The organism is Novosphingobium nitrogenifigens DSM 19370, assembly GCF_000192575.1.
Lineage (GTDB): Bacteria > Pseudomonadota > Alphaproteobacteria > Sphingomonadales > Sphingomonadaceae > Novosphingobium > Novosphingobium nitrogenifigens.
In genome coordinates this window covers 1-400,399 of the sequence record NZ_GL876933.1, presented here as the reverse complement: position 1 = coordinate 400,399, position 400,399 = coordinate 1, and the positions used below count along the sequence as shown (strand labels likewise).

The 400,399-nt window shown below is 64.6% G+C and carries 355 protein-coding genes, 2 tRNA genes, 1 pseudogene and 1 riboswitch; of the genes and pseudogenes, 165 read left to right on the top strand and 193 right to left on the bottom strand.

What is annotated here, in order from left to right; all coding sequences use genetic code 11:
• Positions 1–94 precede the first annotated feature (94 nt).
• Together Y88_RS11835 and Y88_RS11830 are read right to left on the bottom strand one after the other, a co-directional pair.
• Positions 95–775 carry an NnrU family protein gene (locus tag Y88_RS11835; protein ID WP_008069543.1) on the bottom strand — a complete coding sequence of 227 codons (681 nt, stop codon included), beginning with the start codon at positions 773–775 and terminating at the stop codon, positions 95–97.
• 246 nt (positions 776–1,021) lie between these two features.
• Positions 1,022–2,830 carry a peptide MFS transporter gene (locus Y88_RS11830; RefSeq protein WP_008069542.1) on the bottom strand — a complete coding sequence of 603 codons (1,809 nt, stop codon included), beginning with the start codon at positions 2,828–2,830 and terminating at the stop codon, positions 1,022–1,024.
• 362 nt (positions 2,831–3,192) lie between these two features.
• Between Y88_RS11830 and Y88_RS11825 the strand changes: the two genes are divergently transcribed.
• Positions 3,193–3,474: an integration host factor subunit beta gene (locus Y88_RS11825; RefSeq protein WP_008069535.1), complete on the top strand. Its 282-nt coding sequence runs from the start codon at positions 3,193–3,195 to the stop codon at positions 3,472–3,474.
• A 142-nt stretch (positions 3,475–3,616) separates the two neighbouring features.
• Here Y88_RS11825 and Y88_RS11820 read toward each other — a convergent pair whose 3' ends face one another.
• Positions 3,617–4,237 (bottom strand): c-type cytochrome, encoded by a 621-nt coding sequence (locus Y88_RS11820; protein WP_008069534.1) that lies wholly within the window; start codon positions 4,235–4,237, stop codon positions 3,617–3,619.
• 197 nt (positions 4,238–4,434) lie between these two features.
• Between Y88_RS11820 and Y88_RS11815 the strand changes: the two genes are divergently transcribed.
• Genes Y88_RS11815 through Y88_RS11785 form a run of 7 tightly spaced genes read left to right on the top strand, consistent with a single transcriptional unit; the run spans position 4,435 to position 11,783 of the window.
• The gene (locus tag Y88_RS11815) at positions 4,435–5,325 is read left to right on the top strand and encodes a prephenate dehydratase (protein WP_008069533.1); all 891 of its coding nucleotides are present in this window, start codon (positions 4,435–4,437) and stop codon (positions 5,323–5,325) included.
• Between the two features lie 46 nt (positions 5,326–5,371).
• Positions 5,372–6,034, top strand: a complete 663-nt coding sequence (locus Y88_RS11810; protein WP_232281048.1) for a hypothetical protein — start codon at positions 5,372–5,374, stop codon at positions 6,032–6,034.
• An 8-nt stretch (positions 6,035–6,042) separates the two neighbouring features.
• On the top strand, positions 6,043–7,416 hold the full coding sequence (locus Y88_RS11805; RefSeq protein ID WP_232281047.1) for a hypothetical protein: 1,374 nt from the start codon (positions 6,043–6,045) through the stop codon (positions 7,414–7,416).
• Positions 7,413–8,369 (top strand): AAA family ATPase, encoded by a 957-nt coding sequence (locus tag Y88_RS11800; protein ID WP_008069523.1) that lies wholly within the window; start codon positions 7,413–7,415, stop codon positions 8,367–8,369. The genes Y88_RS11805 and Y88_RS11800 overlap by 4 nt, the downstream gene beginning before the upstream one ends.
• Positions 8,370–8,371: 2 nt before the next feature.
• Complete coding sequence (locus tag Y88_RS11795; protein WP_008069520.1) at positions 8,372–9,754, top strand: DUF58 domain-containing protein; 1,383 nt, start codon at positions 8,372–8,374, stop codon at positions 9,752–9,754.
• Entirely contained in the window at positions 9,751–10,821 is a 1,071-nt protein-coding gene (locus Y88_RS11790; RefSeq protein WP_008069519.1) for a stage II sporulation protein M, read from the top strand. Before Y88_RS11795 ends, Y88_RS11790 begins: the two co-directional genes overlap by 4 nt.
• A complete protein-coding gene (locus tag Y88_RS11785) occupies positions 10,821–11,783 on the top strand; it encodes an RDD family protein (RefSeq protein ID WP_008069517.1) in 963 nt (320 codons plus the stop codon). The genes Y88_RS11790 and Y88_RS11785 overlap by 1 nt, the downstream gene beginning before the upstream one ends.
• Here Y88_RS11785 and Y88_RS11780 read toward each other — a convergent pair.
• Positions 11,776–12,708: an isoaspartyl peptidase/L-asparaginase family protein gene (locus Y88_RS11780; RefSeq protein WP_008069515.1), complete on the bottom strand. Its 933-nt coding sequence runs from the start codon at positions 12,706–12,708 to the stop codon at positions 11,776–11,778. The two genes, Y88_RS11785 and Y88_RS11780, sit on opposite strands and share 8 nt — an antisense overlap.
• Before the next feature lie 35 nt (positions 12,709–12,743).
• Here Y88_RS11780 and Y88_RS11775 point away from each other — a divergent pair, with 35 nt between their 5' ends.
• Complete coding sequence (locus tag Y88_RS11775; RefSeq protein WP_008069511.1) at positions 12,744–13,223, top strand: GNAT family N-acetyltransferase; 480 nt, start codon at positions 12,744–12,746, stop codon at positions 13,221–13,223.
• Here Y88_RS11775 and Y88_RS11770 read toward each other — a convergent pair.
• The 6 genes from Y88_RS11770 to Y88_RS11750 form a co-directional block, all read right to left on the bottom strand.
• Positions 13,192–14,469, bottom strand: a complete 1,278-nt coding sequence (locus tag Y88_RS11770) for an ATP-grasp domain-containing protein (protein WP_008069509.1) — start codon at positions 14,467–14,469, stop codon at positions 13,192–13,194. The genes Y88_RS11775 and Y88_RS11770 overlap by 32 nt on opposite strands.
• Complete coding sequence (locus Y88_RS11765; RefSeq protein ID WP_198133353.1) at positions 14,466–15,488, bottom strand: formylglycine-generating enzyme family protein; 1,023 nt, start codon at positions 15,486–15,488, stop codon at positions 14,466–14,468. Before Y88_RS11765 ends, Y88_RS11770 begins: the two co-directional genes overlap by 4 nt.
• A gap of 5 nt (positions 15,489–15,493) precedes the next feature.
• Positions 15,494–16,066: an NADPH-dependent FMN reductase gene (locus Y88_RS11760; RefSeq protein WP_008069507.1), complete on the bottom strand. Its 573-nt coding sequence runs from the start codon at positions 16,064–16,066 to the stop codon at positions 15,494–15,496.
• A complete protein-coding gene (locus Y88_RS11755) occupies positions 16,063–17,790 on the bottom strand; it encodes a WD40 repeat domain-containing protein (protein ID WP_018076120.1) in 1,728 nt (575 codons plus the stop codon). The genes Y88_RS11760 and Y88_RS11755 overlap by 4 nt, the downstream gene beginning before the upstream one ends.
• Before the next feature lie 235 nt (positions 17,791–18,025).
• Positions 18,026–18,232, bottom strand: a complete 207-nt coding sequence (locus Y88_RS19200) for a hypothetical protein (protein ID WP_157132641.1) — start codon at positions 18,230–18,232, stop codon at positions 18,026–18,028.
• Between the two features lie 131 nt (positions 18,233–18,363).
• Positions 18,364–19,761, bottom strand: coding sequence for an aminotransferase-like domain-containing protein (locus Y88_RS11750; protein ID WP_332306351.1), 1,398 nt, complete (start codon positions 19,759–19,761; stop codon positions 18,364–18,366).
• Between the two features lie 114 nt (positions 19,762–19,875).
• Here Y88_RS11750 and Y88_RS11745 point away from each other — a divergent pair, with 114 nt between their 5' ends.
• Positions 19,876–20,256: a UrcA family protein gene (locus Y88_RS11745; RefSeq protein ID WP_232281046.1), complete on the top strand. Its 381-nt coding sequence runs from the start codon at positions 19,876–19,878 to the stop codon at positions 20,254–20,256.
• A gap of 250 nt (positions 20,257–20,506) precedes the next feature.
• Here Y88_RS11745 and Y88_RS11740 read toward each other — a convergent pair whose 3' ends face one another.
• From Y88_RS11740 to Y88_RS11710, 7 genes are all read right to left on the bottom strand, one after another.
• Positions 20,507–21,439: an electron transfer flavoprotein subunit alpha/FixB family protein gene (locus tag Y88_RS11740; protein ID WP_040702536.1), complete on the bottom strand. Its 933-nt coding sequence runs from the start codon at positions 21,437–21,439 to the stop codon at positions 20,507–20,509.
• Positions 21,439–22,185 carry an electron transfer flavoprotein subunit beta/FixA family protein gene (locus Y88_RS11735; protein WP_008069487.1) on the bottom strand — a complete coding sequence of 249 codons (747 nt, stop codon included), beginning with the start codon at positions 22,183–22,185 and terminating at the stop codon, positions 21,439–21,441. The genes Y88_RS11740 and Y88_RS11735 overlap by 1 nt, the downstream gene beginning before the upstream one ends.
• A gap of 232 nt (positions 22,186–22,417) precedes the next feature.
• On the bottom strand, positions 22,418–24,439 hold the full coding sequence (locus tag Y88_RS11730) for an acetyl-CoA carboxylase biotin carboxylase subunit (RefSeq protein ID WP_008069486.1): 2,022 nt from the start codon (positions 24,437–24,439) through the stop codon (positions 22,418–22,420).
• A 114-nt stretch (positions 24,440–24,553) separates the two neighbouring features.
• Complete coding sequence (locus tag Y88_RS11725) at positions 24,554–25,354, bottom strand: heme-dependent oxidative N-demethylase family protein (protein WP_008069484.1); 801 nt, start codon at positions 25,352–25,354, stop codon at positions 24,554–24,556.
• Positions 25,355–25,360: 6 nt separating this feature from the next.
• The gene (gene scpA / locus Y88_RS11720; protein ID WP_026166935.1) at positions 25,361–27,499 is read right to left on the bottom strand and encodes a methylmalonyl-CoA mutase; all 2,139 of its coding nucleotides are present in this window, start codon (positions 27,497–27,499) and stop codon (positions 25,361–25,363) included.
• Between the two features lie 68 nt (positions 27,500–27,567).
• Entirely contained in the window at positions 27,568–28,005 is a 438-nt protein-coding gene (mce, locus tag Y88_RS11715; protein ID WP_008069480.1) for a methylmalonyl-CoA epimerase, read from the bottom strand.
• 29 nt (positions 28,006–28,034) lie between these two features.
• The gene (locus Y88_RS11710; protein WP_008069478.1) at positions 28,035–29,561 is read right to left on the bottom strand and encodes an acyl-CoA carboxylase subunit beta; all 1,527 of its coding nucleotides are present in this window, start codon (positions 29,559–29,561) and stop codon (positions 28,035–28,037) included.
• A 132-nt stretch (positions 29,562–29,693) separates the two neighbouring features.
• Between Y88_RS11710 and Y88_RS11705 the strand changes: the two genes are divergently transcribed.
• Entirely contained in the window at positions 29,694–31,106 is a 1,413-nt protein-coding gene (locus Y88_RS11705) for a helix-turn-helix domain-containing protein (RefSeq protein ID WP_008069474.1), read from the top strand.
• Positions 31,107–31,109: 3 nt separating this feature from the next.
• Here the strand turns inward: Y88_RS11705 and mgtA are convergent, their stop codons facing one another.
• The 3 genes from mgtA to sucC all read right to left on the bottom strand — a co-directional run bounded on the left by mgtA (position 31,110) and on the right by sucC (position 35,870).
• Positions 31,110–33,647 (bottom strand): magnesium-translocating P-type ATPase, encoded by a 2,538-nt coding sequence (gene mgtA / locus Y88_RS11700; protein WP_232281045.1) that lies wholly within the window; start codon positions 33,645–33,647, stop codon positions 31,110–31,112.
• A 129-nt stretch (positions 33,648–33,776) separates the two neighbouring features.
• On the bottom strand, positions 33,777–34,667 hold the full coding sequence (sucD, locus tag Y88_RS11695) for a succinate--CoA ligase subunit alpha (protein ID WP_008069472.1): 891 nt from the start codon (positions 34,665–34,667) through the stop codon (positions 33,777–33,779).
• A gap of 3 nt (positions 34,668–34,670) precedes the next feature.
• On the bottom strand, positions 34,671–35,870 hold the full coding sequence (gene sucC, locus Y88_RS11690) for an ADP-forming succinate--CoA ligase subunit beta (RefSeq protein WP_008069471.1): 1,200 nt from the start codon (positions 35,868–35,870) through the stop codon (positions 34,671–34,673).
• A 480-nt stretch (positions 35,871–36,350) separates the two neighbouring features.
• On the opposite strand from sucC, the gene Y88_RS11685 reads away from it, so the two are divergent.
• Entirely contained in the window at positions 36,351–37,127 is a 777-nt protein-coding gene (locus tag Y88_RS11685; RefSeq protein WP_008069469.1) for a 3'(2'),5'-bisphosphate nucleotidase CysQ, read from the top strand.
• A gap of 80 nt (positions 37,128–37,207) precedes the next feature.
• Here the strand turns inward: Y88_RS11685 and Y88_RS11680 are convergent, their stop codons facing one another.
• Positions 37,208–37,897 carry an OmpA family protein gene (locus Y88_RS11680; RefSeq protein WP_008069468.1) on the bottom strand — a complete coding sequence of 230 codons (690 nt, stop codon included), beginning with the start codon at positions 37,895–37,897 and terminating at the stop codon, positions 37,208–37,210.
• Positions 37,898–38,137: 240 nt separating this feature from the next.
• Here Y88_RS11680 and Y88_RS11675 point away from each other — a divergent pair, with 240 nt between their 5' ends.
• Positions 38,138–39,463 carry a hemolysin family protein gene (locus Y88_RS11675; protein ID WP_008069467.1) on the top strand — a complete coding sequence of 442 codons (1,326 nt, stop codon included), beginning with the start codon at positions 38,138–38,140 and terminating at the stop codon, positions 39,461–39,463.
• A gap of 145 nt (positions 39,464–39,608) precedes the next feature.
• Here Y88_RS11675 and Y88_RS11670 read toward each other — a convergent pair whose 3' ends face one another.
• The 9 genes from Y88_RS11670 to Y88_RS11630 form a co-directional block, all read right to left on the bottom strand.
• Positions 39,609–40,031 (bottom strand): DUF3035 domain-containing protein, encoded by a 423-nt coding sequence (locus Y88_RS11670; RefSeq protein WP_008069466.1) that lies wholly within the window; start codon positions 40,029–40,031, stop codon positions 39,609–39,611.
• On the bottom strand, positions 40,031–40,594 hold the full coding sequence (lspA, locus tag Y88_RS11665; RefSeq protein ID WP_008069465.1) for a signal peptidase II: 564 nt from the start codon (positions 40,592–40,594) through the stop codon (positions 40,031–40,033). Before lspA ends, Y88_RS11670 begins: the two co-directional genes overlap by 1 nt.
• On the bottom strand, positions 40,591–43,428 hold the full coding sequence (ileS, locus tag Y88_RS11660) for an isoleucine--tRNA ligase (RefSeq protein WP_008069464.1): 2,838 nt from the start codon (positions 43,426–43,428) through the stop codon (positions 40,591–40,593). The genes lspA and ileS overlap by 4 nt, the downstream gene beginning before the upstream one ends.
• Before the next feature lie 109 nt (positions 43,429–43,537).
• Positions 43,538–44,464 (bottom strand): bifunctional riboflavin kinase/FAD synthetase, encoded by a 927-nt coding sequence (locus tag Y88_RS11655; RefSeq protein ID WP_008069463.1) that lies wholly within the window; start codon positions 44,462–44,464, stop codon positions 43,538–43,540.
• Entirely contained in the window at positions 44,464–44,958 is a 495-nt protein-coding gene (locus tag Y88_RS11650) for a dihydrofolate reductase (RefSeq protein WP_008069462.1), read from the bottom strand. The genes Y88_RS11655 and Y88_RS11650 overlap by 1 nt, the downstream gene beginning before the upstream one ends.
• A 6-nt stretch (positions 44,959–44,964) precedes the next feature.
• Complete coding sequence (locus Y88_RS11645) at positions 44,965–46,023, bottom strand: 5-(carboxyamino)imidazole ribonucleotide synthase (protein ID WP_018075723.1); 1,059 nt, start codon at positions 46,021–46,023, stop codon at positions 44,965–44,967.
• 29 nt (positions 46,024–46,052) lie between these two features.
• Positions 46,053–46,541, bottom strand: a complete 489-nt coding sequence (purE, locus tag Y88_RS11640; protein ID WP_018075722.1) for a 5-(carboxyamino)imidazole ribonucleotide mutase — start codon at positions 46,539–46,541, stop codon at positions 46,053–46,055.
• Between the two features lie 62 nt (positions 46,542–46,603).
• Positions 46,604–47,290, bottom strand: coding sequence for a 2,3-diphosphoglycerate-dependent phosphoglycerate mutase (gpmA, locus tag Y88_RS11635; RefSeq protein ID WP_008069459.1), 687 nt, complete (start codon positions 47,288–47,290; stop codon positions 46,604–46,606).
• Positions 47,291–47,358: 68 nt separating this feature from the next.
• Positions 47,359–47,541, bottom strand: a complete 183-nt coding sequence (locus tag Y88_RS11630) for a hypothetical protein (protein WP_018075721.1) — start codon at positions 47,539–47,541, stop codon at positions 47,359–47,361.
• 127 nt (positions 47,542–47,668) lie between these two features.
• Between Y88_RS11630 and Y88_RS11625 the strand changes: the two genes are divergently transcribed.
• Positions 47,669–47,743 (top strand) — tRNA-Thr (locus Y88_RS11625).
• Positions 47,744–47,773: 30 nt separating this feature from the next.
• On the opposite strand, the gene Y88_RS11620 is transcribed toward Y88_RS11625, so the two are convergent.
• Positions 47,774–48,091 (bottom strand): GNAT family N-acetyltransferase, encoded by a 318-nt coding sequence (locus tag Y88_RS11620; RefSeq protein WP_008069457.1) that lies wholly within the window; start codon positions 48,089–48,091, stop codon positions 47,774–47,776.
• A 64-nt stretch (positions 48,092–48,155) separates the two neighbouring features.
• Between Y88_RS11620 and Y88_RS11615 the strand changes: the two genes are divergently transcribed.
• Both Y88_RS11615 and Y88_RS11610 read left to right on the top strand, forming a co-directional pair.
• On the top strand, positions 48,156–49,172 hold the full coding sequence (locus tag Y88_RS11615) for a threonine aldolase family protein (RefSeq protein WP_008069456.1): 1,017 nt from the start codon (positions 48,156–48,158) through the stop codon (positions 49,170–49,172).
• Entirely contained in the window at positions 49,135–50,112 is a 978-nt protein-coding gene (locus Y88_RS11610; protein ID WP_018075720.1) for a DMT family transporter, read from the top strand. The genes Y88_RS11615 and Y88_RS11610 overlap by 38 nt, the downstream gene beginning before the upstream one ends.
• Here Y88_RS11610 and Y88_RS11605 read toward each other — a convergent pair.
• Entirely contained in the window at positions 50,022–50,873 is an 852-nt protein-coding gene (locus Y88_RS11605; protein WP_036500255.1) for an SDR family oxidoreductase, read from the bottom strand. The genes Y88_RS11610 and Y88_RS11605 overlap by 91 nt on opposite strands.
• 95 nt (positions 50,874–50,968) lie before the next feature.
• Between Y88_RS11605 and pepN the strand changes: the two genes are divergently transcribed.
• Positions 50,969–53,605: an aminopeptidase N gene (gene pepN / locus Y88_RS11600; protein ID WP_018075718.1), complete on the top strand. Its 2,637-nt coding sequence runs from the start codon at positions 50,969–50,971 to the stop codon at positions 53,603–53,605.
• 4 nt (positions 53,606–53,609) lie between these two features.
• A complete protein-coding gene (gene pgeF, locus Y88_RS11595; RefSeq protein ID WP_008069453.1) occupies positions 53,610–54,383 on the top strand; it encodes a peptidoglycan editing factor PgeF in 774 nt (257 codons plus the stop codon).
• Positions 54,384–54,415: 32 nt separating this feature from the next.
• Here pgeF and Y88_RS11590 read toward each other — a convergent pair whose 3' ends face one another.
• The 3 genes from Y88_RS11590 to galE all read right to left on the bottom strand — a co-directional run bounded on the left by Y88_RS11590 (position 54,416) and on the right by galE (position 56,389).
• Positions 54,416–55,033, bottom strand: a complete 618-nt coding sequence (locus tag Y88_RS11590; protein WP_026166933.1) for an HAD-IA family hydrolase — start codon at positions 55,031–55,033, stop codon at positions 54,416–54,418.
• Between the two features lie 153 nt (positions 55,034–55,186).
• The gene (ykgO, locus tag Y88_RS11585; RefSeq protein ID WP_008069451.1) at positions 55,187–55,312 is read right to left on the bottom strand and encodes a type B 50S ribosomal protein L36; all 126 of its coding nucleotides are present in this window, start codon (positions 55,310–55,312) and stop codon (positions 55,187–55,189) included.
• Positions 55,313–55,384: 72 nt separating this feature from the next.
• A complete protein-coding gene (gene galE, locus Y88_RS11580) occupies positions 55,385–56,389 on the bottom strand; it encodes a UDP-glucose 4-epimerase GalE (RefSeq protein ID WP_008069450.1) in 1,005 nt (334 codons plus the stop codon).
• Between the two features lie 138 nt (positions 56,390–56,527).
• Between galE and Y88_RS11575 the strand changes: the two genes are divergently transcribed.
• Genes Y88_RS11575 through Y88_RS11565 form a run of 3 tightly spaced genes read left to right on the top strand, consistent with a single transcriptional unit; the run spans position 56,528 to position 59,157 of the window.
• Complete coding sequence (locus tag Y88_RS11575; protein WP_018075717.1) at positions 56,528–57,346, top strand: DUF4136 domain-containing protein; 819 nt, start codon at positions 56,528–56,530, stop codon at positions 57,344–57,346.
• 54 nt (positions 57,347–57,400) lie between these two features.
• Positions 57,401–58,009: a DUF4136 domain-containing protein gene (locus Y88_RS11570; RefSeq protein ID WP_008069446.1), complete on the top strand. Its 609-nt coding sequence runs from the start codon at positions 57,401–57,403 to the stop codon at positions 58,007–58,009.
• On the top strand, positions 58,006–59,157 hold the full coding sequence (locus tag Y88_RS11565) for a M14 family metallopeptidase (protein WP_008069445.1): 1,152 nt from the start codon (positions 58,006–58,008) through the stop codon (positions 59,155–59,157). Before Y88_RS11570 ends, Y88_RS11565 begins: the two co-directional genes overlap by 4 nt.
• Before the next feature lie 202 nt (positions 59,158–59,359).
• Here the strand turns inward: Y88_RS11565 and arsC are convergent, their stop codons facing one another.
• The 4 genes from arsC to panC all read right to left on the bottom strand — a co-directional run bounded on the left by arsC (position 59,360) and on the right by panC (position 62,101).
• Positions 59,360–59,701, bottom strand: coding sequence for an arsenate reductase (glutaredoxin) (arsC, locus tag Y88_RS11560; protein ID WP_008069443.1), 342 nt, complete (start codon positions 59,699–59,701; stop codon positions 59,360–59,362).
• Between the two features lie 18 nt (positions 59,702–59,719).
• Positions 59,720–60,229, bottom strand: coding sequence for a (2Fe-2S)-binding protein (locus Y88_RS11555; RefSeq protein ID WP_008069442.1), 510 nt, complete (start codon positions 60,227–60,229; stop codon positions 59,720–59,722).
• 159 nt (positions 60,230–60,388) lie between these two features.
• Positions 60,389–61,132: a class II aldolase/adducin family protein gene (locus Y88_RS11550; protein ID WP_008069441.1), complete on the bottom strand. Its 744-nt coding sequence runs from the start codon at positions 61,130–61,132 to the stop codon at positions 60,389–60,391.
• Between the two features lie 75 nt (positions 61,133–61,207).
• Positions 61,208–62,101 carry a pantoate--beta-alanine ligase gene (gene panC / locus Y88_RS11545; protein ID WP_081458659.1) on the bottom strand — a complete coding sequence of 298 codons (894 nt, stop codon included), beginning with the start codon at positions 62,099–62,101 and terminating at the stop codon, positions 61,208–61,210.
• 157 nt (positions 62,102–62,258) lie between these two features.
• Between panC and Y88_RS11540 the strand changes: the two genes are divergently transcribed.
• The 6 genes from Y88_RS11540 (at position 62,259) to Y88_RS11515 (ending at position 70,919) form a co-directional block, all read left to right on the top strand.
• Positions 62,259–63,074, top strand: coding sequence for a division plane positioning ATPase MipZ (locus Y88_RS11540; protein ID WP_026166932.1), 816 nt, complete (start codon positions 62,259–62,261; stop codon positions 63,072–63,074).
• Positions 63,071–63,364 (top strand): J domain-containing protein, encoded by a 294-nt coding sequence (locus Y88_RS11535; protein ID WP_008069438.1) that lies wholly within the window; start codon positions 63,071–63,073, stop codon positions 63,362–63,364. The genes Y88_RS11540 and Y88_RS11535 overlap by 4 nt, the downstream gene beginning before the upstream one ends.
• Before the next feature lie 10 nt (positions 63,365–63,374).
• Positions 63,375–64,790 carry a phosphoglucomutase/phosphomannomutase PgmG gene (gene pgmG, locus Y88_RS11530; protein WP_008069437.1) on the top strand — a complete coding sequence of 472 codons (1,416 nt, stop codon included), beginning with the start codon at positions 63,375–63,377 and terminating at the stop codon, positions 64,788–64,790.
• Positions 64,791–64,897: 107 nt separating this feature from the next.
• Positions 64,898–66,604, top strand: coding sequence for an Hsp70 family protein (locus Y88_RS11525; RefSeq protein WP_008069436.1), 1,707 nt, complete (start codon positions 64,898–64,900; stop codon positions 66,602–66,604).
• A gap of 89 nt (positions 66,605–66,693) precedes the next feature.
• On the top strand, positions 66,694–68,415 hold the full coding sequence (locus Y88_RS11520) for a hypothetical protein (protein WP_008069435.1): 1,722 nt from the start codon (positions 66,694–66,696) through the stop codon (positions 68,413–68,415).
• A 41-nt stretch (positions 68,416–68,456) separates the two neighbouring features.
• Positions 68,457–70,919 (top strand): ligase-associated DNA damage response DEXH box helicase, encoded by a 2,463-nt coding sequence (locus Y88_RS11515; RefSeq protein ID WP_036500260.1) that lies wholly within the window; start codon positions 68,457–68,459, stop codon positions 70,917–70,919.
• Positions 70,920–71,021: 102 nt separating this feature from the next.
• On the opposite strand, the gene Y88_RS11510 is transcribed toward Y88_RS11515, so the two are convergent.
• The 4 genes from Y88_RS11510 to Y88_RS11495 all read right to left on the bottom strand — a co-directional run bounded on the left by Y88_RS11510 (position 71,022) and on the right by Y88_RS11495 (position 73,693).
• Positions 71,022–71,459 carry an ExbD/TolR family protein gene (locus tag Y88_RS11510; RefSeq protein WP_008069429.1) on the bottom strand — a complete coding sequence of 146 codons (438 nt, stop codon included), beginning with the start codon at positions 71,457–71,459 and terminating at the stop codon, positions 71,022–71,024.
• A 64-nt stretch (positions 71,460–71,523) separates the two neighbouring features.
• Complete coding sequence (locus Y88_RS11505) at positions 71,524–72,051, bottom strand: ExbD/TolR family protein (RefSeq protein WP_018075714.1); 528 nt, start codon at positions 72,049–72,051, stop codon at positions 71,524–71,526.
• A 112-nt stretch (positions 72,052–72,163) separates the two neighbouring features.
• Positions 72,164–72,925, bottom strand: coding sequence for a MotA/TolQ/ExbB proton channel family protein (locus Y88_RS11500; protein WP_008069427.1), 762 nt, complete (start codon positions 72,923–72,925; stop codon positions 72,164–72,166).
• A gap of 93 nt (positions 72,926–73,018) precedes the next feature.
• Positions 73,019–73,693, bottom strand: a complete 675-nt coding sequence (locus Y88_RS11495) for an energy transducer TonB (RefSeq protein WP_008069426.1) — start codon at positions 73,691–73,693, stop codon at positions 73,019–73,021.
• 436 nt (positions 73,694–74,129) lie between these two features.
• Here Y88_RS11495 and Y88_RS11490 point away from each other — a divergent pair, with 436 nt between their 5' ends.
• Together Y88_RS11490 and Y88_RS11485 are read left to right on the top strand one after the other, a co-directional pair.
• Positions 74,130–74,975: a hypothetical protein gene (locus Y88_RS11490; protein ID WP_232281044.1), complete on the top strand. Its 846-nt coding sequence runs from the start codon at positions 74,130–74,132 to the stop codon at positions 74,973–74,975.
• Between the two features lie 207 nt (positions 74,976–75,182).
• On the top strand, positions 75,183–76,499 hold the full coding sequence (locus tag Y88_RS11485) for a homoserine dehydrogenase (RefSeq protein WP_008069421.1): 1,317 nt from the start codon (positions 75,183–75,185) through the stop codon (positions 76,497–76,499).
• 43 nt (positions 76,500–76,542) lie between these two features.
• Here Y88_RS11485 and Y88_RS11480 read toward each other — a convergent pair whose 3' ends face one another.
• Complete coding sequence (locus tag Y88_RS11480; RefSeq protein WP_232281043.1) at positions 76,543–76,989, bottom strand: hypothetical protein; 447 nt, start codon at positions 76,987–76,989, stop codon at positions 76,543–76,545.
• Between the two features lie 120 nt (positions 76,990–77,109).
• On the opposite strand from Y88_RS11480, the gene glpX reads away from it, so the two are divergent.
• Positions 77,110–78,105 carry a class II fructose-bisphosphatase gene (gene glpX, locus Y88_RS11475; RefSeq protein WP_008069410.1) on the top strand — a complete coding sequence of 332 codons (996 nt, stop codon included), beginning with the start codon at positions 77,110–77,112 and terminating at the stop codon, positions 78,103–78,105.
• Between the two features lie 66 nt (positions 78,106–78,171).
• Here the strand turns inward: glpX and Y88_RS11470 are convergent, their stop codons facing one another.
• The 3 genes from Y88_RS11470 to rpoB all read right to left on the bottom strand — a co-directional run bounded on the left by Y88_RS11470 (position 78,172) and on the right by rpoB (position 88,701).
• Positions 78,172–79,971: a methyl-accepting chemotaxis protein gene (locus Y88_RS11470; RefSeq protein WP_008069409.1), complete on the bottom strand. Its 1,800-nt coding sequence runs from the start codon at positions 79,969–79,971 to the stop codon at positions 78,172–78,174.
• 187 nt (positions 79,972–80,158) lie between these two features.
• Positions 80,159–84,439, bottom strand: coding sequence for a DNA-directed RNA polymerase subunit beta' (gene rpoC, locus Y88_RS11465; protein ID WP_008069408.1), 4,281 nt, complete (start codon positions 84,437–84,439; stop codon positions 80,159–80,161).
• Between the two features lie 86 nt (positions 84,440–84,525).
• Positions 84,526–88,701 carry a DNA-directed RNA polymerase subunit beta gene (rpoB, locus tag Y88_RS11460; RefSeq protein ID WP_008069407.1) on the bottom strand — a complete coding sequence of 1,392 codons (4,176 nt, stop codon included), beginning with the start codon at positions 88,699–88,701 and terminating at the stop codon, positions 84,526–84,528.
• A gap of 632 nt (positions 88,702–89,333) precedes the next feature.
• On the opposite strand from rpoB, the gene rplJ reads away from it, so the two are divergent.
• Both rplJ and rplL read left to right on the top strand, forming a co-directional pair.
• Positions 89,334–89,849 (top strand): 50S ribosomal protein L10, encoded by a 516-nt coding sequence (gene rplJ / locus Y88_RS11455; protein ID WP_008069405.1) that lies wholly within the window; start codon positions 89,334–89,336, stop codon positions 89,847–89,849.
• Positions 89,850–89,910: 61 nt separating this feature from the next.
• A complete protein-coding gene (gene rplL, locus Y88_RS11450) occupies positions 89,911–90,285 on the top strand; it encodes a 50S ribosomal protein L7/L12 (RefSeq protein ID WP_008069403.1) in 375 nt (124 codons plus the stop codon).
• A 117-nt stretch (positions 90,286–90,402) separates the two neighbouring features.
• Here rplL and Y88_RS11445 read toward each other — a convergent pair whose 3' ends face one another.
• From Y88_RS11445 to Y88_RS11435, 3 genes are all read right to left on the bottom strand, one after another.
• Positions 90,403–91,623, bottom strand: coding sequence for an MFS transporter (locus Y88_RS11445; RefSeq protein ID WP_008069398.1), 1,221 nt, complete (start codon positions 91,621–91,623; stop codon positions 90,403–90,405).
• Between the two features lie 198 nt (positions 91,624–91,821).
• Complete coding sequence (adh, locus tag Y88_RS11440; protein ID WP_008069396.1) at positions 91,822–93,345, bottom strand: aldehyde dehydrogenase; 1,524 nt, start codon at positions 93,343–93,345, stop codon at positions 91,822–91,824.
• A gap of 159 nt (positions 93,346–93,504) precedes the next feature.
• Positions 93,505–94,560 (bottom strand): GAF domain-containing protein, encoded by a 1,056-nt coding sequence (locus tag Y88_RS11435; RefSeq protein WP_018075711.1) that lies wholly within the window; start codon positions 94,558–94,560, stop codon positions 93,505–93,507.
• Positions 94,561–94,769: 209 nt separating this feature from the next.
• Here Y88_RS11435 and Y88_RS11430 point away from each other — a divergent pair, with 209 nt between their 5' ends.
• The 4 genes from Y88_RS11430 to Y88_RS11415 all read left to right on the top strand — a co-directional run bounded on the left by Y88_RS11430 (position 94,770) and on the right by Y88_RS11415 (position 99,912).
• Positions 94,770–96,179 (top strand): MATE family efflux transporter, encoded by a 1,410-nt coding sequence (locus Y88_RS11430; RefSeq protein WP_008069393.1) that lies wholly within the window; start codon positions 94,770–94,772, stop codon positions 96,177–96,179.
• Between the two features lie 123 nt (positions 96,180–96,302).
• On the top strand, positions 96,303–96,590 hold the full coding sequence (gene groES / locus Y88_RS11425; RefSeq protein WP_008069392.1) for a co-chaperone GroES: 288 nt from the start codon (positions 96,303–96,305) through the stop codon (positions 96,588–96,590).
• A gap of 40 nt (positions 96,591–96,630) precedes the next feature.
• Entirely contained in the window at positions 96,631–98,271 is a 1,641-nt protein-coding gene (gene groL, locus Y88_RS11420; RefSeq protein WP_008069391.1) for a chaperonin GroEL, read from the top strand.
• Positions 98,272–98,460: 189 nt separating this feature from the next.
• Positions 98,461–98,563: riboswitch (Fluoride riboswitch) on the top strand.
• Positions 98,564–98,586: 23 nt separating this feature from the next.
• Positions 98,587–99,912 (top strand): voltage-gated chloride channel family protein, encoded by a 1,326-nt coding sequence (locus Y88_RS11415; RefSeq protein WP_008069390.1) that lies wholly within the window; start codon positions 98,587–98,589, stop codon positions 99,910–99,912.
• A 17-nt stretch (positions 99,913–99,929) separates the two neighbouring features.
• Here Y88_RS11415 and Y88_RS11410 read toward each other — a convergent pair whose 3' ends face one another.
• The 8 genes from Y88_RS11410 to Y88_RS19195 all read right to left on the bottom strand — a co-directional run bounded on the left by Y88_RS11410 (position 99,930) and on the right by Y88_RS19195 (position 110,524).
• Positions 99,930–100,307, bottom strand: coding sequence for a winged helix-turn-helix domain-containing protein (locus Y88_RS11410; RefSeq protein ID WP_008069388.1), 378 nt, complete (start codon positions 100,305–100,307; stop codon positions 99,930–99,932).
• Positions 100,308–100,438: 131 nt separating this feature from the next.
• Positions 100,439–102,943, bottom strand: a complete 2,505-nt coding sequence (locus tag Y88_RS11405) for a TonB-dependent receptor (protein ID WP_008069386.1) — start codon at positions 102,941–102,943, stop codon at positions 100,439–100,441.
• A gap of 115 nt (positions 102,944–103,058) precedes the next feature.
• Entirely contained in the window at positions 103,059–103,589 is a 531-nt protein-coding gene (locus tag Y88_RS11400; protein ID WP_008069384.1) for a GNAT family N-acetyltransferase, read from the bottom strand.
• The gene (locus Y88_RS11395; protein ID WP_008069382.1) at positions 103,586–104,812 is read right to left on the bottom strand and encodes a DUF445 domain-containing protein; all 1,227 of its coding nucleotides are present in this window, start codon (positions 104,810–104,812) and stop codon (positions 103,586–103,588) included. The genes Y88_RS11400 and Y88_RS11395 overlap by 4 nt, the downstream gene beginning before the upstream one ends.
• 68 nt (positions 104,813–104,880) lie before the next feature.
• Positions 104,881–108,276 (bottom strand): efflux RND transporter permease subunit, encoded by a 3,396-nt coding sequence (locus Y88_RS11390; protein WP_008069380.1) that lies wholly within the window; start codon positions 108,274–108,276, stop codon positions 104,881–104,883.
• A complete protein-coding gene (locus Y88_RS11385; RefSeq protein ID WP_018075710.1) occupies positions 108,273–109,481 on the bottom strand; it encodes an efflux RND transporter periplasmic adaptor subunit in 1,209 nt (402 codons plus the stop codon). The genes Y88_RS11390 and Y88_RS11385 overlap by 4 nt, the downstream gene beginning before the upstream one ends.
• Before the next feature lie 402 nt (positions 109,482–109,883).
• The gene (sciP, locus tag Y88_RS11380; RefSeq protein WP_008069374.1) at positions 109,884–110,183 is read right to left on the bottom strand and encodes a CtrA inhibitor SciP; all 300 of its coding nucleotides are present in this window, start codon (positions 110,181–110,183) and stop codon (positions 109,884–109,886) included.
• Positions 110,180–110,524, bottom strand: a complete 345-nt coding sequence (locus tag Y88_RS19195) for a hypothetical protein (RefSeq protein WP_157132640.1) — start codon at positions 110,522–110,524, stop codon at positions 110,180–110,182. Before Y88_RS19195 ends, sciP begins: the two co-directional genes overlap by 4 nt.
• Before the next feature lie 165 nt (positions 110,525–110,689).
• On the opposite strand from Y88_RS19195, the gene mnmA reads away from it, so the two are divergent.
• The gene (gene mnmA / locus Y88_RS11375) at positions 110,690–111,859 is read left to right on the top strand and encodes a tRNA 2-thiouridine(34) synthase MnmA (RefSeq protein WP_026166929.1); all 1,170 of its coding nucleotides are present in this window, start codon (positions 110,690–110,692) and stop codon (positions 111,857–111,859) included.
• A 21-nt stretch (positions 111,860–111,880) separates the two neighbouring features.
• On the opposite strand, the gene Y88_RS11370 is transcribed toward mnmA, so the two are convergent.
• Complete coding sequence (locus Y88_RS11370) at positions 111,881–112,171, bottom strand: hypothetical protein (protein WP_008069365.1); 291 nt, start codon at positions 112,169–112,171, stop codon at positions 111,881–111,883.
• A 145-nt stretch (positions 112,172–112,316) separates the two neighbouring features.
• On the opposite strand from Y88_RS11370, the gene Y88_RS11365 reads away from it, so the two are divergent.
• The gene (locus Y88_RS11365) at positions 112,317–113,453 is read left to right on the top strand and encodes a serine hydrolase domain-containing protein (RefSeq protein ID WP_026166928.1); all 1,137 of its coding nucleotides are present in this window, start codon (positions 112,317–112,319) and stop codon (positions 113,451–113,453) included.
• A 20-nt stretch (positions 113,454–113,473) separates the two neighbouring features.
• Here Y88_RS11365 and Y88_RS11360 read toward each other — a convergent pair whose 3' ends face one another.
• Positions 113,474–114,484, bottom strand: coding sequence for a cation diffusion facilitator family transporter (locus Y88_RS11360; protein ID WP_008069362.1), 1,011 nt, complete (start codon positions 114,482–114,484; stop codon positions 113,474–113,476).
• A gap of 11 nt (positions 114,485–114,495) precedes the next feature.
• Positions 114,496–115,119 (bottom strand): pyridoxamine 5'-phosphate oxidase, encoded by a 624-nt coding sequence (gene pdxH / locus Y88_RS11355; RefSeq protein WP_008069360.1) that lies wholly within the window; start codon positions 115,117–115,119, stop codon positions 114,496–114,498.
• Between the two features lie 229 nt (positions 115,120–115,348).
• On the opposite strand from pdxH, the gene Y88_RS11350 reads away from it, so the two are divergent.
• Genes Y88_RS11350 through fabI form a run of 3 tightly spaced genes read left to right on the top strand, consistent with a single transcriptional unit; the run spans position 115,349 to position 118,224 of the window.
• Positions 115,349–116,296, top strand: coding sequence for a DnaJ C-terminal domain-containing protein (locus tag Y88_RS11350; protein WP_008069357.1), 948 nt, complete (start codon positions 115,349–115,351; stop codon positions 116,294–116,296).
• Positions 116,297–116,299: 3 nt separating this feature from the next.
• Positions 116,300–117,424, top strand: a complete 1,125-nt coding sequence (locus Y88_RS11345; RefSeq protein ID WP_008069355.1) for a YihY/virulence factor BrkB family protein — start codon at positions 116,300–116,302, stop codon at positions 117,422–117,424.
• On the top strand, positions 117,421–118,224 hold the full coding sequence (gene fabI / locus Y88_RS11340; protein ID WP_008069354.1) for an enoyl-ACP reductase FabI: 804 nt from the start codon (positions 117,421–117,423) through the stop codon (positions 118,222–118,224). Before Y88_RS11345 ends, fabI begins: the two co-directional genes overlap by 4 nt.
• A 105-nt stretch (positions 118,225–118,329) precedes the next feature.
• Here the strand turns inward: fabI and Y88_RS11335 are convergent, their stop codons facing one another.
• The 9 genes and pseudogenes from Y88_RS11335 to Y88_RS11295 form a co-directional block, all read right to left on the bottom strand.
• A complete protein-coding gene (locus Y88_RS11335) occupies positions 118,330–118,926 on the bottom strand; it encodes a hypothetical protein (protein ID WP_018075707.1) in 597 nt (198 codons plus the stop codon).
• A 123-nt stretch (positions 118,927–119,049) separates the two neighbouring features.
• Positions 119,050–119,571, bottom strand: a complete 522-nt coding sequence (locus Y88_RS11330) for a demethoxyubiquinone hydroxylase family protein (protein WP_008069351.1) — start codon at positions 119,569–119,571, stop codon at positions 119,050–119,052.
• Positions 119,568–120,065 (bottom strand): disulfide bond formation protein B, encoded by a 498-nt coding sequence (locus tag Y88_RS11325; protein WP_008069349.1) that lies wholly within the window; start codon positions 120,063–120,065, stop codon positions 119,568–119,570. The genes Y88_RS11330 and Y88_RS11325 overlap by 4 nt, the downstream gene beginning before the upstream one ends.
• A 25-nt stretch (positions 120,066–120,090) precedes the next feature.
• Positions 120,091–121,422: a S41 family peptidase gene (locus Y88_RS11320; RefSeq protein ID WP_008069348.1), complete on the bottom strand. Its 1,332-nt coding sequence runs from the start codon at positions 121,420–121,422 to the stop codon at positions 120,091–120,093.
• Positions 121,423–121,509: 87 nt separating this feature from the next.
• Positions 121,510–122,745, bottom strand: a complete 1,236-nt coding sequence (locus Y88_RS11315) for a murein hydrolase activator EnvC family protein (protein WP_008069347.1) — start codon at positions 122,743–122,745, stop codon at positions 121,510–121,512.
• 5 nt (positions 122,746–122,750) lie between these two features.
• A complete protein-coding gene (locus tag Y88_RS11310) occupies positions 122,751–123,176 on the bottom strand; it encodes a 23S rRNA (pseudouridine(1915)-N(3))-methyltransferase RlmH (protein WP_008069346.1) in 426 nt (141 codons plus the stop codon).
• A 64-nt stretch (positions 123,177–123,240) separates the two neighbouring features.
• Entirely contained in the window at positions 123,241–123,636 is a 396-nt protein-coding gene (gene rsfS, locus Y88_RS11305) for a ribosome silencing factor (protein ID WP_008069345.1), read from the bottom strand.
• 125 nt (positions 123,637–123,761) lie between these two features.
• Positions 123,762–124,397 (bottom strand): annotated as a pseudogene (locus tag Y88_RS11300) (nicotinate-nucleotide adenylyltransferase); the annotation flags it as partial.
• Positions 124,398–124,442: 45 nt separating this feature from the next.
• The gene (locus Y88_RS11295; protein WP_008069343.1) at positions 124,443–125,732 is read right to left on the bottom strand and encodes a glutamate-5-semialdehyde dehydrogenase; all 1,290 of its coding nucleotides are present in this window, start codon (positions 125,730–125,732) and stop codon (positions 124,443–124,445) included.
• 312 nt (positions 125,733–126,044) lie between these two features.
• Here Y88_RS11295 and Y88_RS11290 point away from each other — a divergent pair, with 312 nt between their 5' ends.
• Positions 126,045–127,277 (top strand): M23 family metallopeptidase, encoded by a 1,233-nt coding sequence (locus Y88_RS11290; protein ID WP_008069342.1) that lies wholly within the window; start codon positions 126,045–126,047, stop codon positions 127,275–127,277.
• Positions 127,270–127,632 (top strand): bactofilin family protein, encoded by a 363-nt coding sequence (locus Y88_RS11285; RefSeq protein ID WP_008069340.1) that lies wholly within the window; start codon positions 127,270–127,272, stop codon positions 127,630–127,632. The genes Y88_RS11290 and Y88_RS11285 overlap by 8 nt, the downstream gene beginning before the upstream one ends.
• Positions 127,633–127,771: 139 nt before the next feature.
• Here the strand turns inward: Y88_RS11285 and Y88_RS11280 are convergent, their stop codons facing one another.
• Both Y88_RS11280 and Y88_RS11275 read right to left on the bottom strand, forming a co-directional pair.
• Positions 127,772–128,473 (bottom strand): DUF1013 domain-containing protein, encoded by a 702-nt coding sequence (locus Y88_RS11280; protein ID WP_008069338.1) that lies wholly within the window; start codon positions 128,471–128,473, stop codon positions 127,772–127,774.
• Positions 128,474–128,605: 132 nt separating this feature from the next.
• Positions 128,606–129,610, bottom strand: coding sequence for an NAD(P)H-quinone oxidoreductase (locus tag Y88_RS11275; RefSeq protein ID WP_026166925.1), 1,005 nt, complete (start codon positions 129,608–129,610; stop codon positions 128,606–128,608).
• Between the two features lie 109 nt (positions 129,611–129,719).
• Between Y88_RS11275 and Y88_RS11270 the strand changes: the two genes are divergently transcribed.
• From Y88_RS11270 to Y88_RS11255, 4 genes are all read left to right on the top strand, one after another.
• Positions 129,720–129,986 carry a DUF1192 family protein gene (locus Y88_RS11270; RefSeq protein WP_008069335.1) on the top strand — a complete coding sequence of 89 codons (267 nt, stop codon included), beginning with the start codon at positions 129,720–129,722 and terminating at the stop codon, positions 129,984–129,986.
• A gap of 290 nt (positions 129,987–130,276) precedes the next feature.
• Positions 130,277–132,631 (top strand): ATP-dependent Clp protease ATP-binding subunit ClpA, encoded by a 2,355-nt coding sequence (clpA, locus tag Y88_RS11265; RefSeq protein ID WP_008069333.1) that lies wholly within the window; start codon positions 130,277–130,279, stop codon positions 132,629–132,631.
• 194 nt (positions 132,632–132,825) lie between these two features.
• Positions 132,826–133,227, top strand: coding sequence for a group II truncated hemoglobin (locus Y88_RS11260; RefSeq protein ID WP_008069331.1), 402 nt, complete (start codon positions 132,826–132,828; stop codon positions 133,225–133,227).
• 64 nt (positions 133,228–133,291) lie between these two features.
• The gene (locus Y88_RS11255) at positions 133,292–133,930 is read left to right on the top strand and encodes a YoaK family protein (protein WP_008069329.1); all 639 of its coding nucleotides are present in this window, start codon (positions 133,292–133,294) and stop codon (positions 133,928–133,930) included.
• Here Y88_RS11255 and Y88_RS11250 read toward each other — a convergent pair.
• The 11 genes from Y88_RS11250 to Y88_RS18965 form a co-directional block, all read right to left on the bottom strand.
• A complete protein-coding gene (locus Y88_RS11250; protein WP_008069327.1) occupies positions 133,908–134,195 on the bottom strand; it encodes a DUF167 domain-containing protein in 288 nt (95 codons plus the stop codon). The two genes, Y88_RS11255 and Y88_RS11250, sit on opposite strands and share 23 nt — an antisense overlap.
• On the bottom strand, positions 134,176–134,751 hold the full coding sequence (locus tag Y88_RS11245) for a gamma carbonic anhydrase family protein (protein ID WP_008069326.1): 576 nt from the start codon (positions 134,749–134,751) through the stop codon (positions 134,176–134,178). Before Y88_RS11245 ends, Y88_RS11250 begins: the two co-directional genes overlap by 20 nt.
• 31 nt (positions 134,752–134,782) lie before the next feature.
• The gene (gene hemB, locus Y88_RS11240; protein WP_008069324.1) at positions 134,783–135,778 is read right to left on the bottom strand and encodes a porphobilinogen synthase; all 996 of its coding nucleotides are present in this window, start codon (positions 135,776–135,778) and stop codon (positions 134,783–134,785) included.
• Positions 135,779–135,886: 108 nt separating this feature from the next.
• Positions 135,887–137,578, bottom strand: a complete 1,692-nt coding sequence (locus tag Y88_RS11235) for a M23 family metallopeptidase (RefSeq protein ID WP_008069322.1) — start codon at positions 137,576–137,578, stop codon at positions 135,887–135,889.
• Positions 137,579–137,694: 116 nt separating this feature from the next.
• Complete coding sequence (locus tag Y88_RS11230; RefSeq protein WP_008069312.1) at positions 137,695–138,675, bottom strand: quinone oxidoreductase family protein; 981 nt, start codon at positions 138,673–138,675, stop codon at positions 137,695–137,697.
• 10 nt (positions 138,676–138,685) lie between these two features.
• Complete coding sequence (gene ftsH, locus Y88_RS11225; protein WP_008069311.1) at positions 138,686–140,638, bottom strand: ATP-dependent zinc metalloprotease FtsH; 1,953 nt, start codon at positions 140,636–140,638, stop codon at positions 138,686–138,688.
• 174 nt (positions 140,639–140,812) lie between these two features.
• The gene (tilS, locus tag Y88_RS11220) at positions 140,813–141,781 is read right to left on the bottom strand and encodes a tRNA lysidine(34) synthetase TilS (protein WP_008069310.1); all 969 of its coding nucleotides are present in this window, start codon (positions 141,779–141,781) and stop codon (positions 140,813–140,815) included.
• A gap of 25 nt (positions 141,782–141,806) precedes the next feature.
• Positions 141,807–142,925, bottom strand: coding sequence for a tetratricopeptide repeat protein (locus Y88_RS19720; protein WP_018075705.1), 1,119 nt, complete (start codon positions 142,923–142,925; stop codon positions 141,807–141,809).
• Positions 142,926–143,056: 131 nt separating this feature from the next.
• Positions 143,057–144,175 carry a helix-turn-helix domain-containing protein gene (locus tag Y88_RS11210; RefSeq protein WP_008069307.1) on the bottom strand — a complete coding sequence of 373 codons (1,119 nt, stop codon included), beginning with the start codon at positions 144,173–144,175 and terminating at the stop codon, positions 143,057–143,059.
• A 159-nt stretch (positions 144,176–144,334) separates the two neighbouring features.
• Positions 144,335–146,614 (bottom strand): phosphoenolpyruvate--protein phosphotransferase, encoded by a 2,280-nt coding sequence (ptsP, locus tag Y88_RS11205; protein ID WP_008069304.1) that lies wholly within the window; start codon positions 146,612–146,614, stop codon positions 144,335–144,337.
• Between the two features lie 221 nt (positions 146,615–146,835).
• Entirely contained in the window at positions 146,836–146,994 is a 159-nt protein-coding gene (locus Y88_RS18965) for a YdcH family protein (RefSeq protein WP_008069301.1), read from the bottom strand.
• Positions 146,995–147,293: 299 nt separating this feature from the next.
• Here Y88_RS18965 and Y88_RS11200 point away from each other — a divergent pair, with 299 nt between their 5' ends.
• The 6 genes from Y88_RS11200 to Y88_RS11175 all read left to right on the top strand — a co-directional run bounded on the left by Y88_RS11200 (position 147,294) and on the right by Y88_RS11175 (position 152,275).
• Complete coding sequence (locus Y88_RS11200; RefSeq protein WP_008069291.1) at positions 147,294–147,491, top strand: YdcH family protein; 198 nt, start codon at positions 147,294–147,296, stop codon at positions 147,489–147,491.
• Positions 147,492–147,629: 138 nt separating this feature from the next.
• On the top strand, positions 147,630–148,133 hold the full coding sequence (locus Y88_RS11195) for a DUF1465 family protein (RefSeq protein ID WP_232281041.1): 504 nt from the start codon (positions 147,630–147,632) through the stop codon (positions 148,131–148,133).
• Positions 148,134–148,182: 49 nt separating this feature from the next.
• Positions 148,183–149,148: an MBL fold metallo-hydrolase gene (locus Y88_RS11190; protein WP_008069289.1), complete on the top strand. Its 966-nt coding sequence runs from the start codon at positions 148,183–148,185 to the stop codon at positions 149,146–149,148.
• A gap of 52 nt (positions 149,149–149,200) precedes the next feature.
• The gene (gene nadA / locus Y88_RS11185) at positions 149,201–150,190 is read left to right on the top strand and encodes a quinolinate synthase NadA (protein ID WP_008069288.1); all 990 of its coding nucleotides are present in this window, start codon (positions 149,201–149,203) and stop codon (positions 150,188–150,190) included.
• A 157-nt stretch (positions 150,191–150,347) separates the two neighbouring features.
• Positions 150,348–151,451 carry an alkene reductase gene (locus tag Y88_RS11180; RefSeq protein ID WP_008069287.1) on the top strand — a complete coding sequence of 368 codons (1,104 nt, stop codon included), beginning with the start codon at positions 150,348–150,350 and terminating at the stop codon, positions 151,449–151,451.
• 59 nt (positions 151,452–151,510) lie between these two features.
• Entirely contained in the window at positions 151,511–152,275 is a 765-nt protein-coding gene (locus tag Y88_RS11175; RefSeq protein ID WP_008069286.1) for an HpcH/HpaI aldolase/citrate lyase family protein, read from the top strand.
• A gap of 4 nt (positions 152,276–152,279) precedes the next feature.
• Here the strand turns inward: Y88_RS11175 and Y88_RS11170 are convergent, their stop codons facing one another.
• Both Y88_RS11170 and lipB read right to left on the bottom strand, forming a co-directional pair.
• Positions 152,280–152,705: a RodZ family helix-turn-helix domain-containing protein gene (locus Y88_RS11170; protein WP_157132639.1), complete on the bottom strand. Its 426-nt coding sequence runs from the start codon at positions 152,703–152,705 to the stop codon at positions 152,280–152,282.
• Between the two features lie 46 nt (positions 152,706–152,751).
• Positions 152,752–153,429 carry a lipoyl(octanoyl) transferase LipB gene (lipB, locus tag Y88_RS11165; RefSeq protein ID WP_018075703.1) on the bottom strand — a complete coding sequence of 226 codons (678 nt, stop codon included), beginning with the start codon at positions 153,427–153,429 and terminating at the stop codon, positions 152,752–152,754.
• Positions 153,430–153,689: 260 nt separating this feature from the next.
• Here lipB and Y88_RS11160 point away from each other — a divergent pair, with 260 nt between their 5' ends.
• Positions 153,690–154,496, top strand: a complete 807-nt coding sequence (locus tag Y88_RS11160; protein ID WP_232281040.1) for a hypothetical protein — start codon at positions 153,690–153,692, stop codon at positions 154,494–154,496.
• Positions 154,497–154,565: 69 nt separating this feature from the next.
• Here Y88_RS11160 and Y88_RS11155 read toward each other — a convergent pair whose 3' ends face one another.
• Entirely contained in the window at positions 154,566–155,192 is a 627-nt protein-coding gene (locus tag Y88_RS11155; RefSeq protein ID WP_008069277.1) for a class I SAM-dependent methyltransferase, read from the bottom strand.
• Between the two features lie 343 nt (positions 155,193–155,535).
• Between Y88_RS11155 and Y88_RS11150 the strand changes: the two genes are divergently transcribed.
• Positions 155,536–156,780 carry an MFS transporter gene (locus Y88_RS11150; protein WP_008069276.1) on the top strand — a complete coding sequence of 415 codons (1,245 nt, stop codon included), beginning with the start codon at positions 155,536–155,538 and terminating at the stop codon, positions 156,778–156,780.
• Here Y88_RS11150 and Y88_RS11145 read toward each other — a convergent pair.
• Positions 156,766–157,692: a CDP-alcohol phosphatidyltransferase family protein gene (locus tag Y88_RS11145; protein WP_018075702.1), complete on the bottom strand. Its 927-nt coding sequence runs from the start codon at positions 157,690–157,692 to the stop codon at positions 156,766–156,768. The two genes, Y88_RS11150 and Y88_RS11145, sit on opposite strands and share 15 nt — an antisense overlap.
• Positions 157,693–157,932: 240 nt before the next feature.
• Between Y88_RS11145 and Y88_RS11140 the strand changes: the two genes are divergently transcribed.
• Together Y88_RS11140 and Y88_RS11135 are read left to right on the top strand one after the other, a co-directional pair.
• Positions 157,933–159,033 (top strand): inositol-3-phosphate synthase, encoded by a 1,101-nt coding sequence (locus Y88_RS11140; RefSeq protein ID WP_008069271.1) that lies wholly within the window; start codon positions 157,933–157,935, stop codon positions 159,031–159,033.
• 149 nt (positions 159,034–159,182) lie between these two features.
• Positions 159,183–159,944, top strand: a complete 762-nt coding sequence (locus Y88_RS11135) for a phosphocholine cytidylyltransferase family protein (protein ID WP_008069269.1) — start codon at positions 159,183–159,185, stop codon at positions 159,942–159,944.
• A 49-nt stretch (positions 159,945–159,993) separates the two neighbouring features.
• Here the strand turns inward: Y88_RS11135 and Y88_RS11130 are convergent, their stop codons facing one another.
• Both Y88_RS11130 and Y88_RS11125 read right to left on the bottom strand, forming a co-directional pair.
• A complete protein-coding gene (locus Y88_RS11130) occupies positions 159,994–160,959 on the bottom strand; it encodes a 2-hydroxyacid dehydrogenase (RefSeq protein WP_232281039.1) in 966 nt (321 codons plus the stop codon).
• 22 nt (positions 160,960–160,981) lie between these two features.
• A complete protein-coding gene (locus tag Y88_RS11125; protein ID WP_232281038.1) occupies positions 160,982–161,494 on the bottom strand; it encodes a DUF2141 domain-containing protein in 513 nt (170 codons plus the stop codon).
• Positions 161,495–161,860: 366 nt separating this feature from the next.
• Here Y88_RS11125 and rpe point away from each other — a divergent pair, with 366 nt between their 5' ends.
• The 3 genes from rpe to purH all read left to right on the top strand — a co-directional run bounded on the left by rpe (position 161,861) and on the right by purH (position 166,080).
• Positions 161,861–162,523: a ribulose-phosphate 3-epimerase gene (gene rpe / locus Y88_RS11120; protein ID WP_008069265.1), complete on the top strand. Its 663-nt coding sequence runs from the start codon at positions 161,861–161,863 to the stop codon at positions 162,521–162,523.
• Between the two features lie 83 nt (positions 162,524–162,606).
• Positions 162,607–164,475, top strand: coding sequence for a heparinase II/III family protein (locus Y88_RS11115; protein ID WP_018075701.1), 1,869 nt, complete (start codon positions 162,607–162,609; stop codon positions 164,473–164,475).
• Between the two features lie 15 nt (positions 164,476–164,490).
• Positions 164,491–166,080, top strand: a complete 1,590-nt coding sequence (gene purH, locus Y88_RS11110) for a bifunctional phosphoribosylaminoimidazolecarboxamide formyltransferase/IMP cyclohydrolase (RefSeq protein WP_008069263.1) — start codon at positions 164,491–164,493, stop codon at positions 166,078–166,080.
• 62 nt (positions 166,081–166,142) lie between these two features.
• Here the strand turns inward: purH and Y88_RS11105 are convergent, their stop codons facing one another.
• The gene (locus Y88_RS11105) at positions 166,143–167,750 is read right to left on the bottom strand and encodes a glycosyltransferase family 39 protein (RefSeq protein ID WP_018075699.1); all 1,608 of its coding nucleotides are present in this window, start codon (positions 167,748–167,750) and stop codon (positions 166,143–166,145) included.
• Positions 167,751–167,977: 227 nt separating this feature from the next.
• Between Y88_RS11105 and Y88_RS11100 the strand changes: the two genes are divergently transcribed.
• Complete coding sequence (locus tag Y88_RS11100; RefSeq protein WP_008069255.1) at positions 167,978–168,922, top strand: 1-phosphofructokinase family hexose kinase; 945 nt, start codon at positions 167,978–167,980, stop codon at positions 168,920–168,922.
• 22 nt (positions 168,923–168,944) lie between these two features.
• Here Y88_RS11100 and Y88_RS11095 read toward each other — a convergent pair whose 3' ends face one another.
• Positions 168,945–169,742, bottom strand: a complete 798-nt coding sequence (locus Y88_RS11095; RefSeq protein WP_008069253.1) for a class I SAM-dependent methyltransferase — start codon at positions 169,740–169,742, stop codon at positions 168,945–168,947.
• A 223-nt stretch (positions 169,743–169,965) separates the two neighbouring features.
• Between Y88_RS11095 and htpG the strand changes: the two genes are divergently transcribed.
• A complete protein-coding gene (htpG, locus tag Y88_RS11090) occupies positions 169,966–171,846 on the top strand; it encodes a molecular chaperone HtpG (RefSeq protein ID WP_008069251.1) in 1,881 nt (626 codons plus the stop codon).
• Between the two features lie 118 nt (positions 171,847–171,964).
• Here the strand turns inward: htpG and Y88_RS11085 are convergent, their stop codons facing one another.
• The 9 genes from Y88_RS11085 to Y88_RS11045 form a co-directional block, all read right to left on the bottom strand.
• Positions 171,965–172,630 (bottom strand): cell wall hydrolase, encoded by a 666-nt coding sequence (locus tag Y88_RS11085; RefSeq protein WP_008069249.1) that lies wholly within the window; start codon positions 172,628–172,630, stop codon positions 171,965–171,967.
• 221 nt (positions 172,631–172,851) lie between these two features.
• Positions 172,852–173,187, bottom strand: coding sequence for a DUF1491 family protein (locus tag Y88_RS11080; RefSeq protein WP_008069246.1), 336 nt, complete (start codon positions 173,185–173,187; stop codon positions 172,852–172,854).
• An 18-nt stretch (positions 173,188–173,205) separates the two neighbouring features.
• Positions 173,206–173,667: a PTS sugar transporter subunit IIA gene (locus Y88_RS11075; RefSeq protein WP_008069245.1), complete on the bottom strand. Its 462-nt coding sequence runs from the start codon at positions 173,665–173,667 to the stop codon at positions 173,206–173,208.
• Between the two features lie 231 nt (positions 173,668–173,898).
• Entirely contained in the window at positions 173,899–174,498 is a 600-nt protein-coding gene (gene hpf, locus Y88_RS11070) for a ribosome hibernation-promoting factor, HPF/YfiA family (protein ID WP_008069237.1), read from the bottom strand.
• A 65-nt stretch (positions 174,499–174,563) separates the two neighbouring features.
• Positions 174,564–175,256, bottom strand: a complete 693-nt coding sequence (dnaQ, locus tag Y88_RS11065; RefSeq protein ID WP_008069236.1) for a DNA polymerase III subunit epsilon — start codon at positions 175,254–175,256, stop codon at positions 174,564–174,566.
• 40 nt (positions 175,257–175,296) lie between these two features.
• A complete protein-coding gene (coaE, locus tag Y88_RS11060; RefSeq protein ID WP_018075696.1) occupies positions 175,297–175,953 on the bottom strand; it encodes a dephospho-CoA kinase in 657 nt (218 codons plus the stop codon).
• Positions 175,950–176,813: a shikimate dehydrogenase gene (aroE, locus tag Y88_RS11055; RefSeq protein WP_008069234.1), complete on the bottom strand. Its 864-nt coding sequence runs from the start codon at positions 176,811–176,813 to the stop codon at positions 175,950–175,952. The genes coaE and aroE overlap by 4 nt, the downstream gene beginning before the upstream one ends.
• Entirely contained in the window at positions 176,810–177,394 is a 585-nt protein-coding gene (locus Y88_RS11050; RefSeq protein WP_008069233.1) for a Maf family protein, read from the bottom strand. Before Y88_RS11050 ends, aroE begins: the two co-directional genes overlap by 4 nt.
• Complete coding sequence (locus Y88_RS11045; protein WP_008069232.1) at positions 177,391–178,263, bottom strand: pyruvate, water dikinase regulatory protein; 873 nt, start codon at positions 178,261–178,263, stop codon at positions 177,391–177,393. Before Y88_RS11045 ends, Y88_RS11050 begins: the two co-directional genes overlap by 4 nt.
• A 357-nt stretch (positions 178,264–178,620) precedes the next feature.
• Between Y88_RS11045 and hemE the strand changes: the two genes are divergently transcribed.
• Entirely contained in the window at positions 178,621–179,646 is a 1,026-nt protein-coding gene (gene hemE / locus Y88_RS11040; RefSeq protein WP_008069231.1) for a uroporphyrinogen decarboxylase, read from the top strand.
• 7 nt (positions 179,647–179,653) lie between these two features.
• Here the strand turns inward: hemE and Y88_RS11035 are convergent, their stop codons facing one another.
• Entirely contained in the window at positions 179,654–181,138 is a 1,485-nt protein-coding gene (locus Y88_RS11035; protein WP_008069230.1) for a hypothetical protein, read from the bottom strand.
• A 323-nt stretch (positions 181,139–181,461) separates the two neighbouring features.
• Between Y88_RS11035 and Y88_RS11030 the strand changes: the two genes are divergently transcribed.
• Together Y88_RS11030 and rho are read left to right on the top strand one after the other, a co-directional pair.
• Positions 181,462–181,905, top strand: coding sequence for a CopD family protein (locus Y88_RS11030; protein ID WP_008069228.1), 444 nt, complete (start codon positions 181,462–181,464; stop codon positions 181,903–181,905).
• 152 nt (positions 181,906–182,057) lie between these two features.
• Positions 182,058–183,314, top strand: a complete 1,257-nt coding sequence (rho, locus tag Y88_RS11025; protein WP_008069227.1) for a transcription termination factor Rho — start codon at positions 182,058–182,060, stop codon at positions 183,312–183,314.
• Positions 183,315–183,397: 83 nt separating this feature from the next.
• Here the strand turns inward: rho and Y88_RS11020 are convergent, their stop codons facing one another.
• Both Y88_RS11020 and Y88_RS11015 read right to left on the bottom strand, forming a co-directional pair.
• On the bottom strand, positions 183,398–183,778 hold the full coding sequence (locus Y88_RS11020) for a nuclear transport factor 2 family protein (RefSeq protein WP_008069224.1): 381 nt from the start codon (positions 183,776–183,778) through the stop codon (positions 183,398–183,400).
• 100 nt (positions 183,779–183,878) lie between these two features.
• Positions 183,879–184,574, bottom strand: a complete 696-nt coding sequence (locus Y88_RS11015; protein WP_008069222.1) for a dienelactone hydrolase family protein — start codon at positions 184,572–184,574, stop codon at positions 183,879–183,881.
• A 137-nt stretch (positions 184,575–184,711) separates the two neighbouring features.
• Between Y88_RS11015 and Y88_RS11010 the strand changes: the two genes are divergently transcribed.
• The 7 genes from Y88_RS11010 to Y88_RS10980 all read left to right on the top strand — a co-directional run bounded on the left by Y88_RS11010 (position 184,712) and on the right by Y88_RS10980 (position 192,064).
• Positions 184,712–184,978: a DUF6489 family protein gene (locus tag Y88_RS11010; protein WP_026166921.1), complete on the top strand. Its 267-nt coding sequence runs from the start codon at positions 184,712–184,714 to the stop codon at positions 184,976–184,978.
• Between the two features lie 33 nt (positions 184,979–185,011).
• Positions 185,012–186,310, top strand: coding sequence for a tRNA uridine-5-carboxymethylaminomethyl(34) synthesis GTPase MnmE (gene mnmE, locus Y88_RS11005; protein WP_008069219.1), 1,299 nt, complete (start codon positions 185,012–185,014; stop codon positions 186,308–186,310).
• Between the two features lie 120 nt (positions 186,311–186,430).
• The gene (gene mnmG, locus Y88_RS11000; protein WP_008069216.1) at positions 186,431–188,275 is read left to right on the top strand and encodes a tRNA uridine-5-carboxymethylaminomethyl(34) synthesis enzyme MnmG; all 1,845 of its coding nucleotides are present in this window, start codon (positions 186,431–186,433) and stop codon (positions 188,273–188,275) included.
• Positions 188,272–189,030, top strand: a complete 759-nt coding sequence (rsmG, locus tag Y88_RS10995) for a 16S rRNA (guanine(527)-N(7))-methyltransferase RsmG (protein WP_008069215.1) — start codon at positions 188,272–188,274, stop codon at positions 189,028–189,030. Before mnmG ends, rsmG begins: the two co-directional genes overlap by 4 nt.
• Positions 189,031–189,053: 23 nt before the next feature.
• Positions 189,054–189,830, top strand: coding sequence for a ParA family protein (locus tag Y88_RS10990; RefSeq protein ID WP_008069213.1), 777 nt, complete (start codon positions 189,054–189,056; stop codon positions 189,828–189,830).
• Positions 189,827–190,828 carry a ParB/RepB/Spo0J family partition protein gene (locus Y88_RS10985; protein ID WP_008069211.1) on the top strand — a complete coding sequence of 334 codons (1,002 nt, stop codon included), beginning with the start codon at positions 189,827–189,829 and terminating at the stop codon, positions 190,826–190,828. The genes Y88_RS10990 and Y88_RS10985 overlap by 4 nt, the downstream gene beginning before the upstream one ends.
• Before the next feature lie 81 nt (positions 190,829–190,909).
• The gene (locus Y88_RS10980; protein ID WP_008069206.1) at positions 190,910–192,064 is read left to right on the top strand and encodes an acyl-CoA dehydrogenase family protein; all 1,155 of its coding nucleotides are present in this window, start codon (positions 190,910–190,912) and stop codon (positions 192,062–192,064) included.
• A 10-nt stretch (positions 192,065–192,074) separates the two neighbouring features.
• Here the strand turns inward: Y88_RS10980 and Y88_RS10975 are convergent, their stop codons facing one another.
• Positions 192,075–192,566 carry a hypothetical protein gene (locus Y88_RS10975; RefSeq protein ID WP_008069205.1) on the bottom strand — a complete coding sequence of 164 codons (492 nt, stop codon included), beginning with the start codon at positions 192,564–192,566 and terminating at the stop codon, positions 192,075–192,077.
• 150 nt (positions 192,567–192,716) lie between these two features.
• The gene (locus tag Y88_RS10970; RefSeq protein WP_026166920.1) at positions 192,717–193,205 is read right to left on the bottom strand and encodes a GAF domain-containing protein; all 489 of its coding nucleotides are present in this window, start codon (positions 193,203–193,205) and stop codon (positions 192,717–192,719) included.
• Positions 193,206–193,353: 148 nt separating this feature from the next.
• Between Y88_RS10970 and Y88_RS10965 the strand changes: the two genes are divergently transcribed.
• On the top strand, positions 193,354–194,817 hold the full coding sequence (locus Y88_RS10965; RefSeq protein ID WP_232281036.1) for a PQQ-dependent sugar dehydrogenase: 1,464 nt from the start codon (positions 193,354–193,356) through the stop codon (positions 194,815–194,817).
• Between the two features lie 63 nt (positions 194,818–194,880).
• Here the strand turns inward: Y88_RS10965 and Y88_RS10960 are convergent, their stop codons facing one another.
• Together Y88_RS10960 and Y88_RS10955 are read right to left on the bottom strand one after the other, a co-directional pair.
• Positions 194,881–195,702, bottom strand: coding sequence for a DUF815 domain-containing protein (locus Y88_RS10960; protein WP_008069200.1), 822 nt, complete (start codon positions 195,700–195,702; stop codon positions 194,881–194,883).
• 9 nt (positions 195,703–195,711) lie between these two features.
• Positions 195,712–197,433 (bottom strand): acyl-CoA dehydrogenase family protein, encoded by a 1,722-nt coding sequence (locus tag Y88_RS10955; protein WP_008069198.1) that lies wholly within the window; start codon positions 197,431–197,433, stop codon positions 195,712–195,714.
• A 51-nt stretch (positions 197,434–197,484) separates the two neighbouring features.
• On the opposite strand from Y88_RS10955, the gene Y88_RS10950 reads away from it, so the two are divergent.
• Positions 197,485–198,447 carry an L-threonylcarbamoyladenylate synthase gene (locus Y88_RS10950; protein ID WP_008069196.1) on the top strand — a complete coding sequence of 321 codons (963 nt, stop codon included), beginning with the start codon at positions 197,485–197,487 and terminating at the stop codon, positions 198,445–198,447.
• A 70-nt stretch (positions 198,448–198,517) separates the two neighbouring features.
• Here Y88_RS10950 and Y88_RS10945 read toward each other — a convergent pair whose 3' ends face one another.
• The 8 genes from Y88_RS10945 to Y88_RS10910 form a co-directional block, all read right to left on the bottom strand.
• Positions 198,518–200,860, bottom strand: a complete 2,343-nt coding sequence (locus Y88_RS10945; protein ID WP_008069192.1) for a TonB-dependent receptor — start codon at positions 200,858–200,860, stop codon at positions 198,518–198,520.
• A gap of 177 nt (positions 200,861–201,037) precedes the next feature.
• Positions 201,038–201,754: a GIN domain-containing protein gene (locus tag Y88_RS10940; protein WP_157403864.1), complete on the bottom strand. Its 717-nt coding sequence runs from the start codon at positions 201,752–201,754 to the stop codon at positions 201,038–201,040.
• 105 nt (positions 201,755–201,859) lie between these two features.
• Positions 201,860–202,384 (bottom strand): CarD family transcriptional regulator, encoded by a 525-nt coding sequence (locus tag Y88_RS10935; protein WP_018075691.1) that lies wholly within the window; start codon positions 202,382–202,384, stop codon positions 201,860–201,862.
• Between the two features lie 409 nt (positions 202,385–202,793).
• Positions 202,794–203,132, bottom strand: a complete 339-nt coding sequence (gene fdxA, locus Y88_RS10930; protein ID WP_008069186.1) for a ferredoxin FdxA — start codon at positions 203,130–203,132, stop codon at positions 202,794–202,796.
• A gap of 84 nt (positions 203,133–203,216) precedes the next feature.
• Complete coding sequence (locus tag Y88_RS10925) at positions 203,217–203,519, bottom strand: RNA-binding S4 domain-containing protein (protein WP_008069179.1); 303 nt, start codon at positions 203,517–203,519, stop codon at positions 203,217–203,219.
• Positions 203,519–206,077: a helicase-related protein gene (locus Y88_RS10920; protein WP_018075690.1), complete on the bottom strand. Its 2,559-nt coding sequence runs from the start codon at positions 206,075–206,077 to the stop codon at positions 203,519–203,521. Before Y88_RS10920 ends, Y88_RS10925 begins: the two co-directional genes overlap by 1 nt.
• 258 nt (positions 206,078–206,335) lie before the next feature.
• Positions 206,336–206,680 (bottom strand): DNA-directed RNA polymerase subunit omega, encoded by a 345-nt coding sequence (gene rpoZ, locus Y88_RS10915; protein WP_008069173.1) that lies wholly within the window; start codon positions 206,678–206,680, stop codon positions 206,336–206,338.
• 132 nt (positions 206,681–206,812) lie between these two features.
• Positions 206,813–208,327: a replicative DNA helicase gene (locus Y88_RS10910; protein ID WP_008069171.1), complete on the bottom strand. Its 1,515-nt coding sequence runs from the start codon at positions 208,325–208,327 to the stop codon at positions 206,813–206,815.
• 115 nt (positions 208,328–208,442) lie between these two features.
• On the opposite strand from Y88_RS10910, the gene Y88_RS10905 reads away from it, so the two are divergent.
• The 5 genes from Y88_RS10905 (at position 208,443) to Y88_RS10885 (ending at position 212,067) form a co-directional block, all read left to right on the top strand.
• Positions 208,443–208,925, top strand: coding sequence for a UPF0262 family protein (locus tag Y88_RS10905; protein WP_008069169.1), 483 nt, complete (start codon positions 208,443–208,445; stop codon positions 208,923–208,925).
• Between the two features lie 67 nt (positions 208,926–208,992).
• Positions 208,993–209,736, top strand: a complete 744-nt coding sequence (locus Y88_RS10900) for a glycoside hydrolase family 25 protein (RefSeq protein WP_018075689.1) — start codon at positions 208,993–208,995, stop codon at positions 209,734–209,736.
• Between the two features lie 11 nt (positions 209,737–209,747).
• Entirely contained in the window at positions 209,748–210,203 is a 456-nt protein-coding gene (locus Y88_RS10895) for a cytidine deaminase (protein WP_008069165.1), read from the top strand.
• A 31-nt stretch (positions 210,204–210,234) separates the two neighbouring features.
• Positions 210,235–210,789 (top strand): dCTP deaminase, encoded by a 555-nt coding sequence (dcd, locus tag Y88_RS10890; RefSeq protein ID WP_008069163.1) that lies wholly within the window; start codon positions 210,235–210,237, stop codon positions 210,787–210,789.
• A 114-nt stretch (positions 210,790–210,903) separates the two neighbouring features.
• Complete coding sequence (locus Y88_RS10885) at positions 210,904–212,067, top strand: saccharopine dehydrogenase family protein (protein ID WP_008069157.1); 1,164 nt, start codon at positions 210,904–210,906, stop codon at positions 212,065–212,067.
• A 4-nt stretch (positions 212,068–212,071) separates the two neighbouring features.
• On the opposite strand, the gene Y88_RS10880 is transcribed toward Y88_RS10885, so the two are convergent.
• Positions 212,072–212,437 (bottom strand): hypothetical protein, encoded by a 366-nt coding sequence (locus tag Y88_RS10880; protein ID WP_008069155.1) that lies wholly within the window; start codon positions 212,435–212,437, stop codon positions 212,072–212,074.
• Between the two features lie 211 nt (positions 212,438–212,648).
• Between Y88_RS10880 and Y88_RS10875 the strand changes: the two genes are divergently transcribed.
• Entirely contained in the window at positions 212,649–213,590 is a 942-nt protein-coding gene (locus Y88_RS10875) for an adenosine kinase (protein ID WP_232281081.1), read from the top strand.
• Between the two features lie 54 nt (positions 213,591–213,644).
• Here Y88_RS10875 and purD read toward each other — a convergent pair whose 3' ends face one another.
• On the bottom strand, positions 213,645–214,925 hold the full coding sequence (gene purD / locus Y88_RS10870) for a phosphoribosylamine--glycine ligase (protein ID WP_008069152.1): 1,281 nt from the start codon (positions 214,923–214,925) through the stop codon (positions 213,645–213,647).
• Here purD and xseA point away from each other — a divergent pair.
• The 8 genes from xseA to Y88_RS10830 all read left to right on the top strand — a co-directional run bounded on the left by xseA (position 214,924) and on the right by Y88_RS10830 (position 225,543).
• Entirely contained in the window at positions 214,924–216,405 is a 1,482-nt protein-coding gene (xseA, locus tag Y88_RS10865) for an exodeoxyribonuclease VII large subunit (protein WP_008069150.1), read from the top strand. The genes purD and xseA overlap by 2 nt on opposite strands.
• A gap of 27 nt (positions 216,406–216,432) precedes the next feature.
• On the top strand, positions 216,433–216,636 hold the full coding sequence (locus tag Y88_RS10860) for a DUF2093 domain-containing protein (RefSeq protein WP_008069149.1): 204 nt from the start codon (positions 216,433–216,435) through the stop codon (positions 216,634–216,636).
• A complete protein-coding gene (locus tag Y88_RS10855; RefSeq protein WP_008069148.1) occupies positions 216,633–217,499 on the top strand; it encodes a M23 family metallopeptidase in 867 nt (288 codons plus the stop codon). Before Y88_RS10860 ends, Y88_RS10855 begins: the two co-directional genes overlap by 4 nt.
• A 326-nt stretch (positions 217,500–217,825) precedes the next feature.
• Complete coding sequence (locus Y88_RS10850; protein WP_008069146.1) at positions 217,826–220,867, top strand: TonB-dependent receptor domain-containing protein; 3,042 nt, start codon at positions 217,826–217,828, stop codon at positions 220,865–220,867.
• Positions 220,868–221,036: 169 nt separating this feature from the next.
• Positions 221,037–223,010: a tetratricopeptide repeat-containing sulfotransferase family protein gene (locus Y88_RS10845; RefSeq protein WP_008069144.1), complete on the top strand. Its 1,974-nt coding sequence runs from the start codon at positions 221,037–221,039 to the stop codon at positions 223,008–223,010.
• Positions 223,011–223,110: 100 nt separating this feature from the next.
• Positions 223,111–224,235, top strand: a complete 1,125-nt coding sequence (gene ispG / locus Y88_RS10840; RefSeq protein WP_008069142.1) for a flavodoxin-dependent (E)-4-hydroxy-3-methylbut-2-enyl-diphosphate synthase — start codon at positions 223,111–223,113, stop codon at positions 224,233–224,235.
• A gap of 14 nt (positions 224,236–224,249) precedes the next feature.
• Complete coding sequence (locus tag Y88_RS10835; RefSeq protein WP_008069140.1) at positions 224,250–224,801, top strand: retropepsin-like aspartic protease family protein; 552 nt, start codon at positions 224,250–224,252, stop codon at positions 224,799–224,801.
• A gap of 115 nt (positions 224,802–224,916) precedes the next feature.
• A complete protein-coding gene (locus Y88_RS10830; protein ID WP_008069138.1) occupies positions 224,917–225,543 on the top strand; it encodes a murein L,D-transpeptidase catalytic domain-containing protein in 627 nt (208 codons plus the stop codon).
• 76 nt (positions 225,544–225,619) lie between these two features.
• Here the strand turns inward: Y88_RS10830 and Y88_RS10825 are convergent, their stop codons facing one another.
• Positions 225,620–227,137: a L,D-transpeptidase family protein gene (locus Y88_RS10825; RefSeq protein ID WP_008069136.1), complete on the bottom strand. Its 1,518-nt coding sequence runs from the start codon at positions 227,135–227,137 to the stop codon at positions 225,620–225,622.
• A 184-nt stretch (positions 227,138–227,321) separates the two neighbouring features.
• On the opposite strand from Y88_RS10825, the gene Y88_RS10820 reads away from it, so the two are divergent.
• Together Y88_RS10820 and acnA are read left to right on the top strand one after the other, a co-directional pair.
• Complete coding sequence (locus Y88_RS10820) at positions 227,322–228,233, top strand: DMT family transporter (protein WP_008069129.1); 912 nt, start codon at positions 227,322–227,324, stop codon at positions 228,231–228,233.
• A gap of 396 nt (positions 228,234–228,629) precedes the next feature.
• Entirely contained in the window at positions 228,630–231,302 is a 2,673-nt protein-coding gene (gene acnA, locus Y88_RS10815; RefSeq protein WP_008069127.1) for an aconitate hydratase AcnA, read from the top strand.
• Positions 231,303–231,554: 252 nt separating this feature from the next.
• Here the strand turns inward: acnA and Y88_RS19620 are convergent, their stop codons facing one another.
• A complete protein-coding gene (locus Y88_RS19620) occupies positions 231,555–231,653 on the bottom strand; it encodes a PEP-CTERM sorting domain-containing protein (protein WP_232281033.1) in 99 nt (32 codons plus the stop codon).
• A gap of 13 nt (positions 231,654–231,666) precedes the next feature.
• On the opposite strand from Y88_RS19620, the gene Y88_RS19615 reads away from it, so the two are divergent.
• Positions 231,667–232,164 (top strand): hypothetical protein, encoded by a 498-nt coding sequence (locus tag Y88_RS19615; protein WP_018075684.1) that lies wholly within the window; start codon positions 231,667–231,669, stop codon positions 232,162–232,164.
• Positions 232,165–232,713: 549 nt separating this feature from the next.
• Here the strand turns inward: Y88_RS19615 and ruvB are convergent.
• The 5 genes from ruvB to Y88_RS10785 all read right to left on the bottom strand — a co-directional run bounded on the left by ruvB (position 232,714) and on the right by Y88_RS10785 (position 236,384).
• Positions 232,714–233,754, bottom strand: a complete 1,041-nt coding sequence (ruvB, locus tag Y88_RS10805) for a Holliday junction branch migration DNA helicase RuvB (protein ID WP_008069125.1) — start codon at positions 233,752–233,754, stop codon at positions 232,714–232,716.
• Positions 233,751–234,371 (bottom strand): Holliday junction branch migration protein RuvA, encoded by a 621-nt coding sequence (ruvA, locus tag Y88_RS10800; protein WP_008069124.1) that lies wholly within the window; start codon positions 234,369–234,371, stop codon positions 233,751–233,753. The genes ruvB and ruvA overlap by 4 nt, the downstream gene beginning before the upstream one ends.
• A gap of 74 nt (positions 234,372–234,445) precedes the next feature.
• Positions 234,446–235,000 (bottom strand): DUF4337 domain-containing protein, encoded by a 555-nt coding sequence (locus Y88_RS10795; protein WP_008069123.1) that lies wholly within the window; start codon positions 234,998–235,000, stop codon positions 234,446–234,448.
• Positions 235,001–235,123: 123 nt separating this feature from the next.
• A complete protein-coding gene (gene ruvC / locus Y88_RS10790; protein WP_008069122.1) occupies positions 235,124–235,600 on the bottom strand; it encodes a crossover junction endodeoxyribonuclease RuvC in 477 nt (158 codons plus the stop codon).
• A gap of 40 nt (positions 235,601–235,640) precedes the next feature.
• Positions 235,641–236,384, bottom strand: a complete 744-nt coding sequence (locus tag Y88_RS10785; RefSeq protein WP_008069120.1) for a YebC/PmpR family DNA-binding transcriptional regulator — start codon at positions 236,382–236,384, stop codon at positions 235,641–235,643.
• Positions 236,385–236,535: 151 nt separating this feature from the next.
• On the opposite strand from Y88_RS10785, the gene Y88_RS10780 reads away from it, so the two are divergent.
• Positions 236,536–237,270, top strand: coding sequence for a CPBP family glutamic-type intramembrane protease (locus Y88_RS10780; protein ID WP_157132636.1), 735 nt, complete (start codon positions 236,536–236,538; stop codon positions 237,268–237,270).
• A gap of 47 nt (positions 237,271–237,317) precedes the next feature.
• Here the strand turns inward: Y88_RS10780 and Y88_RS10775 are convergent, their stop codons facing one another.
• The 3 genes from Y88_RS10775 to Y88_RS10765 all read right to left on the bottom strand — a co-directional run bounded on the left by Y88_RS10775 (position 237,318) and on the right by Y88_RS10765 (position 239,595).
• On the bottom strand, positions 237,318–237,554 hold the full coding sequence (locus Y88_RS10775; RefSeq protein WP_008069116.1) for a DUF2312 domain-containing protein: 237 nt from the start codon (positions 237,552–237,554) through the stop codon (positions 237,318–237,320).
• Positions 237,555–237,640: 86 nt separating this feature from the next.
• Positions 237,641–238,318 carry an RlmE family RNA methyltransferase gene (locus Y88_RS10770; RefSeq protein ID WP_008069114.1) on the bottom strand — a complete coding sequence of 226 codons (678 nt, stop codon included), beginning with the start codon at positions 238,316–238,318 and terminating at the stop codon, positions 237,641–237,643.
• On the bottom strand, positions 238,315–239,595 hold the full coding sequence (locus tag Y88_RS10765) for a Ppx/GppA phosphatase family protein (protein ID WP_008069113.1): 1,281 nt from the start codon (positions 239,593–239,595) through the stop codon (positions 238,315–238,317). Before Y88_RS10765 ends, Y88_RS10770 begins: the two co-directional genes overlap by 4 nt.
• Positions 239,596–239,753: 158 nt before the next feature.
• Here Y88_RS10765 and Y88_RS10760 point away from each other — a divergent pair.
• Together Y88_RS10760 and Y88_RS10755 are read left to right on the top strand one after the other, a co-directional pair.
• Positions 239,754–239,827 (top strand) — tRNA-Gln (locus Y88_RS10760).
• A gap of 367 nt (positions 239,828–240,194) precedes the next feature.
• Positions 240,195–240,683: a hypothetical protein gene (locus tag Y88_RS10755; RefSeq protein WP_008069111.1), complete on the top strand. Its 489-nt coding sequence runs from the start codon at positions 240,195–240,197 to the stop codon at positions 240,681–240,683.
• Positions 240,684–240,711: 28 nt separating this feature from the next.
• Here Y88_RS10755 and Y88_RS10750 read toward each other — a convergent pair whose 3' ends face one another.
• Positions 240,712–241,485, bottom strand: a complete 774-nt coding sequence (locus Y88_RS10750) for a hypothetical protein (RefSeq protein WP_008069110.1) — start codon at positions 241,483–241,485, stop codon at positions 240,712–240,714.
• Positions 241,486–241,701: 216 nt separating this feature from the next.
• Here Y88_RS10750 and Y88_RS10745 point away from each other — a divergent pair, with 216 nt between their 5' ends.
• Together Y88_RS10745 and Y88_RS10740 are read left to right on the top strand one after the other, a co-directional pair.
• Positions 241,702–242,637 (top strand): ornithine cyclodeaminase family protein, encoded by a 936-nt coding sequence (locus tag Y88_RS10745; protein WP_008069108.1) that lies wholly within the window; start codon positions 241,702–241,704, stop codon positions 242,635–242,637.
• Positions 242,634–243,299 carry a GntR family transcriptional regulator gene (locus Y88_RS10740; RefSeq protein WP_018075681.1) on the top strand — a complete coding sequence of 222 codons (666 nt, stop codon included), beginning with the start codon at positions 242,634–242,636 and terminating at the stop codon, positions 243,297–243,299. Before Y88_RS10745 ends, Y88_RS10740 begins: the two co-directional genes overlap by 4 nt.
• 33 nt (positions 243,300–243,332) lie before the next feature.
• Here Y88_RS10740 and Y88_RS10735 read toward each other — a convergent pair whose 3' ends face one another.
• The 5 genes from Y88_RS10735 to Y88_RS10715 form a co-directional block, all read right to left on the bottom strand.
• Entirely contained in the window at positions 243,333–243,491 is a 159-nt protein-coding gene (locus Y88_RS10735) for a hypothetical protein (protein ID WP_008069103.1), read from the bottom strand.
• A gap of 44 nt (positions 243,492–243,535) precedes the next feature.
• Complete coding sequence (gene infA, locus Y88_RS10730; protein ID WP_008069100.1) at positions 243,536–243,787, bottom strand: translation initiation factor IF-1; 252 nt, start codon at positions 243,785–243,787, stop codon at positions 243,536–243,538.
• 4 nt (positions 243,788–243,791) lie between these two features.
• Positions 243,792–243,998: a cold-shock protein gene (locus Y88_RS10725; RefSeq protein ID WP_018075679.1), complete on the bottom strand. Its 207-nt coding sequence runs from the start codon at positions 243,996–243,998 to the stop codon at positions 243,792–243,794.
• A gap of 158 nt (positions 243,999–244,156) precedes the next feature.
• Positions 244,157–244,750 (bottom strand): hypothetical protein, encoded by a 594-nt coding sequence (locus tag Y88_RS10720; RefSeq protein WP_008069095.1) that lies wholly within the window; start codon positions 244,748–244,750, stop codon positions 244,157–244,159.
• Positions 244,751–244,943: 193 nt separating this feature from the next.
• Entirely contained in the window at positions 244,944–245,564 is a 621-nt protein-coding gene (locus Y88_RS10715) for a TetR/AcrR family transcriptional regulator (RefSeq protein WP_232281032.1), read from the bottom strand.
• Positions 245,565–245,781: 217 nt separating this feature from the next.
• On the opposite strand from Y88_RS10715, the gene Y88_RS10710 reads away from it, so the two are divergent.
• From Y88_RS10710 to Y88_RS10690, 5 genes are read left to right on the top strand one after another with little or no spacing between them, the layout of a single operon-like run.
• Positions 245,782–246,936, top strand: coding sequence for an amine dehydrogenase large subunit (locus tag Y88_RS10710; protein WP_026166918.1), 1,155 nt, complete (start codon positions 245,782–245,784; stop codon positions 246,934–246,936).
• 42 nt (positions 246,937–246,978) lie between these two features.
• Entirely contained in the window at positions 246,979–247,584 is a 606-nt protein-coding gene (locus tag Y88_RS10705; RefSeq protein ID WP_008069089.1) for a redoxin family protein, read from the top strand.
• A gap of 3 nt (positions 247,585–247,587) precedes the next feature.
• A complete protein-coding gene (locus Y88_RS10700) occupies positions 247,588–248,136 on the top strand; it encodes a methylamine dehydrogenase light chain (protein ID WP_008069087.1) in 549 nt (182 codons plus the stop codon).
• Positions 248,133–248,627, top strand: a complete 495-nt coding sequence (locus Y88_RS10695) for a c-type cytochrome (RefSeq protein WP_008069085.1) — start codon at positions 248,133–248,135, stop codon at positions 248,625–248,627. The genes Y88_RS10700 and Y88_RS10695 overlap by 4 nt, the downstream gene beginning before the upstream one ends.
• Positions 248,624–249,091 carry a cytochrome C gene (locus tag Y88_RS10690; protein ID WP_232281031.1) on the top strand — a complete coding sequence of 156 codons (468 nt, stop codon included), beginning with the start codon at positions 248,624–248,626 and terminating at the stop codon, positions 249,089–249,091. Before Y88_RS10695 ends, Y88_RS10690 begins: the two co-directional genes overlap by 4 nt.
• Positions 249,092–249,149: 58 nt before the next feature.
• On the opposite strand, the gene poxB is transcribed toward Y88_RS10690, so the two are convergent.
• Positions 249,150–250,874 carry a ubiquinone-dependent pyruvate dehydrogenase gene (gene poxB / locus Y88_RS10685; protein ID WP_008069083.1) on the bottom strand — a complete coding sequence of 575 codons (1,725 nt, stop codon included), beginning with the start codon at positions 250,872–250,874 and terminating at the stop codon, positions 249,150–249,152.
• 43 nt (positions 250,875–250,917) lie between these two features.
• Positions 250,918–252,663, bottom strand: coding sequence for a D-lactate dehydrogenase (gene dld, locus Y88_RS10680; protein ID WP_008069082.1), 1,746 nt, complete (start codon positions 252,661–252,663; stop codon positions 250,918–250,920).
• A 227-nt stretch (positions 252,664–252,890) separates the two neighbouring features.
• Here dld and Y88_RS10675 point away from each other — a divergent pair, with 227 nt between their 5' ends.
• Positions 252,891–253,760, top strand: coding sequence for a LysR family transcriptional regulator (locus Y88_RS10675; RefSeq protein WP_232281030.1), 870 nt, complete (start codon positions 252,891–252,893; stop codon positions 253,758–253,760).
• A gap of 5 nt (positions 253,761–253,765) precedes the next feature.
• Here the strand turns inward: Y88_RS10675 and Y88_RS10670 are convergent, their stop codons facing one another.
• Positions 253,766–254,647: a hypothetical protein gene (locus Y88_RS10670; protein ID WP_232281029.1), complete on the bottom strand. Its 882-nt coding sequence runs from the start codon at positions 254,645–254,647 to the stop codon at positions 253,766–253,768.
• Positions 254,648–254,800: 153 nt separating this feature from the next.
• Here Y88_RS10670 and Y88_RS10665 point away from each other — a divergent pair, with 153 nt between their 5' ends.
• The 4 genes from Y88_RS10665 (at position 254,801) to Y88_RS10650 (ending at position 262,681) form a co-directional block, all read left to right on the top strand.
• On the top strand, positions 254,801–258,178 hold the full coding sequence (locus Y88_RS10665) for a transglutaminase family protein (protein ID WP_026166917.1): 3,378 nt from the start codon (positions 254,801–254,803) through the stop codon (positions 258,176–258,178).
• Between the two features lie 10 nt (positions 258,179–258,188).
• Positions 258,189–260,687: a circularly permuted type 2 ATP-grasp protein gene (locus Y88_RS10660; RefSeq protein WP_008069077.1), complete on the top strand. Its 2,499-nt coding sequence runs from the start codon at positions 258,189–258,191 to the stop codon at positions 260,685–260,687.
• Between the two features lie 26 nt (positions 260,688–260,713).
• Complete coding sequence (locus tag Y88_RS10655; protein WP_008069071.1) at positions 260,714–261,625, top strand: transglutaminase family protein; 912 nt, start codon at positions 260,714–260,716, stop codon at positions 261,623–261,625.
• Between the two features lie 114 nt (positions 261,626–261,739).
• Entirely contained in the window at positions 261,740–262,681 is a 942-nt protein-coding gene (locus Y88_RS10650) for a hypothetical protein (protein WP_018075676.1), read from the top strand.
• A gap of 4 nt (positions 262,682–262,685) precedes the next feature.
• Here the strand turns inward: Y88_RS10650 and Y88_RS10645 are convergent, their stop codons facing one another.
• The 5 genes from Y88_RS10645 to Y88_RS10625 form a co-directional block, all read right to left on the bottom strand.
• Positions 262,686–264,458 carry a hypothetical protein gene (locus Y88_RS10645; protein WP_018075675.1) on the bottom strand — a complete coding sequence of 591 codons (1,773 nt, stop codon included), beginning with the start codon at positions 264,456–264,458 and terminating at the stop codon, positions 262,686–262,688.
• 32 nt (positions 264,459–264,490) lie between these two features.
• Positions 264,491–264,904, bottom strand: coding sequence for a GtrA family protein (locus tag Y88_RS10640; RefSeq protein ID WP_008069066.1), 414 nt, complete (start codon positions 264,902–264,904; stop codon positions 264,491–264,493).
• A gap of 35 nt (positions 264,905–264,939) precedes the next feature.
• Complete coding sequence (locus tag Y88_RS10635; protein WP_008069065.1) at positions 264,940–266,553, bottom strand: NAD(P)/FAD-dependent oxidoreductase; 1,614 nt, start codon at positions 266,551–266,553, stop codon at positions 264,940–264,942.
• Positions 266,554–266,805: 252 nt separating this feature from the next.
• Positions 266,806–267,489: a PilZ domain-containing protein gene (locus Y88_RS10630; RefSeq protein WP_018075674.1), complete on the bottom strand. Its 684-nt coding sequence runs from the start codon at positions 267,487–267,489 to the stop codon at positions 266,806–266,808.
• 201 nt (positions 267,490–267,690) lie between these two features.
• Positions 267,691–268,968, bottom strand: coding sequence for a S8 family serine peptidase (locus tag Y88_RS10625; protein WP_157132635.1), 1,278 nt, complete (start codon positions 268,966–268,968; stop codon positions 267,691–267,693).
• A gap of 154 nt (positions 268,969–269,122) precedes the next feature.
• Here Y88_RS10625 and Y88_RS10620 point away from each other — a divergent pair, with 154 nt between their 5' ends.
• Positions 269,123–269,653 carry an RNA polymerase sigma factor gene (locus Y88_RS10620; protein WP_008069054.1) on the top strand — a complete coding sequence of 177 codons (531 nt, stop codon included), beginning with the start codon at positions 269,123–269,125 and terminating at the stop codon, positions 269,651–269,653.
• Positions 269,643–270,353 carry an anti-sigma factor family protein gene (locus Y88_RS10615; protein ID WP_008069053.1) on the top strand — a complete coding sequence of 237 codons (711 nt, stop codon included), beginning with the start codon at positions 269,643–269,645 and terminating at the stop codon, positions 270,351–270,353. The genes Y88_RS10620 and Y88_RS10615 overlap by 11 nt, the downstream gene beginning before the upstream one ends.
• Here the strand turns inward: Y88_RS10615 and Y88_RS10610 are convergent, their stop codons facing one another.
• From Y88_RS10610 to Y88_RS10595, 4 genes are all read right to left on the bottom strand, one after another.
• Positions 270,354–270,884: a GNAT family N-acetyltransferase gene (locus tag Y88_RS10610; protein WP_008069051.1), complete on the bottom strand. Its 531-nt coding sequence runs from the start codon at positions 270,882–270,884 to the stop codon at positions 270,354–270,356.
• A gap of 44 nt (positions 270,885–270,928) precedes the next feature.
• Positions 270,929–271,354, bottom strand: coding sequence for a hypothetical protein (locus Y88_RS10605; protein ID WP_018075671.1), 426 nt, complete (start codon positions 271,352–271,354; stop codon positions 270,929–270,931).
• 36 nt (positions 271,355–271,390) lie between these two features.
• Positions 271,391–272,836 carry a metalloprotease TldD gene (gene tldD, locus Y88_RS10600; RefSeq protein ID WP_008069042.1) on the bottom strand — a complete coding sequence of 482 codons (1,446 nt, stop codon included), beginning with the start codon at positions 272,834–272,836 and terminating at the stop codon, positions 271,391–271,393.
• A 77-nt stretch (positions 272,837–272,913) separates the two neighbouring features.
• On the bottom strand, positions 272,914–273,135 hold the full coding sequence (locus Y88_RS10595) for a zinc-finger domain-containing protein (protein WP_008069041.1): 222 nt from the start codon (positions 273,133–273,135) through the stop codon (positions 272,914–272,916).
• 154 nt (positions 273,136–273,289) lie between these two features.
• Here Y88_RS10595 and Y88_RS10590 point away from each other — a divergent pair, with 154 nt between their 5' ends.
• Positions 273,290–274,234 (top strand): ABC transporter ATP-binding protein, encoded by a 945-nt coding sequence (locus tag Y88_RS10590; protein ID WP_008069040.1) that lies wholly within the window; start codon positions 273,290–273,292, stop codon positions 274,232–274,234.
• A gap of 651 nt (positions 274,235–274,885) precedes the next feature.
• Entirely contained in the window at positions 274,886–276,508 is a 1,623-nt protein-coding gene (nadB, locus tag Y88_RS10585) for an L-aspartate oxidase (protein ID WP_008069037.1), read from the top strand.
• 31 nt (positions 276,509–276,539) lie between these two features.
• On the opposite strand, the gene Y88_RS10580 is transcribed toward nadB, so the two are convergent.
• Entirely contained in the window at positions 276,540–276,788 is a 249-nt protein-coding gene (locus Y88_RS10580) for a GlsB/YeaQ/YmgE family stress response membrane protein (RefSeq protein ID WP_008069035.1), read from the bottom strand.
• A 696-nt stretch (positions 276,789–277,484) separates the two neighbouring features.
• On the opposite strand from Y88_RS10580, the gene Y88_RS10575 reads away from it, so the two are divergent.
• The 3 genes from Y88_RS10575 (at position 277,485) to Y88_RS10565 (ending at position 281,331) form a co-directional block, all read left to right on the top strand.
• On the top strand, positions 277,485–279,485 hold the full coding sequence (locus Y88_RS10575; protein ID WP_018075670.1) for a ribonucleoside-diphosphate reductase subunit alpha: 2,001 nt from the start codon (positions 277,485–277,487) through the stop codon (positions 279,483–279,485).
• 160 nt (positions 279,486–279,645) lie between these two features.
• Positions 279,646–280,131: a PepSY domain-containing protein gene (locus tag Y88_RS10570; protein ID WP_332306348.1), complete on the top strand. Its 486-nt coding sequence runs from the start codon at positions 279,646–279,648 to the stop codon at positions 280,129–280,131.
• A 144-nt stretch (positions 280,132–280,275) separates the two neighbouring features.
• Positions 280,276–281,331: a ribonucleotide-diphosphate reductase subunit beta gene (locus Y88_RS10565; protein ID WP_008069022.1), complete on the top strand. Its 1,056-nt coding sequence runs from the start codon at positions 280,276–280,278 to the stop codon at positions 281,329–281,331.
• Positions 281,332–281,415: 84 nt separating this feature from the next.
• On the opposite strand, the gene Y88_RS10560 is transcribed toward Y88_RS10565, so the two are convergent.
• A complete protein-coding gene (locus tag Y88_RS10560) occupies positions 281,416–282,498 on the bottom strand; it encodes a choice-of-anchor A family protein (protein WP_008069020.1) in 1,083 nt (360 codons plus the stop codon).
• A gap of 213 nt (positions 282,499–282,711) precedes the next feature.
• Positions 282,712–285,234, bottom strand: coding sequence for a DNA topoisomerase (ATP-hydrolyzing) subunit B (gene gyrB, locus Y88_RS10555; protein ID WP_008069018.1), 2,523 nt, complete (start codon positions 285,232–285,234; stop codon positions 282,712–282,714).
• Between the two features lie 169 nt (positions 285,235–285,403).
• On the opposite strand from gyrB, the gene Y88_RS10550 reads away from it, so the two are divergent.
• The 4 genes from Y88_RS10550 to Y88_RS10535 all read left to right on the top strand — a co-directional run bounded on the left by Y88_RS10550 (position 285,404) and on the right by Y88_RS10535 (position 289,878).
• Positions 285,404–286,828 carry a M20/M25/M40 family metallo-hydrolase gene (locus Y88_RS10550; protein WP_008069016.1) on the top strand — a complete coding sequence of 475 codons (1,425 nt, stop codon included), beginning with the start codon at positions 285,404–285,406 and terminating at the stop codon, positions 286,826–286,828.
• 33 nt (positions 286,829–286,861) lie between these two features.
• Entirely contained in the window at positions 286,862–288,301 is a 1,440-nt protein-coding gene (locus Y88_RS10545; protein WP_008069014.1) for a M20/M25/M40 family metallo-hydrolase, read from the top strand.
• Between the two features lie 11 nt (positions 288,302–288,312).
• Positions 288,313–289,029, top strand: a complete 717-nt coding sequence (locus Y88_RS10540) for a 2OG-Fe(II) oxygenase (protein ID WP_018075668.1) — start codon at positions 288,313–288,315, stop codon at positions 289,027–289,029.
• A gap of 165 nt (positions 289,030–289,194) precedes the next feature.
• Complete coding sequence (locus Y88_RS10535) at positions 289,195–289,878, top strand: HNH endonuclease (RefSeq protein WP_008069012.1); 684 nt, start codon at positions 289,195–289,197, stop codon at positions 289,876–289,878.
• A gap of 43 nt (positions 289,879–289,921) precedes the next feature.
• Here Y88_RS10535 and Y88_RS10530 read toward each other — a convergent pair whose 3' ends face one another.
• Both Y88_RS10530 and aroC read right to left on the bottom strand, forming a co-directional pair.
• The gene (locus tag Y88_RS10530) at positions 289,922–291,232 is read right to left on the bottom strand and encodes a dicarboxylate/amino acid:cation symporter (RefSeq protein ID WP_018075667.1); all 1,311 of its coding nucleotides are present in this window, start codon (positions 291,230–291,232) and stop codon (positions 289,922–289,924) included.
• 140 nt (positions 291,233–291,372) lie between these two features.
• Positions 291,373–292,440, bottom strand: a complete 1,068-nt coding sequence (gene aroC, locus Y88_RS10525; RefSeq protein WP_008069009.1) for a chorismate synthase — start codon at positions 292,438–292,440, stop codon at positions 291,373–291,375.
• Between the two features lie 76 nt (positions 292,441–292,516).
• Between aroC and Y88_RS10520 the strand changes: the two genes are divergently transcribed.
• Positions 292,517–292,864, top strand: a complete 348-nt coding sequence (locus Y88_RS10520) for an antibiotic biosynthesis monooxygenase family protein (protein WP_008069007.1) — start codon at positions 292,517–292,519, stop codon at positions 292,862–292,864.
• Complete coding sequence (locus tag Y88_RS10515; protein WP_008069006.1) at positions 292,858–293,382, top strand: GNAT family N-acetyltransferase; 525 nt, start codon at positions 292,858–292,860, stop codon at positions 293,380–293,382. Before Y88_RS10520 ends, Y88_RS10515 begins: the two co-directional genes overlap by 7 nt.
• Here the strand turns inward: Y88_RS10515 and Y88_RS10510 are convergent.
• Together Y88_RS10510 and Y88_RS10505 are read right to left on the bottom strand one after the other, a co-directional pair.
• Positions 293,379–294,359: a zinc-dependent alcohol dehydrogenase family protein gene (locus tag Y88_RS10510; protein ID WP_008069005.1), complete on the bottom strand. Its 981-nt coding sequence runs from the start codon at positions 294,357–294,359 to the stop codon at positions 293,379–293,381. The genes Y88_RS10515 and Y88_RS10510 overlap by 4 nt on opposite strands.
• Positions 294,360–294,405: 46 nt before the next feature.
• Entirely contained in the window at positions 294,406–295,995 is a 1,590-nt protein-coding gene (locus tag Y88_RS10505; protein ID WP_008069004.1) for a bifunctional aminoglycoside phosphotransferase/ATP-binding protein, read from the bottom strand.
• A 100-nt stretch (positions 295,996–296,095) separates the two neighbouring features.
• Between Y88_RS10505 and Y88_RS10500 the strand changes: the two genes are divergently transcribed.
• From Y88_RS10500 to Y88_RS10485, 4 genes are all read left to right on the top strand, one after another.
• Complete coding sequence (locus Y88_RS10500) at positions 296,096–296,791, top strand: HAD family hydrolase (protein WP_008069003.1); 696 nt, start codon at positions 296,096–296,098, stop codon at positions 296,789–296,791.
• Positions 296,792–296,864: 73 nt separating this feature from the next.
• Positions 296,865–297,215 (top strand): arsenate reductase, encoded by a 351-nt coding sequence (locus Y88_RS10495; protein ID WP_008069002.1) that lies wholly within the window; start codon positions 296,865–296,867, stop codon positions 297,213–297,215.
• 90 nt (positions 297,216–297,305) lie between these two features.
• The gene (locus Y88_RS10490) at positions 297,306–297,707 is read left to right on the top strand and encodes an acyl-CoA thioesterase (RefSeq protein ID WP_008069000.1); all 402 of its coding nucleotides are present in this window, start codon (positions 297,306–297,308) and stop codon (positions 297,705–297,707) included.
• A 116-nt stretch (positions 297,708–297,823) separates the two neighbouring features.
• Positions 297,824–298,180 carry a cupin domain-containing protein gene (locus tag Y88_RS10485; protein ID WP_008068994.1) on the top strand — a complete coding sequence of 119 codons (357 nt, stop codon included), beginning with the start codon at positions 297,824–297,826 and terminating at the stop codon, positions 298,178–298,180.
• 50 nt (positions 298,181–298,230) lie between these two features.
• Here the strand turns inward: Y88_RS10485 and ubiG are convergent, their stop codons facing one another.
• On the bottom strand, positions 298,231–298,971 hold the full coding sequence (gene ubiG / locus Y88_RS10480) for a bifunctional 2-polyprenyl-6-hydroxyphenol methylase/3-demethylubiquinol 3-O-methyltransferase UbiG (protein WP_008068993.1): 741 nt from the start codon (positions 298,969–298,971) through the stop codon (positions 298,231–298,233).
• Positions 298,972–299,051: 80 nt separating this feature from the next.
• Between ubiG and Y88_RS10475 the strand changes: the two genes are divergently transcribed.
• A complete protein-coding gene (locus Y88_RS10475) occupies positions 299,052–300,308 on the top strand; it encodes an aspartate kinase (protein WP_008068992.1) in 1,257 nt (418 codons plus the stop codon).
• 45 nt (positions 300,309–300,353) lie between these two features.
• Here Y88_RS10475 and katG read toward each other — a convergent pair whose 3' ends face one another.
• On the bottom strand, positions 300,354–302,543 hold the full coding sequence (gene katG / locus Y88_RS10470) for a catalase/peroxidase HPI (protein WP_018075664.1): 2,190 nt from the start codon (positions 302,541–302,543) through the stop codon (positions 300,354–300,356).
• Positions 302,544–302,760: 217 nt separating this feature from the next.
• Here katG and Y88_RS10465 point away from each other — a divergent pair, with 217 nt between their 5' ends.
• The gene (locus Y88_RS10465; protein ID WP_026166913.1) at positions 302,761–303,783 is read left to right on the top strand and encodes an NAD(P)H-dependent flavin oxidoreductase; all 1,023 of its coding nucleotides are present in this window, start codon (positions 302,761–302,763) and stop codon (positions 303,781–303,783) included.
• 166 nt (positions 303,784–303,949) lie between these two features.
• Here Y88_RS10465 and Y88_RS10460 read toward each other — a convergent pair whose 3' ends face one another.
• The 9 genes from Y88_RS10460 to Y88_RS10420 form a co-directional block, all read right to left on the bottom strand.
• Positions 303,950–304,363, bottom strand: coding sequence for a hypothetical protein (locus tag Y88_RS10460; protein ID WP_008068985.1), 414 nt, complete (start codon positions 304,361–304,363; stop codon positions 303,950–303,952).
• Positions 304,360–305,052 carry an endonuclease III gene (nth, locus tag Y88_RS10455; RefSeq protein ID WP_008068983.1) on the bottom strand — a complete coding sequence of 231 codons (693 nt, stop codon included), beginning with the start codon at positions 305,050–305,052 and terminating at the stop codon, positions 304,360–304,362. Before nth ends, Y88_RS10460 begins: the two co-directional genes overlap by 4 nt.
• The gene (gene dapB / locus Y88_RS10450) at positions 305,049–305,777 is read right to left on the bottom strand and encodes a 4-hydroxy-tetrahydrodipicolinate reductase (RefSeq protein ID WP_008068981.1); all 729 of its coding nucleotides are present in this window, start codon (positions 305,775–305,777) and stop codon (positions 305,049–305,051) included. Before dapB ends, nth begins: the two co-directional genes overlap by 4 nt.
• A 62-nt stretch (positions 305,778–305,839) precedes the next feature.
• A complete protein-coding gene (locus Y88_RS10445) occupies positions 305,840–307,297 on the bottom strand; it encodes an efflux transporter outer membrane subunit (RefSeq protein WP_008068979.1) in 1,458 nt (485 codons plus the stop codon).
• Complete coding sequence (locus Y88_RS10440) at positions 307,290–308,459, bottom strand: efflux RND transporter periplasmic adaptor subunit (protein ID WP_008068977.1); 1,170 nt, start codon at positions 308,457–308,459, stop codon at positions 307,290–307,292. Before Y88_RS10440 ends, Y88_RS10445 begins: the two co-directional genes overlap by 8 nt.
• Positions 308,452–311,709: an efflux RND transporter permease subunit gene (locus tag Y88_RS10435; RefSeq protein ID WP_198133352.1), complete on the bottom strand. Its 3,258-nt coding sequence runs from the start codon at positions 311,707–311,709 to the stop codon at positions 308,452–308,454. The genes Y88_RS10440 and Y88_RS10435 overlap by 8 nt, the downstream gene beginning before the upstream one ends.
• Positions 311,710–311,757: 48 nt before the next feature.
• Positions 311,758–313,200 (bottom strand): sensor histidine kinase, encoded by a 1,443-nt coding sequence (locus Y88_RS10430; protein ID WP_008068973.1) that lies wholly within the window; start codon positions 313,198–313,200, stop codon positions 311,758–311,760.
• A gap of 9 nt (positions 313,201–313,209) precedes the next feature.
• A complete protein-coding gene (locus Y88_RS10425; RefSeq protein WP_018075663.1) occupies positions 313,210–313,899 on the bottom strand; it encodes a response regulator transcription factor in 690 nt (229 codons plus the stop codon).
• Between the two features lie 58 nt (positions 313,900–313,957).
• Entirely contained in the window at positions 313,958–314,890 is a 933-nt protein-coding gene (locus tag Y88_RS10420) for a LysR family transcriptional regulator (RefSeq protein WP_008068970.1), read from the bottom strand.
• Between the two features lie 112 nt (positions 314,891–315,002).
• On the opposite strand from Y88_RS10420, the gene Y88_RS10415 reads away from it, so the two are divergent.
• Positions 315,003–316,055, top strand: coding sequence for an NAD(P)-dependent alcohol dehydrogenase (locus Y88_RS10415; protein ID WP_008068968.1), 1,053 nt, complete (start codon positions 315,003–315,005; stop codon positions 316,053–316,055).
• Between the two features lie 98 nt (positions 316,056–316,153).
• The gene (locus Y88_RS10410; protein WP_026166912.1) at positions 316,154–316,870 is read left to right on the top strand and encodes an NAD-dependent deacylase; all 717 of its coding nucleotides are present in this window, start codon (positions 316,154–316,156) and stop codon (positions 316,868–316,870) included.
• 7 nt (positions 316,871–316,877) lie between these two features.
• On the opposite strand, the gene Y88_RS10405 is transcribed toward Y88_RS10410, so the two are convergent.
• The 7 genes from Y88_RS10405 to Y88_RS10375 all read right to left on the bottom strand — a co-directional run bounded on the left by Y88_RS10405 (position 316,878) and on the right by Y88_RS10375 (position 324,889).
• Positions 316,878–317,636 carry a HesA/MoeB/ThiF family protein gene (locus Y88_RS10405; protein ID WP_008068961.1) on the bottom strand — a complete coding sequence of 253 codons (759 nt, stop codon included), beginning with the start codon at positions 317,634–317,636 and terminating at the stop codon, positions 316,878–316,880.
• 101 nt (positions 317,637–317,737) lie between these two features.
• Entirely contained in the window at positions 317,738–319,258 is a 1,521-nt protein-coding gene (gene dnaA, locus Y88_RS10400; protein ID WP_008068958.1) for a chromosomal replication initiator protein DnaA, read from the bottom strand.
• 517 nt (positions 319,259–319,775) lie between these two features.
• Positions 319,776–320,036 carry a 30S ribosomal protein S20 gene (gene rpsT, locus Y88_RS10395; RefSeq protein WP_008068954.1) on the bottom strand — a complete coding sequence of 87 codons (261 nt, stop codon included), beginning with the start codon at positions 320,034–320,036 and terminating at the stop codon, positions 319,776–319,778.
• Positions 320,037–320,216: 180 nt separating this feature from the next.
• Complete coding sequence (locus Y88_RS19610; RefSeq protein ID WP_008068953.1) at positions 320,217–320,408, bottom strand: cytochrome P450; 192 nt, start codon at positions 320,406–320,408, stop codon at positions 320,217–320,219.
• A 78-nt stretch (positions 320,409–320,486) separates the two neighbouring features.
• Positions 320,487–321,527: a ferrochelatase gene (hemH, locus tag Y88_RS10385; protein ID WP_008068952.1), complete on the bottom strand. Its 1,041-nt coding sequence runs from the start codon at positions 321,525–321,527 to the stop codon at positions 320,487–320,489.
• Positions 321,524–323,914: a molybdopterin cofactor-binding domain-containing protein gene (locus tag Y88_RS10380; RefSeq protein ID WP_232281026.1), complete on the bottom strand. Its 2,391-nt coding sequence runs from the start codon at positions 323,912–323,914 to the stop codon at positions 321,524–321,526. Before Y88_RS10380 ends, hemH begins: the two co-directional genes overlap by 4 nt.
• 12 nt (positions 323,915–323,926) lie before the next feature.
• On the bottom strand, positions 323,927–324,889 hold the full coding sequence (locus Y88_RS10375) for an Mrp/NBP35 family ATP-binding protein (protein WP_008068950.1): 963 nt from the start codon (positions 324,887–324,889) through the stop codon (positions 323,927–323,929).
• A gap of 138 nt (positions 324,890–325,027) precedes the next feature.
• Between Y88_RS10375 and hflK the strand changes: the two genes are divergently transcribed.
• From hflK to Y88_RS10360, 3 genes are all read left to right on the top strand, one after another.
• A complete protein-coding gene (gene hflK, locus Y88_RS10370; protein WP_232281025.1) occupies positions 325,028–326,203 on the top strand; it encodes a protease modulator HflK in 1,176 nt (391 codons plus the stop codon).
• 1 nt (position 326,204) lies between these two features.
• On the top strand, positions 326,205–327,080 hold the full coding sequence (gene hflC, locus Y88_RS10365) for a protease modulator HflC (RefSeq protein ID WP_232281024.1): 876 nt from the start codon (positions 326,205–326,207) through the stop codon (positions 327,078–327,080).
• Positions 327,081–327,159: 79 nt separating this feature from the next.
• Positions 327,160–328,689, top strand: a complete 1,530-nt coding sequence (locus tag Y88_RS10360) for a Do family serine endopeptidase (RefSeq protein ID WP_026166911.1) — start codon at positions 327,160–327,162, stop codon at positions 328,687–328,689.
• 112 nt (positions 328,690–328,801) lie between these two features.
• Here the strand turns inward: Y88_RS10360 and Y88_RS10355 are convergent, their stop codons facing one another.
• The 4 genes from Y88_RS10355 to Y88_RS10340 form a co-directional block, all read right to left on the bottom strand.
• Complete coding sequence (locus Y88_RS10355; RefSeq protein ID WP_018075661.1) at positions 328,802–330,988, bottom strand: PBP1A family penicillin-binding protein; 2,187 nt, start codon at positions 330,986–330,988, stop codon at positions 328,802–328,804.
• Positions 330,989–331,190: 202 nt separating this feature from the next.
• Entirely contained in the window at positions 331,191–331,589 is a 399-nt protein-coding gene (gene msrB / locus Y88_RS10350; protein WP_008068942.1) for a peptide-methionine (R)-S-oxide reductase MsrB, read from the bottom strand.
• Positions 331,590–331,668: 79 nt separating this feature from the next.
• Positions 331,669–332,340 carry a hypothetical protein gene (locus Y88_RS10345; RefSeq protein WP_157132634.1) on the bottom strand — a complete coding sequence of 224 codons (672 nt, stop codon included), beginning with the start codon at positions 332,338–332,340 and terminating at the stop codon, positions 331,669–331,671.
• Between the two features lie 211 nt (positions 332,341–332,551).
• Entirely contained in the window at positions 332,552–332,869 is a 318-nt protein-coding gene (locus tag Y88_RS10340; protein ID WP_008068939.1) for a CC_3452 family protein, read from the bottom strand.
• A gap of 294 nt (positions 332,870–333,163) precedes the next feature.
• On the opposite strand from Y88_RS10340, the gene Y88_RS10335 reads away from it, so the two are divergent.
• Positions 333,164–333,679 (top strand): winged helix-turn-helix transcriptional regulator, encoded by a 516-nt coding sequence (locus tag Y88_RS10335; protein ID WP_232281023.1) that lies wholly within the window; start codon positions 333,164–333,166, stop codon positions 333,677–333,679.
• A gap of 7 nt (positions 333,680–333,686) precedes the next feature.
• On the opposite strand, the gene Y88_RS10330 is transcribed toward Y88_RS10335, so the two are convergent.
• A complete protein-coding gene (locus Y88_RS10330) occupies positions 333,687–334,022 on the bottom strand; it encodes a UrcA family protein (protein WP_008068935.1) in 336 nt (111 codons plus the stop codon).
• 163 nt (positions 334,023–334,185) lie between these two features.
• Here Y88_RS10330 and Y88_RS19395 point away from each other — a divergent pair, with 163 nt between their 5' ends.
• Positions 334,186–334,323 carry a hypothetical protein gene (locus tag Y88_RS19395; RefSeq protein WP_169333625.1) on the top strand — a complete coding sequence of 46 codons (138 nt, stop codon included), beginning with the start codon at positions 334,186–334,188 and terminating at the stop codon, positions 334,321–334,323.
• Entirely contained in the window at positions 334,320–335,081 is a 762-nt protein-coding gene (locus tag Y88_RS10325) for a metallophosphoesterase family protein (protein WP_008068932.1), read from the top strand. Before Y88_RS19395 ends, Y88_RS10325 begins: the two co-directional genes overlap by 4 nt.
• Here the strand turns inward: Y88_RS10325 and Y88_RS10320 are convergent.
• The gene (locus Y88_RS10320; RefSeq protein ID WP_008068929.1) at positions 335,072–337,720 is read right to left on the bottom strand and encodes a tetratricopeptide repeat protein; all 2,649 of its coding nucleotides are present in this window, start codon (positions 337,718–337,720) and stop codon (positions 335,072–335,074) included. The genes Y88_RS10325 and Y88_RS10320 overlap by 10 nt on opposite strands.
• Before the next feature lie 239 nt (positions 337,721–337,959).
• On the opposite strand from Y88_RS10320, the gene Y88_RS10315 reads away from it, so the two are divergent.
• From Y88_RS10315 to Y88_RS10305, 3 genes are all read left to right on the top strand, one after another.
• The gene (locus tag Y88_RS10315) at positions 337,960–338,991 is read left to right on the top strand and encodes a histone deacetylase family protein (protein ID WP_026166910.1); all 1,032 of its coding nucleotides are present in this window, start codon (positions 337,960–337,962) and stop codon (positions 338,989–338,991) included.
• A 1-nt stretch (position 338,992) separates the two neighbouring features.
• The gene (locus Y88_RS10310; protein WP_008068926.1) at positions 338,993–340,345 is read left to right on the top strand and encodes an APC family permease; all 1,353 of its coding nucleotides are present in this window, start codon (positions 338,993–338,995) and stop codon (positions 340,343–340,345) included.
• 326 nt (positions 340,346–340,671) lie between these two features.
• On the top strand, positions 340,672–342,150 hold the full coding sequence (locus tag Y88_RS10305; protein ID WP_008068924.1) for a right-handed parallel beta-helix repeat-containing protein: 1,479 nt from the start codon (positions 340,672–340,674) through the stop codon (positions 342,148–342,150).
• A 128-nt stretch (positions 342,151–342,278) separates the two neighbouring features.
• Here the strand turns inward: Y88_RS10305 and Y88_RS10300 are convergent, their stop codons facing one another.
• Entirely contained in the window at positions 342,279–342,767 is a 489-nt protein-coding gene (locus Y88_RS10300) for an acyltransferase (protein ID WP_008068922.1), read from the bottom strand.
• 439 nt (positions 342,768–343,206) lie between these two features.
• Between Y88_RS10300 and Y88_RS10295 the strand changes: the two genes are divergently transcribed.
• From Y88_RS10295 to Y88_RS10285, 3 genes are all read left to right on the top strand, one after another.
• Positions 343,207–343,470: an acyl carrier protein gene (locus tag Y88_RS10295; RefSeq protein WP_157132633.1), complete on the top strand. Its 264-nt coding sequence runs from the start codon at positions 343,207–343,209 to the stop codon at positions 343,468–343,470.
• 11 nt (positions 343,471–343,481) lie between these two features.
• Positions 343,482–344,687, top strand: a complete 1,206-nt coding sequence (locus tag Y88_RS10290; RefSeq protein WP_008068916.1) for a beta-ketoacyl-[acyl-carrier-protein] synthase family protein — start codon at positions 343,482–343,484, stop codon at positions 344,685–344,687.
• 64 nt (positions 344,688–344,751) lie between these two features.
• On the top strand, positions 344,752–345,882 hold the full coding sequence (locus tag Y88_RS10285; RefSeq protein ID WP_018075655.1) for a glycosyltransferase family 4 protein: 1,131 nt from the start codon (positions 344,752–344,754) through the stop codon (positions 345,880–345,882).
• An 18-nt stretch (positions 345,883–345,900) separates the two neighbouring features.
• Here Y88_RS10285 and Y88_RS10280 read toward each other — a convergent pair whose 3' ends face one another.
• Together Y88_RS10280 and Y88_RS10275 are read right to left on the bottom strand one after the other, a co-directional pair.
• Positions 345,901–346,440, bottom strand: coding sequence for a retropepsin-like aspartic protease family protein (locus tag Y88_RS10280; protein WP_008068913.1), 540 nt, complete (start codon positions 346,438–346,440; stop codon positions 345,901–345,903).
• A 164-nt stretch (positions 346,441–346,604) separates the two neighbouring features.
• The gene (locus tag Y88_RS10275; RefSeq protein WP_008068911.1) at positions 346,605–347,606 is read right to left on the bottom strand and encodes a hypothetical protein; all 1,002 of its coding nucleotides are present in this window, start codon (positions 347,604–347,606) and stop codon (positions 346,605–346,607) included.
• Positions 347,607–347,931: 325 nt separating this feature from the next.
• Here Y88_RS10275 and Y88_RS10270 point away from each other — a divergent pair, with 325 nt between their 5' ends.
• Genes Y88_RS10270 through Y88_RS10260 form a run of 3 tightly spaced genes read left to right on the top strand, consistent with a single transcriptional unit; the run spans position 347,932 to position 350,382 of the window.
• Positions 347,932–348,792, top strand: a complete 861-nt coding sequence (locus Y88_RS10270) for an archaeosortase/exosortase family protein (protein ID WP_018075654.1) — start codon at positions 347,932–347,934, stop codon at positions 348,790–348,792.
• A complete protein-coding gene (locus tag Y88_RS10265) occupies positions 348,789–349,508 on the top strand; it encodes an exosortase C-terminal domain/associated protein EpsI (protein WP_008068904.1) in 720 nt (239 codons plus the stop codon). Before Y88_RS10270 ends, Y88_RS10265 begins: the two co-directional genes overlap by 4 nt.
• A 4-nt stretch (positions 349,509–349,512) precedes the next feature.
• Positions 349,513–350,382 (top strand): hypothetical protein, encoded by an 870-nt coding sequence (locus Y88_RS10260; RefSeq protein WP_232281022.1) that lies wholly within the window; start codon positions 349,513–349,515, stop codon positions 350,380–350,382.
• 43 nt (positions 350,383–350,425) lie between these two features.
• Here the strand turns inward: Y88_RS10260 and Y88_RS10255 are convergent, their stop codons facing one another.
• Positions 350,426–351,142, bottom strand: a complete 717-nt coding sequence (locus Y88_RS10255; RefSeq protein WP_008068902.1) for a PEP-CTERM sorting domain-containing protein — start codon at positions 351,140–351,142, stop codon at positions 350,426–350,428.
• Positions 351,143–351,426: 284 nt separating this feature from the next.
• On the opposite strand from Y88_RS10255, the gene rfbC reads away from it, so the two are divergent.
• The 6 genes from rfbC to Y88_RS10225 all read left to right on the top strand — a co-directional run bounded on the left by rfbC (position 351,427) and on the right by Y88_RS10225 (position 356,798).
• The gene (gene rfbC / locus Y88_RS10250; RefSeq protein ID WP_408637195.1) at positions 351,427–351,990 is read left to right on the top strand and encodes a dTDP-4-dehydrorhamnose 3,5-epimerase; all 564 of its coding nucleotides are present in this window, start codon (positions 351,427–351,429) and stop codon (positions 351,988–351,990) included.
• A gap of 5 nt (positions 351,991–351,995) precedes the next feature.
• Positions 351,996–353,069, top strand: a complete 1,074-nt coding sequence (gene rfbB, locus Y88_RS10245; RefSeq protein ID WP_198133355.1) for a dTDP-glucose 4,6-dehydratase — start codon at positions 351,996–351,998, stop codon at positions 353,067–353,069.
• Positions 353,070–353,072: 3 nt separating this feature from the next.
• Positions 353,073–353,966, top strand: a complete 894-nt coding sequence (rfbD, locus tag Y88_RS10240) for a dTDP-4-dehydrorhamnose reductase (RefSeq protein ID WP_008068898.1) — start codon at positions 353,073–353,075, stop codon at positions 353,964–353,966.
• Positions 353,967–354,013: 47 nt separating this feature from the next.
• Positions 354,014–354,880, top strand: coding sequence for a glucose-1-phosphate thymidylyltransferase RfbA (rfbA, locus tag Y88_RS10235; RefSeq protein ID WP_008068896.1), 867 nt, complete (start codon positions 354,014–354,016; stop codon positions 354,878–354,880).
• Between the two features lie 173 nt (positions 354,881–355,053).
• Positions 355,054–355,515, top strand: a complete 462-nt coding sequence (locus tag Y88_RS10230; protein ID WP_008068894.1) for a PilZ domain-containing protein — start codon at positions 355,054–355,056, stop codon at positions 355,513–355,515.
• A 266-nt stretch (positions 355,516–355,781) separates the two neighbouring features.
• Positions 355,782–356,798, top strand: a complete 1,017-nt coding sequence (locus Y88_RS10225; protein ID WP_232281021.1) for an NAD-dependent epimerase/dehydratase family protein — start codon at positions 355,782–355,784, stop codon at positions 356,796–356,798.
• 149 nt (positions 356,799–356,947) lie between these two features.
• On the opposite strand, the gene Y88_RS10220 is transcribed toward Y88_RS10225, so the two are convergent.
• From Y88_RS10220 to Y88_RS10205, 4 genes are read right to left on the bottom strand one after another with little or no spacing between them, the layout of a single operon-like run.
• Positions 356,948–359,452 carry a glycosyltransferase gene (locus tag Y88_RS10220; protein WP_018075652.1) on the bottom strand — a complete coding sequence of 835 codons (2,505 nt, stop codon included), beginning with the start codon at positions 359,450–359,452 and terminating at the stop codon, positions 356,948–356,950.
• On the bottom strand, positions 359,439–360,626 hold the full coding sequence (locus tag Y88_RS10215; RefSeq protein ID WP_008068878.1) for a glycosyltransferase: 1,188 nt from the start codon (positions 360,624–360,626) through the stop codon (positions 359,439–359,441). The genes Y88_RS10220 and Y88_RS10215 overlap by 14 nt, the downstream gene beginning before the upstream one ends.
• A complete protein-coding gene (locus Y88_RS10210) occupies positions 360,626–361,888 on the bottom strand; it encodes an ABC transporter ATP-binding protein (RefSeq protein WP_008068876.1) in 1,263 nt (420 codons plus the stop codon). The genes Y88_RS10215 and Y88_RS10210 overlap by 1 nt, the downstream gene beginning before the upstream one ends.
• 11 nt (positions 361,889–361,899) lie before the next feature.
• The gene (locus Y88_RS10205) at positions 361,900–362,673 is read right to left on the bottom strand and encodes an ABC transporter permease (protein ID WP_008068874.1); all 774 of its coding nucleotides are present in this window, start codon (positions 362,671–362,673) and stop codon (positions 361,900–361,902) included.
• A gap of 233 nt (positions 362,674–362,906) precedes the next feature.
• On the opposite strand from Y88_RS10205, the gene Y88_RS10200 reads away from it, so the two are divergent.
• On the top strand, positions 362,907–365,894 hold the full coding sequence (locus tag Y88_RS10200) for a glycosyltransferase (protein ID WP_008068872.1): 2,988 nt from the start codon (positions 362,907–362,909) through the stop codon (positions 365,892–365,894).
• Between the two features lie 9 nt (positions 365,895–365,903).
• Here Y88_RS10200 and Y88_RS10195 read toward each other — a convergent pair whose 3' ends face one another.
• Positions 365,904–366,941: a glycosyltransferase family 2 protein gene (locus tag Y88_RS10195; RefSeq protein ID WP_008068870.1), complete on the bottom strand. Its 1,038-nt coding sequence runs from the start codon at positions 366,939–366,941 to the stop codon at positions 365,904–365,906.
• Positions 366,942–367,153: 212 nt separating this feature from the next.
• On the opposite strand from Y88_RS10195, the gene Y88_RS10190 reads away from it, so the two are divergent.
• Complete coding sequence (locus Y88_RS10190; RefSeq protein WP_232281020.1) at positions 367,154–368,272, top strand: glycoside hydrolase family 5 protein; 1,119 nt, start codon at positions 367,154–367,156, stop codon at positions 368,270–368,272.
• Here the strand turns inward: Y88_RS10190 and Y88_RS10185 are convergent, their stop codons facing one another.
• The gene (locus tag Y88_RS10185; RefSeq protein ID WP_008068865.1) at positions 368,273–369,274 is read right to left on the bottom strand and encodes a glycosyltransferase family 2 protein; all 1,002 of its coding nucleotides are present in this window, start codon (positions 369,272–369,274) and stop codon (positions 368,273–368,275) included. It abuts the gene before it with no gap.
• Between the two features lie 229 nt (positions 369,275–369,503).
• On the opposite strand from Y88_RS10185, the gene Y88_RS10180 reads away from it, so the two are divergent.
• Positions 369,504–370,331, top strand: coding sequence for a right-handed parallel beta-helix repeat-containing protein (locus tag Y88_RS10180; RefSeq protein WP_008068864.1), 828 nt, complete (start codon positions 369,504–369,506; stop codon positions 370,329–370,331).
• 30 nt (positions 370,332–370,361) lie between these two features.
• Here the strand turns inward: Y88_RS10180 and Y88_RS10175 are convergent, their stop codons facing one another.
• The gene (locus Y88_RS10175) at positions 370,362–371,954 is read right to left on the bottom strand and encodes an O-antigen ligase family protein (protein ID WP_008068862.1); all 1,593 of its coding nucleotides are present in this window, start codon (positions 371,952–371,954) and stop codon (positions 370,362–370,364) included.
• Positions 371,955–372,179: 225 nt separating this feature from the next.
• Between Y88_RS10175 and Y88_RS10170 the strand changes: the two genes are divergently transcribed.
• From Y88_RS10170 to Y88_RS10155, 4 genes are all read left to right on the top strand, one after another.
• A complete protein-coding gene (locus tag Y88_RS10170; protein WP_008068860.1) occupies positions 372,180–373,427 on the top strand; it encodes a GumC family protein in 1,248 nt (415 codons plus the stop codon).
• 194 nt (positions 373,428–373,621) lie between these two features.
• A complete protein-coding gene (locus Y88_RS10165; RefSeq protein WP_232281019.1) occupies positions 373,622–374,974 on the top strand; it encodes an ATP-binding protein in 1,353 nt (450 codons plus the stop codon).
• Positions 374,975–375,092: 118 nt separating this feature from the next.
• Complete coding sequence (locus tag Y88_RS10160) at positions 375,093–375,983, top strand: glycosyltransferase family 2 protein (protein ID WP_232281018.1); 891 nt, start codon at positions 375,093–375,095, stop codon at positions 375,981–375,983.
• A complete protein-coding gene (locus Y88_RS10155) occupies positions 375,983–376,900 on the top strand; it encodes a glycosyltransferase (protein WP_008068857.1) in 918 nt (305 codons plus the stop codon). The genes Y88_RS10160 and Y88_RS10155 overlap by 1 nt, the downstream gene beginning before the upstream one ends.
• A 52-nt stretch (positions 376,901–376,952) precedes the next feature.
• Here the strand turns inward: Y88_RS10155 and Y88_RS10150 are convergent, their stop codons facing one another.
• The 5 genes from Y88_RS10150 to Y88_RS10130 all read right to left on the bottom strand — a co-directional run bounded on the left by Y88_RS10150 (position 376,953) and on the right by Y88_RS10130 (position 382,664).
• Positions 376,953–377,678 carry a CpsD/CapB family tyrosine-protein kinase gene (locus Y88_RS10150; protein ID WP_018075648.1) on the bottom strand — a complete coding sequence of 242 codons (726 nt, stop codon included), beginning with the start codon at positions 377,676–377,678 and terminating at the stop codon, positions 376,953–376,955.
• Between the two features lie 120 nt (positions 377,679–377,798).
• Entirely contained in the window at positions 377,799–379,070 is a 1,272-nt protein-coding gene (locus Y88_RS10145) for a chain length determinant protein (protein ID WP_008068854.1), read from the bottom strand.
• A gap of 25 nt (positions 379,071–379,095) precedes the next feature.
• Positions 379,096–379,935: an SLBB domain-containing protein gene (locus Y88_RS10140; RefSeq protein ID WP_008068848.1), complete on the bottom strand. Its 840-nt coding sequence runs from the start codon at positions 379,933–379,935 to the stop codon at positions 379,096–379,098.
• A gap of 16 nt (positions 379,936–379,951) precedes the next feature.
• Positions 379,952–381,211, bottom strand: coding sequence for an outer membrane beta-barrel protein (locus tag Y88_RS10135; protein ID WP_018075646.1), 1,260 nt, complete (start codon positions 381,209–381,211; stop codon positions 379,952–379,954).
• A 166-nt stretch (positions 381,212–381,377) separates the two neighbouring features.
• Positions 381,378–382,664, bottom strand: coding sequence for a polysaccharide pyruvyl transferase family protein (locus Y88_RS10130; RefSeq protein ID WP_008068846.1), 1,287 nt, complete (start codon positions 382,662–382,664; stop codon positions 381,378–381,380).
• 436 nt (positions 382,665–383,100) lie between these two features.
• Between Y88_RS10130 and welK the strand changes: the two genes are divergently transcribed.
• The 4 genes from welK to Y88_RS10110 all read left to right on the top strand — a co-directional run bounded on the left by welK (position 383,101) and on the right by Y88_RS10110 (position 388,894).
• Positions 383,101–384,096, top strand: a complete 996-nt coding sequence (gene welK, locus Y88_RS10125; protein ID WP_008068845.1) for a beta-1,4-glucuronosyltransferase WelK — start codon at positions 383,101–383,103, stop codon at positions 384,094–384,096.
• A 147-nt stretch (positions 384,097–384,243) separates the two neighbouring features.
• Positions 384,244–385,668: an oligosaccharide flippase family protein gene (locus Y88_RS10120; RefSeq protein WP_008068843.1), complete on the top strand. Its 1,425-nt coding sequence runs from the start codon at positions 384,244–384,246 to the stop codon at positions 385,666–385,668.
• A gap of 75 nt (positions 385,669–385,743) precedes the next feature.
• A complete protein-coding gene (locus Y88_RS10115) occupies positions 385,744–386,949 on the top strand; it encodes a glycoside hydrolase family 88 protein (RefSeq protein WP_232281017.1) in 1,206 nt (401 codons plus the stop codon).
• Between the two features lie 142 nt (positions 386,950–387,091).
• A complete protein-coding gene (locus Y88_RS10110) occupies positions 387,092–388,894 on the top strand; it encodes a GGDEF domain-containing protein (RefSeq protein WP_008068841.1) in 1,803 nt (600 codons plus the stop codon).
• A gap of 32 nt (positions 388,895–388,926) precedes the next feature.
• Here the strand turns inward: Y88_RS10110 and Y88_RS10105 are convergent, their stop codons facing one another.
• Positions 388,927–389,532, bottom strand: a complete 606-nt coding sequence (locus Y88_RS10105; protein ID WP_008068840.1) for a cysteine hydrolase — start codon at positions 389,530–389,532, stop codon at positions 388,927–388,929.
• A gap of 258 nt (positions 389,533–389,790) precedes the next feature.
• Here Y88_RS10105 and Y88_RS10100 point away from each other — a divergent pair, with 258 nt between their 5' ends.
• The 6 genes from Y88_RS10100 to Y88_RS10075 are packed head-to-tail and all read left to right on the top strand — an operon-like array spanning position 389,791 to position 400,358.
• Complete coding sequence (locus Y88_RS10100; RefSeq protein ID WP_008068839.1) at positions 389,791–390,156, top strand: hypothetical protein; 366 nt, start codon at positions 389,791–389,793, stop codon at positions 390,154–390,156.
• Entirely contained in the window at positions 390,156–390,947 is a 792-nt protein-coding gene (locus Y88_RS10095; protein ID WP_008068838.1) for a cellulose synthase operon protein YhjQ/BcsQ, read from the top strand. The genes Y88_RS10100 and Y88_RS10095 overlap by 1 nt, the downstream gene beginning before the upstream one ends.
• Entirely contained in the window at positions 390,947–395,431 is a 4,485-nt protein-coding gene (gene bcsA / locus Y88_RS10090) for a UDP-forming cellulose synthase catalytic subunit (RefSeq protein WP_008068837.1), read from the top strand. The genes Y88_RS10095 and bcsA overlap by 1 nt, the downstream gene beginning before the upstream one ends.
• Positions 395,428–398,880 (top strand): cellulose biosynthesis protein BcsC, encoded by a 3,453-nt coding sequence (locus Y88_RS10085; protein ID WP_008068830.1) that lies wholly within the window; start codon positions 395,428–395,430, stop codon positions 398,878–398,880. Before bcsA ends, Y88_RS10085 begins: the two co-directional genes overlap by 4 nt.
• Positions 398,877–399,344, top strand: coding sequence for a cellulose biosynthesis protein BcsD (bcsD, locus tag Y88_RS10080; RefSeq protein WP_008068828.1), 468 nt, complete (start codon positions 398,877–398,879; stop codon positions 399,342–399,344). Before Y88_RS10085 ends, bcsD begins: the two co-directional genes overlap by 4 nt.
• Before the next feature lie 6 nt (positions 399,345–399,350).
• Positions 399,351–400,358 (top strand): glycosyl hydrolase family 8, encoded by a 1,008-nt coding sequence (locus Y88_RS10075; RefSeq protein WP_018075644.1) that lies wholly within the window; start codon positions 399,351–399,353, stop codon positions 400,356–400,358.
• Positions 400,359–400,399 lie beyond the last annotated feature (41 nt).

Below are 400,399 nucleotides of genomic sequence, written 5' to 3'. Positions count from 1 at the left end.
CCTCCGTCATAACAGCGCGGGCGTGAACGAAGCCCGGGCATAAAAAAGGGCGCGCGCCGGTCAGGCGCGCACCCCCTTTTTTATAACAGCCCCGTCAACCGGCCGCTTCGGGGAAGAACCACCAGATACCGGCCGGGATCTGCGCCAGCCACAGATGCAGCCAGGTCAGCAAGAGCCAGGGGATCAGCGCGTGGAGCCAGAAGGCCCCCAGCGACGCCGCCTTGGTCACATCGGGCCAGAACGGCGTCCGGGTCGACCAGGTCTTCCATTCGCGACCGTGGAGCGCGTTCTTCTTCACGTCCTGCAAATGCGCGCCATAGATCGCCAGGAAGATCATCCCGCCAAACAGGACGAAGTTGCGCGGCGAAGGCGCCACCAGCACGTGCGCCAGCGACCACAGGGCGATCGCGAACATCATCGGGTGGCGCGTGATCTGGAACACACCCTTGGGCGTCACCGCCGACAGGCCGTTGACATTGGCCCCCAGAAGACCCGGATTGCGCACCAGCGAGGCCATGAACAGCGCAGTCGCGACATAGGTCAGGACACTCGCGATCACCATGCTGACAGGCAGCATCGCGTCCCACGTCACCGGCATGCGCGGAGCCTCGCGATAGGCGACCAGCACCAGCACCAGCAGCACGATCGCCAGTAGCGAATAGGCCCCCTGGAACCCGCGTTCTCCCATCGCCTTGACCAGCGGGGCGCGAACCGGGTTCGACAAAACGAGATGGCTTGCGACAAGAGCCCCCATGGCAGCCACCAGAAACATCATTTGATCAATCATTCATCAATCCATCCGAGCGGCTGGACCGGATCGCGAGCGCAGTCTTCGCAACGCAGATACCACAAGTTCCAGCCGGTAAACGGGATAGGCGATTTTTCGCCGTTTTGTACAAAAACTTGGTAAACGGTTATTTCGCCACAGTACGGAATGTCGGCCCCACTCCCATTCAGATGGCAGGGTTTGCCGACAACACGGGACGGGCCCCCGACCCGTCCCGCGCGCGAGATTCCGGGATCAGTTGACCCCGTGCATCAATCGTTTGAGCGGCCAGGCAATCACGAGCAGGACCAGCCCGATCACCACGGCGGCCCAGCCGATCATCGTGAAAACATGAACATAAGTGTCGAGGCTGAGCTTGGGATTGGTCACTTCACCGCCGACCGTATCGACGCTGGCGACCTGGGCAATGATCCCCGCGACATATTGCGCGATCGCGATCGACAGGAACCACACCCCCATCATCAACCCGACGATACGGGCCAGAGACAGCTTGGTGATCATGCTGAGCCCGACCGGCGAAATGCACAGTTCGGCAACCGTGTGCACGAAATAGAGCCCCGCCAGCCACCAGATCGAGACCTTGAACGCCGAATCGGCAAACGACGCGCCCCAGACCAGCAACAGGAACCCCGCGCCAACGCCCGCGAGCGCGGCCCCGAACTTGACCGGGGTCGAAGGCTCCAGCCCCCGCTTGCCCAGCGCAGTCCACAGCCCCGACATCAGCGGCGCCAGCGTGACGATGAAAAAGGCATTGAAGAACTGCGTCTGCGCCGCCGAGATGCTGAACGAGCCGATCACGTGCAGATCGGTGTTGCGGTCGGCGAACAGGGTCAGCGAACTGCCCGCCTGTTCGAACAGGGTCCAGAACACGGTGTTGAACGAAATCAGCACCATGGCGGCCAGCATCATCTGGAATTCGGCACGGTTTCCGGCGGTCCAGGCATAGCCCAGGATCGCCGGGACCGCGACGAGGAACGTCCCGAACAAGAGCTTGCCCATGATCGGCAGGGCCAGGACATAGCCCAGGATGCCGGTTCCCGCCGCCGCCGGTTCGGCCTGCATCAGGTTCTGGATCAGCAGCATGACCAGCGGAACCGTGATCAGCGCCGCCGCGAAGATCGGCACGGCGCGGTCCTTGCCCTCGGTCGCCGGGGGATTGCCGTAATCGGCGAGCCGCCCGCCGTCGAACTGGATTTGCGCCCACGAGGCGAGCATGCCGAGCGCAGCGAGCAGGAACCCTGCCCACCAGCCGACGCTGTCGGCGAGCCACGGGCACAGGATCTGCGATCCCAACGCGCCGACATTGATACCCATGTAGAATATGGTGAATCCTGCGTCCTTGCGGCGGTCGCCGGCGCGATAGAGTTCGCCCACCATGGTCGAAATGTTCGGCTTGAAGAAACCGTTGCCGATGGTGATCAGCGCGATCGCGAGCAGGACCAGCGTCGTTGCCATCGGCGACCGTTCGCCGCCCGACTGGAACTGCGCGGCCGGAACGTTGCGGGCGACGTGACCGTCGGACGCGACGAGCGAAACGGTTCCGTTCGATTCACCCCGGATCAGCAGCCGCTGCGCATCGACGACGACATAACGGCGTTCGCCGCCGCTCGAGGTCGGACGATCGACGACGTTTTCCTGTACCACGTCATGGCGGACGCCTTCGACAAGGGCATAAGGCCGCGCGGTCGGGCCGCCAAAGCACAGGATGAAATACCCAAGCGCCATGATGACGGCGCCGAATTTGACCGAACGCTTGGCCCCGAGATAACGGTCGGCCAGCAATCCGCCGACGAGCGGGGTCAGATAGACCATCGCCGTGAAGCCACCGTAGATGCCGTTGGCGGTATGGTCGCTGAACAGGAAATGCTTGGTCAGATAGAGCGTGAGCAAGGCACGCATGCCGTAATAGCCGAAGCGTTCCCACATCTCGGTGGCGAACAGCCGGGCAAGCTGGCGCGGGTGGCCGAACCAGCTGCGGTCGAGCGTCTCGACGGCAACAGCGGCGGCAGCACCCGCAGCCGGGTCTGGAACAGATGAAGTCAAGTCGGTGATCTCCTCTCCGTCCGGGGGCGCAGTGCGAACCTCCCCGGCGAATATGGAAAAAACCCTAGCCAGAGCGGCGCGGATGGCAACTGCAAATGCGGGGCACCCCTGCCCCGGGGTGCCCTCGCCCGCGGGTCCTGCCCCTCAATCGGCGGCCAACATGCGCCATGGCGGAACAGCTGTCGCAAAATCCGCCGGATCAGCCGAAAATCCGCGCATTTCCTTCCTTTTCGTGCCATAGAACAGGTTGTCTTGACTGTAACGCTCTGGCAAGAACGTTACGGCAAGCTGGACCGGGGGGCCCAGCTTGGAAAAATGGGACAGGATTGGGGGATGCCACGGGCATCCGCGGAGGTGTGGGGATGATCAGATCAGAATTGTTGCAGGTCCTTGCCAAGCAAAGCCCTGACATGCGCAGCGATGAAATCGAACGCGTCGTCGACGTCTTCTTCGACGAAATCGGCAAGCGCCTCGCTGAAGGCGGACGCGTGGAACTGCGCGGCTTCGGCGCGTTTTCGACCCGCGAGCGCGACGCACGCAAGGGGCGCAATCCGCGCACCGGCGAGGCCGTCGACGTGCCGGGCAAACGCGTGCCTTATTTCAAGCCGGGCAAGGAAATGCGGGTCAGGCTGAACGCAGAATAAGCGTCGGCCAATTCAACATCGGGCCGACTTTGGCGATTTTCCCGGCGGGGGCTGGGGAAATTGCCTTAACCGGACCACGAAAAAGGGGGCGCCGATCCGGAGCGCCCCCTTTTTTCATGCCTGAAGCTTACTGGCCTGCCTCTTACTTGGCAGCCGGAGCAGCGTCCGATGCGGCCGCATCCGGCGCAGCGCCGCTGGCGGCAGCGTCGGGTGCAGCGCCCGCAGCTTCAGGCGCGGGCAGCGGCAGGTTCGAGCCCTTGGAGTTGAGATAGAGGATCACGTTGGCGCGATCTTCCGGGCTCGACAGCCCGGCAAAGGTCATCTTGGTGCCGTCCGCGAACTTCTTGGGATTGGTCAGCCATTCGTCGAGAAGAGCGAAATCCCACTTGCCGCCCTTGGCCTTGAGCGCATCGGAGAAAGCGAAACCGCCGCGTCCCGCGCCGATCGCGTCGCCGACAACCGCCCAGAGATTGGGACCGATGCCGTTGGCGGCACCCTGATCGACCGTGTGACAGGCCTTGCACTTGGCAAAGACCGCTTCGCCCTTGCCCGCGTCAGCCTTGGCAAGACGATTGGCAATCGGCTCGGGCGCTGCCGGGCCGCCACTGCCCCCCGCTGCACCCGCATCGACTGCATAGCCCATGACATCGGGCTTGATCTGCTTGTCTGCCTGGAAAAAGTGGCCCGAAAGGCTTGAAAGCCCGAGCGCAAGGATCCCGCCAAACAAGGTCCAGCCGGCGATGGTATTGAAACGACCGTTCATGCGTTTCCCCGTGTCCCTATGTGCGTCAAGCCGATTTCGCGCCGACCACCACCCCATTTTTATTTGATTTGTGCTGTAATCACCGCCCCGCGCGGGCGCAAGAGCGATTGCACCCGCACCGACGGAAACCTGCGGTCCGAAACGGGCGAAACTGGCCTCTTGGCGAGTTTTGAATCAGACTTTAAGCGGCTGACCCCATGCACAGCTATCCCGCGCCCGCCCTTGCCCTTGTCGAATCGCTTGCCGCAGCCGCTGCCGCCGACCCGGCGCGCGCGGTTTCGTTTCAGGGGGCGCCCGGCGCCAATTCGCATCGCGCCGCGCTCGAAGCCCTGCCCGACGGACTGCCCTTGCCGTGCTTTTCGTTCGAGGACGCGCTCGACGCGGTCAAGGAAGGGCGCGCTGGCAGCGCGATCATTCCGATCGAGAATTCGCAGCACGGTCGCGTGGCCGACATCCATTTCCTGCTGCCCGAATCCGGCCTGTCGATCATCGGCGAGCATTTCCTCGACATCCATGCCTGCCTGATGGGGCTTGGGCACGGCCCGTTCCGCGCCGCCTACAGCCACCCGCAGGCTCTGGGCCAGTCGCGCCACTACTTGCGCGACAAGGGCATCGTGCCGATGAGCTATGCCGACACCGCCGGAGCGGCCGCCTATGTCGCGGAACTGGGCGACCCCGCCCTTGCCGCGCTGGCGCCCCGGATCGCGGCGGAACTCTATGGTCTCGATATCGTTGAGGAAAATGTCGAGGACGCCCACGACAACACCACCCGGTTCGTCCTCCTTGCGCAAAAGCCGCTCGATCCGGCAACGATCGCGGGCGAAGCGATCACCACGTTCGTCTTCGAAGTGCGCAATATCCCCGCCGCGCTCTACAAGGCGCTCGGCGGCTTTGCCACGAACGGGGTCAACATGACCAAGCTCGAAAGCTACCAGAAGGGGGCAAGCTTTGCCGCGACGATGTTCTATGCCGACGTCGTGGGCAAACCCGGTCAGCGCGGTTTCGACCTTGCGATGGAGGAACTCGCGTTCTTTGCCAGCAACTTGCGCATTCTGGGCACGTACCCCCTCGAACGCGCGCGGGGTTAGGCCGAGGCACTTGCGGCCGGGCGCATAGCGTGCAAGCATTCCATTCGTGACCACGCCCGTGCCCCCGCAACCGAGCATGACCGGCGAGGCCGCCTGGGCCAAGGCTCGGGCGATGAGCGATATCCAGTTCACACCGCTCGCCCCCAGACCCGAACCGCAAGTCCCGCAGCCCGCATGGCTTCAGGCGCTCGGCAAGCGGCTTGGCGAGGCGCTCGAGTGGCTGGCGGCGCATGTCGGTCCCCTGGGGCAGTTTCTGGCCCGGCATTGGCGGGAGATCGAAATCGCGACCGTCGCCGTGATCGTTCTGGCCGCAGCCGCGATCGCCTGGCCTTTCCTTGCCGGTCTCCTGCGCGGACGCAAGGCGGAGGCGAGGACGGCCCCGGCCTGGGCGCCCGACACCGATCGCGCCGTGGCGCTGCTGGCCGATGCCGACCGGCTTGCCGCGCAAGGCCTGTTCGACGCCGCCGTCCACTTGCTGCTGCGCCGCAGTTTCGATGACATCGCACAAAGCCGTCCTGACTGGTTGACGCCGTCGAGCACCGCGCGTGAAATCGCGCATCTGCCCGCCTTGCCCCCCACCGCCCGTAACGCCTTTGCCATCATCGCGGGCGAAGTCGAACGCAGCCGCTATGCCCTGCAACGGCTGGGACATGCCGACTGGGCGCGCGCGCGTGGCGCCTATGCCGCCTTTGCCGTGCCGCACGGATGAACGGGCGCATGAACGGTTCGCCCGGCAATTCTGCCCCGTTTGGCCCGCGCGCCATGGTCGCGCTCGTCTGCGTGGGCTTCATCGCTTTTGTCGCGCTGCTGGCGGCGATGGGAACCCGAGAACCGCGCGCGGACAACGGCGGCGCCCATGGGCTGGGCAAGGGCATTTCCGGCTATGCCGCGCTCGCTGCCATGCTCTCGGCCGAGGGACGCACGGTCGATTTCACCCGTATGCCTGGTAGTGCTGAGGCCAATGCCCTGCTGATCGTGACGCCGCTCGCCTGGGCTGACGGCAAGGACATTGCCCAGGTCGTCAATCGCCATCGCCTGACCGGTCCCGTTCTGGTCGTCACGCCCAAATGGCAGGCCGTGCCGCTCACGAGCGATCCGCGCGTCACGCCTTCGCGCTGGAACCCGTTCGGCGCGCCCAAACCGCCGCGCGGCTGGAGTACGGTCGTCGGGACCGAGCCTCCCGAATGGAAAGGGTTCCTCGACCGGACCTCGGTCCGGCTCGAACAGCCGGGCGGCCCTCCTGCACATGGCTGGCGCAGCGCGGACGGACAGTCGTCCGGCCCGCTTCCCGATGACCATGTGGTGCTCTCCGGACAAGGCGAGGACGATGGACATCACGGCATCACACCGCTCGTCACTAGCGCCGACGGGCGCGTGCTGGCGGGCTATTTCGCCGATGGCGGCGCCTATCCGGCTCTCGACCGCATGGCCGGGCTCACCGCGCCGACCGGCGAGGACCGCGACATGCATCCGCTTGTCATCGTGTTCGAACCCGATCTTCTCGATAACATGGGGCTTGCCGATCGCCAGACCGGTCTTCTCGCCGACCGGTTGATCCGGGCGGCAGCCGGGGACGCCGAGGGGGACGCCGCAGCTCGCCCGATCGCCTTCGACTTGTCGCTGGCCGGGTTGGGACAACCGCGCAATCTTTTGTCCCTCGCGTTCCAGCCGCCGTTCCTTGCGGCAACGATCTGCCTGATCCTTGCCGCCGCTGCCTCGATCTGGCTCGGTCTGGCCCGCTTCGGTCCTGCACTTGTGGCTGCTCCGGCGATCGCATCGGGCAAAGTCGCGCTGGTCACGGGCAGTGCCGAACTGATCCTGCGCGCGCGGCGTCATCACCTGATCGGCGCGCCTTATGCCGAGGCGGCACGCGAACGCCTGATCGCCGCACTCGGGCTGCCGCGTCGTCGTCCCGAAGCGGAAACCGATGCCGCCATCGACCGCATTCTGGAAACCCGCATGCCCGGGACCATTCCCTTTTCCACCGCCGCGCACCAACTCGGCTCGGCCCGCCGAGCCCACGACATCGCTGCCGCCGCCGCGCAGATCCATCGCATCGAGCGCGCGCTCGTCACCATGAGGAAAGCATGACACTCGAAGAGGTACGCACACTGGGCGAGGCGATCCGCCATGAAATCGCCAAGGCCGTGGTGGGGCAGGACGCGGTCGTCGATCACTTGCTGATCGGCCTGTTCGCCGGAGGCCATGTCCTGCTCGAAGGGCCGCCGGGAACGGCCAAGACCTTTCTGGCCCAGACATTCGCGACTGCGCTCGGGCTCGATTTCGGGCGCATCCAGTTCACGCCCGACTTGCTGCCCGGCGACATCCTCGGCTCGAACCTGTTCAATTTCCAGACGAGCCAGTTCACGCTGACGCGCGGACCGATCTTCTGCGAATTGCTGCTCGCCGACGAAATCAACCGTACGCCGCCCAAGACCCAGGCGGCCCTGCTCGAAGCGATGCAGGAGCGGCGAGTGACGCTCGACGGGCAGACTCACGCCCTGTCCGACCGTTTCATGGTCGTCGCGACGCAGAACCCGATCGAAAGCCAGGGCGTCTATCCCCTGCCCGAAGCACAGCTCGACCGCTTCCTGTTCAAGGTCCTGGTCGATTACCCCGCCATCGACGAAGAGACCCGGATCGTGGCGCGCTATGCCTCGGGCCGGGGCGCGCCGCGTCCCGCAGAACTGGGCGTTAGGGCCGTGACCGATGCGACCGCGCTCGCCGCTGCCGTTGCGGCCACCGCGCAAGTGACCATGGCCGAAAGCATCGTCGACTATGTCGTGCGGCTGATCCGGGCCACGCGCGAAAGCGGCGATCTGGTGTCCGGCGCTTCGCCGCGCGCCGCCGTCCTGCTGGCAGGCGCAGCCCGTGCCCGTGCAGCGCTTGATGGGCGTGCCTATGTGGTGCCCGACGACGTCAAGGCACTGGCCACCGCGATCCTGCGCCACCGTCTGCTGCTGTCCCCCGCCGCCGAGATCGAAGGACGCGCGATCGAAGCCATCGTCGGCGAACTCGTCACCCGCACCGACGCGCCGCGCTGATCATGGTCCCCGCGCCGGTCCTGTCTTCCCCGGCCCCGATAGCCGACGACTGGCGCCCGCGCATCGCCGGGCTGCATCCGACCGCGCGCGCGATCCGCCTCCTTGTCCTGCTCGCGCTCGCCGCGCTGATCGTTGCGTCCATCGCGCCCGGCGCATGGACGGTGGCACCGGCGGCAGGCGGCGCCCTGTTCCTGCTGATCCTTGGCGATGCAGCACTGGCCGGAAGCGTCACCGCATTTCGCCTGCACGCGCCCGAAGACGGGGAAGTGGGCGAGGCCCTGCTCCTCCGGGTCGAAGTCGAGCTGTCGCGCGGCAGTCCCCGCACCGGCCCTGCCGTCGCGTTGGCCACCGATCCTCGCCTCGCCCCCGGCGGACGGATCGACATCGCACTGACGGGGGGCGAGCCCGGACAATGGCTGGGGATCGGATCTCCGGCGCCATCGCGACGCGGCACCGCCCGCATCACCCGGGGCTGGCTGCGCTGGCAGGGGCCGCTCGGCCTTGCCCATCGGCAGGTCCATCGCGATTTCGACCGCGATGTCCGCATATGGCCCAATATCGCCCCGGCGCGCGGCGCGGCCTTGCAGATTTTCCTGCGCGAAGCGCAACAGGGGCTGGTCGCCCGCCGCATCCGGGGCGAAGGCACCGAGTTCGAGGCTCTGGCCGAATACCAGCCGGGCATGGATCGCCGCCGGATCGACTGGAAATCCTCGGCCCGGCACAGCCGCCTGTTCGCCCGTGAATACGAAACCGAACGCAACAACCAGATCGTCTTTGCCTTCGACTGCGGACAGGCGATGTGCGAACCGATCGGCGGCCTTGCCCGCATCGATCGCGCCGTCACGGCCGCGCTCACCACCGCCTGGGTCGCGCTCAAGGCCGAGGATCGCGTTGCCTTGTTCGGCTTTGCCTCCCGCCCGCTGGTGATGAGCCCCTTCGTCACCGCCCCGCATCAGTTCCGCCGCCTGCAGGAAGCCGCCGCCGCGCTCGACTACTGCGCCGAGGAACCCAATTTCACACTGGCCATGGCCAGCCTGTCGGCTCGGTTGCAACGCCGTTCGCTGATCGTCGTCTTTTCCGATTTCAACGATCCCACCGGCGCCGAACTCATGATCGAGATGTGCACCCGGCTGGTCGAGCGCCATCGGGTCGTCTTTCTCGTCATGCGCGACGAAGATCTCGACACCATGGCCGAAGCCGACGTCGAGGCCATCGACGATGCCGCCCGGGCCGTCGTCGCCAGCACGCTCATCCGTCAGCGCGCGCTCGTCCTCACGCGCTTGCGGCAGGCCGGGATCATGGTGATCGAGGCGCCGTGGGAAACCATCGGCAATCGCCTGCTCGACGCCTATCTGACGATCAAGCGCGAAGGGAGCATCGGATGAGCAGCCTGACCGGCGATGTCATCGGCACATGGTTCTCCCGCCGCGAGAAAGCCACCATCGCAGCCGCCGAAGAAGCCTCGTTGCGCTCCGACCGGTTCCGGCTCGAACGCGAAGCGGACTGGCGGCGGCTGGAAAACATCGTCGCGCGGATCGAGCGCGGACGCACCGGCAGCGTGTCGGACGAGGATTTGCTGGCCCTCCCCGCGCTTTACCGCACACTCGTCTCCAGCCTTGCCGTCGCGCGCGAAACCAGCCTCGACAACGCGACGCTCGCCTATCTCGAAGGCCTCGCACAACGCGCCTGGTTCGTCGTCTATGGCCCGCGCGTCGGGTTGGGGGGCTGGCTGCGCGGCTTCTTTGGCGGCGGATGGAGTGCGGCCGTGCGCTCGCTTGGTCCCGACCTTCTCATTGCCCTTGCCGTGATGGTTGCCGGGACTGTGGTCGGCTGGCTGCTGGTCTCGGGCAATCCCGACTGGTTCTATGCCCTGATGCCCGCGCATCCGGGCGACGATCGCGTTCCGGGTGCCAGCCGGGCGCAGCTTTATGCAACGCTTTTCGGCAAGAGCCACGAAAGCGGCCTGTCGATCTTTTCCGCCTATCTCTTCAGCAACAATGCGCAGGTCTCGATCCTGTGCTTTGCGCTCGGCTTTGCCTTTGCGGTGCCCTCGATTCTGCTGCTGATCCAGAACACCGCCCTGCTTGGAGCCTTGCTCTGGCTCTATCACGGGCAAGGGCTGACATTCGACCTTGTCGGCTGGCTCTCGGTCCATGGCACCACCGAGCTTTTCGCGATCCTGCTGGCGGGCGCTTCGGGCATTCATATCGGCCGGGCCATGGCCTTTCCCGGCAAGCGAGGGGTTCTCGACGCCGCCGCACAGGCCGGGCGACGCGCGGCGACCGTGATGACCGGCGTCGTCTTCATGCTGATCGTCGCGGCCGTGCTCGAAGGCTATGCGCGCCAATTGCTCGACGCCACGATCCCGCGCCTTGCGCTGGGGATAGCCATGCTGATCTGGTGGCTATCCTATTTCTTCGCATTTCGCCGCGTGCGGGAACGGGGGATCTGATGGCCCGGGCTTTCCCTTTCCGTCGCCGCGCCTCGCCCTACCGGCAAGAGCAATCCTCTGCCCGGCGGGAAATCGTCACCGCCGAGGGGCTGCGCCTGACGCTCACGCTCGCCTCGCGCGGGGCCCGTGCCGGGGCGCTCATCGTCGACATGTTCCTGATCGGGCTGACGATGCTCGTGACCACGTTGCTGCTCGGATGGCTGGGGCGCGGGATCGTCATGCCGATCCCGGCCAAGGGCGCCCATTCACCCGAACAGGCGCTGGCCGAAACGCTGATGGTCCTGTGGATCATCGCCATGTTCCTCTTCCGCAGCGCGTGGTTTCTCTATTTCGAACTCGGCCCGCGCGGCGCAACACCGGGCAAGCGGCTGATGAACATCCGCATCGCGGCTCGCCCCGGCGGAGACGGCAGCGCCGACCGGCTGAGCGCGGAAGCAGTGATCGCCCGCAATCTCATGCGCGACGTCGAACTGTTCATGCCCTTCGTCTTCATCGGCGCAGCCTTCACCGCCGGTTCCGACCCGACGCTGGCAGGCGTGGCCTCGGCCGTGTGGTTCGGCATCTTTGCGCTGTTCCCCTTCTTCAACCGCGACCGGTTGCGGTGCGGGGACATCATTGCGGGAACCTGGGTCGTCGAAACCCCGCGCACCAAGCTCGATGCCGCGCTTTCGCTCGGCAAGGCCGGCGAAGGGATCAGCACCGTAACCGGCGCGCATTACCGGTTCAGCGACGAGGATCTTGCCATCTACGGCGAATACGAGCTCAAGGTGCTCGAACAGATCCTGCGCGACGATCGCCCGCAGGCCCTTGCCGAAGTGACCGAGGCGATCTGTCGCAAGATCGGCTGGACCAGTGGGCGGGGCGACGAGCGCGCCTTTCTGGAAGCCTATTACACCCAGCTGCGCGCCCGGCTCGAAACCGGGATGCGGCTGGGCAAGCGCAAGGCCGACAAGTTCAGCTGAAAATCGCGACCTCTTCGCGGCCGGTGCTGTCGGCGCGAGCGCGGAACATGCCGGGCGTCGTGAAAGGCATCGCGGTTTCCCCGGTGGGCGTGACCACGATCACGCCGCCGACCCCGCCGATCGTTCCGATTTCGGCAAGGACCGCGCGAGCTGCCTCGTCGGCGCTCTGCCCGGTCATGCGCATGCGGGCACAGATTTCGTGCGCGGCACCGGTGCGAATGAATTGTTCGCCCGATCCGGTACAGGACACCGCCCCGGCACGATCGTCGGCATAAGTGCCCGCCCCGATCAGTGGCGAATCACCGATCCGTCCCCAACGCTTGCCGGTCAGGCCCCCGGTCGAGGTCGCCGCCGCGACGTGCCCCTGCGCATCGAGCGCAACCGCGCCGACCGTGCCGTATTTCATGTCCGCATCGAACCAGCCGAGCTTGCGCGACTTCAATTCCTCAAGCTGGCGCCAGCGTTCGGGCGTCGCGAACCAGTCGGGATCGACTTGCTCCACGCCATGGTCGCGAGCGAATTCCTCTGCCCCCTCGCCCGAAAGGAAAACGTGAGGGCCCGCTTCCATCACCGCACGGGCAAGACGGACCGGGTTCTTCGTATGGGTGACACAGGCGACGGCCCCGGCGTCGCGCGCGCGTCCGTCCATGATCGCAGCGTCGAGTTCGTTGGTGCCGTGATAGGTAAAGACCGCCCCGCGTCCGGCGTTGAAATGCGGATCGTCCTCCAGCACGGCGACCGCCGCCGTGACCGCGTCGACCGCGCTGCCCCCCGCGACAAGGACTGCGCGTCCAGCGTCCCGCGCTGCGGCAAGGACCGCTTCATGCGCGGCCACCGCTTCAGCGTCGAGCGTTTCGGATGTCATCGAACCGGCCCCGCCATGAATGGCGATGGCCCAGCGCGGATCGGTCGTTGCATCAGTCATGCCCTGCGAGATAGCAGAAGCGGGCCGACTTGCCAGTGGAGGAACGCGTGACCAATCTGCGGATCATCGAGGACGACCTCTCGGGCGAAGCGGTTCGCGCGCTGGTCGCCCTGCACCTGACCGGGATGCACGCCGCGAGCCCACCGTGCAAAGTCCATGCCCTGCCCATCGAAAGCCTGCGCGCGCCCGACGTCACGTTCTATTCGGCATGGCTCGACGATCGCCTGGCGGGCATGGGCGCGATCCGCGCACTGTCCACCGATCACGGCGAACTCAAATCCATGCGCGTCGCCCCCGACTTCCTGCGCCGGGGCGTGGGCGAAGGGATGCTGCTTCACCTGCTCAATATCGCGCGGGCACGCGGCTATACCCGTGTCAGCCTCGAGACCGGGCGCGACGGCCCGTTCGTCCCGGCCATCACGCTCTATCGCAAGCACGGGTTCGTCCCTTGCGAACCCTTTGCCGACTATGTCCTCGACGGGTTCAGCCAGTGCATGACGCTTCGGCTCGGCTGACCAGCCGCACCCGCGCCTCGGCGACGATCCGGTCGGCCAGCGCCAGGATCCGCGCGCGGTCGGGGCCACAGGTCATCACGCACCCCAGGCGATCGGCATTGTCGAGAGCGGGCCGCACATGGTCGCCAGGCGACACATGGGGCAGGATGCACAGCATGGCCGGGTCATCGCAATCGGGCCAGTCGATCCCCGCCAGAACCCCTTCCTCCGGCGCGATCAGCCAGCGGGTCGCCGCATGGCCCGGCTCCTCTGCCGGTTCGGGCAAGCATCCTTGCCCATGGAGTGCGATGAGGTCCGCATGAACCGACCGCCGCCGCGCCGCGCTGATCAGACGCGCGATGCGGGCTCCGACCAGACGCGGATTGATCTCTACCAGACAAGGCCCCTCCGCCGTCATCACCAGTTCGACATGCGCGGCGCCGAAATCGAAGCCCACGGCATCGAGCAGAGCCCCGAGCCAGCGATCAAGATCGGCGAACTGTCCGGTGTCCGCCGTGAAGCAGCCCCCCAGAATGGCGAACGAGGGCGGCGCGGCCATGACCTTGTCATTGACGCCCAGCAGGACCTGCTGCCCATGGGCACGCATCACGTCGCAGCCGATCACGGGCCCTTCATGCAGCCGTTCGACCAGCAGGGCCCCACACGCGGCGATGCCCAGCCCATAGTCCCCCGGCCCTTCGGCAACGAGATCGGCAAGCTGTTGCAAAACGCAAAGGTCAGCCTTTGAGCGCAAGGCAAAGACATGCTGCGAGCCAAAGCCGTCGATCGGCTTGACGATGGCGGGAAGTCCCACCCGCTCCACCGCCGCCAGCAGTCGTGCCCCGGCATCCGCGCCCGGCTCGACCCGTTCGAACGGCGTCTGCTGCGCCAGTCCTGCCCCCGCCAGCCGGTCCCGCACCGCCGCCTTGTCGCGACAAAGCCGGGCAACATCGGGAGACACATGGGCGAGCCCCATCGCCCGGGCCGCTTCCGCGCTTTCGACCAGCCGCAAGTCCTGCAGGCATAGCACCGCATCGAACGGATCGGCTTCATGCACGCCAAGCAGGCGCGAGGTCCATTGCGCGCCGTCGGTCGGCATCGCCAGCACGGCTTCGGCGCGTTCGAGCAGCGCGGCAATCGCGGGCTGTTCACGATAATGCGCCGGATCGGCCGTCACGAACGTGAAGCGGTGGCCGCCCTCGATCGCGGCGAGCAGAATGTCGCTGTCGTTGCCGCCGGGCAAGTCGACGATGAGAAGATGGCTCATCGCGGCGTCTCCGCCAGACGGAAGCCCATGGCATAAGTTGCCGATTTCGGGTTGTGACCATGCCGCCGCCGTGTCCGCGCCAGATCGCCAAAACGGGAAAAACCGCCGCCGCGCGCCACGCGATAGCGCCCGTGAATCTGGCTCAGGTGGTCGGCAATGGTCTCTCCGCCCGGATAGGCCGCGTAATCGTCGGCGACATATTCTTCGACATTGCCGCCCATGTCGCTTAATCCGAAAGGCGATTCCCCACCCACGAACGCCCCGACGGGCGATGTGTCCAGCAATCCGCATTCGGCCGTATTGGCAAGGGCGGGATCGAAACAATCGCCCCAGGGAAATTCGAGCCCGTCGCGCCCTGCTGCTGCATATTCCCATTCGGCCTCGCTCGGCAGGCGAAAGGCCCGGCCCGCCCGATCCGACAACCACGCGGCATAGGCCTGCGCCGAGGCGGGCGAGACCGTATAGACGGGATGATTGGCCCGTTCGGAGGGATAACGGCGAAAGGCCCAGCTCGTCGGCAAGTCGCTGTGCCCGGTTTCGACGAGGAACAGGCGATATTCGGCATTGGTCACCGGATAACGCGCCAGACGATAGGGCGCGAGGCGGCGGACATGGCGCGGCGCTTCCTTGGCGATCCAGCTGCGGTCGATGCCCAGATGCGCGAACCAGGCCGTGACGGTATCGATTTCCTCGACCGCCAGCCCGATCGCCACGTCGCCGCCTGCAATATCGATCATGTCGGGGGCCAGCGGGTCGATACGCGGATCCCCCGCCAGTGCGAGGAGGTTCCCCGCCGCAATCCGCATCGGCAAAGTCGCTTCGGGATCGGCAAGCAGGACCAGCAGCATCGGCACGGGTTCGAGCCGCAAATCCGCCGTGGCGGCAATGACCAGCCGTTGCAGGTCAGTCATGACAAAACACTCGGGCAAGCTCAACCGTTCACGGTCGGTCATCGTCCCGCTGGAACAGAGGCCGTGATCAAGGTGAGGCACATGCCAGCGCAAGGGCTGCATATTCATTGCAATCATCCTTTCAGAGTGGCGGCGAGGGCGGCAAAGCGCCCGACGCAATCGCGCCACCAGGTTCCGGCAAAGGCGGGGTCGAGCGTGCCGTCGGCGGCAAGCGCGCGATCGGCATAGGGAACCGTGATTGTCTCGCCGAAGACGAGACCCCCGACATAGCCCATCACCGCACGCAGAGCGGGAATGCCGACCGCGCCGCCGCTCCATCCCGGCGAAGCTCCGGCAAGAAGAACCGGCTTGTCGGCAAAGGCATTGGCCGCCGTTCCATCGAGGTAGGGCAGGCGCGAGACCCAATCGATAAGGTTCTTGAGAAAGGGCGTCATCGCCCCGTTGAATTCGGGACTGGCAAGGATCAGCGCATCGGCATCGCAAAATCGGGCATGAACCCGGCGCAAGCGGGTCCGCAGGGCCGGATCGCTTTCGAGATCGCCATGGTAAAGCGGCAGATCCACGTCTTCGGCCCGCAGGAAATCGGCCTGCACAGTGTCGGGCAAGGCCGTGGCCAGTCCGCGCAACAGCAAGGCATTGAGCGAGCCCGCCCGCTGGCTGCCGCAAACGAGCAGGATACGGGTCACGCCGCCATCCTTTCCGCGACGGCGCCGGGCAAGGCGACGACATGGAGCACGCCCTCATAGTCCGCGGCGACGAAGCCCTTGTCGCGCCCGGACCAGATCAGTGCGGAAATCCCCGCCTTGCTGATCCGCCGCATCGGCAGGAAGGCCATGATCGCGCGATCGTACACCACGACCGTCCCGCCATAGCTGCCCGAGATCAGCCAGCGGCCACAGGGGCTCGCGGCCAGTGCCTTGACCGAATTGGGATGTGGGGTTTCGATCGCCACATCGCCGCCCGGCAACCACAGGCGCAGCATCCGGTCGCGCCCGACACTGGCGAAACCGCCATCGCCCAAGGCTACCGCCGCATTGGCGATGCGCGTATGTGCCCGCTCGATCCGGTGCGTCTCGACCAGCGTTTCGCAAGCATGCCAGGCGATGGTGCCATTGGCGCAGACCGAAAAGAGCGAACCGCCGCCCACCGCCAGCGCCTTGATCGCATTGCCGTGGACCGGCAGCGTCGCCACCAAGCGCGGCATCGGCAAGGCCGGGCAGACCAGCGAGAAAACCAGGATTTCGCCGGTATAGGTGCCGACCGCGAAATGCGGGACACCGCCCCGACGGAAGGCGACACCGCAATTGAGCGGAGCATGATGGCGATGGACCACGCGCCCGCTGTCGGCATCGTAAAGCTCGCCCAGATGCCCCCCGGCAAAGATCCGTTCCCCCAGCGGCAGGACGAAATTGCACAGGCTGCCGAGCGAGCGCCCGGCGACGCCGTCGGTCATGATCGTTCCCGCGTCCCCCACCGCGACAATCGCGCCGTCGCGTTCGGCCAGGGCATTGATCGCCGGTCCCGCTTCCACGCCTTCACAATCCCAAACGCCGCTGACGGGATCGAACACGGCATAAGTGCCCCCGAACGTACCGACCGCGATCCGCCCATCGGAAAGGACCGCCGCCGCCCGGGCCCAGATCGGCGCAGGCACGTCGCACATCGCGACAAGACGCGGGGTTCCGCCCATGAAATCCCAGACGCCGAGCGCGCGGTCATAGCCCAGCGTCACCAGTCGGGTGCCGTCGCGCGACAGCATCAGCTTCTTGATCCCCGCGCGATGGCCGGGGGTGAACACGGGTGGCGCCCCCGCACCTTGCAGCACGGCAATACGCCCGAGATCGTCCCCGGCAATGATGGTGCCGCCCGCAACGGTATCGGCCGGGGCAATGGCGACGCAATCGGTGCGCATCCCGACCGGCACCACGCGCAGGCAGGTTCCCTCGCGCGCGTGCCATTCCCGCAAGGTGCCATCGACACTGGTCGTCACGAAACGATCTGCGTCGATCCAGGCAAGCGCGAGCACATTGCCGGTATGTCCGGCCATGACATGATGCAGCGTGCCGTCCGCACCGAAGACCCGGACGAGCCGATCGAGCGCACAAGTCGCGATCAGGCTGTCGTCGGGCGAAAACCGCGCCATGTCGACGTCATCGCCGTGGCCCGCCAGTACGACCGAAAGCCGCAGATCCGGCAACGACCACACCCGCGCCGAATAATCGCTGCTCGCCGAAACCAGCCAGCGTCCATCGTGGCTGAAATCGCAGGCATTGACGAGATGATCGTGATTGGCGCGCGCCACTGCGACGCGGGTCGCGCCGTCCCACAGGATCAGGCGATTGTCATAACCGGCGGTCGCCACCCACGAGCCATGGGCCGCCGCCCCCGCAATCGGACCGACATGATGCATGATAGGGCTCCTTGCCCGGATGACACGGGCGACAGGGCTGACGCGGGAAAGACAGGGTCCGAACCTCCCTTTCTTTCCCGCGTGGAGACCTGAACCGGCACACTTCCGCAGAAGCAGCCCGGTTCAGGCGTTGCGTCGGGTCTCGATGAGCGGAACCCATCAAGACATGCCCACGCTCAAGCGCCGCGCGGGCTTATACCGAAACCCGATGCGTCAAACGCACCGGGTTCCGGTATCAGGCCATGATGTTGACCGTGCTGCCGGTCGCCAGCGCCTGCATGGCAGCCTGTGCCTGCTGGTCGGCTGAAGCCTGGGCGGGGGCAGCCTTGGCTGCGGTGCCGCTGGCGGCCGTGGTCGCCGACGAAGCGGCGGTATTGCTGACCTGCGACTTCCAGGCCGCCATGGCGGCTCCGGATGCAGCGCCACCTACGCGCATACCCATGATCATTCTCCTTCGGGAACGCGGAAACGGTTCCCGCTGAAAGAACGGTTCAAAAGGCGCATTTTTCATGAAATTATCGTTATGTGGCAATATCTTGCCGGTTTTCATCACACCCGGCAACGCCTTGCCGCTCAGCTTGCGCACATCCGCGCGAGAAAAGCATAGAAACGCGGATCGTCGCATTGCGTGACATTGAGGCGGACATGGTCGTTCCACCCGCCGCGAGGGCTGAAAACCGCGCCCGGAGCAAGCACGATCCCTTCTTCCAACGCTTCCCCGGCCAGGACCGAAGCGTCGAGGCCGCCCGGCAAGGGCACCCACAGCGACATGCCGCAAGCAGGAACCGTCCACGGCTCCAGCCCGAGATCGCCCAGCCGCCGCACCACCCGCGCCATGGCCCGCGCCAGCCGGTTGCGCACCATGTCCATGTGATGGCGATAGGACCCGTCCGTCACCATCGCCGCCAGCAATTCCGCGCCAAGCGGATTGCCCACATAAGTCGTGACCAGACGCAAGTCGGCCAGCGATTCCACCCAGTCCGCACGCAAGGCGACATGGCCGCAACGCAGGGCATTCGTCGCAGTCTTGGAAAAGCTGCCGATGCGGATCACCCGGTCGAGCCCGTCGAAAGCGGCATAGCGGGACGCCGTGACATGTTCGAAATCGCAGAAGATGTCGTCTTCGACGATCAGCATGTCGGCCGCTTCGGCGATCTTGAGCACCCGGTGGGCGTGCGTTGCCGACAGGGTCGCCCCGGTCGGATTGTGGACTGCCGAATTGGTGATGTAGAGGCGCGGTTTCTCGCGCGCGACGACTTCGGCAAAGGCGGCAAGGTCGGGCCCCTGCGGCGTCATCGGCACGGCCACCACGCGCGCGCGATGGGCCCGCAACAGCGCGAGGAAATTGAAGAAGCACGGATCGTCGAGCAGGACCGTATCCCCCGGCTGCAACAGGAACCGGCAGACAAGGTCGAGAGAATGCGTCCCGCTTTCGGTCAGCAGGATCTGGTCCGGGCTCGCTTCCACCCCCTGTTCGAGCATCCGGCGGCTGAGCAAGGCCCGCATCGGACCATAGCCGAGCACACTGACATCGGCACTGGGCAAGGTGTTCCCTCGCGCAGCAGCCCGCATCGCCTTGCGCATGGCTTCGCCTGCCAACCAGTCGGTCGGCAAAGTCCCCGACCCCGCACGAATGGCCCCCGGCAGGTCCTCGATCGAGCGGCGCAGCATCCAGACGGGATCGATGTCCCGGCGCGGGGCCTGCTCGACATCGGCAACTGCGAGCGGCGCCAGCGGGGCGGCCACGAAGAACCCCGATCCCGGCCGCGCGCGGATCACTCCTTCGGCCGCGAGACGATCATAGGCCTCGACCACGGTGGATTTTGAAAAGCCGGTCGTTTCGGCCATGGCCCGGACCGACGGCAGACGTGCGCCGGGCAGCAGCACACGCCGCTCGATCCGCCCGCGCACAAGAGCAACGATCTGTCCGACGCGGGTTTCACCACCGGAACCGGGAAGCATATCAGCCATAACCGTATTGATAATCCAAACAGTACAGTTCGGACTCATTGTATTGATCTGTGCCTGTCTGCACCAGTGCTTTCACGGCACACGTCCCCCTGCAAACACCAAGGGAGACACTCCATGTTCCGCCTTCTCCGGCCTGCATTGGCCCGGTTCGACTTTTCCGGTCTGTTGACTTTCGCGGCGCTCGCTCCGGCCGTCGTGGGCCTCAGCATCGTGGTCGCAATCGCCATCGGGAGCCCGGCTGCCCACGCAGCACCGGCAGCGGACATGGAAACGATCCGGATCCCGGTCCATATCCGAAACCACGACACCAGCCCCGCTGCTGCTGCCGCCATCCGCCACCGTATCGAAACGGCGGCTCTGGAAGCGTGCGGCGCCAGCGCCTTTTCCCTCGCCGAGATCAAGCGCAGCACTCGCGAAAGCCCCTGCTGGTCGAATGCGGTCAAGACCGCTCTCGCCCAACTCCGGACTCCGGTCCTAGCGACGCAACCCCGCTGATCCCGGTGCACTCAGGCCCCGTCCTGTGCGGACGGGGCTTCTTTTCCCGAACGCAAAAAGGCCCCGCCGTTCCCGGCGAGGCCTTTTTCATGGGCAAACCATTCGCTCCACATCCGTCACCCCGGGCTCCGCCCCGGGGTCCCGCTTCCACTTGGCCGGACTTCGAAGCCTGCTCAAGCGGTCGAAGCGGGACCCCGGATCAAGTCCGGGGTGGCGACGTGAACGGAGGTTCTGCGCGCCCTACGCGATCTCAGAGCTTGGAAACCAGCTCGGGAACTGCGGTGAACAGGTCCGCAACGAGGCCGATGTCGGCGACCTGGAAGATCGGCGCGTCTTCGTCCTTGTTGATCGCGATGATGGTCTTGCTGTCCTTCATCCCTGCAAGGTGCTGGATCGCGCCCGAAATGCCGACCGCGACATAGACTTCGGGAGCCACGATCTTGCCCGTCTGCCCGACCTGATAGTCGTTGGGAACGTAACCGGCATCGACCGCCGCGCGGCTCGCGCCGATCGCCGCGCCCAGCTTGTCGGCAAGAGGCGTGATCGTCGCGGCAAAGGTCGGCGCGTCCTTGAGCGCGCGACCACCCGAAACGATGATCTTCGCGCTGGTCAGTTCCGGACGTTCCGACTTGGCGATTTCCGAACCGACATACGTCGAAAGACCCGCTTCGCCCGGCCCCGCAACCGCTTCGACCGCAGCGCTGCCGCCGGTCGCATTGGCCTTGGCAAAGGCCGTGCCGCGCACCGTCACCACCAGCTTGGCATCGGTCGCCTCGACCGTCGCGATCGCGTTGCCCGCATAGATCGGGCGCGTGAACGTCTTGGGGCCTTCGACCGACAGGATGTCCGACACCTGCATCACGTCGAGCAGCGCGGCAACGCGCGGTGCGATGTTCTTGCCCGTCGTCGTCGCGGGCGCCACGAACGCGTCGTAATCGGCCATCAGCGCGACCACCAGCGGCGCGACGTTTTCGGCCAGGGCATGGGCATAAGCCGCATCGTCGGCCTTCGCCACCTTGGCCACGCCTTCGATCTGTGCCGCCGCCGCCGCAACGCCGTCGACGCCCGAACCGGCCACCAGCGCCACCACTTCGCCCAGTTGCGCGGCCGCCGTCACCGCCGAAAGCGTCGCGTCCTTGACCACGGCGCCGTCATGTTCGACCCAAACGAGAACCTTGGTCATCACGCTACTCCCAGTTCCTTGAGCTTGCCCACCAGCGCGTCGACGTCCGCGACCTTGATCCCGGCCTGGCGAACCGGCGGCTCACCGACCTTGAGCGTCTTGAGACGCGGTGCCACATCGACCCCGTAATCGGCCGGGCTCTTCGTCGCCAAAGGCTTCGACTTGGCCTTCATGATGTTGGGCAGGCTCGCATAACGCGGCTCGTTCAGGCGAAGGTCGGTCGTCACCACCGCAGGCAGCGCCAGCTTCACCGTTTCAAGACCGCCGTCGATCTCGCGCTTCACTACCAGCGAATCGCCTTCGACGCTGATTTCGTTCGCAAAGGTCCCCTGCGGACGCCCCAGCAGCGCGGCAATCATCTGCCCCGTCTGGTTCGCGTCGTCGTCGATCGCCTGCTTGCCCGTGATGATCAGACCCGGCGCTTCCTCCGCCGCAATCGCCTTCACGATCTTGGCAACGCCCAAAGGCTCAACCTCGTCGTCCGTCGATACCAGGATCGCTCGGTCCGCACCCATCGCCAGCGCCGTGCGCAGCGTTTCCTGCGCCTTCGCAGGCCCCACAGACACAACCACGACTTCCGAAACAACGCCCTTTTCCTTCAGGCGGATAGCTTCTTCAACCGCGATCTCGTCAAACGGGTTCATGCTCATCTTGACGTTCGCAAGATCAACTCCCGTGCCGTCCGCCTTCACTCGCGGCTTCACGTTGTAGTCGATCACTCGCTTTACCGTGACCAGCGCCTTCATGCTTGGTGGCCTTTCCTGTCGTGATGACTGCCCTCTAATTCCAGCTTACGTAAACGTCAAATGGAATGAAGGGGCAAAAAAGTGGATTCCGGCCCGTCGCGTCTGCGACTTTCGGCCAGCAAAAAGCCGGGGCAAGCTGCGGGATTCGGTGAATCTCACAGTCTGCCCCGGCTCCAGGGATCGGACCCGGAAGGGCGCTGCGGTTTGAACCGCGGCGCCCCCCTATTCCGTCTTATTCCATCTCGAGAATGATGGCGTCGACCGCAAGGCTTTCGCCCGCCTTCGCGTTGACGGTCTTCACCTTGCCCGCCTTTTCAGCGCGCAGGATGTTTTCCATCTTCATCGCTTCGACCACGGCCAGCGGCTGACCGGCTTCGACCGAATCGCCTTCCTGGACATGGAGCGCAACGAGCAGACCCGGCATCGGGCAGATCAGGAACTTCGAAAGATCCGGCGGGATCTTTTCGATCATGTGCCCGGCCAGATGCGCCACGCTCTTGGGCAGGACGCCCACTTCGTGGATCGCGCCGCGCGTGGTCAGACGGAAACCGGTGCGCCAGTTCTCGATCTTCACGGTCAGCGGTTCACCGGCCACTTCGGCATGAACGAAACGGTCGCCGGGGGTGTATTCGAGAGCAAGTTCGACCGCCGAACCATCGACCGTCACGCTGTCGGCATCAAGGACGACGTCGAAGCCCTGCTTGTCGAAAGTGACGACCCATTCTGCCGGCGGATCGAGACGATCGCCGAGCTGGCCGTCGACGCGGCGCGAGCGGTCCGCACGCGCCGTCGCGAGGAAACCGGCAATCGCGGCAAGGCTGCGCTTGAGTTCATCCGAGGCAGGCGCCCCGTGGAACCCTTCGGGATATTCCTCGGCGATGAAGCCGGTGGTCAGTTCGCCCGAACGGAACCGCGGATGCTGCATGATCGCATTGACGAAATCGATGTTGTGGCCAAGGCCTTCGATCTCGAACGCGTCGAGCGCGGTGATCTGCTTGTCGGCCGCTTCGTCGCGGGTCTTGCCCCAGGTGATCAGCTTGGCGATCATCGGGTCGTAGAACATCGACACTTCGCCGCCTTCATAGACGCCGTCGTCGATGCGCACGCCGTCGATGCCGCGACGACCGTTGCCTTCGCCGTCATCTTCCCAGCCCGGAACCGGCGACTTGTAGCGCACGAGGCGACCGGTCGAGGGCAGGAAGCCACGATAGGGGTCTTCGGCATAGACGCGGTTCTCGATCGACCAGCCGTCGATCTTGATGTCGTCCTGCGCGAAGGGAAGCTTTTCGCCCGCCGCGACGCGGATCATCTGCTCGACAAGGTCGATGCCGGTGATCGCTTCGGTCACCGGGTGCTCGACCTGGAGACGGGTGTTCATTTCGAGGAAGTAGAAGCTCTCGCCGGTCTTGTCCGCGCCCGAAACGATCAGCTCGACCGTACCGGCCGAGAAATAGCCCACGGCACGGGCCAGTGCGACGCACTGTTCGCCCATCGCCTTGCGCATGGCAGGGCTGACGAAGGGCGAAGGCGCTTCTTCGACGACCTTCTGGTGACGACGCTGGATCGAGCATTCACGCTCGTTCAGGTAGACGATGTTGCCGTGCTGGTCGCCCAGGATCTGGATTTCGATGTGGCGCGGGTTGAGAATGAACTTCTCGATGAAGACGCGGTCGTCGCCGAACGAGTTCAGGCCTTCGCGCTTCACGCTTTCAAAGCCTTCGCGCACGTCCTTTTCGTTGTAGGCAAGGCGCATGCCCTTGCCGCCGCCGCCGGCCGAAGCCTTCATCATCACCGGATAGCCGATCTCGTTCGAGATGCGCACGGCATGGTCGGTGTCGTCGATTTCGCCGACGTAGCCGGGAACGACGTTGACGCCCGCTTCCTTGGCCAGCTTCTTCGATTCGATCTTGTCACCCATCGCGGCGATCGCGCCGACGGGGGGGCCGATGAACGCGATGTTTTCCGCTGCCAGCGCTTCGGCAAAGGCCGTGCGTTCGGACAGGAAGCCATAGCCGGGATGGACCGCTTCGGCCCCGGTCGCCTTGCAGGCGGCGATGATCTTGTCGGCGATCAGATAGGACTGCGCCGCGGGCGAGGGGCCGATGTGAACCGCTTCGTCGGCCATGCGCACGAACGGCGCACGGGCGTCGGCATCGGAATAGACGGCCACCGTCTGGATACCCATGCGGCGTGCGGTCTTGATGACGCGGCAGGCGATTTCACCCCGATTGGCAATGAGGATCTTCTTGAACATCACTCTTCGTCTTTCATCACTCGCCTTGCGGCGTAATCGGTTGGTTCATCTGCCGCCCCCGGCCTCTCCCGAAGGGGCACCCTCGTTCAGAACGGCCTGTCCGGTCCTGCCGGTTCAGGCTGCCTGAGCGCGGGCACGCTGCGCGGCATATGTCTCGAGAATTTCAATCAGACGATCATTGCCGCGACGCTTGACTTCGTCCTCGGCCATGACCCCGGCCGCCTGGGCAAGGCGACCGACAAGTTCGGTGGAAACTGCGGCAATCGGTTCGACCGCGATGCCGATGGTGAACAGCATCGCCCCGGTTTCCGGCATCCGTCGCAGCGTCTGGCGTTCGCTGCGGACGAACAGCATGTCCCCGGCGTTCTCGGCGGTAACATGCGCGAAGAGTTCGACAAGATCGCCCTTCGGCTGATACCGCCAATTGTCCGTCGGCACCACGAACCAGTTCGACCGCCCGAAAATCTGCCCGGTTTCGAGCGTGCGGAAGAAATGGTTCACCCCTTGCGAAAGCTGCTCGGCATAACCGGGGATGGGAACGTGGATCACGTCCATCACCTGCCCGATCTTGGCCCCCAGATCCCAGTGGGTCGGAAATCCGAGTGCCCCGGCCACCAGCCGGTAATGCCCGTTTCCGTCGTCGGAGAGAATGCACAGATCCTCCCACACCGACCGGGCAGCCGTCGCAAAGTCATCGGTTCCGGCAACCATCCGCGCCGCCTCGGCAGCTGCGGCCCGTCCTTCGGGAAGGACTTGCACCGCATCGGGATGGGCGTCGAAAACCGCAGCGCGGGCGTCCCGGTCGAAATCCTGCCAGAGCCATTCGGAGGGTTCGACGCGGGTCAGCCCCATGCGCCGAACGCCGCCCATCCAGGCACGTCCTGCCAGATCCTCGACCGTGAAACCCAACGCCATTCGCCGTTACTCCGCCGCCAGCAGCGCCTCGCCGGCGGGGGGCATGTTGTGGCCGAGCAGGCGCAGCATGTCGGCTGCGCATTCGACCACGTTGGTACCCGGCCCATAGATCCCCTGCACACCGGCTTCGCGCAGGAATTCATAGTCCTGCGGCGGGATCACGCCGCCGGCAACGACCTTGATGTCGCTGCGTCCGGCGTCGCGGAGAAGGCCGATGAGTTCAGGGATCAGCGTCTTGTGACCGGCGGCAAGCGAAGATGCGCCGACCGCATCCACGCCCTTTTCGAGCGCCAGCGCGCAAGTTTCGGTCGGGGTCTGGAACAGCGGACCGCTGGTCACTTCAAAGCCCATGTCGGTAAAGGCCGAGGCGATGACGTTGGCGCCGCGATCGTGGCCGTCCTGGCCCATCTTGGCGACCAGAAGGCGCGGCTTGCGACCCAGGCGACGCGTGACCGCCTGGACGCCGTCGAGAACCTGCTGAAACCGGCTGTCACCGGTATAGGCTGCGCCATAGACGCCCTTGACCGGGGTCGGCACCGTGCCGTGGCGGCCAAAGACCGTTTCCATGGCATCGGAGATTTCGCCCAGCGTGGCGCGGTGACGCGCTGCTTCGACCGCGAGTTCGAGCAGGTTGGCGCCGCTCTTTGCCCCTTCGGTCAGCGCGGCAAGCGCGGCCTGGCACTTGGCCTCGTCGCGTTCGGCGCGCACCTTGCGGATGCGGGCGATCTGCGCTTCGCGAACCGCGTGGTTGTCGACTTCGAGCGTTTCGATGAGGTCTTCGTTCTCGAGGCGATACTTGTTCACGCCCACGATCACGTCCTGACCGCGGTCGACGCGGGCCTGACGGGCAGCCGCCGCTTCCTCGATCATCGCCTTGGGCCAGCCGGCACCGACGGCCTTGGCCATGCCGCCTTCGGCATCAACGCGCTCGATGATTTCCCAGGCCTTGTCGACCAGTTCGCCGGTCAGCGCCTCGATGTAGTACGACCCGCCGAGCGGATCGACCACATTGCACATGCCCGTTTCTTCCTGGATGATGATCTGGGTGTTGCGGGCAATGCGCGCCGAGAAATCGGTCGGCAGTGCGATCGCTTCGTCAAGCGCGTTGGTGTGCAGCGACTGGGTGCCGCCGAGCATCGCCGCCATCGCTTCGACGGTCGTGCGGATGACGTTGTTGTAGGGGTCCTGCTCCTGAAGGCTGACGCCCGAAGTCTGGCAGTGCGTGCGCAGCATCTTCGAACGTTCGTCCTGCGCGCCGAGCTTGGTCATGACGCGGTGCCAGAGCACGCGGGCCGCACGCAGCTTGGCCACTTCCATGAAGAAGTTCATGCCGATCGCGAAGAAGAACGACAGGCGCCCCGCAAACTTGTCGATGTCGAGGCCCGACGCGACACCATACTTCACGTATTCCATGCCGTCGGCAATGGTGAACGCGAGTTCCTGGACCTGCGTCGCCCCGGCTTCCTGCATGTGATAGCCGGAAATCGAGATCGAGTTGAACTTGGGCATCTTCGCGCTGGTATAGGCAAAGATGTCCGAAATGATGCGCATCGACGGTTCGGGGGGGTAGATATAGGTATTCCGAACCATGAACTCCTTGAGGATGTCGTTCTGGATCGTCCCGTCGAGCTTTTCGGTGGGAACCCCCTGTTCCTCGCCCGCCACGATGAAGAAGGCGAGAATGGGGATGACCGCGCCGTTCATGGTCATCGAGACCGACATCTGGTCGAGCGGAATCCCGTCGAACAGGATCTTCATGTCCTCGACGCTGTCGATGGCAACGCCCGCCTTGCCGACGTCGCCGACCACGCGCGGGTGGTCGCTGTCATAGCCGCGATGGGTGGCAAGGTCGAAAGCGACCGACAGCCCCTTTTGCCCGGCCGCGAGATTGCGGCGGTAGAAAGCGTTCGATTCCTCGGCGGTCGAAAAGCCCGCGTACTGGCGGATCGTCCAGGGACGTCCGGCATACATCGAGGCGCGAACCCCGCGCGTGAACGGCGCGAAACCGGGAAGCCCCGGTTCTTCGGTCACGTCCTGTGCGGTGTAGAGCGGCTTGACCGCGATCCCTTCCGGGGTCTGCCAGGTCAGGTTGCGGCCCTTGACTTCCTTTTCGGCGAGCTTCTGCCAGTCTTCCAGACTTGCCATATCCATCCCCATGCGTGCCCCGCCCGGCCGCGCCTGATCGGATCAGGCGGGACCAAGCAGACGACAGGTCAATGTGCCTCTTTCGGCGTTTCCATGATTTCGGTCAGCTGACCGCCCATGTCCTTCGGGTGAACGAAGAAGATGGGGGTGCCGTGGGCACCGATGCGCGGCTCGCCCAGCACCTTCTTGCCCTTGGCCTCGAACCAGGCCTTGGCGGCCATGATGTCGGACACTTCGTAGCAAATGTGGTGCTGGCCCCCGAGGGGGTTCTTTTCCAGCCACTTGCCGACGGCGGAATCGGGAACCGTGGGCTGCAGCAGTTCGATCTGCGTGCCCGCGGTGCCGTCCTCGCCCGGCGTATTGACGAAACACACGCGAACCTTCTGTTCATCGAGAACGAAAGGTTCGGTGATGTCGGTTGCGCCCAGCACATCGCGATAGAACGCGATCGAGGCATCCAGATCGGGCGTGGCAACGCCGATATGGTTCAGACGACCCAGTTTCATGGCATCCGGCTCCAACCTTGATCCACGCCTCAGAGCGGGATGTTGTCGTGCTTCTTCCAGGGGTTCTCGAGCGCCTTGTTGCGCAGCTTGCGCAAACCGAGCGCAATGCGGCGACGCGTCGAATGCGGGTGGATCACTTCGTCGATGAAGCCCTTCGACGCAGCGACGAAGGGATTGGCGAAGCGATCTTCGTATTCCTTGGTCTTTTGCGCGATACCTTCGGCATCGAGACCGCGGAAAATGATTTCCACCGCGCCCTTGGCGCCCATGACCGCGATTTCGGCAGTCGGCCATGCGTAGTTGAGGTCGCCGCGCAAGTGCTTGGACGCCATGACGTCATAGGCGCCGCCATAGGCCTTGCGGGTGATGACGGTGATCTTGGGCACGGTCGCTTCGGCATAGGCAAACAGCAGCTTGGCGCCGTGCTTGATGATGCCGTTGTGTTCCTGCGCCGTGCCGGGAAGGAAGCCAGGCACGTCGACGAACGTCACGATCGGGATTTCGAACGCGTCGCAGAAGCGGACGAAACGCGCCGCCTTCTTCGACGAGTTGATGTCGAGCACGCCTGCCAGCACCAGCGGCTGGTTGGCGACGACACCCACGGTCTTGCCTTCGATACGACCAAAGCCGCAGATGATGTTGCCCGCATGCTTGGGCTGGATCTCGAAGAATTCGCCCTCGTCGAGGACCTTCCGGATCACTTCGTGCATGTCGTAGGGCTGCGTCGGCGACGCCGGGATCAGCGTGTCGAGGCTGTTTTCCAGACGATCCCACGGATCCGAAGTCGGACGGTCGGGCACGCCCGAAGTGTTCGACTGCGGCAGGAAGTCGAAGAATTCGCGCACCTGAAGCAGGGCTTCGATGTCGTTTTCGCAAGCCAGGTCGGCGACCGAGGTCTTGGTCGTGTGCGTGACCGCACCGCCCAGCTCTTCCTGCGTCACGATTTCGTTGGTCACGGTCTTCACGACGTCGGGACCGGTGACGAACATGTAGCTCGAATCCTTCACCATGAAGATGAAGTCGGTCATTGCCGGCGAATAGACCGCACCACCCGCGCAAGGCCCCATGATCAGCGAGATCTGCGGGATCACGCCCGAGGCGTTGACGTTGCGCTGGAAGATTTCGGCATAGCCGCCGAGGCTGGCCACGCCTTCCTGAATGCGCGCGCCGCCCGAGTCATTGAGACCGATCACCGGAGCGCCGACCTTCATCGCCATGTCCATGATCTTGCAGATCTTCATGGCGTGACGTTCGGACACGGCGCCACCGAACACGGTGAAGTCCTGGCTGAACACGAAGACGAGACGACCGTTGATGGTCCCCGATCCGGTCACCACCCCGTCGCCGGGGATGGTCGAATCGGGCATCCCGAAATCGACGCAGTTGTGTTCGACGTAGGCGTCGATCTCTTCGAAGCTGTGCTCGTCGAGCAGCACGTCGAGCCGCTCACGCGCGGTCAGCTTGCCCTTGGCATGCTGTGCATCGATACGGCGTTGACCGCCACCCATACGGGCCGCTTCGCGGCGCTTTTCCATTTCGGCAATGTTCGCGGACATGTCCTGCCTTGCTGCCTCTACCCGAAAATAAATACGATTGCGTGGCGATGGCGCATTGCTTGACGCGTGTCCATTGTTAATCTGCGAAGTTGCAAAGCCAGACTTTGCAAACATGAGGGGGCGGGAACGACGATGACGCAGCGTCAGAGGCTGTTTGCAGGAACGCAGTTGCGCGCATTGCGCCAGCGTCGCGCCATGCGACAAGTCGAAATGGCCGAGGCCCTGGGGATCAGCGCGTCCTATCTCTCGCAGCTCGAAAACGACGAACGTCACCTGACGCCCGCTCTCGCTGATTCGCTGCGCTCCGCATTCCCGGTGGACTGGGTCGACCTTGCGCCATCGGGCGGCGACGAACTGATCCGCACGCTGCACGAGGCTCTTGCCGATCCACAATTGCCCGGCGACCTTCCCGGCGAGCAGGTCGAACGGCTCGCCTTGCAGTTCCCCGGTTTTGCCGAACGCTTCGTGCAACTCCACGCGCTTCACGCCCAGACCCGGCTGCGGCTCGACATGATGGACGAAGCCATCGGGTCGAGCCTGGCCGCCGGGGGCCGCCTGCCGTGGGAGGAAGTGCGCGACTGGTTCCATCAGGCGAACAATTACGTCGATCCGCTCGACCGCGAGGCAGAGGCGCTGGCCGCCGACATCGCGGGCGACGACATTTCCCCGCGCGTCCAGTCGATGCAGAACTGGCTGCGCGCCAACGGGGTCAGCATCGCCTGGCAAAGCGGGGGGCCGATGCGGCGCTTCGACGCGCAACGGCGCCATCTCGAACTCGATTCGACGCAGCCGATCGAAAGCGGCCGGTTCCAGCTCGCCTGGCAAGTCGCCGCGCTCGCGCTTTCGCAGCAGATCGGCGCGATCGTCGAGGAAAGCGGCCTCGAGAGCGCAGCGGCGCGCCATATCCTGACCATCGGGCTCGGCAATTATGCGGCCGGGGCCTTGCTCATGCCCTATGAACGGTTCCGCATGGCCGCGCGCGAATTGCGCCACGACATCGACCGCCTGCGACAGATGTTCCACACCAGTTTCGAACAGACCTGCCACCGGCTGTCGACGCTGCAACGCCCGCGCGCTCGCGGCATTCCGGTCTATTTCTGCCGGGTCGACATGGCGGGCAACATCACCAAGCGGCATTCGGCAACGCGCATGCAATTCGGCCGCTTCGGCGGGGCCTGCCCCTTGTGGATCGTCCACGAGGCCGCCGCCATTCCCGACCGCATCCATGTCCAGCTGGCCGAAATGCCCGACGGCACGCGCTATGTCTCGCTGGCCAAGGGACTGGTGAAGCCTTCAGGCAGCTATTACCGCCCGCCGCGCCGCTATGCCGTAGCGCTGGGCTGCGAAGCGGCCCATGCGGCCGAATTCATCTATGCCGACGGGCTCAATCTGGCCAACGACGATGCAGTCACGCGCATCGGCGCCTCATGCCGCATCTGCCCGCGCGACCATTGCGACCAGCGCGCCTTTCCTCCGAGCGACAAGGCGATCGTCGTCGATCCCCTGCGCCGCGATCTGGTCCCCTATCACGTCGTCGAACCCTGACGCTCAGCCCAGGGCGCGTTCCGCCTTGGGCAGGGCCCAGCGCTTGAGCCCTTCGGCACAGACGAGATAGCCCGCGACCAGCCCCGCGATCCCGAGGCTTTCGCGCAAGCCGAGCGGCGCGAAGCCGAGCAGCGGAGCAAGCGGCAGGAACGGCAGCACCAGAGCGACCGCCAGACTGCCCAGGGCCGTCATGACCAGCGCGCGGTGCGGCGGCAGGCTCCAGGCGGCCCCGGCCGTGCGGATGACCATGACGACCAGCACCTGGGTCGCCATCGATTCGACGAACCATGCGGCACGGAACGTCGCCACATCGGCGTGGAAGACGAACAGCAGCAGGCCGAACGTGGCGAGGTCGAAAACCGACGACAGCGGCCCCATGATCGCGGTGAACCGCACCAGTGCCCGCATGTCCCACGAATGGGGCCGCTTGAGCAGCGGCGGATCGGCGTGGTCGAAAGGAATGCCGGTCTGCGACAGGTCGTAGAGCAGATTGTTGAGCAGAACCTGCACCGCTGTCAGCGGCAGGAACGGCAGCACCAGAGAAGCCAGCGCCATGGTCAGCATGTTCCCGAAATTGGAACTGGTGCCCATGCGCAGATACTTCATGATATTGGCATAAGTCCGCCGCCCTTCGACGATGCCGTCGGCAAGGACCGACAGGTCGGGCGCAAGCATGATCATGTCGCTCGCCTCGCGCGCGACATCGGTGGCGCCATCGACCGACAGGCCGACGTCGGCCGTGCGGATCGCGGGCGCGTCGTTGATACCGTCGCCGATGAACCCCACCGTGTGTCCGCGTGCCTTGAGCGCCCGGACGATGCGCAGCTTCTGATCGGGGCTGACCCGCGCGAAGAGGTCGACTTCCTCGGCGCGCACGGCAAGCGCGCCTTCGGACATGTGGGCGATTTCCTCGCCCGTCAGCACGGCCTCGGCCGGAAGCCCGATCTGGCGCGCCAGATGTTGCGCCACCGCTGCCGCATCGCCCGACACCAGTTTCACCCGCACCCCGGCATCGGCCAGCCGGGCGAGCGCAGCCGGCCCACTGGCCTTGGGCGGATCGACGAAGACGCACCATCCGGCAAAGACCAGCCCGTCATCGTCATCGGTATCGATAGTCTCGCGCCCGGCCGCCTCCTTCCACGCGACGCCAAGCAGACGCAGGCCTTCGGCAGCGCGCGCCGCGACCAGCGCCTCGGCCTCGTCCTTGTGCGCCTGGGTCAGGGCAACGACGGTTCCGCTCGCCAGTTCGAGCCGCGAGCACAGGCCGAGCACGGTCTCGGGCGCGCCCTTGATGATCTCGATCCGCTCGCCCTTGCGCTCGGCCAGCACCGAAACGCGCCGCCGTTCGAAATCGAACGGACGCTCGTCGAGCTTGATCCAGTCCTCGAAACCGGGCGGGGTTCCATGTCCCAGCAGGGCTTCGTCGAGCGGGCTCTTGAGCCCGGTCTCGAACCGGGCATTGACTGCCGCCAGTTCGAATACCCGGTCGCGGTCGCTGCCTTCGATGCCGGGATGACCGACAAGGGCGATCCGCGCTTCGGTCAGCGTGCCGGTCTTGTCGGTACACAGGACGTCCATTTCGCCAAGGTCGTGGATCGCCGACAGTCGCTTCACCACCACCTTGGCCTCCGCCATGCGCTGCGCGCCGCGCGCCAGCGTGATGGTGACGATCATCGGGAGCAGTTCGGGCGTCAGCCCCACCGCCAGCGCCATGGCGAAGAGGAAGGATTCGAGCGGTGGTTTCCCGAGCGCCAGCCGCGCGAGCAGCACGAACAGGACCAGGAACACCGTGAGACGCGCGATCAGCAGGCCGAAGCGGCGCAACCCGATTTCGAATGCGGTCACTTCCGCATTGCCGCCCAGCGAACTGGCGATCCGGCCGAACCGCGTGCGGGCGCCGGTCTCGACCGCGAGCATGGTCACGGTACCGCCGATCAGCGAACTGCCGCTCAGCATGAGATTCGCCGCATCGGCCATGCCCGCCCGGGAATCGGCTTCCACGTGCTTTTCAACCGGATAGGATTCGCCGGTCAGCGCCGCCTGGTTGACTTGCGCGGCATTGGCGGTGAGCACCACTCCATCGGCAGGAACGAGATCCCCGGCCGCAAGGCTGACGATGTCCCCCGGCACGATTTCATCGACCGGACGTTCGGCCCAGACACTATCGCGCAAGACCCGTGCGGTCAGGGCGATCGCGCGCTTGAGCGCCTCGGCCGTCGCCGCCGCCCGGCGTTCCTGTATCGTGTCGAGTACGGTCGAAAGCGCCACGATGGCCAGGATGATAACAAAGCTGACGACATCACCGGTCACGCCCGCGATCGCCGACGATGCCAGCAGGATGAGCACCAGCGGATTGCCCATGCGGCGCAGGAAATCGACCCAGACAGGCCGGCGGTGCCCGTCAGGCAGGGCATTGCGTCCATAGCGTTCGCGCCGTTCCTCGACTTGCGCGTCGGTCAGGCCTTCGCGGTGGGCATCGAGCGCGGCGAGATTCGCCTCGGCATCGCGTTGCCAGAACTCTACGGTTTCGTGATCGGTCATCGCCATGCTCCGCGCCAATGCCCGACTGCATGGCCCCTGCCTTGATCGGGAGCAAGCACGAAGGTTCGCCATGACAAAAGGGCCGGATTTTCACCCGGCCCATTCCAAAAGTCACATCATGACAGGATGTTAACCCTTGAGCACTTCCGCCAGGGTTTCCCCCAGAAGGCTGGGCGAGGGGCTGACGCGGATACCCGCTTCTTCCATCGCCGCGATCTTGTCTTCAGCGCCGCCCTGGCCGCCCGAGACGATCGCCCCGGCATGGCCCATGCGACGGCCCGGAGGAGCCGTACGCCCGGCAATGAAGCCCACCATCGGCTTCTTGCGACCGCGCTTGGCTTCGTCCTTGAGGAACTGCGCGGCCTGTTCTTCCGCGTTGCCGCCGATTTCGCCGATCATGATGATCGACTTGGTTTCCTCGTCGGCGAGGAAGAGTTCGAGGACGTCGATGAAGTTGGTGCCGTTGACCGGGTCGCCGCCGATGCCGACTGCGGTGGTCTGGCCAAGGCCGATGTTCGAAGTCTGGAACACCGCTTCATAGGTAAGCGTGCCCGAGCGCGAGACCACGCCGACCGAACCCTTGCGGAAAATCGAGCCGGGCATGATGCCGATCTTGCATTCGCCGGGCGTCAGCACGCCGGGGCAGTTCGGACCGATCAGGCGCGACTTCGATCCCTGAAGCGCGCGCTTTACCCGCACCATGTCGAGCACCGGAATGCCTTCGGTGATGGCAACGATCAGTTCGATCTCGGCGTCGATCGCTTCGAGGATCGAATCGGCCGCGAACGGCGGCGGAACGTAGATGACCGAGGCGGTCGCACCGCTCGCTGCTTTCGCTTCCGCAACGGTGTCCCAGATCGGAAGCCCGGTGTCCTCGTGGGTGCTGCCGCCCTTGCCCGGCGTGACGCCGCCGACCATCTGCGTGCCATAGGCAAGTGCCTGCTGGGTATGGAAAGTGCCGGTCTTGCCGGTCATCCCCTGCGTGATGACCTTGGTGTCCTTGTTGACGAGAATCGACATTGTTCAGGCAACCTTCTGGACTTCGGCGACGATCTTCTTGGCCGCGTCGCCAAGATCGTTCGCGGGAACGATGGGGAGACCGGAGTGGGTCAGGATTTCCTTGCCCTTCTCCACGTTGGTGCCTTCGAGACGCACCACCAGCGGCACCGAAAGGTTCACCTCCTTGGCCGCCGCGACAATGCCTTCAGCAATGATGTCGCACTTCATGATCCCGCCGAAGATGTTGACGAGGATCCCCTTCACCGCCGGGTCCTTGAGAATGATCTTGAACGCGGCCGTGACCTTTTCCTTGGTCGCGCCGCCGCCCACGTCGAGGAAGTTCGCGGGGAATTCGCCGTTGAGCTTGATGATGTCCATCGTCGCCATGGCAAGGCCCGCGCCGTTGACCATGCAGCCGATGTTGCCGTCGAGCTTGATATAGGCAAGGTCGTACTTCGACGCCTCGATCTCGGCCGGGTCTTCCTCGGTCTCGTCGCGCAGCACGACTTCCTCGGGGTGGCGATAGAGCGCGTTCGAATCGAAGCTCAGCTTGGCGTCGAGGACCAGCAGCTGCCCGTCCCTGGTTTCGACCAGCGGATTGATTTCGAGCATGGCGCAATCGAGCGAGACGAACGCTTCGTAGAGGCTCTTGGCCAGCTGCTGCGCCTGCTTGTTGAGGAAGCCCGACAGCTTGAGCGCGAATGCGACGGCGCGGCCGTGGTGCGGCATGAAGCCCTGTGCCGGATCGATCACGATCGTGGTGATCTTTTCCGGGGTCGAGTGGGCGACTTCCTCGATATCCATGCCGCCTTCGGTCGACACGATCAGCGCGACGCGTCCGGTACCGCGATCGACCACCAGCGAGAGGTAGTATTCCTTGGCGATGTCGACGCCGTCGGTGACATAGAGGCGATTGACCTGCTTGCCCGCTTCCCCGGTCTGCACGGTGACCAGCGTGTTGCCCAGCATTTCGCGGGCATGGGTTTCGACTTCCCCGATCGTCTTGGCGAGACGCACGCCACCCTTGGCGTCAGCGGGGAGTTCCTTGAACTTGCCCTTGCCGCGACCGCCGGCATGGATCTGTGCCTTGACCACATAAACCGGCCCGGGCAGCTGCTTGGCGGCTTCCACCGCTTCCTCGACGGTCAGCGCGGGAATGCCCGCCGGGATATTGACGCCGAATTTGGCGAGCAATTCCTTGGCCTGATACTCGTGTACGTTCATGCGAAGTTCCCCGCAGAATGTGTGTGGGAGGAAAGAACGGCCGGGCCCGCGGGCCGGACCGGGATTGGCGAGGCTGTAAACCCATCGGCTGAAGTCCGTGCGAGCAGGGCACGGCAAGGCAGCGGCAGAGCCGCGGTACGAATCACGCGCGCATTCGGGATCGGGATTTGCCTGGCAATGAGGGCATCAGATATCGCCATTTCCTTGCGTCCTCTCTCCCCACGCAAGACCCGGACGAACGCCCGGACCTCATGCGGCAGACCGTATTGCGGCAACCCTTTGTGGTGCCAATTATGTGTTTACGACCCAGTCCTTAAGCATACGATTAGCCGCTTGGGAAGGACTCTCTTGCCGCACTGCACGCTACGCTTCTCATGCCGTGAGCCAAGAGCGCATACGAATGAGTAACAAGATCGCGCGCGATCCCCCGCCATCCCTCCCTCTTGCTTTGGCCCCGCGCTTGCCCCATCGCCACACGACATGCTCGATTACGCCCATCTGCAAGAGATCGTGCGCAAGGCCGGTCAGATGGCCATGGCCCATTGGCCCGGCCAGGGGCACGAATTGCGCGTCTGGGAAAAGACGCCGGGCAGTCCGGTCTGCGAAGCCGACATCGCGATCGACACGTATCTCAAGCATGAATTGAAGCGGCTTCTGCCGAGCGCGGGCTGGTTGTCGGAGGAAACCGCCGACCACCCCGATCGCCTCGGACGCGGATTGTGCTGGGTGGTCGATCCGATCGACGGCACGCGCGATTTCGTCCACGGACGCACGGGGTGGTGCGTCTCGGTCGCGCTGGTGAGCGCAGGGCGCGCCCTGATCGGCTTGCTCGACGCCCCCGCACGCGGCGAATTCTGGATGGCGACCGCCGGACGCGGGGCCACCCGCAACGGCCTGCCTCTGGTTGCGAGCACGCGGACCGAATTTGTCGGGTCGCGCATTCCGACCGACAGCCTGCCCGAAATCGACCGGGATCTGGTCATGGTCGACAAACCCAATTCGATCGCCCTGCGCATTGCCATGGTCGCCGCCGACGAAGCGGATATTCTGGCGACTCTGCGCTGGGGCTTCGAATGGGACATCGCCGCCGCCTGCCTGATCGCACGCGAAGCGGGAGCGGCGGTCACCGATGCCTTTGGCAAACCGTTCGGCTTCAACAAGCGCGATCCGCGCGCTTTCGGCCTGCTGGTGACAGCGCCGGCCATCCATGCCGCAGCGGTCGAGCGCCTGGCCGACCGCGCGGCCAAACTGGCCTAATATCCGAGCCCATTCCGGCATCATCCCGCGACGAACCGATCGCCGCGGGATCTGCCTTCGGTCTTGCTGGCCCCCCCGTCTTACTGGCCCTTGGCGCGCGAGACTTCGTCCTGCGTCACCGGCACGATCTTGATCTCGACGCGACGATTGGCCGCGCGGCCTTCGGGCGTATCATTCGAGGCGACCGGCTGGGTCTTGCCGAAACCGGTGCTCCGGATGCGTGCCGAGGACACCCCCTTCGACGAGAGATAGTCGGCAACCACGCGCGCGCGGTTTTCGGACAGCGTCTGGTTATAAGCGTCCGAACCGGTCGAATCGGTATGGCCATAAACGTCGATCAGCGAGTTGGGATAGCGGTTGAGGCTATCAGCCACCTTGTCGAGCGTATCGCGGAAACCCGGCTTGATCACGGTGCTGTCGGTGTCGAACGTGACCCCGCTCGGCAGGTTGACCAGAATGGCCTGACCATCGTCGACCGACTTCACGTCGACTCCGCTGCCTGCGGTCTTTTCCTTCAGCTCCTTGATCTGCTTGTCCATCGTATAGCCGACCGCAGCCCCGGCAATGCCGCCGATGCCCGCGCCGATGATGCGGCCCGTGCCGCCGCCGATGAGACCACCGATCAAGAGGCCGCCCAGAGCACCCGCCCCCGCGCCGATCGCGGTCCGCGACACTTTCTTCTGGCCGGTGTTGGGATCGGTAACACACGCCGAGGTCGCCAGCAGCGAGACCGTACAGAGCGAGGCAACCAGTGCCCGACGAAACTTCATCTCCAATCCCCTTTTCCAATCAGCCCGAGCGCAAGGGACAGTCGCCGACGACCTTGCGGCACACTTGCTTCCCATATCGGGACCGGCAACATTTTCCAGAGCGCTCGGTAAGCCGTCATGTGATAACCAGCAGCGACATGAACGAATGCGGAATGTCCTTGTTCCCGCAAAAGTCATGACATCCAAAGCGATCATGCTGCGCTCTTCGCGAATGCGGTCAAATCTGCTAGCGGGCTTGGCGTGACACCTTTTCCCTGGACTGATGTCGTCATCATCGGCGCCCTGGTCGTACTCAACGGCCTCTTTTCCATGTCCGAGCTGGCCATCGTGTCGGCACGGCCCGCCCGGCTGAAGCTGCAGGCCGAATCAGGATCGGGCGGCGCCGCGCTCGCGCTCGAACTCGCCAGCGATCAGGGCAAGCTCCTGTCCACCGCACAGATCGGCATTACCCTCGTCGGCATCATCGCGGGTGCTTTCTCGGGATCGAGCCTGGGGGGACCTGTCGGCGAACGCCTTGCCGCGCTCGGCCTTTCGCCCGCCGTCGCCGACGAAGCCGGTTTTGCCCTGGTCATCGCGATCACGACCTATCTGTCGCTGGTGATCGGCGAACTCGTCCCCAAGCAGCTTGCCCTGCGTGCAGCCGAACCTATCGCCATCGTCGCGGCCCGGCCGATGGCGATGATCGCAACCGGCGCCGCGCCGCTGGTGTGGCTGCTCGATCGCTCGTCGGCACTGGTCCTGCGGCTGACCGGTATTGCCCGCAAGGACGGGCAGGAAGTCACCACCGAGGAACTGGAAATGATCTTTGCCGAAGCGACCCGCTCCGGCGTGATCGAGGAAGACGAACGCGCGCTGATGACCAGCGTCATGCGGCTCGCCGAACGTCCGGTGCGCGACATGATGACCCCGCGCACCGAACTGCACTGGATCGACGTCGCCGCCGACGAGGCCGCGATCCGCACCGCGCTCGCACAATGCCCGCATTCATTGCTGCTCGTTGCTGAAGGATCGGTCGATACCGTGGTCGGCGTCGTGCGCGTGCGCGACGTGCTGCAGGCATTGGTGCGCGGCGAAGCGCCCGAGCTTTCCACGCTCATGAAAAAGCCCGCGATCGTGCCCGACCGGCTCGACGCGATGGATGCCTTGCGCCAGATCCAGCAGGCCGAAGTGACGCTCGCGCTCGTCCACGACGAATACGGCCATCTCGAAGGGATCGTGACCCCCGCCGACCTGCTCGACGCGATCGCGGGAACCTTCGTCGCCCATGGCGATGACGGCGACACCCCCATGCTGATCGAGCGCGAGGACGGCTCGCTGCTGATTTCCGGGGCCCTGCCCGCCGATGCCATGGCCGACCGGCTCGACATCGACCTGCCCGAGCATCGCGACTATGCGACGGTTGCGGGCTTTGCTCTTTCCGTCCTGCGCAAGCTGCCGCACGAGGGCGAGCATTTCACCAGCCAGGGCTGGCGTTTTGAAGTCGTCGACATGGATGGCCGCAAGATCGACAAGCTGCTGGCCGCGCGGATCAAGACCGCAGCGCCCGCCCCTGCGCTCGACGGTTAAGCCCCTTTACCAAACACCTCGTCACCCCGGACTTGATCCGGGGTCCCGCTTCCATCCCGAAACGGGCACACAAAGAAAAACGGCCCGGCCGCTCTCGCGACTGGGCCGTTTTTGATTACTGGCCGATGGATTACTGGCCGATGGATTACTGGCCGGTGCCTGCGTGGGCAGCCGCCGACGAACCTTCGGGCGTCTTGAGAATGTCGCGGACCCCCGCACCCTTGGGCACGGTCTGGGTCTTGGGATCGCCGACCGTGCTGCGGATCGCGGGCGAGGACGGACCGGCCTTGCCCAGAGTGTCGGTTTCGACGGCGCTGCGCGGTGCCGGACCGCCGAACAGCGCGTCGAGCGCCTGACGGCTGGCGTCGACGTCCTGCGGACGCGGCGCACCCGGATTGGGCGGGGTCAGCGCGAAATCGGGCGGCACCACCAGCGGCGCCTGACGCGTCACGGCAAATTCGTCCGGACGGGGACGATTGAACAGTGATGAGTGCGAACTGCACCCGCCGAGCAGACCCGCAAGGACCACCGCGCTACCGGCAAGGGGGACAAAAGCGGTCTTGCGCATCAATGGGTCTCCGTGGGGGTCGATTTGCCGTCGTTGGCGGGCTTTTCGCCGGAAAGCAGCGAACGGGCAAGCAGTATCAGCACGCCGAGCGTGATCGCAGCGTCAGCAAGGTTGAAAATCAGAAAAGGACGCCATTCGCCGATGTGAAGATCGGCATAATCGATCACGAAACCGTGGACCGAGCGGTCGTAGATATTCCCGAGCGCGCCACCCAGCACCATGGCAAGGCCGACGATGTCCCACTGCCGCTTTTCCCGCAGCATCCAGATCGCGACGCCGAGCGCAATGGCCCCGGTCACGGCGAGCAGGATCAACCGCGTCTCGGTCGATGTCGCGGTGAACATGCCGAGCGAAACGCCGAAATTCTGGGTGAAGCGCAAGTTGAAGATCGGCAGCAGCCGGATCGAATCCGTCCGGTCGAGCCCCACGGGCCCGAGCAGCAGCGCCTTGATCCCGCGATCGACGGCAAAGACGAGCAGGGCAAGGCCATAGCCGAACGCGCGCCGGGTCCATGACTCGAACGCACGCGCCGCATCGGGCCGGGAAGCAGCATCACGCATCATGCGGGCACATCGTCGATCTTGGCCACCACATCGTCACAACGCACGCACAGGGCTCCATCCTCCGCGACTTCGGGCAGATGGCGCCAGCACCGACCGCACTTGGCATCATCGGTCCGCGTCACGACCACGGCATCACCCTGCCCGAAACGGACCGTCCCGGTGATGAACAGCTCGGCAAAGTCGGCTTCGGTAAAGCCGGCCGGAACTTGCGCAGGCAGCTCGACCGTGGCTTCGAGCCCGGACCCCAGCACCTTTTCCCGGCGCAGCGGCTCAATCGCCTCAGTGACTGCCTGGCGCAGCGCGCGCAGCGCCTGCCAGCGGTCCGCATCCACCTCTGCTGCGGGCACTTCGGGCCATTCGAGCAGGTGGACGCTGCCCCCTTGCGGATAGCGGGTGCCCCAGACTTCCTCGGACGTGAAGACCAGGACCGGCGCCGCATAGCGGACCAGCGCGTGGAACAACGTGTCGAGCACCGTGCGATAAGCCCGGCGGCGCGGCGCGTCAGGCGCGTCACAATAAAGGCTGTCCTTGCGGATATCGAAGAAGAACGCGGACAAGTCCTCGTTGCAGAATTCGGTCAGCGCACGGACATAAGTGTTGAAGTCGAAATCGGCGATCGCCTGCCGCAAGGTCGCGTCGAGCTGCCCCAGAACGGCCAGGACATGGCGTTCCAGTTCCGGCATGTCGGCCACCGCGACGCGTTCCTCTTCGGCAAAGCCGTCGAGCGCGCCGAGCAGGTAACGGAATGTGTTACGCAGCTTGCGATACTGGTCGGCCACCCCGGCGAGGATTTCCTTGCCGATGCGGTGATCCTCGGTGAAATCGACCGAAAGCGCCCAGAGCCGCAGGATGTCCGCGCCATAATCGCGCATGAGATCGAGCGGGCTGATGGTGTTGCCCAGCGACTTCGACATCTTCATGCCCTTGGCGTCCATGGTGAAGCCGTGGGTCAGGATCGCCTTGTAGGGGGCATGGCCGCGCGTGGCGCAGGATTCGAGCAGCGAGGACTGGAACCAGCCGCGATGCTGGTCCGACCCTTCGAGATAGAGATCGGCGAGCGGGCCGCGATAGCCTTCGGGACGAACGAGATCGGGCCAGCGTCCGCTTTCGAGCACGAAGGCATGGGTCGAACCCGAATCGAACCAGACGTCGAGAATGTCGGTGACGCGCTCGTAATCCTCGACCCGATAGTCGGCGCCCAGATATTCGGCGGCGCGGGCGTCTTCCCAGGCATCGACGCCTTCGAGCCCGATAGCCGCGACGATCCGGGCGTTGACGGCTTCATCGACCAGCACTTCGCCGGTCTGGCGATGGACGAACAGCGTGAGCGGAACGCCCCAGGCACGCTGGCGCGAAAGCACCCAGTCCGGGCGACCTTCGACCATGGCGCCGATACGGTTGCGCCCCTTTTCGGGAACGAAGCGGGTGTCGGCAATCGCCTTCATCGCGCGCTCGCGCAGGGTGCGCGGCGCCATCATGGCGTCAAGTTCGTCCGCGCCGTCCTCGAGCACGGGCGGGATCGACTTGTCCATCGGCACGAACCACTGCGGGGTGCAGCGGAAAATGACCTTGGCCTTCGACCGCCACGAATGCGGATAGGAATGGCGATAGTCGGCGCTCGCCGCGACCAGTCCGCCGACCTCGGCAAGCGCGGTGCAGACCGGACCTTCGGGCGCGTTGAACTTGGGATTGATGACGCTGCCTTCGCCGCCCAGCCAGGGCCAGTCGGCGCGATACCGCCCGTCGCCCTCGACCGCGAAGACCGGATCGATGCCGTGCGCCTTGCACAGCAGGAAGTCGTCCTCGCCGTGGTCCGGGGCCATGTGGACAAGGCCGGTACCCGAATCGGTAGTGACGAATTCGCCTGCAAGGAACGGACGCGGACGGGCAAAGAACCCGCCCAGCGCGTGCATCGGATGGCGCGCGACAGTGCCTTCGAGAGCTGCGCCCTTGATGTAGAACTCCATGTCGTGGCGGTCGGCGCCGATGCGCTTGACGAACGCTTCGACCAGCGGCTCGGCGATCAGGTAGCGGCGGTCGCCGACAAGGATCAGGTGGTAATCGACATGGGGGCCATAGGCGATCGCCTGATTGGCGGGGATCGTCCAGGGCGTCGTCGTCCAGATCACGGCAAAGGCGCCGACAAGATCGGGATCGGGCGATTCGATGATTTCAAAGGCGACGTCGATCTGGGTCGAAACGATGTCCTCGTATTCGACTTCCGCTTCGGCAAGCGCGGTCTTTTCGACCGGGCTCCACATCACCGGCTTCGCGCCGCGATAGAGCTGCCCGGATTCGGCGAATTTCAACAGTTCGCCGACAATGGTCGCCTCGGCGGCAAAATCCATCGTGAGATAGGGATGGTCCCAGTCGGCGTTGATGCCCAGCCGCTTGAGCTGTTCGCGCTGGGTATCCACCCACTTGCGGGCATAGGCACGGCATTCGGCGCGGAATTCGCGCGGGGGGACCTCGTCCTTGTTCTTCTTCTTCTTGCGGTATTCTTCCTCGACCTTCCACTCGATAGGCAGGCCGTGGCAGTCCCAGCCGGGAACATAGGGCGCATCCTTGCCCAGCAGCGTCTGGGTCCGGACGACCATGTCCTTGAGGATATGGTTGAGCGCGTGCCCGATATGCATGTCGCCGTTGGCGTAAGGGGGACCGTCGTGGAGGATGAACTTTTCACGCCCCGCGCGCGCTTCGCGCAGGCGGCGGTAGAAGTCCTGCTCCTGCCAGCGCGCAAGAATACCCGGCTCCTTTTGCGGGAGCCCGGCCTTCATGGGGAAATCAGTCTTCGGCAGGAAGACGGTCGAACGGAAATCGCGCTGCTCGGTCATGACCGACGCGCCTTAGCGGTCTCAGCGTAAACGCGCAATTGAGGAGCAGATAAGGCTGCCTAAACCCGGCTTGTGCAGAATTTGGTCACAATCCGGGCAAAGCGCTCCTTCAAACGCCCTCGAGCAGCCTGCGCGCTTCCTCGCAGTCCTTGCCGATCTGCACCATCATCGCGTCGAGCGAATCGAATTTCCATTCGCCGCGCAGGAAGTAGTGGAAGGCGACCTCGATTTCCTGACCGTAAAGGTCACCGGAAAAATCGAAGAAATGCGGCTCCAGCAATTCCTTGGGCGGATTGAACGTCGGCCGCACGCCCATGTTGGCCGCACCTTTCAAGCGGGTACCGTCGGCCAGCCGCCCGGTCACCGCATAGATGCCGTAGCGGGGGCGCAGGTAATTGCGGATGACGAGATTGGCCGTGGGAAAGCCGATCGTCCGCCCGACCTTGTCGCCGTGCTGGACAATGCCGCGAATGGCATAAGGGCGCGTCATCAGCCGCCCGGCGGTGACGCAATCGCCTTCCTCCAGAGCCTCGCGAATGCGGCTCGAGGAGACGACTTCGCCTCCGACCAGAACCGGCCCGACCTGACGCGTGCGCAGGCCGAGTTCGCGGCCAAGCTCGGTCAGGACCCCGACATTGCCGCCGCGTCCCTTGCCGAACGTGAAATCGTCGCCCGTGACGACGCCGGCCGCCCCCAATCGCCCGACCAGCAGGTCGCACACGAATTCGGCCGCCGTCGTATTGGCAAGGTCATGATCGAAATGGAAAATCAGCATCGCATCGGCCCCGGCGGCAAGGAACAGTTCCTCGCGCTGGTCGAGCGTGGTCAGCCGGAACGGTGCCGTATCGGGCTGAAAATGACGCACCGGGTGGGGATCGAACGTGGCGATGATCGCCGGGCGACCCTCGGCCCGCGCCCATTCGACGGCGGCACCCGCAACGGCCTGATGACCCAGATGAAACCCGTCGAAATTGCCGAGCGCAATGATCGCCCCACGAAAGGCATCGGGCAGGGGATGACGTGCATCGAACCGCATCAGGCAGGCGCCCTTTCAAAACTGACAAAAGCGTAAGCGGGCCGCCCCTGCCCGGCTGGATGGGATTCCCGTGCAGTTTCGCGCCAGACGCCCCCCGGCGCAGGCAGCACGGTGTCGCCGCGATAGTCCGCGTCGATTTCGGTCAATTCGAAACGGGTGGCGAAAGGCTCGAACAGCGCGATCACTTCCGCGCCGCCGATCACGGCGGCATCGGGCCCGGCCAGAGACAGGGCCTGTTCCGTCGTGTGCGCGACTTCGGCGCCCTCGGCCTGCCAGGCCGCGTCGCGAGTCAGCACGATATGACGACGTCCCGGCAGGAGACCGGGCAGCGATTCGAACGTCTTGCGCCCCATGATCATCGGCTTGCCCATGGTCAGCGCCTTGAAGCGGCGCAAGTCGGCAGGCAAGTGCCAGGGCATCGCACCATCATGCCCGATGGTGCCATCGCGGGCGCGCGCGACGATGATGACGAGATCGGAAAGCGCGCGGTCCATTGTCTGTCAGAGGACCAACCGGGTGACGTGGCCCATCTTGCGCCCCGGCCTTGCGGCAGCCTTGCCGTAGAGATGGAGATGATTGGCCGGATCGGACAGGATCGCGGCCCAGTCGTGCGCCGCATCCCCGATGAGGTTGTCCATGACCGCCCCCCTGGCCGCCAGCGCGGTCGACCCCAGCGGCAACCCGCAAATGGCCCGCACATGGTTCTCGAACTGGCTCGTAAGCGCGCCTTCGGTGGTCCAGTGCCCCGAATTGTGAACGCGCGGGGCCATTTCGTTGAAGACCGGCCCATCGGCCGTCGCAAAGAATTCGAGCGTCAGCACTCCGACATAGTCGAGCGCCTCGGCGACTTTGGCGGCAAGCGCGCGAGCCTCGGGCACTTGCGCGACGATCGCGGGCGGCGCCGGAACGGTCGAACGGGCAAGGATGCCCGCCTCGTGCACGTTTTCCGCCGAATCCCAGAACCGGATCTCACCATCGATCCCACGGACCAGAATGACCGAGAATTCCCCGAAGAACGTGACGAACCCTTCGTAGATCAGCGGCTTGCCCGGAAGCTCGATCGCCTCGGCAGCCGAAGCATCCATGATCCGCCACTGCCCCTTGCCGTCATAGCCGTCGCGGCGGGTCTTGAGGATGCCGGGCGCCCCGATGCGGGCGAGCGCCGCGTCGAGATCGGCACGGCTGTCGACCTGCGCCCAGGGCGCGGGGCGTCCGCCGAGCGCCTCGACGAAGCTCTTTTCGTTGACCCGGTCCTGCGCGACTTCGAGAGCGCGGGCAGGCGGATGCAACGGCGCGTGAGGCAGGATCGCCGCCAGTGGCGGGGCCGCGACATTCTCGAACTCGTACGTGACGACCGCGCAACCCTCGGCAAAGGCGGCAAGCGCTGCTTCGTCATCATAGGAACCGCGCGTGAAAGCCGCCGCGACATCGGCCGCGATCGAATCGCTTTCCGGCGCATAGATATGGCAGCGATAGCCCAGTTGCGCGGCGGCGAGCGCAATCATGCGCCCAAGCTGGCCGCCGCCGAGGATGCCGATGGTCTCGCCGGGGGAAATCATGCCTGCCTCTTGTTCCTGATGTCCTGCGCTCACACCGGCTTTTCGGCGACCGACGCGGTCTGCGCCGTGCGGAAAGCGATCAGCCGTTCAGCGAGAGCCGGGTCCGACGTCGCCAGGATCGAAGCGGCAAGGATACCCGCATTGGTCGCTCCGGGAACGCCGATCGCCAGTGTTCCGACCGGAATTCCGCCCGGCATCTGGACGATGGACAACAGGCTGTCCATGCCCTTGAGCGCCTTGGATTCGACCGGAACGCCCAGCACGGGCAAGTGCGTCATCGACGCGACCATGCCGGGCAGGTGAGCAGCTCCGCCCGCACCCGCGATGATGACGCGGAAGCCTTCCTCGTGCGCCCCCTTGGCAAAATCGACGAGGCGATCGGGAGTGCGATGGGCCGAAACGATGCGGCAATCATGCGCCACGCCGAGCTTTTCCAGCACGGCGGCGGCATTCTTCATCGTTTCCCAGTCGGACTGGCTGCCCATGATGATGGCAACCGGAATGGCAGTATCGGTCATCGCGCGGGTGATCCCCTTCCCCACAGTTCCCTTGGGCCTGTTCCTTTCGGCGTCAGCTCCGCTCAGCGTTCCGACAGGTAATAACGATCGACCGCGACGAGCGAATCGTCGAGTTCGTAGACGATCGGCTGCCCGGTCGGGATTTCGAGGCCAGTGATTTCGGCGTCCGAAATGCCCGAGAGATGCTTGACCAGCGCACGCAGCGAATTGCCGTGAGCCGCCACGATCACCGTTTCGCCGGCCTTGAGCGCAGGCGCGATCGCCGCTTCATAGAAAGGCAGAACGCGGGCAATGGTGTCCTTGAGGCTTTCGGTCGCGGGGACGTCGATCCCGGCATAACGCGGATCGCCCGACAGATCGAACTCGCTGCCCTTGTCGAGCGGCGGCGGCGGCGTGTCGAAGCTGCGGCGCCAGATCTTCACCTGGTCCTCGCCGTGCTTGGCGGCGGTCTCGGCCTTGTCGAGCCCGGTCAGGCCGCCGTAGTGGCGTTCGTTGAGGCGCCAATCCTTGGTTTCGGGAATCCACAGGCGACCGGCCGCTTCGAGCACATAGTGCAGCGTCTTGATCGCGCGGGTCTGGACCGAAGTGAACGCCAGCGTCGGCAGCAGGCCCTTTTCCTTGAGCAGGGCACCGGCGGCAAGCGCTTCGGCAGCGCCCTTTTCCGTGACATCGACATCCCACCAGCCGGTGAAGCGGTTTTCAAGGTTCCACTGCGATTGGCCGTGACGGACAAGGATAAGGCGAGGCATTGCTTTTCCTGCTTCTGTCAGAATGAGACGACGGGCAAAAATTGGAATTGCGGGCCGTAGCGGCTGCGTCAGGATTTGGAAAGGTCGGTTTTGGTCTGCGATTCGCTCGCCACGCTTTCCCCGCTCGCAAGTGCGCGCGCCTGCGCCTTGCGACGATGAAGATTTTCGCGCAGCCTTTGGGCCAGGCGTTCTTCACGGCTCAGTCCGGCGGTTTCCGGGCGCATTGCGGGGGGCACAGGGATCTCGGTCATGCCCGGTGTCTATGCTTTTCCGAAAAAGACTTCGCAACCCCCGCTTGACAAAGGTGATGCCCCCGGCCAAAGGGCGCCCCTGCCCAGCGGCGCACCACGCTGCACCGGGCGGAACAGGAAATGGCGTGCTGCTGTAGCTCAGTGGTAGAGCGCATCCTTGGTAAGGCTGAGGTCGGGAGTTCAATCCTCCCCAGCAGCACCATTTCCTTGGCTCTTCTCCGACATCAAACGATCAGGCCAGAAGGGCACCCCACTCGGGGTGGCGGTCGAATGCGACTGCGACATAGCTGCACTGCGGCTCGACTTTCAGCCCCTGCGCCCGGACATGGGCAATCAGCGCATCGACCAGTCGCGCGGCAACGCCACGCCCCCCGATCGCGGTCGGGACAAGCGTATGATCGACCACCAGCACATCGCCGCGCCGAAAATACGTGAGAACACCGGTCGCCGATTCGCCCGGCAGCCTCGCGACGAAGCGCCCGCGCGTTTCCCCTTCTCCTGACACCCCCGCCCCTTCCCCTTGTTCCAGCGTAATCGTCATGGCTTCCATGGGCGCTCCTTCTTGTCCTGCGTGGACTTGACCGGCGTGCGGGGCAGCCCCACACGCTCAGGCCATGAAATTCTTCTCCGACAATGCCGCCGCCGTCCACCCCCGGATCTGGGCCGCGATGCAGGCTGCCGACGCGCCCGACACCGCCTATGACGGCGACCGGCTGTCGCAGCGGCTCGACGCCGCATTCAGCGAAACTTTCGGACGTCCGGTCACCGCGCTGTGGGCCGCCACCGGCACGGCGGCCAATTGCCTTGCCCTTGCCGCGATGGTCCCGCCCCACGGCGCGGTCGTCTGCCACCGCGAGGCGCATATCGAAGTCGATGAAGGCGGGGCTCCGGGCTTTTTCACCCATGGGGCCAAGCTGATCCTTGCAGAAGGCGACGGCGCGAAGCTCGATCCTGCCGCGATCGCCGCCGCGATCGATCCCATCCGTCCCGACGTGCATCAGGTCCAGCCCCATGCCGTCTCGATCACGCAGGCGAGCGAATATGGCCGCGCCTATACGCCGGACGAAGTGAGCGCGATCGGCGCGCTGGCCAAGGCACGCGGCCTGCGCCTCCACATGGACGGCGCCCGCTTTGCCAATGCCGTGGCCCATCTCGGCTGCACCCCGGCGGCGGTTTCGGCCGATGCGGGAGTCGATGCCCTCAGCTTCGGCTTCATCAAGAACGGTGGGATGAGCGCCGAAGCGATCGTCTTTTTCAGCGAAGGCCTTGCCGATGTCGTGCGCTTTCGCCGCAAGCGAGCCGGACACCTGCAATCGAAAGGGCGCTATCTCGCCGCGCAGATCCTCGCCATGCTCGAAGGCGATCTCTGGCTCGACAATGCCCGCGTGGCCAATGCGGCGGCTGCCGAAATCGCAGCCTCTGCGCGTGACCGCCTGATCCAGCCGGTCGAAGCCAACGAGATCTTCCTGACGCTCTCTCCGGCAGAAGCGGCGGCGCTTCGGGCACAGGGTTTCGAATTCTACGACTGGCCCGCCCCGGCCGGTGCCCCCGGCGCGGCGCGCCTCGTCACGTCGTGGTCCAACGATCCGGCGCATGTCGCTGCCCTCGCCCGCGCGCTTGCGGCACTCTGAAAACGGGCACGCGGTGATGGGGGAAACGGGGACAAAGGGCGCCAATCCGGCCGTCGTGACGGCGTTTGCCCTGACGGCACTGGTCTGGGGTTCGACCTGGCTTGTGATCAAGGGGCAGATCGGACCGGTTCCGGCAAGCTGGTCGATCACCTGGCGCTTTGCCGGAGCGGCGGTGGGGATGTTCGCGCTCGGCCTCCTGCGCGGGGACATCCGCATCGGTGCGCTGGTGCCCGAACGCCGCGTGCTGGTTCAGGCGGGCCTGATCGGGCTCAGCCTGTTCTGCTGCAATTTCCAGTTCGTCTATCGCGCCGAAAGCCATCTGACCTCCGGCCTCGTCGCCGTGGTCTTTGCCTTGCTGATCCTGCCGAACGCGGTGTTCGGGCGCCTCTTTCTCGGCACGCGGGTGACGGGCGGGTTCATTCTGGGTTCGCTGATCGCGGGCGCGGGCATCGTCCTTCTCATGATCCACGAATATCGCGCGGCTCCGGCGGGCAGCGACGTGCCGCTCGGCGCGGCCATGTCGGTCGCGGCCCTCCTCTGCGCCTCGGTCGGCAACCTGTTGCAGGCAGCCCCGGTCGCGCGCCGCATCCCGGCTGCACACCTGCTCGCCTGGGCGTTCCTGATCGGGGCGATCGCCGACGCGGCAGTGGCGTTCGCATTGTCGGGGGCGCCGGTGTTCGATCCCTCTCCCGCCTATGTCGGCAGCGTCGCCTATCTCGCCTTCATCGGCTCGGTGCTGACATTCCCGCTCTACAACCTGTTGCTGCGGGAAATGGGACCGGGCCCTGCGGCCTATAGCGGCGTGCTGGTGCCGGTCGTCGCCATGCTGCTCTCGACCCTGTTCGAAGGCTATCGCTGGTCCGGGCTCAATGTCGCGGGCGCCTTGCTCTCGCTTGCGGGACTCGTCGTCGCACTCAAGGCGCGCAGCCCTTCGCGATAAGTCGGAAAGGCCGGGCGCCAGCCGAGCAGGCGCCGCGCCTTGCCGTTCGCGACGCGCCGGTTTTCGGCATAAAACGCCTGCGCCATCGGCGAGAGCCCGGCCTCCTTGATCGGCAGCATCGGCGGCGGCGCAAGCCCCAAAAGGCGCGCGGCTTCCTCGATCACTGCATTCTGGCTCGCCGGTTCGTCGTCGGCGAGATTATAGACGCCCGGCGGCCCCGCCAGTCCCGCGATCACGCCGCTCGCAATGTCCTCGACATGGATGCGGCTGAACACCTGATCGGGCGCGATCAGACGTCGGGCAGTCCCGTCGCGCAGACGCTCGAACGCGCTGCGCCCCGGCCCATAGATCCCCGGCAGGCGAAAGACCCGGACACCCTCTCGCAGGGCCTGCCAGTCGCTGTCGGCTTGTGCACGCGCGCTGCGCCGCCCGGCACCGATCGGCGCGGTCTCGTCCACCCATGCCCCGCCGGTATCGCCATAGACCCCGGTCGAGGAAAGATAGCCGATCCAGCGCGCCGGAGCCCCGGCCAATGCCTCGCCATAGCGCTCCAGCACCGGATCGCCGCCCCCGTGTTCGGGGGGGACGCTCGAGAGGACATGGCTCGCCCCGGACAGCGCCCGCCGCACGGCCTCCTCGTCCTCGAATGCAAGCGAACCGGCACGCCCGGTGCCCACGACGTCCCAGCCGAGCGCGCGCAAACGCCGCGCCAGCACACTCGCGCTGTACCCCAGACCGAAGATGACCATGCGTGCCGTCATGATCGGGCAAGTGGCGGGTCCGTCTCGATGAAGTCAACCCGCCCATCCGCACGATTGCGGTTTGCCCCGCGCGTGTCAGTGCCTAAATAGGTGTCATGAACGCTATGTCGAACCCGCCCGCCGCCGACACAGGCCTGAAAGTCACTGGCCCGCAAGTCATCCAGCGTCTCGACTATCGCGCACCCGACTGGCTGGTGCCCGACATCACGCTTGAATTCGCGCTGTCCCTCGATGCGACGCGCGTGCGCGCCACTCTCGACGTGGAACGCAATGCCGAGGGTGAAACCGGCGCGCCGCTGCGCCTCAACGGCGACGGGATCGCGGTTGCGGGCCTCGAAGTCGACGGCAAGGCGCTCAACGACTGGCGCATGGACGGCAACGATCTGGTCATCGACCTTTCGGGCGACAAGCATCGCGTGGTGATCGAAACCGTTATCAATCCGACCGCCAACACCCAGCTTTCGGGCCTCTATGCCTCGGGCGGGATGCTCTGCACCCAGTGCGAGGCCGAAGGGTTCCGCCGCATCACATTCTTCCCCGACCGCCCCGACGTGCTCAGCCGCTATCGTGTGCGCATGATCGCGGACAAGGCGAAGTTCCCGGTGCTGCTCTCCAACGGCAATCCAGTTGCCTCGGGCGACGCGCACAAGAACACCCACTGGGCCGAATGGCACGATCCCTGGCCCAAGCCTTCGTATCTCTTCGCGCTGGTCGCGGGCGATCTGGTCGCGACGCGCGACACGTTCACCACCCGGTCGGGCCGCAAGGTCGATCTGGCCATCTGGGTCCGCCCCGGTGACGAAACCCGTACCGACCACGCCATGCGCAGCCTGATCGCCTCGATGAAGTGGGACGAGGACGTCTATGGCCGCGAATACGACCTCGACCTCTTCAACATCGTCGCCGTTGCCGATTTCAACGCCGGGGCGATGGAGAACAAGGGGCTGAACATCTTCAACACCCGCTACATCCTGGCGGACCCGGAAACCGCCAACGACGGCGACTACGACGCGGTCGAAGGCGTCGTGGCCCACGAATATTTCCACAACTGGTCGGGCAACCGCGTGACCTGCCGCGACTGGTTCCAGCTTTCGCTCAAGGAAGGGTTCACCGTCCTGCGCGACCAGCAGTTCAGCGCCGATCGCGGGTCCGCCCCGGTCAAGCGGATCGAGGACGTGCGCATCTTGCGCGCGGCGCAGTTCCCCGAGGATTCGGGCCCGCTCGCCCATCCGATCCGCCCGGATTCCTATCAGGAAATCAGTAACTTCTACACCGCGACCGTCTATAACAAGGGCGCCGAGGTGATCCGCATGATGACCGTGCTGGCCGGGGCCGAACGCTTCCGCAAGGGCACCGACCTCTATTTCGACCGTCATGACGGACAGGCCGCGACTTGCGAGGACTTCGTCAAGGCGATCGAGGACGGCGCGGGTCTCGACCTCACCCAGTTCCGCCGCTGGTACCAGCAGGCCGGAACCCCGCATGTCGCGGTCACCCTGACCCATGCGGGCGAGACCGCCACGCTGACCTTGCGCCAGACCGTCCCGGCAACCCCCGGCCAGCCGGACAAACAGCCGATGGTCATTCCCCTGCGCACCGCGCTGTTCGACCGCGCGACCGGCGCCAATCGCGGCGAACACCTGCTCGTCCTGACCGGGGAAGAGCAGACGTTCACCTTCGACGGCTTTGCCGAACTGCCGGTCCTGTCGATCAATCGCGGTTTTTCCGCGCCGGTCGCCATCGACAATCCCAGCAGCGACGCCGACCTCGTGTTCCTGGCTGCCAACGACGACGATCCCTTTGCCCGCTATGAAGCGATGCAGCAGCTCGTCGTCCGCCATCTCGTCGCCGCTGTCGGCGGACAGCTCGACGATGCCGCACGCTCGGCCGGACGCGCCGCCATCGGCAAGGCCCTTGCCGCCGTGCTCGCCGATCCCGCGCTCGATGATCTCATGCGCGGCGAACTCGTGATCCTTCCGGGCGAAACCTATATCGCCGAGCAGCTGAGCCCGGTCGATCCGGGCCGCATCCGGGCCGAACGCGAGGCGCTCAAGGCATGGCTGGGCACCACGCTGGCAAGCGAATGGAAAGCCCTGCACGATCGCACGAGCGCGGTTCCCTATGGGCTCGAAGCTGCTGCACGCGGCGCGCGCAAGCTCAAGACCCAGGCTCTGGTCTATCTCGCGCCGGCCGATCCCGCCGAAGCGGTCGCCCGCGCCAGCGCGCAATATGCCGCTGCCGACAACATGACCGACCGTCAGGGCGCGCTCATGGTCCTGTGCGGGCTCGACGGCGCCGAACGCGAAGCCGCGCTGGCCGATTTCCACCAGCGTTTCGCCGATAACGCGCTCGTCATCGACAAGTGGTTCTCGCTTCAGGCAGGATCGCTCCACCCGCGCGCGATCGAGCATCTCAAGGCTCTGGCAAAGCATCCCGATTTCACGCTGACCAATCCCAACCGCGTGCGTGCGCTGTACATGGCCTTTGCCGCCAATACCGCCGCGTTCCACGATCCTTCGGGCGAGGGCTATCGGATCATCGCCGATCTCATTCTCGCGCTCGATCCGATCAACGGCAACGTCGCGGCCCGCTTCGTCGCCCCGCTCGGACGCTGGCGCAAGATCGAGCCGGCCCGCGCCGCGCTGATGCGTGCCGAACTCGAACGCATCGCCGCCCATAGCGGCCTGTCGCGCGACGTGACCGAACAGGTCGGCAAGAGCCTCGAAGGGTAAGAGCGTGAGCGAAGCTGTCGAAGTTCTCACTCACCCGGCGCTGGCCGGGGCCGCGCACGGCTTCCTCGGTCGGCGCGGCGGCGTGAGCACGGGCGTCCATTGCGGCCTCAACGTCGGTTGGGGCAGCGAGGATGATCCTGCGGCAACCGCCGAAAACCGCGCCCGCGCGGTTGGGGCGGTGCTGCCCGGCGCCCGGCTGACTTGCGCCTATCAGGTCCATTCGCCCGATGTGGTGACCGTGACCGAACCCTGGCCCGACAGCGAACGGCCCGCTGCCGATGCGCTCGTCACCGATCGCCCGGGCATCCTCCTTGGCGTGCTGACCGCCGACTGCGCGCCGGTGCTGTTCCTCGATCGGGCAGCGGGCGTCGTCGGCGCGGCTCATGCGGGCTGGAAAGGCGCCATCGGCGGCGTCACTGATGCGACCATCGCCGCGATGGAGGCGCTGGGCGCACAACGCGACCGCATGGCCGCCGTCGTCGGCCCGTGCATCGCGCAGAAGAGCTATGAAGTCGATGAAGGCTTCGAGCGTCGCTTCCTCGAAGCCGCGCCCGAAAACGAACGCTTCTTTCGCGCGGGCCGTTCCGGGCACAGCTGGTTCGATCTCGAAGGCTATGTCGCCGCGCGCCTCCAGGCCTCAGGCGTCGGCACCGTCGCCATGCTGGGCGAGGACACTTATGCGCAGGCCGACCGGTTCTTTTCCTTCCGCCGGGCCACGCACAAGGGCGAGCCGGGCTATGGCCGGGAAATCTCGTTGATCGGACTGCGCGAGGGCTGAACGCCCCCACAGTGAACAGAGGCCGCTGCGAATCAGAGCAGGCCGCGTTCGACCAGATCGGCTTCGAGCGCGGCCGCATCGTCCGTGAAATGATGGACTTGCCAGCCGAGCGCATCGGCAGCCGCGATATTGGCCGCATTGTCGTCGATGAACAGCATCGTTTCGGGCGCATGACCGAATCGCTGCACAGCGAGATCGAAAATGGCGCGGTGCGGTTTCACCAGCCGCTCTTCACCCGACACCACGATGTCGCGCATGTGGTCGAGAATCGGGAACGTCGGGCGGAACATCGCAAAGGCGTCCGCACCGAAATTGGTAATCGAATATTGCGGGACCTCGCGCGCGGCGAGACGCTCGATCAGGGGCAGAGTCCCTTCGACCGGGCCTGGCAGCGCCTCGAGCCAGTGCGTGCGATAGCGCTCGATTTCTGCGGCATATTCGGGGAATTCGGCGATGCGTTCGGCCACCATCGCTTCCATCGATTCGCCTTCGTCATGGCGGAAATGCCATGCTTCGGTGACGACGTTGGTGGTGAACCAGGCGCGCTTGTCGGGGTCGGGAATCGCGTCGCGCCAGATGCGCGGCAGATCCCATTGCACCAGAACGCGGCCAATATCCCAGACGACAGCTTCGACTCGTGCCACAGGCATTCTCCGCGAACGGACGCCGCTGGCGACGCCCCCGCAAACGGGCAGGCTCCCGCAAACGACCAAACCCCCGCCGTTGGGCGGGGGTGTCAGCATCCCGTCATGCGGGATCGCGCCGACCATGCGCAGCCGAAACTGCGCGGCGGCGCGCCGAAATCAGCCCTGGCGGGCCTTGAAACGGCGCTGGGTCTTGTTGATGACATAGGTCCGGCCGCGACGACGGATCACGCGGTTGTCGCGATGGCGGTCCTTGAGCGACTTCAGGCTGTTGCGAATCTTCATGGCGAATCCCTTTGCCCGATGCGACCGGGCCGAAAAACGGAAAGGCGCGGTTAGTGGTGAAGGCGCCGAAAGTCAACCTTCTCCACGGATTTCCGAAAGCCGACGCTCCCACGCCAATGCATGCGTCACGATCGTATCGAGATTATCGTACTTGGGCACCCAAGGCAAAGTCGCCTTGATACGGCGATTGTCGGAAATCAGCGAATCGGGATCCCCGGCGCGACGACCTTCCAATCGGCGCTCGATCTGCCGGTTGGTTACGCGATCGACCGCGTTCAGTACTTCGAGCACCGAAAAGCCCTGACCATAGCCGCAATTCATGGTCAGCGAGCGTCCCGCGTCCTCGATCAGAGCCTCGAGCGCCAGCACATGCGCGGCGGCAAGATCCGAAACGTGGATATAGTCGCGCACCCCGGTGCCGTCGGGCGTATCGAAATCGGTCCCGAACACGGCGACATGGCTGCGCTTGCCGAGCGCGGCTTCCACGGCGACCTTGATCAGATGTGTGGCGCCGGCGGTCGATTGCCCGGTGCGGGCCTGCGGATCGGCGCCTGCCACGTTAAAATAGCGCAAGGCGCAGTAATTGAGCGGATGGGCCTTGGCCGTGTCGGCCAGCATGATCTCGGTCATCAGCTTCGACATGCCATAGGGATTGATCGGCGATTTCGGGCTGTCCTCGGTCACGGGCGAAACTTCGGGAATGCCGTAGGTCGCCGCAGTCGAGCTGAAAATGAAATGGCGCACGCCACCTGCAACCGCCGCCGCGATCAGCGACCGGCTCCGCGCGGTGTTGTTGTGATAGTACTTGAGCGGATTTTCGACCGATTCGGGCACGATGATCGATCCGGCGAAATGCATGATCGCCTGCGTCCCCTGTTCGGCAAAGATCCGGGCCAGCAGCGCCTCGTCGTCGATATTGCCTTCATAGAAGGGCACGTCGTCGGGGACGGCAAAGCGGAAACCGGTTTCGAGATTGTCGATCACTGCCACCGGCCAACCGGCATCCTTGAGCGCGAGAACCGCATGGCTGCCGATATAGCCGGCACCGCCGGTGACGAGGACGGGAACCTTGCTCATGATATGCGAATCACCCCTGCTTGCCTGATCGTCGACGGCCTAGCACCCGCCTGCGCACAGGGAATTAGCAATCCACCCGTTGTGGGAGTGTAAAGGCCTCGCAAATGTCAGGCCACAGCCCCATCTGGTATTCCGACCATGCCGTTTTCCCGCCCCCGCATCGCCCTCATCGCCCCCGCTGCCCTCTTGGCACTTGTCCAACCGGCGCTTGCCCAGCCCGTATCCGACGGCTGGGGCGGCAATCGCTGGGGCCGATCGTGGCAGGATGGCGGCTCGCAGTACGGGGAGGGGCGCGTCGCCACCCAGGGCAATGCCGAACCGTCGAAAAAGGTCGAGGTCGAAACCTTTCGCGCGGCCGATGCCGGGGACCGGCTGGGCAAGGGACGGATCGTCGTCGCCAGCATGCCCGCCCCCCCATCGGGTGCGCCCGGCGCCCCGACCGGAAGCGATGGCCCAACACTGGTTTCGCCCGACGAAGGCGCCGGGTCCGACTGGAAACTGCCGGTTTATGAAGCCGCTGTCGTCGATCAGCTCGCGGGCAAGGGATACGACATCGCCCATGCCGCCGATCCCGATCAGGTTATCGAGATCGCCGTGTCCCACGACATGGTCGTGCCCGAGGAAGCCCCGCACAAACCGATAAGCGGCGAAATGTCGACCACGATCAGCAATCGCGGTTCGGGCTTCGGCCTCGCCATCGCGGTCGACCTGAGCAAGCCGAAGAAGGCGATCATCGCCACACGTCTCGACGTGCGCATCCGCGACAAGGCTTCCGGCAAAGTGCTGTGGGAAGGCCATGCACAAGGACAATCGCGCGACACCGACGACGGACGCGATGCCACGCGCATGTCGAGCCGCCTCGCCTCCGCGCTTTTCGCCAAGTTCCCCGAGGGCAAGCTGGTCCAGCCGCTCCCCGGCACGGCGGGACTTACCCCGGCGCCTCCTCCTCCCGAATGATGGCGCCCGATCAAGCCTGATTGCGCAACGCGGTTTGTGCGCCATAGTGGCGGCATGAAACGCCCCCCGATCCTGCTTCTCGCCGCATGCGCGACGGCCCTGGCCTCGACTGCCCTGACCTCGACCGCATCGGCTGCGCCGATCACCGTCACCCACTTCGTCAGCACCGAGGCCACGCTTGTCCCGGTCAAGGGCGCGGTGGCCGTGACGACGGCCCCCGGCGACGATCCGACCAGTCTGGAAGCGCGGCCCTGGCTCGAAGCGGTCGGACGGGAGCTGAGCGCACTCGGCTATGGCGCGGCAACGCCGGGGGCTGCCGACTTTATCGTCGAAGTCCACGCCGACCGCGACACGACTCACCACGAACACCATCGCGGCCCGGTTTCGGTCGGCATGGGCGGGGAAAGCGGCAGCCGCTATTCCGGGTTCGGCATGGGCGTTGGCTTCACGTTCGGCGGCGGCCCCAAGGATACCGTCGCCACCCGGCTGGTCGTCGTCATCCGCGACCGGGCAAGTGGGCGTCCGTGGTGGGAAGGCCGCGCCGAAAACATCGAGACCGCCAAGAAGCGCGAAGCCGGAGCCGATGTGGCTGCCCCGCGCCTGGCCCATGCCGTCTTCGCGGGCTTCCCCGGCAAGTCGGGCGAGACTATCACCGTCAAATGACCAGCATTCCCGCAGCGAGCCCCATCGCGATCGACGCCGCCTTCGACAGCGGCAACATCGAAGTCCTCTCGATCGAGGATACCCGCGCGCGGCTTGCGATCCGTCGCGACGCCCATTCCGACTTTTTCCAGTGGTTCCATTTCCGCGTCGCGGGCGCGGCGGGACGCTCCTTGGAACTGCGCATCACCGGCCTTGCCTCGGCGGCCTATCCCGGCGGCTGGAACGGCTATCGCGCCGCATTTTCCGAAGATCGCAATGTCTGGGGGCGCACCGAGACGCACTACGATCCTGCGATCGACGGGGGCACGCTGACGATCCGTCACACCCCCGCGGGCGATCTTGTCTGGTTCGCCTATTTCGCGCCCTATTCGCTCGAACGGCACCATGACCTTGTCGCGACCATGGCGGGCAAGCCGGGCGTGCGCCATCGCGTGCTCGGCCACAGCCTCGACGGGCGGGCGATCGACTGCCTCGAACTGGGCGAAGGGACGCGACAGGTCTGGCTCTATGCGCGTCAGCATCCGGGCGAATCGATGGCGGAATGGTGGATGGAAGGGGCGCTCGCCATGCTGACCGACCCGGCCGATCCCCATGCGCGGGCCCTGCGCCGCGAATGCCGCTTCCACATCGTGCCCAATGCCAATCCGGACGGATCGACGCGCGGCCATCTGCGCACCAATGCCGCCGGGATCAATCTCAACCGCGAATGGCATGAGCCGAGCGCTGAACGCTCACCCGAAGTTCTCGCCTTGCGCAATGCGATGGACGCGACCGGCGTCGATTTCGCCATCGACGTCCATGGCGACGAGGCGATCCCCCATGTCTTTCTCGCCGGATTCGAGGGCATCCCTTCGTGGCGCGAGGAACAGGGCGCGGGCTATCGCCGCTATCGCGCGATTCTCGAACGCCGCAGCCCCGATTTCCAGACGCGCCACGGCTATCCCGAAGCGCGTCCCGGCATGGCCAACCTGACCATGTCGACCAACCAGGTCGCCGAGCGTTTCGGCGCGGTCGCGATGACGCTGGAAATGCCATTCAAGGACAACGACGACTTGCCCTGCCCCGCGCAAGGATGGAGCCCGGAACGCTCGATCCTGCTTGCGCGGGCCTGCCTGGAATCGCTGCACGAATGGATCGCGGCGCAATAACCCGGATGGTGAGGGATCCCACCTCGGGATCATGTGTTAGCGGTTTCTAAACCGATCGGGGCGTAGAGTTCGCGACATGACCGCGACTCTGCGCCTTCACGCTCTTCGCCTCGAACACGTGCTCAATATGGCCGTCGTGCTCGGCTGCGCGGCTGCCCTGATCTGCGCAGGCCGCGCTTTTCCCTTCTGACGGCTCCGAAATTCAAAGAATTTCGAGCACTTTTTCCTTCGGACGACAAAGCCGCACGCCCTTGTCGGTTTCGACCAGCGGGCGTTCGATCAGCTTGGGCTCAGCAGCCATCGCGGCAAGCACCGTCGCATCGTCGGCCTGCGGCAGGCCGCGCTCTTCGGCGTCCGTCCCCTTGGTCCGCAGCCCCTGCTGCGGCGTGATCCCCGCATCACGATAGAGCTGGGCGAGCTTGTCCGCACTCGGCGGCGTCTTGAGATATTCGACCACCGTCACCTCGGCGCCCGCTTCAGTGAGCATGGCCAGCGTATTGCGCGACGTGCCGCATGCGGGGTTATGCCAGATCGTTGCCTTCATCGTCTGTCCTTCAAGTCTTCAAAGTCCGGAAGTGGTGGAAGTCGCGGGCGCGGGCACGCGAATGCCTGCCTCTTCGCCGCGCAGGATGCGCCCGGCACGCTCGATCGTGCGCACCAGCCGGGGATAGACGCCGCACCGGCAGATATTGGTGATCCCGTTGCGGATGTCGTCTTCAGTGGGACTGGCATTGCGAGCCAGCAGCGCGGCGGCCGCCATGACGAGGCCCGGCGTGCAGAACCCGCACTGGATCGCCTGTTCGGCAACGAAGGCCTGCTGCACCGGATGATTGCGATCGGGCGAGAGCCCTTCGATGGTGATCACGTTGCGCCCTTCGGCCTCGCCGAGCGACAGCGTGCACGAGGGCATCGCCTGTCCATCGACGATCACCATGCAGGCCCCGCATTCGCCGGTCCCGCAGCCGTATTTCGTGCCCGTGAGGTTGGCCGCATCGCGCAAGGCCCAGAGCAGCGGGGTATCCGCCTCCAGCTTGAATTCGACCGGCTGATTGTTGACCGTCAGGCGCGCCATGCCCTCGCTCTAGAGCGTTTTCGAACCGGATGAAATCATCTGGTGACTCGGAAAACGCGGTAAAACAAAAATCTAGAGCGATCCGTCCGATGCAATCGGAACGGACTTCGCGCCAGGCTGGAAATCAGGCAAAGGCGAGAGCGACAGGCCGTCCTTTCCTCAATCGCGCCAGCTGCGGTCGATCCGGTCGATCCGGCGGACCCAGGCGGCAAAGTCGGTCGCGCCCGGCACCGTGCCGGGGACGCGCACTTCCTTCAGATCGCGCTGGTGGACGGCAACGACATCATCGGAAATGAAGTTCGCCGGGCGCCCCATCGACAAAGTCGCCACCTGAATCTCGCAGGCCCGTTGCAAGGCCCACATCTGCACGAACATCGACGGCAAGGTCGGTGCCAGCACCACCGGTCCATGGTTGCGCAGCATCAGGATGTTCTTGTCGTCGAGATTGGCCAGGAGCCGCGCACCTTCCTCGGGACGAACCGTCACCCCTTCGAAATCGTGATAGGCCAGCCGCCCGATGAAATTGCAGGCATAGAAATTGATCGGCAGCAGCCCTTCCTCAAGGCTGCAGACCGCCATCGAGGCGGTCGTGTGCACGTGGCAGATCGCGTTGGCCCAGTGCAGGTGACGGTGGAAATAGGCATGCTGGGTAAAGCCCGCCTTGTTCACCGGATACCGGCTCGACCCGATGATATTGCCGTCGATGTCGATCTTGACCAGATTGCTCGCCGTCACTTCGCTATAGAGCAGGCCGTAGGGATTGATGAGGAAGGCCCCTTCCTCGTCGGGAACCTTGACCGAAATGTGGTTGTAGACCGACTCCGACCAGCCGAGCAGGTCGAAGATGCGGTAACAGGCCGCAAGATCCAACCGCGCCTGCCATTCGGCTTCGCTGCACTCCATTCCAAGGGGGGCCATTGAAGGGGAAATCAGGGTAGCCACGGCATCCTCCGTCTGTTTTGTTCAGATCGTCGTTGTTCAGAGCGTTGCGAGTGTCTCGGGCATGCGGGCCATGGCCGGGTCGACCGCCATGTTGTCGATCAGCCGGGCCTTGCCCATCTGTGCCGCGACCAGAAGGCGCGCGTTCTGCCCCCGCCAGTCGGTGATTTCGGCGAGCGTATCGGCCTCGCGCAAGTCGGCATAGTCGATCCGCGCGAACCCCGCGTCCAGGATCGCCGCGCGCAAGCCTGCGAGCACCCGCGCCACCGGTTCACCCTCAAGAACAGCCCCGATCGCGATCCGCATCGCACGATTGAGCGTGACCGCCTGCGCGCGTTCGGACGGCGAAAGATAGCGGTTGCGGCTGCTCATCGCGAGGCCGTCCGCCTCGCGCACGGTCGGCACGCCGACGATCGCATCGACATGGGGAAAGGCAAGGTCGAGATCACGGGCCATGCGACGAATGATCGCCAGCTGCTGCCAGTCCTTTTCCCCGAACAGGGCAAAGTCGGGCCTGATCTGGTTGAAGAGCTTGAGCACGACAGTGGCGACGCCGTCGAAATGCCCCGGACGATGCGTCCCGCACAGCACGCCGTCGAGCCCCGAGACCGACACTTTCGTCGCAAAGCCGTCGGGATACATCGCCGCGACCGTCGGCGCCCACAGCAAGTCCACGCCTTCGCCTTCGAGCAGGCGGCTGTCCTGTGCCAACTGGCGCGGATAGGCGTCGAGATCCTCGTTCACGCCGAACTGCATCGGATTGACGAAAATCGACACTGCGACGCGGTCCGCACGCGCCTTTGCCTCGCGCACCAGGGTCAGGTGCCCTTCGTGAAGGGCGCCCATCGTCGGCACCAGGGCAAGGGTTTTTCCCCCGTTTTTAAGGGACGTCAGGGTTTTTCCCAAGTCGCCGAGGGTAGAGACGGTTTGCACGGCGGAAGTCTCTCCTTTACGATTTGGCCAGAGACATGAACGATGATAACGGGGCGACCGTTCTGTCCGGGGGGCCTATCGGACCTGAGTGCCTAACTCGGCATAAGCCCCCGTTCAAGTGTTCGCTTAAGTGCAACGGCCCAAGAAGGAAACGACTGTGTCGAACGGCCCTCACCGCATCGTGTTCGCCAATGAAAAGGGCGGAACCGGCAAATCGACCACTGCCGTGCACGTCGCTGTCGCGCTTGCCTATCAGGGCGCGCGGGTCGCGACGATCGACCTCGACAGTCGCCAGCGCACGATGCACCGCTATCTGGAAAACCGCACCGAAACCCAGCGGCGGCGCCAGATCGCACTGCCCGGCGCGCAATCGGTGGTCTATGGTGGCGACAACACCGACGAACTCGATGCGCTGACCGAACAGATGGCCCAGCACGCCGATTTCATCATCTTCGACACGCCCGGCCGTGACGATCCGATGGCGCGCCATGTCGCCATGGGGGCCGACACGCTGGTCACTCCGCTCAACGACAGCTTCGTCGACTTCGACCTGATCGGGCAAGTGGACGCCGAAACCTTTCGCGTGCGCCGCCTGTCGTTCTATGCCGAACTGATCTGGGAAGCGCGCAAGAAGCGGGCCATGGCCACGATCCGCGACGCGCGTCGCGAAATGGACTGGGTCGTGGTGCGCAACCGTACCGGCTATACCGAAGCCCGCAACCAGCGTCGTATCGACCAGGCGCTGGGCGAACTGTCCAAGCGCGTCGGTTTTCGCATTGCCAGCGGGCTCTCCGAACGCGTGATCTATCGCGAACTTTTCCCCAGCGGCCTGACCTTGCTCGACAAGGGACATCTGGGCGAACTGGGTACCAGCCATCTCGTCGCGCGACAGGAACTGCGCACGCTCGTTGCCGGGCTCAATCTGCCGATGCCCGCTCCGAACGGCCAGATGGCCATGACAGGAGTGGAATGATCTTGCGTCTTGCCGAACTGGCCCTGCTGGGCAGCGTGTTTGTCCGTCTTCTGACCGGGCAATGGCCTTGGGATTACTGGAAGAACCGCGACGTCCGCCGCGAAGAGCGGCAGGCCCGCACGCTTCTGGGCGTTGCGGCCAATGCTCCGCGCGAAGACATCATCGACGCGCATCGCAAGTTGCTGTCGCGCGTTCACCCCGACAAGGGCGGCACCAACGAAGCGGTCTACGAGGCCAATGCCGCACGCGACCTGCTGCTCGAACGGCTGGCCCCGCGCAAGCGCGCCTGATCCGGCCCCAATGTCCCAATCCACGACCGGGATCCGTTGCGAACGGCACGATTTTGATCCCGGCGTGCTGCGCGAATACGACATTCGCGGAGTCTATGGCGAAACTCTGTCGGAACGCGATGCCTATGCCGTGGGGCGCAGCTTTGCCACGCGCCTGCGCCGCACTGGCGGACGGCTCGTTGCCGTCGGCTATGACGGACGGCTCAGTTCCTCCTCGCTCGAAACCGCACTGATCCTCGGGCTGACCGATGGCGGCGTCGATGTGCGCCGGGTCGGGCTGGGTCCGACACCGCTGCTCTATTACGCCGTTGCCTCAGGGCAGGGCGTTGACGGCGGCATTCAGGTAACCGGCAGCCATAATCCCAAGGATCACAACGGATTCAAGATCGTACTTGGGGGGCAGCCATTCTTCGGCGATGACATATTCGATCTCGCCCGCCTCGCTGCTGCGGGCGACTGGAGCGTGGGCCGTGGCATCGTTGACGACGTCGATCTTGGCGACGCCTATCTCGACCGTATCGTTCAGGCTCTCGACGGCATCGATCCCGGCGTTTTCGACACCTGGCGCATCGGTTGGGACACCGGCAACGGCGCCGCCGGTCCGCTGGTGCAAAGGCTGGTCCGGCGCCTGCCCGGCAGGCACCACGTCTTCTTTGCCGAGGTTGACGGCCATTTCCCGAACCACCATCCCGATCCAACGGTGCCGGCGAACCTTGCAGATCTGATCGCGGCCGTCATGGCGGGAAACATCGATTTCGGATTTGCTTTCGACGGAGATGGCGACCGCCTCGGCCTTGTCGACAGTCGCGGGCGGATCGTCTGGGGCGACCAGATCCTGCTGATCCTTGCTGAAGACCTGCTCCGCCGCGTCCCCGGCGCGCGGATCATGGCCGATGTAAAGACCAGCCAGGTCGTTTTCGACCGGATCGCCGCGCTCGGTGGAGAGCCGGTGCTGTGGAAGACCGGCCACTCGCTGATCAAATCCGGAATGAAGCAGAAAGGGGCGATCCTGGCCGGGGAAATGACCGGGCACCTCTTCTTTGCCGACACGTTCGAAGGATACGATGACGCGCTCTACGCCGCCTTGCGCGTCATGGCGGCGTGCGCCCGCCTCGGCCGCACGCCGACCGAACTGCGTGACGCGATGCCCGAAACCTTTGCCACCCCCGAACTGCGGCTGACCGTTCCCGGGACCGATCCCGCAACCGCCATGACCGCCGTCCTGTCGGCATTGCGGAACGAAGGCGCCGTGTTCGACGCCATCGACGGCGCGCGCGTGCGCCATGCCGACGGCTGGTGGCTGCTCCGCCCTTCGAACACGCAGGCCATGCTCTCGGCACGCGCGGAAAGCACCAGCGCCGCCGGTCTCGAACGCGTCCTCGCCGACCTGGACTGCCACCTCGCCGCCGCGGGCGTCTCGCGCTAGAATAGGGTTTCAGTTTCCTTTCAATCCCTTCCCCTCTTGCCAACAGCCATGGCCCTGACCACACTGGCCGATACCGCCACGTCCTGCCGTGACGGGCTGGGGGGCTAATGATTGTCGGGATCGATCTTGGGACGACCAATTCTGCGGTCGGCGTCTGGCGCGAGGGCGAGGCGCAGCTGATCCCGAATGCTCTTGGCGACATCCTCACGCCCTCCGCCGTGCATGTCGGCACGGACGGGACCGTATCGGTCGGCAAGGCGGCTCTTGAGCGCATGGCCTTGCCGGGAACCGCCACCGCGACCAGCTTCAAACGATACATGGGCACCGATCGCCGCATTCGCCTCGGCAAGCGCGACTATGACGCGGAGGATCTGTCGGCGCTGGTCCTGCGCGCCCTGTGCGACGATGTCCGCGCCGCCACCGGCGAGACGCCGACCGAAGCCGTCATTACCGTTCCGGCCTATTTCAACGACCGCCAGCGCCGCGCGACGCGCCATGCGGGCGAACTGGCCGGATTGACCGTCCGTCGGCTGGTCAACGAACCGACGGCGGCGGCCATCGCCTTTGGCCTGATGGACAGGCAGGAACGCGAGCCCTTTCTCGTCTTCGACCTCGGCGGCGGCACTTTCGACGTGTCGATCGTCGAAATGTTTTCCGGCATTATCGAAGTCCGCGCGACCGCCGGGGACAATCGGCTGGGCGGCGACGATTTCAATCATGCGCTTGCCGCCGCGATCCGCCCCCGGCTCGATCCCGAAGGCAAGCTCGAACGCCTCACGCCCGACCGCGCCGAGGCTCTGCTGTTTCAGGCCGCCGAGCGTGCCCGCCGCACTCTGAGCGAGAGCGGAACCGCCGATTTCGCGCTTACGGTCGGCGACGAGCGCCTGTCCGCATCGGTTTCGACCGAGGAATTCGAGGAAGCCGTCGCGCCCTTGCTGCGGCCCCTGCGCGATCCGCTGGCGCGGGCCCTGCGCGACAGCGCCATGCCGGTGCAGGAATTGTCGGACATCGTTCTGGTCGGCGGAGCGACCCGCATGCCGGTCGTGCGCAAGGCGATCACGCGCCTGTTCGGGCGGTTTCCCAATTCGTCGATCAATCCCGATCAGGCGGTTGCACTGGGTGCGGCGATGCAGGCCGGGCTGATCGCGCGATCGGGCGAACTCGAAGAGATCCGCATCACCGACGTCTGCCCCTATACGCTCGGGGTCGATCACATCGCCCGCGATTCGAACGGAGGCATGCAGGCGGGGCTCTTTTCACCGATCATCGAACGCAACACTCCCGTCCCGGTCAGCCGCGTCCACACCTACCAGACCGTCGCCGACAACCAGCGCAAGCTGTCATTCGGCATCTATCAGGGGGAAGCCCGCGAAGTATCGGGCAATGTCCGGTTGGGCGAGCTCAGCGTCGATATCCCCGCCCGGCCCGCCGGGGAAGTGACCTGCGACGTCCGCTTTTCCTATGACAGCAGCGGCTTGCTCGAAGTCGATGTCTCGGTCCCCATAAGCGGCACCAAGGCCAATCTGGTCATCATCGATGAAGAGGACCGGCCCGCGGCGGGCGATCTTGCCGCGCGTCGCGCAGCTCTCGCCGCACTGAAAGTCCATCCGCGCGAGGACGCTGCCAATCAAGCCCTGCTGGCCCGGGCCGAACGGGCTTATGAAGATCATCTGGGGGCCTGGCGCGACATGGTCGGCAAGTGGATCCTGGGCTTCACCGGCGCTCTCGATAGCCAGGACCCGCGCTCGATTGCCGATGCGGCTCTACTTCTGGCCGCCAATCTCGACCGCCTCGACAACGAGGCGCCCCTGTGATCGTGTCCGCGGCGTGGTCCCTTCTGGGACTTGCCCCGCCAAGCGACAGTGCTGCCGTCCGGAAAGCCTATGCAGACCGGTTGCGGGCCATGGACCCGGACAGCGATCCCGAAGGCTTTGCCCGCCTGCGCGCGGCGCGTGACATGGCCCTTGCCGATGTCCGGCGACAGGCAAGTAAAGCGAGTGCAGAACCGGACGCAAGCGACGCGGCCGACGATCCCTTTGCCGCCGTCGATCTTCCGGAGCCGGAACTGCCTGCGAAGGCATGGCCTCACGCGGCGCCCCATCTCGATCTGCCCCACCCCTCCGGCACGATCTCAACCCGGCTCGGCCCGGTAAAAGCGATGGAACCCCACGTCTTCGGCGGCCCGGCGCAGGCTCCCTGCCAGCGCTCCCTGACAGTCCCGCCGGAAACATTCCTCACTCCGGTCGTGACCGGCAAGGGCGATGGAGACGTCATTGCCGATCGCGGACGCTGGGGCGCTTTCCACCACTTGCTGGCGCAGGCCGCTCCGGAGAGCGAACCGCTTAATCCCCTGCAGGAGCGGCGCGCTCTCGACCACTTGCGCGTGTTGCACCGCCAGACCGGTGAAATGACCATCGAGCAATCGGGCGAAGCCGAAAGCTGGATTGCCGAACTGCTCGCCCGAACCTGGCCTCGCTCGGCCCCCTTGCTCGAACCGGCAGCGGCGGCTTTCGGTTGGGAAGAAGAGCGCGGACAGTTGAGCGAACGCCCTGCCATCGCCTTTCTCAATGCCCGCCTGCGCGGCCTGCGCTTCGTCGAAAAGGTCGAGCGGCCCGATCACCCCCTGCACAAGGCCTGGGCAGAACTCTCACAACCGGGAACCGGCCGCAGCTGGTGGGTGAAGCGGGGCGATGTCAAAAGCCTGCTGGAAGGCGTTCGCAAGAATTTCCCGGAACTGGAACAGCATCTCAACCCGGAGCGCGTGGGAGCATGGGAGAGGAAGCTTTATCCGGAAGCCAGACCGGCGATGTCTGGATTTGCAGGCTTCCTCAGCGAACGACGTCTGTGGTGGATCTGCATTATAGGAGCGCTTCAGGCGCTGCGCTTCGCGTTTTCGCCGACCGAACCCTCGCCCCGCCCCCACCTCGATCCGCTCCAGACCATCGCGCCATCTCCGCTCAGCCCGCCATCTCCAGCCAGTCCGCCGTCTACCGACCCGGCCTCCCTCTCGGCACTCAATCATGCCGCCGCGCACTGGTTCGGAAACAACGCCACGCTGGACTGGGTGCACAGCAAGGCCCCCTCAGTCGCCGACGAAGTCGAACAAATCGTCAGGAACCAGGCGGCCGATGGTCTTGCCGACACCACCGGGCACAACACCGACCTTGCCATGCGCGATGCGCTGTTCTCCGCGCTTCACGGGACAGGCCGCAACAGCGACAGCCGAACCTTGCATGATGTTCAGACGCTGCGCCTTCGGGCCCTTCGCGCCATCGGCAAGGACGACCCGCAAGCCTGCATCAGCTTCATCACAGCCGATCATCTCGCTGGCAAGGTGGCTCTTCCCGCGTCCGTCGAACAAGGCGCCCGGAAACTCGGGCATCGCCTTGCCGAGGAAGGGCAACTCGGTCCCCAGCAGCCCTCTCCGCGCCACCAGGCGATGATCCCGGGCCCGGTGATCGACCGCATTCTCGACAAGACCGGTCTTTCCCTGCCAATCGTGCAGAAAGTCCTCCGGCACGGGGCAGCGACAGGCGCACAGGAATGCAGCGTGAAGCTCGCCCTTCTCTCGGAAAGCCTGCGCCTGCCGCCCGCAGAGGGAGATCCAATCCTGCGGATCGAATAGGAGAGGTGAAACGGCGCGGGCTTGATCTTATCTAGGCCATGATGACAGACGCCGCGCTCCCTCCCGAAATCGACGCATGGTTTTCCGGGCGCGGGTGGCGCCTGCGTCGGCATCAGGCTGACATGCTGGCTGCCGACGCACGCGGCGATCACGCTTTGCTGGTGGCCGATACCGGGGCAGGCAAGACGCTGGCGGGGTTCCTGCCCACGCTCGCTGCCTTTGCACCCTCGCGGCTGGGGGACATGCCCCCACCCGAAGGGCTGCACACACTCTATATCTCGCCGCTCAAGGCTCTGGCCCACGATGTGCAGCGCAACCTGCTGACGCCGGTGGAGGAAATCGGCCTGCCCTTGCGCATCGAGACGCGCAGCGGTGATACCCCGTCCGAGCGCAAGGCACGCCAGCGCGCGCGGCCGCCGCACATCCTGTTGACGACACCGGAATCGCTGTCACTCCTGCTCAGCTATCCCGACAGCGCGGACCTCTTCGCCGGGTTGCAACGCGTGGTCATCGACGAAGTTCATGCCTTTGCCACAGGCAAGCGCGGCGATCTTCTCGCTCTTGCCCTGACCCGGTTGCAGGCGATCAGCCCCGGCTTGCGACGCATCGCCCTTTCCGCGACGCTCGGCGATCCCGAAGGCTTTCGCGCATGGCTTGCGCCATGGGGCGATCTCGACAGCGTGGCTCTGGTCGAAGGCGAACCGGGCGCCCCCGCCGAAGTCGAAGTGCTCGAACCGGCAGACCATCGCGTCCCCTGGGGCGGCCACGCCGGTTCCTGGGCCGTGCCGCAGCTCTACGACCTCATCCGTACCAATCGGACGACGCTGGTCTTCACCAACACCCGTTTTCTGGCCGAATACCTGTTCCAGCTGCTGTGGGACGTCAACGAGGACACCCTGCCGATCGGCATCCACCACGGCTCGCTCAGTCGGGAAGCCCGGCGCAAGGTGGAAGGCGCCATGGCACGCGGGGAATTGCGCGCGCTGGTCTGTACCGCCAGTCTCGATCTCGGCGTCGACTGGGGCGACATCGACCTTGTCGTCCAGATGGGAGCGCCCAAAGGCTCCTCGCGCCTGCTGCAGCGGATCGGACGCGCCAATCACCGCCTCGACTGCCCGAGCCGTGCGGTGCTCGTCCCGGGGAACCGGTTCGAGTTCCTCGAAGCCATGGCGGCATGCGACGCCGTCGCCGAGAGCAAGCGCGACGGCGAGGACTTTCGCCCCGGCGGTCTCGACGTCCTTGCCCAGCATGTCATGGCCTGTGCCTGCGCAGGTCCTTTCGACGAGGTAAGCCTCCTCGCCGAAGTGCGCTCGTCGGCATCCTATGCCGGGATCGACGACGCCGAATGGCGCCGGGTGCTCGATTTCGTCAGCACCGGCGGATACGCGCTCAGGGCCTATGACCGGTTCCGCCGGATCGTCCGCGATCGTGGCGGGCTATGGCGCCTTGCCCATCCCGAGCACGCGGCCCGCCATCGGCTCAATGCCGGGATCATCATCGATTCCGAGATGATGGAAGTGCGCTTTCGCAACGGCCGGGCGCTGGGCAAAGTCGAAGAGGACTTCGGCACACAACTGGCTCCGGGCGACACTTTCCGCTTTGCCGGACTGGATCTCGAAGTCGAAGGCCTGCGCGACAGTGCGATCCTCGTCCGTGCTGCCCGCAAGTCGGGCATAATCCCAAGCTACATGGGCGCGCGGATGCCGCTGACGACACATCTTGCCGATCGCGTCCGCGCGATGCTGACCGACCGGGCCGGATGGGGCAGGCTTCCCGACGACGTGCGCGAGTGGCTCGAGATGCAGGACTGGCGCAGCCGCCTGCCAGGGCCCGACGAACTGCTGGTCGAAAGCTTTCCCCACGGCGGCCGGGCCTACACCGTCTATTACACGTTCGAAGGCTGGAACGCGAACCAGTCGCTGGGCATGCTGATCACGCGGCGGATGGAAGAAGCCAGTCTCGGCCCGATGGGCTTTGTCGCCAACGACTATGCCCTTGCCGTATGGGGCCTGCGCGCCGTCCCCGATCCGGCGACCATGCTGTCGCCCGAGATCCTCGCCGATGAATTCGACGACTGGGTTCGGGGCTCGTACCTGCTGCGGCGCGCATTCCGGGAAGTCGCAGTCATTTCGGGCCTCGTCGAACGACAGATCCCCGGCAAGCGCAAGACCGGGCGGCAAGTCACGTTCTCGACCGACCTCATCTACGACGTTCTGTCCAAGTACGAACCCGACCACTTGCTGCTGCAGGCCGCCTGGGCCGACGCCAGGGCACGGATGACCGATCTCGGACGTCTGGGCGCTCTGCTCGACCGGGCGGCGGAGCGGCTTGTCCATGTCGAACTCGACCGCGTCAGTCCGCTCGCCGTTCCCGTGCTGGTCATGATCGGCCGGGAAAGCCTGCCGCTCGGTTCGGTCGATGACGACCTGCTCGTCGAAGCCGAAAGCCTTGCGGCCGCTGCCATGCGCCCCGACGATCACTCCCCCGACGCCCTCGTCGATTGAAGGCCATGAAAAAAGGGGACCGGCCAAAGCCGATCCCCCTTTTTTCCGGGCCGTCCCATTCCAGCATCATCCTTGACGGAAGACGCGGAAGAACAACCGCGATCAATGAGCCTTTTCGAAGGTCGCGTAGCTTTCGTTGCCCACGAAGCCGAACTTCGTCACCTTGGATTCGGTGATGATCTTCAGGATTTCGTTGGCAATTTCATAGCTCGCCAGACCGTCGGGCTGGAACTGGAGTTCCGGCTCGACGGCCATCGCCTTGGTCGCCTGAAGCAGCGAGACCAGATTGCCTTCGGTGATCGGCGAACCGTTCCAAAGGATCTGATTGGTCGGCGTCAGCATCAGCTTGTTCTTGACCGGGTTGATGATCGGATTGTTCGTCGGCGGCGTTGCCGCCGGCAGGTTGACGTTCACCGAGTGGGTGGCCACGGGGATGGTGATGATGAACATGATGAGGAGCACGAGCATGACGTCGATCAACGGCGTCGTGTTCATCTCCATCATCGGCGAGCCATCGTCCTTGCCGCCGCTCATTGCCATGGGTTGTACTCCTTGAACCCTAGAGCCCGCTGATGCGAACCGTCAGTATTCCAAGCCTTCAGGCTCAGCCCTGCGGATCGACCGGGGTCGAAATGAAGCCGACCTTGGGATAGCCCGCAGCCTGCACGTTATAGATCGCACCGGCGATGCACTTCCAAGGAACGCGATGGTCGCCACGGATATGAACTTCCGGAACCTTTTCCGGGTCCATGTTGGCGGCACCGCCTTCACGCTTCACGATCGCGTCGAGGCGGTCGAAAGCCTGCTTGTACAGCTCGGTGTTGTCGACCGGGGTGACGTTATTGATGTAGACGCGGCACTCACCGGACGGCGAGGAACCTTCATAGCCCGGCTGGCCGGGGCTGCGGCCGGCAGCGTCGGTCGTGACCACCGCAAGCAGGAGGTTTTCTACCTTGTCCTGGGTCTCTTCAGACTTCAGGATCGGCACCTTCAGCTTTTCGACGGTCTGGATCGCCACCGGAACCGCAATGAGGAAGATGATCAGCAGCACGAGCATCACGTCCACGAGCGGCGTGGTGTTGATGTCCGACATCGGGCGTTCTTCGCCGCCGCCGCCTACAGACATTGCCATTGGTTAAATCCTATCCGTGTCTGCCCGCGGGATGAAGTCCTGTTGGGAAACTTCGACCCCGCGCGTTTCCGGACAGGGCCGGTTCGTTGGGGAACCGACCCCGGTTTTGAACTTACTTCTTCGGAGCAGCAGCGGGGGCAGCAGCCGGCTTGGCAGCCGGAGCAGCCGGAACGCTCGGCTTCACCGCGCCCTTCGAGGCGAGGTAAGCGAGAACGTCGGTGCTGAAGCCGGTCAGGAGTTCGGCAATGCGCTTGTTGCGGCTCTGGAGGTAGTTGTAGGCAAGCACGGCGGGAACCGCGACGAGCAGACCGAGCGCGGTCATGATCAGCGATTCACCGACCGGACCGGCGACCTTGTCGATCGAGGCCGAACCGGCAAGACCGATGGCGATCAGAGCGCGGTAGATGCCGACGACGGTACCGAACAGACCGATGAACGGAGCGGTCGCACCGACGGTGGCGAGGAAGGGAAGACCGCCGGCGAGCTTCGAGTTGATCGAGGCTTCCGAGCGGGCGAGCGAGCCGTGCAGCCAGTCGTGGGCTTCGGTCGCGTCGGGCATCTTGCTGTGCTGGTCTTCAGCGGCAATGCCGTCTTCGACGACCTGGCGCCATGCGCTGTTCTTGTCGAGCTTGGCAGCGCCTTCCTTGAGGGTGCCAGCGCGCCAGAAACCGGCGAGAGCCTTGTACTGACCCATGATCTTCGACTGTTCGAGGAACTTGGTGATCAGGATGAAGAACGAACCGAACGACATGACACCCATGATCGTGACGGTGGCGTAGGAAATGAAACCGCCGGCCTGGAGAGCCTCGACGAAGCCGAACTTGTTCTGAGGCGCAGCACTGGTCGCGGCCGCGGCGAGCGTCTGGATAAGCATTCCGATCTTCCTCTCAAGAATTCGCAAAAAGGGGCAAAAACTGGGCTTTGGTACATGGTCCGACAGGACCTGAAGGATTTGCGGCGGCCGCGATCAATCCTTCGGAATCTGCCAACGGACAGAACTGGCGAAGGAACCCGAAGTCGGATTGCCATCACCGTCCGTGGCCGGAGCAAAGCGCGCACGGCGCCGCATCAGGTCACAGGTCGTCTTGTCCAGTTCGGCACTACCGCTCGACTTGGTCACCTGGCAGTCAGAAACCTTGCCGTCGGTGCCAATGGTCAGGCGGAACCCGGTCACGCCTTCCTGCTGCAACTGCAGGGCGCGTGTCGGGTAGTCGTTGTCGGAAGCCCAGTCGCCCGGGCGACCCTTGGGAACAGCTCCCTTGGGCGTAAACTTGGGCGCAGGCGGCGCAGCCGGAGGCGCAGGTACGGCGACAGGGGCCGGAGGCGCCGGGGGAGCCGGCGGCGGCGGCGTGTTCACCACCTGCAGAGGCGGCGGCGTCGTGTTGATGTTAATAGGCGGCGGCGGCGCCACAATCGGCGGCGGCGGCGGCGTATCCGACTTGGGCGGAGGCGGCGGCGGCGGCGGCGGTGGCGGCGGTTTGTCCGGATCGATCTTGACCGCGGTGGTCACATCCTTGAGCTTCTTGAAGGCCGAGTACGCGAGGCCAGTGACCAACGCATAGCCGACAACGACATGAAGAAGAGCAACGATGATGAGCGCGGTGATCTTGTTACCGCTCATCTGTTGGTCAGCGTAAGCCATTCAGCTTCTTTACTCCTGATCTTCCCCCCAACCCTCGCGGCGCGGAAATCCACGCAACAAGAGTCAAGACGGAGCCTCGTGCGGAATCACCGTTCCACCCGATCGGCCAATCTAGCGATTTCATTCCACCCTGCCGGCAACCCGGTTCCATCGAATATCGGGCGCAAGGTGCCCGGCATACGACTTTCGTCGGGCGCTGGTTCTTGTCTGCCCGATCGATGGCGAGGTTTAACGCCGAAGCAATAGGCGTGCAATTCCTTTATCGGTTCACTCGAGATTCACCTTTCGTGCGCTCAGAAGATGCCGATAAGCGGGCGCTCGGATGCCCTTCATCATGCAGGATCGAGCCATGCCAGAGCCCCGTCGCGACCGTCTCGCAGCCCTCTTCGGAGCGCTTTCCCTCGCCCTTGCGAATACCTCCGCAGCGGATGCTGCGATGCCGCAAAACCCTTGGAATTCCGCGGCTCCGACCCCATTTGAGATCACTGATTCGGGACAGGGAGGAACCGCTTCGGACGTCTCTGCAACCCCGGTTCAGACTTATGCCGACCTTGTCGATCTCGCCCTCGCATCAAGGGTGGTCGCGACCGCCACGATCCGCCGCCAAACACGCCTCAAACCTGATGAAGCACCCGGAGTCGCACCCGGTTATGCCCGCCTTTATATCGAGGCGGACATGTCTGCCTTGCTGGTTGGCCCTGAACTTGGCGAATCACTTCGCTTCCTTGCCGACGTTCCTCTCGACGCAAAAGGCAAGCCCCCGAAGCTGAACAAGACACAGGTGTTGCTGTTTGGCACCACCGTTCCGAACAAGCCCGGCGAACTGCTGCTCGTCGCATCGGACACCATGTTCACATGGAGCCCCGAACTGGAGAACCGCGTACGCGCGATCCTGACCGAACTGGTCAGCCCGGACGCCCCACCGCGAATCACCGGCCTGCGCGAAGCCCTGCACGTTCCCGGCAATCTGGTCAGCGAAGGCGAGACCCAGTTCTTCTTTGCGACCGACAACGGGAAGCCGGTGTCGATCTCCGTCCTGCGCCGCCCCGGCATGGCGCCGCACTGGGGCGTCAGCTTCAGCGAGATCGTCGACCAGTCCGCCACCCCGCCCAAGCCCGAGACGCTCGCCTGGTATCGACTGGCCTGTACATTGCCGTCTGCGATCCCGGATCGAGCCCAGATTTCGACCACTGCCGCCGATCGCCGCATCGCGACGGAGGACTATGCCATGGTCCTTGCCTCGCTCGGTCCCTGCCTGCGCAACCGCACGGTCACCCACTGAGCGACCCTGCCGCGAAAAGGCGCGGATATCGGCCCGTTTGCGAGGGTTCCTGCAAAACTCGCCGCTTGGCGAGGGTGGAAACAGGATCTAAGAGCCCAAGCCGAAGTTCCGGCCTGCCGGAGCTTCACCGCAAAGACATTCCTTCCATGACGCCGGACCAGACCGGCGTTCTTTCATGCCGCCCGCGCGCGGCCCAATGAGGACATCATGAGCGAACCCTTGCGCATCGCGCTGGCTGGCCTTGGCACGGTCGGCGGCGGGGTGGTCCGGCTGATCGAGACCAATGCCGAACTGATTGCCCGTCGTGCAGGTCGGCCGATCGTGATTACCGCCATCAGCGCGCGCAATCGCGGCAAGAACCGCGGCTTCGACATGGCCCGCTATGCCTGGGAAGACGACATGGTCATCCTGGGCGAGCGCGAGGACGTCGATGTCGTCGTCGAACTGGTGGGCGGCGCCGACGGCCCGGCCCTTGCCCTCGCACGCACCACGTTCGAAGCGGGCAAGGCGCTCGTCACCGCGAACAAGGCGATGGTCGCCAACCACGGCATCGAACTGGCCAGTCGCGCCGAAGCGGCCAAGACCGCGTTCAAGTTCGAAGCGGCGGTCGCCGGCGGCATCCCCGTGATCAAGGGACTGAAAGAAGGCGCGGCGGCCAATTACATCCACCGCGTCTACGGCATCCTCAACGGCACCTGCAATTATATCCTCTCCACCATGGAGGATACCGGTCGCGACTTCGCCGATGTGCTCGCCGAAGCGCAGGCCAAGGGCTTTGCCGAAGCCGATCCCAGCTTCGACATCGACGGCATCGATGCCGCGCACAAGCTGGCGATCCTCTCCTCGATCGCGTTCGGCACCGCCGTCGACTTCCCCGGCGTCACCATTACCGGCATCCGTCGCCTGCTGGCCGCCGACATCGCACAGGCCGATGCCCTGGGCTATTACATCCGCCTGATCGGCATGGCCGAGACCGAAGTCGACGCCGAGGGCAAACGCCGCCTGTTCCAGCGCGTCCATCCCCATCTCGTCCACCGCGATCATCCGCTGGCCCATGTCGACGGCGCGACCAATGCCGTCGTCGCCGAAGGCAACTTCGTCGGCCGCCTGCTGTTCCAGGGCGCTGGTGCAGGCGACGGACCGACCGCCAGCGCAGTCGTTGCCGACCTGATCGACATCGCTCGTGGCGACATCGGCGCGCCGTTCTCGATTCCGGCTGCCGAACTCGACATGGCCGCCCGGGCCGATACCGGCCACCGCACCGGCAAGGCCTATCTGCGCTTTACCGTGGCCGACCGCCCCGGCACGCTGGCCGAGATCGCAGCCGCCATGCGCGACGCCGGCGTCTCGATCGAAAGCCTGATCCAGAAGGGACGGGTGGAAATCGACGGCGAGGAACGCGTCCTAGTTGCTCTTGTCACGCACCACGGGCCGGAAAGTGCGATCGCCAAGGCGCTCGACTTGCTCGAAGGCTCGCCCAGCCTTGCCGAAGCGCCGCTTGTGATGCACATTCTGGAGGAATGATCCGCGACGCCACATCCATTCCGAAAGGGAAGTCCGCAGCCGCTCAAAAGGCGCGGATTTCTCCCTTTCCGATGCGATCGGCGTCAGAACCTTCGGGATCTGCGGGCATCTTCGAGAAATCGATGGTGGGCAGGGCCTCGCTCTTGCAGGGGGGCATCAAACAGAGCCCGATGCTGATGGTCCCCTTCTTGATCCCGAAGACGTCGGGCGCCCGCGGGACACCGTCGCCGGTCGCTCGTGACGATTCGAGTTCGTCACGCAACGGCAGGCGGATCTTGGAGCTGTCCTCCTTGTGCCCGCAGACGCTGATGCCACCGCCGCTGTCATCACAGCGCGGAGGCTGCTTCGTCGGGGTCAGCAGGCTCTGCGCCAGCGCCGCCGACTGCTTCGAACTGTCATCCACATCCTCCGTCGGCAAGGAATACGTTCCTGCCTTTGGAGGGGCGGAAGCCTGCGTTTTTGGCGATTGTGACGCCTGCGCCAGCGCCATGGGGCTGTATCCGGTGAAAACCAGTGCTACCAGAAGCGCGCGGGCCGCTCTCGACAAGACCATCATCCTCAGTCTAGGGCTGTGCATACGTCTGCACAGCCGCCACTACAGGGAACTACCGTGACCGAAACGACTGCACAACCCGCTGCTTCCAAGGTACTTGATCGTGTGCTGGTTCTCGAAATGGTGCGTGTGACCGAAGCTGCGGCGATCGGTGCATCCCGCCTGATCGGGCGCGGCGACGAAAAGGCGGCCGATGCCGCCGCCGTCGAAGCCATGCGCGCCGCTCTCAACGACCTTTACATGGACGGCACCGTCGTCATCGGCGAAGGCGAACGCGATGAAGCGCCGATGCTGTTCATCGGTGAAAAGGTGGGTCTTGCCCCCGGCAAGGGCCCCAAGATCGACATCGCGCTCGATCCGCTCGAAGGCACCACCATCACCGCGAAGGCGGGCCCCAACGCTCTGGCGGTTCTCGCCGTTGCCGAAGAAGGCGGCCTGCTCAACGCCCCCGACGTCTACATGGACAAGATCGCGGTCGGCCCCGGCTATCCCGAAGGCATCATCGACCTCGACAAGTCGGTGACCGACAACGTCAAGGCGGTCGCGGCAGCCAAGGGCGTCGAACCGGGCGAAATCATCGTCTGCGTGCTCGACCGCGCTCGCCACAACGACATCATCGACGAACTGCGCGCCTTGGGCTGCGGCATCACGTTGATTCCGGACGGCGACGTTGCTGGCGTGATCGCCGTCACCGACGATGAAACCGGCATCGACATGTACATGGGCCAGGGCGGCGCTCCCGAAGGCGTTCTCGCGGCCGCTGCGCTGCGCTGCGTCGGCGGACAGTTCAAGGGCCGTCTGGTGTTCCGCAACGACGACGAGCGCGCTCGTGCGAAAAAGTGGGGCATCACCGACCTCAACAAGCAGTACGACCTCAACGAACTGGCCAAGGGCGACTGCATCTTCGCCGCGACCGGCGTGACCGACGGTTCGCTGCTCTCCGGGGTGAAGACGCACAAGAACGGCGTCATGACCACCGAAAGCGTGGTGATGCGTGCCAGTTCGGGCACCGTGCGCTGGGTGAAGGGCGAACACCGCCGCACGCACGCCTGATCGGACCTGATTTCAGGGAAGAGCCGTCGGATGCCATGCATCCGGCGGCTTTTTCGTGTCCGGGGCTCAGCTTGCCACGGCAAGGCGCACCGGTTCACGCTCTTCTTCGAGCGCAGACGTCCGGCGCAGGCGGCCCGGCTGGGCAACATGTGCAGGGCGGTTTTGTACATCCCGTGTCCTGAACGTGCGGACAAGCTGGCTCAGACGTTCCGCTTCGGCCGAAAGACTCGCGGTGGAGGCCGATGACTGCTCCACCATCGCTGCGTTCTGCTGCGTCATCATGTCCATCTCGCCGACCGCGACATTGACCTGTTCGAGGCTTCCGGCCTGGCGATCCGCCGCGGCGGCGATCTCGGTGACCAGATCACTGATATCGGCAATCCTTTCCACGATGCCGCCGAGCTTCTCGCCGGTGCGTCCGACCAGCTCGACCCCGGCCTCGACCTGCTGACCGCTATTGGTGATCAGCCCCTTGATGTCCTGCGCGGCAGCGGCGGAACGCTGGGCCAGGGCGCGAACTTCGGTCGCGACGACAGCGAACCCCTTGCCCACTTCCCCGGCGCGGGCCGCTTCGACACCGGCATTGAGTGCGAGCAGGTTGGTCTGGAAGGCAATCCCGTCGATCACGTTGATGATCTGCGCGATCTCCTGCGACGACTGCTCGATCGCCGCCATGGCGGCCACGGCATCGCGGACGACGTGCCCACCGTCATTGGCTTCTCTGTGAACGGCCTCCATAGCGCTCCGCACTTTGGCAGCACCCTGCGCAGTCTCGCGCACGCTGGCGGTCACGGAATTCATGGCCGAGCCCGATTCCGCAACGCGCGCGGCCTGCTGCTCGTTGCGTTGGGACAGATCGTCGGCAGCAGCGCGGATCTCGGCAATGCTGCCGGTCACGTTCGCCGCCCCGACGCGGACCGACCGCAAGGCGGCGGCGAGGGATTCGACCGCCGCGTTGAAATCGCCCCGGAGCATCTCGTATTCCGGGGGGAACGCGTCGAAGAGCTTGTACTCCAGATCCTTGCTCGCAAGGTGGGACAGCGCGGTGCTGAGCTCGCCGATGGCGTGTTCGCGATCGGCCGTTGCCTGCTCCCGCGCCTTGCCCGCTGCCTGAAAGACTTCCATCGCACGGGCCATCACCCCGATCTCGTCGCCGCGTTCGGTCCCGCCGATGGCAATGCCGTTGTCGCCGTCCGCCATGGCATGGATGGTCTCGGCCGTCGTGATCAGCGGCCCCAGAACGATCCGTTCGATCCAGCGCTTGGCGTAGAGAATGACCGCGACCGACGTGCAGCCCATGAACGCGAGGAACGCGAGCGCCGCGATGACCACACGCTCGTCATAGATACGTTCCCGCTCGTGCAGCGTGCTCGCCAGTGCGACCAGCTTGTGCACCTGATCGCGCTGCGCGTGATAGGCGGGCGTCAGTTCGAACTCGAAGGCCCGTTCCATCCCCGCGCGGTCATGCGCGGCAAGGGAAGGCAGGACATGCGTATCGACGATCTGCCAGAAGGTATCGGCGGCGGTCAGGACAGCGTCGAGATCCGGGCGTAGCTCGGCTGCCACCGGCGCATTGTGCCAATAGACCTTGCGTGCCTCGAATTCGCTGCGGCGGGATTTCAGTTCGTCGATCACCGGCCCGGCATGATCGGGATCGCGGATCGCCAGTGCGACGTCGAGATAGCTTTCAACCATGAACGCCGGCGGCGGCAGGACATCGGCAACCAGTTCGTCCTGCAAGGCAACCCGCTGCGAGATCGGCCCGCCGTAGCGCATCTCGTAGAAGACGACCGTCGCCAGCACGATCCCGGCAAGCAGCATCGCAATCATCACGCGCGCGGCAAGGCGCGCTCTTTCGCCGATCATGTCTCTTCCCCCTGATGACGCACCATGCGGCAATCGGGCCAATCCGACGGCGATAGGAGAAACAGCCTTAATGCCTCGGGCGAGCGGCCATGGCGTGAACTGCGTAGATCGTAAGGAAGAGGCGCAAAGAAAAACCCCGCCGAATCGCTTCGGCGGGGTCTTCTGTCCCGTTCAGGTCAGGCGAGGATCAATCCTCGTCACCCTTGATCAGGTAGTCACCGGCATCGGCGTCGGTGCCGTGGGTTTCGCCCTCGACGACCGCAAGCGGATCGTTGCCGATCGCCGCTTCACGCCCCTGCTTGAGTTCGGCGGCATGTTCCTCTGCGGCCGAGCGGGGCGCAACCAGCGCCGCTTCGAAGCGGCGGTTGGCGGCGCGCAGCGCGGCATCCCGGCTCGAAGCCGTGACGCGCATGCGGCTCATGCTGGCGCCCGTCCCGGCGGGGATCAGACGACCGACGATGACGTTTTCCTTCAGACCGATCAGGTTGTCGCGCTTCCCTTCGACCGAAGCCTGGGTGAGCACGCGGGTGGTTTCCTGGAACGACGCGGCCGAAATGAACGAGCGGGTCTGCAGGCTCGCCTTGGTGATGCCCAGCAGCACCGGCTTGCCTTCGGCCGGACGCTGGTCCGACGCGATCTTGGCATTGATCTCGTTCATTTCCTCGAGGTCGACCTGCTCGCCGGGCAGCAGGGTGGTGTCACCGCCATCGGTGATTTCCACCTTCTGCAGCATCTGGCGAACGATCACCTCGATGTGCTTGTCGTTGATCTTCACGCCCTGCAAGCGGTAGACTTCCTGGATTTCCGCCACGAGGTATTCGGCCAGCGCTTCCACGCCGAGCACTTCGAGAATGTCGTGCGGATCGGGCGAGCCCGAAATCAGGTTGTCGCCCTTCTTGACGTAGTCGCCTTCCTGGACGTCGATCACCTTGGACTTGGGGATCAGGTATTCCACCGGATCGCCCTCTTCCGGGATGATCGCGATCTTGCGCTTGGCCTTGTAGTCGCGAACGAATTCGACGCGACCCGAAACCTTGGCAATGACCGCGTTGTCCTTCGGACGACGCGCTTCGAACAGTTCGGCAACGCGCGGCAGACCACCGGTGATGTCGCGGGTCTTGGCGGCTTCGCGGCTGGCACGGGCCAGAACGTCACCGACCTGCACTTCCTGACCGTCCTCGACCGACAGCGTCGTGCCCGGAGCAAGCAGGTAGCGCGCCGCTTCACCCGAGTTTTCATCGAGCAAGGTCAGGCGCGGACGCAGGTCTTCCTTCTTGCCACGACCCACCGAACGGTTTTCGGTGATCACGCGCTGGGCGATCCCGGTCGCTTCGTCGACCAGCTCGGTCAGCGTGCGGCCGTCGATCAGGTCCTGATAGCGCACGATACCGCGCTTTTCGGTGATGACCGGGGTGGTGAACGGGTCCCACTCGGCCAGACGCTGGCCCTTGGTCACCGTCGCACCGTTTTCGTTCAGCAGGTGCGTACCATAAGGCACGCGGTTGACCGAGCGCTCGCGACCTTCCGGATCGTAGACCACGATTTCCCCGTTGCGCGCGAGCGACAGGCGACGACCACGGCTGTCCATCAGCGTCGGGATGTCACGATAGTGGACGGTACCGTCGCAGATCGATTCGAAGTTCGACTGTTCGTTCACCTGCGCCGCACCACCGATGTGGAAGGTACGCATGGTCAGCTGGGTGCCGGGTTCACCGATCGACTGGGCGGCGATGACGCCGACCGCTTCACCGATGTTGACCGGAGTACCGCGAGCAAGGTCACGCCCGTAGCACGTCCCGCAAACGCCCTGCGGCGCTTCGCAGATCAGCGGCGAACGGATGCGGGCGGACTGAACGCCGGCCGCCTCGATGCGCGCCACGGCCGCTTCGTCAAGCAGCGTGCCCTTGGTCACCAGCACTTCGCCGGTCTTCGCCTCGATCATGTCTTCGGCCAAGGTACGGCCGAGGATGCGTTCGCCCAGCGACGCGATCGTCGTACCGCCCTGAACGATGGCGCGCATTTCGAGCGCCCGTTCGGTGCCGCAGTCGATGGTCGTGACGACGCAGTCCTGCGACACGTCGACCAGACGGCGGGTCAGGTACCCCGAGTTCGCCGTCTTGAGCGCGGTGTCGGCCAGACCCTTACGAGCGCCGTGAGTCGAGTTGAAGTATTCAAGGACGGTCAGACCTTCCTTGAAGTTCGAGATGATCGGCGTTTCGATGATTTCGCCCGAAGGCTTGGCCATCAGGCCGCGCATCCCGCCGAGCTGCTTCATCTGCGCCGGAGAACCACGGGCGCCCGAGTGGCTCATCATGTAGATGGCGTTGACGGGGCGCTCGCGGCCATTCTCGTCGATCGGAGTAGCGCGCAGTTCTTCCATCATGGCGGCCGCAACCTGGTCGCCGCAACGGCTCCAGGCGTCGATCACCTTGTTGTACTTTTCCTGCTGCGTGATGAGACCGTCCTGGTACTGCTGCTCGTAGTCGGCAACCAGCGCCTTGGTTTCATCGACCAGCGCGTCCTTGCTCTGCGGGATGATCATGTCATCCTTGCCGAACGAGATGCCCGCGCGGAACGCGTGACGGAAACCGAGCGACATGATCGCGTCGGCAAACAGCACGGTCTCCTTCTGGCCGGTGTGGCGGTAGACCTGGTCGATGACGTCCGCGATTTCCTTCTTGGTGAGCAGGCGATTGACCAGCTCGAAGGGAACCGTGTGACTCTTGGGCAGGCATTCGCCGATCAACATGCGGCCCGGCGTCGTTTCGTACCGCTTGAGGTAGGTCTTGCCGGCCTCGTCGGTCTGCGGGACGCGAGCGGTGATCTTGGTGTGCAGCGTGACTGCACCCGCGTTCAGCGCCTGATGCACTTCGGCCATGTCGGCCAGCAGCATGCCTTCGCCCGGCTCGCCCTTGCGGTCCATCGACAGGTAGTAAAGCCCGAGCACCATGTCCTGCGACGGCACGATGATCGGCTTGCCGTTGGCAGGCGAGAGGATGTTGTTCGTGCTCATCATCAGCACGCGCGCTTCCAGCTGGGCTTCCAGCGAGAGCGGCACGTGGACGGCCATCTGGTCACCGTCGAAGTCGGCGTTGAACGCCGAGCAGACGAGCGGGTGCAGCTGGATCGCCTTGCCTTCGATCAGCACGGGTTCGAACGCCTGGATGCCCAGACGGTGCAGCGTCGGCGCACGGTTGAGCATGACCGGGTGTTCGCGGATCACTTCGTCCAGGATGTCCCAGACTTCCTTGCGTTCCTTTTCGACCCACTTCTTGGCCTGCTTGAGCGTCATCGACAGGCCCTTGGCGTCAAGCCGGGCGTAGATGAACGGCTTGAACAGTTCGAGCGCCATCTTCTTGGGCAGGCCGCACTGGTGCAGCTTGAGTTCGGGACCGGTCACGATAACCGAACGACCCGAGTAGTCGACGCGCTTGCCGAGCAGGTTCTGACGGAAGCGGCCCTGCTTGCCCTTGAGCATGTCGGACAGCGACTTGAGCGGACGCTTGTTCGCGCCGGTGATGACGCGACCGCGACGGCCATTGTCGAACAAGGCGTCGACGGCTTCCTGCAGCATGCGCTTTTCGTTGCGCACGATGATGTCAGGCGCGCGCAGTTCTATCAGCCGCTTCAGACGGTTGTTGCGGTTGATGACGCGACGATAGAGGTCGTTAAGGTCCGAAGTCGCGAAGCGGCCGCCGTCGAGCGGAACCAGCGGGCGCAGTTCGGGCGGAATGACCGGCACGACTTCAAGGATCATCCATTCCGGACGGTTGCCCGAATCGATGAACGATTCGACGACCTTCAGGCGCTTGATGATCTTCTTGGGCTTGAGTTCCGACTTGGTCTCGGCGAGTTCCTTGAGCAGGTCCTCGCGTTCCTGGACCATGTCGAGGTCCATCAGCATCTGCTTGACCGCTTCGGCGCCGATTCCCGCCGAGAAGGCGTCCTCGCCGTATTCGTCCTGCGCGTCGAGCAGTTCGTCTTCGGTCAGCATCTGGTAGCGTTCGAGCGGGGTGATACCCGGTTCGATGACCACATAGCTTTCGAAGTAGAGAATGCGCTCAAGGTTCTTGAGCTGCATGTCGAGCAGCAGGCCGATGCGGCTGGGCAGCGACTTCAGGAACCAGATGTGCGCAACAGGCGCTGCCAGTTCGATGTGGCCCATGCGCTCGCGACGCACCTTGGTCACGGTGACTTCGACGCCGCACTTTTCGCAGACGACGCCCTTGTACTTCATGCGCTTGTACTTGCCGCAAAGGCATTCGTAGTCCTTCACCGGACCGAAGATGCGGGCGCAGAAGAGACCGTCGCGTTCAGGCTTGAACGTACGGTAGTTGATCGTTTCGGGCTTCTTGATCTCGCCGAACGACCACGAGCGAATGCGCTCGGGGCTGGCAAGGCCGATGCGAATCTGGTCGAAGGTTTCCGGCTTCGCCATCGGGTTGGTGAACTTGGTCAGATCGTTCATCTCGTGATCCTCGCTGGGAGGGAATTCTTGCAGGCGGAAGGGATTTCAGCGGCGGGCGGGCCTGTCTCGGCCCGCCCGGTTCCGCCTCATTCCGCCGCTTCGGGCAGGTCGTCGTCCTCTTCCCCTTCGTCATGCGAGGAGAGTTCGACATTGAGCCCGAGGCTGCGCATTTCCTTGACAAGCACGTTGAAGCTTTCGGGGATGCCGGCCTCGAAGGTATCGTCGCCCTTGACGATCGCTTCGTAGACCTTGGTGCGGCCGACGACGTCGTCCGACTTCACCGTGAGCATTTCCTGCAGGGTATAGGCAGCGCCGTAGGCCTGCAGGGCCCAGACTTCCATTTCCCCGAAACGCTGACCGCCGAACTGCGCCTTACCGCCCAGCGGCTGCTGGGTGACGAGGCTGTAGGGCCCGATCGAACGTGCGTGGATCTTGTCGTCAACAAGGTGGTGCAGCTTCAGCATGTAGATGATGCCGACAGTCACCTTGCGGTCGAAGGCTTCGCCCGTGCGCCCGTCAAAGAGCGTGGTCTGCCCCGAAGTGTGGTAGCCCGCCTTGGCCAACATGGCCGAGACGTCCGGCTCGCGCGCACCGTCGAACACCGGAGTGCCCATCGGAACGCCCGCCTTCAGGTTTTCAGCGAGCTCGATGATCTCGTTCGTCGTGCGGCTCTCGATATCGGCGTAATAGTTTTCGCCGTAGATATCCTTGAGCTTTTCGATGAGCGCCGCCGGAGGCTGGGCCGCCTGCGGATCGGGGTTGGCAATGCGCCAGTCTTCGAGCGCGTGCTTGATCTGCTGACCAAGGCCGCGCGCCGCCCACCCGAGGTGGGTTTCGAAGATCTGCCCGACGTTCATGCGGCTCGGCACGCCCAGCGGGTTGAGCACGATGTCGACATGCGTCCCGTCGTCGAGGAACGGCATGTCCTCGATCGGCAGGATGCGGCTGATGACACCCTTGTTCCCGTGACGGCCGGCCATCTTGTCGCCCGGCTGCAGCTTGCGCTTCACCGCGACGAAGACCTTGACCATCTTGAGCACGCCCGGTGCGAGTTCGTCACCGGCTTCGAGCTTGGCCTTGCGATCCTCGAACTTCTCCTGGATCGCCTTCACGGTCGCATCGTACTGCTGCTTGACCGCTTCGAGCTGCGCCTGACGCGCATCGTCGGCCACCGCGAACTTCCACCATTCGTGGCGTTCGACATCGCCGAGCACCTGCTCGTCGATCTCCACGCCCTTCTTGATGCCCTTGGGCGCAGCTGCGGCCACCTGACCGATCAGCATGTCGCGCAGACGGTTGAAGGTCGCACGGTTGAGAATGGCGCGTTCGTCTTCGCGGTCCTTGGCGAGGCGTTCGATTTCCTCGGCCTGGATCGCGCGGGTACGGTCATCGATCTCGATGCCGTGACGGTTGAACACGCGCACTTCGACGATGGTCCCGGCAACGCCCGGCGGCAGGCGGAGCGAGGTGTCGCGCACGTCGCTGGCCTTTTCACCGAAGATCGCGCGGAGCAGCTTTTCTTCCGGAGTCATCGGCGATTCGCCCTTGGGCGTGATCTTGCCGACGAGGATGTCACCCGGGTGCACTTCGGCACCGATGTAGACGATGCCCGCTTCGTCGAGGTTGCGCAGGGCTTCCTCGCCGACGTTCGGGATGTCGCGGGTGATGTCTTCGGGCCCGAGCTTGGTGTCGCGGGCCATGACTTCGAATTCCTCGATGTGGATCGAGGTAAAGACGTCGTCCTTCACGATCCGTTCCGAGATCAGGATCGAGTCTTCGTAGTTGTAGCCGTTCCAGGGCATGAACGCGACGAGCACGTTGCGGCCGAGCGCCAGTTCGCCAAGATCGGTCGAAGGACCGTCAGCGAGGATGTCGCCCTTTTCGACCATGTCGCCCACCTTCACCAGCGGACGCTGGTTGATGCAGGTGTTCTGGTTCGAACGCTGGAACTTCTGGAGCGTGTAGATGTCGACGCCCGACTGACCCGGTTCGATGTCACCGGCAGCGCGGATGACGATACGGGTCGCGTCGACCTGGTCGACGATCCCGCCGCGCAGCGCCGCGATCGCAGCGCCCGAATCGCGCGCCACGGTTTCTTCCATCCCGGTGCCCACGAACGGTGCGTCGGCCTTGACCAGCGGCACCGCCTGGCGCTGCATGTTCGAACCCATCAGCGCGCGGTTGGCGTCGTCGTTTTCCAGGAACGGAATGAGCGAGGCCGCGACCGAGACGAGCTGCTTGGGGCTGACGTCCATCAGCGTGACGGTGTCGCGCGGAGCCATGACGAATTCGCCGTTCTGCCGCGCCGAGATCAGTTCCTCGACGAAGGAACCGTCTTCGTTCACGGCGGCCGAAGCCTGCGCCACGGTGTGCTTCTGCTCTTCCATCGCCGACAGGTAGACCACGTCGCGGGTCACCTTGCCGTCGATCACCTTGCGGTACGGGGTTTCGATGAAGCCGTACTTGTTGACGCGGGCAAAGGTCGAAAGCGAGTTGATCAGACCGATGTTCGGCCCTTCAGGCGTTTCGATCGGGCAGATACGACCATAGTGCGTCGGGTGAACGTCGCGGACTTCGAAGCCTGCACGTTCGCGGGTCAGACCGCCCGGCCCGAGTGCCGAAACGCGACGCTTGTGCGTCACTTCGGACAGCGGGTTGGTCTGGTCCATGAACTGCGACAGCTGCGACGAGCCGAAGAATTCACGCACCGCAGCCACGGCCGGCTTCGCGTTGATGAGGTCGTTGGGCATGACGGTCGAGACGTCGACCGAGCTCATGCGTTCCTTGACCGCGCGTTCCATGCGCAGCAGGCCGACGCGGTACTGGTTTTCCAGCAGTTCGCCGACCGAGCGGACACGACGGTTGCCGAGGTTGTCGATGTCGTCGACTTCGCCCTTGCCGTCCTTGAGGTTCACCAGTTCCTTGACCACCGCGAGAATGTCGTCGGTGCGCAGGGTGGTGATGGTGTCGGCACAATCGAGGCCGAGACGCATGTTCAGCTTGACGCGACCCACGGCCGACAGGTCGTAGCGGTCGTTGTCGAAGAACAGGCCGTCGAACAGCGCTTCGGCGGTTTCGCGCGTCGGCGGTTCGCCGGGGCGCATGACGCGATAGATGTCGGCGAGCGCGTGATCGCGGTCCTCGGCCTTGTCCGCCTTCATCGTGTTGCGGATCCACGGACCCGTCGTCACGTGGTCGATGTCGAGCAGCTCGAGACGATCGACGCCGACCTGATCGAGCACGTCGAGGTTTTCCGGCGTCACTTCGTCACCAGCTTCGATCCAGATGCGACCGGTGGTTTCGTCGATCAGATCAAGCGCCGAGAAGCGGCCGAAGATTTCCTCGGTCGGGATCAGCAGATATTCGAGGCCGTCCTTGGCCGCCTTGTTGGCCGAACGCGGCGAGATCTTTTGACCCGCCGGGAAAATCACTTCACCCGACTTCGCGTCGACGATGTCGAACGTCGGCTTGACCCCGCGCCACTGGTCGAGCACGAACGGAACGCGCCAGCCACCGTCGGCACGGACCCAGGTCACCTTCGAATAGAAGTGGTCGAGGATCTGTTCGCCATTGAGACCCAGCGCATAGAGCAGGCTGGTGACCGGCAGCTTGCGCTTGCGGTCGATACGGACGTTGACGATGTCCTTGGCGTCGAATTCGAAGTCGAGCCACGAACCACGATAAGGGATCACGCGGGCTGCGAAGAGGTACTTGCCCGACGAGTGGGTCTTGCCGCGGTCATGGTCGAACAGGACGCCCGGCGAACGGTGCATCTGGCTGACGATGACGCGCTCGGTCCCGTTGATGAAGAAGGTGCCGTTGTCGGTCATGAGCGGGATGTCGCCCATGTAGACGTCCTGCTCCTTGATATCGATGAGCGACTTGGTCTCGGTCTCGGCGTCGACTTCGAAAGTCGCCAGCTTGAGCGTGACCTTCATCGGCGCGGCATAAGTGATCCCGCGCTGACGGCACTCGTTGACGTCGTACTTGGGCGCCTCGAGGACGTAGCCGTCCTTTTCCTTGATATCGAGGCTGGCGGTGCCTGCGAAATCCTGGATCGGGAACACCGAGCGCAGCGTCTTTTCCAGACCCGAGACATAGCCGGTGGCCGGGTCCGAGCGCAGGAACTGTTCGTACGATTCGCGCTGAACCTCGATCAGGTTCGGCATCTGCACGACTTCGTGGATGTCCCCGAAGATCTTGCGGATGCGCTTCTTCACGCCGGGGCGGGAGCCGGTCAGGGCGGTTGCCTTGGTCGCCATGGAGGAGTTCGTGCCTCTTCGCTCTAAAGAGCCGGAACCCGTTGGGATCCGGCGAAAAATTTGCCACGCGCAGCGAGTGGCGCCATCCAGCGACAAAAGGCCGCAAGCCCAGCCCACCGCATTTCCGAATGGAAAAAACGGCACACCGGCAGCAGCCTGTCGCGTCAGATGGAAAACCCCAGCCTCCTTCCTGATGCTTTCCCCTGCGCATGGGAAAGCCTTGCTCGAAGCTCGGGTCAGTCGGGATCGTTAGCATTGCCCCGGAACGCTGTCAAACAAGGGCATGCGCCGCACCAGCACCCGCGCCGGAGTCGTGACAGGAAACGTGCGCCCTTGACTCCGCCCCATTCCCTGCTAGTGGCCCGCGGCAGATCAACGGGCTTGCCCGGATGATCATCCGTCCGAGACCGCTGGTGCCGTTTTACGGCTTAATGTTCCAGCCTAGACGGGGAAAAGAGTTTCAACGGCCCTCCTCCTTTTGTGGAAGATGGTGCCCGCGCCGTCTTTCGGCGCTTCTCCTTCCCTTGTCGACAACGGACTCGCTCGCTCCGGCGCTCATGCGTCGGTGCGGACAGACGTAGCCGGTTGCATCGGGGGGCAGCTCCATGCAGCCATTTGTGAAGGAGTAAGGCATGGATCGTTCGCAGAAAGCCGAATCGGTCGCATACCTCAACGAGATCTTCTCCGAGGCCGGCGCGGTGGTCATCACCCGCAACCTCGGCATGACGGTGGCCCAGTCCACCGCCCTGCGCACGAAGATCCGCGAAGCGGGTGCGACGTACAAGGTTGCGAAGAACCGTCTTGCCAAGCTTGCCATCCAGGGCACGGCTTACGAAGGCATCGGTGATCTCTTCACCGGTCCGACCGCAGTCGCCGCCTCGGCCGACCCCGTCGCCGCCGCCAAGGTGATCGTCGAGTTCGCCAAGACCACCGACAAGATCGAAATCTTGGGTGGCGGGATGGGTTCGCAGGTTCTCGATGCCGATGGGATCAAGGCGCTCGCCACGATGCCCTCGCTCGACGAGCTGCGCGCCAAGCTTATCGGCCTCATCCAGGCTCCGGCGACCAAGATCGCCCAGCTCACCACCGCTCCGGCGGCGAAGCTGGCGCGCGTCTTCAACGCCTACGCCGAGAAGGATGCGGCTTAAGACCGTTCGCACAATTTCGCCTGCCGTCCGGCAGGCATCTACCCATTAGGAGTGAAATATCATGGCCGATATCGCAGCCCTCGTTGAAGAACTTTCGAAGCTGACCGTTCTCGAAGCCGCTGACCTTGCCAAGGCTCTCGAAGAAGCTTGGGGCGTGAGCGCCGCTGCTGCTGTTGCAGTTGCTGCTGCCCCCGCCGGTGAAGCGGCTCCCGCCGCTGAAGAAAAGACCGAATTCGACGTCATCCTGACCGGCGACGGCGGCAAGAAGATCCAGGTCATCAAGGAAGTCCGCGCGATCACCTCGCTCGGCCTGACCGAAGCCAAGGCTCTCGTCGAAGGCGCGCCGAAGGCGATCAAGGAAGGTGTCTCGAAGGCCGAAGCCGAAGACATCAAGAAGAAGATCGAAGAAGCCGGCGGCACCGTCGAAATCAAGTAATCGCCTGTTCGGGTTCCGCTCGATCATCGAGTGCGGACCCGACCATCGATTGCAGGAAAAGGGCGCTCCTTTGCGGGAGCGCCCTTTTTCATGCCGTTTAATGCAGATGGACCGGCCTCACACCGAACGTTCCGGCAGGCCCCATGCGAACATCGCTGCTCCCGCTGCACTGACGGCAGCGGCAAAGGCGAATGCGCCGTTAAAACTGCCGGTCGCATCGACGATCGCGCCGGTCACCACCGGACCGACGATCCCCGACACGCTGCCGATCGCATTCTGCACCCCGACCCAGCCTGCCGCATCGCGCGGCCCTGCATGAAGCTGGCCCAGCGCATAGACCATCGTGGGCAGGCAGCCGAGAAACAGCCCGGTGACCAGAAGCGCCGCGCACAGGCCGGTCGTCCCCTGCGCCAATGCGACACCCGCAATCCCGGCAACCGATCCAAGTTCGGCCACCACGCAAAGCCGCCGTTTCACGCGTGACGGCTCTCCGCCCCGACGGACCAGCGCGTCGGCAAGCTGCCCCCAGCCGAGCGAGGCCAGGGCCTGCATGCCGTAGGTCATCGTCGCCAGAACCGTCATCGTCGGGATCGGCAACCCGCGCGATTTGACGAGGTAGAGCGGCAGCCAGATCAGGACAAAGAAGAACCCGTAATTGGCCAGCGCATGCGCGACGCCCATCAGCCACAGCCCCGGCCGCCGCAAAAGATCGCGCATCGGCGAAGGCGGCTCGACCGCCTTTCCCGCCGTCGCGCGGTTCATCTGCCGTCCGATCAGGGCCCAGGGCACGAGCCAGACCAGGGTTGCGGCGCCGAACCAGAAAAAGACCGGGCGCCAGCCGTGGCGAGCCAGGATCATGCCGCCCGCCATCGTGCCGAGCGCAGGCCCGAGCGCCAGCCCGGTCGCGATCATCGCATTGGCAAGGCCGCGCCGCTCGACCGGAACATGCGCGGCGATCAGCTTGGCCGTCGAGGGAAAAAGCGCCGCTTCCCCCAGTCCGAGCAGAAGGCGCAGGCCGACCAGCATGGCAAGGCCATTGGCAAGCCCCGTGAACAGCGTCGCGCAGGCCCAGAGAGCAACTGCCAGCGACAGGAGACGCGCCGCCGACCAGCGATCCGCCAGCGCCCCGATGAAAGGCTGGGTCAGCCCGTATGTCCAGAAAAACGCCGAAACGGCGAGCCCGAAGCGCGTCGCCGAAAGGCCCAGCGACTGCTGCATGAGCGGGGCGGCAATGCCGATCGCCCCTCGATCCACGAAATTGAGCAGGACCACCAGAGCGAGCAGCGCGACCATCGGCCACACCCGCAGATCGCCCGCCGCGCGGACTTGTCCAGCCATTCGATATTCCCCCCGACCGTGCACGGAATTGCAAGGGTCTAGAAGGCGTTGACGCCAATGTCACGCGTGGTGGGAAAGGCCCCTCGGGAGGGTGAGGGGCCTTTCCCGTCCGTCTTGCCGGATGACCCGCAGTGCGACCCGTCGGGCTCTCGGTCATGATGGAGCCCGATGAGTGTTCCCATCGGGCTCCGGCAACTATCAGAAGAAGCCGAGCTTCTTGGGGCTGTAGCTGACCAGCAGGTTCTTGGTCTGCTGATAGTGGTCGAGCATCATCTTGTGGGTTTCGCGGCCGATGCCCGACTGCTTGTACCCGCCGAACGCGGCATGGGCCGGATAGGCGTGGTAGCAGTTGGTCCAGACGCGACCGGCCTGGATTTCACGGCCGAAGCGGTAGCAGGTGTTGGCGTCACGGCTCCACACCCCGGCACCGAGACCGAACGCGGTGTCGTTGGCGATGGAAAGCGCCTCTTCCTTGTCCTTGAACGTCGTCACTGCGAGCACCGGGCCGAAGATTTCTTCCTGGAACACGCGCATCTTGTTGTGGCCCTTGAGCACGGTCGGGGTCACGTAATAGCCGCCCGCGAGTTCGCCGGTGTGCGCCGCGCGGGTACCCCCGGTCAGCACTTCGGCGCCTTCGGCGCGGCCGATGTCGATGTAGGACAGGATCTTTTCGAGCTGATCGTTCGACGCCTGTGCACCGATCATGGTCGCCGGGTCGAGCGGGCTGCCCATCTTGATCGCTTCGACCCGCGCGATCGCGCGTTCGATGAAGCGGTCGTAGATCGATTCCTGAATGAGCGCACGGCTCGGGCAGGTGCAGACTTCGCCCTGGTTGAGCGCGAACATCACGAACCCTTCAATCGCCTTGTCGAAGAAGTCGTCGTCTTCGGCAGCGACGTCGGCAAAGAAGATGTTCGGGCTCTTGCCGCCCAGTTCCAGCGTCACCGGAATGATGTTTTCGCTGGCATACTGCATGATCAGGCGACCGGTCGAGGTTTCACCGGTGAAGGCGATCTTGGCGATACGCTTGCTGGTCGCAAGGGGCTTGCCCGCTTCGACACCGAAACCGTTGACGATGTTGAGCGTCCCGGCGGGCAGGATGTCCGCGATCAGTTCGGCAAGCACCAGGATCGAGACCGGGGTCTGCTCGGCAGGCTTGAGCACCACGCAGTTGCCCGCGGCCAGAGCCGGAGCCAGCTTCCATGCGGCCATCAGGATCGGGAAGTTCCACGGGATGATCTGCCCCACCACGCCCAGCGGTTCGTGGAAGTGGTAGCCGATCATGTCATGGTCGATTTCCGACAGCGAGCCTTCCTGCGCGCGGATACAGCCCGCGAAATAGCGGAAGTGGTCGATGGCGAGCGGAATGTCGGCCGCCATGGTTTCGCGGATCGGCTTGCCGTTGTCCCAGGTTTCGGCGAGCGCCAGCTTTTCGAGATTGGCTTCGAGGCGATCGGCAACCCGCAGCAGGATGTTCGAGCGTTCGGTCGGCGAAGTGCGTCCCCAGCTGGCGCGAGCGGCATGAGCCGCATCGAGCGCGAGTTCGATATCCGCAGCATCCGAACGTGCGACCTGGCACACGACCTTGCCGTTGATCGGCGAGACATTGTCGAAATAGCGTCCGGCGACGGGGGCAACCCACTTGCCGCCGATGAAATTGTCGTAGCTCTTCGCGAAGGGCGAAATGAGCCCATCCTGCTTTTCAGCAACCAGAACAGTCATGGCTTGGATCCTCTCGGTTTCAATCGACGCTCTTGCGCCAGATTTTCTGAAACCGAACATCGCGCCGGGCTGTTTTTGGTAAAAGCCCCACCGGGGCGATCGTCGCATCCGCCTGTCCCATCTTTGAGACAGGCGGGCCGCGACGAGACACGCGTCGCTTTACTGCAATCCAGCGCCGGTCATGCCGACGCGCTCCATCCGCCGGTAAAACGTCGCCCGGCCAATCCCGAGCAAGCGCGCAGCGGCCGCGACATTGCCGCCCGATCGCGCCAGCGCCTGGCGCAGGACCGCGCGTTCGGCATCGTCGAATCCGGCCTGCGCGCCTTCCTCGCCAAGAACATGCGCGAGCGGCATGGGTTGCAGCGCACCGCGCACCGCCAGCCCGAGCTGACGCCGAGCCACCCGCGTTGCCCCGATCACGAGATCGTCGCGATCGACCGCCAGAAGCGCCGCGCCCTGCGTCATCCCCTGCCCCATACCCTGAGACGCGCCCTGCAGCCGGTGATCTGCGCCGACATAGACGATCCGCGCGGTCGCATAGCGGCGGCAAAAGAAGTCGCGCTCGATCGTGCGGGCGGCATCCTGCACCAGCGCACCGATCATGCCCGAAATCGCCTCTCCCTGGTCGTTGCGCGCCGACGAAACGTCGAGCGCGGCAACGAGCTTTCCGGTCGGATCAAAAATCGGCGCATCCATGCACGAGACCCCGACATTGCGACTGGCGAAATGTTCGTGCTGCTGAATGGTGATAGGGCGTCCTTCGACAAGGCAGGTACCGATGCCGTTGGTGCCTTCGGCCTGTTCGCTCCACATCGCACCGGCGACCAGCCCGACTTCGGTGAAGAGCGCTTCCTCGGACGGATTGCTGCGCGCTTCGAGCACGACACCGTCAAGGTCGGAAATGATCACGCAGGCGCCCACCGCGCCGACATTGCCGTAAAGCCGGTCCAGCGTCGGCTTGGCCGCGGCAAGCAATTCCCCGTTCGCCTCGCGCAGGCGCGCCAGCGCTTCGGCCTCCAGACGGTCGTTGCGCCGTTCGTTGCCGGGATCGAGACCGTGATGCAGGGCCGACCGGCACCACGAGGCCGCAACCGAGGAATGGGCGGCGGCATGCCCGGAGGCAACCGTGTCGAGAACGATGTCGCAATGGGACTTGCGCGCAGTGGCCATGGCTTTCAACTCTCCGCCGCGCCACTGTTGCTGTTTTGTCTTCATGGAAAGCGGCACGGGGACTGTCGGGACAGCCCGCTCCGCAACCCCGAGTCGGTTGTGCGCGGAATGGCAAAGTGTCCATGCGGTCTCGCGAAATGCAAGCGTCATGAGACAGAGTGCAGGAAAGGCATGTCTCATGAATGAGACAGCACCACTTTGATCCCCCTGATGCTCTTTCGCCGCCGAGGTCCGACGCCTATGGCCACCGGGTCATGTTTGAAAACCCGCCCCGTTCCTGGACCGATGAATGGCGCCAGACTTTCGTTCTGGCCGCCCCGCTCGTCGGCGCCAACCTGCTGCAGATGGCAGTCTTTGCCGTGGACGTGGTCTTCGTCGCCCGGCTCGGCTCGTCTGCACTGGCAGCCTCCTCGCTGGCGGTTTCGCTGTTCGGCCTGCTGATCTGGAGCCTGACCGGCCTTGTCGGCGCGGCATCCCCCCTGATCGCGGCCGAACTCGGGCGCCGTGCCCATGCCGTCCGCGAAGTGCGTCGGACCGTGCGCATGGCCGCCTGGGTCGGCGTGATCGCCTCGTTCGCGGCGATGGCGGTCTGCCTCGCGATCGGGCCGATCCTTGCCATGACGGGGCAAAGCGAGCGGATCATCGTGCTCGCCGTCCCGTTCATGTCGGTACTGATGTGGGCAACGATCCCCGCCGTCCTCGGATCGCTCCTGCGCACGGCCATCGCCACGCTCGGGCGGCCGATGGTGGGCACCGTCATCACCGGCCTGTCGGTCGGGGTCAATGCGCTGGGCAACTGGGTCTTCGTCTTCGGCCACTTCGGCATGCCCGCGCTCGGGCTCAACGGGTCCGCGCTGTCGAGCGTCGTGACCAGCACGGCAACGCTGGGCGCCTATCTGCTGGTGATCCGTTTCGACCGGCGGCTGCACCGCTATCACATGCTCGGCCGCTGGTGGCGGGTGGACTGGACGCGCTTTGTCGACGTCCTGCGCATCGGCGTTCCGATCGCGGCCACGATCGTTGCCGAAGCAGGCCTTTTCAATGCCGCCGCTTTCCTGATGGGGCGGATCGGCGAACTGCCGCTCGCCGCGCACGCGCTCGCCATGCAATTTGCCGCGATCGCGTTCCAGGTTCCCTTCGGCGTGGCGCAGGCAGCCACGATCCGCGTCGGACGTGCCTATGGCGCGGGCGACCGCCACGGCATCACGCTCGCCGGACGGGTCGCGCTGGTGCTGGGCATCGGCTTCATGGCGCTTTCCGCAGGCGTCCTGCTGTTCGCGCCGCGCACGATCATCGGGCTCTATATCGACCCCGCCCTGCCCGCCAATGCCGCGCTGGTTGCGCTGGCCGTCCGGTTCATGGGCGTTGCCGCCGCGTTCCAGTTGTTCGACGGGGCACAGACCGTGGGCGCCGCACTCCTGCGCGGGTTGCAGGATACCCGCGTGCCGATGGCTCTCGCCCTGTTCGGCTATTGGGTGCCGGGGCTGGGGGCTGCGGTCTGGCTCGGGCTCTATACTCCGCTCGCCGGGCTTGGCGTGTGGATCGGCCTTCTCATCGGGCTTGCGGTCGTTGCCGCTCTGATGATCCGGCGCTGGTATCGCCGGGAAACGCTTGGTCTGGTTTCGAGAACGGACGCAAAAGAATCTGCATCGCTCCCCTCTTGACGCCCTTGGGGGTACCTCCCATATCCCCGCTGGCACTCTTGAACCCAGAGTGCCAGACCCGAAATTCGCAACTCCAGTCCGGCCCTCCCGGCCGGATGTTCAAAATGGAAGAGGGAGCAACCCATGAGTTTCCGTCCGCTGCACGACCGCGTGCTGGTGCGCCGCGTCGAGGCCGAGGAAAAGACCGCTGGTGGGATCATCATCCCCGACAGCGCCAAGGAAAAGCCCGCTGAAGGCGAAATCGTCGCCGTCGGCACCGGCACCCGCGCTGACAACGGCACCGTGACCCCGCTCGACGTTAAGGTCGGCGATCGCGTCCTGTTCGGCAAGTGGTCGGGCACCGAAGTAAAGGTGTCGGGCGAAGACCTCCTCATCATGAAGGAAACGGACATTCTCGGCGTCATCGCCTGAGCGTCCTGATTTCCCATCCTCCAATTCAAAGGAAACACCAATGGCTGCCAAGGACGTACGCTTTTCGCGTGATGCCCGCGAACGCATCCTCAAGGGCGTCGACATTCTCGCCGACGCGGTGAAGGTCACGCTCGGCCCCAAGGGCCGCAACGTCGTGATCGACAAGAGCTTCGGCGCTCCCCGCATCACCAAGGACGGTGTGTCGGTCGCCAAGGAAATCGAACTCAAGGACAAGTTCGAGAACATGGGCGCGCAGATGCTGCGCGAAGTCGCCAGCAAGGCGAACGACAAGGCCGGTGACGGCACCACCACCGCGACCGTTCTGGCCCAGGCCATCGTTCGCGAAGGCATGAAGTCGGTTGCCGCCGGCATCAACCCGATGGACCTCAAGCGCGGCATCGACATCGCCGTCGCCAAGGTCATCGAAGACCTCAAGGGTCGTTCGACCCCGGTTTCCGGCTCGTCGGAAATCAGCCAGGTCGGCGTGATCTCGGCCAACGGCGACGTTGAAGTCGGCCAGAAGATCGCCGAAGCGATGGAAAAGGTCGGCAAGGAAGGCGTCATCACCGTCGAAGAGGCCAAGGGTCTCGAATTCGAACTCGACGTCGTCGAAGGGATGCAGTTCGACCGCGGCTATCTGTCGCCGTACTTCATCACCAACCCCGAAAAGATGATCGTGGAGCTGGAAAGCCCCTACATCCTCATCCACGAAAAGAAGCTGTCGAGCCTTCAGGCTCTGCTTCCGATCCTGGAAGCGGTCGTTCAGTCGGGTCGTCCGCTGCTCATCATCGCGGAAGACATCGAAGGCGAAGCGCTGGCGACCCTGGTCGTCAACAAGCTGCGTGGCGGCCTCAAGATCGCTGCCGTCAAGGCTCCGGGCTTCGGTGACCGTCGCAAGGCCATGCTGGGCGACATCGCCACCCTGACCGCCGGTGAAATGATCAGCGAAGACCTCGGCATCAAGCTCGAGAACGTCACGCTGGGCATGCTTGGCCAGGCCAAGAAGGTCACCATCGACAAGGACAACACCACGATCGTCGATGGCGCCGGTTCGGCCGACGACATCAAGGCTCGCGTCGAACAGATCCGCGCCCAGATCGAAGTCACCACCAGCGACTACGACCGTGAAAAGCTGCAGGAACGTCTGGCCAAGCTGGCTGGCGGCGTTGCAGTCATCAAGGTCGGCGGTGCGACCGAAGTCGAAGTCAAGGAACGCAAGGACCGCGTCGACGACGCTCTCCACGCTACCCGCGCTGCCGTCGAAGAAGGCATCGTGACCGGCGGCGGTACCGCTCTGCTCTACGCCACCAAGGCTCTCGCTGGCCTCACCGGTGCGAACGAAGACCAGACCCGTGGTGTCGACATCGTCCGTCGCGCCATCACCGCGCCGCTCAAGCAGATCGCTGAAAACGCGGGCCACGATGGTGCCGTTGTTGCCGGCAAGCTGCTTGACCAGGCTGACGAAGGCCTCGGCTTCAACGCTGCGACCGACGTCTATGAAAACCTGAAGGCCGCTGGCGTCATCGACCCGACCAAGGTCGTCCGCACCGCGCTGCAGGACGCTGCCTCGGTCGCCGGCCTGCTGATCACCACCGAAGCGGCGATCAGCGAAAAGCCCGACGACAAGCCCGCCCCGGCAATGCCCGGCGGCATGGGCGGCATGGGTGGCATGGACTTCTAATTGCCTGATCGGGAACTTCGGCTTGCAGGAGTTCCCGATGGTTCGGCACCGGCCGAGCCCGAAACACACCTTGTGGTGCGTTTTGAGACATACGAAGTTCACGCTTCCTGCCGAACGGCATGATGGGGCCGGAAGGGAAACCTTCCGGCCCTTTTCATTTTCTTGACCTCCCCCTGCCATTGCGGCATCTGCGATGACGGCGATGGATTTCCGCCGGGCCTGCTGTGCCGCACAGGCCGAACCGCCTTTCGACGGGCTCTCTTGTCGAAAGGCTGATGATTCCTGCCTTCGCCGTTTCGGCACCAAGGGGGAATTGTGCGCGCTGCCTTTGACGACCTTTTCGCGATTGTCCGTTCGATCCTGCGCTGGGCCATCCTGATCGTGCCCATGGCGGCTCTGGTCGGGTCGGTCTGTGCCGCCTTCCTGTGGAGCCTCGACGCAGTCACGAAGATACGGTTCGATCATCCCTGGCTGCTGTTTCTGCTACCGGTCGGAGGCGCGGTGATCGGCCTTGCCTATCACTGGCTGGGCAAGAGCGTCGAAGGGGGCAACAACCTGATCGTGGAACAGATCCACGATCCCGACGGCGGCGTACCGCTGCGCATGGCTCCCCTGATTTTCGTCGGCACCGTCGCGACGCACCTGTTCGGGGGCTCGGCCGGGCGCGAGGGCACCGCGGTCCAACTCGGCGGCAGTCTGGCGAGCGCGGTCGGCAAACTTGCGCGTCTTGATGAAGATGCCTTGCGCGTGATCCTCATGGCCGGGATCGCCGCCGGATTCGGAGCCGTTTTCGGCACGCCGCTTGCCGGGGCCGTCTTCGCGCTCGAAGTGCTGGCGATCGGGCGCATGGAATATGCAGCGCTCATCCCCTGCCTTGCCGCGGGAATCGTCGCGGACTGGACATGCCAGCGCTGGGGCATCCATCACACCGTCTATCGCATCGGCTGGATGGCGGGCAGCGAGGGCGCCGGGCCGCTCGATCCGCTCCTCTTGGGCAAGGCAGCCGTGGCAGGCGTTCTCTTCGGCCTCGTCGCCCTGATCTTTGCCGAAGCGAACCATGCCCTGGGCGGATGGATCAAACGGGTGATCCCCTATGGCCCGGCGCGTCCCGTCGTCGGCGGCCTTGCCGTCATTGCCCTGACGTCACTTCTGGGCACCCGCGCCTATCTCGGCCTTGGCGTATGGACGGCCATTCCAGGCGATCCCACCATTCCCGGTTTCTTCACCGGCCCGATCGATCACTGGAGCTGGGCGCTCAAGCTGGTGTTCACGGTGATCACGCTTTCGACCGGGTTCAAGGGCGGGGAAGTCACGCCGCTGTTCTTCATCGGTGCAGGCCTCGGCAATGCACTTGCCGGAGTGATGGGGGCGCCCGTCGATCTCTTCGCCGGGCTCGGCTTCATCGCGGTCTTTGCCGGGGCCGCCAATACGCCGCTCGCCTGCACGATCATGGGGCTCGAACTGTTCGGTGCGACGCACATGGTGCCGATCGCGGTCGCCTGTTTCCTGGCCTATGTCTGCTCGGGCCACAACGGCATCTACCTGTCGCAGCGGATCGCCGTTCCCAAGCGCGGCGGCACCCGGATCGCGCCCGAGGCGACCTTGCGCAGCGTGCGTGCAGGACGTCCGCCACTTTTCTGAGCATCGCCGAAGGTCGGCTAGTCCTTCTGGCTGGCCTTGGGTTCGTCGAGCAACAGGTCGACAAGCGCGGCCCGATCCGGGCCCGATGCAGCAGCGGCAACCCCGGCCTGAAGCGCGCGATAATGGGCAAGCACGGTCTGACCCAGCGGCGTCAGCCGCGCCCCGCCGCCATGCTGGGAACTGCCCGCCGAAGTTTCGACCAGCGGCTCGCGCCAGCAGCGGTTCATGACGTCGACCAGAAGCCACGCGCGACGATAGCTCATCCCCATCGCCCGTCCGGCCGCCGAAATCGAGCCATGCGCACCGATGGCTTCAAGCAAGTCGGCCTTGCCCGGTCCCATCGCGATTTCCGGGCCGCAGAGCAGCTGGATCTTGATCTTGAGCGTGAATGTCATGAGGCCACGAAGCCTGCCGCAGGACGAAGGACTTGAAAAGCCCCCCGCCTCTTGGAGTCGCCCCAAATGCAGCAAGGGGGAGTTGCGCGGCGCAACTCCCCCTTGCCCTGTTCAAACCCTGTCCGTTCGGATCAGAAGCCGAGACCGAAGGTCACGAACCACTGACGCGGCGCGATCGGATAGACCGAGTAGTTCTTCGACGCCGAGCCGATCGACAGCGAAGAGGCACCGGTCGTGTTGGAAATGTTGGTGACATTGAGGCTGACGTCGGCCTTGGCAACGTGCAGCTTTTCGGCGGGCAGGTGCAGAGTGACCCGCGCCGACGCCTGGAACGTTGAAGGAACGCTGGTGTCATTGGTATAGGTCGCATAGCGGCTGCCGATATAATCGCCGATCACCTGCGCTTCGAGAGCGCCGAGATTGAGCGAGGCCACCGTCTTGTTCATCCAGGTCGGCGAGCCCGGAACGACCTTGCCGCACGTCGCGACGACATTGGTGCCGCCACCGCAAGTCCCGGTCGCAGCGCCGATGCCGTTCGCGGTCGAGGTATAGTCGCTCTGATAGGTCGAGCGGTTGTACGACAGCGCGTTGTAGAGCGAGAACTGCTGACCGAAGTGCAGCGTGAACGCCGCATCGACGCCATCGGTGTGAACGCTGCCCACGTTGACCAGAATGGCCGTCCCGCCGGTGATGCCGCTGCCCGCGATACCGCCGGGGTTGGTGTTGATCGCCAGCTGGCGGTTGTTGAAGACGACGTGATAGTAATTGACCTGCGCCTCGATCGCCGAGAGCGGCGAGCCGGTGAACGTCCGTCGGCTGCGCAGACCGATTTCATAGGTCCAGCTCGTTTCCGGCTTGCCCTGGCTGGCAAAGGTGTCGAACGCCGCCTGGCTGCCGGTGAACCACGGCGAGAGCGACGCGCCACCCAGATAGGTCATGTACTGGCGCAGGTTCTTCTGCACGTTGAGATAGAGCTGTTCGTGGCTGGTGAGATCATACTTGGCGCCGAACGCGGGCAGGAACCAGCGCAGCGTGTTGATCCGCCCCTGCGGCAGGCCGCCCGACAGGCCCGACAGCGAACCGGTGGCAGGCTGGATCGGATACCAGCCGTTCGCCCACTGCGCGCTCGTCTTGAAGCCGCCTTCGACCAGCAGGCGCGGCGTCAGGCGCCAGGTGTCCTGCAGGTGCAGCTGAAGCTCTTCGACCCGGGCTTCGCCCTGATACTGGGTGAACAGCGGATTGGTCGGGCGGATATAGGGCGAGAAGCTCGACGGATTGCTGTCGTCGGCCCCGTACCAGCGGCGCCACTGCGTCGCGCTGTTGTGTTCGAACCAGGCGCCGAATTCGATCTGGTGCGCGCCCAGATTGGCATGGAGCGTCGAGAGGAAACCTTCACGATCGATGCGATATTCGGTCGTGCGGATGACCAGCCCCGAACCGCCGGTCGCCGCCACCAGCGCCGAACCCAGCGCGGTGTTGTTGAGGCCGTTGTGGTTGCCCGTGAAATGGGTGTCGGTCGCGTAATTGGGGTCGAGATAGGCCTGGATCACCGTGATCGACTGACCCAGCGGCCCGGCCACGACGCCGACGCCGTCGTTGTGATGGAAATAGACCTGGTTCGACCAGGTGATCTTGTCCGACAGGTAGGCGTCGTACTTCAGATAGGCGAGATAGTCGGTGCGCTGCGCGTCGGAATAATAGTTGCGATAGTTGCTGCCGTCGGCCGTGGGCGTGTTGCCATAGGCGTCGAGGTAGGACTTCTGCGCGCCGTAGTTGGGATAGAGATAGGGGCGGGTATAAGGCGTGTAGGTCTGCGTCGCCGAATAGCTGGTCGCGTCCTCGTTCGGCTCGGTCTTGTCCGAATAGTCGAAATAGGCGGTCAGCTTGCCCGCGGTGTTTTCATGGACCAGCTTGGCATTGGCCTGCCAACCGCCCTGGATGCCGTTGAAATCCCATGCCCGGGCCCGCTGGCGCGCGAACGAGAGATAGGCGCGGGTTTCCTTGCCGGGCCCGAAGCTGCCGGTGTCGACCCGCGCATAGGTGCGCGAAGTGCCGTAGCTGCCGATGGTTTCGGCGACATCAAGGCCCAGATTGGCCTTGGGATCGGACGTGAAGGTTTCGATCGCGCCACCCAGATTGCTGGTCGAAGCCGTGCCGAGATCACCTGCACCGGTCGAAACGACCGCGCGCCCGACGTTTTCGGAAATGACCGCACGCTGGGGCGCAAGACCGTTATAGTTGCCGTAGTTCTGGTCACCCAGCGGCAGCCCGTCGAGCGTGTAGCCAAGCTGCTGGTAGTTGAAGCCGTGGATGAAGATCTGGGCGTTCTGCTCGTTGTTCCCCCACGGGTCGGCCGTGACATAGAACACGCCGGGCAGAGTCTGGATCGCCTTGAGCGGCGAGACGCCGGGCAGGATCTTCTGGATTTCGGCGCCGGTCACGGCCGTGGCCGAGCGCGTCGTCTTGGCGGTGACGATGATCGCGGAACCCGCATCGCCGGCATCCGCCTTGGCCGAACCGGCATTTGCCGGGGCCGCAGCAGGCGCGGCGTCCTCGGCATGGGCAAGCCCGGCATGAGCGGCAGCCACAAAGGCCAGAATGGAAATGGACGCGCGAAGGCGGTTGCGAACGAACATGTTATCACCCCCTGGAAAGGTCGGGCCGTCTGATGCGGCGCCAGCGCGCTAGGGGTGATTTTTTACAGTTCGACGACGTCGAGGTTACAGCAAGTGTCTTATTTTCCGGAAAAACCTATGCGTTGACGTGGTTGCGTTCGAGAACAGCCAGCGGCACGCCATCAAGTTCGGCCATGCCGGTGCGGACAAATCCGAGCCGGTCGGCCAGAGCGAGCGAGCCGTTATTTTCCGGCTCTATGATGCAGCCGATACGTCTTGGACCATGGGTCCGGTCGAACCAGTCCAGCGCGGCCGTCATCGCCTCGCGCGCCAGTCCGCGCCCCCAATAGCCCTCGCCGATGATCCAGCCCGCTTCGGCCGCGTCGTCGAGACCATGGCCGATGCCCCGCCAGCTATGGAACACGCCGCAAAGACCGACCACTGTCGGCTCATCGCGCAGGCGGACGATGCAATTGCCATAACCGTACAGCGCCCAGCTGCCCGCATTGCGCTGGAACCGCGCGAATTCGTCCGGTGCGCGGACGGGGCGATTGCCGAGATGGCGGCGCACCGCTTCGGGTTCGACAAGCGCACAGATGTCGGCGAAATCCCCTGCCACCGGGCGCCAGAGATCAAGCCTGTCGGTGGAAACGAGCGGCGTAGTCATGTCACCAGTTGCTCCAGCCCGTGCAGCGCAAGGCCGACCAGCCCGCCGACAAGCGTTCCGTTGATACGGATGAATTGCAGGTCGCGCCCGACCGCGCTTTCGATCCGGCGCGTCACCGTCCCGGCATCCCAGCGCCGCACGGTTTCCGAAACGACCTGCACGATCTGTCCGCCATAACGCGAGACAAGGCCCGCCACGGTCCGGCGCGTGAAGCGATTGACCATCGCCTTCAAACGCATATCGTCCTGCAAGGCATGGCCCAGCGCAGCAAGGCTCCCGCTCCATTCGGCCCCACCCCCGCTGCCCGGCTTGCGCAAAAGCGCGATGAGGCCGGTGCGGCTGCGTTCCCACAGCCCGTCGAGCCAGGCAGCAAAGGCCGGATTGGCAAGCGCATCGGCTTTCATCCGGGCAATGCGCGCACCCATCTCGGGATCGTGGATCAGGTCGTGCGCCAGCTTGTGCAAAGTCTCGTCGATCTTGCGCCGCAAGGGGTGGTCGGGATTGACCATGGTTTCAGCGAGCAGGGCATAAAGCGCATCGAGAAGCGCATTGGCCAGCCGTTCGTCGAGCCGGGTCCAGCGCATCAGCGTATGGGCACGCTCGTGGATAAGCGTGCGCAGGGCATCCTCGTGCGCTTCGAGCAAGGTTCCCGCCCGGCGCAACAGGCCTTCGATCACTGGCATGTGGCGTCCATCGGCCATCATCCCCGTCAGCACTTGCCCCAACAACGGGGCAAGGTCGATCCGTTCGATCTGGCGACTGAGCAAAGCCTTGAGCGGACCGCCGACCTTGTCAGGATCAAGCGTCGCCAGGACATCGGCGAGCAGACTTGAAACCCCTTCACCGATCCTGCCTGTTCCCGGTTCAAGTCCCGGTTCCGGTCCGGAAGACGGCGTCGTCAGATAGGTGCCGAGCATACCGGCCGCATCGAGCCCGTGCAATCGCCGCGCCAGAACCTGTGGCGTCAGGAAATTGGCACGCAGGAAGCCCGCCATGCTGTCGGCAATGCGATCCTTGTTCGCCGGAATGATCGCTGTGTGCGGGATCGGAAGACCGAGTGGGCGGCGGAACAATGCCGTCACCGCGAACCAGTCAGCCAGACCGCCGACCATCGCCGCTTCGGCAAAGGCGGCGAGATAACCCCAACCGGGATTGTGCGTTTCCAGACGCCGGGCGACGACGAACGTCCCCGCCATCAGCATCAGGAGCATCGTCGCGATCACCCGCAACCGCCGTCCCGGGTCGGCAGGAAACAGGGGCGCGATGATCCGCCGACTTCGAGGCAAAAGTGTCACTCGGCCGGGTGTACCGCCTCGCCCCGCGAACCGCCATCCGAAAGCACCCGGCGCGCGAGCCAGGGGCCGATCCGCTTTTCCATTCCGTCGGCAAGGCTGAAGCCTGCCGGGACGATCAACAGCGTCAGCAGCGTCGAAAGCGTCAGCCCGCCGATGACGACAATGCCCATCGGCGCGCGCCAGCCGCCGTCACCGCCCAGGGCAAGCGAAGTCGGCACCATCCCGGCGACCATCGCCACGGTGGTCATGACGATCGGCTGGGCCCGCTTGTGCCCGGCCTCGATGACGGCATCGTGCTTGGACTTGCCCTGCGCGATTTCATCGAGCGCGAAATCGATCAGCAGGATCGAGTTCTTGGCGACGATGCCGAACAGCATGAGCATGCCGATAAAGACCGGCAGCGACATCGGATTGCCCGTGACCAGCAACAGCAGGAGCCCACCGAGCGGCGCCAGGAACAGCGAGCCCATGTTGACCAGCGGCGAAATGAAACGGTGGTAGAGCAGAACCAGCACCGAGAAGACGAGCAGGACCCCCGCCCCCAGCGCCGCACCGAAATTGCGCATGAGTTCGGCCTGGAAACGCTCCTCGCCCGCGGCGGTGTTCGATACCCCGGTCGGCAGGTCCATCATGATCGGCAAATGGTTGATCGCATCCATCGCCGCCCCCTTGGGCACATCGGGGGGCAAGTCGGCACCGACGAAGACGCGGCGGCTCTGGTTATAGCGCTGGATCGAGGTCGGCCCCGCCCCAAAACCGATCGTGGCCACGCGCGACAGGGGAACCGTGTCGCCGGTCACGGTCGGGACGGGCAGATTTTCCAGCGTCGAGAAATCGCGGCGCGATTCGACCGGCAATTTGACCCGGATCGGCACCTGGCGGTCCGAAAGCGAGAATTTCGCGCTGTTCTGGTTGATCTCACCCTGTGTGGCGATGCGGATCACCTGGCTCAAGGCCTGGGTGGTGACGCCCAGCGACGCGGCGAGATCGAAATGCGGGGTGATGACGATTTCGGGACGCCGCAAATCCGCGCTGATGCGCGGGGCGACAACCTGCCGAAGCCCGCTCATCTGCGTCACCAGCGTCTGTGCCGTCCGCTGGAGCAGGTCGGGGTCCGACCCCGCCAGCATGACGCTGATCGCGCGGCCGGAGCCGCTGCCCGGACCGGCGCTGTTCTGGTTGGCGAAACTGACCCGCGCGTCGGCGACCTGCTGAAGACGCGGGGTCAGGTCGCGCTCGAACTTGACCGACGTGCGATGACGGTCACGGCGCAGTTGCAGGAAAATGTGGCCGCTGCCTTCCTTGATCCGTTCCAGCGCGACGCGCACTTCCTGTTCGTGCGCAACAAGAGCCAGGACTTCGTCCATCTTGGCCTCGGTCTGCTCGATCGTCGTTCCGGGGACCATTTCGACGTCGATCTGGCTCTCGTCCGTATCGGTGTCGGGGAAGAACTGCGTCGGGATCGCCTGCATCAGCACGAACGTCAGCACCAGCGCGCCAAGCCCGATCCCCATCATCCACAGGCGATGGTCGACAAGCCGCGCCCAGGCGCGCCCGCGCATCCAGCCAAGCCACGCCGCCAGCGGACCGCGCCCCACGCGGGCAAACGTCGTGCCGATGAAAAAGACGAGGGCAGCGGCAAGGGTCCCGCCCGCCAGCGACGCCAGCGGTGGCACCGCACCGGGCAGCAGCATCCGCGACAAGGGCTGGTTGATCGCAACGAAAGCCCCGGCAAAGGCAGCGCCTGCCCCGCCGACGATCGCCAGCAGGACCAGCGGATACCACCAAGCCCCGCGACGGGGGATCAACCCCGCCCGCCGTGCCTGCGCCTTGTCCGTGTCGAGCGACCAGTGCAGCACTTTCATGTAGCGGTCCATCCACACGCCGCCGCCATGTTCGGCCTCGCCATGGGATGTCATGAAATAGGCCGCCACCATCGGCGTGATCATGCGCGCGACCAAGAGCGAGAACAGCACCGCGACCACGACCGTCAGCCCGAAATTCTTGAAGAACTGGCCCGAGACGCCCGGCATCATCGCCACCGGCAGGAACACCGCGACGATCGAGAATGTCGTCGCGACCACGGCCAGCCCGATTTCGTCGGCCGCGTCGATCGCCGCCTGATAGGGTGTCTTGCCCATGCGGATATGGCGGACGATATTCTCGATCTCGACGATGGCGTCATCGACCAGCACGCCCGCGACCAGCCCGAGCGCGAGCAGGGACATGGTGTTGAGCGTAAAGCCCATCAGCGTCATGACCCAGAACGTCGGGATCGAGGACAGCGGAATGGCGATCGCCGAAACGATGGTCGAACGCCAGTCGCGCAGGAAGAAGAACACCACGATCACCGCCAGCACGGCCCCTTCGACCATCGCCGAAATCGAGGTGTGGTACTGATCGCGGGTATAGCTCACTGAATTGAAGAGGTTCTCGAAACGGACGCGGTTGCCCTGTTCCTTTTGCAGTTTTGCCAGTTCGGCAACCGCCGCGTCATAGACGGCAACGTCGGACTCGCCGCGTGCACGGGCGATGCTGAACGTCACCACCGGCTTGCCGTTGAACTTCGCGATCGAGGTGATCTCGCTATAGCCGTCGCGCACATCGGCAACGTCGGACAGGCGCACGGTATGCCCGGCGGTCAGACCGACCTCGACCTGGGAAAGGTCGAAAGCGCTGCGAGCATTGCCCAGCACACGCACGGCCTGTCGTGATCCGGCGACTTCGGCGCGCCCGCCCGCCGCGTTGACATTGACCTGACGCAGGGCGGCATTGATCTCGGTCGCGGTAATCCCTTGCGAGCGCATGCGTTCGGGATCGAGCGTCACGGTGATCTCGCGATCGACCCCACCGGCGCGCTGCACTTCGGCCATGCCCGGAATCGCGAGCAGGCGGCGCGTCACGGTATCATCGATGAACCACGACAGTTGCTCGATCGTCATGTCGTCGGCCGCAACCGCGAAATAGGCGATCGGCTCGGACGAAGTCTCGAGCTTGTAGACCTGCGGCTCGAGAATACCCTCGGGCAATTCGCCACGGACGCGATCGACTGCGTTCTTGACCTCGTTGACGGCGGCGTTGATGTCCTGCCCGATCTTGAACTGGACCTGGGTCTGGCTGCTGCCTTCCGACGCTGTTGACGTGAGCGTGTCCACCCCCGCGATCGTGCGGACGCTGGCCTCGATCTTTTGGGTGATCTGGTTCTCGATCTCGGTCGGGGCGGCGCCCGGTTGCGAAATCGACACGATCACCATCGGGAATTCGATGTCGGGCTGATCCTGCACCTTCATCATCATGAACGAGACGATGCCGGTCAGCGTCAGCCCGAGGAACAGGACGATGGGAACGACCGGGTTGCGGATCGACCAGGCCGACAGGTTGCGGAAATTCATGACGTGCCCTTCTGGCCGTCGCCGTCCCTTCCCCGACTGACGATCGGGCGGACCTTGTCCCCCGGATTGAGGAAACCGCCGGCGCGCAGGACCACCCGTTCATCGCCGGACAGGCCCCGCGTGACGACGATGCCCTGTGGCGTCACATCCCCGGTCGCAACCCCGCGGCGGACAACCTTGTCGCCATGGTCGACCACATAGACATAGGCCCCCGCAGCGTCCGACATGATCGCCGATTCAGGGAGCAACGGCGCCGTCGATGTTCCCGAACGCAGCCGCGCCGTGGCAAAACCGCCCGGACGCAAGGCCCTGTCGAAAGGAAGCGCAATGCGCGCGAGGCCTTCGCGGGTCGTCGCATCAATGGTCGGCGCCAATTGCCAGATATGACCGGTGAACGGCTGGGTCGTGCCCACCGGCGTCACTTGCGCGGTATCGCCGATGGCCAGGCGCGCCAGATTGCTTTCCGACAGGCGTGCCTGCATCTCGAGTTCACCGTCGCGGGCGATGCGGAACAGCGTACCGCTGGCCGAACTGACGATCTGACCCGGCTCGACCTGACGCGTCAGCACCAGTCCGGCTTCGGGCGCCACGACATTGAGCCGCGCCGCGCTCGCGCGAAGCTGCCCGAGCGTCGCGCGGGCAACGCGCACTTGCGCCTGCGCCGCGTCGCGGGTCGCGACGAGTTGTTCGATGTCGGCATTGGAAATGAAACCGTTGGAAACCAGCTTGAGCGAGCGGTCGAGCTTGCTCTGCGCCAGCCGCGCATTGGCTTCCTGAACTTCGACATTGGCGGCCTGGCTGGCGATTTCCTCGGCCTGGACCGAGCGATCGACAATGGCGAGAACCTGTCCCTTGTCCACCCAGCTGCCGGCATCGACGAGAACCTGCACGACGCGCCCGCCTTCACCGGCGATCCCGACCGGCAGATCGCGCCGGGCCGCGAGCACCCCGCTTGCCGTCACCGATCCCTCGACCGAGAGACGGCCGGGAACGATCACGGTAACCGTTTGCGCATTGGCGTCGGAATGCGCTGCCACCGGTGCGGAAAAGGAACGGTAGAGACCATATCCGGCCCCGCCCAGAACGGTCAGGGCAAGGATCGCCAGCCCCAGACTGCGCCGCGAAGGCCCCGCAACCGACGAAACGGAAGAAACCGGAGCATCCGAACCAGCACCGTTGGCGTCAACATCGGTATTGGTCGTCATGTCATTCACCAGCCCCAACCCCCAATCCCCGACATGGGTCCCCCATATGACCCGCCGATGAACATCGTCAGGATACGCAGCGCCCTGCAAAGACAAGACTTCACACGGCGGTTACCATCGTATCCCGGTTCATGCCCCATGCACGACCCAAGGACTTGATCTGGCGTAAACCCTAACAGGATCGGTCCGGGAATAGAGTGCGATCCGACAAGTTGCAATTGATCCTCTACGAATAACTTGGCGATCCTTCCCCATCTGCCTCCCAAATGGCGCAATCGCGAGATTGCCGCACTTTCCGCCGCTTTTTCCAATACCGCATCGCACCAACGGAAAAGGGCCGCCTGTCGGAATGACGGGCGGCCCTTTTTCTGCTTGAACGCGGAACGCTGTTGCGAAGCGCGATCAATATTTCTGCTGGCGCTCGTAGAGCTCGCGATAGTGCTGGATCCGGGTCACGCGCAGACCCTGCATCCCGGAACGATCGACAGCCCGCTGCCACGAGGCAAATTCCTCGAGCGTCAAGCCATAGCGTTCACACACTTCGTCAATGGTCAAAAGACCGCCATTGACCGCAGCGACCACTTCGGCCTTGCGGCGGACCACCCACCGGGTGGTGTTGGGGGGAGGCAGGTTCTCGAGCGTGAGGGGTTCGCCCAAGGGGCCAATCACTTGTGACGGCCTGATTTTCTGGTTTTCCATCATGGCAAATCTCGTCGGCCTGGCGCGCCTAGTTGGGGGTTCATAGGGGGGGTATTGCTGTCAACGAGTTTGGCCGTTTTCTGTTTTCCATAACTTGAAACATCAGGGTTAATGACTTCTTCATGCCACCCCACGCTTTCAAGCATAAGGGCCGTTACGGGATGAAAGCTGCCGACATGCGTGCCTGCGACGTCAGGCAGGATGAACGAGGCCCTCCGCTGGTCGCGACGCAAGTCCTGCGCAGCGACCAACCGGGCACACAATTCGCTCCAACCCAGCGGCCTCAGCGTCTGTTCGCCGGAAGCCGTGTCGAAGAGATGGGAATCGGTCAGCACCATGCTCATGACCTGCGATCTAGCGCAGGTGTGGATAACGGAGGGTAAAAGGCCGCTTCACTTCTCGGTGAGGAATACGAATACCCGACCAAAGCCGCAGCCCCGACCGGCCATGCCGTCCCCAAACCGATCGAGATCATGGCGTCATGGGCCGAAAACGCCTATGGGCCGGGCATGACTGGTCCCTCCATCACTTCTGATCCCATCACCGATCCTGCCGCGCTGTTCGACTTGCCCCGTCCGGCGCAAGACTGCCGCATCGTCGTTGCAATGTCCGGCGGCGTCGACAGTTCCGTGGTCGCCGCCCTTGCCGCGCGCAGCGGTGCCGAAGTGATCGGCGTCACGCTTCAGCTCTACGACCACGGCGCCGCCACCGGCCGCAAGGGCGCCTGCTGCGCCGGAGAAGACATCCGCGACGCGCGCGCGGTCGCCGACCGGCTCGGCTTTGCCCATTATGTGTTCGACCATGAATCCGACTTTCGCGAAGCGGTGGTCGAACGCTTTGCCGACGACTATCTCTCCGGCCGGACCCCGATCCCCTGCATCCGTTGCAACATGGGGCCCAAGTTCACCGATCTGATGGCGATGGCCCGCGATCTTGGCGCGGATTGCCTGGCGACCGGCCACTATGTCCGCCGGGTCATGACCGCGACGGGCCCCGAGCTTCACCGCGCCGTCGATCCCGCGCGCGACCAGTCCTATTTCCTCTACGGCACCACCGACGAGCAACTGGCGTTCCTGCGTTTTCCGCTGGGCGGCCTTGCCAAGCCGGACGTGCGCCGCATCGCGGGCGAACTCGGCCTCGGCGTCGCGGCCAAGCCCGACAGCCAGGACATCTGCTTCGTCCCCGACGGCGACTATGCCCGGGTGGTGAGCGCAATCCGGCCCGAAGGCTCGGTTGCGGGCGACATCGTCCACGCGGCCACCGGCGAAGTGCTGGGGCAGCACAAGGGCATCATCCACTATACGGTCGGGCAGCGTCGCGGCCTCGAAATCGGCGGACAGGCCGAACCGCTTTATGTGGTCGCGCTCGACGCGCCCGCACGGCGCGTTCTGGTCGGGCCCAAGGCCATGCTCGCGGTCGATCGCGCCCATATCGTCGAAACCAACCGCATCGGCCCGATGCCCGGCCCGGACGAAGCGCTGACCGCCAAAGTCCGTTCGCTGGCAAAACCCGTCCCGGTCGCAGTCGAAGGCCCCTTTGGCGAGGGCGCGGCAACGACGATCCGCTTTTTCGCCCCCGAATATGGCGTGGCGCCCGGACAGGCGGCCGTGATCTATGCCGGGGACCGGGTGGTCGGCGGCGGCTGGATCGAATCGACCGAAAACGCCGTCACTGCCTGATCGCGCCTTTGAGGCCGAACCTCATTTCCAGGGCTGGAGCTGACACCCCCAGCCCTCGCGATAGGTCGCGGTCTGGCTGGCGAGCAGGGGATAGCTCGCGGTAACGCTGCGCGCGCTCGCATCCTCGCTCAAATGGACCCAGGCGACGGCGCCTTCCATGTCCTTGTGGCAATCGCCAAGGCTGCGTCCGCCCACGAAACGGCACGAACAAGCGACCCGCGCGCCATAGGACGCGCCAGTCACGGCATAACGGCGCGCCGGGGACCAGATCTGCCACACCGCGAATCCGACGAGCCCGACCAGCACCAGCACGACCCAACGCCAAATCCGGCGGCGGCGACGTCGCTCAAGAATGGGCTGCGCACCCCCTCCAAGGGAATCCTGCTGGGGAGAACCGTGATCTGGATGCGCGTTTGTCATTGCCCGGGCGAACGAAGTGAAGGAATGGTCGGCGCCGATGCGACCGAACCGGCTTGTCCTTATCGCCCCCCTTGCGCTGGTGCCAGCCTTGATCGGCTGTCATTCCCAACCGGTGTCGAGCGGGCTCGCGCCCGCCGCGCTCCAGGCGGTCGTCGCCGACCCCGGCCTGCCCGACGGCGACGCCGATTCGGGGCGCGAAGCTCTCGCGCGCGGCATCGATGCACTGTTCAAGGCGCCCGAGGCGGGGGAAACCCGCGCCTTGCTCGTCTATCACGACGGCAAGCTGGTCGCCGAACGCTATGGCCCCGGCTATGATCGGAACACCCGGTTCATCAGCTGGTCGATGGCCAAATCGATCACCGGCGTCCTGATCGGCATGCTCGTCTCGGACGGACGCCTGCGACTCGACGACCCGGCCCCCATTCCCACCTGGCAGCGCCCCGGCGATCCGCGTGGGGAAATCACCTTGCGCCAGCTTTTGCAGATGCGGTCCGGCCTGCGCCATGTCGAAGGCGGCGATCCCCCGTTCCGTTCCGACGAAGTGCGCATGCTCTTCCTCGACGGACGCGACGACATGGCCCGCTATGCCGAGGACCAGCCGCTCGAATACGATCCGGGGCGCAAATGGGTCTATTCGACCAATACCAGCGTCATTCTGGCCGATCTTGCCGCGCGGGTGCTCGCGCCTGCCGGAGATCCCGAAAGCCGTCGTCGCGCCGTCGCCGACTATTTGCGCACGCGCCTGTTCGATCCGGTCGGAATGCATTCGGCAGTGCCCGAATTCGATGCTTCGGGCACGTTCCTCGGCGGCAGCGTGGTCGATGCGACAGCGCGCGACTGGGGGCTGTTCGGCGAATTCCTGCGGCACAAGGGCGCGGCCGGGGGATCGCAACTCGTGCCCCGGCAGTGGATCGATTTCATGACGGCCCCCTCCCCGCGCGAGGCGCAATACGGGGCACAGCTATGGCTCAATCGCCGCCCCACCACGGGCGCTGCATCGCTGTTTCCCGAACGTGGCCCCTCCGATCTCTTCGCCTGCGAAGGGCATCTGGGACAATTCGTGCTGGTTTCGCCCTCGCTGCACCTCGTGGTCGTCCGGCTGGGCATGACGCCCGAAGATCATCTCGACCGGGTAGCAAGCCGCCTCGGCGACATCGTCGGGCTGTTCCGCTGACCCCCCGAACGGGACGTAGATCAGCGCAGGCGCCCCTGAACCAGCAAAGCCGGGCTGATGTCCTGCTCCTGGTGCGGGAGCACGTCGTTCGACCCGAGCGGGCCTTCATCGACAAGCCCTTCCGGGTCGGTGTGGATGAGGATTTCCACCTCGGGAAATTCCTTGTGCAGCCCGTCCTCGATCACATCCATGACCTTGTGCGCGGCGGCAACGCTCATGCGTCCGTCGACCCAGATATGGAACTGCGCGAAATCGCGCCGCCCGCTGGTCCGCGTGCGGAAATCGTGAATGCCCTTGAGCGCGGGATGATGCGGAATGGCCGCGAGGAAACGCTCGCGCTTTTCGAGCGGCCATTCGCTGTCCATCAATTGCTCGATCGCCTGTTGCGAGGCTTCCCACGCCCCCCGGCCCAGCCAGACCGCGATGGCCAGCCCGAAAATTTCGTCCACGCCCGGAATCCGCGCCCAGTGATCGAGCACGAGCGCGACGATCACCGCCAGATTGAGGACGAGATCGGAAAGGTAGTGGAAATGATCGGTGCTGATCGCCAGGCTCTGCGTCTTGCGGATCACATGACGCTGATAGGCGACCAACGCGAATGTCGCGATGATCGCGATGACCGACACCAGAATGCCCGAGCCGGGATCCTCGACCGGGCCGTGGCCAAAGAATTGCTGGATCGAACGAAGCGCCAGCCCGAAGGCCGACAACGAGATCAGCACGACCTGGAACATCGCAGCAAGCGCCTCGGCCTTGCCGTGGCCGAAGCGATGGCCCGCATCGTCCGGGATCGCCGCGATCGAGACCCCGAGCAGCGTCGAGACGCTCGCCACGAGATCGAGCGCGGTATCGGCAAGGCTGCCGAGCATGGCCGCCGATCCCGTCGAGATCGTCGCCCAGATCTTCATGCCCAGCAGCAGCGTCGCCACCGACATCGACGCCAGAGCCGCACGACGATTGAGCGCGGCCATGTCCACCGCCGAAATGGGGGCCGGGGGCGGAGCAGATACCGGGGTCGTGGTGTCGTTCATCGCCAGGCGCCTTAGGGGTAAAGCAGCGTGCTGGTCCAGCCGCCGTCGGGGAGACGGTCGAAACGCCGCCGTTCATGCAGGCGGAAATCGCGATCATGCCAGAATTCGATCCGCTCGGGACGGACGCGGTATCCCGACCAGTGTTCGGGCCGGGGCACATTGCCGTCGGGATAGGCTGCGCGCAGCTTGGCCACGCGATCGAGATAGATCTGCCGGTTCTCGAGCGGGCGCGACTGATCGGAGGCCGCCGAACCGAGCCGCGATTCGGGGTGACGGCTGGCGAAATAGGCATCCGCCTCGGCTGGCGTCACTTGCGTGATCGGCCCTTCGATCCGGATCTGGCGGCGCAGGCTTTTCCAGTGGAACAGCAGCGCGACATGCGGATTGGCGGCCAGTTCCCCGCCCTTGCGGCTGTGAAAGTTGGTGTAGAAGACAAAGCCGTCAGGCCCGTGTCCCTTGAGCAGGACCATCCGTACCGAAGGATGCCCGTCGGGCGTCGCGGTGGCGAGCGCCATGGCATTGTGATCGTTGGGTTCGCTCACGCTTGCCTGCGCGAACCAGTCCTCGAACAGGGCGAAAGGATCGCCGTGAGGAATGACATCGGCGGCGGGGGCAACATCCTTGGGCGTCGGCATCGTGGCTTGCTTCCGTTTGACTGAGATCGAGGACATCGACCGGACTGGACACTGCCGCCATGATCGCCGTCAACGACAGTGTCATGAACCATGTCTAGGCAAGATGCTCTAGATAATCAGCGCCTCGCTCGCCAGTCGCCTGTCGGGGCACGTCGAAATGACAAATAGCACCGCTCCGGTGCGGTGAAAATCTTGCAGGAACAGGGCAGCATCCCTAGCTATCAGGATCATGGCAGACCCTTATTCCACTCTTGGCGTCGATCGCAACGCGACCGAAAAGGACATCAAGTCCGCATATCGCAAACTTGCCAAGGAGCTTCATCCCGACCGCAACAAGGACAATCCCAAGGCCGCCGACCGCTTCGCCGAAGTGACGCAGGCCTATGATCTCCTGTCCGACAAGGACAAGCGGGCGCAGTTCGACCGCGGCGAAATCGACGCCGAAGGCAACCCCACTGCGCCGTTCGGCTTTGGCCGGGGCGGCCCCGGCGGCGGCCAGGGCGGTTTCCGTCACGACGGTTTCGAAGGATTCGGCGGCGAAGGCCACGATATCGGCGACATTTTCGAAGGCCTGTTCGGCGGACGCGGCGGCATGGGCGGCGGAGGTCAGGGCGGCGGCGGCTTTGGCGGTTTCGGGGGACGTCGTCCGCCCCCGCCCAAAGGCGCCAATGTCACCTATCGCCTTGCGGTGCCTTTCGTCGACGCAGCGACCCGTGCGCCCCAGCGCATCACTCTGCGCGACGGCAAGACCATCGACCTCAAACTGCCCGCCGGTGTCGAAAACGGACAGCAAGTGCGTCTTGGCGGCAAGGGCGATGCGGGACCGGGCGGTTTCGGCGACGCCATCGTCACCATCGAGATTGCGCCCCATGCCTTTTTCGAACGCGACGGCGACAATATCCGCGTCGACGTGCCGATCACGCTCGACGAGGCGATCAACGGCGCCAAGGTCAAAGTGCCGACCGTCGACGGCGCGGTCATGCTGACGGTTGCCCCCGGCACCACCGGCGGTCGCACGCTGCGCCTCAAGGGCAAGGGCTTCCTGCGCAAGAACGGCGAGCGCGGCGACCAGCTGGTGACGCTGGTGATCGACCTGCCTTCCGACGATGCGGACCTGCGCCAGCGTCTCGAAGGCTGGAAAGACACGCGCAACCCGCGCAGCCGGCTCGGCGTATAAACCATGAGGCCCGGTGACGACCCCGCCACCGGGCCATCAGGTGCGCCCGATACAGATCCCTGCGGAGACATTCCGCCTGACGGCCTTGCGCCTGCGCCGCTCGTTCCCGAAGCAATCGTGCCCAGCCTTTCGCCCGAGGCGCGGCGCAAGCGCGCCCTGCATCTCAGTTCGGGCTTTTTCGACGCGCAAGTCCAGCGGCTTGCCGCCACACCCCGCACGATCAAAGTGATTCGCCGGGTCTGGGCCGGGGTCATCAACGACGGCACCATCCATGCGGGCAATTTCGCCTACATGGTGCTGATTTCGCTGTTCCCCTTCTGCATCACCGGCGCGGCGCTGTTCTCGCTTCTGGGGAAAGCCAGCGAACGCGAAGCCGCGCTCAGCACTGTTCTTGCCGCCTTGCCGCCGGTCGTCGCAGGCGTTCTCGGCCCGGTCGCGCGCGGCGTGCTCGAGGCGCGGACCGGATCGCTGCTGTGGATCGGGGGCGCGGTCGGGCTGTGGACCGTGGGCAGCCTGGTCGAAACGATCCGCGACGTTCTGCGCCGCGCCTACGGCACGCGAATGACGCGGGCATTCTGGGAACGACGGCTGGGATCGACCGGCCTCATTCTCGCCTCGGTCGTGCTGATCCTGCTGGCGATCACCGCGCAAGTCGCCATCGCCGGGGCGCAGGAAGCCCTCTTTGCCCTTGCGCCGGAGCTCGACGGATGGATCGCGGGCCTCGCGCTGTCCCGGTTCCTGCCCACGCCCCTGCTTTTTGCGGCGCTGTGGATCATATTTGTCACACTGACGCCCGAACCCTATCGCGGCCGCCGATACCCCAAATGGCCGGGCGTCCTCTTCGTTACATGCTGGTGGCAGGCCATCACGATCGCCTTGCCCAAGCTGCTGCGCTATCTTTTCACCTACGATCTGACCTACGGCAGCCTGGCCGGCGTGATGATCGCGCTTTTCTTTTTCTGGCTGGTGGGCTTAGGGATGGTCGTAGGTGCCGAACTCAACGCCGCGCTCGCCGAAACACCGGAAGAACGCGACATGCTGGGACAGGCCGACGATCGCGAAGCCGCCTTGAAAGCGCAGCTTCGCGAACGGGAAACGAATGCTACTGTCGAACATGAGGGCGCATGACCGGATTGATGAAGGGAAAGCGCGGCCTGATCATGGGCCTCGCCAATGACAAGTCGCTAGCGTGGGGAATCGCCAAGCAGCTGCACGAACAGGGTGCGGAGCTGGCCTTTTCCTATCAGGGCGAAGCACTGGAAAAGCGGGTCCGCCCGCTGGCCGCGAGCCTGGGCAGCGATTTCCTGATCGATTGCGACGTCTCTGACATGGACGCACTCGATGCCGCTTTCGCAAAGCTCGCCGACCGCTGGCCGACGATCGATTTCATTGTCCATGCCATCGGTTTTTCGGACAAGAACCAGCTGCGCGGGCGCTATTACGATACCACGCTCGACAACTTCCTGCTGACCATGAACATCTCGGTCTTCAGCCTCGTCGCCGTGACGAAGCGCGCGCTGCCGATGATGCCGCAGGGCGGGTCGATCCTGACGCTGAGCTATTACGGCGCCGAAAAGGTCGTGCCCCATTACAACGTCATGGGCGTCGCCAAGGCTGCGCTCGAAACCAGCGTGCGCTATCTGGCCAACGACTGCGGTCCGGCAGGCATCCGCGTCAACGCGATTTCGGCCGGTCCGATCAAGACACTGGCCGCCAGCGGGATCGGCGACTTCCGCTACATCCTCAAGTGGAACGAGTTGAATTCGCCGCTGCGCCGCAATGTCACCATCGACGACGTCGGCGGGGCCGGACTCTACATGCTGTCGGATCTTTCGGCGGGCGTGACCGGCGAAGTGCACCACGTCGACGCAGGCTATCACCTTGTCGGCATGAAGCAGGAAGATGCGCCGGACATCTCGCTCGGCTGATTTCCTGTATGACCTTGCCCCTGCCCGTCCGGTGACGGGCGGGGCCGGTTACTTTCCCGCCAGCACAGATGGCGGGCTCAAGCCTCTTACTGGTGACCCGCCTTCTTACTGGTGTCCCGTCTGGGGCGTTGCGGTCGGCTCGGGAGCAGGAGCCTCACCTTCGGCGCGTTCCTTCGCCAGCTTGGCGTCATATTCCTTTTCGAGCGTTTCCACGCGAGCCTGCTCGGCCGCCGCGTCCGCATCGACACTTTGCAGACGCTTTTCCCGCTCTGCCTGAATGAGCTTGCCAAACTGCACGTCGCTCGACTGCTTGCGCTCGGCATAGGCGTCATGGATCAGGCGCGAAAGACAGCCGGTCGCCCCGGTTCCCCCCGCAGGCGAGCACGAATTGGTGCCGAACGCACCCACGGTTTCATAAGCCTTGACCTTTTCGGTCCAAGCTTCGTTGCGGGGCGAATTGGGGTTGTCGCGCAGCGGCACGGGGATGCGATAGCGTTCGCCTTCATCCTTGCGCGCGCAAACGGTGATCTGGGCATCGGTCGAGGCCGGGCACGGGTCGTTCCCGAACACGATCAGCTGGTTGACCTTTTCCTCACCCTGCACCGTCGTGGTGTGCTGGGGTTCGGCGGCAAATGCCGGATTGCCCATGGCAGCCCCGAACATGGCAGTCAGGACGACAGCAGGGATCATCAGGCGCTTCATCACGGCATTCTCCAGCTGGGATCGCTGCCCCTATAGGGCCTTCATCCCCTGAACGGTAGTGGAACCCCGATCCTTGGCCGGAGTCAATTATTTGACCGATTCGATAATCGAAAGGCCGGGCGTTCAGATCCGCGTCGAAAGGGCAATCGCGGCGCGGCAACCAAGGCGGACGGCGTGGAACAGCACCGGATAGGCCGGGGCCTTTTCCGCGCCCGCCGCCATCGCCGCGTCGCGATGATCGCGTTCGTCATCGCGGAATTCGCGGATCATTTCGCCCAGTTCGGGATCGCGCTCGCCCAGTTCCTCGAGCTGTTCGGTATAGTGCCGGTCGATCTCGGTCTCGATCGCGGCGGTGCAGGCCATGGCCGCTTCGGGTCCGATCAGTGCCGTCGCCGCGCCCAGTGCGAAGCCTGCGACCGACCACAAGGGCTGCAAGGCCGTCGGACGCACGCCGCGACGGGCCATCAGCGCATCGAAACGGGTCCGGTGATCTTCTTCCTGCTGCGCCATGTGCAGGACTTCCGACGAATGCGGAGCCCGGTCGCCCATGACCGCCAGTTGCCCGGCATAGATCCGGGTGGCCCCGTATTCTCCCGCCTGATCGACGCGGATCATCCGTTCGAATTGCTTGGAGTCAGTGGTCATTTCCCGGCCTTTCCACCTTTTGCTGCCAGAACGGCGATCACCAGAGCCGCCGTCAACGATCCCAGGAAGTTGTATCCCGCCATGCTGATCCCGAACAGCGTCCATGCAGGCACGTCACAACGGATCACCGGCGCATTGAGAATGGCGTCGAGCGGATCACCCGACAGCTTGATCGACGAACAGGTCGTGATGCCCTGCCACCAATGGTATTCGACCCCCGCGTGATAGCCCCCGATCAGCCCGCTGATCGCGACGCAGGCCGCCGCCAGCAGGACCAGCGAGCGAACCGCGCGAGGATCGCGCACTGCAAAAGCGGCAAGCGCGGGAACCAGCGCAGCGATATGGGCATAGCGCTGCCACCAGCACATTTCACAAGGCGCCAGATCGAAACCGTACTGGGCGACAAGTGCCGTCGCCATGGCCCCTGCCGGAATGAGCAGGCCAAGCAGCCGGGCAAGGCCCAGCGTCGAGGAAAGGGAAGCGGGTCGGGTCATCTGGTTCGCGTTCCGATGGGCAGCATCAATGACGACGGGATGCGATCGAGGCACTCGTGGTGTGTCCGATCGTCTGCAAGGCGTACCACTGCTGGAAGTCGGTGATGCCCTTGGCCTTCAACTCGTCGGCCGACATCTTGAACCGGGGATCCTGTGCCGTGTCCTTTTCCAGTTCCTTGTCATCCTTGATCTCGTTGACGAGATGGCCGCGCAAGTCGCTTTCGCGATAGGCCCGCTCGGCCCGCTTGCGCAGGTCCGGATCGGAAATCTGCGGCACGACGATGTCGGGCGAAATCCCGCCTTCCTGCACCGACCGGCCCGACGGCGTGTAATAACGCGCCGTGGTCAGCTTGAGCTCGGAATCGCGGCTGAGCGGGATGACCGTCTGCACGCTGCCCTTGCCGAAGGTACGCTGGCCCATGATCAGCGCGCGGTGCTGGTCATGGAGCGCACCGGCGACGATTTCCGACGCTGACGCGGATCCTTCGTCGACCAGCACGATGATCGGCAGCCCGCGCGCGATGTCGCCCGGGGTCGCGGTATAGACTTCGGTATCGCGGGCATAACGACCGCGCTGCGACACGATCGTGCCCTTTTCGAGGAACAGGTCGGACAGCGCCACCGCCTCGTCCAGCAGACCGCCCGGATTGCCGCGCAAGTCGAGGATGAGGCCATTGGGGTGCCCGCCCGTCTCGGCCCGGATCTTGGTCCAGGCGTCGTTGACATTGACCGCGACATTGGCGCTGAAGCTCGAGACCGAGATCACGCCGACCTTGTCGATCACTTTGGATTCGACCGATTTCAATTCGATCACCTGGCGCGTGATGGTCACGTCGACGGGATCGTCGCGGCCGGGGCGATAGAGCGTCAGGCTGATTTTCGTGCCCGGAGGCCCGCGCATCTGGTCCACCGCATCGTCGAGCGTACCGCCATAGATCAGCTTGCCGTTGAGATGGGTGATATAGTCGCCCGCCTTGACCCCGGCGAGATCGGCCGGGCTGCCCTTGGTCGGGGCAATGACCTTGACCGCGCCGTCGTCCATCGTGACGCTGAGCCCGAGACCACCGTACGAGCCTTCGGTCTGGGTCTTGAGATTGACCATGTCGCGCGCGTCGAGATAGCTGCTGTGCGGGTCGAGCGACGCCAGCATCCCGTTGATCGCGCCCTTGACCAGCTTGTCGTCGTCGACCGGATCGACGTAGGCTTCCTTGATCTTGTCATAGACTTCGATCAGCCGCGAAAACTGCGGACCAGTCCGCGCATCGACTGCGGCAAGCCCCGCCGTCGCCACCGGAACAAGGGCAACCGCTGTCGCGAGGGCAGTGACACGCAGCAAGGTGGACGGGCGTTTCGCCATGAGGGCCTTTCGCGGAATACAAACGCTTGAACCGTGGCTTCTAATGCCCCTGCGCGCCGATTGCCAGATGCGGCAGATACGCGAAACTCACGGATGCAGGAATTCCATCGGGTTTACCGGCACCCCGTCCTTGCGCAGTTCGATCGTGACTTGCGGGCGTCCCGGTTCGGCCGCCCCGATCGGCGCGCCCTGCACCACCCGGTCGCCCACCGCCGCGTCGAGCCGCCCGAGCCCGGTCACCAGCGACGACCAGCCGCCGTCATGTTCGATGATGACGATCCGCCCGTACCCGCGATAGGGCCCGGCAAAGGCAATCCGGCCATCGGCGGGCGCCACCGCCTGTGCCCCGCCTGCCGGAGCGAAGACGATCGCCTGGCGCGGGCCGGTCGGGGTCATTTCGCCATATCCGCTGACCAGCCGTCCGGTGACCGGCAGGATTCCGGAAAAATGCGCGACCACGGCAGGTGCCGGACGATCGAGCAGGACAAAGTTGCCCGTTACCCCGGCCCCGCCAGCCGGACGCGCCACCGGTCCGGGCAAGGCGGCAAGGCGCATGGCCAGCTCATCGTCCTGATGCAGGCGCGTGACGAGCGCGCCCAGATCGCGTGCCTCTTCCGACAAAGCGAGCACGCGGTCGGCTTCGCGGCTGGCATTGCCCGACGCCGCGCGCGACGCAACGCGCTGGCGGCTCTCGATCATGACCAGATCCCTTTGCCGCGCGGCCAGCGTCTGGCGGCTCTGCCCGAGCCCTGCGGCGAGCGTCCGTGCCTCTTGCTGCAACTGCCGCCCGCGAATCAGTTCGGCGCGCAAGGCGGCAGTGCGGCGGGCGACTTCGGGCAACATGGTTTCGAGCGTCGCACGCAACCAGACGGTTTCACGCAGGCTGTCTGCGCGCAGGAGACTGAAGACCAGCGGGCGACGTGCCATCATCTGCAAGGCAGCCGTCAGGCGGACGAGCGGCTGTTCGCGCCGCGCGATCCGCTGCCGCAGGATCGTGCGCTGCCGGTCGATCACGGCAATGCGGGCATGGGCCAGACCGATTTCGGCTTCGGCCTGTTGAATGCGCGCGGCAACGGCCGCCGCCTCGCGCGCCGTGCGATCAAGCGCCTGCGACGCGGACGCAGCATCGCGATCGAGCCGCTCGGCCCGAGCCCGCGCATCGGCAAGCGAACGCTCGGCCGAACCCAGCGCCTGACCTGCCTCGCCGCTGCTGGCATAAGGCGCGTCGTCGGCGAGCGCGGCAAGCGCAAGCGCCCCCAGCGCAGGCGGCAAGGCGGCCAGAGCCATCAGCGCAGCCTTGCTGCGAAGCGACAGGGCTGGCACCGGACCTATCCTTCGCGATGATAGGGGTGCCCGGCAACGATGCTGGTGGCACGCCAGAGTTGTTCGACCAGCATGGCGCGGGCCAACATATGGGGCCAGGTCATCGCCCCGAACGCGATCAGGAGATCAGCGCCATCGCGCAGGCCCTGATCGTGGCCGTCAGCCGCACCGATCAGGAAACGTGTCTCGCGAACGCCTTCGTCGCGCCAGCGTTCGAGGATACGGGCGAATTCGACCGATCCCAGCTGACGCCCGCGTTCGTCGAGCGCAACTGTCCGCACTGCCCCGGGCGGGGGCGGCGGCACATTGCCCCCGCGATCGGGCAATTCGGTGATCTTCATGCCCCAGGTGATCCGGCGGGCATAACGATCGACGAGTTCCGCCTCGGGGGTACGACCTATCTTGCCCCGGGCGATGACATGAAGTTGCATGCCCGGGTCCTAGCCGAAAACGGATCGTTCCTTAAATCCCGCATTTGACGCGGGACACAGGAAATCAGGCCGCGCCCTGATCGCCGAAAGCCCACATCCGTTCAAGGTTGTAGAACGTGCGCACTTCCGGACGGAAGAGATGGACGACAATGTCCCCGGCATCGATCAGCACCCAGTCGGCAGCGGGCAGACCTTCGATCCGCGACGAGCCGTAACCGGCCTGCTTGATGCGTTCGGCCAGCTTCTGCGCCATGGCGGCGACCTGGCGGGTCGAACGGCCCGAAGCGATCACCATGTAATCGGCAATCGTGCTCTTGCCTTCGAGCGGGATCGAGACGACGTCCTGCGCCTGATCGTCGTCGAGCGATTGCAGGACGAGTTCATGCAGCGAGGCGGGAGCCTGCGAGGGCGTCTGGGGGGTGACACCGGCTTCGGCCGGCAGCGAATGGGCAGAGGTCATGGAGTGACGTTTGTCTCCGTTGTTGGCGACAGGTTGGCAAAGGGCCGTAGGGACGCGACAGGACGTCCGGTCAGGGAACGATCCTCTCGACGGGGATCAGGCCCGAACGCGGACACCGCCGTCCGCACCCGATGGTGCGTCAGCATGTCGCGTTGAGCCTGGGCGGGAATGCGACGATACCAGTCCGGATCGGCGGCGCGGATGGCCGTGGCCGATAGAGGATCGGGATCGAAACGCAACTGGAACAGCGCCGGGGCGCTCCACCTTGCGCCGGGTGCGTGCTGCCCGTGCCGCCGGCGCCAGCGGCCGAGCCAGGCCATGGCGGGGCTCGCCACGGCCTTTGCATCATAACCCGGGCGGGCAAGGACCGCAATCGGCATCAGCCGCGCGATTCTCCGCCAGTCGCGCCAGCGGTGGAACTGGGCGAGATTGTCCGCCCCCATCAGCCAGACGAACCGGAACGAAGGATAAAGGCGACGCAACCGGGCAAGCGTATCGACGGTATAGCGCGTGCCCAGATCCGCCTCGATCGCACTGACCCGGATCGGCGCCCGCTGCGCCACGCGGCGCGCGACGGCAAAACGCACCGGCAAGGGCGCCATGCCCTGTACCGGCTTGAGCACATTGCCCGGCGAAACCAGCCACCACACTTCGTCCAGCCCCAACGCGTCGAGCGCGAAACGGCTGATCCGGCGATGCGCACCATGCGCCGGGTTGAAGCTGCCGCCGAGCAGCCCGATCGTCCTGCCGTGCCGTGCCAGAGGTTCGCCCTCGCGAATGCGTCCGGTGTCCGTCCCTGATCGCGATCAGGGACGGATCTGGCCCGAACCGCGTACCAGCCACTTGTAGGTGGTCAAGCCTTCGAGCGCGACCGGGCCGCGTGCATGAAGACGCCCGGTGGCAATGCCGATTTCCGCGCCCAGCCCGAATTCGCCTCCGTCGGCGAACTGGCTCGAGGCGTTGAGCATGACGATGGCGCTGTCGACTTCGGACAGGAAGCGTTCGGCTACCGCTGCATCCTCGGCCACGATCGCGTCGGTGTGCTTGGACGAATGGCGGGCGATATGCGCCAGCGCGTCGTCGATCCCGTCGACGATGCCCACGGTCAGGATCGCTTCGAGATATTCGGTATCCCAATCCTCGTCGGTCGCAGGCAAGATCCGGGGATCGATCGCCTGCGCCCGTGCGTCGCCGCGCAATTCGCATCCCGCCGCCAGCAAGGGTTCGAGCAGCCCGTGGGGATCGGGATAGCACGCGTCGATCAACAGGGTTTCCATCGCCCCGCAGATGCCGGTCCGGCGCAGCTTGGCATTGAGCGCAATCGCCTTGGCCATGTCCGCGTCAGCACTGCGGTCGATATAGGTATGATTGTTACCGTCGAGATGCGCCAGCACGGGCACGCGCGCATCGGCCTGAACCCGCGCGACTAGGCTCTTGCCCCCGCGCGGCACGATCATGTCGATGAGCCCCGCCGCCGCCAGCATCGCCCCGACCGCTGCCCGGTCCTGCGTCGGCAGCAATTGCACCGCTGCCGCAGGAACGCCGCCCTCGACAAGGCCAGCGACGAGCGCTGCATGAATGGCGCGGTTGGAATGGACCGCTTCGCTCCCGCCACGCAGCAAGACGGCATTGCCCGCCCGCACGCAAAGCGCAGCGGCATCGGCCGTCACATTGGGACGGCTTTCATAGATGATGCCGATCACGCCGATGGGAATACGCACTCGTTCGAGCACCATGCCGTTGGGACGAACGGTGCGATCGATTACATCCCCGGTAGGATCCGGCAGGGCCGCGACATCGGCGACGGCCTGGGCAATCCCTTCAAGACGCTTTTCATCGAGCCGCAGACGGTCGAGCATGGCCGGAGACAGGCCGTTCGCTTCACCGGCGGCAATGTCGCGGGCATTGGCGGCAAGAACGTCCGGCGCGGCGCGGCGCAAGGCTTGCGCGGCCAGTTCCAGCGCGCGGGCACGCTCGGGCGACGGCATGCGCGCCAGCACCGCCTGCGCCGTGCGCGCGGCACGGGCAAGGCGTTCGACGAGGTCGGTCATGCTTTCGGCGGCCTGTTCGGCCTGCTGTTCCAGTGTCGTTGCCATGACTATGGCCGTACCACGTCGGCGCGGGAGTGTCAGCCCCGCTTCGCCCCCCCGGAAACGCCCCCTCGATTCGCAAAAACCGCGCAAATCCGCCACAAATCGGCATTACGGCCAAGTCATAATAAACACCTTATCGCCGATATGACACACCTCGGCGCAGGAATCGCGATTCCGGTATGCCCACCCCTGTCCGCCGGACTAAGCGCGCGGCTCCCGACAGGGGAACCGTCTGCGCCAGGATCCGGGGGGATCGACTGGCCGACGCGAGAAGACATCAAAGGGTCGCACGGATTGCAATTTTGTCGTGACACGTTGAAGCGCGTTTTCGCGCGGCTGGGTGCTGCTGCGCGTATGCCGCGCGTGCCGACTTCGGCTGCCGCCTGGTCGGCGGCGCTGATCCACCTGTTTCCGGAACGCGAATTCTTCATGCGCTCGGAAGGCCACGTCCGCTTCATCCGCATTTCCACCCGGGTTCAGGCCGCTGCTGCCGGTGGCCTTGCCGCGATCGTCATCGGCTGGGTCGGCATTCTGGTCTGGGCCCTGCTCGGGCAGATCACTGCCGGGTCGGACCAGCATTCGCTGCTCGAACGCGAAGCCGCCGTCGCGACGGCCGAAAATCGTCTCGCCCGCTATCGCGCCAATCTCGGCACGGTCGCCGCCGATCTTGAGCGGCGACAGGACCTCCTCGAAAAGGCCGTGCAGGGTTCGATCGGGCCGCTTCCAGACTCCCTGCCCCAGGGCACCGTCAGCGACAGCACCTCAGAAACCAACCGGACCATGCGCAAGATTTCGCAGGTCATGCCCGAAGCCTCGGGACTTGCCCACGTCGAAGCGCGCCAGATCGCGCTGGCCGAACGGCTGACCCGCTATGCCGACGACCGTGCGACAGCCGCAGCCGATGCGATCCGCAAGGTCGGGTTGAACCCGACCACCGTGGTCCGCGCGGATGCCCGCGCACAGGGCGGCCCGCTCATCCGCCTCGCCGACATGCGCAGCGGCACCGATGGCCTTGACCCGCGCTTTCTGCGCCTTGTCGCAAGCCTTGCCCGGATGAACGCCATGCATGCCGGGGTCGATCACATTCCCAACACCCTGCCCGCCAGCCTCGATTACATCTCGTCGGGCTTCGGCGTTCGTTCCGACCCGATCGACGGTGGCGCCGCATTCCACCCCGGCCTTGATTTCAAGGGACCGATCGGCGCTCCGATCTTTGCCGCCGCCGTCGGCACGGTCAGCTTTACCGGCGTGCGGCAGGGCTATGGCAATTGCGTGGAAATCACCCACGGCGCGGGTCTCGTCACCCGCTATGCCCACATGTCGCGCATCCTTGCCCACATGGGCCAGCAAGTCGTGGCGGGCACCCAGATCGGCGCCATCGGCAGCACCGGTCGCTCGACCGGCCCCCACCTGCATTTCGAAGTGCGCATCAACGACCGTCCGGTCAACCCGCGCCCCTTTCTCGAGGCGATGCCCCATGTTTTCCAGGAAGCCCGCGCCGGAAACGGCATCGTCCCGTCCGGCAGCGCGAATCGCCTCCATGGCTAATCGCGCGAGCCCCGCGACCTTTTCGGTCATCGGCGCCGACGTCGCACTGACCGGCGATCTTGTCGCCAAGGCGGATCTCCACATCGACGGCGCGGTCACCGGTGACGTCACCTGCACCGCGCTGGTTCAGGGCGAAAGCAGCACGATCACAGGGGCAATTCGCGCCGAGAGCGTCAGGCTGGCCGGAACCATCGAAGGACCGGTCGACGCCGCGCAAGTGGTGGTGCTCAAGACCGCGACCCTGCGCGGGGACGTGCGTTACGATGCTCTCACCATCGAACAGGGCGCCCATGTCGAGGGGCATTTCGCCCGCCGCGACGGAACCGGCAGCCCGACGTTGATCCCGCAGGGCTGATTCGATTTCGGCCCGAACGATTTCGACGGGGTTGCGCGGCGGGGCTCCGGGGTGACGGGGCAAGTTCATTAGGTATGAAAAAGGGGCGCTCCCTTGGCGGGGCGCCCCTTTTTCATGTACCGTTCGGCGGTAAAGGCGTTCAGCTGTCCGAACGACCTTCGGCGCGACGGGCCGCGAGCCAGGCAGCCGCTTCGGCTTCCTGAGCGGCTTCCGAAGCAGCGCGGGCCTGCGCTTCGCGCTGGGCACGCAGTTCCTCGATCAGAGCTTCGCGATCCGAACCCAGGCGGTTGTCGCCCGGTTCCTCGCCGCCACCCGGATGCTTGGCCGCCTTGGCCACCAGCATGTCCAGTTCGCGCTGCGAGCAAAGGCCCAGCGTGACAGGGTCCTTGGGATTGATGTTGCCGATGTTCCAGTGGCTGCGATCGCGAATCGCGGCGATGGTGTTGCGAGTCGTGCCGATCAGCTTGCTGATCTGCGCGTCCGAGATCTCGGGGTGGTGACGCAGGATCCAGGCGATGCCGTCCGGCTTGTCCTGACGCTTCGACACCGGGGTATAACGGGGCCCCTTGGTCCGGCTGACCGCCAGCGGCGCGCGCTGCATCTTCAGGCGATAGTCGGGATTGGCCTGGCCACGCTCGATCTCGGCCTGGGTCAGTTCGCCCGAATGGACGGGATCGCGACCAGTGTACTTCGCCCCGGCAAGATCGTCAGCCATCGCCTGAACTTCGAGGATGTGCAGACCGCAGAATTCCGCGATCTGTTCGAAAGTCAGCGCGGTGTTGTCGACCAGCCACGACGCGGTCGCGTGGGGCATCAACGGATACGTGGGCTGCTGGCTCACGAAGACCTCTCAGGTAAAGCGCAAAACAATAAGGGCCGCCCAATACAGGGCGGCCGCGACATTAGGGATGTAGGGCAGCGACTACCAAACGGCAAGCCAAAACGCTCGTCCTCGTGCGGCACGATCGCTCTTTCAGGAAACCGCCAGCACGATCTTGCCGACATGGCCGCCCGCTTCCATGCGCTCGTGCGCCGCAGAGGCCTCGATCAGCGGAAAAGTGCGGTCCATCACCGGCCGCAATTCGCCCGAAGCGACCAGCGGCCAGACCATTTCGCGAATCTCCTGCGCCAGCAATGCCTTGAACGTGTTGTCGCGCGAACGCATTGTCGATCCGGTCAGCATGATGCGGCGGCGCATGACTTCGGCCATGTTGATTTCGGCGCGCACCCCGCCCTGCACCGCGATCGTCACATGACGCCCGTCGTCGGCAAGGCACTTGATGTTGCGCTGGACATAAGTCCCCGCGACCATGTCGAGCACGACCTGGACGCCCTTGCCGCCGGTAATCGTCTTGACCTCGGCAACGAAATCGCTCGCCTTGTAGTCGATCGCGTGATCGGCGCCGAGTTCGAGTGCGCGGGCGCACTTGTCCGGGCTGCCGCAAGTGACGATCGTCCTGACGCCGAAGAGGCGCCCGAGGCTGATCGCCATGGTCCCGATGCCGCTGGTCCCGCCATGGACGAGCAGGGTTTCCCCTTCGCAGGCAAAGGCACGCTGGAACACGTTGTGCCACACGGTGAAGACCGTTTCGGGCAAGGCTGCAGCTTCCTCGAGCGGAAGACCTTCGGGCACCGGCAGGCACTGATCCGCTTCGGCGATGCAATACTGGGCATAGCCGCCACCCGAAACGAGCGCCGCGATCGCGGTCCCGATCGCCGGCTCGCTCACGCCTTCGCCCAAAGCGACGACTTCGCCCGCGATCTCGAGTCCGGGAATCGGCGAATGCCCCGGAGGCGCGGGATAGAACCCCTGCCGCTGCACCACGTCGGGCCGGTTGACCCCGGCAAACCGGACACGCACCAGAACCTGCCCCGGCCCCGGCTGGGGCAGCGGCAGCGTCTCGGGCTGCAGGACCTCGGGTCCGCCCGGAGTTGCAATGCCGATCGCCGTCATGGCGTCCGGCAGACATTCAAGCATTTCGTCACGCTTCGTCAGCACGCTGCCACCCTCCCGGCAGTAATCCTTTGCATGCCCTACTCACGCACCCGGTTGACAGCAAGAACCAAGGCGCCCCATTGTATCCGGAATGGAAATCGATGAGCGCCCGCGCCCCAAGGGGGATCTGGCCAGCCGACTGGCAACAGAGGCGCTCGACTCCTATTCGCAGAACGAACTCGACGCGCGTATTGTCCTGCTCGAAGCGGAAATCGCCCGGGTCGTCGCCCATCGCGAAAAGGCAAAGGCGCATCGCGCCGCCGCCGAGGCCCTGTTCGGAAGGCCCGCTCCTGCCCCGGAGCATGCAGCCCCTGCGCACATCGATGGCCCACCCCCTCCCGGAGGTCGGGAATCATGATTGCCGCCGCCCTTCACGAACGCGGGCGGCATCACCATATCCCTGCTCGTATGAGCTTGTCCTGCAAGAGTTGGCGTCGGATTTCCGGACTGACCGGAAAGTCTCGCACGACATCCCGAGCCGGCATCGGTGCCGTTGCGCATCCGATACCGGTTTCCCGCGCAGAGGGCGGTTTAGGCGTGGTTAACATGCCGCGCATAGACCATCATCTGCATACGTCCCGAAAGGGACACCACCCGGCAGCCGACTCGTTCGGCCGTGCCAGGCAGCAAGTGTGAGAGAGCGCGCCTATGCCCAGTTTTGCCCAGAGCCTTGAAAAGACGCTTCACGCCGCGCTCGCCAACGCTTCGGAGCGCAGCCACGAATACGCGACGCTCGAACACCTCCTGCTCGCGTTGATCGACGATCCCGATGCCAGCCAGGTCATGCAGGCCTGCGGCGTCGACCTCGGCGACCTTGGCGACGTGGTGCGTCAGTACCTCGATCAGGAATACCAGTCGCTCAAGACGCAGGAAAAGGCCGATCCCCAGCCCACCGCCGGGTTCCAGCGGGTGATCCAGCGCGCGATCCTGCACGTCCAGTCGTCGGGCAAGGACACCGTGACCGGCGCCAACGTGCTCGTCGCGCTGTTTTCCGAACGCGACTCCTATGCCGTCTATTTCCTGCAGCAGCAGGACATGAGCCGCCTCGACGCCGTCAGCTATATCAGCCACGGCATCGGCAAGGGCGGTCGCCAAGTCGACGGACGCACCCCCAAGGGGGCCGAGGAAGAAGCGCCCAAGCCCGAGGAAAAGCAGGAAACCAAGGGTGCGAAGAAGGACTCCGCGCTCGACCAGTTCTGCGTCAACCTCAATGAAAAGGCGCTCGTCGGCAAAGTCGATCCGCTGATCGGGCGTGGTCCGGAAGTCGATCGCACGATCCAGATCCTGTGCCGCCGGTCCAAGAACAACCCGCTCTATGTGGGTGATCCAGGCGTGGGCAAGACCGCCATCGCCGAGGGCCTCGCGCGCAAGATCGTCGAAGGCGAAGTGCCCGAGGTGCTCTCCAATGCCGTGATCTACTCTCTCGACATGGGCAGCCTTCTCGCCGGTACGCGCTATCGCGGCGATTTCGAGGAACGGTTGAAGCAGGTGGTGAGCGAGCTCGAAAAGATGCCGCACGCCATTCTCTTCATCGACGAGATCCACACCGTGATCGGAGCCGGTGCGACCAGCGGCGGCGCCATGGATGCTTCGAACCTGCTCAAGCCCGCGCTGTCGGGTGGGACGATCCGTTGCATCGGTTCGACCACTTACAAGGAGTTCCGCAACCACTTCGAAAAGGATCGCGCCCTGCTGCGCCGGTTCCAGAAGATCGACGTCAACGAACCCAGCGTCGAGGACACGATCAAGATTCTGAAAGGCCTGCGCACCGCGTTCGAGGAACACCACAAGGTCAAGTACACGCCCGAGGCGATCAAGACTGCGGTCGAGCTGTCGGCGCGGTACATCAACGACCGCAAGCTGCCCGACAAGGCGATCGACGTGATCGACGAAGTGGGCGCGATGCAGATGCTGGTGCCCCCTTCGAAGCGCAAGAAGACGATCACCGCACGCGAGATCGAGGCCGTGATCGCGACGATGGCGCGCATCCCGCCCAAGTCGGTCAGTTCGGACGACAAGAAGGTGCTCGAACATCTCGAGCGCGATCTCAAGCGCATGGTGTTCGGACAGGACAAGGCGATCGAGGTTCTGGCCAGCGCCATGAAGCTCAGCCGTGCGGGTCTGCGCGATCCGGACAAGCCGATCGGCTCGTTCCTGTTCTCGGGCCCGACCGGCGTCGGCAAAACCGAAGTCGCCCGCAGCCTTGCCAATATCATGGGCATTCCGCTGCAGCGCTTCGACATGTCCGAATACATGGAACGCCACTCGGTCAGCCGCCTGATCGGTGCGCCTCCGGGCTATGTCGGGTTCGATCAGGGCGGTCTCCTGACCGATGCCATCGACCAGCAGCCGCACTGCGTCCTGCTGCTCGACGAAATCGAAAAGGCGCACCCCGATCTCTACAACATCCTGCTTCAGGTCATGGATAACGGTCGCCTGACCGACCATCACGGCAAGACGGTCGATTTCCGCAATGTCGTGCTGATCATGACCACCAATGCCGGTGCGTCCGACATGGCAAAGCAGGGGATCGGCTTTGGCGACGTGTCGAAGGAAGATGCCGGGGACGATGCGGTCAAGCGGCTGTTCACGCCCGAATTCCGCAATCGCCTCGATGCTATCGTGCCCTTCGCCTACCTGCCCGCCGAAGTGGTCAGCCGCGTCGTCGACAAGTTCATTCTGCAGCTGGAACTCCAGCTCGCCGACCAGAACGTGCACATCCAGTTCGACTCGGATGCCCGCGCATGGCTGGCGAAGAAGGGCTACGATCGTCTCTATGGCGCCCGCCCGATGGCGCGCGTCATCCAGGAGAAGGTCAAGAAGCCGCTGGCCGAGGAACTGCTGTTCGGCACGCTGGCCAACGGCGGCGAAGTCCATGTCAGCCTCAAGGACGATGCCCTGTCCTTCGAACTGACCCCGGCCGCGCCCAAGCTGGTCAAGAAAAAGGCCCGCAAGGGCAAGGCCGACGACACTACGCCCGAAGCCAACGCCGGAGAAGCATGAGGGCTCGAGCCCCAGGCTGAAGAAATTGGGGGGCTGTACCGCTGGTATGGCCCCCTTTTTCGTGACTGACTGCCGCCCAGTTCCCGGAATCGTTGCCCTGCCCGCCTCTCGATTGACGCCGATCAAATGCAAGGCCCCCTGGTCCACGCTAGCCTGCCATTTATCCAGATCCCGACGAAAAGGCGTTTCCGACCGTGGCCAGCACTGCCGCAGAAACCGAGCTTTCCCCCTACGAGCGCATTGGCGGGCTCGACACGCTGCGCCGGATTACCGAGCGCTTCTATGACCTGATGGAAGAGGACCCGGCCTATGCCGAGTTGCGCAAGATGCATGCGCCCGACCTTGCGCCGATGCGGGCCTCGCTGCCGATGTTCCTCGCCGGATGGTGCGGGGGGCCGCGCGACTGGTGGGAAGCCAATCCGGGCAAGTGCATGATGTCGATGCACTCCCCCTTCCCCATCACCAAGGCGACGGCGCAGCAATGGGCCGAAGCGATGCGCCGCGCGATCACCGATGCCGCGCCCGAGGATCGCGAAATCGCCGATGCCATGGCCGACGTGCTCGAACGCATGGCCGTGGGCATGGGCCGCGCCTGATCCGCTTTGCGGGCGCATTCCGGCGCCCGTTTGCAGAACGCGTTTCAGACGATAGGCTGCGGTCATGATCCGTTATGACCGCGCCCGTCGTCGTTTTGCCGTCACACTGGCCGCGTTGGCGGGTTTCGTCGATGCGGTCGGGTTTCTGTCGGCGAACGGATATTTCGTCTCCTTCATGTCGGGGAACACCACCCGGCTCGGCGTGGCGCTGGGCACTGCGCCCAGCCGGGCACTGGCGCCTGCGCTCCTGATCGGGGCATTCCTCTGCGGGGTCACCGGCGGCGCGCTGGTTGCGCTGGGCGCCGGACGCTGGCGCAAGCCGGCCATCACCGCCATGGTCGCGCTGGTGCTGCTGTGCGGGGCGTCGGCACGGGCTTTCGGGACCGAGATCGTCATGCTCGGCCTGCTCGCCTTTGCCATGGGCGCAATCAACAACACGTTCCAGCGCGGCGGCGAAGTGGCGATCGGCCTGACCTATATGACCGGCGCTCTGGTCAAGCTGGGGCAAGGCATGGCGCTGCGCCTTGCCGGACGCGACAGTCCGGGATGGACCGGATGGGCGCGGCTATGGGCCGGACTGCTCTCGGGCGCGATTGCCGGGGCCTTCCTGCAGGACCGCCTGCCGTTCGGATGCCTGTGGATCGCCGGAGGCTGGGCCACGATCATGGCCCTGTTCGCACTCAGGCTGCCGGCGGAAGCCTGAGCAGTTTTTCGCGGCTGGTTGCGCCGCGCAACAATTCGACGCGTGACGCGGCAACGCCCAGCGCCGCCGCCACCAGCGACAGGACCGCCGTCGTCGCTTTCCCGTCCTCGGGCTTGGCGCGGACTTTCACCAGAACGCGCCCGTCGACGATCGCGACCGTCTCTTCGCGCGCGCCCGGAGTGACCCGGACCGCAAGGCGTCCGTCCGCATCGGCGAGCGCACGGATCGCCCCGGCATCGGGCAGTTCAACCTTCGGCCGCGCCATCTTCGGCAAAGCCTTCGACGGCGGCCTTGTGCGCGGCACCGTTGCGGACATAGTGTGCCACGCCACGCTGCATGTCGGCCAGCGCCGCATCGGTCAGGTCGCGCATGTAGGCGGCCGGACGTCCGCCCCACAATTGCCGCGACCCGATCCGCTTGCCCGGCGTCAACAAAGCCCCGGCGGCCAGCATGCCGTCGCTTTCGATCACGCAACCGTTCATCACCGTCGCCGAAAGACCGACGAAACCGCGATCCTCGATAGTGCAGCCGTGGATCATCGCCATGTGCCCGACCAGAACGTCGTCACCGATGAGAGTCGGGAAGCCCTCGGGATGGCGCCCGTCGGGGCTGTCGCAATGGATGACGGTGCCGTCCTGGATATTGGTGCGCGCGCCGATGACGATGCGGTTCACATCGCCGCGCAGCACGCAATTGTACCAGATCGACGCATCCGCCCCGATCTCGACATCGCCGATGATGCGGCACCCCGGCGCGATGAACGCGCTGGGGTGAATGCGGGGATGCCTGCCGTTGAGTGTCACGATGGTGACGTCGATCATGATGCTTGAGCCTCTCGCTTTTTCGTTCGCCTCAGGCGCCAAGCAGACGCGCGGCGTGGAGGGCGTGATAAGTCAGAACCCCCGAACAGCCCGCCCGCTTGAACGCGGTCAGCGTTTCGAGAACCATGCGGTCGCGGTCCCCCGCCCCGGCCGCAACAGCAGCCTCGATCATCGCGTATTCGCCGCTCACCTGATAGGCAAAGACCGGCACGCCGAACGCCTGCTTCACCCGCAGCGCAATGTCGAGATACGGCAGGCCGGGCTTGACCATCACGCTGTCGGCGCCTTCGGCAAGGTCGAGTTCGACTTCGCGCAGCGCTTCCTCGGCATTGCCGGGGTCCATCTGATAGGTCTTCTTGTTGCCCTTGAGCAGGCCTCCGCTGCCGACCGCTTCGCGGAACGGGCCGTAGAAGGCCGAGGCGTACTTGGCCGCATAGGACATGATCTGCACATTCTGGTGCCCGGCATCTTCGAGCGCCGAACGGATCGCGGCCACGCGCCCGTCCATCATGTCCGACGGCGCGATGATGTCCGCCCCCGCATTCGCCTGGTTGAGGCTTTGCCCCACCAGCACCTCGATCGTGGGATCGTTGACGACGTAGCCTTCCTCGTCGACCAGCCCGTCCTGTCCGTGGCTGGTATAGGGGTCCAGGGCAACGTCGGTCAGAAGACCGATGTCATCGCCACAGGCGTCCTTCACGGCGCGAATGGCCCGGCACATCAGGTTATCGGGATTGAGCGCCTCGCGCCCATCCTCGCTGAGACGTTCGGCTTGGGTATTGGGAAAAAGGGCCAGGGCGGGAATGCCCGCAGCAACCGCCAGCTTGGCCTGCTCAACAATCCGGTCGACCGACCAGCGCGATACGCCCGGCAGGGAAGAGACCGGAGATTCAACTCCCGTTCCCTCGGTCACGAACAGCGGCCAGATCAGATCGGCAGGCGTGATTTCGACTTCACGGTGGAGCGCGCGGCTCCAACCCGTTGCGCGCGTACGGCGCAGGCGGAGGTGGGGGAAGGCACTGGTCATGGGCGCTGTCTTATCCGGCACGTGTGGGATCGAAAACGGATTTTCGTCAGGAAGAGTCCGTTTCGACATGCGCTTGCGCGGGATTTTGCGCCGGGGCCTTGATTGCGGTCAACTGCGGGTGGGAACCCCGCCCCCGACAGCCAGTCGACCGCTGCCCGGGCCACTGGCACCCGAACCGCTGGGTAAAGTCAGCAACTGGTGCAGGCGCGCACGGAATGCCGCCAGCTCGCCCGCGTTCGGCGCGGCATGATGGGGGACGAAGCGGACCGACATCGGATTGACCGGCTGCCCACCGCGATAGAGTTCGTAATGAAGGTGCGGCCCGGTCGAAAGCCCGGTCGAGCCGACATAGCCGATCACCTGCCCCCGTGAGACATGACTTCCCGGTGCGACCGCAATCCGGCTCATGTGACCATAGCCGGTATCGATGCCCCCGCCATGTTCGAGCCGGACGTAATTGCCGTGGCCCCCGTGCCATCCGGCATAAGTCACCACCCCGTCGCTGACCGCGTAGACCGGCGAGCCCATGGGCGCGGCAAAGTCGATCCCGGCATGAAGGCGCACATAGCCCAGAATGGGATGACGGCGCAGACCGAACCACGACGTGATATTGCCCGAAACCGGCGCGGACAGCAGGCCAGAGCCCTGCTCCGCCCGTCCCGCCAGCGCGTCGGGCGTATAGAAATTGCCGTCATTGCCCCAGCGCATGACCTGAAGCAGCGGTTTGCCGTCGCGAACGACGCCGGCATAGAGCAAGTCCCCGTCCTGCCCTTCCCCGCTGGTCGATCCGTCAAGCGCGCGTTTGTGCGCGACGACCAGCTCGAACCGGTCGGTCGGGGCGATTTCCTCGAACGGCATATATTGGTCGATCGCCTGAAGATAGGCCTGCACCGTTTCGGGCGAGGCACCCGCCCCCCGCGCCGCGCGATAGAGGCTGGCCCCGACCGAACCGACGAGGTGAAGCGGCGTCGCATCGACAGGGATCGGATGCTGCGCCAGGGCGAGGCCATCGCCGCGCCGCTCGACCGTGACGTCAAGATCGTAGCGCGGACGGAATGAGAGCGATTGCAACGGGCGCGCTTCGCCGGTCGCGGCACGCGGCCCCAGCGTCATGGCAAACCGCGTTCCCGGTGCGATCGTTCCGGGCGGGGCGACATGCCCGATCATCGTCGTCACCATGGCCGCATCGGGCGCGGCAAGGCCGACCCGCTGCAACATGCGGCCAAGGTCGTCGTTCTCGCCCAGAACAGCCGTCAGGTCGATGGTGGGGCGTTCGGGAACCGAATCGAGACGGGCGACGAGATCACCCGAGGCAAAGTGGCGCCCGGTGACGCCACCCTGAGCCAGCGGCCGAATGGCCTGCGCATGCCATTCGCCAAGAGCACGGCTTGCTGGGAGAAAGCTGTATCCCACCTCGACCGGGGTGAAACCGGGACGCAGGGCCAAGGCCAGCGCGACTTGCGCGCCAAGCAGGGCGAGCCCGCCGAACCATGCCCGCGTCCCCACATCGGTCCGCAAGTCGACGCAAAGCGGACGTTCTGAAAGCCAGGTCTCGACGCGGCGGCACCAGCCGTCCCAGCGGCGGGCAAACGGATGATCGTGATCGCGAAGCCCGGGGCGCGGCGCGGGAAGAGCGATCAAGGCAGGAGCGGGATCAGGCGCACTCGATTCGGGCGCAATGAACGCCGCCCGCCGGGAAGCCGATTGACCGGAGTCGGATCGGACGGGGGCGGCGCGACCGAACGTCCGCCCCGGATTGCCCGCCTGCATCGCGGCCTGATCAGGGCCGGCAAAGCCCATGCGCCAAAGTCCTTTTCCTGCCGTCGACCTGCGTGATGCAGGCTCCGTGCAATCCCTGCACCCGCAGGGTTAATGCACGGTAAAACGGCAGAAAGAGGTTGCGCGCCTTGGCGCGCTCAACAGTCGAGAACGAAAGGCCCCGCTGCACGCGCCTCGAGCGCGGCATGGGCTCCGGCAGCATCGGCCAGAGGGAAACGCCCGCCCAGCGTCAGCGGCAGATCACCCGCCGCCATCGCCGCGAACAGGCTGGCCGATGCGCTCAGCAGCTTTTCGCGCGGACGGATATAGGGCCACAGGAACGGCCGCGAGACTTTGGCCGACTTGGGCCCCAGACGCGACAGATCGAACGGCGGGATCGGCCCCGACGCCTGCCCGTAATGGACGAGGTGGCCTTTCATCGCGAGCGAGGCGAGCGAGCCTTCGAACGTGTCCTTGCCGACCGCGTCGAACGAGACGTCCACGCCGCGTCCGCCGGTCAAGTCCATGACGCGCGCGGCCACATCTTCTTCGCGATAGGCAATGACGTGATCGCAACCCGCAGCCCGCGCGATCGCGGCCTTTTCCGGCGATCCGGCAGTCCCGATCACGGTCGCACCGCGCAGCTTGGAAAGCCGCGCCACCAATTGCCCGACACCACCGCCAGCGGCCTGGGCCAGAACCACGCTACCCGCATGAACCGGTTCGACATCGTCGACCAGCGCCTGCGCCGTCAGTCCTTTAAGATACCAAGCCGTGGCGACGCCATCGTCGATCCCTTCGGGCAGGGGAACCGCCAGCGTCGCATCGAGCACGCGCAGGCGCGCATACCCGCCGTAGCGGGTGTCGATATAGGCGATGCGATCACCCGGCGCGAAATCATCGACACCCTCGCCCACCGCTTCGACCCGACCGACTGCTTCCAGCCCCGGAATGCCCGGCAGAGGCAGCGTCTGATAGGCGCCCGAGCGGACGTAGATGTCGTGAAAGTTGACCGAAGCCGCGCTCTGGCGAACCAGGATCTGGCCCGGCCCCGGCGCGGGAACGGTCACGCTTTCAAGAACGAGAGCTTCCGGTCCGCCGGGCTGGCGGAGAACGATGGCTTCACTGGCAAACGACATGGCGGTCCTGTCAGGCTCCGAGCGGACGCGGCGCCGAGGTATCGGCCCCGGCCCCGAGGAAGCGACGACCCGCGCGCGGGACAGTGATCGTCTGCGGCATCGGCGGACGTGACGAACCCGACGGGCTGTCCGGTCGATCGATCTTGCCGTCTTCCATCAGCTTGCGGATCTCTTCCCCGGTCAGGGTCTCGTATTCGAGCAGCGCCTTGGCCAGAAGATGCAGCTTGTCCTCGTGATCCTTGAGGATGGCGACGGCACGGGCATGAGCCCCGTCGACCAGAAGACGGATTTCGCTGTCGATCAACTTGTTGGTTTCGTCCGACATCATCGTGCGCTGTGACATACCCATGCCAAGATAGCCTTCCTGGGTGTCTTCATAGAGCAGCGGTCCGAGCTTGTCCGACATGCCCCAGCGGGTGACCATGTTGCGGGCAAGGCCGGTCGCATACTGGATGTCCGACGAAGCGCCCGAGGACACCTTGTCATAGCCGAAGATGATTTCCTCGGCGACGCGGCCGCCCATGCTGACCGACAGGTTCGCCAGCATCTTGTCGCGATGATAGGAATAGCTGTCGCGTTCGGGCAGACGCATGACCATGCCCAGCGCACGGCCGCGCGGGATGATCGTCGCCTTGTGAATGGGATCGCTCGCCGGTTCGTTGACCGAAACGATGGCATGGCCCGCCTCGTGATAGGCGGTCATCTTCTTCTCTTCCTCGGTCATGACCATGGAACGGCGTTCCGCGCCCATCATGACCTTGTCCTTGGCGTCCTCGAATTCCTGCATGGCGACGAGACGCTTGTTGCGCCGTGCGGCCAGCAGCGCCGCTTCGTTGACGAGATTGGCAAGGTCCGCCCCCGAGAAGCCCGGGGTGCCGCGCGCGATGACACGCGGTTCGACGTCGGGAGCCAGCGGCACTTTCTTCATGTGCACGCCCAGGATCTTTTCGCGGCCTTCGATGTCGGGGATCGGCACGACCACCTGACGGTCGAAACGGCCAGGACGCAACAGCGCCGGGTCGAGCACGTCGGGACGGTTGGTCGCCGCGATGATGATGATGCCTTCGTTGGCTTCGAACCCGTCCATTTCGACCAGAAGCTGATTGAGCGTCTGTTCGCGTTCGTCGTTCGAATTGCCGAGGCCGTGTCCGCGATGACGACCGACCGCGTCGATTTCGTCGATGAAGACGATGCAGGGCGCGTTCTTCTTCGCCTGCTCGAACATGTCGCGCACGCGGCTGGCGCCGACGCCCACGAACATTTCGACGAAGTCCGAACCCGAAATGGTGAAGAACGGCACGCCCGCCTCGCCCGCGATGGCGCGAGCGAGCAGGGTCTTGCCGGTGCCGGGGCTGCCGACGAGGAGAGCACCCTTGGGAATCTGGCCGCCGAGCTTGGAGAAGCGCGAAGGATCGCGCAGGAATTCGACGATTTCTTCGAGTTCCTCGCGCGCTTCGTCAATGCCGGCGACGTCATCGAACGTCACCCGACCCGCGCGTTCGGTGAGCAGCTTGGCCTTGGACTTGCCGAAGCCCATCGCCCCGGTGCCGCCACCCTTCTGCATCTGGCGCAGCGCGAAGAAGACCATGCCCAGGATCAGCAGGAACGGCAGCGAATTGGCGAGAATGTAGAGCAGGACATTGGGCTCGTCCTGAGCCTTGCCGCTATACTGGACGCCCTTGTCCTGAAGCAGCTTGGGCAGTTCGGTATCGCCCTGGATCGGCACCGTCTGGAACTGCTGATCGTTCTTGAACGTACCGCTGATCTTGTCGGGACCGATCTGCACGTCGCGGACATCGCCCTGCGCGACATGGGTGCGGAACTCCGAATAACGGATCATCGACCCGCTGGCGTCGTTGCGCGCACTGAACATCGACACGACCAGCAGAAGCGCCAGGAAAATCCCGCCATATACCAGGAGGTTCTTTATCCAGGGATTCCCCTGCGGCTGGTCTTCGTTCATCGCGTTCGCTTTCTGTCGGCGCCTTCCGGGCGCTTTGCACGGGACGGACTCGCCCGTTTTCACCACATGTCAATGTAGGAAGGCTGAGGTGAATGGCAATATAACCGACAGTGCGAAATTCCGCGCTTGTGTAATGTGGGAAATCCGATGAATCGGGCGCATCGAACGCGGGTATCATCCCGCCCGATGCGGCGGCGCCCTGGTGAAACGCCACGGCCTTGTTCGCCCGTCGCCGCGTATCCCGGCCAGAGTCGCGACCTCCCCCTGGGCCAGCCGGTCGTGCCAGCGCGCCAGATCCCGTCCGCGCGGCGTTTTCCCGCCCAACCGGGCGATCACGCGTTCGAGCAGGCGCAAGGTCAATGTGCGCGGCAACACCTCGTCAGGGAGCGCGATTTCCCCCTCATCCCCCCCGAACCCGGCGGCAAGACGATCGGCGACCCATTCGAGCGCGGCATCGGCCTCGGCGAGATGGTCGGCCGCCTGCGCCAGTCCCGCCGGATCGATCCAGTCGGCCCCGCCCAGCCCCATGCGCACCCGCACGCGTTCGAAACGCACGTCGCGATTGGAAGGATCATCGACCGCCGCAATACCCCGATCGCCAAGCAAGGCCGCCAGATCGGCGCGCGCCCAGCCGAGCAGGGGACGCAGGAGCACCCCTTCACCACCCGGAACCGGAACCCGCGCGCGCATGGCGGCAAGACCGCGCAAGCCTGCGCCGCGATTGAGCCGCATGACCAGCGTCTCGGCCTGATCATCGGCATGATGCGCCGTGACCAGTGCCGTCAGGCCCCGCCCGACCCGCCAGTCTTCCAGCGCGCGATAGCGGGCCGCGCGCGCGCGTTCCTGAATCGCCGATCCCGGCGCCAGGGAAATCCTCAGCGTGTCATGGGCAATCCCGCGTTCGGCACAAAGGTGCGCGACCATGGCCGCTTCGCCCGCGCTTTCGGCGCGCAGTCCATGATCGACCGTCGCCACGGCAAAGCCCTGCGCGGGCAAGACCGCATGCGCCAGCAAGAGCAGGGCAAGGCTGTCGGGACCGCCCGAAACGGCAAGCCCGACCGGAGTTCCTTCAGGAAAGATCCGCCCCCAGTCTGCGGCGAAGGCCGCCACCGCAGCGTCCCATGCGAGCTGCGGCGGAGACATCAGCGACGGGGAGAGATCCTGCCCGTCAATGGCAGGCCACCGTCTTGCTCACCGCGTCGAACTGCCCCTTCAGGCGTCCGGTCGACTCGGTGGGGTAAGTGTCCTTGAATTCGCCGAGCGCGATGCAGGCGCGCTGGGGCTGCTTGAGCTTGGCCATCGCGACCGCAAGATAGAGCAGGCTATCGGGCGCGCGATCGGCGGCCTTGTCCGCCTGATAATTCTGCGCGAACCACTGCGCCGCCGCGCCCGGCTTGTTGTCGTCAAGATAGGCGCGACCGAGCAGGTTGCGGGCATAGCTGATCCGCTTGTGCTTGGGATATTTCTGCACGAAATCGAGCAGCGCGGTTTCCGCCTCGGGCAGGAACTTGGCCTCCCACAGGCGATAGCCATACGTATAGGTGTCTTCGCCTGCATCGTCGCTCGACGGACGCTCGATCGCGGCGAGTGCGGCAACGCGATCGGGGGACATCGAGGCTTCGGCCGTCTTGTCGCTGCCCTTTTCGGTCGTCTTGCCCTTGGTTGCGACAGGCTTGTCGGCGACCGGCTTTTCGGGCGCGGGCTTCTCGGCCGCAGGCTTGGCCGCCTTGCCTTTGGCGGGCTTGGCCGGAGCCGGGGCGGGCGGCAGGTCACCATCGACGGCGGCGGGCGCCGCTGCTGGCGGCGCGGCGGCGGCTTCGAGCGTGGCGATACGGTCTTCGAGCTTGGCGATGTGGTGCTGGTTTTCCTCGCTCGCGCCGGTCAGGGCCTTGAGCTGGGATTCGACGGCATCCATCCGCGCCACCAGATCGCTCATCGCGGTCGACGTGCTCGCCTGCGAGGAAGTCGCAGCCGAAGAATCGGTCGGCGTGATTTCCGGCGCGAAGGTACGACCTGCGCCATCGGGGAACACCTTGCGCTGGACCGCGCGCAGCTCGCTCTCGATCCGGCGCAGACGCGCTTCGGTCGCTTCCGGGGCAGGAGTATCGGCCCGTGCGGCAGGCACATCCATGGTCGCCGCGATACCGACGCCCACTGCGGTCGGCAGGATCGCGCCCGGAAGGGCTGCGGTCAGGACACCGGCCACCAGACCGCGCCACACTTTGCGCGACGCGCGGCTTTCGCGCCTGTCTTGCCGGGGGGCATGCTGGAGGAAAGAGCTGCTCATAGTCACTCCCGTCGGATCATCCGCCATGAGGGCGAGGGATTATCGCCTTTGCGCAGACCATTACAACACGCAAGAGTCCCGCACGGACGACGTGAAGTCGAGGGCCGTGCGGCCATCGCGATCCCGTGGTGTTACTGCGGGGTTCCCGCCGCGGCGACGGCAGGGACTGCTGCCGGGGTAGCCGGAGCCGCGCCGTCGTTCGTCACGGCCGGGGTTTCGACATGCCGCGGGCGAACATGGCGACGCGGCGAATGCGAAAGATTGCCCGTGCTTGCGGGAAGGGGCGCTGCCTGCGCAACGCCACCCTGAACCCCAGCCGGAACGGTTTGGGCCAGAGGCGATTGGGCCGGTGACGGCTGAACCGGGGGCGCCGAATTGGCCCGCGCCAGCAAGGCCTGCGCCGAGACCGGCACATCCTTCATCACCGTCTGCTTGTCGGCCAGCGGAGGAACCGGCGTCCCCCCGATCGTGATCGTCAAGGCATCGGGGCGCCCGGTCCAGAGCTGGGGCGAAACGGCATCGGCGGGAACCGTATAGCTTTCCCCGCGCGCCAGATTCTTTTGCAGCAGTTGATGACCCTGGCCGTCGGTGAACTTCACCCATACGCCATCGGCGGTCGCGGTGAACACCACCGGCCCGGACGGTACCGGAGCCGTTTGCGCGGGAGCCGCCTGCACCGGTGCTGCTGAAGGAGCCGGAGCCGGGGCTTCGGACGGCGCGAGCGCGGGCAGGGCGCCTGCGGGCGAATAATAGCTGCGCCAGAAGACCGTCCCGGCGACCAGAATTACCACGACCAGCCCGACGGCAAGCCAGCTGATCAGCGGCGAGGGAGTCTTGGCCGGATCGTTGACATCATACTGGTTGAGCGGACGCGGCTCGGGACGCGGGACGCTGATGTCCATTTCGCGGCGCACCTGTTCGCCCAGTTCGGTATCATCGAGACCGACCACGCGCGCATAGCTGCGCACGAAACCGAGCACATAGGGACGTCCGGGCAGAGCCGCCAGATCACCGCGATCCATCGCCTCGACATGGCGAAGCGTGATGCGGGTCCGTTCCGAAATCTCCGCCGTGGTCAGTCCGAGCGCCTCGCGCGCAGCACGCAGGCGCCCGGTCGCGGTCATCGGGGAACCGGATGCTGCAGGCGTCGACCGAGGCGTCGCGGAACGCGCGACCTCGGCCATGACTGCCGATGCAGCCTTATCATCATGGGCGCCGTCCTGGGGCACGGCGTCGCGCGCTTCGTCCATTATACTTCAGCAACCCTTTGAGCTATAGGTTATCCCCCTGAAAGGCATGGTTGCAATCAAGGGAAAGTCAACGGGAATCACGTTCTCTTGACGGACACTTGCGGCATGCTGCCCCTTGCGGTCGGCCAATGCGACGGCAAGGCATTATTCCCAATGCCGTCAGTCGCACTCGATGCAATGATAGGCCGCCCATTCGGTCAAGGCCGCACGCATGTTCGGCGGCGGATTCTTGACCCAGCCATCCATGGCCGCGCGAATCTCGCCCAGATCGACCTTGCTGACCAGCTCCTTGATCGGACCGACCGACGCGGGCGTGATCGACAGGCGCGTGATCCCGAGCCCGAGCAGCGCCAGCGCCTCAAGCCTCCGGCCACCCATTTCACCGCAGACGGTGATATCGGTACCAAAAGGCGCGACAGCCGTGACCACCCGGTGCAGGAACCGCAGGATCGCCGGAGAAACCCAGTCATAGCGTTCCGCCAGCTTGGGATGGCCGCGATCGGCGGCAAACAAGAACTGGGTAAGATCGTTGGTCCCGATCGAGAGGAACGACAGCTTCGGTGCCAGCACGTCGAGCCATTCGGCAATCGCGGGCACTTCGACCATGGCGCCATAGCGAATCGCTTCGGGCAGCAGCTTCTTCTGCTTTTTGAGGAACGCGACCTGGCTTTCGAACACGGCCTTGGCCGCATCGAATTCCCACGGTTCGGTCACCATCGGGAACATGACGTTGAGCGTGCGTCCGCCCGCCGCCTCGATCAGCGCGCGCGCCTGAACCTTGAGCAGGCCGTCGCGTTCGAGCGCAACGCGCAAGGCACGCCAGCCCATCGCCGGGTTCTCTTCGAGATGATCATCGTCATGACGCAGATAGGGCAGCGTCTTGTCCCCGCCGATATCGACCGTGCGGAAAACCACCGGACGATCACCGGCCATATCGAGCACGTCGCGATAGAGACGCGTCTGCCGCTCGCGCGCAGGCAGCGTCGCGGAGACAAGGAACTGGAACTCGGTGCGGAAGAGGCCGATGCCGTCCGCACCGGTCAGGTTGAGCATCGGCAGATCGTCGCGCAGCCCGGCGTTGATCATCACCGCCACCCGCTTCCCGTCGCGAGAGACCGGCTGGGTATCGCGCATGGTCGCGTAATGGGCCTGACGTTCGCGATTCTTGGCAAAACGGGTCTCGAACGTCTCGACCATCGACGGGGTCGGTCGCACGTCGAGCACGCCCTGGGTCCCGTCAAGCAGCAAGAGATCGCCTTCGCGCACTTTGCCGCGCAAGCCCCGCAGGCGTCCGACCACCGGAATACCCATGGCTCGCGCCACGATCACCACGTGGGCGGTCAGCGACCCTTCCTCGAGAATGACGCCTTTCAGCCGGCGGCGATCGTATTCGAGCAATTCGGCCGGGCCGAGATTGCGCGCGACGAGAATGGCGTCCCCCTTGAGTCCGAGACTCGCTGCCGTTCCGAGCTGGCCCGAAACGATGCGCAAGAGCCGGTTGGACAGATCCTCGAGATCGTGCATGCGATCGGCAAGGAGTGGATCGTCGATCTGCCGCATGCGCATGCGGGTGTGCTGCTGCACCCGCTCGATCGCAGCTTCGGCCGTCAGACCGGAATCGATCGCCTCGTTGATGCGGCGGCCCCAGCCTTCGTCATAGGCGAACATCTTGTAGGTCAGCAGCACTTCCTCGTGCTCGCCGCCCACGCCGAATTCGGCCTGGCTCGCCATGCGGTCGATCTGTTCGCGCATCTTGTCGAAGGCGAGATAGACTCGCTGGCGTTCGGCCTCGATATCCTCGGCCACGATCTGTTCGATGGTGACCCGGGGCTGATGGAACACCGCCGTACCCGACGCGATCCCTTTGACCAGAGACATGCCCTGCAACCGTTCCGGCCCGGTCATGTGCATCCCCGAACCAAGGGAATCGTCCTCGTCGATCAGCCCGGCATTCGCGATCAGTTCGGAAAGAACCATCGCCACCGTCTGCAACGCCTCGATCTCGACTTCCTCGTAGCGGCGGCGCTCGACATGCTGGACCGCGACGACGCCGACAGAGCGTTCGCGGCGAACGATCGGAACCCCGGCAAAGGAGTGGAAGCGTTCTTCGCCCGTTTCCGGACGGAAGGCAAAATCGGGATGGGCGGCCGCTTCGGCCAGGTTGAGCGTCTCGTTGTTCGAGGCGATCGTACCGACGAGACCTTCGCCCACGGCAAGGCGCGTCACATGGACGGCCTGTTGGTTAAGGCCACGTGTCGCGAAGAGTTCGAGCATGCCTTCGCGCAAGAGGTAGATCGAACAGACCTCGCTATCCAGTTTTTCGCCGATCACATCGACGACCTGGTTGAGCTTGGCCTGGGCGCCACTGCGCGAAGCCATGATCTCGTGCAGCGAGGTGAGGATTGCCCGGGCGGCGGCGGCGGCAGTCTGCAGAGCCATGGACAAGGGACTAGCGCAAGGCGGCCGGTTTGCAAACGGCGGGCGCAGAATTCATGTCACGATCCATGTCGCTTCCTGCAAAGAAGGTGGCGAGATGTGTCTCGCGTCACAGGAATTCAAGGGGTTACTGCGCCGAAAAAGAAAACACACCAGAATGAAAACGAAAACGATGGCCCCGGGCGGATCGTGCAGATTTCCGCGCCGGGGTCCATCCACGGGGATCAGTGGTAGGAAGACAGTTCTTCCTTGATGCGCAATTTCCGTCGTTTGAGTTCCATCAGGAGGTTGCCGTTGGGATTCGGACGCAACAGTTCATCGGCGATCTGGCGTTCGAGGCCGGCATGCTTGGTCTGCAGGGCGCTGATATGCGATGTTTCCATGCGGTTACCTCCATGGGACACAATGTCCCCTAGTTTCCGGCGGCACTTAACTCTCCCGTGCCGTCGGATTGGGTAGCGTCCGCCCCGACTCATGATGAAAGAAGCGGGCGCGTTGTCATGGTCCCACAATCGCCGTATCTTGCAAGATGTGTCGCGTCGGATAGCGGTCATTGCGTGTCGAATTGCGCAAACCATGTTGTCCGGCGCATGATTGCATCCGTTCGTCGCCCGGTTCGAGGCGGGGAGCGGCAACATGTGCCATCGAACCGCCAGTCATTGCGCCAAGGAGTGTGCCCCGGGTGACCGAAGACGAAATGCGCAAGCGGCTGACCGCACTGAAGATCGAGCATCGTGATCTCGACGCCGCGATCGATGCGCTCAGTTCGGCAAGCGTCCGCGACCAGTTGCAGATTGCCCGGCTGAAGAAGAGGAAATTGCGCCTGAAGGATCAGATCTCCATGCTGGAGGATTACCTGATACCAGACATTATCGCCTGATTTCATATGGTTGCTTGAAATTACCGGTTGTTTGCGGGTCATTTCGTCCTGTCCCGATCGGGGACAGGGCGGGGGTGTCCCGAAATCGGGCATTAACCACGGTTGAGCCGGGCGGCGAAGCATCGCTATGCCCGGCCCATGTCCCGTGTGGTCAGCCTCTCCCAGCGCCTTGTCGAATCGCTCTATGGCGAAGCCCTCGTGCTTGCCGAAAATACTCGCACCCGCTTCGAGCAGGTCCGCGAGGACGCTTCGCCGGAACGACTCCAAGCCGTCAGCTCCGGCCAGCCGCCCCGTGCGCATGGCGTCGATAGCGTCGAGATCATGTGCGAAGCCCTGCGGACGACGACACGGGTCATGCATTGCCTGGCCTGGCTGCTCAATTACCGGTCATGGTTCGCCGGGGAACTGAGCGCAGTGCAATTGCGCTGCCATGGCCGGTTGATCACCCATTTCCCCGCCAGCGATCCTTCGATCGTTGCCCGCCTGCCCGACGATCTGGCCGGTTTCGTCCGCCAGAGCGAGCGCCTCTATGAACGCATCCAGCGACTCGAGCTCGCGTTGCGTCAGGATCTCACCGAAGCAGTCGGTGCCATCGCCCGCCTGCGCGAACGCCTGTCGTACGAAACGGCAAGGCACGCCTGACACCGGCCCCGGCCTTGCCCTGGTCACGTCCAGCCCCCATCATGACGGCATGACCGGCCCGATCCCGACCGAAGACCCCAAAGATCCCTCCACCTGGCCCACCGGCCGGGCCATCGCGATCGAGCCGCTGGTGCGCCGCGTGCTGGCGCCCAATGGTTCGCCCTATACCTTTTCGGGAACGCAGACCTATCTGGTCGGCACACGCGAGATCGCCGTGATCGATCCCGGACCGGCCGATACCGGAATGCCGGGCCATGCCGACACCCGCGGAGATGGCCATGTGGACGCGATTCTCGAAGCGATCGGCGACGCGCGGGTCGCCGCGATCCTGTGCACCCATACCCATCGCGACCACAGTCCCGCCTCGCGCGCCTTGCAGGCCGCAACCGGCGCCCCGATCGTGGGCTGCGCGCCGCTGATGCTCGACGACGACGGCCCCCGGGCCGACGCCGCATTCGATCCCGACTATCGCCCCGACCGCATTCTTGCCGATGGGGAACGGATCGTGGGCGAGGGCTGGACGATCGAGGCCGTGGCAACACCCGGCCATACCAGCAATCACTTGTGCTACGCTCTCATCGAAAGCTCGGCGCTCTTTACCGGCGACCATGTCATGGGCTGGTCGACCAGCGTGGTCTCTCCGCCCGACGGCGACATGGGCGCCTACCTTGCCAGCCTTGCCCGGCTCTATGAACGGACCGACCGCGTCTATTATCCCGCGCACGGGCCACAGATCGACAATCCCCGCCAGTTCGTGCGCGGGATGATCGGCCACCGCCGCCAGCGCGAACGCCAGATCGCCAACCTGCTCGAACGCGAGCCGCAGACGATCCCCGCGTTGGTCGCCGCGATGTACAAGGGCCTCGACGCGCGGCTGCACGGCGCGGCGGGGCGCTCGGTCCTGGCTCATCTCATCGATCTGGAGCGGCAAGGACGGGCCATCGTGCGGGACGAAACGTGGCATCGGGCCAACGAACCGGCCGCCGGGCTTGCCCCCGACAGTCCGGCGCCCTAAGTCGGCGGGCAAACGCAACCTGTCCTTGCATCACTGACGGAAATCTCCTGCCATGACGGTCCAAGCTGCCAACCTTGCCGGTCTCGACCTGCGCGCCGAAATCGACCGGCTGCGCAAGGAACGCAATGCGGTGATCCTGGCGCATTACTATCAGCGCCCGGAAATCCAGGATCTGGCCGACTACATCGGCGATTCGCTCGAACTGTCGCGCAAGGCGGCAGCGACCGATGCCGAAGTGATCGCCTTTTGCGGGGTCCGCTTCATGGCCGAGACGGCCAAGATCCTTGCGCCGGAAAAGACCGTGATCCTGCCCGACATGGATGCGGGATGCAGCCTTGAGGATTCGTGCCCGCCCGACCGCTTCAAGGCGTTCCGCGAAGCCCATCCCGATCACATCGCGCTCACGTACATCAACTGCTCGACCGAAGTGAAAGCGCTGTCGGACGTGATCGTCACCAGCTCGAGCGCGGAAACGATCCTGTCGAAGATCCCGCCCGAGCAGAAAATCATCTTCGGCCCCGACCGTCATCTGGGCGGCTATCTCAACCGCAAGTTCGGGCGCGACATGCTGTTGTGGCCGGGCGTGTGCATCGTGCACGAAGCATTCAGCGAGACCGAGCTGCTCAAGCTCAAAGCCCAGCATCCCGACGCGCCGATCGCCGCCCACCCGGAATGCCCGCCGCATATCGTCGACCACGCCGACTATGTCGGATCGACCAGCGGCATCCTGGCCTATGCCAAGGAAACCCCGGCGCAGACCCTGATCGTCGCGACCGAACCGCACATCATTCACCAGATGCAGCTGGCCATGCCGAACAAGACGTTCATCGGTGCGCCCGGTGCCGACGGCAACTGCAACTGCAACATCTGCCCCTACATGGCGCTCAACACGCTGGAAAAGCTCTATCTCGCGCTGCGCGACCTGACGCCGCGGGTGGAAATCGAGGAAAATCTGCGCCTTGCCGCCAAGAAGAGCCTCGATGCCATGCTCGATCTGGCCTCGGGCACGGTCGGCATGGGGGACCTGGGCGCACGCAGCTGAAACGGGAAGGGGCCGGGATAAAGATTTTCTTGGCCCCCCGATAGGCGCCTTGCCCCAGCGAAGGCACTGATTAAGTTGCAAAGAGCAACGGTTAAATCCGACCCTTGCCTCTGATCGACATCAGTTCCCCGATCCCATCCCGCCAGGAAGGTTGCCCATGGTCGAATCGCTTTTCAAACCGATCCAGCTCGGCGCCATCGCCGCCCCCAACCGCATTCTCATGGCCCCGCTGACGCGCGGCCGCGCCACCGCCGAGGCCGTGCCGACGCCGGTCATGGCGACCTATTACCGCCAGCGCGCGAGTGCCGGCCTCATCATCAGCGAAGCGACCGGGATCAGCCGTGAAGGCGCGGGTTGGCCCAACGCTCCGGGCCTTTGGACCGATGCGCAGGTCGAAGGGTGGAAGCCCGTCACCGCCGCCGTCCACGAAGCGGGCGGGCGTATCATCGCCCAGCTCTGGCATATGGGCCGCGTCGTCCATCCCGTATTCCTGGGCGGCGAAGCCCCGGTCTCGTCCTCGGCCACCCGCGCACCGGGACAAGCCCACACCCCCGAAGGGCGCAAGGACTATGCGATCGCCCGTCCCCTTCGTCTGGATGAAATCCCCCGGCTGCTCGACGACTACGCGCTCGCCGCCGAAAACGCGAAGAAGGCCGGGTTCGACGGCATCCAGCTTCACGCCGCCAACGGCTATCTGATCGACCAGTTCCTGCGCAACGGCACCAATTTGCGCGACGACGATTACGGCGGGTCGGTCGAAAACCGCACGCGCCTGCTGCGCGAAGTCACCGAGCGCCTGATCTCGGTCTGGGGCGCGGATCGCGTTTCGGTCCGCCTGTCGCCCAACGGCGATTCCCAAGGCGTCGACGACAGCGATCCGGCCACGATTTTCGGCGAAGCCGCGCGTGTCCTTCAGGCGCTCGACATCGCCTTCCTCGAATTGCGCCAGCCGGGACCGAACGGGACTTTCGGCGCGACCGACGTACCCAAGCAAGACGCGCTGATCCGCTCAATCTACAAGGGACCGCTGGTTCTCAACAGCGACTACACGCCGCAGGAAGCCGAAGCGGACCTCGCCTCTGGCCGTGCCGACGCGATCAGCTTTGGCCGTCCGTTCATTTCCAATCCCGATCTGGTCGAACGCATCCGCGTGGGCGCGCCGCTCGCACCGAATGTGAACGTGCCGCAGTCGTGGTATTTCCCCGGCGACGCGGGCTATATCGACTATCCCACTCTGGCCGAGGCGGAACCGACCGCCTGAAACCAGCCGCGCCGCCACTCTTTCGGGAATGGCGGCGCGGATGTTCAACAGGAGGTTCCATGCCGATTGCCCCGCGTTCCTGGCTGCTCGTGCCGGGTGATGACGAAGACGCGCTGGGCAAGGCCCTGGACAGCGGCGCCGAGGCTGTCGTCGTCGATCTCGAAGAGACAATCGCCCCGGACCGCAGGAAAGCCGCCCGCACGATCACGGCGGGCTGGCTTCGTCGGCATGACTTTGCGAGCCGTGCCGGGGGAGCGCAGATCTGGGTCCGCATCAACGACTTTTCCAGCGACGACTGGTGTGACGACCTCGTCGCGATCATTGCCGGGACGCCCAACGGACTCGTCCTGCCCAAGGCCGCAAGTTCCGAGGATGTCCGCCGCCTTGCCGCCGAACTCGACGGTTTCGAACCCGGTCACGGCATTGCCCATGGCCGGACCCGCATCCTGCCCATGATCGGGACGACGCCGCGTGCGGCCGCAACGATCCCCGCCTATCTCACGTTCGAGGAACCGCGCCTCGCCGGTCTCAGCTGGGACGCCGACACGCTCGGCAAGACCCTTGGCGTGACGCGCATCCGGGATGGGGAGGGGCGCTGGACCGATGCCTTGCGCCATGCCCGTACCCAGACCCTGCTGGTCGCCCATGCTCTGGATTGCTGGGCCATCGATACCGCGCAAGCCGACTTCGCAGACGAGGACGGTCTGGAGCGCGCCGCCGGTGAAGCCGCCGCCGATGGATTTTCCGGCATGTTCACCGTTCATCCCGCGCAAGTGCCAGCCATCAACCGGGCCTTCGCGCGTTCTCCTGCCCTTGCAGGCTGAACGATCAGTCGTCGGCCGCCTTGGCCGATGCAGGATGGCTTGAAGACTTGGCTTTTGCCGCAGTCGGCTTGGTCGCGGCCTTTTCAGGCTCGGCCTTTTTGGGGGCCGCGGTCGCCTCGGCATGGGGTGTTGCCGTTGCGGTCGGCGCAACATCGGGCGCACTCGCACTGTCGGCGGCGGGCGTGCTGGCGTCCTCGCCCAGAATGTCTTCCGCACTGGCGCCGGTCGCATGGGCCGGTTCGAGCAGCGGTCGGGCCTGCGTCCGATCGACGTCGATCATCGCATCGCTGATCGTGCCGGGCAGGACTTCGCCGCCTGCCGCCTTGCCCACCGGCTGCTGGCTCGCCTTGTGACATCCCGCCAGCCCGAGCAGGGCAAGCGTACACAGGACGGGCAGGATCATACGCGAGGGAGCAGCGGAACGGATCATCGGATTCGCTTTTTCGGGAAAGGGGCGCACCATCTGGGGCGCAACTTCATGGACAGGGCTTATCGAGCTGGGCAAGGAATTGCGGCAGCCGCGCCAGCAAGGCCTTGTCCCACGTCTCGGCCGCAACCTCCAGCCCCAGATCGGCAAGACTGGTGACGCCATGATCGGCAATGCCGCAAGGCACAATCCCGCCGAAATGCGACAGGTCCGGCGACAGGTTGACCGCAAACCCGTGCATCGTCACCCAACGCCGGATGCGGATGCCGATGGCACCGATCTTGGCCTCGGTCCCATCGCGGCCATTCGTCCAGATGCCGACCCGGCCCGGCGCACGCCAGCATTCGACGCCGAAATCACCGAGCGTGTCGATAACCCAGCCTTCGACCGCATGGACGAAACCGCGCACGTCACGCGCCCGCTTGCGCAAGTCGAGCATGAGATAGCCGACCCGCTGCCCCGGACCATGATAGGTATAACGCCCGCCGCGCCCCGCCTCGACCACATCGAACCGGGGGTCGAGCAGCTCCTCGCGGGCGGCACTGGTCCCGGCGGTATAGACCGGGGCATGTTCGAGCAGCCAGATCAGTTCGCGCGCGCGGCCTTCGGCAATCGCCGTGTTGCGCTCGGTCATAGTCTCGAGCGCCTCGCGATAGGGCACCTGCCGTGTCTCGGCCAGAATCTCGATGTCGGATTCGCTCGCAATCGGGAGAAGCGTATCGGTCATGTCCGGCACTTGGCCCCACGGGGCGCCATGTGCAAGGGGGCTGCGCCCTGCGCCCCGTTACCCCCTGCAATTTTACGCCATTTGCGCGCCCGGATCACGAAAACCGGTTCCCTCCGGTCGGCCCATTGTTTTAGAGTCGAAGAAGAGTTCCCATGCCGTCAACGACCGGATGGGGGAAAAGGGCCGCACCGGAATTTGCGGATACGTCACGAGCCGGTCGAATGGGGCAGGCTCCTACGGGAAGCGAGGTACATATAAACGTGGCCACTTTGGACAGCAGCGCCGCATGGCAGAGCGCAAGGCGCGTGGTTTCTGCCAATCGCGACGTGCTTGTCGCCATCGCCGGTGTCTTCTACCTGCTGCCGGGCCTCATCGGCACGCTCGCACTGCCCAAGCCGGACATGGCGAGCGGCATGACCGAACAGCAGATGGCTCAGGCTTTCACCAAGTTCTATGCGAGCGCAGCCCCGGTCCTGCTGCTGATCTCGCTACCGATGCTGATCGGCTATCTCACCATGCTGGTGGTCATGCTCGATCGTGACCGGCCGACCGTCGGGGCCGCCATCGGGCGCAGCTTCCGCCTGCTGCCCGGCTATCTGGCGTCGCAGATCCTGACATCGCTGGCCCTGTCGGGGCTCTGGGTCGTTGTGGTCGGCGCATTGAGCCTTGCCATGCCCCCGGTCGCGGCGGGCTTCGTCGGCCTCTTGGCGATGATCTATCCGTTGGTGCGCATCATGCTGATCGGGCCGGAAATGGTCGTCGCCCGTCATTCCAACCCGATCCGCGCCATCATGGGCAGCCTTGCCGCCACGCGACGAGAGGTATCGGGCATCCTGCTCTATTTCGGACCGGCGATGACCCTGTTCATGGTCATCTATGGGATGGTCACGATCCTCGTCACGGTCATTCTGGCCAATGCGGGGAACGGCGATGCCCCGCAACTGATCGGGGAAGCGGTCGTCGGCGTGCTGTTCGCGGTCGGCTATACCTATTTCACCGCGATGATCGCTTCGACCTATCAGCAACTGGGCATGAGCACCCGGTCGGACGCCTCGCTGTTCGAGTGATCCGCCCCCGGGCCCCCCGACTGGAAATTCCGCAAAGGCGCCGGAATTTCCAGTCAGCGGTAATCGGGATCAGTCCTTGTACCCCCAGCTGATCACGCAAGGGGGAATGTTGATCGGCTCGAACCCCTTGTCGATGCGGGGGAAATAGCGGCTCATCAAGGCCCGCGCGCGCGCCGTGTACTGATAGACCAGAAACGCCCCGCCCGGACGCAGCACGCGACGGGTCGCGGCCATGATCGCTGGTCCGACGCCGGGCGGCAACGTGGTGAACGGCAATCCCGACAGGACATAGTCGGCATGCTCGAACCCGTGCGCGGCAACGATCGCCTCGACATCGGCCGCCGACCCGTGAACCGCGCTGAACCGGTGGTCGACGATCGTCCGCTTGAGATAGGCGATGAAGTCGGGATTGGTGTCGATCACGATCAGCTTGCCGTCACGGCGCAGGCGATCGAGCACCGGGCGGCAGAACGTGCCGACGCCGGGGCCATATTCGACAAAGACCTGGCAATTGTCCCAATCGACCCGCGACAGGACGCGGCGGATCGTCCGCGCCGAGGAAGGCACCACCGCGCCGACCATCACCGGATGCTTCACAAATCCCTTCAAGAACAATCCGGTAGGGCCGATCAGGCGCCGCGCCTTGCGCATGAAGCGAGCGGGCAACGGGTCCTGGGCAAGTTCAGTCGACGACATCGGCGATGGATACCTTTGCTCGTTATGCTTTAAAGTCATGACGGGTTGCAAAAACCGCGTAGCATTGCAAGCGCCGCGCCGCCATCATACCCGGACGAATAATCCAGTTGCAGAACGCAACCAAAAAAGCTCCGATAAGGCCTCGGGGAGAGCGAAGCGGCCAATGAACGAACCACACATGAACGGCCTCGCCGTCAGGAGCCGGTCCCGGGAACGGGAAACCGCAGAAGATGGCGCGGAATCTATACCGCACCCAACCGCTGCACAATACGGCCCAAACTCCCTTCCTTCGGGCTCCATTGCTGCACGCACCACCCTCGCGCACTCTCTTCCGCCCGGACGCATGGCCCTGCTGTTCGCGGTCATGCTGACAACGGCGGCGGGCAATACCGCGATGCAATCGGTCATGCCCTCGATCGGCACGCATCTGCGAATCCCCGATGTCTGGGTCAGCCTCGCTTATTCATGGTCAGCCTTGCTGTGGATGCTGATGGCGCCGTTCTGGGCGCGTCGATCCGACCGGTTCGGGCGCAAGGCGATGATGGCCCTGGGGCTTTGCGCCTTTTCGCTGTCGTTCGGACTTTGCGGTGTTGCCCTGCTCGCCGGGCTGAAAGGCATGGTCAGCGGGATCAGCGCGATCCTGCTCTTTGCTCTGGCCCGGTCGATCTATGGCACCTTCGGATCGGCAGCCCCTCCGGCCGTGCAGGCCTATGTCGCGGCCCGCACCGGGCCGGACGAACGAACGCGCGCCTTGTCGATGGTCGCGTCGAGTTTCGGGCTCGGCACTGTCCTTGGACCCGCGCTCGCCCCGCTGCTGATCCTGCCGGGACTGGGCCTGATCGGCCCGTTCGCGGCCTTCACGGCGGGCGCGCTCATCGTGTTCGCGCTCTTGCGCTGGAGGCTTCCCGACGACAGTCCCGGGAACGAGGCGATCGGGCCTCATGGTCCCGACCACGGCTTTGGCGATCCCGGCCCGGTCGCGCATCCCGACGTCGCCCCTTCGCCCCGCCACTTGCGCTGGAGCGATCCGCGGCTGCGCCGATGGCTCATTGCCGGAACGATGGGGGGACAGGCGCAGTCGATCCTGCTGGGCGTGGTCGGCTTCCTCCTGCTCGACCGGCTAGGCCTGCGTCATCAGCCCGATCTGGCGGCCGGACCGATCGGGCTTGTGCTGATGTGCGGCGCCATTGCGACCCTGCTTGCACAATGGGGGCTCATTCCCTTGCTCGGACTGGGGCCGCGCCCTTCGACGATGGCCGGGATGGCTCTGGCCGCAGTCGGAGCCCTGGTCGTGGCGCTGGGCCACGACCTCCATTCCATTGCCACCGGCTTTGCGGTCTGTTCGCTCGGCTTCGGCCTGTTCCGGCCCGGCTTTACCGCCGGAGCAAGCCTTGCCGTCGGTCCGGCCGAGCAGGGACAGGCCGCAGGGATCGTCGCGGCGGTCAACGGCTCGGCCTATATCGTCTCGCCGGCCATCGGCGTCTGGCTCTACAACCATTCCTCGTGGATGGTCTGGACCGTCATCGAAATGCTCGCGCTCGGCGTCCTTGCGCTGTTCCTTGCCGAACGGCGCTCAGTCCAGGCCTAGACGCGCCACCACGCGCTGGGCGGCGGCATCCTCGCGCTTCACGGCAAGGACGAGCAGGGCGTTGAGCGCCAGCGACTGATAGACGAAGTACCACAAGGGGCTGCCGAGCAGCATGGCGATCCCGAGCACGATCGCGCGGGGATTGGGGCCGAGGAATTTCAGCATGAACAGCAACGGACGCTGCTCGCGCTGCACTTCGGCGCGCAGCCGTGCCAATTGCGTGCCGTCGCCCGCGCGATCGGCGGCAATGGCCGAGGTAACCGCCGCGTCGATCCGCATGGCATAAGGGCTCATGCCCGAGGCAAGGCGCAGATAGCCGAGCACGAACCCGCGAAGGATCCACGCGAACCCGCGCTTGTCCTTGAACAGGGCCGCATCGTTCTGCGTCGCGTTGTTGAGCCAGGGAACCCCATAGGTCCAGTACTGGTAGAACCGCCGCTGCACTTCGACGAAGTTGGCCTGCGCGACATGGCTCGCCCCGGCGAACAGGGCCCAGAACCAAGCCCAGCCATAGCCGATCTTCGGCCCGAGCACGAAGACGAGCAGGATATAGAGCGCGACGTGGCCCGCATAGTCGCAAATGCCGTCGACCAGCTCGCCCATCGGGCTCGTCCGCCCGGTCAGGCGCGCGAGATCCCCGTCAGCACCGTCAACGACGTGCCAGGTCATGTGCAGGACCATGCCGAGCAAGGCCCCCCAGGGCCAGACGAGACCCCAGCTCGCACCTGCGAAATAGACGATCCCTGCCGCCACGACGAACAGCCCGCCCACGACCGAGACCATGTTCGGCGTGATCGGAGTCGGCGCAAGCGCGCGGGCAAGCTGCCAGGCGAGCGGGTGATAGAGATAGTAATTGAGCGAATCCTGCAATTCGCGCGGTCGCCGCGGCCTTTCCCGGGTCGCTGTCGCCATCGTCGTATGCTCTTTTTTCATATTCCCGGCCCGCATGGTGCAGACAGGGGTTTCGGTCCGGATCCCGGTGCCATAGGACGGGTTTCGCGCCGACGCCACTGTGCATTAAAACCCACCGGCTTTGTGCGCTGCAGCTTGACAAATGGGGGATTCCGCTTGCAATCCGCCATAATTCTGCAAACTAAGGCACTTTCATGACGGGCGTTCGCGTGGAATGCCGGTCTTAAGGGACGTGAATAGATGAAGCCAATCAAGGTCGCGGTGATCGGCGTAGGCAACTGCGCCAGCTCGCTTGTCCAGGGGGTCTATTTCTATCGACAGAACAATTCGGCTGGGGGGCTGATCCACGACCGTATCGGAGGATACGGGGCTGGTGACGTCGATTTCGTGCTCGGCATCGATGTCGACGCGCGCAAGGTGGGCAAGGATATCGGCGAGGCGATCTTCGCCGGCCCGAACTGCACCGCCGTCTTCCATCCCGATGTTCCCCAGACGGGCGGCAAGGTCATCATGGGTCGCATCCTCGACGGGGTTGCCGATCACATGACCGGAATGGGTGATCGCGGGTTCATCGTCGCCGATGCTCCCGAAGCCACCAAGGAAGGCATCATTGCCGCGCTCAAGGAATCGGGCGCCGAAGTGCTGCTCAACTTCCTGCCCGTCGGTTCGCAGGAAGCGACCGAATTCTACATGGAATGCGCGCTCGAAGCCGGGGTTGCAGTGGTTAACTGCATGCCCGTGTTCATCGCCAGCACGCCGGAATGGGAAGCCCGTTTCCGCGCCAAGCGCATCCCCATCGTAGGCGACGACATCAAGGCCCAGGTCGGTGCGACGATCGTTCACCGTGTCCTGTCGAGCCTGTTCGGCGCGCGCGGCGTGACGGTCGAAAAGACCTATCAGCTCAACACCGGCGGCAACACCGATTTCATGAACATGCTCGACCGTCAGCGTCTGGGCAGCAAGAAGGAATCGAAGACCGAAGCCGTGCAGGCGATGCTGGCTCACCGTCTTGCCGACGAAAACATCCACGTCGGTCCCTCGGACTATGTTCCGTGGCAGAAGGACAACAAGCTGTGCTTCCTTCGTCTCGAAGGCGCGCAGTGGGGCAACGTCCCGATGAACCTCGAACTTCGCCTTTCGGTCGAAGACAGCCCGAACTCGGCGGCTTGCGTCATGGACGCGATCCGTTGCTGCAAGGTTGCGCTCGATCGCGGTGAAGGCGGTGCGCTGGTTGGCCCGTCGGCCTACTTCTGCAAGCACCCGCCGCAGCAGTTCAGCGACGACGTCGCGGCTCAGCTGGTCGACGAATACATCACCGAACCGGCAATCGCCGCCGAGTAAGGTATTCGCAGCAGATGCGCAAAAGGGGCGGCGTCAGCACGAGCTGGCGCCGCCCCTTTTCTGCTTGCGCCCCCAATACCGGAAACACCGGGCATTTCCCGATGAGGTCAGCCCGCCGGGATCGAGTTCAAGAAGAGAGACCATCACGCATGGACGCGTTGATCATCGCCGCAGGATACGGCAGCCGCATCGCCTCGCTTTCGCCGTCAAAGCCGCTCACGCCCATTTGCGGCGTGCCGATGATCGAACTGTCGATCCGGCAGGCCATGCTGGCAGGCGTCACGCGCGTCGTGGTGGTGACCGGCCATGAAGCCGATCTCCTCGAAGCCTTCCTCGCCACCCTGTCGCAGCGGCTCGGCATTGAGATCGTACCGGTACGCCTGTCCAACTGGTCGACACCCAACGGCTATTCGGTGGTTGCAGGGGCGACCCGGTGCGAAGGCAACTATCTGCTGATGATGGCCGACCACCTGTTCGACGCGGACATCCTTTCGCGCCTGATCGGGGAATCCTCGCCCAATGTCGGTCTTACTCTCGCCATTGACCGCCGGGTCGACAATCCGCTGGTTGATCCCGAGGACGCGACCTGGGTCCAGACCGACGAGGCCGGGTTGATCCGCTCGATCGGCAAGACGATCACCCCCTACAATGCCGTCGATTGCGGCGCCTTTCTCGTCACGCCGGAACTGGCCCCGGCCATTCGCGAGGCGATTGCCGCCGGACAACCCGGATCGCTGTCGAACGGGGTACAGATCCTCGCCGATGCGGGCAGGGCAGGGACGCTCGACATCGAGGACGCATGGTGGATCGACGTCGACGAACCGCGCTTCCACACGCTGGCCGAGGAAATGGCGCCTTGGCACTTTGCCCAGGCACTCGCCGATATCGGGACTCCCGCGTTCTTTTCCTGAACGCCCCCCCTGAACGAACGCCCCTGAACGAACGCCAGCGCCGACAATCTTATGCGGGAATGAGGTGCCGGGTCTCGGCAACCGGCGTCAACACGCGCCGGGCGCCGAACCAGGCACCGAGATTGTCGACCATCAATTGCCCCATCGCCTCGCGCGTCAGACGCGAGCCCGAGCCGATATGGGGCAAAAGCACGACATTTTCGGCCGCAAGCAGGGCTTCGGGCACATGCGGTTCGCGGTCGAACACGTCGAGCCCTGCGGCAAGGATGGTACCGCTCTCAAGTGCCGCAACGAGAGCCACTTCATCGACGACCGTTCCACGTGAAACGTTGACAAGAACCCCATCGGGCCCAAGCGCAGTCAGAACCCGCGCATCGACCATGTGACGCGTCGCGACGCCCCCGGGAACGATCACGATCAGGACATCACTGTTCTCGGCCAATTCCTCGGCCGAAGCGTACCAGGGATAGGAAAGCCCCTCTTGCCGGGTCCGTCCGTGATAGGCGATCGGAACCGCAAAGCCTTCCAGCCTGCGCGCAACCGCCTTGCCGATCCCGCCGAGCCCGAGAATGCCCACGCGTCGCCCACGCAGCGACGGCGACAAGGGGAAGGGGCCCTCGTTCCACCGTCCATCACGCAGGAACCGTTCCGCCGCCGGAATGCGCCGCAATGTTGCCAGAAGCAGCCCGATCGTCAGATCCGCGACTTCCTCATCAAGAACGCCTGCCGTGTTGGTGACGACGATGCCGCGCACGGCTGCGGCGGCGACATCGATATTGTCATAGCCGACGCCGAAATTGGCGATGATCTCGAGAGCAGGCAGCCGCGCGAACAGATCCTCGCCAACCGGCCCCGCCAGAGTGCTGGCCGCCATGCCGCGCACGCGTGCAAGCGCAGCGTCCTCGATCCCTTCCCACAGGCGATGGACCGTGAACAACCGCTCCAGCGCCGTCAGCGTGAACGGGGGCAAGGGAGCGGGCACGACGATTTCGGGCCGGGATTGCAGATCCGTCACGCCGATCACTCCCTTTCCCCGTTCAGGGGTATTTCAGATGGATGGTCGTCGCGAGATTGGTGCGGGACAGCGAAATCCGGACCGAACGGAACGTCGGCAGACTCGCGATCGTGGGCGGATTGTTGGAAAACCCGAAGCCTTCGGTCGGGATCCCGAGCACGCCGGACCGGTTGATCGTCCCGGAATTGTCCTCGTCGTGGTAAACCGCGATCCCATAGACCGCGGGTGAAGGCAGGAACACGCAATAGCGCGTCGAACCCGCGACCGCAGGCGTGCGCACCACATAAAGCGAGCCGTTCTTCACCAGAAAGCGTTCGGGCGCGTCGGCATAGATCGTGGTCGCGATCTGCCCTTCGCCATTGCGCACGCCATCAACGGTCAGAACGACCCAGGTGTCGCTCTTGGGACCAAGGCAATTGGGAACGCTATGCGCCTCAGCCACCGTCGGCGAAAGCGCGAGTGCACAGGCCAGACCCGCCATCGGCGCCACGGCGCGACGGAAAAGGCGAAACGAAATCAAACCGGAAGATGTCATCGTGTGGATCCTGATTGGCTCACCCACGCCCATTCCGCCTTGCGCCAATCGGCCGGGAGGCGCAAGCCCAAGCGGGCCGATCATCGTGCCCCTTTTTGTCGCAGCAGCGCGATAGATGCATTGCCCGGCGTACATTCGACCAGACGAACGCCTCGGAAATGGCCCAATTGGGGATATAGCGTGTGGAAAACACGCCCGATCCCGCTTGTGACAGCAGAATCGGACGGGTATCGGCAAGTTAAGGATACTTGCGGCCTGCGCGATGATCGACAACACCGATTGCCGAGGGCCTGCGGCATCCGTCCATGATGGGGCGTGGACCACTCATTCCATGCTCGCGATGCCAGACAAAGCCGGGATGCCAGAATGACCGTGCCGCTGATTTCCCCCTCGATTCTTTCCGCCGACTTCGCTCGGCTGGGTGAAGAAGTGCGCGCCATCGACGCCGCCGGGGCGGACTGGATCCATGTCGATGTCATGGACGGCCATTTCGTGCCGAACATCACCATCGGCCCCGCCGTGGTCAAGGCGCTCCGCCCGCACACGACCAAACCTTTCGACGTTCACCTGATGATTTCGCCGGTGGACACCTACCTCGAGGCTTTCGCAGCGGCGGGTGCGGACATCATCACCGTCCATCCCGAAGCCGGACCCCATACCCACCGCACGGTTCAGGCGATCAAGGCCTTGGGCAAGAAGGCCGGCGTCTCGCTCAACCCGGCGACGCCCGCCAAGATGCTCGACTATCTGATCGACGAGATCGACCTCGTCCTCATCATGAGCGTGAACCCCGGTTTCGGCGGACAAAGCTTCATTTCGAGCCAGCTTCGCAAGATCGAAGCCGTGCGCAAGATGATCGACAAGACCGGCCGGGACATCCATCTGGAAGTCGACGGCGGGGTCGATCAAACGACAGCCGCCGCCTGCATCGCTGCGGGTGCCGACGTGCTCGTTGCGGGAACCGCATCGTTCCGGGGCGGCCCCGATCACTACGCCGCCAATATCGCCGCGCTCAAGGGGGCAGGCTGAACCCCATCAAGCGAACCGGCCTCTCCATCGCCAACGGCGCTTCGGCCGGTTTTGATGAGGCCGGTGGAAAGGCCGCGCCAGATATGGGGCCCGATATGGGTATGCCGCCTGAACACGGTTCCCCCGCACTCGATGCCCCGACACCGGATTCGGCATCCCGGATTCACGAAGCGGCGGACGACCTGTTTTCCCGCCCCGTGGATGCAGGACACGACGACATGACACCGATCGGGGTGATCGAGCCGAGCAGGGCCCTTGCCCTGGCGGACTTTTCGGCCCCCTCGGTCAGCACCGGCGAGCGCCTTGTCCGCCTTGCCTATCGGTTCGGGCTAGGCCCGCGCGTTCTCAATCCCTTTGCCAAGCGCACGCCGCCGCGCCTCACGGCGACGGTCGCCAATCCGCTGGCGGGCGATCCGGCCGCAGGAACCGCCCTGCGCGCCGGTCACTTCCTCATCCACGGGCTGAAAGTGCCGGTTGCCGATGTCGCGTTTTCCGGCCCGCGCCTCGCTCCGCCGATGGAGCGGATGGTGCATGGCTTCGGCTGGCTCCCCGATCTTGAATCCTGCGCCGCGCGGCAGCAATGCACCACCATCGCCGAACGCATCCTGGCGACCTGGCTTGCCGCCAATCCCCGTCCGGACAGCACCCCTGCCTGGGACATCGGCAATGTCGCGCATCGCCTGCTCAACTGGCTGGTCCACGCCCCGCTCATCCTGTCGATGCAGGACCGCAAGGTCCGCAGCCGCATTCTCCACGCCATCGAAACCACCGCCAACTGGCTCGACCGCAATGTCGGACAGGCGGAGGACAAGCTGGCCGAAGTCGCAGGCTGGGTCGCGATCACCGCGACCGGCGTGCTCCTGGCCGACGGACGCGCGCGCAAGCTTTATGGCGAAGCCGGGCTGATCCGCTCGCTCGGCGATCTCGTCGGCGACGACGGCGGCGTCCTTTCGCGCAGCCCGCTGTGCCAGGTCGAAGCGATCGAACTGCTCGTCCGGCTCAAGGCCTGTTACGCCGCGGTGCGCAGCGAAGCCCCTGCGCAGATCGACACGATCCTTGCCTTGCTGGTTCCGCCGCTTCTGGCAGTTCTTCACGGCGACGGCGCCTTGTCCTCGTGGCAGGGGGCCCATGCCCTTTCCGCCTCGCGCATTGCCGCGCTCATCGCGGCAAGCGGCGTGCGCACCCGGCCTTTGCGCGATGCCCGGCAATGGGGGTACCAGCGCGTCGCGGCACAGAAATCGATCCTGCTGTTCGATGCCGCCCCCACGCCTGTCGCGCGCCACGCCCGCGACGGTTGCGCCTCCACGCTGGCGTTCGAATTCAGCCACGGCCCGGAACGCATCATCGTCAATTGCGGCGGTGGCGCCTGTGCGGGCGGGCTCATCCCGGTGCGTCTGGCCCAGGGCCTGCGCGCGACGGCGGCGCATTCGACGCTGACCATCGACGATTTCAATTCGACCGCCGTTCTCATCAACGGCAAGCTCGGCACCGGCGTTTCCGAAGTCGACATCGACCGCCGCACGATCCATGCCGATGCCGGTGCACCGGGCGGGACGCGTCTGGAAGCCAGCCACAACGGCTATGTCTCGCGCTATGGTCTTACGCACCGGCGCATCCTGCTCTTGCGCGACAACGGCACCGAGCTGCGCGGCGAGGATTTCCTGATCCCGGGCGGACGCAAGGCAAAGCGCGGCACGATCGGCGTTGCCTTGCGATTCCATCTCGGTCCGCATATCGAGCTCGCCCAAGGGCAAGACGGCCTTGGCGTGACACTCGCACTGCCCGACGGCAGCCTCTGGCAATTCCGTTCGGCGCGCGATCCGGTTTCGATCGAGGACAGCCTCTGGGCCGATGGCCAGGGGCGCCCGGTGGCGACGCGCCAGCTGGTCATCGCCGCCAAGGTTCCGCGCAGCGGGGAGACGTTCTCCTGGCTGCTCAAGAAGATGCGATAGACGGGATTATTGAACGTGAGCGATGTAAAAATCGGGCGGGCACTGCTTTCGGTGTCCGACAAGACCGGCTTGGTCGAACTTGGTCAGGCTCTTGCCGCGCGTGGCGTCGACCTGGTCTCGACCGGCGGCACCGCCAAGGCCCTGCGCGAAGCAGGCCTTGCCGTCAGCGACATTTCCGACCTGACCGGTTTTCCGGAAATGATGGACGGCCGGGTCAAGACGCTGCACCCCAAAGTCCACGGCGGCCTGCTTGCCGTGCGCGACAACCCCGAACATGCCGCCTCGATGGCCGAACATGCCATCGGCGCGATCGACCTTGTCGTCGTCAACCTCTACCCCTTCGAAGCGACCGTGGCGCGCGGGGCCGAACGTGACGACGTGATCGAAAACATCGACATCGGCGGCCCTTCGATGGTCCGCTCGGCGGCCAAGAACCACGATTACGTCGCCATCGTCACCGATCCGGCCGACTATGCGACCCTGCTCGCCGAACTCGAAGCGACCGACGGCGCCACCACGCTCGCTTTCCGCCGCAAGCTCGCGGCCAAGGCCTTTGCCGCGACGGCCGCCTATGACTCGGCCATTTCGCAGTGGTTCGCCCGCGTCGATCAGGGACAGCATTTCCCCGACGTGCTCGCCGGGGCCCATCGCCTTGTCACCACGCTGCGCTATGGCGAAAATCCGCACCAGTCCGCCGCGCTCTATGTTCCGCGCCAGAGCGATGTCGTCGGCCTGCCGCAGGCCGAACAGGTGCAAGGCAAGGAACTGTCCTACAACAACTACAACGACGCCAATGCCGCGCTCGAACTGATCGCGGAATTCGCGACCGACAAGCCTTCGGTGGTGATCGTCAAGCACGCCAACCCCTGCGGCGTCGCCTCGGCCGATACTCTGCTCGACGCATGGAATGCCGCGCTGACCTGCGATTCGGTTTCGGCCTTCGGCGGCATCGTTGCCACCAACGTGCCGCTCGACGGTGCGACGGCAGCGGCGATCACCGAAATCTTCACCGAAGTCGTGGTTGCCCCCGGCGCCGATGAAGCGGCCCGTGCAGCCTTTGCGCGCAAGAAGAACCTGCGCCTGCTGATCGTTCCCTCGCTGCCCGACGCGGGCCGCGCCGGTCTCACCACCGTTCCCATCGCGGGCGGCCTGCTGGTTCAGGATCGCGACAACGGCAAGATCGATCCCGCCGAGCTCAAAGTCGTGACCAAGCGTGCGCCCACCGAGCGCGAGCTGGCCGATGCCCTGTTCGCCTGGACCGTTGCCAAGCACGTCAAGTCGAACGCGATCGTCTATGCCAAGGACGGCGTCACTGCCGGGATTGGCGCTGGCCAGATGAACCGCCGCGATTCCTCGCGCATTGCCGCGTCCAAGGCTCGGGAAGCGGCAGAAACCCACGGTTGGAGCGAAGCCCGCACGATCGGGTCCGCAGTCGCCTCGGACGCCTTCTTCCCCTTTGCCGACGGCCTGCTCGCTGCGGTCGAAGCGGGTGCCACCTGCGTGATCCAGCCGGGCGGCTCTATCCGCGACGAAGACGTGATCAAGGCCGCCGATGAAGCGGGCCTCGCCATGGTCTTCACCGGAATGCGCCACTTCCGCCACTGATCGCGGCGCACGCCTAAAAACAAACAGGGCGGGGGCCTCGCGGCCTTCCGCCCTGTTTCGTTTCAGTCGCCGCCATCTCCATCGTCGGCGCTATCGTCGTCATCGTCGATCTGGCCGGTATATTGCGCATTGTAATCGGCCTTGCGCGGCGGCTCTCCGGGACCGGGCGGATCGAACGCGGTCGCCGGGATCGGTCCGATCAATTCGCCGTCATCCCACATCACTTCGTTCCAGTCGCCGGGATCGAGCCCCAGATGCTGAAGCGGGGTGTAGTAATAGCGGCTGAAGGCATAGATGGTCGAAGCCTTGCCCAGAGCCGCGCGGACGTCCTCGGGACGGACCAGACGGCCATGATAGCCGCCGAAAGCCCAGTTGTCGGTCTGGCGCGGGTCGGACATGACTACCAGCGGGAACGGGCAATGCTCGCTGCCGAATTCGACGAGACAGGTCTGTTCGATCACCACCCCGATCGATTCATGCGACACCAGCAGCGCCGCGCCGGGATGGTCCGCAACCGTGTGGACAGTCGCTCGCCAATCCTGCGGCACAACCATGTAATCGACCACGAACAGGTCAACGAGCCCGGCCAGAGCCACGCCGCCCAGCACCGACAGCGCCGAAACCTGTCGCAGGAACCGCCGCGCAGGATCTTCGCCGATCACGCCTCCGGTCAGGGAAGCCGCCGCAAGCAGCACGGTGAAATTCGCACACCAGTGCATGGTGTAATCGGAAATGATCGGATGCACCTGATCGGCGAGCTTGAACAGCACGACTGTCAGCAGGGAAATGAGCGCCGCAAGCCGAACGATCCGCGACCGGAAACGACGGATCAACCCGATCAGCATCAGCCCCGCCATCAGCAAGGCGCTGAACGCACCGCCGGTCAGGAGCTGGAGATTGAGGCTGGACTGATAATCGATCCAATTGAGCGGGACGAGCCAGGCGATATTGGCCGAGCGCGCATGCAATTGGGCAAGCGCAATCACGATGACCCAGCCCGACAGGACCATGATGCCAAGATCCGCCCCGATCAGACGCAAGGCCAGCCCCATGCGCAACCGCCGCGACAGCCCTTCGTCAACCAGCACTGCAATCGTCACGATGACCGGCCAGAGCACCATCGTCGTGTGGCAATAGATCGCCACGACCGCAGCCAGCACATAGGCGGCCCAGCCCGAGCGTGCGGCTTTCCGGTCCCCATCCGCCTCGATCGCGCGGACAAGGCCGATGAAGGAGACCAGCACCATCAGTTTGGCAAGGACATAGCCCCGCACATAGGCCGACTGGTAGATATCGGCCGGTGAAAGCGCGAAAAGCAGCAGGCCGAGCAAGGCAGCGGGCCAGCCCAGCCGCCGTCGCACATAGTGGCCAAAGACCGCGAGATGGGCAAAGCCGATCATCAGCGGCAAAAGGCGGATCGCCCATTCGCCGGGCGAAGGCACCACCATGCGCCAGAGCTTGAGCAAGGAATAGAACAGCGGCGGATTGGTCTCGCGCAGCATCCACCAGCCCCAGAGATTCCCCCAGGATTGGCCGGAAAAGTACATCGAGGCCATTTCGTCATAGACCATCGACCCGGCCGCCTGACGCACGCGCAACCCGATCGCGAGCGCGACAATGGCCGCCAGCAGCAGGCCCGGCACCGATCGGACCATCGTTTTCAAGGTCATGCCATGGTGGTCCAGTCCCTGCGCCTGCCCATCGAAGGATGAAACATCCTCCCAAGGAACAATGCCCAAGCGATACCGACTGCCCCGCGCCCAAACAATCCCGCAGCGCACAAAACCTGTCGGCGCACAAACCGGGAGGTTCGGTTTTGACGGCTGTCGATCGATGCTGTCCTTTAGCCGTTTAACGTCTAATACCGGGTCCCCAATGGGCGAGAGGTGCAAGGCCTGTGACGACGACTCCGCGTACCACGATTGCCACGCTGACGATGAACCCCACGGTCGATGTCGCCTATGACGTCGATCACATCGTTCCGATGCACAAGATCCGCACCCGCCGCGAATATTGCAATCCAGGCGGTGGCGGCATCAATGTCGCGCGTGTTTTCGTCCGTCTGGGTGGCAATGCGCGCTGCATCTATCTCTCCGGCGGCCCCATCGGCGTTGCGCTCGACGGCCTGATCGATTTGCATCAACTCGTGCGCACGCGCGTCCCGATCGAAGGCAATACGCGCATCGCGACCACTGCGCTCGAAACCTCGTCGGACAAGGAATACCGCTTCACGCCCGAAGGCCCGAACGTGCGCGAAGCCGAATGGCGTGCAGCCCTCGCCTGGCTCGAAAGCGTCGAGTGCAGCCATCTCGTCGCCAGCGGTTCGCTCCCCCACGGAGTCCCCACGGATTTCTATGCGCAAGTCAGCCGTCTCATGACCGCGCGCGGCGTGCGCATGGTGCTCGATACCTCGGGCGAAGCGTTGCGCGCCGGCCTTGCCGGTGGCGGTATCCATCTGGTCAAGCCGAGCCGGGGCGAACTCGAGGCCTTTGCCGGGCGCCCGCTACCCACGCGCGAGGCCGTCGTCGAAGCGGCGAATGCCATTGTCGAGGCCCATCAGGCGCGCATGGTTGCCGTCACGCTGGGCCACGAAGGCGCGATCCTTGTCCGGCGCGAAGGCGTGATCGACTGCCCCGCACTGGAAGTCGAAGCGAAAAGCACGGTCGGGGCCGGTGACAGCTTCCTTGCCGCGATGGTCTTTGCCTTGTGCAACGGGGAAAGCGAAGAAGCGGCCTTTCGCTTCGGCATGGCGGCCGGTACTGCGGCGGTGCTCCACCCCGGGACCGACCTTGCCCGTCCGGCGGACATTGCACGTCTGCTGCCGCAACTCGCCACAGCCTGACCACCCGGCAGGTGGCGAGCCGTTACAGGCGGTAAGCCGTCGTCACGATCACGCCGCCGACTTCCGGAACCGCGCAAAGACGCCGTTCCCCCTGTACAGCCAGGTTGAACGGCGGCGCGGTCAGGACGACCCCGCTGCCTTGCGCAAGGCGAATGTCCGATCCGCTCGGCTTGACCGCATTGGGGGTAAAACCATCGAGCGCAGGCCAGTGCTCGGTCACGACGAGGTGGCGACAAACGCCAGCGACACGCCGCACGAACCCGGCAATGTCCCGGTTGGACAAGTGCTGCAGCACCTGCCGCACCAGAATGACGTCGGCATGGGGCAAATCGTCGGTGGTGATGTCGAGACACCGGAAATCGACCCCGAGCACCCCGAAGCGCTGGCGATTGCGTTCGATCAGGCCCGGAACGATGTCGCACGCGGTATAGGCCCCGAACAACGGCCTGATCTGCGCGCCGATATGGAAATCCCCGCAACCCAGATCGACAACCGAAGGCGGGTGACCGAATTCGGCGGCAAAGGAGCGCAGCGCCGCAACATAGGCCCCCGCGATTTCGGGCGTGCGTGTACCGGTTCCGGAAAAATAGCCTTCCGGTTCGGCTTCGTCGCGCCCCCAACGGCCTTCGGCATAGATGCTGGTGAAGATCTCGGCGAGATCCATCCCCTGATACCGCTTCCACTCGATGAAATCGGCGAGGTCCTGCGCGCTGCGTCCCTGCGCTTGCGCGGCGAGAGCCTCGATCCTGGGCGCAAGGCGCGGATGCCGGTTGACGATCATCCTGATCGCCTCAAGCACGGTTTCACGCAAATCGGACATGCACAAATCCCATCTGGTCGGCATCCCGCACGACATGGCGCCATACGCGATACAGAACAGGTCCCCCGCCTAACCCTATGGAACAAGGGCGGATACAAAGGCAAGCCGGACCGCAATCGGCATGCTTCCACAATGGAGGTTGTCTCCGACCGCTTGAAAGCATCCGACCCGCGTTCCATCTCTGTCACAGTCATCCAGCAAGAGAGGAACCACGCGAACCGCCATGACGACCATGACCGACGTCCATCCGGAAACCCGCGCGTTCGAGGCCGATGTTGCCAAGCTGCTGCATCTCATGGTCCATTCGGTCTATTCCGACCGCGATGTCTTCCTGCGCGAACTGATCGCCAATGCCGCCGACGCCTGCGAAAAGCTGCGCTATGAAGCCTTGCAGACGCCCGGCCTCGGATCGGGCGACACACCCGGCATCACGATCACACTCGATCCCGAGGCCCGCCGCCTGACCATTGCCGACAACGGCATCGGCATGAGCGAAGCGGACATGATCGAAGCCCTCGGCACAATCGCCCGTTCGGGAACCAAGGCTTTCATGGACCGGATCGCGGCAGCTCGTGATGCCGAGGAAGCGCGCCTGATCGGCCAGTTCGGCGTCGGGTTCTATTCCGCGTTCATGGTCGCCGACCGGGTCGAGGTCGTCTCGCGCAGAGCCGGGACCGACAGCGCCCACCGCTGGGCCTCAGAAGGGCTGGGCACCTACACGATCGAGCCGGTCGCGCTAGAGGATGCTCCGGCGCAAGGGACGCGGGTCGTCCTCCATCTCAAGGAAGATGCGGCCACTTATACCGAGCGCCTGACCATCGAACGACTGGTCAAGGCGCAGTCGGGCCACGTTCCCGTTCCCGTCGCGCTGGCCGAAAAGCCGGATGCGGAAGCCCAGGGGATCACCGACGGCAGCGCCCTGTGGACGCGCCCCAAGTCGGATATCACCAGCGAGGAATATACCGATTTCTACCGCTCGGTCGCCGGGCAGTTCGATGAACCCGCGCTGACGCTGCATTACCGGGCCGAAGGTCTGCACGAATATTCCGTGCTCGCCTTCATTCCCGAAACGCGTCCGTTCGACTTGTTCGATCCCGACCGCAGCGGGCGGATGAAGCTCTATGTCCGCCGCATCTTCATCACCGACGAAGCGGACCTCTTGCCGCGCTACTTGCGCTTCGTGCGCGGGCTCGTCGATTCGGCCGATCTTCCGCTCAACGTCTCGCGCGAGATGATTCAGGAAAGCCCGCTGCTTTCCGCGATCCGCAAGGGCGTCGCCAATCGCGTGCTGTCCGAACTCGACAAGTTCGCCACGTCCGATGCGCAGGGGTATGCCCGTTTCTGGGACGCCTTCGGCGCCGTGCTCAAGGAAGGGATCTACGAAGACTATGGGCGGCGTGAAACGCTGCTCGGGCTGTCGCGGTTCCACAGCACGACCTCGGGCAGCGACTGGCGCTCGCTCAAGGACTATGTCGCGGCGATGCGCGAGAACCAGACCGCGATCTATTACGCGACCGGCACCGACCGCGACCGTCTGGCAGCATCGCCCCAGATCGAGGGTTTCCGCGCGCGCGGGATCGAAGTCCTGCTGCTGACCGATCCGGTCGACAGTTTCTGGGCCGGATCGGGAGTCGATTACGACGGCAAGCCGTTCAAGTCGGTGACGCAGGGGCAAGCCGATCTCGGCCTCATCCCGCCCGTCGAGGGCGAGGGTGCCCCGGCTCCGGCGGCTCCCGAAACCGAAGCCTTCATCGCTTTCGTCAAGACCGTGCTGGGCGAGGATGTCTCGGACGTGCGCGCGTCGGACCGCCTGACCACGAGCGCGGCCTGCCTCGTTGCCAGCGAAAACGGGATCGATCGTCAGCTTGAACGTCTGCTGGCCGCTTCGGGCCGTGCGCCTTCGGGAACCCGACCGGTGCTCGAACTCAATCCGCGTCACGATCTCGTCACGCGTCTTGCTGCGCTGCCCGATGCGGCGGAGATCAAGACCGACGGCGCCCGCCTGCTGCTCGACGAGGCGCATATTGCCGATGGCGAGCTCCCCACCGACGCGCGCGCCTTTGCCGACCGGCTTGCCCGCGTGCTGGCAAAGGCCCTGGCCTGACAGGGGACCGAAAGGGCTCTTCGCCCTTCCCGCGAAGAGCCCTTTCGACGGGCACGACAAAAGGCACCGCATCTCGAGGGATGCGGTGCCTTTTTGTCATCGCCTGCCGATCAGGAAATCAGCGGTAGAAAACGTGGTTGTCGATCTGTGCGACGCGGATCTTGCCCGCGACCGGACCGACGCGCTTGGCATGGAAGAACAGCGCGCCTTCGGCCGGGCTCTTCCAGCGGCCACGAGCGGCGATCAGCGCAATGCGGACCGAACGCTGCCACATGTGGTTCCCGTGATCGATCGTCGGCAGGGCGCCGTGATGGATGAACGAGAACTGCGAACGCTGAAGCACGACGCCGCAATAGGACGTCGGGAAGCGGCCGGAAGCCGTGCGGGCCACGATCACGCGGCCAACGGCCAGCTGACCGGCAAGGCTTTCGCTGCGGGCTTCGAAATAGATCGCCGAGGCCAGACATTCGATGTCACGGGGCACACTGGCGGGGATCGGAGTGGCATCGACGAGGTCGACAAGCGAAGTCGCCTGTACGGGGGCGGTGTCGTCGTTGTCGGCGACAGCAGGGTCGATGCGAGCGTCTTGCTGCGGCCCGACCGTAACGTCGGCCGGCAGCGTCGCCCGGGTGGAGTCTGCAACAATCGCGGAGGCGCCCTGCGCCTGGGTTACCTGCATCTGCACGTCCTGGGCCGAAGCCTTGGTGCCGGAAGCACCGACGAGTGCATATGTCAGTGTCGCGAAAATGCTGAAAGCACTGGCAAGGCGAAGATGAAAACTCACTCTCTGTCCAAACTGGGCGGTGGACATCGGGTCTTGGAGCGATCGCGAAAGGATGCCGTCGTGCATGATGCACGAGGCACTTTCGTGCCGAAAACCAAGCCGTCTGCCCCCCGTCTGCGTGCTAGCTCGATCGGCTTTTCTGCCTGATCGCACCGCCTACGCATGTACGAGCATCCCCCCGTAAGGATCGGGACCGGGGAGTCAATCGCAACCCGGCGCTTTCATATTAGGTTCAGGACGGAGCGTTCATCCTGCGCGACGATCAGTTCGATAACCCACACGTCCGGATCCTGCGCGGTACGCCGTGACAGGTATTGCGCGAACGAGTCCCGCGTTTCTGCGGTTTCGCTGCGCACACAGACCCATTTACGAGGTCCATCGGGCTGGGGAAGGCGCTCGTACAGCGTGCCAAATCCCTGCTTGTCGAGAAAAATCAGCAGGATGGTTCCTGCGTCCGGCTCCCCCTTGCGCAGGACCATGGCCGATCCGCCCAAGGCTTCGGCACGGCGAATGAAGCCGGAAACTTCAAGTCGTGCAGGAAGGCGATCCGATTCCATCCCGGAAATGGCCGGGCGTCAGGCCGCGTCGCGGTCGAATACGTTGACCAGAAGGCCGTAAAGCGCGTCGACGTCGGGCGCGGCGGTCAGACGCGCGTGCATGCGATCGTCGCGCATCAGGCGGGAAATCGCGGCAAGCGCCTGAAGATGGATTACGCCCGCCTGATCGGGGGACAAGAGGCCGAACACGCAGTCGACGGGCATGCCGTCGGCTGCGGCATATTCGACCGGCTCTTCGAGACGGAAAAACGCCGCGACCGGTCGCGTAAGCCCTTCGATCCGCGCATGGGGAATAGCGACGCCACGACCGAACCCGGTACTACCGAGTGCTTCGCGTTCGAGAATGCGTTCCAGCACATGATGGGTATCGAGATGGTAGACGGCACCGAAACATTCGGCGAGCGTCTCCAAGATCTGCGGCTTGGATTCCGCACGGATCACCCGGACTGCCTGTTGATCGAGTGTGAAAAGCGCGCTCATCTGGAAAGAATTACCACCAGCCCGGTAATGGCACTGTCATGTTCCCGGGCGCCATGCGCCCGATTCGACCACTGTGCAAGTGCTCAATGGCGAATGGGGACAATTACGGCAGCGCAATGTGGATCATGCAAACCTATCCGTAACGACAAAGGGCGGCGCATTCTCACGCACCGCCCTTTTAACGTGCGAGACCACGACGGGGCGGGGTGTGCCCCGCCACGTCCACCCCGTTCACTTCCCGGGTTCGACCCAACCGATCGAACCGTCGCCGCGACGATAGACCATGTTATGAACGCCGGTTCCGGCATTCTTGAACAAAAGCGCATTGGTGTTGCGCAGATCCAGCATCATGACCGCATCCGACACGGTTGCGGTCGGCACGTCCACGCGGGTTTCGGCAATGACCAGCGGAGCATCGGTCGGCTCCTCGTCACCGGTCGGTTCGATGAAGAGCGTGTACGAGGCTTCTTCATGAAGAGCATCGACGCCGTTGAAATGGGCTTCGTCCTGACGCCGGGCGTGAACCGCGTTTTCGTGGCGATCCTTGATGCGTCGCTTGTAGCGGCTGAGCTGGCGGTCGATCTTGTCGGCCGACTGGTCGAGCGCATTGTGGGCGTCCTGCGCCACTGCACTGCCCTTCAGAATCAGTCCCTGGGCCACATGGGTCACGATATCGCACCGGAAACCACCGTGCGGGGCCTTGCCCAAGGTGACCTGCGAGGAGAGCGCACCCGCAAAATACTTGTCGACAATCGTGGCAAGCCGCTGCTGCGCGTGGGCCTCGAAGGCGGTGCCGGCATCGACCTGATGACCCGAAACCCGAATGTCCATACTTCCTTCTCCTCTCTTGGCGAGATTGCCCCGCTGATACCCTTGCGTTCACGGCCTCGGGCCGTTCACTCGCGGGACCAGAGGGGATCTGCGAAACCCGCCATGAATTCGGCATGGCGGGCCAGTTCCGCTACGCTGGCCGAATGGGGCCGGGCGGGGCGGAAAGGTCGGGCGAGCTGAGGCCGCGTCGGAGCATCCTCCGAAACTGCGACCGTCAGTGTATCGGCAGCCAGTTCGAGACCGATCTGCCGACCCCCCATCAATTCTACGTAGAGCTGCGCCAGAAGTTCCGCGTCGAGCAGCGCGCCGTGCTTGGTACGGTGGCTGCGATCGATGCCGTAGCGCGAACAGAGTGCGTCGAGGCTGAGCTTGGCGCCGGGATGCTTGCGCCGGGCGATAGCCACCGTATCGACCATGCGATCGCGGCTGACTTCGCCCATTCCGCAGAAGGTGAGCTCTGAATTGAGGAAGCCGAAGTCGAATCCGGCATTGTGCGCGACAAGCGGCGCATCGCCGAGGAAATCGAGCAGTTCAGCAGCCCGTTCGGAAAATTTCGGCTTGTCCGAAAGGAACGCCGCCGACAGCCCGTGGACTGCTTCAGCTTCGGCCGGCATGTCCCGATCGGGATTGAAATAGCAGTGAAAAACTGAACCGGTCGCAATCCGGTTGACCAGTTCGACGCAGCCGATTTCCACCAGTCGATCGCCATTCCTGGGATCGAGTCCTGTCGTCTCGGTGTCGAAAACGATCTCTCGCATTTGCTGGACGATGGACCCGCAAACGGACGCTGACAAGGCTTCAGCGGGGGTTTTTTTCCCGCAGGATCTTAACCAGATCGTTAACCTCGCGCTCGGTCTCGGCCAGGCTGACACCGGTGTCGATGACATGATCGGCCCGCGCCCGCTTGTCCGCGTCGGGGACCTGCAAAGCGAGGATCTGTGCGAACTTTTCGCGTGTCATGCCCGGTCGCGCCAGCACTCGCTCGCGCTGGATTTCGGCCGGAGCCGACACCACCGCCACTGCATCGAGCAGCTGCCCCGAGCCTTTCCCGTGGCCCTTTTCGAACAGCAGCGGAATGTCGAACACGACCAGCGGCTCGTGCGCATGTTCGATCATGAACGCTTCGCGCAGGCGCGCGACGGCCGGATGCATGATCGCCTCAAGGCGGGCAAGCGCCGCCGAATCGCCGAAGACCCGTGCGCCAAGGTCCTGGCGACGCACGCCTTCGGGACCGGTGGTGCCGGGGAATTCGGCTTCGATCGCGGGCAACAGGGCGCTGCCGGGTGCCTGCAACCGGTGAACCGCCGCATCCGCGTCGAAAACCGGCACGCCCAGCGCCCGCATCATCAGCGCAACCGCCGACTTGCCCATACCGATCGAGCCGGTGAGGCCAAGAATGAACGGGCGGCCCCCGCTCCCACCCTCAACCTTGCTCCCACTCTCGTCGATCGTCACCCGCAAAGCCTCGCCCGCAGGACCGCATCGGCCTCGCCACGCGGCGGAAGCGCGCCGAAAAAGCGGCGAAAGGCGTGGTCGGCCTGCCCGATCAGCATCGACAGGCCATCGACCGTACGAAACCCGGCTGCACGCGCGGCAACGAGGAAATCGGTGTCGAGCGGGCTGGTGACGATGTCATAGAACACCGATCCGGGCGGTGCGTGGCTCATGTCGAAGCGCAACGGCGGTTGCCCGACCATGCCGAGCGACGTCGCATTGACGACGAGATCGAAGCACCCTTCGCGATCGTCGAACGCGAAATCGGTCTCGTCGGCGAAATGGGCAAGATCGGTCACATGATGCTCGCCGGTCGGATCAAGCTCGTCGAGCAAGGCGCGCGCCTTGGCAGGATCACGTCCCGCCAGCACGATCACCATGCCTTCGCCCGCCAGACCGGCAATGATCGCTCGCGCCGCGCCGCCGGTTCCCAGCACCCGTGCCATGCGGAACAGGTGCTGCGGATCGAGCAGGGGTCGCAGCGGTTCGAGGAAACCGGGAACGTCGGTGTTGTAGCCGACCAGTTGACCGTTTTCAGGAACGATCGTGTTGACGGCCCCCACCCGCGCCGCGAGCGGGTCGAGCCGGTCGAGGAGAGGAATGACCGCCTGCTTGTGCGGCATGGTGACATTGCAACCGCGCCAGTCAGCATCGGTGCGCCGCGCCGCAATGAAGGCGGCGAGGCCTTCTGCCGTCACGTGGGTGGCGCGATAGTCCCCCTCGATCCCGAGCTGCTCGAGCCAGAATCCATGGATCGCGGGCGATTTCGACTGCCGGATCGGATCGCCGATCACTTCGGCATAAGGAAGCGCAGCGGTCATTCCGGCAGCTCTCCTTGCGCGCGCAGCGCGCCGAGCAAAGGTAGGAGCGGCATGCCGAGCACGGTGAAATGGCTGCCCGCAATGTCCTCGAACAACTGGACGCCCAGACCCTCGATCCGGAACACCCCGACACAGGCCCCGACTGCGGGCCACTCCCTGTCGAGATAGCTGTTGATAAAGCTGGGGGAAAGCTGTCGAACCTTGAGCCGGGCAGTTTCGACATGACGCCAGACCACCGCCCCGTCGCGCATCAGCACGGCGGCGGACGACAGGTGCATGACCTGCCCGGAAAAGAATGCGAGATGCTCGGCCGCTTCCTCACGGCTCGCGGGCTTGTCGAACTGGCGCCCCACCACTTCGACGAGCGAATCCCCGCCGAGCACGAGCCGACCGGGCGCCGCGATCGAAACCGCCAGCGCCTTGGCCTCGGCCAGAATGCCCGCGACATCCGGGCCCGGCACACCGATCAGTTCCTGCTTGAGCTCGGCTTCGTCGACATCGGCCGAGCGCGCTTCGAAGGGAACTCCGGCATCGGTGAGCATCGCCTTGCGCGAGGCACTTTGCGAAGCGAGCACGATCACGCGATCGGTCCTTTCCAGTCGGCGCTGTCACGGCCCGGTTCGGACGAACCCCCGGCGCGGATGTTGTGGCGTTCGTTATAGAGATTGATCACGGCGGCGGCGGTTTCCTCGATCGAGCGGCGGCTGACATCAATGACGGGCCAGCCATTATCGGCAAACATCCGCCGTGCAAACTGCACCTCGTGGGTCACGTGATCGTTGTCGACATAAGCGGTTTCGGGCGCCTGGTTGAGCGAAAGCAAGCGATTGCGCCGCACTTGGATCAGGCGTTCGGTGCTGGTGGTCAGCCCGACGACGAGCGGACGGCGCAGCGTGAACAGCGAATGGGGCGGGGGGCTTTCGACCACGATCGGGATATTGGCGACCTTGAACCCGCGATTGGCGAGATAGATCGAAGTCGGCGTCTTGGAACTGCGGGAAACCCCGGCCAGCAGGATGTCGGCCTGTTCCCAGTTTTCCCAGCCCACCCCGTCGTCGTGGGCGATCGTGAACTGGATCGCGTCAACGCGGCGGAAATAGGCCTCGTCCATCGTGTGCTGGCGGCCCGGACGTCCCTTGGCTTCCTGTCCGAGTTGCTGTTCGAGCGCGTCGGTCACGGTATCGAGCGCGGCAACGCTCGACAGGCCGAGCGTCGCGCACCGCTGTTCGAGCCGGGCGCGGATCTCGGTGCTGACCAGGGTGAACAGGACAAGGCCCGGATGTGCGGCGATTTCGCTCATGATACGGTCGAGATGCTGCTGCGAACGGACCATCGGCCAGAAATGGCGGACGACGTCGGCGTTCTCGAACTGCGCGAGCGCGGCCTTGGCGATCATTTCCAGGGTTTCCCCGGTGGAATCCGACAGAAGATGGAGGTGAAGACGCTGCATGGAGCTTCGTTCGGGCCTTTCGGGGGACAAGGGAAGGGGGTGAGGACAGGGCTGTGGATAGCGCAAGGATAAACCACGGGATGAATTTGACGACAAGTTCGGGCCCGGATTTCACGCTCGTCATCCGGTCTGGAGGAGTCACTTTCACCACAGGCAGCCCGGGTTTGCCCACAGGGTGTGGACAACGAGGACAAGTTTTCCTTGCCCCAGCGACGAGCAAGAGTCGCATGCCCGAGATTTTTGTGGGCTTGGTAGAACAATTCGGGCAGAGCGCGGCCGTCCCCGATATCCACAGGGCCAACAACACCCACATCCAGATTCAAAAAGAATCTAATTAGGTTTGATTGGACGAACGCAATGCCCGGTCCCCTGCTCGAAACACTCAAAGGCGCCAACCTTGCAACGCGGCCAGTCTGGCTCATGCGTCAGGCCGGGCGCTACCTTCCGGAATATCGCGCGCTCCGGGCCGACAAGGGCGGTTTCCTCGAACTCGTCTATGACAGCGAAGCGGCTGCCGAGATCACTCTCCAACCGATCCGCCGGTTCGGATTCGACGGCGCCATCCTCTTCAGCGACATCCTGATCGTTCCCCATGCGATGGGGCAGAACCTGCAATTCCTCGCCGGGGAAGGTCCACATCTCTCCCCGCGTCTGCTCGATGCCGCTCTCGATACGCTTGTGGCGGTCCCTGAGCGTCTTCTGGCGATCTATGACACGGTCGCGCGTGTACGAGGCGCCCTTGGCCCTGAAACGACGCTGCTGGGCTTTGCAGGCAGTCCCTGGACCGTTGCAACCTATATGGTGGCCGGAGAGGGCAGCAGGGACCAGCATGAGACCCGTGCGCTCGCCTATCGCGATCCAGCGGCTTTCCAGGCGATCATCGACGCCATCGTCGAGGTCACCATCGACTATCTTTCCGGTCAGGTCGCAGCCGGTGCCGAAGGACTGCAGCTGTTCGATTCCTGGGCCGGAACGCTGGCGCCTGCGGAATTCGAACGCTGGGTAATCGCGCCCAATGCGCGCATCGTTGCGGCGATGAAGGAACGCCACCCCGAAATCCCGGTGATCGGCTTCCCCAAGGGCGCGGGCGAAAAGCTTCCCGCCTATGCTCGTGAAACCGGGGTCGATGCTGTCGGCATCGATGAAACGATCGATCCGCTCTGGGCTGCTGCGAACCTTCCCGAAGGACTTCCGGTGCAAGGCAATCTCGACCCCCTGCTTTTGCTGGCCGGCGGGGACATGCTCGAAACGCGCGCCTGTGCGGTGCTCGATGCCTTTGCCGATCGCCCGCATGTCTTCAATCTGGGCCACGGGATCGGACAGTTCACTCCGATCGCCCATGTCGAACGCCTGCTCGACGTCGTGCGCAACTGGAAGCGCTGATCGGCTTTCAGGGGGTCGGAACGATCAGAATCCAACCATCACCGATCCGCCGCACACGCGCATCGGTGATGGGATAGCCCTGCGCGCGCAAGGCAGTGATCAGGGTGGTCGCTGTCGGGTGTTGTCCGGCAACGTGCTCGGTCCAGAACACGGTCGGACAATCACGGGCCATCGTTCGCGATTCCGGCGCGGCCAGAGCGAAACCATGTTCGCGGGCAACCAGATCATAAGCGAAAGGCAGGACTTCGCGATTGTCGCGCGGAGGCAGATCCAGTGTCGGTGCGTTGGGGCCGGTATCGACATGGACGAGCGTTGTCGGACAGGCCCGGACAAGAGAGGAAATCGCCGAAGCCGTCCCGTTCCAGCTTGGTCGTGCAAGTGTACGCTCAAGATTGTCGTGAAGGGCAAGGAGTGCGGCAATGAGGATCACGACATCGATGGCGATCCCAGCCAACGCGGGCAAACGCCGGGTGAGCGCAGAAGCTGACACGGCAAGTGCGAAGGCGAAAACAGGATGGATGGCAATAAGATAACGATTTATAATCAGTGGCTTATGTAAATGAGCCGGAACAAGGACCGCCAAAGCGAGAACAAGACCGCCAAGAGTCGTCGCGATGAGGACAAGACTTTCGCGGTCCTGCCGGTCACCCCGGACTGCACCGACGAACAGGATCGCCGTCCCCGCCAGAGATGCCAGCAACAGGGGACGATTGGACAACAGGGTTTCCAGCGTCTCGTTCTCGATCGCCCAGCGCGCGGCCGACCAACCGGCGGGAAGCCAGAAGGCATGGGTATTGGCGAGCATTGTCGGGAGTTGCAGCGCCAGCGCCGATGCCAGCGGAACCAGCGAGAGAACGACGACCAGGACGAGCCGGGCTGCGGTGTTCCGCCCATGCAACCACGCCGTGCCGAGCACGGCTGCTCCCGCCAGTCCTGCGACGATCACACTGGAAACAAGATGGACGCTTTCGGCAAGGGCTAGCACCACTCCCAGCACAACGAGACTGCCCCCGTGCGTCCGGCCCCGGACAATGACCATGGCCAGCAGAGGAAGCACGAGTGCCGTGAGAGCCAGCGACAGGAAATAGGATCGCAGTTGATCGATCCGGTCGAGCGTGGCGAAAAGTCCTGCCAGAGCGGTCAGATAATACCACGAAACCGCGCGAAGGCGGGAATCGACGCGCCCAAGCATCAGGATTCCCGCAACCGCCACTGCTCCCACGACGAGATTGAACGTCCGCAACGCGGCAACCGTGGAAGAAGGGACGAGGTGCGCGTAAAGCCAGATCAGGCCGTAGAACAGCGGCGGATGGTTGTCGCGCAGCCACGCCGACCAGAGTGTCGGGAAAGGAACACCGGGCCGGACAAGGTAGAAGGTGTAGAATTCGTCGTACCAGGCCCCGCGCGCAAGGATTGCGGTCACGGCGGTAACGGCAAAGGCTCCTGCGAGCACGAGCAAGGTGAAATTGCGAAACCTGGAAAGAGGCGGCATCCCGGTCTATGTCCCCTGCCTGTCCGACCGCTGCGTCGGGCGAACGGCGATCTTGGGCGGGAACGATGCGGACCAGGGCACGGATCTGCAAGAAAAAGGTATGCTTTGCCGATCAGGGGGAAGCCATGGCTGTCGCTGCACGCTTTGCCTATGACGTGCGGCCCTATCGGTGCGACCGATGCGGGCACTATCATCTGACAAGCCGTTTGAAGGGTAAGCGCATTCCTCGTCCCGGGTCAGAACGGTCGAACGAGGATTAGCCGCGACGGGTTGCCAGCGAAGGCCTCTTCCGGCAACGCCCTTGACCATCTATCTTGCAATCCATGCTGCAGGTGCTCGCAATGCTCTACCTCTGGCTCAAGGCTGGTCACGTCATTTTCGTCGTGTTCTGGATGGCGGGGCTGTTCATGCTGCCCCGCTTCTTCGTCTATCATCAGGAGCTTCCCGAGAACGCGCCGGAAAATGCGGCTTGGGTCGATCGCGAAAAGCGGCTCCTCAACATCATCCTGTGGCCCTCGCTGGTGGCGGTCTGGGGCTTTGGTCTGGCTCTGGCGATCAGCGGCGGATGGTTCACGCAAGGGTGGCTCCACGCCAAGCTTGCGGTTGTCTTCGTGCTCAGCGCCTATCATGTGTGGATGGCCGATTATGCGCGCCATCTCGCGGCCGGACGGCGCAAGCTGAGCGGACGGCACTTGCGTATGGTGAACGAAGTGCCCGGCATCTGCGCGGCGCTGATCATCATTCTGGTGATCCTCAAGCCGTTCTGATGAGCCGTCCTTGATTGACGGGGGAAGGCGCACCGGATAAAGGCGCAGGAGCTACCGGAATTGCCCGTCGCGGGCCTGTTCCCGCGCATGGTCTGCTTTCTCCAAGCCCCTAAGACCGTCCGGCCGGCGCCATTCCATCTCCGGAACACGACATGCATTTGAAAGAACTCAAGAAGAAAACCCCCGCCGAGCTGGTCGCGATGGCCGAGGAACTCGGCGTCGAAGGCGCCAGCACCATGCGCCGCCAGGACCTGATGTTTGCCATCCTCAAGGAAGTGGCAGAAGACGGCGAAGAGATTCTGGGCATCGGCACGATCGAAGTGCTGCCCGACGGCTTTGGCTTCCTGCGCAGCCCGGAAGCGAACTATCTGGCCGGTCCCGACGACATCTACGTCTCGCCGAACCAGGTCCGCAAATGGGGCCTGCGCACCGGTGACACGGTCGAAGGCGAAATCCGTGCGCCCAAGGACGGCGAACGCTATTTCGCGATCACTCGCCTGATCAAGGTCAACTTCGACGATCCCGACGCGGTCCGCCATCGCGTCAACTTCGACAACCTGACTCCGCTTTATCCCAACGAGCGCCTGCGTCTCGATACGCTCGACCCGACGGTCAAGGACAAGTCGGCTCGCGTCATCGATCTCGTCAGTCCGCAGGGCAAGGGGCAGCGCGCCCTGATCGTCGCGCCGCCGCGTACGGGTAAGACGGTGCTGTTGCAGAACATCGCCAAGGCGATCACCGACAACCACCCCGAAGTGTTCCTGATCGTTCTCCTGATCGACGAACGCCCCGAAGAAGTCACCGACATGCAGCGCTCGGTCAATGGCGAGGTCATTTCCTCGACCTTCGACGAACCGGCAAGCCGTCACGTACAGGTCGCTGAAATGGTGATCGAAAAGGCCAAGCGTCTGGTCGAGCACAAGCGCGACGTCGTGATCCTGCTCGACTCGATCACGCGTCTGGGCCGTGCCTACAACACCGTGGTGCCGAGCTCGGGCAAGGTCCTGACCGGTGGTGTCGACGCCAATGCCCTGCAGCGTCCGAAGCGCTTCTTCGGCGCGGCGCGCAACATCGAGGAAGGCGGTTCGCTCTCGATCATCGCCACCGCGCTGATCGATACCGGCAGCCGCATGGACGAAGTCATCTTCGAAGAGTTCAAGGGTACCGGCAACTCGGAAATCGTGCTCGACCGCAAGGTTGCGGACAAGCGCATTTTCCCGGCGCTCGACGTGGGCAAGAGCGGCACCCGCAAGGAAGAACTGCTCGTGCCGCGCGACCAGCTGACCAAGATGTGGGTCCTGCGCCGCATCCTGATGCAGATGGGTACGGTCGACGCGATGGAATTCCTGCTCGACAAGATGAAGGATTCCAAGACCAACGAAGACTTCTTCTCGACGATGAACCAGTAAGCGGTTCCGGCGAGCAGAACGCGAAAAAGGGCGGCCCGGCTTTACACCGGGCCGCCCTTTTCATGTTCTGAGGGACGGGGAAATCAGGGTTGCAGTTGTGCGGCCATCAGTTCCCAGACCTTGTTGATCGCCTTCAGCGGGCGGATCATCACCTTGAAATCCTGAATGCGGCCTTCAAGGTCGAAGCGGATGAGATCGATGCCGTTGATCGTCACGCCGTCCACTTCGACAACGAATTCGAGCATGGCTTCCGGCCCGTCGACGAGTTCGCGAACATAGTGAAACGTCTCGTTGCCCAGAACCTTGCCTGCGGCGGTGAGGTAGGACAGCACCCGTTCCTTGCCTTCTTGCGGCGTATGAACCACCGGCGAGTGAAACACCGCATCCTCGGCGATGAGTTCGGCGAGAAGGTCGGTATCATTGCCCAGCATGTAGCGGTGCCAGGCGGCCAGTCCCAGTTGCATCAGTCAGTCTCCTCGATCCTGTCGTTCCATGATCCTGTTCGTTCCAGTTAGGTGAACGGAACCGGAAAGCGCATTGATTGCTCGCAAGTCCTTGTCGGGATCAGGCCAGATTTCGGGCCAGGAATTCGCGGGTGCGTTCGTCGGCAAGGCGGGCACCGGCTTCGTCGCGGCGATTGCCCATCTCGGCGGCAAAGCCGTGGTCGAGGCCTTCGTAATCCCACAAGGTCACATGCTCATCGGTGTCGAGCGCGGCATGGATGGTTGCCTGTGCCTGCGGGCTGACGAAATGGTCGGCGGTCGGAATGTGAAGCGCAAGCGGCTTGGTGATCCCGCCTGCTTCATCGAGCATGGTGTCGATCATGACGCCGTAATAGCCGACCGAGGCATCGATATCGGTGCGGGCCGCGGCCATGTAGGCGAGACGGCCGCCGAGGCAGAAACCGACAAGACCGGTCTTGGCGACGTCCTGCGTGCGAGTCCAGGCGAGCACGGCCTTGATGTCCTCGACACCGAGGTCGGCGTCGTATTGCTGGAAATAGCCGAAGGCTTCCTGCATCTGTTCGGGAACGTCGGGATCGAGTTCGACGCCGGGAGCAAAGCGCCAGAAGATGTCGGGCGCGACGGCAAGATAGCCAAGCTCCGCCCAGCTTTCGACTTTGCGCCGGATGCCTTCGTTCACGCCGAAGATTTCCGGAATGACGATCACGGCAGCCTTGGCGGGCTGTGCAGGGGTGGCGACATAGGCCGGGATCGCACCGGCGCCGTCGAACGAGGGGATCGTGATCATTTCACCCATTTGTGCATTTCATCCTTCATGCAAACTGGCTGGTCGGCAGGCCCGACGGGTTGCCCGCAGATTGGCCGCCGTCGTGGACTTTGCCAAGCTTGCATGACACTCTCGGACCCGGGCAGGCAGGGAGTTGGAGGATAACCGTGAAAGTGAATGTCGAGATCGAGTGCACGCCGGAAGAGGCTCGCCGCTTCCTGGGCTTGCCGGACGTGTCGAAAGCCCATGAGGTTTACGTCGAGACGGTGATCAACGCGATGAAGGGCGTGTCTTCGCCCGATCAGCTCAACAGCTATATCAAGCAGCTGGCGCCGATGGGCGAGATGGGATTGAAGCTGTTCCAGCAATTGATGGAACATGGAACGGGTGCGGCCATGGCCGGCTTCAAGGCGGGAACGGGCAACAAGGGCTAGGCGGTTCAGGCAGGAGAGCCTAGGCGCGAGGCCATGACCATCGATACGATCTTTGCGCTGAGTTCGGGACAATTGCCTGCCGCCATCGGCGTCATGCGCATCAGCGGCCCGCAAGCGGGCCTCGCGCTCGAACGGCTTGCCGGGCGCCTACCTTCTCCCCGGCGTGCAGGGGTGGCGGCGCTGCGTCATCCCGATCATGGCGAAGTGCTCGACCGCACTCTGGTGCTGTGGTTGCCCGGACCCCATAATGCGACGGGCGAGGATTGTGCCGAACTCCATCTCCACGGGGGCAGGGCAGTTGCTGCCGCCGTCGAGGAGGCTTTGCTCGCGCTCGGTCTTCGTCGCGCTGAACCCGGCGAATTCACCCGGCGCGCGTTTGCCAATGGTCGCATCGATCTGGCCGAGGCTGAAGGGCTTGCCGACTTGCTCGAAGCCGAGACCGAATTGCAGCGACGCAGTGCGCAGGCCATGGCCGGTGGCGCCTTGTCCCGCGCGGTCGAAAGCTGGTTGCAGACTTTGCTGGGGCTCTCCGCCCGGCTCGAAGCCTCGCTCGACTTTGCTGACGAAGGCGATGTCGATGACGGCGAGGCGACATTGCCTGTCGGCTTTGGCGAAGCATGCACGCGGCTTGTCGACGACCTTGGTGAATGGCTTTCGCGTCCCCGTGCCGAGCCCTTGCGCGAAGGCTATCGCGTGGTGCTGGCTGGTCCGCCCAATGCGGGCAAGTCGACCTTGTTCAACGCACTGGTCGAGAGCGAAGCCGCGATCATTTCCGCCGAACCGGGGACGACCCGCGACGTGCTGGTGCAGGGTGTGGCGCTTGCCGGAGTGCCGTTCAGTTTCGTCGACACGGCCGGTCTGCGCGAGGAAGGGGTGGGTGCGGTCGAGGCGATCGGAATTGCCCGTGCCCGCGCTGAGGCCGAACGAGCCGACCTTGTCCTCTGGCTCGGACCGGAGGGAGAAGGGCCGCAGGGACCGCACGTGTGGGAGATTGCCGCGCAGTGCGATCGCGAGGATCAGGCCGCGAAGATCGCGCCGATGTTTCGCGTGTCGGCCCGGACCGGTGAGGGCCTTGGCACCTTGCGCGAGGCTCTGGTCGAGCGGGCGCGGTCGGCCATGCCCGCACCGGGACAGGCGGCTCTCAACCGTCGGCAACATGATCTGCTTGATCAGGCGCAGGCTGCCTTGCGCTCGGCATGTCTCGAACGCGACCCGCTGCTCGCGGCTGAATGCCTGCGTCTGGCGCGGCAAGCCTTCGATGCCTTGACCGGCCGCGCTGATACGGAGGCAATGCTCGACGCGTTGTTCGGACGTTTCTGCATCGGCAAGTGATCGTGTTTCACGTGGAACATGGGGAGCTCCCGGGTGTTTTTCCGGTGCCCTGTTCCACGTGGAACAATACCCCCCGGACCCCTTTTGACCTGATCCGGCGAATGCTTTAACGCAGACGCCATGCAGCAATTCGATGTGATCGTGGTAGGCGGCGGACATGCCGGCGTCGAAGCGGCGGCAGTCGCCGCCCGCATGGGAGCGCGTATTGCGCTCGTCTCTTTCGACCCCGCGATGATCGGTGCCATGAGCTGCAACCCGGCCATCGGCGGTCTGGGCAAGGGACACCTTGTCCGCGAAGTCGATGCCTTCGACGGCATCATGGCCCGAGCGGCGGACGCCGGTGCAATCCATTATCGCATGCTCAATCGCTCCAAGGGCAGTGCGGTGCAGGGGCCGCGGATCCAGGCCGACCGTCGCCGGTTCCGTGCTGCGGTTCAGGCCGCGATTGCGGCACAGGACGGACTGACCGTGATCGGTGGCGAAGTCGTCGCCTTGCAGATGGAAGGCGGACGGGCCGCCGGGGTCGAACTTGCCAACGGCACTTGTCTTGGTGCATCGGCGGTTGTCCTGTGCACCGGAACCTTCCTCGGCGGTCGCCTCTATCGTGGCGAAGAGCGAATGGAAGGCGGCCGGATCGGGGAGGCTGCCGCCCATCGTCTGGCGCAGCAATTGCGGGATGCGGCTCTGCCGATGGCGAGGCTCAAGACCGGGACGCCGCCCCGTCTTGACGGACGGACGATCGATTGGGGACGCCTGCCGGAACAGCCGAGCGATCCCGAACCCTGGACGATGTCGCCGTTGGGGAAGGGGCGTGTCCTGCCGCAAGTGTTTTGTGGGATCGCCCGGACCAACCAGCGCACTCATGAAATCATTCGCGGCGGGCTCGATCGCTCGCCTCTCTTCACCGGAGCGATCGAGGCGCAGGGACCGCGGTATTGCCCCTCGATCGAGGACAAGATCCATCGCTTCGGCGACCGTGACGGACACCAGATCTTCCTCGAACCCGAAGGGCTCGACGACCATACGGTCTACCCGAACGGGGTCTCGACGTCGCTGCCGACCGATGTGCAGATCGCGATGATGCGCAGCGTCGAAGGGCTCGAGCAAGTCGAGGTGACCGTGCCGGGCTATGCGGTCGAATACGATCACATCGATCCGCGCGCCTTGCGCAGCAGCCTGGAGGTCAAGGCGATCCCGGGTCTGTTCTTCGCCGGGCAGCTCAACGGGACGACCGGATATGAAGAGGCTGCCGCCCAGGGTCTGGTGGCCGGGCTTCACGCGGCAGGGCAAGTGCTCGGTCGTGAGATCCCGCTGCTCGATCGGGCCAACAGCTACATGGCGGTGATGATCGACGATCTAACGCTTCATGGCGTCAGCGAGCCTTATCGGATGTTGACCGCGCGGGCTGAATATCGCCTGCGCCTTCGTGCCAACAATGCCGGATCACGGCTCACCCCGCTCGCGCTTGCGGCAGGGTGTGTGGGGCCCGAACGGCGCGAGTGGTTCGCCCGACGCGAAGCCGAGCGGGCCCGGATCGATGAGGCGCTGACCCAGACCGCGACCCCCAACGAACTGACCCAAGCCGGGATGGCGGTCCGGGCCGATGGTGCCCGACGCAGTCTCGGCGAGTGGCTGCGCTTTCCCGAAGTCACTCTGGCGGGTCTTTCTCCATGGCTGGGCGAGGGGGCCATCGATCCCTTGCTGGCCGAAGAGATGGAGGAGGACGCAGCCTATGCGCCCTACCTTGCGCGGCAAGAAGCCGAGTTGCGCGACCTGCGGGCGAGCGAACTGGTGGCGCTCGGCGACGATTTTCCTTTTGCCGATGTCCCCGGCCTGTCACGCGAGATGGTCGAGCGTCTGGCTCAGGCGCGACCCGAAACGCTTGCCGCCGCCGGTCGGGTTCCCGGGATCACTCCGGCTGCGCTTGCGAGCCTGCTTGTCCATGCGCGGAGGCGTGCAGCATGAATGCGTTGATTGCCGATGAAGCCGCCGCACAGGCCTGGCTTGTCGAAACCCTGGGCGTCGATGCGGCAGGGATGGAGCGGCTCGGTCGTCTCGTCGATATGCTGCGCGAAGAGAACGAGCGTCAGAACCTGGTCGCCCGCGCCAGCCTGGATCAGGTATGGCAGCGGCACATCGTCGACAGTGCGCAGCTCCTGAGTGTTTCACGTGGAACATCGGCAGGTGAGGGACTGGGCAGCTGGCTCGACCTCGGCACGGGGGCGGGCTTTCCCGGACTGGTCATCGCGGCGTTGCAACCCGAGCGTCCGGTCGTGCTCGTCGATTCGCGTCGGCTTCGTACCGAATGGCTGGCGCGGGCTGCATCGACACTCGGGCTCGATCGCGTGGAGGTCGTTCTGTCCCGCGTCGAGGATTTGCCGGTCGGCACCCATGCGGTCATTTCCGCGCGTGCCTTTGCACCGCTCGAGCGTCTTCTTCCTCTTGCTGCACGTTTTTCCACACCAGAGACACTTTGGTTGTTGCCGAAAGGGGCAAAGGCCCGGCATGAACTGGAAGAGCTTTCGGATGCATGGCGCCACGTGTTTCACGTGGAACAATCGCTGACGGATCCGATAGCCGGTGTGATCGTCGGGCATCTTCTTGCCGCTCCGGCAGGAACGTCGGAACGCTCACGCAAGACGGCGTCAGCATCGGCGTCGAAAGTGTCCAAGCGTAAGAGCAAGTCGGTCCGGATGTCCGGTCGATTGCAAGGCGAGTAAACCGACAGGAAGGGCGCGCACCGATGATTACGATTGCGATTGCCAATCAGAAGGGCGGCGTGGGCAAGACCACCACCGCTATCAATGTCGCGACGGCGCTGGCCGCCACCGGCTGGAAAGTCCTCTTGGCTGACCTCGATCCGCAGGGCAATGCATCGACCGGGCTAGGTGTCAGCGCGGCCGAACGTGAACGATCGTCCTATGATCTCCTGATCGATGGGGCTTCCGTTGCCGATTGTTCGATGGCGACCCGTATCCCCGGGCTCGATCTTCTTCCCGCGACCGTCGACCTGTCGGGTGCAGAAGTGGAACTGGTCAGCGTGGAGAACCGCACCGGACGTCTGCGGGCGGCCTTGTCCGAAGACACTGTGCATGACATCTGTCTGGTCGATTGCCCTCCTTCGCTGGGCTTGCTTACGCTCAATGCCTTGACGGCAGCCGATACCTTGCTGGTGCCGCTGCAGTGCGAATTCTTCGCGCTCGAAGGTTTGAGCCAGCTCTTGCAGACGGTTGAGCGCGTGCAGGAACGCTTCAATCCCGACCTCGGCATTCTGGGCGTCGTGCTGACCATGTACGATCGCCGCAATCGCCTGACCGAACAGGTTTCGGACGACGTCCGTTCCTGCCTCAACGAACTGGTGTTCGAGGCGGTCATTCCGCGCAACGTGCGTTTGTCCGAAGCACCCAGCCATGGCGTTCCGGCGCTGATCTATGACCACTCCTGCGCCGGATCGCAGGCTTACATGAAACTGGCGCGCGAGATCCTCACGCGTCTGCCCGAACAGAGGAAAGCGGCATGAGCAGCGACACCACGGTTCCCCAGGCCAACAAGCCGGCACCGCGCCGTGCCGCGCTCGGGCGTGGCCTTGGCGCCTTGCTCGGCGAAACCCGCCGTGAGGAAGCCGTGGTGCGGACGCCTAATGAGGCGGCCAATGCAGCGCCGGTGCCTTCCGCGCCTTCGCCCGATGGCGGGGTCGTCATTGTCGGTCGTGCGGATTCGGGCCTGATGCTCTTGCCGGTGGCGCAGATCGAGCCGCACCCGGAACAGCCGCGCCGTCATTTCGACGAAGCGGCGCTCGATGAATTGGCGCAGTCGATCGCGGCACGCGGGGTGATCCAGCCCGTTGTCGTTCGCCCGATCGGTCCCAACCGCTATCAGCTTGTTGCCGGTGAACGCCGCTGGCGCGCATCGCAGCGCGCGCGGGTTCACGAAATTCCCGCGATCGTCCGTCAACTCGACGAAACGGAAGTGACTGCTCTTGCGCTGATCGAAAACCTTCAGCGCGAGGATCTCAACCCGGTCGAAGAAGCGCGCGCCTATCAGCGCCTTTCCGAACGCGACGGACTGACCCAGCAAGAGATCGCCAACTTCGTCGACAAGTCGCGCAGCCATGTCGCCAATATCATGCGCCTGCTCGGCTTGCCCGAGGAAGTGCTGGTCATGATCGAACGCGAAGAGCTGTCGATGGGGCATGCCCGTGCCCTGGCGACGCTTCCCGATCCGGTGGAGGCCGCGCGGGAAGTGGTGGCCAAGGGCCTGTCCGTGCGCGAGACTGAAAAGCTCGCCAAGCGAGTCAATCGTCCCGAAAGCAGCGGACCGCGCAAGGCCCGCGCCGAACGCTCGCCGGGGGAATCGGCGGACATCGCGGCGGTCGAAGCCCACGTGGAAGAATTCCTCGGGCTCAAAGTCACGATCAGCGCTGACGCTGATCCGCGCACGGGCACGGTGACGATCCGCTACAAGACGCTCGATCAGCTTGATCTCATTTGCCAGCGGCTGACCGGCGGAGCAATTTAACTACTCAATTAATTTTGATTGACCGGGTCCCCCGGTTCTGGTTTCGTCTGCACAAAGATAACTGGAACCGGGAGAGGAGCCATGTCGCTCGACCAGATACCCCGCAGTGCCTACACTGCGGATCACGAGGCGTTCCGTCAGACGGTGCGTCGTTTCCTGCAGGATGAAATCGAACCCAACGGCGCGAAATGGGCCGAAGACGGGATCGTGCCCAAGTCGGTTTGGCCCAAGGCGGGCGCGCTCGGCATGCTCTGTCCGACGGTTCCCGAGGAATACGGCGGGCTGGGCCTCGATTTCGGCTATAATGCCATCGTGGACGAAGAAAGCGCCTATAACGGCCGCGTTGCCACCGGATTTTCGCTGCAATCGGACATCGTCGTCAATTACCTCGTGTCGTACGGCTCGGAAGAGCAGAAGCGCACCTGGCTTCCCAAACTGGTCTCGGGCGAAGTGGTCACGGCGATTGCGATGACCGAACCGGGCACGGGTTCGGACCTTCAGGGTATGCGTACGACTGCGAAAAAGGACGGCAATCACTACGTCCTCAACGGGTCGAAGACCTATATTACCAATGGCCAGAACGCGGATCTGATCCTGGTCTGCTGCAAGACCGACACCGCGATCGAGCCCGCCTGGAAAGGGGTCTCGATCCTGCTTGTCGAAGCCACGCGCGAGGGATTTCGACGCGGGCGCAATCTCGACAAGATCGGGCAGGACGAAGCCGATACGTCCGAATTGTTCTTCGACGACGTGCGAGTGCCGATCACCAATTGTCTGGGCGAAGAAGGCAAGGGCTTCATCTATCTGATGAGCGAATTGCCGCAGGAACGCCTGTCGATCGCGGTCAGCGCGCAGGCTTCGGCGCAGCGAGCCTTTGACGATACGGTTGCCTTCACGCGGGAGCGCAAGGCGTTCGGCAAGCCGATTCTGGATTTCCAGAACACCCGTTTCACGCTCGCGGACTTGAAAACCAAGCTGCAAGTCGGTTGGGCTCATCTCGACTGGGCGCTGGCCCGCCATTTGCGCAAGGAACTGACGCCGGAAGAAGGGGCGGCGGCCAAGCTCTGGCATACCGAATTGCAGTGGGAGGTGATGGACAAATGCCTCCAGCTTCACGGCGGCGCGGGCTACATGAACGAATATGCCATCGCCCGTGCCTGGCGAGGGGCACGCGTCACCCGCATTTTCGGCGGCACCAATGAGATCATGAAGGAACTGATCGGCCGGAAACTCTGATCGGGAACGATCAGTTACCGGTGTAGACGCGCTTGTCCTTGTGTGGCTTGGCGCGGATCACGCGATGGCGGGGCACGTCGACATATTCGGTAGTGACGGTCTCGGTATAAGTCTGCGGCTTGGCGGGCTGTACCGGGACCAGCGTGTATCCCATTGGAACGTAGACGTAGTTGCCATAGGGGCTGCCCGCCGTCGCGTAAGCGTAAGGGGAGGGGGCATAAGGCGGGGGCGCATAAGGTGAGGGCGCGTAGGCCGAAGGGGCATAAGGTGCCGCAGGCGGCGGCGAAGCGGGAGCCGGAATCCATTGCCCGCTCCAGCGCCCGTCCTGCCACACGCCTTGCCAGATCCAGCCCGGCTGAGGCGGTGTGCCGGGGACGGGAGCAGGAGCAGGAGCAGCGATTGGCGCATCGGGCGGGGGCGCCTTGTCCGCCGCCTGTGCCGAAGAGCCCAGCGCAAAGCCGGTGAGCAGGGCAAGAGTGACGACAGAGCGGATCAGCGGCATCGATGGTTCCCGGACAATGTACCGTCGGTCCGGGCCATGAAGGCGGGACCGACGTTTGTTTACCGGAAATTTACCATCATGACGGCTCGAAAACAAAGCCGGATGCGCGCGGCCGTTACGTTGTGCGCGTCCCGAAACGGGGCGCGAAATTCAGATGCGAGGCGCGATGGCGGCTGCAAAGGCTTCGATACCCGCCGCATCCTCGGCGTCGAACCGCGCGGGAAGGGGGCTGTCGAGATCGATCACCGCCAGAACTATGCCATCGCGCAGAACGGGAACGACGAGTTCCGAGCGACTGGCCGCGTCACAGGCGATATGGCCGGGAAAGGCATGAACATCGGCCACGCATTGGGTCTCCCGGCTTGATGCGGCGGTTCCGCAGACGCCTTTGCCGAGCGGAATGCGGATGCAGGCCGGTTTGCCGATGAAGGGCCCGAGCACGAGTTCGTCTTTGCCGGGATCGAGGCGATAGAAGCCCGCCCAGTTGAGATCGGGAAGGTAAGTCCAGATCAGCGATGCGAGATTGGCCATGTTGGCGATGGCATCACGTTCCCCCTCGGTCAGCGCGAGCGCGGCTTCGGTCAATTCGCGATAGAGCGTGGGCTTGTCCTGCCCCGGCGTGGCGGAAAATTCGAACATGACGCCCTGATAGGCGATTTTTCCGCGCGGCAATATGGGGGCAATGGCCACCCTTGTCGTCGATCGCCTCGGACCGGCGGGTTTTGCCCGTCGTTTTTGCGAAAAACCGGTTCCCACCCTTTCGCATGATGCTCTAGGTTCGCGCGCCATGAGCACCCTTCGCAAGATCCTGATCGGCCTCGGCGCCGGGGCAGTCGTCGTCATCGGCGGTGGCGCCTGGCTGCTGCACGGCGACACCGCGCAAGTTTCGCTGGTCCAGACCACCGGCCCCCATCCCAAGCTGGTGGAGGCAAAGCCCCAGACATTCCCGACCGTCGGCATTGCCAAGCCGATCGGGTGGCAAGCCGGGGAAACACCCGAAGCTGCCGCCGGGTTGAAAGTCACGCGTTTTGCCGATGGCCTCGAACATCCGCGCACGCTGTTCGTTCTTCCCAACGGCGACGTCCTTGCCGCCGAAACCAATGCCCCGCCTTCGGCCGGTTCGGGCGGGTTGACCGGGTTCATCGCCGGTATCCTGATGGGACAGGCCGGGGCAGGGGATCCTTCGCCCAACAAGATCGTCGTCCTGCGCGACAGCAATGGCGACGGGGTCGCCGACCAGCGTTTCGTGATGACCAATCCGGCGCTCAATTCCCCCTTCGGCATGGCCTGGCGCGACGGGCGCCTTTATGTCGCCAACAACGATGCGGTGGTGTCCTGGGCGTTCCAGCCCGGCCAGACCGCCTTGTCGGGCAAGCCGGACAAGCTGATGGACCTGCCGGTCGGCGGCGAACACTGGGCGCGCAATCTGCTGCTCAGCCCGGATGGCACCAAGCTTTACATTTCGATCGGTTCGGCGACCAACATTGCCGACAACGGCATCGACGCCGAAAAGGACCGCGCGTCGATTTTCGAATATGATTTCACCAAGCATGGCGTGCGCCAGTTCGCCGCCGGGATGCGCAATCCCAATGGCATGGACTGGAACCCGCACACCGGCGATTTGTGGACCGTCGTCAACGAACGCGACATGCTCGGGTCCGATCTCGTGCCCGATTACCTGACCGACGTGCCGGTGGGTGCGCATTATGGGTGGCCGTGGGTCTATTGGAAAAAGACCCCCGACTGGCGGGTTCAGGAACCGATGCCGGAATACCTGACCGACTTCGTGCGCAAGCCGCAATATGCGCTCGGCGCCCATGTCGCGCCGCTGGGGCTGGCCTTTGCGCGCGGGGGCAATCTTCTGGGGACCCGCTTTGCCCGCGGCGCGTTCATTGCTCGCCACGGGTCGTGGAACCGCCATCCGCTGTCGGGTTATGACGTCGTTTTCGTGGCATTCGACGATCACGGCAATGTCCTGCCTGCGCCCCCTGTGCCGGTCCTGACCGGCTTCCTCAAGGGCGAGGACAAGACCCATGGCCGTCCGGTCTGGGTCAGTTTTGCCAAGGACGGGGCGCTGTTGGTCAGCGATGATGTCGGGGGAGCAGTCTGGCGCGTGGTCGCGCCGGGGGCGCAACCGGCCGCAGCGATCGTGCCGATCGCTTCTCGCGAAGCGCCGCCGCCGCCCAAGATGCCCGAGCATTTCTCGATCCGGAAGGATGAGACGTCGGGCCTGATCAAGCCGATGGAATGAAAATGAAAAGGCCCCTCTCGCGAGGGGCCTTTTTCGCATTGTGATCTGAATATCGAGCGGAATTCAGATTGCGCGTCCGGCTCGTCCGGCCAGTTCGGCGACATAGTGCCAGGCGACGCGGCCCGAACGGGCGCCTCGCCGCTTGGACCATTCGAGCGCGTCGGCGGGATCGAAATCGAGCCCGTAGTGCGCGGCATAGCCCGAGATGATCGCCAGATAATCGTCCTGCGAACAGGCATGGAAACCGAGGCTGAGACCGAAACGGTCCGCGAGGGCGAGCTGGTCGTCGACGACGTCGCGCGGATTGATCGGATCGTCCTGCTCGCTCATGTGGCGTTCGACGATCGCGCGGCGGTTTGACGTCACCGCCAGACGGACATTGGCGGGCCGGGCTTCCACCCCGCCTTCGAGCCATGAGCGCAGCTTGCGCGGGCCTTCGGTATCGCGTGAATCGAAACCGAGATCGTCGATGAAGACGAGGAAGGCACGCGGTACGCCGCGCAAGGCGGCAAAGAGCGTCGACAGGCTGGCATCGGCATTGGCCTGAACCAGTGCTATCCGCCCGGGGTGTGCCGCCGCCGCCGAAGCGACAGCGGCTCGCAGCAGGGCCGATTTGCCCATGCCGCGTGCGCCCCAAAGCAGCATGTCGTGCGCCGATGCCCCTGCGGCAAGGCGCTCGACATTGCCCACGACCGCTTCTTTCTGCGCCTCCGTGCCCAGGATCAGGGCAAGGGCGGGCGCTTCGAGCACGGGAACGGCCCGGGCCGTCTCGCCCATCCAGACATAAGCCGGGTGGGCGAGCCAGTCGGTCGGCACCGCCGGGGGCGGTGCCAGACGTTCGAGTGCATCGGCGATGCGGGCGAGCAGGACGGTCTTTTCGGACATGCCGGTGTCTTAGCCGACCAGTGCCGCCGTATCGAGTTCGTAGATCAGCGCCGCACCGGCCATGGCCGCTGCACCCAGACCGCGTGCCTCGGGAACGATGGTGCGGTTGAAGAAGCGCGTGATCGCGGCCTTTTCGGCAGAGCCGGTGGCCTGAACCTGACGGACGAGCTGCCATCCGGCGACGGCGACCGCGCACATCGTGGTGAAAGGCACCGATCCGGCCAGCTTGTCGTCGAGGCTGGCGTCACCACCGGCCATCCATGCCGCGATTGCCAGCGCGTCGCGGGCAAGGCTCGCCAGTTCCGGGCTTTCCGCACAGTCGGCAACGATGTCTTCAAGCAGCGCCTTGACCACGTCGCCGTTGTCATAGCCGAGCTTGCGGGTGACGAAGTCGGCAGCCTGAATGCCGTTGGTGCCTTCATAGATCGGGGCGATGCGGGCATCGCGATAGAACTGGGCTGCGCCGGTTTCCTCGATGAAGCCCATGCCGCCGTGGACCTGAACGCCAAGAGTCGCGACTTCGCAACCGGTGTCGGTACCCCAGGCCTTGAGCAGGGGAACGAGCACTTCGGCCCGCTTTTGTGCGTCCGTGTCGCCCAGCGTGCCGCGATCGATCTGACCTGCGGTGTAATAGAGCAGCCCGCGGGCCCCTTCGGTCAGGGCGCGCATGCGCATGATCGTGCGGCGCACGTCGGGATGTTCGATGATCGCGACCGGGGTCTTGTCGCCGCTGCTGGCGCGGGGCGACTGGATACGGTCGCGGGCATAGGACAGCGCCTTTTGCAGGGCGGCTTCGGAAATCTGCACGCCCTGGTTGCCGACATTGACGCGGGCGGAGTTCATCATCGTGAACATCGCCTTGAGCCCGCCGAATTCGGCGCCGACCATTTCGCCGATGCATTCGTCATGGTCGCCGAACGACATGACGCAAGTCGGCGAGGAATGGATGCCCAGCTTGTGTTCGATCGACACGCAGCGCACGTCGTTGCGCGCGCCGAGTGAACCATCGGCCAGGACATGGTACTTGGGCACGATGAACAGCGAAATGCCGCGCGTTCCCGCCGGAGCGCCCGGGGTGCGGGCCAGCACGAGATGGACGATGTTTTCGGCCAGATCATGTTCACCCCAGGTGATGAAGATCTTGGTGCCCTTGACGCGGTACTTGCCCGCGTGTTCGCCTTCGGTGATCGGCGCGGCAGTCGAACGCAGGGCGCCGACGTCCGAACCGGCCTGCGGTTCGGTGAGGTTCATGGTGCCCGACCATTCGCCCGAGATCAGCTTGGCAAGATAGGTCGCCTTTTGCGCGTCGCTGCCGTGATGATCGATCGCCTCGATCGCGCCGACGGTCAGCATGGGCAGCAGAGTGAAGCCCATGTTGGCAGCGCCCAGCGTTTCGAGAATGCAGGTCGCCAGCGTGAAGGGCAGGCCTTGTCCCCCAAAGTCGGTCGAGCCGGAAATGCTGTTCCAGCCCTGTTCGAAAAAGGCGCGATAGGCTTCGGCGTAACCGGCGGGCAGCGTGACCACGCCATCGTCCCACTTGGCTCCTTCGGTATCGCCGATGCGGTTGAGCGGGGCCCATTCGCCCGCGGCAAGCTGGCCGATTCCTTCGGCAATCGCTTCGACGAGATCGGGGGTCGCGGCAGCGAAGCGTTCGCTCTGGGCGATCTCTTCGATACCGGCGTTGACCCGCATGGCGAGAACCTGATCAGCAGTGGGAGCAATGAAAGTCATGCGTCGTTTTCCTTGGCAAGCAGCCTCGTCGATGTCCTATAGCCACAGGATATGACGCCGATAAAGTCCTCCAACTGTCTCGTTGCGCAAGGAAATGCGCTTGGCCCTGCAATCGTCCGGGCTGCGGAAGTCATTCGCGAGGGAGGTCTGGTCGCGGTTCCGACCGAGACTGTCTATGGTCTTGCCGCCCGTGCGGATCGCGATGAAGCGGTCGCGGGGATCTATCGCGCAAAGGGGCGACCCGACTTCAATCCGTTGATCGTTCATGTCGCGGATATTGCCGGTGCTGAACGCCTTGCTCATCTTGACGCTACGGCACGCAAGCTGATCGAAGCCTTCTGGCCCGGTCCGCTGACCTTGGTCGTGCCCCGGCGCGAGGACGCGGGATTGAGCGCAGCGGTCAGTGCTGGCCTGCCCACGGTCGCCTTGCGGTGCCCCGCGCACCCGGTGATGAGGGCCCTGATCGAGGCTGCCGGGGTGCCTCTGGCGGCCCCTTCGGCCAATCGCAGCGGGGGGGTAAGTCCTACCACAGCGGACCATGTTTTTTCTTCTCTGGGGCATCGCGTCGACCTCATTCTCGATGGAGGCACCTGCGCGAGGGGGCTGGAATCGACTATAGTCGGAGTTCGCCCGGGGGGGCGATGGACGCTTCTGCGCCCCGGTCCGATCGATCGCGAAACGCTTGCCGCGCTTCTCGGCCATGAAAATGAAGAGATGGCGCGCGGGGGAATCGAGGCCCCCGGACAACTCGCCAGCCATTATGCGCCCGGAAAACCCGTCCGGCTCGGTGCCGATGCGCCCGAGGCCGATGAATTCATGATCGGCTTTGGCCCCGTGAAGGGCGATGTCAGCCTGTCGGAAAGCGGCGATCCGGCCGAAGCGGCCGCGCGCCTTTACGCATGCCTCCATGCCGGGGCCGCCGCGCCGCAATCCCGGATCGCGATTGCGGCGATTCCCGGAGAGGGCATCGGCGAAGCGATCAACGACCGCCTGCGCCGTGCGGCTGTTCCCTGACCGGGCACAAAAAAGCCCCGCCCTTGCCTAGAGCGGCAAGGGCGGGGCCCGGTATCATCGCAGGTAATCCTCAGAACGACTTGCGCAGCGAGGCACCCCAGATGCGGGGGTCGTTGATCATGCCGGTGAGGTTGTTGAAGTCGATGGCGCTGATCGCGCGGATCTGGTTGAGGATATTGCGTCCGAAGAACGCGATTTCCAGACCGTCGTCACGGCGATAGCCGACCTTCAGACCGCCTTCGGTGAGCGCGCGACCGTTGAATTCCTTGGCGGTGTAAAGGAAGTAGTTGATCGAGCTGCGCGTGGCCCAGTCGGTGTTGAAGAACACCTTGCCGCGCGCCGACACCGGCACTTCGTAATAGACGTTGACGTTGCCGACCCAGCGCGGCGCCTGCGGCAGCGAGTTGCCGTCGATCTGCGCAAGGCCGTTCACAGTCGGATCGGTGACGGTGCACATGCCCGAACCGCAAGTGGGAATGCCGACGCCCGGAGCGCGCAGCACGGTGAAGTTGTAGCTGCCGCTGGCCGAAATGGTCAGGCCCTTGATCGGCTTGACGTCGAATTCGGCTTCCGCACCATTGCCGTAGACGCGCGGCACGGTGACCAGCGCCGCCGAGTTGCCGACGCCGCCGACTGCCGTCAGCGTCATGTCCTTGGTGCGGCTCCAATACCCGTCGACTGCGAAATTGATCTTGTGGTCAAGCAGGCTGCCCTTGAAACCGGCTTCGACCGAAAGCGTGGTCTGCTTGCCGGCGGTCGTCTGGATCGAACCGAACGTCACGCGGTCCTGCACCGCCGGGCCGAGGTAACCGGTCGCCACGCGGGTATAGAAATTGATCTTGTTGGTCAGCGCATAAGTCGCGCTGGCGTCCCAGGTGACATAGCCGCCCGAAACCGATGCGGTGGTGGGCGCGAGGGCCGAATAGACGTTGCCGTTGGGGGCGGTTTCCACCAGACCGGCAGCGGCATAGACGCCGCTCAGACCAGAGGAATATCCCCAGACGGTGTCGCGCTTGTGGTCATGCGAATAGCGCACGCCCGCACGCAGGCTGAGGCGACCGATCTTGTACTCGCCCGAACCGTAGATGCCGTAGTTGGCGTTGCGGTCGTCATGCTGGATGTTCTGGTCCAGACCTTCGAACCGCGAGGTGTAGCCGCAGGTCGTGCTGCAGATGCGGGTATAGTCGAATTCGTCGTAGCTCAGCTTCTGGGTGAAGACATAGGCGCCCGCCTGCAGGCGGATCCCGTTGAATTCGTCGCTGACGAAGCGCAGTTCCTGGCTGAATTCCTTGGGCCGGGTGTTGCCGCCGGTGTTGTCGGCGAACAGCGCGTTGTTCAGGCCCAGCGGCGGGTAGGTGTAGTTCGAGCCGCCGTCGATGTCGCCGGTGGATTCGACATGGGCGCGTTCATAGGCGGTGATCGAGTAGACAGTCCCGATACCGTCGAAATGCTTGTCGAGGTGGAGATTGATGCCCCACTGACCCATCGTCTGGCTCGAGAAGCCGTCGACGCTGGCATAATTGGGATTGAAGCCGTCGACGAAATTGTTGCTGCCCTGCTTGAAGATCCCGGCCCGGAACAGGCGCGGGCTGCCCTGAAGGCCGCGGGCATGGACGTTGAGCAGCGCGTGGAAGCTGTCGTCGGGCGAGGTGTAGGAAAGTTGCAGGCGACCGGCGTAGTCCGAATAGCCTTCAAGGTTCGCAGGTGCGACCGATCCGGCCTGACCGTAATTGGTGTTGGTCACCCAGTTGTCGCGGTGCTGGAAAATGCCCGAGATGCGCGCGGCAAAGCCGTGGCCCAGCGGCACGTTGAGTGCGCCCTGAAGGTTCACGGTGTCATAAGTGCCCCATTCGGCCGAGCCGAAGCCTTCGAGCTTGTCGGTCGGCTTCGCGGAGTTCAGCTTGACCACACCGGCGGGGGTGTTCCGGCCGAACAGCGTGCCCTGCGGTCCGCGCAGAACTTCGACAGTGGCAAGGTCGAAGACCGGGAAGCTCTTGAGCATCGGGCTTTCGAGCGCGACGTCGTCATAGACCACCGAAACCGGCTGTGCCGCGTTGGGGTCATAGTCGGTATTGCCAAGGCCGCGGATATAGAAACGCGGGAACGTACGGCCGAACGAGCTTTCGATCTGAAGGCTCGGCGTGCGCGAGGACAGGAACCGGATGTCGAGACCGCTGGCATTGATCACGTCGAGCTTTTCGGCCGAGATCGAGGTGACCGCGATCGGCACGTCACGCGCTTTTTCCGAGCGGCGGGTGGCGGTGACGATGATTTCGCTGTCTGCGGTGGCCGGAGCCGTGGCCGCTGCGGGCGCTTCGGCGTGGGCAATGCCCGGCATGCCGACGGCAAGAACGGACAGGACAATGCTGCTCGCCGTTGAGACGGCAAGCGACGTTTTTACGCGCTGCTTCATGAATCCCCCTGGATTGCTGGGCCCCCTCCCGAGCCTTATGTTTTTGCCGCATTTTGAGCGGTTTCTTATGCAACAAAAAAGTAACAGGAATTCAGGCGTGCGCAACGCGAAAGCCTGAATTCCGGCCCGATCAGGGGTATTGTGGGCACACTTCGATCACCGATTGTTGCGGAAAGATCACGGTTCGCAGGCGATGCGGCCGCTTCCGGTGACGACAACGGTGCAACGGGCATGGCCGCGAACGGTCATCGTGCCGCTGCCGGTGATCGATCCGGTCACTTCACCGCCACTGCCGATCACGCCGGTTCCCGATCCGGTCAGGGCAATCGCGGTCGTTTCGGCGCGCAGACCACCAAGGTCGGCATTCCCGCTGCCGGTCATATTGAGGGCAAGGGTGTCGGCATGACCGTTTCCGGTCACATTCCCCGATCCGAGCAGTTCGATGTCGAGATGCCTGGTCGCGATGGTTCCGGTGGCGATCCGTCCCGACCCGCCGATGGTCACGCCGACTGCGGGCGCGGACAGGCGATCGCTGGACATCGTGCCGGACCCGGCGACGATGAGGTGATCGACGACCGGATCGGAAATGGAAATCGTCGCAAGGCCCGCGCCGCCACTGTCGGGCATGCGCCCGATCCCGAGCCGTCCGTCGGCCAGAACGAAGCGCAACGCCTTGCGCGCGGTGTCCGGTCCTTCGATCCGAATGTCGAAACGGTCTCCATGGACGATACGGACATTGTCGGGACCGAGCAGGGTGATTTCCGAAGGCGCGTGGCCGGAAAGATCGAGACGGTCGAGCGTGACGCCGTCGCGGCCGTTGATCGACACCGACGGGGAATCGCATCCGGCCAATGCGAGCGCGAGAGGGGCGAGTACGGCGCAAGGGCGGCGCATTTGGGAGAAATTGGGCATCCTGACCCATTCGCTACGAGGAAATCCGGATAACAAAAAGGGCCACCGGTCGCCCGGCGGCCCTTTTTGTTGGTGCTACGAAAGGGATCAGACGGTTTCGTAGTACTTCGGCGCGTGCTCGTTGAGGATCACGAGGATCTTCTTGAGCGCGGCGGGCTCGTCGGTCTTTTCCATCGCCGCGAGTTCGCGGGCGAGGCGCGAGGAAGCCGCTTCGAAGATCTGGCGTTCGGAATAGGACTGTTCCGGCTGATCATCAGCGCGGAACAGGTCGCGAGTCACTTCCGCAATCGCGACGAGATCGCCCGAGTTGATCTTGGCTTCGTATTCCTGGGCGCGGCGCGACCACATGGTGCGCTTGACTTTGGGCTTGCCCTTGAGCGTGTCGAGAGCTTCGCGCAGCGTCTTGTCCGACGACAGCTTGCGCATCCCGATCGCTTCAACCTTGTTAACCGGAACGCGCAGGGTCATGCGTTCTTTTTCGAAACGGAGCACATAGAGCTCCAGCTTCATTCCTGCGATTTCTTCATTTTGAAGTTCGACCACCCGGCCGACACCATGCTTAGGATAAACGACGTAGTCCCCAACATCGAAGGCAAGAGCCTTGGCTGCCATTGCAAGTCCTTTCGCGCGGCAGAAACGAAAACGGTGTCGGAAGCTGGGCGCCCCGACGCATCAACGGGGGCGAAAAATATATCCCGGGCCCTTTGGGGAAGAGGTCCGGCAAACAACCGTCGTTACGCGCGGTCTTGCGAAGCCCAGAGATCCGTTTGCCGATTGTCCTGCCTGATTCGTGTTGCAAGACGCCGGATGCAAAAGGGCGAGTCCGGCGCTTGCACCGGGATATAGCAAGTCTGTAATAAAATTTCCAGTGGCCCGACCCGCGCAAAGTGCCCAATTTTGCAACAATGCGCGCAAAAACCATCGGCACACAGGGTGCCGACGGGTCGGTCCGCTTACCTTACGCCGTTTTGCGGGCCGGGATTCCGCCAGGAACCATAGCCCGCATCGGCGTCAAGGTGGATCAATCGCCTTCGCCGGGTTCGGCGGAGAAGTACTTGTCGAACTTGCCCTCTTCGCCCTTGTGCTCGTCGGCGTCGGCCGGCGCGTCCTTCTTGGCGGTCAGGTTGGGCCATTCGGCCGAGTACTTGGCGTTGAGTTCAAGCCACTGTTCCAGACCGCTTTCGGTATCGGGCAGGATCGCTTCGGCCGGGCATTCGGGTTCGCAGACGCCGCAGTCGATGCATTCGCTGGGATTGATCACCAGCATGTTCTCGCCTTCATAGAAGCAGTCGACTGGGCAGACCTCCACGCAGTCCATGAACTTGCACTTGATGCAGGCTTCGGTGACGACATAGGTCATGGTGTCGAGTGTTCCTCAGGTCTTCGGTCGGTCAATGTTGCGCGCCGTGCTAGAGGCGAGTGGGGCTGCCCGTCAAGCCTGCCTTCACGCCTCATTGCTTCGAGCGGTCGGTTCTACCACCCGATAACATGCTTGAGCCTCGGTCGCGGGGCCTCTGCGGGCTGGAATTGCGAGCACTTCGATCACTTTGACCGCAGTGCGCATCGGCAAGACAAGAATGTCGCCCGCGCGCACCGTGGCGCTCGGACGTTCGACCCGGCGTCCGTTAAGACGGATATGGCCTTCGCCTGCCCATTCCTGTGCGAACGTGCGGGTGGAAGCGAGGCGCAGGAACCACAGCAGTTTGTCGATGCGGATTCCCGGCGCGGGCTGGGACAGGCTCGCCATCAACGCAGCAATTCGGCAAGTGCGGCAAAGGCGCCGTTGATCGGAACCGGTGCCGGGGCACGGGCCGGAACAGGGGCAGGGCGGGGCGGGCGCCAGTCCCACAAGGGTGGCGCGAGCGGGCCACAGGCGCCTTCGGGCAAGCCTTGCGGCATGGTCACGCGAAATCCTCCGGCCCGCAAAAGGGCGGCATAGGACGCGGTCGTCAGCCCCATCGACCGGGCCCGTGCCGGATCGAGAAACACGCGTCGTCCCGGCGCGCGCAGGCGGTGGCGATGGGCCTCCTGCAGCAGCCGATCCGCGAGGTCGACGCGCAAGGCCTGTTTGCCGAGGCGGCGATAGCCGACGGGCGCGACACGGTTTTCAACGATCGGCGGCAGCATATCGGGCGGCGCTTGCGGCTTTAGCCCGGCCAATGCGGCCAAGTGGAGCCACAGGCGCATTGGCGCCGGACGCAGGGCGGCAGGCAGGAAAAGATCGAGTCCGCCGACTCTGACGCCAAGGTGTCGCAAGGCGTCGCGTTGCCGGGAATCGAGCCGGTCGAGATCGGCCTCCTCGCGCGCAAGGACGCCGCCACGATCGACCATGCGCAGCAGCAAGGCGCGCAGATAGGGGCCGGATTCGCTCGCCTGGCTTGCTTCGGCAAGGCGGCGCAACGGCTTGAGCGGTTTGTCGCAATGCTCGGCAAACCATCGGGTCAGTGCGTCGCGAACCGCATCGCGTGTCGCGGGCGCAAGGCGGTCGAGCGAGGGATCGAGACGCAGGCGGGGTTCGAGCACGGCCTTGCCCGCTTCGAGCCGGGCCACCACGCATTCCATCCAGACTAGCCCCTTGCCGTCGAGGGCGTCGTTCAGGGTAAGACCTTCCGGATCGGTGCAGGCCGCAACAAGCGCGGCTGCCCGTTCGGCAAGCAGGCCGGGCAGATGGCGTTCGGCAGCGGCGAGCAGCAATTTGCGATCGGCAGCCCGGGCCAGCGGATCGACGACGAAGCGGAAGCCCGCAAGATGGCCGATCGGTTCGTCGTCCACCATGACTGCGCCGGATTCGCCGAGGCGCACCGGCAACAATCCCGCATCGGCCCCGGCCTTGCGCATCAGGACGGTCGTGCGGCGATTGACGAAACGCTCGGTCAGGCGGGCGTGGAGAGCATCGGACAGGCGGGTTTCGACAGCTCTTGCGCGCGCGGCCATTTCCTCGCGCGCGAGCACCCAGTCGGGGCGCTGGGCGATATAGGCCCAGCTGCGGATCGCGGCGATCCGGCCTTGCAGGGTGTGGATGTCGCCCGAGGGATTGTCGAGCTGGGCAATCGCCTGCGCGACATAGTCGGCACCGAGATAGCCGTTGCGCAGATCCTGCCACAGGCGCGCGACGAAGCGGGAATGGGTTTCGGCCCCCTGCTGGCGGAAATCGGGGAGGCAACAGACCTGCCAGAACCGGCGCACCGATCCAAGGCCGCGAACCGTGTCCGCGACCGCGCCATCGGCAGCGAGCAGGCGCAGCACGGCAAGGTCGATCGCCTCGGGCGGGCTGGCGAGTTCGGGACGCGGCGGCGGGCTCCCGAGATCTTCGATCAGGGTGTCGAGCGAGGCAAAGCGCAAATCCGTCTCGCGCCAGAACAGGCGCGTGAGCGGGGGAAAGCGGTGTTCCTCGATCGCATAGACTTCATCGTCGGTGAATTCGGGGCTGTGCGAGGCAAGCCCCGCCAGCGTGCCGAAGGTGCCGTCCTTGTGATGGCGGCCCGCGCGTCCGGCGATCTGCGCCATTTCCGCCGTGGTCAGTCGCCGCTGGCGATGGCCGTCGTACTTGGAAAGACCGGCAAAGGCGACGTGGTGGACGTCGAGATTGAGGCCCATGCCGATGGCGTCGGTGGCGACCAGATAATCGACTTCGCCGGCCTGATACATGGCGACCTGGGCATTGCGGGTCTGCGGGCTGAGCGCGCCCATGACCACCGCCGCGCCGCCGCGGAACCGCCGCAGCATTTCGGCCATGGCATAGACCTGTTCGGCGCTGAAGGCGACGATGGCGCTGCGCGGCGGGATGCGCGACAGTTTCTTCGCACCCGCGTGAGACAGCGTCGAAAAGCGCGGACGGCTGATGACCTCGGCTTCGGGAACGAGAGCGCGGATCATCGGTTCGAGCGTTGCCGAACCCAGGATCATCGTTTCCTCGCGCCCGCGAGTGTGCAGCAGGCGATCGGTGAAGACATGGCCGCGTTCGGGATCGGCGGAGAGTTGCGCCTCGTCGATCGCGACGAACGCGAGATCGGGACGCTGGGGCATGGCTTCGGCAGTACAGAGCAGCCAGCGTGCGTTCTTTGGCTCGATCCGTTCTTCGCCCGTGATCAGAGCGACTTGCGCGGGGCCCTTGATGGCGACGACGCGGTCATAGACCTCGCGTGCGAGCAGCCGGAGGGGAAATCCGATGGCGCCCGAACTGTGCGCGCAAAGGCGTTCGATGGCGAGGTGAGTCTTGCCGGTGTTGGTCGGACCCAGCACGGCGCGGACGTTCCCGCGTGCTTCGCCGCGACGGTCGCTCGGCTTGAACGGCTGACTGCCCATGCGTCGAATGTGGCGTGTGCCAGGCACACACACAAGCAGGCGCCGGGAATTTATCCCCGGCGCCCACAGAATTCTGGCGCAGTGTTGCAGTGCAGCGACGCTGGCTTTTTTGAAAATCCGTCTCAGACGGATTTTGCGGCACCGGCCCTCTCCCCCACCCGGCCACCCAACGATGGTACCCTATGGGTGGTCGGGTGGGGGAGAGGGCCGGTGCCGTAGCCGGACAATGCCCATCGGGCATTGTCCGGCCAAAACGTATCAGCCGTCGTAATCGGCGCCGAGCGAGGTGTTGCGCACCGGTGCGGCAGCGGTGATGCGCAGGGCTTCGGCCGACTGCGACAGCGAACCGATTTCGTCGACCTGATCGTCGTCATCGGGCTGGACCCGCTGCAGCGACTGGATCAGGTTTTCCTTGAGCGTCGCCGGACGGACGGTTTCCTCGGCGATTTCGCGCAGGGCGACGACCGGATTTTTATCGCGGTCGCGATCGAGAGTGAGTTCCGCACCGCCGGAAATCGCGCGGGCGCGTTCTGCAGCCAGCAGCACGAGATCAAAACGATTGGGAACCTTGTCGACGCAATCTTCGACGGTAACGCGCGCCATCAGGGCACTCCGTAAAGCTAACCGGGAAAGGAGATTAAGCGCGGGCCATTATGGCGACCGGCGCGCAGAGTCAAGAAAATCCGCGTTTTCGTGCGGTGGGCGCCCATGGCGATCGCCATGGCGATCAGCGTATCACTCGTCGTCGTCATAGCTGTGCGCGCCCAGTGCATCGGGGGCAAGGTCGGAGAATCGGGTGATCTTTGCCTCGAAGCGCAGGCGGACTTTGCCGGTCGAACCGTGACGCTGTTTCGCGACGATGAGTTCGGCAAGACCGTAGACGCGCTCCATTTCCGCAGCCCAGGCGGCATGGGCTTCGTGCAGCTTGGCATCGTCGCCTTCCATCGGGCGCTTGGGTTCGCGGGACGCGACGTAATAGTCTTCGCGGAACACGAACCAGACCATGTCGGCGTCCTGTTCGATCGAGCCTGATTCACGAAGGTCGGACAGCATCGGCCGCTTGTCGTCGCGTTGTTCCACCGCACGCGAAAGCTGGGACAGGGCGATCACCGGGACCGAGAGTTCCTTGGCCAGCGTCTTGAGACCACGGCTGATTTCCGAGATTTCGTTGACGCGGTTGTCGGACCGGCCCGACCCCTGCAGCAGCTGCAGGTAGTCGACGATGATGAGGCCGACGTCGTGGCGGCGCTTCAGGCGGCGGGCGCGGGTGCGCAGCGCCCCGATGGTAAGGGCGGGGGTGTCGTCGATATAGAGCGGCAGTTCGGCAAGGCGCTGGCTGGCAAAGGACAGCTGCTGGAAATCCTCGCGGCTGATGCGGCCCATGCGCAGCGCTTCCGAGCTGATCCCCGACTGTTCGGCAAGGATACGCGTCGCCAGCTGGTCCGCGCTCATTTCCAGGCTGAAGAAGGCGACGGCCGCCCCGACCGAATCCTTGACCGGAATTCCGTCCTCGAGATCGCGGCGCAACCGGTCGGCCGAGTTGAACGCGATATTGGTGACGAGCGAGGTCTTGCCCATGCCGGGACGTCCGGCAAGGATGATAAGGTCGGAATCGTGCAGGCCGCCGATCTTCTCGTTGACGCTGGTAAGACCGGTCGTCTTGCCCGAGATGTGGCCGCCCGACAGCAGCGCCTTTTCGATCATTTCGAGCGAGGTGCGGGTCGCGGTGCCGAAGCTTTGCGCTTCGCTGCCGGCTTGCGCGCCTTCGGCCACGGCATAGAGCGAGGCTTCGGCAAGGCCGATCTGGTCGAGCGGCGAGACGCTTTCGCTCGTGTCCATCGCCTTTTCGACGAGCGTGCGCCCGACATTGATCAGTTCGCGCAGGAGCGCGAGGTCATAGATCTGCTGCGCCAGTTCGCGCGGGGCGAGCAGCCCCTGCCCGTCGGCGGTCAGGCGGGCGAGATAGGCGATCCCGCCCAGTTCCTTGAGCCCTTCGTCGTTTTCGAAATAGGGCTTGAGCGTGACCGGGGTCACCACGGCCTTGCGGTCGATCAGCGCAGTGATGCGGGAAAAAACCCGTCCGTGAACCGCGGCAAAGAAATGCTCGGGTTTGAGCGGGCAGGTCATTTCCTCGAGAATGCGGTTGTCGATCAGCACCGCGCCCAGAAAGGCGGCTTCGGCTTCGACATTGGCGGGAAGCGATCGGGTGGTTTCCGGTTCGCGCATGAGGATGGCATTGCTCGCTGACATCCCTTTCATGTGCCCCAGTGCTGCGACAGGAACAAGCTGCGGGGCTGTTGATGACTCTGTGGATAGCGGGGAGGGCTTGCCCCGGCCTTGCAGGTCATGCAATCACCCTACCATTATGGCGGATCCTCGCATTGCCCATATCGAACTCGATGAAGCGACGATCATCTGGCGCAATGCCGATATCGAGCAGGAGCGTCGCATTGCGATCTTCGATCTCATCGAGGAAAATACGTTCAAGCCGCTGCGCGCTTTTGCCGCAGGGCACGAAGGGCCCTATCGTTTGCGCCTGTCGGTCGAGGACGGGCGACTGATCCTGGCGGTTTCGGACGAGGGCGGCACGCTTCTGGAAACGGTGATCCTGGGACTCGGGCGGTTTCGCCGTCCGATCAAGGACTACTTCGCGATCTGCGAATCGTATTATCAGGCGATTCGCAGGGCGACCGCGCAAGAGATCGAGACGATCGACATGGCCCGGCGCGGCGTCCACAACGATGCGGCGACGACTCTGCTCGAAAGGCTGGAGGGCAAGATCGACACCGACTTTGCCACCGCGCGCCGCCTCTTTACGCTGATCTGCGTCCTGCATATCAAGGGCTGACAGAGTCGGCCTGCGGGCTTCGACAGGCTCCCGTGCGGAGCGGATTTCTATTTCGGGTCAAGTATTCATGCCTTCTTCCGCGGGCTATGCACCGCAGCAAAGCGCGTCGCGCCGTGTGCGACGCTTCTGGCCGCTTCTGGCCGGCGCCGTGGCGGCTGTGGCGCTGGGGACTCTCGGGCTGCACTATGTCGCCGATCACTGGGCGCCGGACCGCACGAGCTATCCGGTTCAGGGGCTGTGGCTCGACGCGCATGACGGACCGGTCGAATGGCACACGATCAAGGCGACCGGGCCGGGCGGGCACGGCGCCGATTTCGTCTATCTGACGGCCAGCAGCGGCGCAGGGAATCGCGATTTGGCTTTTGTCGATTCGGTCGATGCTGCCCATGCCGCCGGGCTTCAGGTGGGGGCCGTCCACGTTTACGACTTGTGCGCGCCTGCCGATGGTCAGGCGGGCAATTTCGTCACCACCGTTCCGCGCGACCGGGGATTGCTGCCCGCTGCGATCTCGATTTCGCTCGATCCCGAGCATTGCCCCAATCCGCCGCGCGAAGCGACGATCGACAGCGAACTGACCACCTTCATCAACGAGGTGGAGCGCCATCTCGGGCATCCGGTCGTGCTGATGCCTTCGCCAGAGGTGGAGGAACGCTATCATCTCGCCGCGCGGATCGAGCGCAATGTCTGGATCACCGGCGATTACTGGGTGCCGGGCTATGTCAGCCGTCCGTGGGTCTTGTGGACCGCGACGCATCGGCTGCACATTGCCGGCGTGGCGGGACCGGTCCGCTGGGTTGCGGTTCAGCCGTGAGGAGCAAGGCCATGGTCGACCTCGACGAGACGCGCAAGGCGGACCTGATTGCCGCCGCCCGCGAAGCGATGACTCATGCCTATGCGCCCTATTCGCATTTTCATGTCGGGGCGGCGTTGCTCTTTGCCGACGGTACGATCGTGACCGGCAGCAATTTCGAGAATGCAAGCTATGGCCTCTCGCTTTGCGCCGAAACGAGTGCGGCGACGTGTGCCAGCCATGGCGGGCATCGGGCCGGGCTGATCGCAGTGGCGATTGTCGGGGGAACCGAGGGCGTTCCGGCAGGCGTGGTTGGTCCGTGCGGGCGGTGCCGCCAAATTCTCAACGAACTGGCGGCGCTGGGCGGTACCGATCCGTTGATTTTGTCCACTGGAGCCGACGAAACGGTGGAAATGCGCCTGAGCGCGCTCTTGCCTCTCGCATTCGGCCCCGCCAATCTCGAAAATGGGCCGCTGTCCGGCGGCTGAACGCTCTTTTCCTGTTACGCGAGGATTTTCCTTGGCCATCCTGTCCGACCGTTGGATCCGCCGCAAGGCGCTCGAAGACGGCATGATCGAACCTTTCGTCGAAAACCAGCGGCGCGACGGCTGCATCAGCTATGGCCTGTCGTCCTATGGCTATGACGCGCGCGTCGCCGACGAGTTCAAGATTTTCACCAACGTCGATTCCGCCGTGGTCGATCCCAAGGATTTCGCGGCCAATTCGTTCGTCGATCGCCAGACCGACGTCTGCGTCATTCCGCCCAACAGCTTTGCACTGGCCCGCACGGTCGAATATTTCCGGGTTCCGCGCGACGTGCTGGTGATCTGCCTCGGCAAGTCGACTTATGCCCGTTGCGGTATCATCGTGAACGTCACCCCGCTCGAACCGGGCTGGGAAGGGCACGTGACGCTCGAATTTTCCAACACCACGCCGCTGCCTGCGCGGATCTATGCCAACGAAGGCGCGTGCCAGTTCCTGTTCCTGCAAGGCAACGAGCCGTGCGAGACGAGCTATGCCGACCGCGCGGGCAAGTACATGGGGCAAAAGGGCGTCACTCTGCCCCGGATCTGAAGGGGCCCCGGATCTGAACGGGCCATCTGAAAACGCAAAATCCTGCCATTGCAGTTCGCTGCAACCTGACTTAATCACCCGATTAAATCGTAAGCGGCGTATCGGGGATGAGGAATGGCACGGATTTATGACATCGTGGTCTATGGCGCGACCGGCTACACCGGGCGGCTGGTCGCCGAATATCTCGCCGGGGCCTATGGCGGGACCGGTTTGCGCTGGGCCATGGCCGGGCGCAGCGAGGAAAAGCTGGCGCAAGTCCGCGATCTGATCGGTGCGCCCGTCGATACCCCGCTGGTGGTGGCCGACAGCGACGATCCCGCTTCGCTTGGCGCGATGGCTGCTTCGACCAGAGTGGTCGTGACCACGGTCGGCCCTTATCAGCTTTACGGTGAAGGCGTGCTGGCGGCCTGTGTTGCGGCGGGAACCGATTATGCCGACTTGTGCGGCGAACCGGTGTGGATGCGCCAGATGATCGACCGCTTCGATGCACAGGCCAAGGCAAGCGGCGCACGGATCAGCTTTTCCTCCGGCTTTGATTCAATCCCCTTCGATCTGGGCGTGCTCATGCTTCAGACCGAGGCGCGCAAGCGTTTCGGCAGCGCCGCCCCCCGGGTGAAATGCCGGGTGCGGGCGATGCAGGGCAAGTTTTCGGGCGGGACCGCCGCCAGTCTCCAGGCAAGCCTTGCCGCCATTGCCAAGGACCCTTCGCTCGCCCGGATCATGACCGATCCTTTCGGTCTCACGCCGGGATTTACCGGGCCCAAACAGCCGAGCGGCGATCGCCCGATGCTCGATGAAGCGACCGGAAGCTGGGCCGCACCATTCGTCATGGCGATCATCAACACCAAGAACGTGCATCGCACCAATCTCTTGCTCGGCCATCCCTACGGTACCGATTTCGTCTATGACGAGATGGTGCTGACCGGGCCGGGCGATGCGGGCAAGGCGGCCGCCGACTATGTGGCAAAGACGCCGATGATCGGGACGCCCAACGATCCCAAACCGGGTGAGGGGCCGACACCCGAAGAACGCGCCAACGGTTTCTATGACGTGCTGTTCATCGGCGAATGGCCGGACGGAAAGACCCTGCGCTATGCAGTCAAGGGACGCTATGATCCCGGTTACGGTTCGACCTGCCGAATGATTGCCGAAACCGGCCTGGCCCTGCTCGACAGCAAGGCATCAGGCGGCATCGGAACCCCCGGCGCGATCCTGGGCGAAGCACTGGTCGAGCGCCTGCGTGCCCACGCTGAGATTACCTTTGGCGTGGAAGAGTGAGGCTCTAGTTTCTCCGGAGCGCGGCGACGCAAGCGGCCTTGTCGACGTCGCGACCGTCGCCGCGCCGGGCATCGACATAAGTGGCCGTGGGGCGTCGACCGTGCTCGCCCGGATAGAGAAAAGCATCGAGGATACAGGCGCTGCCCGACCATTGCAGCTTGCGCGCCTCGCCTTCGCGGATGTCGAGGCGGGGCTGTCCGAACTGGCGGATCAGCGCCTCGGCATCGGCGCCGATCACGCCGGGCAAGCCTTGTTCGCGAGAGGACATGTGGCGGTCGGGCTTGCTCACCGTCGGAACGAAACCGGGGCCTCCGCCTCCACCGCAAGCGGCAAGCAGAAAGGCAAGCGAAAGGGGAAGGACCGCGCGCATGGGGGCTTTGCCATTGCCCGCCCCGCAGCGCGTGTCAATCGCCGTGCGATTGATGGTTCTTGTCGTCTCGCGCGCAAGCGACTAGGCGGCGCCGAGCATTTTGCCCCCAATCCATGGAGCCGCCCGGGTGCCCCAATCCTCTGATCAGCAAACGCCTGTTACCAGCCCGCGTTACGACGTCGTCGCCATCGGCAATGCGATCGTCGATGTCATGGCCGCCGCGAGCGACGAGGATGTCGAACGACTGGGCATGGCCAAGGGGGGCATGACTCTGGTCGACAGCGCGCGGGCGCACGACCTTTATGAAGCGATGGGGCCTGCGCGCGAGATTTCGGGCGGTTCGGCGGCCAATACCCTGGCGGGGCTTGCGGCTCTGGGCGCTTCGTGTGCGTTCATCGGGCAAGTGGCGCAGGACCAGCTCGGCGAAGTCTTTGCCCACGACATCCGTGCGGGCGGCATTGCGTTCGACACGCCTGCACGCGCCGGTGACCCGTCGACGGCGCGTTGCCTCATCTTCGTGACGCCCGATGGGCAGCGCACGATGAACACCTTCCTCGGCGCGTCGCAGTTCCTGCCCGCCGAACAGCTCGACGAATCCGTGATTGCCGATTCGGCGGTGCTCTACCTCGAAGGCTATCTGTGGGATCCCGAAGAGCCGCGCCGGGCCATGCGCCGCGCGATCGCCGCCGCCCGCAATGCCGGACGCAAGGTTGCCTTCACTCTCTCTGACGCTTTCGTCATTGCCCGTCATGGCGACGATTTCCGCGGGATGATCGCGGCGGGCGAAATCGACATTCTTTTTGCCAACGAGCACGAACTCGCGGCCCTGACCGGGCTTGAGGATTTCCACGAAGGCATGGCCGAACTGGCAAAGTCAGTGCCGACGCTGGTCGTGACGCGCAGCGAAAAGGGCGCCCACGCGATCAGCGAAGGCGAACATGCAAGCGTTTCGGCCGCGCCCGTCGCGCGCGTCGTCGATACGACCGGTGCCGGGGACCTCTTTGCGGCCGGGTTCCTGCTCGGCCATGTCCGGGGGCTTCCGCTCGAAACCTCGCTGCGCCTAGGTGCAACGGCGGCGGCGGAAGTGATCTCGCATTACGGCGCCCGGCCGGAAGCGGATCTCAAGGCGCTGGTGGCGCCTCTTCTGGCCTGAGACCTCAAGGTATATGACGGTATCCGCGCAAAGGCGCGGATACCGTCGAATCGGTCAGGCTTCCTCGCGGGCGATTTCGCGCCAGCCGATGTCGCGGCGGCAGAACCCTTCGGCAAAATCGATGGCATCGACCGCACGATAGGCTGCGTCCCGCGCTTCGCGCACGCTGGCGCCCCGGGCCGAGACGTTGAGCACGCGCCCGCCATTGGCACGCAAGGTGCCTTCGCCGTCGAGCATGGTGCCCGCGTGGAACACTTTGGCGCCATCGGCTTGTGCGGCGTCGATTCCGGCGATCAGTCCGCCTTTCTTGGGCGTGCCGGGATAGCCTTGCGCGGCCATGACCACCGTCAGCGCCGGTTCAGGCGAGAAAGCGGGCGGCTGGATCGCGGCGAGCCGGTTTTCGGCGACGGCGGACAGCAGTTCGACCAGATCGCTTTCCATCCGCATCATCAGCACCTGGCATTCCGGGTCGCCGAAACGGCAGTTGTATTCGATCAGCTTGGGACCCTGCGCGGTCAGCATGAGCCCGGCATAAAGGACACCCGAATAAGGTGTGCCTTCATCCGCCATGGTCTTGACCGTCGGGGCGATGATGCGGGTGATGACTTCGCGTTCGAGTTCGGGGGTCAGCACGCGTGCCGGGCTATAGGCGCCCATGCCGCCGGTATTGGGGCCGGTGTCGCCATCGCCCACACGCTTGTGATCCTGCGCCGAGGCGAGCGCGACGATGGTCGCGCCGTCGGTCAGGGCAAAGAAGCTGGCTTCCTCGCCTTCCATGAATTCCTCGATCACCACTTCGGCGCCGGCGCTGCCGAACTGACCGCCGAACATGTCGGCGATCGCGGCGCGAGCTTCCTCGGCGGTTTCGGCAATGACCACGCCCTTGCCTGCAGCAAGTCCGTCCGCCTTGATGACGACGGGAAGGCCAAAGCGGTCGAGCGCGGCAAGCGCCTCGGCCTGATCAGTGGTGCGCAGGTATCCGGCGGTCGGAATTCCGGCGCGGGTGCACAAGTCCTTGGTGAAGCCTTTCGACCCTTCGAGCTGGGCTGCCGCCTGGCTCGGTCCAAACACGCTGATCCCGACGCCGCGAAGGGAATCGGCAAGACCATCGACCAACGGCGCTTCCGGTCCTATGACGACGAGGTCGATCGTTTCCGCCTCGCAGAAGGCGATCACGGCGGCGTGATCGGTGACATCGAGCGCATGGATCTGTGCATGTTCGGCAATCCCGGGATTGCCCGGGGCGGCATGGAGCTTGCCCAGGCGCGGCGATTGAGCCAGTTTCCACGCCAGCGCGTGTTCGCGTCCGCCGGCACCCAGCAACAGGATATTCATGGTCTTTCCTTCCGCGAGCGATGATGACGCCCGATCCGGGCTGTTAGCGAGGGAAGCGGCGGGGGACAACGCCCCGGCGCTGTCGATTTCCGAACTCTCGCAGCTTCTCAAGCGCACGGTCGAGGATCGTTTCGGTTTCGTGCGCGTCCGTGGCGAACTTTCGGGCGTGAAACGGGCGGCCTCGGGCCACCTCTATCTCAGCCTCAAGGACGAGAACGCGCGGCTCGACGGTGTCATGTGGCGCGGCAGTGTGCAACGCCTGGGGTTCCAGCCCGCCGACGGGGTGGAAGTCATCGCCACCGGCAAGCTGACGACGTATCCTGGCCGCTCGAATTATCAGATCGTCATCGACCGCATGGAAATCGCGGGCGAGGGCGCCTTGTTGGCCCTGCTCGAAAAGACCAAGGCGCGGCTTGCGGCCGAGGGCCTGTTCGATCCCGCGCGCAAACGCCCCCTGCCTTATCTGCCCCGGGTGATCGGGGTGGTGACGTCACCGACCGGCGCCGTCATTCGCGATATTCTCCATCGCCTGCGCGATCGCTTTCCCAGTCATGTGGTGGTCTGGCCGGTGCTGGTGCAGGGACAGGGCGCGGCAAGCCAGGTGGCGGCGGCCGTGCGCGGATTTTCCGAGCTTGAACCCGGCGGCCCGGTTGCGCGTCCCGATCTCGTCATCGTCGCGCGTGGCGGTGGTTCGATCGAGGACTTGTGGAGCTTCAACGAGGAAGAAGTCGTGCGCGCGATTGCCGCATCGACCATTCCGGTGATCAGCGCGGTCGGGCACGAAACCGATACCACGCTTGCCGATTTCGCGGCGGACCGGCGCGCGCCCACGCCCACCGCCGCTGCCGAAATGGCAGTGCCGGTGCGGGCCGAACTCATGGCGGGCCTTGCCGATCTCGAAGCGCGGCGTCAGCGCGCGCTCGGTCGCCAGCTTGCGCAGGCGCGCGAACGGCTCGACCAGCGGGCTCGACGCCTGCCGCCGCCCCATGCCCTGCTTTCGGGACAGGCGCAGCGGCTCGACGATCTGGGCGAGCGTCTGCGGCGCTCGCTTGGCCATCGCACCGAACTGGCGGCGGCGATGCTGGCGCGCCATGCCGGATCGCTGCGCCCGGCGCTGCTCGAAACCCGCTTGCGCCGCGAACGCGAACGGCTTCTGGCCTTGCGCTTGCGTCCCGAAGCCTTGCTGCAACGGATCGAGACTGCGCGCGGACGCGTCGATGCGCTCGACCGCCTGCGCCGTTCGCTCGATCCCGAAGCGCCATTGGCACGCGGTTACGTGCTTGTGACCGACAGCGCCGGGCGCGTGGTCAAGACGCGCTCGGCAGCGGCGGGCGAGGCCGAACTCACGCTGAAATTCGCCGATGGATCGCTGGGCGTTGTCCCGGCCGGTGCCGGTTCGACGGGAGGAGAGCCCACACCCCGCCCGGCGCGTGCGAAAACGCCGCCGTCGACCGGCGACCGCCAGCCCAAATTGCTTTGATCGCGAACTGGCTCTAGATACCCTGCCATGCTGACAACTCCTGCCGGTCGCCTCGCGCGACTTCACTACCTGCCCGGAACCTTTCGCCAGCTCTCGCCGGGCGATCACGTGCTCTGCGCGGTGACGGGCGCGAAGATCCCGCTCGATCTGCTGCGTTATTGGAGCGCGGAACGGCAGGAAGCCTACGCCAGCGCGGAAATTTCGACCAAGCGTCTGCTCGGTCAGGTGTGAGGCTCGCCGCGTTGCCTTCGCGACGCGGTGTTCTGGGCGGTGTTCTGGCCGGGCTGGCAAGTCTGCCCGGTTTGGGGGGCGGATCGGTCCTGTGCCGGGCGCAAGCCGATCCTTTCACGCTGACCGGAACCGCGACACAGGGCGGCTGGATGCGCGGGCATGTTCCGGTGGGAACCGTTGCCTTGCTGCTCGATGGAAAGCCGCTGGCCTTTGCCGAGGATGGCGCGTTCTTCCTCGCCTTCGACCGCGATGCCCCGGCCGCCGCGCGTCTGGTGGCACAGGATGCCAAGGGTGTTGAAACCTCGCGCGTCCTGACGATTGCGCCCCGTGCCTGGCGGATCGAACATGTCGATGCGCCGCGTCATCCGCCGGGATTGCCGGACGAGGAATTTGCCCGCCGCCGTGCGATCGAACTGGCCCGGATCGCTGCGGCCCGCGCCCACACGAATGCGTCGGACGGCTGGCGCCAGACGATGATCCGGCCCGCGTCCGGGCCGATCACTGGCCGTTTCGGCGCGCAGCGGATCTATCGTGGCGAACCGGGGGCCTATCACTCGGGCATGGACATCGCCGCTGCGGCAGGAAGCCCGTTTCATGCGCCCGCCGACGGCGTCGTGGTCCTTGCCGCGACACCCGATCCGTTCACGCTCGAAGGGCATCTCGTTCTCGTCGATCACGGCATGGGTCTGTCGAGCGCAATGCTGCACGCACAGGCCCTTTTCGTCGCTGAAGGGGACATCGTGCGTCAGGGACATATACTTGGCCACGTCGGGATGAGCGGTCGCGCCACCGGACCACACCTGCATTGGGGACTGACGTGGCAAGGGCGCCGTCTGGACCCTCTCTTGTTCATTCAGATCTGAAAAGTGCACCGATTTAGAATGATTTTCGAACGCGCTGTCACTTGCGTGTAATAATCTTGCGCGACTGCGATGATGGGGGGCATTTTTTCCCGGTTTTCCGGGGCTTTCCCGTACACCCCTGTGTGGCAAAACGGTTACATCGGGAACAAGACTGATACCAATTGACACCGGTCCTCTTTACTTCCCGCCGTCGGCTGGGCCATCGAAGTGCCATCCGGGGGGGCTAAACCAAGCTGCACAATTGCGCCGATTGGAACGGCAACCTCCTGGTCCTGAATGATGCCGGCCCCAGGGCTGGCCCTCCATGTCAAAGGGGCTGGATACTCATGAAGCACATCAAGAAGCTGAAGGCTGGAGTGGCGCCTGCCGCTCTTGGCCTCGCGCTTGCAGCAAGTCCTGCACTCGCGCAGCAAGACGTTCCCACTCAGCTGCCGTCGACTCCCGCTGCGGCCCCCGCTGCGGAAGAGATCATCGTTACCGGTTCGCGTATCGCTTCCCCGAATCTGAAGTCGGTTGCGCCGGTCACGTCGATCAATAACGAAGACATCAAGACCACGGGTCTGACCCGGATCGAAGATCTCCTCAACCAGCTTCCCCAGGTCTTTGCCGCGCAGAGTTCGTCGGTTTCCAACGGCGCCAGCGGGACGGCTGAAGTCGACTTGCGCCATCTGGGCGCAAAGCGGACGCTCGTTCTGGTCAACGGCCGTCGCCTGATGTCGGGTGATCCCTTCAGCTCGGCTGCGGACCTCAACTTTATTCCCCAGACTCTGATCAAGCGCGTCGACCTTCTGACCGGCGGTGCTTCGGCGACTTATGGTGCCGACGCTGTCTCGGGTGTCGTGAACTTTGTCATCGACAAGGACTTCACCGGCTTCAAGCTCGACCTCAACGACGGTTTCTATCAGCACGGCAACAGCAACAGCGTTGTGCGTTCGGCAATCGACACTGCCAATGCGCAGGGGCTGTCGGGCTTCAACTACCCCAAGGGTAGTGTTGCTGACGGTAACAACTTCGACGGAACCCTTGCCTACGGTACCAAGTTTGCCGACGGCGCGGGTCACCTCATGATTTATGCCGGTTACCGCAACGTTTCGGCCATCACCCAGAACAAGCGCGATTACAGCGCCTGCTCGTTGGCGAGTGCTACGAAGTGCGGCGGTTCGGCGACGTCGGCAGCCGGTAATGCGCTGTATTTCACCCCGACCGGCGGTGCCTCTTCGACTATCGGCTCCTTGGGCGCGCATACGCTGACGACCGGTGCCGCAAGCCGGTACAACTACGCTCCGACGAACTATTATCAGCGTCCGGACGAGCGCGTGACGGCCGGTGCTTTCGTCAACTTTGACGTCAGCCCCGCGTTCAAGCCCTACCTCGAATTCATGTTCATGTCGGACCACTCGATGGCGCAGATCGCACCGTCGGGCGACTTCGGCAACACGATGACGATCAACTGCAACAATCCGCTGTTGTCGGCACAGCAGGCCTCGACCCTCTGCACCAACGCCAACTCGGTCATCGGGTATCTCGGCAATTATCCGGTCACCAATGCATTCGCGTCCAGCCTTTCGGCAGCGACGCTTGCGACCCTCTCCCCCGCAGCGCCGGGGACTGCCTATTTCCAGTTGCTGAAGCGCAATGTTGAAGGCGGTGCACGCGTCGACGACCTCAACCACAAGGACTATCGCGCGGTTATCGGTGCAAGCGGGGACATCGGCAAGGGCTGGCACTACGACGTTTACTATCAGTTCGGCCAAGTCAACTACAGCGAAGCGTACTATAACGACGTTTCGATTTCTCGCCTGGCCAATGCGCTCAACGTTGTCGACGTTAACGGAACGCCGACCTGCTCGATCGGTGCTGCTTCTGGCTGCGTCCCCTACGACGTCTTTTCCGGTAACGGTATTTCGTCGGCCGCGCTCAACTACATCAGCGCTATCGGTCGTCAGGAAGGTGTAAACACCCAGCATATTGCCGAAGCATCGTTGTCGGGAGATCTGGGCGAATACGGTATCAAGTCGCCGTGGTCGTCGCAGGGCATCCTGATCAACATCGGCGGCGCCTATCGCCATGAAAGCGTTTCGCTCACGCCGAACGACGAATACATCAGCGGTGACCTTGCTGGCCAAGGTGGTGCGACCTTGCCGATCAGTGGCTCGTACAACGTCTATGAAGCCATCGGCGAAATGAATGCTCCGCTGATCACGGATGGGCCGATTTATGCCCTGAATCTGGAAAGCGGCATTCGTTATTCGCACTACAGCTATTCGAACAGCAACAACTTCAACACCGTTACCTGGAAAGTCGGTTTGACGTTCCAGCCGGTGAAGGACATCACATTCCGCGGCTCGATCAATCGTGCGGTCCGTGCGCCGAACATTCAGGAAGTGTTCTCGCCGGATCATGTCACGCTTGACGGTTCCACCGATCCGTGTGCGGGCTTTGCGATTACAGCGGCTGATGTCGGCTGTCTCACACAGGGTCTGCGCGTCGGGCAGACTATTCAGGGCAATCCCTCTGCCCAGTACAACGGCATGCAAGGCGGTAATCCCAACCTGCGTCCCGAGGTGGCGATCACCAAGTCGCTGGGCGTGGTCCTGACCCCGCACCAGATTCCCGGCCTGACGTTCAGCGTCGACTATTACGACATCAAGATCCGCAACGCGATCCAGCAGATCGGTGCAGACGCGATCCTTGGCGCCTGTAATGCAGCTCCTGAATCGGGCATCTGTGGTCTGATCAACCGCAACGCGGCCGGCTCGCTGTGGCTGACCACCAGCGGTTATGTGAACGATACCTACCAGAACATCGGTGGTGTCGAGACGCGCGGCTTCGATTTCAATGCGACGATGACGCACCATATCGGCAAGCTCGGCACGCTGAGCGGAAACTTCGATGGTGGCCTGCTGTCGCGTTACCTCGTCGATAACGGTGTCTCGGCAACCTACAACTGCGCCGGTTACTTCGGGGTCAGCTGCGGCGTGCCGCTGCCCAAGTGGCGTCACAAGGCTCGCGTGTCGTGGACAACGCCGGTCGGTATCACTGCTTCGGTGACCTGGCGCTATGTCGGCCCTGTCGATGTGGATTACAAGAATCCCAGCTCGACCATCGGCATTGCCTCCTACAAGGACCAGCTTGGCTCGCACATCGACGGTCAGAGCTATATCGACCTTGCCATTCAGGGACGGGTCAATCACTTCCTGACTCTGCGGATGGGGATCAACAACCTGTTCGATCGCGATCCGCCGCTCGTGAACAGCTCGCCGACCCAGTCGCAGTGCTACAGCACCTATTGTAACGGGAATACCTACCCGGGCGTCTATGACGCTCTGGGGCGTTATTTCCACTTCGGTGCGACGGTCACGTTCTGATTTCAGCGTGATTTGATATGAACGGGTGGCAGCGATCTCGGGATGGCTGCCACCCGTTTCCTTTTGGTTCCGGCTGCTTTTGATTGACAGTCCTTGGGAAGGGGCGCGATTCAGCCGGACGGAAATGGCGACCAGGGTCGCCTGCAATCGGGAAGTGCCGGTGAACACAATGCGGGAATTGCAGCAGATCGCCGGGTTGGCGCAGCAGGGACGCCTTGATGAAGCGGCCCGGTTGGTCGAAGGTGCGATTGCACGCAATCCCGAGGACCCGGCTTTCCTGGCGCTTGGCGGGGCGATCGAATTTCATCGTGGAGCCCATCAGCGCGCAGTTTCCTATTTGAAAAAGGCGCAGGTATTCCGGCCACAAGATCCGGTCATTCGCGCCAATCTTGTTGAAGCTCTGCTGCAAATGGGGGATCTGCATGGGGCCCATGCACTTTGTGACAGGGAAAGTGCACTTGGCGACCCCAGTCTTCGTCTTGCCCGACTGGGTGCTTATCTAGCTCAGGAAGTTGGAGAGTTCGCGACGGCGGTCGAGCTTTACCGCCATGTCACGAGCAAGGTTCCGGCCGATTGGGCGAGCTGGAACAATCTGGGCAATGCGCTGACCGATATGGGCAAGCCCGGCGAAGCCGTCGCGGCGTTGGAACAAGCGGTGCGGGTTGCGCCTGATGCGCCGCCGATCCGCATCAATCTGGGCGAGACCTTGCTTCTTGTCGGGCGCGTAGAAGAGGCGGTGGACGTTCTTTCGCGGGCCTCGACCGATTTTCCTGAAGATCCGCATCCTCTTCTGGCCCTGTTCCGACATTATCTGGAAAGTGGTGAAGAGGACCGGGCATTCGCCGTTCTTCAGGAAGCGTCGCGCCGCGCTCCCGACCGTGCGGATATCCAGACCGATTTCGGTCACGTTGCCGGTCAACGCAATGAATTTGCCCGGGCTGAAGAGGCTCTGGAGCGAGCTCTTGCCGTCAGTCCGGGCTTCACGCCTGCGTTCGTCGGCCTTGCCGCCGTGCTGGAGCGCGTCAATCGTGAGGGCGAATTGGAAGGTCTGCGGGAACGGGCATCGAGAGAAGGGGCCGAGGAGCGCGTTCTTGCCTTCATCGACGCCTTGCGCCTCAAGCGGGCCGATCGCTTCGAAGACGCACTGGCGCGTCTTGATGATGCCGGTGACGTCATGATTGCGTCGCGCAAATGGCAATTGCGTGGAGAGTTGCTGGACAGGCTGGGCCGTGAAGATGAAGCCTTTGCTGCTTTCGCCGCCATGAACGAGGCTTGGCAGCAAGATGGAGCGGATCCGCGTGCACGCGCGGCGGCCTATCGACAAAAGGGTGAGGATGCCTTGGCGCTTCTGTCGCCTGACTGGCTGGCCTCCTGGTCGCCTTCCCCACCGCCGGCTGAGCGCAGTCCGATTTTCGTGGTTGGATTTCCTCGTTCAGGCACAACCTTGCTCGACACCATGCTGATGGCGGTGCCGCAAGTGCGTGTGCTCGAAGAGGAGCCTTTCATCGAAGAGATCGAGCGCGAACTGGGCGGGGTGGCGGCTTTGCCGAGCCTTTCCCAGGATGAGATCCTTGCTGCCCGTGCCCGCTATTTCGAGCGGGCTGCGGCTTTGGTCGGGACCGATTCTGAAACCGTCATTGTCGACAAACACCCCATGCACCTTGGCAAGGTGCCCGTGATCCGTCGCATTTTCCCCGACGCGCAGTTCATTCTGGCCTTGCGGCATCCTTGCGATGTGTTGCTGAGCTGCTTCATCACCAATTTCCGTCTCAATGCCGCCATGGCCAATTTTGTCGATCTGAACGATGCAGCTGCGCTTTATGATTTGTCCTTCCGCCATTGGACCCGGGCGCGTGACGTGTTTGATCTCGAGGTTGCTGAAGTTGCCTATGAAGACCTGATCGCTTCGCCGGAGCAGGCGTTGCGCCCGGTGTTCGACAGGCTCGGGCTGTCCTGGCCCGAGGGCGAACTCGATCATCGAAAGGCGGCGCGCGCGCGCGGTGTCGTGCGGACGGCAAGCTATGCTCAGGTGACGAGCCCGCTCTATCGCCACGCGGTCGGCCGTTGGCATCGCTATGCAGACCATCTGGCGCCGATTCTTCCGATGCTTGCGCCATGGATTGAGAAATTCGGCTATGCCTGACCCTGCGGAAAAAGCGGCTTTGCGGATCTGATTCCGACCTTTCGTCAGGTACGCTCGCTGCGCCTTTCTTCTGTCGGTCGGCTCGGCTATAGGGCGGCTCATGTCTTCCGTACGCCCCTGGCGCGATATCGCGCGTCGCAAGAGCCGCCAGATCATGGTCGGCTCGGTCCCCGTCGGCGGGGATGCTCCGATCACTGTCCAGACGATGACGAACACGCCCACGGCCGATCCGGTGGCGACGATCGATCAGATCCGTCGCTGCGAGGAAGCCGGAGCCGACCTCATCCGTGTTTCCTGCCCTGATGAGGAAAGCACCGCCGCTTTCCGCAAGATCGCGAAAGCCTCGCGTGTTCCGCTGATCGCGGACATCCATTTTCACTACAAGCGCGCTCTCGAAGCAGCTGACGCGGGTGCGGCCTGTCTGCGCATCAATCCCGGCAACATCGGCAGCGCCGATCGCGTCGCCGAAGTGGTCCGGGCGGCCAAAGCCAACGGCTGTGCCATCCGCATTGGCGTCAATGCTGGCAGCCTCGAACGCGATCTTCTCGAAAAGTACGGCGAACCCTGCCCCGAGGCGCTGGTCGAATCCGCACTCGATCACATCAAGCTGCTGCAGGATCAGGATTTCCACGAATACAAGGTGGCCGTGAAGGCTTCCGACGTGTTCCTGGCGGTTGCGGCCTACATGGGTCTGGCCGAAGCGGTCGACTGCCCGCTGCACCTGGGCATCACCGAAGCCGGTGGTCTCATCGGCGGCACGGTCAAGTCCTCGGTCGGTATCGGCAACCTGCTCTGGGCCGGGATCGGCGACACCCTGCGCGTTTCGCTTTCGGCCGAGCCCGAACAGGAAGTGCGCGTCGGTTTCGAAATCCTGAAGGCGCTCGGCCTGCGCACGCGCGGCGTTCGCGTCGTGTCGTGCCCGTCCTGCGCGCGTCAGGGCTTTGACGTCATCCGCACCGTCGAAGCACTGGAAGACCGGCTGCAGCACATCAAGACTCCGATTTCGCTCTCGGTCCTGGGTTGCGTCGTCAACGGTCCGGGCGAAGCGCGCGAAACCGATATCGGCGTCACCGGCGGCGGCAACGGCAAGCACATGGTCTACCTGTCGGGCGTGACCGACCACCACATCAACTCGGACGAAATGCTCGATCACATCGTCTCGCTGGTGGAAGCCAAGGCAGCCGAAATCGAAGCAGCGACCGTCAAGGTCGAAGCTCACGCCTGAGTCGTGATGGCGCCATGAATCGCTACCTCATCTTTGCGCTCGGCGTTCTGGTGGTGGTGGCATTCGTGGCGCCTTCGCTCGGGACATTGACTCCTGCCGCCCCGACCGATGCACCGGCCGAAGACCGGCCGGTAGGGGCGCCTGAACCGGCTCCGGCGGCTCCGCTCGGCGTCGAAGGCGCGCCGCAGTCGGCCGGGCAGAGCGGGGGACTTTCAATTCCTCGCGATGCCGGTGGGCAATTCCACGTCGATGGTGACGTGAACGGCCAACCGGTGCGTTTCCTGGTCGATACCGGCGCCGACGGCGTCGCCCTGACGGAGGCGGATGCGCAGAAACTCGGTATCTCTGCCGACGCGTCGGCGTTTCGCCCGATCCTCGGCACGGCATCGGGAACCGGATACGGTGCGCCGGTCCGCCTTCAGAATATTGAAATCGCGGGACACGAATTGACCAACGTCGATGCCGTGATCGCGCGCGGTCTTTCCACCAGCCTGCTGGGACAGTCGGTCCTGCGGCGGCTGGGCACGGTGACGATGACCCGGGATCAGCTCGTCATCGGCAACTGAACCGGACGGACTGCCCGCCGGTTGCGACGTCCGCGCGATTTGCCGCGACGCACGGACATGAAAAATCCACCCCGATCAGTTATGCTTGGTCGTGCGATAGCTTGACGCACGGGCTATGGGATCGACGACGATGACCTTGACCAGACGGGCGGTACTTGGCGGCGCGCTTGCGAGCGGACTGATCACGGGCCCTCGGGTCTTTGCCCGGCCTTACGACATCAGCGAACAGCATCGCCGCATTCTGGGCGTTGCTCGGCAACAGCTCGAACGGGTGCGACCGTCGTTGTGGCGGACCGATGTGGTCGGTCTTGCCGATTTTGCCTTGCCGTCATCCTTGCCCCGGCTGCATTTCGCAGATCTCGAAGCCGGGACGGTGCATTCCTATCTCGTCGCCCACGGACGCGGGTCCGATCCCGAGCACGACGGTTTCCTGAAAGTCTTTTCCAACGCCGTCGGCAGCCTCGCAACGTCGCGCGGGGCCTATGTCACGTATGAATGGTATGACGGGAAATATGGGCCGTCGATCCGGCTCGGCGGGCTCGAACCCGACAATGCCAATGCTGCCGTGCGGGCGGTCGTCATGCATCCGGCCCGCTATGCCAATGCCGACATGCTGGCCAAATGGGGCAAGCTGGGCCGCAGCGACGGCTGTTTCGCCATGGCCGAAGCCGATTTTCCCAATGCCCTTTGGCACATGGCAGCCGGGCGTCTGCTTTTTGCCGACCGGCTGGGGCTTGGCTGAGCGACCTGCATCAGGGGATTTCGTCACCCCGCCGGAGTGACGAAATCCATCCCTTGTTCTGATTGAAACGACCGTATTACAGCGGGTTATCCAGCTTGATCACTTCCTCGGTGCTCTTGCGCTGGGTCGTGTGCAGCTGGCGCGGCTGGGCAAAGCTGGCGATCACTTTGGCATCGCGGCCATAGAGGTCGGGGAAGCTGCGCATGAGGCCGTTCACGTCGCGCGCCACCGTGAAATAGGTGATGTAGACGGGAAAGGGCTTGGCCATCGGCACTTTGGTGTACTTGCCTGACAGCGAGTAGTCGACGGCGGTCTGCGGGGGCAGGTCCGCGCCCAGAATGGCCATCGTCATGGCAAGTTCGGTCGCGCGTTCGGCGCGAATGCATCCATGGCTCAACGCGCGCTGCGGCTGGTTGAACAGTGTGCGGTTGGGCGTGTCGTGGATGTAGATCGCGTGATCGTTGGGCATGTCGAGCTTGACCCGGCCCAGCGCATTGGTGTTGCCGGGCTGCTGAACCACGGTGATGGTGCCGTCCGCACTCTGCGTGGCGACATAGCCGAGACGCTTGGCCTTGGCCGGATGCGCGATCAGGTCCTTGCCCAGCCCTTCGCCCACGACGATCGACTGCGGCACGGTCCAGGTGGGATTGAACACCACGTTCTTGACCTGCTCGGCCAATTGCGGCGTTGCGGTCTTGCCCGGACGACCCACGATCGCCTTGTAGGTGCGGATGATCTTGTTGTTCACCGTCAGCCGCAGTTCCTGCTCCGGCACGTTGATGATGAGGTATTGCAGGCCCAGATCACGGCCCAGCCAGCGCCAGCGGTCCATGTTGGCGCGGATCATCGCGATCTGCTTGGGGTCCTTGGTCTTGGCCAGCATGTCGCGCAGCATCGCGTAATCGGGATGCGCGGGATCGAGTGAGGCGAGGACGCCGGGAACGTCGTGCAATTCGGTCGCTTCGCGCAGAAGCTCGGTGTTGGGATGCAGGTCCTGGTCCGGATCGACCGCGAACCACTGCTCTCGCGACGTCATCGGCGTGCGGCCGTCGCGCAAGTCTTCGGCCAGCCAGATGAACAGGTGGCTGGCAAGCGTGTCGAGTTCCTCGCTCTGTCCCTTGGCGATCAGCGCGGCAAGGGTAGCGGGCTGGTAGTCGCGCGCGAACAGCCCTTCGCTGCCGATGCCCCGGATCGCGGCAAGCAGGGCCCTGGCGTCGCCCAGGCTCCAGTTGACCACCGGGAGCGTTTCGGGACGCTCGACCTCGATGATCGTCTGGGGCGGGGTGGCGGATTTGAGCGGAGTGGGTGCAACGATTTCGGCAGCGCCGGTGGTTGCGGGGGGCTGCGTCGTGGTGCGTGGCGCCGTCGTGGTGTGGGCGGCAGGCGTCGCGCGAGGCGCCGTCGTTGCCTGTCCCTGCGTCGCGTTCGTGCCCTGGATCTGCTGGCGGGTCTGCGCCATCAGATCGGTGGGCCCCTGTTGCGCAGGCCGTGCCGCGATCGGGGCGGCGATGAGTCCGGAGACCGCAAGACCGGCGCCGAGGAGATAAGTGACGGGGGACAGGACCGACATCTTGGTCCCGTTGGGTGCGCGCATGGGGGGCTGCTTCCTGCCGTTAGGAGGTCGGGTTCGGCGCGAAGGTACGGCCCACAGTCGCGAGAGCCGTGCCGGACGCCGGAATTTCCCTGCCCCAAGCCCGCCTTGCGATCAAGCGCGCTGCGGCGAAAAGGGCGTCCCGGCGCTGCTTAACACCGGCCTGCCTTCGGGGTAAGCGGGGCGAGTGCGCGCTCCGTCTCCCCTGATCCCGATTGCCGTCACTGTGGCGGGCCTTGCCAGTTTCAGCGTCATGGATGGCGTCATGAAAGCCGCCTCGATCGCGGTGGGGCCTTATTCGGCGATGTTCTGGCGCAATCTGTTCGGGGTTCTGGTGATGACCCCGATCTGGGCGCTGGGCCGCCGCCGGACGGGTGGACGCTGGTTACCGACCATGCCGGTCCTGCGGCTCCATGCGGTGCGGTCGGCAACGGCAGGCGTCATGGCGGGCCTGTTCTTCTATGGCACCATCTATACGCCATTGGCCGAAGCCATGGCATTGTCGTTCATCGCGCCGCTGATCGCGCTGTTTCTGGCAGCGGCCTTTCTGGGCGAGAGGATTGAGCGGCGCGCCTATTTCGGCTCGGTTCTCGCACTGGCAGGCGTCGGGGCGATCGCGGCGGGGAAATTCGGCGGCCATTATTCGCCCGCCGCGGTTCGGGGCATGGGTGCGATCCTGACTTCGGCGGTGCTCTATGCAATCAATCTCGTGCTTCAGCGGCGACAGGCGCAATTGGCGGGGCCGGACGAGATCGCCTTTTTCCAGAACCTGTTCATCGTCCTTTTGTTTGCACCCGGCGCGTGGTGGCTGGCGCCGGTGCCGCCGCCGCATGCCGCACTCCTGCTGGTGTCCGGGGCGATCCTGGCGGTCGTGTCGCTCATGCTGATCGGGTGGGCCTATGCCCGGGCCGAGGCGCAAGTGCTGGTACCGCTTGAATATACCGCATTCATCTGGGCGGCCCTCGTCGGGTGGCTGCTCTTTGCCGAGCCGGTCACCTTGCGGACTCTGGCGGGCGTTGCCCTGATCGTGACCGGGTGCCTTGTCGCGATCAGCGCGCGGGCGCCCCGTGCCGATGCCGCGCAACCCAATCCCGCATGATCGAAATGCCGAGTCCCCGATCGACTCTGCTACGTCTTCGCGAGGTTGCGGGAGGGGCGGGGATGGTTGCCGTAGAGTAACCGAATGGGGCTCAAGAGCGCGATTTGGCGGCCTTATTGCAAATGCGACGCAATAAGCAGGATAACTGTCCCGGATTAATGGGACTAATGTCGCATTCGATCGCAAACAGGCCATTTTAGGCCGCTCCCGGCCTTGACGCGGCCCCCTCAAACGCGCATCGCGCGATCGGCTTCGCAAGGCATGACCTGTCTCGCGCTCCGGGTCATCCGGTTCATCGTCCTGGGCTCTTCTGCGGGTCCAGACGGGGGGCAGGCGACTCGGTTCCCCGGGCGGCGCGGCAGTGATGCAGGCAACAACAAGGGAAACCTCTCAGCCATGACCCACGTTGGACAGGATACGCTCGGCACCCGCAGCACGCTAAAGGTTGGCGGCAAGGACTATGCCTATTACTCGCTGAACAAGGCTGCTGCCCAGTTCGGTGACATCTCCCGTCTGCCCTTCTCGATGAAGGTGCTGCTCGAAAACCTGCTGCGTTTTGAAGACAACGGCTTCACCGTGTCGACCCAGGACGTGAAGGCGCTGATCGACTGGCAGAAGAACCCCGTCGAATCGCAGAACGAGATCCAGTACCGCCCGGCGCGCGTGCTGCTGCAGGACTTCACCGGGGTTCCCTGCGTGGTCGACCTTGCCGCGATGCGCGATGCGATCGCGACGCTCGGCGGCGACACCAGCAAGATCAACCCGCTGGTTCCCGTGAACCTCGTCATCGACCACTCGGTCATGGTTGACGAATTCGGTCACCCCAAGGCGTTCGAACAGAACGTCGAGATCGAATACCAGCGCAACCTTGAGCGCTACGACTTCCTCAAGTGGGGATCGAAGAGCCTCAACAACTTCTACGCGGTTCCCCCGGGCACCGGCATCTGCCACCAGGTGAACCTCGAAAACATCGCCCAGACGGTCTGGACCAGCACCGACCAGAACGGCGTGACCGTGGCTTATCCCGACACCTGCGTCGGCACCGACAGCCACACCACGATGATCAACGGCCTGGGCGTGCTCGGCTGGGGCGTCGGCGGGATCGAAGCGGAAGCAGCCATGCTCGGCCAGCCCGTCTCGATGCTGATCCCCGAAGTCGTCGGCTTCAAGTTCGTCGGCGAACTGCAGGAAGGCGTGACCGCCACCGACCTCGTGCTGACTGCCACCAACATGCTGCGCAAGCATGGCGTGGTCGGCCGCTTCGTCGAATACTACGGTCCGGGCCTTGCCGGTCTTTCCCTCGCCGACCGTGCGACGCTTGCCAACATGGCGCCCGAATACGGCGCGACCTGCGGCTTCTTCGGCATCGACGGCAAGACGCTCGACTACCTGCGTCTCACCGGCCGTGAAGAAGACCAGATCGCTCTGGTCGAAGCCTATGCCAAGGAACAGGGCTTCTGGATCGACCCGTCGGTCGAACCGATCTTCTCCTCGACGCTCGAACTCGACCTTTCGACGGTCGTTCCTTCGCTTGCCGGCCCCAAGCGCCCGCAGGACAAGGTCGTGCTCCCCGACGTGGACGACGTGTTCAACAAGGACATGGCCGAAGTCTACAAGAAGTCGCAGGCTCGCGTTCCGGTCGAAGGCAAGACCCACGACATCGGCGACGGCGACGTCGTGATCGCCGCGATCACCAGCTGCACCAACACGTCGAACCCCGGCGTGCTGATCGCGGCCGGTCTCGTCGCGAAGAAGGCTGACGAATTCGGTCTCAAGCCCAAGCCCTGGGTCAAGACCTCGCTGGCTCCCGGTTCGCAGGTCGTCACCGACTACCTCGAAAAGGCCGGTCTCCAGTCGCACCTCGACAACATCGGCTTCAACCTCGTCGGTTACGGCTGCACCACCTGCATCGGCAACTCGGGTCCGCTCGCCGAACCGATCAGCAAGGCGATCAACGAAAACGGCATCGTTGCCGCTTCGGTGATCTCGGGCAACCGCAACTTCGAAGGCCGCGTCAGCCCCGATGTGCGCGCGAACTTCCTCGCCAGCCCGCCGCTGGTCGTTGCTTACGCTCTCAAGGGCACGGTGATCGAAGACTTCACCACCACCCCGATCGGCAAGAGCAAGGACGGCGTGGACGTCTACCTCAAGGACATCTGGCCGACCAACGAGGAAGTCGCTTCGGTCATGGCCGGCGCGCTCGACCGCAAGATGTTCCAGGCTCGCTATGCCGACGTCTACAAGGGCGACAAGCACTGGCAGGCGATCAACGTCACCGGTTCGGAAACCTACAAGTGGCGTGCAGGTTCGACCTACGTTGCCAACCCGCCGTACTTCGATGGCCTGACGATGACCCCCGAACCGGTCAGCGACATCATCGAAGCCAAGCCGCTGCTGATCCTGGGCGATTCGATCACGACCGACCACATCAGCCCGGCCGGCAACATCAAGGCCGACAGCCCTGCGGGCAAGTGGCTGCTTGAGCACCAGGTCGCCAAGGCCGACTTCAACTCGTACGGTTCGCGCCGCGGCCACCACGAAGTCATGATGCGCGGCACTTTCGCCAACATCCGCATCAAGAACGAAATGGTTCCGGGCACCGAAGGCGGCTTCTCGAGCTTCGGCGGCGAAGTCCTTCCGGTCTACGACGTTGCGATGAAGTTCAAGGAAGCCGGCACTGCGGCCGTCGTCGTGGCGGGCAAGGAATACGGCACCGGTTCGTCGCGCGACTGGGCTGCCAAGGGCACCAAGCTGCTCGGCGTTCGTGCGGTCATCGTCGAAAGCTTCGAACGTATCCACCGTTCGAACCTGGTCGGCATGGGCGTGCTTCCGCTGCAGTTCAAGAACGGTGACACCCGTCAGTCGCTCGGCCTGACCGGCGATGACAGCTTCACCATCAAGGGCGTCGGCAGCCTCAAGCCGCGTCAGGACGTCGAAGTTCTCGTCACCCGCAAGGACGGCTCGACCTTCACGTTCACGGCGCTGTGCCGCATCGATACCGCCAACGAAATCGAGTATTTCAACAACGGCGGCATCCTGCAGTACGTGCTGCGCAAGCTGGCGGCCTGATTGGCCTTACAGCTTCTAGCAAAGCCATCAGGAAAGGGCGGTCCCGGTCGGGGCCGCCCTTTTCGTTTGCGTGCGTCATTGCCGGGATGGGATCGGGCGCGAGGGCATACGGACCTGCAATGAGATGAACGCATCGCAGGTTGGTAGAAGTTGTGAGGCGGTGGCTATCGCCCACGAAAAAGGGCGGCCTCTCCACAAGGCCGCCCTTCCTTCCGAACCACCCGCTGGAGACGGGCGCTTGACTGTGTGCGATCAGGCCGAAGGCAGGGCGCCGCGCTTGCCCCAGCGCTGACGGGCGACAAGAGCTGCCGCGCCGAGGCCGAACAGGATCACCATCGAAGGCTCGGGCACTTCGGTGCCGCCGTTGGAGCTGGTCGTCGTGGTCGTCGTCGAGCCGTTCGACGAGGAGGATGTCGACGAGGACGAAGACGTCGAGGAGCTCGTGCTCGACGATGTCGACGTGCTCGTGGTCACGTTGCCCGAACTGGTCGATGTCGACGTGCTGGTGGTGACATTCCCCGACGACGAACTCGATGTCGAGGTTGACCCGCCCGAAGTCGAGCTGGAAGTGGACGTCGACCCGCCCGATGTCGAGGTTGACCCGCCGGACGTGGATGTTGAAGTCGACGTGGAGCCGCCCGAGGTCGAAGTCGAACCGCCGGAGGTCGATGTGGACCCGCCCGAGGTCGAGCTGGACCCGCCAGACGTCGACGTGGAGGTCGAGCCGGTGCTGGTCGAGGAGACCACGACGCTGCCGCCGCCGGTGCTGCCGCCGAAGAAGCCACCAAAAAATCCGCCGCCGAAGCCGCCCGAGCTGCCGCCGCCGATCACGATCGGAGTGCCGCCGCTGCTGCCGGATTGAGGCGGCATCGGTGCCATATAGGGCACCGGAGCCATGGCCAGCTGCTGCGGCGGTTCGCACGTCCGCGTAATCGTCGTGCGCACGATGCGGCGCGCACGGTGCGGGGCCAGGCGATGGGCGACGTGAACGGGCTTGGCGTGCTTGATCTTGATCGGCTTGACGTGATGAATTTCCGCTGCCGAAGGTGCCTCGGACATGTGGACGGCGCCCCCGCCGATCACCGCGCCGCCTGCTGCGCAAGCTGCCAGTTTTACCAATGCCATCCGAAACGACATGATCGAAGCCTTTGTTCCCAATTCGAGGGGGATCAGAGACTCGTCCCTGACGATTCCCTCGGTCCGCACTTCACCCTCACCAAGAGTGAACGCAGATCAGCACGCCCAGAGCAATGCTCTTAACCAAATTTGTGCCGTTAAGCACTTGTCAAAACGGGACCCGGGCAAGCGGCTGGTAACTATGTCCCAATTCGAGACCGAATTGGAAGCGCCTCTTACCGTCCGTGTCGGGTTTGACGTGGAATCGAATGATCGGCGCGTGACCGCCGGACGCTCACTTGCCGGAGTCGAACAGGCCCGGCATCGGACTTGCGCCCGGCTGTTGCGGTACCGGCAGCCCCAGATGGTGCCATGCCCGGTCGTTGAGGCAGCGACCGCGCGCTGTCCGGGCGACCAGCCCGAGCTGGATGAGATAAGGCTCGATCACTTCCTCGATGGTGTCGCGCGGCTCGGACAGGCCGGCTGCGAGCGTTTCCACACCGACGGGGCCGCCTTTGTAGATGTCGGCGATCATCATCAGATAGCGGCGATCCTGAAGATCAAGGCCGAGCTTGTCGACTTCGAGCCGGGTGAGGGACTTGTCGGCAATGGCCTGGGTGATTGTCGGACTGCCGGCCACTTGCGCGAAATCGCGCACACGGCGCAGCAGGCGACCGGCAACGCGCGGGGTGCCGCGCGCACGTCGGGCGATTTCATGGGCGCCTTCGGGCTCGATGCCGATGCCAAGAAGATTTGCGCCGCGCGTCACCACCCGTTCGAGTTCGGCCACGGTATAGAATTGCAGGCGGACGGGAATGCCGAAACGGTCGCGCAAAGGCGTCTGGAGCAAACCCTGACGCGTGGTTGCACCGATCAGGGTGAAGCCGGGCAGATCGATCCGTACCGACCGTGCCGAGGGCCCTTCACCGATGATAAGGTCGAGAGCCCGATCTTCCATCGCCGGATAGAGCACTTCCTCGACCTGGGGGTTGAGGCGGTGAATTTCGTCGATGAAGAGGACGTCGCCTTCTTCGAGATTGGTCAGCAAGGCGGCAAGATCGCCCGACTTGGCAATGACCGGCCCGGACGTGGCACGGAAATTGACCCCCAGTTCGCGCGCGATGATCTGGGCCAGCGTGGTCTTGCCCAGACCCGGAGGACCGAAGAACAGCACGTGATCCATGGATTCGCGTCGTTGCCGCGCGCTTTCGATGAAAACACGCAGGTTTTCGCGCGCGCCTTCCTGTCCGATAAATTCGCCCAGAGTCTTGGGGCGCAGCGCCGCGTCGACATCTTCGGGCTGGCGCTGGGGGGTAAGGAGAGGGTTGTCGGTCATGCCGTGGCTCGCTTGAGCGCGACGCGGACAAGATCACCGAGCGACGCATCCTCGCCCAGTTCCTCGATCGCCTTGGTGACGGCAGTGGCCGCAACGGCAGGCTTGAAGCCGAGGTTTTGCAGGGCGGAAACGGCGTCGGCACTGGCCGAGCCGGAAACGACCGGCGCCTCGCCCGGTTCGGCCGTGATTCCCGCGCCGCCCGACAGTCCGGCAAGACCGCCCGCCTTGTCCTTCAATTCGTTGACGATGCGCGACGCGAGCTTGGGGCCGACCCCGTTCGCCCGCGCGACCATGGCCGAATCGCCACCGGCGCAGGCGCGCTGCAATTCATCGACGGTCAGTGCGGACAGGATCGCCAATGCGACTTTGGACCCTACGCCCTGAACCACGGTCAACAGGCGGAACCATGCCCGTTCGCCTGCGCTCGCAAAGCCGATCAGGCGCATGTCGGTCTCGCTGACCTGCAATTCGGTATGGATGACGACGCGGTCGCCGCGATTGCCGAGATGGGCAAGAGTTCGCGCCGAGGCGTGGACGAGATAGCCCACGCCATTGACGTCGATCACGGCCCAGTCAGGGCCCGTGTCATCCAGCAGTCCGGTCAGCTTTGCGATCATGGTTTGTTCCTATGGCAAGGAACAGGGGCCCGCGCCAGCGGCAATGTTTCACGTGGATCAAACCACCCGGATTTTCACCCCAGAATGGAGCTCAGCACATCGGGGTGGAACGATCCGCCCAGGAATCCGTTCAATCCCATGAAGATCCCGAATGCGCCGAAGGCCCATGCGGCGAACAGCAGGCCGACGTTTTCGACAAGGGCGGCCATTGCCGCAAGCGAAATGGCGGTCGAAATCGCCGCATCGGCCGCGTCGAACTGATCGTCGTGGAAATTGAGGTGATCGTAATCGTCGGCATGCGCCTTGGCCCCTGCGGCAAGGGCGGGGGTCTCGCTCTTGTACTTGGCAATCTCGGCATCGAGGGCTGCGATTTCCTTGTCCGCCTTGCCCGGAACGGCGAGGGCGGCAAGCTGGGATCGGGCGGTTTCGGCCAGATGCTGTTTGGTCTTGGTCGCCTGATATTCGTTCCAGGTATCGAGCGACTGGGCCTGCGCTTGCTCCATCCCCTGAACGATGTTGCCGTCCTTGATATTGCACAGGCCGGTAAAGACCGACAGAATCACGACGGTGATCGCGATCCGGCGGTTGAGCGACTTGTCCTTGGCTTCGGCGCTGACTTCGACTTCCACGAGCCTCTCCCGAAAAAGCGGAGCTAAGTGTTTGATGGGGCATTCCGGAATTGCCGGAATTTCCAGAAGCAGGCCGGTGCCGCCTTCAAAATCCGCACGGTGCGAATTCCATATCCAAAACGCTCAGCGATGACTGCCCAGCATGTTGGCATGGGTGATCGCAACTGCAAGAGCGTCGGCTGCGTCTTCGCCCGCCAGCCTGATCCCGGGCAGCAGGACTTTCAGCATGGCCTGAACCTGCTGTTTCTGGGCGCCGCCGGTGCCGACCAGCGCCTTCTTGATGACTTTGGTGGGATATTCGGCGACCGGCATCCCGGCGCGCGCCAGGGAGACGAGCGCGACCCCGCGCGCATGGCCCAGCTTGAGCGTCGACTGTGGATTGACGTTGACGAAGACTTCCTCGACCGCGCCCGCATCGGGCCGGTGGGCAAGGATCACATCGGTCAGCGTGGTGTCGAGTTCGACCAGGCGCTCGGCCATGGTGCGCGACGCGTCTGTGCGGATCTGGCCATTGGCCACGTGGCTGAGGCGGCTGCCCGCCTTGGCAATGATGCCCCAGCCTGTGCAAGTCAGGCCGGGATCGACGCCGAGAATGATCATGGTGCGAACATTACCGGTGCGCGATCCCGGGAACGGGCTCTCAGCCCAGCTTTTCCATCACGTCGTCGGGGATTTCATAGTTCCCCCAGACGGTCTGGACGTCGTCGTCGTCGTCGAGCGTGTCGATCAGCTTGATGAGGGTGGTCGCGGTATCAGCATCGACCGTGGTCTTGAGCGTCGGACGCCATGCGAGCTTCACGCCTTCGGCTTCGCCAAGGGCCTTTTCCAGCTCGCGGGCGACTTCGTGGAGGTTTTCCACCGCAACCCAGATCTGATGCGATTCATCGTCGCTCTCGACGTCTTCGGCACCCGCTTCGATTGCGGCTTCGAGAACCTTTTCCTCGTCACCGACCTTGCCGGGGTATTCGATCAGGCCGAGCCGGTCGAAACCGTGGCTGACCGCGCCCGAAGCGCCGAGGTTGCCGCCGTTCTTGGCAAAGGCGGTACGCACGTTGGTCGCGGTGCGGTTGCGATTGTCGGTCAGAGCCTCGACGATGATGGCGACGCCGCCCGGGCCGTAGCCTTCGTAGCGCACTTCCTCGTAGTTCTCGCCGTCACCCTTCGACGCCTTGTCGATGGCACGCTGGATGTTGTCCTTGGGCATCGACTGCGCCTTGGCCGCGTTGATCGCGGCGCGCAGGCGAGGGTTCATGTCCGGGTCGGGCATGCCCATCTTGGCCGCGACGGTGATTTCGCGCGACAGCTTGGAAAACATCGCCGAGCGCTTTTTGTCCTGCGCGCCCTTGCGGTGCATGATGTTCTTGAATTTGGAATGGCCTGCCATGGTCGTGCTTCTTGCGGGCTTTCAGGTTGAACGGATTTGAGCCGGGATTGGCCGGCCGGGATTGGCTCGGGCCCTAGCCTTTTGTGCAGCTTTGGGCAATCGCTGCGACAGCATACGGCCTTTTAACCCGATTTCGGGCATGTCGGGGGCCATGGTGAAGACAGTCCTCGACGATTTCCTCGGCTATCTTGCCGCGCCACGCCTGATCGTTCCGCAGGGGTTGCGCGGGGAGGGATTGCGCGGGGGGGGATTGCTGGGGCGGGGAGGGGCCGGAAACGGCTGGTCGTGCTGGGCGGCGATGACCGGGCTCTATCTCGCGGGATTGCTGCTCTTGGGCGCAGGCCTTGCAGTGTGGCAGCACGCGCTGCATCTCCCCGGGCCGGACGCGTTCCGGGCCTTTCCCGACAAGGCGCTGGTGCCGCTGGTGATCCTGGCCGCGCCCCTGGGCGAGGAAGCGTTCTTTCGCGGCTGGCTGACCGGGCGTCCGCGTGCACTCTGGCTGTTCGGGACGGCCTTGGCGGCGAGCCTCCTGCTGGGGCTGGTCATGCGCCACATTCACGAACAGATCGCGAGTCTGGCTTTTCTGGGGGCTCTTGTCGTCGGGGGGGCGGGCTGGTTCGTGCTGCGTCGGCGCATCGCGGTGCCCGCCTGGTTTGCGGGCGGCTTCCCGGTCTGGTTCTATCTGTCGGCGGTGGGCTTCGGCCTCGTCCACCTGTCCAATTACCCGACGCTGTCGTGGGCTCTGGTTCCCATGATCCTGCCGCAGCTGTGGGCGGGACTGGTCTTTGGCTATCTGCGCATGCGACTGGGGCTTCCCGCGTCGATGCTGGCCCATATGACCGGAAACGCGGCAGCCTTGGCCGCCGCGTTGCTGGGTGGGCTTTGAAATCCCCGATACCTCGATCCGATGAGTGACCTCATCGGGATCGGGGATCAGTCGATCCCGAGCGCGTTCTTGTAGACGTCGAGCACCGCTTCCATCTCGCGACGGTCGTCGGGCTTCATTTTGCGCAGGCGGACGATCTGGCGCATGATCTTGGCGTCGTACCCGGCCGACTTGGCTTCGTTGTAGACGTCCTTGATATCGTCGCCGATACCCTTCTTTTCCTCTTCAAGGCGTTCGATGCGCTCGATCAGAAGGCGCAGGCGGTCGTCGGCGGCGTCGGCCATCGGGATATGCTCCGAAAGAATCTGGTCAGAAAGCGGGTGCCCTTACGCCGTTCGGGGCGATTCGTGCAAAACCCAGCCTGTGGAAATCACGCCGGCTCGGCCGGTTTTCCCTTGAACCCCTGGGCGATCACGTACCACTCGGACGAATCCTTGCGGCTGGCGGGCGGCTTGGCATGCTTGACCGTCGTGAAATTGCGCTTGAGCAGGTTGAGCAAGGTCGTGTCGGTCCCTCCGGCAAAGACCTTGGCGACAAAGGCGCCGCCCGGGGCCAGGTGGGTGATGGCGAAATCGACTGCCGTCTCGACCAGCCCCATCGTGCGCAAATGGTCGGTCTGCTTGTGTCCGACGGTATTGGCGGCCATGTCCGAAATGACGAGGTCGGGGGGGCCGTCGAGTGCCCCCGTCAGAGCCTCGGGCGCCTCGTCGGCCATGAAATCCATCTGGAAGATCGTCACGCCCTCAATGGGGTCGGTGGGAAGCAGGTCGATGCCCACGACTTTGGCCAGAGGCGCACGCTGGCGCACGACCTGGCTCCATCCGCCCGGGGCGATGCCGAGGTCGACGACCCGCCTTGCGCCTTTCAGCAGGGCGAATTTCTCGTCGAGCTCGATCATCTTGAAAGCGGCCCGGCTGCGCCAGCCTTCCGCCCTCGCCTTTTGCACATAAGGATCGTTGAGCTGGCGCGTCAGCCAGCGGGCCGAAGAGGCGGTGCGCTTCTTCGCGGTGCGCAGGCGAGTACCGGGGTCACGTCCGGAGCGGCTCATTTGATGTCCTTTGGTTCGGAACCGCGCCGACGCGCAGCCAGACGGCTCTTTTCCGCGTCGCTTGCGGTCGCCATCAGGCTGCGCAGGATGCCTTCGCGAATGCCGCGATCGGCAATGCCCAGTCGTTCGGCAGGCCAGATGTCGAAAATGGTTTCCAGAATCGCGCAACCGGCAACGACCAGGTCGGCCCGTTCGCGTCCGATGCACGGAACGCCGATGCGTTGCGCTACCGAATAATGGGCAAGGCGCTGGCTGATCTCGCGCATTGATTCGGTGGGGACGATCACCCCGTCGACCGCGCTGCGATCGTATTGCGGAAGGCCGAGGTGGAGGCTCGCCAGCGTCGTCACGGTCCCGCTCGTACCGAGCAGGCGAACGCTCGACAGATCCTTTTGCGCGGCATGTTCGGTCGCGACCCGCGCGGCAAACGCGGCAAAGCCCTCGCGGACCATCCGGCGCATCTCGGTATAGGCCTGCGCCCGCGCTTCGGGTGTGTCCGCGATCGGGCCGATGCTTTCGGTCAGGGAGACGACGCCCCAGGGCACCGATTGCCAATCGAGAATCCGCGGTACCGGATCGGTCGTGTCGACCAGCACCATTTCGGTCGATCCGCCGCCGATGTCGAAAATCATCGCCGGGCCTTCGCCGTGTTCGAGCAGGATATGGCATCCCAGCACGGCAAGGCGGGCTTCTTCCTGCGCGGTGATGATGTCGAGCCGGATGCCGGTCTCGCGCCGCACGCGTTCGATGAATTCGGCGCCGTTCGAGGCGCGACGACAGGCTTCGGTCGCGACCGAACGGGCGAGATGGACGTTGCGCCGCCGCAGTTTGTCCGCACAGACATGGAGCGCGGCCAGCGCACGATCCATCGCCGCATCCGACAGCCGCCCGGATTGCGCGAGCCCTTCGCCAAGGCGGACCACCCGGCTGAACGCGTCGATCACCACGAAATGGTCGCCCGAGGGCCGGGCGATCAACAGGCGGCAATTGTTGGTGCCGAGGTCGATCGCGGCATAAGCCTGACGATGAAAGGGCAAGGCACGATTGGGAAAAGGCAAGGCCTGATTGGTCCCGCCACCGCGTGGCGCGACAACAGGCTCCGGCGGAGACGCCGGTGGCGGAGGATGAGTCGGAGCGGCACGGGCAGATCCCGCGCCGGTTCCGGCAGGGCGCGCGGGGGCCCGATTCGCGGCTGCCTTGGCGGCGGCCGGCTTGCGCCGCCTTCTCCGACCGGGCCGCTTGCCCGCTTTGCCTGCCGACGCTTCGATGTCGGCCATATTCGCAAATTCGCTTATGTTTTCCCAACCGGATGATACCGACCGGGTACTTGCCCCAATGTGTAGCGTCGGAGAGGGGCGCTCGCAAGGCGGACGCAAAAACCATGCACAGACCCGCTTGACACCCTCGCGCTCCCGGCCTAAGTGCGCGCCTCCATTGCCCCGTCGTCTAAAGGTAAGACTACGGATTCTGATTCCGTCTATCGAGGTTCGAATCCTCGCGGGGCATCCATTTCCTCTGAAATCGGTAACGGCTTTAAGCGCGGCGATCGTGTTGCCGGCTGGCTTTGCGTGCTTGGTTGTGGCCTTGCGCGTGGCGGCTGCGTGCTTTCGTGGTCCGGGGATCGGTGATCGTGGGCCTTGTCCTTTATTCTTGCATCCGGCTTGATGTGCAGACCTGGTGGCGGTCATGTCATGGTTTGTAACAGAAGATCGTTGGCTTGGGGCTTGGGTTTCAAGGTAGAGATCATCTTGTGATGAACTGAGAAATGCACTGTTCGAATAGGGGGTTGAAGACGTCACTTGTCTTCGTGCCCTTTTTACCATCCCCTGATTGTGGATGGGACAGTATTGCGTTTCTGCCTTGGGAGGATGCCCTGATGGAAATGATCCGCGCGGTACGGTTGGGGATCGGTAGTCTGGCGCTGGTCATTGGGGGATGTCATTCCTCGGCGCCTTCCGATTCATCGGGCAAAACCGATCTCATGCAAGGCGCTGCCGGGGTCTCGACGATCAAGACCGATGGCGGTTCGATTTCGGCCGCATCGGGCGCCACGGTTCAGGATGTGGCGCTTCCCGCCTATGCTCCTCGCTATCCCGGGGCGGTGGTCGTTTCGGTGATCGGGACACAGGATGACAAGGGGAAGGGGCGGATGGTGCGTCTCGATACGCCTGCGGACGGTGCGACCGTGCTGTCGTTCTATCGAGATGCACTCGGTCGGCATGGCGCCAACATTGCGATGGACATCCGACTGCCGACCGGTGGCATGCTGGGGGGTAAGGTAGACGGCAAGAGTGTCTCCGTGATCGTGGATTCCAAATCCGGGAAAACCGCGATTGTCATCAGTCTGTCCGACGCCGCCGGTTGAGGGGGCGAGGGGCATGCCCCCCCCTTTTTCAGGCCATCAGGTTGAGCAGGCTGCCTGGCGCGATCGTCGAGAGGTATTTCTGCGCGAGAGCCTCGGGGCTGGTCTGGTCGGTTTTTGTGGCCGAAGTCTGATCCTGTTGTTTTTGTGACTGGGTCTCGTATTTCTGCAGGTCTGCGGGCGTGGCGGCGGTGGTGGTCGTGTCGCTGGTGCCGTCGCTGTAGGTGATGACCGTTGTCTTGATATTGGCGACGACGGTGACGGTTTCGCTGACTTCGGTCTTGGTGGTTCCGCTTCCGCCCGCGCCGCCTCCGCCACCACCGCCGCTTGCAGCTCCAGTGCTGCCCGATGATGCGCTGCTGCTCGATGACGTGCTGCCGCTGGACGAGGTGCTGCCGCTCGTTGATGTTCCGCTGGTGCCGGACGTATCGGTCGACGTCGAATCGGTCGATGCACCGGTGCCTGATGAACTTCCGGCGGCCGTCGTTGTGCCCGTGGTCCCGGTTTGACCGGTGCTGGTCTGGTCGATCTTGTCGAGCACGGCCTTGACTGCGCTTGCGTCGCTTGCCGACAGCTTTCCGGAGGCGACATCGCTGTTGATCTGCGTGTCGAGCGCCGCCCGGATGTCCGTGCTGCTGGTCGAAGTGGATGAACTCGTCGCCGTCGTCGTATCCGACGAGGTGGCGGCACTGGTCTGGGAGGTGGCGCCGGTCTCGGAGGTGGTCGCCGTCGCCGCTGTCTGGCCTTGCTGATAGACGGGGGTGGTGGCGCCGATACTGGCGCTCGTAACGCTGCTGATCGTCATGAGAGGACTCCTTTGGGGATCAGAACGGGAGTCTCTGCGTCGATATTAAGGTGTCCGGGCTCGCTTGCCGTCAAGGGAAGGCGGATCAATTTCGGGACAACATATCAAATAAAATCAACCGGGAACCTTGCGGTGGTGGTTTCGTCCCGATGGACGAAACAGTATGCGACCGGTAAGGTATTACTGATTGGTCGCAGACGAGGAAGGTGTCCGACAATGGCAATCCATGTGCTGGATGAAGGAGCGGTGCGTCGTCTCGCGCCGATGAAGAAAGTGATCGCGGAAATCCGTGATACGCTCATTCGGATCGAGGCCGGGGAATTCGAAACGCCGCAGCGCCTGCAATTCAGTGGCGGCTTTGGGTTGGCCATGCCGGTGTGGCACCGTCCGACCCGTTCCGTCGTGGTCAAGACGCTGACTGTCGACGGGTCGCGGGAACCGAGGATCAAGGGCACGATAAGCTGGGTCGGGCCGGGCGAACAGGATCCGGTCGTGGTCGATGCGGCCAGTGTGACGGCGATCCGTACGGCCGCGATTGTCGGGGTTGCGGCCGATTTTCTGGCGCCTGCGACGGTGCGCAAGGCGGTCGTGTTCGGTACGGGGGCGCAAGGGATCGAGCAGGCCCGCGCTCTTCTGGCCGTGCGCCCGCTCACCCATGTCGTCTTTGTCGGACGCAATCCCGATCGGGCCGAACGCGCGGCGCAGACTCTGGCCGATGAAACGCCGGGCTTGCGGGTGGACGCGGTGACCGATGCACGTGCGCATCTCGAGGACGCTGACATCATCGGATGCGCAACGCCTTCGCTCGAACCGCTGTTCGACCATCGCGGGACGAAGGAGAATGCGTTTTTCGCCGCGATCGGATCCTATGTCCCGGCCATGCATGAATTGCCCCAGGCTTTGCTGGCCGAAGTGGGCAGGGTCTATGTCGACGAGGTTCAGGCCTGCCTTGAAGAAGCCGGGGAACTGATCGATGCGCTGGCCGCCGGGACCTTGGGGCTCGACGGGATCGTTCCGCTGGGGCAAGTATTGCGGAAACCGGCCGAGCCGGTTGTGGGAAGGCGGATCTTCAAGTCGGTCGGCATCGCCCCTCAGGATTGGGCGGCCATGAATGTGCTGACGAAGAGCCTTGCGGAGGATGGCTTGAAGTGATCCCTTTGGAACGTCTCAGCTTGCGTGACGGCGCGGCACGATCGCTGCGCCAGCAGATCGTATCGGGGGCGTTGCGGTCCGGCAGTCTCTATTCGATCGGCGACATTGCCCAGCAACTGGGGACGTCGCCGACACCGATCCGCGAAGCTCTGCTCGAACTCGAAAACGATGGTCTCGTCGAACTGGTTCGCAACCGGGGTTTCCGGATTCGCGAGATTTCCCGCGCGGACATCAAAGAGATCCACGCTATCCGCGTGATGCTGGAAGTGCCCGCCATTGAGGCTTTGGCCGCGATGGACCCGGTGCCGGACCTGTCGGATGCCGAAGCCTTGTGCCGGCGTTGCGCCCGCGCGGCCGAGATGAACGACATCATCGGGTTTCTCGCGTTCGATCGCGATTTCCATCTCGCCCTGATTGCCAAGCTCGGCAACAGGCGTCTGACGGACACGATCGGAACCTTGCGCGATCAGACCCGGCTTTATGGCCTGCACAATTTCGGGGAAGGCGGGCTGACCGGATCGACGGACGAGCATCTTGCCTTGCTGGAGGCCGTGCGGCGCAGGGACCCCGCCACGGCAGGCGCGCTGTTGCGCCATCATCTCGATCATGTTGTCGGGGACTGGGCAGGTCACGCGGTGCCTGCGGATCTGCCGGTCACATGACAGCGGGGCGGCGGTGTCGCCGCCCTTGGCTGTTTACCCGACCATTTCCATGACGATCCGGCGCAGTTCCTCGCGGGAGAGAACCGGCGACGTGCGGCGGGTCGTGGTGCCCGGTGCCTTTTCGGCAGGGCGGGCGGTGTGCGGGTGGGAAGGAGCGTTGAAGTTACTGAAATCGTAAGATGCGGTGTACATGAATTTCCTGGACGCGATCATGCGTCATGGTGAGTTGCGGCTTTTTATCGCCGCTTGCGTTGCAAGCCGGTGCCCGGGGTTTTTTCCCTGAACACGATACGGCCTTTTTCGAGATCGTATGGGGTCATTTCGACAAGAACCCGATCGCCTACAATCGAACGGATGCGATATTTGCGCATCCGGCCAGCAGTGTAGGCGATGATCCGATGGTCGTTTTCGAGCATGACGCCGAAACGACCATCGGGCAGGATTTCGTCGATTTGGCCTTCGAGGGTCAGAAGATCCTCTTTTGCCATATCGTCAGACGATTTCGAGATTGACGGCGGCAGTCTTGCCGCGCTTGTCGGTTTCGAGTTCGTACTTCACGCGCTGATCCTTGAGCAGCGTGCGCATGCCCGAACGTTCGACCGCGCTGATGTGGACGAAGCTGTCATCGCCGCCTTCATCAGGAGCGATGAAGCCGAAGCCCTTGTCGGTATTGAAGAACTTGACGGTGCCGATAGCCATGGGATGTTTCCTTTTCACGAAAACGAAAAAACCCACCCGCAAGATTGCGGATGGAGCCGGTAGCGTGAGAAAGGAAGGAGAGCCGCAAAAGGCATCAATTTCCGTCGCATGCGACGTTAGCGGGTCCTATCTAGGGGTAGCCTGTGGAAAAGTCAAGGTCAGACGATGCCTTCTGCAAACCGCGCATGCAGGCGGTCGGCAAGGGCGAGGTAGAATTCGGCAATCGCGGCAATGGCCTGATCGCTGATTTCGGGGGGGCGCACTCTCGCTCTGCCCGCAGCGGGAAGCCCGGCGGTCGCAACGGCGAAGTCGCGTTCGAGCCTGACGCCGCTGCCGATCATCTGTTCGCCGCAGGCGGCCTTGCGAATGCGTTCGATGGCCCGCAGGCGTGTCATGTCGGTCGAAAAGTGGTGACCGGACGCGTCGATCCAGTGGAGCCCGGCGGCGGTATCCTCGCCGATCCCGCCTTTTTTCAGTTTGCGCCCGCTGAGCACGGCGCATTCCTGGAGCAGGATCGACAGGAAGCGATCCAGTTCCTTGAGGCTGTTTCCGGCCATCCGCCACCGCACCAGGGGATGGCCGTGGTCGTGGTGGCCGGTCAAAGCCCTGTGACGGCCCCGCGCGATCAGGAAGCGGCAGCCCGATTCCATTACCACATAAGCCCGGTTCAGTCCGGAGAGATCGGATTGCGGTGCGACCGAGGGGGCCATGCCGTGCGCGGCGCGAAGAAGCAGCGAGGATCGGTCAGGCACGCGGGCGGAAATCCTGAGAGGCTTTGCAGCAAGTTGTGATCAATCATCATGCTCCGAGGCAAGCGGGAGCATGGGAGGCTCTCAGCCGGCAGTGCTTGAAAGGGAGAAACTGCCGGTACGGGGCGCCCCTATCAAGATTGGGGACGCAGGTCCAACCCTTGATGCGACCGTTCGTTGCAAGAAAGGAAAGCCATCATGCCCGCGCGATGGCCGAGAGAAAGGCTTCGACCTGAATGTCCATCAGCGCGGAGAGGCGATCGGCGTGGAGTTTCCCGTGCCCCAGGAACATCGTCATCCCTTCCATGGTAGCCGAAACGAAAAGCGCCAGATCCTCGTGGCCCTGTTCGGAAAGGTCGGGGCGCATGTCGCGCAGGATTTCCAGAATGGGGGCCCGCGCCCGGCGGTACATTTCGGTCATCAGCCGGGCAACGAACGGGCTGTGGTTGGCAAGCGCCCAGATCTCGGGAAAGATGTGCGTCGTTTCGCGGGTCTGGATGTCGGTCAGGACGAAGCGGCAATACCGGCGCAGACGGTCGGCGGGCGCGGTGTCCGGGTCATTGACGATCAGGGCGAATTCGGCCTCGTAAGCACCGATCACCGCCTCGAACAACGCGTTCACCAGATCCTCGTGCGAGCGATAGTGATAAGTGAGGTTGCCGAACCGGATGCCGCATTCCTTGGCGACGCGGCGCATGGTCATCGCCGCATAGCCTTCGTCGACAAGCACGCGCAGCGCCGCGGTCAGAATCGCCTCGCGGGTTTCCTGACCTTTGGCATAGCCGCCGTTCGAAGGGGGGAAAAGCAGGTCTCGCATCGGTCCTTCCGGCATGGTCTGGCAGGCATGATCGGCTAGGCGTAAACGGCGCGCGCTTTCGCCTTTCGGCGTATTGCCACGCGATTCGGGCCGAATTTAGGTCACTCGGACAATTTAGGTCATTTGACAATTTTTTAAGGCTGATGCCACAGTCCGCGTGTCGAGCGTTCGCCGGGGGCGGTGTCAGGCCGGTTCCGGCGCCTGGGGAGTATCAGACATGAGGTTGTTTGCTTTGGCGCTCGCCCTTGCGGCGGCGGCACCCGCTTGCGCGCAGCCCGCGCCGCTGGCCGAAGAGCCGTTGCTGCAGGTCGCTCGCCTGCCCGACGTCTGGCCCAAGAGCTTCGTCGTCGTCCACGACATCAATTTCAATTCCATTCTCGACGGCCGTCTGGCGGTGGTCGACACCGCTTCGCCCAACCAGCCGCTCAAGGGACTGGTGCGCGACAGCCAGATGGGCGGGGCCCTGTTCTCGCGCCAGCGCGGAGAAATCCTGACCGCCGAGACGTTCTATTCCCGCCTGACGCGCGGCGAGCGGACCGATGCGGTCACGATCTGGGACATGAAGACCTTGCAGCCCAAGGGCGAGATCGTCCTGCCCGGCGGCAAGCGGCAGCAGTCGGTGATCTATCCCCACCTGTTCCAGTTCACCAATCACCAGAAATGGGCGCTGCTGGCCAATTTCACGCCCGCCCAGTCGGTGAGCGTGATCGACATCGACGCGCGCAAGGTCATCAACGAGATCGACTTGCCCGGTTGTTCGCAGATCTACCCGACCGGCGAGCGCGGCTTTTCCAGCCTTTGCGCCGACGGCTCGATTTTCAGCGTGGTCCTTGATGCGCAGGGCAAGGCCGCCTCGTCCGCGACGATCCGGAATGTGCAGGAGATCGATCACCAGGCCTATTTCAGCACGCCTGCCTATATCGGCGGTACCGCCTGGTTCGTCAGCCAGCGCGGACTGGTGCAGGGCTTCGATCTGTCGGGGCCGGTCGCGAAAGTGGTGCCGGGCGCCTTTTCGCTCGGCACCGCGCCGGGCGCCGATCCCGAATGGCGCCCGAGCGGCTATCAGGTCATCAATGCCGATACTGCCGGGCGGCTCTATGTCCTGATGACGCCGCATGGGAAGGAAGGCAGCCACAAGGACGGCGGCACGGCGGTCTGGGTGGTCGATCCGGTGCGCAAGGCCCGTGTTGCGATCATCCCGCTCAAGGGACCGACCATGGGCATCGGCCTGACCGAAGAGGACGTGCCCCATCTCGTCGGGGCGCAAGTCGACGGGACCATCAATGTCTACGACACGCAAAGCGGGGCTTTCGTCCGCAGCCTGGGCGCCACCGTCGCGTTCAATCCCTTCCTTGTCTACACCGTCCGCTGACATGCGGCGGGGCGAGGCCCCTTTCCCGATTTTCCACGCTGCATGGAGGCATTCCTGATGCTGGTTTCCCAGATTTTCCTGTGGGTCGCGGTGATTGCCCAGACCCTGCTGATCGTGGCGCTGGCCCGACAGGTCGGCATCCTGCACGAACGCATCGCCCCGGCGGGCGCGCTGACGCTGCACCAGAAAGTCAATGTCGGCGAAGTGGCGAGCCCGATGACGGTCACGACGACGCAAGGGCAGAGCATGACCGTGGGCGGCAAGCGCGAGGGACGCAGCCAGTTGCTGTTCTTTGCCTCGCCCGACTGCCCGGTGTGCAAGTCGCTGCTGCCGGTCCTGCGCTCGTCGGCGCGGGCCGAAAGCGGCTGGCTCGATGTCGTGCTGGCAGGGGACGGTGACAGCGCCGCCTATAAGCGGCTGGCGCGCGACCATGGCCTTGCCAACGTGCCGATGGTCCTGTCCGAAGCACTGGGGCGTGCCTTTGGCGTGTCCAAGCTGCCTTATGCGGTTCTGCTCGACGAAGACGGCCGCGTTGCCTCGCTTGGTCTCATCAACAGCCGCGAACATCTCGAAAGCCTGTTCGAGGCCAAGGAGCACGGGGTCGCCTCGATCCAGGACTACCTTGCCCGCCGCCAGAAGGAAGCCTGAGCCATGATCGGTTTCGACAAACTGGCCGAAAGGCTGACGCGGTCGGTCGCGCGGCAGTCCTCGCGGCGCAGCCTGCTCGCCCTGCTCGGTGCCGGGATCACCGGGGCGGCGGCCTTTCCGGTGCTGCCGGTGGCGCGCGCGGCGGGCCATGCCGGAGGCCCCGCGCATCAGCCGGTCACTTCGGGTAATCCGCAGGACCCCGGCGACCGGACGAGTTGCGATTACTGGCGCTATTGCGCAATCGACGGGTTCCTCTGCACTTGTTGCGGCGGCTCGGTGAACGCCTGTCCGCCGGGCACGGAGATGTCCCCGATCACCTGGATCGGCACCTGTACCAATCCGGCCGACAACCGCGCCTATATCATCAGCTACAACGACTGTTGCGGGGTTTCGTCCTGCGGCCAGTGCTTGTGCAACCGCAACGAAGGCGACCGTCCGCAAGTGCGGCCGCAGTCGAACAACGACTACAACTGGTGCATCGGCGCGCAGAGCAGCGTCTATAACTGTTCGACCGCCGTCATCGTCGGCCTCGCGCTGGACAAGCCGCTGTGAAGGGGCTGGTCGGCGTGAAAGGGTGGGGCATGGCCGGGATGCTGGCGGGCACGCTTGCGCTGGGGGCGATGGTCCTGCCTGCCCATGGACAGGATACGCAGGCGATCGGGCCTGCGATTTTCACGCGTTGCGCGGCCTGCCACACGCCCAGCGGTGCCGGGGTGCCGGGCACGTTCCCGCCGCTCGGGACCGATGTCCGGACGCTTGCCGCCAATCCGGCGGGGCGGCGCTATCTGGCGCTTGTCGTAGTCAAGGGGCTGATGGGGCCGATCACGGTCGAAGGGAAAGCCTATCGCAACGTGATGCCTGCACAAGGCCTCGACGATGCGGGGATCGCCGCGGTGCTCAATCACGTGGGCACCGCGATCGCGCGACAGGGGCCGTCCTTCACTCCCTTTACCGCGAGCGAAGTCGCGACGTTGCGGGCAAGCGGCGCCGATCTCGGGCCGGGGCAGATTGCCGCGCTTCACGCGGCGGCAGGCGGGCAATGACATCTCTGTGGCGAGCGGGGGCGGTCATGCTCGCCGGGGCCGTGCTCGCGCTCGTATCGGGGCGGGCCGCGACGGCTCAGGGAACCGGCATCATGGCCGGGGTCGTCGATGCGCGGCAGGCGCACGAGGATTACATGCTGAAGTGCCAGGGGTGCCATCGTCCCGACGGCAGCGGCGACGATCGCACGGCGCCGCCCATGCGCGATACCGTGGCGCGGTTTCTGGGCGTTCCGGGCGGACGGGCGTTCCTTGGCCGCGTGCCGGGGGTGGCGACGACCAATCTTGATGACCGGCGTCTCACCAATCTTCTGAACTGGACTTTGTACCGGTTCGACCCGGCCCATGTTCCGGCCGGATTTGCTCCCTATACGCCTGAGGAGATCGGCCGGTTGAGAGCCGACCCGATCCGCCTCGACCGCGTGGAAACGCGCGCCAGACTGGTGGCGGCGTTTCCACAGCGGTAGGCCCCGGTCGGGGGGATGCCTCTTGGGGGGTAAGAGGCGACCGGGGAGGGAAGCTCGATCAGCGCAGGAGGTTGGCGCGGGCGAGTTCGAGCACTTCGTCGCCACGGCCGTTGAGGACGGCCTTGATCATGTAGAGCGTGAAGCCCTTGGCCATTTCGGTAGTCACCTTGGGCGGCATGGCGAGTTCCATGCGTTCGACGACCGCGTCGATCAGGACCGGGCCGGGATGGGCGAACGCGGCGGCAATTCCGCTTTCGAGATCGGCGGGGTCCTCGATGCGGATGCCCTTGATCCCGGCAGCCTGCGCCATGGCGGCAAAGTCGGGATTGTCGAACCCGGTCCCGAAATCGACGAAACCCGACGATTTCTGTTCGAGTTCGATGAAGCCCAGGGAGCTGTTGTTGAACACGACCACCTTGACCGGCAGGTTCAGCTGGCGAAGCGAGAGCAGGTCGCCCATCAGCATGGAGAAACCGCCGTCGCCGGACAGCGAGATGACCTGGCGGTTGGGGCAGGCGGCCTGAATGCCCATGGCCTGCGGCATCGCATTGGCCATCGACCCGTGCCAGAACGACCCGGTCAGCGACCGCTTGCCGTTCATTTCGAGATAGCGCGCGCTCCACACCGTGGGCAGACCGACGTCGGCGGTAAAGGCCGCGTCCGCGCTCGCCTGTTCGCTCAGCACGCGCATGACGTGTTGCGGGTGCAGGCGACCGCCCGGTTTTCCGTGGGCCAGCTTGTCGAGAGCGGTGCGGGCTTCGCGATAATGCGAGAGCGAGGCGCGCAAGTGGGCGTCTTCGTTGCGGACGGGCACCTTGGGCAAGAGCGCGCGCAGCGTTTCGCCGACGTCCCCGATCACGCCGAGCTCGATCGGCGTGCGGCGTCCGATCACTTCGGGGCGGATATCGACTTGCACCACTTTGGCGCCCTGGGGATAGAACTGGCGATAGGGGAAATCGGTGCCGAGCATCAGCAGGACGTCACAGGCGCCCATCGCGTAGAAGCCGGATGAAAATCCGATCAGACCGGTCATCCCCACCGAATAGGGATTGTCCCATTCGATATGTTCCTTCCCGCGCAGGGCATGGACGATCGGAGCCTTGAGGCGCGAGGCGAGCTCGACGACTTCGTCATGGGCGCCCGCGACGCCGCCGCCGCACAAGAGCGTGATGCGGCTGGCCCCGTCGAGCAGCGAGGCGAGCTTGTCGATCGCGTCGGCGGGGGGAACGACGCGAGGGCGTGCGGGCAGCAGCGCGTCGCGGCTGGGCGTGGTGACGGCCGGAATTTCCTTCAGCGCGATGTCGCCCGGGATGACGATCACCGAGACGCAGCGTTCGGCAACCGAGCGACGGATCGCGATTTCCAGCGCGCGCGGCATCTGCGCGATGTTGGAGACCAGCTCGCAATAGCTGGAGCATTCGCGGAACAGTTCTTCGGGATGGGTTTCCTGAAAATAGCCCGATCCGATTTCCGGCGAAGGGATATGGGCGGCAATGGCGACCACCGGCACGCGGCTGCGGTGGGCGTCGAACAGGCCGTTGATGAGGTGGAGATTGCCCGGGCCGCACGACCCGGCACAGACCGCCAGTTCGCCGGTCGCTTCGGCTTCGCCGGCCGCTGCAAAAGCGCCCGATTCTTCGTGCCGGACATGGAGCCAGTCGATCCCACCCCGACGGCGGATCGCGTCGGTAAAGCCGTTGAGGCTGTCCCCGACGATGCCCCAGATGCGGCGGACGCCTGCGGTCTTGAGAGTTTCGACCATCTGGTCGGCGACAGTGGGCATGGCGGGCTCCTTTGCGGGGGGATCGGGGAGAGGGAGGGACGTGTTACCCGGCGGCACCGGGTTGGCTGGTATGGGGGTGGCAGGCATGGCGGTGGGTGTGGCCGATGCCGGGATTGAACATGTTGCAGGGGTCGAGCGCCTGGTAATGTTCGCGCAGCGAGGGTTTCGCCGTATAGAGGTGGCCGACATTGTGTTCGGCCGGATATTCGGCGCCGCGCCGGTCGAGCAGCGGCAGCATGGCCTGTTCCAGTGCGCCGCAATCGGTGCCCTTGGCCACGATGTAGTCCTGGTGGAACACGTGGCACAGGAAGTGGCCGTAATAGAGCTTGTGCAGGATCGGATGCTCGATTTCGGGCGGGAGCTGTTCGACCCAGTCCTCGCAATTGCGGGGAAGGGCGATGTCGAGCGCGACGATGTCTTCGACCTCGCGGGCATGGACCGCGCGATAGCGGATGGCGGCACCCGCAGCGGCAAAGCGATGCAGGAACGCGGCTTCGGCTTCTTCGGGCGTGCATTCGAAAAAGGCGCCGCTCGTCGAGGGGAAATGGCTTTCCAGCCAGGCACTGGCTTCGGCAATGCCCTCGTCGGCCATGCGCAGCATCAGGTGATGTTCAAAGCGGTCGCGGTAATCGAGCAGGCGCGCGGGCAAATGCTGGGGCAGGCGATCGGCCACCCATTGCATGACCTTGTCCGAGAGGTGCGCGGGCAGGAACGGCAGTGCATCCACTTTCGCCTTGGCCGCAAACAGCAGGGGCAGGCGGTCGGTGCCGAACTTGCGGATGGCAAGGTAGGTGTCCTTGCCGTAGCGGGCGGCGATGTCGAAACAGTCGCGGTGCAGGTATTCGCCCGCCACCGGCAGGTTCGCGAATGAGCCCAGCATGGCCCGGCGCAGTGCAGTCAGTTCGGCGGGATCGTTGGTGCCGATGTAGAAGGCGCGCGTTGCCTCGTCGCGGGGAAAGGTGTCGAGCCGCACGGCAAAGAGCATGACTTTGCCCGCGCTGCCCGAAGCTTCGAACAGGCGCGAGGGGTCGGCATTGAACCGCGCGGGCGTCTCGGCGTCGATTTCGCGGACATGGTCGGCATAATTGTGGTCCGAGGCGGACCGGTCCTCGGCCGCGCTGACTTCGCCGGGGGTGAAACTGCCGCGTTCGAGCCGGGCGAGCATGGTTTCCGGATCGGTGCCGAGCGCGATGCCGAGATGATTGACGAGTTCGAGGCGTCCCCTGTCGTCGACCCGCGCATAGAGCGTCAGTTCGCTATACGCCGGGCCCCGGCGGACGAGCGCGCCGCCCGAATTGTTGCAGATGCCGCCCATGACCGAAGCGCCGATGCACGAAGAGCCGATCACCGAATGGGGTTCGCGGCCGAGCGGGCGCAGTTTGGCTTCGAGATCGTAGAGCGTGGCGCCGGGAAGGCACACGACCTGCTTGCCCTCGCGGATGAGATGGATGCCCGAGAGGCGGCGCATCGACACGATCACCACCGGGCGATCGTAGGCCCCGTCGGGCGTGGAACCGCCGGTCAGGCCGGTGTTGGCGGCCTGGGCAATGACGATGACGCCGGCTTCGACACAAGCGCGCAGCACGCGCCATTGTTCGACCAGGCTGCCCGGCTGGACCACAGCCAGGACCGGACCGTCGCCGAAGCGATAGCCCCGGCGATAGGCGCGAGTCGCCTTGTCGCCGACGAGGACATGACGGCGTCCGGCAATCGCGCGCAGGCGCTCGACCAGACCGGAAGATGCCTGTGGCCGCGCGGGAATGGAACTGTCGGTGGCAATGGCCGGCATCGGGGGCTGTCCTTTGGGGGGGCTGTCCTTTGGGGGGATGTCCGTTGTGGGGATTGGCGTTGGCGCGGCCCTATGCTTCGACGCGTCATTCTTGAAATGAAACGTTCGACTTCCTTGCATTCGGGTTTGGAATGACGAAGGAAAGACAATGGATTGGGCTCGGGGGAATTGGGCCCAGAGGAATTGGGCCCGGGGGGAATTGGGCCGGGAGCGGACAGCTGATGGAAATGCGCAATCTTCGCGTTCTGGTCGAAGTGATCCGGCAAGGAGGCTTCACTGACGCCGCGCGCGTGCTGTTTTCGACGCAATCGACCGTCAGCAAGGCGATCAAGGCGTTGGAGGACGAAATGGGCGTGCCCTTGCTCGAACGCGGATCTCGGCATGTGGCGCCGACGGCGGCGGGCGCGATCGTCCATCGACAGGCCTTGCGCATTCTTGCCGCGCGCGAGGATCTCTTGTCCGAGATCGCCGAGCTCAAAGGCTTGCGGCGGGGGCTCTTGCGGCTGGGACTGCCGCGCGTGGGCGGCGACGCGCTGTTCGCGCCGATCTTTGCCCGGTTCCGGCAGCGTTATCCCGGCATCGAAGTGCAGTTGAGCGAGCACGGCAGCGCGCGCTTGCGCGAATTGCTGCACAGCGGGGAACTCGATCTGGCCGGATTGCTGCTGCCGGTTTCGGACGAATTCGAGACGCAGGAACTGGGGCGCGAGCCGGTCGACGCGCTGCTTCCCGCCAGCCATCGGCTGGCGACACGCGACAGCCTGCGTTTTTCCGATCTTGCCGACACGCCGCTGGTCCTGTTCGACACCGGTTTCATGTTGCACGCGATGGTGACCGATGCCTTTCGCGCGCATCGGCTGACCCCACAGGTCGCCGCGCAGTCGAGCCAGATCGGCTTCATGCTCGAACTCGTCGCCGCAGGGATCGGCGTCAGCTTCCTGCCACGGCTTGTCGCGCACATGCACCGGCGGGAGGGCGTGGTGCAGATCCCGGTCGGCGATCCTGCGCTCGAATGGCGCATGGCACTGGCTTGGCGGCGCGAGGCCTATCTGCCCCATGCGGCGCGCGCCTGGCTCGATGTCGCGCGCGCCGGGGCCTGAGCGGCCTAAGTGGTCGGAGGCTCGTCGGCGGCAACCGGTTCTCCGCCGCGCTCCTTGCGCACGAGCAGGCGTGGTGGGCGTCGCTCGGCTGCGACTTTGTACAGCGACAGCGTGCGATCGACGTAGTTGCTGACGGCGGACAGCCCCTTGAGATAGTCGTCGAGATCGGTGGTGCGTTCGGCTTCGAACAGGCGCACAGGGCGATCGGGCTCGGCGGCTTCGAAGCGCAGGTTGAACCACGGTTCGCCGCGCCGCAGGACCAGCGGCTTGCCCGGTTCGAACCATTCGAAAGCCCACATCAATTGGCGCGGCCAGATGTGAATCGGAATGCGGCCGCCAAACAGCAGGCCCGGCCACGGCTCCTTTTGATAATGCGTGATCGGCGGCAATTGCATGGCCCAGACCGGTTCGTCGGCGACGAAGACATAGGGCGTGATGATTTGCAGCATCGGCCGTTCGGGGTGGCGCCATTCGCGTTCGGACACCAGCGAGACCATTTCGCCCAGATGGCGCGTGCGGATGCTGGCCTGATCTCCGTCGAGATTGACCAGTTGCGGCTCGCCCTTTTCACCGCGTTTGAAGCCGAGCCGCACGTCGATGGGGCAAAGCATTTCGAACATGCGCGCTTCGTGCTCGATCACTGCCGGGCAATGACCGGCGGACTTGGCATGGCGCGGCGGCGGATTGTCGAGCGTCACCCGGCGGGGTTCAGGCCAGATGAAGCGGGCCTTTTCGGTATCGAGCAGCCAGCCGACATCGACCGTGCGGGAACGGGGCGGTGCCGGAGTGTCCGGCGCGGCGTTCGTTTCGGACGGGCCATGGCCGCTGCGCAGGGAACTGCCGATCCGTTTCCACCACTTCATCGTTGAAATTCCAGCCCCGATCATGTCCCCCGGAGAGCCGGTTTCATGAGCGAGCCTGGGGGCGCGCGCAAGATCGGTTTCGGTATGCAAAGCGACCGTTTCGGAATCGTTTCAAGGATTGTTGCCGACAGGCTTTGGTTGTTGCGGCGCACCATCAAATCGCGCACACTCGTTGCCATGATCAAGGCCGGTTTGCACCACCTCACCCGCTATACTTACACCAAGCCGGTCCGTCTGGGCCCTCAGGTGATCCGATTGCGACCCGCGCCGCACAGTCGCACGGCGGTTCCCAATTATTCGCTGAAAATCAGCCCGGCCAACCACTTCATCAACTGGCAGCAGGATCCGCTCGGCAACTGGCTGGCGCGGATCGTCTTTCCCGATCCGATCGATCATTTCGCGATCGAGGTCGACCTGCTCGCCGAGCTTGCCGTCATCAACCCGTTCGACTTCTTCGTCGAGGAATACGCCGAAACCTATCCCTTCACGTATGACGAGGCGCTCGCGAGCGACCTGACCGCCTATTTCGAAGTCGAGGACCAAGGACCGCTGTTCGAGGAGCTCTATCAGCGGTTCAAGGATCACGAAGGGCGCACGATCGACTTCCTGGTGGCGATCAACCAGGCGGTGAACGAGGCGGTCGGCTATGTCATCCGGCTCGAGGCAGGGGTGCAGACGCCCGAGGAAACGCTCGAGATCGGCAGTGGGTCGTGCCGCGATTCGGCCTGGCTCCTGGTACAGCTCCTGCGCCGTCTCGGCTTTGCCACCCGCTTCGTCTCGGGGTACTCGATCCAGCTGACTCCCGACGTGGCGGCGGTCGAGGGGCCGCGCGGGGTGTCGCAGGACGTGTGCGACCTTCACGCCTGGACCGAAGTCTACGTACCGGGCGCGGGCTGGCTCGGCCTCGATGCGACATGGGGCCTGTTCGCGGGCGAAGGGCACATCCCGCTTTGCGCGACGCCGCATTACCGGACTGCCGCGCCGATCGAGGGCGTGGTGCTGGAACAGGTCCACGCCGACTTCCATTTCGAGATGCAGGTCTCGCGCATTGCCGAGGCGGTGCGCATCACCAAGCCGTTCACCGAGACCCGCTGGGAAACGCTCATGGCGTTGGGCGACAAGGTCGACGACGATCTTGCCGCGGGCGATGTGCGCCTGACCATCGGGGGCGAGCCGACGTTCATCCGCGACGGCGATTTCGAAGCGCCCGAATGGAACAGCGAGGCCGTCGGGCCGACCAAGGCGGTCTTTGCCGATCGCCTGATCCGCAAGCTGCGCGACCGGTTCGCACCCGGATCACTGCTTCATCACGGACAGGGCAAATGGTATCCCGGCGAAAGCCTGCCGCGCTGGGGCTATTCGATCTATTGGCGCAAGGACGGGGTGCCGGTCTGGAACGACGCGCGCCTGATCGCCGACAGCGTCATGCCCGAGGCTGTTCCCGAACGCACGGTCGACGCCGGGGACGCGGAAAAGTTCCTCAAGGAAACCGCGCTCATGCTGGGCGTGGACGATGATTTCGCGCAGCCGGTCTTCGAGGACGCGGTCGAATGGATCGTGCGCGAGGCGCAGCTGCCTGAGAATACCGAGCCGACCGATCCGCAGCTTGAAAATCCCGAGGAACGCGCGCGGTTCATGCGCACGTTCCAGCGCGGGCTGACCAAGCCGGCCGGGTTCGTCCTGCCGATCCAGCGCTGGTGGCAGGCCGCCGCGCGACAGCCGATCCGCAAGTGGCGGTCCGAACGCTGGAAAGTCCGGCGCGGGGTGCTTTACGCCGTGCCGGGCGATTCCGCGCTCGGCTATCGCCTGCCGCTCGGGTCGCTGCCGTTCGTTCCGGCTTCGGACTATCCCTATATCCATGCCCGCGACACGGCCGAACCGCGCGATCCCTTGCCCGACGTGCGTGCGCAGGTGATCGAGCGCGGGTTCCAGGTCCGCGATTCGGGCGTGCCGTTCCAGCGTGCTGTTCCGGTCGAAACCCCGCACGCGACGCCTGCCGATCAGGGCTATGTCCAGCAGGTCCCGATCGAGGGCGCGGTGCGGACCGCGATCACGGTCGAACCGCGCGGGGATCACTTGTGCGTCTTCATCCCGCCGGTCGAAACGCTCGAGGACTATCTCGACCTTGTCGCCAGCGTCGAACAGGTGGCCGAGGACACCAAGCTGCCGGTGCGGATCGAAGGCTATCCGCCGCCGCCCGATCCCCGCCTGACGGTTTTGAAAGTCACGCCCGATCCCGGCGTGATCGAAGTGAACATCCAGCCCGCGGCAAGCTGGCGGGAAACCGCCGAGATCACCGAGACGCTCTATGAATGCGCGCGGGAGATCGGGCTGACCGCCGACAAGTTCATGGTCGACGGACGTGCGACCGGGACCGGCGGGGGCAATCACATCGTTCTGGGCGGTCCGACCCTGCTCGATTCGCCGTTCATCCGGCGGCCTGACCTGCTCAAGTCCTTTGTCATCTACTGGCAGCGGCACCCCTCGCTCAGCTACCTGTTCTCGGGCCTGTTCATCGGGCCGACCTGTCAGGCGCCGCGTATCGACGAAGCGCGACACGACGGGCTCTACGAGCTGGAAATCGCGCTGGCGCAAGTGCCCCATCCCGATCAGCAGCAACCCCCGGCCTGGATCGTCGACCGCCTGTTCCGCAATCTGCTGGTCGATGTGACGGGCAATACCCATCGCACCGAAATCTGCATCGACAAGCTGTTCTCGCCTGATGGTCCGACCGGGCGGCTGGGGCTGGTCGAGTTTCGCGGGTTCGAGATGCCGCCCGAGCCGCGCATGTCGCTGGCCCAGCAATTGCTGCTGCGTGCGCTCTGCGCCTGGTTCTGGCGCCAGCCGGTCGACGGGCCGCTGGTGCGCTGGGGCACGCAATTGCACGACCGCTTCATGCTGCCCCATTTCGTCTGGTCCGACTTCCTCGACGTTCTGGGCGACTTGCGGCAGGCGGGCTACGACTTCGATCCCGTGTGGTTCGAGGCGCAGCGCCAGTTCCGTTTTCCGGTGCATGGCGCGGTCGAGGGCGGCGGTGTCCAGCTCGAAATCAGCCACGCGCTCGAACCGTGGAACGTGCTGGGTGAAACCGGGGCGATCGGGGGAACGGTGCGCTATGTCGACAGCTCGACCGAGCGGTTGCAGGTGCGCGCGACCGGACTGGTCGCGGGACGGCACATCATCGCCTGCAACGGTCGCCGGGTGCCGTTGACGCCGACCGGCACCCATGGCGAGGCGGTCGGGGGCGTGCGGTACAAGGCGTGGTGGCCGGTCAATTGCCTCCATCCGCAAATGCCGCCCCATGCGCCGTTGACCTTCGACATCATCGACAGCTGGAGCGGGCGTTCGCTGGGCGGTTGCGTCTATCACGTCGCGCATCCGGGTGGGCGCAGTTACGATACCGTGCCGGTCAACAGCTATGAAGCCGAAGCACGGCGGATGGCCCGGTTCCAGGCCTATGGGCATACGCCGGGCTGGCTGGCTGTCCCGCCGAGGGAACTGCCGGGAGAATTTCCGATGACACTGGACTTGCGCCGACCAAGCTGGCTCGCCTAGGCGAGCGGGCTTGGCAAGCAGGGCACCCTCAGTCCCGGCCCGGTCGCGGCTGAAGGATTACAAGGTCGGCGCGGACGCGCTCGACCTGTTTCGTCTTGCCACGCCCGCCGTTGCGGAAAAATGGGAGCGGATGGCGCGGGGCCTGACGTCCCTGCGCGAGGAAGCCGGATTTCCGGTCGCAGAACTGGTGGCGCGCCAGATCCAGGATCTCGGGCTCAGTTTCCGCCTGACCGGCGATGCCGAGGAACGCCCCTGGCCGCTTTCACCCATGCCGCTGATCATCGGCGCGGGGCAGTGGAGCGCGATCGAGCGCGGTCTGGTTCAGCGGGCGCGTCTGCTCGAGGCGGTGACGGCCGACATCTATGGCCCGCAGCGTCTGGTCGCCGAAGGGCATCTGCCCGCAGCTCTGGTCGCGGGCAGCCGTTTCTTTGCCCGGAACACCGTGGGCGTGCGCGAAAAGGCGGTGCGCGAAGGACGCGGGCATTTCCTCGAAGTCTATGCCGCCGACCTGGTCTGTGGCCCCAATGGGCAGTGGCGCGTGCTCGCCGACCGGCTGCGCCTTGCCAATGGCATCGGCTATGCGCTGGAAAACCGGCTGGCCCTGTCGCGCAGCACCGGATCCTTGCTCAGCGACATTCACGTCCGGCGAGTGGCGCGGTTCTTTTCCGAACTGCGCAGTGGCATTGCCCGCACTTGTTCGCGCGAAAGTCCGCGTATTGCCCTGCTCACGCCCGGACGGCTCAACCAGTCCTATCCCGAACAGGCGCATCTGGCGCGCTATCTCGGCTTTCCGCTGGTCGAAGGGCGTGACCTTACCGTCAGCAACGACCGTCTCTATGTCCGCACCATTGCCGGGCCGAAGCGGATCGATGCGCTGTGGCGGTGGATCGACACCAATGCGCTCGACCCGCTGGCATTCGACGCCCGCAGCGAGATCGGCGTTCCCGACTTGTTCGAAGCATGGGGACGCGGCGGCGTGGAACTGGCCAACTGGCCGGGCGCCGAAGTGCTGGAAGCACCGGCCTTTGCCGCGTTCCTTCCGCGCCTGTGCGAAGTGCTCTGCCACGAGGAACCGATCCTGCCCAATATCGCCACATGGTGGTGCGGGCAGCCCGACGAGGCCGCGTATGTGCGCGACCAGTTGGGCGAGATGGTGATTGCCTCGGCATTCGGGCGCAAGGTCGAAGGGCTTCCGCCCGGACGCGCGCTGCCCGGCGGAACGCTGTCGAAAACCAGCCGTGCCACGCTGCTCGATGCCATGGCGCGCCGCCCGCTCGATTATTGCGGGCAGGAAATCGTGCGGCTGGCAACGACCCCGGCAATTGTCGAGGAACGGTTCGAGCCGCGCGCCTTTACCCTGCGCGCCTTTGTCGTGCGCGGGTCGGACGGCGAATGGACGGTCATGCCCGGCGGTTTTGCCCGCCTGTCCTCGTCCGACGAAGTGCAGACCGGATGGATGGGCGAAGGCGATATGTCGGCCGACGTCTGCATCGTCGACGATGCGCCTCCGGCCGTGCCCATGCCCACGCGCATGACCGAAACGCCGCGCGTGCGGCGTGGCGGGGGCATTCTTGCCAGCCAGGCGGCGGACAACCTGTTCTGGTTTGCCCGTTATGTCGAACGCGCGGAAATCACGCTGCGGGTGATCCGGGCCGTGCTGGGCAGCACGATCGAAGTCGATTCGGCTGCGGGCAGCAATCCCGAGACGGTGGCGGCGCTGCTCGACCTGCTGGTCGAATGGGGGGCGATCCTGCCTTCGACCGCCCGTCTTCCTGCTGCACAGGCAGCGCGTGCGGCTTTGTCGGAAACGCGCCTTCTGGGCGGGGTCGGTACGATCTTTATCCAGTTCCGCGCGGCCGGTCTGACTTTGCGCGATCGTCTGACGCCTGATTTCTGGCGGATCGTCAGCCGTCCCCTGCCTGCGCTCGATTCGCATCGGCCGACGGCTTTGCTGCGCGTCGCGCGGGAACTGAGCGAGCGGTTGAGCGCGCTTTCCGGACTGCTGGCGGAAAATTTCATTCGCGGCCCGTCGTGGCGCTTTCTCGATCTCGGGCGCAGGCTCGAACGCGCGCTCGGCATCTGCGCGACGGTCGGTGCGCTGGGCGGCAAGGGCGAACAGGCCGAGGCGCTCGGCGTCCTGCTCGACCTGTCGGACAGCCAGATCACGTATCGCGCGCGCTATCTTACCGGACCGCGCCGCAATCCGGTGCTCGATCTCTTGCTGCTCGATCCCGACAATCCGCGCAGCCTGATGTTCCAGATCGACGCCATCTGCGACCACATCGGTGCCCTGCCCAGCCTGGGCGAGGACATGATGCCCGAACCGCCGCTGCTTCAGGCCCGCGCGCTGCAGGGGCCGCTCGGGTCGGTGACGATCGAGAAGTTCGATGCCGCCCTGCTCGAAGCGACTGAAGGCGGGCTTCTGGCATTGTCCGACACGATCGCGGCGCGCTATTTCCTGCAATACGAAAAGAGCCGGGGTTCGCCCGGTGACAATCTTCTCGCCTGATTGTTTCCAGCCGGCGCGTGAGTCTCATGCATTACAAGGTTCGTCACATCACCACGGTTGATTATGCCGGTGCCGTGCGGCTGGCGCGGTTCAACCTGCGCCTGAAACCGGCCCCATGGCCGGGGCAGGTGCTGGAGGATTTCCGCCTGTCGATCGATCCGGTTCCCTGGTCGATGCAGGAGGAAAGCGGCCCCTTCGTCGTCAATCGCAGCCGCTTCGTGATCGCGGAACCGCTCACGCATCTTACGATCGAGAGCACGTTCGGGATGGAAGTGTCCGAGCCTTCGCTGATCGCGGCCATGTATGCGCAAGCCGATGGCGAGAGCGAAGGGCAGGGGCCCAGCGTCGAGCAAGTGCGCGACAGGGCGCTGCGGCATCGCGATCTGGGGCCGATGGGCCCGGCAAACTATCTCTACCCCTCGCCGATGGCACCCAGTTCGTCGGCCATCGCGGCCTGGGCGTCGCGGTTCTTCCCTGCCGGGCAGGGCGTGCTTTCAGCCGCGCGCGCGCTGATGCGGGCAATCCACGCGGAATTTACCTACGACGGCAGCGCGACGACCTCGGAAACCTTGCCGGACGAGGCGTTTCAGGCGCGGCACGGGGTGTGCCAGGACTTTGCCCACGTCATGATCGTTGCCGCCCGGGCCCACGGTATTCCGGCGGCCTATGTCAGCGGATACCTGCGCACGATTCCGCCTCCCGGGCAGCCGCGTCTGGTCGGCGCCGATGCCACCCATGCCTGGGCCAATCTGTGGTGTGGGGACGAACTGGGCTGGATCGGTTTTGATCCCACCAACGATTCGCTCGTCCGGTCCGATCATATCTTCACCGCAATGGGCCGCGATTATGCCGATGTCGCGCCGGTCGACGGAGTCTTTCACGGCGGGGCGGGGCAGACCATGACCGTCTCGGTCGATGTCGAGCCGCAAGACGGCTGAATCGGCGGCTTTTCCCTGTTTTCTCCCTCTTGCGCTTGCTCTGGTCGGGGGGCAATACCGGCAGCCGAAGGCCCAGTGGGGGGCATGGCGGCGGCAGCGCCGACGGGATCGTTGATGAGCCGTTGGAAGATCGGAAGACAGTGGCTGGAACAGGGACTCGGCCTTGCGTCGGGCCTGATCGCAGTATCGTTTCCGCTTTCCGCTCATGCCGAAGACAGTGCGGTGCCCGTGGATGGGGCCGCTGCAGCCTCGGCACCGCGTCATTGGGAACTGAGCCTCGGGGCGACTTTTTCCGACGGCAGTTACGGCCAGGCGCAACGGACCGATGTCGCCGCTTTCCCGCTGTCCCTGCGCTATGCCACGCGTGGGTTCTGGTTCCGGGTGACGGTTCCCTACGTAATCCTGCGCGGGCCGATCAATCTGCTCGATACGCCCCAGCCCGGGGACGGTGCGGGCAAGGCCTTCGGACCGGGCGGCGCCCACGACGGCGCACCGGGACCGCCGTTTTTCCTGCCGACAGGAGCGCAAGTGCAGGGTGGCGTGCCGGGAGAGCTGCGTGTCCTGCCTTCGATCCATTCCGACGGCATCGGCGATATCTCCCTGACGGCGGGGTATCGTTTCGATCTGGGTGAACGCACGCACTTGTCGATGAGCAGCCGGCTCAAGGTGCCGACCGCTTCGGTCGAGGACGGCCTGGGCACCGGCAAGGTCGATGTGACATTGGGTGGCGACATCGGTCGCGACATCGGTCGAGCAACGATCACGGTGGGGACGCGTCGCCGCTTTACCGGGCGTCCGGCGGGAACCGACTTGCGCGATACCTGGGCCATTGCCGGGGATTTCGGCTATCGGCTGGGCAAGGGCGTGATGGCGGGGCTCGATTACGAATGGCGCCAGTCGGTGACGCCCGGCTTTTCCCCGGCGCACGACCTGACCGCATGGACCAGTCTGCCGCTCAAGCGCGACTGGCGTCTCGAACTTTATGGCGGCACCGGCTTTGGCCGGGGCAGTGCCTCGGCCATCGGCGGTGTTTCCGTACGTTGGAAATTCGACTGAAAACCTAGTTTTTGACGCGCCAGAATTTCATGTGGCTTCCGGGTGCGAGATCGACCGGTTCGAGCCAGGACGGGGCCTGCCCCTTGAGCAGGCGGGCCATGAAGCCGTCGGGCGCATAGTGGATATACGTCGCCGGTTCGGTGATGTCCGGGCACACCACGATGAGCGGAGTGTGACGGCGCCGGATGATCGCGTGGGCTTCCTCGGGCGTGCCGATGAAGGCCGCGATGACGTCGCGCATTCCGGCCGAGCCGCGATGATGGCCTGTCGCGACAACCGTGTCGTGCGTGCGCAGGATGAGATCGGGACCGATGTCGAGCGGGGCGAAAAGGTCGGTCGGCGGCAGTTTGTCGAGCGCTTGCGCTGCCTGTGCATAGCGGCACCCCGACATCGTCATCGGCTGCGGCGTTGCGGAAGGAGCCGCCAAGAGGCCCGAGACGCGGTTCCACGCGACCACCGGCAAGGGCGGTAGCAGCATGAGCATGATGCCGAGATAACCCGCGATCCTGCGGGCGGGCGGCACGTCACGCAAGGCGACGATCCAGCGCAGCGCCACGGCCGCCGTCGGGACTGCGGCAAAGCCGCAAGCCGTGGCCCCGGCACGGGACACCATCAGTCCGATGAGCCACGCTCCGGCGAGAACGAGGGCGTGATCACGCCACCACAGGCGTTCTTCCTGCGACCGCGCGTCACGCCAGAGCAGCGCGGTGGCGATCAGCCCGATCAGGGGCATGAGCAGGGTTTCGGCGGCATTGGCCATGGGAAGGCGCCAGAAAGGCATTCCTTCGGATACGCCTTCATACCAGTATTTGCGGACCATCGGGTCGAGCGCGACGAAAGCGCCGCCCTTGCATTGCGGAGCCGCGCCCAGGAAAAGCGCCAGCGTGCCCGCGCCGATCACGCCGAGCAGGGGCAAGGCGACGGACAAGCGGCGAGGGGCGACAAAGGCCAGAACCCCCGTTCCCAGCGCGATCCAGGCAAAGAGAGCCAGATGGACCGGAGAAATCTGATCGCAATGGGTGGCGAGGTCGGCGGTCCCGCGCGTGCCGAGGAAAATCCCGATGCCTGCCAGTGCAAGCGTCGCGGCAGCCGCGAACAGGCCGGTGAAGCCGGTTTTGGGCGACAGCAATCCGCGCAAGGCGAGCACGCCGAGGAACACGACCGTCAGCGGCAGGCCCTCGATCGAGATCGCGAGCAAGGCGGCCAGCGCGCCGCCGACGACCAGTCCGCCCCGGACCGGATCGCGCAGGGACAGGCCGTTGAGCGCAGCGAGCGCGAGGACGATCTGCCAGCCATGATGGTCGATCCGCAGCGGTGTCATCTGGAACAGCAACGGCCCGGCAATGCCGGTGACGAGGCAGGCGATACCCACTGTTTCGGCGTCGAAGAAGCGCGCGGCGAGACGCCCGATCAGCATGAGCGTGCAAAGCAGCGTCAGCAGCGGAACCATGACCACCGTGACGAGTTCGGCGAGATGGTCGCCAAGCAGGGGGCGCAGGACGAGAATGCCGGTCGCGAGCGGAATGTCGACCAGTCGCGACCAGTGCATCGCCACGCCTTCGGGCGGGGCGATCCGGTACTGGTGGACGTCGAACCAGGATTGTCCGCCAAGGAGATCGCGCACTTCGACAAGGCGGAGCGCGTCGTCGGGGTCGCCGAAGCGTTCGAGGACGATGCCCTGCGCATTGACCAGCAGCAGCACGGCGGCAAGCACCAGCCACATGATGAGGACGCGCCATGGCCATCCTGCGGCGGCGGTGGGAGCCGGTTTCGCCATGGTCCTGCCCCGCGTCAGCGAGAGGGAAGGCATCAGCGGAAGACCACTTTCTTGCGCAGGACCCAGGTCACCACGAAACTGGCGACGATCGCGACCGCCTTGGCCAGGCGCGCGTCGATACCACCCAAGGTCAGGAGCCCGACGACAGCCGTCGTTACGCCCAGGCCGATGAGGGCGGACATGAGAAAGAGGCTTTGCTGGCGCAGGCGGGCGGTTCCGCCCCGCGCCACGGTTTGGGTGAAGACCGCGCGGCTCGACAGGAGCCAGTGCGCGACAATGCCCAGCGTATAGCCGCAGCCCGATGCCAGCGCGGGCATCAGGCCCATGCGAAGCAGGAGAAGAAAACCGCCCATGTCCACCGCCAGCGCACCGAGACTGGCAAGGGCGTAGCGGATGACCTGCATCTGGCGCAGGCGATCGATCAGCGGCAGGGCGATCGCGGGCATGACCCCGTCTCCTTCGTCGGCGTGGCGGGCAGAGGTTACGCGGCCTTGCGGTTGCTCGACTTTGCGCGTTCGGGCACGGCGCGGACGGAGTCCAGAGCCGCTTGCTGATCCTCGCTGACGGCGCGGCGACCGGGCCGGGCCGGAATGGTCTTGGCCGCGCCTTCGTTACCCGCTTCGTGGTATTCGGCGTCTTCGTTGACGCACCAGATGTCGTAGACGCGTTCCCCGGCGATGATGTTCTCGACCGTCAGCATGGCGGTCATCATCGCGTGGTCCTGGTTGTTGTAACGGTGCATGCCGTTGCGACCGACCATATGGAGCGTCGGGTGGACCCGTTCGAGTTCCTCGCGCATGGCCGCGACATTGGCGGCATAGTCGTCGTCATAGACCGGATAGGCCTTTTCCTGACGGACGACGGCGCCGCCGATGACCTGTTTCGGATCGACCAGGCCGAGCGTTGCCATTTCGCGGGTTGCCAGCTCGATCAGGGCATCGTCCGAAGAAGCCCAGAGATCGTCGCCCTCGAAGCAGAAATATTCGAGCCCGACACATGCGACATCTTCGTCGGGCACCATTTCGGGCGACCATGATCGGAAATTCTGGATGCGACCGACGCGAACCTTGCTGTCGTGGATGTAGATCCAGTTGTCGGGGAACAGGTCCTCGGCCTTGATCTTGAGCGCGACGGTCAGGAAGTCGCGATAGCGCAGCTTCGAGGCTTCGAGCGTGGTTTCGGGCAGCGGGTGCAAGCGGGCGGCCAGTTCGCGCATCGGGGCCGAGCTGATCGCATGCCCCGCACGGATCACGATGTCGTTGCCGTCCGCCCCATGGGTCGCGGTCATCCGCCAACCGCCTTCGCCGTCGCTCGCCAGCTGCTTGAGCGCGTGGTCCATCAGCACGAGGCCGCCGGCGGCGCGGATCTTGTCGCGCGCGGCTTCCCACATCATGCCCGGGCCAAGGCGCGGATAGCGGAAGGTCTCGAGCAGGGTCTTGGTCGCCATGCCGTCATTGGGCTTCTTGTTGAGCCCGAGGCTGCGCTTGAAACCGTCGAGCACGGCTGCACCAAGCGAGAGCCCCTTGATCCGCTGTGCGGCCCAGTCGGCGCTCATTTCGTTGCAGGGCATGCCCCAGACCTTTTCGGTATAGGTCTTGAAGAAGATCGAATAGAGCTTCTTGCCGAACTGGTTGCTGGTCCAGTCCTCGAAGCTGCGGACTTCGCGGATCGGGAACATCCGCGACCACACGTAGCTCATCATGCAGGTGGCCGAGCGCCAGATGCCGAGATTGCGCAGGGCTTCGAACGCGCGGAGCGGATACGAGTAGAACTTGCCCTCGTAATAGATGCGGCTCATGCGCGGACGTTGAATGAAATCGTCGGGCAGGATCTCGTTCCACAAGTCGACGACTTGTTGCGACTTGGAAAAGAACCGGTGGCCGCCGATGTCGAAACGATACCCTTCATGTTCGACAGTACGGCTGATGCCGCCGACGTAATGCGGGTCCTTTTCGATGATCGCGACCTTGTAGCCCTGGCGGGACAAGAGGTAACCGGCAGTAAGGCCGGAAGGGCCGGCGCCGATGATGGCAACGTCAACATCGTACTGATGAACGGTGGAATTCTGTACCGTCTTGTCGAACCCGATAGTCATCCCAAGCCCCTGATGCAGCGTGCGCTCCGATACGATTGGAGGTGAATGAAATTGGATAAGGGATGGTTAACGTCACGATTCGGAATCGCGAAATTCGCCAATCAGGTGTTCTTGGCGACAAGTTTGGCCCGTTTCTGCTCAACAACGGGTAAATCGGGGCATCCGGATTCCCTCTGTGAACGAGGGGCAGGCGTTTCCCGGTGGGCCTTGGACGAATCGGACGGGCACGAGTCGGGGATGGGCCCGGCTGTTTCAGGTTCCGCTGATGTCCTGGAAGTGGGACGGGGGGAGGTTGGCTCGCGAGGGAATGCCCGAGCAGCGTCGGGCAAGGTCTTCGAGACGGAACGTGTTTTCAAAGATCAGTCCGTAGCGCGGATGGTCGCGCCAGCGGATCTTGGCATAGATCGGCGGCAGGATCGGGGTTTCGACTTTCACCAGTTCGTTGACCAGCAGCCATTTGTCGCTGGTGATCCCCGCCCCCTGCAACGAGATGTCGTGGAGCGAGATGGGGACCGCTTCGCCGCCCGAGCGCAGGATGCCCCCAATCGCGATGTTGAGGCGGATCTGGCGGCGCGGTCCGCGCGTCAGAGTCTCGTCGAGCAGGTGTTCGACCGCGATCGGGTGAAGAAAACGCAGGCCGGCATGATCCCCGGCCGTCCACACGCATTCGGCCTGGTAACGGTCGCCGCTGCCCAGTTCGAGCGTGAGTTCGACGTGGTTGGCCAGCGGCGCGAACAGCTTGACCTTGACCCCGGTCGCCGAGGCATCGCGAATGATGCAGAAATATTCGTGCCCGTCGACGATCAGTTTTGCCACGCGCAGCAGCAGCGTGAACCGCGGTGCGGCGCGCTGTTCCGCTCCGGATGGCAACCGTTCAGCCGGAGGGGAGCCGGCGAACGGCGAAGCGTCGTTGGCGCTGTCGCGTGGCGTCTCCAAACCGGTTTCCCCAAATGGATCTGTACGAAAATCGACGGATCAGAACGTGAAGTATAGAGAAGTAAGCTTGCCGCGAAGTTACCAGAGCCATCGGGGATTTGAAAGGCAGGTAACTTTCAAGGCAATCGATATTTTTTAAATCTATTCTATAGCCTTGTTGGCGAAACAAGGCCTTGCCTCTGCACCGGAGCGGTGCGGCGCTCAATCGAGAAAGCCGTAACCGTAGATGGCATCGCGCCCCGGAGCGCCAAGGTCGTGCGCTTCCCGTGCCAGTCGGTCGGTACAGGCCGACGAGGATGCCCCGCCGCCCCGGCAGCGTGCATAGAGTGCCGCGACATGGGCGGTGGCAAACGAGGTCCCGGTAAAGCGGGCCATTCCTCCCGGTGCGTTGGCGGCGACGACGTCGACTCCGCTGGCCGCGAACGAGACGTAGGGGCCGCGATTGGCAAAGCGATAGATGTGCCCGGCATGGTCGACCGCCGTGACCGCGATGACGCCGGGCAAGGCGGCGGGATAGGCGGGCGGAGCCGTGGGGCCGCCGTTGCCTGCTGCTGCGACGATCGTCCGTCCGCGCGCGATCGCTTCGCCGATCAGGCGGTCGAGCAGGGCATTGCGCGGCCCGGCAAGGCTCATGTTGATGACCGGCACGTCGCGCGCGAGCAACCATTCGAGAGCTTGTGCCACGACATCGGCAGAGGTGAACGGACGGTCGAGGCTGCCGCGAAAGATATTGGCGGCATAGATCGTCGGCTGCCCCCCTTCGGCGATGATCGAGGCGACGGCGGTGCCGTGCCCGACGGGAAGGCCTGGGCGATTGCCCTGATCCCAGGCGATGATGCGCGCGGCGGCAAGGGCCGGATGGGGCGTGACGGCGGTGTCGATCATGCCGATCACGGGTTTGCCGGAAATCGATCCGGGCACCGGCGCGGTCTTGCCCCTTTCGCCGTGAACCCGGTGCGGTTTCCCCCCGGCCGGTTCGAGCGCGTAGTAATGGACGAGGTCGATGGTCGCCGACGGATCGGCGGCGGCGATCGCGGCGGCACCCTCGCGCGCGGACAGTCCGGCAGGGACGGCAAGGCGAACGATCTCGTGCCCCAGCGTAGGCAGGGGATCGCGCCCGATCACGCGATACCCCCGGGATTCGAGGCGGGACAGCGCGGCGGGGGCAAGGTCGAGCGCAGAGACTTCGCCTCGCCGGACCGGATAGCCCGAGGCGTCGTGTTCGGGGCGTTCGACTTCGGCAAGGCGGTCGAGCAGGTCGCTGATCGCCTCGGTCCGCTCGGCAAGGCCGGGCATGCCCCGGTCGGGGCCACCCCGTTCAAACCCGCCCCGCTCGAACCCTCCATGGTCGCCGGGCGGAGGTTCGAAATGCGGAGGTTCGCGTTCCTGCGCCCCGACCGGACCTGTCGTTGCGAGGCCGAGCGCGAGTGCAAGGCTGAGTGCAGGGACAGCCCGAGAACGATGTGCGACCTTTTTCATGGCAGGCATCATGGCGTACAAGAACGCAGTCTCCCTCAAGCCTGTGGCTCTCGATGCGTTTCTAGGCCGTCGTTTTGTTCGGGGACAGCAATTTTGCCCATAATGGCAACGATGTGTGGAATAAGGGGCCGTGGACGGCGTTGTGGGAAATGACATGGCGGAAAAGGAACCTGCCGGCGGAAAGCTGCGCGCGGACATCTTGTCCGTGCTCCCCCGTCTGCGCCGGTTTTGCGAGGCCATGTGTCGCCACGCCGGGGATGGAGACGAACTCATGCAGGCCACGGTCGAACGCGCGCTTGCGCGCGGCCATCTCTTCGTGCCCGGCACGCGGGTCGACAGCTGGATGTTCCGCATCGCGCAGAACATCTACATCGATGAACGCCGCCGCGTTGCCCGCCGGGGAGAGCACGTTCCGGTGGAGCAGATCGATCCCTTGCCGGGCGTGGATGGCCGCGAGCTGGTCGAGCATCGTTCGGAACTCGCCGCAATTCATCGCGCCCTGCAATCCTTGCCCGCCGATCAGCGGGCGACGTTCCTGCTGGTCGCGGTCGAGGGGCAAAGCTATCGCGAGGCGGCCGAGGCCCTGGGGATTCCGGTGGGAACCGTGATGAGCCGACTGGCGCGTGCGCGCAGTCGGATCGCGATACTTCTGGCGCAAGGTGAAGGAGGCGAGGATGACCGGTGACATTGTCGCGGAGGATCGCGAAGAGCGGCTGGCCGCCTGGCTCGACGATGCTCTTTCCCCCGCCGACCGGCAGGCGTTCGAAGCGGAAATGGAGGCCGATCCCGCGCTCGCAGCGCTTGCGGTCCAATGGCGGGAAAACGACCGACGCATTCGCGAGGCTCTTTCGGGAATCGCGCAGCGGCCTTTGCCCGAAGCAACGCTTGCCCTTTTGGCCCCGCCCGATCCGGTGCCGCATGCCGACAACGACAATCCCCGGCGCATGGGGCGCAGGATCGCATGGGGGTTGGTCGCCTTCGGGACGCTGGCTGCCGCTTCGCTGGCGCTGTTCCTGAACATTGGGTCCGGTGCCGCCGTCGATCCGCTGTCGCAGGCGCTCGATCGCACACCCTCGCTTGCCGAAGCGAGCCTGCCCGACGGGCGCCGGATCGTGCCGTCGTTGACGGTGCGGGCTGCCGACGGGCGGTGGTGCCGCGAATACCGTTCGGGTGAAACGCTGACTCTGGCTTGCCGGGGGGGCGATGGTCGCTGGATGACCGAGGCCAGCGGCAAGGGGCAGGGACCCGAAAGCGCCGAGACGATTGCCGTTGCGGCCGGCGGCAGCGATGCGGCGCTTGATCCCGCGTTTCAGCGACTGGGCGCGGGCGATCCGGTCGATGCCGCGACCGAGACGAAGCTGATCGCGGATCGCTGGCGCCGCTGATCAGGCTGTCGTTTCGGGCTGCATCACCATGCCGAACAGGAATTCGGGGTCGATGTGCTCGCCGACCTTGAAAGTGATGTCGGCAATCTTGTTGAGACCATAGCGGGCGTAGAAACGCTGCGCGTCGGGATTGTCGGCATAGACCGACAGTTCGAACACGTCGGCGCCGACTTTGCGGGCTTCGGCAAGGGCCCAGTCCATCAGCCGGGCGCCGAGCCCGCGTCCGAGCCGGTCGGGATCGGTGTAGAGCTGTTTCAGTTCGAACGGACGTTCCGCTGCAAGATGGCGCGGCAGGGTGCTGGCATAAGTCACCTTGCAAAAAGCGAGCAGCGCGCCGTCCTCTTCGATCACGGCGGTCGCCATGCCGGGATTGGCCAGCTCGCGGGTCACTTTGTCGATCGAGTGCGACTCTTCGAGAAAGGCGGCGAGATCGGACGGGCGATAGAGGTGGCCGAACTTGGCAACGAAAGCCCGATTGCCGAGATCGGCGAGAGCAGCGGCGTCAGCGGGCGTGGCAAGGCGCAGTATCATGCCCGGCCTTTACCCAAGAGCGGGGAAACGCGCCAGACGCCGCCTCATTTCGTGCGCGGCTTGGCATAGGGCACGAACTTGTCGAGCGTCAGGAAGCCGTGCCAGAATCCGGTGACGCGATCATGCAACTGCACGGTGTCGATGCTGCACAGTTCCGATGTCGTCAGCCGGGTGACGAGAATGTCGTCATCGTCGAGCTGGTCCGCCCCGGCGCGGGGACGCTGCACGTAATAGGTGCGCCCCGATTTGTAGACGACCGCCGTCTTGTCGATGACGGTCGTCGAATCGATCGTGTGCAGCGTGATGCAATCGACGGGTGTCCCGGCGACTTTGCCTTCCAGCATTTTTGCGAGTTGCTGTTCGCCTGTCAGCCGGGGTCTCGCATCGGCGGACGTCGCGCCGAGGAGAGCGAAGCCCGCCGCGCAAAGGGCGTGAAGGACGGGAGACCAGCGGCGTTTCATGCGCATCATCCTCATGATCTCCCGTCGGGTTTCGAGTTCAGGGTGTCATCCGCCGGTGCCGCCGACGGTCAGCCCTTCGACCAGCAGCGAGGGCTGGCCGACACCGGCAGGCACGCTCTGCCCGCCCTTGCCACAGATGCCGACGCCTTCGTCGAGGGCGAGGTCGTTGCCGATGCCCACCACCCGCGTCAGCACGGTCGGGCCGTCGCCGATCAGGGTCGCACCCTTGATCGGGGCGCCGAGCTTGCCGTTCTCGACGCGATAGGCCTCGGTGCAGGTGAACACGAACTTGCCGCTGGTGATGTCGACCTGGCCGCCGCCGAACGACTTGGCGAAAATGCCGTTCTTCACGCGCGAGAGCAGTTCGGCAGGATCGTCGTTGCCTGCGCGCATGAACGTGTTGGTCATGCGCGGCATCGGTGCATGGGCATAGTTTTCGCGCCGCCCGTTGCCGGTGGGTTCGACGCCCATCAGGCGCGCGTTGAGGCGGTCCTGCATATAGCCCTTGAGGATGCCGTCCTCGATCAGCACGTTTTCCTGCGTCGGCGTGCCTTCGTCGTCGATCGAGAGCGAGCCGCGTCGTGCGCCGCCGTGATCGCTCGAAAGCGTGCCGTCGTCGACCACGGTCACGCCCGGTGCCGCGACGCGCTGGCCGATGCGGCCGGAAAAGGCGCTGGTGCCCTTGCGGTTGAAATCGCCTTCGAGACCATGTCCGACTGCCTCGTGCAGCAGCACGCCGGGCCAGCCGGGGCCGAGCAGGACTGTCATTTCACCCGCCGGCGCGGCAACCGATTCGAGATTGACCAGCGCCTGCGCCAGAGCGGTGTCGATGGCGCGGTTCCACGTTTCGGGCTGGAACAGGTCGTCATAGAGGCGGCGACCGCCGATGCCGAAGCTGCCGGTTTCACGTCGCCCATTTGATTCGGCGACGATCGAGACGTTGAGGCGCACCAAGGGGCGCACGTCCTGCGCCAGGAAACCGTCGGCGCGGACGATTTCGATCACGGACCAGCTTGCCGAAAGCGAGGCCGAGACCTGAACCACGCGGGGGTCGCGGGCGCGGGCCGCCGCGTCGATGGTTTCGAGCAGGCGGACCTTCGCTTCGAACGGCACGCCGTCGAGCGGCGAGGCATCGGTATAGAGGTGGCGGTTGCTGGAGCGCGGGGCGAGAGCGGGTTGCCCCTTGGCCGGGTCGAGCAGCTTGAGTGTTTCGCCCGCACGCGCAATCGCGGCGGCGGAAATCTCGTTGGCATGGGCAAAGCCGGTCATTTCGCCCGACACCCCGCGCAGGCCAAAGCCCGCGTCGCGCGAATAATCTGCGGTCTTCAACCGGCCATCGTCGAAGCCGAAGCTCTCGCTGGCGATGAATTGCAGATAGAGTTCGCCGTCGTCGCAGGCGCCGAGCGCAGCGGCGGTAAGGCGACGGGCATCATCCGGCGTCAGCAGGCCGGGACGATAGAGCAGCGAGCGGGGATCGGGCGTGTCGGTCATTGTCCCGACATATAGGCGCGCAAACCCCGTCTTGCCAATCGGAACGGCCTAAAGAGAACAGGCCGACGAGGATGGTGTCAGGCGGCCTTGTTCGCTTCGGGGTCGGCGGGGCCGCCCTTCAGCACGAAGCGACGGTCGCAATAACCGCACTCGGCATAACCCTTTTCGTCGATTTCCAGCCAGACGCGGGGATGGCCGAGCGCCGAGGCGCTGAAACCGCCGGTGGAACGGATGTCGCCGGCGCCATCGCACCAGACGCGGGCCGTGGTGGTGTAGGTCGTTTCAGGGACTTTGGTCATGAACGGTCGCCTAGCAAATGCCGCCCCCGGGGACAAGCCGCAGGTCATGATGCAAAAGTCGCGGGTGCATTCCTTGTTGCCCCTTTTGGCGTGGAAGCGTTGCTCTTGCCGCACACTCTTTACCTTGCGGGCGGGGCAGGGCAGGAGAGGCGCCATGGAACAGACCCCCGCCATTCGCATCCGCGATCTCGTCAAGCGTTATGCCCCGGCCGGTTCAGGCGAAGGCAAGCTGGCATTGGGCGGTGTCAGTTTCGACGTGCCGCGCGGGCAGGTCTTCGGTCTTCTCGGGCCCAATGGCGCGGGCAAGTCGACCTTGATCAACACGCTTGCGGGCATGGTGATGAAGACCTCGGGCACGATCGAGATCTGGGGCCATGATATCGACCGCGACCGCCGCGATGCCAAGGCATCGATCGGCATCGTGCCGCAGGAAGTGGTGTTCGATCCCTTTTTCACGCCGATCGAGGTGCTGGAGATCCAGGCCGGGCTTTATGGCGTGCCCAAGGCGCAGCGGCGTTCGATGGAATTGCTCAAGGCGGTCCATCTCGACGACAAGGCCCACGCCTATGCCCGCTCGCTGTCGGGCGGGATGCGGCGGCGCCTGTTGATCGCCAAGGCCATGGTGCATCGCCCCCCCGTACTGGTGCTCGACGAGCCGACCGCCGGGGTGGACGTCGAATTGCGGCGCCAGTTGTGGGAACTCGTGCGCGAGTTGAACGATGAAGGGGTGACGGTGGTTTTGACCACCCATTACCTCGAGGAAGCCGAGCAGTTGTGCGATCGCATCGCGATCATCAATCACGGGCAGCTCATCGCCAACAAGCCGACGCGCGAATTGCTCGACATGGCGCGTGAAAAGATTGTCGTGCTGACGCTCGATCGCGATATCGATACCGCGCCGCAGCACGAATTGTTCCGGCGCAGCGAAGTGCTGGGCGATCGTCGGATCGAAATTGCTTATGACAAGGATCGCATGAACGCCGGGCAGGTGCTCGGGCTCGTCCATGAACTGGGATTGGGCATCGTCGATGTGTCGACGCGGGAAGCGGATCTGGAAGATGTCTTCGTGGCGCTGACGTCTTCCGGGCGGTCATCCTGACAATGCCTGTCGGCACTTCCGGGGCTTGATCCCGGAGTGTCTGCCCCTGCAGCGTGAATCCCGACTTTATGGAGCCTGACGGTCCCCTCACCCGAATTCTTCCTTCGCTTTCCGAGCGAAGTGTTTCGGGCACCAGGCCATGCGCGATCGGGCGGGGCGGGGATCAGTCGTTTTCCTCGATCTGATCGGGTGTGCCCCAGATCGAATTGGTGGTGCTGCTCTTGCTCAGGCGCCACCCGCCTTTGGGCTTCCGGAGAATCGGTTTTCCGCAATCCTTGCAATGGGAAACGTAATGGAAACCATTCCAATGCACGGATTCCCGTCGTGGCTGATGTCTGTTTATCAGGCAGCCGAATGGGTTCAGGTACATAGTTAGAGCTCCCGTTGTCTGGTGAGCAAATCATGTACCATCTCCTTAGTATAAATACGAATCTAAACTCGAATTCGTCTGCGTATGATTTTTTGTCATGAATGGAATTTCGCTTCTCTGTGTGTCGTTGTTCTCCCCTTCTTGCCAGACGGGGGGATGGGGCATGGGTTTTGCGACGGTCATGCGACGAATGTCTGGCCAATTGCGGAAAAGGTAGCGGGGCGGGCGAACGGGGTTGCGGTCGAGGGGGGTGAGGGACTAGCAAGCGCCCGTGCCATCCGATGGCACCTGCGCTGTTCTTGCCGGGATCCGGGGAATTGACCGAACACGACGTATTGATAATCGGCTCTGGCGCCGCGGGTCTGACCGCCGCGCTTGTTCTGGCGGAAAAATGCCGGGTCCTCGTTCTGGCCAAGGGCGCGCTTGACGGCGGTTCGACCGCGTGGGCGCAAGGCGGGATTGCCGCCGTGCTCGACGAGGGCGACACCTTCGAGGATCACATCCGCGATACCATGATCGCCGGGGCCGGGCTCAATCGGCGCGAGACGGTCGAATTCGTGGTCGAGCATGCGCCCGAAGCGATCCGGCGTCTGGTCGATCTCGGCGTGCCCTTCAACGAAGAGGCTGGCGCGCTTCATCTCACCCGCGAAGGCGGGCATTCCCATCGCCGGATCGTCCACGTCAACGACGCCACCGGCTATGCCGTGCAGGAAGCCCTGATCAAGGCGGCGCGGGCCCATCCCAACATCACGCTGCGGCCCGACATGGTCGCGATCGATCTCGTGACCGATCGTCACCGCACCGATGTCAAGGCGGGCGGCGAGCGTCGGGTCTGGGGTGTCTATGCGCTCGATGCGCGCACCGGCAAGGTCGAATGCTTTTCCGCCCGCGCGACGGTCCTGGCGACCGGTGGGGCGGGGCGCACCTATCTGTTCAGCACCGCGCCGCGCGGGGCGACGGGCGACGGCATCGCCATGGCCTGGCGGGCCGGGGCACGGGTGTCGAACATGGAATTCATGCAATTCCACCCGACCTGTCTCTACAATCTCGACGTGAAGAACTTCCTCATCACCGAGGCAGTGCGCGGCGAAGGCGGGCATCTCAAGCTGCCGACGACGGGCGAGCGGTTCATGCCCCGTTTCGATCCGCGCGAGGAACTGGCGCCGCGCGACATCGTCGCCCGCGCGATCGACCACGAGATCAAGCGTCTCGGGCTCGATTACGTGCATCTCGACATCAGTCACAAGGACCCCGAATTCGTCCGGGGCCACTTCCCCAATATCTACGAGCGCCTGCTCGCGCTCGGGATTGATATGACGAAGGAACCGATCCCGGTCGTCCCGGCACAGCACTACACCTGTGGCGGGGTTCTGGTCGATCTGGCCGGGCGGACCGACCTCGGCGGGCTCTATGCGGTCGGGGAATGTTCGGAAAGCGGCCTGCACGGGGCCAATCGCCTCGCTTCGAACAGTCTGCTCGAATGCTTCGTGTTCGGGGATTCGGCGGCGCGCGACATTCTCGCGCGCTGGGACGAATTCGAGGCGCCGCCGCCCTTGCGCCCGTGGGACGCGAGCCGGGTGACCGATTCCGACGAGGAAGTCGTCATCAAGCAGAACTGGACCGAACTGCGCCGCTTCATGTGGAACTATGTCGGCATCGTCCGGACCAACAAGCGTCTGGAGCGTGCGGCCCATCGCATCAAGCTGCTCAAGAACGAAGTGAACGACTATTACGGTAATTTCCGCGTGACGGCCGACCTGATCGAGTTGCGCAATCTGCTCCAGACGGCCGAATTGATCGTCAAGAGCGCGCGGGCCCGGCGCGAGAGCCGGGGGCTGCACTACAATCGCGATTACCCCGCGACCCAGCCTGCGGCACGCGACACCATCCTGGTTCCGAACTGAGCGCTGCGGGAGAGGTCCCTCTCCCGCGCCTTCAGAAATGCCGGCCGATGAAGATCAGCAGCATCGCCCCGATCACCGAGGCGATGCAGCCCGCACGGCTGAGCCCCTCGCTGAAAGGGCGGCCATCGCGCCAGCTGGCCGCGAAACCCGCGACAAGTGAACCGCCGATGCCAAGGAGGATCGTGTGGCCCAGTCCCATCGGAATGGCGGCGGGATAGAAGAAGCGTGCCGCAATGCCGATCAGGAGGCCGCCAAGGACAAGCGAGACGATGTTCAGCATGGCCGATTGGTTTCCTGTCTGGTGCCGCCCCTCGACGGGGGCGGGAAAGCGTGGCGGGGAAGGGGGTGGGGGATGTTTTTCCCGCTATGGAACACCCGCCGTGGATAAGCGGGATGTGGGGGCTGGACAGCCTGATTGTCCACAGGATCGTGCCTCGGCGCAAATTTAATTCACGCGTCTGCGATTGGTGCTTGAACTGCTGCTGAACCCACGCGTCGCTGCGCTGCACAATGACTGTCATGACGACGAAACGAATCGTACGTGCGACGAATCGAATCGCCCTTCGGAGTGTTACCCCCTTGCCTCTGACACCGGTTTGGGCACTATAGGTTGTGGTCGCACAGAACGGGGACCTCAAGACCTAGTTGCAGAGGACGCACGTAGCAAAAGCGTGCGGAACAGCGCGAACTCCCAGGGTTTCAGCGCTGAATTGCCTTGTCTGCAGCAGGCAGGAGCCCCGCTGGCCGCAAATATTTTCACGGTTTGTTCCGGCGCCTGTTACTATCGGTGACAGATGGCGAGTCGGGAGGGGCATGACTGGCGATAGAGCGGTTGGCCCCGATGGGGTCGATGTTCTTGATACGGTTCGCGTCGCGGCTGTCAGGCCTCTCGGGAGGTCGGCGCGCGGCATCAAGGTTCTTGCGCCCGATCTGTGCCGAAATGCGCGGAAGGGCATCGAAAATTCGGGGATTTGGCGTGGATTTCAGGACTGGGGACAGCGTTGCGGCAGACGGCTCGCTTGATCTGGACGAAGGAGCGACCGGGAACGGTGGCGTCCCCGATGTGAAGAAGGCGGTTGGAATGGCTGTGAAGGATGAAGGTAGCGAAGCATTGGTGGCAGCGCTTGCAGGTGGCGTGAAGGCCGCCTCGCGCGTCGAGGATTCCAAGGCCGTTCATCCCCGCCGTTTCGATGTGCGCACCGATCCCTCGCGCGACGCGCTGCTGACCGCGTTCGGCAAGGAAACGCTCGACGACCGCTATCTCCTGCCCGGCGAAACCTATCAGGATCTCTTTGCGCGCGTTGCCGATGCCTATGCCGACGACGCCGGCCATGCGCAGCGTCTCTACGACTATATCTCGCGCCTGTGGTTCATGCCTGCGACCCCGGTTCTGTCGAACGGCGGCACGGGACGCGGTCTTCCGATCTCGTGCTACCTGAACTCGGTCGAGGACAGCCTTGAAGGCATCGTCGCCACCTGGAACGAGAACGTGTGGCTGGCCGCGCGCGGCGGCGGCATCGGCACCTATTGGGGCAAGGTCCGCGGGATCGGTGAAAGCGTCGGGCTCAACGGCAAGACCAGCGGCATCATCCCCTTCGTGCGCGTGATGGACAGCCTGACGCTCGCGATTTCGCAAGGGTCGCTGCGTCGCGGTTCGGCGGCCTGCTATCTCGACATCTCGCACCCGGAAATCGAGGAGTTCCTCGAAATCCGCAAGACCAGCGGCGACTTCAACCGCAAGGCGCTCAATCTCCACCACGGTGTCCTGCTGACCGACGAGTTCATGCAGGCGGTCCGTGACGGGACCGAGTTCGATCTCAAGAGCCCCAAGGACGGTTCGGTGCGCGGTCGCCTCAATGCGCGTGCGCTGTTCCAGAAGCTGGTCGAAGTGCGGCTTGCGACCGGCGAACCCTACATCGTGTTCTCGGACACCGTGAACCGCACGATGCCCAAGCATCACCGCGATCTCGGCCTCATGGTCTCGACCTCGAACCTGTGCTCGGAAATCACGCTTCCGACCGGACGCGATCATCTGGGCAACGACCGTACGGCGGTGTGCTGCCTGTCCTCGCTCAATCTCGAAACCTGGGAAGAGTGGCACGAGGACAAGCTGTTCATCGAGGACGTGCTGCGTTTCCTCGACAACGTGCTCCAGGACTTCATCGAACGGGCGCCCGACGAAATGGCCCGTGCCAAGTATTCGGCCGCGCGCGAGCGGTCGGTCGGCATGGGCGTCATGGGCTTCCACTCGTTCCTGCAGAAAAAGAGCATCGCCTTTGAAAGCGCGATGGCCAAGGCGTGGAACCTCAAGATGTTCCGCCACATCGCCGCGCGTGCGGACGAAGCCTCGCTTTTGCTGGCGCAGGAACGTGGGCCTTGCCCCGATGCTGCCGACATGGGCGTGATGCAGCGTTTCTCGTGCAAGATGGCGATCGCGCCGACCGCGTCGATCTCGATCATCTGCGGCGGCACGTCGGCCTGTATCGAACCGATCCCGGCGAACATTTATACCCACAAGACGCTGTCGGGTTCGTTCGTCGTCAAGAATCCCTATCTGGAAAAGCTGCTCAAGGAAAAGTCGAAGGATTCCACCAATGTGTGGAACTCGATCCTCGAGCGCGGCGGCTCGGTCCAGCATCTCGATTTCCTCACTCCCGAGGAAAAAGCCGTCTACAAGACCAGCTTCGAAATCGACCAGCGCTGGTTGCTCGAATTTGCGGCCGATCGCACGCCCTATATCGACCAGGCGCAGTCGCTCAATCTCTACATCCCGGCCGACGTCGACAAGTGGGACTTGCTCATGCTCCACTTCCAGGCGTGGGAAAAGGGCATCAAGTCGCTCTACTATCTCCGCTCGAAGTCGGTGCAGCGCGCCGGGTTTGCCGGTGGCGTTGAAGCCGACAACACGCCGGCAGCGCCGGTGATCGAACTTGAAGCCCGTCAGACCGACTACGAGGAATGTCTCGCCTGCCAGTAAGGCGGCGCGGTCTTTCGACAGGGCGATGACGGCGGTGGATCGGCCGCCGCCCCGGCTGTGTGCCGGGGCGGGCGCCGGAGCTTTGGGCCAGAACGGATAGTACGAGCCATGCATGCGGCACGCGGACAATTCGGGACAAATTGCGGCTTGAACGGCCGCTTTGTCATCGGCACAGCCGATCCGGTTTGCACGCGCGCTCCGACCCCGGCTGGCGTTGCGAGCAATTCGCAATCTTACGAGGTGGGACCTTATCATGCGCAAGTGGCACCGCTGGCTTTCGGTGTTTTTCGCCGTTTTTCTGCTCTGGATCGCCGTGACCGGTGTGCTCAGCCAGATCTTGCCGCTGATGGGCGGCGGGGAAGGGCCACGTCCGCAGGCCGCTGCTGCGCAAGCAGGGGGCAAACCCGCGTTCGTCTGTCCGCCCGACTATACGTGCCGTCCCAAGCCGCAGGGCGGCGCCCGCTCGCTGATCGGGCTGGTGCACCATCTTCATTCCGGGGAAACCTTCGGCCCGGTCGGCGTGCTGATCGGCACGCTGTCGGGCTTCGCCATGGTTTTCTTCAGCTTTTCCGGGCTGTGGCTCTACATTCAGATGTGGCGCAATCGCAAGAATCGCAATCTGAAGCCCGGCTGGTTCTGGAAGTAAGCCTTTCGGCGGCGCGAGTCGCCGGAAGCCCATCGTCATACGGCCCGTCCGGCGTTCGCGCCGGGCGGGCCTTTGCCGTGTCCGTCATTGCGGACGCGTGCGCTATCCAATCCTGATATTACGCGAATTTCGGAGTCCGTTGCCATGCCTCTTCTCGAAGCCCGCAAGACCTACAAGCCGTTCGAATATCCGTGGGCCTATGAGTTCTGGAAGCGGCAGCAGCAGGTCCACTGGATGCCTGAAGAAGTGCCGCTGGGCGAGGATTGCCGCGACTGGGCGCAGAAGATCAGCGACCATGAACGCAACCTGCTGACGCAGATCTTCCGCTTCTTCACCCAGGCCGACGTCGAGGTGCAGGACTGCTATCACGAAAAGTACGGTCGCGTGTTCAAGCCGACCGAAGTGAAGATGATGCTGGCGGCGTTTTCCAACATGGAAACGATCCACATCGCGGCCTATTCGCACCTCCTCGACACTATCGGCATGCCCGAAAGCGAATACGGCATGTTCCTCGAATACGAGGAAATGAAGGCCAAGCACGACTACATGCAGCTGTTCGGGGTCGATAGCGACGAGGATATCGCCCGTACACTGGCGATGTTCGGCGGCTTCACCGAAGGTCTCCAGCTGTTTGCCTCGTTCGCGATGCTGATGAATTTCCCCCGCTTCAACAAGATGAAGGGCATGGGGCAGATCGTCAGCTGGTCGGTGCGTGACGAAACGCTGCACTGCGAAGGCATCACGCGCCTGTTCCAGGCATTCGTGCAGGAACGCGACTGCATGACCAAGGCCGTGCGCGAAGACATCATCGACTGCTGCCAGAAGACCGTGCGCCTCGAAGACGCCTTCATCGACCTGGCGTTCGAGCAAGGGCCGGTTCCGGGCATGAGCGCCAAGGAAATCAAGCGCTACATCCGTTACATCGCCGACTGGCGGCTCGGCCAGCTCGGGTTCCAGCCGATCTACATGATCGAGGAACACCCGCTGCCCTGGCTGACCCCGCTGCTCAACGGTGTGGAACACGCCAACTTCTTCGAAACCCGCGCCACCGAATATTCGAAGGCGGCAACGCGCGGGAACTGGAACGATGTCTGGTCCTCGTTCGACAGCCGTCGCAAGGCCAAGAACAGCGCCGAAGCGGACGATGAAGGGGACAATGCCCCCGACATGTTCAACGCGGCCGGGATTCCCGCCGAATAATCACGAACGGCCGCATGGCTGACGAAAAAGGCCCGGTTCGCATCGCACGGACCGGGCCTTTTTCATGTCGGCAGAGGCGAAGGATCAGGCCGCGCGGGCGATCCGGGCATTGCGGCGGCGCCAGACGAGACCGGCAAGGCCAAGGCCGAGCAGGCCGACCATGCCCGGTTCGGGAACCGAAGTACCCCCGCTGGTCGACGAGGTGGACGAAGTCGTGCTCGAACTGCCCGGATCGGAGGGCAGGCTATAGCCGCCGGCATAAGTGCCGATATGCATTTCCCCGTCCTGGGTCAGGCTGCCGAAGACCGCGGACCCCTGAATGTAATTGTAGGTCGTCGCATTGGCGAGCGGGGCCAGCACCGAACCGCCCCACGCCGTCGTCAGGGTCAGGTTGGTGGCATTGGGGAAATTCCAGATCACGTGCTGGCCCAGATTGTTGGTGCCGCCCAGAAAGTTCTGGTTGAGCGTGATGGGATCGCCTGTGACATTGACGATGACGGTGTCCGCGCCGTTCGTGTTGAACTGAATCGCGCTCATTTTCGAGAGGTCGGCGGCGGTCAGGTTGAACACCGCGGTGCCGCCCGAACCGGCCTGCGCGGTGAATACCCCCGTGCTGCCGCTCAGCGAGACCGTGCTGGTGCTTGCCTGCGTCGACAACTGGTACGACAGTTCCTTCATGCTGGTGCTCATGAGGCTGCCGTACTGGGTCAGGTTCTGGGTAAAGGCCGGATTGGTGGCGCCAAGGTTCGACGTCACCGTGTTCTGGTTGACGTTGGTATTGCTGATCGTGCCGCCGACCTGGACGGTCTGGGTCGCACCGTTGAGATTGAACCCGCTCGACACGTTGCCGCCGACGACCGCGCCCGATCCGTTGTTGAGGTTCTTGGTGCCGCCGGTAACATCGCCGACCACGGTCAGGCCCGGAACCGTGTAGGTCGTGGCCGGAACGGACGAGGAAATCAGGTAGTTCGACGAATTGCCGGTCAGATTGCCGCCAACGAACGTGCGCCCTTCGACTTCCGAGGAGGAGGTGAGGTTGCCGAGCACGACGAGATTGTACGTGCGCAAGGCATCAAGGCCCGAAGGTTCCGACGAAGCCCAGGCCGGTACGGCAATGGAAACGGCGGCAAGCGCCAGCAAGGCCCGTGCGCGATGTGAAAAGTTCATAAACCAGCCCCGGTTCAACAGATTTACCAAGGCTGTTGGCCGGAACTGGCTGAAGGTAAAGGTTAAAAGTGGTTCGAGGCGATCGGGCGCATAAACCGTCCCGTTTCGGGACCGAACCAAGGGCAATCGTTACTGTTCGGGGGATGCCCGGCGCCGTTGGTCATCGGATGGAAAGGGACCTGCGCGAATCGGAAACGCGCAGGTCGATTTCGATCAGACGTCGAGATTGGCGACGTTGAGGGCGTTTTCCTGAATGAACTCGCGGCGCGGTTCGACGACGTCGCCCATCAGGCGAGTGAGGATTTCGTCGGTGACATCCGCGTCCTCGATCTTCACCTGCAAGAGCAAACGGTTGTCCGGGTCGAGCGTCGTTTCCCAGAGCTGTTCCGCGTTCATTTCGCCCAGACCTTTATAGCGCTGGATCGACAGGCCCTTGCGTCCGGTGGCAAAGACCGCCTCGACCAGCTGCGAAGGCCGGGTGATGATTTCGGCAGAGCTGTCGCCGCGACGGGTTGCGGGTGCGGTTTCCTCTTCCTCGGCGGCGGGGGTGGTTTCGACCGGCTCGGCAGGGGCGCTGCCCGCGCGGGCAAGGCGTGCGGTCCCGGCGTAGACGTCGGCGTTCTCGGCGGCGAGGCGGGCCAGCTTGCGGGCTTCCTGGCTGACGAGGAAGCCGCCTTCGATGACGTGGTGATCGGTCACCCCGCGCCACAGGCGCTGGATGTGATAGCCGCCTTCGGCAGCAATTCCGGCCGACCAGCGCGCTTCGGGATCGCCCCGGTTGAGCCACTCCGCCGTCCTGGCCAGCGCGGCTTCACGGCCGGGGGTGTCGAGTTCGGGATCGAGCGCACCGGCGAGCGCCAGTGCCTCGATGATCGAGGGATTGTAGCGCCGGGGAACGAACGCCATGAGATCGCGCAGCTTGAGCGCGTGATCGACCAGCGCGCGCAAGTCGCTGCCCATGCGGGCCCCGCCCGAACTTTCGAGCACGCGGCCCGAGAGCCCCGCTTCGACGAGGTAGTTGTCGAGCGCGGCATTGTCCTTGAGGTAGACTTCGCTGCGGCCCTTGGCGACCTTGTACAACGGCGGCTGGGCGATGAAGAGATGGCCCTGCTTGACGATCTCGGGCAACTGGCGGTGGAAGAACGTCAGCAGCAGCGTGCGGATGTGGGCGCCGTCGACGTCGGCGTCGGTCATGATGACGATCTTGTGGTAGCGCAGCTTGTCGAGATTGAACTCATCGCGAATGCCGGTGCCCATCGCCTGGATCAGCGTGCCGACTTCCTTGGACGAGATGATGCGGTCAAAGCGCGCGCGCTCGACGTTCAGGATCTTGCCCTTGAGCGGCAGGATCGCTTGGGTCTTGCGGTCGCGACCTTGCTTGGCCGAACCGCCTGCCGAGTCCCCTTCGACCAGGAACAGTTCGCACTTGGACGGATCGCGTTCCTGGCAGTCCGCGAGCTTGCCGGGCAGGCTGGCGATGTCCATCGCGCCCTTGCGCCGGGTCAGTTCGCGTGCCTTGCGGGCCGCTTCGCGGGCGGCGGCGGCGTCGATGACTTTCTGGATCACCGAGCGGGCATGGGCCGGGTTTTCCTCCAGCCACTCGTTCATCTTGTCCGCCATCAGGCTTTCGAGCGGCTGACGGACTTCGGAGCTGACCAGCTTGTCCTTGGTCTGGCTCGAGAACTTGGGATCGGGCAACTTGACCGAGACGATCGCGGTCAGGCCTTCGCGCATGTCGTCGCCCGACAGCGCCACCTTTTCCTTTTTGAGCAGGCCCGAGCGTTCGGCATAGCCGTTGATCGTGCGGGTCAGCGCGGCGCGGAACGCGGCAAGGTGTGTGCCGCCATCACGCTGCGGAATGTTGTTGGTGAAGCACAGGACGTTTTCGTAATAGCTGTCGTTCCACTGCAGGGCGACATCAATGCCGATGCCGTCGCGGTCGGCGCTGATCGCGATGGGATCGGGGATCAGCGGCAGCTTGTTGCGGTCGAGGTATTTGACGAAAGCCCCGATGCCGCCTTCGTAATAGAGATCGTGTTCCTTGACCTCTTCGCGGCGCTTGTCGCGCAAGAGGATGCGCACGCCCGAATTGAGGAAGGCCAGCTCGCGATAGCGGTGCTCGAGCTTGTCGAAATCGTATTCGGTGACGTTCTTGAACGTCTCGTGGCTGGCAAAAAAGGTGACGCGCGTGCCCTTCTTGGGCTTGCCGCCGACGATCGGGGCTTCGCCGCGCACGATCAGCGGGGCGACCGGATCGCCGTGGGCAAAGCGCATCCAGTGCTCCTTGCCTTCGCGCCAGATGGTCAGTTCAAGCCATTCCGACAGGGCGTTGACGACCGAGACACCCACACCGTGAAGACCGCCCGACACCTTATAGGCGTTGTCGTCGCTGGTGTTCTCGAACTTCCCGCCCGCGTGGAGCTGGGTCATGATGACTTCGGCGGCCGACACCCCTTCCTCGGAGTGGATGTCGGTCGGAATCCCGCGTCCGTTGTCCTCGACCGAAACCGACCCGTCGGGGTTGATTTCAATCAGGACGAGATCGCAATGCCCGGCCAGCGCTTCGTCGATGGCGTTGTCGGAGACTTCGAAGACCATGTGATGCAGGCCCGACCCGTCATCGGTGTCGCCGATGTACATGCCGGGGCGTTTGCGTACGGCATCAAGACCCTTGAGGACCTTGATCGAGTCTGCGCCATAGGAATTTGCGTTGGGGGTAATGTCGCCGGTTGCCATCTCTCCGCCATAGCATTCCCCCGCAAAAACCCAAGCGAATCCGCCCCGTTTTGCACAGGGTCCAACCCTGATTGCGGTGGGGTGAGGCAGGCTTGGCGCTTGGCGGTTGCGCAAGGCGCAAAAGCTGCGCACAACAGCCCGGTCTTTTCCCTGTTTGCGACGGAATTTCATGGGCCTGCCGCACCTTCGTCTTGTCCTGCCAGCCGTGCTGGGGCTCGTCCTGGGGCAGCCCGCGACGGCGGCGGCCGACGGCAACGAAGCGGCATTTCGCGAAACCTATCGCGAACTGGTCGAGACCGACACCACGCTGGCTCATGGCAGTTGCACGCTCGCGGCGCAGAAAGTGGCGGCCCGGCTGCGAGCGGCGGGGTTTCCCGAGGATCGCCTGATCCCCTTTGCCGCGCCCGATCATCCGCAGGAAGGCGGGCTTGTCGCGATCTGGCCTGGCACTTCGGCTTCGGCCCGGCCGTTGCTGCTCCTTGCCCATATCGACGTGGTCGAGGCCCGCCGCGCCGACTGGACCCGCGATCCCTTCACCCTGGTCGAGGAAGGGGGCTATTTCTATGGACGCGGCACGCTCGACGACAAGGCGATGGCGGCGGTCTTCGTCGATGCCATGGCGGGATTCGCCCGGACCCGCGCGCGACCCAAACGCACGATCAAGCTGGCACTGACTTGCGGCGAGGAAACCAACGGGGCGTTCAACGGCGCGCAATGGCTGGCGGAGAACAAGCGCGAGTTGATCGACGCGGCTTTCGCTCTCAACGAAGGGGGCGGGGGCAAGACTGACGGCAAGCCGGTCGCCGCCGGGGGGCGTGTCCTTACGCAGGGGATCGAGGTCGGCGAAAAGACTTTCGCCAGTTTCCGGATCGAAACCCGCAATCGCGGCGGGCACAGTTCAGCGCCGCGTCCCGACAACGCGATCTATCAGCTCGCCCATGCGCTCGACCGCGTGGAGGGTTATACTTTCCCGGTCGAATTCACCGACACGACCCGCGTCTATTTCCGGACTGTGGGCAAGGCCCGTGGCGACGCGCTGGGCAAGGCCATGGTCGCGCTGGCGCAGGATCCCGCTGACCGGGATGCGTTGTGGACGGTCGATACCGACGCCTTTCTTCACGCCAATATCCGCACGACTTGTGTCGCAACGATGATCGACGGGGGACACGCTCCCAAAGCCCTGCCGCAGCGGGCCGGGGCGACCGTCAATTGCCGCATCTTCCCCGGCCATGGCGTCGAGGAGATCGGCAAAACGCTCGAACGCGTGATCGGCGATCCTGAAGTGGCGGTGACCGCGCTTGGCCCCTTGCGTCCGACGCCGCCGCCTCCGCCGCTTGACGCCAGCGTGATCGATCCCGCGAGACGTCTGGTCGCGCGCTATTTTCCGGGCGTTCCGCTCGTTCCCTCGATGGCCAACGGCTATACCGACGCGACGTTCCTGATGGCGGCGGGCATTCCGACTTATGGCGTGCCGGGGTTCTGGGCCGATCCCGACGGCAACGGGGTCCACGGGCTCAACGAACGGATCGAGGTGCGCGCGCTGATGACGGGCCGTGCCTTTCTCGACGATCTCATCCGGGCATATGCCTTCTGATCGGCTGAAACGTAATTCAATGGGGAGCAAACGATGATGGGCAAATGGGTGTGGGCCGGTGCTGCGGCCATCCTGGCGGGAACCGCTCTGGCGGGGAGTGCGATGGCGGCTTCCGATCCGACCGAGCCGGCCTTTCGCGCGACGTACAAGGAACTGATCGAGACCAACACGTCGATTTCGGCGGGCAGCTGCACGCTCGCGGCCGAGCGCATGGCCGGACGGCTCAAGGCGGCCGGTTTCGCCGACGATCAGATCACCCTGTTTGCGAGCGCAGAGCATCCCAAGGAAGGCGGCCTCGTTGCGGTCCTGCCCGGCACGTCGAAAGCGGCCAAGCCCATCCTGCTGCTCGCCCATCTCGATGTCGTCGAAGCCCACCGCGAGGACTGGACCCGCGATCCTTTCACCCTGATCGAGGAAGGCGGCTATTTCTACGGACGCGGCACGCTTGATGACAAGGCGATGGCGGCCGTCTGGGTCGATACCATGGCGCGGCTCAAGGCCGGTAACGTCAAGCTGCGCCGCACGCTCAAGCTGGCCCTGACCTGCGGGGAGGAAACCACCGGCGCCTTCAACGGCGCGGAATGGCTGGCCGCGAACAAGCGCGACCTGATCGATGCCGAATTCGCTCTCAACGAAGGCGGCGGCGGGCGCACCAACGGCAAGGGCGTGAGCGAAGGCGGCCATGTCGTCGCGTTGAGCGTGCAGGTCGGGGAAAAGGCCGCGCAGGACTATCGCGTCGAAACCCGCAATCCGGGCGGACACAGCTCGATCCCGGTCAAGGACAATGCCATCTACGAATTGTCCGATGCGCTGATCCGCCTGCGCGATCAGGATTTTCCGGCCGAACTCAGCGACACGACCCGTGCCTTTTTCGGCAAGGCCGGGCTGATCTATCCCGGTGCCATCGGACAGGCGATGCAGGCCGTCGCCAAGGCTGCACCCGGCAGCGAGGATTTCACCAAGGCGGTCGCCCTGCTCGACAATGACCGCACGTTCCATTCGATGCTGCGCACGACCTGCGTCGCCACCCGGCTCGATGGTGGCCACGCCAACAACGCCTTGCCGCAGCGGGCGGGCGCGATCGTCAATTGCCGGATTTTCCCCGGCCACAGCACCGAAGAGGTGCGGCTCGACCTTGCGCGGATCTTCGCCGATCCCAAGCTGACCGTGACCGCGGTTCCCCCGATCCGGCCGATCGCCAAGGCGCCGCCGCTCGATCCGAAAGTGATCGCGCCGATCGACACGCTTGCCGCGCGCTATTTCCCCGGTGTTCCGGTGGTGCCGACGATGTCCACCGGCGCCACCGACGGCATTTTCCTCGAAGCGGTCGGCATCCCGACTTATGGCATGCCCGGGATCTGGGCCAACCCGGACCTCAATGGCATTCACGGGCTCAACGAACGGCTCGAAGTGGCTTCGCTGATGAAGGGGCGCGCGTTCCTTTACGATCTCGTCCAGGCCTACGCCCGCTGAGGCACCGGGCGATGAAGCCTTTTCAGCCGGCTATCGCTTCCGACCAACTCGACCGGGCGGCGCGGGATTACCGCGCCACCGGGCGAGTGCGCATCGAACCGGTGCTCGTTGCCGCCGAGGCCGATGCGCTGGCGACTTCGCTCGGCGACGAGGCGCCCTGGACGCGTGTGCTCAACCAGGGGGACAAAGTCTGGGACCTCGATCGGGCGGGGCTGGAAAGTCTCGGGCCCGAACGCCGCGCGGCTCTGGTCGAAGCCGTGCACGGGCAGGCGCGCGAGGGGTTCCAGTTCCTGTACGACAGCGTGCGCGTGTCGGAAGAGGCGGCAAAGCGGCGCGAACGGGGCCTGCCGGTCGATCGCCTGCTCGACGCGCTCAACAGTCCGGCCTGGCTGGATGTCTTTCGCACGCTGACCGGGGAGCCGGGCATCCGCATGGTCGACGGACAGGCGACGCGGTTCCTGCCGGGGCATTTCCTGACGTCGCATGACGACAATGTCGCGGGCAAGAACCGCGTGGCGGCCTATATCCTGTCGCTGACGCCGCGCTGGCGGATCGAATGGGGCGGGCTGCTGACGTTTCATGATGACGCGGGCGACGTCGACCTTGCGCTGTCCCCGCGTTTCAACGCGATCCATCTCCTGCGCGTGCCGCAAGTCCATTCGGTGTCGAGCGTCGCACCTTTCGCCGGGGTGCCGCGTGTCTCCGTCACCGGATGGTTGCGGCGGTGAGGGTGTTTGTGCCCTTCTTTCACGCGACTTGTCCTGATGGGGCTTGACGAAGGACTCGCAGATGTGGTGCAAACTTCGCATGCGTCATGAAGTGGTCATGCGAATACCTCATGCCTCCCCTTGCGGGAGCAGACGGGCTTTCGCGTCAGATGGCCGGCCCGGAGCATGCTTCATAAGGCGTTGATAGAAAGGGCGGCTTCGGCCAGGCCCAACAGCGGCGACGCCGTCGCCGGTATACATGCTGATCGTTCCCATGGCGGCCGCTATATCGCCGATGCCGGGTTCGCCAATCACGCCAGCAGCCGCCATCTTTCCAATTGCCCGGCCTTGGTACTGAATGCGGACTACACTCCGCTTTCCTATTATCCGTTGAGCCTGTGGCCGTGGCAGACCGCGATCAAGGCGGTCTTCCTCGAACGCGTCGACATCATCGCGACGTATGAGCGCGAAGTGCACAGCCCTTCGCTCGACATGAGGATCCCCTCGGTGATCGCGCTGCGCCAATATGTGCGGCCGAGCGAGTTTCCGGCGTTCACCCGTTTCAACCTGTTCCTGCGCGACCGGTTCATGTGCCAGTATTGCGGCAGCCATGAACACCTGACGTTCGACCACGTGGTGCCGCGTCGTCTGGGCGGGCGCACGACCTGGGAAAACGTCTCCACCGCCTGCGCTCCGTGCAACATGCGCAAGGGCGGGCGCACGCCCGAACAGGCGGCGATGCGCCTGATCGAGGAACCGATCCGCCCGACCACCTGGCAATTGCAGGAAAAGGGCCGCGCGTTCCCCCCAAACTATCTCCACTCAAGCTGGCGCGACTGGCTCTATTGGGACGTCGAGCTCGAAGGGTAGGGAACCGGAAGGGTAGGCCCCGCGCAAAGTCCCGGCCTCTTCCTTACGCGTCGGGATCGAGATGGAGGCCCCGGCGTCCCTGTTCGGGGGTGTCGTGGGGCGGGATCGCGGGTTCGGCGTCGGGGTCGAGCGGGATCTGCAACATGCCTTCCCACTTGGTGATGACGGCGGTGGCGACGGCGTTGCCCACGACATTGGTGGCGGTGCGGCCCATGTCGAGGAACGTGTCGACGCCCAGCAGCAGGGCGATGCCTTCGACCGGAAGGCCGAACTGGGTCAGCGTCGCTGCAATCACGACGAGGCTGGCGCGCGGAACCCCGGCAATCCCCTTGGACGAGATCATCAGCGTCAACAGCATGGCCACCTGCTGTCCGGACGAAAGCGGGATAGCATAGGCCTGCGCAATGAACATCGTCGCAAAGCTCGTGTACATCATCGAGCCGTCGAGATTGAAGGAATAGCCCAGCGGCAGGACGAAGCCGGAAATGCGGCGCGGCACCCCGAACCGGTCGAGCGCGTCGAACAGGCGCGGCAGCGCGCTTTCCGAACTGGCGGTCGAATAGGCAAGCAGGAGCGGTTCGCGTACATAGCGCGCGAGCAGCCAGGCCCGCCGCCCGAGAAACACGCTGCCGACCGTGAACAGGATCACCCACAGGAGCAGGAGCCCGCCGTAGAATTCGGCGACGAAAACCCCGTAGGTCACGATGATGCCAAGGCCCCGCGTTGCGATGACCGAGGCCATGGCCCCGAACACCGCCAGTGGCGCAGCGCGCATGACATAGCCGGTCATGGTCAGCATGACTTCGACCAGAGCCTCGGCCCCGCGCACCAGCGGCGCGCCCGCTTCGCCGATTGCCGAGAGTGCGACCCCGGCGAACAGAGAGAAAACGAGAATCTGCAGCACGTTGTTCTGTGCCATCGCGTCGATGACGCTGGTCGGGAACACGCCGAGCACGAAATGGCGCAAAGTGAAATCGGCGGTGGCAAGCTCTCCCACCGGCGTGGTGGCGGCGAAATGCAATCCGTGTCCCGGCTGGAACAGATTGACGAGCAGCAGTCCGAGACCGATCGACACGAAGCTGGCCGTCACGAACCAGGCCAGCGCCCGCCCGCCGATGCGCCCGAGCGCGCTGCTGTCGCCCATCGAGGCGATCCCCGTGACCAGCGTCGCGAAGATCAGCGGCGCGATGATCATCTTGATCAGGCGCAGGAACACTTCGGGCAAGAGCTTGAGCGTGTCGGCGATGTCGGTCAGCGACTTCGACCCGGCCGGAAAGGCGTGGTTGAGCACGGTGCCCAGCACGATCCCCGCGACCATGCCGATCAGAATGAACAAAGTCAGGCGTCGCGCCACGGTCGATTGTCTCCCCACACCTATCGTGGGAAGCACCCTAACGGGAGGACGCGACAAACCCAAGCGGCGCGGCGCGCCCAAGGCTCACCTTATTGTGCAGGATCTCTGGCCCGTACCAAGTCTTATCCACACGGGAAGTCTTATCCGCATTGGGCGCGGTGAAGCATCTTCTGGTCAGCCAGAACGGCGGCCATCATCGCTTCGACCACCGGAACGCCGCGAATGCCGACGCAAGGGTCGTGGCGGCCCTTGGTGAACAATTCGGTTGCCTCGCCTTCGCGCGTGATCGTGGGCATCGGCGTCAGGATCGAAGAAGTCGGCTTGAACGCGACGCGCACCACGATCGGCTGGCCGGTGGAAATGCCCCCGGCAATGCCGCCCGCGTGGTTGGCGGTAAAGATCGGCCCATCGTTGCCCGGACGCATCGGATCGGCATTGCCTTCGCCGGTATTGGCAGCGGCGGCAAAGCCGTCGCCGATTTCGACGCCCTTGACCGCGTTGATGCCCATCATTGCATGGGCGAGTTCCGCGTCGAGCTTGGCATAGAGCGGGGCGCCCCAACCGGCGGGAACACCGGTCGCGACGCATTCGACTACCGCGCCGAGCGAGGAGCCGTCCTTGCGCGCCTTGTCCACCAGCGCTTCCCAGCGCTCGGCCGCCTTGGCATCGGGGCAGAAGAAGGGGTTGCGACCGATCTCGGCCGGATTGAACGCGGCCGGATCGATGGCATCGCCGCCGATCGCGCTGACATAGCCCAGAATGAAGACTTCGGGGATGACGAGACGCGCGACTGCGCCTGCCGCCACGCGGGATGCGGTTTCGCGCGCGGACGAGCGTCCGCCGCCGCGATAGTCGCGAAAGCCGTACTTGGCGTCATAGGCATAGTCGGCATGGCCCGGGCGATAGGCCCGCGCGACTTCGGAATAGTCCTTCGACCGCTGGTCGACGTTCTCGATCATCAGGCTGATCGGGGTGCCGGTCGTCCGACCTTCGAACACGCCCGACAGGATACGGACCTGATCGGGTTCCTGCCGCTGCGTGGTAAAGCGGGACTGTCCGGGGCGACGCGCGTCGAGGAACGGTTGAATATCCGTTTCGGTCAGGACGATGCCCGGCGGGCACCCGTCGACGACGGCGCCAAGCGCCGGTCCGTGGCTTTCCCCCCAGGTGGTGAAGCGGAAGACGTGTCCGAAAGTGTTGCGGCTCATGGCCCCCGGCCTTTGCCCAGATCGGTGCAAATGTCCACCTTTCCGCCGCGCCTGCGTGCGGGTATGCTGCGTGGCGATGTATCTCGTCGTCTTTCGCAACCGCAAGCGGGCCGATATCGACAGCGCGGCCTATGCCGCCGATGCCGACCGCATGGACGAACTCGCCCGCGCACAGCCGGGCTTTCTCTCGTTCAAGAGTTATGTCGCCGACGACGGGGAAGTCATTGCCCTGTCGGAATGGGCCGATGAAGCAGCAGCGCTGGCCTGGCGCCGGGTCGCCGAGCATGCAGAGGTCCAGGCGAAGGGGCGGCGCGACTATTACGAGAGCTATACGCTGTTTGCCGGGACGCCGGGCCGGGTGCATCGGTTTCCGTCCGAACCGACCGACGGGGCCGAACCGGCCGACCGGGCCGAGCCATGCTGAGCGGGCGTCATGTCGCTTTGGGGCCGATCTTGCCCGACGATCTGCCGCGTTTGTTCCTGTGGGGCGACGATCCGGAAATCGCCCGCCTCAACGAACCCTATCTGCCCAAGAGTCTCGATCGCGAACACGATTTCTGGCTCAACACGGCGGGTGATCCGCGCCGGGTGTTCATGGCCGTGCGTCGCAACGGGCGCTCGGACATCGTCGGATATGTACAGGTCATCGCGATCGAGCCGATCCATCGCAGTGCCAGTCTCGGCATCCTGATCGGGCGTGTCGAGGACCGTCGTCGCGGGTATGGGCGCGAGGCGATGCAGTTGGCCATCGACTTTTGCTGGAAACACCTCAACCTGACGCGGCTTTCGCTTTCCGTCCACGACGACAATGCCTCGGCCATCGCGCTTTACGAACAGCTCGGCTTCGTCACCGAAGGGGTGCAGCGACAGGCGCAGTTCATTGCCGGACGCTGGATCGACGTGCGCCTGATGGCTTTGGTCCACCCCCGCCGAACTGCCTAGGGCACCAAAACCAGCGCCCCTTCAAGAGCTCCGCGACGCAGGCGGTCGAGTGCCTCGTTGGCCTGCGCCAGCGGCAGGGCTTCGGCATGGGTGCGGATGCCTGCCTTTCCGGCAAGCGCAAGGAATTCGATGCCGTCCTCGCGGGTGAGATTGGCAACCGACAGGATCTGTCGTTCTTCCCAGAGGTCGGCATAGGGGAAGGCGGGAATGTCGCTCATGTGAATGCCGGCGCAAACCACCCGGCCGCCTTTTTTCACGGTCTTGAGCGCCATCGGGACAAGATCGCCGACGGCTGCGAAAATGATCGCCGCGTCGAGTTTTTCCGGCGGCTCTGCGCCCGAGGGCCCTGCCCAGACACAGCCGAGTTCGCGCGCGAAATCCTGTGACGCGGTGTCGCCTTCGCGGGTGAAGGCATAGACGCGGCGGCCCTGCCAGCAAGCCAGTTGCGCCAGGATGTGCGCCGCCGCGCCAAAGCCGTAGAGCCCCAGCGCCGGAGCCTCGCCCGCAAGGCGATAGGCGCGATAGCCGATCAGCCCGGCACAGAGCAGGGGCGCGGCGTGGATGTCGTCGAATTCCTCGGGCAAGGGAAAGCAGAACCGCGCGTCGGCAATGGTGTGGGTGGCATAGCCCCCGTCGCGGGTGAACCCGGTGAACAGCGGCGCGTCGCACAGGTTTTCGCGATGCGACAGGCAATAGGGGCAATGGCCGCAGGCATGGCCGAGCCACGGCACCCCGACGCGTTCGCCGGGCGTGAAGCCGGTGACCCCAGGCCCGACCGCATCGACCAGCCCCACGATCTCGTGCCCGGGGATGATCGGCAAGAGCCCGTGAATGTCGCCGTCGAGAACGTGGAGATCGGTGCGGCAGACACCGCAGGCGCGGACCGCGACCCGGATTTCGCCTTCGCCCGGTTCGGGCAGGGGGCGATCGACCGGATGGAGTGCGGTTCCCGGCGCATCGAGCTGCATGGCGTGCATGGTAGGGGCATGCGGGGCAGCGGTCATGAAGGCTCTCCGTTCGTCATCAATGCTCTTCATTCCGGGCCAGCAACGCTTTGGCCCGGGCCAGAATGTCGGCCGATAATCCGCTTGCGTCAAGGACATGCCAGCCCGGCGGGGGTGGCGGCGGATGAGCGATCTGGCGTCGGACGACATCGGCATCCGCGTCGGAAGCGTCGCTTTCGCCTGCTGCGCGACGGGCGCTGCGCTGGGTCGCGCGGGCGATCAGGACTGCGTCGGGGGCTTCGAGCCACAGCCCGGCAAAGGGCGCTCCGGCGCCTTGCGCAGCCTCCGCGGCGCCCGCGCGTTCGACCCGGCTGCCGAAGACCGCATCGACCACCACCGACTGGCCCAGCCGCAGCAGCGCTTGTGCTTCAGCCATCATGGTGCCGTACGTCCGGCGCGTGGCTTCGGGGGTATAGCTTGCGGGCGGCAGCGGGGTTTCCGGATCGATTCCGGCCAGGCGCTTGCGGATCACGTCGGAGCGCAGCCAGCGCGCGCCCGGCATCGGTCCCAGATGCGGGGCCAGGGCTCCGGCCAGAGTGGATTTGCCCGTTCCCGACAGGCCGCCGACCGCAACAAGGCGCGGCGGATCGGTGCGGGGCGCGACACAGGCGAGCGCGAAGGCGAGGTAGCGGCGGGCGGCTTCGGCCTGCTGCGCCGCGCGTGCCGGATCGGGCTGGCGGCTGGCCTCGAGCGCCCCGACATGGGCGCGGATCCCGGCGCGCAGGCTGAGGAACAGGCCGAGCGCGGGAAGGCCGTCCTGTTCGTGCGGGCGTCGGTCGCAATAGCGGTTGAGGACGAGACTGGCGCCTTCCGCCAATCCCCGGACGAGCAGGTCCATGAGCAGGAAAGCGAGATCGTAGAGCACGTCGGTCGTCGCCAGCACGGCATCGAATTCCAGACAGTCGAACAGCGTCGGGCGACCCTGCCAGAGGCAGATATTGGCGAGGTGGAGATCGCCGTGGCAGAGCCGCACATGGCCCTGCGCCGCGCGTCGGGCCAGCAAGGGCGCGTGTTCGTCGAGCAGTGTTTCCCAGCGTTCGCCCAGCATGGCGCATTGGTCCGGGGGCAGGATCTGCGGCACGGCGGCCATTGCCGCGCGATTGCCGTCGATCACGTGGCGCACCCGTTCGACGCCGTCATGACCGTGCGCGATCTCTGCGCCGTCGTGGAACCGGGCCACTGCATCGGCAAGCGAGCGGAGCAGGGCAGGCGTCAGCTCTCCGCGATCGGCCATGTCCGCGAGCAGGGCGCTGTCGGGAAAGCGGCGCATGTCGACCACCCAGTCGATTGCGGCGGGATCGGGCGGGGTGGCAGGATCGACCGGTTCGCCGAGCGTCAATGTGCCGGTCGCATCGCGACGGATCGGGCGCAAGGCGCGATAGAGATCGGGGGCCGTCCGCCGGTTGAGCACGAGTTCGGCCGCGCAGACCGCATGGCGCTTGGCCACGTCGGAAAAGTCGAGATAGCCGAGGTTGACCGCCCGCTTGAGCTTGAGCGCGCGATCCCCCGACAGGAAGATCATCGCGCAATGGGTGTCGACGCGTCGGGTGTCGTCCCCTGTGCCCAGTCCCGCAAGGAAATCGATCACGTCGCTCTGGTCATCGGCCACCGCTCGGGCTCCTCGCGTTTGCTTGTTCTTGGGAAGCACTCTGACGGTATAAACGCAAGTTCGGTTGGCAAATTCGGGACGAACCGCTTTACTTGGGCATATGACGATCAAGCTCATCTGTCTCGATGCCGACGATACGCTTTGGCACAACATGCGGCATTTCAATGCGACCGAGGATGCCTTGCTGGCGATGGTCGCGCCGTTTGCCGAGGCGCATGTCGTGCGCGAACGTCTGACCGTGTGCCAGATCCGCAATCTGCGTCTCTATGGCTATGGCGCGAAAGGTTTCACGCTGTCGATGATCGAGACCGCGCTGGAACTGGTGGGAGAGCCGCTGCCCAAGGGGATGATCGCGGACATTCTGGCGGCTGGCCGTGCCTTGCTGTCGCACCCGGTCGAACTGTTCGACGGGATTGCCGAGACGCTCGAGGCGCTGTCCGAGCGCGGGCGGCTGGTCCTCGTGACCAAGGGCGACCTCCTGCACCAGGAATCAAAGCTAGCCGCCTCGGGCCTTGGCGAATGTTTCAGCGGGATCGAGATCGTCAGCGACAAGAACGCCGACACGTTCCGCCGCCTGTTCCGCACTGAAGGCGTCGCCCCGCACGAGGCGGTCATGGCGGGCGATTCGCTGCGGTCCGACATTCGCCCCGCACTCGAGGCCGGGGCATGGGCCGCGTTCATCCCCCAACCCGGCGGCTGGGTCCACGAACTGGCGCAAGTGCCGGCCGATCATCCCCGGTTCTGCCAGCTGGAGCGGCTGGGGCAATTGCCCGACTGGATCGACACGCTCGGCTGACCGCGCGCGAAATCCCTGTTCGTCTTGCGCGGGGTGCGTCTAAGGGCGGTCTTCAATCTCGAAGGACAGTTCCATGACCATCACGCTTTACGGCATTCCCAATTGCGACACCGTCAAGAAGGCGCGGACCTGGCTGGAAACGCGCGGGATTGCCTATGCCTTCCACGATTACAAGAAAGCCGGGGCAAAGCCCGAGCAACTGGCGCGGTGGGTGGAAGTCGCCGGGCTCGACAAAGTGCTCAATCGCGCGGGGACGACGTTCCGCAAGCTCGACCCGGCGGACAAGACCGGCATCGATGACGCCAAGGGCGTCATGCTGATGGCGGCGCAGCCTTCGCTGATCAAGCGACCGATCGTCGAATATCCGGGCGGCCTGCTGGTCGGGTTCCGGGATGCGGAATGGGCTGCCGCGCTGGCCGCTTGAAAGCCGTGCTTTGGGGGCAGGTATGATTCTGCCCTCAAAAAGCCACATTTGCCCTGTTCGCGGCCTCGCGAATAAGGTACTTACAGTAATGTGAGTCCAGCCATTCATCTCTTCCCGATTGAAGTCGATCCTGGCGACATCGACTTCATGGGGCACGTCAACAACGCGTCCTACCTCAAATGGGTGCAGGAAGCGGTGATCGACCACTGGCGCGCGTTCGCCCCGACCGAAGCGGTGGCGCGCCACCTCTGGGTCGCCTTGAAGCACGAGATCACCTATCGCCGCCCGACGTTCCTTGAAGACCAGCCGATGGCCCATGTCGTGCTGGAAAAAGTGCAGGGAGCCAAGGCGTTCTACCAGACCGTGATCAAGCGCGGGGAGGAAGTCCTTGCCGAAGTGCGGTCGAGCTGGTGCTGTCTCGATGCGCAGACGCTGAAGCCTGCACGGCTTGCCCGCGACCTGATCGAGCGGTTCATTCCCGGCGGGGATTGAGCCGGCCTTCTGAACAGGCGGGGAGCCACCCTTTTTCAGGGCCTTGATTGCCGATGCGCGGGGCCGCCTGCTAGCAGGCAGAGGCGTATAATCCCGGCATCAGAAAGACTTCGTACATGATCAGCCTTGCCGCTTTTGGCGACCTGTCCGCGCTTGACCTCGGGGCTTTCGCGCCCAAGCCCACGTCCTATGAAGGCGATCAGCAGGAAGGCGCGCGCGAAGTGTGGCGCAGCGCCGACGGCGTGACCCGGATCGGCGTGTGGGAATGCACGCCCGGCCGTTTCACCGCCGATCGCACTGCCATGGCCGAATTGTGCCATATCCTGTCGGGCCAGGTGACGCTGCACAATGCCGACGGCACGACCACCGATTTCGGTCCGGGCGAAATGTTCGCCCTGCCCAAGGGGTGGACCGGGGAATGGACCATCCACAGCCGGACGCGGAAGATCTACATCCTGTCCGACGTCGGATGACGCAGCGAAGCTGACGTTATGGGTGCGGGACCGACCCGGTCCCGCCCTCTTCACGCTTCGCGCGTGACCGACACGATGTAATTGAGCGCGAGATTGTCCGACAGGTGCAGGCCTGCGGTCGGGCTCCATGCGATCCCCTTGGGATTGCCCATTTTGAGCCCCGCTCCGACGAGAAGATCGTGGAGTTCGATCGGGGTGATGAAATCCTCCCAGTGATGTGTGCCGCGCGGCACCATCCCGAGTCGTTCCGCCCCTTCGACCAGCAGCAGCCGCGAGGCGGTCGTGCGGTTGGGCGTGGACAGGATCATCAATCCGCCATCGGCCAGAGCCGCGCCGAGCGCGCCGATGAAGGCGGCCTTGTCGGCGACATGCTCGACCACTTCCATGCTGGTGACGAGATCGAACCCGCCAAGGCCCATCTCCGCGATGTCGCCGTGGCGATAGTCGATTGTCAGCCCGCCCGCTTCGGCATGGGCTGTGGCGATCGCGATGTTTTCGGCCGCCGCATCGACGGCAGTGACAGTGCCGCCCATGCGGGCAAGCGGTTCGGCAAGCAGCCCCGCGCCGCACCCGACATCGAGCGCCCGGCGTCCCGCAAGCGGGCGCAAGGTGCGCTTGTCGGTGCCGAAATGGGCGTCGATTTCGGCGCGAATGAAGGAAAGGCGGACGGGATTGAGCTTGTGGAGCATGGCCGAAGACCCGGCCGGGTCCCACCACTCTGCCGCCAGATTGCCGAAGTGGGCCGCCTCGTCCGGGCGGATGGTCGCTGGAATCGGTGTTGCATTGCGCATGCCCCACCCCTAAAGCGCCCGCGCTGCACGGTCCATGGCTGTGCGCGAAAGATTCTTACGTTTAACCTTGGAGCAGTCGCGTGGCCCGCATCGTGATGAAATTCGGCGGCACCTCGATGGCCGGTACCGAGCGCATCCGCCGCGTCGCGCGGATCGTGCAGCGCCAGCAGGCCGCCGGGCATGAAGTGGCAGTGGTCGTTTCGGCCATGGCCGGGGAAACCGACCGCCTGGTCAACTTCTGCCGCGAAGCCAGCGCGCTTTACGATCCGGCGGAATACGACGTGGTGGTGGCAAGCGGCGAACAGGTCACATCCGGCCTGCTCGCGATGCATCTTCAGGCGCTGGGGTGCAAGGCGCGCTCGTGGCTGGGGTGGCAATTGCCGATCCACACCGATGACGCCCATTCCAAGGCACGCATCGAATCGATCGATTCCGACGCGCTCCTGGCCTCGATGGCGGCCGGTGAAGTCGCGGTGATCCCCGGTTTCCAGGGTCTGACTGCCGACAATCGCATCACCACGCTCGGCCGTGGCGGTTCGGATACCTCGGCCGTGGCCGTGGCGGCCGCGATCAAGGCGGATCGTTGCGACATCTATACCGACGTCGACGGGGTCTATACGACCGACCCGCGCATCGTCGCCAAGGCAAAGAAGCTCAAGAACGTCACGTACGAGGAAATGCTCGAACTCGCGTCGGTGGGCTCGAAGGTCCTGCAGACCCGTTCGGTCAGCCTGGCGATGAAGGAAAACGTTCGCGTCCAGGTGCTGTCCTCGTTCATCGACGAAGATGCACCCGCCGCCGATACCCTGCCCGGCACGATGATTGTGTCCGATGAAGAACTTGAAGGACTGGATATGGAACGCCAGCTGATCACCGGCATCGCCGCCGACAAGAACGACGCCAAGGTCATCCTGACCGCGGTGCCCGACCGTCCGGGCGCCGTCGCCACGATCTTCGGCCCGCTGGCCGAGGCGAACATCAACGTCGACATGATTATCCAGAACGTGGGTCGCGCCGACACCGACACCGACGTCACGTTCACGGTACCCCAGGCCGATCTCGACCGGACCAAGGCCGTGCTCGAAGCCAATCGCGCGACGATCGGCTATGAAAAGCTCTCGACCGACCCCAAGGTCTCGAAGATCTCGGTGGTGGGCGTCGGCATGCGCAGCCACGCGGGCGTCGCTTCGACCATGTTCAAGGCGCTGGCTGATCGCGGGATCAACATCCAGGCGATCTCGACGTCGGAAATCAAGGTCTCGGTGCTGATCGATTCGGACGAAACCGAACTTGCCGTTCGCGTCCTGCACACCGCTTACGGCCTCGACGCCGCCTAACAGGTTTGGCCGTTGTTCGGGCGCACTCGAACAACGGCCATTTCCTTACTTCAGGTCGAAACGGTCCGCGTTCATGACCTTGGTCCAGGCCTTGACGAAGTCGGCCACGAACGGACCTTCCGCGTCGTTTGAGGCATAGACTTCAGCGACCGCGCGCAGTTGCGAATTCGATCCGAAGATCAGGTCGACACGGCTGCCTTTGAGCTTCGCTTCCCCGCTTTCGCGATCGAACCCGGTGAAGACCCCGCCTTCGGTTTCCCGCCACACGAGTGCCGTCGTCGCGCCCAGCAGGGTGCGGAAGAAGTCGTTTGACAGCACGCCGACCCGGTCGGTGAACGTGCCCAACTCTTCCGCGCCGCTTTTCACGCCCAGAACCCGCAGGCCCCCGACCAGCACCGTCATTTCCGGTGCCGTCAGGCCGAGCAGTTGCGCCCGGTCGACCAGCAGTTCCTCTTCCGATCGGCGCGGCGTGCCGCTGCGGAAATTGCGGAAGCCGTCGACTTTGGGTTCCAGCACCGCGAACGAGGCCGCATCGGTCTGCTCTTCGCTCGCGTCGGTCCGGCCCGGCGTGAAGGGAATCTCCACGTCGTGTCCGGCAGCCTTCGCCGCCGCTTCGACCGCAGCATCGCCGCCCAGCACGATCAGGTCGGCAAGGCTGACTTGCCGCTCGCCGCGTGCGTTGAACCCGGCGCGGATGGCTTCGAGCACGGCGAGCGCCTTGGCGAGTTCCGCAGGCTCGTTGACCGCCCAGTCCTTTTGCGGAGCGAGCCGGATGCGCGCGCCGTTGGCGCCGCCGCGCTTGTCCGACTGGCGATAGGTCGAGGCCGAAGCCCAGGCCGTTGCCGCCAGACGCGAGATCGACAGGCCCGAGGCAAGCAGGTCCCGCTTGAGCAAGGCGATATCGTCGGCATCGATCAGGGGGTGATCGACCGGCGGCACCGGGTCCATCCACAGGCGCGGCTGGTCCGGAACCTCGGAACCGAGATAGCGGGCATAGGGCCCCATGTCGCGGTGGGTCAGCTTGAACCACGCTTCGGCAAAGGCCTTGGTCAGCTTGTCCGGATTGCGGTGATAGTCCTCGGAAATGCGGCGATAGACCGGATCGGTGATCAGGGCGATGTCGCTGGTGAACATCATCGGCTGGTGACGACGGTCCGGGTCATGCGCGTCGGGAACGGTTCCGGCCCCGGCATCGCCCTTCGGCTTCCACTGGTGCGCGCCCGCCGGGCTTTTCGTCAGTTCCCATTCGTAGCCGAACAGGGTGTCGAAATAGCCGTTGTCCCAATGCACGGGATCGGGCGTCCACGCGCCTTCAAGGCCGCTGGTGATGGTATCCGCGCCGCGCCCGGTGCCGTGGCTGCCCAGCCAGCCCAGACCCTGTGCCTCGATCGGGGCGGCTTCGGGTTCGGGGCCCAGCGTCGAGGCATCCCCCGCGCCGTGGGCCTTTCCGAACGTGTGGCCTCCGGCGATCAGGGCGACGGTTTCCTCGTCGTTCATGGCCATGCGGGCAAAGGTTTCGCGAATGTCGCGGGCCGAGCCGAGTGGATCGGGCGTCCCGTTCGGGCCTTCCGGGTTCACATAGATGAGGCCCATCTGGACCGCCGCCAGCGGATCGTCGAGATCGCGTTCGCCGCTATAGCGTTCGTCGCCCAGCCATTCGGCTTCGGGCCCCCAATAGACTTCGTCCTCGGGTTCCCAGATGTCTTCGCGGCCGCCGCCGAACCCGACCGTGGGCAGGCCCATCGATTCGAGCGCGCAGGTCCCGGCCAGGATCATCAGGTCGGCCCAGCTCAGAGCGCGGCCGTACTTCTGCTTCACCGGCCAGAGCAGGAGGCGGGCCTTGTCGAGATTGACATTGTCGGGCCAGGAATTGAGCGGGGCGAACCGCTGGTTCCCGCTGCCCGCGCCGCCGCGCCCGTCATAAGTGCGATAGGTGCCCGCGCTGTGCCAGGCCATGCGGATGAACAGCGGGCCGTAATGGCCATAGTCGGCGGGCCACCAGTCCTGGCTTTGCGTCATCAGCGCAAAGATGTCGGCTTTCACGGCAGCGAGGTCGAGTTTCGCGAACGCGGTCCGATAGCTGAAGTCGGCGGGCAGCGGATCGACTCGGTTGGAATGCTGCGCCAGGATCGTCAGGTCGAGACGATTGGGCCACCACATCTGGTTCGACAGGCTCGCGACGATCGCGGTGCGGCTGGCCTTGGCGTGAAACGGGCATTGGCTTTGGGCGTTCATGGTCGTTCCCCACAAGTGTTCTGTGTGATCCTTGATCGATGCATTCGGTGTACAGATCGGGGGTTGATCGACAAAACGGGATAACATTGTCAGTGTGATCGGGATTGCCGATCAAGGGTCCTATCCCTTGCCCATGATCCCGGCTCCCCGTAAGGGACGCGGCCAAGCGCTCGACGCAGGGGCACCGGTTCAGGACATCGAGGATTTCAAAAATACCATGACCGCCTATCCGAAAACAGCGGCACTGATGGCGCGCGGCGCCGAATTCCTGGGCAGCCGATACGCCATCCTGTGCGGGGCCATGAGTTGGGTTTCCGAACGCAATCTCGTTTCGGCGATCAGCAATGCCGGCGGCTTTGGCGTGATCGCCTGCGGGGCGATGAGCCCGGAACTGCTCGACGCGGAAATCGCGGCGACTCGCGCGCTGACGGACCGTCCGTTCGGCGTCAATCTCATCACCATGCACCCCCAGCTTTTCGACCTGATCGAAGTGACCAAGCGGCACCGGGTCAGCCACGTCGTGCTGGCGGGCGGCATTCCGCCCAAGGGCAGTGTCGAGGCGATCAAGGAATTCGGCGCCAAGGTGCTGGTCTTTGCGCCGACCATCGCGCTCGCGAAAAAGCTGTTCCGGTCGGGCGCCGATGCGCTGGTGATCGAAGGCAGCGAAGCGGGCGGGCATATCGGCCCGGTCTCGACCGGCGTTCTGGCGCAGGAATTCCTGCCCGAACTCGCCGAGGATCACATCGTTTTCGTGGCGGGCGGTATCGGCCGGGGCGAAGCCATGGCGAGCTATCTCGAAATGGGCGCCGCCGGGGTTCAGCTCGGCACGCGTTTTGCCGCAGCGGCCGAATCGATCGCGCACCCTGCGTTCAAGAAGGCGTTCTTCCGCGCCAATGCCCGCGATGCCATCGCCTCGGTTCAGGTCGATCCGCGCCTGCCGGTGATTCCCGTCCGCGCGCTCAAGAACAAGGGCACCGAGGAATTCACCGCCAAGCAGATCGAAGTGGCCCACGCGCTCGATGCGGGCACGCTCGACATGGCGGCAGCGCAGCTTGAAATCGAACATTTCTGGGCAGGCGCCCTGCGCCGCGCGGTCATCGACGGCGACGTCGAACGCGGCTCGGTCATGGCCGGGCAGTCGGTTGGCCTCGTGACCGAGGAACTGCCGGTGGCGACGATCATTTCCAACCTGATGGGCGAATGCGAAACCGCCCTTGCCGGACGCGGCCGCATCGGCTGACGAGGGTAGACCCACTCTGATCGTCACCCCGGGCATTGACCCGGGGTCCCGCTTCCTTCGGGCAAGACAGCCGTCATGGCCTGACCCAAGTGAAAGCGGGACCCCGGATCAAGTCCGGGGTGACGAGAGTTGCTAGGGTTCCGAGGGTTCCGAAGGGAACCGGGGCTTATTTCTTGGTCAGCTCGATGGGCTGGAACATGCCCATGCCGCACGATCCGCGCGGGCCGCCGCCGGGGCCGCCGGTTTCGAGAACCGTGATGATGTCGGTGTTGCACAGCTCGCTCAGGCTCGTCGCGTACGAGAACGTGCGATAGGTGGCGAGGCTGTTGCACCGCTGGGGCAAAGTCACGCGATACCAGTCGCGGACCCCGACGCGGAAATCGATGGTCCAGTCGTCCTGAACCCGGCTTTCGCTGATATTGGCGATGGGGATGCAATTGCGCGCCGCGCCGATCGGCTTGGCGGCGGGAACATTCTTGCCGTGGCCGTCATCGCCGCCGTGAACCGGGGCGCAACCTCCGAGAGAGGCGGCACCGAGGACGGCGAGGCTGACGGCGAGAACCGGGACGAACCGCTTCATGCTGTCTTCTCCTTGCGTGCGCGCGACTTTTGCGGAGTCGCGGGACTGTCCCCCTGTGGCAGGATCTTGTCCTTGTATCCGCAAAGGTCAATGACCGGGCAGCGTTCGCAGTCCGGCTTTCTTGCCTTGCAGATGTAGCGGCCGTGCAGGATCAGCCAGTGATGCGCGCCCACGCGAAAGGGCTTGGGCACTTTTTTCTCGAGGCCCTTCTCGACCGCGAGCGGGGTTTTCCCCTTGGCAAGGCCGGTGCGGTTGCACACCCGGAAGATATGGGTGTCGACGGCAAAGGTTTCGGCCCCGAACGCGCAGTTGAGCACGACATTGGCAGTCTTGCGCCCGACACCGGGAAGCGCGGTCAGCGCGTCGCGATCGGCGGGAACTTCGCCCCCGTGCTCGCGCACGAGGATCTCGGAAAGGGCAATGACGTTCTTCGCCTTGGAATTGAACAGGCCGATCGTCTTGATGTGCTCTTTCAGGCCCTCTTCGCCCAGCGCGATCATGTCGGCGGGCGTCTTCACGATTTCGAACAGGCGCCGCGTCGCCTTGTTGACGCCGACGTCGGTTGCTTGTGCCGAGAGCGTGACGGCCACCAGCAATTGATAGACATTGCCGTATTCGAGTTCGGTTTCCGGCGCCGGATTGGCTTCGGCGAGCCGGTGGAAGAACTCGAAGATCTGCTCCCGCTTCAAAGGTCGAGCACTTCGGGCATGGAATAGCGTCCCGGCGTCCGCGTAAGCAGCCATTCGGCCGCCCGCACCGCGCCGCGAGCGAAAATGCCGCGGTTTTCGGCCATGTGCGACAGGACGAGGCGTTCGTTGTCGGCCAGGAAATGGACCGAGTGATCACCCGCCACAGTGCCGCCGCGCAGGCTGGCAAAGCCGATCGTGCCCGCTTCGCGCTTGCCGGTAATGCCGTCGCGTGCGCGCTGTTCCACGTCCTTCAGACGTTCGCCGCGACCGCAGGCGGCCGCTTCGCCCAGAAGCAGGGCCGTGCCCGAGGGTGCGTCGACTTTCATGCGGTGGTGAGTCTCGACGATCTCGATGTCCCAGTCCTCGCCCAGGCGCTGGGCCGCTTCGCGCACCAGATGGGCGAGCAGGGTGACGCCGAGCGAAGTGTTGCCGGTCTGGAGAACGGGAATCGAGACCGCCGCCGCGTCGATCAGCCAGTGATGGCGTTCTTCAAGGCCGGTCGTGCCCACGACCAGCGGCACGCCCGCCGCGATCGCCGCCTCGCACGTGAATTCGAGCGCGGCGGGCGCGGAAAAGTCGATCAGGACGTCGCTGACCCCTGCCAGCGCGCCGGGATCGCCGTCGCGCCCGACGCCTCCGGCATAGTCGTGTCCGGCCGCTGCGATGGCCGCCTGCAACGCCTGGCCCATGCGTCCCGCGCTGCCGATGATCCCGATTCTCGCCATGTGCCCCTCTTGTCTCGCTGCGTGCGCTTCATGGGCGTCTTGCCCCTACCGCGCAACCGGGATCAGCCTTCTTTGCGAGGAGTTTGCGGGTTTGTTGCGGACCAGCCGCCGCCGACCGCGCGGGCAAGCGAAACCGTCGCGCCGAGGTGGAGCGTGTGAACCTCGATGGCACGGCGCCGGGCGGCCAGCGCGGCGGTCTGGGCCGTGACGACGTCGAGATAAGTCGCCGCCCCCTTGGTATAGCGGATCATCGAGAGGTCGGCTGCCTGTTGCGCTTCGCTTGCCGCCCGGGTCTCGGCGTTTTCCTCGTCACCGTAGTGGTGGAGCGAGGACAGGCTGTCCTCGACTTCCTGAAATGCCTTGAGCGCTGTGCCGCGATAGGTCGCGCTGGCCTCGGCCCACTTGGCGCGGGCAGTGCGCAGCGCGGCATGGCGGCGCCCGCCGTCGAACACCGTCAGGGCGATCGTGGGGCCCAGCGCCCAGAAGGCATTGGGCGAGGCGACGAGCCCGGCGAGCGTCGTCGCATTGGTCCCGCCCGTTCCGCCCAGATTGACCAGCGGGAAGAAGGCCGCCTTGGCGACCCCGATCGAGCGGTTGGCGGCATAGACGCGCCGTTCGGCCGCCGCGACATCGGGGCGCCGCTGCAACAGGGTCGAAGGCAGTCCGACCGGCATTGCGGCAAGGTGGAGCGTGCCGGTCACTTGCGGCAAGGAGAAGGCCGAGGCGGGCGTACCGACAAGGCTGGCGATGGCATGTTCGACCCGCGCGCGGGTGGCGCGCACGTCGGCAAGCTGGGCCTGCGCATCGGCGAGCTGGGCGCCCGAGCGGCCGGTGTCGATCCCGGTCGCGACGCCGCCGCGAAACCGCGCGCGCACGACTGCATCGGCCTGCGCATAGGCATCGACGGTGCCGGTCAGCAGTTCGGTTTCCGCGTCGAGCCCGCGCAGGGCAATGTAGAGGCTGGCAAGATCGGCCTGAAGGCTGAGGCGAATGGCTTCGACATCGTCGATGCTCGCTTGCGCATTGGCGCGTCCGGCGGCGACTTCGCTGCGGACCCGGCCCCACAGGTCGACTTCATAGCTGATCGAGCCTTGCAGGGTATTGGCGCCGTATTCCGATTCCTGTGACGATCCGCGCAAGGGGCGGTCGTCGGACTGGCGATCGTACGTCAGCGTCGAGCCGGTGCCGATTGTCGGCAGACGGTCGGCAAGGGCCGTGCGCAAGGCGGCATTGGCTTCCTCGCGCCGGGCAAGCGCGACGGCGAGCGTCGGGCTGTCGGTTTCGAGCCGGGCTTCGAGCGCGTCGAGCTGCGGATCGCCGAGAGCTCGCCACCAGTCGCGGCCAAGCGCAGGATCGACCGGTGCCGCTTCGGCCCAGGGCCCGTCTTCGCGGAATGCGGGCGGCGTTGCGACCGCAACCGGGCGATAGGACGGGGCGCCCGAGCAACCGGCAAGGGCAAGGCCCGTCGCCAGCATGAGCGCGGTGACAAGCAGACGGGGGGAAGGGCGGCGATCAGCCATGCGAGCCCTCCACTTTGACGACTTCGCCTTCGCTGATCGAATCCGGCGGATTGGCGACGATGCGGGTCTGGGGCGTGAGGCCGGCCGCCACTTCGACCTTGCCGCCCAGATCGCGGCCCAGCACGACCGGGACAAGGTGGATGCGGCCATTGACGCCGATCGTCGCGACCTGGGTTCCGCCACCGCGCAGGACCAGCGCGCCGGACGGGATGGTCACGCGGTTGGCGGCAACCGGCAGGGCGAAATGGACTTCGGCATAGCCCCCGGCCTTGAGCTGGGTGCCGGGATTGTCGGTGGCGAGCTGTACCTGCAGCGCGCCGCTTTGCGGATTGATCGAGAACGACTGGTCGAGCACCGTGGCGTTGAACACGTGCCCCGGATAGTCGGGGACCTGCAGGGTCGCGGATTGCCCGGCATGCATCGCCGCCGAATATTGCTGGGGCACGTTGACGTAGATGCGCATGCGGTGTTCGTCGACCATCGCGAACATCGGGGTCTGCGTTGCGGCGCCCGGCCCGACGAGGTCGCCGATGTCCGAATTGCGCTGGGTGACGATGCCGCTGAACGGTGCGCGGACGGTGGCATAGGCCTTCATGGCGACCAGGCGGCCAAGCGCGGCGGCGGCTTCCTGCACTTGTGCATTGTGCGTCGCTGCGTCCGCGTTCTTTTCGTCGGTTTCCTGGATCGAGACGGCGTTGCTCTTGAGCAGGTCCTTCCACCGGGCGGAAGTGGACCGGGCGAGGGTCGCTTCGGCCTTGGCCCGGACCAGCGTGGCGCGAGCCTGGATGATCTGCTGGTCGAGTTCGGGCGTGTCGATCGCGCCGAGCGGCTGGCCTTCGGATACGGTGGCGCCAATGTCCTTGTACCAGGCGCGCACATAGCCGGCGACGCGGGCGTAGATATGGGCCGAAGTCCAGGCCTGCATCGTGCCGGGCAGGACGAGCTCGTCCGACTTGCCCGCCGATTCGGGCAGGACCAGATGGACGCTGGGCACCGCCAGCTTGTCGGAGCGTTCCTGCGCTTCCTCGGCATCGTGGTGGCGCAGGACAAGACCCCCGGCGACCACGGCAAGGGCAAGGCCCCCGATGATCAGCCCGGTCCGGGCAAGCCCCCGGGGCGGCTGCACCGTCGCGGGATCGGGCAGGCTGTGTGGATCAGACATGAAGCGTTTCCCTCTGGATGGCATGGCCCGTATCGTCGCTGCGCTCGGCGTCGGTCTCGGGGGAGAGCGGACCCGGCGCGGCCTTGCGATGGGCAAGACTGAAGACCACGGGGACGAAGACGAGCGTCGCCGTCGTGGCAAAGAGCAGGCCGCCGATCACCGCGCGGCCGAGCGGAGCATTCTGTTCGCCGCCGTCGCCAAGGCCGAGCGCCATCGGCGCCATGCCGATGATCATGGCGAGCGCGGTCATCAGCACCGGGCGGAAACGGGTCGCCCCGGCTTCGAGCGCGGCACGCAATCCGTCGCCGGTCTCGGCAAGGCGTTCGCGGGCAAAGCTGATCACCAGAACCGAGTTGGCGGTGGCGACGCCCATGCACATGATCGCACCGGTCAGCGCGGGGACCGAGAGCGTCGTGTGCGAGGCAAACAGCATCCACACGATCCCGGCGAGCGCGGCGGGCAGGGCCGAGACGATCACCAGCGGATCGACCCAGCTCTGGAAATTGACGACGATCAGCAGGTAGATCAGCACGACCGCCCCTGCGAGCCCGAGCAGGAGGCCCGAGAAGGCAGCGTTCATCGTCTGCACCTGTCCGCGCAGAGTGACCGTGGCGCCCTTGGGTACATTGGCCTTGGTGGCGTCGAGCACTTTGTGGATGTCGGCGGCAAGGGCCCCCAGGTCGCGTCCGTCTGGCGTTGCATAGATGTCGATCGCGGGACGGATGGCATAGTGGGTGATGACGGCGGGCGTGCGGCTTTCACGGATCACGCCGAGATTGCTCAGTGTCTGGAACGTCTGCGCCCCGGCGCTGCCCGTGACCGGCACGTTGCCGAGCGCGGAGATGCTGTCGGCGCGGTACTGCGGCGCCTGTACGACGATGGGGTAGGAAATCCCGGTCTTGGGGTTGAGCCAGAACGTCGGGGCGACCTGGCCGCTGCCTGCCAGATTGACCGAAAGCGCGCGGGTCACGTCGTTTTCGGTGATGCCGAGGCGATCGGCATGGGCGCGGTCGACGTCGACTTTGAGTTCCGGGTAATTGCTCGGCTGCTGGATGCGGACGTCGGCGATCCCCGCGATATGCGAGAGCGGCCCCATGATGCGGTTGGCATAGGCTTCGTTCGCTTCGTTGTCCGGGCCCGAGACGATGATGTCGATGGGGGCGGGCGCGCCGAAGTTCAGGATCTGGCTGACGATGTCGGCGGGCAGGAACGAAAACGTGCTGCCCGGAAACCGGTTGGGCAGGTCCCCGCGCAGTTCGTGGACGTATTTTGCGGTGGGGTGGTGGTCTTCCTTGAGCGTGATCAGGATGTCGCCGTCCTGAGGACCGATCCCGCCGTTGTTGGAATAGGCCATGTTGATGCCCGACACGGTCATGCCGATGTTGTCGACGATCGATGCGGTTTCGGAAGCCGGGATGACTTCGCGAATGTGGGCTTCGATATGGTCGAAGAGCGCGGCGGTTTCTTCCAGCCGGGTGCCGGTGGGCGCGCGGACGTGGATGCTGATCTGCCCGGAATCGACGGTGGGGAAGAAGTCCTGGCCGAGGAAGGGAACCAGCGCGAAGCTCGCAAGGACGACGGCAAGGAAGCCGATGACAAAGCCGCGCCGATGGGCCAGCGCTGCCGCCAGCACGCCGACATAGCCGGTGCGCAGGACTTCGAAGCGGGCTTCGAACCCGTGCTGGAACCGGCGGAAGATGTTGTGCGACGCCTCGTGCCCGGCCATGGCGTCGTGGCTGGCGGCAACTTGTACTGTTGCCGGGCCGGCATGGGCCCTGAGCAGCCAGTTGGCCATCGTCGGGACCAGCGTGCGCGACAGGATGAACGAGGCGATCATGGCAAAGACCACCGCCTTGGCCATCGGTGCGAAGAGGTAACCCGGAACCCCGCCCAGAAAGAACATCGGGACGAAGGCGATGCAGATGCACAGCAGCGAGACGAAAGCGGGCTGAACGATCTGTTTCGCGCCGTCGAGAATCGCGGCTTCGACGCTTTTCCCGTGTTCGAGGTGCCAGTTGATGTTCTCGATCGTGACGGTGGCGTCGTCGACGAGGATCCCGACCGCGAGGGCCAGACCGCCCAGGGTCATGATGTTGAGCGTTTCGCCCGCCGCCGACAGCCCCATGACCGCAGCCAGAATGGCAAGCGGGATCGAGGTCGCGATGATGACGGTCGAACGCCATGAACCGAGGAAGAGCAGGATCATCAGGCTGGTGAGCGCAGCCGCGATGACGCCTTCGCGCACGACCCCGTTGATGGCCGCTTTCACGAACAGCGACTGGTCGGACAGGAGCGCGATGTTGAGGCCATCGGGAAGGCTGGGGCGCAACTGGTCGATGGCGACCTTGGCGTCGTTGACGATGTCGATGGTCGACGCCGAACCAGCCTTGAGCAGCGTCATCAGCACCGAGCGGCGACCATCGACGCGCACTTCGTTCTGTTGCGGGGGCGAGCCGTCATGAACATGCGCGACGTCGCGCATGGTGACGGTCGTGCCGTCGACCGTCTTGATGGGCAGCGCATTGAGTGCGGCGATCGCTTCGGGCGCATTGTTGAGGCGCACGTTGTATTCGAACGTGCCGATGCGCGCGGTCCCGGCGGGTACGATCTGGTTCTGCGCGGCGAGCGCATTGCCGACATCGGTTGCCGACAGGTGCCGCGCCTGAAGAAGCTGGGGGTCAAGGTCGATCTGGATCTGGCGGACGCGCCCGCCATAGGGCGAAGGCATCGCCGCGCCCTGAACCGTCGCCAGTGCCGAACGGATCCGGTTCTGGGCAAGGTCGAAGATCTGCTGTTCCGACAGCGTGTCCGAGGACAGCGCCATTTGCAGGATCGGCACGGTCGAGGCGTTGTAGTTGAGCACCAGTGGCGGGGTGATCCCCTGCGGCATCTGCTTGAGCACCGTCTGCGAGGCGGCGGTGACCTGGGCCGTGGCGGTGCGGATGTCGACGCCGGGGCGGAAGAACACCTTGACCACGCCGATGCCGTTGTACGACTGGCTTTCCATGTGGTCGATGTCGTTGACCGTCGCGGTCAGCTGGCGCTCGTAGTAATAGACGATGCGGCCCGACATGTCGCGCGGGCTGAGGCCGTTATATTGCCACACCGCCGCAATGACGGGCACGCGAATGTCGGGAAAGATGTCGGTCGGGGTTGTGACCCAGGCGATCGTTCCCCCGAGCATGATCAGAATGGCCATCACCACGAAAGTGATCGGCTTCGACAGGGCGATCTTGACCAGGTTCAGCATGCCCTTGCCATGCGCAGGCATGGCCGTTCGCGGCAAATAAACTAAATTTCACTGCCTCTGCAGCGGGGCGGTGATGCGCGCGACAAGGCCGGGATGCGCGTCGTCAAGGCGAAGGGCAAAGTTGTGCAGGGCAACGATCGCCGCGACGAGGCTGAGCCCCAGACCCGATCCCGGCGCGCCTGCACTGCCGCTGCCGCGTTGGAACCGGTCGAGCACGAGCGCGTGTTCGTCGACGGGAATGCCGGGCCCCTCGTCGGTGACGGACATGTCCACCGTATCGCCCCTGCCCGCGACGCAAAGGCGGATGGTGCCGCCGGTCGGGCTGAACTTGATGGCATTTTCGACAAGATTGCTGACCGCTTCGAACAGCAGCCTCTCGTCGGCCTGGATGCACAGGCCCCGGGGGCCTGCCACGCGCAGCACGATGCCGCGTTCCTCGGCCAGCGGCTCGTACAGTTCTGCCACGCCTTCGACCATTTCGAGCGGGTCGAGCGGGGCGAATTCGGCATTCCGGCTCGATGCTTCCAGCTCGGAAATGCGCAGGAGCGCGCGAAAGCGGTCGAGCGCGGCATCGAGTTCGTCGCGGGCTCCGGCCAGCAACTTTGCGGCCTCGCTGTCCGGCGCATCGGCGATCCCGGGTAAGAGCGCCAGGCGTTCGAGTCGAGTGCGCACATGCGAGAGCGGCGTGCGCAAGTCGTGGGCAATAGCATCGGTCGCGCCTTTCACCTGACGCAGCAGGCGCTCGATTTCCTCGACCATGGTGTTGATGATCGCGGCGATCATGTCGAATTCGTCGCTGCGCGGGGTGACGGCGAGACGCAGTTGCAATTCGCCCATGGCGATGCGGGTGGCGACTGACTGGAAACGGCGGATGCGCGCGATCGGGCCGCGGCTGAGCGCGATACCGGCAAGGAGGGCAAAGACCACAGCGCCGGCCCCGCTGACGAGCGTGATCGTCAGCATCCGCGCGCGCAAGTCGACGATGGGGGAGACATCGCGCGAGACGACCACGGTCATGTGGTCGGCCGTTGGCAGAGCAAGCGCGCGTACCGGAGCCCCGCGCGGACCCCGGCTGCGTTCGAAGACGCGGCCCATCGGGAACGGACGCGACAGGGCCGGATCGCCCAGAATGAGGTGCCCTTGCGGATCAAAGACGGCAATCGCTTCCAGTCCGCTGGTCGAATCATGCATCGCCGTCGTGATCGGGGCGAGATGGTCCATGGCGGTCGTTTCGGCGAGCATGTGCGCCTTGCCCACAACGGTCTGGTCGATCCGGCGGGTGAATTCGTCCATGGTCAGGGTGTAGAACAGCCAGAGCAAGGCCCCGACGGCGACGATGAAGACCCCTGTCAGCCCGGCGGTCAGCCGGAACGCGCTGGTGTGGCGCAAGTCGACTATGCGCGGCGCGACGGGTTTGGGGCGCGGCGCGACGGGTTCGGGGCGTGGTGCAACGGGTTCGGGGCGCGGTGCAACGGGTTTGGGGTGAGGCATCGACCGGTTTTATGCATCCTGGTCGGGAACGGCCAGTCGATAGCCTTCGCCCTTGATCGTCTCGATCGGGGCGGGCCAGTCGGCACGTTCCAGTTTGCGGCGCAAGCGGGCGATGTGCACGTTGATGAGATTGTCGCTCGCTTCGAAATAGCGGCCCCAGACTTGTTCGAAAATGACCTGTCGGGCAACGACGTGTCCGGCATGGCGCACCAGGAATTCGAGCAGGCGGAATTCCTTGTTCAGCAATTCGACCGCTTCGCCCATGACCCAGGCCTTGCGCTTGACCAGATCGAGTTCGAGGGGGCCGGCGCGCAGGAACCCGTCTTCGGGATAGTCGCGCGCGCGGCGCAGCAGGACTTCGATGCGGGTGACCATTTCGGCAGGGGAAAAGGGTTTCGCGAGATAGTCGTCGCCGCCCGCGCGCAGCCCGGCAATGCGTTCGTCGACATCGCCCAACGCGGAAATGACGAGGACCGGCGTCGTGATCTGGCGTGCGCGCATCCGCGCCACCAGCGTCAGCCCGTCAAGGCCGGGCAACATGCGATCGACCGTCGCCGCGTCGAACCGTTCGGCCGCGAGCCGGTCGAGCGCCGTGCGTCCGTCGGCCAGATGGACGACAGTGTGATGTTCTGCCTCCAGCGCGGTGCGGATGAGCGCCGCGGTCTCGGTGTCGTCCTCGACGACCAGGATCTGTGCCACGATATGCCTGTTGAAATTCCGGTCCAGTGTCCGGGAATTGGCGTCTGCGCGCGCCGGTTCAAGTAAAATCGGGTTCACCTGCCACATGGGCCGGTGCGGGCGGGCGCCAGCGGAGTTCGTCGATGAGGACGCGCAGGGCAGGGGAAACCTGGCGATGGCCGGGGTAATAGAGGTGATAGCCGGGATAAGGTTCGGACCAGTCGGTCATCAGCGGAACCAGCGTCCCGTCGGCAAGATGAGGGGCGACTCGCCCGGCGGGCAGGAACGCGATGCCGAACCCGTCGAGAGCGGCCTGCAACACGAGGCGGGCGGTGTTGAACGTCACTTGTCCTGCGACCCGGACGCGAGTCTCGCGTCCGCCCTGGCCCAGTTCCCAGGCATAGACCGCTCCGTGCGTGGGCAGGCGGATATTGATGCAGCGGTGCCGGGTCAGGTCTTGTGGACGTGCAGGCGGCGTGCGCCCGGCCATGTAGGAAGGGGCCGCAACCATGGTCATGGTGAGGTCCGGGCCGATCGGCACCGCGATCATGTCGCGTTCGATGATGTCGCCCGAACGGATCCCGGCATCGAGCCCGGCCGCGACGATGTCGGTCAGTCCGTTGTCGACCACGATCTCGACTTCGATGTCGGGATAGGCGGGCAGGATGCGGGCAAGGCGGGGCCAGACGACCTGTTCGGCGGCATCCTCGTCCGCAGTCAGGCGGACAAGTCCGGCGGGGCGCGTGAAACTTTCGCTCAGGGCCGCGAGTTCCCCGGCAATGGCCTCGAAATGCGGGGCGATCCCGCAGGCGAGGCGTTCCCCGGCAAGCGTTGGAGCCACCGATCGCGTGGTGCGGTTGAGCAGGCGTACACCGAGCCGGGCCTCGAGTGCGGCGATCGTGCGGCTGAGCACGGGTTGCGACATGCCCAGCTGGGCGGCGGCGCGGGTGAAGCTGCGTTCGCGCGCCACGGCGAGGAACGCGCGCAGCTGGTCATGGTCGGCTTCGCTCATTCATGCTCCACAAGCATAAGTGCATGTCTCAATAGGCGCCTTATCGAAACAAGCCAATGCGCCTAGAACCGGTCCCTCCCTCTCTCCCTGCTTTTCGCAAAAAGGAAAACCGATGACGGTTCATGCCCTTGGCACGCCCGCGGCCGATCAGCCCGTGGCGGCGATGACGATTCCCCGGCGCGGACCGGGTGCGCGCGATGTCGCCATCCGCATTCTCTATTGCGGTGTCTGTCATTCCGACTTGCACACCGCGCGCAACGAATGGGCCAACACCATCTATCCGTGCGTCCCCGGCCACGAGATCGTCGGCGAAGTGACGGCGGTCGGCAGCGACGTGACCAAGCACAAGGCGGGCGACATTGTCGGTGTCGGCTGCATGGTCGACAGTTGCCGCACGTGCAGCGCCTGTCACGACGGGCTGGAGCAGTTCTGCGAAACCGGCATGGTGCAGACCTACAATTCGCCCTGTGCCGATGCGCCGGGGCATACCATGGGCGGCTATTCCGAAGCGATCGTCGTCGATCAGGACTTCGTGCTCAAGGTCAGCCACCCGCGCGAACAGCTGGCGGCGGTCGCGCCGTTGCTTTGCGCCGGGATCACCACCTGGTCGCCGCTGCGTCACTGGAACGTCGGGCCGGGCAAGAAAGTCGGCATCGTCGGGATCGGTGGGCTCGGTCACATGGGGATCAAGCTGGCAAGTGCGCTTGGTGCGGAAACTTATGCCTTCACCACCAGCCCCTCCAAGCGGGACGCGGCACTGGCGCTCGGTGCGACGGGCGTGATCGTCTCGCGCAATGCCGAGGAAATGGCCGCTCATGCGGGCAGCTTCGATTTCATTCTCGATACCGTTGCCGCCTCGCACGATCTCGATGCCTATGTCACCTTGCTCAAGCGGGACGGCACGTTGTGCCTCGTCGGCGCACCCGAAGAACCCCATCCCAGCCCGACGGTCTTCAACCTCATCTTCGGACGGCGCTCGATTGCCGGATCGCTGATCGGGGGGATCGCCGAAACGCAGGAAATGCTCGATTTCTGCGCCGAAAAGGGGATCGTGTCGGACATCGAGATGATTGCCGGGACGGATATCGAAACCGCTTATGCCCGGATGCTCAAGGGCGACGTCCGCTACCGCTTCGTGATCGACATCGCGACTCTGGCGGCCTGATTGCCATACTCCGCACGCTCCGGGCGAAACCGGGGCGTGCGCCCCTTTGCCCCATTTCCCGGATGACCGCAGCCCGGTCGCTCTGGCATGAAGGGGCCATGACCACACCGCACAAGATCGTCATCCTGACCGGAGCCGGGATTTCCGCCGAAAGCGGCATCGATACCTTTCGCGACGGCGGCGGGCTGTGGGAACAGCACCGAGTCGAGGATGTCGCGACGCCCGAGGCTTTCGCACGCGATCCCGAACTGGTGCAGCGGTTCTATGACATGCGCCGTGCCGCCGTTCAGACCAAGCTGCCCAATCCCGCGCATGTCGCGCTGGTGCGGCTCGAACGGGAATGGCCGGTGCGGGTTCCCGGCGGAGACGTCACTCTCGTCACCCAGAATGTCGACGATCTTCACGAACGCGGCGGATCGTTGCGGGTCATTCACATGCACGGCGAACACCTGAGCGCCTGGTGCACGGCGTGCGATGCGCGCAGCCGTTGGGACGGGCCGTTGATTCATCGTCCGGCCTGTCCGGCCTGCGGCGTCCCCGCCTTGCGGCCCGACATCGTCTGGTTCGGCGAAATCCCCTATCGCATGGACGAGATCCACGAGGCCCTGAGCGAAGCGGATCTCTTCGTGTCGATCGGGACATCGGGCGCGGTCTATCCGGCGGCGGGATTCGTGCGGCTGGCGCGCGAACTCGGTCTTGCGACGCTCGAACTCAATCTCGAACGCAGCCAGGGTTCCGGCTGGTTCCATGAAACCCGGTTGGGAGCGGCCAGTGAAATCGTGCCGGCCTGGGTGGACGGCTTGTTGGACGCCTGACCGCGCGTCAACCGCAAGTACGGCAGGCCGGGTCGCGCGGGATGCGCATCGCGCGCAGCGAAGGGGCAAGGCCGTCGAGCAGATGGAGCTGTCCCCATTGCGGATCGCCCAGAGTCGCAACCCCTTCGAGCAGGACGCGCATGGCATGCATCGCGGCCATCGCGCCGACCGTGCCGACCATCGCGCCGAGTACGCCCAGATCCGCGCAAGTGTCGCAGTCCTGCGCATCGAAGGCATCGCCGACGAAACAGCGGTAACAGGCCTGATCGGGCAAATGCCCGGCGAAATTGGCGATCTGCCCCTGAAACCGGCCAAGGGCTGCGCTGGTGAGGGGAATCTCGGCCCGGACACAGGCATCGGCGACGGCAAGCCGGGTGGCAAAGTTGTCGCAACCGTCGAGCACGACATCGGCGCCCGCGATCAGGTCGGCGGCGTTGTGGGTATCGATTCGCGCGACATGGACGGTCACCCGGATCTCGGGATCGAAACGCCGCACCCATTCGGCGGCGACGTCCGCTTTGGCCCGGCCGAGATCGGCAGGGGTGAACAGAGTCTGGCGCTGGAGATTGGACGCTTCGACGACATCGTCGTCGATCAGGGTCAGGTGTCCGATTCCGGCCCCGGCAAGATATTGCAAAGCCGGATTGCCGATGCCGCCCATGCCCACGAGGACGACGTGGGCTTGCGTCAGTCGGGCCTGCCCCGCGCCGCCGACTTCGGGAAGCACGATATGGCGGGCGAAACGGTCGAGGCGGTCGGGAGTCATGTCCGCTAGATAGAAAGAAACGGGGGAAATGCGAGAGGAAACCCCCTGCATCTCCCCCGTCTGTCTCTTTCGCCGGTCTGCCTTTGGGCAGTCTGCGGAGCTCAGTCTTCGAGCTGGCGCAGCAGCGTGCGGACGTCGCCGTCCATGTCGGCATCGCGCGTGCGCAGTTCCTCGATCAGGCGAACGGCATGGATCACGGTGGAGTGATCGCGGCCGCCGAACTTGCGCCCGATTTCGGGGTAGGAGCGCGGGGTCAGCACCTTGGCCAGGTACATCGCCACCTGACGCGGGCGCACGACGGCGCGGGCGCGGCGCTTGGACGCCATTTCGGTGCGGTCGACGCGATAGAACTGGCACACCGCACGCTGGATCTCATCGATGGTGATGCGACGGCGATTCGCGTTGAGAATGTCGGTGAGCTGTTCTTCGGCCAGCTGCAGCGAGACCGGCTGGCCGGTCAGCTGGGCATAGGCGATCAGCTTGTTGAGACCGCCGACCAGCTCGCGCACGTTGCGGTTGATGGTCCGGGCGAGGAACTCGATCACGTCGTCGGGCACGGCCGTTGCGGCAAAGCGCGAGAGGCGATGCTGAAGAATCTTGCGACGCAGTTCGATGTCGGCAGGCTGGATGTCGGCGACGAGGCCCATCGACAGGCGCGACAGCAGGCGCTGTTCGACCCCGTCGAGCGCCTGGGGCGCGCGGTCGGCCGCAACCACCAAACGCTTGCCCGCGCTCAGCAGCGCGTCGATCGTGTGCAGGAATTCTTCCTGCGTGCTGGCCTTGCCGATGATGAACTGGATGTCGTCGACCAGCAGCAGGTCAAAGCTGCGCAGGCGCGCCTTGAACTCGATCATCTCGTGCTGGCGCATGGCCTGCACGAATTCGATCATGAAGCGTTCAGCCGAGCAGTAGAAGATGCGCGCGCCGGGCTTGGCGGCGGCATAGGCATGGCCGATCGCATGCAGCAGGTGCGTCTTGCCCTGGCCGGTTGAGGCCTTGAGGTAGAGCGGCGAGAACTGCGGCGTTTCAAGGGCAGCCATGCGCTGGGCCGCGTTGACGGCGAGCACGTTGCCCGAACCGGTCACGAATTCGGCAAACGTCAGCGACGGGTCGAGCCCGTTGTGCGCGGTCGCGACCGTCAGCGGATCGACCGGCAGCGGCGCAGGTGCGGGTGCTGCCGCGCGCGGTGCCGGAGCCGAATCACCGGGCATGCGCAAGTCGGGCATGGCACGGCGACGCGGGTGGACGCCGATGCGGACCTGACGGACTTCCGAACGGGCGATCTTCCACGCCAGCGAGAGGCGGTCGGAAAAGCGGTCGGCGACCCAGTTGGCCGAGAATTCGGTGGGCAGGAACAGGTCGAGGGTGCCCGTTTCCTTGCAGAAGCTGCCGACCTGAATCGGCTTGATCCACTGGCTGTGGAGTTGCGAGCCGAGGTCCTTCTTGAGGCCCTGGCTGATGTCGGCCCAGTCGGCGGCCAGATCCAGAGCGTCCTGGTCTTCACCGGCCCCGCCATCGCGCGCGGCGCTTTCGCGTCCCTTGCGCGAAGGCGTGGGTTCGCTGGTTCCGCGGGATTGGCCGCGTCCGCCCGAACCGCCTTGCATGTATTCGTCGATCTTCACGTCTTCAGATCCCGCCTTCCGATACGCTCACGTCAACGCCCCCCGGACGCGAGCGCAGTTGTTCCCTGTCCGGCGACGCGAAAGCGCCACCGGCCAATTTGCGGCCAATGCCAAAACTGCGGCTCATATGAATTCGCCGCGAATGTGTGTGATCCCCGCACGGTGCCATTCCGCCGAAGCGGCGCTGCCCGCCGTGTTCCGTTGCCCCTGTTTATTGGCGACCGCACGGGATTCGCAAGCAGGGGAGCGAAAAGAAATTGAAATAAACCGGCTTGACTCATCGAGGGGCGCAGAAATCATTCAAATCATTGAAATTGAACGATATTGCAAAAATGACCCCAGCGAATCGCGATAAAACCGAGACTTTTCCGAACGGGGAGTTGTGACAAGTGTGACATCGGCCGAGCGAAAAAAAGGCCGGCGTGCGACACGCCAGCCTCTTTGTCCTGTAAACCGCGTAGACGCACTGAGTGCGTCTACAGGGACTACTCGGGAATGATGGTAAAAATACCCTGAATTAGAGCGCAGCGACGCGCTTGGTCAGGCGCGACAGCTTGCGCGCGGCAGTGTTCTTGTGAAGCACGCCACGGGCAACGCCACGAGCCAGTTCAGGCTGCGCCGCCTTGAGCGCGTCGGATGCGATCGTCTTGTCACCACCGGCGATGGCGGTTTCCACCTTCTTCACGAAAGTGCGGATGCGCGAAAGGCGTGCACCGTTGATTTCGGCGCGGCGTTCGTTGCGGCGGATGCGCTTGCGGGCTTGCGGCGTGTTGGCCATGTCTGTCTTCGCTTCTCGTCCTCTGGCGGGCCGCTCGGCGCGGTCCGAACAATCTCGGTTTCTGCCTGTTGATCCGGTTCATGCCCCAGCCGCGATCGGCAGCATCAGCAACCGGGCGCGTCAGGACAGGCGGGCATGCCCGCAGGAAAGCGGCGCCCATACGCGGCAAAGCGCCAATCGTCAACAGATTCGCCGCATTTCAAGCCGAAGTCCGTCACGGGGGCGGGCAATCGGCCACGGTTGCCAGTCATGGGTGGGACCGGGCAACGGTTCGAGGCGATAGCGCGCAACCACGTGATGCAACAGCACTTTCATCACCATCATTGCAAAATGCAGCCCCAGGCACATGTGCGCGCCGCCGCCGAAAGGCACCTACGTGTGCCGGTGACGGCCAGCGACCTGATCGGGCGTGAAACGCATCGGATCGAATCGGGAAGTCCCGCGAGGGGCTCAGATCCAGCCGGCCAGTTCGCGGCGTACCAGCGTTTCGAGCATGGCCATGCCTTCGTCACCGGCATTGAGGCAGGACAGCGCGGCGAAATGGCTGCCGCCTGCGGCAAGGAAATCCTCGCGGGCGCGAATCGCCAGTTCTTCGAGCGTTTCGAGACAATCCGCCGAGAAACCGGGCGCGGCGATGACGACCTTGCGCGTTCCGGCCCGCGCTTCGTCGAGCAGCGTGGCGTCGGTCGCGGGTTCGAGCCACTTGGCGCGGCCAAAGCGCGACTGGAACGTCGTCACCAGGCGCAAGTGCGGATGGCTCTGCGCAAAGGTTTCGGAGAGGAGGCGCGAGGTCTTGCGGCAGTGGCAGTGATAGGGATCGCCCTGGTGCAGGGTGCGCTCGGGCATGCCGTGATAGGACAGCATCAGAAGTTCGGGCGTGAAATCGAGCGCGGCGATCTGTCGCGACAGGTCGCGATGGAGCGCACCGATATAGGCCGGATCGTCGTGATAGGGCGGCAAGGTGCGCAGCGCAGGCAGGCGCCGCCGTTCGAGTACCCAGCGCGACAGCGCGTCGAGCGAACTGGCCGTCGTGGCGCCCGAATACTGCGGATAGAGCGGGGCGACGAGAATGCGTTCGCATCCCGCCTCGACAAGGGCGTCGAGTTCGCTCGCAACCGCCGGGCTCTGATAGCGCATGGCGTGTCGCACGATCGCGGCCTCGCCCAGCCGGGCCTGCAGGTCGCGCGCCTGCGCCACGGTGATGGAGGCAAGCGGGGACCCCTCGTCGGTCCACACTTGCGCATAGGCGTGGGCGGACTTTTTGGGGCGGGTGTTGAGAATGATGCCGCGCAGGATCGGCTGCCACAGCAGCGGCGGGATCTCGACCACGCGACGGTCGGACAGGAATTCGCCGAGATAGCGCCGCACCGCTCCCGGTTCCGGCGCGTCGGGCGTGCCCAGATTGAGCAGCAGGACCCCGACCTTGCCGGTGGCGATTGTGGGATGGTCCTTGGAAAAGTGCGGGGAAACGGAAGAGGGCGGCATCGTCATCTTTCGGAAAGCGGAACGGGGCCTGGCGAGGTGAGCGGCAGGTGGCGAAACCGGACGCCGGTCGCGGAAAACAGCGCATTGGCGATTGCCGGTGCCGCCGCCACCATCCCGAGGTCGCCGGGATCGAAGGGTTCGGCCTCGCTCTGGGCAAAGGCAACATCCACTTTCGGGCAATCGGCCAGCAGGGGCAGGCCAAGTCCGGCAAGGCGCCCGGCGAGCGGACGGCCCGCGCTCCACGTGGTGCTGCCGCCCAGAGCATGGGCAAGCCCGAACATCAGGCCGCCTTCGATCTGTTGGCGGGCGATGTCGTGATTGATGACCCGGCCGATGTCGCAGAACGCGCTCAGGCTTTCGACGCGGATGGTGCCTGCATCCGCGCGCGCGGTCGCCACGACCGCGATATGGCCTTCGCGACGGCCTTCGGGCGCGGCAAGCGCCATGGTGTGGCAGGCGATGCCCTGTCCCGAACCGTTGCCGCCCCCGCCCCACATGGCAAGCCGCGCGGCCCCCTGAAGACAGGCGACCAGACGCGGGGCATCGCCGAGCATGCCGATGCGGAACGACATCGGTTCCATGCCGAGCGCATGGGCGCATTCGTCGAGGAAGCTTTCGGTGAAGAAGGCCGTGTAGCCGTGGGCCCCACCGCGCAGGCGCCCGGTGGGCAGGCTGATCCGGGTCGGCAGGTGATCGACCGCGCGTTCGGGAATGGCATAGACCGGCATGGCCCCGGCACAGGAGAGCGGATCGGCATGGCCTTCGGCGTGGTCCTGTGCCCGTTTGCTGTCGGCGTCATCGAACAGGCGCGCGCCCTGCTCGACTGCACTGGCGGGAAGGGCAAGCCGGGCTCGCCAGCCGAGCAGGCGTTGCCGGGCAGGATCGAACGCTGCGGCCAGCATCGCGCTGACCGGAGTGCGGGGATAGCCTGCCAGCGTTTCCTGCCAGCGCGACCATGTCAGTTGCACCGGACGGCCGACCGTCCTGGCGATCACGGCGACTTCCTCGGCCATGCGGACATCGAGCCGGGCATCGAAACTGCCCCCGGCGGGCATGGGATAGACGGTCACGGCACTGCGCGACAGCCCCGCCCCGCGCGCTGCGGCCCGTGCTGCGGCCTCGGGGGCCTGCGTCGCGATCCACAGGTCGAGCGTCCCGTGTTGCAGGCGCGCGGTGGCGCTGGCGGTTTCGAGCGGCGCATGAAGAGCCGGTTCGATGTCGTAGCGCGCGCCGATCGAGGGATGCGCGAGCAAGGCGTCGGGATTGCCTTCCGCCGCGATCCGGGTGGCATGGCCCCGCGTCATCGCGGTTTCGAGCGCGGCTTCGTTGGCAAGGCTTTCGACGACGCGGCCGTTCTCGTCGCGGTCGACGCGAAAGCGCGGGTCCATGGCTTTCACCGCCTTGTCGGCGGCATGCCATGTGCGGGCGACGGCGGCGAGCCAGCGGTCGGTGGCGACAATCCCGATCAGGCCGGGAATACCCCTGGCGGCTGCTTCGTCATGGCTTGCGAGGCGGCAATGCCCCTGCGGGCCGTGGGCGATCGCGGCATGAACCATGTCGGGCAGGCGCACGTCCCCGGCAAAGACGAGGCTGCCGTCGACTTTGGCGGGAAGGTCGAGCCGGGGAAAGGCCGGGGCTGCCGTGCGGCCGGTCGAGGCGGTTGCATCCTCGCACGCGGGAACCGGGCGCAAGGCGGGCGTTTCGGGCAGCGACAGGGCAAGGGCGCGATCGATCAGGGCCGCAAACGGCCAGCTCTTCTTGCCGCAGACGACGGCATGGGCGCGGGTGTCGCAAGCGGCAAGGTCAAGGCCCGCTTCCGCCGCTGCCGCTGCGCAGAGCACATGGCGCAAGGCTGCCGCGGCCGCGCGCAGGCGGGGTTCGAATGCGGCGAGAGTCGTTCCTGCCGCCGTCAGCATGACCGGTTCGCGGTCGGCTTCGAGCCGGACCAGCGCATCGCCCGGTTCCCCGGCGAGTGCCTGCGCCAGCCCGTCGCCAAGGAGCGGCAAGTCCGCGACCGGTCCGGGCAGCCACATTTCGGCCCATTCCGCTGCGATCACCCGATCGGCATAGAACGGGCTGACCGGGGCAGGCTCGACACCGACCTTGCGCCAGTCGGCGCCCAGCTCGACCGCGACGATCTGCGCGACGAGAGTGTCGATGCCCTGTCCCATTTCGGTCGCGGGCACGGCGACGCTGATCGTGCCGTCGCGGGCAAGGCGGAGGAAGCCTTCGATGACATGTTCGCCTTCGCCCGCTTCGAGCGGAGCGCGGAAACGGCGGGGCAGGGCGAGCATGCCGATGACGAGGCTGCCCGTCACACCCGCACCGATCAGCAGCGATCGCCGGTCGAGCGAAAGCCGGGAGGGGAGCAAGCGTGATGGGCGCCAGGTCATTGCAGCCGGGGATCAGTCGTTGCGGTCGAGCCAGTCGCCGACCGCGCGCGCGATCTTGAGATAGGCTTCGGCGATCGGGCCTTCCCCGGCGGCGGGCGGCTGACCCGCGTCGCTGTCGCGGCGAATGGCGAGGGCGAGCGGAATGCGCCCCAGGAACGGCAGGTCGATCTCGCGCGCGGCTTCCTCGGCGCCGCCATGGCCGAACGGTTCGCTTTCCTGTCCGCAATGGGGACACAGATAGCCCGCCATGTTCTCGACCATGCCGATAAGCGGCACTTCACCCTGGCGGAACAGGCCGATCGCGCGCTCGGCGTCGATCAGGGCCAGATCCTGGGGCGTGGACACGATCACCGCGCCTGCGGGCTTGTACTTTTGCAACATGGTCAATTGCACGTCACCGGTGCCGGGCGGCAGGTCGACGACGATGGTGTCGATCGGGCCCCATTCGGCGTCGATCAACTGGCCCAGCGCGCTGACCGCCATCGGCCCGCGCCATGCGATCGGCTGGCCGGGGCGCACGAGATGGCCCATCGAGAGCATCGGCACGCCAAAGCGCGAGGGCACCGGCACCAGCTTGTTCCCGCGCGATTCCGGGCGCTGGTCTTCGGTGGCAAGCAGGCGCGGCTGCGAAGGGCCGTAGATGTCGGCATCGACAAGGCCGGTCGGGCGTCCGAGCCGGGCCAGCGCCACCGCGAGATTGGCCGAAAGCGTCGACTTGCCGACGCCGCCCTTGCCCGATCCGACCGCGATGATCCGCCGCCGCCGCCGTGCCGCCGTCATCGCCACGCGCAAGTCGGCAAAGCCGAGGCGCGCTGCCGCTTCGCGCAATTGCGTTTCGAGGCCCGATCGCCCGGCATCGTCGAGCCCTTCGGCATCGACCACGGCGGTCGCCGCCGTACCGCTGACGCGCACGGCCTGAACCCGTTCGCCTGCCACGTCCCGCAGCGCCGTTTTCAGCGCTTCACCTTCACTCATTTCGCATGTCCGCTTTGCTGTTTTCCGTCGTGAGCCGGGACGGCGGTTGTGGTCGCGCCCGGTGAGTGCGTCCGCCCTAGCAAGGAATTTTGGGAAGGAGACCTGTTTTTCTGGCAATCCCCTCCTATAACCATCGCCATGAACGGTCCTGGCGGGGACGAGGCCCAAGCCGGTCTCGATGCGACCAAACGGCACAGCCCGCGACATGGGCACGAGGGGGGGAGCGAGAGCGGCCCGGCTTCCCCGCCTTCTCCGGTTGCGCCTGACGCATTGGGCAAGAATGAACCCGGCGAGAGCCCCGGCAAGAAGGCCGGCGGTCGTACGGGGAGCGAGGATACCCCCGACAACCCGTGGCGCGCCGCCGGACATTCACCCCGGATCGATCGTCAGGAATTGCTGCGGCGACTGGTTCAGAACGGGCGCGGCAGGCCGCGTCGCCGCTGGAAGCCGCCGGTTGGAACGTCGTGGACGCCCTGGGGGCTGGCTGCGCTGGCACTGGTCTGGCTGGGCGGAACCTCGCTGCATCCGATCGGGGCCCGGGAACAGGGGATCGTGGCGACTTTCGGAGCCGACGGGCGCACGCTGGCGCCCGGGCTCGGGGTGACATGGCCCTGGCCGATCGAGACCGTCCGGGTGGAGGATGTCGGGGCCGTGCGCCACATGGCCATGCCCGAGGGCGAAGGCGAGCAGGTCATGCTCACGCGCGACGCCGCGCTTGTCGATGTCGGTTATGACGTGCGCTGGCGCGTCCGCGATCTGCGCCGGTTCGTGGGGCAAGTCGACGACCCCGCCCAGACCTTGCGCCTTGCCGCCGATACCGCGATGCGCAGCACGCTTGCCGGTCTCGATTTCGCGCAGGCCATGGGCAGTGCGCATGGCGACCTGACGCAGGAAGCGGCCCGCCGCCTCCAGGGCCTGCTCGACAGCTATGGCACGGGCATCGGCGTCGACGGGATCGACTTGCGCCATGCCCAGCCGCCCGCCCGCGTCGCGGACGCCTGGCGCGATGTCACTACTGCGCGCCAGCAGGCCGATACCGAGATCGCCCAGGCACGCAGCTGGGCCAGCCAGATGGCAGCCCATGCCCAGGGCGAGGCCGATGCTTTCGACAAGGTCTATGCCGAATATCGGCTGGCACCCGAAGTGACCCGGCGACGCATGTATTACGAGACGATGGAGCGCGTGCTCGGTCAGTCGGACAAGGTCATTCTCGGCTCGCAAGGGGCGGCCGGGCCGGTTGTGCTTCCGCCTTTGCCGCTGGCCCCGCCGCAACCGCCGCAGCCGCGTCCGGGTGCAACGGGTGAGGGGCGCTGAGATGACGAGCGTGCATCCTCGCCGTCGCATCCGTTCGCTTCCGCCCGGGCTTGGGTTCCTGATCGCCGGAGTGGTGGCGGTCGTGCTGTTCCTTCTGGTGATGGTCCCGGTTCCGCAGAACCGCGAGGCGCTGGTCCTGCGCATGGGGCGCCCGGTGCGCGTGCTCAACGGCTGGGGCGATCAGGGCGCGGGCCTTGCCATGCGCTGGCCGGTGCTGGAACAGGTCGTCTGGGTCGAACGGCGCCAGATGGCGGTCCCGCTCGACGCGGCTTCGGTCACGACCTCTGATGGACAGCCCTTGGTGGTCGATGCCTATGCTGCCGTGCGGGTCGTTGATCCGGCGCGGCTCTATCTGGCTCTGGGCAGTGCCGACCATGTGCCCGAACTGTTGCGTCCGGTGCTGGCCTCGGTGGTGCAGCGCGAAGTCGGGCGGCGTAGTTTTGCCGGGGCGATGGCGCTGGCCCGGGGCGAGGGGCTCGCCCCCTTGCGCGCGGCCTTCGATCGCGAGGCGCGGGTCTATGGCCTTGCGGTTGCAGACGTACGGTTGCGCCGTCTCGCCATGCCCGAGGGGGCCGCGCTCGAAGCGGTCTATGCCCGCATGAGCGCCTCGCGCGAGGCTGATGCAGCAGCGATCGCGGCGCAGGCGCACAAGGACGCTGAAACCATCCGCGCCGATGCGCAGGCCCTTGCTGCACGCACTTATGCGGAGAGCTTCGGCAAGGACCCGCAATTCTATGATTTCTATCGCGCCATGCAGAGCTATGACACGACCTTTGCGCAAAAGGGCAGTCGCACTGCCATCGTGTTGTCCCCCGACAGTGCCTATTTACGGCAATTCCGGGGGGATTCGTCATTCAAACCTCATTCAGGCGAATGAGGGAATGCCACAGTGTGAAGGTGTTGCGCAGCCGCATGGTTGCGCAGTGCCGGAGTAAGGAAAAAGAGGACTAGGCCACGTGCGATACGCTTACGGAGTTACTTCGGCGCTGCTCCTCGCCGGTAGCGCATTGACGCTGGTGACCGGCTTCCCGGCCGGAGCCCAGGTCGCGCAGAACGACAGTGCCCAGATGCAGGCGATGGCCCCGCGCGGCGCCCCGCCGAGCTTTGCCGACCTGACCCAGCAATTGCAGCCCGCGGTGGTCAACATCTCGACGCGCCAGCGCGTGAAGGTCCAGGCCAACAATCCCTTTGCCGGGACGCCGTTCGGCGATCTGTTCGGCGGCGGTCAGGGCGGCGGTTCGCAGACCCGCGAAGCCCAGTCGCTGGGGTCGGGCTTCATCATCTCGGCCGACGGCTACATCGTCACCAACAACCACGTGATCACCGCCGAAGGCCAGGGCGAAGTCGAATCGATCACCGTCACCATGACCGACGGCACCGATTATCCGGCCAAGCTCATCGGCAAGGATGCGGCCTCGGATCTGGCTGTGCTCAAGATCAACGCGCCCAAGCCGTTCCCGTTCGTGAAGTTCGGCGATTCGCGTCATGCGCGCGTGGGGGACTGGGTCATTGCCATCGGCAATCCCTTCGGCCTTGGCGGAACGGTGACGCAGGGGATCATCTCGGCAGTCTATCGCAACACCGGTTCGGGCTCGGCCTATGACCGCTATCTGCAGACCGACGCCTCGATCAACCGCGGCAATTCGGGCGGTCCGATGTTCGACATGCGCGGCAACGTCATCGGCATCAACAACGCGATCTTCTCGCCGACCGGCGGCAGCGTCGGCATCGGCTTTGCCATCCCCGCCGAAACCGCGGCCCCCATCGTCGAAAAGCTGATGAAGGGGCAGGCGATCGAGCGCGGATACCTCGGCATCCGCATCCAGCCGCTGTCCGACGACCTTGCCGCCTCGCTTGGCCTGCCCAAGCGGACCGGCGAATTCGTTCAGGCGGTCGAACCTGCACAGGGCGCGGCCAAGGCGGGCATGCAGGCCGGTGACGTCGTCGTGCGCGTCGACGGCAAGGACGTGACCCCCGAACAGACGCTGTCCTACATCGTCGCCAACACCCAGCCGGGCAAGCGCATCCCGATCGAGCTTATCCGCAACGGCCAGCACGTCACCGTCAACGCGGTAGTGGGCAAGCGGCCGAGCGAGGAAGAACTCGCCAAGCAGAGCTTCGATCCCGATCAGGGCCAGGACGACGACGGCCTCGGCAACGGCAAGAGCGAGAAGGCTGCGCCGATCATCCAGCAGGCGCTGGGTGTCGCGGTGATCCCGGTGACGCCGCAGATTGCGCGTCAGTTGGGCATGAGCGAGGACGTCCATGGCGTCGTCATCACCGAAGTCGACGATTCGAGCGACGCTGCGGCCAAGGGGCTTCAGCGGGGCGACATCATCCTCTCGGCCAACTACAAGCCGGTGACGACCCGCGCCGAACTCGACACCGTGGTCAAGCAGGCCAAGGCCGAACACCGCGAGGCGATCCTGCTGCGCATCCAGCGTCGCGGTCAGCCGCCGTTCTATTTCCCGATCCGCCTGCGCTGATCGGAACCGGGACCGGTCTTCCGGACCGGTCCTGCGGCACGCAAAGAGAAAGGGGCGGTCCCGTCATGGGGCCGCCCCTTTTTTTGTCCCGGATCCGGATCGACTGTCCGGATCAATAGGTATTGGCGGACGTGGTCCCGGTTCGCGCCGACGCGCGGGGCGTTGCCGTCGCGTGCGGTGTCGTCGACGGGGTGCGGCGGGCAGCTGCCGTGGCGCTGCCCTGCCGTCCGGTGGCGCGGTCGAGGAAATCGTCGCTCGCGGCCGCGCCCTGATCGTCGGGAACGGGGACGGTGTCGTCGCGTCCCTGCGTCGGGGCCGCACGGGTGGTGCCGTCGGTCCCTTGCGCCGCGTCGGTCGGCTGCCCCTGATGATTGACGATGTTCCCGTTGGGATCGACGTAGAAGTAGTTGTCCGGGTTGTTCTGCAGCACCTCGTCGTCGGGTTCGATCTGGTATTGCGGCAGCTTCAGCTCGGTCTGGAACTTCTCGGGCGGACGCTTGGCGGTCGCCGAGCGCATATAGGCGGCAAAGGCGCGCGCCGGGGCTGTCCCGCCCTGCAATCCGGGCACGGGCTTGGCATCGTCGCGGCCCATCCACACACCGGTGGTGATCCCGCTCGAAAAGCCGAGGAACCAGCCGTCCTTGTTCGAGCTGGTGGTCCCGGTCTTGCCCGCGACCGGGCGGCCGATCTGGGCGGCGCGGCCGGTGCCGATCGATACCGCCGTCTGCAACAGGTCGGTGATCCCGGCCGCGACATAGTCGGGGACGAGCTGCTGGGGCGTTTCGTCGCGGTGGCTGTAAAGCACTTCCCCGTCGGTCGTCGTTACCTTGCGGATGCCGTAGGGCGTGACCGAAGTGCCCTTGGCCTGCACTTCGGCAAAGGCGCGGACCATGTCGATCATGCGCACTTCGCTGCTGCCCAGAACCATCGAGGGCATGGTGTTGATCGGCGTGGTGATGCCGAACCGGCGCGCCATGTTGGCAACCGCGCCGAACCCGACTTCGTTGCCCAGCTGCGCGGCGACAGTGTTCTTCGAATAGGCAAAGGCGGTGCGCACGTCGATCTGCCCGGCATATTTGCCGCCCGAATTGCGCGGGCTCCACCCGTTGATGGTCACCGGTTCGTCGACCACCTTGTCATCGGGCTTGTAGCCCGCTTCGAGCGCGGTCAAATAGACGAACAGCTTCCACGCCGAACCCGGCTGGCGCACGGCATTGGTGGCGCGGTTGTAGTTCGAGGTGACGTAATCGGTGCCCCCGACCATGGCGAGCACCGCTCCGTCGCGATCGACGCTGACGAGCGCGCCTTGTGCGCCGTTGGGCACGTTCCCCTGGATCGCCTCGGTCGCGGCGTGTTGCGCCGCCGGGTCGAGCGTCGTCCATACTTCGATCGGCTGGTCGTTGTCGGGCAGGACCTGATCGAGCTGGGGCAGGACCCAGTCGGTGAAATAGCGCGCCGAGTTCTGGCCCGCTTCCTCGGCCAGCTTGATGTTCTTGAGATCCGCGTTCGAGGCCTGCGCGGGGGTGATCGCCCCTGCGTCCTGCATGGTTTCGAGCACGACTTGCGCGCGCTCGACCGCGGCCTTGGCATCGGCGGTCGGCGAATAGTGCGAGGGCGCTTTCACGAGCCCCGCGATGATGGACGCTTCGCCGAGGCTGAGCTGTTCGCCCGAATGGCCGAAGAACTTGCGGGCGGCCGAATCCACGCCATAGGCGCCGCCGCCAAAATAGACCTTGTTGAGATAGAGCTCGAGGATCTGGTCCTTGCTGAACTTGGTCTCGAGCGCGAGCGCCAGCACGGCTTCGCGGATCTTGCGGTCGAAAGTGCGGTTGGAATTGAGGAAGATGTTGCGCGCAAGCTGCTGGGTGATGGTCGAGCCACCCTGACGCCAGCGGCCCTTTTCCACGCGGACATAGACCGAACGCACGATCCCGATCGGATCGACGCCCCAGTGTTCGCGGAAACGGCGGTCCTCGACCGAGATCATCGCGTCCTGCATGACCCTGGGCATGCGCTGGATCGGGATCCACTTGCCGTAGCTGGGCCCGAGCGTGACGATTTCCGATCCATCGGCGGCGCGCACGACGATCATCTGCCCGGCCTGGCTGGATTTCAGCCGTTCATAGCTCGGCAGCGAACGTGCGGTGATCGCGACCGCCGCGGCAAGGCCGATCCCGGCCAAGAGCACGACGGCAAGCGTCCAGATCGCCAGCCCCCTGAACAGTCGACCGAGAAAAGAGCCTCCGCGGGGCGTGTCATCCCCGGAGTCGCGGCGGCGGGGCGTGTCCCTTCTGGCCATTGGATCTGTTCAGTTCCCTTGAAAAAACATCGTGTCGGCAAATGGGCGCCATGATCCTTGCGCGCCGGTCCCCTTGCGCGTCGGGCATGTCCCGCTTCCCCCTGCATAGGCGAAGTGTAACGCAGGGTTAATCACCAAGCCGGGCGGATCGGTGCAAAAGGTTCAGGACCGGATTTTTTCGGTCCCGAACCCCTCGAAAAGGTCAATCCTTGGGCGTGAAATCGAGCGCGGCGCTGTTCATGCAATAGCGAAGGCCGGTCGGGGCCGGGCCGTCGGGAAAGACATGGCCGAGATGTCCGTCACAGCGGGCGCAACGCACTTCGGTCCGGATCATGCCGTGCGAGGTGTCGGTGCGTTCATCGAGAGCGGCGGGATCGGCCGGGGCGGTAAAGCTCGGCCAGCCGCAACCGCTGTCGAACTTGCTGTCGGATTCGAACAGCGGAGCCCCGCATCCGGCGCAGAAATAGTCGCCCGCCGCCTTGTTGCGGTCGTACTTGCCGGTAAACGCGCGCTCGGTGCCCGCCTCGCGCAGAATATGGTACTGTTCGGGCGTGAGCCGCTCGCGCCATTCGGCTTCGGTGAGCGTCATCTTGTCGGTCATGCTGGGGATCTCCTCGGTAGGGCCGCCTCGTTCCGCCAATCTGGGGCAAGCAGCCGACCGCTTCAATGCCCGTACCACTTCAATGTCTGCACGCGGCAAGGGTGTCGGCGTCGATCTCGCCGGTGTTGCGTAAGAGCGCGGTGCGGACATGCTGGCGGGCGGCGGCAAGGGCGGTTTCGCTATCGGCCGGGCTCTTGCCCCGGGCCTTGGCTTCCTCGCGCAGGGTTTCGGCAAGGCGATGGGCTTCCAGACGCAGTGTCGGACCAGGTTCGCCGCCGCCGCGTGCCGCGATCACGTCGGCATAGACGTCGAGCAGGGCCGAACAGGTGGCCGTGTCGGGTTTGGGACGCGGCGGAACTTCCGCGTCGAGCCGCGACAGGCAGGATCGCGCCGCTGCGGTTGCAGCCCCCGGCGCGCTCAGCCCTTGCGCGGCCGCGCTCATCCGGGCGCCGACCGCCTCGGTCGAAAGGCCCCCGCGTGCCGCCATGCGTTCGGCCACCGCGACGAAATAGCGTTTTCCGCGAATCCCGAGCGGAGGCAGGGTCCGGGCGACGGGATCGCCCTGTGCCTGCGCAGTTGCGGCGAGTGCGAATGCGGCGGCGCAGCGGACTTCGTCCTGCGGTACCGCTGACCCTGATGGAGGCGCACCCGGTTGCGCGGGTGCCGGAGACGGCAGCGCAAGAGCGCCGCAAAGCAGCGTCAGGGCAAGTCTGACATAATCAGAAGGGCTGCGCACGGGGCGGGGGATCATGGTTCCTGCCATACTCTGCCCGAGGCCGGGCGTCATGGGTAAACCGCCGCATGGTTTGGCGAAAATGGCCCCGGGCGAGAGAGGGGGCGCCCGGGGCCAGTCGTCAGCGTCGTTCGCAGGGTGCGTGAGGGAACGCGCTGGAATAACGCGCCCGTTCGGGAAGGTGGCGGGCGCGCAAGGGAACGTCGTGGGTTTGAGGGAATTTCCTGGTTTACTTGCGGTTGCCGTTGCACTTGGCGAGGTCGTCGGCGGGAAGATCCCCGGCGGGCGTCGCAAAGCGGCTGATCGCGCCGACCGCGCGGGACAGGCGTGCGCACACGATCGCCGGACGCGACGGATCCTGTCCCGCCGAACAGCTCGTTCCCGCGCAATGCCACAAGGTGTCGCCCAGAATGACGTCCTTGGGTGCGGTGAGCGGAGTTGCCAGCGTCACGGCATAATATCCGCCGCTCTGGGCATGCACCGGTGCGGCGCCCATGGCGAGAGTTGCGGTAGTCAGGGCCAGGGCGGCAGGACGGAGCAAGGTCATGTCTGTGGTACTCTCCCAAGTTGGATCGCTTCCCCCCTTTCGAACCGGCGTTGATGCGGCCCGTGCGAGGGGAGATTTGCTGCATGGCAATATAAGTTGTCCGTTGCAACTTACAACTGTGTTGACCGAAAGGATGAGGGCAACAAGGGATGCCGTTCGGACTTGACGCCACGGCACCCGACGCGCAGGCGCTCTTCCCGAAAGGCAGCGGTGATCGAGCGGGGGAATGGTCGATCCGGCGCTTGCCTCAACGGACCTTATATTCCGTACCGCGATAGGCTATGCTGATCGACCATGAGTAATTTGCGTGAACCACTGTCGTACCTTGCGGGTTGCGGGTTGCCGCTCGCGCTCGAAGTCATGGGTGAACGCTGGTCGTTCATGATCCTGCGTGCGGCTTTCAACGGCGTCCGCCATTTCGAGGACTTCCTCGATCAGCTCGGCATTGCGCGCAATATCCTGTCCAACCGCCTGTCCCGACTGGTCGAATCGGGCATTCTCAAGCGCGAGCATTGCTCCGATGACCGCCGCCGGATCGAATATCGCCTGACCGAAAAGGGGCACGATCTCCTGCCCGCGATGCTCGCCTTGCGCCAGTGGGGCGAAAAGTGGGCGCTGGGCATCCCCTGCAATCCGGTGCTGTGCGACAATCGCGACGGCATGCCGATTGCGCAGATCACCATTCGTGCGCACGATGATCGCGTGCTTGCGCCCAACGAACTGGTCTGGCGCGATTGTCGCGAAGTGGCCGAAACCACCGGCGATGCGCCGCCCACGCTGGTGTCGCCAACCCTGCACGCGGCAGGCTGAGGCGCGTTCAGCGCGCCAGCGTCCGACGGGACTGGGCCGAGGCCAGCGTCTGGTGCGCATGGTCCATGGCTGCGTCGTAACAGGCGCGCGCGGCCTGTAGTTCGACGAGCGGACGCATGTCCTCGTTGGTGGCGCAGACGCGCGCGGCGGCCCGGCGCAGGCGAGCTTCGAGCTTTGCCTGACCCGATGCAGTGGCAAGGTCGAGATCGCCGTAGTGCACGGTCATGGTGCGCTGTTCGAGCAAGGGATCGGGCGTTTCGGCAAGAGCGGTGCCAAATGGCGTCGACAGCGCGAGTGCCGCGCCGGTGACGAGGGCGGAATGGGACATCCACAGCGAAAGCATGGCGTGTTCTCCTTGAAAGACGGGTGGTTGCCGACCGGCAGGGCGCGCCTCCATTCGCGCCCTGCCGGTCCCGGACGCGACGCATTCGGGGGGTGCGTTCGCTTCCGGATGACCATGACTTACGCCCGGCGCGGTGGCGTCGCAGCAAGGGGTCGACCGGGGCATGACCGGCGCCGACTGGCGGACGAACCGCCATGCCGGATCGGTGGACGGCATGCGCGGCATGGTCGGCATGGGCTGCATGACGGGGGGAACCGGTGGCTTGACGGATGGGCGCGGGACGGGAATGGCAACGGCATGATCCGCCTGTTCCACATCAGCGACCTTCATTTCGGCCTGGAAGACCGCCGCGCGCTGGAATGGCTGGTGGGACTTGTCCGTGCCGAACGGCCCGAGGGCGTCGTCATCACCGGCGATTTCACCATGCGGGCCCGTCCGCGCGAATTTGCCGCTGCCGCGCAATGGATCGGTGAACTCGGCGTGCCGGTTACGCTCGATCCGGGCAATCACGATTTGCCCTATTTCAATCCGGTCGAGCGTTTCGTCGATCCCTATCGCCGCTTTCGCGCGCTCGAAGCGGGCCTTGGCGCAAAGCTCGACTTGCCCGGACTGGCGCTCGTGCGTCTGCCGACGACGGCACGCGCGCAATGGCGGCTGAACTGGTCGAAGGGCTGCGTCGGGGCCGCCGCGCTTGCCCGCACGCTGGCGACGCTCGATGCCTTGCCCAAGGACACGCCCGCGATCGTCACTTGTCATCACCCGCTGGTCGAAGCCGGAACGCGCGGACAGGCGCTGACGCGCGGCGGCGAACGCGCGCTGGCTGAACTCGCGCGGCGCCAAGTGCTCGCGGTGCTGTCGGGGCATGTGCACGATGCCTTCGACCTCGTCCGCGAGACGGCGCATGGACCGATCCGCATGATCGGCGCGGGCACCCTGTCACAGCGGTTGCGGACGACGCCGCCGACGTTCAACGAACTCGTTCTGGCCGACGGGCAACTCGAATGCCGCCCGCGGCGTCTCGATGGCGTCGGGGCCGAGACTTTCGGCCGTTACCGCTGAAACGCGGGAATGGCGATGTCGGCGGGAGGAAGCCCGTCGGCATGGCGTTGCCACGCGGCGCGATAAGCCGCCTCGATCGCGCGGGTAAATCCTGCCGTATCGAACAGCGGCGTCTTGTCCCGGTCGGCCAGACGCGCGCGGACGGCCGCCAGTCGTTCGGGATCGCGGGCCAGTGCAATGGCCAGGCTTTCGAACCCGGCGGCATCATGGGTGACGAGATCGGAGAGGCCCACCGCATGGTTGAGACTGGCCCCCACGCGCGCGGCAAAGCAGCGCCCGGCGCGCGTCACCACCGGCAGCCCGGCCCAGAGCGCGTCGCTTGCTGTCGTATGCGCATTGTAGCGCAAGGTATCGAGGCCGAGGTCGGCATGAGCATGGCGGGCAAGATGCACGTCGTGCGGCGCGCGCGGGGCAAAGATCAGCCGTGCCGGGTCGACGCCTGCATCCGCCGCGGCCTTGCGCAGGGCCTGTTCGGTTTCCGGACTGAGTGAAATCAGCCAGAGAACGCTGTTCTCGACGGCCGCAAGAATGCGCATCCACCCGGCAAAGTCGTCGCGGGCGATCTTGTACCCCTTGTTGAAGCAGCAGAAGACGAATGCGCCCTCGGGCAGGCCCCAATCGGCGCGGCTGCCTGCATCGGTGGCGATCGGGCGGCGATTGTCGTTGGCCTGATAGCTGTGCGGCAGGCGGATGACCTGTTCGGTGTAATGCGCGCGCTCTTCCTCGGGAATGATCACCGGGTCGGCGAGGATATAGTCGATGAACGAGGCGCCGGTCGTTGCCGGAAAGCCGAGATAGCCGATCTGGACGGGGGCTGCACGATGGGCGAACAGGCCGAAACGGGCAAATCCGGTCAGACCCTTGAGATCGACGGCAACGGCAATACCGTGTTCGCGGGCAAGGGCTGCGATTTCGCTTTCGGTCCGGTTGCCGACCTCGTGAAAGCGGTCGACTTGCCCGATCAGCGCTTCGCGCAAGGCTCCCTCGCGCACGGTGCCGAAGCTGTAGCAATGGATTTCGAACTGCTCGCGATCGTGTTCGCGGAACAGGCCGCTCATCAGGAACATGGTCGCGTGATCGTGAAAATCGGCCGAGAAATAGCCGATTTTCAAACGGCCTTCGGGGATTGCCGAGGCGGGCGGAAACGCGACCGGGACGATATGGCCGTAATGCGTCTGCGCATAGCGTTCGGCGCGGCGGCGCAGGCGGGCCGGGTCATCCTCCAGCGTGATCAGGGCATGGAATGGGACCGGCTCGCCCGCCGCTTCGGCTTCTTCGGTCGTGAGACGGGCGAATTCCTCGCCCGCGCGCCAGTCGCACAGATGGGACAGGGCGTGGATCCATTCGACCCGCACCGCCGTGCGCTCGGGCCGTAAGGCCAGCGCCCGCTCGAACAGGCGCGCGGCTTCGGCATGGCGATCGCGTGAGCCGAGGCTGGCTCCTTGCACGAACAGCGCGCCGTCATGGTTGGGGGCGAGCGTCAACGCGCGCGCCCACAGGCGATCGGCTTCGTCGTGACGTTCGAGTTCGGCGAGCGCGGTTGCCAGATGGCTGAGCATGTCGGGATCGTCGGGGCGCAGGGCGAGCCCTTGCCCAAAGGCCGTGGCCGCTGCCCCATATTCGCCGAGCCGCAGATGCGCGAGACCCAGGACATTGTGCGCCTGTGGCGCAGCGGAATTGTGGCGCGCGGCCATCTGGGCCGAGACAAGCGCGTCGTAGGGACGACGCAGCGCCAGCAGTGCCAGCGCCCGGTTGGCATGAATGTCGGCATCGGCTGGCGCCGCGCGGAGTGCCTCGTCATAGACGTCGAGTGCCTGTTCGGGGCGGCCGAGTGCCATCAGGGCAATCGCGCGATGGCCGAGGATGGCCGCACGGAGGGGGGCTCCTGCCGCGCCTTGCGGCAATTGCGCCAGCATGGCGTCCAAATGGGCAAGCGCCTCATCTCCGCGTCCCGCTTCGACCAGGACCAGTGCGTGCTGCATCAGGGCTTGCGGATCGCGAGGGACCATCCGCAACAGTTGCTCCGACCGGACGAGCGCCGCATCGAACCGCCGTGCCGACAGCAAGGCGGCGACAAGGTTGTACAAGGTGTCGGGGGCATCCGGACGCAGGTGGAGCGCGGTTTCGAGCGCGGCGGCGGCCTTGTCCGGCTGTCCGGCCTGAATGAGGGCAACCCCCAGATTGTTGTGCGCGTCGAGGCTGGCGGGATTGAGCCGGATGAGCCGCTCCAGCGCATCGAGCGCTTCGCCGGTCCGTCCGATTTCCTGCAAGGTCGTGCCCAGCGCAAGCAGGGCGAGCTCGTGCTGCGGATTGAGGCTCGAGGCCCTGCGGAAAGCGGCGGCGGCCTCGTCCGCCTTGCCTTGCTGCTGCAAAGTGACGCCGAGCATGAAGTGGATCTCGGCATCGGCGGGACGCAAGTCCGCCGCTCGGCGAAAGGCCGTTTCTGCCTGGGCGAAAGCCCCCGACGTCGCCTGAAGCACGCCGACGAGATGGGCGGCATCGAAGGCGGAAGGATGGGCCGCAAGCAGGGCCTGGGCACGGGGCAGGGCGTCTCCCATCCGGCCTTGGCGTGCCAGCGTCAGAATGGCTTCGATCTGGTCGCGGGAGGGTGAAGCCGATGTGGTGGTCTTGCCGGTCATGCGTACTGCCCTGAACCCCTTTGTGCAGTCCCAGTCGCGAGATGCCGTTTTCCCAAAGGGTCGATCCTTTGCCGTTTCATGACATTTGCAGTTTCATGACGGGCGTCCCCGCCCTTGTTCGGTTCGTGGTCCGAGGTCTTCTTGCAATGCCGCAGGTGCGGCGGCAGGTTCCGATGCCACGGGGTCGGGCCTTGATCGAATGCGCCCGAAGGCAGGAAAGGCAATACGGGCAAACCGCCATGCTGACGATTTACAGCGAGGATCACCGCCTTCATCACGGCGCCGCCGAACTCTATCGCGGGCGGCTGGTCCCCTGTTTCGAAATGCCTGCGCGTGCGGAACAGGTGCTCGACCGGGTCAAGGCTGCCGGGCTCGGCGCAGTGGTCGCGCCCGATCCGCTCGACCGGGCGGCGCTGGCACGGGTTCACGCCGAAGATTACCTCGCTTTCCTCGAAACCGCCTGGGACGAGTGGCAGGCATTGGGCGAGACCGGCGATGCCTTGCCCTATGCCTGGCCTGCGACCGGATTGCGGCGCGACGTTCCCCCGGAGCATATCGACGGCAAGCTCGGGTTCTATTCGATCGACGCGGCCGTCCCGATCACCGCCGGGACATGGCGGGCGATCACCTCGAGCGCGGCTTGCGCCCTGACCGGGGCGCGGCAGATCGTCGAAGGGGCGGCCAGCGCCTTTGCCCTGTGCCGTCCGCCCGGGCACCATGCCGGGGCGCGGGCCATGGGCGGTTTCTGCTATCTCAACAATGCGGCGATCGCGGCGCAATACTTGCGCGACAACGGTGCGGGACGCGTGGCGATCCTCGATGTGGATTACCACCACGGCAATGGGACCCAGTCGATTTTCTATGATCGGGGCGACGTGTTCTTCGCGTCGCTTCACGGCGATCCGGCGGTCGAATATCCCTTCTTCCTCGGTCATGCCGACGAACGGGGCGAAGGCGACGGGCTGGGCGCCAATCGCAATTTCCCGTTGCCCTGGGGGACCAGCGGCGCGGACTATCTTTCCGCCCTCGATGCCGCGCTCGCCGACATCGCGGCCTTTGCGCCCGACATGGTGGTCGTCTCGCTGGGTGTCGATACCTTTGCCGAGGACCCGATCAGCCATTTCAAGCTGCACGGCCCTGATTTTGCCGAAATCGGGCGGCGCGTGGCCGGGCTCGGGCGTCGCACGCTGTTCGTCATGGAAGGCGGCTATGCGGTGGCCGACATCGGCGCCAATGTCGCCCATGTCCTGACCGGGTTTGCCGGAGCCTGACATGCACGAGGGAACGGGGGATGGGCAGGCCGGGCTGAAACGACAGCTTCGGCTGCACGACCTCGTCGCCTACGGCCTGGCCTATATCGCACCGGTCGCGCCGCTTTCGACGTTGGGGCTGGTCTGGCAGGCGTCCGGGGGGCTCATCGCCTTGTCCTACCTTTTGGGCGGGCTGTGCATGGCGTTCACGGCGGCAAGCTATGCCGTGATGGTGCGCGAAGTGAGGACGGCGGGATCTGTCTACGGCTTTGCCCGCCACGTGCTGGGGCCCATGCCCGGTTTCATCGCGGGCTGGGTCATCCTGCTCGACTATCTGCTGATCCCGGCATTCGTCTATCTCGTCATGGCGGTGGCGCTGGGACAGCTCATGCCCGGTGTCGATCGGGCAGTGTGGATCGTGCTGCTCTGCGCGTTCACGACCGGCGTCAACTGGTTCGGGGTGCGCTCGACTGCGACGGTCTCTTCGGGCAGCGTCGTCGTGCAGGTTCTGGTCATGGGCGGGCTGATGACGCTGGCGGCCGTGGTCAGCGTGCATCGGCACGGCGCGGCGGGGCTCGGCCTTGCGCCTTTCATGCATGGGGCGCCCGACTGGTCGGCGGTGCTGGCCGGGACATCGATCTGCGTGATGTCATTCCTGGGGTTCGACGCGGTTTCCACTCTGGCCGAGGATACCGCCGACCGCAGCGGGCGCACGCTCGGGCGGGCGATCCTGCTGGTCCTGCTGGTGGCGACGGTGCTGTTTGTGGCAGTGGCCTGGATTCTGGGCAATGCGATGCAGGGGATGCGGTTCACCAGCATCGATGCGGCGGCCTATGAAATGACCGGGCAGCTCGGCGGACCATGGGCACGGATCCTGCTCGCGTGGTTCTATGCCGTGCTCGTGGGGTTCACCAATGCCTTGCCGATGCAGGTGGGTGTTGCCCGCGTGCTCTATGCCATGGGGCGCGACCGGCAATTGCCTGCGGCCTTTGCCCGGCTGCATCCCCGTTACAACACGCCGCATGTGGCGATGCTGGTTTCGACCGCGATCTCGCTCGCGGTTGCGCTGTGGCTGCGCGATGCGCTCGACCAGCTTGCCGCTTTCGTGAATTTCGGCGCCCTGTTCGGTTTCAGCCTCCTGCACGTTTGCGTGCTGGTCCATTTCGCCCGCCATCCGGGGCGCCGCAATATCGCGCTCCATGTCGCGTCACCGCTTTTGGGCATTGCCGTCGTGCTCGCCGTACTGGCGGGCATGAACCGTTCGGCGCTCGTGCTGGGCCTCGTCTGGCTGGGGCTCGGTCTTGCATGGTGGGGCCTTGTTCTTGCCCGACAGGACCGATCCCTCTCGCCGGTCAAGGGCGATCCTTTCGCCTGATCCAGGCGTTTGCGCACGATTTGCGGCAATCGGGGTGATTCGCGAAGCCGCTTGATGCGGCGCGGCCCTGTCCTTCGGGCGAGGAAAATGGCGGAAATCCGCGGTGAAAGAGTGACTTTGGAGTTATTCCTGAATTTAGGAATACGTTTGCATACGGATTAAATTGGCGGAAAAGCCAATCCGTTTCAGTCTACTAACCGGATTGGAGACTAATTCCTAATGCGCTGATAAGCATGAACGGAACAAATTTATAAAGCGAGGGTGCGGAAATCCAAGCGTCACAGGGGGTTCGTCCAGAACCCGTTCACGGGGCGCGAGGCATTAACATGACAACGATCACCGTTGCGACGAATACCCAACTGGCTTCGGCTCTCAAATCGGCCAAGTCCGGCGACACTATTCTGCTCAAGGCCGGAACATATTCGAGCGTCAGTATTTCGAATATGAACTATGGCTCCGGGATAACCATTGCTTCGGCAGACCCGACCAACAAGGCAGTCATCACGAAACTTACCGTATCGGGTGATTCGGGCATCACGTTCTCGAACCTCAACCTCAATGCGGTCACGACTTCCTCGTCCTTCCAGGTCGCGAATTCGAAGAACATCACGTTCGACCATGTCACCGTTACCGGTGCCGCGGGTTCGACCGGCTATACGCAGTCGCCCTTCTTCATCCGTTCGAGCACCAACGTCACGGTCACGAACTCGGAATTCACCCACACCCGCGTTGGTCTTACGCTGCTCAACAACACCAACGTGACGGTCAGCGGGAATTACTTCCACGACATCCGTTCTGACGGGATCGACAGCGGCGGCAACAGCCAGATCAAGGTCGCGAACAACTTCTTCACCGATTTCCACCCGGCGAGCGGCGACCACCCCGACGCGATCCAGTTCTGGACCACCAACACGACCACGTCGGCCCATGACATCACTGTCACCGGCAACGTCTTCTATGCCGGCAGCGGCGACCCGATCCAGGGCGTGTTCATTTCCGACCAGGTCGGCACGCTGCCCTATCAGAACGTCACGGTGACCAACAACGTCGTCATCGGCGGCCTGTGGAACGGCATCCTGCTTTCCCACGTCAACGGCGCGACGGTCAGCGGCAACGTGGTCGGCTCGCTGAGCACTTCGGCGAACACGACGTCGTGGCTGACGGTGATCAACAGCACGGGCGTCAGCGCGGACAACAATGCCGCAACGACACTGCAGATGACCAATTCGACGTTCACCAGCTATCAGAACAACAAGGTCATCCCGATCTCGGGTGACGGTGGTCAGTCGCTGGTGTCGCAATATTCGACGCTGCTCGGAAGCGACCTTCCCAAGAGCTACATCACCACCAGCCAGTTCGCGTCGCTGGTCGCCGATCAGGCTGCACTCCACGGGACCGCCAGCGGCACCAACACGACCTATGCCACGACTCCGACGCTTGCAACCAGCACCGGCGCGGCGCACGAGACGATCTTCGGCACGTGGTCGAAGGACACCTTCGCGTTCCATGCCAGCGACCTCACCGGGACCAGCATGTCGACGCCCGATGTCATCGTCGGGTTCAGCCATTCGCAGGGGGACCACCTCGACCTTTCGGCGGTCGATGCGATTTCCGGGACTTCGACCAACGAGGCTTTCAGCTATATCGGAACGGCCGCTTTCACCCATCACGCGGGCGAATTGCACTATCAGGTCGTCAACGGCAGTTCCTATGTCTCGGGTGACCTCAACGGTGACGGCGTTGCCGATTTCACCATCGAACTCCTGAACGTGAAGAGCCTGGTCGCAGCCGACCTCGTTCTCTGAGCCCGGCATGAGGCATTCCCATTGCCGGGATGCCTGATCCATCAGGTGCAATTCGCGAACGGCCCATTCCCCCGGCGGGAGTGGGCCGTTTGTCGTATGGGGGTGGGGCGACCCTGCCGCCCTGAGGTTTACGCGCCGCCTTCGCGCGCGACCACCTCGTCATAGCGCTTCTGGTCTTCGGGCGAGATCCCGGCCGAGGCGAAGCGTCCGTAAGGTCCGACCTCGATCCCGCTGCGGATGATCGTGGCCGGGTTGCCCGCGACGATCGACCCCGGCGGGACATCGCGCGTGACGACTGCCCCGGCTGCCACGATGGATCCCTCGCCCACGGTAACGCCGGGCATGATGAGGCTGCGCGCGCCGATGAAGCAGCGCGGTCCGATATGGGTATCGGTGTAAAGGCCTCGCGTCATGTCGTGGCACAGGATGGTCGCACCGAACGCGACATAGGAAAACCGGTCGATGTGAACGCCCTTGGGATAGGTCTTGTCCAGCTTCGCCGTCATCGAGATTCGGGCGGTCGGGTGAATCGACATCTTCCAGACGCGCGTCATCAGGAAGATGCGCGCTTTCATCAGCGTGCGCTGAATTCCCCGCAACTTGTTGAGACTTGCCATCCCCTGCCGCTCCTGTGTGCCGGTATGAACTTCGGGTCGGACTCAATCACAGAAGGATGTTCAGGGGAACATCCCGTCTGAATTTTTCCGCCCGGATGCCGCTCTTCGGGGAAGTCGGAACTTGTTCGACCGGCCTGTTGTTTACCATGTTTTCCGGGGCGCGCGTCGTGTCGTCATTGTCGGCAAGACGGTGCCGATCCCGCATCGACGGCTGTTTCCCACCGCAATGGGTATCGCCATGATCCCGTCGTGACAATCGGGCGTTCCGTCCTCGAATGGGACATCTGTTGTTATGTTCTGTCGTCGATTGGTCCATGATGGTTGGAGAGTGTGATAGTCGCCTTGCGAATGTCATTGAATCAAGTCATTTTCATCATGGCTTTTGGGGGGCTGAAACGATGACGACTTCGAAACGCTCATTGGCGAAGGTGGGGTGACCATGTCTACTTTCGGAATAGTGAGGGACGTGGTGGCCGGGCAACTGGGCCGGAATCCCGGAGACTTTCAGAGCGATACGGACCTGACCGAAGCGGGGTTCGAATCCCTCGACGTGATCGAGACCCTGTTCGCGATCGAGGAAAAGTTCGGGATCGCGATTAACTATAATGCCAACGAGGGCCTTGCCGGAAGTTCGATGACCGTCGGCGACCTCGTGCGCATGGTGGATGCCGAGCTCGAAAAGAAACGGCAGACAGGACAGTGACAGACAGGGCAGTGAAACGTGTCGCGATTACCGGCGTGGGCATGGTGTCTGCCGCCGGACATGACGTGGCATCGAGCTGGGAAGCGGTGCGCGATGGTGTCACCGCCATCCGGGCGCTGCATGGGATTGCCCGGCAGGACTACGTGTCCTGCCGAATCGCGGCGCAAGTTGCTGATTTCGATCCGGCCAGCCATTTCCCCGCGCGACGGCTGAGCGCGCTTGATCGTTTTTCCCAGTTCGCGGTGGTCGCCGCGCGCGAAGCCTTTGCGCAGTCGGGGCTGGAACGCGATTCGCAGGACGTGCGCGAGGCGGCCTGCATCGTCGGCGTCGGTGTCGGGGGAATCGGGACGCTCGATGATTCCTATTATCGCCTCTATGGCGAGGATACGATGCGGATGCATCCGCTGACGGTTCCGCGCCTGATGTTCAATGCCGCGCCCAGTCAGGTGACGATCGATCTCGGTATCAAGGGCATGAGCTATGCCGTGGGCAGCGCCTGCGCATCGGGCACCCATGCCATCGGACAGGCTTTCCTGATGGTGCGCTCGGGCGCTGTCAAAGTGGCGGTCGCCGGGGGCAGCGAGGCCTGTATCACGGCCGGGACGATTGCAGGCTGGGAAGCCTTGCGCGTCCTGTCGAGCGACACCTGTCGTCCGTTTTCCAAGAATCGCAATGGTCTCGTCCTGGGTGAGGGCGCGGCGATGCTGGTGCTGGAGGATTTCGACCACGCCACGGCGCGGGGGGCGACGATCCTGGCCGAGGTCATCGGCTTTGGCGGGAATGCCGACGCCGGAGATCTGACTTCGCCCGACGAGACCAGCATTGCGGCGGCGATGTCTCTGGCGCTTCGCGACGCCGGGCTCGATCCGGGGCAGGTCGGTTATATCAATGCGCACGGGACCGGGACGGCGATCAACGACCAGACCGAGGCGCGCGCGATTCGCCAGGTCTTTGGCGAGGCCCCGCCGCCGGTTTCTTCGTCCAAGGGCGTTCTGGGCCATTGTCTGGGGGCGGCCGGTGCGATGGAGGCTGTGGTCACGGTCATGGCCCTTGCCCGGCAGGTTGTGCCGCCGACGGCCAATTGCACCGAGCCGGACGAGGCACTGGGCATCGACATGGTCCCCGACGGCCCGCGCGAAGCACACCTTGGCGCGGCCATGTCCAATTCATTTGCTTTTGGCGGCCTTAACGCTGTGCTTATATTCGGGAAGGTATAGGATTTTCAGGAGGTAACTCTCTGCTGTCTTGGCAATCGTTCCCGCTCGGCAATGGAGAGGTCCCTTGCGCATAGCCTATATCGCGCTCTCGACTCCTTCGTCCAAGGCGTCATGGAGCGGCATCCCGTGGTATTCGCTTCAGGAAATCCGGAGGCGTTTTCCCGATACCCATGTGATCGATACGCCGCGCGCCGATCACTGGGTCGACAAACTGTCGAAATTCGAACGATACGGCATCGTCTGTCGGCGTAGCAGGCTGGTGACCGGCTATTATGCCCATGTCGTCAATGCCGCGCTCGAACGCATCCGGCCCGACGCCATCGTTGCGGTTTCGGCTGCGCACAAGCTCGCGGGGATCGAACGCAAGTGGCCGATCGTCTATGCGACCGACGCCTTGTTCATGACCGTCATGAACTATTACGAGAAATACGCGACGCTCGGCCCCCGTTTCCGGGCCGCAGGGGATCGGGTCCAGCGGGAATTCCTGCAACGCGCGGACCGGGTGCTGATGGCTTCCGACTGGGGCGCGAAGGGGGCTTCCGAGCACTACGGCCTGACCGCGCCCTGTCTGTCGGTGGCGCCGATGGGCGCCAATCTGGATGTCGATCCCGGTTACGAGCCGCCCCGGGCGGGCGAGCCGTTGACCTTGTTGTTCGTCGGCTATGCCTGGGAGCGCAAGGGTGGGCCGCTGGTCTTCGACATCTGGCGCGAATTGCGCCGCCGGACCGGGAACGCGCGCCTCCATATCGTCGGAGGAGAGCCTGCGGAGGCAAAGGGTGTCGAGGGCGTCACCATCCACGGCATGCTCGACAAGAGTGACCCGGCCCAATACCGCAAGTTCGTCGACCTTTACCGGAAATCGCATTTCTTCGTGATGCCGAGCCGTCAGGAAGCCTACGGGATCGTCTATTGCGAGGCGGCGGCATTCGGGAGGCCGGTGGTCGCCGCGCGCACCGGTGCGATCGAGACGATCGTGCGGGATGGTGAGACCGGCCTGATCCTGTCGCTCGATGCCGGGCCGGAGGCCTATGCCGACCGTATTCTCGACTTGTGGCGGGACGAGGCGCGCTTCGCTGGGGTCTGTGCCGCCGCGCGCAGGCGTTACGACGACGTGCTCAACTGGCGCGCCTGGGGCGACCATGTCGAAGCCGCGATTCACGAACTGACCGATCGTGCGCCCGGAAGGATGGCCTGACGACGACCGTTCGGTCGATCACTGCCCCAGTGTCATGGTTCCGCCCGAAAGCGTGATCGGGCCAAGGCGCGCGAGCGCATCCTGACCGAGCAGCGAGACGCCGATCCGGGTATCGACAACCGTCGCGCGCAGGTTCTGAATGTCCCTGCCTTCGACGTGAAGATGGGCAAGGCTCGTTTCCTGTCCCGAGATGGTATCGCTTACGGTCGTGATGTCGCGCGCGGACGAACCGGGGGCGTTGTGCAGCCCCGCAACTGCGGCGTCTTCCGGGGTCAGCACGGTGACGCTGGCACCGGTATCGACCAGAAAGCGGATGGTGTGGCCGTTGATCCTGCCCGAGACGTAGAACATGCCGTCGGGCGCCCGCCGGATGATACGGGGGAGCCCGGTCTCCGGAGGCGATGCCGCATCGCGGTTCGCCCCGTTGTCGAGCACGGCCATCGCCGTCGAGGTGTGGTCGGGGAATCGGTCCTGTCTGTCGGCCCAGACAAACGTGCCCAGCGACGCAAGGAGCAGTACCGCTGCCGCAAACGGATTGTGGCTGGCTGACAGGAACATGGCCGCAGCCTATGTCGCGGTCCCTGAAATTTGCGTGCCGACGGATGGTTGATCGGCTGTTAAGAAAATATTCTCCGAAGAACCGGAACGATCCGGAGGGGCATGGTCACGCCCTGTCAGCGAGCAGGCCTGTCAGCGAGCAGGCCTGTCAGCGAGCAGGTCTGTCAGGCGGGAAGGTCCATCCCCGGATCGAGTTCGAGGACATTCTTTTCCTCTTCGCGAACAAGGGCGCGCAGGTGGCGCCGCTGCCACAACCACAGGAGCAGCGTGGCAAGCCCGATCAGCGCGCATTGCACCGAGCCCCCGATATAGGGACGCAGCATCGAGCCGCGATACCGATAGAGGACATAGCCTTCCTCGGCGAGGTCGATGCCGGCATTGTGATAGAGGACGCGCAGGGCGCCGGGCATGCCCTGACGCACCAGCGTACCGGTCACGGCCAGCCGGGTGCCGCGTTCCCGCGCAACGCCGAGATCGTCCTGGGTGATTTCGACGAAGACATGGATGGTGTCCTGACCGGCGGGCGGCAGGACGGGGGCGATGTGCATGGCCCGGCGAAAACCGAAGAAGGAATGCTCGAGCGTCGCCGTGCGGGACAGGAGCACCGTTCCGGTCAACTGGGCGGGACCTTCGCCCGAAATCTCGGTGCCGGGGGCGTCGGCGTTGATGGCACGCGGATGATCCTGCATCCCGGGCAGGAAGAGGATCGGGATAAGGCAGGCAATCGCGCCCATCGCGGCCAGTCGAGTGACGCGGCTGAGCAGGCGGGCGGTGCGTTCGGCGCGCTGGATATCGGGATGGACGGGCGTTTCCTCCTCGCCCTCTTCGGCAGCGGCACTTGCGGCAAGCGAGGCTTCGATGGTGGCCTTTTCCTCGTCTCGCCTGGCCTCGCGGGATGCTGCCGCGATCAGCAGCATTCCGGGAATGCCGAAGGCTCCGGCAAGGACGCAGAACGTCAACATCGGCCAACTGATGCCGAAGGTGCCGAATTCCCATTCCGACAACTTGGCGAAAAGGCCGATGTAGTGGGCGCTTTCATAAGCGAACCAGGCAAGGGCGATGGTGATCCACAGATAGCCGGGAATGCTTTTGAGGATGCGCTTGCGCTTACGCTGCTTGGTTTCCAGCCCCCAGGTTTCCGGCCTGTTGTCTTCGTTTTCGTTCATGCCCTGCCCCTGGCCGTCCGCACCTCATCCGCGCGGTCCGGCAATTCCCCGTCCGGTGCGCGATACGTGCGGCCCGCTCCCTCGACCGATCCTGAATGGGGGGTAAAGCCTCCCCAAGTCAAGGGATTGGCTGGCCTGTGAACTGGCTGCTGTCGCGAAATTGGACGGGCATGACCTTTCGTTTCGTTGTGCCGATTTGTGGTGAACCAATTCTGGACGATGTTCGCCGGGATTTTGGGCGCAACAATGCTTTTCCGATCCCGCAAGTCCCGATAAATGGTTGCGAGTGAACTTGGCATGGTCATCATCTGTTGGAGCCGTGCGCATGCCGCAACCGGCAGGAGGCTGGCCGCACCGCCGCCTTGCCCATGCTGACCTGGCTTTGCTGGCGGGGCTCCTGCTTCTGGCGCTTCCGGCGCTGCATGCCTTGTGGGTCGGCGCATGGTCCACCGCGCAAGGGGCGCAGGGGCCGATCGTTCTGGGCAGCGGTCTCTGGCTGATCCTGCGCGAAACCGGGGCGCGGGAAAAGGGCGGGGCACTCTCCGGCGCGCGCATGGTCCTGATGTGGCCTTTGCTTGGCGTCCTGCTGGTCGCTTACGTTTTGGCACTCATGACCGGGGTGCTCGCTCTCGCCTGGGCGACGTTGGTGGCGATCGGGGCCTTTGCACTGTTTGCGGTGGCGGGGTGGCCTGCGCTTTCCGCCCGCTGGTTCGCTTTCCTCTACCTGATTTTTGCGGCGCCGGTTCCGACGCGGCTCGCAGGGTCGCTTGCCGATGCGCTTTCGGTCTGGCTGTCGCGGGCGGCGGTCGAGATTCTCTGGCTGTGCGGCATCGATGCGGCGAGCAGCGGTCTCGACCTTTATGTCGATCAGTACGAATTGCGCATGGCCGACGCCTGTGCCGGGCTCAATTCGCTGACCAGCCTCTTTGCCATCGGCCTGTTCTACATTTTCGTCCGGCACCGGTCTCGCTGGCGCCATGCGCTGGCGCTGTGCGTGTTCGTGCCGCCGATCGCGGTTCTGTCCAATCTTGCCCGGATCGTCATTCTCCTGCTGGTCACGCATGTCTGGGGTGACGAAGTGGCGCAGGGCATCCTGCATCGCGGCACCGGCATCGTCATGTTCGTCGTCGCGCTGGCAACTTTGCTGGCGGTCGATGCCCTGCTTTCCCGACTGGTGCGGTCATGACTGGGGCGGTCGTGACGGAATCGGTCGGGGCCGGGGCGGACCGGGACGCGATCACCCGTCGCAAATTCGTGCTGGGCGGGATCTTTGCCGCAACGGTCGGGGGGGCGATGCTGCTGCGGCCCAGGGCGGTCGGCAGTCCGGTCGGGGCGGGTACGCTCGATCGCGTGCTGCCCCGTCGTGTGCCTCCCTATGTCGAGGCGGGGACCAGCGACCTGATCGCGCCGGTGGACAGCGATCTTGCCGCGCTCACCTATTCCGACATTCTCATGCGCCTTTACCGGCGCGACGATGCTGCGCCGATCATGCTGCTGGTCGCGTGCGGGGCCGGGCGCGAACCGGGGCTGGCGGTGCATCGGCCCGAGGAATGCTATCCCGCGTTCGGGTACGACGTTTCGCCTTTGCGACCGGTTCCCATGGGGACGCCGCTGCCGCCCGGAATGACGGCGACATTCTTCACCGCGCGAAGGGACGACCGGGTGGAACACGTGCTGTATTGGGTCCGGCTGGGGGCGGGATTTCCCGCGAGCAACCGGGCGCAGCGGCTGGCCGTCGCGCGCGAGAATCTGCGCGGCAGGTTGCCTGAAGGCGTATTGTTGCGCGTTTCGACGATCGGCGGCGAGGCATCGGTCGCGCTGGAGGCCCTGCGCGGTTTTGCTGGTGGACTGCTCGCCCATCTCGATACGGCGGGGCGGGAGATCCTGCTCGGCCATGGATGAAGGCATGACATTGCGAGCCCGTCCGATGATGAAACCGGTGAAACTGTCGGCGACGGTCCTGGCGACTGTGCTCGTCCTGTCGGGATGTGGCAAGGAACCGCCCAAGGGGCAGGTCGTGGCCCGGGTCAACGGGGTGGAAATCACCCAGCGCGATCTTCTGGTCGAGCTGTCCTCCGATCCGCGATTCCGCCATCTCGACGGGAAGAAGGCGCAGGCCCTCGCGCTGGGCGCGCTTGTCGATCGCAAGTTGTTGATCGGCGCGGCCCGCGACGCGCTTGTCGATCGCAGTCCCGACTACATTGCCGCACGCCGTCGCGGGGACGAGATCCTGCTCGTCGATCACCTCGGCGATCGACTGCTGGCCGAAGTTCCCGAGCCCGATCCGGACAAGCTCCGCCGTGCCATGGCCGAGCGTCCCTGGATGTTTGCGTCAAGGCGCCTGTTGGTGGTCCGGCGCGTGGTCGTACCGGCCGCAGGACAGGGACAGGGACAGGGACGGGGGCAGGGACATGCGGGCGGGGCTGCGGCGGGGACGATCCCGCAATCGGCGCTCGATGGGCTGTGCCGGACTGCGGGGGGCGCCTGTCGCACGCAATTCATGCTGGTCGATACGCGCGACGTCGATCCGGCATGGGCCGAGGCGATTGCTCGCCTTGCGCCGGGCACCGCGATCGTGCGCAGCGAGGGGCAGGCCAGCGTCGGCGAAGCGGTTGTTTCGAGCCTCGTCCCGCCCTCGGATCCTGCCGGGGACGAAAGGCTGGCGCGAAGCCTGTTGCAGCAAGAAGCGCGCGATGAGGCGCTGGCCCTGACGCTCGCGCATCTGCGTCGTACTGCGGACATCGCCTATCAGCAGGGCATGGTGCCGACGCCGTAAACGACCAGCGCCGGTAGGACGGCGGCGCGTGCTCCGGCTGAAATCAGGCCGTCGCCAGTCCGGCCGCCGAGCGCCGATGACGGCGCGCGGCCCAACCGCTGAACGCCAAGCCCAGAGCCATCATGACCCAGGTTTCGGGTTCGGGAAGGGGAGCGGTCGGCGTGTTGGTATAGGGATTGATGTCCGACCCTGCGGTGATGGGACCGGCAAGGCCCGGATCGACGCCGCCGCTGGACCCGCCGCCCGAACTGCCGTTCGATCCGGGATTGAGTCCGGGGATACCCCGGCCCAGTCCTTCGATGCCGGGCATGTTGAGTGCGAGTTGCTCGTTGTCGCTGCCCGGGCCGTCAAGGATGTTCTCCGGCGCGATCATGGTGTCCTGAACGGTGGTCTGACCATCCTGACCCGGAGCGCCGCCGTGTCCGGCGATATGGCGATGGCGATGGCCGGGCAGACCGAGGTCCGAACCCAGATGCGGGGCGAGGGCAAAGCGCACGATTGCGCCGCCCGGATGACCCGAACCGTGCATCCCGCCCTGACCGTTCTGGCCCGCCTGAACCGCAGCGACGATGTCGGAGGGCACGAAAAGGCCGCGGGCGACATTGCCGCCGAAAAGACCCGCGCCGACGATGACCAGCATCGCCACGGTGACGAATGTCTGGCGACGGCGTTCGTTTGCCAGAAGGCCGTTCTGTCGCTTGTTGTCCATGCCCAGCCGCTCACTTTCCTGCCCGGTTTCGTGCAGTCGTCCGATCTTCATATCCCTCAAGCGATCGACGCTGCCTGCACTTGCTCACCATTTCGGGGTGTCGCAAACGCAAAGAATTTGTAAACTATCTTTTGTGAAAAGACCATAGCGGGGGGAATTCCGGGGGGCTTCCGGAAAATAGGCCTTAAACAGTGACTTGCTGAATGCCTGTTGCATTTTGAAACGAGTCGCAAACTCCAACCCATGGTTGCGCCTCATCTCGCAGACGCGATATAGGCTCAAAGTGAGAATGATGTTTCGAACGGCGGTCATCCCGAAGGCATAGGGGTTTCGAAGTGGAAGCGATAAAGTTGCCGATCAGTGATGTCGTTGAAATACGGCCGAGGATACTTCGAGACGATCGCGGTTATTTTGTCGAAACATTTCGGGCAAACTGGTTTTCGTCCGAAGTGGCTCCGGTCGAATTCGTGCAGGAAAATCAGTCGCTCAGCATGGCTCAAGGCACGATTCGGGGACTGCATTTCCAGAGCGAACCGTTTGCCCAGGGCAAGCTCGTGCGCTGTGTCGAAGGGGCGATTTTCGATGTGGCGGTCGACTTGCGGCACGGTTCGCCGACGTATGGCCAGTGGGCAGGCGCGACGCTGACGGCGCAGGATTGCAACCAGTTGTGGATTCCGTCCGGTTTCGCGCACGGTTTCTGCACGCTCGTTCCGCAAACGGTCGTCGCCTACAAGGTGACGGCCTATTACAGCCGTGAAAACGATCTCGGGCTGGCATGGGACGATCCGGACGTGAACGTCGCCTGGCCCGATGTCGCCGATCCGACCAAGCTGTCGGCCAAGGATCAGGTGCAGCCCCGGCTGGCCGATCTGCCTTCCTATTTCGAGGTTGCGAACTGATGGCGTTGCGCGTTCTGGTCACGGGTGGAGCCGGCTTCATCGGATCCGCGCTGGTGCGGTATCTCGTGCTCGAGCGCGGGGCAGAGGTTCTGAACGTCGACAAGCTGACTTATGCGGGGAACCTGTCCTCGCTGACCGCTGTTGCCGATGACCCGCGCTATCGTTTCCTGCGCGCCGACATCTGCGACGCTTCCGCGATGCGCGAGGCGTTCGAGACCTTTCGCCCGGACCGGGTCATGCATCTGGCCGCCGAAAGCCATGTCGACCGTTCGATCACCGGGGCTGCCGATTTCATCAACACCAATGTCGTGGGCACGTTCCAGCTGCTCGAAGCGGCACGGGACTATTGGTCGAAACTCGATGGCGGCGCGCGCGAGGCCTTTCGCTTCCTTCACGTCTCGACCGACGAAGTCTACGGTTCGCTCGGCGATACCGGGCTGTTCCACGAAACGACACCCTATGATCCAAGCTCGCCCTATTCGGCGTCGAAGGCGGCTTCGGACCATCTCGCCAAGGCGTGGCAGCGCACGTATGGCCTGCCGGTCGTCGTCTCGAACTGTTCCAACAATTACGGGCCTTATCACTTTCCCGAAAAGCTCATTCCGCTGACCATTCTCAATGCGCTCCACGGACGTCCCCTGCCCGTCTACGGCAAGGGCGAGAACATTCGCGACTGGCTCTATGTCGAGGATCACGCGCGCGCGCTCGACCTGATCGCCGCGTCCGGGCAAGTGGGCGAAACCTATAACGTCGGTGGGCGCAACGAACGGCGCAACATCGACGTCGTCACCCGGATCTGCGAAATCCTCGACCGGCTCGTGGGCGGGCGTCGTCACGCGGATCTCATCGAATTCGTCACCGACCGTCCCGGCCACGACGCACGCTATGCGATCGATGCCACCCGGCTCGAAACGGAGCTGGGCTGGAAAGCGCAGGAAACCTTTGAAACGGGGATCGAGAAGACGGTGCGCTGGTATATCGACAATGCCTGGTGGTGGCGTCCGCTCAGCACCCGTTACGCCGGGGAACGGCTGGGCATCATCGATGGCCCCGCCCCGGTCGGAAAGGACGCGGTCTGACCGATGCGGATCGCGGTTACCGGCACGCATGGACAAGTCGTACAGGCATTGGGCGAGCGGAGCGCATCGTCGGGTTGCACGATCGCGGCGATCGGGCGTCCCGAGATCGATCTTGCCCGGCCCGAGACGCTGGCCGGGGTTTTTGACCGGTTCGCGCCCGACGTGATCGTTTCGGCTGCGGCCTATACCGCGGTCAACCATGCCGAGGCCGAGCCGGATCTGGCCATGGTGGTCAATTGCGCGGGAGCCGGGGCCGTCGCTGCCGAGGCGGCGCGCCTTGGTGTCCCGGTCATTCACCTGTCGACCGACTATGTCTATGCCGGGACCGGGAATCGCCCCTGGCGCGAGGATGATCCGACCGATCCGCTCGGCGTCTATGGCGTGACCAAGCTGGCGGGGGAACGGGCGGTCGCGGCGATCACGCCCGACCATGTCATCTTGCGCACCGCGTGGATCTACAGCCCGTTCGGCACCAATTTCGTCAAGACCATGTTGCGGCTGGCGGTCGATCGCCCGCAAGTGCGGGTCGTCGCCGATCAGGTCGGTAATCCGACGAGTGCGCTCGACATCGCGGACGGGATCATTGCGATCGCGCGCAATCTGGTCGCGGATCGTTCCGATGCGTTGCGCGGCGTCTTCCACATGGCGGGACGCGACGAAGCAAGCTGGGCCGATTTCGCAGAGGGTATTTTCGAGCAGTCGGCAGCCCGTGGGGGGCCGGTCGCCAGCGTGGCGCGAATCACGACCGACGAATTTCCGACGCCTGCACCCCGACCCGCCAATTCGCGGCTCGATTGCGGCAAGCTTGCGGAACTGCATGGCGTGATCCTGCCCCCGTGGCGGGTCTCGCTCGGACCGGTGATCGATCGTCTCGTGGCTTCAGGCGCTTTCGCCTGATTTCGCAGGGCAACAACAACGGGCAACAACAAGGGGCAGATCGGGATATGCGTGGGATCATTCTGGCTGGGGGCAGCGGCACACGACTTTACCCCATTACCCTTGCGGTTTCGAAGCAGTTGATGCCGGTCTATGACAAGCCGATGATCTATTATCCGATCAGCACGCTGATGCTGGCCGGAATTCGCGAGATCCTGATCATCACCACGCCCCACGACAGCGAGGGGTTCAAGCGCCTGCTCGGTGACGGGTCGCAGTGGGGGATGCGGTTCGAATATGCCGTGCAGCCCAGCCCCGACGGACTGGCCCAGGCCTATGTCATCGGCGCGGATTTTGTCGCCGGACAGCAGTCCTGCCTCGTTCTGGGCGACAACATCTTCTTCGGGCACGACCTGACCATGCTGCTGGCGTCGGCCCGTCGCCGGGCGGAAGGTGCGACGGTCTTTGCCTATCACGTCGCCGATCCCGAACGGTACGGCGTGGTCGAATTCGACAAGGCGATGCGGGCGGTCTCGATCGAGGAAAAGCCGGTCGAGCCCAAATCGTCGTGGGCGGTCACCGGGCTCTATTTCTATGACGCCGATGTGGTGGACATTGCCGCCGGGCTCAAGCCTTCGGCGCGTGGCGAACTGGAAATCACCGACATCAATCGCACCTATCTCGAACGGGGCAAACTGCATGTCGAATTGATGGGGCGGGGGTTCGCCTGGCTCGACACCGGAACGCCCGACAGCCTGCTCGACGCGGCCCAGTTCGTCGGAACGCTCGAAAAGCGTCAGGGCATGAAGATCTGCTGTCCCGAGGAAATCGCTTTTCGCCAAGGATTTATCGACGCCGGCGGGCTCGAACGTTGCGCGGCCGCGCTGGGGAAGGGCGATTACGGGGGCTATGTCCGCCGGTTGTTGCGAGCCTGAACCTTGCGATGCGCAAGACGCGAAAGGGCGGGGCTTGAAGTCGGCGCCGGCTCTTTCGCCTCGGCGCCATCACGTGCGGCATTAACCGAATCTTTGTGGTTCACTGTAAACATCGGACGCGTACTTTCCCATATCGCGTCGGGCTCGATCGGGCCGTCCGGAAAGGGTGTCTGATGAGCTGCAATCCTCTCTACGACCAGGAATCGGAAAATCGCGGCGCTCTGCGGCGCGCTGTCACGCTGTCGGGGACGCTGCGCCAGGGTGGCGTGCCGTTCGAGATCGTGATCGAGGACATCTCGCGCGGCGGGGTTCGGGCGCGTTGCGAAACGCCGCTTGCCACCGGTAGCAAGGTGACCATCGGCATCGTCGGTGTCGGCCGTGTCGACGCAGAGGTGGTGTGGGCCAACCATCCGGTGTACGGGTTCAGCTTCGACAAGGAAGTTCCGGCCACTATCGTGCATTCCATCCGTCCGGCAGACAATATTGCGACTTTTCCCGGCGAGGCAGTCGGCGTTTCGGCGGGGCAGCCCCTGATCGAGCATGGCGGATCGGCGCGAGGCGTGCTTGTGAGCCTCAGCCTTGCCGTTGGCGAGACGCTGGCGGCTCTGGTCGAAGGCGCGCGCGGGCGGTCTTAAGGCTTTGTCCTGATTCTTTCGCGCACTTGTCAAATTACGCGAAACCGGGGTGGCGTGGGGCTTTACCGACGCCGCCCTTTGTGCATTTCACGCCTGCGATAATTGGGATGTGGCGGATAAAGGGTTTAGGGAAAAGGATAATAATTCTGGAAGACTTTTTCGGATTCGCCCATCAAGTATCCGATTCCTGAAGGTTTTTATTGATTGTTCCCTTATTGAACAATTGATTCAGGTGGATGATGAGTTAATCTGCCTGTGTTACACAGATGAAATCTGACACGGGGTGGGTAGCTGATTCTATGGGCAAGAAGGTGCTGGTGGCCGGGGGGGCCGGCTTTATCGGTTCACATATCGTTGATCGCCTTGTGAAGCGCAGCGATATGGACTCGTTGGTCGTCGTCGACAATTTCTGGACCGGGGTTCCCGACAATCTTGCCGGAATCACCGATCCGCGTCTGCATTTCGTCCAGTGCGATGTGGAGAATTTCGCAACTGCGGAAAAGTTCGATGAAATCCTTCACCTCGCTTCGCCAGCTTCGCCGCCGTGGTACATGCGTGAGCCGGTTCGCACGATCAAGGCCAACTTGCTCGGTGCTCTGAACCTGCTCGAAATGCTCGCTCCGGGTGGCCGGGTCAGTTTCGCCTCGACTTCCGAAGTCTATGGTGACCCCAAGATCACGCCGCAGCCGGAAACCTACAAGGGGCAGGTCGACTGCACCGGTCCGCGTTCGTCCTACGATGAAAGCAAGCGTTGCACCGAATCGCTGCTGTTCGAAATGCATCGCACCCAGGGTGTCGACATTCGCATCGTGCGGCTGTTCAACGTCTATGGTCCGCGTACGCGTCCCGATGACGGGCGTGCGGTCTCCAATTTCCTGAGCCAGGCGCTGACGAACGGCAAGCTGACGGTCTATGGCGACGGGCAGCAGTCTCGCAGCTGGGGCTATGTCGACGACATCGTCGATGCGCTCGAACGCTATTTCTGGCTCGACGACATCGACTATGTCGGCCCGCTCAATGTCGGCAACGATCGCGAAGTGTCGGTGATCGACATCGCCAATTACATCACCCAGCTTGTCCCGGGCACCATCGTCGAGATGTGCCCTCCGATCCCGCAGGATCCGACCAACCGGCGTCCCGATCTGACGCTGTGCCGCAAGATCCTGCCCGGTTGGGAGGCGCGGGTATCCTATGAGGAAGGGATCAAGCGGACTTTCGAATGGTTCCGCGACACCGTGATGAAGGGCGCCGAAACAGAGGCTCCGTCGCCGATTCGCCTCTGATCCATTTTCAAGAACACGACGATCGCGCCGATCGTTGCCGGGCGAATTCCCCGGTGACGGTCGGCGCGATTGTTTTCGCGAGGGGCCCGACGTGAAAGCTCAAATCTGGAAACGAGGTTTCGGGCCGAACGTCAGGTCCGGCCCGCAGGTCAGGCGCGGCGGGCGCTGCCGAGATAACTCAGCTTGAAAATCGCGCGCTGAATGAGGTGGATCGGCCTTTCGAACAGGCTGAACAGCAGGCCGTGCACGACGACGCCGCAGCTATAGACGGCGACATAGAGGAACGGCGTTTCCTGATGCGGCAGGGCCGCCAGCATTCCCGGATAGAGCGTCAGCAGAACCCAGCCGTGCATCAAGAGGATCGGCAGCGACGCGCGTCCGAAATAGCGTGCGACGGCGCCGGGCGCCGTCCGGGCCGTGCGCTGCGCAATCCACAGCAGGGTGACGACGAACAGGATCTGCTGGGGCACATAGACGAAGATCGAGCCGTATTGGCCGATCATCGGCTGGGCCGCGAACAGCGGGTCGCACGTCAGACACGGACCCAGGCGCCAGAGACCGTGCCGATTGACGAGTGCCAGCAGGACCGTGCCGACAAGTGCCGTAGTCCCCGCCCAGTTGGGCAGTTTGCGCATGTCGGGAATGCGGGTGCCGATCAGGAAGAACAGCGTCGCCGTCGGCCAGTTGCGCCATTCGAACACGTTGTCGGGAATGCCCAGATGCTGTCCGGCGCGGATCGCCAGCACCGTGATCCCGACGAACAGGGCAAAGAGAAGCCGCGACCGCAGGAACGTGTAGGCATAGAGCCGGGCCATCGCCAGCGCGATGAAGAACCACCCCACGAAGCTCGACGTGTCGGTGCCGGTGATCAACGGCACGACCAGTCCCTTCACCGCGTCGAGCGGCGTCGCAAAGGCATGTCCTGCTAGCAGGATGGCAAAGCCGCCGATATGCGAGACCATCGCAAAGAGCAGGAAGACCAGCGATTGCCGCAGGATCGCGCCAGGTCGCTTGCCGCGCATCCCCGTCGCGGACATGCCGGCCAGAAAGAAGAACGCCGAGACGTCAGGCACCAGCAGTTTGAGCACGTAATGGGTCGCGTGGGCATCGGGGCCGAGGTATTCGGCAGTGCCGATCATCGCGTGGATGAAGAACACGAACGTGAGCAGCCAGCCGCGTGCCGCCGTCAGAGTCTCGTCGCGCGATCTCGATTGCGCGCGGACGCAGATGCCGTTGCCCAGAATGCGTCGGACCGCCTGTCGCGCCCGTGTCGAGATGCGGCGGTCGGGGACGTAAGGGCGCGGCTCGACCGGGGGCGTGGGGCGTTGCCACTGCTGCTGCCCTTCGGAATAGTGCGCCATGTAGTCCAGATTGCCCAGGCGGCGCAGGCCTTCGAACCATTCCCAGCGCCAGGCTTCGCCACCGTACTTGTCATGGGCAAGCCAGGGGATCGTGCCGTAGGCCGCACGACGGGCAAGGAACGGGCGCAAGTGGTGCGCATTCCATCGTTCCGCCGCCGGGGACCAGGGCATCGTGCCGACTTCGCGGTGGCCGTGGACGAGCCGGACCGAAGTCGGGCGTCGTTCCCGCAGCGTCTGTTCGGCCGCGTCGATACCGTGGGCAAGGTCGATTTCGATTTCGGCGTGATCGGGGCGATGGATCGGCTCTGCCGAGAACCGTTCCCAGTCGTTGCCCAGGGTTTCGAACGCACCACGCAGATAGCAGTATTCCAGCAGGGCGTTCTTGAGCCGACGGCGCAGCTTCACCAATCCCAGCCGTTCGAGCTTTTCGAGGAGGCCTGGCCCGGCCTTGACGATGCGGTCCGCCAGAAAGCCGGTCTTGCGCACGAAGCTGATCTTGCGTGATCGTCTGGCACCGGGGCGGCGCAGCATCCGCGCGACGCGCAGCGCGGCCGCGATGTCGGGGTGCTTGATCGCCATCAGGGCGTCAGACTGGCCCTCGTGCCGGGCACGGCGCAATGCGCTCGAAGGAGAAGCGGTAAGATGTTCCTGGTGCCAGCCCAGGGCATCGGGGGCATAATGCAGTTCCACCCCCATTTTCAGCAGCCGCACGCCGAGTTCGAGGTCTTCTCGGGCATGGGAGAATTGCGGGTCGAGGCCGCCCACGGCATCCCACGTGGCGCGGGCCATCGACAGGTTGCCGGTCAGGACGTCGGTATAGGTATAGCGGTGGCCGGGACGGGCGAGATTGTCGAAATGGGCCTGCCACCACCGCTTGATGCTGAGTCGGAAGAGGTCTCCGGCCGGGACCGGCTCGGGCGGATAGGGCCCGAGAACGGCCCGCCCGGGCGCTTCCCGCAGGGCGGCGACATGGGCCGCGACAAGACCTGGGGTCGGGATCACGTCGTCGTCGAGGAAAAGCAGGAATTCGCTTCTTGCGGCACGGGCTCCGGCATTGCGCGCGCGCGACGGGCCCTGTCCCGGCAGGCGGACGATTTCGATCGGATAGGGCGCGGCGTAGCTCGCCACGACCCCTTCGGTGCCGTCGGAACAGCCGTCGGCAACCACAATGACCTCGAACGCAGGGGTTCCTGCAATCTGTCCGGCCAGCGCATCGAGCACTTCGCGCAGCAGGCCGACGCGATTGTGGGACGGGACAATGATACTGATTTCGGGCCAATCAGAGCCGGGCATGGTCACTCCGTCGGGCTTTCGCCCGCGCTTGCAGATAACGCCAGGGGCCAGCCAGGGCTCCGCGCGCCAGCGTGCGCGCGGTGTTGAAAGGCAGCTTGCCGTTTCGCCGTTTGTGCAGGGATCGCACCATCCACGGGAGGTTGCCCTGCATCCAGCGCAGCAATTGCGCGAGCGCGCGCGGGTCGCGTTCGAACAGTGCGCCTTTCGTGATGATCGCGAACGAGCCGCATTCATAGCCGAACATCTGCTTTTCCAGTTCGGCCATGGTCCGGCGATGCCGGTGCCAGTTCAGCGCGCGCGGATCATAGGCGATCCGATACCCTGCCTTGAGCAGGCGGCGGAAGAAATCGGTCTCGTCGCCCGCCATCGCCCTGGTTCCAGCGCCGAGTGCGTTGTCGAAGGGACCGATGAGAGCGACCGTGGAGCGGCGGATCGCGATGCTCACCCCCGCACCGGCGCGCCAGCTGTCATATGGGTCGGTGGTGATGCCGTCGTGGACGATCCGCTTGAACCCGCGGCCAAAGCCGCCGACGCGCTGGAACGCGACTTGCGCATCGGTTTCCAGTTCGAGCGCCATGGTCAGGCCGCAGGCCGCCATGACCAGCGGATCCTCGAAATTGGTCAGCAGCATCCGGAGCCAGAGCGGGTCGGCCATGGCATCATCATCGGTAAATGCGACGATCTCTCCGGTTGCGGCCGCGATTCCGGTGTTGCGCGCATAGTCGAGGCCCGGCCGGGGTTCGACGATATAGCGCACGCCCGGATGGCGTTCGACGACCAGCCGGGTAGCATCGGTCGCCGGTGCGTTGTCGACGACGAGAATGTCGGTCGGGCCGGGCATTGCGAGCAGCCCCTGGAGGCAGCGCTCCAGATCGTCGGGGCGTTCGCGCGTGCACACGACCACGGTCGCGTCCGGGAGCCGTTCGGGCATCGGGTCGGCGGCCGGAAGGCCCAGTTCGCGGTTCAGCCAGCGTTCCCAGAAGCCCGATCCGGTTGCGAGCAGGAGGCGCTCGCGCAAGGGGAGTTCGTGGCCCGGCCCGTTGTTCCACAGCACGGCTTGCCCGCATGGAATGCCGTCGAGCCGGACAAGGACCATCGCGCCGTCATGCCGATCCTCGATGTCCAGCCGGTCGGGCAGGTGGTCGATGTCGAGGTCGAGCACCGCAAGCGACATCAGCTGTCCCCGGGGGCGGCAAGGCCCGGTTCGGCATCGTCCACCATTCGCCAGCCGGTCGGAGGGTTGAGATAGCCCTTGAGCGTGATCTGGCCTCCGATTTTCAGCGGATAGACTTCGGCATGGTAATCATAGACTTCGGACCAGTCGGACGAAAACAGGCCGAGCGTGACGTGATAGGTTCCCGGCGCGAGATCCATTCGCCACAGATCGATCTCGATCGTGCCTGCGGGCATCGTCAGCGTGCATTCGCCCAGTTGCGAGCAGGTTTCGAAGACGCAGGTGTCGTCGTCGGCATAGATCCCGACGAGTGCGATCGGATTTTCGATCGTCTCCTTGCCCTCGTAGGAAAAGCGCAGGCGCAGCATCTGTCCTGCCTGGAGTTCGTCGAAGCTCTCGCCCTGTTCGGTCCGGAACTCGACCGAATGGAGGCGCATGTCGCCCGAGCCATAGCGGTTGACGCCGAACGCGAGCATCCCGTCGTCCTGGCGGAATTGCGGCGGGGCGACCTGTTCGGTTCCGGCGATCTTTGCGTCGACCGCCGAATTGTAGAGCGCGAGCGTTTCCCGAAGCGGGCCATAGGCGACCATCCGCCCGTTGCTCAGCAACAGGACATCGTCGCACAGATCCTCGATCTGCGAAACGTCATGGGAGACGAGAAAGATCGTGCATCCCGATGCGCGGATGTCGGCGACGCGGTTGAAGCATTTCTGCTGGAACGCCTTGTCGCCGACGGCCAGAACCTCGTCGATGAGCAGGACTTCGGGATCGGTGTGCACGGCCACGGCAAAGGCGAGCCGCATGCGCATGCCCGACGAATAGGTCCGCACCGGGGCGTCGATGAATTCTTCCAGTTCGGCAAAGGCGACGATGGCGTCGAACTGTGCGGCGATCTCGGACCGCAACATGCCCGCGATGACGCCCAGCACGAAGACGTTTTCCCGCCCGGTCAGGTCGTCGGTAAGGCCGACGCCGATATCGAGCAGGGCGCCGATGCGGCCATGGACCGAAATGCTGCCTTCATCGGGTTTCCCGACGCCGCCGATCAGGCGCAGCAAGGTCGACTTGCCCGCCCCGTTCAGCCCGACGACACCGACCGCCCGGCCGCGCGGCACGCTGAACGTGATGTGGCGAAGACCCCAGAAACTGTGCCGGTGTCCACGGTTCCGGCTGAGCACGAAGCCCTTGAGCGTTGTCGGACGCCCGTCGCGGGCGTCATAGCGTTTGCCGAGGTCCTTGACGACGATCGCGCCCTGTCTCATCCGCCCGTCCCTTAAAGTTCGTCGACAAATCGGTTGCTGACCCGGTCGAAATACCAGTGCCCGAACAGCAGCAGCGGAACGCTGACCATTGTCACGTAGCCGTAGATCCACAGGGGCGGCCAAGTGTGGTCGACGAAAATGGCGCGATAACCTTCCAGGATCCAGGCCATCGGATTGAATGCCGTCAGGAACCAGTAGTCCTGATTGGCGTCGATGGGGCGATAGAACACCGGCGTCACATAGAAGCCGAGCATCATGGTGATGCCCACGAGATGCTCGATGTCGCGAAAGAAGACGTGCAGCGATGCCAGGATGTTGCAGATCGCCAGCGTGAACACGAACTGCGCGAGGATGAGCGCGGGCAAGGCCAGCGCGGAAATCGGCGGCGGGCCGATCTGGATCCACGAGCTGACGAAGAGCAGCGGCAGGGCGAGAATGAAATGCACGCCCTGGCTCAGGATGGTGAGTGCGGGCAGCAGCCTGACCGGAAATCCGGGGCGCCGCACCATTTCCCGTGATCCGACGATCGAGACGGCCGCCGATGTCAGCGACGAGCTGAACCACGCCCAGACAAGAACGCCGGTGAAGACGAACGTGGTGTAGTTCTTGATGTCGAGCGGCAGGATCGAGCTGAACACCGTCGCGAAGATCGCAAGCTGAGCCAGCGGCTTCATCAGCGACCAGCCCAGGCCGATCGCCGAACGCTGGTACCGCACCTTGAGGTCGCGGCTTACCAGTTCAAACAGCAGGTCGCGCCAATGAAGCATGTTACGGGACAGCTTCATCCGTGTTCCCCGTAAAGCGTATCGTTAAGGATACGCATGATCCGAAAATGGATATTTATGGTGAACATTGCCCGGTCTCCGACACAGGATCTATCGTGCGGTGCGGCAAAAAAAAAGGGCCAAACGACAACAAGGCGATAACAGAATTCGACGCGTCATGACGTCGGGTTGTAATCGGTTCGTCCCGGTGTATTCTGGCAATGGTTAAGGGTTCGGGGTGTATCGGATCAACAATGCCGACCGTATCGTTCATCATCCCCGCCTTCAATAACCGCGACACTATCGAGCGGACGCTGATGAGTGTGCGGTTGCAGCGTCAGAGCGACTGGGAAGCCATCGTCGTGGATGACGGATCGTCCGACGACACCCCCCGTCTGGTCGCCCGGCATGTCCGGGAAGACCCCCGTATCCGGTTGATCAGGCAGGATAACCAGGGGGCCGGGGTGGCGCGCAATACGGGGCTTGCCGAGGCGCGTGGGGATTGGGTCGTCTTCCTCGATTCCGATGATACCGTGCCGCCCGACTATCTGGTCGTCATGCTGGATGCGGCCCTGCGGACCGGTGCCGATCTGGTTCATTGCGGCTGGCGCCGCAAACTCGACGGCGTGTTGTGGTGGAACCCTCATCCGGCTCGTCCGATCGACGATCCGGTCCGGGCGACGGCGCGCGGATGTCCCTTTGCGATACATGCGGCGATGACACGGCGCGAATCAATCGTCCGGCTGGGCGGGTTCGACCCGGCCTTGCGGATCTGCGAAGACTTCGACTTGTGGCAGCGTCTCGCCCGGACCGGCGCTCGCTTCGCGCCGGTCGAAGGATTGTGGGTCGACGTGCATGTCCGGTCGGGCTCGCTTTCGGGGGACAGTGCGCGACATCTCGCCGACGGGTTCGCGGTCATCCGGCGCGGCCATGGGCCCGATCCGCGCGTTTCCGATCCTGCGCCGGGGCTCGCCGATGGCGCTCCGCTTTCCGAACTGCCCGAGGCATTGTGGTACCATGCGCTGTGGATGGCGGGGGCCGCGATCGGACGCGGGGCTGACTTGCGCGGGCCCCTGCTTGACCTTGCCGCCGAATTTCCTTTCTCCGTGTCCGATCGCCACAGTGCGGCCGCTGTGGTCGAGGATGCCCTCGTGGTGGGAGCGGCCCGACCGGGCGCACCCTGGCCGACTTTGTGGGATGCATTCGGGGAAGCGATCACCGCCCTGTTCGATGGGCTTGGCGCGGCCGAGGATCGGTTCGGCGTGGCGGCAGGCATCCTGCGCCTGATCGAGAGGCGGATCGTGGCGCATTGCCCGCCGGGGACGAATGCCCGGATCGGTAGCCGCTATCTTCTCGGTGTGGACCTTGCCGATCCGGTTCCCGGTGTCGAGGCGCCGGGGATCGAGCGCCTCCACGTCGATCTTCTGTACGAGGGACGGCGGCTGGAGCGGTTCGAAATGGCCGTGACCGATGGTGTCCGCGCCCATGATCTCGGGATCAAGATCCGTGGCAAGGTTCGCGGATTGAACCTGCTCGATGATCTCTGGGCCTTGCGCCTTGGCGGGAAAACGAGCGAACTGGGGCGAACCCGGTTGCGCACGGTCGGGCGACGGATGGCCGAGACGCAGTCGGATTTGGATGATGCGATGTTCTGGGACATTGCCGACGTGCTGGTTCCCGAACGCCCTGCGGATGGGGATCTCCCCGTGCGTGCCGACTTCATCGCCAGGATCTTCTTTGAAGAGCGCGATGCGATTGCCCGGGACGAACCGCGCTTGCCGGATGTGCCGGTCGAGGACGTGCGAACCGGGCCCGAACTCCACGAGGAAGTCGACTATACCGACGAGGCCTATTGGGAAGACATCTTTTCCAACAAGGATCCGTGGGACTATTCGAACCCTTACGAGGCGCTGAAATACGACCAGACCATGGCCCTGCTCGATGGTCGCCGCTTCGACAGCGCGCTCGAGATCGCCTGTGCCGAAGGGGAATTCACCCGCAGGCTTGCCGGGACATGCGACAGTGTGCTTGCGACTGACATCGCGCCTTCGGCGGTCGAGCGTGCGGCGAGGAAGCTGGCCGGACTTGGCAACGTGACCTGCCGCCGCCTTGATCTGCTGCGCGACAATCTGGTCGGGCAATACGATCTCATCGTGTGCAGCGAAGTGCTCTATTATCTCGAGGATGAAGAGGTGCTGGGGCGGTTCGCGGCAAAGGTTGCCGAACATCTGCGTCCGGGCGGCTGGTTCGTGACCGCCCATGCGCGTCTTGCCTCCGACGAGCCGGGCCAAACCGGTTTCGGATGGCCGCATCCCTTCGGTTCGCGCAGGATCGGCGCTGTCTTTGCCAACACGCCGGGATTGGCGCTGGACTGCGAATTTTCGACGCCGGTCTATCGTATCCAGCGGTTCGTGAAGGTCGATGGGCCGGACTTGCCCCTTCCCGAGCGTCGCGAAGGGCGCATGACACCGCTCTTGCCTCAACGCATTGCCCGGATGGTGAAGTGGCGCGGCGGGCGCGAAGTGCCCGTGGCCGACGCGTGGCACGATTTTCCCATCCTCATGTATCATCGGATCGTCGCCGACGGGCCGCCTGCACTGGCGCAGTGGCGCACTTCTCCCGAAGCGTTCGAAGCGCAACTGTCATGGCTGCGGAGGAACGGCTGGCAGGGCGTTTCGCTCGACCGCATGGTTCAGGCGATGTTCGCCGGAATGCCGCTGCCCGAAAAGTCGGTCATGCTGACGTTCGACGATGCGACCCGCGACTTTCTCGACAGCGCCTTGCCGCTGCTGCATCGCTATGGCTTTCCCGCGACGCTTTTCGTCCCGACGGGCAAGATCGGTGGCGCGGCGGATTGGGACGGCAAGTATGGAGAGCCCGCGCCGATCCTCGATCTGGAGGAAATCGTCGCCCTGCAGGACCACGACGTCAGCGTGTGTTCGCACGGCGTCCGCCACTTGCCGCTGACCGCACTGGGCACCGAGGCGCTGTTCCATGAACTGATCGGGTCGAAAGTCGTGCTGGAACATGCTCTTGATCGCGAAGTGAACGCGATCGCCTATCCTTATGGCGATTTCGACTGGGCCGTCGGCGATTGCGCGGGCGAGGCGAGCTATGCTTTCGGCTTCACCTGTTTCGATGGTTTCGTCACCCGGACCAGCCATCCGCTGGTCCTGCCGCGTCGCGAAGTCGTGGGCGGGATCGATCTGGCGGCCTTTGCACGGATCGTCGGCGGGGGCTGAAGGCGGCGGCTAAGTTCCGGTGCTGTCGAGGCTTTCGAGCCAGCTGAGCAGGCGGTCGGAGCGGCGGGTCCGCCATGCGCCGTCCGGTTCGTCGGGAGCATAGTCGTGAAATGGGCGCGCCTGTTCGTTGTGCGGCTCCGTCATGCGGCTGCGCAGCGCGGAGAACTCGCGCAGCACGGCCTCGATCGCGGCGCGGGGAGAGCTGGCGAAGGCCGCTCCCAGATGGCCGATCGCGGGTAGCACTTTGCCACGGCGCAGGCGGTTGCGGGCCAGTTCGACCAACAGTTCGGCCCGGCGTCGGGCAATGACCGGCAGGGCGCTGGGATATTCCGTGGCGAGTTCGTGGCGCATGATCGCATACATTGCCAGATGGGCCCGCAACATTCGCTCGACACCGGTCGAAAGGCCGCCCCGGCTCAGGCGGTAACCGGTCAGCCAGGCCGGGACGCAAGCGAAACGATGCGTGCGGGCGAGCCGCAGCTGGAAGAGGTAGTCCTCTGCCCCCTGTTGTCCGGCGCCCGGGATCGGCTGGGCATAGCCGACCGACCGCGCAAGCTCGGCAGGGACAAGGATATTGCTGCCGTTGGAAATGAAATTCCATTCGAGATGGCGATGCAGCACCTGGCCGGAAATCCGGGGCGAAGGGGATACCGGGACGACACGATCATTGTCGTCGATCCGCCGATACCAGTTGTAGACGAGCCCGGTGCCGGCGGGAGCGGCCCGGATCGCGGAAAGCTGGCGTTCGAGCTTTTCCGCGTGCCAGATGTCGTCGGCATCGAGCGGGGCCATGAAGGCGCTGCTCGCTTCGGCCAGCGCGCGATTGCGGGCGGCACAGACCCCGGCATTGGCCTGGGACAACACCTTGATCCGCGAATCCTCGCGCGCGGCTTGCTCTGCCAGCGAGCGCGTCGCGTCGGTCGAACCGTCGTCGATCACAAGGATCTCGATGTCGGAGACCGTTTGCCGTTGTGCCGAGGCGATCGTGCGGGCGATCGTGGGCGCGGCGTTGAAAGCGGGAATGATTACCGAGACGATTGCAGTCATTCCCGATGACGTCCCCTGCCTGCTTGCGATCGGCCTGCTTGCGATTGGCCTGCTCGCGATCGGCCAACTTGCGATCGGTATAAGGCCGCGCGCCGATTGACCGAAACGACCTGCAATGCGTTGATTGCAGGTCCGTACAAGATGGCGCTGCGCCTATGCCGCAAGACTTGTGCTACCGTGAAAATGACAGTCGGAACAGAGGTGATTGCGCAATGACGAGCAGGTGTCGGACGGTCCGGGCGGGGGGCTTTGCCATGGTCGGGGCCGTTGCCCTGTCTGCGGGGATGGCCTTGTCCGCAGGGATGGCACGGGCCGGGGCGCTCGAGGAAGTCGTTGCGACGCCGACCTATGATCCTGCACCGGAACGATCCGCGCGAACGGGGCTCTCGCTGCCGGTGGGGCGCTGCGTCAATCTCGGCAATACGCTCGAGGCGCCCAACGAGGGGGACTGGGGCAAGCGGATCGACGATCGCGATTTCGACCGGATACGGCGCGGCGGTTTTGCCACGGTCCGCTTGCCGGTTCGCTTTTCCGGCCATGCCGGGAAAGAGGCTCCCTATCGGATCGACCCGGCTTTCCTTGGCCGGGTGCGCCATCTGGCCGATAGGGCTACGGCCTCGGGCCTCAACGTGATCGTCGACCTGCATCACGACGACGAGGTCATGACTGATCCGGTCGGGCAGCGGGATCGTTTCGTGGCGATGTGGCGCCAGATCGGGACGGCCTTTGCCTCGGCGCCGCCCTCGGTGTGGTTCGAATTGCTGAATGAGCCGAGGGAGCGCCTGACCAATGCGACGCTGCCTGATCTCTGGAAACCCGCGCTTGCCGCCGTGCGCGAGGAAAACCCCGAAAGGCCGGTCATCCTGGGGGGCGGGGAGACCAGCTCGCTGCCTTCGCTCGTCGATCTGGAATTGCCCGACGATCCCTTCGTCGTTCCGACATTCCACTATTACGATCCGATGACCTTCACCCATCAGGGGGCGACGTTCATCCATCCGACGCCCAAAATGGGCGCGCATTGGAACGGGGCGGCAGATTACCGGCGGCTTGCCGACGATCTTGTCGCCGTGCAGGCCTATGTCACGCGGACCGGACGCGTTCCGTTCGTCGGCGAATTCGGCGCGATGGAGACTGTGCCGGAGGACGAGCGCGCGCATTATTATGCGACCGTCAGTCGCGCCTTTGCCTCGATCGGGATCGCGAGCTGTGCATGGGCCTATCGCAACACGTTCCCGATCGTCGATGGCAAGGGACACTGGCTTCCCGGGTTTCCCGATGCACTGGCCCGGCCGCTCGATCGGCAAGAGCACGATGCCCGCTCGCCCGGCTGATCAGCCCGTCGCGAAAACGGCGCCCACTTCATATGGGTAGACCGGTGGCGGGGCTGAAGAGGCTTCGGCGTCCGGCAGGAACTTGATGAAGCGCCAGCGGACCATTTCCCACCAGGCTTCCGGCGCGACATGGAACAGCAGTTTGAGCGCGAGCATCGGCGCGTGGGGCGCGACAAGCGCGGCGAGTTTGACGACGGTGCCGAACTTGCGCTTGTGCACGGCCCTGCGCACGACCCAGCGGCCATAGATCGCCAGTCCGGTTCGGATCGCGGGCATCTTGTCCGGATGACGGCTGCGCAGTTCCTTCAGGACGATCAGCCAGGAACGCAACATGCGCGGCAGATTGGTGGACATGGTGACCGGCAACTGGCGATAGCCGATCTGGTAATCCTCGACGACGCCGAATTCGAAATGGGCCGCGACCCGGCAATAGAACAGGATGTCCTCGCACCCTTGCGCATTGGCGGCCCGCAAGGCGGGTTCGAAACCGTTGGCCGCCTCGACCGCCGCCCGCGTCACCAGCACCGAGCTGCCGTTGCCGATGAAATTTTCCCGGATCAGCGCATCGAGCACCTGCCCATGGAATTTCGGACCCGGCCCGATCCATTCGACACGGTCGTTGCCGTCGATCAGCACGTACCAGGAATAGACCAGCCCCATGCGCGGGGCGCCCGCCTTGAGAATGGCGAGTTGGCGTTCGAGCTTGTCCCGGGTCCAGGTGTCGTCGGCATCGACGAACGCGAGGTAATCGGCTCGCGCTTCGTGCCACCCGGTATTGCGGGCGGCGGCGACGCCGGCGTTTTTCTGGCGGATGAGCCGGACGCGGGGATCCTGTGCCGCGAAATGCTCGACGATGGCCGGGCTGTCGTCGGTCGAACCATCATCGACGACGAGAATTTCCATGTTGGTGTGGGTTTGGGCCAGAACGCTGCGCAATGTGGCATCGAGCGTCGCTGACGCATTGTAGGACGGTATGATTACCGCAACCAGATCCTCATCCATGCAAGTCCCCACTTGAACTGGATTATGTGCCCCTGCCGAATTTGGTAACTCATGGCCCGCGTGAAAGGAAGCGGGATGTCCGGCAAGGCAGAGGGATGGTGTGCCGTTTGTGTACGCAATTTCATGGCCGGTTCATTTTATCCATGTCCCTTTCGCCTTTATAATCGGTTACGGTTCTGCCGGTTGCATGGAACATGAGTTCCGGCCTTGCCTTTGTTGGGGACGCACCATGATATTAGCCTTGCTCGCCAGTGCTGCCAGTCTTGCAGCGACGCCGGCGACGATCGCTTCGGTCATCGCTTCGGCGCCTCCGGGCGCCTCGATTCGGTTGGCGCCGGGCGATTATGGCGTGGTGACGATCGACAATCGCAATTGGGCAAGGCCGATCGACCTCAATGCCGACGGGGCGAAGCTGACGCTCAATGTCGTCCGCTCGGGCGGCGTCGCGGTCCATGGCGGCACTTATGTCGCCGACACGACGCGGCCCAACAACGGCTATGCGATCATGGTGCGGTGGAGCCACGGCGTCACTGTGGACGGCGCGACCGTGACCAGTGCGCGGGCCGGGATCTATGTCGATCGTTCGACCGACGTCAAAGTCTTGCGCACCCAGATCGTGCGGGTTCTGGTCGATGGCATCGACATCGCCTCGTCACAACGGGTCCTGGTCAAGGACAGTTCGTGCTCCGATTTCCAGACCGAGGGGCAGCAGCAGCATCCCGACTGCGTCCAGATGTGGTCCAATCCCAAGTTCGGGATCACGCAGGACGTGACCATCGAACACAATCGCTCGCACGGGCCGATGCAGGGGTTCAGCGGGTTCAACCATGTGACCAACGGGGTCGACGACGGAGGGTTCGACCGGATCGTCATTCGCGACAATCATGCGGCGAGCACGTATTCCCATGGCGTTGCCATCAATGCCTGCCGCGATTGCGAGATCACCGGCAATACCGCCGAAACCCTGCCGGGCGCGCGGTGGCGGACATGGGTCCATGTCGTCGATTGCACGCGGTGCCGGGTCGAACGCAATCACGACGGCGCCGATCCGCGATAACGCCCGGGCAAGTGCCCGGTCCAGGGGCGATCAGCTTTCGATCTGTGCCGGGGTGGCCGGTGCCGGGCGAGGATGACGGTCTCGCCACGAAATCGCGGCGATCATCCCGACGATCATGAAGATGAACGAGGCGTTGTCTTCCTGCGACAACGCGTTCTGGCAGGCGAGCCAGATGCACAGGCAGATCGCGGCGGCCCCGGCATAGCCGTTTTCCGAATCCTCGTCCCCTTTCATGCTCAGGCGGAACCCCTGGGTGATCGCCACGCCCATCAGGCTGACATAGACGGCAAAGCCGGGGACGCCGTAATCGAGCAGCAAGGTCAGGATGTAGCTGTCGATCGAAATCTGGCCCGAGGGGTCGGCCCATCCGAGCTGAAGCGGGGCCTGTCCGACGCCATAGCCGAGCACCGGGCGGCGCATGATCATCGGCACGGCCATGTGGAACTGTTCGATGCGCCCTTGCGTGCTGGCGGCCTGTGCGCCCCCGCCCAGAACCCGGACGCGCAGCGCGGGCACGGTCATGACCGCCCCGATCAGGCTGACCAGCAGGACCGGATAGGCGGCAAGGGCGATCGTGGGCAGCACCGATCCGCGCTGCAGGCGGCGTGCGCGCATGGCCCAGACCGCGACGAAGACCGAATGGGCGACGAGCGTTCCGATGAGGCCGATGCGCGCCTGCGTCAGGATGATCGCGAGAAAGACGAGCGCGTCGCCGATCACGCAGAAGATCCGGATCGCCATCCGCCGGCCGAAGAAGATGTAATAGAGAAAGAACGGCATCGTCAGCGCCAGCCATTCGGCAAGGCTGAGCGAGACGGGGAACGTGCCGTTGATGCGATAGACGTTGCTGCGGAAAACGGGCGAGAGAATCCGCTGCACCCCGGGGTCGCCGACCTGAAGGAACGAGGGGATGTGGTTGGCCCACAGGATCGCCTTGTTATGGTATTCGGCAATGCCCATGAAGACCATGACGATGGCCATGCCGCGCAGGATCGCGGCCCATTTGCCGATCTCGCCGGGGCGGGTGAACACATAGCTCGACATGAAGAGCACCGCAGTCCAGCCGAGCTGGTCGCGCACGAAAGCGCTCGTCGCAGCCGGGAAGCTGCGCGCGAGGGGAAGCGACAGCATCTGGATCACGACGAATGTGCCGAACAGCCTGAAGATCCACGGCGAGGCGCCGATGATTTCCTTCATGCGTTGCCGGAACGACCGCGAGATCGAAAGGCTCACCATCATGGCAAGAATGGCGAGCGCGACGAAGACGCGGCGGATCTCGATCAGCGGGAAACCTGGCAGGGAGATCGCCAGGTAATAGGGCCAGAGCGTCAGCGCGACGAAATAGGCCGTGAACATCCAGGTCATGAGCCGCGTCGGCGGCTCGGTCCCTTCGGGAAGGACCCAGACGGTGAGCGCGGCAAGCACCGCGACCGGAATCACCAGCAGCGAGAGCCGTTCGGTCGGAAGCCACGCGATCGCGGCGCCGAATGCCAGTCCAAAGCCGAAAAGGAGCGCCAGCAGCCCCAGATTCCGCCAGCGCGGTCCCGCAGGCCGGTGGTAGCCGGGAAAAACAGTTATCTTGTAGTGTCCGACCTGTTCTGTCTGTTCCAGCCCGGTTGCCACAAATCTTCCCAAGCCTGTTCGTTGGAGTCCGTCTTGCTTACTTGGCGACCGGGTATGTGCCAAGTCGTAACTGCATCGACCGCGACAAGGGCGCGATGAATGCTGTCCCGAGGCGGGACTGTGTCCACGAATTCGTTTCCTCGGGCGTCATGCTGCTGGTACACACCGCTTGGCATGGGGTTCTGTCAAGATGTTCACGCAAACCGATCTCGAGGCCCGCGCGGCATGAATGCATGGCACTGGCTGCTCGTGATCCGGGCGCAGCGGGCCATCGTGCTCGTGACGATGCTGGGCGTTCTGGCCGGTGCGGTCGCGATGTTGTCGACCCAGTCGAAGACTTATCTGGCGCGGGCGCGGGTGGTCATCGACCTGTCGGTTGACCCGGTGACGGGCGCCAGGATCGACCCCCGCATGTTTTCCTCGGTGGTCTGGACCCAGGTCAATCTCATCAAGGACCCCGCCGTCCTGATCGAAGCGGCCAAGCGTCTGCAATATCTTCCCGCCGAAGATCCCAATCCGCGCGATGCGGCGGCTGCCAAGCTGCGGAACCAGATGATCCGGGTGATCGACAGGACCGTCTTCGTCGATGCCGATCCCGATTCGAATTCGAACCTCATGGACATCGTGGGATACGGCAGCTCGCCCGACGAAGCGGCGAAGATCGCCTCGACCGTCCGCGATGCCTATATCGACCTGTCCGTCCGGATGCATCGCGAGGATGCCGAGCGGGCGCTTGTCGTCATGCGCAGCCAGCTTGACCACCTGCTTCAGGAACGCATGGAGGCTGCGGCCGAGCGAACCGCCTTTGAAAAGCGATACAATGTCGTGCTGGCCGACGACGGGGCGGACGAGTTCAACGATCTCTTGCGCAAGGTTGCCAGAATGGACGACCGGTCGCTGGCGCGGATGAACCAGAGCCGGGCCGGGGCGCAGCCGCAGGGGCAGTCGGTGCAGCTCGCCCGGATCGATGCTCAGATCGCGATGGCCCAGACGGTCTATGGCCCGAACAACCCGGTGGTCCAGTCGCTGGTGCAGCAGCGCAACGCTCTGCAGCAACAGCCCGCCAATACCCAGCCCAGCCTTGCCATGCCGGTCGCGACTTCGACTTCGGTCATGACGATGCAGGTCGAGAAACTGCTGGCCCAGCGCGGGGTATTGTCCGAGGGGCGGATGCTGGTCCTGCGTGAATTCTCGCTCGACGATGTCATTCACGGGCTTGCGACGCGCATGGTCACCACGGCCCAGCAGGTCAATTCCGCGACCGGTTCGGTGTCCAAGTCCGGGGCGGCCGTCGTCTTTCCCGATCCCGTCGGGCCCAAGGTCGGGCTCGTGCTTGCTGTCGCGACGGTGCTGGGCCTTGTGTTGGGGTGCCAGGTCGCTCTCATCTACGAATTCCTGAACCGCCGTGTGCGTGGGCCGGGCGATCTTGCCCAATGCGAGGCGGCAACGCTTGTCGCGATTGGTTCGCGGTAATCGGGTGGCATGGTTTTGGAGTATGCCCGCTTTATACGCGTTTTTGCGGTATGAACGGGTTGGAAAGGAAGCGGCGGTGCGCCAACATGGACGAGGCAGGTTGCTGCATGCATTCGTTCGGCGTTCATCTTGCCTGTCTGATGGAATCGGCGATTTCGTGACTTTGAATTTCTCCGGAAGAGATGGAGATCCGCGTGGGTTGGTTTGACAAGTTTACTTCCCGCAAGAACGAACACGAGGAAGCGCCGTCGTATTCGCAGATCGCCGCTCCCGCGCCGGCAAAGGCCAAGGATCGCAAATCGCTGTTCCCTCGTTTCCAGAGTTCGGCGACCGACGAACTGCGCGGGATGCGGGGCGGGCCGGACCAGATGGCGCGGGTCAAGTTGCGCGACGCCTTCACGCCCGCACAGCCGGTTGCCGACATTCGCCACATGGCCGGGCGGCGGGAGCTTATCAATTCGCTGATCCGCTCGCTCGAGGACCAGCGTCTGCACGTGGTGCTCTATGGCGAGCGCGGCATCGGCAAGACTTCGTTGCTGCGCGTGCTGGCAGAACTGGCGCATGATGCGCAGTACATCGTGCGCTACAAGTCGTGCGGCGAGGGAAGCGACTTTTCCGATCTCATGCGCGGGGTCGCGTCGACCATTCCGCTGCTTTACCATGCCGACTATGACCCGGCGACGCTCGATCTCGACGAGGGCAAGTCGCTGGCGAGCCTCCTGCCGGCCGGGTCGCTTTCGGCTGACGACATCGGCGATGTCTTTGCGCGCCTTTCGGGCACGCGCGTCCTCATCATCCTCGACGAGTTCGATCGCAGCCCCCGGGGTGTGTTCCGCCGGTCGATCGCCGAACTGATCAAGAACCTTTCCGACCGGTCGGTGCGGGTCCAGCTCGTCATCGCGGGAGTTGCCAGCAACCTGTCCGAGCTTGTCGACCATATCCCTTCGATCCGGCGCAATGTGCTGGGCCTGCATGTGCCGGTGCTCGACGGCGGCGAGATCCGCGAACTGCTGGCGATCGGCGAGGAAATGAGCGGGATCGAATTTACCGACGCCGCGGTCGGGCTGATCTCGAGCTTTTCCTGCGGGTCGCCTTATCTTGCCAGCCTGCTGGGCCAGCTATCGGGCCTTGCTGCGATCGATCGGGGCAGCCGGACGATCGAGAGCGAGGATATCGCTCGCGGGGTCCATGTCGCGGTCGAGGAAATCTCGCAACGCATGTCGGAACGCACGACCGAAAAGGTCGATCGGGTGTTTGCGCAGAACAAGGGCGCCGCGCTGGTTCGGCTCGCGCGCATCGCCATGCTTCACGGCGGGCGTCTCGATACCGTCAACCGGGGGCAGGAGATGGAGGGCGTCGAGGAATGCCGCCATGCGATCGATGATCTGGCCGGGCTCGACAGTGGCCTGATCATTCCGTCGGAGGACGGCGTGGAGGGGCGTTACCAGTTCTCCGAGGAAGGGCTACCGACCTATATCTGGATGCTGGTTGCCCGTGAGCGGGTGGAATCCACCGGTTTCGCAGGGGGCGGAACGACGACGGCCTGATCGGGTGATCCGGTTGGGCGCAGGGCGATCGCGGGCGGCCCGGATGGGATGCTGCGGACAGGGGGCGTTGGAAGATGCGGGTTTCGTTCGGGCTGCGTAAGCGCCATGAGGCCGGTGCGTGACGGAAGGCTCAGCCCCACCCCCACCCCTCGTCAGCGTGATCGTTCCCCATTACGAGGATCTCGAACGGCTGGGGCATTGCCTCTCCGCGCTCGAGGCTCAGGTCGGGGCGCCGCCTTTCGAGATCGTGGTGGCCGACAATGCCTCGCCTTGCGGATCGGATGCGGTGGAACGCGTGTTGGCGGGACGTGCGCGCCTGACCATTGCCACCGACAAGGGGGCCGGGCCGACCCGCAATGCCGGTGTCGCGGTCGCGCGCGGGACGATCCTGGCGTTCACCGACAGCGATTGCGTGCCCGAACCGGGCTGGCTGGCCGCCGGAGTGGCCGCGTTGCAGACCGCCGATTTCGTCGGCGGCGCCATGGTCGTCCTTGTCCGGGATGAAAGGCGCATGACCGGCGCCGAAGCGTTCGAGCGCATTTTCGCGTTCAACAACCGGCGTTACGTCGAGGAACTGGGCTTTACCGTCACGGCGAACCTGTTCTGCCCGCGCACCCTGTTCGACCGGGTCGGAGGGTTCCGGAACGGCGTTTCCGAAGATCTGGAATGGTGTCGCCGGGCCACTTCCGCCGGATACCGCATCGGCTATGCCGAACGGGCGGTCGTCGGCCATCCGGCTCGACGGAACTGGAAGGAACTGGTCCGCAAGTGGAGCCGGATCAATGCCGAGACTTATGCGCTGAACGCGAGCGGGACGGGCGCTCGTGTGCGCTGGGCCTTGCGTACGCTGGCGCTGCCCCTGTCGATCGTGGGCCATGCGCCGCGTGTCCTGCGCAGTCGGGCGATCGGCGGGCTCGCCAATCGGGTGCGGGCCATGCTCACGCTGGTGCGCCTGCGCCTGTGGCGCGTGGTGGATTCGTTCAAATTGCTCTTTCGCGGGGGAAGCTGATGCACGTCGTCATGGCCATCGTGGCATTTCGCAATGCGGAGGAAATCGTCGGCTGTCTCGGCGCGATGGGTGCTTCGACATATACCGATTTCGAAGTCGTGATTTGCGAGAACGGTGGGGCAGAGGCGTTTCGCGCGCTCAGGGCGCGATTGCCCGAAGCCTTGCCCGGCGGCCAACCGGTGACGGTGATCGATGCCGGCGGCAACGTGGGTTATGCCGGGGGCGTCAATGTCTGCATGCGCAGCAGGCCGGACGCGGATGCCTGGTGGATCATCAATCCCGACACGATTCCCGAAGCGGGAGCCCTGGCGGCGCTGGTCGCGCGTCTGCAACGCGGCGATTGTGCGGCTGTCGGCGGCTTGCTCTACAATCCGTCGGGGCGCGTGCAGGCCTATGGCGGTCATTGGCGGCCCTGGCTTGCCCGGTGTGTGTCGATCGGAAGCGGCGCCCGGCTCGAGGATCGCCCCGATGTGGCCGAGGTCGAGCGGCAGACGAATTACCTGCTCGGCGCCTGCATGCTGGTCGGGCGTGGTCTGGTCTATCGGGTTGGTCTGATGCGCGAGGACTATTTCCTCTATTGCGAGGAAGTCGAATGGGGTCTGCGCGCGGTGAAGGCGGGGCTGAAGCTCGGTTTTGCGCCCGATGCGCTCATTCGCCACGATCAGGGCGGCACGACCGGATCGGGCAAGGCGCACAATGCCCGTCCGCGCATGCCGATCTATCTGGATGAGCGAAACAAGCTCAATGTCGCGCGCGATACCCGTCCGGTGACTTTGCCGGTGGCGGCGCTAGCGTCGCTTGGCCTGCTGTTCATGCGCTATGCGCGTCGCGGGGCCTGGCGCCAGTTCGGCTATGGCCTGTCGGGCTGGCTTGCCGGGGTCCGCAACATGCGTGGAATGCCGCCCTGGATGCAATGAAGAGATTTGCCGGTGCCTCGCTCGGAATTTCCGAGCGAGGCCCGCGCCGGGATCAGTATTCGTTGTAGACGGTGCCGACCACGTTGACCTTGTCCGACCGCAGTTCGTCGATCAGGGTGTTGACGTCGGCGACATAGGTCCAGTCCTTGCGCGCGACGATGATTGCGTGGCGAACCACCGAGGCGATGCGGCGACCGTCGGCATTGGTGTTGCTGGCCGGGGTATCGACGATGGTCACGCCGAATTCACGCATGCACAAGTCGAGCAGCGTCTTGAACCGCGCTCCGGAAAGCAGTTCCTGGGCATGGGAACTTTTGCCGCCGGAATAGATCAGCGAGAGATTGGGCAGGACGTTTTCCTGGATCACCGATCCGTATTCGGTGTCGGAATCGATCAGCGCGTCCTTGAGCGAGGGCATGTCACGCGAAGGGACGATCATCCGGTGCAGCGACGGTTCGCGCAAGTTGGCATCGATCAGCAGCGTCTTGATCCCGGCCCGGGCCAGCGACACCGCAAGGTTCACCGAAACGAACGTCGTTCCGCTGCCGCCGCTGGGCGAACATACCGCAAGGCCGCGCCGTCCGCGATCGACGTGATGGGACAGCAAGTGCGTGCGCAGTGCCGCGATCGCTTCGGCTTCCGGGCTGGACGGATCGGACGCGACGACGACCTTGTCGGAAATCTTGAACGTGATCGGCTTTTCGCCGGAAGGCTGGACGGCCTCGTCGGCAAACGGCGCCGTCGTTGCAGTCCCGTCGGCGGTGTCGTTCTCACTCATCACGCTAGGTATCTCCAATTGCCGCGTTGCGACGGTCGCCGGTATCGACAATGCCGATCCCGATTGCGCCCCGCAACGGGCCTGATGACTTTGGGCCGATACGTCAGGGGAGGCGATACGTCAGGCTTCACTCATCAGGCGCCCGATGACCGGAACCCCCAGCGTCGCAAGATCCTCGACGCTGCGCACGCGACGCCGGGTCAGTTCCGCGCCGACCGCCAGGATCAGGCCGAGAACGATGCCGCCCCCGATCGATCCGGCAAGGATCAGCAGAACCTTGGGGGCGACCGGCGTGTCGGGCGCGACGGCATTGCCCAGTACGGTGAGGCCGCTCTCGCGCGAGGCGGCCTCCAGTCCCAATTCGCCCGCACGCTGCATTGTCTTGTTGTACTGGTCGCGCAGGACATCGACGCGGGCCTGGATCTTGCGCAGTTGGTCGATCTTGTCCCGCTGTGCCAGGACGCGGGCCTGCTGCGTCGCAACCTGGCTGGCGATCGGGGGGCCGCCTCCGGCATTGGCGCGGGCAGCGGCAAGGGCAGCGGTCCGTTCCTCGGTCGCCGACTTGGCGAGAGCCTCGCGCTGCTGGCGCAGGGCGACGATCTGGGGGTGATTGGGGCCGAGCGTGTTGGACAGGGTCGCGATCTGGGCGTCGACCTGGGCCAACTGGATGCTCGACGGGCTTGCCGCGGGCGGGGCGACATAGGCCGAGGGCGTCGGCAGCTGGCTGGCCAGCGCCTTGAGCCGTTCGGAATCCGGGTCGCTGTAGTCGCTTTGCAGAACGACGCCGCTTTGCTTTTCGAAAGCGGACTTCTGCTGCTCGACGCTGGTCAGCTCGTCGGCGATCTTGCGGGCCTGCTGGCGGAACCATTCGGCATTGCGCGTGGCGCCTTCGCGACGGAATGCGATCGTTTCCTCGACATAGGCATCACGGATGAGATCGGCGATCCGGCGCGCTTCGTCCGGTGTCCGGGCGCGATAGCTGATTTCCATGATGTTGCTGTCGACGAGCGGCTTGGCGTCGGTGTTCTTGATGATCTGTTCGGCCAGCCAGCGGCGGATGTCGACAGTGCCCTTGGCGTCGCTGTCGTTGTAATCGGCGATCTTGCTCGGGTTGTTGGTCCAGCCGAGCGCGTCGACGACGCGGCCGATCACGCGATAGTCGGTGATCACGTCGGACTGGGTGGTGATGTAGGCGCGCGCGAAATTGGTCGAGAGTACCTGCTGCGTCACCGGGTCGGGCTTGACGAGGTCGAGCAGGACCCGGGACGTGGCTTCGTACTTCGTGGGGATCAGCGCGATCGCGGCAAGGCCGCACAGGAAGCATCCGAGGACGGTCCAGCCCAGCAGCTTGCGCCGGGCGAGCAGGATTCGGATGATCTGGACAAAACTCATCGTGTACTCCCCGGCCCGACCGTGCTCAGAAGAAACGCTCGCCGATCTCGATCACGTCGCCTACCTCGACCGGGCTGTCGAGGTCCACGTTCTTGTATTCCTTGCCCTTGCGGACAAGCTTGATCTTCTTTTTCGAACCCAGCAGCGTTACCCCGCCCGCAACGGCCAGAGCCTTGCGCAAGGTCAGCCCGTCGTCGACGGTATAGTTGCCCGGCCGGTTCACCTGACCCAGAATGTAGAAGGTCTGCGCGGCCGGGACGAAGAGCTTGTCCCCGGGCGTTACCAGCGGATCTTCGGCCGGTCCGCCGGTCGCGATCCGGTCGAGGTCGAGGCTCTGTTCCTCGCCGGTGGCATGGCGCAGCTTGACGATCTTGGTGCCGCCCGACTTGACGCCGCCAACCCGGGCAAGGACGTCCGAGACGTGATAGGCGCGGTCGATCGGCACCATGCCCGGCTGCGCCACTTCGCCAAGGACGACGACATAGCGGCTGGCATAGTTGACGATCGTGATGTTCACGGCCGGATTGGTGTAATATCCGCCCTTTTTCAGCGACTGGGTGATCATGTCGCGCAATTGCACGACACTGAGGCCCCCGGCGTGGACCGAACCGATCAGTGCGAGCTGAATGGTGCCGTCGGTCTGGATCTGCACGCGCGTCGCGGGCTGGCTGTCGCCCGCGATCGAGATTTCGAGCGAATCGCCCGGGCCCAGAACATAGGCTTCGGGTTGCACGGCGCGGGCGTCGGCAGAAGGTTGCGGCGCGGCAAGGGCCTGCGCATGGGCGACTTCTGCCAGGACCATCGACGAACCGGCCGCAAAGAGGGCGCATGCCGCAAGGGCCCGGCTGGCTGGATTGGATGTCATCAAGGTTACTCCGACCTCATTTGAGACGGACGGTCGCGGTCAGGCCACCGTGCACGCTGTCGAAATTGTACATGGAGTTTTCTGAACTGGTCTTGAGATAGCCGGCATAGACGCTGAACGACAATCTGCGGCTGGCCGCGATCTTGAATGTCCCGTCAAAGCCGTCGCTCGTCCGGCGATAGACCGGAACGACGGTGGCGGTGTCGCTGTAATGATAGCGCAAGTTGTTGTGCAGCCACTGGATCAGGAAGCTCGACCGTTCGGAGAGGGCATAAGTCACGCCCGCGCCATAGTTCTCGCGCGAGATGTAGTCGACGTTGAACCCTTGCGAGGGATCGACCGAGCGGCCGGTGTCGAACGTGACCTTGATGCGGCGCGAAGCCTTGAGCGTCAGGCCCGCTTCCCACAGCAGGCCGTTGAAGCTGCTGGCGGGGTTGGGGCCGCGTGCGCGGACGTCGGCATACGTAAGAGCGACGTGACCGCCCAGCGCCGCGCCGATGTCGCGTTCGAAACTCAATGTCCCCGCCCGGCTGACGAGGCGGGGCGATCCCTGGTAGGCGACGCCGTCGCGTCGGAAGAAATCGATGTCGCGCTCGGCATAATAGAGCCGCACGCGTCCGATTGCCGGGTGGAGGTATTCGAGACCGCCGCCGTAAGTGGTGGCGCGATAGTCGCCCCCGATCCGCGAGAGCGACGAGTTGCGCCCTTCGGCATAGCCGCCGATCGCGAGCGGGCGCAGGCCGTAGGTGGCCCCGCAGGCGATCGTGCCGCTGACCCAGTAGAGTGTCTGGGTGTTGCGGACCGATTCCCGGCCGCCCTGGGTTAGCACGATGAGATCGACCAGATCGCTTTGCTGGCGGTTGTATCCGGCATAGCCCGATGTCGCGCAGGGGCCGAGTTGGCTGCCCGCGCCGACCATGGCGGCAATCCGTTCGGAGTTGAGCGTCGAGTTGCGGACGTTGACGTCATAGCCGCCCGATGCGGTCAGCGAAACGTAGGTCTGCCCGAAAGCGCGATAGAGATCGGTCTTGAGCGAGGGCGTGAAACGGACGTCGGCCTTTTCCAGACCGCGCAACTGCGCCGACTGGTCGTTGGTGCGCGCGATGTTGCTGTCCGCGATCGTGTCGACGGTCGCGTCGATGTTGGTGTGAGGCTGTTGCGGCACAACCGTGTCGGCCGTGTTCGCCAATGGCGTGATCTGCGCCCGGGCTGCCCCGCCATCCAGCGCAAGTGTCGCCACGAGCCACCATGCCAACTCGCGTTTAGTCTGTTTCATTGCCAGTTATCCGCCCCGTAACTTCGGGTTCGGTCATGCCCGATGACCGCCCTCGAAGAGCACCCACTTTATGGTAATCATATCGGCAACCAGAGCAATGCGATAGATGCTGCGTTTGTCCCAAATTATGTCAGCGGCCGATCTGGTGCGTATAATGACATTTTATTCACGGCGTGGCCGGGCACATCTGGGGTGTAACAAGCCGATTGTCCTGATGCAGCGCCAGTGTGGCGAACGTGTCACGCAGAACCGAGCGATAGTTCCCGAGCAGATTCTCGACCTGTTCGTGCCCGCGACTGATGAGATCAAGTAATTCGGTTTTCTCCGAGAGGCCGCGCAGCACCAGATCGAGCGCGTGATCATCGTTCGGGCAGTCGACCGGAACGGTCCTGTCGAAGCCGAGTGAGGAAAATAACCCGCTGAATTTTCGGGTATATGCGACCGGGATGAAGGGTGTTCCGACGCAGAAGGCGGCGATGCAGGCGTGCATGCGTGCCGCCGCGAGGAAGTCGAGACTCGAGATGTAGCTCTTCGCCTCGACTGGTCCCGGGAAGTTGGGAACCCGGATGACTTCGGGAAATTCGCGATGGAGCAGGTCCGCGACGCGGGCGTCGTCGTCGGAGGGAATGAACCGACTCGTGGCGTGGGTCAGCAGGTGGACCTCGATGCCGGGCATGGCGCAAAGTCGGCGCAGCAGGGCCCGGCTGAACCGCGCGTAGTCGTATCCCAGGCCGAATCGGTTCGTTCCGTTTTCCGCCTGACGAAACAGCAGGCCCGAAACATTGACGCCCACGCGTTGCACCGGCCCGTCGCGTTCGGCGGAGCGGTCGTGGTGGGGAAGGGTAAAGGACACGTCGATCGACTGTGTGCAGGGCACGCGCGGGGCAAGTTCGCGCGCAAGAGCAAGGGATTCAGGGTCGCGAGTGACGATCGCGGACGCCCTGCGCAGGACCACGGTGGCGACGGCCCGGGCGCCGGGGTGATTGAAGGGGCCCACGGTCTGGGGGGAAAGTACGAGCGGAATGCCCCGGCAGACCGCCATGACTTTCCCTGCGCACAGGATCAGGAAGCGTTTCCATCCATAGGTGTCGGTAAAACTGTCCCCTGCGCCGATGTCGAGGACACAGTCGATTCCTCCGAGCACTTTCCACAACCCATTGGGTGAGAGCAGCGTGCGCATGGTCACGATGTGGGTCTCCACTTCGTTGCCCATGACGCTTGAGGTTTCGCCGTCGCGCATCCCGATCACGACGAATTGGGCATGGAGGTCCAGATCGTGGAGGGCTTTGCGCGCGATCGCGATATTGCCGTAGGTCAGCGCACCGATTCCGAGATTGCCCGAGGTCAGCGAATGCCACAGGAGGCCGATCCGGATCGGCCGCTCGGGCGTCCCCTTCCGACCGCCTGCGCGCCGGATTTTTCCGGCGAGAGATTTGACGTGCTGGGAAAGCAATGGGACCTCATCGCCTGGTTATATCGGGAACGGTATCTTTGATCCTTGTGGCTGTGTATACTCGAAAGCTATAAAAATCATTGCATTTCGCCAGTGATTTCCGAATCCTTTGTTAATCGCATCTCTCGGCTGCTTTTGCGGGATTGTGTTTTTGTATGGTTTAAATTAAGTTAAATCATGTGGTTGCTGGTGGTTCCGGGGGCTGTGGGACTTATGTTGAAGCGACGCGATTCTTGGTTTTTTGCAGTCTCCGGGGTGATTCCGGGGAGACGAATGTGAGAAAGCGATTCACTCATCGGCAAGCATTGGATGGTAACCAATGTCTTGATTGCCTATGGGGGTGTGCAACTGGTTTCCTGTTTGTACATTTTCAGAAGTTCGTGATCCGTCGCCAATTTTCGGGTCGAACAGACTCGTAACCGCAGGGAACCATCTAGTGCGAATAGCTCTGATCGCGTCAGGTGGCGGCCATGTGCGGCAACTTCTGGACCTTGAACCGTTCTGGCGTTCGAAGGATTGCTTCTTCGTCACCGAGGACACGGCCCTGACCCGCGACATCGCCCAGCGATGCAAAACGTATTTCATTCCCCATGTCGCGCTGGGCCAGGCCCGGCTGGGCAAACGCTTCGAAATGCTGCGCGGCGCGATTTTCAGCGTGTTGCGTTCATTGTGGATTATCCTGCGCGAAAGGCCGGGCGTCGTCGTCACGACCGGTGCGGGGTCCTGTTATTTCCCCGTTCTCTTCGCACGGGCGCTCGGAGCCAAGATTGTCCTGATCGACTCCTTTGCCCGTTTCCAGGGGCCCTCGGCCTTTGCGCGGATCGCGTCGCCGCTGGCCCATGTCCGTATCGCCCAATCGGCGCAGTCGGCCCGCAAATGGGCCGGGGCCAGCGTCGTCGATCCGTTTCGCAGGCTGGGCAAGGCGACCGACAAGAAGGAGCCGCTGGTCTTTGCAACGGTCGGTGCGACGCTGCCGTTCGAGCGGCTGATCCGGCTTGTCGACGAGGCCAAGCGCGCGGGGCAGATTCCCGAGCATGTCATCCTGCAAACCGGGCATTGCAGTCCGGTTGAGGTCGACAAGGACATCGAGACGCACGAAGTGCTCTCGTTCCATGACGTGCAGGATATCCTGCGCCGGGCGGACATCGTCATCTGCCACGCCGGGACGGGCTCGATCATCACCGCGCTTCAGGCCGGATGCCGGGTGATCGTCATTCCGCGCATGTTCGAGCGTGGCGAGCACTATGACAATCACCAGTGGGAAATCGCCGAGACATTTGCCAACCGCGGGATCGTGACCATGGTCGGCTCTGACGACGATCTCGGGGCAGCACTCGAAAAGGCGCGGGCCAGCGAACCGGTACGGGCCACGCTCGATCAGACCGAGTTGATCGGCAAACTTGACGGGCTGGTTGACCGGTGGGCATCGTGATCCGATGTCATCGGGGGGCAAGCATGACGAGGAAATCCACGCTATTGCCGTCGCGATGAAAGTGGCCCCGAACGGGCGCTTTGTGGAGCCGCAATGACCGCTCGATCCGATACCTCGTCCAAACGGTCGGGCCCCCAACGATCGGGCATGAAGGTTTTCTTCATCGGGTCGGTGGTTGCACAAGTCTGCGCGCTTGTCCGCTATGTCGTCCTTGCCCGGATCCTGGGGCCCGAGCAGCTTGGCCTTGCCGCGATCCTGATCCTGACGTCGCTGTTCTTCGACCTTCTGACCGAAGGCGGCATTTCGATCTATCTCATCCAGAGCGAGGATGGCGATGACCCCCGGGTGCAGTCGATGGTCCAGCTCGTCAATCTCGTGCGGTGCGCGGTCATGGCGGGAACGCTGCTCCTGATCGCGAAGCCGCTGGCGATGTTTTATGACCGGCCCGAACTGGCGGTCGGGATTCGCTGGCTGTGTCTTTCCCCGCTGATTCTCGCATTCCTGCACTACGATGTGAAACGGTTCCAGCGTGCGCACAATTTCGGCCCCGAAGGCTGGATGATGATCGCATCGGAATCGCTGGCGCTGGTGGGGGCGGCCGTGATCGCGATCCTGACGCACAGTTATTACGCGGTGGCCTTTGGTCTGGCGGGGCGTTCGCTGGCCATGGTGGGCGTGTCCCATTTCTTTGCCGAACGGCCTTTCCGGCTGGGTTTCGTCGCCGCGTCGTGGAAGGCGTTGCGTGCCTATAGCTGGCCCCTGATGATCGACGGACTGTTGCTTTTCATCGGGCAGCAGGGGGACCGGCTGCTGATCGGGAAACGGCTGGGGGTCGAGGCGCTCGGGTATTATGCCGCGCTGCTGCTGCTGATCTATTATCCGACGGGATTGATTACCCGGCTGGTCCAGTCGGTCAATCTGCCCCAGGTGGTCGATGCCCGGCGTGACGAGAGCTTGCTCAACCAGCGCGTCGATGTTCTGGGCGGGCATTTCCTGTTGCTCGGTCTTGCCATGCTGCTGGGGTTTTGCGCGACGATGCCGGTCATGGTGCCGCTGCTTTACGGGCATCGGTTTGCTGTCGCGGCCTATACGGTCGCCCTTGTCGGCGTGCTTCAGACCGCCCGGTTCCTGCGGGGATGGCCCACGACGTTTGCTTTGGGCATGGGGCGTTCGCGGCAGGTGATGGCCAACAATCTTCTGCGTCTGCTCGCCTTCCCGCTCGCCATCGGGGGACAGGTGGTGATCGGCGGATTGCCCGGAATTCTCATCGGCTTCGTCATCGGCGAAGTGCTGGCCTTCGTGACGGCGACGTATCTCGTCGACCGCACCAGCGATCGTGCGGCACTTGCCGACATGATCGACATCGGGCTGTTCACGGTCGCCGGGCTCGCGCTGTGTACGGCCGGATACCGGCTCGGGCAGGGTGAATGGACCATTCCGCTCGGGCTGTGGGCTGTCGCGTTGGCTGCGACAGCTGGCGTCGCCTATCGTCGGCGGACCGCCGTTGCCCAGGCGGGGCCCTTGCTGCAACGGATCTTTCGCGGTCGCGCGCGGTCGCGCGCGCAGGCCTGATCCGCGCCGGTGGGTGCTGGCCCCAGAGTTGTGGCCCAGCGCCTGTCGCGGGGATGGCGGCAGGTCAGGCGCCTGGTGCGCGGGCGGGAAGCGCTGTTGGTCCTCGTCGTCGCGGTCGCCTCGGTGCAACTTGCCGACCATGCCGAGAGCGTCAATTCGCGCCACGACATCACGATGGCCGAATCGGCCTGGCAAGCGGGCCTTTCCCCTGCGCAGGTGGTCGATCGGGTGCGGAGCCACATCGTCGAGACGGGGCATCCCGGTTTCTATGCACAGGACATGGAAACGATCGCCCTGATCGGCTTTGCCCGTGCCCAGCGGCGGGGGGATCTTCTCGATCATGGCCTCGCGCTGGCCCGGCAACGGCTGGGCAACGATCCGGTCCAGCCGTTTGAAAGGGAGCTGTTCTGCAGCCTGTCGTTCGAACTGGTGCGGGCAGCTCCGTCCAAAGACCGGGACGCGGCCTATGTCGAAGAAAGCGCGCGGTATCGGGCATCGGTCGGACGGGCGGCGGACGGCGCGATCGCGTTCGGGCAGGCCCCATCGCGTCCGATGCTGGTCGATCAGTTCCAGGAATACGTGACTCGCATGGCGCGCACGTCCGCGATGACGGGGGACGCGGGATATGCGCGCGAAGCGGTAGGGCAGATCCTGCTGTTTCGAAATGTCCTGCGCGATCCGGCGACGGGATTGTGGGGGCCTGCCCGAGATTGGCCCCGCCATTGGCCCTATCGTGGCGGACCGGGAGGCCTGACCCGGACGAAATGGGGGCGGGCCCAGGCCTGGGTTCTGCGTGGACTGGTCGAAACGCTCATGGCCATGCCGCCGCAATCGCGCGAGGCCGAAATGGTGAAACCTGTTCTTCGCCAATTCGGTTGGGATCTCTTGCGGTTTCAGGATGCCGACGGGCTGTGGCATGAAGTCGTCGACGAACCATCCAGTTATGCTGAAACGTCGGCGACCGGCATGATTTCCTATTACTTTGCCAGGGCTGTGGTCGAGGGTGATCTTCCCGAGGTGCCTTTCGCGGCTGCGGCACGGCGGGCCTATGCCGGATTGCTGCAGCGCAAGGTCGCGGCTGACGGACGGGTTTTCGGGGGTGTCCGGGACACTCCGCCCCAGCCCGAAACGGACGATTACCGCCATCGGATGACTCCGATGAACGATCTGCACGGGGTGGCGGCGGTGATCATGAGCGCGACCGGACAGGTGCTGCTCGACCATCGTAACAAAGAGGAGGGGAATGGTTTGGCGGCCCCGCTTCGGGTGCCGCGAGCCTGATTGGAATGTTTTCGCCAAAGTCTTATCATTTTAAAGATTTGAACAGATTCCCGAGTTAAAGCATGTGGCCATGCTCGGTATCTGTCGCCCTCCCCGGATCGATGTACGATGCCGGGGGCGATTCCGGCATTCGGTCCGGCATTTGGCGACGCGCCTTGCGCTGGTACTGACTCTTCTCGTCGCTCCCGCTTTTGCGGCGACGGCCACGACAGCGGCCTTGTCGCGCAGCGACTGGCTGCCGATTTCGGCATTCTGCCACGCCACCACCCCAATTCCTTCCGCAGCGCACGATCACGATCTGCCGCAGCGCGTCGCTTGTTCGGGCAGCCCCGCCGGATACCAGCACGGCAGCCTGTGGCTGAGCGGCGATGCGCACCTGTTTCAGGGCGGACGAACCGCGCCGGTCCTGATGGTGCATTCGACGCGGTTCGATCGCCTGCTCGTCGGGTTCCGCCATGCAAACGGCGTCACCGAGTGGCAGGATGTCCGCAGTGGTGATTTCGGGACGCATTGGCGCGTGGGCGGGCAGATGATCTTTGCTCCGGCAAACTTCGAATCGCCGCTCTCCGGGATCGTCCTGCGCTTTGACCGCCTCGCGAGTACGGGCGTTCTGCGCCTTCGTGTGGTCGAGGCGAGCGCCGCCGAAGGCCAGATTTCGGCTCTGTCGACTTTGACCGGTGCCGGATTGATGCTCTTGCTGATCGGGGCGCTTTACCACTTCGCGATGGCTGTTTCGACGCGACGGATGTTTTTCGCGTTGCAAGGAACGTGGGCCACGCTGATGGCGGTGTGGGGACTGGTCTGGTCGCAGCTCCATCTTTTCGTCTTTCCCGGAATGGCCGGGACAGTCTCGTCGCAGGCCGGGACGCTCATTGCCGGGCTTGCGATGATGCTCGCCGCGCTCAGCCTTTCGGCGTCGCTCGAACCGGAACAAGTGCCGCGCTGGCTACGTCGGCTATCGATTGCGCTGGCTCTCGGGGTGGGGACGCTCGCGGTGCCGCTGGGCCTGTTGCGTGCGGGCAATCTCGATGCCTTGGCCACGGTCGAGGGTGTCCTCTTTCTGCTGATGGTCTTGTCGATCATGGCATCGATGGCGGTTGCCTGGCGCCGGGGAAGTGCGGGCGCGCGGACCATGCTCGGGGCTTGGTCGGTGCCCTTGCTGGTCATGTGCACGTCCGGTTTCTTCGACCTCGGCGACATCCTGTGGGGCGGTGGGGCGCAGATGCTGGTGATTCTGGCTTCGGCCTGGCAGACCGTGTGGGTCGCGCTTTCGGCGACGCGGCGCTTTGCGGCCCTGCGCCTTGAACGTGATCGCGCGTTGCTGGCCGAAGCGGCCGCCAATGAACAGGCTCGGCGCGATCCCTTGACCGGGCTTGCCAACCGGCGCGGCTTTCTCGAAACGATCGCGCCCTGCTTCGACCACGTCGCGCCGTCCGGTCCCGACGATAGCGGAGAAGGCAGGGTTGCCCTGTTGCTGATCGACATCGACAGCTTCAAGGCGATCAACGATACTTACGGTCATGACGCGGGCGATGCGGTTCTGGTCGCGATCGCCCAGCGTCTCGCCCGATGGACGTCTCCGACGCAGAGCGTCGCGCGGCTCGGTGGCGAGGAATTCGCGCTGCTCGTCACCGGCATGGGGCGCTTTGCGCTTGTCAATTTTGCCGAGAGCATCCGCCTCGGCATCGCGGCCTGCGACCACCGTGCGGCGCAAGTGCCGATCCGCGTGACCGCCAGCATCGGCGTCGCTCTGGCAAAGGCCGGAGACGATTTTACGCGCCTCTATCGCGCGGCCGACGCGGCGCTTTATGCCGCCAAGAGTGCGGGGCGCGACCGCGTCGTCTTTGCCGACGACGGCGGGGAAGGGCCGCCGGACCTTCTCCCGGCCTCAAGGGCGAACGGCACGGATGGCGTGCCGTTCTTCCCTCGTCGCGAAGTTCACTGAGCCGATACGCCGGGTGACCTGAGTGAAGGCTTTCAGCCCTGCTGGAGGTCCGACAGGAAGGCATCGTGCGTCATCGGCAGCGAGAACATCGGGAAGTTCTTTTCGACGGCGAGGCGCTGTTCTTCTTGCGACAGCGTGGCGGTGCAGTCGGTCAGGGTGACGACGCGGAACCCGCGTTCGTAGGCCGATCGCATGGTCGATTCGACACAGCAGTTGGTGAGGAAGCCTGCAAGAGCCACCGTGACGATCCCGCGCTGGCGCAGGATGAAATCGAGATTGGTACTGGCAAAGCAGTCGAGACCGCGCTTGCCCTCGATCACCACGTCGCCTTCCTGCGGGGCAAGGCCGTCGACGATGGCCGCGCCCCAGCTACCGCGCTTGAAGGCGCCCGCGGCCTTGACCCCGGCAAGGATGCCATAGCTTTCACTGGCGATTTCCGGGTAGCCGTCCGCAAAGGAAATCGCGGCATGCATGATGGTCACGCCCGCTTCCCGCGCCTTGGCCACGAGGTCGCAGGTATTGGCGAGCATGCCCGTGCTTTCCATCACGCCTTTCACTGCGTCATGCTGAACCCCGCCGGGCGTGGTGAAATCGTTCTGGAACTCGATCAGGACCAGGGCTGTGGAGGATGCTTGCACGACCGTTACTCCGCAAAGGAATGGGCTTCTTGCGCCTGTTGAAGCCACTGGGCGCTGACATGCAAGGAATAATCTGCCCCTGCGGCGAGGCTTCCTTCAGAGGAGTTCGGGATGAGGCCGTGCGCGTTGGGGCGAACGCTTCGGGGCGGGGGGAGTTATCCGCAAAGGTTTGACAAAGAGGAAATCGAATCGCCTCCGTCCAATCAAATGTTAACCATTGTGGAGCACTTCTTCCGTTGAAATACGGAAGGGCCAGCAATGCGGTCGGATGCGGCGAATCTCCTGAGCAGACTGGGGCAGGGCAAGTTCAAGTACCAGGAGTTCCGCGACAATTTCGCGGACATGGAACTCTGGCCCTTGTTCGAGGCACTGATCCGCGATCCCAGGATTTCGGGCACGGACGAGGACTCGCGGAGCCTTTTCACCGACGATCCGGCGCAAGGGCGGGACACCGGAACTCCCACGATCCCCCATGCAGAACCGGTCCGGGTGGCTGGTCTTTTCGGCGGATACGGCGCGCAAGCATCTGCCTCGCCGCCCGCCACGGCCCCGCGTCGTCCGCAGGATGATGTCCGCTCGCTACTCAAGCGGCTGAACGACCAGGTTGCGGCGGGAGAACTCTGATGCCGCTGATCCTGTGCCATTCGCCCAAGGGCGGTGTGGGAACGAGCTTCATTGCCGCCGGTCTGGCGCAAGGGCTGTCGCAACTGGGGCGCGAAGTCGTCCTGCTGGACATGACCGCACAAGGGGGCGTGAAGCATTACTTCGGGCTTTCCCCCGATCATCCGCTGCCCGATCTCGAAGACGACGTGATCGATCAGGTCGCCGTCGGCGGGGTCTCGCTGCGGTCCGGGCGTCGCGCCAGCGCGCAGGAGGATTTCGCCGAAGCCCTGCGTTCTGGCGATCTGCCTTTCGACGGGGAGACGTTCTATATCGCGGACGTCGCCTCAGGCGATTTTGCGCTCGCGCGCCTGCTGCAGCGTCATGCGCGTCTCCATGTCTGTGCCTTGCTTCCGGCGGCGATGTCGCTGGCGCTCTTGCCGCAAGTCAGTCCGGGGCGGCGTCTCGATACGCTCGACCGTACGGTCTTCGTTCTCAACCAGCTTGACGAGACGCGTCGCTTTGCCCGCCATGCCGCGCTGTTCCTGCGCGAATTGCTGGGCGACAATTTGATCGCCCAGATCCATCGGGACGAAGCGGTGAACGAGGCGGTCGGGATGCAGCAGACGCTGGCACGCTATGCTCCGGCCAGTCTTGCGCTGGCCGATGTCAGGAAGCTGGCGGGGATCGTGGACGTGCTTACCCGGCAGGAGCCCGCCGTTCGGGATGAAATCGGCAGTGATGGCGGACCGACAGGGGAGGGCGACAATCGCGGGTCCTCTTCGAGATCCTCTGCGTCCAGCGAGGCGGCGTGATGTCCGCCTGGCGCGCCATGGCGTCGCGCACGGGCGCCTTCTTTGTCCTGTTGCCGCTGATCGTGCTGACAATCACCGTTCCGCTCAATTTCAAGGAACAGTGGCAATTCGCGGGCGTCACCGTGCTCGGCGCGATGCTGCTCAGCCGACGGCCGGGACGCAAGGTGACGGTGACGGTCGGTCTGCTCTCGCTGCTGGTCTCCACCCGCTATATGTTCTGGCGCACGACCCAGACGCTTTCCTTCGGCACGCCGCTCGAATTCCTGCTCGGATCGACGCTCTACCTTGCCGAACTCTATGCCTGGGTGATCCTGTTCCTCGGGTTCATCCAGATGAGCTGGCCGCTCGACCGTCCGGTGATCGAGATCGAGGGCGAGCCCGAGAACTGGCCGACGGTCGATGTCTATATCCCGACGTATAACGAAAGCCTCGCAATCGTGCGCAACACGGTCTTTGCGGCGATGGACATGGACTATCCGGCGGGCCGTTTCCGCGTCTTCATTCTCGACGACGGACGCCGTCCGGAATTCCGGGCTTTCGCGCGTGCGGCCGGGTGCGGCTACATCACCCGCGACAACAATCTCCATGCCAAGGCGGGCAATCTCAACGCCGCGATGAAGAAGACCGATGGCGAGCTGATCGCCATCTTCGACTGCGACCACGTGCCCACGCGCGCCTTTCTGCAACTGACCGTTGGCTGGTTCCAGAAGGACAAGCGCCTCGCGGTGCTGCAGACGCCGCACTATTTCTATTCGCCCGACCCGGTTCAGCGCAACCTGGCGACGGTCAAGGACATGCCCGGCGAAGGCGAGCTGTTCTACGGCCCGGTGCAGGAAGGCAACGACCTGTGGAACGCGACGTTCTTCTGCGGGTCTTGCGCGATCATCCGTCGCGAAGCCTTGATGGAAACCAACGGCTTTGCCGGGGAAACCGTCACCGAGGACGCGCATACCGCGCTCAAGCTGCAGCGCACGGGCTGGAACACGGCCTATATCAATGCGCGTCTGTCGGCGGGGCTCGCGACCGAACGTCTCGTCCTTCACATCGGTCAGCGCATTCGCTGGGCACGCGGGATGACGCAGATCCTGCGCATCGACAATCCGCTCTTCGGGCCCGGCCTCAGCTGGCAGCAGCGGCTTTGCTACCTCAATGCCATGCTGCACTTTCAGTTTCCCTTGCCGCGCATCGTCTTCCTGACCAGCCCGATGGCCTATCTGCTGTTCGGGCAGAACATCATTCACGCTTCGGCCACGCAGATCTTTTCCTATGCCCTGCCGCACCTGTTCTGTGCGGCCGCGGCGAGCAAGCGCCAGCACAAGGGCGATCGCCGCCCGTTCTGGGGGGAAGTCTATGAGACGATCCTCGCGTTCCATCTGGTCAAGCCGACGGTCATGACCTGGTTCCAGCCGCGCAAGGGCAAGTTCAACGTGACCGACAAGGGCGACCTGCTCGATCAGACGTTCTTCGACTGGGCGATCGTGCAGCCGCACCTGATCTGCATCGGGCTCATCGCGGGATCGGTCCTGCTGGGCTTCGTGAAGCTGATCTTCTTTCCGCAGATGTTCAACATCCAGCTCGACTCGCTGGCGCTCAACACCGCCTGGGCGACGTTCAGCCTGATCATCCTGCTCGCGGCCGTTTCGGTGGCGCGCGAATCCCGGCAGGCGCGACAGGACCTGCGCATTCCCGCCGAATTGCCGGTGAACGTCTATCTCGCCTCTGGCCATGTCGTCGCGGGAAAGACCTTCAACGTCTCGATGGGGGGCGCGGCCATCGTCCTGCCCGCCGAAGTCACCGCCAAGGACTTGCAGGTCACGCATATCGCTCTGGCGATGGGCGACGAAGTGCTCTCCCTGCCTGTGGACACCGTGCGCGCGCAGGGGGGCAGGGCCTATCTCCGGTTCAAGCCGCTCGACATGATGGCCTCGCGCCAACTCGTGCGTGCGGTCATGGGACGCGCTGACGCCTGGCAGTTGGAGGCACCGCATCCGGTCGTGTCCGGTACCAGCTCTCTTGCCGATATCGTGAAAGTGGACATGGTGACGATGAAGCGCATCCTGCGTCTGAATTTCGCCGAACGCAGGCAGATGCGCGCGCAGCGTGCCGAAGCCCAGAAGAAAGCGCAGGAAGCCCAAGAGGCCGAAGCGGCGCGAACCACCTCGGTCGAAAGCGAACAGGCCAAGGCGCCCTCGCGCAAGGCGCTCTTTGCCAAAGTTGCCGCCGTCGCGCTTGTGGCCGTCGGATTGGGCATCATGGTCCAGCCCGATCCTGTGCAGGCCCAGTCGGTCGCGGCAAGCCCCGCCACGACGCCCACGGGCGCGCCGATGGTGCGGGCGGCGGCGGGCGCATCCGCGCTCGGCGCACGCCACCTCCACCTTTCGCTCAAGGATCTGCGGATCAAGACGCCGATCCGCCTTGCCGGGACTCACGGGGAAATCGGCATTCCCTTCGGCATGCGACAAAGCGATGTCGTGACCGATGCCGTGCTGACGCTTCATCTCGCATGGTCGCCCGCGCTGCTGGGCGATGTCAGCCAGCTTGTTGTGCTGGTGAACGGCGAAGTGGCACAGACGATCCCGCTGCGCCCCGGCGATTCCGGTGGACAGGAATTGAAGATCCCGGTCAATCCGGCGCTGTTCCTGCCCGGCGACAACCAGCTCAACTTGCGCCTGATCGGCCATTATGCCCGCGATTGCGAAGACCCCTTCCACTCATCGCTCTGGGCTAATGTCAGCAACACGCAAAGCTGGCTCGATCTGACGGTCCAGCCCACGGCGCAGACGCTCGACCTTGCCCGGCTGCCGGGGCCGTTCTTCGACCGCTTCGACAACGCGGCGCTCAGCCTGCCCTTCGTCTTTGCAGGGAAACCCAGCCACGGCGATCTTTCGGCGGCGGCCTCGATGGCGTCGTGGTTCGGCAGCCTCGCTTCCTATCGCGGTTTCGGGTTCAAGCCGATGGTGGGGCAGTTGCCGATGGGCAATGCCGTCGTCTTCTTGCGCAGCGGCTCGGTCCTGCCGGGGATCGATGTCCCGGTGACGGGGCCTGCCGCGACGCTCGTGCGCAATCCGCTCGATCCGACGGGTACCTTGCTGGTCATCACCGGGCGCAACGACGATGAAATCCGCCTTGCCGCCGGGGCGCTTGCCACAGGGCGCGGCGTCGCGGGCGGCGCGCGCATGGCCTATGATGGCATGCGCGTGCCGACTTACCCGCGGTATGGCGCGCCGCGCTGGATCACCACCGATCGTCCGGTCCGGCTGGGCGAGATCATGGCGCCTTATGCGCTTCAGGGCATGGGCCTGCCGCCCGGCCCGCTTTCGGCCCGTTTCCGGGTCGCACCCGATCTCTTCTTCTGGCCGCGCGAAGGCGGGACGCTCGACCTGCGCTATCGTTATCCCACGGCCACCTGGCTCGACCGCAAGGCCTCGCGCCTCGACGTCTCGCTCAACGGACAGTTCCTGCGCACGCTGCCGCTTGCAGAAGGCTGGTGGCAATGGCTGTGGGGCGGCAACGCGGCACAGAGCACGGACTCGCGCGCGAATGTCGTCCTCCCCCGCTATGACATGTTCGGTCAGAACGAACTGGTCTTCGACTACAACCTGATCATTGCCGACAAGAAGAAGTGCACCGGCACGCTGCCCGACAATGTGCGCGTTGCGCTCGATCCTAACAGCACGATCGATCTGACGCAGGCCTGGCATGCGATCGCGATGCCCAATCTCGCGACGTTCGCCGGGGCGGGCTATCCCTTCACCGTGCGTCCCGACCTTGCCGAAACGACCGTGGTCATGGACGCCAATCCGGGCATGGACGTGATCGAGGCTTTCCTCGACCTGATGGGGCGGATGGGGGACGCGACCGGCGTGCCCACCACCGGTGTGACGGTTGTCAGCGATATCGACGCCGACCGGCTTCAGGAACAGGACATCCTCGTCATCGGCAGTTCCGCTCTGGCGGGAACGGGGGCGCTGTTCGGCGACGCCCCGGTGCGTTTCCTCAACGGGGCCCTGCGGGTCAAGGAACGCTCGCCGCTCCAATATGTCGAGGCGCTGTTCGGCGGCTCGTCATGGGAAAGCGGCAGCGATGAAGCGCAGAGCATGGTCTATGCGGCGAAGGGCTTCTCCGGGATCGTCTCGTTCCAGTCGCCCTTTACGCATGGCCGCACCGTGGTTGCGCTGCTCGCCGACCAGACCTCGACCCTGCCTTCGCTGGTCGACGGGCTCAACGACGACAAGGTCAATGCCCAGGTCCAGGGCGATCTCTCGGTCGCCACCGGCGACGGGATGAGCAGCTTTTCGATCATGCCGACTTATTGGGTGGGCGACCTGCCGTTCTGGATGAAGATCGCCTTCTGGTTCAGCCGTCATCCCCTGCTCATGGCGATGAGCGGCCTGCTGGTGGCCATGGTGCTGAGCGGACCGGTCTATCTCTACTTCCGCATGCAGGCGCGCCGCCGCCTGGCCGATGCAGGAGACGACAAGTGACGCATGCGAGCGGGAAGGCCGCCCTGCGGCGGCGCAAGGCGGGAACGGCGGCGTTGCTTCTGCTCGGGGTGAGCGCGGGAGCGATGTGGCCCACCTGTGCCATGGCGGAAAACCCGGCGGTAAAGGCTCTCTTGCAGCAGGCCCGCTATTGGCAGTCGAAAGGGCGCGGCGATCTTGCCGATCAGGCCTTGCGCCGGGCGCAGGCGATCGATCCTGACAATGCCGAGGTCAAGCGCGCGCAGGCAGGGGGTCCGGCTCCGCAGGTAAAGACCGCTCCGCAAGCAAAGGCGCCTCCGCAGGCATCCACCCGTTCGAAGGCGCCCGCCCCGCGCCGGGAAAAGGCCGCTTCAGCCAATGCCGATACAGGCGGGCAGGCGCGTGTCGCCGGTTTCGCCGCGCTTCAGGCAAACGACCTCGCCACGGCCAATCGCCAGTTCGAAAGCGCTTTTGCGCGCAATCACCGCGATGCCGATGCACTCGGCGGGCTCGGGCTGGTGGCGCTCAAGCAAGGCAATTTCGCCAAGGCGCGGGAGTACCTCGAACAATCCTCGCGGCTGGGCGACGCGGCGAAATGGGCCGAGGCGCTGGCTTCGGCGAAATACTATGCCGGGCTTGGCGACGCGCAAAATCTCGCCGCGCGCGGGCAGCTTGCCGATGCGCAGAAGATGGCAGAGGATCTGGTCCGCACCGGCGGCGCCAGGAACGAGACGGCGCTGGAACTTCTCGCCGACATCTACGATCGCCAGGGACGCTATGCCGATGCCGCCGACCTCTATCGGCAGGCAAGCACGCATGGGAAGGAAGGCGACAAGCGCCTCGCCAGTCGAGCCGCGCGTGGCCGGGCTCTGGCCGCTGCGGGGCGGGGCGATGACATCGCTGCCGAACAGGAATTCCAGCAGGGGCTCATGCTGGATACCGAAGACCCTTGGATCCGCTATGAATTCGCGCGTTTCATGATCAAGCGCGGGCGCGTTGCGGAAGCGGAATCGCTCATTCAGGCACTGTCGTCCTCGACCGATCCCGATGCACTCTATGCCGCCGCGATGGTGGACAGCGATCTTGGCCGCATCGCTGCCGCCGAGGCGCTGATCCAGCGTATTCCTGAAATCTATCAGACCCAGCCCATGCGCGCCTTCGCCGTGGGGCTGAAGACCGATACCGCGATTGCCCGCGCCAAGACCTTGGCCGCAGGCGGACGCAAGGGAGAAGCCGCCGCCGCACTGCGCCAATTGGGACAGACGCGCGGGCTGCCCGCCGCACGACAGGCCGCTATCGCCGATGCATTGTACGAGATGGGCGATACGACGGATGCGGCAACGCTGGCGCAACAGGCACTCGCGGGATCGATTACTGATCTTGGCGGGTATGAAGCGATCATTCGCGTCGCCACCAAGACCGGGCGCGACGATCTGGCCCAGACAGCATTCCAGCGGGCGACGCAGCTTGCCGGTGCATCGAGCGACGGACAGGCCGCATTGACCCGGATCGGCGCGGGCATGGCCGCGTCCCAGGCCGACCGCCTGCGTCTGCAGGGCCAATATGCCCAGGCTTTCGACGTGTTGCAGCAGGCATGGGGGAGCGCGCCCGACAATGCCGAGATCCTTGCCGGGCTCGCCCGTCTCTATCAGGCGGGCAACATGCCTGCGCGCGCGGCCCAGACGTTCCAGATCATCCTGGCCCGCACGCCCCGCGATCGCGAGGCGCTGGGCGGGCTGATGGAAACCGCACAGGCGGCGGGGGATCGCGGGCTGTCGCAACAGGCGCAGGCGCGCTTGCTTCAGGCCTATCCGGACAATTACGAGGTCTATCTCTCGGTCGCCCGGACCGAACAGGCGCGCGGCAATGTCGGAGCGGCCACGAAGTACCTCAAGCTGGCACGGGAACTTTACAGCCGCCAGATGACGGCGCCCGGCCTTGGCGGAAATCCCTTTGCCGGCACGGGAACGGGGCTTGGGACCAATCCGTTCCGCAACATGGCTGCCGCGCCCGCGCCGCAACCGGTCAACCCGTTCAGTCTGGGCGGCGGCACGCGGCTGCCCGCAACGACGGGGATGGCCTTCGACGCCGGCAATGGCGGCGCCCAGACAGGCTTTGCACCTCAGGGCGGCGGAGCGGTGATGGCACAAGGGGGCGTACAGGGCGTCGCACTGGGCGCGGGGCAGGCCGGACCATGGAATGCACCGACCACTCCGACCGGTCAGTTCGGAGGACAGGCCGTGGGCGGCTGGGGTGCGGGTGCCGCGCCTTCTCCCAGCCCGACACCGGCGGCGAGCTCGGTGCCCGTCGATCCGGTTCTGGCCCAGATCCAGACCGACATCGCCAACCTGTCGCAGGACAGCGGTCCGCGCGGCGAAGTGCATGCCGCCTATCGTGCCCGCTCGGGCGAGACGGGGCTTTCGGAACTGCGCGAAGTGAAAGGCACGGCGGAACTTTCGACCGGGCTCGGCGGCGGACGCGTCTATGTCCGGGGCGATGCCACGGTTATCGATGCCGGGCGTCCGACCGGATCGGGGCTTGCCCGGTTCGGTCGCAATGCCACGATCGAGGCGCAGGCGATCGTCGACAAGGTCGCCTCGGCGTTGAAGCAGGCCGATACCCAGCGCAAGTCGGGCGTCGCGATCTCGGCCGGATATGCGGACAAACTGGTGCAGGTCGAAGGCGGCGTGACGCCGTTGGGCTTCGGCAACAACAAGGCGACATGGCGCGCGGCGATCACGCCGCAACTGGCGCAGAACGTGTCCGCTCGCGCATGGTTCGAACGCAAGCCGGTGACCGACAGCGTGGTTTCCTATGCAGGGACCCGCGATCCGGTAACCGGGGAATTCTGGGGCCGGGTCATGCGCACCGGCGGCGGCGTCGGTGTCTCCATCGATCACGACGGCAGCGGCGTCTATGGCGATGTGGCCTACAATCACTACGCCGGGCTCAATGTGCTCTCGAACCACAATGTCGAGGCCAATCTGGGCGGTTACCTGCGCGTGCGACACACCGTGCATTCAAACCTGACGGCCGGGCTGAACATCAATTACCAGACCTACGGCAACAACCAGAACTTCTTCACCTATGGTCAGGGCGGCTATTTCAGCCCGCAAAGCTTCCTCAGCCTCGGTTTCCCGATCAACTACACTTACGAAAGCCCGAAGGTCGACATCAAGGGATCGTTCACGCCCGGTTTCCAGAGCTTCTCGCAAGACAAGGTCAACCTCTACACCACCGACCCGACGGCGCAGGCGACGCTCGATGGGCTCAAGGCCGAGGACAGCGACGTGCGCAACTACTACGACAGCCTCAGCAAGACCGGTTTTGCGCTCTCGGCCGAGGGATCGGCCTATTATCGCGTCACGTCGTCGACCCGTATCGGCGGGGAAATCAGTTACAACACGTTTGGCAACTATGATGAGTTCCGCTCGATGTTGGGCATCCGACAAACCCTGGGCAGCACCAAATGAAGATGGAATCGCTCATGTCGGCCCGTGAACGGGCTGCCTCGTCCGCGTTCGGCCACGGTCTCGCGATCCTGACCGCCATGACTGCTGCGGAAATCTTCACGCAGGCCAGTGCGGAGCAGGCCCACGGGTTCTATCTGGCGACAGGGCGTCGGCTGGCAACGATCGTCGATCTGACCGATGTGCAGGAACTCGATGATCTGGCTGCACGGGCCAATGCGCTGTGGAGCGGCTGCGGTTTGGGGCATGTCGAGTTCGAGGCCGTCGACACCGGCATCCGCATCCTCCATCGCGGCGCGCCCGCTGCTCTGGACGGTGATCGTGCGGGTCATTGGGCACAGCTCCTGCCCGCTCTTCTGGTCGGGGCCTATGATACCTGGTTTCGCCAGCTCGGAAGCGGACCGGCACTCACCACCCGTATCCTGCGCGAAGGCGGCGATACGATCGAACTGCACCACGGCGGTTGATTGCTCATGATGTTTGACAGGCGTTTTGTCGTCGCGGGGCTGTTTTCGGTCATGGCCATGGCCTGCACGCGCCCGGGCGTCAGCCGCGAGGAAGGGGCGGACAGCTTCTGGACGCTGTTCCGCAACCAGTTCGTCGATGCTTCCGGCCGCGTGATCGATTCCGGCAACGGCGGGATCAGCCATAGCGAAGGGCAGGGCTATGGCCTGCTATTGGCTGTGCTCGGCGGAGACCGTTCGGCCTTTCAGGCCATCCTCAACTGGACGGAAGCCAACCTGGCGCGGCAGGACGTCGCGCTGTTCTCGTGGAAATACGATCCTCGGCTGCCCAATCCCGTGTCCGATCCCAACAACGCCACCGATGGCGACCTCTTGATCGGATGGGCGCTGGCGGAAGCCGCGCGCCGTTGGGGAGGCGACGCCTGGGCCAGTCGGTCGAGAAGTATCCGCACTGCCATTCGCCAGCAACTGGTGGTCGAGCGGTATGATCGCCATTTGCTGCTGCCGGGCCGCACCGGCTTTTTCACCAGCGAAGCGATCACGCTCAATCCGGCCTATTTCGTCTGGCCCGCGCTGGATGCCTTTGCGGCGCTCGATGGCGATGCCGTCTGGGGGGCAATTCTCTCCGACGCGGAAAAGATTGTCCGAGAAGCGCGCTTCGGACCTTTACAGCTTCCTTGTGACTGGATCGACGTTGGCGCGGGTGGAAAGATCGTCCCGGCAAAGGGGCGTCCTGCCCGCTTCGGTTTTGATGCCATCCGCGTGCCGCTCTATGCCGTTGCGGGACGGCGGGCCTCGCTGGTGCAGCCCATCGCCGATTTCTGGCGCAGCAATGGCGCCGGCCAGATCCGCCCCCCGGCATGGATCGACGTCGTGACCGGTGAAAAGGCCCCCTATCCGCTGTCAGCAGGCGGCATGGCGGTTGTGCGCAAGACGCTCGGGCTTGCTCCTCCGCCCGAAGCTCTCGACACGGATTATTATTCCGCCGCGCTGCAGGCCCTCAGCCGCGCCCTTTAAGGGCTGATTCTGTGCATAAGTGGTGATTCTGTGCCGCTTCT

Excerpts from the sequence above, each read along its gene's own strand:
- Y88_RS11295 (WP_008069343.1), bottom strand. The coding sequence starts at position 125,732 with ATGGCAACGACACTGGAACAGCAGGCCGAACAGGCCGCCGAAAGCATG.
- Y88_RS11670 (WP_008069466.1), bottom strand. The coding sequence starts at position 40,031 with ATGCGCAAGACCGCTTTTGTCCCCCTTGCCGGTAGCGCGGTGGTCCTT.
- nadB (WP_008069037.1), top strand. The coding sequence starts at position 274,886 with ATGGCACCTGCGCTGTTCTTGCCGGGATCCGGGGAATTGACCGAACAC.
- mnmG (WP_008069216.1), top strand. The coding sequence starts at position 186,431 with ATGCAGCAATTCGATGTGATCGTGGTAGGCGGCGGACATGCCGGCGTC.
- Y88_RS11615 (WP_008069456.1), top strand. The coding sequence starts at position 48,156 with ATGAAATTCTTCTCCGACAATGCCGCCGCCGTCCACCCCCGGATCTGG.
- Y88_RS11210 (WP_008069307.1), bottom strand. The coding sequence starts at position 144,175 with ATGGACGAAGCGCGCGACGCCGTGCCCCAGGACGGCGCCCATGATGAT.
- Y88_RS11140 (WP_008069271.1), top strand. The coding sequence starts at position 157,933 with ATGAAGCCAATCAAGGTCGCGGTGATCGGCGTAGGCAACTGCGCCAGC.
- Y88_RS10715 (WP_232281032.1), bottom strand. The coding sequence starts at position 245,564 with ATGCGAGACCTGCTTTTCCCCCCTTCGAACGGCGGCTATGCCAAAGGT.
- Y88_RS10355 (WP_018075661.1), bottom strand. The coding sequence starts at position 330,988 with ATGGCCAGAAGGGACACGCCCCGCCGCCGCGACTCCGGGGATGACACG.
- msrB (WP_008068942.1), bottom strand. The coding sequence starts at position 331,589 with ATGACCGACAAGATGACGCTCACCGAAGCCGAATGGCGCGAGCGGCTC.
- hemB (WP_008069324.1), bottom strand. The coding sequence starts at position 135,778 with ATGACCAGTGCCTTCCCCCACCTCCGCCTGCGCCGTACGCGCGCAACG.
- Y88_RS10170 (WP_008068860.1), top strand. The coding sequence starts at position 372,180 with ATGAATGCATGGCACTGGCTGCTCGTGATCCGGGCGCAGCGGGCCATC.
- ruvB (WP_008069125.1), bottom strand. The coding sequence starts at position 233,754 with ATGACCGACAACCCTCTCCTTACCCCCCAGCGCCAGCCCGAAGATGTC.
- Y88_RS10440 (WP_008068977.1), bottom strand. The coding sequence starts at position 308,459 with ATGTCTGATCCACACAGCCTGCCCGATCCCGCGACGGTGCAGCCGCCC.
- Y88_RS10095 (WP_008068838.1), top strand. The coding sequence starts at position 390,156 with ATGCCGCTGATCCTGTGCCATTCGCCCAAGGGCGGTGTGGGAACGAGC.
- Y88_RS10520 (WP_008069007.1), top strand. The coding sequence starts at position 292,517 with ATGTATCTCGTCGTCTTTCGCAACCGCAAGCGGGCCGATATCGACAGC.
- scpA (WP_026166935.1), bottom strand. The coding sequence starts at position 27,499 with ATGGCAAGTCTGGAAGACTGGCAGAAGCTCGCCGAAAAGGAAGTCAAG.
- Y88_RS11030 (WP_008069228.1), top strand. The coding sequence starts at position 181,462 with ATGCTGCAGGTGCTCGCAATGCTCTACCTCTGGCTCAAGGCTGGTCAC.
- Y88_RS10540 (WP_018075668.1), top strand. The coding sequence starts at position 288,313 with ATGAAGCCTTTTCAGCCGGCTATCGCTTCCGACCAACTCGACCGGGCG.
- Y88_RS11285 (WP_008069340.1), top strand. The coding sequence starts at position 127,270 with ATGGCTAATCGCGCGAGCCCCGCGACCTTTTCGGTCATCGGCGCCGAC.
- Y88_RS11250 (WP_008069327.1), bottom strand. The coding sequence starts at position 134,195 with ATGGCGCGGCCGAAGGTTGAACTGCCCGATGCCGGGGCGATCCGTGCG.
- Y88_RS10435 (WP_198133352.1), bottom strand. The coding sequence starts at position 311,709 with ATGCTGAACCTGGTCAAGATCGCCCTGTCGAAGCCGATCACTTTCGTG.
- Y88_RS11105 (WP_018075699.1), bottom strand. The coding sequence starts at position 167,750 with ATGACCTTGAAAACGATGGTCCGATCGGTGCCGGGCCTGCTGCTGGCG.
- Y88_RS10195 (WP_008068870.1), bottom strand. The coding sequence starts at position 366,941 with ATGACTGCAATCGTCTCGGTAATCATTCCCGCTTTCAACGCCGCGCCC.
- Y88_RS10635 (WP_008069065.1), bottom strand. The coding sequence starts at position 266,553 with ATGACTATCGGGTTCGACAAGACGGTACAGAATTCCACCGTTCATCAG.
- Y88_RS10200 (WP_008068872.1), top strand. The coding sequence starts at position 362,907 with ATGCCGACCGTATCGTTCATCATCCCCGCCTTCAATAACCGCGACACT.
- Y88_RS10780 (WP_157132636.1), top strand. The coding sequence starts at position 236,536 with ATGGTGAAGACAGTCCTCGACGATTTCCTCGGCTATCTTGCCGCGCCA.
- Y88_RS11785 (WP_008069517.1), top strand. The coding sequence starts at position 10,821 with ATGGCCCGGGCTTTCCCTTTCCGTCGCCGCGCCTCGCCCTACCGGCAA.
- Y88_RS10875 (WP_232281081.1), top strand. The coding sequence starts at position 212,649 with ATGGCCGCCGCGAGCGACGAGGATGTCGAACGACTGGGCATGGCCAAG.
- rho (WP_008069227.1), top strand. The coding sequence starts at position 182,058 with ATGCATTTGAAAGAACTCAAGAAGAAAACCCCCGCCGAGCTGGTCGCG.
- Y88_RS11820 (WP_008069534.1), bottom strand. The coding sequence starts at position 4,237 with ATGAACGGTCGTTTCAATACCATCGCCGGCTGGACCTTGTTTGGCGGG.
- Y88_RS10615 (WP_008069053.1), top strand. The coding sequence starts at position 269,643 with ATGACCGGTGACATTGTCGCGGAGGATCGCGAAGAGCGGCTGGCCGCC.
- Y88_RS10560 (WP_008069020.1), bottom strand. The coding sequence starts at position 282,498 with ATGAACTTTTCACATCGCGCACGGGCCTTGCTGGCGCTTGCCGCCGTT.
- Y88_RS10495 (WP_008069002.1), top strand. The coding sequence starts at position 296,865 with ATGACCATCACGCTTTACGGCATTCCCAATTGCGACACCGTCAAGAAG.
- ykgO (WP_008069451.1), bottom strand. The coding sequence starts at position 55,312 with ATGAAGATTCGCAACAGCCTGAAGTCGCTCAAGGACCGCCATCGCGAC.
- tilS (WP_008069310.1), bottom strand. The coding sequence starts at position 141,781 with ATGTCTCCGCCGCAGCTCGCATGGGACGCTGCGGTGGCGGCCTTCGCC.
- Y88_RS10310 (WP_008068926.1), top strand. The coding sequence starts at position 338,993 with ATGCACGAGGGAACGGGGGATGGGCAGGCCGGGCTGAAACGACAGCTT.
- Y88_RS10280 (WP_008068913.1), bottom strand. The coding sequence starts at position 346,440 with ATGTTCCTGTCAGCCAGCCACAATCCGTTTGCGGCAGCGGTACTGCTC.
- Y88_RS11825 (WP_008069535.1), top strand. The coding sequence starts at position 3,193 with ATGATCAGATCAGAATTGTTGCAGGTCCTTGCCAAGCAAAGCCCTGAC.
- Y88_RS11115 (WP_018075701.1), top strand. The coding sequence starts at position 162,607 with ATGGGGCCCGATATGGGTATGCCGCCTGAACACGGTTCCCCCGCACTC.
- Y88_RS11045 (WP_008069232.1), bottom strand. The coding sequence starts at position 178,263 with ATGCAGCGTCTTCACCTCCATCTTCTGTCGGATTCCACCGGGGAAACC.
- Y88_RS11345 (WP_008069355.1), top strand. The coding sequence starts at position 116,300 with ATGAGGCCCGGTGACGACCCCGCCACCGGGCCATCAGGTGCGCCCGAT.
- rsmG (WP_008069215.1), top strand. The coding sequence starts at position 188,272 with ATGAATGCGTTGATTGCCGATGAAGCCGCCGCACAGGCCTGGCTTGTC.
- Y88_RS11255 (WP_008069329.1), top strand. The coding sequence starts at position 133,292 with ATGATCCGTTATGACCGCGCCCGTCGTCGTTTTGCCGTCACACTGGCC.
- Y88_RS11630 (WP_018075721.1), bottom strand. The coding sequence starts at position 47,541 with ATGACCGAGATCCCTGTGCCCCCCGCAATGCGCCCGGAAACCGCCGGA.
- Y88_RS11195 (WP_232281041.1), top strand. The coding sequence starts at position 147,630 with ATGTCCCGTGTGGTCAGCCTCTCCCAGCGCCTTGTCGAATCGCTCTAT.
- Y88_RS11170 (WP_157132639.1), bottom strand. The coding sequence starts at position 152,705 with ATGATCCGTTCCGCTGCTCCCTCGCGTATGATCCTGCCCGTCCTGTGT.
- Y88_RS10705 (WP_008069089.1), top strand. The coding sequence starts at position 246,979 with ATGGAGGCATTCCTGATGCTGGTTTCCCAGATTTTCCTGTGGGTCGCG.
- mnmE (WP_008069219.1), top strand. The coding sequence starts at position 185,012 with ATGACCATCGATACGATCTTTGCGCTGAGTTCGGGACAATTGCCTGCC.
- mce (WP_008069480.1), bottom strand. The coding sequence starts at position 28,005 with ATGAAACTGGGTCGTCTGAACCATATCGGCGTTGCCACGCCCGATCTG.
- Y88_RS11230 (WP_008069312.1), bottom strand. The coding sequence starts at position 138,675 with ATGTCGTTTGCCAGTGAAGCCATCGTTCTCCGCCAGCCCGGCGGACCG.
- Y88_RS10665 (WP_026166917.1), top strand. The coding sequence starts at position 254,801 with ATGATCAAGGCCGGTTTGCACCACCTCACCCGCTATACTTACACCAAG.
- Y88_RS10305 (WP_008068924.1), top strand. The coding sequence starts at position 340,672 with ATGACAACGATCACCGTTGCGACGAATACCCAACTGGCTTCGGCTCTC.
- Y88_RS11780 (WP_008069515.1), bottom strand. The coding sequence starts at position 12,708 with ATGACTGATGCAACGACCGATCCGCGCTGGGCCATCGCCATTCATGGC.
- Y88_RS19395 (WP_169333625.1), top strand. The coding sequence starts at position 334,186 with ATGACCGGCGCCGACTGGCGGACGAACCGCCATGCCGGATCGGTGGAC.
- Y88_RS10975 (WP_008069205.1), bottom strand. The coding sequence starts at position 192,566 with ATGCCGCTGATCCGCTCTGTCGTCACTCTTGCCCTGCTCACCGGCTTT.
- Y88_RS11150 (WP_008069276.1), top strand. The coding sequence starts at position 155,536 with ATGGCCCTGCTGTTCGCGGTCATGCTGACAACGGCGGCGGGCAATACC.
- pepN (WP_018075718.1), top strand. The coding sequence starts at position 50,969 with ATGAACGCTATGTCGAACCCGCCCGCCGCCGACACAGGCCTGAAAGTC.
- gyrB (WP_008069018.1), bottom strand. The coding sequence starts at position 285,234 with ATGGCAACCGGCGACATTACCCCCAACGCAAATTCCTATGGCGCAGAC.
- Y88_RS11740 (WP_040702536.1), bottom strand. The coding sequence starts at position 21,439 with ATGACCAAGGTTCTCGTTTGGGTCGAACATGACGGCGCCGTGGTCAAG.
- Y88_RS11650 (WP_008069462.1), bottom strand. The coding sequence starts at position 44,958 with ATGGACCGCGCGCTTTCCGATCTCGTCATCATCGTCGCGCGCGCCCGC.
- rpe (WP_008069265.1), top strand. The coding sequence starts at position 161,861 with ATGACCGTGCCGCTGATTTCCCCCTCGATTCTTTCCGCCGACTTCGCT.
- Y88_RS11575 (WP_018075717.1), top strand. The coding sequence starts at position 56,528 with ATGCCGTTTTCCCGCCCCCGCATCGCCCTCATCGCCCCCGCTGCCCTC.
- hemE (WP_008069231.1), top strand. The coding sequence starts at position 178,621 with ATGCCCGGTCCCCTGCTCGAAACACTCAAAGGCGCCAACCTTGCAACG.
- Y88_RS10535 (WP_008069012.1), top strand. The coding sequence starts at position 289,195 with ATGCTTCATAAGGCGTTGATAGAAAGGGCGGCTTCGGCCAGGCCCAAC.
- Y88_RS11335 (WP_018075707.1), bottom strand. The coding sequence starts at position 118,926 with ATGAAGCGCCTGATGATCCCTGCTGTCGTCCTGACTGCCATGTTCGGG.
- ptsP (WP_008069304.1), bottom strand. The coding sequence starts at position 146,614 with ATGGCTCTGCAGACTGCCGCCGCCGCCGCCCGGGCAATCCTCACCTCG.
- Y88_RS10645 (WP_018075675.1), bottom strand. The coding sequence starts at position 264,458 with ATGGCGAAACCGGCTCCCACCGCCGCCGCAGGATGGCCATGGCGCGTC.
- Y88_RS11500 (WP_008069427.1), bottom strand. The coding sequence starts at position 72,925 with ATGCTTATCCAGACGCTCGCCGCGGCCGCGACCAGTGCTGCGCCTCAG.
- Y88_RS10155 (WP_008068857.1), top strand. The coding sequence starts at position 375,983 with ATGCACGTCGTCATGGCCATCGTGGCATTTCGCAATGCGGAGGAAATC.
- mgtA (WP_232281045.1), bottom strand. The coding sequence starts at position 33,647 with ATGACCGATCACGAAACCGTAGAGTTCTGGCAACGCGATGCCGAGGCG.
- Y88_RS10640 (WP_008069066.1), bottom strand. The coding sequence starts at position 264,904 with ATGCCCGCGATCGCCCTGCCGCTGATCGATCGCCTGCGCCAGATGCAG.
- Y88_RS11710 (WP_008069478.1), bottom strand. The coding sequence starts at position 29,561 with ATGTCCGCGAACATTGCCGAAATGGAAAAGCGCCGCGAAGCGGCCCGT.
- sucC (WP_008069471.1), bottom strand. The coding sequence starts at position 35,870 with ATGAACGTACACGAGTATCAGGCCAAGGAATTGCTCGCCAAATTCGGC.
- Y88_RS11235 (WP_008069322.1), bottom strand. The coding sequence starts at position 137,578 with ATGGGCTTTGCCGGCCCTGATCAGGCCGCGATGCAGGCGGGCAATCCG.
- Y88_RS10605 (WP_018075671.1), bottom strand. The coding sequence starts at position 271,354 with ATGATGCGCATGAAACGCCGCTGGTCTCCCGTCCTTCACGCCCTTTGC.
- hemH (WP_008068952.1), bottom strand. The coding sequence starts at position 321,527 with ATGACGATGCCGCCCTCTTCCGTTTCCCCGCACTTTTCCAAGGACCAT.
- Y88_RS11735 (WP_008069487.1), bottom strand. The coding sequence starts at position 22,185 with ATGAAGGCGCTGGTCACGGTAAAGCGAGTGATCGACTACAACGTGAAG.
- acnA (WP_008069127.1), top strand. The coding sequence starts at position 228,630 with ATGACCCACGTTGGACAGGATACGCTCGGCACCCGCAGCACGCTAAAG.
- Y88_RS11275 (WP_026166925.1), bottom strand. The coding sequence starts at position 129,610 with ATGCTTGAATGTCTGCCGGACGCCATGACGGCGATCGGCATTGCAACT.
- dld (WP_008069082.1), bottom strand. The coding sequence starts at position 252,663 with ATGCCGGCCATTGCCACCGACAGTTCCATTCCCGCGCGGCCACAGGCA.
- Y88_RS11035 (WP_008069230.1), bottom strand. The coding sequence starts at position 181,138 with ATGCCGCCTCTTTCCAGGTTTCGCAATTTCACCTTGCTCGTGCTCGCA.
- Y88_RS11490 (WP_232281044.1), top strand. The coding sequence starts at position 74,130 with ATGCCGCAAAACCCTTGGAATTCCGCGGCTCCGACCCCATTTGAGATC.
- Y88_RS10785 (WP_008069120.1), bottom strand. The coding sequence starts at position 236,384 with ATGGCAGGCCATTCCAAATTCAAGAACATCATGCACCGCAAGGGCGCG.
- ubiG (WP_008068993.1), bottom strand. The coding sequence starts at position 298,971 with ATGCGCAATGCAACACCGATTCCAGCGACCATCCGCCCGGACGAGGCG.
- Y88_RS10755 (WP_008069111.1), top strand. The coding sequence starts at position 240,195 with ATGGAAATGATCCGCGCGGTACGGTTGGGGATCGGTAGTCTGGCGCTG.
- Y88_RS11410 (WP_008069388.1), bottom strand. The coding sequence starts at position 100,307 with ATGACATTCACGCTCAAGATCAAGATCCAGCTGCTCTGCGGCCCGGAA.
- bcsA (WP_008068837.1), top strand. The coding sequence starts at position 390,947 with ATGTCCGCCTGGCGCGCCATGGCGTCGCGCACGGGCGCCTTCTTTGTC.
- Y88_RS11310 (WP_008069346.1), bottom strand. The coding sequence starts at position 123,176 with ATGCAACTTCATGTCATCGCCCGGGGCAAGATAGGTCGTACCCCCGAG.
- Y88_RS11015 (WP_008069222.1), bottom strand. The coding sequence starts at position 184,574 with ATGGGTGAAATGATCACGATCCCCTCGTTCGACGGCGCCGGTGCGATC.
- fabI (WP_008069354.1), top strand. The coding sequence starts at position 117,421 with ATGACCGGATTGATGAAGGGAAAGCGCGGCCTGATCATGGGCCTCGCC.
- ispG (WP_008069142.1), top strand. The coding sequence starts at position 223,111 with ATGTCTTCCGTACGCCCCTGGCGCGATATCGCGCGTCGCAAGAGCCGC.
- Y88_RS11470 (WP_008069409.1), bottom strand. The coding sequence starts at position 79,971 with ATGATCGGCGAAAGAGCGCGCCTTGCCGCGCGCGTGATGATTGCGATG.
- aroE (WP_008069234.1), bottom strand. The coding sequence starts at position 176,813 with ATGACCGCTGCGCTTCCTTATGCCGAAGTGATCGGCGATCCGATCCGG.
- Y88_RS11835 (WP_008069543.1), bottom strand. The coding sequence starts at position 775 with ATGATGTTTCTGGTGGCTGCCATGGGGGCTCTTGTCGCAAGCCATCTC.
- Y88_RS11020 (WP_008069224.1), bottom strand. The coding sequence starts at position 183,778 with ATGCAACTGGGACTGGCCGCCTGGCACCGCTACATGCTGGGCAATGAT.
- Y88_RS11680 (WP_008069468.1), bottom strand. The coding sequence starts at position 37,897 with ATGAAGTTTCGTCGGGCACTGGTTGCCTCGCTCTGTACGGTCTCGCTG.
- Y88_RS10230 (WP_008068894.1), top strand. The coding sequence starts at position 355,054 with ATGAGCTGCAATCCTCTCTACGACCAGGAATCGGAAAATCGCGGCGCT.
- Y88_RS10735 (WP_008069103.1), bottom strand. The coding sequence starts at position 243,491 with ATGTACACCGCATCTTACGATTTCAGTAACTTCAACGCTCCTTCCCAC.
- lipB (WP_018075703.1), bottom strand. The coding sequence starts at position 153,429 with ATGACCGATACGCTTCTCCCGATTGCGAGCGAATCCGACATCGAGATT.
- Y88_RS10140 (WP_008068848.1), bottom strand. The coding sequence starts at position 379,935 with ATGACATCCAATCCAGCCAGCCGGGCCCTTGCGGCATGCGCCCTCTTT.
- poxB (WP_008069083.1), bottom strand. The coding sequence starts at position 250,874 with ATGCCCACTGTCGCCGACCAGATGGTCGAAACTCTCAAGACCGCAGGC.
- Y88_RS10580 (WP_008069035.1), bottom strand. The coding sequence starts at position 276,788 with ATGCTGAACATCGTCTCGCTTGTCCTTGGCGGCCTCCTGATCGGCATT.
- Y88_RS10850 (WP_008069146.1), top strand. The coding sequence starts at position 217,826 with ATGAAGCACATCAAGAAGCTGAAGGCTGGAGTGGCGCCTGCCGCTCTT.
- Y88_RS11365 (WP_026166928.1), top strand. The coding sequence starts at position 112,317 with ATGCGACCGAACCGGCTTGTCCTTATCGCCCCCCTTGCGCTGGTGCCA.
- Y88_RS10225 (WP_232281021.1), top strand. The coding sequence starts at position 355,782 with ATGAAATCTGACACGGGGTGGGTAGCTGATTCTATGGGCAAGAAGGTG.
- Y88_RS10670 (WP_232281029.1), bottom strand. The coding sequence starts at position 254,647 with ATGATCGGGGCTGGAATTTCAACGATGAAGTGGTGGAAACGGATCGGC.
- Y88_RS10625 (WP_157132635.1), bottom strand. The coding sequence starts at position 268,968 with ATGAAAAAGGTCGCACATCGTTCTCGGGCTGTCCCTGCACTCAGCCTT.
- gpmA (WP_008069459.1), bottom strand. The coding sequence starts at position 47,290 with ATGCCTCGCCTTATCCTTGTCCGTCACGGCCAATCGCAGTGGAACCTT.
- xseA (WP_008069150.1), top strand. The coding sequence starts at position 214,924 with ATGGTCTTTCCTTCCGCGAGCGATGATGACGCCCGATCCGGGCTGTTA.
- fdxA (WP_008069186.1), bottom strand. The coding sequence starts at position 203,132 with ATGACCTATGTCGTCACCGAAGCCTGCATCAAGTGCAAGTTCATGGAC.
- Y88_RS10945 (WP_008069192.1), bottom strand. The coding sequence starts at position 200,860 with ATGAAGCAGCGCGTAAAAACGTCGCTTGCCGTCTCAACGGCGAGCAGC.
- Y88_RS10590 (WP_008069040.1), top strand. The coding sequence starts at position 273,290 with ATGGAACAGACCCCCGCCATTCGCATCCGCGATCTCGTCAAGCGTTAT.
- purD (WP_008069152.1), bottom strand. The coding sequence starts at position 214,925 with ATGAATATCCTGTTGCTGGGTGCCGGCGGACGCGAACACGCGCTGGCG.
- Y88_RS10595 (WP_008069041.1), bottom strand. The coding sequence starts at position 273,135 with ATGACCAAAGTCCCTGAAACGACCTACACCACCACGGCCCGCGTCTGG.
- purE (WP_018075722.1), bottom strand. The coding sequence starts at position 46,541 with ATGACCGATACTGCCATTCCGGTTGCCATCATCATGGGCAGCCAGTCC.
- Y88_RS11655 (WP_008069463.1), bottom strand. The coding sequence starts at position 44,464 with ATGCGGTTCGATGCACGTCATCCCCTGCCCGATGCCTTTCGTGGGGCG.
- Y88_RS11360 (WP_008069362.1), bottom strand. The coding sequence starts at position 114,484 with ATGAACGACACCACGACCCCGGTATCTGCTCCGCCCCCGGCCCCCATT.
- Y88_RS11080 (WP_008069246.1), bottom strand. The coding sequence starts at position 173,187 with ATGGAATCGGATCGCCTTCCTGCACGACTTGAAGTTTCCGGCTTCATT.
- galE (WP_008069450.1), bottom strand. The coding sequence starts at position 56,389 with ATGAGCAAGGTTCCCGTCCTCGTCACCGGCGGTGCCGGCTATATCGGC.
- aroC (WP_008069009.1), bottom strand. The coding sequence starts at position 292,440 with ATGAGCCGCAACACTTTCGGACACGTCTTCCGCTTCACCACCTGGGGG.
- Y88_RS11350 (WP_008069357.1), top strand. The coding sequence starts at position 115,349 with ATGGCAGACCCTTATTCCACTCTTGGCGTCGATCGCAACGCGACCGAA.
- pgmG (WP_008069437.1), top strand. The coding sequence starts at position 63,375 with ATGTCCCAATCCACGACCGGGATCCGTTGCGAACGGCACGATTTTGAT.
- Y88_RS10920 (WP_018075690.1), bottom strand. The coding sequence starts at position 206,077 with ATGGGCAGTCAGCCGTTCAAGCCGAGCGACCGTCGCGGCGAAGCACGC.
- Y88_RS10315 (WP_026166910.1), top strand. The coding sequence starts at position 337,960 with ATGCTGACGATTTACAGCGAGGATCACCGCCTTCATCACGGCGCCGCC.
- Y88_RS11095 (WP_008069253.1), bottom strand. The coding sequence starts at position 169,742 with ATGTCCGATTTGCGTGAAACCGTGCTTGAGGCGATCAGGATGATCGTC.
- Y88_RS11145 (WP_018075702.1), bottom strand. The coding sequence starts at position 157,692 with ATGGCGACAGCGACCCGGGAAAGGCCGCGGCGACCGCGCGAATTGCAG.
- Y88_RS10765 (WP_008069113.1), bottom strand. The coding sequence starts at position 239,595 with ATGGCCGACATCGAAGCGTCGGCAGGCAAAGCGGGCAAGCGGCCCGGT.
- Y88_RS10980 (WP_008069206.1), top strand. The coding sequence starts at position 190,910 with ATGTCGCTCGACCAGATACCCCGCAGTGCCTACACTGCGGATCACGAG.
- Y88_RS10465 (WP_026166913.1), top strand. The coding sequence starts at position 302,761 with ATGACCGCCTATCCGAAAACAGCGGCACTGATGGCGCGCGGCGCCGAA.
- Y88_RS11325 (WP_008069349.1), bottom strand. The coding sequence starts at position 120,065 with ATGACCCGACCCGCTTCCCTTTCCTCGACGCTGGGCCTTGCCCGGCTG.
- Y88_RS11645 (WP_018075723.1), bottom strand. The coding sequence starts at position 46,023 with ATGATTTCCCCCGGCGAGACCATCGGCATCCTCGGCGGCGGCCAGCTT.
- pdxH (WP_008069360.1), bottom strand. The coding sequence starts at position 115,119 with ATGCCGACGCCCAAGGATGTTGCCCCCGCCGCCGATGTCATTCCTCAC.
- Y88_RS10135 (WP_018075646.1), bottom strand. The coding sequence starts at position 381,211 with ATGAAACAGACTAAACGCGAGTTGGCATGGTGGCTCGTGGCGACACTT.
- Y88_RS10215 (WP_008068878.1), bottom strand. The coding sequence starts at position 360,626 with ATGTCGCTTGCGGTGCTCGACCTCGACATCGACCACCTGCCCGACCGG.
- Y88_RS11155 (WP_008069277.1), bottom strand. The coding sequence starts at position 155,192 with ATGTCGTCGACTGAACTTGCCCAGGACCCGTTGCCCGCTCGCTTCATG.
- Y88_RS10825 (WP_008069136.1), bottom strand. The coding sequence starts at position 227,137 with ATGCGCGCACCCAACGGGACCAAGATGTCGGTCCTGTCCCCCGTCACT.
- groL (WP_008069391.1), top strand. The coding sequence starts at position 96,631 with ATGGCTGCCAAGGACGTACGCTTTTCGCGTGATGCCCGCGAACGCATC.
- Y88_RS10265 (WP_008068904.1), top strand. The coding sequence starts at position 348,789 with ATGACTGGGGCGGTCGTGACGGAATCGGTCGGGGCCGGGGCGGACCGG.
- rpoB (WP_008069407.1), bottom strand. The coding sequence starts at position 88,701 with ATGGCGACCAAGGCAACCGCCCTGACCGGCTCCCGCCCCGGCGTGAAG.
- Y88_RS11320 (WP_008069348.1), bottom strand. The coding sequence starts at position 121,422 with ATGGCGAAACGCCCGTCCACCTTGCTGCGTGTCACTGCCCTCGCGACA.
- tldD (WP_008069042.1), bottom strand. The coding sequence starts at position 272,836 with ATGACCGACACGCCCGATCCCCGCTCGCTGCTCTATCGTCCCGGCCTG.
- Y88_RS11725 (WP_008069484.1), bottom strand. The coding sequence starts at position 25,354 with ATGGCGTTGGGTTTCACGGTCGAGGATCTGGCAGGACGTGCCTGGATG.
- Y88_RS11705 (WP_008069474.1), top strand. The coding sequence starts at position 29,694 with ATGACGCAGCGTCAGAGGCTGTTTGCAGGAACGCAGTTGCGCGCATTG.
- hpf (WP_008069237.1), bottom strand. The coding sequence starts at position 174,498 with ATGGACATTCGGGTTTCGGGTCATCAGGTCGATGCCGGCACCGCCTTC.
- Y88_RS11745 (WP_232281046.1), top strand. The coding sequence starts at position 19,876 with ATGTTCCGCCTTCTCCGGCCTGCATTGGCCCGGTTCGACTTTTCCGGT.
- Y88_RS10650 (WP_018075676.1), top strand. The coding sequence starts at position 261,740 with ATGAGCCGTTGGAAGATCGGAAGACAGTGGCTGGAACAGGGACTCGGC.
- Y88_RS10270 (WP_018075654.1), top strand. The coding sequence starts at position 347,932 with ATGCCGCAACCGGCAGGAGGCTGGCCGCACCGCCGCCTTGCCCATGCT.
- infA (WP_008069100.1), bottom strand. The coding sequence starts at position 243,787 with ATGGCAAAAGAGGATCTTCTGACCCTCGAAGGCCAAATCGACGAAATC.
- Y88_RS11190 (WP_008069289.1), top strand. The coding sequence starts at position 148,183 with ATGACCGGCCCGATCCCGACCGAAGACCCCAAAGATCCCTCCACCTGG.
- Y88_RS11620 (WP_008069457.1), bottom strand. The coding sequence starts at position 48,091 with ATGGAAGCCATGACGATTACGCTGGAACAAGGGGAAGGGGCGGGGGTG.
- Y88_RS11765 (WP_198133353.1), bottom strand. The coding sequence starts at position 15,488 with ATGAATATGCAGCCCTTGCGCTGGCATGTGCCTCACCTTGATCACGGC.
- Y88_RS11495 (WP_008069426.1), bottom strand. The coding sequence starts at position 73,693 with ATGGCTTACGCTGACCAACAGATGAGCGGTAACAAGATCACCGCGCTC.
- Y88_RS10675 (WP_232281030.1), top strand. The coding sequence starts at position 252,891 with ATGCGCAATCTTCGCGTTCTGGTCGAAGTGATCCGGCAAGGAGGCTTC.
- Y88_RS11480 (WP_232281043.1), bottom strand. The coding sequence starts at position 76,989 with ATGGCGCTGGCGCAGGCGTCACAATCGCCAAAAACGCAGGCTTCCGCC.
- Y88_RS11505 (WP_018075714.1), bottom strand. The coding sequence starts at position 72,051 with ATGGCAATGTCTGTAGGCGGCGGCGGCGAAGAACGCCCGATGTCGGAC.
- Y88_RS11730 (WP_008069486.1), bottom strand. The coding sequence starts at position 24,439 with ATGTTCAAGAAGATCCTCATTGCCAATCGGGGTGAAATCGCCTGCCGC.
- Y88_RS10405 (WP_008068961.1), bottom strand. The coding sequence starts at position 317,636 with ATGACTCCCGACCGCCTCGACCGTTTCGCCCGCCATATCGTGCTTCCC.
- Y88_RS11445 (WP_008069398.1), bottom strand. The coding sequence starts at position 91,623 with ATGGCTGGACAAGTCCGCGCGGCGGGCGATCTGCGGGTGTGGCCGATG.
- Y88_RS10775 (WP_008069116.1), bottom strand. The coding sequence starts at position 237,554 with ATGGCCGACGCCGCCGACGACCGCCTGCGCCTTCTGATCGAGCGCATC.
- hflC (WP_232281024.1), top strand. The coding sequence starts at position 326,205 with ATGACGAGCGTGCATCCTCGCCGTCGCATCCGTTCGCTTCCGCCCGGG.
- Y88_RS10745 (WP_008069108.1), top strand. The coding sequence starts at position 241,702 with ATGGCAATCCATGTGCTGGATGAAGGAGCGGTGCGTCGTCTCGCGCCG.
- Y88_RS19720 (WP_018075705.1), bottom strand. The coding sequence starts at position 142,925 with ATGAGCAGCTCTTTCCTCCAGCATGCCCCCCGGCAAGACAGGCGCGAA.
- nadA (WP_008069288.1), top strand. The coding sequence starts at position 149,201 with ATGACGGTCCAAGCTGCCAACCTTGCCGGTCTCGACCTGCGCGCCGAA.
- Y88_RS10415 (WP_008068968.1), top strand. The coding sequence starts at position 315,003 with ATGACGGTTCATGCCCTTGGCACGCCCGCGGCCGATCAGCCCGTGGCG.
- Y88_RS10845 (WP_008069144.1), top strand. The coding sequence starts at position 221,037 with ATGCGGGAATTGCAGCAGATCGCCGGGTTGGCGCAGCAGGGACGCCTT.
- Y88_RS10655 (WP_008069071.1), top strand. The coding sequence starts at position 260,714 with ATGCATTACAAGGTTCGTCACATCACCACGGTTGATTATGCCGGTGCC.
- katG (WP_018075664.1), bottom strand. The coding sequence starts at position 302,543 with ATGAACGCCCAAAGCCAATGCCCGTTTCACGCCAAGGCCAGCCGCACC.
- rpoC (WP_008069408.1), bottom strand. The coding sequence starts at position 84,439 with ATGAACGATCTGACCAAGTTCACCAACCCGATGGCGAAGCCGGAAACC.
- Y88_RS10925 (WP_008069179.1), bottom strand. The coding sequence starts at position 203,519 with ATGGCGAGCCTGTCCCAGCCCGCGCCGGGAATCCGCATCGACAAACTG.
- Y88_RS10895 (WP_008069165.1), top strand. The coding sequence starts at position 209,748 with ATGGTCGACCTCGACGAGACGCGCAAGGCGGACCTGATTGCCGCCGCC.
- Y88_RS10185 (WP_008068865.1), bottom strand. The coding sequence starts at position 369,274 with ATGGATGAGGATCTGGTTGCGGTAATCATACCGTCCTACAATGCGTCA.
- Y88_RS11075 (WP_008069245.1), bottom strand. The coding sequence starts at position 173,667 with ATGAGCGCGCTTTTCACACTCGATCAACAGGCAGTCCGGGTGATCCGT.
- arsC (WP_008069443.1), bottom strand. The coding sequence starts at position 59,701 with ATGAAGGCAACGATCTGGCATAACCCCGCATGCGGCACGTCGCGCAAT.
- Y88_RS10910 (WP_008069171.1), bottom strand. The coding sequence starts at position 208,327 with ATGTCAGCGAGCAATGCCATCCTCATGCGCGAACCGGAAACCACCCGA.
- Y88_RS11590 (WP_026166933.1), bottom strand. The coding sequence starts at position 55,033 with ATGCCTGTGGCACGAGTCGAAGCTGTCGTCTGGGATATTGGCCGCGTT.
- Y88_RS10835 (WP_008069140.1), top strand. The coding sequence starts at position 224,250 with ATGAATCGCTACCTCATCTTTGCGCTCGGCGTTCTGGTGGTGGTGGCA.
- Y88_RS11555 (WP_008069442.1), bottom strand. The coding sequence starts at position 60,229 with ATGGCGCGCCTGACGGTCAACAATCAGCCGGTCGAATTCAAGCTGGAG.
- htpG (WP_008069251.1), top strand. The coding sequence starts at position 169,966 with ATGACGACCATGACCGACGTCCATCCGGAAACCCGCGCGTTCGAGGCC.
- Y88_RS10955 (WP_008069198.1), bottom strand. The coding sequence starts at position 197,433 with ATGACTTTCATTGCTCCCACTGCTGATCAGGTTCTCGCCATGCGGGTC.
- Y88_RS10410 (WP_026166912.1), top strand. The coding sequence starts at position 316,154 with ATGACCACACCGCACAAGATCGTCATCCTGACCGGAGCCGGGATTTCC.
- Y88_RS10990 (WP_008069213.1), top strand. The coding sequence starts at position 189,054 with ATGATTACGATTGCGATTGCCAATCAGAAGGGCGGCGTGGGCAAGACC.
- Y88_RS10375 (WP_008068950.1), bottom strand. The coding sequence starts at position 324,889 with ATGAGTGAAGGTGAAGCGCTGAAAACGGCGCTGCGGGACGTGGCAGGC.
- Y88_RS10075 (WP_018075644.1), top strand. The coding sequence starts at position 399,351 with ATGATGTTTGACAGGCGTTTTGTCGTCGCGGGGCTGTTTTCGGTCATG.
- dapB (WP_008068981.1), bottom strand. The coding sequence starts at position 305,777 with ATGGCGAGAATCGGGATCATCGGCAGCGCGGGACGCATGGGCCAGGCG.
- Y88_RS11400 (WP_008069384.1), bottom strand. The coding sequence starts at position 103,589 with ATGACTACGCCGCTCGTTTCCACCGACAGGCTTGATCTCTGGCGCCCG.
- Y88_RS11270 (WP_008069335.1), top strand. The coding sequence starts at position 129,720 with ATGGAAATCGATGAGCGCCCGCGCCCCAAGGGGGATCTGGCCAGCCGA.
- Y88_RS10420 (WP_008068970.1), bottom strand. The coding sequence starts at position 314,890 with ATGAGCGAAGCCGACCATGACCAGCTGCGCGCGTTCCTCGCCGTGGCG.
- Y88_RS11805 (WP_232281047.1), top strand. The coding sequence starts at position 6,043 with ATGAACGGTTCGCCCGGCAATTCTGCCCCGTTTGGCCCGCGCGCCATG.
- Y88_RS11390 (WP_008069380.1), bottom strand. The coding sequence starts at position 108,276 with ATGAATTTCCGCAACCTGTCGGCCTGGTCGATCCGCAACCCGGTCGTT.
- Y88_RS11520 (WP_008069435.1), top strand. The coding sequence starts at position 66,694 with ATGGACCCGGACAGCGATCCCGAAGGCTTTGCCCGCCTGCGCGCGGCG.
- Y88_RS19195 (WP_157132640.1), bottom strand. The coding sequence starts at position 110,524 with ATGAGCATGGTGCTGACCGATTCCCATCTCTTCGACACGGCTTCCGGC.
- Y88_RS11550 (WP_008069441.1), bottom strand. The coding sequence starts at position 61,132 with ATGGAGTGCAGCGAAGCCGAATGGCAGGCGCGGTTGGATCTTGCGGCC.
- Y88_RS10275 (WP_008068911.1), bottom strand. The coding sequence starts at position 347,606 with ATGAACGAAAACGAAGACAACAGGCCGGAAACCTGGGGGCTGGAAACC.
- Y88_RS11180 (WP_008069287.1), top strand. The coding sequence starts at position 150,348 with ATGGTCGAATCGCTTTTCAAACCGATCCAGCTCGGCGCCATCGCCGCC.
- Y88_RS11430 (WP_008069393.1), top strand. The coding sequence starts at position 94,770 with ATGTTTGAAAACCCGCCCCGTTCCTGGACCGATGAATGGCGCCAGACT.
- ftsH (WP_008069311.1), bottom strand. The coding sequence starts at position 140,638 with ATGAACGAAGACCAGCCGCAGGGGAATCCCTGGATAAAGAACCTCCTG.
- Y88_RS11525 (WP_008069436.1), top strand. The coding sequence starts at position 64,898 with ATGATTGTCGGGATCGATCTTGGGACGACCAATTCTGCGGTCGGCGTC.
- Y88_RS11565 (WP_008069445.1), top strand. The coding sequence starts at position 58,006 with ATGACCAGCATTCCCGCAGCGAGCCCCATCGCGATCGACGCCGCCTTC.
- rpsT (WP_008068954.1), bottom strand. The coding sequence starts at position 320,036 with ATGGCCAACACGCCGCAAGCCCGCAAGCGCATCCGCCGCAACGAACGC.
- Y88_RS10330 (WP_008068935.1), bottom strand. The coding sequence starts at position 334,022 with ATGCTTTCGCTGTGGATGTCCCATTCCGCCCTCGTCACCGGCGCGGCA.
- Y88_RS10510 (WP_008069005.1), bottom strand. The coding sequence starts at position 294,359 with ATGCACGCCATGCAGCTCGATGCGCCGGGAACCGCACTCCATCCGGTC.
- Y88_RS10260 (WP_232281022.1), top strand. The coding sequence starts at position 349,513 with ATGACATTGCGAGCCCGTCCGATGATGAAACCGGTGAAACTGTCGGCG.
- Y88_RS11755 (WP_018076120.1), bottom strand. The coding sequence starts at position 17,790 with ATGCATCATGTCGGTCCGATTGCGGGGGCGGCGGCCCATGGCTCGTGG.
- rpoZ (WP_008069173.1), bottom strand. The coding sequence starts at position 206,680 with ATGGCGCGCGTTACCGTCGAAGATTGCGTCGACAAGGTTCCCAATCGT.
- adh (WP_008069396.1), bottom strand. The coding sequence starts at position 93,345 with ATGACTGTTCTGGTTGCTGAAAAGCAGGATGGGCTCATTTCGCCCTTC.
- Y88_RS10500 (WP_008069003.1), top strand. The coding sequence starts at position 296,096 with ATGACGATCAAGCTCATCTGTCTCGATGCCGACGATACGCTTTGGCAC.
- Y88_RS10335 (WP_232281023.1), top strand. The coding sequence starts at position 333,164 with ATGAGTAATTTGCGTGAACCACTGTCGTACCTTGCGGGTTGCGGGTTG.
- Y88_RS10960 (WP_008069200.1), bottom strand. The coding sequence starts at position 195,702 with ATGTCCGAAAAGACCGTCCTGCTCGCCCGCATCGCCGATGCACTCGAA.
- Y88_RS10190 (WP_232281020.1), top strand. The coding sequence starts at position 367,154 with ATGACGAGCAGGTGTCGGACGGTCCGGGCGGGGGGCTTTGCCATGGTC.
- Y88_RS10300 (WP_008068922.1), bottom strand. The coding sequence starts at position 342,767 with ATGGCAAGTCTCAACAAGTTGCGGGGAATTCAGCGCACGCTGATGAAA.
- Y88_RS10550 (WP_008069016.1), top strand. The coding sequence starts at position 285,404 with ATGGGCCTGCCGCACCTTCGTCTTGTCCTGCCAGCCGTGCTGGGGCTC.
- Y88_RS11815 (WP_008069533.1), top strand. The coding sequence starts at position 4,435 with ATGCACAGCTATCCCGCGCCCGCCCTTGCCCTTGTCGAATCGCTTGCC.
- Y88_RS10905 (WP_008069169.1), top strand. The coding sequence starts at position 208,443 with ATGGCGGATCCTCGCATTGCCCATATCGAACTCGATGAAGCGACGATC.
- rplL (WP_008069403.1), top strand. The coding sequence starts at position 89,911 with ATGGCCGATATCGCAGCCCTCGTTGAAGAACTTTCGAAGCTGACCGTT.
- Y88_RS10965 (WP_232281036.1), top strand. The coding sequence starts at position 193,354 with ATGAGCACCCTTCGCAAGATCCTGATCGGCCTCGGCGCCGGGGCAGTC.
- Y88_RS11485 (WP_008069421.1), top strand. The coding sequence starts at position 75,183 with ATGAGCGAACCCTTGCGCATCGCGCTGGCTGGCCTTGGCACGGTCGGC.
- Y88_RS11125 (WP_232281038.1), bottom strand. The coding sequence starts at position 161,494 with ATGACATCTTCCGGTTTGATTTCGTTTCGCCTTTTCCGTCGCGCCGTG.
- Y88_RS10380 (WP_232281026.1), bottom strand. The coding sequence starts at position 323,914 with ATGACCTGGCGCCCATCACGCTTGCTCCCCTCCCGGCTTTCGCTCGAC.
- Y88_RS10690 (WP_232281031.1), top strand. The coding sequence starts at position 248,624 with ATGACATCTCTGTGGCGAGCGGGGGCGGTCATGCTCGCCGGGGCCGTG.
- Y88_RS11175 (WP_008069286.1), top strand. The coding sequence starts at position 151,511 with ATGCCGATTGCCCCGCGTTCCTGGCTGCTCGTGCCGGGTGATGACGAA.
- Y88_RS10295 (WP_157132633.1), top strand. The coding sequence starts at position 343,207 with ATGTCTACTTTCGGAATAGTGAGGGACGTGGTGGCCGGGCAACTGGGC.
- rfbD (WP_008068898.1), top strand. The coding sequence starts at position 353,073 with ATGCGGATCGCGGTTACCGGCACGCATGGACAAGTCGTACAGGCATTG.
- Y88_RS11605 (WP_036500255.1), bottom strand. The coding sequence starts at position 50,873 with ATGACGGCACGCATGGTCATCTTCGGTCTGGGGTACAGCGCGAGTGTG.
- bcsD (WP_008068828.1), top strand. The coding sequence starts at position 398,877 with ATGAAGATGGAATCGCTCATGTCGGCCCGTGAACGGGCTGCCTCGTCC.
- Y88_RS10120 (WP_008068843.1), top strand. The coding sequence starts at position 384,244 with ATGAAGGTTTTCTTCATCGGGTCGGTGGTTGCACAAGTCTGCGCGCTT.
- ruvC (WP_008069122.1), bottom strand. The coding sequence starts at position 235,600 with ATGATCATTCTCGGCGTCGATCCCGGCCTGACTTGCACAGGCTGGGGC.
- Y88_RS10940 (WP_157403864.1), bottom strand. The coding sequence starts at position 201,754 with ATGCGCCGCCCTTGCGCCGTACTCGCCCCTCTCGCGCTCGCATTGGCC.
- Y88_RS10710 (WP_026166918.1), top strand. The coding sequence starts at position 245,782 with ATGAGGTTGTTTGCTTTGGCGCTCGCCCTTGCGGCGGCGGCACCCGCT.
- Y88_RS10100 (WP_008068839.1), top strand. The coding sequence starts at position 389,791 with ATGCGGTCGGATGCGGCGAATCTCCTGAGCAGACTGGGGCAGGGCAAG.
- Y88_RS11435 (WP_018075711.1), bottom strand. The coding sequence starts at position 94,560 with ATGAAGACAAAACAGCAACAGTGGCGCGGCGGAGAGTTGAAAGCCATG.
- Y88_RS10340 (WP_008068939.1), bottom strand. The coding sequence starts at position 332,869 with ATGACCTTGCTCCGTCCTGCCGCCCTGGCCCTGACTACCGCAACTCTC.
- Y88_RS10700 (WP_008069087.1), top strand. The coding sequence starts at position 247,588 with ATGATCGGTTTCGACAAACTGGCCGAAAGGCTGACGCGGTCGGTCGCG.
- Y88_RS10610 (WP_008069051.1), bottom strand. The coding sequence starts at position 270,884 with ATGATACTGCGCCTTGCCACGCCCGCTGACGCCGCTGCTCTCGCCGAT.
- ruvA (WP_008069124.1), bottom strand. The coding sequence starts at position 234,371 with ATGATCGCAAAGCTGACCGGACTGCTGGATGACACGGGCCCTGACTGG.
- Y88_RS11405 (WP_008069386.1), bottom strand. The coding sequence starts at position 102,943 with ATGTTCGTTCGCAACCGCCTTCGCGCGTCCATTTCCATTCTGGCCTTT.
- Y88_RS11790 (WP_008069519.1), top strand. The coding sequence starts at position 9,751 with ATGAGCAGCCTGACCGGCGATGTCATCGGCACATGGTTCTCCCGCCGC.
- Y88_RS11515 (WP_036500260.1), top strand. The coding sequence starts at position 68,457 with ATGACAGACGCCGCGCTCCCTCCCGAAATCGACGCATGGTTTTCCGGG.
- Y88_RS10145 (WP_008068854.1), bottom strand. The coding sequence starts at position 379,070 with ATGAGTTTTGTCCAGATCATCCGAATCCTGCTCGCCCGGCGCAAGCTG.
- Y88_RS10880 (WP_008069155.1), bottom strand. The coding sequence starts at position 212,437 with ATGCGCGCGGTCCTTCCCCTTTCGCTTGCCTTTCTGCTTGCCGCTTGC.
- Y88_RS10210 (WP_008068876.1), bottom strand. The coding sequence starts at position 361,888 with ATGAGACAGGGCGCGATCGTCGTCAAGGACCTCGGCAAACGCTATGAC.
- Y88_RS10325 (WP_008068932.1), top strand. The coding sequence starts at position 334,320 with ATGATCCGCCTGTTCCACATCAGCGACCTTCATTTCGGCCTGGAAGAC.
- Y88_RS10935 (WP_018075691.1), bottom strand. The coding sequence starts at position 202,384 with ATGGCAGCCAAGGCTCTTGCCTTCGATGTTGGGGACTACGTCGTTTAT.
- Y88_RS11510 (WP_008069429.1), bottom strand. The coding sequence starts at position 71,459 with ATGGCAATGAGCGGCGGCAAGGACGATGGCTCGCCGATGATGGAGATG.
- Y88_RS10545 (WP_008069014.1), top strand. The coding sequence starts at position 286,862 with ATGATGGGCAAATGGGTGTGGGCCGGTGCTGCGGCCATCCTGGCGGGA.
- Y88_RS11770 (WP_008069509.1), bottom strand. The coding sequence starts at position 14,469 with ATGAGCCATCTTCTCATCGTCGACTTGCCCGGCGGCAACGACAGCGAC.
- dnaQ (WP_008069236.1), bottom strand. The coding sequence starts at position 175,256 with ATGCGAGAGATCGTTTTCGACACCGAGACGACAGGACTCGATCCCAGG.
- Y88_RS10485 (WP_008068994.1), top strand. The coding sequence starts at position 297,824 with ATGATCAGCCTTGCCGCTTTTGGCGACCTGTCCGCGCTTGACCTCGGG.
- Y88_RS10320 (WP_008068929.1), bottom strand. The coding sequence starts at position 337,720 with ATGACCGGCAAGACCACCACATCGGCTTCACCCTCCCGCGACCAGATC.
- Y88_RS11535 (WP_008069438.1), top strand. The coding sequence starts at position 63,071 with ATGATCTTGCGTCTTGCCGAACTGGCCCTGCTGGGCAGCGTGTTTGTC.
- Y88_RS10180 (WP_008068864.1), top strand. The coding sequence starts at position 369,504 with ATGATATTAGCCTTGCTCGCCAGTGCTGCCAGTCTTGCAGCGACGCCG.
- rfbA (WP_008068896.1), top strand. The coding sequence starts at position 354,014 with ATGCGTGGGATCATTCTGGCTGGGGGCAGCGGCACACGACTTTACCCC.
- Y88_RS11135 (WP_008069269.1), top strand. The coding sequence starts at position 159,183 with ATGGACGCGTTGATCATCGCCGCAGGATACGGCAGCCGCATCGCCTCG.
- Y88_RS11750 (WP_332306351.1), bottom strand. The coding sequence starts at position 19,761 with ATGGCTGATATGCTTCCCGGTTCCGGTGGTGAAACCCGCGTCGGACAG.
- mnmA (WP_026166929.1), top strand. The coding sequence starts at position 110,690 with ATGACTGGTCCCTCCATCACTTCTGATCCCATCACCGATCCTGCCGCG.
- Y88_RS10885 (WP_008069157.1), top strand. The coding sequence starts at position 210,904 with ATGGCACGGATTTATGACATCGTGGTCTATGGCGCGACCGGCTACACC.
- Y88_RS11800 (WP_008069523.1), top strand. The coding sequence starts at position 7,413 with ATGACACTCGAAGAGGTACGCACACTGGGCGAGGCGATCCGCCATGAA.
- rsfS (WP_008069345.1), bottom strand. The coding sequence starts at position 123,636 with ATGACCTCTGCCCATTCGCTGCCGGCCGAAGCCGGTGTCACCCCCCAG.
- Y88_RS10620 (WP_008069054.1), top strand. The coding sequence starts at position 269,123 with ATGGCGGAAAAGGAACCTGCCGGCGGAAAGCTGCGCGCGGACATCTTG.
- Y88_RS10970 (WP_026166920.1), bottom strand. The coding sequence starts at position 193,205 with ATGTTCGAATTTTCCGCCACGCCGGGGCAGGACAAGCCCACGCTCTAT.
- Y88_RS10430 (WP_008068973.1), bottom strand. The coding sequence starts at position 313,200 with ATGCCTCACCCCAAACCCGTTGCACCGCGCCCCGAACCCGTTGCACCA.
- Y88_RS10150 (WP_018075648.1), bottom strand. The coding sequence starts at position 377,678 with ATGAGTGAGAACGACACCGCCGACGGGACTGCAACGACGGCGCCGTTT.
- Y88_RS10900 (WP_018075689.1), top strand. The coding sequence starts at position 208,993 with ATGCCTTCTTCCGCGGGCTATGCACCGCAGCAAAGCGCGTCGCGCCGT.
- Y88_RS10515 (WP_008069006.1), top strand. The coding sequence starts at position 292,858 with ATGCTGAGCGGGCGTCATGTCGCTTTGGGGCCGATCTTGCCCGACGAT.
- Y88_RS11330 (WP_008069351.1), bottom strand. The coding sequence starts at position 119,571 with ATGACCACTGACTCCAAGCAATTCGAACGGATGATCCGCGTCGATCAG.
- clpA (WP_008069333.1), top strand. The coding sequence starts at position 130,277 with ATGCCCAGTTTTGCCCAGAGCCTTGAAAAGACGCTTCACGCCGCGCTC.
- Y88_RS10445 (WP_008068979.1), bottom strand. The coding sequence starts at position 307,297 with ATGGCTGATCGCCGCCCTTCCCCCCGTCTGCTTGTCACCGCGCTCATG.
- rplJ (WP_008069405.1), top strand. The coding sequence starts at position 89,334 with ATGGATCGTTCGCAGAAAGCCGAATCGGTCGCATACCTCAACGAGATC.
- sciP (WP_008069374.1), bottom strand. The coding sequence starts at position 110,183 with ATGATGGAAAACCAGAAAATCAGGCCGTCACAAGTGATTGGCCCCTTG.
- Y88_RS11685 (WP_008069469.1), top strand. The coding sequence starts at position 36,351 with ATGCTCGATTACGCCCATCTGCAAGAGATCGTGCGCAAGGCCGGTCAG.
- Y88_RS11385 (WP_018075710.1), bottom strand. The coding sequence starts at position 109,481 with ATGACGACCAATACCGATGTTGACGCCAACGGTGCTGGTTCGGATGCT.
- Y88_RS11245 (WP_008069326.1), bottom strand. The coding sequence starts at position 134,751 with ATGATCGACGTCACCATCGTGACACTCAACGGCAGGCATCCCCGCATT.
- Y88_RS10770 (WP_008069114.1), bottom strand. The coding sequence starts at position 238,318 with ATGAGCCGCTCCGGACGTGACCCCGGTACTCGCCTGCGCACCGCGAAG.
- Y88_RS10205 (WP_008068874.1), bottom strand. The coding sequence starts at position 362,673 with ATGAAGCTGTCCCGTAACATGCTTCATTGGCGCGACCTGCTGTTTGAA.
- Y88_RS10345 (WP_157132634.1), bottom strand. The coding sequence starts at position 332,340 with ATGATCCCCCGCCCCGTGCGCAGCCCTTCTGATTATGTCAGACTTGCC.
- groES (WP_008069392.1), top strand. The coding sequence starts at position 96,303 with ATGAGTTTCCGTCCGCTGCACGACCGCGTGCTGGTGCGCCGCGTCGAG.
- Y88_RS19200 (WP_157132641.1), bottom strand. The coding sequence starts at position 18,232 with ATGGGTATGCGCGTAGGTGGCGCTGCATCCGGAGCCGCCATGGCGGCC.
- lspA (WP_008069465.1), bottom strand. The coding sequence starts at position 40,594 with ATGATGCGTGATGCTGCTTCCCGGCCCGATGCGGCGCGTGCGTTCGAG.
- Y88_RS10750 (WP_008069110.1), bottom strand. The coding sequence starts at position 241,485 with ATGACGATCAGCAGCGTTACGAGCGCCAGTATCGGCGCCACCACCCCC.
- Y88_RS10725 (WP_018075679.1), bottom strand. The coding sequence starts at position 243,998 with ATGGCTATCGGCACCGTCAAGTTCTTCAATACCGACAAGGGCTTCGGC.
- ileS (WP_008069464.1), bottom strand. The coding sequence starts at position 43,428 with ATGACCGAGCAGCGCGATTTCCGTTCGACCGTCTTCCTGCCGAAGACT.
- sucD (WP_008069472.1), bottom strand. The coding sequence starts at position 34,667 with ATGTCGATTCTCGTCAACAAGGACACCAAGGTCATCACGCAGGGGATG.
- Y88_RS10565 (WP_008069022.1), top strand. The coding sequence starts at position 280,276 with ATGCCTCTTCTCGAAGCCCGCAAGACCTACAAGCCGTTCGAATATCCG.
- Y88_RS10950 (WP_008069196.1), top strand. The coding sequence starts at position 197,485 with ATGACGCCGATAAAGTCCTCCAACTGTCTCGTTGCGCAAGGAAATGCG.
- Y88_RS10460 (WP_008068985.1), bottom strand. The coding sequence starts at position 304,363 with ATGAAGCGGTTCGTCCCGGTTCTCGCCGTCAGCCTCGCCGTCCTCGGT.
- Y88_RS11570 (WP_008069446.1), top strand. The coding sequence starts at position 57,401 with ATGAAACGCCCCCCGATCCTGCTTCTCGCCGCATGCGCGACGGCCCTG.
- Y88_RS18965 (WP_008069301.1), bottom strand. The coding sequence starts at position 146,994 with ATGGAAACATCGCATATCAGCGCCCTGCAGACCAAGCATGCCGGCCTC.
- Y88_RS11795 (WP_008069520.1), top strand. The coding sequence starts at position 8,372 with ATGGTCCCCGCGCCGGTCCTGTCTTCCCCGGCCCCGATAGCCGACGAC.
- hflK (WP_232281025.1), top strand. The coding sequence starts at position 325,028 with ATGAACGGTCCTGGCGGGGACGAGGCCCAAGCCGGTCTCGATGCGACC.
- Y88_RS10220 (WP_018075652.1), bottom strand. The coding sequence starts at position 359,452 with ATGCCCGGCTCTGATTGGCCCGAAATCAGTATCATTGTCCCGTCCCAC.
- Y88_RS10985 (WP_008069211.1), top strand. The coding sequence starts at position 189,827 with ATGAGCAGCGACACCACGGTTCCCCAGGCCAACAAGCCGGCACCGCGC.
- Y88_RS10255 (WP_008068902.1), bottom strand. The coding sequence starts at position 351,142 with ATGAAGATCGGACGACTGCACGAAACCGGGCAGGAAAGTGAGCGGCTG.
- Y88_RS10860 (WP_008069149.1), top strand. The coding sequence starts at position 216,433 with ATGCTGACAACTCCTGCCGGTCGCCTCGCGCGACTTCACTACCTGCCC.
- Y88_RS11610 (WP_018075720.1), top strand. The coding sequence starts at position 49,135 with ATGTCGCTGCCCTCGCCCGCGCGCTTGCGGCACTCTGAAAACGGGCAC.
- Y88_RS10830 (WP_008069138.1), top strand. The coding sequence starts at position 224,917 with ATGGGATCGACGACGATGACCTTGACCAGACGGGCGGTACTTGGCGGC.